The organism is Parabacteroides goldsteinii (assembly GCF_020091425.1).
GTDB classification, from domain to species: Bacteria; Bacteroidota; Bacteroidia; order Bacteroidales; family Tannerellaceae; genus Parabacteroides; species Parabacteroides goldsteinii.
This window is the reverse complement of the sequence record NZ_CP081906.1, coordinates 2,998,913-3,460,285: the sequence shown is the minus strand read 5'-3', so window position 1 is coordinate 3,460,285 and position 461,373 is coordinate 2,998,913. Positions and strand designations below refer to the sequence as shown.

Here is a 461,373-nt window from a genome sequence, read left to right as displayed (position 1 = left end):
TCGAACAGAAGATGTATCGTCCGTCCGGTGTATAACATCCGTCGAAGCTGTCGAAATCTTTATATGTATCCGGGGTTAGTTGATGGGCTTTACCTGTGGTCAGGTCGAGTTCGAACAGATGCCAGCGGTCGGAGGTACCAATGGAAGAAAACATAAGTTTTTTCCCGTCGAAGTGTGGTTCCGGATCGGTGATGATTTTTCCGTCTTCCGGTTTGTACAGGAGAGATTGTTTTATTTTATCAGGGTTGACGGTTAATGAAACAAACTCGTTGGTCCAGCCTGCTTTCGGATTTCCAATCTCCGAATTATTCTGGAAATTGGAAGGGGCGATGCCCAGTTGCCCGCTCATGGCTGTACGGGCCTTATCGCCCAGCGTCCGGCGGATAGCTACCACCTGTTTGTCCGCCAGCAAAGGATTGGCCAGCAGGGCGGCATCCAGTTGTTTCAACAGTTTCTTTGCCTGTTTTTCCGCTTTGGGGTCCTTGGCTTTCAAACCGCTGATAAGTGTTTCCTTATCGGTTTTCAGTTCGCTGAGCGCTTTCTCCCAATCTTTATCGGGGTGGTAACTGTCAGGATATTTCTTTTTCAGGTTATCTATTGCCGATTTGTATTTTTCCGGTGAGTAATAGGTAAGCCTGTTAATCAGGCTTTGCCAGGAGTCCTGCGCCGAAAGGAGGAACGGACTACATAGTCCGGACACGATAAGTAATGCTGTTATAAGCCGTTTCATAGCGTAATTAGAATTATGTGATAAGATGAAGTTTAGTAATTACAAAAGTAAAGGCTATCCGGCTATAATCTTTGACAAAATAAGATGAATACTTTGCATAATCCGATATTGTACATTTAAATATTATTCCTACATTTACACCGGTTAACTAATAAATGTCTGATATGCTTGTCTCTTATTCTCCTTACGACCTGTCGTTACCCTTACTTTATGCTGACTATTCCCGGGTTGAAACCTGGTGGAATTATCAGGATGTTATCAGTCCGTTTTACCGGCTTTACCTGATTACGAAAGGGAAAGGAAAAGTCTATATTAATCAGAAGGGATACGAACTATTGCCCGGACAACTTTTCCTTATACCCAAGTTTGCTTTCCATAGTTATGAATGTGATGACTTTATGGAGCATTATTATATCTGTTTTTTCGATGAGACGAAAGGAGGGAAAGGTATCAGCAATCCGATGAAAATGGATTTGCAGATAGAGGCTACTCCGATGGATTATTCCCTGATGGAACGTTTTTTGGCGCTGAACCCGTATAAGTCGTTGCCGACGTCCGACCCGAAGCATTATGATAACGACAGGAATATTTATACCCGGGAAGATGAGGTTTCGGTTTCGACATTCTCCAACCTGGTAGAGAGTAGCGGTATCCTGCTGCAACTGTTTTCCCGTTTTATAACGGAAGAGTGTTTGCTTTCACCGGAGGCGAACAGCTTGTATGAAAAACTGGATGTGGCTATACAATATATAAATAAGCATCTGGACAAGCGTATCTCTGTCTCGGTTCTGGCTGATTTGATGTGTATTACTCCCGACCATTTTTCCAAAGTCTTTAAACGGATTATCGGCATGCCTCCCTGCGAATATATCCAGATGAAACGAATCGAACGGGCACAGACTTTACTGCTTACTTCCCATATGTCGATTATCGAAATTGCGGAAAAAGTAGGCATCACCAACCTTTCCCAGTTTTCCCGCCTGTTCTCAAAGATGGTCCGTTGTTCCCCGAGAGAGTATCGTGTAAAACAATTCAATGAATTGAAGTCGGATAATCATTCTATATAATAAAAATATCTCCCTACTGAAACAAATGCTTCAATAAGGAGATACCTGTGATGCTATCCGGCAGGCCGAGGATTTGTTACTTCTTCAGTTTTATCACTTCCGGAGTTCCTTTGGTAATGTAACGGATGATTACTTCGGGAGCGTCTTCACTGGTCTGCTCACAGGAGAAGGATACGGCTGATGAGCCTGCGGGAAGTACGGCTTTTCCCTGGGGCTGCACTTCGCTGATTACATTATAGTTCTTATCGGTTACTACGGCCTTACCGTCGAATGTGTAAAGCAGATACTGGCGATCTGAAATCTCGCAGGGGAACTTAATCACCCCCTGAGGCGTGGTGAATGACGGGTCTTTGATGGTTCCGTCTCCATCTACTTTCAGGCGGATGGCATATGTGCTTTCGTAGGGACTGCTCCATGACCAGTCGGCACCGCCCGGTTGTCCCGGTTGCATTTCGGACAGGTTGCAACGGAAATGTTTGGATATATAGAGCGGATACAGGTTGTAGTTCTGTTCGTCTGTTTTTTCCAGGTGCCATTCTGTTTGCGGATCTCTCAGACGGGCTTTCTGCTCGTCCGTGAATGCTTCTGCTTCGCGCAGCTTATCCCAGTTTTTGATCGCTTCCAGTAATTTATCGATTTGTCCGTGACGGCGCAAGGTGTTACTGTTGATTGTCATCGCATAACCGGCATCGAAACCAGCTGATTCGGATAATGCCCATTCCAGGTCTTCGAGGGAAGAACATTCGAAATTACGGTCGGCCAGACGGATCAGGAACCAACCCAGCATACGTGGGAACAGGTTGCGGTGGAAGAATGCCTGGTTTTTGATACGGTTTTCCACCTGGCCGGTACGCATCGCTTCGCCCCAGGGTTCACCCCAGTTCATACGAGTATGGATGTGCCATAAGTTATGGCTGAGGCGGCTGGCATCGTTAAGCACATTCTGGTCGAGCTGGTTGTAGAAGCGATAGACGAAACGGTTGTTTGCATATTCGTCCTGACCGGTGTAGGAACATCCTTCCAGACCGTCGAAGGATATCTGGCGGATACCTGTTTTATTCATTATCTCAGCCAGGCGGTCAGCGTATTTATCTTGCAGGACCAGATCAGGGAAGAGGGTTTTGTAAGGGTAGTCCCAGAGTTTGTACAGCGGTGTTTTCTGTGAATGGCTGGCGGCTGTTGTTCCCCAGGCACCTCTTTTACAGTTTTTCAGCAGGATGTTTTCTCCCTGCTCTTCTGTTGTGCCGTAAGTAATCAGCTCTTTGTCGATCTGAAGGGTGTTGAGCGTCATCGGCATGGAGAACAGGTCTGACTTTTTGATTGTAATGTCGGTCTGGTCTTTGTTCAGATCGGCTGTCAGGGTGAGTATGCCTTGTTTCAGCAAGTGGTCGGAAGGAACCGGTGTTACATAGGCGTCGTTTGTAGTCGTGAAGTTACTGAGAGTATGGACACCGACAGCGATACCCTGTGCCTTTGCCTTGTCTACCATCTTCTTTACGCCTTCATCCCCGCCTTTGGTGAATTTGGGGTCCCAGTTGAAATGTCCCCAGTCCAGGAACGGGCCGCTATGGTAAACGTATTCGAAACCGGCAATCTTAGCCTTGTCCAGGATCATATCAAAATTGTCTTCCGAGAAATCAGAGATCAGATAAGATTTCATGGCTGCGCGAGCTGTTTTCCCCCATTCGCCGTCGAACATCGGGTGGGGAAGTCCCTGCTCGATTTCAATCTCGCCGATACGGGCTAAAGCATCTGTATTCTTACAGCCGAAGAGAGCGATTTTTGAACCTTTTATCAGTCCGTCTTCCCCTTCGACCGGAAGGACCAGTGATTTCTGTATTTGCTGTACTTTGCGATATTCCTGTTTGTTTCTTCTGCGGGCGGAGAAATGGAATACCGTCCCGTCAGAAATATCGGCGGCTGCCAGTTTGAAGTCCGGGATGCTGGCTACCGACAGTTCAGCAGATTTTCCTTTATAACCGTATGTGCTGGTAATCAATTGCCCGTATTCCTCAGGGATACCGGCATTCGTTTTAATGTTCAGCGCTTGTATACCGAAAGCAACGCCGTTACCCTGTGCGACACCGACCACGTCTCCAACAACTTCATTGATCGTAACAGCTAACGGGCCGAACAGTAATACGTCGTATTTTTCCGGGATATTTGCTACCTCCAATGTGATGCAGACATCGCTTTCCTTATGTTTCAGTGTGATTGTGCCGCCGTCGGACATCGTTAGTTTAAGTTGGTTTCCGTTGGCGCTCATTTTGGACGGTGTTATGAGTTTGTTGTCCGTGCAGGCCGTTACGAGCGGATATTTACCCGTATGGAGAATATCCTTGCCTTCTACCAGGATAGAAGAAAAGTAACCTTCATTGTTTATCCCTATCTGGGTGGAACGGGTTTTCAGATTTACATGCTGGGCCCTGGCCTGAAAAACCAGCGCGAAGGCAAAAAGCAGCACTAGTCTGCCAATTACAGAGAGTCGTTTCATGTTTGTTTTAAATTATTTGTATAATGATTTGATTAGTGTCGGATCAAGTGATACAGACGGATTGAAGCGGTCGGATGCCATATATTGCAAGATGCTTTGCCTGAACTGGCGGGCAGCCGGACGTTTATCCAATTCCGTTTGCAGATCGGCACTGCATACCATCAGTTTGCCGTTACCGACTTTACCTTCCAACAGGATTCCCAACTTCCGGTTTGTGAACCAGTCGTCGATCAGATGTACAACCGGGCGGTAATCTGCTGGGAAGTCGTCCAGTACCATCGCATTGCAATGGCTTACCAGGTCCCACCATTGATAATCGCTATATTTCTCTGTGGGGAAAGCTGCCAGTGCCGGGTGTTTGGGATCACAGAGGATACCGAGCGTATGAGGCGGTTGTTTGTTGGTCCAAGCCGTGTTCCAGAAAATAGAGGAGAAGCCGACACTGATATTTCCTCCCTTTTCCGGCAGGATGCTTCCGGGTGACAACAGGAGCAGGACGTTTTCTCCTTTTTCCAGTTGTGCCATGGCTTGGTTATCCAATGTCGAAGTGATATAAGGTTGTTTATCTACCGTTTCTTGTTTTGCCGGATATACCCAGATATTCCATTGGTTTTTACTGCCGGTTTCTTTCACTTCCGCACTGACAACCAATTGCGTCGGTTTTTCTATGCCGGAGAATGGATATTCGATGTTTCCGGCAGGAATGCAATTGGTTACGGGCAGGTCTTTCACGAAGTTGCCCTGTGCAATCTTTTCTCCTGCCTGGTTGCTGATCTCCCAGGTGATATTGGCTGCCTGTAACGGTTTTTCTCCGAAATGTGCCACTTCGAGGGGAACGTTCAATGTCTCGTTGTTCAGCCAGACCATTTTCGGGAAACGGACAAGAGGAACTGTTTTGTTACAGAAAGTACTATACTCTTCCGGTGTTACATAACCTTTTTCTTCCCAGAAGGGATCAAGAACGCCGACAAGGGCTGTTCCTTGTCCCGGAAAATCATGCAGGTCGAGTAATTGGAAGCCGGCAAAACCGGGCGTACGGAGAGCCCCTTCAATGTCTGCTTTGTAGCAAAGTGTTTGCAGGCGTCCTGATGCAAACAGGAAATCGTCTGCTAAGTCAGCCATGTGATGTTCTTTCAAGGTTTCCTGAAATATCTCGAAGTTTTTAGCTTTCAGTACTCCTGTGTATTTTTCTATTTCTTTGAAATTCGGATAGACACACCACTGTCCGACTTCGTGGCTGACAGTCGGCATATTTTTCCGGATAATGTCGGCAAAGTCAAAGTCAGTACGGGGTTGTTGTGCGTTGATGATACTGTTCATACCTTCTCCCCAACGTTGGATGCGTGGTTCCATAGGATCCCAATAGTCGGCGTTTTCAACATAAGGCCAGCCACCGGCACTTGTATAGACGCGGCGGAGGTCTTTTGATTTCCAATAATCTATCAGGCCTGACAAATATGTAGCCTGATTGGCTCCTCCCGGCTCGTTACCGTAAGCCATCATACAGAAAGAAGGATGATTACCGTACTCTTTCAGGATGCGGTCGCTTTCGTCACGGAACCATTGGTCGGAGTAACCTCCGTCGCCAACTGTTGCCCAGCCTGCGCATTCGACTTGTAGGTAAATACCCATGCTGTCTGCTACTGCGAAAGCTGCTTCCGGTGGACACCAGGAATGGAAACGGACATGATTTAGACCGTGTGCTTTGCATTGGTTATATATTTTTGCCCAGTAAGTATTGTCCATTGCCGGATAGCCTGTTAGTGGGAATATACAACATTCCAGAGTCCCGCGAAGGAATACTGGTTGTCCGTTTATTTCGAAACGCGTACCGTTCGCCTTAAACTCCCGGAGACCGAATGTGCGGCATTGTTCTTCTTTATTTTCGCCGTTTTTGATAACTGCATGTAAAGTGTAAAGGTTCGGAGTGTGTTCAGACCAGAGCTGAGCGTCATCACCCATTGCTAGAGTGGCCTCCTGTATCATACCGGAACCAGAAGTGATCTCTATTTTGTAAGGTTTGCCAACGATACTTCCATTTTTCTTCTCTATCTGAAGAAGTAGGGAAGAACCGTTCGTTCCGATTGTTCCGTCCAACGAGACTATAGCTTTGATCGTTTTGTTTGTGATATTCGGGTAAATCTGTATATCGTCTATGTAGAGGGACGGTTTGGCTGTCAGGCTGATTGTCCCGATGACACCATTCCAGTTCGATTGGGTATGGTCGGATACACTGTGTGCGTTTGTGCCCACTTCTATATTTACCCGGTTATCTACGCGGAGAGTTAACGTGTGTTTTCCGGGGGACAATTCATTAAAAGTGTGTCTGTACGGAGTGGACAGTGATTCGTGTTTCCCCATTTCCATGCCATCCAGAAAGAGCGTTGTTTCCCAGTGCGTGCGTTCCAGTTCGAGTTCTATCGGGCGGCCGTTCCATGAAGCGGGTATCTCTACTTCCTTCTGATACCATGCAACTCCTACATAATGCTTGTCCGGGTTCAGCCAGAAAGGAACTTTGATATTTCCCGGCTGACGGAATTTCTCATATTGGGGAGCGTCATACCATGATCTGTCGACGATTTGTCCGGTCCAGGGTGTTTCTATTCCGACATTGTCGCCATATCCTTGTTCCTGTAATGAACCGGGCAGATGAATTGTGTCGTTTAAAGATTTGTTATACCATTGTTCTGTTAATCCGATGTCATTAGGATCGAGGGCAAATAGCCATTTCCCTTGCAGGGATTGTTTGTCATCAACCTGACGACAGGCCATTAGAGATAAAAAGATAAATAGGACTGATAAGTACTTTTTCATATGTAAATAAATTGCACTCCCTATCTCAAGAGAGCCGTTTAAACCATTAATAAATTGATTTTTTTAGAGTTCAGACAAAACAAAAGAGAGCACTTGTATAGATACAAATGCGGTTGGCTATTATCTTTGGGCATTTTATAATTTTACAACAGCTAAGAAAAAAAATTTCATACACGCGTTAAAGGACTCGCAGTCTTGACCGCTTAGCAGTTGAGATCAGTTTCATGAGCGACCTCTTGCTGTTTCTTACGACAACAAGCCAGTAAAAATCGACCTTCTCTATGTTTTTAACCTACTTCTGGGATTGGACCATCATCACGGCTGATTTTAACTTTATAGCCAAGTGCTTCCAGCTCTTTCTTCAAGTAATTTTTCCGTTTCTGCTCCATCCTTTGGTTGAGATATTCCGCACCGAGTTCCTTATACTCACAAGCCTCTTTCAGTACATGCCATACCGATTTCAGGATCGAGTGTCCTACTGCTACTAAAGCCCTCTTTTTCCCTCGACGGGCGGCTAAACGGTGATAACGTGCACTGTAAAAGGTGTTCTTGGTACGGGTGGCTGCCCACGCAGCCTCCGTGATTACGGCTTTCAACTGTTTGTTGCCATGGGTGGTTCTACCACTTTTTTTTTACCTGCGCTCTCGTTATTGCCAGGACAGACACCGGCCCACGAAGCCAGGTGCTTTTCGGTTGGAAAGGCTTCCATATCCACACCTATCTCTGCTATCAGGTCTTCAACCGTTTTCCGGCTAAGTCCGGGGATCTTCTGCAAGAGTTCCATCACATTCTCATAAGGAGATAAAACCTCTTTTATACGGCAGGTAAGGTCAGCTATGATGGCTTTCGTCTGTTCCATATCTTTACGGATGGTCTGCAACATATAGATGTGATGCGGTTCTATAAAGCCTTCACAAGCCTGATAAAGAAGTTCCGGACTGGCTTCAAGTTTTTTATGATAGATGCAAGTTATGTCATCCATTGTTACATGACCCTTATCGATCAACATATCTATCAGCTTGTTCGCCACGACTCCGTCCAGGCTGCACACCACGCTGGAAAGTTTGATGTTACAATCTTCCAGGATACGAACAATACGGTTTTTCTCAGAAGATACATGCTGGATCAACTTGTTACGGTAACGGGTTAAATCACGAAGCTCACGTTGTTCACGCTCCGGGATATAACTCGGTTTCAACAAACCTGCTAAAAGCAGTTTGCAAATCCAGGCACTATCCTTTTTATCCGTTTTGTGCCCGGGAACATACTTGATGTGCCGTGCGTTCACGATCCAGACTTTCATATCAGGACATTCAAGAATCTTATAGACCGGCTTCCAGTAAACACCGGTACTTTCCATGGCTACATGCGTAATGCCACTGGATAATAACCATTCTTTTAATTCTGTCAAAGAACTACTGAAGGTCTTGTAACTGCGGGTTTCAGTTTTGAGACCTTCGCCACTTATCGTAGCAACTACCATGTCCTTGTGGACATCTATTCCACAACCCCGGAGGATGACTTGTTCAAAAGGTACTGTTTTCATTGCATTCGTTTTTTCGAGTGAATGACACTAAAGTAAACAATACCCCCCTATTTACATGCTCTTGGACGAAATTTATTTCATGGATGTTTCATGAGTATTTAATAATATGTGAAATTATGATGCAAAGGAATCGTGTTCTCGATAAAAAATCAATAGATAATATACTCTTATAGATGGATTATATTCTGATTTGGTGATTTTATTTCTTTATTTTTCTCTTTTATTGGTTGCTCGGGTAAATGGTTGTTTATACATTAAAAATATAGAGGTTGGTCTAAATAGTAAAGAGGTACATCCAATCTTGATTTACACTTGGTATAAACCGATTAAGAAGTACCTCTTAATTTATAAATTATTTGAATATACGACTGTTTACAGCCATTCCTTCATGAAGTTATCCATTTCTTCCGCATGTTCTTCCAGGCTTTGCAGTAGTTTGAACTGGGCTTTTGTACGGATCAGATTATGTTTCGGGCTGTGGATCTTATAATATGTATCACCGTTGATATAGTCTGTCAGGAAGCGTACGGTCTGCATGTAAGTCAGCAGGCGGCCACCATAAGGAAGCAGGCTGATTTCGAGCGGAGAAAGGAATGCCTTGGCTGTTTCCATGTAACCACGGGTATAAGCCTTAAAGATATCCATGTTTACATTTACATTGTCCAGATTTTCATCATCTTCGACACCTGTATTGGCACCTGTACGGATAAAGTCACCGATATCGGACAATACGAATCCCGGCATTACCGTATCCAGGTCGATTACGCAAAGTACCTTGTCGGTATCGGCATCGAACATCATGTTGTTAACCTTCGTGTCGCAATGGTTGGTACGTTTCTGCAACTTGCCTTCACGGTACAGACGTTCCTGAATGCACATTGCTTCGGCACGTTTTTCAATTTCTTCGATCAGATCTTTCACTTCTTCCAGACGTCCGGCAGCGTTAGCCTTTACTGCATCATGGAATTGTTCCAGACGGAATTCCATATTGTGGAAGTTAGGAATTGTTTCTCCCAGTGAACCTTCGGGCAGGTCTGCCAGCATAGACTGGAAATCACCGAAAGCCTTACCGGCTTCGTATGAAAGATCCGGAGTTACTTCTTCGTAGCTTTTGCTGTTGGGGATGAACAAACATACACGCCAATAGCTGTCGCCATCGAAATAATATGGTTTACCATCTTTAGTCGGAAGGAAAGTCAACACTTTGCGGTCGATATCGCTTTCGCCTTTAGCTTCCAGTTTTTTGCGGATATGAGTCGTTACAATATTGATATTGTTCTGTAACATATCTACATTGGTAAAAATCAGATGGTTGATACGTTGTAATACGTATTTGATCTCGCCTTTTTCGTTTGTTACTTTCAGCGTGTCGTTAATGTGTCCGTTTCCGAAAGGTTCAGCGGAAACAACTTTTTCTGCCAGTGTGAACTGGTCGAGAATGTTCAGTAATTCTTCTTTTGTTTTTGCCATGGTATTTATTAATTGACAATTGATAATTGACTATTGAAAACAAGTTGTTGTTGTACTCTTTTCAATCATGCATGCAAATGTAAAAATAATCTTTGATAAAATAAAAAAGGCAACGAGTCTGTTCGCTGCCTTTTTTATAAATTCATTTTGAATTGTTAATTGAACTTTGTCAATCTACAATTATTTTTTGTTGCGGTTACCGTAACGGCTCATGAACTTATCAACACGTCCTGCTGTATCCACCAGTTTAGATTTACCAGTGTAGAACGGGTGAGAAGTGTTAGAAATTTCGACTTTTACCAACGGATAAGTAACACCGTCAATTTCGATAGTTTCTTTTGCATTGATAGTTGAACGAGTGATAAATACATCTTCGTTTGACATGTCCTTGAATACTACAGGACGATAGTTTTCAGGATGAATTCCTTTTTTCATTGCTTCTTTATCTAATTTAATTTATACTCTTATTAGTTTGGTAACCGGTAAATTGGCTTGCAAAGGTATGGATTTGCTTCAAACTAACAAAGAAAATCGAACTATTTTTTCCGAAGGCATTACTTTTGTATTATTTTATATGCTTAAAAGCATAAAGTTTTCAGAGAGTTCTTATCTTTGTGCAGAATTTTCAATCATTAACGTAATAATATATACTACAATGGTAAATTACAAAGATTTAGGTTTGGTGAACACAAAAGAAATGTTCGCTAAAGCCATCAAAGGCGGATATGCAATTCCGGCTTTCAACTTCAATAACATGGAACAGATGCAGGCTATCATCAAGGCTGCTGTTGAAACAAAATCTCCGGTTATCCTTCAGGTTTCTAAAGGTGCTCGTCAGTATGCTAATGCAACACTGTTGCGTTACATGGCTCAGGGTGCAGTTGAATATGCAAAAGAATTAGGCTGTCCGAATCCTCAGATTGTTCTGCACCTGGATCACGGTGATACATTTGAAACTTGCAAGAGCTGTATCGACTCAGGTTTCTCTTCTGTAATGATTGACGGTTCTCACCTGCCTTATGAAGAAAACGTAGCTTTGACTAAGAAAGTTGTTGACTATGCTCACCAGTTCGATGTAACAGTTGAAGGTGAACTTGGTGTATTGGCTGGTGTTGAAGACGAAGTTTCTTCAGATCATCACACATATACTGACCCTGAAGAAGTAATTGATTTCGCTACTCGCACAGGTTGCGATTCATTGGCTATCTCAATCGGTACTTCTCACGGTGCTTATAAATTTACTCCGGAACAGTGCCACATCGACCCGAAGACTGGCAAAATGGTTCCTCCTCCATTGGCATTCGAAGTATTGGATGCAGTAATGGAAAAACTTCCGGGATTCCCTATCGTTCTTCACGGTTCTTCTTCTGTTCCTGAAGAAGAAGTTGAAACAATCAACAAATTCGGTGGTGCTTTGAAGGCTGCTATCGGTATTCCTGAAGAAGAATTGCGTAAGGCTGCTAAATCTGCTGTTTGCAAGATCAACATCGACTCAGACTCTCGTCTGGCTATGACTGCTGCAATCCGTAAGACTTTCGCTGAAAAACCGGCTGAATTCGACCCACGTAAATATCTGGGCCCGGCTCGCGATAACATGGAAAAACTGTACAAGCACAAAATTCTTAATGTACTTGGTTCAGACAACAAACTTTAATCAGATAACGGATTAAATATATTAGGAAGCCATCCCGTGTTTGCGGGGTGGCTTTTTGTTTTTTCTCCTTTTTTATTGTATAAATATAAAATTAAATATTTTATTATTTGTAAGTTTGTAATTGAATTTTAAGCTTTCTCATGATAACTGGCAAAGTATAAATGGAGCAGAAAATAAGAGAGTTCGATAAGTGGTATGAACAATATGTTGATGAATTGTTTTCGTATGGAATGGCATTCGGTATGGAGAAAGAATATATGCTGGATGTCATACATGATGTTTTTTTACATTTATACGAATCGGTAAATAAAATAGAAATGCCTGATAATCCCAAGTTTTATTTACTTCGTTCTCTTAAAAACAGAATTATATCCTCTAAACAAAAGAATTTCAATTTATTAAGTCTTGATGACAATATGGAATATGAGTTCCAGATTAAGGTCGATGCACTTGCATTACTGGAAGATGAGGAGGAACGGTTGGCTTATGAAGAACAACTGGATAATTTATTCCGTTTATTGACCAATAAACAGCGTGAGGTTGTTTACTTGCATTTTATGCAGGAACTGAGTTATCAGGAAGTAGCGGAAATTCTTCATATAACGCCTAAAAGTGTACGTAAAATTATTTATCGTGCGTTGGAACGTATGCAAGGAGGAGTAGCTCCTTTATGGCTAGTCTTTATTTTTCTGGCTGAATCGTAAAAAAGGAAAAGGGTAACCCCATATGGAATTACCCTCCCGAATTAAAAACTCATCTGTAGTATTAATCTATTTATTGGTCTTTATTTGTCCCAGAATGGTGCCTGAACAAGCGTCGGGTCCTTATCTATCTCTTCCTGATAAATTGGATACCAATAGAATTTACGTTCATAAACCCGTTTGATGTATTGTGTACGGACGAAGAATGCTTTGGGGTTATTCGGGTCATCAGACAATTCTGTTCCGCTGAAATTCATGCCATACATTGGCTGGTCCAAGACTTCTTCCGCTTTTTTCCATCGGCGCAGATCAAAATAGCGGATACCATTTTCACAACACAATTCTACACGGCGTTCATGATAAATAGCCTGTCTGACTTCTTCCTGGCCGTTTAAAGGAATCTTGTTGAAACCATTGCTGTCAATTCCGGTTCCATATTGCGGAACGCCTGCACGTTCACGAATCAGGTTCAGGTATTTTAAAATGTCCGCGTTACCCGGATCACATTCATTTAATGCTTCGGCATAATTCAGGTAAGCTTCCCCTAAACGATAAAGTATTCCCGGGCGATATGGATGTATATTATCACGCTGGTTTTGTTCCAAAGAAACTTTTTTACGATTCAGATAACCATTTTGAGGAGCATCGTGTGTGGGGCCACCGTCTTGTTCGTTAGACATCATTTGTACTTCGCGGTTGGCTTGATGGTACCATTGCCGGTTCCACATAACGGTCAGATAGAAACGAGGTTCCCGGTTGATATACATATTATATGTGCCAGTAGCTGCAACCTGATTGTAAGTATTGCCGTCTGTACCGACAGAATCGACTGTTGCTCCCGGGCAATTGCGATACAGGTTGTATTTGGTTTTGCGGATATCTGGCTGGTCGGAGAAACCACGCTCTGTATAACCTGACTTTTCATTGATAACCGGCGAACCGTAGTTACTTTTATAACCGGTAATGGGTAATGAACCATCTTTCATGGAGAAGGCATCGACTAATGTCTGATAAATACCTAATCCTCCGTTACCGGATGCTCCGCGTGGAGTAGCATGTTTTTCAAATTCACTGAAGTTGCTGTCTGAACGAACGAATAATGCTTCCGGATTCACATCTCCACGCAGGAATAGCACGTTATAGCAGGACATGAAAGGATCAATGCTCCCGTCTGCATTATATTCGCGTACCAAGTCGTGACCGGCAGCATGGGCTGCCTCTATCAATTCCTTGCAGGCATCTGCCGCGCGGTTCCATTTGGAGGCGTCATAAGTCTGGCTAAAACGATCTTTACCGTCATAGTTTTTTAATCCATTATACCATTCATTGCCGTTGACCAGCGGGCTGGCAGCAAATAATAACATACGGGCACGGACTGCGAGACACATAATGGAAGTGGCACGTCCATAGAACTGTGTTGATTCGCTTAGCCAGGAAGTCGGCAGTTTTTTTGATAGGCTGACTAATTGTCCGTCAATCCAGTCAACCATTTCGTCGAAAGGTATCTGCCCGCGCATTAAATTGGGATCATTGACATCTGCCAATCCGTCGAAGAAAGGAACACTGCCGTATGCTTCAATCATCATCCAGTAATAATAGGCAATCAGAAAGCGACATTCATCTTTCATTCTTTCTATCTTTTCTTCTGTAACTCCCTGATCCGGAAGTGCATGAGCATTTTCAATAAACTGATAGGCAGAACGAATACGTACAGGGCATTGACTCCATACCGCTCCGTCCCAGGAGGAACTTGTAAACCATTGTCCAATTACGAAATTCAGTGTATTACCCCACCACTGATACCAACGTTGGGAAGGATCGAGGTCATCTCCCATACTGTCATAGCCATAATCTCTCAACAGACTCCAGTAAGGGTCAGGAACCCTGTTATAAACCCCGGAGAGCCAGTCCTCGGTTCTGGTTTTATCGTTAAATACCATTTCCATTGTTAGTGTATCATCCGGTGCATTATCCAGGTAATCCGTACAACTATTGAGGGATAAGCCTAAAAATGATAAGCCAATATATTTGAGTAGTTTCATTTTCTATATGTTTTATATTTATTACTCTGTTAGAAATTAATATCCAGTCCGAAAGAGAAAGATTTCATGATCGGGTATTTAGCTCCGTTTGCCGTGTCCAACTCCGGGTCCCAAAGATCGAAGGAGGAGAAAGTGAAGAGGTTGGAACCTTTGGCATAGAGGCGGATATTGGCAAGGCCGACCGAATTAATCCAGTGTTTGGGAAATGTGTAACCGATTTCTATATCTTTCATCCGGAGCATGCTCATGTTACGCAACCACCAGGTCGAATTTTGGCTGTTGTTGGCGTTTGTTCCGTAACTTAAACGCGGGTAGAAGGCATCCTGTTTCGGGTTTTCCTGGGTCCAACGATCGTTGTAGTTGGTCAGGATGTTACCCATAGATCCCTGGGAAGCTCCTGGTAAGAAATTGGAAACAACTCCTCCGATAAAACGATAAGTCCGCCCGTTCCCCTGAAAGAAGATATTGAAGTCTACATTTTTATAACGAGCTGTTGCTCCGAAGCCATAGACAATTTCTGGATTGACGGTTCCGCCCATTGCCTTCTCATCCTTATTAGTGATAACGCCATCACCGTCGATGTCCATATATTTAATATCTCCCGGACGGATAGCGCTGAAAGTTTGTGCTGGTATATCTTCTTTTAAAACCAGGTCACCCTTTTCATTTGTAGTGAAATCATCTTCTGTGAATAATCTTTCGGCAACGAGGCCAAATAATTCATTGACAGCTCTTCCGGTACGTTGACGATTTGTTCCGATAACTCCCATCGCTTCATCCATTTCAATAATTTCGTTGTGTGCATAAGTGAAAGTTCCGCGAAAACCCACGTGCAGGTCTTTATTGAACTGTTTATTGTAAGTTAATGAAAGATCTATACCAGTGTTGTTCACTTTACCGTAGTTAGCCCATGGTGTTTTACGGAAACCTGCAGATGTCGGGATATTATTACGTTGCATGAAAATATCACGGCGCTGTTCCTTGAACCAGTCTACCTGTAATTCCAAAGCGTTCCAAAGACCTAATTCTATACCGACATTTAGTTTTTCTACGGTTTCCCATTTCAAATCTGTCACACCAAATTCTCCCTCAAAGCGGGAGGAACGGTTATAATCGTTGTTTACACCCCATTTATACGATCCGTCCGTGTCTATTGTTGGTAGGAAAGCGAAGCGGCGTCCGTCCAATTGGTCGTTACCGGTCAACCCCCATGATGCGCGGAATTTGATTTTAGAGAAAGTCTCTTTGAATTGTTCCATGAATTTTTCTTCCGAAAGCATATAGCCGACAGCGACAGAAGGGAAGAATCCGTAACGATGTCCTTTTGTGAAATTCTCCGAACCATTATAACCGAAATTGAATTCGGCGATGTAACGGTTGTCAAAAGTATAGGAGGCACGTCCTGCTATACCCATGCGGCGGAACGGAACAATATTGCCATCCTGATAATCCCGTTGATTATAGAGGAACATGGCACTGACTGCGTGTTTCTTATTGAATGTGCGGTCGTAAGCTATATTCCCTTCTAGATAAGTGGCTTTATTTCCCCATGCAGATTCGCTTTTTGTATCCAAAAATTCTTGTCCGTCCGTACTGACAGTCAGGATCAGTTCTCCTGTTTCCGGATCTCTGCCTGTTGCCGGATTATAGTAAGTCGGAGTTTTGGAGCGTTTCACCCATGAACTGGAGTAACGGTCGAAAGAAAAGAGTCCTTTTATTTTCAAACCGGGAGTAATAAATTTCAGGTCCTGTTCGATAGAAAATAAGGATTCTACTTTTGAGTTGGTTGTTGTCTGATAACCATGCTGTGTGGCTTCCGCCCAGGGGTTATGGCGCTCTGTTACACGGACATCGCGTCCACCGGAATACTGGATCGGATGGTAGAAAGGAGGTGTATCAAATGCATAATTCCAAATGTCCTGTCCACTGACTGCCATTCCGTTTTGTTCCTGTAAATATCCCCCTATACTTATGCCGACAACGGTTGTTTTCGTGACGTTAATATCAACATTTGAACGGATATTGTATTTGTTCAGGCGGGTCGACGAATCCCAGTCTTTACTTTTATCGGTGACAAAAATACCACGTTCCCCATAGTAGGACGCAACTAATGCATAGCGAAGAATATCGCTACCACCTGTAATAGTCAGATCACCTCGTGTATTGGATGCCATGTCTTTTGAAACGGCATCCAACCAGTTTACATTAGGATAAAGCTCCGGATCGACATTATTACGGTAGTTGTTGATTTTTTCTTCTCCGTAAAGAGGATTAGGATTCCCTGCGTCTATATATAGTTCATCCATTAATGAAAGATAATCAGCCGATCCGATATATTCCGGGAGCTGGGTAGGTTGTGTGAAACCCTGTTCGAAGTGAAAATTTACTTTGGGTTTGCCCAGTTGCCCTCTTTTGGTCTTTACGATGATAACTCCATTTGCTCCTCGTACACCATAGACAGCACTGGCAGCAGCATCTTTCAATACAGAGAATGATTCGATTTCTGCAGCGGAAAGATCATCGAGCGTACGTTCTATACCATCTACCAAAACCAATGGTTTGATACCTGTCCCTTTGAATGAAGATATACCGCGAATCCAGAAGTCGGAACCGTCAGAACCAGGTTCGCCACTACGTTGAACGGCGATCACTCCGGCCAGTTGTCCTGCCAGATTATTGGAAACGGCGCGGGTTGTTCCTTGTTGCAATTGAGCAGGTTCGATGGTCGTGATAGAGCCTACTACGGATACTTTTTTCTGGGAACCGTAACCAACTACTACTACTTCATCCAGGTTGTTCGATTCTTCAGACATATTTACGTTTATATTGATCTGGTCTCCGACTTTAATTTCTTGTGATTCGAAACCGATATAGCTGAAAACAAGTACCGTGTTTTTATGAGGAACTTCAATGAAGTAATTACCGTTAATATCGGTAGTTGTACCCTTTGTTGTACCTTTAATAATAACATTGACACCTGGTAATGGAACTTGCTGTGCATCTCTGATTGTTCCGTTGATAGAGATACTTTTTTGCTGTTGTTCTGTTTCTCCTTTTCGCATAATCATTACCTGTCTGTCATTGAGAACGTAGGTAAGACCGGTGTTTTTCAGAATTTCAGATAAAATTTGATCTATCGTTTGAGATTGGATGTTAATACTTACATTTTTACGTAGTTCTAGACGAACTAATTCAATAGATGCATATTGGTGTTAAATGAATTTAACATATAAAATGGGGCCAAATTGGGGAAATTAATGTCTTGTTTAAAATGAAAATGCAAAATGAATAAAATACAACATATAAAAACTGTTGACCAGTTAATACATGACGATTCCTTTATTCTCTGGTGTCTGTTTCCTACGGAAGAGTCGGAACAGGTGTGGATTGATGATTATCTGACACTGTATCCGGAAGAGAAAGAAAATATAGAGAAGGCCAGGCAAATGGTTCGTTCGTTGAAATTGAATAATAGGAAACTGTCGCCAATTGAAAAAGAATCTCTTAAAGAAAATATTATAAATGATTTAAGAAAATTCAGAAAACCAAAGCGAATGCGTCTGACATGGCAATATGCAGCAGCTTGTATTCTTATTATATGTACATTGGGTTCATTATTTTTGATTACTAAAGAAAATTTATTTCAGGAAAGAGATATTCTGTCTTTGGTGGATGATGTCCAGTTAGATGTTAATCAGACAGAAGTAGAACTTCATTTGGCACAGGAAAAAATGAAGGTTTCTGATAATGCGACAATTTTAGTCGATCAACAAGGGAAAATCAAGGTGACGGATAAAGACTTTAATAATCTAGAGGCTACAGAGAGGAAGTGTATTGGTGAAGCAAAGGAAAAAGGTAATCATATGAATGTGTTAAGCGTACCGAAAGGACGTCATTCTTCATTGATTTTGCCTGATGGTACGAAAGTATGGGTAAATTCAGGCACAGTGCTTCAATTCCCTGAAATATTTGAAAAAGAAAAAAGAATGATTTATGTGGAAGGGGAAGTTTATCTTGAAGTGACCAAAGATGCATCGCGTCCATTTTATGTTAAAACGAACCAGATGGAAATCAGAGTTTTAGGAACATCTTTTGGCTTAGTTGCATATAAGGATGAAAATTTCCAATCTGTTGTACTGAAAGAAGGAAGTGTTGCGGTTGAAGGATATAAAAGCGGAAAACAAATTATCAAACCTAATGATCTCTTAGTCTTGGAAAATGGGCAGATGTCTGTTAGCCAGGTGAATGTATACGATTATATCTCATGGATAGATGGTATTCTCCAGTTCCGGGAGAAAAATTTAGGTGAGGTACTACGCAGTATCTCGCGTTATTACCGTGTTCAATTTAGCTATCCACCGGATATAGAACAAGTGAAATGCTCTGGTAAGCTGGTGTTGTTTGATAATATGGACCAAGTTCTTCAAACACTCCAGAAAACGTTATCAGTTTCATTTCATCGTAAGGGGAATTTGATTGAAGTAAATAGTATCAATAATAAAAAATGAATGCCTATGAATAGATAAAACATGCCGTAACCTAGTATTGTATAAAACAATAGACCATTGTGTTGTTAACAAGTAAAATATTAATATCAAGGAAAACTTATTATATTATTATGGAATATCTAAAAATTAAAAGAAAAATACACGCGGTTTGTGTAGTGTTGTGTTTGCTTTTTACAGTAAATTCATCTCTTTTGGCTGAATTGTCCTATGCACAATCTACACGTTTGTCACTCGATTTATCAAATGTGGCTATCAGTGATGTTTTTGCGTCTGTAGAAAAAAATAGTGAGTATGTATTTTTTTATTCTGACTTAGTTCGTCTAGAACTAAGTTAATTTTTCAAATTGACAATAAAGAGCCTTATGTCTTGAAAAATAAAGCTCCTGTTTGGTGTACCGTTTTTCCCTATTTTATTGTATTCATGCTGTTTCCCAATAAAAATATTAGTTAATAATTCGTTCTGTGAGATGAAAAGATTTGTGTTATATAACTGAATTTTTATTTAAATCCTTTCAACGGCCTCGGCTGTGAAATCCTTAAACTACTGATTATTGCGGCTACCACGGCAAATCCTGTTGCCAGATACAAACATGCTTGCGTGCTGTTGTTCGGAACCAGATTGAATATCATAGCGACTAATGTTGCTCCTAATGTCTGTCCTAATAAACGGGCTGTTCCCAGCATACCGCTTGCGCCTCCGCTTCGGTTGGAAGGGGCAGAGGAGATGATCGTGCTGTTATTGGGTGTCTGGAATAAACCGAATCCGGCTCCGCAGATAAACAGGCGCCATATAATATCCGTATTTGTCGGGTTGTCGGGTAAAACGGCCAGAAGGAAAAGACCGGCAGCAAATATCGTCATACCGATACCTCCCAGTATACCGGCATGAATCCGTTCGACTAATCGTCCGGCAAGCGGGGCCATGATCATCGTAGCCAACGGCCAGGGAGTAAGAAGCAGGCCGGTCGTTACGTCGCTTCGTCCCAATGCTCCCTGAAGGAAAAAGGGGAGGGAGATCATTGCCAGCATTTGTCCGGTGAAAGAACATATCGACGTGCCGATCGACATGGAGAAGATCGGGATGCGCATCAGGTCGACCGGAAGTAACGGAAACTGTTGGCGCAGCTGGCGGCGTACAAAGAAATAACCGATCATAAACAATACGGCTATACCTGCTATGATCAAAGTTGTATTCTCCTTATGGGCAATACCCTCCAGCGAGAAAATCAGTAATCCGAATGTAAGAGCGTTCATCAGGCAACTGAGCTTGTCGAAACGGCGGCCGGTGACTTTAACCGGATTGGCTGGCAAATGCATCAAGCCGATCACCAAGGCTGCAATGCCGATCGGGATATTGATGGCAAACAGCCAGTGCCACGAACCTAAAGACAGGATGACGGATGCAATGGTCGGTCCGGCGGCAATCGAGACGGCGACGACCAGGGCATTGATCCCCATGCCGCGGCCCAGGAAACGTTTGGGATAAATGATTCGGAGCAATGCCGTGTTAACACTTGTGATGGCGGCAGCTCCGAATCCTTGTAAGATACGTGCGGTTGTCAACATCCAGAACGAATCGGCAAGGGCGCAGATGGCTGACGTGATGCTGAACAGTAAAATTCCTGATAAGTAAATCCTCCGGTAACCGTAAATGTCTCCCAATGAAGCGAAGGAAAGCAGCGAAATGGTGATTGCCAGCTGGTAAGCGTTGACAACCCAGATCGTGACAGACGGTGAAGTGCCCAGGTCGCGGGCTATTGTCGGTAAAGCGACATTTGCAATTGTTCCGTCTATGACGGACATTCCGACACCTAAAGCTGTGGCCAGTATAGCCCAGTAACGTTTAGGTAACGGTAGTCCGTCGTTCTCATTTACAGTTATGGCGCGATTTTGTAATATCATTTATATCCTGTTTACTTAATAACTTGTCTTACGGCTTCCAGCATAGGTTCGACGGTCAGCGGACTTCCTGTAGCCAGTATCATCCATTGGTTAGGGGTTAGACGTCCCTGGCGGAAAATACGTTCTACTTCGTTTGCGAAGTCCTTGCCTTCCAGATACTGGTCAAGCTGGAATTCTATGATTTGTCCGAAAGCATAAGCCGACAAATATAATGGATAGCTGATCATGTGCGAATAAACAGCCAGTACCGTCTCGTCCTTTACTCCGAAAACAGGCGCATAATATTTGTTCCATATCTCTTTCGATAATGCGATCGTTGCTTCTTTCAGCTGTTCGGCCGTTGCATCCGGATGGGCATACATCCATTTCCATACGGAAATATCCAGCATGGAAACACCGCAAATTTCATACATGCTCCATACTTTATCCAATATTTCCATCGCCTGTTTTTCCGGATTCGGATCGGTGATACCCAATATTTCGAGATCACGTTTCTGGAAAACGAAAGCCAGCGCTTCAGTAAATGCAGTGTTGGGTACGCCGCTCAACATATAATAGTCTACATCATAAAGCGATAAAGTCTGCTCTACATTGTGGCCGAATTCATGGATGGCAATATTGTATCCTTTGTAATTCATTCCTGCTGCCGGAATACGTGTGCGGAGACGTGACTGCTGTCCTTTCATGGATGCTCCCCAGGCATGCCCTGAACCACGGGCGGCATCGACTGTGATCTTGTCGGCCAGATAGTTGGCCCGTTCGGCACTGAATCCCAACTTCATAAGAATGTCCGGTAACTTCTTGTCCAAAGCTGCCGCATCCGGGTAAAGGGCTTGCGTTTGTGCATCCAGCTTGGTCTCGTCGAGATTACTGCGGGCTTTGAAACCGTCGTACCAGATATCGTAGGCTTCCAGTTTGCGTCCCAGACGTTTGGAGATCATTTTGCCGACTTCTTTCAATTCGGGAGCGGACAGAAATTCGTCGAACAGTTTTTCAACATCCTGCAAGGCGACTTCCATATCGTCGTTGAATTTACGGTCGATATAGGTATTACCTGTGTATTTGTCAATGCCTTGCATGGCCTTAAAATTGTTCAGCATCTTCTGATAACGGACAGTCGATTCGGGAGTCGTTTTTACTTCCTTGTTGTCCTGTTGTACCATGTTTGTATATGGGTTCCATTCATACGTCCCTGAGTTGATTACTTCGACAGGAATATCCTGTGAAATGATCCGTTTCATCACTTCGTAAACGGTGCGTTGCTTGTCGAGCCCCTCTTTCCCCTTGTTGTAGTTTGCCTTGATTTCATCACGCAGGTTCCAGTGTGACAGCAGGATCATGTCTTTAGGGAACAGGTGCTGGCCTTTTTTGTTCATTACATGGCCCATGTAAATGTTATACTGGGAGATATAAATGTCGGCATCGCTTTCTGCATTGGAAGCGGCCTGCAACAATGCGGCAGGGATCCGTTCCGTGAACATGTCGCCCAGACGTGCATAGGCCCAGGCTTTGCGGTCGGTGCCCAATGCTTCTTTTTCTTCCAGGGTAAGGTGGGGGAAGTTTAGCGCGATGATAAAAGCTATTTTATTATTGTATAAGTCATCGCTCAAATGGCTCGAAGGACTGTATGAACCGAACTTCTCATCGATGGGGTGCAACGGACCGTTATCCAGCTGCAAATTTTTCTGTAAGTGCAGCGACATCTCATTGAAATGACCGCTGATACCTTCGAGATAGTCGCTGATCTTGAGGAATACCTGATACTTTTCATCCGGATCGGCAATATAATTGTCTTCACAAAAAGAGCGGAAGGCTTTTTCGTCGCCGTCTGTTTCCAGCCAAAGACGTGCAACCTGGCTGACTCCTTTTTCTATACTCTGTTTGTTACTGTTGTTCCTGGAGGTTAACGTACTGATGGTCGATTGTATGACGGACGGATCGATGGATGCTTGTCCGTTCAGATACGCTAATGAGCAAATAAGCATAATACAAATGCGTTTAGTTAGATTTTTCATAAGACTTATGTTGTTAAGTTCAAGATCTTTTGCTGTGTAAATAAAAGCGTGAAGCAAATGTAGGGATAATAATTGTATCTTTGTATGTTTTTTAAAAAGAGTAAAACAAGAGATATGAAAAAAGTGTGGGGATTAATGGCTGCTATATGCATCCTGCTGTCCGTATCCGGCCAGGCTTACGGACAATCGTTGAAAGACTTATTGAATTCATCTACAGTAAAGGATGCGGTTACTTCTGTAACTGGCGGAAAGAAACTGACAGTAGAGAACTTGCTAGGAACGTGGACGTATACCAATCCTGCCGTTCAGCTGGAAGGCGATAATGCGTTGAAGAATGTAGCCGGGAGTGTAGCTGCTGGTGAATTGGAGAAAAAGCTGAAAACGTATTGTGCCAAGGTCGGTATTGTGGAAGGTATGTTCAACTATGTGTTCAATAGTGACAGTACGTTTACCAATGCATTAAAGAAAAAGACATTGAAAGGTACTTTCTCTGTTAATCCGGATGAAAAAACGGTTGAACTGAAATATGCATTGGGCGGAAAACTGAAAGTGACAACTTTAACAGCCCACGTCGTGATTTCCGGAGATGAGTTGTCTTTGCTGTTCAATGCGGATAAGTTACTGGATTTTCTGACCAAATTATCATCGATATCTGACAATTCCACGTTGAAACTGGTCAATAAACTGGCCAGCGAGTATGACGGGATGATGCTGGGATTTGAATTGAAGAAATAGAAGAAAGTAGTATATTTTAAAGTGGGTGGTCTTTTCGGACTACCCATTTTTATTTCAGTCCCGGCAATATTTTGTAGAGTGTTTTTCTGGTCATGATCTTCTGGTTCAGAAAACTTACAATATAGCCTGTTATGCAGGCGGCAATGAGCGAACCTTCGCGTATCCCTTCAATGCCTTGGGTGAACATGAGGGAGATGAGTATGGCTAAAGTGACCAGGGTAACATCGAAATATACCTTGAACTTTTCGAATTCTTTGTTATAACATCGGGATGCATATTTTACAAATGCTTCTGCACTCATCATGGCTACCTTCGGTTTGATCTCAAGTACTACGCCGATGGATTGTATGAGGCATCCTGTGAGCAGTAAGGCCATCGACATGCCGTAACCGGACGGGTGCAGATTGCTTGTTAAAGCCATGTTGAAATCAATGAAAGCGGAGAATATGCAGGAAAAAGGTATCTGAAGAAGTATTTCTATCGTGTCCTGACGACTTCTGTCTTTCCGGATCAACCAGAACTGTCCCAGGATCAGCAGTACGTTTACAATGAATGTCCATGTTCCTAATGATAAAGGAGTATTAAGGCTTAACACGTAATTTACACTGGAGATAGGAGTGGTTCCTAATGCAGAGCGAACGATCAATACAATGCCTACTGCTAAAAAATATAATCCTAAAATAAATACCGAATACTTTTTTAATAGTTCTTTTATATCCATATCAAATCTCTATTTGTCTGATCTCTTTCTTTTTAGTTGCCATGAAAAAGATATGCAAATATCCGGTTTTTCTGCCAGAAAAGAATGATTCTGACGGATAAATTAGTATAAAAGGGATAATTAAGGGTCCTAAATTCGTTTAAAACGAGCCCTAATTCCGTTTAAAACGAATAAAATCTCGTTTAAAACGGGTATAGACTTCGTTTAAAACGAGAAAAATCTCATTTAAAACGAAGTTGGAGGGACCTTAATGTAATGTAGTAACCTAATTTTGGTTGTCTGTTTTTTGTCTTACTCCTGAAGTGGGTTGACTGGATTTAACATTTAAAACTATATCGGGTTGACCATTTTTTCTTTTATCTCTAAAAGCGGTTTACCCGTTTTTCTTATCCCTAAATAGGGTTGATATATTATCTTTTATAATAATATTTTTGAACAAGAAAGACCTTGTTTTTAGATCAGGCCTTTTCTTGTCCGGTGCTCCCTGGGGAGCTTCTTTTTTTCCTGTGGAACAAATATAGCAAATTCAGACGATACATTCCTCCCTATAACTGTCTTTATAACTTTTCCAACGTTTTTTTATCTGCCCTGTCATTTGTCTTGCCTGGACAGGTGTCATCATATCCAGGCTCCGGTGTGGCCTCTTATTGTTGTAAAATTCTATAGCTTGACTTACTGTATTGCGAACTTGCCTTATACCGGCAAAGTGATGGTGGTTAAGAAACTCCGTTTTAAGTATTCCGTTAATACGTTCGGCCACGGCATTGTCTTTTGGATCTCCACTTTGGGTCATACTGATCTGTATTTTCAATCCCTTAAGGTAAGCAGTGTATAGCAGGCTTGCATATTGGCAACCACGGTCGGAGTGGTGAATCAACTTTATATTAGTTCCCTCCAAGCGTTTACATGCCATTTTTAATGCTTCCAGCGTATAGATAGCTTCTAAAGTGGGACCTACAAACCAGCCCACCACTTCATGGGTGTATGCATCCGTAATGATGGAAAGGTAACAAAAGCCTTCATCTGTACGCACATAAGTTATATCACTCACCCACACCTGATTGGGGCGGGTAACAAGTAGAGTACGAACCAAATCGGGGTAGACTGGCAGGTCATGGTTGGAATTGGTAGTCCGTGGACCTTTGCGGTGTTTGCGAAGCATCAGTCTATATTCTTTCAAAACAGCAAGGAAAGCATCACGGCCTAAACTATAGTCTGTGCCGAAGTAGTCTTTATACATTAGCCAAAGCTTCTCTCCACCGATGCCGGGATCAAGATCACGCACGGTATGAACATATTCCACAAGGAACCGCTCATGGGCCAGACGGGCAAAAATATTGTCAACGTGTTTATAATAGGCTTGTTTACTTACACCAAACAGTCTGCAGAGGCCGGTGACTGAATGTCCTCCGGGCTCTGCAGTAAGCCGTTTTACCGTTTGGTGCCAGCTTTTTTTCGGATATCGATATTAAACTGTTCTTCAGCAACATCGACCATCGTTTCATAAAAGTCGGCACGCATTTTCTCCTTTTTCAATTCCAGCTCTTTCTGGTGGAGCTGGCGTTTGAGTTCTCGAATTTCTTCGGACTCACTGCGTTCTTTTTCTTTGCCCATTTCTTTGGAACTTAAATGTCCTTCAGGAGCAAAGGTAAGAAGCCAATAATTAAAAGTGCCACGATCCAGAGACTTTTTCTTACAGAAATCATGAAAACTCAAATTGCCAGAGAAATACTCCTCAATAACAGCGAATTTAAAAGCGGTGTCGTAAACTTTACGACCTTTAAAGGTGCGAGTACCTATAATCAATTAACTTTCATTAAGTCAACTTTTTCTAGGGTAAGACATAATTCGATTATTTTTTATATTCATCGACGAGTGCCAGTAATATATTACCATAGTTTTCAATTACCTTCTTTCCAATGCCGGGGATAGCCAGTAACTCTTTGGAATTGGCTGGTAATGTATTGACAATACCAAGTAGTGCTTTCTGTTGAAGGATCGTATAAGGAGGCAATCCTTTTTCTGTTGCCAGCTCATAGCGCCACCGCTTAATGCTGTTATAGAGTTCGGGATGGAGAACGTCGCTCGAAACAGTCACTTTGGCCGGCTGTGAAGAACGTTCGGAACGTTTTTTAGCGGATGCGGGCGGTTCGATGGACGCTTTTGCTTTGGCGGATAGATAGCGGACGACAGAAAAACCGTCTACGCATGCTTTCAGCGTCTCCTGCTTTAAATGAAGTTCTTCCGTAAATTTGCTGATCGCATTGTTCACCGCTTTCCGGCTTTCCTTGTTATCTATTTCGACTGCGGAATTTTCCTCAAGAGATGTACACAGGCTGTCGATACGCTCGATAAAATAGGCTACTCCTTTCCTCACACGTTCCTGGATGGCTTCGTCCTGTTGGTAATCGGGGTTTCCGGAGATCATGCGCGTCAGTTGCTGTTGGAAGCGTCCGCCTACTTCTGTTATTACGGAACGGAAGGCATCACGGGTGTTGGCATATTGCGTGTTGAGTTCCGGATATAATTTCTGTAAATGGGTATATACCGTATAAGCGGCATATTGCAGGCGTTGCTGGATGGAGGCGAAATTGAAAAGTTCGATAACCAGTTCCAGGTAATATTGCTGTTGCGCCTGTTCCAACTGTTCTTTCCCCGGTTGTTTGTCGGTGACGGAACTGGTAAATTCCTGTATCCTCATATCCTTGATCATCGCGTTGCGGGTGATCGGACTGCTTAAAACCAATCCCTCCAGGGTTTTGCAGCGACTGAGTGCCACATAGACCTGGCCGTGTGAAAAGGCTGCCGAGGCATCGATGATGGCATGTTCGAAAGTCAGGCCCTGGCTTTTATGGATCGTGATTGCCCAGGCTGTTTTCAACGGATACTGGCTGAAAGTTCCGGCAACCGTCTCTGTTATTTCTTTGGTGTCCGGATTGATCGTATATTTGACATTCGTCCAGGTTTCTCTTTCTACCTGTATTTCATTGCCGTCTTCTCCGACAACCGTTATTTTGTTCGGGTTGATAAAAACGATTTTACCGATTTTACCGTTGTAGTACCGGTGTTCGCCGGAAGAGTCGTTCTTGACGAACATAACCTGGGCTCCGTTTTTCAGTTCCAGTTGATTATCGGTTGGATAAGAGTATTCAGGGAAGTCGTTGTTTATTTCGGCATTGAAAGTATATGACTTACCGGGCAATTCGGCTAACTTCCGGTTGTTGAGTTGCTGTGCCTGATAATTATGTGTTGTAAGTGTGATATACCCTTGTTGGTCGTCAGGGGCGAAATCGGGTATATATCGCTGGTTGAGACTGTTTAATGTTTCTTCATCGAATCTGTTTTCCCTGATATTATTCAGCAGGGAGATGAATGTACTGTCATTCTGGCGATACACCTTGGTGAGTTCGATGCAGTAGTAATTGCTTTCCGAAAGCGCTTTACTGTCGAAGAAAAAGGTGGACGGATAATGTTCTTTCAATAAGTTCCATTCGTCATCTTTGGCAACAGGTGCCAGCTGTTGCAAGTCACCGATCAGTAATAGTTGTACGCCGCCGAAAGGTTTTGTCCGGTCTTTATAGCGGCAAAGTACGTCGCTGATCGCATCCAGCAGGTCAGCTCGTACCATACTGACTTCATCTATCACCAGTAAATCCATGCTTCGGATGATATTAATCTTATCCCGGCTGAATTTATTCGTGAAATTTTTTGCCTGGTCTGCCTCCCTGCTTGCCGAGGGGAGATAAGGACCAAACGGTAACTGGAAGAATGAATGGATTGTAACACCTCCTGCGTTGATGGCGGCTACACCTGTGGGAGCAACAACGATCATTCGTTTGGGGGAAACTTCTTTAAGTCTTTTCAGAAACGTTGTTTTTCCTGTTCCGGCTTTACCTGTCAGAAAAAGGTGAGTACCTGTGTTCTGTAAGAAGTTGAAGGCAAGGTCAAATTGTTGGTTCATTTGCATTATCATAGATTTATTGTTTATGGTATCTGCAAATATATAATAAAAAAACGTGAAAAATGCGCTTATAAGCTAAAAATCAAGCTGACAAGCGCATTTTTTTATTGTGCCTTTTTTATCAGACAATCAGGTTTGCGATCAGCTGGATAAACAGGATCAGGAAAACCATGGCAATCGGATAAACAGTAGCATATGCAATGCTCGGTGCGGAACTGTCTGTCATAGAGTCGGCTGCGGCAAGTCCGGGCGTACTGGTCATACCTCCGGCGATGGTGCCGATCAGGTCAAGGATATTGATTTTAAAGACCCAGTAACCGAATCCTAAAGCGATAAGCATCGGGACCATCGTGATTGCCATGCCGACACCGAACAGCGTCCATCCGCTTTCCTGAAAAGTGGATACCAGGTTAACGCCGGCTGATGTCCCGACTTCCGCCAGGAATAATAACAACCCTAACTGACGCAGTAACTGGTTGGCTGAACCTGACATGGACCATACGATCGGGCCCGTTTTTCCGATTGCGCTTAAAACAAGTGCCACCATCAGGATACCTCCCGTCAGTCCCGGAGAGAACGAGAATGAATCGGAGAACGACAGATTCAGTTTTCCGAATAGTACGCCCAGTACGATACCGGCGGCAATCGGGAAGAAATCGGTATCCGACAGTTTCTTCTCATCATTTCCGAGTAGCTGTCCAAGTTCTTTTAAGTCCTCTTTTTCTCCGGCGATCATCAGTTTGTCACCGAATTTTAGTGCCAGATCCGGTTCGGGAGGAAGGTCGATACCGCTTCGGCGGACGCGGGTTACTGTGCAGTTGAAAGTTCCTTGCAGGTTTAAATATCCTAACGTCTTATTTATTACGTTTTTATTAGTAATAAGCATAGACTGAAGTTCTTGTGTGCTGTTGAAAGGGAGATCCCCTTTGATGCGTTCGCCTACCAATATTTCCAGTTGTTCCAGTGATTTGTCATTACCGACGGCTTTGATCAAATCTCCTTCTTCCAGAACACTTTGTGCTGTGGGAATAGATGTTTTTTCGTTATGCTTGATACGGGAGACGACAGCTCCTGTCATACTACGCAATTGTAGTTGTGCCAGTGTCTTGCCGCAAATATTACTGTTAATAATACGGAAAGCAGCTGTATGCAATGGGGGATATTTACCTTTTCTTTTTGCTTCCAAGGCCTGTGCTTCTGCATTCAGGTCTATACGAAGTATTTTGGGTAACAACTTGACAAACAGGATCACACCGATCACACCGAATGGATAAGCAATACCGTAGGCGATGGAAGCGGAGGAAGACTGGGTCGTGTCGATTGCAACCGCCAAACCCGGTGTACTGGTCAGTGCCCCGGCTATCAGTCCGACTATGCTTGGCGTATCGATTCCCAATGCATATTTGAATACCAAACCTGTTAGGCAGGCGGAGCCGATGATTAGTAATGTCAGTATAATCAGTGTTTTCCCTTTCGACCGGAAAGAATCGAAAAATCCCGGACCGGCCTGTATACCGATGGTAAAGATGAATAACACTAAACCGAAGTTACCCAGTTCCTTAGGTATGATCACTCCGAAATGACCGAACAAAAGTGCAATGAAAATGACGGCTGAAACGTCAAGAGAAAGACCTTTAATCTGTATTCTGCCCAAGATGAATCCTAATGCAACGATCAGGAAAAGAGCAAAATAGGAAGACTGAAGCAGTGTTGCAAACATGTCAAATAGTTTTATTGTGAAGATTTGAGAGCGCAAAAGTACACTTTTTTGGGTGTATGGGCAATCTCCTGGCGAGATTTCTGTTACCTTTGCAGCGAATTATTAAGAAGATTATCCCGCACGTGAATCGATACTTTATTTATTTAGGTTATAACGGTAAGAATTTCAGTGGTTGGCAGGTACAACCCAATGGTGTGACTGTACAACAATGCCTGGAAGAGGCTTTAGCTACATTGTTGCGCCAGCCGGTTCCGGTTGTCGGTGCAGGGCGTACGGATGCAGGTGTTCATGCCCGGCTGATGGTTGCCCATTTTGATTGGGGCGAACCGGTTGCCGACCTGCCTTTCCTGGCGGAGAAGCTGAACCGTTTACTTCCGAAAGATATTGCCGTTTACCGGATCGTACCGGTCAGGCCGGAAGCGCATGCCCGTTTTGACGCCACTTCTCGTACCTATAAATATTATGTAACTACTCGGAAGGATCCGTTCAATTATGATCTGGTTTACAGAATGAGCGGTCAGCTGGACTTTGAAGCGATGAATGAGGCATGTAAGGTTTTGTTTGATTATATCGACTTCACCAGTTTCAGCAAATTGCATACGGATGTAAAGACGAATAACTGCCGTATTTATAAGGCGGGATGGGAACAGGAAGGCGATGTTTGGGTATTTACAGTTCAGGCGGACCGTTTCCTGCGTAACATGGTGAGGGCGATCGTCGGTACCTTATTGGAGGTGGGACGCGGAAAGTTGACGATAGAGGGTTTTCGTAAAGTAATAGAGGCCAAAGACAGATGTAAGGCCGGAACTTCTGTTCCGGGGCATGCACTTTTTCTTGTGGATGTAACATATCCTGAAAATATTTTTAATATTTAATCATCATGTGGTTAGCGCTAGCATTTGCCTCAGCATTTCTGTTGGGGTGTTATGAAGTAAATAAAAAGATTTCCCTGAACGGGAATGCCGTAATTCCGGTATTGTTTCTGAATACGTTGATAAGCAGCCTTATCTTCGTTCCGTTTATATTTTTATCGTTCTGTACGAATGTGCTGGACGATACTATGTTTTATGTTCCCCGTGTCTCTTTTGAGGCGCATGTGGCTGTATTTATCAAAGCGGTGATCGTGTTGTCTTCCTGGATATCCGGTTATTTTGCATTGAAGCATCTGCCGCTTACTATCACGGGACCGATCAAGGCTACACAACCGGTTCTTACTTTGGTCGGAGCGATGGTTATTTTTGGGGAACGTCTGAATTTGTATCAGTGGATCGGGGTTTTGCTTTCCATCGCTTCATTTTATATGCTTTCCTCTTCGGGAAAGAAAGAAGGGATAAACTTTACCCATAACAAATGGATATTCTTCACGATTATTTCCATAATAACCGGTGCGATGAGCGGCTTGTACGATAAGCATCTGATGGGAAGTATGGATGTGATGACGGTGCAGGTCTGGTTCAATGTCTATCAGTGTCTGATCATGTTGCCGATCTTGTTGTTGCTATGGTATCCGCAGCGTAAGAAGAGTACGCCTTTTGTGTGGCACTGGAATATCGTATTTATCTCCGTATTCCTGATCATTGCCGACTGGATTTATTTTTATGCCTTGAGTTTCCCGGATTCAATGATCTCGATCGTATCCATGGTACGCCGTAGCAATGTGCTGGTTACTTTTGTAGCCGGAGCGATCTTCTTCCATGAAAAAAACTTAAAGAGCAAGGCTGTGGACTTATTCCTTGTGTTGTTAGGAATGATATTCCTATATTTGGGGACGAAATAGACAATAGAATATGAAACGACTTATTTTTTCTATATTGATTTGTGTTTTTGCATGGGGTGTGAAAGCCCAGGAAATAGATGCATTATTTGTTTCAATGCCAGATAAGAATATTCCTCAACTGGAAGATGCCTGGCGTAAGGACCTGGTCGATCTGTACAAATCGGGTAAAGAGGCCCGTTTGAAGAATACGATGAATGGCTTTTCTACATTGAAGAATCTTACTTCCGATTATCTGCTGTTACAGGTGACCGACAGAAGCACTATAGAAATGAAATTGCTCCCGTTGGTAAATAATACGAATGTGATCTGTCTGGTGAAAACGGTAAATGGTCCGGTACCTGACAGCCGGATTGAGTTTTTTACAACGGAATGGGAACCTTTGGCTGCTTCCGACCTGTTCACTCCTGTCGAGGCGGATTGGTTTATCAAAGAAGATGCAGATAAAAACAGTACGGCTTTTCTGGATGCAGCTTCCCGGTTGGATATGGATTTGATACAGTACAGTTTGAGTCCTGAAAATCTGACATTAACGGCAACATACACAACTCCTCAGTATCTGAGCCAGGAAGACCGTAAGATAGTAACTCCCTTTATAAAAGAAGCTCCGAAAGTGTATACCTGGGAGAAATATCATTTTAAATAGGACAAATAAAAAGAGATCAGCCAAGGTTGGATAAAGCTAAACCTTGGCTGATTTTTTGTTTCACTGTGTGATGATTTATTCTATGAGCTGTCCTTCCGAATCGAATGTAAGTTTTACCTCATTATTATCCAGTTTCAGTTCAAATACGTAAAACATACCGGCTGGTTTTTCTATTGCATCTACTTCCTGTACTTTGTATTGGTTATAGGCGGAACTGGCAAGTTCGTCCGTCACAACGACCGGGACATCTTCAAGACGGGTATCCCATTGGGTGCTGATCCATTCGTTCTTTTCATTGAATGATACTTCTTTATGGATGCCTTTATCTTTTATATCGATTTCCGTGCCGTTCTTTTCTTTATCGAGTTTCAGGATGGTTGCCTGCGGATATTTGGTCGAGATAAAGTTCCGGAAAACCTGAGGGACTTCGACAGTCTGGTTTACTTTCTTTTGATGGTTATTACAACCGGCAAGCAGCGAAATGCAGCATACGAGAATGGCTAAAACAGATAGTTTTTCTTTCATGACGTTTAATTTTAATTGTTTATAAAAGAAAACACGAATACAATGGAGGTCCAGCCATCGTATCCGTGTAGTTTATTCTCGTAAGAAACAAATTCGCTCTATGCAAAGTTCGTTTTTACAGAGTTAATCTTTTTGGATATTCTTAATATTGCCTTCGGAATCGAATGTTACTTCAACATCATTATCTCCTTGTTCCAGGTCGAATACATAGAAAGTACCTTCCGGTTTTTCAATAAGATCGATATCATCAATTGTATAATTCTTGTATTCGGAAGCCTGTAAAGCATTCATGACGATTGCCGGAACCTGATCTTTTGTAATATCCCATTCTGTAGAAATCCATTGGTTTTCAGTATTGAAATAAACATCCTTGTAAATATTATTATGGAGGATATCCACTTCAAAACCATTCTTTTCCTGGTCGAACTCCAGAATGGTTGCACCTGCATACATTTTGTTGATTGAGTCTGTAATCGCCTGGGGGATAATAACAGGTTGGAAGTTGTTGTGATCGTCATCGGAGTCATTGACTACTTTTATGAGCACTCCGTCTTCCGTATAATACAGGTCGACTTCTTTTTCGCCCTGTTCCGCTTCAATGACATATACTGTGGCGGCATTTGAACGTTCGAGTTTGTCGTAGTCGGTATATTTCCAGTCTTGATATTCATTTTCTCTCAAACTTTTACGAATGGCTTCAGGGAGCAAACCGAAATTGATTTCCGTCTTTGTCATTACCCAGTTGCCTTTATTGTCAAACCAGGCTTCGGCATCATTTCCGCTTAGATGGAAATCGGCTACCTCATAACCACTTTTTGTTTCCCATTCTACTTTACCGACACCCGGGTATTTTTCATCGAATGCTTTAGTGACGGTTTGGTCGGGCTGATAGTTGTCATCATTATCACAACTTGTAAATGCAAACAGACCGCACAATGCTAATGCTAAGATAGATAGTTTTACTTTCATACTTATTTTCTTTTTGTTGTTTTGTTAATCGAATTTCTTAAAGTTACCGTTACGGTCGAATTTGAGTTCAAGGTCATTGTTTAACTTGACTTCATATTCGCGTGTATCTTTGTCGACAGAGATTACCTTGCTATCGGCAAAATTCTTCCTTATATAATCAGCTATTCTGGCAGGCAGGATTTCTAAAGGGATAGAGGCATGGCGCGCTTCGATCTCTTTCCATTCGCCGGACTTGTCAAATTCCACATTAATTCCGTTGGTAAGGATCACGTCATATCCTTTTGTTCCCAACAGATTGCTTTCTATTTTTATATGCGAGATATCTGTCTGTCCGAAATGGTCTGACAGGAAGTTGCGACATACAGAAGGCAATACCGATTTGTCTCTTGTAATCTTCTCGTTGTCTGCGAAAATGGCCATTGTCGATAATAACAGGCTGACCAGAATTAATCCGAACTTTTTCATGACTTTCTTCTTTTAATTTATACTGCAAAGAAAAGGTGACATTTGGGAAAGATTTGGGAAAAATGATTATTTGAATGTTAAAATGAACTGATGCAGCCCATTATATTCATATTTTATATTTATCCCGTAAATGGAAACAATCGATTTAACGATCGCTAATCCTAGTCCGGTTGAATCTTTCTTATGTGTCTGTTTTTCAAAACGGTTGAACAAAGTCGCTTCATTCAGTTTCGGGCTGTCACAACTGTTGGTGACAGTCAATGTACGGCTGGTTACTGTAATGGAGATTGTTCCGTTTTCTATATTATGTATAAACGCATTCTTTAATAAATTACTGACCAGGGTGGCAGCCAGCGATTCGTTCATCGTATATGTTAATAAACCGGTTTCCGTATAGGATACCTGTATATTTTTGTATTCATACATCTCTTTAAAATCCGGCAGGAGTCTGTCGATCAGCTTATTGAACTCTATCCCGGAGGTGTCGGGAAACTGTTTGTTGTCGATACGCGAAAGAAGCAACAAGGATTTGTTCATCTTTATAATCCCACGGAGCGTATGATTGATTCCGGCTATTTCGGAAAGCTGTTCTTCCGTACAATCCGGGTTTTCGCTGAGAAGTTCCAGTTTGTTCATGCAGATAGCCAGCGGTGTTTGCAGTTCGTGGGAAGCATTTTCGACGAACTGTTTCTGTTGGTTATACATGGCTGTATTTCGTTCCATGGCTGTTTGTATGGCCGTATTCAGGATTTTGAATTCTTCCACTTTGGTTTCATTTACTAGCGGAGCCGGTTGTTTTCCGGGGCGGTATTCTTTCAGCCATTTGACCAGCGTGTAAAGAGGGCGGAAGCTGGATTTGAATACAAAGTGCGATACCAGCAGGATAGAACAGAGCAGGCTGACATATAATATAATGATACTCCAGAAGATTGCTTCGGCCATATCTTCTTTCTCGAGGGTTGAAGTTTCGATGGTCAACTCGTAATATTTCCGGTCGGAAGTCATGAACCAGGTACGTAATACGCGGACCGGTTCGTACTCCATTTCGATTTCGATATAGGTGGTGGAGTCGAAAAATTCGTCTTTATCCAGTTCAGCTTCCGACTCCGGGACTTCACGAATATAATATTTGGTCATGATGTCGACATGGTCACGCAGTAATGTGCTGTCAGCAAGGACACTCTTGATAATGATTTCCTTATAATTCTCCAGGCTGTCGTTGGTCTCGTCGTCTATCTCGTGCATGATGACGAAATAGAAACAACAGGCCCAAGCCGTCAGGATAATCAGTAACGGAATCGACAGGTTGCGGAATGTATAGTGGATCAGTTTCATCGTGTTATTCTTCGTTTACCATTTTATAGCCAAAACCGTAGACTGCTTTGATTTCGGCTGTCGCTCCGGCAGACTTCAGTTTCTTGCGCAGGTTTTTTACCTGGCTGTAAATAAAGTCGAAGCTGTCTGCCTGGTCGATATAATCTCCCCAGATAGATTCAGCCAGTGCCCCTTTGCTGATCAGGCGGTCGGGGTTGGTTACAAAATAGTAAAGCAGGTCGAACTCTTTGCGGTTCAACACCAGTTCTTCTTCATTAATATATACGGCATGGCGGTCCGGGTAGACAGTAATGTTTGCCAGGTTGATATGCATTTCGCCATCCTGTTGTTTCCGGCGGATGATGCATTTGATACGGGCATTCAGCTCGGCCAGGTGGAAAGGCTTGGTCAGATAGTCGTCGGCACCGAGGTCAAGACCGGTCACTTTATCTTCGATCGAGTCTTTGGCGGAGACGATGATAACACTATCTTTTTTCCGCATCTTCTTCAATTCTTCCAGCAGGTGGAGGCCGCTACCGCCCGGCAACATGATATCCAGCACGATACAATCGTAATCATAATCGTTGATCTTCAGCAAAGCATCCTGATAGTTAGCTGCACTTTCTACGACATAGCGCTCCTTTTCCAGCGAACGGATCATTACTTCACGCAAAGAATCTTCATCTTCTACAATCAGAATTTTCATGGGCTATCTTATTTATTTACAAAGTTATGCAATAATTCTGGCAAAAAACTGGAATTTTCGTGTTATGTTTTCCTTCCTTTGTCGTCATACTAACAGAATGGAACTTGAAACGTTTAAAATAACCGTCTTACCACTCCGGGATAAGCTGATCAACTTTTCCCTGAGACTGATGCAGGAAAAGGCCGATGCCGAGGATATCGTGCAGGAGGCTTTTTTGAAGCTGTGGTATATCCGTGAGAAGCTGGACGGCTACAATAGCGTGGAAGCACTGGCGATGCAGGTTACCAAGAATCTGGCTCTGGATAAACTGCGTGCCCGCCGGCCGGAAGGTCCCGATATAGAGACGCTGTCGCTGGATTCGGGATACCGTTCGCCGGCCGAACAGTTGGAGCAACAGGATGCCGCCGCCCGTATCCGGCAACTGATCAGCCAACTGCCTGCTGTACAGCAAACCATTATCCGGATGAAAGATGTGGAAGGCTATGAGATTGCGGAGATAGCCGAGATAACCGGTTCTCAGGTCGAAGCTATCCGTTCCAACCTCTCGAGAGCCAGAAAGAAGATACGGGAACAGTTTTTATTATTAAACAAACAGGAGCAATTATGAATATAGATGAATTATTGAATCGGTATTTTGAAGGAGAAACTTCGGCGGAAGAAGAGCAGAAGCTCCGTCGTTTCTTCGCTTCAGACAATGTTCCGGAAAATCTGTCTGCCTACAAGCCTTTGTTTGCTTATTTCGATGAGGAGATTGCGGCTGAAAGGGATATGGCAGAAGAGATATGGTCGGAGATCGCTCCCGAAGCACTTCCGGAAAAGCGTTTCCGGTTGAATCGCAAATCGGTGGTTTATGTCCTGTCGGCGGTTGCTGCTTGTGTGCTGGTGTTCTTGGGAATCAGTCAGTTGCTTTATCCGGCCGATCCCTGTTTCTGTTCAGATAATTATGTAATGATAAACGGACGGTGCTATACCGATATTCATAAAGTTCGCTCTTCGGCTTTTGAAGCGTTGCATGAGGTGGCCACTCCTGCGGACGAATATTTCCCCGAAGAAGATAAAGATGAGGCTGACCGCCGGATCATAGATAATCAATTAAAGGAACTCGGTTCCATTTTTAGTGATGACGAATAAAAAACTTGTTGCGATGAAACAGATTAAATACACATTATTAGTATGGTTGGCAGCCCTTATGCTGTTTCCTGCCGGAGTAGGGGCAACAGATGCTGAGGTCTTGCAGAAAGACCTGAAGATACAGGATGTTTTCCAGCGTTACGGCCGTAAAAAGAATGTAACGATGGTGGAACTTTCCAACGAAATGCTCGAGACATACGGCATGACACGTTATAAGAGCATTACGATCAAGAATGATCCGGAAGCCTTGCGTTTCACCCGTCAGTGTCTGGAGGCAGACCAGAAAGGTGCCCGTAAGATTAAGGAAGTGACCGACGATGGCGGTGTGATTTCCGCTTATTACCAGTTGCCGGGTAAGGAGGTTGATATAAACCGTTTTGTCCTTTTCAAAGTCAATGCAAAAGGCGTGATAACCCTGGTCTATATCGAAGGAGATCTGGATAGTGACGACTTGATTACTATCCTGTTCACTAAAAAAGATTTATAAACGAATAAAACTATATGAAGATGAAAAGATTAATACTGATTATGGCAGCCTGTCTCCCCGTGATGGGTTTGCTGGCAGCAGAAGTAGAACCGATGCCGGCCGATACGGTTATCACATTGGAAAAGAAACGTATAGAAGTAAAAGATAACGGCGACCGGATGAAGGTGCGGGTATATGAGCTGGATGAAAATGGTGAAGCGGTTGATGATGAAATGGTTTTTGAAGGGCACTACCGTGACGGGCAAAGTTACGAACGCCGCAAACATATCAAGACGTTGAATATACCTGTTCCCACCTGGGACAGGGACTTTTCCGCCCACTGGGCCGGCTTCGGTATGGGCTTCAATAGTTTCGATGGAGACGATGTTTCGTTGCGCAAAGGGAAATCGCTGGAATATAATCTGAATTTTATGGAGTTCAGCTTTCCGTTCTCCCGGTATAACTGGGCACTGGTGACCGGTGCCGGTCTGCGCTGGAATCGTTACCGTATAGATGAAAACGCTCATTTCCAGGAGGTAGACGGTGTTACTCAGCTGGTTCCTGCTCCCGAAGGTGTTGTTTATAAAAAGAGTAAACTGAATATGACTAGCCTTACCATCCCTGTATTACTCGAATGGCAGACACCGAAGAAAAGACATAAACCCCGTTTCTTCATTTCCGGCGGTGTCGTTGGAGTGATCAAGACAACCTCTTCTTCCAAAGTCGTTTACGATGATGAGCGCGGAAAGACCCGGAAGCAGAAAATGGATGGTGGCATGAACCTTCGTCCTGTTACGATGGACCTTCTTTTTCAAGCGGGTGTCGGCTGCATAGGGGCTTACTTCAAGTATTCGCCTATTGAAATGTTTGAGAGTAAAAAAGGACCGGCCCTTCATCCGGTTTCTTTCGGGTTGCAGTTGCATTTATAGAACGTAATGAGTTAATGTGGCAATCTTTAAAAATAGAAACTTAGGGTTAGGCAAACCTCGGAAAACAGGAACGCCCCGGAAGGACTTATTCTTTCCGGGGCACTTCTTGTTTATCTCCAGGCGATTGCCACTTTTGCTGTCGTGCCATCGGATAGCTTCACGATGTAGAAGCCGACGGGAAGACCGTACATGCTGTTGCTACCGGCGGGGAGGGAAGAATGGCGGATTAGCTTTCCAGTCAATGCTGTTATTGATACATTGAGCGGGGTGGTGGTATTGATGTAGAGTATGCCACCGGAGGAGTAGATACGACTCTTGTTGTCAGTGATTTGGGGGGTGGATACGGGTGAATCGGGGACGATACCCTCTATCGTGATTTGAATATCACTGTAAACGGCGATCGTATAGCTACCGTCCCGGTTGGGGGTGATCGTTTGTCCGTTCGCCTTTACCACGGGGGTAGACTGACTGTAGGCTGAGTCTAGCTTAAGGCAGAGGAGGAATCGATCACCCTCCTCATAGTAATGGGTACCGGGAGAGGGGGTGAGGGTCGCGTGTCCTGTCTTGGGGATTACGACCGTGTATGCTGGGGGCGGAGTGGCAAGGTTGAACGTGCCTGCGCTTTCGTGCCCTGCGTGGTCCGTCACCTTGTAGGTATGGAGGCCCTTGCTTCCGGAACTGTCATAGCGGTCGGAGGTGAGCTGCACGGAAGTACCGTCGATGAGGACGGAAGCTATGCCGCTGCCCTTGCCATCGGTGGCGGTGAGGGTATAGCCGAGGTTATTGGTGGAGACGGTTACGGTTGGGGCGTTGAGGTCGAGGCGGATATCCGTGGCCTTATGCTCGTACTCTCGCGTATAAGGGTCGTCACGTTTGAGCAGGTAGGTCACGTCGAAGGTTCCCTCTTGGCTGAAGGTGAAGGAGGCGACGAAGTCTTCGTCGGAAGCGATTAGCGAGCTAATCGCTTCCGTTTGTATACCGGTCTCTTTCACTTCTTTCAGCTTGATGGTGAAACCGGGGGGAGCGGAGAAGGTAACGGCCTCGGTATACCATTCCCCCTTCTTATCGCCACCAAGTTCTACATTGGCCTCTCCCGGTAGCTTGTCGATATAGGTACATGGGATATTCGGTTTGAGTTCCAGCTTGTAGTTGGACGCTAGGAACTTGCCGTTATCTATTGGCGTTAGATTTCCCGGAGTGATAAGGTTGGTTGGGGAGTCTATGGCCAGTTGCCCGGAGAAGGCTGCTGTTTCTCCGGTGGCTTCTCCGCTTGTGTCATATTTCGGGACCTCGCCTTTATAAAGTATTTGGTCGGCCCGCGGGGTGATGGTGAGCGTTCTCGGGTGGATGGTTATTGGGATGTCTACACTCTTCGTCTCCTCGCAGTTGACATGGCTGATGGCAATGCGTATCGTAGTCCCGGATGTTGTGGTAACCTTGTTGGGGGAACCGCATAGCTTGTTATCATTGTTTACCGTCAGGCCATAAGCTTTACCGTCGATTTCGAACTTATAGCCGGACTTATCGCTGTAGGTATCGGGAGCGAGGAGGCCGGACAGCTCATAAAGCTCATTCGGCTTCAGTGGCGTGGCGTACGTCCCTTCCAGCGTGGCCGGGGAGGCGGTGGTCTTGATCAGGTTCTCTGTCCAATGGGCGTAGAGGGTCATAGGCCCGGTGATCTTGGTTATTTGATTCCCGCCTTCTCTATCGTCGTACCAGCCTTCTACTAGGGTGTAATATGTATATGTGAGCTCACCTGGCCTTAATGTGTCAGTTTCTGATAGGTATTCTGTGCTATTAGTGCCGTCGTCGATGGGATAATTGGTTTGAAAGTTCACTTTGTACTTTATCTTATGACCATTAAGCTTAACCTTGATATTGGTATTGTCACTCTTGAGATCCTTATTGTTCTCTATCGTTCCGTTGCCGTCGATGGTTCCACTATCTTCATTGCTGATCGTTCCTTCATTGGTGAGGGTTACGCCATCGGCGATCGTCAATGTCTGTTTCCTTCTTATATGGAGTGTATAGCCGGACGGTATCTCGTAATTCCGGTCGATGGTATAGTGGGTAATGTCGACGTTGTTGCCATCTATCATGCTACCCTTGATGCTACCCTCAATGCTACTATAATTATATTCCTTTAGAAATATGATAGCGCTATTCTGACCGGAGGGGAGGACATAAGATGACGCGTTTATAGCTTTGCCTCCATCTTTATTCGTTATAGCGGAGATGATCCCCCCGCTTATCGTGACTGTTTCCCCTACCTTTCCTTCCCCCGCGCCCATACCGTTATATCCGGTGGCATTTACGATTCCCCCGCTGATCTCTATCGTTCCGGAAGTTATGGGTGGATTAGCAGGAGCGGCAGTCCCCGATACCCCGATACCCGGCCCGGAATCACCCCCTGTGGCGGTGATATTCCCGCCTTTGATCCGGATGGTTCCACCATTGGAATTAGCACTTGTTCCGATACCGGCTCCATATCCATTCCCATAGGCAATGATAGTGCCGTCCTCTATCGTGATGGTTCCTTTCGCATCTTTACTGTATCGTGAGCCTATTCCGGCGGCTTGCTCTCCTCCTTTGGCCGTTAGTTTTCCATCACCTTTTATTATAAGCTCGCTATCTTTGCCTGTAGGCGCGCAAATGGCGGGTAGGTCATGGCCACCTACCAAGCTGTTATCTCCGGTTAGGGTCAATTCTACTTTCTTGGCTTCATCGGCGTATAAGGCGCAATAATATTTGTCTTCTGGGAGATTCTCGATGTTTACATTCTCCAGCGTGATCTTTACCTGTATGCCACTGGCGACCACGATAACGGCTTTCGATTTATTCTGATCTGTTGTGCCGTATCCGGTTTCTTGTGATGGCAATTTTTGTTTTTGGACATCATACGTACCGTGAATACGATATACGCTATTGTCTTCAGTAATAGTAATTCCCCCTTCATTATTGGTACTAAGATCTATATCTATTACCCCTTGCCCCCATGCCGATACGAGCGAAAGGAATAGTAAGATGCTTGTTGTCAGATGCTTATTTCTCATGTTCGATAAAGATTTATATTTGTGAGTATTCTTGTCGTACAGGTCAATACTAAAAATGGTTTGTTTTTCCATGATGTTCGTATTTAGTTGCCGCTAAGATATGGAAGAGGGCGGGGTTCCTGCATGACAATCCGTCTGAATCTATTAGGACAGATCGTAATTTACCTATTTTATTTATAGGACAAATCGTAATTCACGTGCAAAAAAGTAAAAATGTCACTTTTTTATCAATGAAACGGCAGGCCTTGATAAAAAAGCGATATATTTGGGGCATGGACATCTTGACTGCTTATATGATCTCTATCATGGTATTGGCACCCGTCTATTCCGCCGTGTCTTGCGGGATGGTGGTGGGGCTTTCCTTGCAGGATTGCCTGTCTCGGGAGGAGCGTGACTTGAAGAGGATATTGCTGGTTTACCTATCCGTCTCGGCTACCGGGTGGCTGGTCACGTTTTGCTATCAGTTTTATCCCTCGCTGTTTGTCCGGCTCAACGTGGTTTGCCTCCTTTGTTTCGTCTTGCCGTCTATCTTCTTCTACCGGATCGTCCGTTTCCTCACGAGGCTGGGCGAGCCGGAGGAATTCCCGCTTCTCCATTATCTCGTGCCCGGACTGCTGGCGCTGGCGATGTTGGTCTGGTCGTGCTTCGTGCCTTTCGACGTGCGGCTGGAGATCGTGAGGGGGAAAGCGGAAGTGATTCCCGCGGGGTACGAGTGGTATACCCGCTTTTTTACCCTCAAGCCCCTGCTGAGGGTTGTTTTCGGCCTTTTGTATTATATCCTAACGCTGGCGCTGCTAGTGTCTTATTATAAGAGGGCGAGAGGGAAGGATACGCTGGTTCGCGGGCCGGCGTGCTGGGTGATCTTCCTGGTCGGTGTGTCCATCGCTTCGCTGCTCTCATCGGTCCTGCCTACGTTCATGCCACGGAGCCGGTTCTACCATTCCCTTTGGACGGCGGCCGTGTCTTGCGGTATCGCCCTCCAGCACGTTTTGCTATCGTACCATGTCATACGGCGGGAATACTGCCTCTACGTCTTGCGCCGGGAATCCCCGCCTTCTTCCTCCGAAGAAACGGGTGCGGGAGACGTGCGCCTTCGCCGTAGCCATTCCGGGAAATTAACCCAGAGACGTTTCGAGCGTTTTTTCCGGGAGCACAAGCCTTTCTTGAGGCCGGGCTATAAGATGACGGATCTGGTGGAGGACTTGGACGTGAACCGCACGGTGCTATCTGCCTTTATCAACCAGACGTATGGTATGAACTTCAATCGTTACCTGAATCGTTTCCGCCTGAGGGAGTTGGATAGGCTCCGCTCGCGTCCTGCCAACCAAGGCAAGAGCGTGAGTTCGCTGATCGGGCAGGTGGGTTTCAAGGATTTTCGTAGCTATTCCCGTGCCGTCGCCACCGAGCGGGAGGCGGCAGCCGGGAAGCGGGAGCCTAAGGAGGAAGGAGGTACGGCATGATGAGTCTTGGACTTATGGAGGCTTTCGCTTTCAGCCTTCCCATCGTCTGCGCCATGGTATGTATGGTCATGATGTCACTGGACGCCTGCCGGTACGGAAAGGGCGGGGAGGAAAGGCGGTTAAGGGCGCTCTTGGCGCTGACTTACTTGGTGACATCGCTGGGTTGGTTCGGATTGGTGCTTTATTCGGTCGCCCCGTGCGCTTTCTCGTATTATCATCCCGTTTTCTTATTGACGCTGATGTTGGATCAGGTGATGTTTTTCCGGGTGGTATCCATGATAACGGATACCGGCGAGCGGCGGAGGCTGAATCGATGGCACTTGGTGGTGCCTGTCTTCCTTATGGGGGTCTCGTTCGAGGGCGGTATACTGGTAAGTCTCGTGTTTTTTATCTACAATACGCTTTATCCGGTGCTAAACCTCCGAAACATATACCGTTACAGGCGTTTCATAGTAGACTACTCGTCGGAGGCGCAGCGTATCTCCCTGGATTGGCTGGCGGCTATGCAAGCACTGATCCTGCTTTGCGTACCGGTCCCGTTGGCGGGATTATTGCTCGATATGGAGGCTTTCTCCTCTTCCTATTTCGTGTGGCTGGGGGTGTTGCCAACGTTCGTGTTTTATATGATACTCTGTTATAACATGCTCGACAAGAACTATCTCCTCGTCCAGCCCGAGACGTTGAAAGCGGAGGATATACCTCCCAATGTCCCAACCCTAGACCGTAAGCGCCTAGAACGCTACCTACGTGAGAAGAAACCTTACTTGGACCCCAAGTTACGGATCACCGATCTCGCAGCCGGACTAAGTACTAACCGTAGCTACCTGTCGGCTTTTATCAACAAGGAGTATGGCATGAATTTCTGCCGCTTGATAAACTGTTGTCGCTTGGTGGCTCTTGACCGTTTGCGGGTATCTCCCGCGAATGCAGGCAAGACTAATATGGAACTGGTGCTTATGGCAGGCTTCAGTGGTTACCGAAATTATCTTCGGGTGAAAAAGGAGGAGGATAGGTTGGCGTTATTGAAAGTTTTCGAGCGGTAACGGTAGTTATTGGCCATAATTTCAAGAATTACTAGCTTAGCTGGTTTAGCCGGAAGTATGAACAGCGGAAGATGAGGATTTGCATGGCTGGATAAAATTAGTATCTTTGCCCGTAGGAAGGGGCAGTCTGTGAACTGCTCCGATTGGTAAAAACAACGAGTATGAGTACAAATAGAATTGAAGATGTCCCTTTTGAAGAGGTACACGAAGTGCAGAAATACGGAACCTATTATTCGGATAACCGTTTTTGGAAAAAGGTTGAACGGGTAGCCAAAAAGGTGGGGGCTACTGTGTTATTACCGGTGTTTACACTTTATTATATGTTGCAGGACGATAAAGTTTCTCTCCAGCATAAAGCCTATATTGTCGGTGCCCTCGGTTATTTTATCCTGCCGATTGATTTGATACCGGATGGCATCCTGCCTGTTATCGGTTTTACGGATGATATTGCCGTGATGACGTTGGTCCTGAAGTTGGTGAAAGACAGCATCACTCCTGAAATCAAGGCTCGTGCCAATGCCCGGGTATCGGAGATTATTGGGACGGATAATTTGTAACGGGATACTTTTTAGCAATTACTAGTTGATTGGTTTGTTTTGACGGTGACCGTCAACGAGAGGTGACGATCTCCGTCAATGGGGGTTGACGACTTACGTCACTTCTCGTTGACGACTGTCGTCAAAGTAGCTTGGTTATCGAAATATCATTTATTTTCATTTCTTCTTTATATTCCGGCAAACAGATAAATGCTGTTCCCGGAAACTCCTTTTCAAGATACTGGGTGAGATACTCCATCGTATTATCGGCAATTAATTTGTCCGTTTCCGGATATAGATTGTAGACCAGTGCTTTTACTTCTACTCCATATTGTTTGCAGGCAAAAAGGCTGAGCAGGGTATGGTTGATACTTCCCAGTTTTCCGGAGGTGACGAGCAGGACCGGATAATTTTGTTCCTTTACGTAATCGATGGTGAGCGAGTTGAAATCGTTCGGAACCATCAGTCCGCCGGCACCTTCGAGAAGGATATATTCATATTTCTCCTGCAATTGGCGTGTCGCTTCAGTGATGGTCGACAGGTCGATGGTGCGTCCGTCGCGTTCGGCAGCCATGTGCGGCGAACAGGGATACGTGAAGATGTAAGGACAGGTGAGGCCGGCCTTATCCTCTTCGGTAAAGGGGATATTCTGTAACTGCCGGTGCATTTCAATATCTTCCGATACTTCCGTACAACCTGTTTGTATCATCTTCTGGGTGATGACCGTTTTGCCCTTTTCGGCCAGGGCACGGGCGAGGATACCGGTGGCATAGGTTTTGCCGATATTGGTGTCGATGCCTGAAATAAATAAGACTTTTCCTTTCATTTTTTATGCTTGTTTTTTTACAGCCAGCACATAGAGCGGGCGGTAAGTGAGTGTTACCTGATTATTATTTGTATGGAACAGTTCCTGATAATCCCGGCAGAAATCTGTTTGTTTGCCGCGTGTCCAGGTGCCGTCGCCGGTAGCTGTTACTCCTGTATGCTTTAAATGGCGGAGTACATCGAGCGGTGTGTCGAAAGTGAGGATTATTTCTTCTTCTCTCAGGTGAATCAGATGAAAATCTTCCTCCAGCCATTCCGTCAGCTGTTCGCTTGAAGGATATGTTAAACCTTTGCCGGTCAATTGCTTAATCTCCGTTAGATTGCCGGGAGCAAAGGTGTTAAACAGTAAAGTCCCGTTGGGTGAAAGCATTCCGGCCAGTTTATGAAGGAATTGTACAGGCTCCTTCATCCATTGAAAGGCGGAAGCGGATGCGATCAGGTCGAAGCGGCCGGGAAAGTCGATCTCTTCCGCATTTCCGGCGATAAAGAGTGGTGACTGTCCGGGGAACAGGGAGGCTACTTTCTCCCGGCAACCGTCACAGATATCGTTCAGATACCATTCGTCGATAACGCAGCTTTCTTTCAAAAGACGGGTGAAACCGCCCGTTCCGCAACCAATTTCAAGGGCACGCTGGAAATGGATGTCGGTGTAACGCGATAATATACCGGTGAGTTTCCGGCAGATTTGTTGCTGTGCATCGGCATGCAGGTCGTAACTATCCAGCGCGCGGCTGAAGCGGGTTATAATTCGTTCCACTGTTTCCATAAATAAAAAGGATAATGAGGTGCTGTGATTTCTGTTACCGGGCAACGTCCGTTCCAGTAGTTGCGTTGATTGGCAGCCGGAAAGATATGATCGTCCGAGCTTATAATGGCACGTGTCCATTGTATAGATGTCGTGTCGTCTGCATTTGTCATTGATTGCCCGTTACAAAGATTGTAAATATGTTGTAGCTCGTCTTTAACCTCTTCCAGCGGGCGGGCAGGAAATTTCTTGTATTGTGCGAGTATATCCCGGCTGCCGCACATCCGTCGGTTAAAACGTTTCATACCTTCGGCTGTCAGGTTGTCGAGTGTTCCCCGGAAGATATTTACCGGGATACCGAAGTTGTCGTCTATCGGCCGGGGTGTGCCGTTGATGGCGGTAGCTGTGGTTAGTGCGTATTTCCCGGCTAAAGCCAGTTCTGCCATACGCACTCCCATGGACCAGGCAATCAGATGGATTTCCTTATAGCTGCTTAGGTCTTCATGGAATGTCATGTCCCTGTAATCATAACAGAGCATGATATCCGTTCCGTTCTCTGCTTTCAGTCCGGTGAATGATTCGGGCGAGGCAGACCAGCCTGCAAAGAAGAGGAGCAGACGGGGATGGGAGCTATTGAGTTGTTTTTCTATTTTCATATTTCTTTTATCAGTTGGGTGAGTTGCGTAGTGGTTATATCCGCTGTCAATGAGAAACGTATCCGTGCCGTTCCTTTCGGAACCGTGGGCGGACGGACGGGGAGACAATAGAAGCCTTTGCGTTGCAACTCTTCGGCTTTGCTGATGCAATCGTTATTTTCTCCGATTATATAAGGGATGATATGACTTTCGCTGATTTCTCCTCCTTTGCCTTCGAGGGCATTGGAAAGCAGATGACTCGTCAGGGTGAGTTCTTCGCGCAGGGAGGAAAATTCCGGAAGCCGTTCGAAGATGAAACGTGTCCAGGCTATCTGTGTAGGAGGCAGGGCAGTACTGAATATCAGTGGACGCATGCAGTTGACCAGATATTCCCGGATGGTCTGGCTACAGACCACATAGGCGCCCATAGAAGCGAGTGCTTTACCGAAAGTACCGACCAGCAGGTCTATCTCACGGATACAATCCTGTTCTTCGGCTATTCCGAGTCCGTTTTTACCGCGTACACCGATTGCATGGGCTTCGTCGATATAGAGGCAAACATTCGGATAGCTTTTCTTCAATTCCACCAGGCGACGGAGGTCGGCAACGTCGCCATCCATGCTAAAGATACTTTCTGTTACGATAAATAACTGTTCGTATTGACCGGCATTCTTCTTTAATAATGTTTCCAACTGATTGTAATCGTTATGGCGGTATCGTTGGAAAGGGGCGCCGCTGAGCAGTATCCCATCGATGATGCTGGCATGTACCAGTTTGTCGGCAAGGATGAGGGTTTGCTTATCGGCCAAAGCCGGCAGTATTCCGGTATTGGCATGATAACCGCTGTTGAAAAGCAAGGCGGCTTCCCGGTTGAAGCGTTCGGCCATCAACTGTTCCAATTCCGTATATACCGTAAAATTCCCGGTCAGCAGGCGGGAAGAAGAGGAGGAGAGAGGATAACCTTTTTCCTTCCATTCTTCAAAGAAAGCCTCCCTCAGATCAGAGCGGGACGCCAATCCCAGGTAATCGTTGGAAGAGAGGTTAAGCATGACCTGCCCGTCTCTTTCTATCCGGTTGCCAGTATGGACGATGTCCGGCAAGCTACGCAGGTTCCCCGCTTCATTTAATTGTTTTAATATCAGAGTGTAATCTTTCATTGTTTATTGAAAATGAATGTTTCAGTTTTTATCAAAAGTGAACTATCCTGTCCCCGTGCTTGACACGGGGCCGCAAGAGAACTGGAGGTATCAAAAGATATTATAGGAAACGGTCTGTGCCTTTGCGATCCCGTGTCAAGCACGGGAACGGGATAGCTCACCTTTTTCTAAAATTACTTCATCACTTATTCTTTAATGCACCTCAATACCTCCGAAGTCAGAACCGTCAGCTCTTCCGGTCGGATAATAAACGGCGGCATCAGATAAACCAACCTGCCGAATGGGCGGACCCAAATGCCAGCCTCCACAAAGCGACGTTGAAGGATTGCCATATTGACCGGTTCTTTCATTTCAATCACTCCGATGGCTCCGAGTACCCGTACTTCCTTTACATTTTCAAAAGATTCTGCCGGCGCCAGTTCATGACGAAGTTGTGCTTCGATGGCGCTGACTTTCTCTTTCCATCCGCTTTCCAGAAGCAGGGAGACAGAAGCGGAGGCGATGGCACAGGCCAGCGGGTTTCCCATAAAGGTCGGGCCATGCATAAAGCAACCGGCCTCACCGGAACAAATGGTGGTAGCCACCCGTGTCGTGGTCAGCGTAGCCGAGAGTGTCAGATATCCTCCGGTCAAGGCTTTGCCGATACACATGATGTCTGGTACGACACCTGCATGTTCCCAGGCAAAGAGTTTTCCGGTACGGCCGAATCCGGTCGCTATTTCATCAAAGATCAGTAATACATTGTATTGTTCGCATAACTCTTTGGCACGAACCAGAAAAGTCGGTGAGTAGAAATACATTCCTCCGGCTCCCTGTACGATAGGTTCCAGTATCAGGGCGGCGATATCATCGGCATGTTGTTCCAGTAAATCTTTTAATGGAGCCATGGCTTCTTCATCCCATTCTTCATTGAACTTTACAGAAGGTTGAGGAATAAAGTATTGAACGGGAAGGCTTCCGGCAAATATCCCGTGCATGCCTGTGACGGGGTCGCAGACAGACATCGCATGCCAGGTGTCTCCATGGTATCCGCTGCGGATTGTGGCAAATGCGTGCTTCCCGGTCTTCCCTTCGGATTGGCAGTATTGGATAGCCATCTTCATCGCTACCTCGACGGCTACCGAACCACTGTCGGCAAAGAATATCTTTTCCATCTCCGGAGGAAGGATTGCCAGTAATTTCTGTGCCAACTCGATAGCCGGTTCATGCGTAATGCCGCCAAACATGATATGACTCATCTTATCCATTTGCTTTTTAGCGGCAGCGTTCAGGACCGGATGATTGTATCCGTGAACGGCCGCCCACCAGGACGACATTCCGTCTACCAGGCGTCTGCCGTTTGCCAGAATGATATTCACTCCTTCTGCGCCGGCTACCGGATAGACTGGAAGCGGGTCGATTGTCGAGGTATAGGGATGCCATACATGCTCCCTGTCGAATTGCAGTAATTCTTCTGTTGTCATAAATCTGTATGTGTTATCCGACCCAGTCGGTTTCTTCTGTTAATGAATAGCCGGCTTCGGCAAAGAGTATTTTGTCTTCCTCTACCTGGCTACCGATGGTTGTCAGCAGGTCGCCGATGATTGCTGCGTTTATACCTATATATAAGGCTTTCCGTTGTGTCTCCTTACTCAACAGTGAACGTCCTCCCGAGAAACGGAGGTAAGCCTCTGGGTTGATAAAACGGAATAGAGCAATAGTCGTAAGAAACTCTTCTTCCGATAATTGGGGAGTGCCGGCAAGCGGAGTTCCCGGTATCGGTTGTAGCAGGTTTAAGGGGATGGAATGTACTTGTTCTTTTTGGAGTAACAGGGCCATCTCTATCCGTTGTTCCATGGTTTCCCCCATGCCGATGATACCGCCGGAACAGATGCGGAAACCTTCTTCGCGTGCCATATGGATTGTTTCGAGTTTCTGCTCGATTGTATGAGTGGTACATAGGGTTCGGAAGTGGGAGGGAGCGGTTTCGATATTGCAATGGTAGTTTTCGACACCGCTTTCACGCAGTTCTTTTAACTGTTCTTTATTCAACAGACCCAGGGAAGCACAGCATTTGATGTCGCTCGCCTGTTTGATATAGCGGACGGTTTCTGTTAATTTCCTGATTTCTCCGTCCGATAGACGTTTGCCGCTGGTAACCAATCCGAAGCGTTCGATTCCCTGTTGGCGATTGTGTAGTGCCTGATGAACACATTCTTCGGCCGGTAGTAAAGGATACAAGGCGACGACTGTGTTATAATGTCCGGACTGTGCACACCATTTACAGTTCTCGCTGCAATTCCCACTTTTGGCATTGATGATGGAGCAGGTATCGAATTTATTTCCCATGAAGTGACGCGTGATCTGATGGGCGGCCTTATATAAAGCCTCTTTATCAGGAGATTGGGATAAGGCGACGGCCTGTTCCTCATTGATGGTTCCCCCTTCAATAACAATCTGTTTAAGTGTTTCAATCATATTGGTTGTCTTTTATGAAATAGAAAAGCGGGAAGTCTCAGCATAACTGAAACTTCCCGCTTTAGGATATATACATATAATAATGTAGGCAAACGAACCCGCTGCCGATGTCTGTTTTACCGTCTGTAAAGAGAATAGAAGAAGTAACATCTGTGAAAGCCACGATATAGCTTCCGCACACGATTGTTCCTGCAAAAGTTCAGTCTCTTTCTTTGCTTCTTCCGGACCGATTTGTCCGGTCAATAATACAGACGAATGGTTGGAACCGTTTTTAACCTGGAATCTTTCTGCCACATTAGAAGAAAGTTGCCCGATCGTAACAGCCCTGCCCAGACTGAAGAATGCAGCATACCCCTTCCGGCTCCATCTTTTGAACCGGAAAGTCTTTTGTTTGAGATATGTCTGCTGCAACTTCATCTGTTAGCTTTTATTATTTAGCTACTTTTTCCAGACGCTTCATGATAGAGAAAATGAACAGTGCCGACAGCAGACAGCATACGATCAATACGCTCCATACCATCCACAACTGCATTCCGCCCCACAGATAACCGATGATAGCCACCAGATAGTTACCGATAGCCGTAGCTACGAACCATCCTCCCATCATCATACCTTTATATTTAGGAGGTGCTACTTTCGATACGAATGAGATACCCATCGGTGAAAGCAATAACTCAGCGAAAGTCAATACCAGATAAGTCGATATCAGCCAGTTCGGCGAAACCAGAACATCGGCAGAGATACCGTTTGCTTCAACAGCTGCCGGAGTAGGCAATCCTAAAGAGCCCAACGCCATGATAAGGAAACCGCAGGCTGCAATCACCATACCGATACCGATCTTACGCGGTGCAGACGGCTCTTTCTTTTTCTTTGCCAGATATCCGAATACAGCCAGCGATACCGGAGTCAACACGATTACAAAGAACGGGTTGAACTGCTGGAAGATCTGCGGCAAGATACTGACCGTTGAATCCATAGAACTGTAACTCCATCCCAGTAAGCCAAGCATGATGACAAGGACAAGCCCTGAGATTCCTTTTGCTTTGCCTGTTTTTGACTGGAACAAAGAGAATCCTGCATAAACAATAACCAGCAGGAAAGTAAGGTTTACGATATTGAATCCTAAACGATCCAATCCCGTCACGGCCTGTGCGGTATAGTCACGTGCAAAGAATGTCAGTGTCAAACCATTCTGGTGGAAGGCCATCCAGAAGAAAATAACTACGGCAAATACCAGCAACAATGCCTGGATACGTGCTTTTGTCTGTTCCGGTGTCAGTTCTTCTTCCTGTACATTAGCCGGTTTAGCTTGTTTTGAGTTGTAATCGGCATGCTTGAATGTCGGACGGAACACTACATAGATCAACATGGATACGATCAGAGAGATACAGGCAATAGCAAAACCATAGTTGTAAGCCTCTGATAATTTGTCAATATAAGTAGTACAGAATGTCGCTGTATCACCAACGAAGTTCTGGGCAGCCTGTAAGCCGCTCAGGGTTGTTGCTCCTTCTTCAGTAATCGTTCCGTTCAGGAATTGATGGGCCAGTGATGGAAGTTGCGGTACATAAGTGAATCCGGCTTTTCCCAACATTTTGTTAGTGATCATGGTAGCCGCAGTCGGAGCATACATGGCACCGATGTTGATAGCCATATAGAAGATACTGAAAGCAGTATCACGTTTAGCTTTATACTCAGGAGCATCATACAGATTCCCTACCATTACCTGCAAATTCCCTTTGAACAAACCCGTACCACAGGCGATCAGGGCTAAAGCACCGAACATCAATATTTTTCCGGTAGAGGAAGGGGTGGGAATAGATAACAGTACATATCCGATAAACATGACAACAATACCTGTTGTTACCATTTTACCGTAACCGAATTTATCGGCAAGGATACCTCCGATGAGTGGCATAAAGTACACTGCTGCTAAGAAAGAACCGAAGATGGTCGATGTCTCGGCGGCTGTGAAGCCGAACTTAGCTTGTAAGAATAAAGTAAAAATTGCGAGCATCGTATAATACCCGAAACGCTCGCCGGTATTCGCTAAGGCTAACGCGTATAAACCTTTAGGTTGTCCTTCAAACATAGAAATTTAAATTAGATTATTATTGAATTATTTGTTTTATGGCGCCGGTCTCCGGATAGAAATAGACTTTCACCGGAACTTTTTTATCTTCGAACATAACAGGAGCAAGCCCTTCGCGTGAACCGAATTGCGTAATTTGTGCATCTCCTTTATATAGTGTTTTCTTGTTCATGCTGATTTCAATACTAGCTTTGCCGGGTACATTATAAACAATGCCTTTCAATGATTTTTCCTTCTTTTCGGCTTCTTTCGGGTCGAGCACCGGAGCACGTTCGGTCGCTTTTAAATTCATATAGACCGGGACACCTCCGAGGTCGTCTGCATCGACGATACCCATCAGATTGGAGAAGCGGAATAAGACTTCTTTTTCCAGATTATCGTAAGGGGTAATGCTCACTTCGTAATGAGAAGTTTCTTTGGTAAGGATACCGGTAAACAGGTTGGTCAGCGCCTTTTCCTGTTCTTCTAACTGTTGGATAACCAGCTTCATCGCTTCACCGTCGGGTGGAAGATTATCAGCATCTCCGGTCAGGATATTCAAACGGCTTTCACGGATACGGTAGATTTGTTTGGCGGCAACTTCTGCCTGCCTGGCTGTAGAGCCTGCCATCAGCAACTCTTCCGAAAAGACGGAGGCATCCGTCACTTTAGCCGGTCCCTGGCCATTTTTCTTTATTGTCTCAAGTTCTGATTCTTCCGGTGTATATTCTGCATTGATGGAACACAGGAGGCCGTCTTCCGTCAGATAAGCGTAAGGGGCAACTGTACCACTTTTAAATTCAACGATATAAGTGTTGTCCGGGTCGGGTATTCCTTTGTTTACCAACGATAGTTTTCCTAACTCATAGTATACCTTATCTTCCGTTATCGCATCTTTCACTCCTAAGTATTTTTCTGCATACTTGTAGTAAGGACCGGCTTTGCAGGTAACCTTTGTAACTTCTGCATCAACGATCAGTTGTGTTTTTGGCAATGAGTAGGTAATACCGAAATTATTAGCTTTAACAGCGTTTTTCTTTACCACTTTGGTTTGTGCCATGAGCGGTATGCTAAACAAAAGACATGCTATTGTGATCAGATTTTTCATATCTAAACAAATTATTTATCTCAATTATGATTGTACAAAACTATGAAATATTTTGTTAGAAACCAACCTTAGAACCTTCTTTTAGACTTTTGTAATGCAGATGAGCAGTATGATTATGGCACTTTAGTTGGGGAGGGATAAAAAAATCATAGTTAATGTTTTGGTTAAGGGAGAACAACTCATGAGTGGAAAAGGAGATCGAGATATAGAGGGGTCGGTTAAATCGCCCTCATGAGTTGTATATAAACATAAATTTAGCGCGTTTAATGCTTATTCTATTTCTATAATGAAAGAGCCGGTAAGATATCCGTATCTATGCACTAATTCCAATGTATATTCACCATTCTCAAGATTTAATGGAATAGTATATACTTGTGGACCAGAGGCTGATACGCATTCTTCATAGACTACCATACCTGTATTATCTTTTACCTGAATAGTCAGGTTGCTAAGCGGACTGGTAAATTCGATTGTCAGATCTTGTCCTTCTATTGAAGCTGTAGGAGGTGCCGGAAAGATAGATTTAATATCCTGAGGACCCCATTTACCTTTAGTCGGGATATTATCTGCATACATGTTTTGAGCACAGAATGCTCCACATATTACTAAAAATAAAGCTGTGATGAACTGTCTCATAATCTTAATTAATTTAATTGTCGGTTGATAAAATTGAAAATGCCTTACAAATGTATAACCCATATTGGAATATAGATTATATTTTTGTTGACAAAATGTTGACAATTGATAAGCTGTTATAAATCAGCTATAAACTGGTCGAATTTTTCGGTGTTTTCAGGCTCATGTGTCAATTTTTTATACAGTCTTTTCCGGCATTGTGTGACTCCGGAGCTTGTTAATCTCATCAATGATGCAATCTTTTTAACAGGAATGCCAATTTTGACCAGGTAACAGACTCGTAATTCTTCAGTAGAGACATATGGAGATAAGTCAAAAATACGTTTTGAGAAATCGGAATAAGTCGCATCGATCAGTAAACCCAGTTCTGACCATTCGCTTTCCGTAAGTCCGGTTTCGGTCTTATGTATTTTGATATATAAAGCAGACTTTTTGAGATCATGTTCTAATATCTCTAATGTATTTTGTTTTAAAGAGATTTGTCTGTTCTCCATTTCCAGCATTAGCTTTTGGGTTTCGAACAGTTGTTTTTTTACGTCACTCAGCGTTTCCTGTCCGTTGGAGAGTGCGTTTTCCAGATATTTGATCTGTTGTTTATTATCTTCTATATGTTGTTGGCTTTGTTTGTATTGTTGCTCTTTCAGGTCAAGTAGCTTTTTCTTTTTCTTCTGTTCTTTTTTGAAAAAGAAAAAGCCGGTGAGAAACAGAAAGACCGTGATGATCAGTATTTGATATATTATGATCATTTGTCTGGCTGCCTCTTGTTCATACTTTAGTTTCTCATCTGCTATGTGTTGGTAGTTGAACATGCTCTGTGTCATGCGTATATTTTCATAATGAGAGTTGACCCTGATTGAATCCCTCAGTTGTTCATAATGGTCCCAATACTTGAAATAGTCTGTAAAGTCGGATTTCTTTCTTTTTATCTGGGCTAAAAAGTATAAACTGCCTGCCTGGGTATAGATATTGGGACTCTGTAAACTTTGGCTCAAATAGTATTGGGCAGAATCGTATTGTGCTGTTTTTAATAAATATTCTCCGTATGTTAGAAATAAATGGTATTCCAGACTGGGAGTAAAGCAAGTTTGTATTGATTTTTGTATGCAATCGCCCGCTTCTTCATATTGACCGATTTTCATGTATAAACTACCTAAATCATTGTATAAAGAAGATGAACTTTCAGGGGTGGCTGTTTTTATCGCTTGCTGATAATAATATATAGCACTATCCAATTGTTGTGTTTCTGTAAAGACACGGGCAGTATTGCGCAGAGCGAGAGATATTCTGGTTGAGTCGTTACTCCCTTCCAAAAGAGATAGTGTTTTTTTGTAAAGTGGTAACGCTGTTTCGTAAATATCCTGATAAGAATAAAGCGTTCCGAGGCTATTGTTTATTTTTATAAGCAGGTCTGTGGAGTTCAGGCTTTCACCTAATTCCAATGCTTTCAAATAGGCTTGTTGTGCTTGTAAGGCATCCTGCATATCGAAATAGGTTCTTCCCATATAATAATATGATAACGCCAGTGAGGCAATATCATTATGGTTTTCATAATAAGTGACGGCCTTTTTTATCAATGAGTCGGAAGTAATTGTAATATAGTTTTTATCCAAAGCCTGCGTAAACAGGAGGCAATAGGAGGCATATTCCCTGTTTGATAATGTTTCGGGTGATGGTATCTTGTTGAGAATGGCCAGCGCACTGTCGGGAAGTGTTTCCATCAATTTTTCTGCCTGCAATAGTTCTGATGAGGCAGAACTTTTCTTGGAACAGGAAGAAAAGCACAGGATACAGATTAGTAGAAAGTATAAAATAATATTTCGGGGTTTACTTGTCATTTGCGTATATTTGGTGGCCGAATATATCGCTTTTTTTTGAAACAGAAGTTGATAATGAATGTTATATTTTGGAAGTTATTCGGTAAGGAGGATAAGCGTATTGAATATTAAGCAGAGTCTGGCTGTATAAAAAAGTAGCCGGACCTGAATAGGGGCCGGCTACCGGTATAAATGGAAAATAACTTTATCTGTTTATTTGATTTGCTTGAATGCTTTTCCGAGCATATCGGTGATGTCTCCGGCAATCATACTTTCTTCTGAACGGTAAACAGCTGCCAGGTCGCCAGCCGTGCCATGAAGGAAAACTCCTGAAACAGCAGCCGTTTCGGGTTCTGCTCCTTGAGCCAGCAGTCCGAGAATAATGCCGGTCAGGACATCGCCGCTGCCGGCTGTCGCCATGCCCGGATTGCCACAGCTGTTGAAATATACGTTGCCGCTTGCCGTGCAGGTTGCCGTATAAGTGCCTTTAAGTACTACACACAGTTTATGTTCGATAGCAAAAGACTGTGCTTTCTTCAGGCGCTCGAACATGCTGTTGCTTTCTCCGGCGATACGGTCGAACTCCTTCGGATGCGGTGTGAGGATGCTGCGCGGAGGAATGCGGTTCAATAAATCTTTATTGGAAGCGATCAGGTTTAATGCATCGGCATCCAGCACGACCGGCTTGTCGGTTGTCTGCAACAGACGTTCCAGGGCGGCGGCCGATTCGAGATGTTGTCCTAATCCAGGTCCTACACCGATAGCGGAATAGATGGATATTTCGGGCACGGTCGTGAAATAGTCGGCATGCGGATCGAAGCTGATCATGGCTTCCGGAAAAGCTGCCTGCATAATGACTTCACCACGTTGCGGGATATGCACGGTCAGTAATCCCGTGCCGCTTCTCAGGCATGAACGGGCGGCAAGCAGGGCGGCTCCCATCTTTCCTTTGCTTCCGGCAATGAGCAATGCGTGACCGAAAGTCCCTTTATGGGAGAATTTATCGCGGGGCTGGAATACTTCGGAGATATCGTCTTCCGTCACCATCATATAGGGAGTAGACGTATTATCGACGATATCCGGGTGAATACCGATGTCCAACACTTTCCACTCACCGACATACTGAGCATTTTCGGGGAAGAAGAAAGCCAGTTTCGGGAATCCGAATGTCAGCGTCAGGCTTGCCCTTACGATAGAATCCGGATCATTCGTCTGGTTATTCTCCCCGAACAATCCGGAGGGAATATCGATAGATACGATCGTAGCATCCGACTGGTTGATATATTTTACCATTGCAGCAAAACCGCCGGTCAACGGACGGTTCAGACCGGAACCGAACAAACCGTCGATCACGACATCGCGGTCGGTCAGTACCGGAGGGACGAAGTCGGCTACCACTTCGGTAAATTCAACCTTCTCCAATCCGAGTATCCGTTGCTTGTTCATCTCACAATCAAAAGAAAGATGCTCGGTCGGGTTGAACAGATAAGTTTCAACCCTGTAACATTCGTCCTTCAATAGCCGTGCGATAGCGAGTGCATCGGCACCATTGTTTCCCTGTCCGGCAAATACGATGATACGGGTTTGCTTGGAGTAACGGCGGCAAAATTCGTGCACGAAGACCGTTGAGGCGCGTTCTACTAAGTCGATAGAACTGATCGGTTCGTTCTGGATTGTGTATTGATCGAGTTCTTTTACTTTGTCTGTTGGAAATATCTTTATCATAACTGTAGGATATCAGAAGTTTATTCAGCATACAAATGTATAACAAACTTTGCTATGTTGTTCCCCCTTTTTTAAAAAGGAAAGGAAGCATTTTCGCCAATCAGGCGAAAGTAAGCAGGAAACGGCTTCCTTTCCCTGCTTCCGAGATAACGGTCAGGCTGCCTTTGTGCATATACATGATCTGCCGGGAAATACTGAGTCCGATACCGGAACCGACAGGCTTGGTCGTAAAGAACGGTATGAAGATGCGCTCCTGGACGTCTGCCGGAATGCCTGTCCCATTATCGCTGACCTGAATATAGTTTTTACCTTCCGCATTGATCCCTGCCGATAGTTCTATCCGGGGATTCTCACATTCCTGTGTCGCATCCAGCGCATTTTTTATCAGATTGATCAGTATCTGTTCGATCAGAGCTTTGTCGGCGATGACCTGTAAATGCGAAGCCGAAGGCAGGACTTTTATGCTATCCGTTTCCTCCCTGAATAGCAGGGTGACATTGTCGAGCAAGCTGTCGACAGGTATGATTTCGGGGACGGGGGTAGGAATGCCGGTCACTTTTCTATAGTTTTCAACGAAGCGGACCAGGCCGCTGCTTCTCCGGAAGATGGTGTCGACAGCCTGGTGTATCTCTTCGCGTTCCTCGTCCGTGATAGGATCCGAAGTCTGTTTGCTTTTCAATAACTCGGAGAGGGATACGATCGGTGTCATGGAATTCATGATCTCATGTGTGAGAACCCGGATGAGCTTCTGCCAGGCTTCCGTCTCTTTATTTTCCAGTACCGAGCGGATATTCTTCATGCTGACGACGGTAAGCGGCTTGTTCAATACCACGAATGACATGGATGACAGGATCAGTTGCGAGTAATCTTCCTGGCGGCGGACTTGCAGGATAGACAGTTCACCGGGATGCAGGATGCGCAGCCGGGCAGGAAGTTCCGGATGGTAAGCAGCCAGGTCATCTATCGTTTCGGCAAAGTTCAGGCCGGTTTGTATTTTGGCTGCCTGGTTCATCCATTCGACCTGTCCCGTTTCGGGAGAATAAACGAAGACAGAGAGGTCGATATGATTGGCCAGTGCCTGGAAATATTGCAGTTGGCTTTCCTTTTGCTGAAGATGTTTCTTATAGAATTGCAAAGCCTCTTCCACCGCTCCGGTCAGTTCTTGCGGGAGGGCATCCGACGGTTCCTGGTGTGTTGTGCCCGAAGAAAGGAAGTCGGAATAACGTACCGACCAGACAAAATGCCGGAATAACCGGTCGCTCCGTTCCATCTGCCGGAGCAGGTACCAGGCTTCTATCAGGAGAATCATGCCGGCAATGAAAGCGGAAATATAAAACTGTCCCGCCACCAAAAAGGCAAGAACCAGGCTGGTGATTACTATTAAAAGGATCAGCCCGATAGCTTTTTTCGAGTATTGTTTCATAAACCGTATTTTTCCAGTCGCCTATATAAAGATGTACGCGTAATACCTAATAAGTCGGCAGCCTGTGTCAGATTGCCGGAGCAATGATGCAAAGCCTCCTGTATGGTTTTCTTTTCCAGCTCTTCCAGGTTGAACTTTTCTTCCTTTTCGCGGTAGCTGGAAACGGGAGTACGAAGCATGAAGTCGTCGTACTGCAACTTTTTTTGGTCGGAAAGGATGACGGCCCGTTCAATGACATGTTGCAGTTCGCGGACGTTGCCCGGCCAGTTGTATTGTTTCAGAAGCTGCCGCGCCTCCCGTGAGAAGCCTTCGATCTCTTTCTTATATTTATGGCTGTACCGTTTCAGGAAATGATCTGCCAGGAGAGAGATGTCGTTCCCCCTTTCCCGCAAGGGAGGAATGAAAATCTCGATCGTATTGATGCGGTAAAGCAGGTCCTGACGGAAACTGCCGTCCTGTACGGCGGCATGGAGGTCGGTATTGGTTGCGCAGATCAGCCGGACATTGATGGAAGTCTCTTTGGTCGATCCCAGGCGGTTTATCTTCTGCTGTTCGATCACCGTAAGCAGTTTGGATTGGAGCATAAGCGGCAGGTTTCCGATCTCGTTCAGAAAGAGCGTGCCGCCGGATGCGATCTCAAAACGTCCCGACTTGCTTTTATTTGCATCCGTAAAAGCTCCTTTTTCGTAGCCGAACAGTTCGCTTTCAAACAGGTTGTGCGGGATGCTTCCCAGGTCGATAGGCACGAAAGCCTCCTGGTTGCGTGACGATTGTTTGTGGAGCGTATAAGCAATCAGGTCTTTTCCCGTCCCGTTTTCGCCCTGCAAAAGAATGTTGGCATCCGCATTCTTCAACTTTTCTACCGTCTTGAATATCTTTTCCATGGCGGGAGATTCGCCGATCACTTCCAGCTCCGGCTCCGTCGTGGTGAGGACAGACTTCTGTTCTTTCAGCGTCTGCACTTCTCCGCGCCGCAGGCTGAGTTCGAGTGCCGACGAGATGGTTGCCAGCATCTTCTCGTTCTGCCAGGGCTTAGGGATGAAATCGGTGGCTCCCGCTTTGATGGCGCGGACGGCCTTTTCCGTATCCGAATAGGCTGTGATCAGGATGACGACAGTCTCGGGAGATATTTCGCGGATACGTTCCAGCCAGTAAAAACCTTCTTTTCCGCTAACGGCATCTGCCGTGAAATTCATATCGAGCAGGATGACATTGTATTTGGTAGTCGATACGAGCCGGTTGATCTCTTTAGGGCTTGTGCAGGTCGTAACGCTTTCAGCCAAAGGCCGGAGCAGCATTTTCAATGTAAAGAGAATGTCTTCGTTGTCGTCGATAACTAATATTTTTCCTTGTCGTACTGCCATGATATTCCTTCTTCATGTATTGATTAGATGGCCCAAACTTAGGTAAAATTTCCGGATAGCCGGTAAACTAATCCCAACTAAACGAACTTTTAATGTTTACCTCCCTGATATCTATTATTTTTCTTCTTAGATTTTTTGCTTTTGAGCTAGCACAAAATCAATTTCGGGCATGCATCAAATTAATTTTGAGCATGCTAAAAATTGATTTTCAGCAAGGGGGAAAGAAATAAAATAGAGGACTAAAATATTACTTAATAAGGAGAAAAGAATTAGTTCATCCGGTGTTTCGGGTTAGTTGCCGGTGAAGTACCGTACGGAAACGTATGGGGAACTGTACGATATCGTACGGTAGTCGTAGTCTCTATATATTACATTTTGCTGATGGCTAGCCGGTTAGAAAAATGGCATGAATGTTGATTACTTATAGCAAGATATGAACTGATTAATAAAATGACCATGTTTAAACATTATGTGAAAGTAGCCATCCGGCAGATAAAGCGGAGTTTTCTGTTTTCATCTATCAATATGCTGGGATTTGTGTTGGGGATGACAGCCGCTTTCCTGATCTATCTCTGGATAGTGGATGAGCTGACATTTGAAGATTTTAATAAGAACGGAGACTATATTTACCGGGTGATCCGTGAAGAGCAGTCTGCAAAAGGGCAGGTTCCCTCTACGGTTACCCCGCTTAGCGAAGTGTTCCGGAAGGATTTTTCGAAGGTGGAGAATGCGACCTTTATAAAGTATGGTGGTAAATATGATATTTACGCCGGGGATGTAGGAGTTGAGGCTAACTATGGATATGTCGATACGACATTCTTTGATGTATTCAGTTTTCCGGTTGTGGCAGGCGATCCGTCCCTGCTGAAGAAAGACCCTCAGATGGTCGTGCTCTCAGAGGCGATTGCGGAGAAGCTGTTCGGTAAAACATCGGCTATAGGAAAAGAGGTCACCTGTAAATTCAATAAAAAATATTATAAGGTAGCGGCGGTATTGAAAGTGCCCCGCAAGAGTCATATACAGTTTGAGGTACTGGCAAGTTGGGATTCTTATTTGTGGGACGAAATAAAAGATGAACTTTGGGGATTCTCGGAGAGGATGCACGTTTTTATCCAACTAAAGAAAGGAACCTCTTTGACGGATGCCGACCGGCTGGCCATGCGCGACATCTGGGTGAAGCATTCGCAATGGGGAAAGCCCCTGGCCTTCCAACCGTTGAAAGATATCCATCTGCGCACAGCATTTAAGGAACCCAACGATGTGTATAATCACGGGAATATGCAGCAGATTTACCTTTTTGCGGCGTTGGCTGCCCTGATCATCTTTATGGGGGCATTTAATTTTATGACTTTATCGACTGCCCGTGCTTCTTTGCGTTCCAAAGAGATAGGCGTCCGGAAGGTGAACGGGGCGAAAAGGAAGAAGCTGATCATACAGTTCCTGTCGGAAAGTCTGGTGCAGGCTTTTATCTCGTTGCTGTTGGCGCTGGCGCTGACGGAATTGCTGTTGCCATTTTTTAATATGTTTGTTGAGAAGGATATTACTTTGCAATTCAATTGGCAGACCTTGTTGTTTGTGCTGTTCGGTATTGTCGGAGTCGGTTGCCTGGCAGGTTCTTTTTCTGCATTCTATATGTCGTCGTTCAGTCCGCTGCTGGCCTTCAAGGGAGGGCAGGCGACCGGTAAGAAGGGGAGATTGATCAAAGGGCTGGTCTGTCTACAGTTCGTAATCGCGATAACCATGATTATTTGTACGACTATCATATTCAAGCAACTCCATTATTTGCAGAATGCCGATCTGGGATTGAATAAGGAACATCTGATTGAGGTCGATGTTTTGGACTGGCGCCGGGGAGCAGACGGTTTCAAGCAGGAGATACTTAAAAATCCGTATGTGAAGAGTGTGGCGTTGGGTGTGGAGATAACCAACTACCTGCAAGGATATAGCTTTGAAGAAAATATGTTCAGGTGGGAAGATGAGAACGGGAAAACAGACTCGGTGAAGATGGTAGGAATGGTCGGAGACAGCGACTTTATTCCAACATTGGGGTTGACATTGTTGAAAGGAGAAACGTTCGGCTCAAATCCCGACCATTACTGGGATGGCTCTTATGCACAAGAATCGCCGATCGTTATCAATGAAACGGCATGGAAGATGCTGAAAGTTGAGAATCCGGTCGGTATGCTGCTGGCTGGCGGTGGCATCGGCATTCGTAATTCCAGGGTCGTTGGTGTTGTGAAAGACTTTAACTTCCAGCCGTTGCGGGAGAAGATAAAACCTGCATTCTTTTATTATACGGTTCAGTTGTTTAATTATATGTATGTTCGGATCTCGGCAGAGAAACAGGCGGAGACTCTGAAGTTCCTGAAAGAGAAATATGAGGAGGCACGTCCGGATATGCTCTTTAATTACCGTTTCCTGACGGATGTCCTGAATGAGAATTATACCCGCGAACGGCAACAAAGCCAGATGTTCCTGATCTTTACCGTGTTGGCTATTATCGTGGCGATGATGGGGGTGTTCGGTCTGGTGACTCTTTCAACGGTACAGCGAACGAAGGAGATCGGTGTCCGGAAAGTGAACGGTGCGCATTCCGACCGCATTGTCCGTATGTTTTGCCGGGAATATGCGATTTGGGTAGGCATTGCCTTTGTGGTCGCCTGTCCGCTCGGCTACCTGTTCATGCTGAGATGGCTGAGTGGCTTTGCTTATCAGACAACGATCAGTTGGTGGCTTTTCCCGCTCTCGGGCGGTATTATCTTGCTGATAACGTTGTCGACCGTTATAGCGCAGACCTGGCGTGCCGCATCCAGGAACCCGGTACAATCATTACGGTATGAATAAAATAACAATAAATAAAAACGATATGATTAAGCATTATATAAAAGTAGCCATCCGGCAGATAAAGCGGAGTTTTCTGTTTTCATCTATTAATATGTTGGGTTTCGTGCTGGGAATGACAGCCGCTTTCCTTATCTATCTGTGGATCGTGGATGAGTTGACATTCGAAGATTTCCACAGGAACCGCGACTCTGTCTACCGGGTGATTGCCGTAGACCGGAAAGACGGTGGGGAAATGAAAGAATCAGCTTACACGGTGGCCCCGTTGAGCAAAGCATTACGAGAGGAGTTCCCACAGGTGGAGAATGCAACCTTTGTACTCAACTTCGGTATGCTGAACCTTCATTCGGGAGCAAATCTGATCGAAGCGAAGTATACATTTGTGGATACGGCCTTCTTTGATATGTTCAGTTTCCCGGTGATAGCGGGCGATCCGGCCCTGATGAAGAAAGACCCGCAACAGATCGTGCTGGCGGAGTCTACGGCAAAGAAGCTGTTCGGAGATTCTCCGGCTGTCGGCAAAGATGTCACCTGCCAGTTTCTGGGGCAAGTTCACCGTTATAAAGTGGCGGCAGTCCTGAAGGTGCCCCGTAAAAGCCATATCCGGTTTGAAGTGTTGCTGGGTGAGCAGGCCTATTTTGAGCCGCTGAGCTGGGATTTTGCGGAAGGAACGAATGTATATATCCAGTTGAGGAAAGGCTCCGTATTATCGGAAGCTGACCGGAAGGCTATGGGCCGTACCTGGATAAATCAGCGGGAAGACGGGAGGCCGTTGGAGTTCCAGCCATTGAAAGATATTCATTTACATACCTCATTTAAAGACCCGTCGGTCGATAATTACGGAAATATGTCGCAAATCTGGTTGTTTATGGCGTTGGCCCTGTTGATTATTTTTATGGGGGCATTCAACTTTACCACTTTGTCGACTGCCCGTGCATCGCTGCGTTATAAGGAGATCGGTGTCCGGAAGGTGACAGGGGCGAAACGTAAGATGCTGATTACGCAGTTCCTGTCCGAGAGCTTGGTCCAGGCTTTCCTTTCGCTGGTCCTGGCGTTGGCACTGACGGAATTGTTGTTGCCTTTCTTCAACCGGTTTGTCGGGAAAGATATTGTTTTGTTGTTTAACTGGCAGACTATGTTATTTATCCTGTTCGGTATAATAGGAGTCGGGAGTCTGGCAGGAGCGTTCCCTGCTTTCTATATGTCGTCGTTCAACCCTTTGCTGGCCTTTAAAGGCGGAAAGGCAACCGGCCGGAAAGGGACGCTTATCAAAGGCTTGGTGTGTGTGCAGTTTGTTATTGCCATTACGATGCTTTTTTCCACTTCGGTGGTCTTCCGTCAGCTTCATTACCTGCAAAATGCAGACCTCGGACTGGATAAGGAAGATATGGTCGTCGTGGATTGTGATGTGTTCGAACTGATGGCCTACTACGGCAACCAGGGAATAGACGATTACAGGCAGGAAGTAATGAAAAATCCGAATGTCGGGAATGTGGCGGGAGGCGTGGACCTGTCGAATTACCTTCGGGGACATAAGACGGAAGAAGCCGTTTTCAGTTGGATAGGTGAAAACGGACAGGTCGATTCGCTGAAGATGGTCGGTGTTGTGGGTGACGGCAATTTTATGAAGACATTGGGAGTGACCTTGCTGAAAGGCGAATCTTTCGGTGCCGACAAGAATGCCTATATGGATGGCACTTACCAGAAGGAATCGCCGGTAGTCATTAATGAAACCGCCTGGAAGATGATGCAGGTGAAAGACCCGGTAGGCATGGTCGTTCAGAATAAAGGATGGTTCGGGGAGACTTCGCGGATTGTCGGCGTGGTGAAGGACTTTCATTTCCAGTCGTTGCGTGAGGAGGTCAAACCGGCTTACATCTATTATTCCCGTCAATTATTGAATACAATGTATATAAAGATATCACCCGAGAATAAGGCGGGGACATTGAAGTTCCTGAAAGAGAAATATGAAGAGATGCGCCCGGACAATGTATTTTCCTACCGTTTCTTTTCCGATGCGTTGAACCTGAATTATGCCCATGAACAGCAGTTGAGCCGGATGTTTCTGATCTTTACCGTCCTGGCAATCGTTGTCGCCATGATGGGCGTACTGGGACTGGTTGCCCTGGCTACCGCACAGCGGACGAAGGAAATAGGTATCCGGAAAGTGAACGGTGCGCATTCCGACCGCATTGTCCGTATGTTTTGCCGGGAATATATGATTTGGGTGGGAATCGCCTTTGTGATAGCCTGTCCGGTCGGTTATCTTCTGATGGTTCGCTGGCTGAGTAATTTTGCCTATCAGACTCCTATCAGTTGGTGGCTGTTTCCGCTGGCGGGACTGATTATCCTGCTGATAACCTTCCTGACAGTTGTAGCGCAGACCTGGCGGGCAGCTTCCCGGAATCCGGTGGAGTCGTTGAGATATGAATAAATGAATAAGAATAATAAAATAAGCATCATGATAAAAGCAGTAAATTTAACGAAAGTATTTCGTACGGAGAGTGTTGAGACTACAGCCTTGAACGGTATTAATCTGGAAATAAACCAGGGAGAGTTCGTTGCAGTAATGGGACCTTCGGGTTGCGGTAAATCAACATTGCTGAACCTGTTGGGGTTGCTGGATAATCCGACTTCCGGCGAGTTGTGGTTTCTGGAAGAAGAAGTTTCACGTTATACGGAGAATAACCGGACAGACTTGAGGAACGGTAATCTGGGATTTGTCTTTCAGAGTTTTAACCTGATAGACGAACTGACGGTCTTTGAGAATGTGGAATTGCCTCTTTTATATGCCGGAGTCCCGGTAAAGGAACGGGTTGCGAGGGTAAATGCCGCACTCGACCGGATGCAGATTGCCCATCGTACGGAACATTATCCGCAGCAGCTTTCCGGCGGACAGCAACAGCGCGTGGCTATTGCCCGTGCTATTGTAACGAATCCCAAGATCATCCTGGCGGACGAACCGACCGGAAACCTGGATTCGGTGAACGGTAACGAAGTCATGAATCTGCTTCTCGAACTCAACAAGGAAGGTTCAACCGTCGTCATGGTGACACACTCGGAAGAAAATGCCCGGATGGCCGGACGTTTAATCCGCATGATGGACGGAAATATCCTGACTGAAAGCAGGAAGTAAAATCTTTTTGTGCTTCACTGAAAATATTGTACCTTTGTTCCCTCGAAAAATAAACGGTATATGGACAAGATCCGATTAAAAGATAAAGAATTTGAACTGTTTATCCCGGAGAAGGAGATCAAGGATGCCATTGCGAAGATGGCTAAACAGATTAAGGCAGATGTAGGAGATACTAACCCTCTGTTCGTAGGCATATTGAACGGGGCGTTCATGTTTACCGCAGAACTGATGCGGCAGATGGACACCTACTACGAAATTACGTTTGCCCGCTATTCTTCTTATCGTGGCCTCAATAGCACCGGAGTTGTTCGTGAGATTATGCCGGTGCAGGCCGATGTGAAAGGACGTACCCTGATCCTGCTGGAAGACATTATCGATACCGGTTACACCATGCAGTTTGTTATGGATAAGCTGAGAAATGACGGTGCGGCGGATGTCAAGCTGGCAACCATGCTCTTCAAACCCGATTCCCTGAAATGCGATCTGAAGCCTGACTATGTCGGTTTGCAGATACCAAGCGACTTTATTGTCGGTTACGGGCTGGATTATGATGAAATGGGGCGTGCCTACCGGGATATTTACAAGGTGACAGTTAATAGTTGACAGATGACAGCTTACAGGTGAGTTTGATAACTGAAAAATACATTTATAAATAAGGAACAATATTATGTTGAACGTTGTTATTTTTGGAGCTCCGGGTTCAGGAAAAGGAACACAGAGTGAGTTGATCATTAAAGAGTATGGTTTGGATCACATTTCAACTGGTGATGTATTGCGTGCTGAAATGAAAGGTGAAACCGAACTTGGTAAGATCGCTAAGGATTATATTGAAAAAGGTCAGCTTGTACCGGATGAACTGATTGTTGATATGCTTGCCAAAGTATTGGACAGCAAAGCAAGTTCAAAAGGTGTTATCTTCGATGGTTTCCCCCGTACTATCCCGCAGGCAAAAGCATTGAAAGAAATGCTGAACAAACGCGGTACGGATGTTTCAGTGATGCTGAACCTGCAGGTTGAAGAAGATGAACTGATTTCTCGTCTGCTGGAACGCGGCAAAGTATCAGGACGTTCGGACGATAACCTGGAAACAATCAAATCGAGACTGGATGTTTATCACAAACAGACAGCACCTTTGGCTGATTACTATGTGGGAGAAGGCAAACACGTCGGTATCCACGGAATGGGTACAGTCGAAGAAATCTTCGATCGTATCAAAGAAGCAGTAAATAAAGTAAAATAAGAAAGAAATAAGAAAATGGCTGAATCAAACTTTGTAGATTACGTAAAGATCTATTGCCGCTCGGGAAAGGGCGGAAGAGGGTCTTCTCACTTTCGTCGTGAGAAATATATTCCGAAAGGAGGCCCCGACGGAGGCGACGGAGGGCGAGGAGGCCATGTGTATCTTCGTGGCAACCGGAATTACTGGACCCTCCTGCATCTGAAGTTCGAACGTCATATCATGGCAACGAACGGCGAAGGCGGCAGTGCCAAGCGCAGTTTCGGAAAAGACGGTGAAGACCGGGTGATTGAAGTGCCCTGCGGAACTGTAGTGTATGATGCCGAAACCGGCGAATATATCTGCGACGTTACCGAAGACGGCCAGGAAGTCATGCTGCTGAAAGGTGGTCGTGGCGGACAAGGCAACTGGCATTTCAAGACATCTACCAACCAGGCTCCCCGTTATGCTCAACCGGGCGAACCGGCTCAGGAACGCAAAGTCATCCTGCAATTGAAGTTGCTGGCTGATGTGGGGTTGGTAGGTTTTCCGAATGCCGGAAAGTCGACTTTGCTCTCTGTTGTATCGGCGGCTAAACCGAAGATTGCGAATTACCCGTTCACGACACTGGAACCGAACCTGGGTATCGTAAGTTATCGTGACCATCGTTCATTCGTGATGGCCGATATTCCCGGTATTATTGAAGGAGCCAGTGAGGGGAAAGGTCTCGGACTCCGTTTCCTTCGTCATATCGAACGAAATTCGCTGCTTCTGTTTATGATCCCGGCAGATACCGACGATATTAAAAAGGAATACGAGATCCTTCATAACGAACTGGTAAAATACAATCCCGAATTGTTGGGTAAAAGCCGTGTGCTGGCAATCACCAAGAGTGATATGCTGGATGACGAGCTGATCGAAGCCCTGTCGGAGGATTTACCCGAAGGTATTCCGCATGTGTTTATCTCTTCCATTACCCAGCAGGGTATTACGGAGTTGAAAGACCTGTTGTGGAAGGAACTGAATAAGGAAACCTTCCACGAAGTCGAAAATATCGTCCACCAGAATATCGATGTCAGTTCGATACCGCTGGATGATGATGACGATGATTTCGTCTTTCCTGTCGACGACGATCCGGATGAAGAGTATGAAGAATACGAGTGGGACGACGAAGATGAAGAAACTGAAAAGTAATACAGTAGAAATGTTGCAATTCTCCGGATTAAGCGGAGAATGCAACATTTCTCATTTTATAACGACCCGTCACGGAGGAGTGAGCCAGGGTAATTATGCGACGATGAATCCGGGAGAGTTCAGCGGTGACGATCCGGCTTCCGTTCGGATGAACCGTCAGCTTCTTTCGGATGCAATGGGAATTTCTCCCGAAAGGATTTTTGCGCCTTGTCAGGTGCATGAAGCGGAAATAAGTTGTATTGATGCCCAACAGCAGGAGATGTACGGAAAAGATGCACTGGTGACGGATATACCGGGAATCTGCATCGCTGTCTCTACGGCAGACTGTGTCCCGGTTCTGGTCTATGCGCCGGATAAGAAGGTGGTGGCGGCTATCCATGCCGGATGGCGGGGAACGGTAAAGCAGATCGTTGCTAAAACCATCCGTTGTATGGCAGACCGTTATTCTTGTAATCCTGCCCTGATGATGGCGGGTATCGCCCCGTCGATCAGCAAGGAGGCTTTCGAGGTAGGCGAGGAGGTGGTCGATGCTTTCAGGGAGACTGGTGTGGATATGAATCGTATCATGGAACGAAACGCTCAGACCGGTAAAGCCCATATCGACCTCTGGGAGGCAAACCGTATCCAGTTGCTGCAATCCGGATTATTGCCGGAGCGTATTGAAGTTTCCGGAATCTGCACCTATCAGCACCATGAAGATTTTTTCTCCGCTCGCCGGTTGGGAATAAAAAGCGGACGTATCCTGTCCGGTATAATGATTAAAGAGTAATACTATATGATACATGTTTCTATCTCGGAAGAAATAGCGAAGGCTTGCCCGGACCTGCATGTCGCCGTTGTGGAATGCGACGTGGTAAACACCGTTTCGGACGAACAATTGTGGAAAGAAATAACAGAAGTGGAAACCCATATCCGCACAACCTGCAAATTGGAAGATATAAACAAATTTCCTCCTATCCAGGCAACCAGACAGGCTTATAAGCGTCTGGGTAAAGATCCGAACCGTTACCGTCCTTCGGCGGAAGCGCTTCGCCGGCGTATCCTCCGCGAATTACCCTTATATAAAATAGATACATTGGTCGATATAATCAATCTCCTGTCTATTCAGAGCGGCTATTCTATCGGCGGGTTCGATGCCGGTAAGATCGACGGAGACCTGGTGCTGGGTGTCGGTCGGGAAGGCGAGATTTATCATGGAATAGGCCGTGGCGAACTGAATATAGCCGGCCTCCCGGTCTATCGCGATAATCAGGGAGGCGTTGGTACTCCGACCAGCGATGAAGAACGAACCAAGATCGACATGAATACGGGAAAGCTGTTAATGATTATAAACGGATACTCCGGAAAGGAGGGGCTGCAAGAGGCGTTGACCTATGGGGTGTCCCTATTAACCCGATATGTATCAACAACTAATTTGGAAATGGAGTTGATTACGCCTGAAAGTAGAGTGAAAATTATGTTATAAACGCGTTAATTATGTTTAGAAACCTCAAAAACACCCGTTTTTATGCTAAAAAACATCTATTTCCTTTTGTTTTAATCGATTAATCTATAAATTTGCCCCCGTTAACGAATTAACAAAACGAAAAAGAAAATGATCGAATTGATTGGTACAAACGCCGGCCTTGTTTGGACAGTTTTAAACGAAGGCGGAAAAATGAGTGTTAAGGCAGTAAAGAAAGCAACTAAGATCAAAGCAGAAAAAGACATGTATGCTGCATTTGGTTGGTTAGCAAAAGAAGGAAAGTTGTCTTTCGAAGAGATTGAAGGTGAATTATTTGTTGCGTTGATCTAATCGCGTAACCGATACTTGGTTAGGAGGGCTGTTCGGATATTATTTGGACGGCCTTTTGTGTGTTTGGATGTTTTCTGTTTAAAAAAACAGACCGCCTTGTTGTTTAATTCAATTCTAAATTTTACTTTTGTCTAGAATTTGGTGTGAAATGACCGAAGATCAAAAGAGATTGTTGGCTGTATTTGAGGTTAGAGTTCGTGATTTAATGGAATTATGTAATAAGCAAAACCATAAGATCGACGAGCTCACAACTGTTTTGAACCATAAGGAAGCAGAACTGAAGCAGGCAATAAAAACGATTGAAGAGTTGAATACCAAATGCGATAAACTGCTGACAGCAAGAGTCGTTTCCGTAAATGAAGGGGAAATGAAAAGTGCAAGGATGCGTTTATCGAAGTTAGTGCGGGAAGTAGACAAGTGCATTGCACTATTAAACGAATAGAAGCGATGGACGATAAATTTCTTATACATTTAGATATAGCCGAAAAGAGTTACGGTCTTTGGATTGATCGGAAAGACGAGCAATTGGCGCGGGATGCCGCCAAGCAGATACGTAATAAGATCAATCAGTATCGGCAAAATTTTGCTCAGTCCGATGTGGATGTAAAAGATTTGTTAGCCATGGTTGCTTTTCAATTGTCTATGACTAATTTGCAATTGGAAGATATAAACGATACAAGTCCTATTACAGATAAGATACAGGAACTCACGGGTGAGTTGGAACAGTATTTGAAGGATAAGTAATTATAATATAATTGTAAGAAGAGTTTCCGCACTGCTCTGCACGGTTGCCGTGTATTGTAGTGCTTTTTTTGTTTTATATATATATGAATTTAAATTATAAGTAAAATGACAGTGTATATAATCATATCATCAATTGTAGCTCTCCTGATAGGAGGGTTGTTGACGTGGTTGAGCATGCGTTTTCTTCTGAAGTCGAGGTACGATTCCGTACTGAGGGAAGCCGAGAAGGAAGCGGAAGTGATCAAGAAAAACAAATTGCTGGAAGTAAAGGAAAAATTCCTTCATCTGAAAGCGGATCTGGAAAAACAAGTATCGGCAAGGAACGCAAAGATCCAGTCGGCCGAAGGAAAGTTGAAACAACGTGAACTGACACTCAACCAGCGTCAGGAAGATTTGCAGCGTAAAAACTGCGAGATTGATGCGGTGAAAGAAAATCTGGCTACTCAATTGGAATTGGTAGATAGAAGAAAACAGGATCTGGAAAAACTTCATCAACGGGAGATCGAGCAGCTGGAAGCCCTTTCCGGACTTTCTGCCGATGAAGCTAAAGAACGCCTGATCGAATCGTTGAAAGACGAAGCCAAATCGGAAGCAACTTCTTATATCAATGAGATCATGGAAGAAGCGAAGATGACGGCTAATAAAGAAGCAAAGAAGATCGTTATCCAGTCTATCCAGCGTGTAGCGACTGAAACGGCGATCGAAAACTCCATTACCGTATTCCATATCGAATCGGATGAGATCAAAGGACGTATCATCGGTCGTGAAGGCCGTAACATCCGTGCCCTGGAAGCAGCTACCGGTATTGAGATCGTTGTCGACGATACCCCCGAAGCGATCGTTCTTTCCGGCTTTGACCCGGTTCGCCGTGAGATTGCCCGTTTGGCATTGCACCAGTTGGTACAGGACGGACGTATCCATCCGGCCCGTATCGAAGAGGTGGTGACGAAAGTTAAAAAACAGGTGGAAGACGAAGTGGTTGAAACCGGTAAACGTACGGTGATCGACCTGGGGGTTCATGGATTGCATCCCGAACTGATCCGTATGATCGGTAAGATGAAATATCGTTCTTCTTATGGTCAGAACCTGTTGCAGCATGCCCGTGAAACGGCCAATCTTTGTGCCGTGATGGCTTCCGAATTAGGATTGAACCCGAAGAAAGCGAAACGTGCAGGTTTGTTACATGATATTGGTAAGGTGCCTGATGATGAACCGGAATTGCCGCACGCAATCCTGGGTATGAAGCTTTGCGAGAAATATAAGGAAAAACCGGATATCTGTAATGCAGTAGGTGCCCACCACGATGAGGTTGAGATGCAGACATTGCTGGCACCGATCGTTCAGGTTTGTGACGCTATCTCCGGAGCTCGTCCGGGTGCCCGTCGTGAAATCGTTGAGGCTTATATCAAACGTTTGAACGATCTGGAACAATTGGCTCTTTCTTATCCGGGTGTTGTGAAGACTTATGCTATCCAGGCAGGCCGCGAACTTCGCGTTATTGTTGGGGCAGATAAGATCGACGACAAGGATACGGAAAACCTGTCAAACGAAATCGCAAAGAAGATACAGGATGAAATGACTTATCCGGGGCAGGTAAAAATCACGGTTATCCGCGAAACCCGTGCTGTAAGTTATGCGAAATAAAGTCCTTTAGGATATATTTGAAACTAAAATTTAAGGTGGCCGGTCTGAGGAGATCGGCCATTTTTTGTTGGCTGAAACTGTTAATTATTAGACTGTCGGGAATAGGTGTCAGGGTGGTGTGAATAGTCTATTTTGCACAATAACAAGTCGTTATCTGTCTTTTCGCGTTGTGTTTTATCAGTTAAATTAATATATTTGCCGCGAGAGGTACGAAAATCACTATATTCTATATCTAATTACTCATTTAAATCTTTTACCACAATGACACTAAAAAAGTTTGTTTTGATTCCCGTGATTATTGGTGTTTTAGCATGCCTGATACAGGCATTGGACCAGTTGTTGTACACCTCCATGCCTCCCGAAGGAAATGTCGGTTTTAGTTGGATTTCTTTTCAGTCGTGGGCGGTTTACTTCCTGGCCGGTTGTACGGTGAGGGGAGGGATAAAAGCCTTTATTGCTTATGCGATCGGTATTGCTGCCTCTATTGTTATTATGGTTCTTGGCGGTGCGATGACGCCTGCTCTGGGATTCTTTGCCGTACCTGTGGCGGTAGGAGTGATTGCTTTCTGTGCTATTTTCTGTGAGCGGAGCGAATGGCTGTCCTTAGTACCGGCATTGTTTATTGGTGCAGGTGCTTTCTTTGCCTTTATGAATTATGTGCCGAATGCCACTTTTGCTACGGCAGCTCTGACGGAGATGATTTATTGTACGATCGGTCTCTTATTCGGTTATATCACTATCTGCCTGCGTAGTGCTTATGAAAAGAAAGTAAGCGAAGACACGGAGTAACATTATTCTTCACCTGCTACCCAAATCGTCATACAGCGTTTGTAACAGTACTTTGCCTTTATTCAGGCGGGTTTCGCTGTTTGTTACCGGAGTTTCGAGCAAGGGTTTGTTGCTTTCGTTGTCGTATACTGAAACGCCTGTGCTGTCGATGAAACCGAATCCGTTGGGGAAGGTGTAGAAGGCATATTTGGGGGAGCCGGGATCGAGTATGTCGCGGCTGAATATGAAGGAGTCGTGCGGCAGGTTCAGCTGGCACAATAGGGTGGCAGCCAGGTCTGTCTGGTTGGCATAGGTGTCGATCACCATCGGCTCTTTAACGGCTCCGCCCAACCAGATCATCGGGATGTGGAAACGGCGGGGTTCGTAATCCGTCAGTGTTGAAGGATAACGGAAACCGTGGTCGGATACCAGCACGATCAGCGTGTTCTTCCAGGTTGGCAATTCCTTTAGCTTATCTATAAAGCTACCGATGCAACTGTCGGTAAATGCAACGGAGTTGAGATACGGGTCATCCAGATGGTGGAAAGGCACTTCGAACGGTTCATGGCTGCTCAATGTCAGGAATGTACTGAGCCACGGCGTCTTTTCATCCCGGTCTTTGATCGATTCGTATAGATGGGTGAATGTAATATCATCGTTTGCTCCCCATTTGCTGAGGCGGCTGGATAGAGGAAAGTCACGGTCGGCAGTGATTTGGCTGTATCCCGAACTGAAGAAGTAACTTTGCATATTTGTAAAGTTGATATCTCCTCCGTAAAGCATATCGGCTATATATCCCTGTTCTCCCAGGCTTTTGGCGATAGAAGGAAGTGTCTGGCTTTTGGCGGGATACTTCATGATGGAAGTCGTCGGCTGTGCCAGGTAACCGTTCAGTACGGCAACAATCCCCCTGTCGGTACGGAAGGAGTTGGCATACATATTGGTGAAGGTGATCCCCTCTTTGCTCAGCCTGTTCAGATTCGGGGTGATCCCCGCTTCTCCTCCCACGGCTTCGATGGCGTTTGCCGTAAAGCTTTCCATCAGGATGATCAGTATGTTTGGACGGTCGGTTGTCAGCAGGTTGACCTTTTCCGTGTTATTTGTCAGGCTGTCATCCGGAAGGGTCAGTGCGGCATAACGCTCCTTTCTCTCTTCTTCCGGGAAGAAATTGAACTGGGCGGCAAAATCCTGTTGTTTGCTGAGAGAAGCGAGCAGGCTGAATGCCGGATTGATCGCTGAGTGGTTCAGAAACTGGTTTTTGCTGAAATAGACCATGCCGACATTGGCGGTTGAAGTAGTCACGCCTCCCCGGATCGGAATGAAAAGGATGCCGGCGAGCAGCAGGACTATGATGGTCCCTCCCAATCTGTTTTGGGCCGGGGTCACGGGAAATAAAGGTACGATAAACCGTTTAAACAACCAGAATATCCCGTAAGCATAGATCCCGAAAAGAGCGAACTGAAGCAGGAATGTACCGACCGGCACGCTGGCCATGGCATCGGCGGGCGATTGCAGGTAAAAGAACAGGGTGGCGTCCAGCCTGAACCCCCAATAACCATACAAGGCAACGTCAACCGCAAAGATGGCTGCAACCACGATTCCCATAATCAGGAAATAACTTTTCAGGAACTTCTGATAGAACCTCCCCGGCAACCAGATGGAAATCAATACAGAGAGAAGCGGAATAACTGTCAGATATCCAGAAACCGTACAATCAAGCAACAACCCATGAGTAATTACCTTAAGGTAATCGGTTAGCGAACACCCGTTCGCTAAGGCATGGTGATATAACATGAAGACCGGCTTTTGAATGGCGAGGACCGGAAGCCAACCAATAAATACTGTCAGAAGAAATAACAACCGCTTTTTCATCTCTATATAATATATGTAATACACACCCCCTGCCCCCTCTCCAGAGGGGAAAAGTTACTATTTATATAACTTTTCTCGTAATTCGGCTACTGTCGGATCGGTGATGTAATCATCGTAATCCATCATCTTGTCGATGATGCCGTTAGGGGTCAGTTCGATAATACGGTTTGCCACCGTCTGGATGAACTCGTGGTCATGACTGGAGAAAAGGACGTTTCCTCTGAATGACTGCAACGTATTATTGAATGCCTGGATAGATTCCAGATCCAGGTGGTTGGTCGGTGTATCCAGGATCAGGCAGTTTGCATCCGTCAACATCATCCGGGAAATCATACAACGCATCTTTTCACCTCCGGACAATACGCTGACCTTTTTCAGCAATTCTTCACCCGAGAACAACATACGGCCGAGGAAACCTTTCAGGAATACTTCGTTGGTATCTCCGGCGAACTGGCTCAACCAGTCGATCAGGTTATAATCGGAATCGAAATATTTGGCATTATCCAGCGGTAGATAGGTCGTTGTGATCGTCTGGCCCCATTGGAAAGTACCGGCTTCCGGCTTTTCTTCTCCGTTGATAATCTGGAAGAGGGCAGTCATGGCACGCGGGTCACGGCTGATGAAAACAATCTTGTCTTCCTTCTCTACGTTGAAGTTCAGATCCTTGAACAATACCTTGCCTTCGATGCTTTTCGTCAGTCCTTTCACTTCGAGAATCTGGTTGCCCGGTTCGCGATTCGGGGTAAAGATAATACCCGGATAACGGCGTGAAGACGGCTTGATCTCTTCGATATTCAGCTTTTCGATCATCTTCTTACGGCTGGTAGTCTGTTTGGACTTCGCCACGTTGGCACTGAAACGGCGGATAAACTCTTCCAGTTCCTTTTTCTTTTCTTCCGCTTTCTTGTTCTGGTTCTGCTGCTGGCGGAGTGCCAACTGGCTTGATTCGTACCAGAAGCTATAGTTACCGGCAAACATTTGCAGTTTACCGAAGTCGATATCTACGGTGTGTGTACAGACAGAGTCGAGGAAGTGACGGTCGTGGCTCACTACCAGGATCGTGTGGTCGGAGTTGGACAAGTAATTTTCCAGCCAGCTCACCGTTTCCAGGTCGAGGTCGTTGGTCGGCTCATCCAGTAGCAGGTTGTCCGGCTGTCCGAAAAGGGCGCGGGCAAGTAATATACGCACCTTCTGCTTACCGCTCAGGTCTTTCATCATGCTGTAATGGTACTCTTCGGCGATACCCAGGCCGCTCAACAGGTTGGCTGCATCGCTTTCGGCGTTCCATCCTTCCATTTCGGCGAACTTCTCTTCGAGTTCCGAAACGCGGATACCGTCGGCATCGCTGAAGTCAGGCTTTTCGTAAAGCGCATTCTTTTCGCTCATGACTTCCCACAAGGTGGTGTGTCCCATCAGGACCGTGTCCATAACTGTATATTCGTCGAAAGCAAAGTGGTCCTGGCTTAATACCGAAAGACGTTCTCCCGGGCCTAAAGTTACCGAACCGCGTGTCGGGTCGAGTTGTTTGCTGATTACGCGGAGAAATGTTGATTTTCCGGCACCGTTGGCACCGATAATACCGTAGCAGTTACCCGGCGTAAACTTCATGTTTACATCCTGAAAGAGGATACGTTTGCCGAACTGTACGTCCAGATTGTTTACCGTTATCATATATTGAATACCTATTAATTTTTCGAATGAGTGCGCAAAGATACTAAAATCTATTGACTTTTTGGAACTTCCCGCAGCGTATAACTTGTTGTACATTTGTTTTTTTCTATAATGATATAAGAAATATGACACAAAACATTTTCGTTTACATGGACTTTCAGGTCGCCCGGAAACGGGAGGCGGGAAAGGATAGTACGGCTGATCTCTACCGTGTGGTTCGCAACCGACTGTACCGTTTTTGGAAAGGCGCTTCGCTGCAATGGACAGATATAACCGCCGCCATGGTGGATGATTTTGGCAGTTCGCTGCGCGCCGAAGGGCTGGCGGTGAATACGGTGAACAGTTACCTGAGCAGTTTCCGGGCACTTTGCCATACCGCTTTGCGGGAAGGATTGCCCGGACCGGCCTGCGACCCTTTTGCCGGGTTGCATCTCAAACGGGAGGAAACGGCCAAACGTGCCTTGAAGATCGCGGAAGTCAATAAAGTGATGCAGGCGGACTATCCGGGGGAACCTTCGCTGTGTGAAGCGCTCGATCTGTTTATTTTTTCTTACCTCGCCTGCGGAATCCCTTTTGTGGATCTTGCCTACCTGACAAAGAAAAACATCGTGGGCGGTGAGATCGTCTATTACCGGCATAAGACCGGGGCACTGATACGGGTGGGGATTACGCCTGCCATGCGGTTACTCTTGAGAAAGTACGGGCAGAAAGGTTCCCCTTACCTTTTCCCGGTCCTCTCGGCGGGCAAGGACGGGCACGAAGCCTATAAAACTGCACTCCGTAAATACAACAGCCTGCTTGTGATTATCGGTGAGCGCCTGCATCTGTCGGTGAAGCTGACCTCCTATGTGGCACGCCATTCGTGGGCTACCGAGGCACTCCGTCAGAATATCCCGGTGGCAGTAATCAGCCAGGCCATGGGACATACTTCGGAGAAGACAACCCGTATCTACCTGGCCCAACTGGACCAGTCGGTACTGAACAAGGCGAATGCGAAGATTACAAAGAAAGCGGCCGATATGTTTCTGGAAAGGGCCTGAACCCTTATTTACGAAATAAGGGTGGCAAGTATTAATATTAACTTCTACAATGCAGTAAAACTTGTTTTTCAAAGCATCTTGCACGGCAAAGATAGGGAATAAAAACAAAGTGGAAGCATATATTAACATATTTCTGAAACATGAATTTGCTTTGGACTAGATTGTTATGTACCTAAGTGATGCCAAAGCAACTATTTTTGTCTGTCAGCTACTAACTTTTACTTAAAAAGTCTTATCCCGCCTGTTTGGGCGCATAATGCCCCTGGGCATCAATCTAATTAACACCCTTTCACTATATAAACCTGTGCGAAACCAGTCTTTTTCCCCTTTAAAAAAGCCTTTTTCCTATCAGTTTACAGGTCTTTTTCTTTCCCCAAAATGAAGCCCGGTACCTTATTTCGTAAATAAGGTCTATGGGGTAAAGAAAGATAAACGATGGGAAAGAGACTCTTTTATATATTGATACTCATGTGTTTGCATATGGTATCCATTCCTCTTCACGGACAACATGTGTCGTTGAAAAGTAACCTTCTCTATTGGGGAACGAGCACCCCGAATATGGGATTCGAGTTCCGCCTGGGCAGGAAAATGAGTCTTGACCTTTGGGGCGCTTACAATGCCTGGGAGTTCAAAAACGATATGTCGCTCAAACATTACCTGGTACAACCCGAACTGCGCTACTGGCCCTGCCAGACGTATGAGGGCCACTTCTTCGGCCTTCACGGCCACTACGGCCATTTCAATATCGGAAATATCCCGTTTATCCCGGGAATGGAAGAGAAAAACTACCGGGGCTACCATTGGGTGATCGGCCGCCATTGGGGGGAAGCGTTTGTCGGTGCCGGCTACGCCTATATGCAATATGAAAAATACGTCTGCTACGACTGTACGGAAGTGCTCGGAATATTCCGCCGTCATTATTTCGGCCCGACGCGTGCGGACGTCTCCCTGATCTTTTTTATCCACTAATCCGCCCGGCATATGAAACATTTCCTATACATATTATATATAGCCTTTTCCGCCGCCCTTCCGGCCCGTACCCTCGCAGAGGGTGGGGAAGGAGTACCGCCCTGTGTGAAGATAGCCGGCGAACCCACTGCCGCGATCTACAACCGCTATAACAAGGAAATCCGTTTCCTGATCCCCGAAGATGAATCCGGTATTTCGCAGTTTCGTCAGGTGCTGGTCGCCAGCTACGCCTCGCCCGAAGGCTCCTACCAGCATAACGAGACATTGTCGCGCCAGCGTGCCGAAGAGTTCCGCACCTACATCAGCCGCCGTTACCTGTCGGAAGGCTGCCCGGTGATCTGTGGCAACGTGGCGGAAGACTGGAGGAACTGCGCCGCATGGTCTCTGTTTCCGGCAAACCCTATGCGGAAGCAGTCTGTTTCATCATCGACAACTACGGCATCTTCGAAGGCTGCGAAACCTACCTGATGCAACTGGAAGACGGCCGCGTCTACGGCGAACTACTGCGCGACATCTTCCCCTACCTGCGCCGCGTGGAACTGCGCCTCAGTTAAGAATCGGCTCCGGTTAGCGACGCCGAAGCCGCCCGCCTCTTATATTCGCATCCCGCCCGGCTCACCCTGTCGGAGATGTACCGCGTAGCTCGTTACTACCCGCCGGCCATTACCTCGACCGTGAAGACGTAAAAACCTACCCCGCACCGCCATCAACCGCCAGGTTATGTTAGAGTTGATTATCAGCGACGAAAGTGTCTCTCTCCCCTCTCGAGAGACTAGTTTTTACACAGTCTCTCAAGAGGGGAGCCAGTAACAATCAGTCTATAATTGGATAGTTCTATTTTGATAATAACAGAAACAACCTAATAATTATGAATAAAACAGACTTAATAAAATCAATGGCATCCCGGGTCGGATGTACCGAGGTGGTTGCGCGGCAGATGGTGGAGGTTCTGATGGAGGAGGGACTGAGTGACGGGAACGATATTGTTCTGCAAGGCTTCGGCACTTTCCGTCCCTGGAAACAGAGTTTTCGTGCAGGCCGTAATCCCCGTACCGGAGAGAGTTGTCCGATCGCTCCCCGTACCAGCGTCAGGTTTAAGGTTGGTAAGAATTTGTTGAGAGCAATGAATAAACGTTAACACGGATCGCGTTCGTTCCGTTATTTATGGCGGGGACTTTTCACTATCAACAGGATAGCATGAAAAATCCCCGCTTTTGTTATGGAAAGAAATTTACTTATCCTATGTGCTTATTGAAAATAATTATCTACTTTTGTGCTCTAAAACATTAAAATAAACCGAACAAAGATGGCTGCAACAAAACGTATCAAGCGTGCATTGGTCTCTGTATACCATAAAGAGGGACTGGATGAAATATTAAAGAAACTTCATAGCGAAGGTGTAACCTTCGTGTCAACAGGTGGAACTCAGACATTTATCGAATCATTAAATATCCCTTGCGATGCAGTGGAAGACCTGACCGGTTATCCTTCTATCCTGGGAGGACGTGTTAAGACTCTTCACCCGAAAGTTTTTGGAGGTATTCTCAACCGCAGAGATAACGAAGGCGATAAAGCGCAGATTGCAGAATACGAAATTCCTGAAATCGACCTGGTGATTGTAGACCTCTATCCGTTTGAAGAAACAGTAGCTTCAGGCGCAGAAGAACAGGCAATTATCGAAAAGATAGATATAGGCGGTATCTCATTGATCCGTGCCGCTGCAAAAAACTTTAAAGATGTAGTGATCGTAGCATCCAAAGCACAGTATCAGCCGTTGATGCAGGTGTTGAATGAAAAGGGTGCAGAAACTTCCCTGGAAGACCGTAAATGGTTCGCCAAAGAAGCATTTGCTGTTTCATCCGGCTATGACTCTGCTATTTTCAATTATTTCGATGGAGGCGAGGGTTCGCATTTCCGTGCTGCCGTAGACCAGCCGATGCACCTGCGTTATGGTGAAAATCCTCACCAGGCTGCTAAATACTATGGCAAGTTCAACGATATGTTCGACCAGATCCATGGTAAAGAGATCTCCTACAACAACCTGTTGGATATCGATGCTGCCGTTAGCCTGATCGACGAGTTCGACGAACTGACATTCGCTATCCTGAAACATAATAATGCCTGCGGTATCGCATCCCGTCCGACTGTGCTTGAAGCATGGAAAGAGGCACTGGCCGGAGACCCGGTTTCTGCATTCGGCGGTATCCTGATTACCAACAGCGCAATCGATAAAGAAGTAGCCGAAGAGATCAACAAGATTTTCTTCGAAGTAATCATCGCCCCGGAATATACAAAAGACGCTTTGGAAGTGTTGATGCAGAAGAAAAACCGCATCATCCTGGTCCGCAAGGATGCAAAGACTTGTCCGATGCAATTCCGTTCACTGTTAAATGGTGCATTGATGCAGGAAAAAGACCTGAGTATCCAGACTGCCGCAGATCTGGAACCGATGACTGACAAACAACCTTCCGCACAGGAAACAGAGGACCTGTTGTTCGCTAATAAACTGGTGAAGCACAGCAAATCGAACGCTATCACTTTGGTAAAGAACAAACAACTTTGCGCAAGCGGTATCGGTCAGACATCTCGCGTGGATTCTTTGAAACAGGCCATTGAAAAGGCAAACGCTTTCGAATTCGATTTGAAAGGTGCCGTTATGGCTTCTGATGCATTTTTCCCTTTCCCTGACTGTGTTGAAATAGCTGATAAAGCAGGTATTACTGCTGTTATTCAGCCGGGTGGTTCTGTAAATGACAAGCTGTCTGTTGATTATTGCAACGAGCATGGCTTGGCTATGGTTAAGACGGGTGTCCGTCATTTCAAACATTAATAATATGCCAATAAGACAATATGCCAATGTGCCAATTATAAGCACTTTTCATTGGCACATTAGCACATTGGCAAATTAACACATTATTTTTATGGGATTATTTTCTTTCACACAAGAAATAGCGATGGACCTGGGTACTGCGAATACCATCATCATCAGTGGTGGTAAGGTCGTAGTGGATCAGCCATCGGTAGTTGCCCTCGACCGGCGTACCGACAAAGTATTGGCGGTCGGAGAAAAGGCACGCCAGATGCACGGAAAGACGCACGAGAATATTCGTACGATCCGTCCGCTCCGCGATGGCGTGATTGCCGACTTCTTTGCTGCCGAGCAAATGATACGCGGCATGATTAAAATGATAAATCCGAAACACCGCTGGTTCTCACCTTCGCTGCGCATCGTGGTTTGTATTCCTTCGGGCAGTACTGAAGTGGAGATCCGTGCTGTACGCGACTCTGCCGAGCATGCCGGCGGACGCGACGTCTACATGATTTATGAACCTATGGCTGCTGCAATCGGTATCGGTATCGATGTAGAAGCACCTGAAGGCAATATGATCGTGGATATAGGCGGTGGTACGACCGAGATCGCTGTTATCTCGCTGGGCGGTATCGTTTCCAATAAATCGATCCGTATTGCAGGAGATGACCTGACGGCTGATATTATGGAATATATGCGCCGCCAGCACAATGTGAAGGTGGGTGAACGTACTGCCGAACTGATCAAGATCAATGTCGGTTCAGCCCTGACGTTTCTGGATAATCCTCCTGAAGATTATATCGTACATGGTCCGAACCAGATGACGGCTCTTCCGATGGAAGTTCCCGTTTCTTATCAGGAAATCGCACATTGCCTGGAGAAATCGATCTCCAAGATGGAGGCAGCTATTCTGAGTGCACTCGAGCAGACTCCTCCCGAACTGTATGCCGATATCGTACGTAACGGTATCTATCTGGCAGGTGGCGGTGCTTTGATGCGCGGGCTTGACAAACGTCTGACGGATAAGATCAATATCCCGTTCCATATTGCAGAAGATCCGTTGCATGCGGTTGCAATAGGTACAGGCGTAGCATTAAAGAATATAGATAAATTTAATTTCCTTATTCGATAAGGGGAATAATGTGCCAGTTAATCAATATGCCAATGTGCCAATAAAAGACACATTCGTCGGTGTATTGATTAATTGGCATATTGGCACATTATCAAATTGGCACATTATTATTTATGCGTAAACTGCTGGACTTCCTGGTAAGAAAGAGGCATTGGTTCTTGTTCGTTTTGCTTGAGATTGTTTCGCTGATGCTGATTTATCGTAATAATGCATACCAGCGGAATATCATCTTCAGTTCGGCAAACGTATTGACAGGACATATTGCGTCCGTTTCCGGTTATGTAACATCGTATCTGAACCTGCATGAGATTAACAAGGAATTGCTGGAAAGGAACGGGCAACTGGAGATGGAATTGCTGGAGTTGCAGGACCGTCTGGATATGATGGTGGCGGATACGGTTGCTTTTGCCGGGTTTGCTCCTGATTCGACCGAGCAGTTTGCATATAGTTTTATCCTGGCTGGGGTGGTGAATAACAGTGTCAGTCATCTTTCGAATTATATCACTGTAAACAAAGGAAGTAAAGACGGAATAGCACCAGATATGGGAGTTGTTTCCGAAAGAGGAGTTGTAGGAATTGTTTCAACGGTGAACGATCATTTCTCTGTGATCATACCTTTGCTTAATCCGAAATCGCGGTTGAGTTGCAAAGTGTTGGGAAGTACTTATTTCGGGGCTTTGAGTTGGAAAGGGCGTGATATCCGTTTTGCCAATCTGGAAGAATTGCCGCGTCATGTGGAGTTCCAGAAGGGAGATACGATCGTGACAAGCGGTTATTCGAGCGTGTTTCCGGCAGGGCTGATTGTCGGTACGGTGGCAGATTTTGAAAAACAGCATGATGACAACTTTTTTTCACTGGAGGTGGAATTGGCTACGGACTTTCAGGCACTGAATAATGTCCGTATCATCAATAATTATAATCAGGCAGAACAAAGAAGAGTAGAACAAGAGGCGAGAAGAAATGATTAATTTATTACGGGGATTGGTTTATTTCGTTGTACTGGTATTAATTCAGGTCTTGATCTTGAATAATATCCATTTCCTGCGGATTGCAACGCCGTTCCTGTATCTTTATTTTATTATAAAGATGCCGGTGGGTACGTCGCGCGACCTGGTCGTTCTTTTCTCTTTCCTTATCGGCCTGGTGATCGATATGTTTTCAAATACTCCCGGAATGCATGCGGCAGCCTGCACGTTGGCCGGATTTATCCGTGAACCGCTGATACGTTTTTTTATGGGGAAGGACTTGCCCGAGGGGATTTATCCTTCCTATAAGACCTTTGGCTATGGTGGCTTCTTCCGATATGTGCTTTCATTTGTGGTGATCCACCATGTCACTTTATTCCTGATCGAATCGTTGACGCTGTTCGATCCGTTATTCCTTGCCATCCGTATCGGAGCGAGTGTGGTAACGACTACATTATTAATTTGTACAATAGAAGCATTCAATATAGAGACACAAAAGAGTGGAGACTAATACGAAGTATACACTTGAGAACAGGCGCTATGTGATAATAGGCGCTGTGGTTCTGCTGGTTCTCGTCTTTATCATCCGTTTATTCTACCTTCAGGTGGTTGAGAACGATTATAAAGCATGGGCAGACAGCAATGCGTTCCTGAAAAAGACTTTGCCGCCTTCACGCGGAATGATTTATGACCGTAATGACAAACTGCTGGTTTATAACCAGCCAGCTTACGATGTGATGCTTATCATGCGCGAAATCCAGCCGTTCGATACGTTGGATTTCTGTAATATCCTGAGTATTACAAAAGAACAGTTTGAAAAACGGATCGCAGAAATAAAGAACCGGCGGTTGAATCCGGGATACTCGTCGTATGTCCCACAACTGTTTATGAACCATCTTTCGGCTCAGGAGTGCGGGGTATTGCAGGAAAAACTATATAAATTTCCGGGCTTTTATATCCAGAACCGTACGATCCGCCAATATGAATATCCTTATGCGGCACATATACTGGGTAATATCGGTGAGGTGAACCGGAAGGATATAGAAAAAGACGATTATTATGTACAAGGCGATAACTCCGGGCGCGCGGGTGTTGAACGTTCCTATGAAAAGGAACTGCGCGGGGAGAAGGGCGTGGAGATTCTCTTACGGGATGTGCATGGTCGTATCAAAGGGAAATATGATGACGGGAACAGCGATATAACTCCTGTTTCCGGTAAGAACCTAAAACTTGCAATCGATATTAATTTGCAGGCTTATGGAGAAAAGTTGATGAAGAATAAGGTTGGTAGTATCGTGATGATCGAGCCGAAGACAGGCGAAGTTCTTTGTATGGTCTCTTCTCCTAATTATGATCCGAGTTTACTGGTCGGGCGCCAGCGTGGGAAAAACCATAAGATGCTGGAAGAAGATCCTCAGACTCCGCTTATCGACCGTTCCATAACCGGTTATTACCCTCCCGGTTCTACATTTAAACCGACACAGGGACTGATCTTTTTACAGGAAGGGGTGATAACGCCCGAAACCATGTATACTTGTGCACATGGGTATACTTTCTCATCGAAAAGAAAACCGGCTTGTCACGGACATATGTCTCCTTTGAGCCTGGTTCCGGCTTTGGCAACTTCCTGTAACTCTTATTTTTGCTGGGGGCTGCATGATATGCTGGATAGCCGTCGTCGTTACCCGACTATACAGAAAGGTTTTGAGGTCTGGAAGAATCATCTGGTTTCTATGGGATACGGTTATAAGTTGGGAATCGATTTGCCTGGGGAGCGGAGAGGTTTTATTCCGAACAGTGAATTTTATGATAATTATTATCATCGCTGGACTTCTACAACGGTCATATCTATTGCGATCGGGCAGGGAGAAGTAACCGCCACGCCGTTGCAGATCTGTAACCTGGCGGCAACGATCGCCAACCGGGGCTATTTTATTACTCCTCATGTCGTAAAAGAAATACAGGATACCCCTTTGGATTCGCTTTATACAGAAAAACGTTATCCGACGGTGGATTCAAAATATTATGAAATAGTGGCAGAAGGTATGCGTAATGCAGTACTGGGAGGGACTTGTTGGGCTGCGGCGATACCGGGTATTGAAGTATGCGGAAAAACCGGTACGGCCGAAAATCCTCATGGAAAGGATCATTCCGCTTTTATAGGTTTCGCTCCTTATAAAAATCCGAAAGTCGCTATCTGCGTATATGTCCAGAATGGCGGTTTCGGGGCAGCGTTCGGAGTGCCTATCGGAAAGTTGATGATGGAATTGTATCTGAAAGGTGAGATTGCACCTGAGGATAAAGCGTTGGAAGAAAAAATGGTGAATTCGGTTGTTACCGAAGATCATGTTTATTTATTGGGAAATAGTGGGGTATAGAAAGACTGAAATATGGAAAACGATTGACTGGTTTACCATCATCTTTTATTTGTTGATGATAGTGGCCGGTTGGTTTACGATTTGTGGTGCCAGCTTTGAGTTTGACAGCATGAGTTTATTTGATATAAATGGGCGTCCGGGGTCGCAGCTGATGTGGGTGGGCGTTTCGATGGTGGTTATTTTTGTCATACTGATGTTGGAAAGCGATTTCTTTGATGTCTTTGCTTACCTGATCTATGCGGGAATTATCGTTCTGCTGATAGCGACCATCTTTTTTGCTCCCAATATAAAGGGGTCCCATTCTTGGTTGCAGCTGGGTTCATTTCGTATACAACCTGCTGAATTTGCGAAGTTCGCTACAGCTCTGGCAGTGGCCAAGTTTATGAATTCCTATGGATTTCAGCTGACTACTGTCAAGAACTTCTCTATAACGCTTCTGCTGATTTTTCTGCCGATGATCTGTATTATTCTGCAAAAGGAGACTGGCTCGGCTTTGGTTTATTTTGCTTTTTTCCTGATGTTGTACAGGGAGGGGATGTCCGGATATATTTTGCTGGCTGGTGTTTGTGCGGTGGCGTTTTTTGTAACTACGATGAAATTTTCGGATGCAGTAGTAGGTGCGACGGATATGGGAGAGTTGATTGTTTCCTCTATGATACTGGTTATCTCCTTTTTTCTTGTGGCGACAGTCCGCAGGGACAGGATGGCATTGCAGGTTATGCTTGGAGGAACGGCTATCGTGTATTTGGCTGCTTATATTACGTCCTTGTTTGTTCCCGTAAACTTTGCCTGGGTTTCGATGGGATTGGTCGGACTGGCTGTCGTTTACCTGGTATATCTTTCTATGCGTAACTGGGTCTGGCATTATGCACTGATCGCCGCCTTTGCTTTGGGGTCGATGGCCTTCATGTATTCGGTGGATTATGTGTTCGACGAGATACTGGAACCCCATCAGCAGATCCGTATCAAAGTTTCGTTGGGATTGGAAGATGATCCGAGCGGTGCCGGTTACAACGTGAACCAGTCGAAGATCGCTATCGGGTCGGGAGGACTGACCGGAAAAGGTTTCCTGAACGGGACGCAAACAAAGCTGAAATATGTGCCGGAACAGGAAACAGACTTTATATTCTGTACCGTAGGAGAGGAGCACGGTTTTATCGGATCCTCTGTGGTGCTGATCTTGTTCGGGATATTTATCATCCGGCTGGTTATTCTTTCCGAGCGGCAGAATACGGCTTTTGCCCGGGTGTATGGCTATAGCGTAGCCTCCATCTTCTTCTTTCACCTGGCGATAAATGTGGGAATGGTTACCGGAATAACGCCCGTAATCGGCATTCCCTTGCCTTTCTTCAGCTATGGAGGCTCTTCTTTGCTGGGATTTACAATCTTGTTGTTTATCTTCCTGCGCCTGGATGCTTCCCGGAGAGAGCGATGATCAATTAGTCTTTTCTACCCGGAATCCGATTTCCTGTATTCCTCTCAATGTACTGTCGCGCATTCCCTGGCGGAAACTGAATGTGTACATCCCCGGGTGTTCGAATTTGTAGTTGGTCCGTATCGGAAAGCTGGACTGGAACAGGGATATGCCATGCCCGTGCCATTTTCCGAACTCGTCAGCCAGCACACATTCTATCGTATCCCGTTTCAAAGGACCGATCGGCTGCTCTTCATTGCAGAAAAGCCAGAGGTTCTGGTAAGGATACATATTATTATTACGAACCTCGAATGTCAGGTTGTAGGGAACGGAAATGTCGTCTACATGAAAAGAGAAATAATATTCCTTATCCTTCCCCCACATTGTATTATCAATGGCCTGGTACTGGTCGTACAAGGCCTGTTGATCGCAGGAGAAGCATAAGGACATGAAGAGAACGACAATGAATCCTTTAAGCTTCGGGCTTATTTTCCGGTTTGTTGCCCGGTTTAGCTTGCTGCTGAGGTCTGTCATTATTCGCTTGCTTGTCATTATTGCCTTTAGGTTTTTGTCTGTTTCTGTTATTCCGGTTATTGTTGTTACGGTTGTTGTTACCGTTATTTCCGTTATTATTAGCGTTACCGCCTTTGTTACCGTTGTTGTTGCCGGAAGATCTGTTGCTGTTTTCGTTACCCGGCTGCTGCCTGTCGTTGTTGACGGGTCTGTTACCGGCCTGTTTGTTGTTTGCCGGCCTGTTGTTGCCGCCTTCGCCACCGGCAGCAGCGTTCGCATTGTTTCCGCCGCCATTGCCGTTATTGCCGTTATTGCCTCCGTTGTTTCCTGCCGGACGTTTTTTCTTCTTTTTCTTGACTGAGTCGAAACGGGTAACGCTATCCTGGCCGAGAATGTCCTGAGCATCGCGTTTGGGCGGCTGAGGTTTGGTGTCGGCTTCCAGTGTGACCGGTTTGCTTCCTTTCTTATTCATATTGATCACATCGAATGCACGTTCGGCTGATATTGTTATCAGGTTCGCGGCAAATGATTTGTCGGTAGAATAAGTTATTTCGCGTTTGAAGATGTCTGTCTTGAAATGGTAGTAGTTGTTATCTTTCGTTTCAAGTACGATCTCCCTCGAGGGCAGGCGTTTCTGAGCTTCCACATAGGCGTCCACTTCGTAATTGATACAACATTTCAGTTTTGCACATTGTCCGGCGAGCTTCTGCGGGTTCATGGAAATATCCTGGTAACGGGCGGCACCGGTAGCTACAGAAACAAAACTGGTCATCCAGCTGGAACAGCAAAGTTCGCGTCCGCAAGGTCCGATACCTCCGATACGCCCGGCTTCCTGGCGGGCTCCGATCTGTTTCATCTCGATACGTACGCGGAATGCTTCGGCCAGGACTTTGATCAGCTGGCGGAAGTCGACACGTTCGTCTGCGATGTAGTAGAAAATAGCCTTGTTGCCATCCCCCTGGTATTCTACGTCACCGATCTTCATGTTCAGTCCCAGGTCTGCTGCGATCTGGCGTGAACGGATCATGGTTGCATGCTCTTTCGCTTTCGCCTCTTCGTATTTCTCGATATCGGTGGGCTTTGCCTTGCGGTACACTTTTTTAGGTTCGTATCCTTCTCCGGTACGTATATTGTTCTTTTTCATTTGAAGAAGAACAAGTTTTCCGGTGAGGGTTACTGTTCCTATATCATGTCCGGGACTGGCTTCGACAGCGACCATATCTCCTTTTTCGAGAGGTATTTTGGAGCTGTTCAGGAAATAACCTTTCCGGGTATTTTTGAATTGTACTTCTACATAATCGGTTGCGTTTTCCGCATCAGGTACGTCGCAGAGCCAATCGTAGGTATTCAGTTTTGTATTTTGTATTTTGCTGCATCCCTTTTTCCCCATGCAGCAGCTTCCTTTATTTAGTTTGAAATCCATTTTCCGGTAATATATATGTTTTATAATGTGTATTGTATGTATAATACGTACAATTACGCAAAAATAGTCAAATATTCTCAGAGAATGAGCAAGGGATAGTGAAAAAACAAGAACAGGAAAAAAGTGAAAGGCCCCCAAGCCTGTATTTCTACCGTTTGGGAGCCTTTTATTATAAATATAGTAACAGTTTAGTCTACTAAGCCGTGACTTTTAAATACTTTGTGAATAGCTTCAAGCGCATAATCCAACTGCTCTTTCGTATGAGTTGCCATCAGGGAGAAACGGATCAGCGTATCTTCCGGAGCGACAGCCGGCGAAACTACCGGGTTTACGAAGATGCCTGCTTCAAACAGTTCCTTAACGATCAGGAATGTCAGGTCGTTGTCGCGGATGAACAAAGGAATGATCGGAGTTGAAGTATGTCCGATTTCGCAACCCATGTTACGGAAGCCATCCAACGCATAATGAGTTAGTTTCCACAGATGCTCGATGCGCTCCGGTTCGCTCAGCATAATATCGAGTGCTGCACCAGCTGCTGCGGTAGCTGCCGGAGTGTTACTAGCACTGAAAATGTAAGAGCGTGAATTGTGACGGAGGTAGTTGATGGTGTCTTTGTCTGAAGCAATAAATCCACCGATAGAAGCCAATGATTTACTGAAGGTACCCATGATCAAGTCGACGTCGTCGGTAACACCGAAATGGTTACAAGTTCCGCGTCCGTGATCTCCGAGAACTCCCAAACCGTGTGCTTCGTCAACCATGATGCTGGCATTGTATTTCTTTGCCAAAGCAACGATTTCCGGAAGTTTGGCTATGTCTCCTTCCATACTGAATACACCGTCGATAACGATCAGTTTCACTTTGTCGGGTTCGCATTTCTGGAGTTGTTTTTCCAGCGAATCCATATCGTTATGCTTGTATTTAAGTTTGGTTGAGAATGACAGGCGATGGCCTTCGATAATGGAGGCATGGTCCAGTTCGTCCCATAAGATATAATCTTCACGCCCTGTCAGGCAGGATACTACTCCCAGATTCACCTGGAAACCTGTTGAATACACGATTGCGTCTTCTTTTCCTACGAATTCGGCCAGACGCTTTTCCAATTGGATATGGATGTCAAGCGTACCATTCAGGAAACGTGAACCGGCACATCCCGTACCGTACTTTTTGATCGCTTCAATTGCTGCCTCTTTTACTTTAGGGTGATTAGTCAATCCTAAATAAGCATTTGAGCCAAACATCAGGACTTTTTTACCGCTGATCATCACTTCAGTATCCTGATCGCTTTCGATCATTCTGAAGTAAGGATAAATCCCTGCTGCCATAGCTTTTTGAGGAGCATCGTACTTTGCTAGTTTCTCTTGTAAAAGTTTCATATTATTATTGAAGAGAATGATTTTCTCGCTAATTAAAATTCCATTAATAGAATTAAGGGTTTGTCGTATACATATTCATGTATGTTTCGGCAAATCCAGCCGCAAAAGTAGTAAAAAAATAACTTATAGTAGCCTTAATGCTTTAAAAGTTTTACAAAAGCATTATTTTTGTCGCTTCAATCTTTATAAACAGTTAGGATGGACGGGAAAAAAATAAAGGTACAGGCTATAATAAATCCTATTTCCGGGGTGGGATCGAAGAGAAAGATCCCTAAGATGATCGAGCGGATGTGCGAGAAAGGAGGATGTCCGTTGGAAATTTCTTTTACGGAATATCCGGGACATGCCAGCGAGTTGACCCGGAAAGCGATCGATGAGGGGGCTAATTGCATTATAGCAGTTGGTGGTGACGGTACGGTGAATGAAATAGCCCGTGCTATGGTTCATTCGGATGCCGTTTTGGGGATTGTCCCGAAGGGGTCCGGCAACGGACTGGCCCGCGAACTTCATATACCGATGGATGCTAAACGGGCGTTGGAGCTGATTATAAAAGGACATGTTTCAACAATCGACTGCTGCAAAGCTAACGACCGTGTTTTCTTTTGTACCTGCGGAGTGGGGTTCGATGCGGCAGTGAGCCAGAAGTTTGCCGAGGAAAAAAGGCGCGGTTCGCTTACCTATATAAAAAATACGGTGGCAGAGTATCTGAGTTATAAACCGGAGCCGTATGAACTGTTGGTGGACAACCAGACGATCAAGGAAAAAGCCTTCCTGGTGGCATGTGCCAATGCTTCCCAGTACGGGAATAACGCTTTCATAGCTCCGCATGCCAATATACAGGACGGACGGATGGACCTGACCATTCTGTCTCCTTTTACGCCGCTGGACATAGCGCCGTTGGCAATCCAGTTATTTACGAAGCAGATAGACCGGAACAGTAAGATCAAAACGATGAAGGCGCAACAGGTTACGATCATTCGCCAGAATCCGGGTGTCATGCATCTGGACGGTGAGCCGGTTATGGCCGACAGCCGGATCGATATTTCGATCATGCCGCAATCATTGCATGTGGTTACGCCGGAAGTCGTTTCCTTTACGGAGGAAGTCCATAATTTGTTCGGTGAGGTAACCCGCTTCTTCGATAAGAAATTACCTTACATTTTCAGGTAAAAATCTTTGGTCAGAGCAATATACTCCGGGGTATACTGATGCCGGGCTTCCTCGATGGTCAGTGTATTCCGGTTTTTTGTGTCTGTACTAACAGGAGATAATTCGACCAGTAACCGTTTGGGGTGTGCTCCCGGAACAGGGATCACGTTCGTTTGCCTGCAAATATGCAGGGAGTTTTTTTGAGCGGTCTCCCTGACTTCCTCTAGTTGCTCGTAAGGCAATACCAATGCTATACGTCCGGCCGAAGAGAGTAATGCCCGCGCGTTTTCGACCAGTTCGGATAGAGGCAGGCTGTCCGTATGGCGTGCAACCGAACGTTTATTATCCGGACATTTCAATGAATTGATAAAGTAAGGCGGATTGGAGACGATCAGGTCATATTTTTTCTGTGCCATAGAACGGGCGAAATCCGCACAGGAAGCAGGAATAACCTTTATTCTGCCGGCAAAAGGCGAAGCCGCCACATTTTCTTCCGCCTGGACACAGGCCTCCTTGTCGATGTCGATCGCATCGATGTCCGCACAGCTCCGTTGGGCGAGCATCAAAGCGATGATGCCGGTCCCGGTTCCTATATCTAATATGTTTTTGCATGAGGCCGTATCTGCCCATGCTCCCAGCAATACGGCGTCTGTTCCGACCTTCATCGCGCATTTGTCATGCCGGATAGTGAACTTTTTGAATTGAAAATAAGGATTTGCCATACATATTTTTATAATGTAAGGTGCAAAAGTAGCTAGAATTGCCTGAAAAGCTGTAACTTTGGCACGTTTATTGTATCAATCTACACAATTGATAGGGAAGAAATATGATGAAAGAAAGAATGAAGAGGTTTGCCGATGAGTCGTATGACGATTTGGATGATAATATTGGGATTGTAATGCCCATCCTGACAGAGTGTGATGTGGATGAGGATTTTACAGAAGGTATAGATAAAGTAGGAAAAGTCGTTCCTATTCTTCCGTTGAGGAATATGGTTCTTTTTCCGGGTGTTGCCATGCCGGTCATTGTCGGTCGGCCTAAGTCTATGCGTCTGATAAAAGAAGCAGTCCAGAAAAAAACACTGATAGGCGTTGTCTGTCAGAAAGAGATGAATACGGAGGATCCGGGTTTTGATGACCTGTATACTACCGGTGTGATCGCTGATATTGTGCGTGTGCTGGAAATGCCAGACGGTACGACAACGGTGATTCTGCAAGGTAAGAAGCGTTTTTCCCTGGATGCCCTGGAAGAAACGGAACCCTATCTGAAAGGAAAGATATCCTTGCTGGAAGATAAGATGCCGGATAAGACCGACCGTGAGTTTGAAGCGCTTATCTCAACGATCAAGGATTTGACAATTAAGATGTTGGGTTCGTTGAGCGAACCGCCCCGCGATCTGATATTTTCCATAAAGAATAATAAGAATGTTCTTTATCTGGTCAATTTCTCCTGTAGCAATATCCCCAGCGGAGCGGAAGAGAAACAGGAACTGCTGTTGATCGGTGCCATGAAGGACCGTGCATACCGCTTGCTGTTTATCCTGAACCGTGAATATCAGCTGGTAGAATTGAAAGCCTCTATCCAGATGAAGACACATGAGGATATCAATCAGCAACAAAGGGAATATTTTCTGCAACAGCAGATCAAGACTATTCAGGAAGAACTGGGTGGAAATATAAATGAACTTGAAATACGGGAGTTACGGGAGAGAGCCTTTAAGAAGAAATGGCCGGCTTCTGTTGCTGAGATATTTGAGAAAGAAGTTCGTAAACTGGAGCGTCTGCATCCGCAATCGCCCGATTTCTCTATCCAGACACAATATGTGCAGACAATTATTAACCTGCCCTGGAATGAATACAGCAAAGATAATTTTAATCTGACACATGCCCAGAAAGTGCTTGACCGCGACCATTACGGACTGGAAAAGGTGAAGGAACGTATCATTGAACATTTGGCTGTCTTGAAGCTGAAAGGTGATATGAAGTCGCCTATCATCTGCCTGTACGGACCTCCGGGAGTGGGTAAAACTTCATTGGGTAAATCTATCGCTGAGGCGCTGCACCGCAAGTATGTGCGTATCTCGTTAGGTGGATTGCATGATGAAGCGGAGATTCGTGGCCATCGCCGGACGTATATCGGTGCGATGAGCGGCCGTATTATCCAGAATATCCAGAAGGCCGGAAGTTCAAACCCTGTATTTATCCTGGATGAGATAGATAAAGTAACGAATGACTTCAAGGGTGATCCGGCTTCCGCCTTGTTGGAAGTGTTGGATCCGGAACAGAACTCGACTTTCCACGACAACTATCTGGATATCGACTATGACCTGAGCAAAGTCATGTTTATCGCTACGGCAAACAATCTGAATACGATTTCACAGCCTTTGCTGGATCGTATGGAACTGATCGAAGTGAGCGGATATATTCTGGAAGAAAAAGTGGAGATTGCCGCCCGTCATCTGGTACCGAAGCAACTGGAGGCACATGGTCTCAGCAAAGGTAAGGTAAAACTTCCCAAAAAGACATTGCAGGTAATTATCGAATCATATACCCGTGAAAGCGGTGTGCGTGAGTTGGACAAGAAGATTGCCAAGATCATGCGTAAGTTGGCGCGTAAAGTTGCTTCCGACGAAGCGATCCCGGCACAGATCAAACCGGAGGATCTTCACGAGTATCTGGGAGCGGTTGAATACAGCCGTGATAAATATCAGGGTAATGATTATGCCGGTGTTGTTACCGGGTTGGCGTGGACGGCGGTAGGCGGAGAGATCCTTTTCGTCGAGTCCAGCTTGAGCCGTGGCAAAGGTTCGAAGTTAACTTTGACAGGAAATCTGGGAGATGTGATGAAGGAATCTGCCATGTTGGCACTCGAGTATATCCATGCGCATGCATCTTTGTTCGGTATTAATGAAGAGTTGTTTGAAAATTGGAATGTTCATATCCACGTTCCCGAGGGAGCCATACCGAAAGACGGGCCCAGTGCCGGTGTGACTATGGTCACTTCGCTTGTCTCCGCTTTTACCCAGCGTAAGGTGAGAAAGAATCTGGCGATGACCGGCGAAATAACATTGCGTGGAAAAGTGCTTCCGGTAGGTGGTATCAAGGAAAAGATTCTGGCAGCCAAACGGGCAGGTATCAAGGAATTGATCCTGTGTAAGGAAAACCAGAAAGATATAGAAGAGATCAAAGCGGATTATGTGAAAGGATTGACTTTCCATTATGTAGAAGATATCCGTCAGGTGATCGACCTGGCTTTGCTGAAAGAGAAAGTAGACAATCCGTTGTTCTGATACATCTGTCTTCTGTCTCCTAAAGACGTTTTGTTTGTTCCATAGTAATGAAACAGTTGTTTCACCCTATAGAAACAGTTGTTTCATTACTATGAAACACTTTTCAGAATAAGATATAAAGGATAAAAAAAAACCGGTGCATCCAATAAGGGTGCACCGGTTTTTTATGACTGATTGTTTCCTATTCAGCTTTTGCTTCTGCGTTTGTATCTTCTTTAGCTTCGGCTTCTTCAGTGGCAGGTTCTTCTTCCGGAGTGAAATCTGTAATTTCGGCTCCGATCAGGATGTTATACCATGTCAATAATTTTTTGATATCGCTGGGATATACTCTTTCGCGGTCAAAATCAGGTAAAACTTCAGCAAAATAAGTACGCAATTCTTTAGTGTCGGAAGGTACTGTGACTTTGGCTCCGTTTTCTTTATTTTTTACGCTGGTAAGTACTTCGTGCAAAGGAACTTCAGTCTCGGTTGTATAGATAGCAATATCACCCAGCGAGATTACTTTATCTTTTGCGTACGCAGGTACTCTTTTCTTATCTGTCAACGATTCGACAATCAGCATGTTCTTTCCGTGGGAAACCAATTTAAATAATCCCGGTTTTCCCGAAATAGACAAAATAGTCTTCAACATAATACTTCGTTTTCTAATAGTGTTAAACTTTAAAGCTGCAAATGTAGTATAACTATACGATTTTACCGAAGTTTGGGAGACTTATTTTACAAATCTGTTTCATAAAGACACCAGAAATTTCTCAACCTGGGGAAGTAAAGCCTGCTTATCGTCGTTGTAGATAACATAATCGGAACGGTCTCTTTTTACCTCGTCCGGCAACTGGTTGTTGATGCGGCGTACGATTTCTTCCCGCGGGACGTTATCTCTCGCTACCGCCCGTTCGATACGGAGTTGCATGGGCGCATATACCATCAGGCTCTTGTCCACCACTTCGTTGAAACCCGATTCGAAGAGTATAGCCGACTCGATGGCACATATATCGGATGCCTGACTTTTTGTCCATGCTGAAAAATGACGGTTCACTTCGGGGTGTATGATCGCATTTACCTGCCGGAGATATTCCGGATTACTGAATATATGTGATGCGAGCAGCTTCTTGTTCAACCCTTTTTCTGTGTAGAGGTCTTCTCCCAATAATGCGGTGAGTTTTTCTTTAATGACAGGAGACGTGTCGGTCAGCAGTTTACTTTCCGTATCGGCGACATAGACCGGTACTCCGTATAAATTCAATAACGAAGCGACAACCGATTTGCCGCTTCCGATTCCGCCGGTTATTCCAATTTTAATCATGCAGATTGTTCTGTTCCAGGATAAATTCTATTTTGTCCGGGACAAGCGTAGCCGAACTTACCCAATCCGGTTTCTTTGTCAGCTGGATAGGTAAGGTGCCGGAGACGTTTTGTTCCAGATCTTTGAAAGAAAACTTTATTTCAAATGCATCTTCCGACAAGTCCTTGAAACGGGATAACGGAACGCTGCATGTTACCTTTGCTATGGAAGGAAAAGTACGCAATGTATAATGCGGAGGAAGTCCTGTACAGATGACAGGTATCTCCAATGTCTTTTCTGTAAACTCTTCAATAGGGATCGTTATGGTAACGCTTGTCGGATCATACGTCGCTTCACTGATCTTTTGCAGTTGTACGGTCCGTGTAATCGTTTTCGTCCCTTTCTTTATTTCGGTGAAGACGGTTTTTGCCTGGTTCAGCGTATCCAGTACAATGTCGCTGGCATATACACTGACTGTCGATGGCGAGATCAGGATGTTACCCGACACATGGAAGCCGGGATTTGTCTGGATAGTTCCGTCGAATATGACCGGGATATCTTTCTTTATCCGTTTACTGTATGCCGCTTCAATAGACTGGGGCTCGAAACCGACCAGCGAGGTCGTGGCAAGCAACTGTTTCTGTATGTCGCTTTGGATCGTTTTTTTGGTAATAGATAATGATCCGCTTTTCTCAGCCTGATTTTTCATATTCGTTTCGATCGGGGCAAACGATCTCCCGAAGGAATAGTTCAGCAGAACACTTCCTTTATCCTTTACCTTGGCAATGATCTCTTGCGGGGGAGTTTCGGTAAAAGAGATATCCGGTGGAATATTCTTGTATCTGACCGGGATGCTGATTTCTATTTCATATTCCTGCTGGAGGCTTTGCAATAACCAGAAACCTAATGACAGTAGTACGAAAAAGAAAAAGATTAATGCTTCCTTCCATCTCTGACGACGCAGAAAAGCATTAATCTTCATCCGGGCAGACTTGAATGATTGATTAATATCAAGCTGCGGCATATTTTGTTATTTCTTATTTTTGCTGTGCGTCTTCTGAAGAAGCAAAGATAGAAGTTTTATCTACACGGATGCGTACTCCGTCTGAAATTTCTATCAGCATATAAGTATCGCCGATTTCTTTGATCTTTCCGTAGATACCTCCGGCTGTGATCACTTTGTCACCCGTTTTCAATGCTTCACGAGATTTCTGTATCTCTTTCTGCTTTTTCTGTTGCGGACGGATCATGAAGAAATAGAAGATCGCAACGATAACCACCATCATAAGGATGCCTGACCACTGTGACTGGCCTCCGGCAGCCTGAAGTAAAATACTAACTAAGCTCATAACTAACTATATTCATTTATAAATTTGTACCTATTGACTAGCTACAAATGTAAGTATAATAATTAATCTTTAAGCAATACCTTTTCTTTTTTTAACTCGGATACAATAGAATCCAGGATTCCATTGATGAACACGCCACTTTTAGGTGTGCTGTAATATTTAGCCGTGTCGATGTATTCGTTGAAAGTGACATTGATGGGGATAGAAGGGAATGTCATGATTTCAGCCAGTGCAACCTGCATGATGATCAGGTCCATATTGGCGATACGTTCTGTTTCCCAGTTCTTCATATGTTTGTTGATACGCTCCCGATATTCGGCACCTTTCAATAATGACTGACGGAACAGTTTGATAGCGAAAGACTGGTCTTCCAGATCCTTGAACATAGGAAGCAGTTTCTGTTTTCCTTTGTTTTTTTCTTCGAACTGTTTGATTGTTTTCAGCGTGAATGTTTCAACGATTTCGATGTCGTCGTTCCAGTAAATGCTTTTGTCCTCCAGGTACTCTTCGATCATTTCGTTACCACAGATTAACTTTTTGAATACGGCACGCCAGAATTCTTTGTCAGTCTCGTAAGAATCGTTTTCGTTATCCAGATACTCGTTGTACAGGTCGGAAGCCAGGATCAGATCCAGTACATTCTTGATAAACTCTTCATCGTTTACCCACGATAATCCCTGTTCCGCCACATATTTCTGGAGCGCTTCGTTTTCGGCAACCTGGGCTGCGAAACGATTATTAACCAGACGGGTGTTAGGGTTCAACTCGGCGTGGGTCGGCATGTACTTGCTTTTTTTGGCGTCAAGTGTCCGTTGCTGTAAGTTGGTGACTTCGATAATTAGAAGGAGGAAGTAGTGATATAAGTCGTACGACTTCCGTAAGCTGAAAAGCAATTCATTTTCCGCTACTTTGAGGTCATTGTTTCCGTTTTGATAGAATGAATAAACTATCTGTAAAACTTTAATGCGGATTAAAATTCTGTTGATCATCGTTTGAAGGAACTACTTTATTATAAATTAGGTTGCAAAGGTAGTCATTCTTTTGATAAAAGGGCCCCGGTTTATTTAATTTTAAAGGTGTTAGGCGTTATTTTACACTTTCAAACGTAAAATGAGATATTTTGATGCGTTAAAATAGTTGTTGTTTAAAAAAAAATGCACATATTTGAAGCAAGTTATGAATATTGGGTGGGTGTTTAACAAATGTTGGCTATATGGATGAGTCGGTGAAGAAAATACAGGTTGAAGGTGGCGATAAAGAGATTTTGTACTCTAAGGCCATAAAAGCAGGTAAGAGGATCTATTATCTGGACGTAAAGAAGAACTTGAAGGACGATTTGTTCCTGGCGGTGACCGAAAGTAAAAAGGTGCAGCCTAAAAACGGAATGCAGATCTCTTTTGAGAAGCATAAGATTTTCCTTTATAAGGAAGATTTTGACAAGTTTATGGAGGGAATGAATGATGTGATCAATTACATCAAGCAACGTAACTCTGAAGATCTACAGGCACAAGCCCCGGATGCTGAGACAAAGACAGACGATGGTTCAGACGAGATAAAGCTGGACATCGATTTTTAAAAGGGGGGAAAATAATAACGAGCTGTTTTTCTTTATAAAGAAGAAACAGCTCGTTATCTTTTTATAGGTATCCTGTTATAAAGGTTGCCTATTTTTACTGCGGTTTATGCAACCGGATGAATTGCTTCAGTAGGACATGCGTCAGCGCAAGTACCACAATCAGTACACATTTCAGGGTCGATATGATAGATATCACCTTCTGAGATAGCTCCTACCGGACACTCGTCAATGCAAGTACCGCAAGCAATACAATCTTCACTAATTAAATAAGCCATTTTCTTAAACGTTTAAATTGATAACTATTAGTTGGTGCAAAAATAGAGTTTTATTTGTATTTCTGCAATAAGTTCTAATCTTTTTCGTTATAATTCAAAATTGATTGAGAGTTGAGACGTCTATTATTTCTATTATTGATATGCAGCCTTGCCGTCCCGGGTGTGATGGCGCAGAAAGAGAAGGTGAAGAATCAGCCGTATGCCGATTTGAAATGGTTTCATCTGGGATTCCATGTCGGATTGCATGCGCAGGATTTGTTGTTGACAAATACAGGTGTTACGACTGACGGTGAAACATGGTTTGCCGAAATCCCGACTTATTCGCCCGGTTTTAGTGTCGGTGTGATCGGTGATATGTATTTGAATCCTTATTTTAACCTACGTTTCATACCTACAGTCCATTTCGGGGATAAGAAGTTTGTCTTCCGGGAACAGGCCACGGGTGAGGAGTTCACAACTTCCGTCCGTTCCACTATTCTGAGTTTTCCTTTGAGCGTGAAATTTTCGGCCCTCCGCCTGAATAACTACCGTCCTTATCTGATCGGTGGCGTATACGGAGCGATGGACCTTGGACGTAAGAAAGGGATGCCCGTTTTATTGAAGGCGGCAGACTTCGGTCTGGAGTTCGGTATAGGATGTGATATTTATCTGCCGTTCTTTAAACTCTGTCCGGAGTTGAAGTTCAGTTTCGGACTGGTCGACCTGTTACAGAAAGATCGTAGCGACCTGACCGATAAGGACCTGATCAAATATCCGAATGCATTGTCGAAAGCTACCTCCCGTATGGTTTCGCTGACGTTTAATTTCGAATAAACAGTTCTATATAAATGTAGGCGGCAGGAGCTGCCAGCATCAAGCTGTCGAACCGGTCAAGCATTCCTCCATGGCCGGGCAGCACATTGCCGGAATCTTTTACTCCCAATGTACGTTTCAGCAACGATTCGATCAGATCACCCCAGGTTCCGAATAAGACAACGGTAGCCGACAATCCCAGCCAGTTATACCAGCTTACTTCCGGTGCATACCATGCCAGAGCCTGCGAAGCGCCCAGGACTACGGCTAAACCTCCGAAGAAACCTTCCCACGATTTTTTAGGCGAGATACGTTCAAACAGCTTTCTTTTTCCGATCATGGAACCGACCAGATAAGCGCCGGTATCGTTCAGCCAGATGAAAATGAAGATCGCCATAACGAATAACGGGGAATAAACTACTTTACCCGGGGTGTCAGGTATGGCTGCGATAAAGTTCAGCATCGAAAATGTCCCGGCACAATACACCTGTGCGAAAAGAGTGAATGCCCAGTTGTTGATCGGGTTCGGTGCTTTATAATATAACTCGGCAACTAATGTATATATAAGGAATAGGAGATAAGGCAGGAAAACGATGTCGTCTGTCAGTTGATTTGTGTAAGCGAAGGTGGCGGCAAATAAATAAACGCCTCCCAGCGAAGAGACAACCCGTTTTATGGAGGCATCCTCATAATGCTTTACCAAACCATAAAACTCCCATAATGTCAATCCGGTGATCAGACTGAAAAGAACAAGAAAAGAGATCGGGTGGTAGCAAATTGCTCCAACCAGCACTGCAACGAAGATTATACCGGTAAGTGCCCGTTTTATCAGATTTTTCAAAACCGTATGTTGTTTTGTTCGTTTGTTGATTTATTTTTCGTGCAAAGATAAAGAATAAATCTAAATATAAACAGAGAGACCGGACAGTATCTTTACGAAAGAACTGTCCGGTCTCTTTTTATTTATCCCACATATGTTTGTCAGGCAAGATTGTCAGTCTCATTGGTACCTGCCGGTACAGCCCGAACTTTGTAGTCGCTTGATTGGGGAGTTGTTTCATCCGTTTTTGTTTCTTCGGCGGCAACTTGCTTGTCGTTGTTTGCCTTTTCCTGCAAATCCAGAATTTCCTGTGAGCGTGAGATCCAGGCCCGTTTGCCGAAGATATGCTCAACATCTTCCGTATAGATCACTTCGCGTTCGAGCAAGACTTGCGCCAGTTTGTTATGTCCTTCTGCGTGGTCGGACAGGATTTTTTTAGCGCGTTCGTATTGTTCGGTAATGATCCTTTGTACTTCCTGGTCGATCATGCGGGAAGTCTCCTCGCTATACGGCTTGGTGAATCCCCAGTCCTGACCGCTCGAATCGTAATAATTCAGGTTAGGAAGTTTTTCACTCATACCGAAGTAGACAACCATGGCATAAGCCTGCTTGGTTACCCGTTCCAGGTCATTGGATGCTCCGGTCGTTATTTTACCGAGGAAAAATTCATCTGCTGCACGTCCGCCCAGCGTTGCGCACATCTCGTCGAGCATTTGTTCGCGGGTGGTGATCTGGCGTTCTTCCGGCATATACCAGGCTGCTCCCAATGCTTTACCTCTCGGTACGATAGTCACCTTTACCAACGGGTTGGCATGTTCAAGGAACCAGCTTAATGTGGCATGGCCTGCTTCGTGGTAAGCAATGCTCTTACGTTCGTCCGCGGTTGTTATCATAGTCCGTTTTTCCAAACCACCGACAATACGGTCGACCGCGTTCATGAAATCATCTTTCTGAACGAACTTTTTACCGCCACGGGCAGCTATCAATGCTGCTTCATTACAAACATTGGCGATATCGGCTCCAGAGAATCCCGGAGTCTGGCGAGCCATGAACTCTGCATCAACACTTTCATCTATCTTGATCGGACGCAGATGTACGCCGAATATCTCTTTACGTTCGTTTAAGTCCGGCAGTTCCACGCTGATCTGACGGTCAAAACGTCCTGCGCGGAGCAGCGCCTTATCCAGAATATCAGCACGGTTGGTAGCTGCCAGGATGATCACACCGCTGTTTGAGCCGAAACCGTCCATCTCTGTCAGCAACTGGTTCAACGTATTTTCGCGTTCGTCGTTACTGTTCATGTTTGCATTTTTACCACGGGCACGACCTACGGCATCTATCTCATCGATGAACACGATACATGGAGACTTCTCTTTGGCCTGGCGGAACAGATCACGGACACGTGACGCACCTACACCGACAAACATTTCGACAAAATCGGAACCTGACAGTGAGAAGAAAGGAACATCCGCTTCACCGGCTACCGCCTTAGCAAGCAATGTCTTACCTGTTCCCGGAGGACCGACCAATAAAGCGCCCTTAGGTATTTTACCACCCAATTCGGTATATTTTTCCGGATTTTTGAGGAATGCGACGATTTCTTCCACCTCTTGCTTGGCTTCTGACAAACCTGCCACATCTTTAAATGTCACTTTCCGGTCGTTATCTTTATCAAAGAGTTGTGCTTTTGCCTTGCCGACACTGAATACCCCGCCGGGACCACCGCCTGCACCGCCTGACATTCTTCTCATCAGGAAGATCCACACAACAATGATCAGGATGATCGGTCCGAAAGAAACCAAAAAATTCCATATGGCATCGTCGCCTTCTTCATATCGTACTTGAGTATCAATATGATTCTCTGTTACCGCTTTGTCGTAAAAATCGGAAAATTTGTCTGCTGACGGTATTTTGACATACACTTTTGGGTTTGTGCCTAAAGTCGTGCTGTCACTTTTAAAGACTAATGCTTTCTTACCGCTCTTGACAGTGGCCTCCACCAGATTTTTCTTGTTGTAGACAGCCATTTTGTCAAAGACATTATCCTGGGCCAGTTTCTGGAATTCGGTCCATCCCAATTCTTTCGATGCCGAGGAATCGTTCGTCAGATACAGAGCAATAAGCATCATAAAAATTAGCCCGTACATCCAATACAGGTTAAACTTGAACATTTTAGGCTTATTGTTCTTCGGCACTTTATTAAACATGTCGTTTTTATTTTCCATACTTTGAATTCGATAATATTAATCCGGCTTAATCGAGATTCGGGATCTGGGTGACTTTAGAGTCAGACCATAGGGTCTCCAGATTATAAAACTCGCGTTGCTCCGGCAAGAATATGTGTACAAGAACCGTGCCATAATCCATCCCTATCCATTGGGCACTCTGGTTGCCATCAATAGACAAAGGTTTCTCGCCCGCTTTTTTGCGCGCGAAATCCCACACGGAATCAGAAAGTGCTGATACCTGAGTAGGAGTGTTCCCTTCGCATATGACCATATATTGGCATACGGCTCCGGATAGTTGGGTTAAATCTACGGTTACAATATTTTTGCCTTTTTTCTCTTGTAGGCCTTCAACAATTGTGTTTACTAATTCTTTTGTTTGATCCATTTATTTTTTATTGAATAATTTTCGAAGTTGCAAATATACTTCTTAATTTATTATCTGCATGCTTTCTCTATTTAATATATGTATAAACCCTGTAAATTCAAAACAGGAGAAAAAGAAAAATGTTTATTTTGATGAAATTTTTTCTCGAAATATTTGCAAGAATAAAAAATGTCCGTATCTTTGCACCCGTAATCGAGAAACATACTACTCGAGACAATAAAAATTGTTCTATGGTGTAATGGTAACACGTCAGATTCTGGTCCTGAAATTCCAGGTTCGAGCCCTGGTAGAACAACAACTTTAAAAATCATCCCTTGTAAGTTATGGCTTGCAAGGGGTTTTTCATTTACGGGGTACATAATAGGGGACATTTTGTTCTGATTGTTTACTCAGTTTCTATTTGGGTAGCCATTTTATCAGCATTCTCTTCCAATGAGACTTTTATATAATCCATCAAACTTTCAGCAGTAGTATGTCCGGTTACTTTCATTATTTGTATAGCGGAGTAGCCAAGTAAAAATAAATTTGTAGCACCGGTACGGCGTGCGGTGTGTGAGGTGATCAACTCGTATTTTTTTACCAGGCGCTCTTTTGTTTCACCACCTATGTTCTCAGTCAAAACTACTTCTTTGTCGATACCGGCCAGTTCTCCGATTTTTTTTAGTGCTCGGTTGAATGGCTGTTCTACTATTTTAGGTACTTTGTAATCATATTTCTGTAATAAGGTGTCAAGCTCTGGAAATAAGAAGGGGATCAATACGCGTTGCTTAGTTTTGATTTGTACTAAATCAATGACCTTGTTTCCGTTTCCTGTTGTTTGGATATGCTCAGGAGAGATTCTGCTGTAGTCGCTGTAGCGCTGTGCTACATAACAACCGATCAGGAATACATCTCTGTATTTTTCGTATGTTCCGGATAGCGGTAAGTCTATCAGCTTTTTCAATTCCTCAGATGTGAGGTATATGTTATAAACTTTTTCTTTGACAGCTTTAAAGTTGTTTGATTGAAATATAGTGTTTTTACTTATTCCTTCTTCGAAAGCTGTATGTAGTACTGCTTTTATTCTTTTTATAACAGAACCTGTTGTGTTGGTCCGGAATCCTATCTGATTACAATATTGGAGCAAACTGTTGTAAAAATCAATATCTATTTCTTCTATATTAATGCAACCGATCTCTTTTTCAAAATCAGTCAACAACAATAGGTTTGATTTGTATGATTTGATAGTGTTAGGAGAATATTTTGTCCCTTTGTCGGTTAGATATGTACCGTTTTCCATCCGGGTGACCACAGACGTGAAGTATTCAATGAAGTTAACGGGTTTTACTTCTTCGATCATTTTACGACCTAAAAATTCTAAGACTTGTTTCTGTATCGTGTCGAGTGATACAGTCTTGTCTCTTTTTAGGTCAAGGATTAGGTCGTTAACGAACAGATCAATCTCGTCTAACTTGATGGAAAGAATGCTAAGTTCCTTTTGTAAGATGGGAGCAAGGGTTCTTAATTGTTTTTTATTCGATATTGGACGCTGGTTGTCCTTATCCCAGTATTCCGGGATAATAGTTTCTGATGTAGAGATTTTTAACCGTTTACCTTTCCAATTGAGGAAGAGGTATATAAGGGTATGTGTTCCTCTATTCGGTTCTTTTAATATGAATTTGGGTTCTAATCCTGCCATTTTACTTCGTAGTCATTCATGTTTAAATAGTCATCCGGATCATCCCAATGTGAGATACCTAGTACTTTTCCTGTTTTGGAATCTTCCAATAATACATACTTATCTCCGTCGATGTGTATCGTATCCGGAAATGATGTTATCATAGCTTTAGCTTTATCAATATTGAATACAGGGCATTCGATAATATCAAAACGTTCTATTTCCCTTTCTAGTTGTTTGAGTAGTTCTTCCTTATCGACTTTCCATAACTTCATTTTTTTGTTTGTAAACTTACCAAATGAGTACCAAAATTTAAAAGCACTAGCCGGACATGAATTTTGTGGACCGATTGCATTAAGTTTACGGCATCCCCAGCCCGGACAACGGTTATTGACCCAGCAGTGATGTTCTTTGTCCTCTGAACGTGTGTATTGACCGTAACAGATGGCAATAGAGCGGTTATTCATTAAACATTTTTCCTTTTCCAGTAAATATATATTCAAGATTTATATTGTACCGCTCGTATGCCATGCGAATAGCATACAAGGGTACATTCATTGTGTTTTCAATCTCCATACGATATATGTTAGAGGATGCGAGGCCGACGGACTCCGCAAATTGTTTTTTAGTTTTTATTTTCCTTAGTCCGATCAGCTGGTACATGATAGCCAGGAACCGGTCGGTTATAATCCTGTTTTCTGTAATCTTCTCGTTCGCTAACATATTCTTAGTTTTTATATAGGAGATATAAAGCATTTATTTCTTTTTAATAGCCATGCCTTCCACATAGATATAATCAAGGTATATACCGTCGTATATTGCATGATATTTAAGACCAATAATGCCGTTTGCACCTTTGCTGACAGCATCTTTATATATGGCATCTATACCATCTGTGTATGTTGCCCTTCTGCGATTGGATGGAAATGGATTTTCTTTCGACTTGTGTTTTTTTGCCCACTCTTTGTCCTCTCCACTATATATAATAGTATATACAGATGCTACTGGCTCATAGTTGAATGATACGGATGAAGCTTCTGTCATAAAAAATCCTTCTTTTGTGTATTGACTATAATCAATACTTCCTGTTTCAACATAATAGCTTCTAGTGACACAGCTAGATAATGCAATAATGGTCAGTAATAGTAAAAATGTTTTCTTCATGCTTTGAATTGTTTAATTAGTGATTTTTATTTAGGCACTTCTATGCCATGTTTTTTCTCATATTGTTTTACTTATTCTTTTGTTGTTTGACCACATTGAATAGTTGCGCTATATCTCTGAGGTCCACCGTAAAGTCTGGATAAATCGGATTGAAAGAATGACAGGTAATTATTCCTTTCTCAACATCATGGTCAACAATCTGTTTGAGTACAATACCATCTGTCTTGTGTACGATGACGAATGCATCCCATGCGTTGATATGTAATTTGCTTTTCCAGTAATCACAGCCTATTTCCCGACAAAGCAAAATATCCCCTTGTTCATAGCTGTGCTTCATGCCGTCGTCCATGCTGTCGCCTCTGACTTCAAAGCTGATGTACTTACCTTTATATTCTTTGTCAACAATCCACGGGATTTTAGGAAGTGTTTCAATGTAGGCTACGTCAGCCCAACCCATCATATAACCAGCTTGTGCATATTGGTTGACCAGCGGAACCATCATGACACCTCCTACAGTTAATTGCGTTACTTCTTCCTGTATTGATTTATTTAGAATGCTGCCTTCTCCTGTAAGAAGGTATGTTTTGTTTATTTGTGGGAATTTTAGACAAATGCTTTCTGCCATATTTTTACTAATTCCTACTTTTTTATTAGGATTAAGTATGTCATATATAGCCTGAGGTCTTTTTAAATCAATGGCTTTTGCCAATTCGCTAGCCTTTTTATCTAATGTAGATAAAACCTCATTCATTATTTTTATAACAGTATTTTTATCCATTGTCGAATTATTCTGTATATATTTGTGTAAACTTTCAATTTTTGAGCCATGCATAAGCAATCAGGAGAATCACCGTCAACAAAGAAGTTATATAGGCGAGTTTTTCACAAGTTGAAAAGAGCTTACTTGTCTTTGCTTCTACAGCAGCGAAAGCGCGATTGCCAAGTTGTGACAATTTCTCGTCAGGTAATTTTAATATATTCTGAAGCTTGTGAACAAGCTGATTGTAAGCTTCTAAATTCTCATATAGCGCGATACTATAGCAGAGGATACTTAGTCCATTTGTCATCGTACAAATACGATAAAGCCATAAGCTGTAAGAGTTGTCCTTTCCACCACTACCCAGTGTTATAACTACGGCAAACACTGTAGAAATAACAATCATCAATCCACTTAGGAACTTGTATTTTTGTTCTGTTCTTTCATTTATAGTCGTTATGAATTTGGAGATAACCTCTTTCTTTATTCCATTCTCCATTCTATAAAAAGAATCTTCTTCTGCCATAGTTTACATTCTGTATAATAAAAGTTAAATACAGAATAATTCTTTTTAACTCCGTGTTATTGTCGAATAATTCTGTATATTTGCAATGTGATTAACAACAAACAATAATCACAATACAAAGTAAATAGCAAATATAAGAAAAGTAAATAACCTGATATAGTCAATTTGATAAAAAAGTAAACGATATGAGTAACAAGATTGAACTAATGAAAGCGGAAATTGAAACTTTAGTAAGCATGACAGAAGAAGAAGCATGCAGAGAGTATAACGTTGATAGCAAAGTAGAGGCTGTTCAGTACATCATTGATTTCTGGGTGTAGGAAGGAGGTAGCCATGAATGAATTAAGAGATATTTTAAAGATGGTACAAGTGGTACAATGTGAATGTTTCGGAACGGAAGTTACGATTGCAATATTCACTAACCAGAAATATTTTTCAGTCCATGTACAACGTGCCGATCGGGATTATGAGGTTGTCTATTCAGACAAATTCTATTCAACTGAAACATTGGCAATAAACACGAAGAAGTTTGCTGGATTGTATGCCTTTGTTGTTGATGAAGCTTTTCGCATCGGATATACACTGATAGGAAACAAATTTACCAAAGTAGAAAACCGCTGTGAAGCAGGCTAATGATTGACTAAAATAAGGTTCAGCCGGGTGAGAGTCCCGGCACACGGGCGGTCAGTAATCTGGGATGAAACATTACAGAGTGCGCACGATGTAAAGAGGCTGGTTCGATACCGGCACCGTCCACATTGAAAACGATCTTTGACGTACTACGAGATATGATATGTAACCGTTAAGGCGTGTAGGCACGCTGGTTACGAGTAAATAACCCACTAAATGAGTCTGCGATATGAAGGAGAGAACACCAACCTAGAGCAGGCGGTCACAAGTGTAGCGGAGTAAACAAAATTATTTGACAATATATTCATTTTTCTGCCAGGCTTGTTACCGGGTTCGACTCCCGGTTGACCACACAAATCAATAATAAAATTAATTATGACTACACAAGAAGCAATTGAATTTATCCGTATAAACAAACAGTACGGAGATAAAAAGGCCATATGTGAACTAGCTGGTGTATCACACCAGACATTTAATACTATGATGAAACATGAGAAAGGCCCTGATGAAGAGAAATGGTATGATGCCGAATACAAAGTTTTGTGTGAGGCTGTCGCGTATCTAAAACCTAAAGTTGCTCAACGCAAAAAGATGGCGGAGGAACTTAAAAGAAAACTGTCTCAAATATGATTCCGTTAACCGCTTCGGAAACGGATGCAGTACTTTACCTGGCCGAACATGAGGTTGTAAAGGTTGCTGCCGATAAACGCTGTGTATCGGAACACACCGAAAAAAATCAGATAAAGTCGGCAATGGCCAAACTGGGTGTAACTACCCAGATTGGATTGATAAAAGAATTCTTCCGGTTGATATATGGGATTGAATTTAATCTGCAAGATGCCCGGCAAATGTTAGCAATCTTTTTTCTATCTCTCTTTCTTTCAACTTGGGGAAATTGGGATCAGGTTGCATGTAGAGCCCGGAGGATAAGAGGACGTTTTGAATATGAATTAATGGTTGCATAATAATGGATACTAAAGCTGTACTAATGATATCAATGCCTGTGACAGAACTGGCTAATTTGATAGAGATTGCTGTTGACAAGGTTTTAGATAAGCGTTTTTCTCCCTTGCGAAGACAATTTGAAGACCGTCTGATAACATTGAAAGAAGCCGCTCAAAAGCTAGGGGTAACAGACCGGACAATGAATAATTTAGAAAAACGTGGCGAATTGATTCCTACCCGAATAGGGGCAAAGGTGATGTATAAAGAGAGTGATATAACACAATACCTAAATCGAAAATCACAATGAAACTACTATTATCCTTCCTATTCTTTTTCCTGTCTTTCGGATGCTTATTTCTTGTGTGTAACGCAGATAAATGGGAACCTGGAAATGTCTTTTTCTGGGCTTGTGTTTTTGGTGTATCGGTCGTTGTAACGGAAAAATAATTGAAGAAAAAAGAGAATACTAAATAATATTACTAACAAATTAATTTTCAAGCTATGAGTTTATTCAAACAACCTTCCGAACTGGAAGTTTCTACAACAATCAAAGCGCTGATCTACGGACAGCCAGGTCTCGGTAAGTCAACATTAGGTTTGTCTACTCCTTCTCCGGTATTATTGGATTTTGATGGAGGTGTAAAGCGTGTGAATGGCGCTTTTCAGTGTCCGACGTTACAGGTGAAAAATTGGGACATGGTGATTGAGGCATTGCAGGAAGATTTATCTCCATTTAAAACAATCGTTATTGATACTGCCGGGAAGATGCTGGATTTTATGTCTGCCTATATTATCAAAAACGATCCGAAGATGGGACAGCGTGACGGTTCCCTTTCTTTAAAAGGCTATGGAGTTCGTAAGACAATGTTTATCAATTTTCTTTCCCAATGTTCAATGATGGGAAAGAATTTGATTTTTGTCGCCCATGAACGAGAGGAGAAGGATGGAGAGAACCGGATTGTCCGTCCGGAGATTGGTGGATCGTCTGCAGGGGACCTGATTAAAGAACTTGATCTGGTTGGTTATATGCAAGCGATTGGAAGTGAACGTACAATTAGTTGGTCACCTACTGAGAAATTCTATGCAAAGAATACATGTAATCTTCCGCCCATGCAGAAGATACCAATCATTATTGATGCTTCCGGCAATGTTACCGGACAAAATATTTTCTTATCAAGTATATTCGATAGCTATCAGGCTTATTTGAAAAAGCAGGCAGATATCAGTAATGATTATGAGGCTTTGATTGATGTTGTAAAGGAAAATGTAGAGTTGATTGTTGATGCTGATACCGCCAACGGTGTCACTGAAAACATGGGAAAGCTACAACATATTTGGGATAGCAAACTGAAAGCCGGTCTGATGATCCGGGATAAGTGTAATAGCCTGGGATTAAAGTTGAACAAATTAACTAAGAAATATGAGCCAGCCGATACAGCAGCAACAGCCTAAATATAAATTCTACCCGTCTCTTTTAGATCAGTTTGAAAAGTATCTGCATGTTGATCGTGAGTTTGAGCATTTTTTCAATCAAGATCAGGAGACAGGAGATTATAAAAAGACGTATGAAGAGATAGAGACTGAAATGAAACAGTCTCTACTCAACAGTATTAATCGAGTTCCGTTCGATTCAGAAGCCGCAGATAAGGGTACAGCATTCAATGATATTGTTGATTACTTTATCCATAGAAAACCGGTAAGAACTCAGATCATAGAGGATATTAATGCCGATGTAGTTACAGCGACATATAATAACAGAACATTTTATTTTTCTTATCGTTTCTGCTGTAAGGCAGCAGAATATTTTCATGGTTCTGTTAGCCAGTTATTTGTAAAAGCTGTTCTCCCTACAAAATACGGGACCGTTGAGTTGTACGGATACATTGATGAACTGAACCGTAATAGGGTGTACGATATTAAGACAACTTCCCGGTATGAGTTTGGAAAGTACTCAGAAGGTTGGCAACGACATGTGTATCCTTATTGCCTTATCTCTTCCGGTCTTGTAAAAGATATTGATTCTTTTGAGTACACAGCTTATCATCTGAAAGGAGGCACAAGCCGGACTCCTCTCATTACCGGAGTACAATACCCAGAACTTTATAAATACGATCATCAGCAAAGCCAAGGGCTATTAGCCCGGCATTGTGAAAGGTTTATTGAATTTTTGGAAGTGAACCGGGATCTAATCACTGATAAAAAGATTTTTGCTGAAATATGAAAACACGATTTGTCAAGGAACAGGGAGTGATCAAGTGGCTAGGTCAACCGATCGAACTTATGTTCAATCTGATTGCCAACGGTGAATATGCTCTTGAGATCAAGAAGAAAGTCAAGAAACGTACTGTTGATCAGAATGCTCTTATGTGGTTATGGTTTACTTGTATGGAAGATGAAACGGGAACACTGAAACAAGACTTTCATGATTACTACTGTAAAAAGTTCCTCCGGCGAATCGTGGTTATTAACGGCAATGAGGAAATTGTCGTCCGGACTACATCGAAACTTAATACAGCTGAAATGACTGTGTTTCTCAACAAAGTACAGGCGGATGCTGCTAGCGAATTTGGTATAAGGTTACCGTCTCCGGACGATCAATTTTTCAATTCATTTACAAACAGGTATGAGCATATAAGATATTAAGATGGAAAAACAGGTTAAGATTGGGAATCTCGCCCATGAACATGAGAGTGAAACCGCTAAACAGACTTTGATTAGAGCAGTAAAAGCCACTGAAAAAAGGTTGCTGAAAGCGAAAAAATTAACCCGGTTAGTGATTGGATCGGCAATAATAATGACCACATGCCCGGAAAAGTATAACACATTAATTCGTTGATAGTATGGAAGAAAGAGAACCTAAAATTAAAAAGGCTGTATTGAATGGCCGCCAGTTAACAGTTACCTATACAGAGTTCCGTCCGGAGGGTGACAAGGATATCGCTGTTAAGTCTGAGATACCGGCACATATTGATTGTACAAATGCATTCAAGAAACTGATTCCTCATTTTATTCTTCTCACAGAAATGAAAGAATCCGATAAAGTAAGTCAGCGAGCTGCGATTGTTGGAATGGATAATCTGATCGGCGACGACGGTGATTTTAAGAATGCTGATGTTTACGGTATCAAAATGGGAAAGAATGATAGTAGTACCGATACGGTCATTTTGATGGGTGAACGGTATCTTCAAATTGGTGGTTCAGTTGATTTCAGTTCTCCTGCTCAGGCTTTGGAATCATCGGATAGTGAATTTGAATATCCTTACATTTATGAGTTGAACCTGGCTGTACAGGCAGTGATTTATGAAGTGAAAGAATATCTATTCAGAGGTAAATACGCCATCACTCAAACAACACTGGATTTTGAAGCAATGCCAGACGTTCCGTTTGAAGCCGGAAAAATGGTTGATACGGATACTGGAGTAGTTACTCCAATCACCATTGAAAAACCGAAGCGAGGACGTAAACCGAAGAATCAACCTCTTACATCTGTAGCAGCATGTTAATTCAAGAAGACGAAAAGAATTATTTCCTGCAATTTAAGTATCATCCGCTTATGGTTGAAGCTGTTAAACGTATTCCCGGACGGAAGTTTGACAGCAAACTAAATATGTGGGTGATACCTAAAAGTTTCTATCCACCCGGAAAATATACTCAAAGGGCCTATGTTGACATATTGGCTAACTGGGCTGTAAAATATGGATATGTGAAAAGCATACAAAAAGGTGCTCAGGCTTCAAGACCGGACGTTCACTATACGCTTCCTCCGATGCCGGAATTACTTTCACCGCATGGGTTAAAGATTGAACCTTTCCCATATCAGAAACAAGGTATTGCCTACGCTTTACAGAAAAAGCGGTGTTTCTTTGGAGATCAGCCAGGGTTAGGAAAGACATTGCAGGCTATCGGTACATCTTTTATTGCAAAAACATGGCCGGTATTGGTGATTTGTCCTGCCAGTCTAAAGATCAACTGGCAACGAGAATGGAAGAAGTTCACTGGGAAAGATGCAATTATCCTTGATGATCGGAATAAAAACAACTGGCACCGGTATTACGAAATGGGATGCTGTGATGTATTCATTACGAATTATGAATCATTGAAAAAGTTCTTTGTTGAAGATTTTGCTGGCGGTGTAACCCGATCGATTAAGCTAAAGCCGGTAGCTAATTTGTTTAAGTGCATCATTATTGATGAAAGTCACCGGTGCAAATCTAGTAAGACTCAACAATCAAAGATTTGTTACAAGTTATGCCAGGGAAAGGAATATCGTTTCCTGCTCACTGGGACACCTTCGATCAATGGTCCGGGTGACCTAATCCAACAATTAAAGATCATGAATCGTTTGGATGACTTCGGTGGGTACAAGAGTTTTGAAGCAAACTTTATGGGGGGACCACGCCAGGCAAGCAATTTGGAAATGTTAAACTGGTGCCTTTGGAATACCTGTTTTTTCCGGAGAGAGAAAGCCAAAGTTCTGGATCAACTACCTGATAAAATGCGACAGGTTGTGAATGTGGATATCACAAACAGAAAAGAGTATCAGGATGCTGAACATGATCTGATTGGTTACCTGGCTGCTTATGAGAATGCAGACGATGAAAAGTTACGACGGGCCGAACGTGGTAAAGTGATGGTACAAATGCAGAAACTCCGACAAATTGCAGCTAGAGGGAAAATATCGGCAGCCGTTGAGTTCATCCAGGACATAATTGATTCCGGTGAAAAGTTGATTGTTTTTGCCTTTCTTAAAGAGGTTGTACAGGAGATAAAGAAAGTTTTTCCGAATGCTGTTACCATTGTTGGAGATAACACCAGCCAAGAGAGACAAGATGCCGTCGATAAGTTCCAGAACGATCCGAAGTGCCAGTTGATTATTTGTAATTATAAATCTGCAGGTGTCGGTCTTACGCTGACTGCCAGTAGTCGAGTTGCATTTGTTGAGTTCCCGTGGACGTTTGCAGATTGTGAGCAGGCGGAAGATAGAGCACACCGTATCGGTCAAAAAAATAGTGTGAATTGTTATTACTTCCTCGGAAAGAATACTATTGATGAAGACATTTGGAATCTTATTCAAACAAAGAAAGACATAGCAAACGATGTAACCGGGACAGATGATCAGGTTCCGGAGAAAACTGTCGATGCAATGATCTTGAAAATGTCTGCTAAATCAGGAATCAAGAAAAGTGAAACAAGCACGTCACCGTTCAATTGTCGTCCGGAAGGTGCACTATTCAGCAATGCAATATGAAAGGTGAGGCTGGTTTACAAACGGCTTGTGTTGAGTGGTTCAAATTGCAGTACCCTAAATTGGCTCCGCTTCTATTCCATGTACCGAATGGTGGCCGACGTAACACGATAGAGGCAGCTAATCTGAAAAGGCAAGGGGTAAGGGCTGGTGTTGCCGATCTCATTCTTCTTTTTCCTAAAGGTGGTCACGGTAGCCTTTGTATAGAAATGAAGTATAAGAAAAACCGACAACAGGATTCACAGAAGGACTGGCAGAGGGTAGCGGAGGCGGCAGGCAATAAGTACGTTGTCTGCCGATCACTGAATGAGTTTATGAAAGAGGTCAAGAACTATTTAGGTATTGAGCGATGAATTATATTGAATTAATAAATCGGTTTTGGGAGTTGGATGAGCAATGGCAATTCTCCTGCTGTGAAACGAGACTGTATTTTTACTTGGTAAAAACAGCAAATCGTTTAGGCTGGGCGGATAACTGGACGCATTCAGATGATAGAACATCTGCAAATGTGGGAGTGTCATTGAATACAATGAAGACAGCTAGAAACCGATTGTCTCAGGTTGGTTTAATTAAATTCATATCTGGAGGAAAAGGTCAAAAAGATAAAACTAGGTATCAAATTTTGACACCTAACTTAATACCTAACCTGACACCTAACTTAACACCTAATCTGATACCTAATCAGACCCCTATAAATAAACTAAATAAAACAAGTAATAATATACCCCCTATAATCCCCCATGAAAACAATTTGTCTTTTCCGGAAGAAAAGCCGAAAAAGAAATCCAGTAGGGCAAAGAAAGAGTTTATTCCTCCAGTACTGGACGATGTATTAAAATTCTTTTCCGGCAGCTTATTGCCGGATTGGGAGAACCAAGGACGGTTATTTTTCTCTCACTACAATTCCCAGGGCTGGCGTAAAGGGACCGGTGTACAGGTTACTGACTGGGATAGTTTAGCAAACAAATGGATTTTAGACGAAAAAATAAAACGAAATGAAAGGAGTACTGGAAGTAAGACAAACAATCCAGCGTCCGGTAACGGATATGCCGGAAAATAAGATTGATCTAATAGCCTACAAAAGATTATTTCTCCGGGTTGCAGATCACTATTCCAAAGGCACATTTGTAATCGACGAGCGAAACAAAGCGATAGTGTATTCCCTGTTTCTGTATTTCCTGAAACAACCGGGATCGCTCGATATCCGAAAAGGTTTATGGTTAGCCGGTCCGGTCGGTACCGGGAAATCTACGCTGATGTATATTTTTAGCAGGTTTATGCAAACTTTACAAAGGGGGTTCCGGGTGTATGTGTGTAGCCGGATTACGACAGAATATGCAATGCACGGAGATTTGAGCCGGTATCTGGATAATGCCGGATGGTCTTCATTGGGGCCAGTTGATATGTGTTTCGATGAGTTCGGTCGTGAACCGGTCCCTGCGAAATATTTCGGGAATGAGTTAAATGTGATGCAGCATATATTTCACATTCGGTACAGTTATTGGCAACAGTACGGATTGAAAACCTATGTTACAACAAATCTTTACCCGAATGATGTCGAGCGTAAGTACGGTGATTATATCCGTGATCGACGTGGTGAAATGTTCAACCTGATTGAGTTGAACGGAGAGAGTAGAAGATAACTAAACTAAAAATAATATCCTATGAGAACAAAAAACTTTAATGAAGTAATCGCTGATTATTTGAAACAGCGGGCAGCAGAGGACACGTTATTCGCTCCGAAGTTTACTAACCCCAAGAAGAGCATTGATGAATGTTGCCGCTATATTTTAGGAGAAGCCCGTAAGCGCGGTAAGGAAGTGGTAATGACTGATGATGAAGTGTTCGGCTTAGCTATACACTATTACGATGAAGAGAATATTAAAATAAATGCTTCTGGAGGACACAGAGTTTCTAACACTCGCCCAGTTGATAAGCCAAAGAAAGAACCAGTTCAGTTGTCGGTATTTAATCAACCGTCTGTTAAGAGAGTGAAAGCTAAGAGTGAAGAAAGTAAGTTGCAATTATCTTTATTTGATTAAGCTATGAAACCGAGAACTAAATTACAGTTACAGGTAATGAGATTGAGTGAATCATTATCCGATATAGAAAACAAGATGCTCTCATGGGCTAAAGTAGATTGTCTGGAACATAGAGGATATGCGACAAAGAAAAGGGTTGTTTGTATGGATTGTGGCCAGACGTTTTCACCTGATTTAGTTAAGCATAAACGTGTTGTCTGTTCTCATTGTCAGACTAAGTTGTCGGTTGAGCAATCTCGAAAGACAACCGATAAACAGCGTGTATATGTGGCAATCGCTGAACTTCATGGCGAATTTCAAGTGATTCGTAATTTTGATATTTACGCTTATTATAGAACAGGAGAGCAGCCTAGGTATTTTGTACAAGAAATTCTTCAACACTGGATTTTATCGAATGGAAAGCGTGAGGTTGTAGCTAGAAATCATACTATCAATTGGTATTGTGATTCTTGGAACGGGTATATGGAAATCAGGCAAAAGTCTTATACTAGCAAATATGATGTATATCCTTATAAACTGCATCCATCTTCCTGTTTTTGGCCGGAAATGAAATGTTATGGAATAGATTATAGATTGCGAGGGATAACTTCTCTTGAAGCTATTATTCATATCCCTAAAAACCCGAAAGCAGAAACGTTATTGAAGGCAAAGCAATACAATTTACTGCAATATTGCGTAGCTAATCCTTATCGAGTTAGTGATCATTGGCCATCTATTAAGATATGTCTGAGAAGAAAGTATATCGTTAAAGACGTTGAAATGTGGATTGATTACCTAAACTTACTCTCTTATTTTCAAAAGGATTTGCGAAATGCTCATTATGTATGTCCGGCTAATGTTAAGAAAGAACACGATAGATTAGTTGATCGGAAGCGCAGAGTTCAAGAGAGAGAAAGAATTGAACGTAAACGAAGAAAGGCAATTGAAGATGAAAAAACGTATCAGGAGTTGAAAGCTAAGTTTTTCGGGATAGAGTTTGGTGATGATTTGATTCATATTTCAGTTCTTCAGAGTGTTAATGAAGTAATGCAAGAAGGGGATGCTATGCATCATTGTGTTTTTACGAATGAATATTATTTGAAGCCAGATTCTCTTCTTTTGTCTGCTCGTATAAAGGACAAACGACTTGAAACAATAGAAGTTTCACTAACAAAGTTTGCTGTACTTCAGTCTCGTGCCGCCTGTAATGGTATAAGCGAGTATCATGATCGGATTATCAAACTTGTGAAAAAAAATATGAATCTAATCCGTCGTAAACTGACGGCATAATAAAATTAGGTGTGAATAAAAAAGGGGATTTCACAAACTATTTTAGTTTCTTTTGTTAAATTTATAATTACCTGAATAATAATAGATGGTTTAGAGCATATCTATTAGAGAATCATCTGCTTTTTGTATCTTTGATAAGTCATCCTTTAGTTCTATAATTTTTATATCTAGGTATTTGTTGACTTCATCAATGAAAGATATAGTTTCATTCTTAACTTGGTCAATGCGGAGTTTTTTTTCTTTAATGAGTTGAATTTTAGCTGTGTCCAAATCTGCAATATTAGAATTTATAACATTTAACTTATTTTCGAGTAATATTAAATCATTGTTATAAATTTGACAGAATGAAGGATCTGTGTAGATTTCTAAAGAGTTTCGAATATCTTCTATCTCTTTTAGGATTTTCTTTCTTTTTTTAGTCTCTGATTTTATTGAGTAATTACATTCTTTATGTCGAATATCAATTTGCTTTATTGTGATGATCTTTTTTTTCAAGCTATTAGCATCGGCAATAGTTTCTAAATAGTAATAATCTTCAAAATTGAAAAAGCTGAGAACATTTAATGACCAAAAAAAACGATTTTGTAAATCTTCTAAATCCTTTTTGTTTGAAAATTTAATTTTTTGTAATTCTTCTAACATAGGTATTTGTAGGAGTTCTGTTGTGTCATAATAGTCGATTTCCATTAATAATCTGTAGAAACTACTAAGATCTTCAATATTGTTTTTTGATAGAAATTCGTTTCTAAATTTTGTATATACTTTTTTCTTTTGTTCTTTGGATAACCCAGCGATCTGTAATACTGTGAAATACTCATGAAGTGTTTTATGTGGAAAGAATAGCATTGATTTGTCTTTGTGTAATATTCCTATAGCAATAACAAGGTCTGATTCTATATCATTTGTATTGAAATTATAACCTTTTCTTTCTTTAATAAGAAGCATTTTTTCCTCAAAGTATTGTTCATTAAAAATATATTTTTTGTCAAAAAAAGATATGAATGAAAAGACTTTAAGTAATGTTTCTATTTGCTGTTTACTTAGTCCTGTCTCTAGTTTTCTCTCAAATCCCATTTTAGAAAAGCTGTTATGTCTATAAAGTAAAGTTTCAAAAATATTTCTAAAAAAATCACATAACTGTTGTGGTAGACCCGCATATTCATCAAATGAAAGGATGAAAAGGCTTAATAATAATGGATTTTTTAAATAATGTAAGTAAGTTTGATTTTGTTCTTCTTTTATAGACTCAATAATTAAATCTGCAATGTTTTTATTTTTGGAATGTTTAAATTGTCTTTTGATAAAGTTATATATTTGTTTTGTGTCTAAATAGGATATTGTATAATTCGTGTATTGGGGTAAATATTCTATTTCTGTATTTGGTCTTGATGTTATAACATATTTATTATTTGTATATCTATTTGTTATTTTTGATATCTGATTTATAATGTTAGATTTGTATTCTTTAGATATTTCGTCAAATCCATCAAAAAAAATACAAAATCTACCACTTTCTAGTAATCTGTTTTGAATAATGTCATTGTCAGTTATTTGCTCAAATTTGAAAATTTCATTATTAATATATTCTAATATATTTACATTGTTTTTGTTGAAATTTCTTAATTCAATAAGTATGGGTAATAATTCTTCTTTTTCTAGTAAATCTAATATAATGAATTTAATTAGAGAACTCTTTCCTATACCTGCTTCTCCTATAATTGTTGAGTTTTTTGAGTGTTCAAATAGTTCTGATGGATTTGTTACTTCTTCATTATAACTGATAAGTTTTATTGGCTCGTATATATCTTTGAATAAAACTTCATTTCTATGTAGAATTGTTTTTACAGATGATAAAGATCTATATAAATTTGTTTTATACTCTAATAACCTGTTTGTTGTATAAAATTTTATTTCATCAGATATTTTATTTAATACTTGTGGAATAAAACTTAATCCTGCTTTTGTTATTATTTCATTCATTTTATCCATCTGATCTAGTTTTAAATTAAATCCTTACTATATAATGTTTGATTTGTTTTTTTGTATTATTGCTGTTTTTTGTGAAATAAATAGAACTTATAAAGAGGGTTCAATTTGATTGAAGAAGTTTAGTGTTATTTGTAATTCTTGTAACTTTGGTAATAGTATGTCTCTATTATCTTGATAGTATTTCAATATACAATCTAATTCATCTTTATTTATGATGCTTACATCTAAATTGGTTTTAGGACTAGCAACATTGGCACTTAATAAAATAGATTTTAATATAGTTGTATTTAAATCGATGACTCTGTGTAATGGAAGCTCTTCGCTTTGCCGACTCCAAGCATTATTAACAAATCTCCAAACTTTGGCAGATATCTGCTCTGAATCATATTGTGCTATGCCAATAGAAAGGGCTCTAACATCTGTGTTATTCTTATATATACCATCATGTTGAGCATAATTATCAATAGATGTGATTGGTTTATGTGATAAATGTGTTGGAGTAGGCATGTTTTTTTATTTGTAGTTGTTAAAAAAGTAATTACTTAATTGAGATAAGAGTTCATTATACAATAATTTATTCTGCTAGATTAATCGTCAAGATAGTTATCATCAAGTTTTTCAGATCCATTTGCATGCCACTCTTTCTCACAATCAGGACATTCATAGCATACCCCATTAAAAAAGGCTGATTCAGAACCACAAAAAGGACAGTCTGTATTCATATTAATTAGATTTACGTATTGAACAAATTAGTTTAGGTTATAATTCTCATAGCAAAGATAGAATAATCATAGACTAAAAACGATAGATTGTTGTATAAAATGAAATTTTAAATTGATAATATACCACAATGAGTATAAAATGCACAATATGATATATTTTTATTATATTTGTCTTTATATAAATCTGTATGTATGAGTAATATAAAGATTGATTCAAACAACTACCGTATCCATGATGATAAAAATAAGCGTCTGATCCGGAAAAGCCTTGAAGAATGTGGTGCCGGGCGTTCTATCCTTTTTGATAATGATGATTGTATCATTGCTGGAAATGGTGTATATGAGCAGGCCCAGGAGCTAGGTTTAAAAGTCCGTGTTATTGAAAGTGATGGTACGGAACTTATTGCGATCAAACGTAAAGACTTATCGACAGAAGATGCCCGGCGTAAGGCATTAGCTTTAGTGGATAACCATACATCTGATACATCATTCTTTGATTTTGATGCTATCGTAAAAGATTTTGGCGTTGATGAACTGGAAGCATGGGAATTAGAGATAAATGAGGCTAAAGATTATTCCGATAAAAACAGAGAAATTGATGTAGAAGAATGGGAAGACGCGCATGAACTGATATTGAAGTTTGATGCTGAAACTTATTTACGAGTTAAAGAGTCATTAATGACTATTGACTCTGATCCCAGTAAGGCCGTATGTAAATTACTTTTTGAAAATGTTAATGATGAAATTACAATTTGAGTGGTATATAAAGAACGGTTATCCCTTTAAAGGGATGGAACCTCACAGGCTGAAGGTCTTTGGCACTTTTATTTGTGGAGGTGGCTCATCTATGGGATATAAACTGGCCGGCTATGACCATCTCGGAGGGGTTGAATTAGATCAACAGGTGTCAAGAGTATATAACAGGAATCATTCTCCCAAGTACTTATATACAGAAGATATTCGACTGTTCAATGAAAGAGAAGATTTACCTAACGAATTGTATAATTTGGATATTCTGGATGGTTCACCACCTTGTTCTACATTTTCCATGGCCGGGGAAAGGGAAAACGCATGGGGTAAAAAGAAGCGCTTCAAGGAAGGTCAGGCAATGCAGCGCCTGGATGATCTTGTTTTCATTTACATTGATACGATCTGCAAGTTACGACCAAAGGTTGCTATACTGGAAAATGTAAAAGGAATAATACAGGGTAATGCCCGCGCCTATTCAAAGGAGATCGTAAAACGTGTGCAGAAGATAGGATATGATGTGCAGGTATTCCTTCTTAATTCTGCGAGTATGGGTATTCCTCAAAAGCGCGAACGTGTATTTTTTATCTGTAGGAGGAAAGATCTATGCTTTCCAAAGTTACGGCTTAGCTTTAATGAAACACCTATCCTGTTCAGAGAAATTATGGATAAGAACGATCTATCAGACAATCTTACCGAATACCAAAGAATGTTATGGAATAACAAACGGAAATCTGATAAATCATTTGGAGATGTAATAGATCGGCTAGAAAAGCGCCTTAGTATGTTTTCTAACCCTATTATTCATTCAGATGATGTGGCGCCTACATTAACGAGCGGGGCCGGTGTGAATGCTCTTTATGATATCCCTAGAAGCCTAAACAAAAGAGAAATGTGTCTCATCGGCTCATATCCTTTAGATTATGACTTTGCCGATATTAAACCTGAATATTTGATCGGTATGAGTGTTCCCCCTGTTGTGACAGCTCGTATATCTTACGAAATATATAAACAGTGGTTTCAGGCTAAATCAGGTAATAGTTTAACAATATAGGTTTAACAAATGGCAGCAATAAGAAAAGCAAGAGAAAAAGAGCAGGACAAACAGTTGATTGCCCCTCTTTACTTTAAAGCGTATACATTCCGTGAGATTGCGGAGTCTGTATCTGCCATTACTGGCCGTACGATTTCCCATGTAACAGTATTTAATGATGTTAAGGAGATACTGAAAGAGTCTGAGGAGGCTCGGAAGGATTTTGTTAATAATCAATTGACAATAGAACTCGGGAAAATCAACAAGCTGGAACGCGAGTATTGGGAAGCCTGGGAGAAATCAAAGACGGATCAGAAAAAGAAGTCTGTTGAAAAGAAAGATGATTGTGAGGGTGATCCGGCAAAAGGTAAAAAGAAATCTTCTACTCGTGTTCTGGGAGAGGAAATTATCAACATGGGCGATCCGCGTTATCTGGCCGGTATCGAACGATGTATTGAAATGCGTTGTAAACTTCTTGGAATAAACGGAGCTCAAAAAGTTGATGTGACAACGGGCGGTAATAAGATACAGTTTACCGGTTTCAATTTCCTGCCGGTAACACCGAACGTAGAACAGCTAATAAAGCAAGCTGATGAATGAAGGTAAATTTAAAACAGCGGCTTGCCTACAACTATCTAGCGGATAGTGAACATAAATTCATCCTGTACGGCGGTGCGGGAGGTGGTGGAAAATCTTGGTTAGGGTGTGAATGGTTGATGCAATGTGCTTTTCATTTGCCTGGTACACGCTGGTTTGTTGGTCGTAACAATCTAAAGGACTCACAGGCTTCAGTATCGGTAACGTTTAGTAAAGTTGCAAAATATCACGGGTTTACCGGTTACCGTGTCACAAACGACGGAATCAAGTTCGATAACGGTTCGGAGATCGTTTATCAGGATTTGACTTATTATCCATATAAAGACCCAATGTATGAACGGTTAGGATCGAAAGAGTTTACCGGGGGATGGATAGAGGAAGCCGGAGAGATCAACGGTCTGGCTTTTGAAGTGTTGAAAACTCGTACAGGTCGACACCTGAATGATGTCTATAATATCCCGTCGAAAATACTGATAACCTGTAACCCGAAAAAGAACTGGTTATACAAGACTTTTTATAAGCCTTGGAAAGACGGTAAGATCAAAGCACCGTATGCATTCATACCGGCATTAGTACAAGATAACCCGTTTGTAACAGAGGACTATGTTGATACCCTTCGTCAGACAGAGGACAAAGTAACGTATCAACGTCTTTATCTGGGTAACTGGGAGTATGACGGTGATCCGAACTCTCTAGTTGATTACGATGCAGTGATGGATTGCTTTACCAATACCGGTGCATTGATCGGCGGGAAGGCTATAAGTGCCGACCTGGCAATGAAAGGACGAGATCACTTTGTCGCGGGTTACTGGGAAGGCTTACGGGTTTCAATCGAGATTGATAAAGACAAATCATCTGGTCGGGAGATTGAAACAGATTTGCGAAAGCTTATGGTTACGCGTGGCGTCGGCAGGTCCCAAACAGTTGCAGACAGTGATGGCTTAGGAAGTTATCTGGAGAGCTATCTGAACGGAATCAAAGAGTTTAAGAATGGTGCATCTGCATTCAATAATAAATATGCGAACCTGAAAGCCGAATGTGCATACAAGTTGGCTGAGATGATAGACAAACGGCAGTTGCAGATCATTTGCCGACCGGATCAGGCGGAACACATTGCTGAAGAACTACAGCTGTTGATTGCAGCGAATGTAGATAAGGATACCCGGAAAAAGGATATCATCAGCAAGGAAGCAATGAAGGGTATAATAAAGCGGTCTCCAGACTATTTAGATATGCTGATAATGGGAATGTATAGACTTGTTGCCCCGCGTACGGGTAACTCAACATATAACTGGTAATGAAGATAACGAGTAAGACTACTATTGAAGATGTGATTCTGATGCTAAAAGGTATTGACTTTTGGGATCAGCTGGAGACTGTATTTGTTCCGGTGAAAATACCAGAACTGACATACGGTCAACGTATTGACTTATCCTCCATGAATACAAGGTATGACCTTCTGTTTATTCCTCAAAAAGTATTGTTAGGACTAGATGAGAAGGAGGTGATGAGTAAGCCTTTTATCTCTGTCTACAACTATGGTCTGTCTGTTTACCGGGAACTGGAACGTATGACAATCCGTGACGAAAAAACATTCAAATATAATCCGACGGCGGAAGAAGTAAAAGCAGGGTTCTATGGGATCGATCACGGTGTTTTTGGCGTTGTCGATCGGATTGCTCAACGTTTGTCTATTTCTCATGAAGCAGTATTTGATTTGCCGGAGAGACGGATATATGCAATGATGAAGATCGACTATGACAACGGAATGTATCAAAGGAGGTTGAACCAAATAATAAGTAAACAGAAATGACAGTACAGGATAAATTGAAACAGATTGCAGAATCACTAGGAGTACCGTTCGTTTTTGAGGATTGGACCCTGGCTAATGTGGAGATTGACAGGACACCACTTCCGGCCGTCGTGTATGTTCTTCCTGCTTCCGGGGAACTGGACTTTAAGAATGGAAATATCCGTGACAACCAGAACGGGATACTGGCATTCTTAGATAAAGTCGAGTTGAATGGTAACGGTCAGGACAATGACAGTGTTGTTGATCGGATGAAATCATTAGCCATGAGATTTATTGTGAAGTTGAACGAAACGGGATACTTTGAACCTTTGGGTGGAGTGATGAAGTACCAGGTTGCATATAATAAACTCAATGCAGTGACATCAGGCATTGTCTTTGAAGTGACATTGAAAGAGATAACCGGAATATGTGAACGTAATCTATGAAAGAAGTACAGAACATTGTATTTGAAGAATTGGAAGATCTTCGGAAGCGAATCATTTCCAATATAGATAGCTCCGGTCGTAGAGCTTCTGGGCGTACATCTGAATCCATGCGTACCGATGTATCTGAGAATCGCGGAGTATTGTTTGGTCGTATGGCTTTTGGTACGTTGGAGACAGGGCGTAAACCGGGTAAGGTTCCGGCCGGATTTTATCAGATTATAAAGCAGTGGGTAATTGATAAAGGTATCTCTTTTGATAGCCAGTCAGAGCGCAATTCTTTTGCTTATCTGGTTTCTCGTAAAATAGCCAGGGAAGGAACACAACTTTACCGAAGGGGAGCAGATACAGATGTATATACGGCTGAAGTTCCGGAAACAATTGAACGTATAAAGGATCGTGTCGGTTTCTTGATGAGATTGGAGTTTGAATCTATAAAATTGAACAAATAATATGGCAACAGTAAATGCACCAACGGATACGCAGTATGTTTTTGATCCAGTTCTTTTCATAATGGAAGGAGCTGGGGAGTATGATATCACTATTGAAGGGGTGAAGACAAAAGTGTCTGCAATAGCTAACACTGCTGTGTTTGATGCATCAGGACTTTTAAAGTCCTTGTTCACTATTGATACGTTGTCAAATGGGATGGTACGGAAGAATGTTGCCTGGTCCGTGGTGCAAGCCGGTGTATCTCTCGCTTCCGGAATCTTTGAAGTTGTCTATGGAAGCAATAAGGTTGTCAATTTCTCCGGAGACGGGGCACATATCACATTACGCTGGATTAGCCGTAGCGGTGAGTTAGATTCATACGAATTCTGTATTCATCAGGACAGCCGGAAATTAGAGAATATTCAGACAGCTGGTATCGGAGGATTGACTTATAAATTATCATTCAGTCAGGTTAATAAAATAACTCTGTTCACAGCTTTGGTGGACAGGGAAACATTTGAAGACTTTACGGCCATTCAGGAAAGTGCGATTGTACAGGCCTCTGTACTTGATGGGTGGTTGAATGTAGAGGTTGAAGCAAAAGAGTATAAACGAACAAAAGCCGCATTGCAGGATTTTGATATAACAATAGTGTTACCGAATGAAAGATAAACTATTCATTGATAATGTAGAGGTTGATTTACCGGAAGGTGGATCGGGTGTCGTATTGAATCGTGCAGTGAGTAAGCCTGCTGATATGTCAACGATATTGTCGGGATATTCTTATACTATCCAGCTTCCTAAAACAGCACATAACATTCAGACGTTTGGTTTCTCAACGGAGGTGAATGTAGAAAGTGACTACCCACATGTAGAACACACAGCAAAAGTAATCAGGGATGGTATCACTCTGTTTGATGATGGTGTTGCAGTCGTTAAATCTGCCAGTAAAACAATTGAAGTTCTGATCAAATTCGGAGGAAATAAACGGTTGACAAGTCTCAATGATTACAAGCTAAAAGATATTTTTCCGGATAGTGGTTTGATTCCCTGGGACTATAGTGTGACCGAAACGGACTTTGTAAAATGGGTTCCAAAGTTAGACGGAATGCAAAGACAGCATCCCGAACATTTGCGGCCAGCAGTTAAAGTGTCTACATTATTCGATATGATTGTTGGGCAGTCGTTTGTCATGAATAACGCCTATCGATCTGTGATTGAAAAAATGTGGTTGATGTTACCTACAACAAATGGGAGTGAGGACGTTGTAAAGAATCTGGCTTTCCGTCTCAAGGGGACAACAACATCTGATCTGATCTCCGGTAGGGAACGTTATGATATTCTACCTGATTTGAGTTATCAAAATGCTCCTTATCATCAGAAACTGCATGACCTTATATATCGCACATTACCTGTAACCTTTATTAAAATTCCATTAGGTGGACGATATCGGATAAAAGGTACAGTAAAAGCGAATAATGTAGCTACAGGATGGAAGTTTGGTATATTCAGTCCTTCGGTTGAGTTTAAGGAAGGCGAGCCTCCTATGTTCGATATATTCGAAAGTGTATCAAAAGATATTGATGAGTATAGAAATATTGGTACAGGTGATATTTGTTTTGGTATTTACGATCCTTTTAAGACTGGGAATTTTGAAATAGATTTGACTATCTCTTTTGCTCCGGAGAATGAAAAGGATTATTCCCAGACAGCATTCTTATTGGATTATCCTATACGGGAGAACCTTCCGGATATATCGACGATGGACTTTATAAAGTCTGTCATGGGGGTGTTTGGCTTGATGGTTGAACAGCAGGGAAGTGTTTTATCATTTTATAATGTAGATGATGTAATCCTGAATAAATCCGGAGCGATTAATATTTCAAAAATGCTTATTGATAAAAAAGATGATAAGCTGGAATATTCCTATGGATTGACTAAAAAGAATATGCTGAAATATGCAGAAGATGATTTGGTCGATAAATCGTTCGGAGCATATACGTTTACAGCAGACACGTACGATAAGCAGGAGAATACGGTATATCAGTCTCCTTATGCTGCTACTGACAAAAACATTCCTCTATATACTTATAAGGTTGAAGAAGGGAAAGCAGAATATACTTTGAATAAAACGTCAAAGTGCCGGTTATTGTTGGAGAATGGGACCGTTGCGCTGGAAGTTTGGGGAAAATGGATTGATGCGGATATGAAAACTGTCACTTTCCGTTCTTTCACTTTTGAACCTTTGAAATATGACAACCTGGTCCGTAGATATTGGACGGGGTATTTAGGTGTTTACGCAAATAAACCGAGAATTTCATATCGAAAGGCAAAACTTGATCCGACCTTTTTCCCGAACCTGTCTTTTTGTAAGCCATTGTATGCAGATGGTAATTATTATATGTTGCTATCGGTAAATAACTATACGGAGGTTGGTAAAGCAGATTTGGAATTGGCTCTTATTGATGGTGTAGATGTAACGGGAGAGGGTGAAACATCTTTGAGAAATGCCATATTGGTAAATCCGACAACACCGTTGAAATTTTCACCTACTACGGTCGCTCTTTATACGGCAATGTCTTTGGCAGTTGCAACGTCTACCGATGGAAAGCTGATCCGTGAATTGGACGAAACCGGGACGGTGACAAATGATATGTATTTGCCATTGGATACAGGGGAGGGGGATGCTAAAAGAGTTGCTTTAAAAACTATCAAGGATAATATTCAGAGTGATAGTGAGGGAATATTCCTTCGTAAAGACAAGCCGGATTCAACAGAGTTTCCAATTGCGTTTAAAGGAGGCGCTACCTTTGGCAATTATGTTGGTGGCTTTCATGGCTCCGGTGCCAGAATAAATGAAAAAGGGGAAGGTGAAATGCGTAGCCTTCAACTATGGGAGTTCTTGGAAGTACCTGAACTACGGTTTAACCGTATCGATGTTGTGTCGGGTGAGCTTTGGAATGCCATTGCTTTCGGTTTGATCGAATCCGTTGATACGGAGAATAAGATTGTGAAGCTGAAACTTGAAAAGGGTGAACTTGCCGGATTACATGTGAATGATTTTTGTCGTGGTATATTCCATAACCTGACCGGAAATGAGACAACGGAAGGAACCGACAGTGCCGGATTTAAGACAATGGTTGGTTTCTCGACTGCCTACTTTACGCCTACAGAAATAATCGATAATGCCCATTTCAGATATGAACTGAAACCCGGTACAACGGTTCACCCTACAAAATCAATGAAGTTTGCCGTATATGGAAATCCAACAGAAAAGAACCGGCAGAACTCCGCTTATTCTACAAGAACTTATCAGCGGTATCTTCGCAATGTCAGCACGTGGGAGATCAATCCGGGGAAACATATATCATCGCAATGGGGTGATCTTTCCGACCTGGTCATAAATGGAGAGTCCCTGGCCGAAGGGTCAATCTATTTGAACAATGTTTATTTCGGAGGAAACGTTTGGAACGTTCCTGGCTTGGATAACAATTTGAAGGGACAGGATGCATATTCTGTAACCTTGTCGACTTATAGTGCTGTATATAATACGAAAGATGGATTGACTGAACAGGTTGATATCGTTACCGGTGATAAAAATGTTGTGACGGGAATGAGTCAGGTTGTTGCACAAAACTTTCGTATATCAACCAAAATTCAGGTAACAAAAGGTACGGAGTTATTACGGTACAGTACTGTTATTGGAGAAGGTAAATATCTGGTTTCCTCTGTGGGTACAGGATGCACATATACAGTAACCGATGGCCTTGTCGTAGTTCATAGCGTAACGGAGGAAAAGGCAGAAATAAAGTTGGAGATTAATTGTGAGGGACTAGCTGTCTATGAACAGGTATTTACAATTGTCCGGGTAATAGATGGTGTGGATGGTACAGATGTGGAATGGATATTTCAGCGTACCGCAACCGAAGCCGCGAAACCGGCCAGACCGACTGTCTCTGAAAATGTGGCGGATTTTGTTCCTGAGGGTTGGACAGACGATCCGGTAGGTCCAGATATAACGAATCAGTTTGAGTGGAGTTGTAAGCGTGAAAAAGCGAATGGTGTTTGGGGATCATTCTCCGAAGTATTCCTATGGTCCAGATGGGGTAAAGATGGTACTAGTACCGAATACATCTATGCCCTTTCAAAGAATTATGCGCCACCAGCGATAACTAACAGCCAGGAAGATGGCCATGTCCCTATGGAATGGTATTCTGCCCCTCTTAGCGTTACCGCAGAGTATAAAGTATTATGGGTGTCTCAACGGGTAAAAAAAGATGGGCGGTGGAGTAATTTTTCTAATCCTAGTATATACGCAAAATGGGCGGAAGATGGAAAAGATGGAGATCCTGGTATAGATGGTTATTCCACATATGGAGTTTATAGAAGGTCAGAGACGCAACCGGACACTCCTGAGGAAGATAAATTGCCTCCTTCTGGTTGGGCACGGGATCCTCCTTCTGGAACCCTTCCGCTCTGGATGAGTAAGGCTGTATTTTTTAGCAGTGGTTTTAAAAAGGGGCCTTGGTCTGCTCCTGTAAGAATATCGGGAACAGACGGTCAAGATGGAGGAGCTGGTCCTTCATTGACATTCAGAAAAAAATATGATGCTTCGAAAATCTATACCGGGACGGAACAACATGTTGATGCTGTTTATACTGAAGATACTCCAGGGACTAAAGTCTTTTGGATGGCTAAAACGTCTGCCGGTTCATTTAGTAATAAATATCCGAGTGCCGGGTCTGCATATTGGGAAAGATTTCAAGGTCAATTTGAAAGTATAGCGACGGGACTGGCATTGATCGAAGAGGCAAATATTGCAGGTTGGTGGTTCTCTGACCTGACAATCCAGAGTCAAAATAGGAATGTGGTTATTGACGGCAATGCCGATACTCATCCCCGTATAGCGTTGGGGGCCTCGTATGAGAATAGGGATAATGCACCGGCAAGAATGTATGAAAATGGTGAAGTTTATTTTGAGAAGGGTACTTTTGGAGGTAAGGTCATAAGTTCACTTAATGGCAATAGGATTATTATTGATCCGGACGATCAGTCTCTAAAGATGATAAATTCATCAAATAAAGAAGTTTTTAATATTTCATTTCAGAATACAGTAGGACAACAATCGTTTCCAGAAATAAACATGTATATGCACACTGTCGATGGTGGTTTAGCGCGACATATAAAATTACACGCAGGAGGACTTTATATGCTGGGGAGTGACAGTTCTAATACAGTATCAATAACACCATCTTCTTTGACATTTCCAAATCTATCATCGATTGATCCCAAAATCAAAGGAGCTTTTTGGAGGGATGGAACAACCGTAAAGGTTTCGCAAGGATAACACTATTAAATTATAAGTAATATGGCAGGAACAAAGGATATAAAAGATTTCACAAAGTTTCCCAGTTTATCGGACAATGATTATCTGTTGGGAACAAAGACCGATTTAGGTGGTACGGATGCCGGTATAACTGTCGGGAACTTCAAAAAGCAGGTGGCCAATGATGCGGCCCCTTCAATTAATGAAAATGGATACTGGGTCGTTAATGGTGTTAGCACAGGAGAGAAAGCCCGGGGAGAAACTCCGGTGTTAAACAGCGGTACGACGACCACAGGGGGGGAAGGAACCGGAGCATCGTCCGAAGTCGTACCTGACGGGCAGACACCGGAGGGATCGCCTAAATACAAGCTAAACCTGACCCTTCCGCGTGGATCGGCCGGTAAGGCTGGTAAAACAGCAATCTTCGGAATAGGGAATGTCTCTGATGGCGAAAAGGCCTCTGCTACCTTGACTGCTGATGGAGAAGACGGATCCGGTAATCCCAAGTATAAATTGAACCTTGTGTTACCTGCAGGTAAAACCGGAGAAAACGGAAAAACTCCGAAGTTCGAAGCCGGAAGTGTCTCGACACTGGAACCGGGCCAGTTGGCCTCGGCTGAAATAAGCTTCAAAGAGTACGATACGGACGGTAGCCCAATATACGTAATTTCTTTGTCTATCCCGAAAGGAGATACAGGTAGTCCCGGTAAAACCCCGGTTCTTAAATCAGTCAATGCCAAATCCGGAGACACTCCTTCCGGCAGTTTCATCGCTGATGGTACAGATGAATCCGGTAACCCGAAGTATATCCTGAATCTTACATTACCTGCCGGAAAAGACGGACAATCGGCAATATTTGAACAGGGAACGACGACTACATTGGAACCGACAGAACCGGCCTCTGTAGAAGTTGTTGAGAATGGGACAACTCCTGAAGGAAATCCCAAGTATATCCTGAACTTTAGTATTCCCAGAGGCCAGGTAGGTAAACCTGGAATCGGATCGGGTAATGTGTCTGCCGATGGCACCGGGCTTGTAGCTGGTAAAAAGTATTTGTTTGTCCCGGAATCGGACGGAAGTACATCTGGTGCGTTTGTCGAGTATGTCGCCCCTGAAGCATATGATGATACCCCACTTAGAAAGGAAATAGCCGATAATCTGGCTGCAGCCAAGACTTACACCAATGAACAGATAGCTGGTATCGTTCAATTTGATATAAAAGCGGTCCCGGAACTGCCGGATACCGGAGTAAAAGGAACGATCTATTTAGTTCCTAAAAACGGATCGGGAAATGATGTCCATAATGAGTATATCTGGGATGAAACTTCAAGTAAATTTGAATTGATAGGTTCTACTTCTGTCGATTTATCAGATTACTATACTAAGAATGAAGCCAACGAACGTTATGTTTTGAAGGAAGCAGGGAAACGTTTAATGACGAATGCGGAAGGAGCAAAGCTGGAAGGTATAGAATCCGGTGCAAACAAATTCCAGTACCCTGTCAATCCCGGAGAAGGTCAGGTTCTCACGTGGTCTGCCGGAGCAGCCAAATGGGATAATCCGGCAAGCGGTTACGAATATATTGAACTAGGGGACATTTTACAGATAAGCCGTGTAAAGACTTCTACCGAACTGGACTGGAACGACTTTATTAAGGGTAAAACGATGGATGATTTAGAACAGGCTTATATCAACAATACCCCTATATATTCTAAAATACAAAGTCGTTATTTCGGGGAAAAGATGGGATATTCACAATGTACTTCCATAATGAAAATAGTTGACGGTACTGTTGTGCATTATTACTTATCTTTTGTCGTGGCTTATAGCGCGACTAACTCTGATAATATTTACAACTACCTTATTGATTTAAGAGGCGTTACAGGGGAAGGTTGGCGCGATGCAACGTCGCGGGCAAGTTGCTTGTTCACTAAAACGGCTGTCCCTGTTGGCACATCTATCCCGTTTACTGGCGGATTTGTAATCATGGATTTGTCTACAGGAGGAAGCAGGGATTTGATTATAAACCCGCCCGGCTTCTATCCGCTTCAAAATTCGACTACAACGATCATGTTGCGTAACACGTCTAGCCTGACAACCAAGTTGACATTCACTATAAAATTAAGTTCAGATGCAAGTTCGGAAGGTTCGAAATTACTCATTCCATCTGAACTACCTGAACTGGCAGGAGGTGAAGCATGTGAACTTAGCATATTATGGGCAGACTGGAAATATATAGTTCGTGCGTCTGAACCTTTTAATTATAAAGAATACGTTGAATAGTATGGGAAACAGAAGAAGGTCATTATTATTTGCTTCCCCCTTAATAGAGGTCGCCCAGTTGGTGGTAATCAAATCATCAGGAACTTACATAGTACCTGCCAATACGGTAAAACTCGATGTCTTTCTGGTTAGTGCTGGTGGTGGAGGTGGTCTGCCAGTAGCATCCACATCTTATGGTTCCTATACAGCTGGATATGCTGGGGAAGGTGGTGCAGTTGTATATCAGGAAAACATGCCATTCATTAAAGGAGAAGAAATAAATGTTGTGATCGGACAAGGTGGGAGTGCAGCAACAACAGCCAATAATGCGGGAAACAAAGGAGGTGATACATCTTTTGGAACGCTCATTGCATTGGGTGGTAATGGTGGAATTGCCGGAACAAATTCATTGCCATCAATCGGGAGTGATGGAACAGCTTGTCCATTTGGAGATATAGAATCGGAATCTATCATATCTACTGATTTATTTGGAGCAAATGGAGGAGATGGGAGTACTACTACTACGGCTAATGTAGGAGGGAATACTGGCGCAGGAAAAGGAGCCAATCGCTCTACTGCTGCTGATAATGCTTCTTTTTACGGTTCTGCCGGAGGGGGTGGAACTATATACAGGACATTTAGTAACGCAATAAGAAAAGGAGGAAATGGTTATCAGGGAGTTGTTATATTGAAAGTTACCCGTATGATAAAAGAAAGTGAAATACCCCTTGTTGAAAAATTTGAGATAATCACTGATATATCTCGGACCTCTTGGACTGTGCCTGACAATACAAAAAAAATAGACATCTTTATAGTAGGTGGCGGAGGTGGTGGTGACGGTTCAAACTCTGTAAACACTAATGGAGACTGGGTCAGTGGTGGCGGAGGTGGAGAAGTATTATATGTAGAAGATATTTCTTTCACAAAAAATCAAATATTTGAATTATCAGTTGGGGATTGGACTGCTTTATCGTATGGTGGTGAAAAAGGAAACCCAACAACATTTGGAGAATATACTGTAGCAGGAGGAGAAGCGGGAAAAGAAAGCAATGGTGGACGTCCTTACACTAAAGATGGCACACTTTGTCCTTTTGGAGACTTATCTCATATAGACCCAGATTTGACTGGTACTGTAAGATATGCGGCAACCGGTGGTTATGTTGAATATAGCAATGGTACATTATATGAATATTCAGGAAATAAAACCGGCGGAGGTGGTGGCAGTATTAAGGGCAATGCCGGAAATGGTACATTCTATGGATCCGGTGGCGGTGGCATGGGAGTTTCTAGTGGCCAGTTTTCTCGTCCCGGAAGAGGGTGTCAGGGTATAATAATAATCCGATATTATGTAAAATCCTTTGAATAAAGTTTAATTATAGGATCTAATTAGTAGGAGTATCAAATATAAAAAATTAGAGGTATGGCGGATAATAAAGAACAAGTAATATTAGAAGTAGTTATTAAAAATGATGCAGCATCGAAACGGCTCAAGGAGAATAAGCAGGATATTGCTGAACTTCGGGAAGAACAAGCCTTGTTGAATAAAACGACATTGGAGGGGAAGGAGGCCTATAAACGATATGAAGATGAAATAAAGAATCTTAGGAAACATAATTTGTTATTGAATCAAGAGATCAGGAACAATAATAAATCAATAGAGGATCAGGAAGGCAGTTTGCAATCTATGCGTGCTGAACTTTCCCGGCTGAATAAGGTATATGTAAATCTTAGTCAAGCGGAGCGTGAGTCTGCAAAAGGACGTGATTTACAAAAGAAAATCTTATCTCTCAATACTACGATCGGAGATGCAGAGAAAAAACTGGGGGATTTTCGTCGACAGGTGGGTAATTATGAAAATGCCATGAAATCGGCGTTAGGGGCAAACAATAAATATGTTGCAACCCTTATGCTCATGAAAGATGGCAATATGAATTTGGGCGCAGCCTTAAAAACTACTACATCGGTTGTAATCTCTTTCGGAAAAGCCCTTTTTGCTGCGATAATGGCAAACCCAATTATAGCAGTTATTGCAGGAATTGTTGCAGTCCTTACTGGGCTTGTTAAAATAATGAGAGGTAATGAGGAGCAATCAGCACGTTTGGATGCAGTTTTGGCTCCGTTGAAAAGAACATTTGAGGGTATTGTTGCCGTACTTCAGATTGTTGCAGGATGGGTTCTTGATGTTGCTGAAGGGTTTGAAGCGTTAGCATTGCAAGTAACTAAACTAGGGGAGAAGATTCCTGTAATTGGAAAATATTTCAAACAAAGTAATGATGCCATGCTTGCCAGTATACAACTTTCAAAAGATAAAGCAGCTTTAGATAAGCAAACTCGGGAATTAGATGTTGCGAATGCAAAAGCTCAATATGAATCATCTGAACTTCGAAAGAAGGCGGAAGATCGGGTAAAATATACGGCAGAAGAAAGGCTAAAGTTTGTACAGGAAGCGAATGCCAAAGAGCAAGAAATTCTTGATAACCGGTTAAAGATTGCAGAGGAACAGTTTCGTATTGCTCAGGAAGAGGCCACTTATAATGAAAATAGTAAAGAGGTTAATGAAGATTTGACCAAAATGGAAGCAAACTTGTATCTTGTTAGAAAAGAACATTCGGATAAGACAAAAGAATTGATGACTAAGGAGAATGAGATACGAAATCAGTCTCTTACCGCTGAAAAAACACGTTTGGCTCAGGCTAAGAAGGCTACTGAAGAAGCAGTAAAGCAAAAGCAGAAAGAACTTGAATTAATCCGTCAGGCTGAAGATGCTGCTTTGTCTTTGGTAAAGGAAGGAATAGAAAAACAGAGGCAGGTTATCAATGTTCAGTATGATCGACAGATCGAAGATTTGAAACGCAAGCTCAGTACTGAAAAGAATTTAACTGATGCAGCAAAGAAAGCGTTGAATGATTCTATAATTCTGGCCGAACAGAAACGTGATGCAGATTTGAAGAAACTATCTGATGATTCTATCCAGGTTCAGATAAAAAAAGAAACTGAACGTATCCAGTTACAACTTGACTCTGTCAAAGAAGGAACATCACAGGAACATAATCTCCGGCTTTCCCTTATCGAACAGAATCGCCAGGCTGAACTTGCCGCTAATTTACAACTGGCTGAAGAACTTCGGCAATCGGAAGTCGATATAAATGCAGCTTACAACAAATTGATAGCAGATGAAAACGAAGCATTCCGGAAAGAGCAGTTCGATAAGCAATCTGAATATATCCGCTTAGAATGGGAAAATAAAATTTTGCAGCTCCGAGAGGGAACATTGCAAGAATATGACTTAAAAGTGCAACAAGCCCAAGCTGACTATGACTTATTAGTAAATATGGATGCCGCAACCAAAGCTGCATTGTATGAATCGGATATCGAATATACGAATGCTGTACTACAAAGTCAGAAGAGGATAACAGAAGCAAAGCAGGCTCAGGTTAATGCGGAAAATGAATTTGTACTTATGCAGATAGAAGCTGCAACAACTGTTACTGATGCTTTTTCCTCAATGATTGATACTTTTGCTGAAGATAATGAAAATTTGGCCGCTTTTGCTAAAACAGTAGCATTATTCAATATAGGTTTGAGTACGGCAGAAGCATTGGCAAAGGGGGTAGCCTCTGCTCAAGCAGTTGGCTTCCCTGCTAATATTCCTGCAATTGCTACAACTATTGCAGCAATTATGGCAAATATCGTAAAAGCAAAACAATTGGTAAGCAAAGAGAAGAACCCGAAATATGCCGATGGTGGTGAAATCACAGGTCCTTCGCATGCTTCAGGTGGGGTTCTGATCGAAGCTGAAGGAGGGGAAGGTATTATAAATAAACACTCAATGTCTAACCCCTTACTACGTTCTATCGCTAGCGCAGTCAATGTGGCCGGTGGTGGTGTTCCATTCTCTAATGTTCCAATATTCCCGTCGGGTTCCAGTGGTGGGTTCGATACTGCCGAACTGAAAGCTGTTTTCGTTGAAGCATTAAAAGAAATGCCGGTTCCCGTGGTTAGTGTTGTTGAGTTTACAGAGGTACAAGATAGAGTGAAAATGATTCAAAATAATTCGACTATATGAAAGTTCATGAAATATTAGCCTTTAATAAGGAGTTATTAGAAAAGCTCTATTCTGCTGGTTTGAATACATCTGATTTTTTACATGTTGATCTGTATAATGAGTATGCTCGGCTAAAAAGGGATGGATTGAAAAAGGCTTATATTGTTTCTTTCCTTTCCGATCAGTATAATATGAGTGAACGAAAAGTGTATCAGGTCATTTCTAAGATGGAACGCTCTGTTTGAACTCTGTATTTTTTATTTCATAGGCTGTATCGTTTTATCGGTACGGCCTTTTTTTATTACTGCAAAATATGTGCAGTGCTTTTTCATTTTATCTTTTCTTTTAATATACAATATGATATAAATTTGCACAAAAAGATATTTTAAATATGGCGGTATTAAAGATTCACAGCGATATAGTAGATGAAGAAACAAGAGTTGTCCGGTTAATGTGGACCGGGATAGATGGAACGTCTTTTTCAACTGTTGATGCTTTTATTGACTCAATTCCAAAAGATGATAATGAAATAGAGATTCGTCTTAATTGTGAAGGCGGCAATATTTCTGAGGGATGGAGTATTTATGATAAGCTTCGTGCCACAGGGAAGGATATTTCTGCGGTTATCGAAGGAAAATGTGCATCGATGGCCTCCATCTTATTGCTTGCTGCATCAAAAGAAAGACGATCAGGATATACTAATTCAAAGTTATGTATTCATAAACCCCTTGTTCTTGCAAATAAAGGCTGTACGATGAGGTCGAATGATCTTCGTCAAATGGCGGATGATTTGGATCGTGAAAATGAAAAGTTTTTGGATTTGTATGTAGAAAGGACAGGAGCGGACAGGGAACAACTTCAATCTTTGATGGAAGAAGATAGATATGTAGATATGGATCAGGCAAAAGAATTGGGCTTTGTTTCAACTATCCTCCTTCCTCTATCTGCTTCAAAAAAAGATCACTCAAATATAAATAATATGGCAAAAACAGGAGAAAATGTAGAAGTTAGTCAGAGTCTATTTGCTAAAATGCTTGCAAAGTTAGGCTATGCAAAAATTGAAGATGCGGAAGCAGCATTTAAAAAGGTCGCTCTTGATCTGTCAACTGCCGACGGAAGTACTTTAACAGTAGAACGTGAAGAAGGGGAACCACAGGTCGGTGATACAGCATCCCCGGACGGAGAACATCTTATGCCGGATGGAAGTACAATCGTCGTAGAAGGTGGAGTAATAACAGAAATCCGTGATCCGGAAGAGGAAAATAATAATGACAAACTGGATGCTGCCAATGCGCGAATAGCGGAATTGGAAGCTGAACTAACGTCTTTGCGTGCTCAGGCTAAAAGCCAGGACGAACTTGTGATCTTGAATAAGGTCAAAACAATGGGAGGTTTGGAAGGCTTGAAGAAAATTGCAAGTAGCTATGTTCCTGATGCGCGAGGTTTCCAAGGCAATCAAGGTAGACAGGGCGGAAACGGTGATCCGGTTTCTCTGATTGATAAAAAGCTGGCTGAAAAACGTGATGCCCGTAAAAAGAAGTTTAACAAATAAAAAATGTTTGTATGCCTAAGTTAGATTTTACGAAATTAACCCCGACAAATCATGCAATTGAGAGTTTGCGTGATTTGTTAAACATGACTGTGTTTCAGGATGAAAACCTGGAGCAGTTTATTACGTCAATGGGTAAAATAGTCCACGGTAAACGCCTTGGCTTCATTGGAGAAATGGAAGATGTCGGTAATGAGGGGGCCGGTTGTAATCCTACCTACAAATCAGTAGGTATTCCGGCTGCTGAAAAGCAGTGGGAACTCGGGGACTGGGAAATTCCTTTGAATCTTTGCTATGAGGATTTGGAAGGAACGATTGCTGATTACTGTTTGAAAACTGGTACTGAAATTGGTGATCTTACATCTACGGAATACATGGATTACATTGTGTTACCCAAATTGGAAGAAGCCATGCGGAAAATGATGTGGCGTATCGCCTGGTATGGTGATAAAGACGCGAAAAATAATGCTGATGGAGGTGTGTTGACATCTGGTGTCGATCCAACTTTGTTTACGATGGCCGACGGTTTTTGGAAGCGTATTTTTGCTATTGCGGCCGGTAACTCTAATCAATATACAGAAATCTCAGCGAATGACACTGCATCTTATGCAACCCAGAAATCAGGATTATTGACAAAAGGTGTTGCAACATCTTTGTTTGAAAAAATCCGAATGGATGCAGATGGACGCATTGAGGCAATGGACGGATCGGCTATTTTCTGTACGAAATCTTTGGCTGATGCTTTAGCCTGGGATGCAAAACAAACCTATAATACGATTATGCCGTGGCAGGTTCTGTTTGATGGTCTAAAAGTCTCTGAGTGGGATGGTGTGAAAGTTTATTCTATCTCTTTGTTTGACCGATTCACAAAAAAATATCAGGATAATGATACAAAGTTGAATTTACCGCATCGTGCTGTATATACTTCGCCCAGTCAGTTACTCATGGGTTATCCGGGTAGTTCTGCTATTTCAGAACTTGATGTGTGGTTCGAACGTAAAGAACGTATGAACTATATCTATTCAACAGGTAAGATCGGTACTCTTACCAAAGAGGATGAACTTATTCATGCTGCTTATTAATAATTCGGGGTATGGTATTCTGTACCCCATCAAATACTCATAGATATGGCAGATTGCGAAAGTTTAATTAAAAAAGATATTGATACTAACTGTGATACACCAGTTACTCGTGGTTTGGAAGCTAATGCAGTAATCATAAATCGTTCAGATATTGATTTTGCAAAAAGCGTGTTTGCTACAGGAAAAAGCAATGTTCTTGAGGCTCTTGTTTTGAAGACAGGAAAGAAAGGATATAAATGTTTCGTACCGGGTAAAACACCCTTTACCGGGACTAAGACAAGTCTGAATGTTGGAACTTATGTTAATACATTCAATAATGAGTTTGCAATTGTGATCCTGGACAATGGGCCCGAGACTTGCGAAAGCATTATTGATGGTTTGGCAAATGGGACGTTTGTAGTCGTTTATGAAAACAAACATAAGGGTACAACGAAAGATGCTGCATTCCAGGTTTCTGGTTTTTATCAGGGTATGACTGCAACGACATTGGAGAATGACAAATACAGTGAGGAAACCGAAGGCGGTTGGAAAGCTGTGTTGACAGAAGAACGTGCTCCGAAATCCGGTTTGTTCCTGCATAAAACGGATTATGAAACGACAAAGGCTTTGTTTGATAGCTTAACTGCAGCAGCTTAATACTGTATAGGTATGAGAGTGGATGAACTATTGACAAATGAAGTGATCGAGCGTTTTCGTCTTCGGAAAGAAACACCGCAAGAACGGGATACGCTCGTTTCTTTGGCTTCTAAAGCTCTATGTCGCAAAATATTCTACACTTGTAGGAACTGTTATTTTGATGCGTTGATGGAACTCGTCAACCTTTATAAAACTAATCGAATATTATTTGAGGAACGTATGAAAGAAAAAAGATATCAGATTGCCCGAGGTGTGTGTATGCCTCTTGGCTTTGGTTCCAGTCGTATGATCGTGTACCAGAATTGTACGGATGAGTTAGCGATCGAATTTTTGTCTTTGGATGAAAAAAACAGTAAGTATTTTGAACGTCTGCCTGATGGATGGAAGGATGATGTTGCAGAATATTTGGATAAGTTGTCAGGGAAAGAACATATTCCTGTTGAATTAACTCCTGCCGAATTGGATGCTATCGCCGATATGAAAAGAATGCTTATTGAAGGTCTGACAAAAAGAGCTGTAAAGGAGCATTTTGTGACCTTTGATAAGGTTGGTGATGTAAAGGTTACGAAAAAGTATATTGATTCTTTACTGAAAGAGGCATCTGAACAATTGAAGGCAGAAAGTGAGAAGAAAACAGATGATCCGGGTAAAGATGGTGCATTGGAGAACGGAGAAAATCCGGATCAGACGGAAGTTGATTAATTGATACAATAGACTTGTGAAATATGACAATTGATGAAGTAAAAATACCGAAAATACGTATTCCTGTAGCAGATGTAACCAACCTGGATATACAAAGTTATGGAAATGGGAATAACTATCCTCAGATGATATTGCAACTGTTGGGTGCTTCCAGCAATGCAAAAAGTTGTGTTGGCCGGTATGCAAAATTTATTAGAGGTGCAGGTTTCAAAGATTCCTTATTTTACAAGTCTATTGTCAATATGAAAGGCCAGACATGTGATACTTTGCTAAGGCTCTGTTCTGATGATTTGGCAAAATTTGGTGGATTTGCTTTGCACATAAATTACAATCTTCTATGTGAGATCACTAGCGTCGAGCATATTCCTTTTGAAGACTGCCGTCTGGGTATTGATGATGATACCGGATATATAGCCAAAATTGGCATACACCCAGATTGGACCTGTTCGAAGGGAAAGAAAAAGATCAAGAAGCCCAGTAAAAGTACTATTGCCTATACAGATGTGTTTAATCCTAATCCCGACGTTGTACTATCTCAGATTGTGGCAGCAGGAGGTATTGAAGCCTATAAAGGTCAGACGTTATATGTGTCAAAAGATGGGTTCATGGTCTATCCATCTACCATTTACGACAGTGCCATTACTGATATAAGCACCGATGAAGGTTTGGCAAATGTTCGTTATCGTAATGTCCGAAGTAATTTTTTGCCGATGGGTATGTTCGTTTATCCCAAAGGACAGAAAGTCATGGTAGAAGATAAAGATGGAAATTGGGTTGAAGGGACAGAATATCAGAATGGTTTTGATGCAGCGAAATTTAAAGATTTTCAAGGTGATTCCGAAGCATGTAAAATTTTAGGTGTAGGGCGTGAAGATGGAGACGATGTTCCTCAATTTGTCGAGTTCCCAACCAAGAACTTCGATAAAGACTTTACTGTAACAAAGGATGCTGTAGCGGAGGAAATACATGCTGCGTTCAATCAGGAGGTATTTTACCGCATTCGTTCCGGTGCACTGGGGTTTTCAAACGACATTATTAATGATGCCTTTAACTTTTATAATGCTATGACGATCGACGAGCGTGTCCTGATGGAACAAAGTTTCCGATCAGTGTTCTCACATTTTGCATATCCGGTTAATCAAACAAACGATTATTCATTAATTCCTTTAAGTTATGAAGTCCAATCTGTTTAATAAGCAATTAACGGACGTAGATAGTGTAAAAACTACCGTTCGCCCCATGTCGACGCATGTAGATGTTGAAAAAATACTTGTGTACATTGATGAATCCCAGCAGCAGGATATCAAAAATGCTTTAGGCGATAACCTTTTTATTGATTTACTCCGGTATGTCAACCGTGAAGAAGGCTCACCGGTCAATGAAGCCTATGAGAATTTGCTTCATGGCGGCATCTATAAAAATGGGAATGATGAATTTATATTTTCAGGCCTTGAAAAAGCTCTGAAATATTTCGTTTACGCGCGTTTGGTGAAACATGGAGACAGGAACCTGTCACGGGTGGGATTGATGCAGAATCAGGTTGAATATAGCTCACATGCAGAGTTAAAAGAAAAGCAGGAAGAGTATAAGGATGCTTTTTCTGTTGCTGAGGAACTGATGAATGATTGTCTCCGGTATATCAAGCATAATTCAGATAAGTTCCCTAAATGGAGAAAAGGAAGCATTACTCCGGTTCGTGGTCCTGTAATTTCTAAAATAGGGGACTGATGGAGAACTATACAGATAAATTCCTTTTTGGACTGATCGAGTTTTTCGCCTGGGCGAAATGGCTTTTCTTCCTGGCTTTAGTGTTGACGCTGGGTGATCTGAAGTTCGGTATTGAAGCATCCCGATACAGGAAAGACCCGATCAAACGATCGCGAGCTGTCCGGCGTACAATGGATAAGATTACAAGTTATATCATTTGGGTTGTAATGGCTTATTCGTTCGGCCAGGCTTTCGGGCAACCATTTGGGATTGACTTGCTACCGCTTATAATCCTACTCGTTATATATGGGGTTGAGTTAGAAAGTATATATGTCAACTACTTTGCTGCACGTGGTAAGCATGTAAAAGTGAAGTTTCTGAATTTCTTTGGAAAGAAAACAGATATAATAGAAATAGAAGGTGATAAAAATGAGACAGATAAATAAAATCATAATACATTGTACTGCATCACGTAAGGGACAACCCCTAACAGTTGCAGATATTGATAAAATGCACCAAACACGCGGATGGAACGGTATCGGCTATCATTACGTAGTTTATGCCGATGGATCAGTTCATAAAGGGCGACCAGTAGAAAAAGCCGGGGCGCACGTTTCAGGGCACAATGCGGACAGTATAGGTATTTGTTATGTCGGTGGACTAGATGGTTCCGGGAATCCCAAAGATACTCGTACAGAAGCGCAAAAGGCGGCCATCCGTGAATTGGTAAATGAATTGTGCCGGAAGTATCCAAACGTTGTAGAAGTAAAAGGTCACCGAGATTATTCGCCTGATCTGAATGGTAACGGTGTGATTGATCCTTTTGAATGGTTAAAGGTTTGTCCCTGCTTTGACGTACAGAGTGAATTTACTTCGTTCCTTCCCAATGTGAATGTGAAACCATGAAAGGCCTTGTATTACTCTGGTGTATGTTTCTTTTGTTTGGATGCGGAACAAAAAAGCAAAACTACAGATCGGAAACGGTTAGTACGACTGTTAGTGCTCAAAAGGATAGTACACATATCACTGAATCTGTTCAACGGACAATTACGGAGTTATTGGAGTATAAAGGAACCGGTATCATAACTATAACAGAGTTATCCAAGCCGGACAGTATCGGGAACCAATATATTGTAAAGACTACCCAGATGGATATTCATTCCGAACAAAAACGATCGGTGATAACGGAAGAGAATAGTGGTAAGCAGGAGACGGATACATCTATCCAGGTAAAGAATGAAGGTATAAAAGAGGTAGTTACTGATGATGTACTGATTGATCGAAGGGCTGTTTTACCGAGTTGGGTATCTGGATTGATTGTCATTTTGTCTGGTTGTGTAGGTTTGTGGATAGTTAGGAATTTTAAATAGTATTTTTTACTCATAGTAATGGTTTAGTTAGTAATGGAGACCGCTTTGCTAGGGATTGGTAGAGCGGTTTTTTATAATAGAGAAAATAGGGTGATGTAATATAGCGGAGTTGGAGGATCAGATTTTTTTCACAAGGTATTTCTTGTTTTTCATGTTTTTTCTATTTTTCTTTGTGGATAGTAAAGGGCTTATGAAAACTTTGTATGTCATTAAGTGAGTATACAGGTTTGTTATTCTTAATGAAAATTGAAAAACTGATGAAAAAACAAGGTCATATACGCTTATTTTATTTTAGAAATGAGAAGAAAAGGAAAAGAGCGAAACTAAAAGCTAAGGAAAATAGAATAAAACGAGCTCAGAGGAAAAGAGAAAAATACAAACGTCAAAGGGTTAATATCTCTTATAATCAGAGATTAGAAAGAACATTATTTGCTCCTCAGCGGTTTTCTTTGTTAGAGGACCCTGAAGAAGTTATAGGATTTATTAATCAGATAGATGAATTATATACAAAAACACCTAATGTTAAAAGTGTGAAGTTTGAGTTAAGAGATATTATTAGCATAGATATTGGTGCTATATGTTTGTTATTATCTAAGCTGAATGAATTGTCAAAGAGAAAGATCAATAACTGGGGAACATTTCCTAAAAATTCAGAATGTCAAAAAATAATACGCGAATCTGGTTTTTTAGATCGTATGAGCGAAATGGGAAGTGGGAAACCTTTTATAAGGCATAACGATAATTTGATATTGAATCGCGGTTTTGATAAGACTGATAATGCAGCAACAGCTAGAGAGATACGTAAGGCTGTTAAATACTTAACAGGAAAGGAAAATAATTATAAGCCAATTTATAGTATTTCTCAGGAAATATGTGCTAATTCTGTAGAACATGGAAATGAGGATACTTATAAAAAAAACTGGCTGTTTACTACAAGTTATCAGTCTGACCAAGTGATTTTTACAATGACAGATATAGGTGAAGGGATACTGAGTACTTTGAGAAGAAAGTTTTTAAAACAGATTCAAGAGAGTTTTAAAGAGCCTATAGATATTTTGTTAAATGCTTTTGAAAAACAATATGAATCAAGAACGAAAGATCCTAATAGGAACAAAGGATTACCTAAGATTTATAAAACATCTTCAAAAAAATATATAGAGAATTTGATTGTAATAACAAATAATGTACTTTTGAATTTCGATAATCTGGATAAGTCAAAAATTCTTAAAAAGAAGTTTAAGGGAACGTTTTATTTGTGGATTTTAAATAAAAAATGTATAGAAAGATGGGAAAGAAGATTCGAAATATAGCAGTGATAAACTATTCATTAGATCCTGGACCTAGATATATACGGCAAGGAGATCATTCTGGGGAAGATTATTATCATAGGGTTTTGAATGGTGAGTTTTATAGTGCATTAATGAATGATGAGATATTAGAGGTTTCATTAGATGGTACAAGTGGATATGCATCGTCTTTTTTAGATGAGGCGTTTGGTAATTTAGTGTATGACTTTACTTTAGAAAAGGTAAAGAGTAATATATTTATTGTTTCTGAAGAAGAACCTGAATGGAAGGAAATGATTGAAAATGAAAGTTTCATTGAGTGGGAGCAAAGACGGAAAGATAAACGAGAACCAGTGAAAACTTTTGATCATGAAGAATGGTACAGATTTAATGGAAATGAATATATTAAAAAAAGATGGATCAAGAAATAACCTTAATTGGACTTTCTCTTACTAAGTCTGATTGGATTTCAGTAATTAATATAATTGTTACAAGTCTTATCGGTATTTGGTTAGCATTGATAGTACAGAAAAATTTTACAACAAATAGAGCTGTAAAAGATTATTATATTCAGGAAATAAGTGAAGTAAGGAAATTATATGTTGATTTTTTAAATAATATTTATAAAGGACGAATCTCGGCAAAAGCTATAAAAGAATGGTTTAAGGTAGTCTCTAATAGGATTGATTGTGTTGAAAAAAGTGTAAATGAATCATTTCGAATAAAAAATAGTGATATTTATAAAACTCATTCTGAGATACAAAGTTATATTACTGGTACGGACGAGTTTAACGATGGCTATCGTGATGAGCAATTAGTTTTTTCTGAATCAGTGAAAAATGAAATTTTGATTTATCATACGAAATTGCTGCATTGTTTTATGGAATTGGTTATAAAGATTAATCATGCAAGTAAACATGGTGTATTTTGGAAAATAAAACACTGTTTGAATAGAATATGGGAATAAGTGAATAAATAATTTATATCGAAAGCTTTTTTCCTGAAAGAGTTTAGTCAGGTTCAAATACGCTTTTGATTACACATTTGTATTTAGTCTGGCGGGCCCGGTAGTTAATTCTGCCGGGCTTTTCATTCGGGGATGGAATAGGGGACATTTTTGTTTCAGTTTGGTGTTAAATCGTTCTTGTGATATAGTTGGCGAGTTTTGATTAAATGTTGATTTTTCGGAGATATTCATATAGAGAGAAATAGAGTTGAAGAAGTCGTATGTTCTGGTAGAACAACAAAAAAGGTTTGAAATTCAATTTCAAACCTTTTTTTATTTCTCCTTATTCATTTTCTTTTCCCCATCTGAAGCCGATGCGATCCAGTAGTTGGATGCGTTCGCTGCTGAGTTTACCTCTTCTTCTCAGATAGCCCATTCGCATCCACCAGGAGTAAAGGGATTCTTCTTTTTCACTCTCGGTCCCAGTCCTTGAGCGAGGGTACCGCTTTTCGTTTGTTATGAATTCGCTGAACTCATGGTATCTTTCGATCCATATCTTTTCGAGCCGTTCCGGCGAACGTCCGTTACTTGACTGGCTGTCGGACCAGTCAAAACCCAGGTCGGTCAGCTTTTTGATCTGCCTGGGGGTTAGCGTGACGCTTGTATCCTTGCCGTTTTTGTAAGCTCTCATTTTGCTGCACCATTTCGCCAGTCGTGATTCCTCCTGGTCTCTGGTGTGGGCAGGCCACCGGCCGGTGTTGTTGTAGTAATCCCTGACCAGATTGAACGATTCCTTCCAGCTTCTCCTTTTGTTGTACGTATACCAGTTGAATCCTATGTCATCCAGCAATTTGATGCGTTCTTTATTCTGTTTGGTCTTAGGTGTGTTTTTTCGGGTGATTTTTTGGGTTGCACACCAATTGGACAATTTGATCTCTAACGGGTCTGAAGCACTGCTGGAAGGCCAGCGCTGTTCTTTTTCCAAAAAGATTTTCAGGTTATTATAATTATTCTGCCACTGTTCCGTCTTTTTCCGGATCTTGTCTGCGTCGATTCTGTCGATTAATCTAATCTGTTTTCCTATAAGTTTTTCCGGAGAATGATTTTTAAGGAATCTGCATCTGCTAATCCATTGGCCCAAACTTCGTTCTTTTGCCTCTTTCGCCGTAGGCACAGGCCATTTGTTATGTTTATCGTAAAAGACAATAATAGCACGCAAGATGCCGTTTCTTTTTTTCTTTCTTTTATTCATATACTTACTACTCTGGATCTTCTTTGTCTGTTATGTATGCTCAAAGATATTCAAATATTTGATTTTTAGTCATATCATTTTGACAGAATGTTATTTTATCCCTGTTTTCTATGCTTTTTTACAGGAATATTCACTTCTGTTTTCAAAATACCAGAATCTCGTGAAGATAAATGAATACAAAGCGCTTGTATTTTATCCGTTATGATGTTGTTTTGATTCGCATTATATTTTGTCAACCAGCATCAAAAAGGCTTTCTTTTAGTTCTTATTTTTAGTCTGATTTCTACTTTTCATCCTTTTAGGGAGATTGTTAAAAAAATCATCCGTATGATTTCATAAATCCATCCGCACAGTATGCACAAAACTTCCGCCCATTGTGCCCTTTGTGAATTGGTAAAATGCCTTCTCCAGCCGCTCCGTATTGCTTACAACAAACCGATTGTAGTCACCAGCGGTTATCGTAGTCCGGAAGTAAATCGCCTGGCGGGTGGTGTCCGTTCCAGCCAGCATGTGAAAGGGGAGGCGGCAGATTGTTATGTCCCTGATATTTATTTCCTGTTGGATACTCTTAAAAAGAGCGGCCTGCCCTTCGACCAGGCTATTCTCTACCGAAAGAAGCATTTCCTGCATTTATCATACCGGGTGAATGGAAAGCAGAGACGTCAGGTATTATATAGATGAATAAAAATCCCCCAATCGCAAAAAAATATTTGTGAGTTTTGCAATTGGGGGATATTCACTATATCAGAAATGATTAATTCTGTTCTTTCAGGATCACATCGTGTGCACCACCTTCTACGATACTTGTTGAAGATACCAGTGTGATCTTGGCATTTTTCTGTAAATCAGGAATTGTGATGGCTCCGCAGCTACACATAGTAGCTTTGATTTTACCTAATGTCAGATTGAGGTTGTCTTTCATTTTTCCGGCATAAGGCACGTAGCTGTCTACTCCTTCTTCAAACTTCAGTGAAGCTGTGCCTCCCATATCGTAACGTTGCCAGTTCTGGGCGCGGTTTGAACCTTCACCCCAGTATTCTTTTACGAAATTATTGCCGATGCGCAGTTTCTTTGTAGGAGACTCGTCGAAACGGGCAAAATAACGTCCCATCATCAGGAAGTCGGCACCCATTGCCAGGGCAAGTACCATATGGTAGTCATGTACCAGGCCGCCGTCGCTACAGATAGGAACATAAATACCGGTCTGTTCTTTATATTCGTCACGCGCCTGGGCGACATCGATCAGGGCAGTAGCTTGTCCGCGTCCGATACCTTTCTGTTCACGGGTAATACAGATAGAACCGCCACCGATACCTACTTTGATGAAATCGGCTCCGGCTTTTACCAGATATAAGAAACCTTCTCTGTCTACCACGTTTCCGGCACCCACCTTAACTTTATCACCATATTCTTTTTTGATCCATTGCAATGTTTCGCATTGCCATTCGGAGTAACCGTCGGAAGAGTCGATACATAATACATCTACACCGGCTTCAACCAATGCGGGAACACGCTCCATATAGTCGCGGGTATTGATACCGGCACCAACCAGCAACTTTTTATCTGCACCGGAAAGTTCGTTCGGGTTTTCGCGGTGGTTGTCATAATCCTTGCGGAATACGAAATAAGCCAGATTCTGGTCTTTGTCTATGATAGGAAGTGTATTCAGTTTATGATCCCAGATGATCTGGTTAGCTTCTTTCAACGAGATGCCGACTTCGCCGACGATCAGTTTGGAGAAAGGAGTCATGAACTCTTTTACTTTTGTGGAAAGATCGTCTTTTTCGGCACGATAGTCGCGGCTGGTAACCAATCCGAGCAGTTTACCGTTAGGAGTTCCGTCGTCGGTAATACCGATTGTGGAATGTTCTGTCTGATTAACCAGGTCGATAACGTCGGCCAACGTGTTTTCAGGAGTCAGGTTAGAGTCGCTGGTGACAAAACCTGCTTTGAACTTTTTCACTCTTCTGACCATCTCTGCCTGGCTGGCGATTGGCTGTGAACCGAAAATGAATGAAAGACCACCGTTACGGGCCAGTTCGATAGCCAGCTCAGGACCGGATACCGATTGCATGATTGCCGAAACAAACGGGATATTTAATTCAATAGGAGACTTCTCGCCGACATTGTGTTTGACAAGTGATGTTTTCAGTGAAACGTTTGTGGGCACACATTGTTTGGTGGTCAAACCGGGAATAAGCAGGTATTCTCCGAAGGTTCTAGATACATCGTTTAAGTAAACTGCCATATGATTAATATTTACAGGATGAATTTTTGTGCAAAAGTACTGAATTCTGTTCAGATATGTTTTCATTTAGGTGCATTTTTCATACTAATTAAAGGACTATTGTCTGAGGAAGGGAGGTATCGGAACTTTTTCAGCGGATGGAATGTTATATATGTGAATTAAAGAGGAGGAATATTTTATGAAAATGGTAGTAGATAAGGCGAACTCTCGTGGATATGCAAATCATGGTTGGCTTAAAACATATCATACATTTAGTTTTGCAAATTATTACAATCCCAAAAGGGTACATTTCGGGATGTTGCGTGTGTTGAACGATGATACGGTTGCTCCGAGCGAAGGCTTTGACACACATCCGCATAAGAATATGGAAGTGATATCCATACCGCTGAATGGCTATCTGCGTCATGGCGACAGTATACAGAACAGTGAAACCATTACCCCGGGTGATATCCAGGTGATGAGTGCCGGTACAGGTATTTTCCACAGTGAATTCAATGACAGTGCCGAACAGCAGCTTGAATTTTTGCAGATATGGGTTTTCCCTCGTGAGGAAAATACGAAACCGAAGTATAATAATTATGATGTACGTTCTTTACTGAAGAAGAATGAGTTGTCGTTGATCCTTTCGCCTGACGGTGAAACACCGGCTGCGATCAACCAGGATGCCTGGTTCTCGATAGGTGAACTGGATGCGGGACAGATCAAGGAGTATAAACTTCATAAGAAGAGTACAGGCGTTTATCTTTTCGTTATCGAAGGAGAAGTGGAAGTGAATAACACAGTGCTTTCCAAACGGGATGGTGCCGGTTTTTATGAAACAGACAGTATTACGATAGAAGTGCTGAAAGATTCCCGGATCTTATTGATGGAAGTTCCGATGAATTGATAGTATCTGATCTTTTGGGTGAATATGAATCTGAAATAGTCTGAAGGAGGTATGTCAGGCATGGCACACCTCCTTCTATTTTTTAGTAGTCCCTGTCAGACAGGAAATCGATCATCCGCAGGATGGCCCGGCTACAGGCCGGACAGAAGGGGGCATAATCACGCATCATACAATGGTCCATCGGGCGATAGATACCTTTGGGTATGTAACCGCCTCCTTCAAATACACCGGGTTTGTCTTTATGCGCATCGTCCAGCGGGGTGGGTACCGGAGTTTGGGCAGGCAAAAGGTCTTTCCATTTGCTGTCGAAATCGACCAATGTGGTGATATTGGGCTCCCAGGGTTCGTATTTCAGATTGTAGAAATCCTGATAGGCGACTTCGGAAGAAAAATACTCGTCGGCCAGTCCGGCAAAGCTGTGTCCGAATTCGTGAACGAAAACATGCTGTGTCCGCTCATTATCGGCTGTCCCCATGGCGTAGAAGTTGTACATGCCGCCCCCTCCGTAGGTGTCGGTGTTGACCAACAGGAATATAGCATCGCAGGGAACATTCCAGACTGCGTCGCGGATGGATTTCATATCCGGTGTTGTCAGGTAACGGTCTACGCCGAACGTATAATATCCTGAATTTAAGGCGGTGTTCTTATAGATGCCTTTTCCGGAGATGTCTGTTCCGCGGTCTTCCGAAATCAGGTTAACGGCCCATACATTGAAATTTTCCCGTTGTGTTGTGTACGGAGGTGTCTGGAACAACGATTCCGTGAATTTTTTAGCATCGGCAACGAATTTTTCCTGATCGTCAGCCGTATATCCTTCTGCAATAAAAACCAGGTCGACCTTCTCACTGGAGTCTCCCTTGTATTGGATTTGTGTGACTTTGTTGTCCTTGAGTTTTCCGCGATCAATAAAAATGCTGGCCGGGTCGATATCCATTTTCAACAGGGGATGGAATTGCATGTCCGCCTTGTCGCGGGCTGTGATCTCAACTGTTACGGTTGCTTTCGGATAGGGAACCGAGATGCTGTTTGTCCATGCCTGTGTTTCGGTCTTGGCTTGTTCTGTGCTGCGCCACTCTTCAAAAAGCGTATTGAATCCGCGTGAATAGATTAGTTCGTTATTTGATTTGTCGTATATGTTGACGTAGTAACCTCCGTAATTGAATTTGTCAATCAGGTTTTTTACCGGGCCTCCCCATACGGGTTCTTCCCGCAACTGTTGGATAGCGGCTGCCTGAAATTGGGAATTGCCGCTTAAAGCAAAGTCGATCCGTAAACTTTTTTTGGTGAAGTGTTTGTCAAAGTCACTTTGCGCCAGGCAAGCAAGGCTGCAAAGGCATGTTATCAGAAGCAAAGAAATTTTTGTTTTCATCTTTTGGTGTTTTATTCGGTGTGATTTATACGCGCAAATGTAATATAAATAATTAATCCCGGGATTTTTTCCCGGGATTAACCCTCTCTTAGTTATGACGGGACTTTCTTGTGCCATCTCTCTTGGCAAATCCCTTATCGCCTTTTTCCTTTTGACTAATTATATCCCTATATTTTATAACATTACCATGATCATGTAACAAAGTTCGTTTATTCGTTTTACCTTGCCAAACTTATCTGATGGATAATATTTATGAGCTGATAGACTTTGTTTATAACAGGTGGTATTTTGTTTTTAATAAATTATTTTGGTTTAATATAGTCTTTGATTTATAAAGTTTGCTTTTCTTTGTAAACTGATTCAAATCTAAATTGTGATGGGAAACTCATTAGTCGAACAGCAGCTGATAACAAATTTCTTTGTTTATTATCCTAAGGGAGGTGCCTTATATGATAGTGATGGTTTGTTGATTGCTTTAAATAAGGCAATGTGTGAAAAGTTTGCTATAACAGATTTATCAGACTTCCTTTTGAGTAATTTGTTTGAAACGACTTTTCTTTCAGATATGCAAAAGACTTATTTGCGGAATGGGAGTGTGGTCAGCCATAACCTGCCGGTCGGATTTTCTATTATTCCCGGATTCTGTGAGGATGGAAAGATCATAGGTTACACCTTATTGCTGACCGATCCGAGTCCTAAAGAATGGGATGTTACGACGTATGACCAGAAGATGCGGGAGTTGACCGATATTTCAGAGAAGGTCGCAGAAGCTGTACCCGATACCATCCTGTTGGTAAATGACAAACTTATTGTAGAGCGGATCATCGCCTATGCTGCCGAAACCTGCATTACCCCCGAAGCAGCCAATCGACGGATTGACGATTTACCCGGTTTTATCTATCCGGATGAAACAAAGAGGAATATGGCGAAAGTTGTACAGAAATGTCTGGATACATCGGAAGTTATTAATCTGGATATGTCGATACCCGGTCACAATGCTCCTATTGTCTATTTTAAGATACGGATGGTACCGTTGCATCATAAATATGTGGTGATTTATATTCGTAACGTATCCGAAGAAGTGGAACGGGAAAAGGAGAACAAAACATTGAGCGGTAAATTGTCAGAGAGCCGGACCATGATGGAACTGGCTTTGAAGAATAGCCATATCACGACTTATTCATTTAACTTTCATCGTTTCCAGACTTGCGACAAGGAACATTGTAACCATTGTTTCCAGTTTTACGGAGCCAACAATTACCTGTTGGAAAGGAACAAATACATCTGCCGTGCCTTGTCTAATCTGCGTCATCCGGATGACAGGGAAGACTTTTTCTTGTTATTCAATGAGATAAGGAATAAAAAGCTGCCTGAGTTTGCTGTTAATTTCCGTTTGAAAAACGATGAGGGCGAGTATCGGAGCTATGAGGTAATAGGGAGGGCCCTGGAGTATAATGATGACGGTCAGGTTAATCTTATTGTGGGATGCATGGTGGATAACCAGAAATATATAGAATATGAGCGTACCCTGATAGATGCAAAGGAGAAGGCAGAGAATGCTGATCAGTTGAAATCAGCCTTTCTGGCAAATATGACACATGAAATCCGCACTCCGCTGAATGCCATAGTCGGTTTTTCGGACCTGTTATCTATAGAGACGGATCCGGAACTGAGAGAAACGTACATAAGCCTTATAAAATCGAACAATGAGTTGTTGCTGCGGCTGATAAACGATGTGCTGGATATTTCAAAGATAGAATCAGGCATGGTGTCTTTTGCTTATACGGACGTGTATCTGCCTTCTGCTATGCGGGATATGTACAATGTCATGCAACTCAGGATGCCGGAAAATGTGGAATTGATTCTGGATCCGTGTCCTGATATTATGATCCGGACGGATAATAACAGAATGGTGCAGATTCTTAGTAATTTACTGACGAATGCTATAAAGCATACCTCTTGCGGCTCTATCCGTTTTGGGTATACCTTGGAAGGGGATCATGTTCATTTTTATGTATCAGATACCGGCAAAGGTATTCCGGAGAAGGAGCTGGATCATATTTTCGGTCGTTTTGTACAACTGAAAGGGGCTTATAACGGTATAGGTCTGGGATTGGCTATCAGTAAAGGACTGGTGAATAAGATGGGGGGCGAAATTTCCGTTTCATCCAAAGTCGGGGAAGGATCTACTTTCCGTTTCACATTGCCTTTGGCTAACATTCTTTCATAAACTCCGTCGGTGTTTTTCCGTACTGTTTCTGGAAGCAGGTGGAGAAATAGGCCGGAGAGGAGAAACCTGTCCGGAATGCAATTTCGTTGATTCGGTTTTCCCCGTTTTTCATTAGCAGGACTGCTTGTTTCAGCCGTGCGATCTTAATGAATTCGACCGGAGATAAACCAGACAGACCTTTTACTTTCCTGTACAGGCTGGAGGTACTCATGCCCATTTCTGTTGCCAGCATTTCAACGTTCAGCGCATCGTTGGTGATATGTTCTTCCAGGTATGCGTTGAGTTTCCGGAGGAAAAGATCATCGACTGTAGAAACGGCCAGGCTGGTTGCCGGCGTGGAAGGTGTTTCCTTGTATGTTCTGGTCAGTACTTCCCGGCTTTTCAGCAGGTTTGCGACCTGGGCAACAAGCAACTCTATCGAAAACGGCTTTTCCATATAAGCATCGGCTCCGTTGTTCAGTCCTTTTAACCGGGATTGCAGATTATGCTGGGCTGTCAGCAGGATAAAAGGAATATGGCTGTAATTGACATCATTCTTTACTACGTTGCATAGTTCGAAACCATCCATAACAGGCATCATGACATCGCTGAGGATCAGGCTTACCGGCTGGTCTTTCAGGATACAAATTGCCTCTTTTCCGTTGGCGGCTTCCCGGATGCGGTATGTTTCTGCCAGTTCTCTGGCGATAAATCGCCGCATATCTTCCTGGTCTTCTACGATCAGGATCATAGGCTTATCATCATTCTGATCGTCGTTGCTTTCCGTAATGGCGTCTTCCGTATTCTTTCCGGTTGTCAGCAGGTAGCAGTCTTCCTGTTCTTTGGGCAGAGTCAGGATAAACCGGTTCATTCCTTCCGGAGTCTGTGTGTAGTTCAGGGAACCTTTATGAAATTCGGCTAACGAACGTGCCAGGGAGAGGCCGATACCGCTTCCCTGTTGGTGCTCTGTCTCTTTCAGGCGGTAGAAAGGAGTGAAGATGTTTTCTATTTCGCTGTCAGGGATCAGCATGCCGTCGTTGGTAACGGATATGATAAATTCCTTCCCGTCTTCCTGCCTTTGTAATTGCAGAGAGATATATTTGTCCGAGTATTTTATAGCGTTGGTCAGCAAGTTGTTCATGATCTTGGAAAAAGCCTCCCGGTCGATGAAAGCATAGAATGATTCGTCGGGAATATCACAGGTGAATCTTTTATTCTCCTGTTCTATGACTGGCAGGAACGGTTGCAGAATAGTATGGAGCCAGAGCGTTACGTCTGTGTGTACATAATTCAGTCTGAATCCCCGGCTTTCCGTTTTCCGGAAATCGAGCAACTGGTTACTCAGGTTCAATAACTGCTGTGTGTTTTTCTCTATGATTTGCAGGTTCTCCCTGGTAGACGGATTGCCGTCTTTCGATTTGATGATCTTTTCCAAAGGGGCTTTGATAAGGGTAAGCGGGGTACGTATCTCATGGGTGATAAAGGTGAAGAACTGTATTTTTGCATCATATAGTTCTTTTTCTTTTTTGCTTTCAAACAAGTCCTGGTTTATACGGTGTTTTTCCTCCAGTTTGGCCTTTTTATAATTGTAGAAGAGGACTATGCAAATACAAATAATCACGATATAGACAAAAAATGCCCATCCGGTAGCCCAGAAGGGAGGTGTGATAATGATCTGTAACGATTGTTCGTTGTCCTGCCATAAGCCGCTGCTGTTGGTTGATTTCACTTTGAATGTGTATTCACCCGGGGAAAGATTGGCAAAAGTTACATTTTTATTCTGGTCCATATAGTTCCAGTCTTTATCCACCCCTTCCAGCTTGTACGCATACCGGATGGCATCCGGAGAGGTATAGCTGAGGGCTACATACGACAGAGTAAATGTGGAGGCATTATAGGGCAACTTTAACACTTTCGTGTCTTCGATGGAAGAAGTAGGAAGGTTATATTTGTTTTCTTCATTGTCCGGGAGATTGATCCCGGTGATATACATGGGAGGCATAAATGTGTCTTCTTTGAATTGGGACGGGTTGAATGACAGCATTCCGTTGATGGTTCCCATATAGATTGTCCCGTCGGGTGCCTGATAGGAAGAGCTGTAGTTGAATTGTGTTTCATGCAGCCCGTCGGTATATGTATAAGTTCGCATCGCATAGGTCTCCGGATTGAATCTGACCAGGCCGTTTGCCGTAGATAACCAGAAATTATGTGAATCGTCTTCAACGATCCTGTAAACGATATTGCTGGGCAGTCCGTTGTCAGTGGTGATTCGGTTAAAATATTGTGTCTCTTCGTTGAAAAGGGAGAGGCCACTTACTGTGGTAACCCAAATCCGGCCTTTTGAATCTTCGAATACGGAGGTCGTATTGTTGTTGCCGATGCTTTCGGATTTATTACTGCCGGACCGGTATTGCTCTACTTTGTTTTCTTTGCGGAGGTAATGATAAATACCGTTAGAGGTTGCCACCCATATATCGCCCCGGCTGTCCTGGTATATTTGTCTGATAAGAGCATAAATATTATTCCAGGGACTGAAACTTTCCGTTTGTTTATTGTAAATCATTAAGCCGTTGGAGGTACCCACCAACAACTCATTTTCGCGTGTCTTATAGAAGCAGAGGATAAAATTACTGTTGAGGTTTGTTTGGCTGTTTTCCCGTGAATAATGTTTGATGATCTTGCCGGAGGGGATGTCCAGCACATCGATCCCTTTGTTGAATGTCCCGACCCATAGCTGGTTTTCGACAGCCAGTAACCCGTGAATGTTGGTAGCCGATAGCGGATGGCTGGGATTATTGTATGAATAATTGGTGATCTCTCCGGTCCGGGGATTGTAACTGTTGATCCCGTTATCCTCTGTTCCCAGCCATAGGTTGCCGTAGCGGTCGGGCGTGATTTCGCGGATTGCGTTTCCGAGTAGCTGGGGATGTGTTTTGCCTCCGATAAAATAGCTGAATCGGGTATACTCCTTTGGCAGGTAACTGATCCCTCCGAAAAAAGAGCCGGCCCATATACCTCCCTCACGGTCTTTGGTGAGTGAATAAACGGCGTTGTCGGCAATGGCGTATTCGTTTGTCAGAGATTTTCGTAGGTTTGTAATTGTTTGGTCCTGTGTGTTGTAAATGTAGATGCCAGATTCCGATGCAATCCAGTAGATGGTAGTATTGTATGGGATGATGGCACGGACCTGTATTTCCGGGATTATTGTCACGACACGCTGGGCCTGATATTTGTAAAGCAGAAGTCCGGCCTGGTTGGTGCCGCCCAGAATACCCAGGCCGGGAATCTGGCATACCGCTTGCAGGGCGATCTGGTTACTGATCTGCTTTTCATTCAGGAATGGGATCTTCTGAAAGTTATCTGTCTCGACCTTGTAGGTATATAGAGATTGCCTGTCAGAAAAAAGGGGGTTCCCGTCATTTGTCAGGGTAATAATAGCCGGATGGAAAAATTCTTCTGCCGGATAAGTTCGTGAACTGCTGTCTGCCGGATTATAGCGGACAATCCGGTTATAGTCGATAAACCAGAGATTTCGGTCTTTGTCTTCCGTACCGGCAAAAAATGATTCGGACTCATTTTGTCCGGACGATAACCGGAACGGATGGAATGTATCCGTCCTGTAATCGTAGTAACAAGTTCCTCTGGCTGTAAAAATCCATATCTTTTCGTCGGAACTTTCAAAAAGGTTGACGATACAATCGTTGGGCAGGCTGTTCGGGTTGTATGAATTGTGCCTGTATATTTTAAATGTATGTCCGTCGAAACGGTTCAATCCGTCTTCGGTACCAAACCACATGAATCCCCGCTGGTCCTGTAGGGAACAATAAACCGTGTTATGCGATAATCCCTGCTTATTGTTGTAATGCCTGAAATGCGGATCGTTGGCATATCCGGGCAGGCAGAGCAACAATATAAATAAACAGGCGGCCAGCAGCGGTATTTTCTTCATATCGATTGATAATAGTGTTTCTCGAAGGCAAAGCTAATAAATAAATAAGAAAAATAAGCCAATTATGGTTGTTCTGAATGATATTTGAAAGCATATGCCCGAAAATTGAAAGTCCTTTTGCCTGGAAAGCAGTTCTTTTGCACTAAAAATAACGAATGGTAACTTTAATATCCGAGAACATGAAGAAAGCAGTATTGGTATGTTGTGCTTTGGCACTTACTGTATGTGCGCAGGCTCAGTGGAAGCCGGCAGGTGATAAGATCAAAACAAAATGGGCGGAACAGATCAACCCCCAAAACGTATTACCGGAATATCCCCGTCCGCAACTGGAACGTACGGACTGGGTAAATCTGAACGGAGAATGGGAATATGCCATTAAACCGAAAGGAGAGGTGGAACCAAACTCCTTTGACGGGAATATCCTGGTTCCCTTTGCGGTGGAATCTTCCTTGTCCGGTGTTCAGAAAGAAGTAGGAGAAAATAATGAATTGTGGTATAAACGTTCATTCTCTGTTCCTGCGAACTGGAAGAATAAAGATGTGGTACTTAATTTCGGTGCCGTAGACTGGAAAGCAGATGTGTTTGTCAATGACATTCTGATAGGCTCTCATCAGGGTGGTTTTACTCCTTTCTCATTTAATATCACTCCTTATCTGACCGGAAAAAGTAATCAGAAACTGGTTGTTCGTGTGTGGGATCCGAGCGATAGAGGCTATCAGCCACGCGGAAAACAGACCTCTAATCCGGAAGGCATCTGGTATACCCCTGTTACCGGAATCTGGCAGACTGTGTGGTTGGAGCCGGTAGCCACCAACCATATTACTTCGGTAAAGTCGATCCCGAATATTGATAACGGGACGATGAATGTAACGGTAGGTACTTCGCAGCCCTGCAATACGGCTGTTGTCGAAGTTAAGTTGCTGGATAAAGGGCAGGTTGTTGCTTCGGCAAAAGGCGTCCAGGGAAAAGAACTTCGCCTGGCTGTGCAGAACCCGACTCTTTGGGATACTTCCAATCCGTATCTGTATGATATGAAAGTATCGTTGACGAAAGATGGAAAAGTAGTGGATGACGTGAAATCATATACGGCTTTCCGTAAAATATCATCCAAAAGGGATGCGAACGGGATTATGCGTATGCAGTTGAATAATAAAAATCTCTTCCAGTATGGTCCGCTGGATCAGGGCTGGTGGCCGGACGGATTATATACGGCTCCGACGGATGAGGCTTTGCTGTATGATATCGTTAAAACAAAAGACTGGGGTTTCAATATGATCCGTAAGCATGTGAAAGTGGAACCGGCCCGTTGGTATTATCATTGCGATAAGGAGGGTATCCTGGTTTGGCAGGATATGCCGAGCGGTGATATGGGTAATCAGTGGGCACCTCATACTTATAATGGCGGAACGGATAAAGAACGTTCTTCCGCATCGATTGCAAACTACTATCAGGAATGGAAAGAAATTATGGACTTATGTGTATCCCATCCGTCCGTTGTCGTATGGGTTCCTTTCAATGAGGCATGGGGACAGTTTGATACCGAAAAAGTGGCTGAATGGACAAAGAACTATGATCCTTCCCGCCTGGTAAATCCGGCCAGCGGAGGAAACCACCGGGCTTGCGGCGACATTCTCGACCTGCATAATTATCCGGGACCGAGCATGTTCCTGTTTGACCCGCAACGGGTAACTGTGCTGGGTGAGTACGGCGGAATCGGTCTGCCATTGGAAAACCATTTGTGGTGGAATAAACGCAACTGGGGATATGTCCAGTTCAAGAACAGCGACGAAGTAACAGCCGAATATGTAAAATATGCCAACGAACTGAAAGAGATGGTTGACCGTGGTTTCTCCGCAGCCGTTTACACCCAAACGACAGATGTGGAAGGCGAAGTGAACGGCCTGATGACCTACGACCGTAAAGAAATCAAGATAAACGAAGCCGCCGTGAAGAAAGCCAACCAGGCGGTGATTAACCAATTGTCAAAGTAGATTTATTCTATACCAAGTAAGAAAATTTACATTGTTGAAATAGTTGTCCCTATACCTTTTTTGCAGGTATAGGGACTTCTTGTGTAAATCAATTAAAATAAGTACATTTGCCGGATAAATGAATATGATAATGAAATATAATACAGAAGAAAAGAAATTGGTTATGCCCGAATACGGACGCAATATCCAGAACATGGTTGATTATTGCGTTGCAATAGAGGACAGAGAAGAACGTAAACGTTGTGCCAATACGATAATCAACATCATGGGAAATATGTTTCCCCACCTGCGTGATGTAAACGATTTCAAACACATTTTGTGGGATCACCTGGCTATCATGGCAGATTTCAAGCTGGATATCGACTATCCTTACGAAATCGTGAAGAAGGAAAATTTATATGCCCGTCCTCCCCGTATCCCTTACAATAACAACCGTATCCGCTACCGCCATTACGGAAAGACATTGGAACTGATGATTCGTAAAGCAACGGAACTGGAAGCGGGAGTGGAGAAAGACCAGCTTATCAAACTGCTGGCTACCCAGATGAAGAAATCTTTCCTTACCTGGAATAAAGAGTCGGTCGACGACCGTAAGATATTCAAAGACCTTGACGAACTGTCAAGCGGTAAGATCGTTTTGGATGAAGAAGTTCATAAATTAGCAGAAAGCCGCGATATCCTGGCCCGGAATAATACTAACAAAAAGAATTATCCCCGTAAAAGCCGATGAGTTCGTTTGTTATAGAAGGTGGTTATAAATTATCCGGTGAGATCACTCCGCAAGGAGCCAAGAACGAGGCGCTGGAAGTGATCTGTGCCGTATTATTGACTTCGGAGAAAGTAACGATCCACAATGTTCCCGATATCCTGGACGTGAACAATCTTATCCAGCTATTTCGTGACATGCAGGTGAAAGTGGAACATCCTGCTGCCGACACCTATACCTTTCAGGCAGATGCCATCGACCTGGATTATCTGAATACGGAAGACTTCCTGCGTAAAAGCGGGTCCTTGCGCGGTTCGGTGATGATCGTCGGTCCGCTGGTGGCCCGTTTCGGAAAGGCACTGATCCCGAAACCGGGAGGCGACAAGATCGGACGCCGCCGTTTGGATACGCACTTTGTCGGTATCCAGAAGTTGGGTGCTTGTTTCAGCTATGATGCCGAACGCCAATTGTATGAAATCGAAGCCAAACGTTTGAAAGGTGCTTATATGCTCCTGGATGAGGCTTCAGTGACCGGTACCGCCAATATCCTGATGGCAGCCGTGCTGGCCGAGGGGACAACTACCATTTATAACGCCGCCTGCGAACCCTATTTGCAGCAATTATCGTCCATGCTCAACCAGATGGGTGCCCGCATATCGGGGGTAGGTTCTAATCTGCTCACCATCGAAGGGGTCGAGTCCCTGGGAGGAACTACCCATACCATTTTGCCGGATATGATCGAAGTCGGCAGCTTTATCGGTATGGCAGCCATGACAGCATCGGACATCACCATAAAAAATACCGGATATGACAAGCTGGGAATTATCCCTGAGTCGTTCCGCCGCCTGGGTATCACTGTCGAACAGATAGGCGATGATATCCATATTCCTACACACGATTCTTACGAAATAGATACCTTTATCGACGGTTCTATCATGACGATAGCCGATGCTCCCTGGCCGGGACTTACGCCTGACTTGTTGAGTGTCTTCCTGGTGGTTGCCACCCAGGCTGTCGGTAGTGTGCTGATCCATCAGAAGATGTTCGAGAGCCGCCTGTTCTTTGTGGATAAGCTGATCGATATGGGGGCGCAGATCATCCTTTGCGACCCGCACCGGGCTACGGTGATCGGTTTGGGTAACCGTTTCAAACTACGCGGTTCCAATATGGTGTCTCCGGATATCCGTGCCGGTATCGCCCTGCTGATTGCGGCAATGAGTGCCGAAGGAACCAGCCATATCCATAACATTGACCAGATCGACCGTGGATATCAGAATATCGATAAACGTTTGAATAACATAGGAGCCCGTATTACCCGGCTCTGACATTCCCTGTTATGATAAGAAAAGAAGAAGTTTTTAAGATCGGGCAGTTTGCCAAGCCTCACGGGATAAAGGGAGAAATCTCGCTGGTGACCAACTGCGACCTGTTTGATGATGTCGAAGACCCTTGTATCATCTGTGAAATGGATGGCATCCTGGTACCCTTTTTTATCGAGGAATACCGTTACAAGACCGATACCGTCATGCTGGTGAAGCTGGAGAATGTAGACGACGAGAAAGCCGCCCGTGAGTTTACGAACCGTGAAGTCTTTTTCCTGCTGGAAGATGCAGATGAGGAAGATTTGGTGGGCGACATGTCATGGGACAGCTTTGTCGGATACACTGTGACCGACGAGCGTCACGGGGAACTGGGCAAGATCACCGACGTGGATGAAACGACGATCAATGTACTTTTGCAGATCGACCATCACGGCAATGAACTGCTGCTTCCGGCTGTCGAAGAGTTGATAACGGCTGCGGATCATGAAAACAAAACACTGCGGGTATCCGTTCCTGAAGGTCTGCTTGATTTATAATAACGTTAATTAGAGTAAACAATGCCCGTGTAGATACGGTTTTTGTTACTTTTGCGTTTTAACATAAAAACATGGCACGAAAACAACGAAAGAACAATAAGAAATCATTCTGGCACCGGATAAGGTTTAAATACAAGCTGTCTTTTTTCAATGAAACGACGCTCGAAGAAGTATGGTCTTTCCGTTTGTCGCAATTGACGGCATTTCTTACCCTTGCCCTGTTTGCTTTCATGCTGATTGCTTTCACTGCGCTGATTATCATTAAAACACCGATACGAAATTATTTGCCGGGTTATCTGGACGTGGAAATACGTAAGGAGATCGTGCAGAATGCATTGCGTGCCGATTCGCTGGAGCGGATGATCTCTATCCAGTCGCTTTACCTGGAAAATGTAGCCGGTATCCTGTCCGGTACGATCGAACTCGATTCTATCCGTCAGATAGATTCCCTGGCCCATGTGGATGCCAATTATGAGATTCCCCGCAGCAAATCGGAAGAGAAATTTGTAAAGAGTTTTGAGGAAGAAGAAAAGTATAACCTGACGGTGCTGAATCCGAATCCGGTTCCTACCGACGGTATCTTTTTCTATAAGCCGGTAAACGGTGTGGTCTCTTCGCATTACGAGGCGGATGCCCGTCATTTCGGGGTAGACCTGGTGGCAGCTCCGAAAGAAAGCGTACTGGCAACTCTGGACGGAACGGTGGTATTCACCGGCTTTGATCCCAATTTCGGAAATGTGATCCAGTTGCAACACAAGAACGGATTCCTGTCCGTTTATAAACATAATGAATTATTGCTGAAAGAGATTGGCGACCACGTCGTTGCCGGCGAAGCGATCGCTTTGGTGGGAAACACGGGGAAACTGTCTACCGGTCCGCATCTCCATTTCGAGTTGTGGTATAAAGGTATTCCGGTCAATCCAGAAGAATATATAGCTTTTTAAATCGATGAAAAGAAGTTTAGCCATATTAGGTTCTACCGGTTCAATCGGGACACAGGCTTTGGAGGTGATCAGCGAACATGCCGATCTGTTTGAAGTATATGCTCTGACCGCTAACAACCAGGTAGATTTACTGATTAACCAGGCACGAAAATATATGCCCGAAGTGGTCGTTATTGCCAACGAACAGAAATATCCCGAACTGAAAGAGGCTTTGGAAGATTTGCCGATCAAGGTGTGGGCCGGTTCGGACGCTATCGCCCAGGTGGTACAGTCGGAGCCAATCGACATGGTACTGACTGCCATGGTCGGATATTCCGGCCTGAAACCGACGATTGCCGCTATCAAGGCAGGTAAGGCCATAGCGTTGGCAAATAAGGAAACATTGGTGGTAGCCGGCGAACTGATTACCTCGCTTGCTACGGAACATAAAGTGCCGGTGTTGCCGGTCGATTCTGAACATTCCGCCATTTTCCAGTGTTTAGCGGGAGAATGGGAGAATCAGGTGGAAAAGATCCTGCTTACCGCATCCGGTGGTCCGTTCCGCACGAAGACGATGGAGGAACTGGCAGTGGTCACCAAGGCACAGGCGTTGAAGCATCCGAACTGGAGCATGGGAGCAAAGATCACGATCGATTCGGCTTCTATGATGAACAAAGGCTTTGAGATGATCGAAGCGAAATGGCTGTTCGGCGTAACGCCTGAACAGATACAGATCGTAGTGCATCCGCAGTCGATCATTCATTCGATGGTTCAGTTTGAAGACGGTGCTGTGATGGCTCAGTTGGGTATTCCGGATATGAAATTGCCGATCAGTTATGCGTTTTCTTATCCGAAGCGCCTGACGAGTAAGGCTCCCCGGTTGGATTTTAACCTCTATTCCACGTTGACGTTCGAGGAACCCGATATGACGCGTTTCCGTAACCTGGCTTTTGCGTTCGATGCCATTCGTACGGGAGGAAATATGCCGTGTATCCTGAATGCTGCCAACGAAGTGGTGGTGGCTGCTTTCCTGCGCGACGAAATAGGTTTCCTTCAAATGAGTGATGTGATTGAAAAGACGATGGCGACCTCTTCTTTTATCGCAACGCCTACCTATGAAGATTATGTTGCGACAGATGCCGAAGCACGTAGGGTAGCGGCTTCGGTCATGAACACGATAGCCGGAAAATAAACCGGGGAAGGTTATATGAGTAAAAAGAAATAAATTAATACAGACAAACAAATAGATGGAGACATTTTTAATTAGAGCGTTACAGCTCATCCTGAGCTTATCGATATTGGTCCTTGTACATGAGTTCGGACATTTTATCTTTGCCCGTATTTTTAAGGTACGGGTAGAGAAGTTTTATCTTTTCTTCGATCCTTGGTTCTCATTGTTCAAATTCAAGCCGAAGAACAGCGAAACGGAATATGGTATCGGCTGGCTGCCTCTAGGCGGTTATTGCAAGATATCCGGTATGATCGACGAAAGTATGGACAAGGAAGCGATGGCACAGCCTGCCAAACCGTATGAGTTCCGTTCCAAGCCGGCCGGTCAGCGTTTGATGATCATGATCGCAGGGGTTTTGTTTAACTTCCTGTTGGCGTTGTTTATTTATTCGATGGTGCTTTATACCTGGGGCGAAACTTATTTGCCTCTGAAAAATATGAAGCATGGCATGTATTACAGCGAAGCATTTCAGGAGGTAGGTTTCCGCGACGGTGATATCCTGTTGAAGGCCAACAATGAGGAGCTGGACCGCCTGGATCAGTCCAGCTTCCGTAAGGTAGTGGAAGCAAGTAATGTAACAGTCCTGCGTGATGGTGTGGAAACGGTCATTCCTATACCGGAAGATATGATGCAGCGTTTTATGCGCGAAGGAAAAGGATTTGCCAGTCCGGATCGTGTTCCGATGGTTGTAAAGAAACTTTCTGAGAAAGATTCGCCTGCTGCTACTGCCGGTTTGCAACCGGGAGACAGTATTGTCTCGATTAACGGCCAGGCAACCCCTCTGTTTGAAGATGTGGCTAAAATGCTGGATCAGAATAAAGGAAAGGATATTACTTTGGGATTTTACCGTGACGGAATGGAACAGTCGGTCGTTATCCAACCGGATACGGCGGGTAAGATCGGTGTTTATCTGATGAGTAAAACGGATTTATACCCGACGGTAACCCGTACTTACGGCTTTTTCGAATCGTTTCCTGCCGGTGTCAGACTGGGTATCAATACCTTGAAAGGCTATGTGAACGACATGAAGTATGTATTCACTAAGGAAGGCGCTTCGAGTTTGGGCGGCTTTGGTACGATCGGCAGCATTTTCCCGACAGTTTGGGATTGGCAGGTGTTCTGGATGCAGACAGCCTTCCTGTCAATCATCCTGGCCTTTATGAATATATTGCCTATTCCGGCATTGGATGGTGGCCATGTGATGTTCCTCTTGTATGAGGTAATTGCCCGTCGCAAGCCGAGCGACAAGTTCCTTGAATATGCCCAGATAACCGGTATGTTCCTGCTTTTCGCTTTGCTGATCTACGCAAACGGTAATGATATATTCCGCTTCTTCTTCAAGTCCTGAAGTAGACCGGAGGTTTTTTGAGCACGTGTTATCCGAATAGATAAAATTCGGGTGACATGTGCTTTTTATTTATATTTGTTTGTATTATATTTGCGGAAAGATGAGGAATCATCCCCGATGATTCATACAATCAATGGGAATGATTTATATAATCATCCGGGATGATTCTTTGTCGATTCACAGATAAGGAGGAATAAATATGGCATTTTACAAGAAACAAAAGTTAGGAAAAAAATGGTATCCGCGGGCAGTGACGGGAAAGAGCCCGTTTACGACAGACGATGTAGCAGCTCGTTTGTCAAAGATTTCCACTGTGAGCCGTGGGGATACGTATGCCGTATTGGCAAATCTGGGTGATGTGTTGGCCGATATGTTGAGCACAGGGCAGTCGGTACGCTTGATGGGGATTGGAACTTTCTATCTGACCTGCCAGTCCGTCGGGCAGGGGGTGGATATGCCTGAAGAGGTATCACCTCGGCAAATTACAGCCGTTAAGGTGGGGTTTATTCCTGAATACAAGCGTGGTCATAAAGGGCAGATTACCGAACAGACCTTGATTGCAGAGGATTTGGAATGGATTTGTTTGGAGTAAATCGAACGGAGATTATAAAATAAGGCACGGATTATGATGTGTATCCGTGCCTTGTTTTGTTGTATAACCGAATGTGTGGATTCAGGGGATGTTATTTAGCCAATGTTTCGTTGATGGAATCAAGGATTTTCTTGGCGTTAGCGTTCGCTGCGTTAAGAGCTACTGCCTGTTCCATATATTCTTTTGCCTTTTTCATCTGAACGTCTGCCTTATCTTTTTCAGCTTCATATTTAGCCGGGTCGGTAGCAGCAGCCAGAATCTTGGCTCCTTCGTTGTAATACATGGCTCCTAAGCTATACAAAGCATTTTCTTTGTATTTGGGATTGCTTACGATCAGCACGTCTTTGTATAATTCTTCAGCATCAGCAATCTTTCCGCTTTTTTGTACAGCCTGACCTTGTTTCATGCAATATACATAAAGCAGTTTTTCCAGATCTGCATCACCCGGTTTAGCTTTCAGGCCGGCTTCAACGGTTGCAGTAAATTCGGCAGCTTTATTCAGGTTACGCAATGCCATTGCTTTACCTGTATAAGCGTCATCAATGTTTTTGTTCTTTTGAATAGCCAGATCGTAATACTTTACAGCATCTTCATACTTTTTTGCCTGGAAAGCGGCAAATGCACAGTTGAAAACACGGTCTGCATCTTCATTGTTTGTTTGTTTCAGGAACCCGTCATACTTTGTAAAAGCTTCTGCATAGTTCTTTGCTTTCAAGGCAGCATCACCTTCATCACGCAGTTTGTCAGCGTCTTGTGCAAATACGTTTCCAATACTCAGGCAAAAAGCCAATAACAAAACAATTTTCTTCATGGTTGTTAAACGATTTAATTTTTATTATTAGTTGCGCTAAGGTAGTAACCTCAATAAAAGTATCAAAGCGATTTTACATTTTTTTGTAATTATAAAGGAAAGAGAGGGAGTAATTGATTTATCAAAGTTGGATGAAACCAGTGTCATCTGCGTGCTATTTGTAGATTATAATACCGCCGGATAACAAGGTAATCCGAACGCTTCGGCAACAGCGGGATAGACAATCTGTCCCTCAATGATGTTCAATCCGGGATAGAGTGTCTTATCTTCTTTGCAGGCTTCTTTCCAACCTTTGTCTGCCAGTTCCAGCACGTAGGGGAGGGTAGCATTGGTCAATGCCAGCGTGGAAGTCTGGGGCACGGCACCCGGGATATTGGCTACGCAATAATGTACGATACCGTCGACTGTGTAAACGGGATCGGCATGGGTTGTCGGATGTGAAGTTTCGAAACAACCGCCCTGGTCGATCGCTACGTCTACCAAGACACTGCCGGGTTTCATTAGTCCCAGCATCTCTTTTGTGATCAGATGAGGAGCCTTGGCTCCGGGAATCAGGACGGCACCGATCACCAGGTCGGTCGCCGGAAGTTCCGTTTCGATGTTATGCGTAGAAGAATATAAAGTCCTGACATTGGCGGGCATGACCTCTTCCATATGGCGCAGGCGTGGAAGTGAGATGTCGGCTATTGTCACGTCGGCACCCATTCCGGCAGCCATCAGCGCGGCATTGTAGCCAACTATACCACCACCGAGTACCAGTACGCGGGCAGGTTTCACTCCCGGTACGCCACCCAACAGGATGCCTTTGCCTCCCTGGGGTTTCTCTAGGAAACGTGCGCCTTCCTGTATCGACATGCGACCGGCGACTTCGCTCATAGGGATTAATAAAGGAAGTGTACCGTCCGGATTTTCTACCGTTTCGTAGGCCAGGCAGACGGAGCCGCTGTCCATCATGGCAAGCGTCAGCTTTTCGTCCGAGGCAAAATGAAAATAAGTAAAGACCAGTTGTCCTTTCCGTACTAAAGGATATTCTACGGCAATCGGCTCTTTTACTTTCACGATCATTTCAGCAGTCTGGTAGACGTCGTTGATCGACGGGAGAATCTTTGCTCCGACTGTCTCATAGGCTGAATCTGGAAAACCGCTGTTCTCACCCGCAGTATGCTGCACATATACGGTGTGTCCTCTTTTTACCAACTCTTTTGCTCCGGCAGGCGTAAGCGCTACCCGGTTCTCATTGTTCTTGATTTCTTTAGGAATTCCGATGATCATAATGTTAGTCTTTAATAGTTATTATGCTGCAATGTACAGAAAAATATGACATTATGCTGTTAGAAATCTCTTTTTATTACTTATTGACAAAAATAATAAGATGGTAAGAGATGGCTGAAGTATAGAAATAATTGAACTGTCTGTTTATAGTGACTGGTTGTAACTGGCTCAAAATGGATAACAACCTAATTATCATGGTGCTATCGTGAAACAGTAAAGAGAAAGCAGACTTGTTCTATTGTTCTCCGGATATTCCGGAAAGCATAATTGGGGTGCATAGCTTCTTCCAAACTAACCGGAGCGGGGTGTATAGGAAAGATTGCGGATAATCCGGCCTGTTGTAATTGTTTGTCCGTTTCTGCATCTGTTTCCACTTGTCCGGTGATGGCGATAACAGGTATATGCTGTGATGCTGCAATGCGGGCGATGCCGACCGGGACTTTTCCGAACAGGGTTTGCCTGTCTATTTTTCCTTCGCCGGTGATGACAAGGTCGGTCTCCCTGATTATTTCTTTGAAATGGATATATTCTGTAATCAGTTCGATACCGGATGAAATCTTTGCCTGAAGGAAGGCTATGCAGCCGCCTCCCATGCCTCCTCCGGCTCCTGCTCCGGGCAGGTCACTGATGTCTCTGCCGGTTGTTTCAAGGATTAGGCCGGCCAGGTGTTTCATCCCTTTGTCGAGTGCTTCGACTTGTATTTCATTGCCTCCTTTCTGAGGGCCGAAGATGTGGGCGGCTCCTTGCGGGCCATAGAAAGGGTTGGTCACGTCTGTCGCTATATGGAAGGTGCAGGCGGATAATTCGGGAAGCTGGCTCCGGGTGTCGATATGGCAGATAGCAGAGAGCACCTTTCCGCCCTTTTCTACTTCGTTGCCGTTATCGTCGGTGAAACGGACTCCTAAGGCCTGCATCATGCCGACACCTGCATCGTTCGTGGCACTGCCGCCCACACCGATGATGAAGTTACGGCAACCGCGATCGACGGCATCGGCTATCAGTTCGCCGGTTCCGTAAGTGGTGGTGTGCATCACGTTTCCTTCTTTCCGGGGAATCAGGTCCAGTCCGCTGGCTGCCGACATTTCGATGACAGCGGTTTGTCCGTCACCGGTTATGCCGTAGCTGGCCTGGATGGGTTGCATGAATGGATTATGTACAGGAATCGTAATAACTTGTCCGTGAGTAGCCTGTGTCAGTGTTTCAACAGTACCTTCGCCACCATCGGCAATGGGCACCTTTATTACTTCGCATCCGGGGATGACATGGTGAATTCCTTCCGCTACAGCCTCTGCTATATCGGAAGAAGAAAGACAGCCTTTAAAAGAGTCGACGGCGATGACAACTTTTTTCATGTTCAATGGCTTATGAACCCTGTTTACCGGTATATTCGATAATCAATTCATCAATGAGGTAGTTATCACTCATGCAGTGCAGATCTCCTATTTTCTGACGTAGATATTGATAGGTATTCGATTCATAAAAAAGCGCTAATGCTCTGCGACTACTGATTCCCAGGCGTTTGGAAAGTCCCATGATAATCCGGGCATATTTCATTTGAAGCAATGTATTATTGGCTTGTGACATCGTTTCTTTCCTCCTTGTTAATGTTAGTAGCATCTATAAAATGCAGATATTTATCTATAAGTGATTGGTTTAACAGACATATCTGATTATTCGGTTGTTCATAACTAAGACGCTTCATTCTCCTTTCTCCCTGTTTTTCAGGGCTAATATAATATCTTCAGTTATATGTTGCTTGCTTTGGGTATGAAGAACTTCGTAACAGTCGAATAATAAATCATCAATAAGTCCCAGGTTATTTAATCTGGAATAAATATTTTCCGGCAGTTCATTCAACTGTTCCGCAACATTTTCGATACAGAAAACAACGAATTCCATTTTCTTTTCTTCTAATGTCATGGGATTTATCTTTATTGTGATCTGGTGCAAATATAGAAAAAAAGGGCAGCTTTTACAAGCCACCCTTTTCTTATCTGTTATTCTGTCAGGTATTATAAACCTTGTCCGTGACAGTTTTTGTACTTCTTTCCGCTTCCGCAAGGACAAAGATCGTTACGGCCTACGCGTTTTTCGGCGCGAACCGGTTCTTGTTTAGGCTGTTGCGGTGCACGTTCTTCCGGATCATTGTTTCCGCTGATGTCGGTTTTCTCCGTACGATAGCGGCTCATGTCCTGGCGTTGTTCCGGACCGGCCTGTTTTACTTCGATACGCTGGCGTTCGGCAGCTTGCTGAGCAGCTTGTGCAGCAGCCTGGCGCTGAGCCATTGCCCGTTTTTCTTCTTCTGTCGGTTCCTCACGTACCGGAATCTGTCCGCGCATCAGGACGGCGGCAGTCTTACGGTTCATGGTGTCGACCATTGTCTTGAACAGGTTGTATGATTCCAGCTTGTAGATCAACAACGGATCTTTATTTTCGTAGCTGGCATTCTGTACCGAGTGGCGCAGTTCGTCCATTTCACGCAGGTGTTCTTTCCAAGCCTCGTCTATCGTATGCAGAACGATTGATTTCTGGAATGATTTTGCGATTACCTTGCTTTCTGTTTCGTATGCTTCCTTCAGGTTACATGAAACATTGTACATGCGTTTTCCGTCGGTTACCGGGATCATGATGTTTTCATACATCGCACCCTGGTGTTCGTAAACCTGCTTGATAACCGGGTTGGCTACCTGCGTCATACGTTCCATACGGCGCTTGAATGTCTGCAATGCGTTTTCGAACAATTTGTCTCCCAATTGAGAGGCTTTCATGCTCTTGAACTCTTCTTCGGTGAACGGACTTTCCATTGCGAATGTCTTGAACAGTTCCAGTTTGAAACCTTCATAGTCCAGACCGTCGGAATGCTCTTCGGCGATAGCGGTAGATGTATCGTAGATCGTATTCAATACGTCCAGTCCGATACGTTCTCCCATCAGGGCGTGACGGCGGCGGGTATAGATTACGTTACGCTGTGAGTTCATTACGTCATCATATTCCAGCAAACGTTTACGGATACCGAAGTTGTTTTCTTCCACCTTCTTCTGTGCACGTTCCACTGACTTACTCAGCATATTGTGTTCCAGCACTTCGCCTTCTTTGAAGCCCAACTTGTCCATCAGTCCGGCAATCTTGTCGGAAGCGAACAGACGCATCAGGTTATCTTCCAGTGATACGTAGAATACAGAAGAACCCGGGTCACCCTGACGTCCTGCACGACCACGCAACTGGCGGTCTACACGACGGCTTTCGTGACGTTCCGTACCGATGATAGCCAAACCGCCTGCTGCCTTTACTTCAGCCGACAGCTTGATGTCGGTACCACGACCGGCCATGTTGGTTGCGATAGTTACCGTTCCGCTCTGACCTGCCAGGGCAACGATCTCGGCTTCTTTCTGGTGTAACTTCGCATTCAATACATTATGTTTGATCTTACGCAGGGTAAGCATACGGCTCAGTAATTCCGAAATTTCTACGGAAGTCGTACCTACCAGTACCGGGCGTCCGGCTTCAACCAATGCGCTGATTTCTTCGATAACAGCGGCGTACTTTTCGCGTTTGGTCTTGTAGATACGGTCGTTCATATCGTTACGGGCAATCGGACGGTTGGTCGGAATCACTACGACATCCAGTTTATAGATGTCCCAGAATTCACCGGCTTCCGTTTCTGCCGTACCTGTCATACCTGACAGTTTGTGGTACATACGGAAGTAGTTCTGCAAAGTGATAGTTGCGAATGTCTGTGTGGCAGCTTCCACTTTTACACCTTCCTTGGCTTCGATAGCCTGGTGCAGACCGTCGGAGTAACGACGACCGTCCATGATACGTCCGGTCTGTTCGTCGACGATCATAACCTTGTTGTCCATCACTACATATTCATCGTCTTTTTCAAACAATGTGTAGGCTTTCAGCAACTGGTTGATTGTATGTACACGTTCGCTCTTGACAGAATAGTTAGCCAGGATTTCGTCTTTCTTAGCTTGCTTTTCTTCTTCTGTTCCCTTGAAGTTTTCCAACTGGGAAAGTTCGGAAGTGATATCTGGCAATACGAAGAATGTCGGGTCGTCGGAACGGCCGGTCAGCAGGTCGATACCCTTATCGGACAGTTCGATACTGTTATTCTTTTCGTCGATCACGAAGTACAGTTCGTCGGTAGCTTCGTGCATGTGGCGCATGTTTTCAGACATGAAGTATTCTTCCGTCTTCAACATCTGTGCCTTGATACCTTGTTCGCTCAGGAATTTAATCAACGCTTTGTTACGCGGATATCCCTTGAATGAACGATATAATTGAATAGAACCTTCTTCTACTTCTTTCGGGTCGCTGCTGGCCATTTTCTTTTTGGCTTCGATCAGCAACTTGGAGCAAAGGTCTTTCTGTGCGTTTACAACGATTTCCACATTCGGACGGAACTGTTCGAACAACTGTTCTTCGCCACGGGGTATCGGACCGGAAATGATCAACGGTGTACGGGCATCGTCGATCAATACAGAGTCGACCTCATCGACGATGGCGTAGTTGTGTTTGCGCTGTACCAGATCGTTCGGACTGATCGCCATGTTATCACGCAGGTAGTCGAAACCGAATTCGTTGTTTGTACCGAAGGTGATGTCTGCATTATAAGCTGCGCGGCGGGCATCCGAGTTAGGCTGGTGCTTGTCGATACAGTCTACGGAAAGTCCGTGGAACATATAAAGCGGTCCCATCCATTCCGAGTCACGTTTTGACAGGTAGTCGTTCACAGTTACAACGTGTACGCCGTTACGGGTCAAGGCGTTCAGGAATACCGGCAGGGTTGCTACCAATGTTTTACCTTCACCGGTTGCCATTTCGGCGATTTTACCTTTATGAAGAACGACACCACCGAACAACTGAACGTCGTAGTGTACCATATCCCAGGTAATTTCGTTACCGCCGGCCTTCCAGTGGTTCAAGAAGATAGCCTTGTCGCCTTCGATACGGACAAAATCGTGTTTGGTTGCCAGGTCGCGGTCGAAATCGGTAGCGGTAACCACTACTTCTTCGTTTTCCGTGAAGCGGCGGGCTGTTTCCTTCATGATAGAGAATACTTCCGGAAGAGATTCTTCCAGGACCACTTCCATCTTGTCGGTGATAGCCTTTTCAATTTTATCTACTTCTGCCCAGATGGCTTCACGTTCTTCCAGTTCTTTATCATCGATGCCTTTACGGAGGTCTTCCACCTGTTTCCGTTCATCGGCTACATAGTCCTGAATACGTTGTTTGATTTCATCTGTTTTTGCTCTTAACTCATCGTTTGAGAGCTTCTGGATTGACGGATATACGGCCTTGATCTTATCCACGTATGGAGTGATCTCTTTCAGGTCTCGCTGCGACTTGTTGCCGAACAGCTTCGTCATAAATTCATTAAATCCCATGATATATATTAATTTATTTTATTTCGTAAAGTGTTTATTTGCTGACGATCGGATTTAATTGATCACCGGAATGATATATCACTATCAAATTCCGTGCCAAAGTAAATACTTGTCAAATTTTGTTTATTCCAGGGATGGGAGGTTAACAATAATACCAGTGACCGGTCAAGATCTCATTTTTTGATCGTCAACTCCCAAAGAGGTAAACTCTGGGATGCATTCGGTGGCCGTATCCTCAGCACATGGGTTACCGTGGGGGCTACCTCTGTGGCTTTTACTTCGCGGTAGATATGTTCCGGTTTGATGCCGTTACCCATAAATACCAACGGGGTAATTACTGCGTTATTACGAATTATTTTTACCTTTTCTTTCGGGTTGTCGTTGTTGATGATCCAGCCGGGTTGCAGTTCGATGATCAGGTCGCCGCGTTTCAGATGGTGCGTTCCCTGACGGAATTTAACCGTTCCTTCGTTCCATTCACCGGCAAGTAGGGCATGGTCGGTGGTTACATGCTGTACACCGCTGAATTCCATCAGGAATTCGGCTGCTTTATCCTGTATCGTTCTCAGGTCGAGTTTGGCGTCTTCGATGGCTTTGCGGTTCAGGTAAATCTGGTTATTGTAGAAACCTTTTACCCAACTGCTTTGCTGCCCGTATATTGCCATCAGATACATGTTAAGCAGGGCGACGCAACGTTTCGGATGGAATTCTCCACCGTTTATCAGCAGTCCGTCCGCATATTCTTCTTCGCTGGTATAATAACCGGAGCCGGTGAATACGACGAGGGTATTAGCCAGGCCGACCTTTTTATCGATGGCATCCAAAAACTGTTCCAGGTCTTTATCCAGTTGATAATACGTATCCTGAATCTCCCGGGTGTAGTCCTTGTTAATGATTCCTTTGTAGTTACCCGCATAATAGGTGACCGACAGCATATCCGGACAACTTCGTGTGCCGAATGCACCGTATTCAAGGAATTGCAGGGCCAGCCGGTTAATCTCTTTATTAATGAAAGGGGTCGTCTTCAGCTTCGGAAAACAATCGTTTGTCTTTTCATTAAATGTATATTTGAAAGGAATATCATCCAATACGTAAGGGAAAGCGTTATACTTGTCCAATGGAAGGGTAGGAGTCCACACCATCTGCTCCAGACGTGCCGACAAAGATTCCACTCCATTATTATAACGGTCCACATACCAGGGAAGACCTTTATAATAGGTGGTCGTCGCCCATTTCCCGTTCATGTCGTCCATCCAGAATGCTCCGTTTGCCGCATGACCGGCAGAAAGGATTGCACTCTCCGCATCGGGGGCAATGGCATACACGTCGCTTCTGCCTTTGGACGCAATCTTCAGTTCGTCTCCGATTGTGGAGCTGAACATCTTTTTAGGAGAATAATTTTCGCGGGTATAATTACCAATATAATCTTTGTCGTAAAGGATAGAGACTTCTTTATCATTCTCGAAGTCGTAGTATTTACTTCCTGTAACCCCATGGAAACAAGGGTTGCTTCCGGTAAACAGCGTTGCGAAGGCGCTTGCCTGGTCGATGTCGGAAAATTCGAATTTGATATTGTTGTAAACCAATCCTTCGTTCATCAACCGTTTGAAACCGCGTTCACCGAATGTATTGTAGAAGTATTCTATATAATCGCCTCTCAGTTGGTCCACGGTGATGCAAACCACAAGTTTGGGGGTACGTTGTTGTGCCTCCAGGTTAGTGACTACCAGGATTGCAATAAGCGACGTTATTATTTTTCTCATCCGATTTTCCATCATATATTCAAGCTATACGCTTCATTTTCCTTTAATTGCCATATTACCCCTGTATATACCGTATCCGGAACGTAGCCAAAGTGTGGCAACAAGCGGGATAAAAGCTATATTTAAGTGTTGCGGAATGAAATACCAACCCGCCAACAGCAGCGTAAGCGCCGCAAAGTTAATAAAATGATAATAATATGCAGCCTTTCCGAACTTTTTTACTGCAAACAAAATAACAGCGATAAGGGCGAAAGGTTGTAACCACACGATCGACCAGTTCGGCCAGATGCAAGGATGAGTCGATATAAAACAAAGGAAGAACAATACCGTACCCGCCAGTCCTGCAAGGAAAAAGAGGATACAATCCACCATGCGGAAATATGTTTTTTTCTTCCATTCAATGAATGTGATTACTGCTATCAGCAGGAAAAAAATCATGCTGCATAACATAGGCGTAAACCATATCTTACTGCCATTATTGTCGTCTGTCAGTTGTTCAGCCAGCCGGTTTGTCTGTTTTATCAGTTTCCTTTCGCTTCCGTCGGGGTTCACGATTGTTGCTTTTTCGAATTCATCTTTCAGGTAAAGCGGCAGGAACATCATTTCATGCGGGGTGGCGATCCGGTCGGTCGGGCTTCCGAGTGCCAGGTCGCATCCGAATGTCAGCCAGGGATGATTACGCGTGCAATAATTTATAAGGTCGCGGAATGTTTGAGGTTCGGGCGGGTTGTTATATTGCACTTTCCCGTCTACCTGTTCCTCCACAATGGCTACCGGACGAGTTGCGCAATTGTCGAAAAAGAAATTGTATCGGTAAACGGCGTTTTCCGGTTGTACATTCGTTATCAGGGCATTCCATATCTTATGGGTCTCTTCGGGAGTGAGGTTGAGTACCTGTTCGGTCACTTCACTTCCCCGCATCTGATATTCTATTATATAATGTGAAAAATTATAGGCTGCCAGTTTATAATCGGTTTCTCCTTTTGTAAAACGATAGATGAAGTTGGGTTTTGAGAAATCGAAGATACCATAATTGAAAACTGTATCAAGTTTACGTAAAGTATCTTTTACCCGTATGGCCGTATGTCCGTACACGGTATACACTTCATCGTCGGATGGAGCTGCCGTCAATATGCTTATCTGCGCTTCGTCGCTTAATCCGGTTTGTGCCTTTGCCGGAATCAAGCAAAGGAACAGGAAAAGCAGAAGCAGGTTCTTTTTCATACGATATTTGTTTTTACCGTACAAAGGTAGAGGTTTTGCTTTGAAAATTAAAATTGAGAATTGAAAATTAAGTATTAACTGTAATATATATAGTTGTATATATGATAAAGGTATACTTTTTTCAATTCTCAAAGCAGCTTATTCTCTTTTGAATAGTGAAACGATCCATAGTAAAACGATTGCGCCGATGGTTGACATCACCAGGCTGCCGATCACTCCGTTTACACTCAGTCCCAGCAGGCCGAATAGCCATCCACCCAATACGCCACCGATAATACCGACTATCAGGTTTACAATCAACCCGAATCCACTCCCTTTTAATATTTTCCCGGCCAGGAAGCCTGCCAGGATACCAATAATAATCGAACCGATAATTCCCATAATAACTTAATTTAGTGTTCTGATTAATAAACAAGGGATAGGGAGTTTATGTTTAAACGAATTGATGGTTAGGTATTACTCGATCAGAAAGGTGTTGTAATTTACATTTCCATTTCCATTTCCATTTTCCGGGGTTTTCGTTACAGAAACCGGAGTTTCTGTTGCAATAACCGGGGTTTCTGTTGCAATAACCGGGGTTTCTGCAACAATAACCCCTTCATTCGCCCAATTATCCGGTATTTCGAGAGCCGGGTCAATCTTTATTCCGATTCTTTTACAGATCTTTCTGAAGCGTCTCTGTATCGCCAGAAGATATCTTTTTCAGACACCTTCTTTTTATAGCAATACATACAAAATCCCGAATTGCCATTTTGATAGCAAATAGCGGTTTTTAAAGCTGTTTTGATATGTTAAAAAATATTACCCGGTGGGGTATTTTATTTTACCCGGTATATTAATCCGATTTACCCGGTAGAGTAGTGTCATTTTGATAGTTGGAGAATAACTATTCGGAGACTGTTAAACAATACCCTTCTCCATGAATATTTTCTATTGATATAACCGGAATTTTTTCTTGTAATTTTTTTTCCAACTTTTTGACTTGTATACTTATTGTACTATTGTTTGTATCGCTGTTATTCCATACATCGTTTTTCAGCTGGACAAATCCGACACCTACATTTATGTTTTTAACAAAACACACAAACAGTTTTAAGTTCAATCCTTTTAAACGTAATACTATTTCACCGTCAAATTTAATATCTCCGGTTGTTTTATCCAGAAGAATCTTATCCGTAACACTCAGCCATTCTCTTGTAGTCGGTTGTAGAGGTTTGATAACGTCTATCGTCTCGCTTTCTACTATCCTTTCAGGTTCCGACTGATCAACCAATCCCACATTTTCAACGGGAGATATAAGAGCCTTTTTCTTTACGCATAATCTTATTGTATAGGATATAAGCCAACATAAAACACCTAGAGAGATCGATATAAAAATCCTAAAATAAACTAAACTCACCGACTCCTTCAACAAATAATCGAATGGACATTTAATGAACCCTTGCAAACAGACAGCATAATCACAAGCTGGGATTTCCATTTTTTTAACAGGTAAAGCCAGATATAAAAAATCCCGGGAAATATCCTTGCTATACATAATCACATTTTTAGAATTACTGTAAAAGTCTTTTCCTACAGATTTTACAGCTACTTCTGCCGGGATATCGGCTTGTTGCAAAACCGCTTGAAACAGACTATCGATAACCGATACCTGTATTGGAACAGAATCACCAAGATAATACTGCAGCAAATTATATTTAGAGGATGCTTTCGAACCAAATTCTTTCTTTTGGGTATACCTCCCATCCGATGTACAAACAGAGGTAGTGTCTACAGGATGTGTTTCGCGCTTCACCCTCTTAACAACTACTCTTTCCTTTTTGATCCGCATATCGATATCCATTTCAACCACCTCTTCAAAAAGAGAATAGGCCTTTATTTTTATTTTATCATACACTTCATAGCAGACTATACCTTCTCCTACGAGAATGAATAAAATAAAAAGCCCCCAATATATTGCCACTTTCCAAGTTTTTTTCATAAAGAGATCCTATTTGTCCTTACAAAAATAAGAATAATTTTCAAGACAATAAGCCTAATTCGGTCATAATCAATATATGCAATTTATATAAAACTTCAAATGCAGCATTATCAAACAGATAAAATATATCTGCATATTAGATGCATATTTTTTGCATATATTTTACATATAAATTTTTAACAAAACATGCCCCAGTTGATGGCTGTATTTCACACAAAGCTTGATATTCAATATTTTAAACTTGTTAGAAAGTTTGTAATTCAAAATATAAATTCTAAATTTGCTAGTGAATCAATTTTATAAACAATGAAAAAAAAGACATTTAAATTAGTATTAGGATTAGCAACCATTATTGCTGCCGGTTATTTATACACAAAACAAAGCAGTGAAAATAACATGACAGATTTGGTTTATGCAAACATCGAAGCCCTGGCAAATCCGGAAGATGATGACGATTATATGGATGTTCTATGCTTAGGGTGGGGGTCTGTCGATTGTTATGGAGACTGGGTGAAAACAAAAGTTATCAACTTCAGTTTAAAATAATCAATGAAGTATCCTTTATCCATATTATTAATAGGTATTAGTTATCTGACCGCCTGTTCGAGTTCTCCGGATTCGCACTTTCCAAGATACTCGGAATTTCCCAAAACCAAGGCGCTCAGTGCACAGGTGATCAACCTGGATACTATCCTGTTCCGCTACCCCTTCCGGGTAGCGGTCAGGGACAGTATCGCTGTTGTCATGGACCTACATAATATGGATCATTATTTACATGCATTTACCTATCCGGAATGGAAACACATTGCCTCATTCGGTAGACGTGGAGAGGCTCCACAAGAAATGCTATCGGCTATCAGCATCCAATTCAACTCCTTAGACTCTTTATGGGCACTCGATGCCAATAAGATGGAGATTACACGTTGGAAAATCTCTTCGACTAACGGTTCAGCGGAACGGGTCGAAGAGATCAAATTAGATAAGAAATTAGTCCGTTCGCTCGACTTTCATACGATGGAATCGGGATTTTTAGTTCCCGACTACATGGGCGACCACCGTTTTTGGGAAGTAGACGGCAATGGCAAAGCAATCCAAAACCATGGCACTATACCCAGCGAAGCAGCAGAAGAAGAGACATCGCGTCCGGCATTGGCACAAGCTTGGCGTCCCTTCATGGACTATAATCCCGATAATGGTATATTGGCAATGGTCACCCAATTGGGAGAAACACTGGAAATTTACAATTTAAAAGACAGTACACATAAAGTATTGTATGGCCCTAACGGAGAGCCCGAGTTCAAAACAGCGCGTGACGGTTCAGGTGTCCCGGACGGAATTATGGGATTCAATGACATAAAAGTTACCGACAAATACATTTATGCCGTATTTCAGGGAATCAAGTTAAAAGATGATTTGGCAGCCTATAAGCAGGGAAAAGAACTGGAAGACGGAGGCAGATTTATTTATGTTTTCGACCTGAAAGGAAATCCGGTACAAAAATATACCCTTGACCATGCGATACATGGCATTGATGTAAACGAAGAAACAAATACGATCGTTGCCACCGAGGTGAAAAGCGATGATCCGATTATAGAATTTAAGATTTAGCAAACGAAATGAAAGCCTTTTATCTTTACATATTATTAATAGCAACCACCTTCTTCTCCTGCCACAACGAACAGAAAGAGAAGGAAAATAAGATTGCGCATCTGGTCAGCGAATGGCAAGGAAAACAAATACAGTTCCCTAAAAACCTGACCTTCACACGCTATCTGACAGATACTACGGATTTTCAGATTCCACAATCCGAATACAAGGTATTAATATATGTAGACTCTATCGGCTGCACCAGCTGCAAACTGCAACTTCATAAATGGAAGGAACTGATCGAATATACAGATTCAGTAGCACAAGGAAAAGTTCCTTTCCTTTTCTTCATGCATCCGAAAGATGCGAAGGAAATACGTTACCTCCTGAAACGAGACGCATTCGATCGCCCTATCTGTATTGATATAGACGATCGACTAAACAAACTGAACAAATTCCCGGCAGACATAACTTTCCAGACATTCTTGTTGGATAAAGACAATAAAGTCACTGTATTAGGAAATCCGGTACATAACACGGCTGTGAAAGACCTGTATCTGAAACAGATTACAGGTAAGGACAGTCCGAACAAAAATATACCTAAAACAACAGCCGAAACAACAAAGATAGAAATCGACTTCGGTACTTTCGACAAATCGGAAGTAAAGGAGACGACCATAGAAATAAAAAACACCGGGGACAATCCCCTTGTGATAGTGGACGTAAGTACCACCTGCGGCTGTACAGCAGCCACATACGACAAACGACCTGCAAAACCTGGAGAAACTCTTCGGGTGGGAATTAAAATGACACCGAAGGATACAGGATTCTTCGATGAAGTCGTTACGATCAAGTACAATAGTATTAACAATCAACCTGTCAAAGTAAAGATAAAGGGGAATGTTCGGTGATCGAACGAATGGGAGTTTGCTGCACGACAGCAAATAGTACAAGCAAACTCCCGGAGACCCCGAAAAGGAGGTGTATGATGGTAATATAACCGACAAAATAGAATGATACAGGTGTCATTCGACTATCTAATCCGAATAGAGTAGGCAAAGATAGAAAATAGCCTGATTAAATAATAATTTTAATAAATAATTAAACATATACAGATATGAAAAAGTTATTTGGTATCATGGCTCTAGCTGCGATAGCAGCTGCAGCAGGATGGAATTTTAGCCAGAGTCAGAACGAAGTAAAACTGTCTGATTTGGCATTAGCCAATATAGATGCTCTTGCTATTTACGAAAATGAATATCACGAAGGTTGTACTTGGCGTACAGGTCATAGTTCTGTAACAGGCTGGATTTCGATATGCGATAATTGGGGAATAGGCAGCGACTGTAAATGCGGCGACGTTAAATACTATTAAGTTCAGTTCTATATGCTTTACCTAATTCTATACTATTGACCTAACTAATTTTAGTTAAGCTATTATAGAAGATGCGTCAAAATCATTATCTTATTAACTTCTATTTATAATAACAAAAGTGATTATTGACGCATCTTCTTTAACAAAAGAATTCTAAATACACATTATGAAGATAAAAGTTTTATTTATATTGCTTTCTCTATTATTTATTAACGAGAGCAAAGCCATTCTTTATCCTACAGCGTATAAAGAAGCTACAAAAATAGATATGAAGAAATATAAAACGATTAGCTTTGACAGTTTAATCGAAGACATTTCTTGCACAAGATTAGATAAAAATATTTTCAGCAACTGTATTAGTATGACTCAATATAAAGATAACCTATACTTTATGGGAAATACAATAGCAGGAAAGAATATTGTTATTTATAATAGTTCTGGAAAATTTATAAATGAAATTACTTTTTCAGATGCTTTACTGGTAAATTCAATGTGTATTGTACCACATTTAGAAGAATTATGGGCAGTCAGTCGTTTCAAAATAATCAACAAATTCAAATTAGATGGAACACCTATTAATAGAATATCTTTACCATTTGCCTGTGCACATATTATACCTGTTGACAAACAGAATTACCTGATCTATTCAGGAGGAGGATGTGACAAACAAGGTAATATCGACGGATATTTCATGGCCTTAACAGACTTTAAATCAATAAATAAATTTTTTATACCCAAATGGGGAAAAAGTAAAAGACCTTATGCAGATTATAACCTATATGCTACAAATACAAAGTCAAATAATATTTTTATATTTCCAAACAATATTGATACGATTTATACTTACAATTATAACGAAAAAGAAGTAAATCCTCTTTACTCTCTTGATTTCCACGAAGAGTTTATAACAAAAGAGAATTATCCAAACGACAACGAACTAGGAGAAATCATAAAAAAACAAAAATACATTTATAGTCATAATAGTTTTTATCAGGCATCAGATAAATTATTCTTTAAATTGAAAGGTAAACGAGAGGATATTTGCATTATTAATCTTAAAAATAATTCATTATATTCTTGTGAACGTTTATTTGACAATTTCCATTCTAGATCCATGAATCCAATTATTGGTTCTGACGGAGAAAATATTTATATGTTAGCCTGGGAAAAAGATCTAGTTGAGCACTATCAGAATATTAAATGTTCTTATCCTGCCATAAAAAAAATATTACCATCTTTATCTGCCAATAGTGAGGATTGGGTTTTAATTACTATAAAAATAATATATGAAAAATATAGTTACATTAGTCATCATTTTGTTCTGTTGTCTAACTTCATGTTTGGATACAATGCAAAAACAGCAAACAGAACTTTTGAAAGGTCTTACAATTCCTCAGGAAAATAAACCAAAATGGGAAGAGCTATTTTCTAATAAATATACAATTATCCCGTTAGAAACAACTCCGGAATGTTTAGTTGGAGAAATTAATAAAATAAAGAAATTCAAAGAGGATTATTATGTATCTTCAGCAGGAAAATCTATTTTTCATTTCAATAAAGAAGGCAAATTCATAGCTTCTCTTAATAAAATGGGACAAGGTCCAGAGGAATACACACGCATTGAGGATTTTGATGTTTATGAAATAAATGGAAGAACTGAGATTTGGGTAGCAGATAATGAAAATTTAAAAATATATGATGCTTATGACTGTTCATTCCTTTATAAGATTAGCTATCCATTCGCCATATATAGATTCAGAAGAATGGAGAATTCGCATATTTTACTGGTTACCGGACAAAACAAGTATTCTTTAACTCTCACTGATAAAAATGGTAATGTACTTTCTGAATATCTTAAAAAAGAAGTACCATATTTAATGTTTAGATCTGTACAATTTATTAAATATGATTCCAAATATTTATACCAATTAGGTATTTCAAATGCTTATATAGTATTTGATCCTAAAACCGAAACTTTCAGCAAAGGTTTCTTTACTAAAGAAAAAACTTATCTCACCGACAAACAATTATTAAAACTATATGATATTCAAGGCACGAATTTCATTCAAGAAGCAAACAAGGGTACTTATATATGTAATATTGTACCGTTAAATGAAACTATTTGGGCTGAGATACGCCATGACAATAAAAATTATATTACAAAAATAAGAAATAGTAACACTATATCTACTGAATTTTCTTATGGTACATTTGCTTCTTCAATATCTGTAGGAGATAGCGACAATAGTTTATTACTTTACCTAACTCCAGATCAACTATTAGATAATGAAAAACAATTATTCAATAAAGATGACAACAAAATTCAATGCAAAATAGATGACAATCCTATTATTATTGAATTTTTAGAATAAATTCAAACTTACTTAACATTTAAAAAGGAGATACATTATGGTTATGCAACTGATAAAAAACAATTTATCCAAATATTTTTTTCAATCAAATATTAAAAGTAATATTATGAAACAGTTATTTTTTAAAACAACTATTTTTGCAGCTATAACCATTACTGTTGGTTGGAATTATAGTGAAAATAAGCAAAAAACAAACTTGTCTGATTTAGCATTAGCAAACATTGAAGCTCTTGCTAGTTTTGAAAATGAATGGCACGATGAGTGTAGATGGCGCACAGCATATCAACCTGACCAATCTTTTATTGCCATATGTGATAATTGGGGAGTAGGTTATTTATGTACATGTGGAGATATTAAAAATTACAGACGTTAATGTCTACTCCTTTAATATACTTGACTCCTTAAATTAGTAAATACTACTCAATTAAGGAATTAGTATATAAAGAAATATCTTTGAATTTATACGTTGATTTAATCAATTTCATTATTGAGTCATTTCAATGTTACCAGTTGACAAACAGCAATTAAGAGTTATTTCGGCTTTCAGCTGATTTATTTGTCGAGTATAAATCTTAACTGTCGTTTGTCAACTGTCACTGAAAAATATAACATATATGAAAGGAACAACTATATTTATTATTATTTTGCTTTGTATATTTACTGCATGTTCTAACAGGCAGGACAAAGAACAAGAGGTACTATTAAAAGGTCTTACTATTCCCAAGGATAATAAACCTAAGTGGAGTGAATTATTTTCTGATAAATACAGTATTACACAATTAGAGACTACTCCAGAATGTCTGATTGGAGTAATTCACAAGATAAAAAAATTTAAAGGTCACTATTATATATCTTCAGGTGGAAGATCGATTTTTCATTTTAATGAACAGGGCAAATTTATATCAGTATTAGACAATAAGGGAAATGGACCTGAAGAGTATTCATATATTGAAGATTTTGATGTATATGAAATAGATGGAAGAACAGAAATCTGGGTATCTGATTATCAAAATTTAAAAATCTACGATGCTAATGATTGTTCATTTATTTATAAAATAAGCTATCCTTTTGCTATATACAAATTTAAACGAATGGATAATTCCCATGTTCTATTTGTTACCGGACAGAACGAGCATTCTTTAACACTTACAGATAAGAATGGTAATATACTTTCTGAGTATCTTGAAAAGAAAATACCTTATTTAGTATTCAGACCTGTTCAATTTGTCAAATATGACTCCAAATACCTATTTCAATTAGGTATTTCGAATGCTTTCATTTCATTTGATCCGAAAACAGAAACATTTAGTAAAGGATACTTTACTAAAGAAACGTCATATCTCAGTGACAAACAAATGTTGGAGTTATTTGAAATTCATGGAACAGACTTTATAGGCGAAGCCAATAAGGGCTCTTTTATTAGTAATATTGTTTCACTAAATGATACAATTTGGGTTGAGCTTCGTTATGCTGGTAAAAATTATATTGCAAAAATCCAAAACGGACAGATTACTTCTACAGAATTTACTGTCGGTTCATTCGCTCCTACAATGACTATAGGAGATAGTGATAGCAGCTTATTACTTTACTTAAGATCGGATCTACTTTTGGAAAGTGGTGAAAAAATTACAGACAAAGATGGTAACGAAATTAAATGCGAAATAGATGACAATCCTATTGTTATTGAGTTTTTTTAGAAAAGATAAAACAAATATATAGCTTTAAAATCAGTATAATATGAAAACACCTTTTTGTTTGACAATCATAATTTTACTTTATTCTTGTTCTGCAATAAATGACAGGAATTTTGAATTTGCACTAAAAGCAGGAAGGGAGAATCGAGGTGAGTTGAAAAAAACCTTAAACTCTTATAAAGAAAATCCACTTAAATTAAGAGCTGCCAAGTTTCTGATATTAAATATGCCTTATCATTATTCACTGGAAGAATATTTTATATCACCCCAAAAGGAGGAATATCACCCAAACTTTGAATCCATGAGAAAAGAAGTTGCTGTAAAAGAATATTGCGATTCATTACTTAAATGCGGATACAAAATTCACAAACAGAAAAAATATGATATATCGACACTTGACAGCCGCTTTCTTATTGATAACATAGAACTGGCTTTTACTGTCTGGCAAAAGCCATGGGCAAAAAATGTTTCATTCAATGATTTCTGTAAATACATCCTCCCCTACCGCGCACAATGTGAAGAGGTATCTCATTTGAGAAGAGAAATTATGGAACGCTTCGTTCCCATACTGGATTCTGCTAAAGTAAAAACTCCTTTAGAGGCATGCTTCGTACTTAATGAGCATCTGAAAGGCATTATGAAATATGGACATACCGGTCTTCCCTTTTATCCAACCATTGACGAAACCTACCGTTCCGGAATCAGCCAATGCGAAGGATTATGCAATCTGGGTACTTTTATAATGAGAGCTTGCGGTATTCCGGTTACAGTAGAACAAACGACCTGGACTAAAATGGACTTAGGCCATATCTGGTGCGTAGTTTTAGACAATGGAAAATTCTACAGTTTCGGACCAGGAGAAGATCAACCCGACACACATGCACGCTCTTTCTCAGAAGTCAGACATAGACGACCGGCTAAAGTATATCGTTCACGTTTTGATCCGGACTTTTCTATAATGGATAAAAAAGACGACGGATATGTTACGATTCTAAAAAGTCCTCTAATCTATGATGTTACCAATGAATATCTGGATAAAACGACATTGATAAAGGTTTCTGTCGACAAAAACAACGGAAAAAAAGGAAAATCAAATCAAGTCTATTTATGTACTTATAACTATTATGAATGGTGCCCGATAGCGATCGGACATAGAAAAGATACCGTTTGTTATTTCGAAAACGTTGTTGGAGATAACATCTTCATGGTTGCCGATTCACCGGATGGGAATAAATTACGAAATATTACTGCTCCCTTTTATACGGATAAAGATGGAAATATTCGTAAATTTATCCCTCAAAAAGAGCATAAACAATCATTCACATTGAATAAGCGTAAGAAAAAACTGGATCAGGAACATACACTACACTTTTGGGATACAGAAAAAGAACGTTTTATCCCGTTAGAATATGCAAGTTCAACTGATACAACACAAACATACGATCAAATACCGACAAATGCATTATTATGGTTCACTATTCCGGAAAGGATCGTTAACCAACGGATATTTTTTATTGAAAACGACAGTATAAAAAGCTATTAATTCGATGAAAGAGAATAGGAAAATACACAACCTGATCAACAAAGCCATCAATACAGTCTTTTGGCTATGTATGACAGTTGCTCTATGGTTTGTTTTACAGGTATTTGTCTTTGCTTCTTTCAAAATTCCCAGCGATTTGATGGAACCGGGATTAATTGCCGGAGACAATATACTTGTCTGGAAACCGATTGTTGGACCTCGCATATTCAACCTGTTTGCCTCCATGAGAAACGAACAAACAGAGATTTATCGCATTCCCGGTTTCAAAAAGATAAAACGCAATGATATTCTGGTTTTCAATTTCCCATATCCAAACAGTTGGGATAAAATTGAAATGCATATACTCAAATATTACATCAAACGGTGTGTCGGAATACCGGGAGATACCTTATCCATCCGAAACGGATTCTTTCATGTGGAAGGCGTACAAACTTCCGGATAAATTCAGATGGGACAGATTTCTGATATAAACTGGTTACAACTCGCTGTTAGCGGGATTTTTCGGCTGTGCATCGTTTGGGTCACAGGTAGAAATACAATTGCTTGGATAACTCTTTTTTTCAGTTTGTGCTGCCTGTATAGGTGTTATTTCACCAATTTTGCTTTTCTTTGCGGAAAATTTCAGTCACGTGAATTTAATTATAGAACAAGGAAACACCTCTTCAAAAGTTGCGGTATACAACAAGAAGCACATGGAAGCCTCTTTTGTATATAAGAAATTCGATGTTGATGAATTGGAGTCTCTCTTTGGGAAATACGATTTTAAACATGGAATATTGTCGACTGTGATAGGCAAAAATGAAGTGCTGAATGATTACCTGCGTGGTAAGCTCCGGCGCTTTATCTTTTTGGATGAAACTGTAAAGTTGCCTATAACGGTTCAATATGAAACGCCCGAAACTTTGGGAAAAGACCGGTTGGCTGCGGCTGTCGGTGCCAATTACCTGGAACCGGGAAAAGACCTGCTTGTCATTGATGCTGGCACAGCAATTACTTACGAATTGATTGAGGCCTCGGGTGCTTATCTGGGAGGGAATATCTCTCCGGGAATGACTACCCGTTTCAAGGCTTTGAACTTTTATACAAAAAAACTACCTTTGGTGACGGAACAGGAGGAAGTCCCTTTATTGGGTACCAATACCGAGAGTGCTATCCAGGCAGGAGTAGTGAATGGGATAGTCTACGAGATGGACGGGTATATCGAGAAGTTACGGATAAAATATCCTAACCTTTTGGTTTTTTTAACAGGCGGTCATTCGTTTTATTTTGAAAGCCGACTAAAAAACTCCATCTTTGCAGACATTAATTTAGTGTTGACAGGATTAAACAGAATCTTAGAGTATAATGTTGAAGATTAATAAGCTACTAATAGCAAGCATTCTTATATTGACACAGTTGTCGCTAGCGGCACAAAATAATACTAACTCGCCCTATACCCGTTTTGGGTATGGTGAATTAGCGGATCGTTCATTCGGAGCCGGACGGGCAATGGGTGGCGTTGGTTTCGGATTAAGATCGTCGAAACAGATCAACCCGATGAACCCGGCATCGTACAGTTGTATGGATTCATTGACATTTTTGTTTGATTTTGGTGCTTCAGGTCAGCTTTCATGGTTTGATGACGGAGTCAATAAACAGCACAATATTAATGGGAATGTGGAGTATATTGCAATGCAGTTCCCGATACATAAACGTATTGCGATGAGTGTGGGTATTTTACCTTACTCATATGTCGGATATAGTTTTGGTGCCCGGAGAACATCTGAAGGTGGATTTAATTATGTGGAAACATTTAATGGTTCCGGCGGATTAAACGATTTGTATGCAGGTTTGTCTATAGATATATGGAAGAAGCGTCTTTCTGTCGGAGCGAATGTCGGATATCTTTTTGGAAACATCAAGCATGAGCAGAGTTCTATTGTAGGACAGGGTTCAGAACGGAACACGATTCGTAATCAGAATCTGGAAGTACGGGATATAAAACTGGACTTTGGTGTTCAGTATACCCACCCGATCAGTAAAACAGAAAATGTTACATTCGGGTTGGCCTTTTCTCCCAAAAACCGTTTGAATGCGACTTATATTAATATGACTTATGCGGCAACCAGTTCCGGTTCTGCCGAGATCGTAGCTTCGGATACGACAAAGAGTAAAGCATTTGATATACCGAACTCGATTGGTTTTGGTGCATCATATGTGAAAAATAATAAGATGACATTAGCTGCGGATGTACTGTATGAAACATGGGATAAAGCGTATTATGATGATTCAAAAGATAGTTTTAAGAACCGTGTTCGGGTTGCAGCCGGAGGCGAGTTTATTCCAAATTATCAGAATCGTAATTTTTTCGGTCGGGTAAGATACCGCGCAGGTGCCCATTATAGCAATTCCTATCTGATGATAAATAATACACATGATGCAGCATATAAAGGTAATGGCTATAATGAATATGGTGTGAGTGTCGGTTTTGGATTACCGTTGGTTGATAACCGTTCGTTGGTAAATGTGTCTTTTGAATACACGAAGATTAACCCAAGTGGTAAAAACATGATTGATGAACAGTATTTCCGTTTTACTGTTAATTACACATTCAATGAAATGTGGTTCTGGAAGAAAAAGGTAGATTAATTTAAATTGCTAACTTAAATTAAAACAGATATGAAAATAAAGGTATTATTAATTGCGGCTGCATGCTCTATGGGAGCACTAGGCGCGTATGCACAGAAAGGAGTAGATAATGGAACACAATTTGGATCTGGTGAGGACAGTATCCGTTGTATAACCAATATCAGCTTGTTCGTTCCTTATGCTAAGGCAGGGAATTTTAAGGATGCATATGATTTTTGGAAAATTGTTTACGATGAATGTCCTGCTGCAACAAAGGATATTTATCTGCATGGTGTAAAGATCATGGCATGGAAGATTGCCAATGAAAAAGATCCGGCAAAGAAAGCTGCTTTGATCGATGATCTGATGGGAGTATATGACAAACGTGTGAAATATTTCGGTGATGACAAACGTTATGGTAAAGACTGGATCGTTTCCCGTAAGGCACAGGATTATATCCAGCAAATGGGAGATAAAGCCGATTATAATAAATTGTATAATTGGTTGGGTGAAATCATCAACGAATATGGAGACAATACGGAAGCATTAGGTGTTTCTTTGTATATGTTTGCTTCTTACCAGAAGATGGCTGATGATCCTAATCACAAAGGACAATATGTTGAAGATTATCTGAAAGCATCTAAAATCCTGGATACTCAGTTGCAGGCTGCACAGGCTGCTAACAATGAAAAAGAAGTTAACAACCTGACAACATTCAAAACCAGTGTGAACGGTGCGTTTGCAAACAGTGGTGCTGCCGATTGCGAAACATTGCAGAACCTGTATGCTCCGAAAGTTGAAGAAAGCAAGAGTGATCTGGCTGCTTTAAAAGAAATCGTTTCTCTGTTGAGACGTGTTCGTTGCCAGGAAATCGATGCATTCTTTGCAGCAGCAGCCTATGCTTATGAACTTGAGCCGAGTGCAGATGCCGCTATCGGTATCGCTAAACGTGCTGTAAAGAATAAAGAATATGACACAGCTGTCAAATATTTTGAAGAAGCTGCCAATATGGAAACAGACCCTTCTTCAAAAGCTGAAGATTATTATATGATCGCAGTGATTAATCTGGATCAGAAAAATTATTCAAAAGCAAGGGAATATGCAAAGAAAGCAGCAGCTACAAATACTAGCTATGGTCAGCCGTACATCCTGATTGGCCAGATGTATGCTGCTACAGTTAAGAATGTATTTCCGAATGACGGTGTTTTGGCAAGAGCTGCCTACAATGTGGCAATCGACCAGTGGGAAAAAGCAAAACAGGTTGATGAAAGCTGTGTAGAGGAAGCTAATAAATTGATCGGTACTTATCGTGCTCATTTACCTTCTACAGAGGAAATTTTCATGCATCCGGATCTGGAAAAGGGTAAATCGTTTACTGTAGGTGGTTGGATCGGTGAGACAACAAGAATCAGATAATTATGACGGAAACGCGTTTTCTTTGTAAAACGAACAAATATGGCATAACAACTACTTTCGCGGTAGTTGTTATGCTTCTTTTATTTATGGCTTCCTGTGGCAAGGAGAATAAAGAAGTGGTGGAAGTAACCTTCGATCCGGAAAATACCTATACGCTGAGAACGACCGATGTCTCCAGTCTTATCTCTGATTCCGGTATCACCCGTTACCGGATGAACGCGAAAGAGTGGTTGGTGTTCGGAAAAGCCAAGGAGCCTTACAGCTATTTTCCCCAGGGTGTTTACGTGGAGAAATTTGATTCCTTGTTTAATGTAGAAGCAAGTGTAAAAGCAGATACTGCTTATTATTGGGATAAGAAAGGGCTGTATAAGCTGATTGGTCATGTGAGTATATTAAGCCAGGAAGGTAAAAAGTTGGATACTTCAATACTGTATTTCGACCAGAAAGAAGACCAAATTTACACAGATGAATACTTTGAGCTGGAAGAAGGGGATAAGATTATCACCGGCATCGGATTTAAGTCGAACCAGAACATGACGAAATATAAGATATTTAATTCGCAGGGAACATTTCCTGTCAGCGATACAGCACGTGATACTTCGCGTGTGAATACTGCAACCGGCGATTCTGTGGCTGTGAATATAGCAAAGCCGGATTCAATAAAATAGAACTGATGTGAATGCATTAACGTACATATTGATTTCATTAGCCTTTTCCGCTTTTTTTTCCGGCATGGAGATCGCATTTATTTCTTCTAATAAGTTGCGGCATGAACTGGATAAAAAGAATAAGAATATGGCCGGTAAGATATTGGATATTTTTTACCGGAATCCAAACCAGTTTATATCAACGATGCTGGTGGGTAATAATATCGCACTGGTTGTCTATGGTTTACAGATGGCAATTGTTCTGGAACCGTTTATCGCCCGTTTCGTTGATAATGAGGCTCTGATTGTTCTTATTCAGTCTATTATCTCGACACTCCTGATATTGTTTACAGGCGAGTTTATCCCGAAGACGATTTTCAAATTGAATCCAAACTTTTCTTTGAATTTGTTTTCGGTTCCTTTGTTGATCATATACATTATATTATATCCTATCTCGAAGTTTTCGGCACTGATTTCTTATCTGATACTGAAATTGGTGGGTGTAAAGAATATTACTCAATCGAGCAGGCGTACTTTAGGTAAAGTGGATCTTGACTTCTTTATTCAGCAAAGTATCGAAGATGCTCCTCTGAACTCAGATATGGATACGGAAGTGAAAATATTTCAGAATGCGCTTGATTTTTCCAATGTCCGTTTGCGCGATTGTATTGTTCCCCGTACGGAGATTGTCGCCTGTGACAAGACTGTCAGTATGGAAGAACTTCGTTCTAAGTTTATTGAAACGGGGTTGTCAAAGATATTGATCTATAACGAAAATATAGATGATATTATCGGATATATCCATTCATCGGAATTATTTAAAAATCCGGAAGACTGGACACAGAGTATAAAGACTGTTTCCATTGTCCCGGAAACGATGGCGGCCAATAAGTTGATGAAGGTGCTGATGCAGGACAAAAAGAGTCTGGCTGTGGTTGTGGATGAATTTGGCGGTACAGCGGGGATTGTGACGCTGGAGGATCTGGTAGAGGAGATCTTTGGAGAGATAGAGGATGAGCATGATATGAAATCATACGTAGCTCGGAAAGTTTCGGACGATGAATACCTGATATCCGGTCGTATGGAGATCGATACTCTCAATGAAAAGTTCAATCTTGAGCTCCCGGAATCAGACGATTACGTAACGATTGCCGGATATATCCTGCATTTCTACCAAAAATTTCCTAAATTGAATGAATCAATCGTAATTGATAAATATACTTTTAAAATCATAAAAGTAACGGCAACGAAAATAGAACTTGTGCGAATGAAAGTAGGCAATTGATGAAAAAAAGTGGAATAAAAGATGTAACAAATCCTTTTTTTCGTATCTTCGTGCCCTTAAACTGTAAAATATAAACTTTAAAAATAAATAACGATAAATGGCTACGCTGGAAAAAATCAGAAGCAAAGCAGGACTGCTCGTACTCGTTGTGGGTTTGGCATTGTTCGCTTTTATCATTGGAGACTTTTTGAACTCCGGTTCTACTTATTTCAGACAAACTCAGGAGAGAGTTGCTAAGGTTGACGGGGAAGTAATTAAAATTCAGGATTATCAGGGACGTATTGATGAAATGACTGAGATGTACAAGATGCAATCCGGTCAGACCAATCTGCCCGAAGAATACATGAATCAGATCCGTCAGTCGGTATTCGATGCTATGGTACAGGAAATTGTACTTGACGAAGCAACTGATAAATTAGGTATGACTGTAAGTCCGGAAGAATTGTTTGATATGGTTCAGGGTGAGAACATTTCACCGATGATCCAGCAGATGCAGATGTTTGTTAATCCGCAGACCGGACAGTTTGACAAAACAGCTCTGTTGAATTTCCTGAAAACAATTGACGATGACAATATCGCAAGCTACCCTGCAGATCAGCAGGCTCAGTTGCTCCAGGCTCGTAATTTCTGGTTGTTCTGGGAAAAGAACATTAAACGTCAGCGTCTGGAACAAAAATATACAACATTGTTAAGTAAGGCTGTTGCAGCAAACGTGCTGGATGCAAAAGAAGCATTCAATGACGCAGCTGAAAACTCTGACATTGTTTATGCTATGCAGTCGTATGCAAGTATTCCTGACTCGACAATCGAAGTAAGCAAGAGTGAAATCGAAAAGCTGTACAACCAGCGTAAGGAACTTTACAAACAAAAAGAAGGTAAAGTGATCAAGTATATCGCTGTTGACATTCGTCCCAGCCAGGAGGATTATGACAAGGCAAGTGCTGATATCGAATCTTTGAAAGAAGAATTCACGACTTCTGAAAAGGTGGCTGATATTGTAAATGAAAATTCAGAAGTTCCTTACATGGATGCTTTCTTTACAGAAAATGCCTTTGATCCGGAAATGAAACAATTCGCAACGACTTCGGAAGTGGGTGCTGTATATGGTCCGGTATTCGATAACGATAAGTACAGAATGTTCAAGTTGGTAGACAAGAAAATGGGGCCTGACTCTGTTAAGGTAAGCCATATTATGTTGGCAAATGGGGACGAAGCCCGTACGACCGCTTTGGCTGACAGCTTGATGAATGTACTGAAGAACGGTGGGGACTTTGCTGCATTGGCAAAAGAATTCTCTGCAGACCAGGCTGCTGAAAATGGCGGAGAACTGGGATGGTTCACTGAAATTACTGCACTGAGAGGTGTAAATGAAGACTTTAAGAATGCTGTTTTCTCTACTCCGGTAAACGAAATTGCAAAAGTGAAATCTTTGTATGGAACTCACCTGGTGAAAGTAACAGAAAAGACAGCTAATGTGAATAAGTATAAAGTAGCGGATATTGACATGACAGTATCTCCGAGCTCTAAAACTTATAGCAATATCTATAACGAGTTGAACCAGTTCATTTCACAGAACAATGATTTGGCTAAGTTGGATGAAGCTGCTAAAGAAGCCGGATATAATCTGATTGCAGGTGTAAATGTTACTGCTGATAACCAGACGTTGGGTAGCATTAAAAATTCTCGTCCGGTAATCCGTTGGGCATTCCAGAATGATAAGGGTAAAATCTCTGAAATCTTTGAATGTGACGATAAGTTTGTAATTGCAGGCGTCGAAGGTACTATAAAAGAAGGTTACCGCTCGGTTGCCTCTTTAACTCCTGCTTTGAAAGCTGAAATCGCTGCTCAGAAGAAAGGTGAGAAGATCGCTGCTGATCTGAAGGCTAAAAATCTGACATCTGTTGAAGCTTATGCTGATGCAATGGGTTCAAAAGTTGATTCAGTGAAGTTTATCAACTTCGGAACACGTCGTATCTCCGGTATCGGTGTAGAGCCGAAACTGAATGCAATGGTTTCTCTTGCTGAGGTTGGTCAGGTAAGTGCTCCGGTTGCCGGTAACAATGGCGTATATGTATTTAAAGTATACGACAGAAACAAGGATGCAAAAGAATACAACGAAGCAGAAGAAATTAAAACGTTGGATGCATCGAACGCATACCGCTTCGGATTCCAGGCTATCCAGTCACTGGTTAACAAAGCAGATGTAGAAGACAACCGTATACGTTTCTTCTAAACAAATAAAGCTCAAAAGGTATTACATAATCCTTTTTAAGGAAAGCTGCCGGACTTATTCAGAAAAGTCCGGCAGCTTTTTTTATCTTTGTGCCGGATTAATCGTTATATAACAATATACAATGCAAGAAAAGAGACAATTGTTAGGCATGACGCTGGACGAACTGAAGGAAGTGGCGGCACAGGTCGGTTTACCGGGATACGCAGCAAAACAGATGGCCGATTGGCTGTATAAGAAGAAAGTTACCTCTATTGCGGAAATGACTAATATTGCTGTTGCCAAACGTACTCTTTTGGAAGAGTCTTTTGAGGTAGGGGCACTCCCTCCGGTTGATTGTATGAAATCGGTCGATGGAACGATTAAATATTTATTTGCTGCAGGGAACGGCAATTTTGTGGAGGCTGTTTATATCCCGACCGACGACAGGGCTACATTATGTGTGTCTTCGCAGGTCGGATGCAAGATGAACTGCCTGTTTTGTATGACGGGTAAACAAGGTTTTACTGCCAATCTTACGGCAAATCAAATATTAAACCAAATCCAGTCTGTTCCGGAATCAGAATCATTGACAAATCTGGTCTTTATGGGAATGGGGGAGCCTTTGGATAATGTGGATGAGTTGTTTAAGGTCCTTGAAATCCTTACTTCTACCTATGGATATGGGTGGAGTCCCAAGCGGATAACAGTTTCCACTATCGGGGTGGCAAAAGGTTTGAAGCGTTTTCTGGAAGAAAGCGACTGCCATCTGGCGGTCAGTCTGCATTCTCCTTTTCATGAAGAACGTTTGTCTTTAATGCCTGTAGAAAAAGCTTATCCGGCACAGGGCGTCATTGATCTCATCAGGCAGTATGATTTCTCCCATCAACGCCGTGTTTCTTTTGAATATATAGTTTTTAAAAATTTAAATGATAGCCTGAAACATGCTAAAGCCCTGATTTGTTTATTAAATGATGTAGATTGCAGGGTTAACCTGATTCGTTTTCATGCTATCCCCAACGTCCCGTTGGAAAGTTCGGATTTGGCGAAGATGGAAGTCTTTCGTGATACATTGAACAATGCAGGGATTGTTTGTACAATCCGTGCTTCGAGAGGAGAGGATATATTTGCCGCCTGCGGAATGCTGTCGACAGCAAAAAAACAACAAAACGGATAGAAGACAAGTCATTTGATAGAAAAGAATTATATTTGTGTTATAAAAACGAATGGGTATGAAAAAGATTTCTTTACAGATTAGCTTACTCATGTTTCTGGTATTGCTGGGAGCATGTAGCTCAGGACCGGTTGGAAAACGGGCCACAGGCCTTGCTTATGAGGTTGTAGTTGTAATGAAAAAAGCTGATTGGGATGGCCCTTCGGGAAAGGCTATTAAACAAGAGCTGACATCTGATGTCCCTGGTCTTCCTCAATCTGAACCTGCATTGAAGATTACTTATGTAGATCCTTCACAATTCGACGGATTATTGACTTATGTCCGCAATATACTGATTGTAAATATTGATCCGTCTATTTACACGAAGGCTTCGATAAGCTATGAAAACGACCGTTGGGCTAAAGGGCAGGTAGTTGTGACACTGAATGCTCCTTCTCCTGAAGCTATTATTGAATATTCACAGGCTCATCCGAAAGCGCTGGTTGATTTCTTTGTGAAAGTTGAAATGAACCGGGCGATTGGCCAGTTGGAGAAAGATTACAGTACAGTTGTCATGGATAACCTGAAAAATAATCATGACCTGATGCTGAATGCTCCGTCTAATATGACCTATTATCGTGATACGACAGATTTCTTCTGGGCATCCAATAATGCCAATACTGGTCGTACAGATTTGATTGTATATACTTTCCCTTATACCGATCCGAATACCTTCACGGCAGAATATCTGGTAGCAAAGCGCGACTCGGTGTTGAAGGAAAATCTGCCGGGAGCTTTCCCTGAATCGTATATGACGACTGAGTCCCGTTTTGGGGTTGATTATACGCCGATCACTGTTAATGGCAAATATTGCGGTGTGCTACGCGGTTTGTGGAAGATGGTCGGTGATATGATGGGCGGACCGTTTGTCAGTCATGTCCGTCTGGATGAAAAGAATAACCGGGTCGTTGTAGCCGAAGGCTTTGTTTTTGCTCCTGAAACAGATAAACGTAATTTTATCCGCCGTATCGAAGCAGCTTTATATACACTTCGCTTACCGGGTGAATTTGAAAAATCGGTGGAAGAAAAGCTCGACATACCGGAAAGTAAGAAATAAACAAACATAATACATGGAAGAACGATTGATTAAGGTGGGCATTACCCACGGAGATATAAATGGCATCGGATATGAGGTGATACTGAAAACATTCTCGGATGCCAGAGTTGCCGAACTTTGTACTCCGGTTATATACGGATCATCAAAAATCGCAGCTTATCACCGGAAAGCGTTGGAATTGCCTCCTGTGAATATGAACATCATTTCCCAGGCAGAAGATGCCGGTATTAACCGGGTGAATATCATCAACTGTGTGGACGATGAAACAAAAGTAGAATTATCGCAGTCGACATCGATAGCCGGAGAAGCTGCATTTTTAGCTTTGGAAGCTGCTGTTACAGACTTGAAACGGGGTGCTGTTGATGTATTGCTGACAGCACCGATCAATAAGCACAATATCCAGAATGACGAGTTCCATTTTCCGGGACATACCGAATACCTGGAAGAACGTTTTGGCGGAGTGGGCCGGAAAGCATTGATGATTTTGATGAAAGATGGTCTGCGTGTTGCTTTGGTGACCGGACATATCCCATTGGCAGAAGTTCCTTCCAGAATAACCGTAGAGGATATCGTGTCGAAATTGCGCATATTCAATCAGTCGCTCAAACAGGATTTCGGGATTGTAAAACCACGTATTGCCGTGCTTTCATTGAATCCTCATGCAGGTGATGATGGCTTATTGGGAAAAGAAGAGGAAACGATCATTATTCCGGCCATGGAAGAGGCGGAAAAAAGAGGTGTCATGTCTTTTGGACCTTATGCGGCAGACGGATTTTTCGGCTCTCAGATGTACGACAAATTTGATGGCGTATTAGCGATGTACCATGATCAGGGCTTGGCGCCGTTTAAAACGCTGGCCATGGATGACGGGGTTAACTATACGGCCGGTCTGTCGATTGTCCGTACTTCGCCGGCTCACGGAACAGCTTACGATATAGCCGGACAGAATGTGGCTTCCGAAGAGTCGTTCCGCCAGGCCTTATATACTGCGCTGGATATTTACCGGAACAGGTTGAATTATCGGGAAGCTACTGCGAACCCTCTCCGCAAGCAATATTTTGATAAGGGAGGCGATAATGAAAAGCTGGATCTTACCAAAGATGACGATGCAGAGGTTTGTCCTCAGTAAATAATAAAAAACAGATCCCCTGGAAACATGCTTTTTCAGGGGATATTTGTTATAAAGACTAACGGTCCATATCTGTTGTATTTTATAATAATATGGTCTGTATTGCGCTTTTTGACTTCAAACTTTTTTTGATAGGAAAAGTTTGCGTAAGTTTGTGGTTCAAAATTGCAACATGAATTATGTTTAAAGATAAAACGATCGTATATACCTCCGGAACATTCGATATGTTTCATTATAATCATCTCCGGATGATCAATTATGCCCGTAGCCTGGCTGATATCCTGATTGTAGGAGTGAGCACGGACGAACTGGTTTCTTCTTATAAAGCGAATCCTATTATCCCGTTCAATGAACGCCTTCAAATTATTGAAGCGTTGAAAACTCCGGATATTGTAATACCGCAGCATACACTGGATCATACGGAGATCGTAAAGAAGCTGAATATCGATGCTTTTGTTGTGGGGGATGACTGGTTTGGTAAATATGATTATTTAAAAGATTTAGGCGTACAGGTTTTTTATTTCCCTTATGGAACCGGGGTTTCTTCCTCTAATCTGAAGAAAACGATTCATGATTCTTACGAAGAAAATCTGAAATATCAACGACATGCTAAACCTGCCACTGTAAAGGGGAAAGGGGAGGAATAAAGATTACTCATGGAAAAGTGTGCTTTAATTACCGGTGGTACAAAGGGTATAGGTAAAGCGGTGGCTCTCTGTTTGGGGAAAGCCGGGTATAACCTTGTGCTTACTTATGCTTCCGATCCCGGGATGGCCGAACAAACCCGCGAAGGTTTGCAACAGCAATTCGGAATCAATGTGTCTGTGCTAGAGGCTGATATTACAAAAAAAGAGTCCATTGATAAAATAGATGCTTATTTGCAGGAGAAGAATTTGCTTTTAGATGCACTGATCTTTAATGCGGGATTGACTTGCCGCGATTCGTTCGAGGATTTGTCACTTACTGATTGGGAACGTGTATTCTTTGCTAATGTTCATTTTCCGGTATTCTTATTGCAACGTATTGTCGGACGGATAAATAAAGGTGGTAGTGTGGTCTTTACCGGTTCCCTGATGGGGATCCAGCCACATTCGGTATCTCTGGCTTACGGAGTGACAAAGAGTGCTGTACATGCCTTAGTGAAGAATATGGTTAAATTCCTGGTTCCTTATGAATTGCGTGTGAACGCAGTTGCTCCCGGGTTTGTCGATACCGAATGGCAGAAGACTAAACCGGCAGAAATACGGCGGAATATAGAAAATAAAGTTTCTTTAGGCCGTTTCTGTGATCCGGAAGAGTTGGCCGAAGTGTATAAGATGTTAATAGAAAATAGTTATTTTAATGGCGAAGTGGTCGTTGTAGACGGCGGATATTCGTATAAATAATAGATCATGAGTAATTTGGATAAAGAATACGAAGCATCACTAAAATCAATAGAAACAGAAAATGTTGTCGACCGGGCGTTTTACCGTCCGATAGGTTTTCGTATCGCTCGTATGTTGCGCGGCACGGGGATTACCCCGAATATGGTAACGGTCATTTCTATATTTGTGGGAGCTGCTGTCGGCTTCATGTTTTATCATGATAATCTGGTTTATACTATTTGTGGTATTTTATTGTTGGTTTTTGCCAATATACTGGATTGCGTAGACGGACAGCTGGCTCGTCTGACAGGTATCAAGTCCGCTATCGGGCGTATATTGGACGGATTTGCCGGTGATATCTGGTTTGCCTCTATCTATGTCGGTTTTGCCCTTCGTCTGTCTCATGAGTATGGTACTTATTGGTTTTTTGCTTTGGCCGTTGTGTCCGGTTTATCCCATCTAGTGCAGGCTAATATAACCGATTATTATAAAACATTACATCTCTATTTTATCAGTAAGGACAAAGGAGCTGAGTTCCAGTCGCTGGAACAGGTCATTGCCCGTCATAAGGAGATGAAGCTGGGTATCAATAAAACTTTTTATTTCCTTTATAGGGGATACACATTACTTCAGGTGAAAGCCACTCCTGCCTTGCAGCGTATGTTGCAGAGCCTCCATGCCAAATACGGAGATGATATTCCGGAAAATGTGCGTATTGCTTTTCGTAAACAAAGTCGTGAGTTAATGCGTTATATTGATCTCCTGACATTTAACGGACGTACGATCGTTATGTTTATAGTTGTATTGGTCGGCGAAGTATGGGTTTATTTCCTGTATGAGATAATCGTATTGAATATCGTGCTGTTATTGTCGATGCGCAAGCACGAAAAAATGTGCGCATCGTTTATTGAATAAATAAAAAGTATGAAAAAGAGCGTAGTAGACATTAATGATTTGCAGGAAGCTGCCCCGTTCTTCAAAAGCCGTATAGGCACCTTCCTTGGCAAATTATTGATTAAGTGGTTGAGTGTTGACAAAGTAAACAAAGTGCATGCCAATAACTGCCATCTGCGTGGCTCAGCGTTTACTACAGCATTACTGAGCGATCCCCTGATCGATATCAAGTATAATCTGCATCATGCGGAAATACTGGATAACTTGCCCGAAGGGGCATTTATAACCATATCCAATCATCCGATCGGTTCGATCGACGGCATTATATTGATTGACATTATGGCCGCTCGTCGTCCGGACTTTAAAGTGATGGTGAACGAAATTCTGGTGAAGATCGGTGCCATGAAGGATAATTTTGTTTCGGTGTTGCCCGATTCAACCGGTAATGGTCCGAATCCGGCCAACATAAACGGGGTGCGTTATTCTTTGCAGCGACTGAAAGAAGGGCATCCGATGGGATTCTTTCCGGCTGGGGCGATTTCCTTTTATAATAAGGATGATAAAGAGATCCATGACTTGCCCTGGACACATAGCGTGATTCGCCTGATCCGGAAGGCAAATGTGCCGGTATATCCAGTTTACTTTGATTTTCTTAATTCCCGCTTCTTTTACTGGTTGGGAAGTATCAGTTGGAAAATACGTACTTTGCGCATTCCTGCCGAAGCCTTCAACAAACGCGGTAAAACGGTCGATGTGTATGTGGGGAAACCTATCTCTCCGGAAGAAATGAAGAATTTTGCAGATGATACGGCACTGGCTGAATTTTTATTCAATCGCACTTATGCTGCAAAAAAATGAGAAACCGCTGATAGAATCTACTCCTGATAGCTGGAATTTGAATTAAGATTTGTAATTTTGGCAGACAAACTGAAATAATTACAGATATTCAATAGAAGATATGATGATTAAGGTTGATGTCCAGCAAATAAAACAGCGTTTTGGAATTATAGGAAACAGCCCTGGCCTGAACAGGGCAATCGATGTCGCTCTACAGGTGGCTCCGACAGATTTGTCTGTGCTTATTACCGGGGAGAGTGGTGTCGGTAAAGAAACTTTTCCACAGATTATACATCAGAACAGTCCGCGTAAACACGGACAGTATATAGCCGTAAACTGTGGTGCCATTCCGGAAGGAACGATTGACTCAGAGTTGTTCGGACATGAAAAAGGTTCCTTTACCGGAGCTTTGGCCGACCGTAAAGGATATTTTGAAGTAGCCGACGGCGGAACTATTTTTCTGGATGAAGTAGGGGAACTGCCTATCCCGACACAAGCCCGTTTGCTGCGTGTGCTTGAGACCGGTGAGTTTATAAAAGTCGGTTCTTCAAAGGTGCTGAAAACGAATGTGAGGATTGTTGCTGCAACGAATGTTAATCTGATACAGGCGGTGGCCGACGGAAAATTCCGTGAAGATCTGTATTATCGTTTGAATACCGTACCTATCCAGATTCCTCCGTTGCGTGAACGTCCGGATGATATCATCTTGTTGTTTCGTAAATTTGCCGGAGACTGTGCGGAGAAATATCGTATGCCGCCGGTTCGCTTGGATGATGAAGCACGACAGCTGCTGACCTCCTACCGTTGGCCGGGTAACGTCCGTGAGTTGAAGAATATAACGGAGCGTATCTCGGTTATCGAAGAGAACCGTGATATTACAGCAGACGTTCTGCGTTTGTATCTTCCCGATCTGAATGTGGAAAAATATCCGGTGCTGGTCAAAAAGCAGGATAACGACCAGAAGTTTTTCAATAGTGAACGCGAGATACTTTACCAGGTCCTTTTTGATATGAAGAAGGATGTCAATGATCTGAAAAAGCTGGTTCACGATATAATGGGAGGTAAGATGCCTATGCCGGTTGCCGATGAGACGCCCTATGCCCATCCGATCCGTCCTGTACATTCTGCTCCGATTCAGGAAGCGGAAGCCGTAGAGGAAGAAGAAACTCTTTCTTTGGAAGAAGTGGAGAAAGAGATGATCCGTAAAGCATTGGAGAAACATAACGGACGGAGGAAAAATGCGGCGGCTGATCTGAAAATATCAGAACGTACTCTTTATAGAAAGATTAAAGAATATAATTTGGAATAATATGTTGAGAAAGAATATAATCTGGTTTTGTTTACTGATAGGAGTCATGGTGACGGCCTGTTCCATTTCCTACAAGTTCAATGGAGCTTCGATTGACTATACAAAGGTAAAAACGATAACTATTAAGGACTTTCCAAATCAGGCACCTTTGGTTTATCCTCCGTTATCACAGGAGTTTACTGAAGCGTTGAAGGATATTTATATCCGTCAGACACGTCTTCAGATGGTCAACAATAATGGTGACCTGGAGCTGGAAGGTGAGATTACCGGATATGAACTGACACCAATGGCTGTTAAGGAAGATGCCTGGTCTTCACAGACAAAGTTGACGATAACTGTGCGCGTGAGTTATTCTAATCGTACAAACCCTGATGAGGATTTTGATGCACAGAGTTTTTCTGCTTATCGTGAGTTTGATGCTACCCGGATGTTACAGGATGTACAGGCCGAACTCTGTGCGGAGATCATTGACGAGTTGACGGATCAGATTTATAATGCAACCGTAGCCAATTGGTAATATATGAAAGCTGCAGACTTATATCTACTGATGGAAGACCCCTCTTTGCTGACGAAGGAAACACTTTCCCCGTTACAGCAGGTAGTGGCCGAATATCCGTATTTCCATATAGCCCGGATGCTTTATCTGAAGAATCTGGCTGTATTGAATGATATACGCTTTGCCGCAGAACTGAAAAGAATGGCAGTTTACATACCGGACAGAAGAAAATTATTCGCACTGATCGAGGGAGAACGTTACGGGATGCCATTTGCGGCATCTGCGGAAGAAAATGAACCGGCAACAGACTCTTTCTCCCTGATCGATGCTTTTCTGGCTGATCGTGAAAGTGAAGGAGAACAACAGGCGGCTGATCCTACCATATTGTTTCAGCCTTCTGTTTCATCTGATTATATATATTGGTCGTTGTCAAAGGATGATATATCGGCGGAAGAGGAGCCGGAAGCTAAACTTCAGCACCATGACCTGATCGATTCTTTCATTAAAAATGACGAACAGCGGGCACCGGGCAGCGGATTGGTCTTATCCCTGCAACCGGATGATCCATCTGCTCAGGGACCATTGAAAGAAGGGGAGAACGAACAACCCCGATCGTTGGACGATGATTCTTATTTTACCGAGACATTGGCTCATATTTATGTTAAACAGAAACGGTATGAGAAGGCATTGCAAATTATTAAAAACTTATATTTGAATTATCCAGAAAAAAATGCTTACTTTGCAGACCAAATTAGATTTTTGGAAAAATTGATTATTAACACTAAAAAATAAAACTAAAATGTACGTATTTATTTCTATTCTAATCCTGATCGCTTCAATACTTCTGATCTTGATAGTATTGATCCAGAACTCAAAGGGGGGAGGTCTGGCTTCGGGATTCTCTTCATCTAACCAAATTATGGGTGTACGTAAAACCACAGACTTTTTGGAAAAAGCAACATGGGTCCTGGCTGGTTTTGTTATTGTTTGTAGTATCGTTATTACAGCATTTATCCCAAGAGCAACAACTACTACACAATCTGAAATCAAAGAACAGATAAACAATGCTGTTACAATCGACCCGAATACGGTAGCTCCTAACTTTGGAACTGCTCAGCCGTCAGCAAATGCTCCGGTTGAAGAAGAAACGCCGGCAGAAGCTCCTGCTCAGGCTGAATAAGATTTAGATTTTATAGCATATACTAAAGGCATTCCATTGCGGGATGCCTTTTTTTATAAATCATATAAGGAAACTCTCTACAATGATTCCTTTTCGTCTAGGATGAAAAGAAAGGATAGTACTAATGTTTTTTTATTTAGAGGTAGGTGTAAATTGATTTAGACCTACCTCTAAATGAAAATAGACCTACCTCTAAATTTATTTACACCTACCTCTGACAAAAGAATCATTGGATACATGTCCGAATGGCTTTTAGGCAATACTGATAAAGGATAGTTATATAGATAAAGGGTTGTGCTGGTAAGGGTGAACGGTTTGTGGATGTTTATACCCGGATAGATATATTTTATGAGGAATGACAGTTGATTTTTGTATCTTTGTTGAGACAGATTAAACTGTTTTATATTAAACAATACAAATATGGAGATGATAAATTTTGACGGGCTACTGATTGGTATCGTTACTTTTCTGATAATCGGGTTGTTTCATCCGATAGTTGTGAAGGCTGAATATTATTGGGGGACTAAATGCTGGTGGATATTCCTTCTTCTGGGGATTGCCGGAACGGTTGCATCTTTGCTGATAGAGAGTGTTTTTGTCTCCGCTATCTGCGGTGTGTTTGCCTTTTCTTCGTTCTGGACGATCAAGGAAGTATTCGAGCAGGAAGAACGCGTATTGAAAGGATGGTTCCCTAAAAATCCAAAAAGACAATATCCGGAAAAATAATTGTATCTTTGTAGCCGTAAAGTAATACAGCTATGAAGAAGAAAAAGAAAGTCTCTCCGCTGGACGAGTACATCAAGGCAAACCGCAAGGGAAGCCGGGAAGCGGAAATAGAGAATCACGGACGTCCGGTCAGTCATAACCGGGTGCATGTATCGAAAAAGGTTTACAACCGTAAAAGAGATAAGGCAGATGCCCAGAGGCGTCTGCCTTATTTGTGTCATCAGGTAGCCTGATTTACTCTTATTCTTCTTTCAGATATAATCCTTCGCGTGATAGCTGATGGTCGAGGTTGGCTACTCCCAAGCCGACAATAGCCATGACTGTTGCAGCATGTTGTTGATATTCAGGAATGCTCTTGGTGTATAAGTCGCGCTCCGTGTGCCATATCTCATCGTAGCTGAAGTTATAGCCTTTGATGTCTTTCTCCATAAAGCCGATGGTCGGTACGCCATCCAGTGCAAAGACGGAAGCATCCGTACCGCCTATGGTGGTCGGCTGTTTACGCGGTTCGGCTACTTTGACTTCGAACGGATATTCGGTATTAATCTTCTTTACCGGTTCGCATATCTTCACAAAATCATCATACATGGCTTGCGGCACACTAATACCCACCGGAGGAGTAGGTCCGCCGTCACGGTTGAACAGATTCGATATTTTATCCATCTTCTTTGGATTACCCCTTACCCAGGCCTGTGCGCCGAGCAAACCGAACTCTTCACCTGCAAAAGCACAGAAAAGCATCGTACGTTTAGGTTTTGCTCCCGACGTGGCAATCAGACGGGCGGCTTCCATAACAGGGGTAACGCCTGAACCGTCATCGACCCCACCGGTTCCAACATCGAAAGAATCGAGGTGGCCACTCAGCATAACATATTCCCCCGGATGTTTACTTCCCTTTATGGAACCGATTACATTATAATATTTGACCGGTCCCAGGCGGAAATGGTTACGTATATCGAACTCCAGCATAAAGGAACGACGCTCTTTTACCATCTGTTTGATGATGGCGTATTGATGTTCATCCAGTTTGATATCGGGTACGGTCGGTAGTTTCTCGATGGTCATGTCCTTATCGAATACGACATTCTTATCATAAAGTGCACGCAGTGGGACAGAAGCCGACTGGATAAAACCTAAGACACCGGCTTCGCACATTTCCTTGTAAAAGAGAGCCGGCTTTTCATCATTTAAAGGCAGTAAGGGGGTATTCTTTTTATTTACCCAGTTATCCCTCATTATCTCACGATTCTTTTGAGCGATTGTGTTGTTTTCTGCAATAACACCTGCACGGTCATAGTCTGCTGTTGCCGACCAATTGATTGGCCAGCCCGTGTTTTTGCCGTTTACCAGTACCCAGGCGCCTTTCAACTGTCCTTTTATCCGGTCGAACTCATCCTGTGTAAGAGGCTCTAGCAGTACATGTCCCCGTTGAAGTCCTTTCGTTCCGGAGGTATAGGAAGGGGTGACGAAATGCAACTCCATCCCGTTTTCACCAAGCAGCTTGCCGAACCACGGACCCCGGTTGAATCCGACGGGTAAAGTTCCGGCTTCCTGTAACTCCACTTCCAACCCCCATTCTTTGAACTTGGAGGCTACCCATTCGGTGGCGTTGTCATAGGCATCCGAACCGATAGGGCGTCCGCCGAAGCGGTTGGTCAGTATGTCCAGATGGTTCATGACCTGGTTATCGGAACGTCCGGTTTCAATGATTTTGTTTACAGCGGCCTCCTGTGCCGGAAGGGAAGTTATGGTCATACAGGCCATGGTTGCGAAGAGAAGTATAGTCCTTTTCATATCAATGTTTGTTTAAGTCTTGCAAATTAATGGATAAAAATAATGTGTACCAAATGAAAAGCAGGAAATAATAACAGAATCGTTCCCTTTTTGTAAAAGTATTACCAAAATAAATAGATACCTTTGTGTCCAAATCGGGAGCATGTGAAATCTATCTTTACTACCATAGCAAAATATCTGCTGATAGTACTCTTTGTGAGTTACTATGTAGGAGGTACTGCGTTCACCCATACCCATTATTTCCCGACTTATTCCATTACCCATTCCCATCCCTTCCTTCCGGGAGCAGACGGTTTGCCGCATCATACGCATAATTCGTCCGCTTTTAATACGATTGAAGAACTGGATGATATCATGATGGAGGCTGCTGCCCTGTGTCTCACATTGGTGACAGCCTGGGTACTTCTTTCCGTGTTCATTCAACAACACAAGTATATAACTCCCGTACGTTCAGTACGTAATATCAGTCTCCGCGCCCCGCCTTTCCGTATTAAATAATTACCAGTAACGAAGAAAAGAATTATTTAATACAAGAAAATCAATATGAAACAATTACTTATGCTATTGCTTCCGGCAATGGTATTATGTTCCTGCAACCAGAACAAGCAGGACGATGAGGTTGCTATTGCCGTAACTTTACGGGGCGACACGATACAAATAGGGGATAAATCACCTATCTTATCCCGGTTGAAAACAGACGTAGTGAAGAAAGAACCTTACCGCCTGGAGTTTTCCACTTCGGGGGTGGTGAAAGCTATCCCCTCCAATTATGCCGAGATTGCTTCCCCCTTTGCCGGACGTATCTCCAAATCATTCGTACGGTTGGGACAGAAGGTGACGCCCGGAAGTCCGGTCTTTGAGATTAGTTCTCCTTCTTTCTTTGAGACGGGAAAAGGGTATTATCAGGCTAAACAGGAGATGGAACTGGCCCTGAAAAGCCTGAAACGCGAAAAAGACCTGCTGCAAAATAAGGTCGGCGTACAGAAAGAACTGGAAGAAGCGGAAGTCAATTATGAATTGAAGAAGAAAGACTATGAAAATGCTGTTGCCGCTTTGAAGGTCTTTCAGATAGAACCGGAAGACCTGGTATTGGGACAACCTTTGATTGTCCGCTCACCGATAGCGGGCGAAATAGTGACCGACCGTATTGTCATCGGCCAGTATATAAAGGAAGATGCCGAACCCGTGGCCGTGATAGCCAACCTGAATAAAGTATGGGTGGCTGCCCATGTCAAGGAAAAGGATATGGGAATGATACAATCGCTGGACAGCGTTGAGATTCGTCTGGTAGCCATGCCCGATCTGCCTCTGCCCGGAAAGATTTATCATGTCAGCGAAATGCTGGACGAAGATACCCGTTCGGTTGAAGTCCTCATCGAATGTGACAACAGTGCCCACCTGATGAAGCCGGCTATGTACGGGACGGTTAAGCTGTGCGACAGAAGTGCCGATGTCATCCGTATCCCGACATCTGCCATCCTTCAGGAAGAGGAAGGTGCTTATGTGCTTGTCTCATTGGGAAACAATGCTTATCGCAAACAGAAGGTTACTACTTCCGTCACAGAAGACGGCAAGACGGTTATCCTGACCGGACTGAACTCCGGCGATACGATTGTAACTACCGGAGCCTTTTATTTACTTGATGCACGATAAATCCTATGAAGAAGATAATATATACTGCGATACACCGGCGGGGGCTGATGTTCGTATTATTCCTGTTTCTTGCTGTAGTGGGATATTATTCGTGGACCCGACTGGCCATTGATGCCTATCCGGATATTGCCGACACGACCGTTCAGGTCGTTACCCAGGTGCCGGGATTGGCGGCGGAAGAGATAGAACAGCAAATCAGTATCCCTATCGAAAGGGCGATGAACGGGATGCCGGGACTGAATGTGATGCGAAGTAAGAATACTTTCGGCCTCTCGACCGTTGTGCTGGTTTTTGATGACGGTATCGACGATTACTGGGCACGTCAGCGTGTGCAGGAACGCTTGGTAGACGTGGAACTTCCTTATGATGCCGTTCCGGGATTGAACCCGCTGACTTCGCCTACCGGTGAAATCTTCCGTTATGTACTGGAAAGCGACCAACTCGATATCCGCGAACTGACCGACCTGCATAAATGGGTTGTCATCCCCCGTCTGAAGCAAGTGACGGGAGTGGCCGATGTCAGCAACTTTGGCGGTATCACTACCCAATACCAGATAGAGGTGAACCCGCACAAGATGGAACAATATAATGTGACGCTGGGCGATATCACCGAGAAGATAGAAAAGAATAATGTGAATGCCGGCGGCAGTATGTTAAGCCGTGGCGACCTGAGTTATGTGATTCGCGGTATCGGACTGGTAAAAGACCTGAAGGACCTGGGACGTATCGTTATCAAGACCGAGAACGGTGTACCTGTCTACCTGGATGATTTGGGAACCCTGAAATATGGTAGCCTGGAACGTAAAGGGGTATTGGGATTCTACGACGGTGTCCGTGATTATTCCGATGGAGTGGAAGGTATCGTCCAGATGCTTCGCGGAGAGAATCCTTCGCAGGTGCTGGAAGGAGTGCATCAGGCGGTCGACGAACTGAATAATGAAACCCTTCCCAAAGGAACCCGCCTGCATGTCTTTATGGACCGAACGAACCTGGTGGATACGACATTGCATACGGTTTCCCATACGCTTTTTGAAGGTATGGTGCTGGTGGTACTGGTGCTCATCCTGTTCCTCGGAAGCTGGCGTGGTGCCTTGCTGGTTGCCCTGACCATCCCGTTGTCGTTGCTGATTGCTTTTATCCTGATGCAACTGACCGATATTCCTGCCAACCTGCTTTCGCTGGGAGCTATCGACTTCGGTATCCTGGTAGACGGGGCTATCGTAATGATGGAAACAATTCTGAAGAAGCGCGAACGGCATCCTGATGAAATATTGACGGAAGATTCAATCCTGCGCCGTGCAACCGAAGTGGCCCGCCCTATCTTTTTCTCTACATTAATTATTATCACCGCTTATCTTCCCCTGTTTGCTTTTGAGCATATCGAAAAGAAACTCTTTACGCCGATGGCTTATACGGTCGGTTATGCCCTGTTGGGGGCATTGGCTGTGGCGTTGTTCCTGATACCGGGCCTGGCTTTCTATGCTTATTACAAACCCAGGAAGATTTATCATAACCGCTGGCTTGAAAAGTTAGGTGAGATTTATAACCGGCAAATCATTGCTTTGCTGGAGAAACCGAAGCGGGTCCTGTTACCTTTGTTCCTTATTCTGGTGGCAGCCGGCGTATTGAGTTATACGGTAGGAAAAGATTTCCTTCCGCCTTTGGACGAAGGGGCTATCTGGGTACAGGTGCAATTGCCTCCGGGTATCTCTATCGAGAAGTCGAAGGCGATGGGAGCGGAGCTTCGCAAAACATTGAAACAGTTTGATGAAGTCTCTTATGTCATGACACAGGTCGGACGCGACGATGAGGGAGCCGAAGCCTTCTCGTTGTCACATATTGAATGCGGAGTAGGGTTGAAGCCTTACGACACCTGGAAATTCGGCAAGACGAAGGCGGACCTGATCGAGGAAATGTCTGAAAAGTTGTTGACTATGCCCGGATATACCGTCAGCTTCTCCCAGCCGATTATCGATATGGTCATGGACCAGATTGCCGGTGCTCACAGTGACCTGGCGATAAAGGTTTACGGAGATGATATTGCCGATACCCGCCATATAGCCGATAAGGTCGTGAATGTGTTGCGAACGATTCCCGGTGCCGCCGACGTGGCTATCGACCAGGAACCGCCGTTACCCCAGTTGCAGATTATTGCCGACCGTGACCGTATTGCCCAATATGGTCTGAACTTCTCCGATGTTGCCGATATGATTGAACTGGCAATCGGGGGAAAGGCCATCTCGCAAATCTTTGTCGGCAGTAAAAGTTATGACGTCATTTGCCGTTTCGACGATGCCAGCCGTAACTCGCCTGAAAGCATCGGCAATCTGTTACTGACGAATGGGGCCGGAGCAAAGATACCGCTCTCGCAGGTTGCCGAAGTGAAAATGACAACCGGTGCCAGTACAATCTCCCGTGAGATGAACAAGCGTCACCTGACCATCCATGTCAACCTGCGTGGCGTGGATTTGACGGAGTTTCTGAATAAAGCGAACCGGTTGATTGACCGCGACATAGATTATAATCACGACACCGTCCATCTGCAATGGGCCGGTCAGTTCGAGAATCAGCACCGTGCCTATAACCGCCTGGCGGCAGTAGTCCCTTTGGCGTTGGGTATTATGCTGCTGTTGCTGTTTGCCGCCTGTGGAAAATTCCGCCAGGCTGCTCTGATGATGTGTGTGGTTCCCCTGGCCCTTTTCGGAGGGATGCTGGCATTGAATGTCCGGGGGATGACGTTGAATGTCTCTTCTGCCGTCGGTTTTATAGCCTTGATTGGTGTCGCTATACAAAACGGTGTGATTATGATTTCGCATATCAATAACCTGCGTAGCCGTGACCGAGGTTTCAAGCAGTCAATCATAACCGGGGCGAAACACCGTTTCCGCCCGATTCTGATGACGGCGATGGTGGCTGTGCTCGGTTTGCTGCCTGCCTCGTTGAGTACAGGTATCGGTTCCGATGTGCAACGTCCGCTGGCGACGGTGATTGTGTACGGACTGTTGTTTGCGACCGTTATTACGCTTTATGTGCTTCCAGCCTTATACTATCTGGTGGAAAAGCATTATCTGGATGAAGAGATAGTATCTTCTGATGTAAAGAATACGAATGTCTGATTAAAAATAGTAGCTATGCGACATTATATAACAATGTGCCTGCTTGCCGGAAGCCTGGCTGGCAGTGCACAACAAATGGTTCCCCTTTCTTACCGCAATTATATGGAGAAGGTGGCGGAAGGGAATCTGGAGTATGCAGCCGAACGTCTGAATCTGAATGTGTCCGAGGCGGAAGTGGTTGCGTCGAAAGTATTCAACGACCCGAACCTGTCCGTCTCTTATTTCAACAACGAGAACGGAAGTCTGCAAATGGGAGAAGGAGTGGAGGTTGAACTGAGTAAAACGTTTTCTTTCGGAAAACGGGGAGCGAATATCGCGTTGGCCCGTAGTGAAAGCGAGTTGACAAAGGCACTCCTTGCCGATTATTTCCGTAACCTGCGTGCCGAAGCAACCGTTTCCTACCTGGAGGCGTTGAAACAATATGAATTATATAAGGTAAAACAGAACGCCTATGAGAATATCCGGCAGCTGGCAGAGAGCGACAGTGTCCGTTTTACTTTAGGGAAAATTATGGAGATTGATGCTATCCAGAGCCGTCTGGAGGCAGGGATATTGAAAAATGAATTATTGCAAGCGGAAACCGATTTGCATAATGCTTTTTCCAATCTGAACCTGTTGACCGGTTCGGTTGCTCTCGATACCTTGTACGTCCCCGATGCTTCATTGCAGATTTCACCCCGTGATTTTGTGCTTGCTGATTTGATTTCCACAGCCTCGATGAATCGTGCCGACTTGGTAGCAGCCATGAAGAATAAGGAAGTCGCTTCCCGTGCCCTGAAAGCGACCCGGCGGGAACGGAATACGGATGTCGACCTGTCTATTGCCATCAGTAAGAATGCCCGGGTGCATAATGAGGAGGCCCCGGCACCACCCTTTACCGGGGTGACGGCCGGGATTGCCATTCCCCTGAAGTTTTCCAACTTCAATAAAGGGACTATCCGTGCTGCCCGTTTCCGTGAACAGCAGGCCGAGACGCAGTATCAGCAGGCTTTGTTGCAGGTACAGACGGAAGTTATGCAGGCATACCGGAGTTATCAGTCATTGACAGAACAGGTCAGTCATTATGAAAACGGTATGCTCCATGCCGCCCTGGAGGTAATCGACGGAAAGATTTACAGCTATAACCGTGGAGAAGTCTCCCTCCTGGAGGTACTCGATGCCCAGCGGACGTATGATGATGTGCAGGCCCAGTATATAGAAACACTCTTCAATTACAGTGCGGCACTGGTGGAGCTGGAGAAAAGTGCCGGGGTTTGGGATGTGGAGTTGTAAGAAATTGGATATAAATCGAAAAGCCCTGATAACGAACATCGGGGCTTTTCGGTTTATAGATTGAGTAAACTCCTTAATTTATCAGGGGCTTGCCGGGTATCAAATACGGTAATGATACGTATTACATTTCCATCAACCCAATAAACAATTTTATAGTTGCCTTCAATAATAGAGCGGAAGCCTTCTGGTTCGTTTATTAATGCAGGTTCTATTTTTCCCAGGTAAGGTTGATTAATCAGTCGTTGTGCCGTTTGCTGGATTTGTAAAATAATGGACATGGCAACTTTTTCGCTAGCCATCTCTTTATAGTACAGTTTGATATTTTTTAATTGTTTTCTGGCACAAGTAGTCCATACCAGTTTTACCATTCTTCCATTTCTTTTGTCAGGTCTTCGTCAGAAATACAACGTCCATACAAGACATCTTCCCTGGCTTCCCTAACACAAGATGTCAATTCTTTTTCAGATAAAGCCCATGGGTAGGGCTTACTTTTAGATGCAGCCTTTTTTAGAGATAATGTTTTAGCATATTTCTCCAATTCAGTAAACTCCTCTTCATCCATCGAAAGGATGAACTGGGTAAAGTGTTGTTTCCGTAAATTTAATTCCATTGTTGTCATAATATATCTTCTTAGGTTTTCTTATTTGACAAAGATAAGATATTAGTTCTGAATTATATTTACATTTGTGGGCAAAACAGAGATACGCGTATGATATTTTACTTTTCAGGTACCGGAAACTCCCGTTGGGTGGCGAATGCTTTGAGTATCGCGTTGGGAGAACCTGTCGTTTCGATAGCGGAGGAGTTAAAAACCAATAAAAAGGAAATTGTCTGTCCGCTCAGGGAAGATGAGAAAGTGCTGTTTGTCTATCCCGTACATTCGTGGGGACCGGCTGTCCCTGTTACCCGTTTTATATCGAAACTGAAGCTGACCGGCTACGATAAGCAACCCGTATATTCCGTATCCACCTGTGGCGACGAATGCGGTTATACTGCTGACAGGATGGAGAAAGCCTTGTCTAAACGAGGGATAACGCTTATGGCCGGTTACTCGGTCATTATGCCGAATAACTATATCCTCCTGCCTGGTTTTGACGTAGACAGCAAGGAAGTCGAAAGACAGAAACTGGAAGATGCGCCTGCCGCCGTCGCTGCTATCGCTGCTGCTATCCGCGAAAGTAAAAACGTTAATTTATACAATAAAGGAAGTCTGCCGGGACTCAAAAGCTACTGGATATATCCTCTTTTTGCTAATTTTGCCATAGGGAAGAACTCCTTTCGGGTAACGGATGCCTGCATCTCATGCGGTTTGTGTGAGAAAGTTTGTCCGACCGGGACCATAACGCTGTCCGAAGGAAAGCCTGTCTGGTCGGATACCTGTGTGCAATGTGTTGCCTGCATTCACCGTTGTCCGGTACGTGCCATAGAATATGGTAAGATTACCCTGAAGAAAGGAAGGTATCATCATCCCGATGTTAAATAAGTTGCGCCTGTCAACTATAAAAACAAGTAAAGCAAAATGAAACAACTAGTAATGATGGTTATGGCTGTGTTCCTGTTGGCAAGTTGCCAGGAAACGCCTAAAGGTTATGTGATAAACGGAGTCGTGGAGAATATGCCTGACGGTAAGATTTACCTGAAAATGTTCCGTAATAAAATGTTCTTCGATGTGGATACCGCCGATATTAAGGATGGTAAATTCACATTCAAGGGAGAAGTGAGCCAGCCCCTACTGTATGGTCTGGCTACCGAGGATATGAATTATCCGGTACAACTCTTTGTTGAGAATACGAATATGGGCGTGACGCTCGGAAATGACGGCGAGACGATTATCGTTCAGAACTCTCCGGTCAATACGATTTTCCAGGAAAACCAGAGTAAGGTCTTTGAGAAAGGTTTTGATATAGATAGCCTGATAAGCAAGTACCCGGATTCGCCGGCTGCGGCTTTCTACCTGTATCGTTATTTTACCTATCAGCTTCCGTTGGACCAGTTGAAGGCGACTCGTGCCAAGATATCTCCGACGCTGGCCGACTGTCCTTATGTAAAAGACCTGGATGGCATCATCGGCCAGTTGGAGAATGTGCAGATTGGCAAGACGGCTCCCGAATTTTCTTTGCCGGATACAGCCGGTGTGGCTGTCTCTCTGTCCGATTTCCGAGGTAAATATGTATTACTTGATTTTTGGGCTTCCTGGTGTCCTCCCTGCCGTCGTGAGAATCCGAATGTAGTGAAGGCTTTCCAGGATTACAAGGATAAGAACTTTACGATTATCGGTATCTCCCTGGATAACAACAAAGACAAATGGTTGAAGGCTATCGCCGATGACAACCTGACCTGGACACACGTCTCCGATTTGAAGTATTGGGATTCGGAGATACCTGCCTTGTATGGTGTCCGCGGTATTCCGGCAAACGTATTGCTCAATCCTGACGGTGTAATCATCGCCAAGAATATCACTGGCGAAGATTTGCCTAATACATTAAGAGAAGTAATCAAATAAGCATGAAGCGCAATCTGCTTATCTCTTTTTTCTGTCTTCTCTGCCTGTGGGTTTCTGCGGCGGAGAAGACTGACTTTGATAAGGCCGTCCGCTCTGCCGTCGAACGGCAGATGCAGGGGTATCCGAAATCAACGTTGAAAGATTTGTACAAGAACTTTTTCCAGGATAAGTTCGGTCCGGGGCATATCGTTAGCGACACAACAGCCGCCGGTAATTATCTTCGCCGCGAAATGGCTTCCTATACGGAAACAGAAGGGGAGATTGCAGAGCCGACCGGTTGGGAGGGTAATTTCTACCGGGTAAACTTATCGGTGATAAAGAACGGACAGATTCCTTACCAGACCTTTTTTGATGCTTTTATCCGTAGTGTGAACGGCATCCGTCCGGTTACCGTAGCCGAATGGCAAAAAGAATGGAACCGGATTGAGGGGATTATCCGTTCGATGAACCTATCCTTGCCGGACTATGAGAATGACAGGAAAGAGATTGACGACCGCCTGGAACGCGGCGAATATGTCGGCCATCACAGTAAAGCGTTTGAAGACAGTTACTCTCCGCATTACCGTATCATCAGTAAAGAAATTTTTGAACAAGAATTACAACCTTTAATACAATTGTCATCCAACTAGTTACAACAAACTATAAACCCTTCTTGTTTTATTATTGAAGAATAATATTGAAGAAGAAGGAGATGAGAATTGCAATCAGCGGTAATTCAGGTTTTATAGGACAGCATCTGACAGAGTTTTTATCTGCCGGCGGAGATGTCGTTGTCCCTTTGAAACATGCGATGTTCCGTTCGAGGTCGGACGAAAAGCTGAAACAGGCATTGACCGGATGTGATGTTGTAATCAATCTGGCCGGAGCTACGATAAACCAGCGTTGGACAAGGAAAGCCAAACGTAAAATAATGAACAGCCGTATTTATACTACCAGGCGGCTGGTATCTATCATCAATGAAATGGAAGTGAAGCCGAAAGTATTTATCTCCGCATCAGCCGTCGGCATTTATCCGGATAACGGTATTTATTCGGAAAGCAGCACGTCTGTGGGAACGGGTTTCCTGTCTGATGTCTGTATCCGTTGGGAAGATGAGGCGCAGAAATTGTCGAGAGACATCCGGTTGGTAGTAGTCCGTTTTGGGGTTGTATTGTCAAAGGATGGAGGGGCATTGCCTAAAATGTTGCTGCCATTCCGCTTTTTTGTCGGAGGAAAGATTGCTTCCGGCAAACAGGGATTCTCCTGGATACATATAGAAGATGTGCTGCATGCCATGCAGTTTATTATCGAACATAAGGATTTATCGGGAGTTGTCAACCTGGTTGCTCCCCAACCACTGACGAACCGGGCTTTTACAAAGGTGGTTGCCGAAGTGATGCACCGCCCGGCTTGGTTACCCCTTCCCCGGAGAGTATTCAGGTATCTTTATGGAGAAGGAGAAGAATTAATCACCAAAGGACAACAGGCTTATCCGGCCCGGTTACTTTCAGCAGGGTATGTTTTCCGTTATTCGGATATACGGCTGGCGTTACTTAGTTTCATGATGTAGTAGGCACGGAAAGATTACTTCTTTCATCTATTATAAAGAAGTAAAGGATAAACTATTACATATCTCCCTAACTTCTATCTCTAAAGTCCTGACTCAGTAAAATTATCCTGTACACCCTGGTGGATTAGGGTGTACACCTTAGTCGAACAACCTGTACACCGTAATCGGCTATCCTGTACAGGGTAGTAATACTTACTAACGACTCATGCATTAGTTAGCAGTGACTTTGGTGATAATAAGTAGTAACCTTTGAGATAATATTCAGTGACAATTTCACCAGGCTGATACAAATATAATACATACTGTTTTACAAAAACATCTGCCATCTGTCACTATCTCAGATATGGTATTAATTTCCAATAAATTATGGGTTGCAGATGCAGTGTGTTTGTCTGCCACTGTATCTGCCATCTGTCACCTGTATATATAGTAAACGCTTCAGAATAATATCAATTAAAGAGTGGTAGATGGCAGATGTGGTTGCAGATAAATCAGGTATCTGTCACCATCTATGTGGCATATATACAGTGTGTTATATGGATTGGTTGCAGATGGTAGATAAATATATAAAACTTTGTGTAGTATCTTTCTATTCTGTTTATTTACCTGTTCGCGGAATTAATTTGTTTCAGTTATTATCAGATATGAGCTATCCTGTCCCCGTGCTTGACACGGGGCCGCAAGAGAACTGGCGGTATCAAAAGATATTATAGGATACGGTCTGTGCCTTTGCGATCCCGTGTCAAGCACGGGAACGGGATAACTCAATTATTTCTAAATTAGTTATACCGAATTCACATAATATAAAAAGGGAACCCTGAATGCACAGAGTCCCCTTTCTATCTTATGATTGCTTTATTTATTTGTAGCTATAGCCCGCTTTCTTTTGTGCGCTGCTGGCATTTTCTGCCGGGATTAAAGTGAAGCCCCACTTGTATTCCTTGTCAGCAGGTAATGTATGTTCAGGTTCAGGACGTGAATACCAACTGTCGTAACCGGCCAGTCCCTGTTGTTTCAGGTCAACACATACTTCAACGAAGTTACGCGGGGTAATATCATTGATGTGTGTCTGGCGAGGTTTATCGTACGGACCAATGTTCGGACGGTTGTTGATTTCTTCCTGTGTGAAGTTGTTCCACTGGTACGGACGGTTGGTTGTCTTACCGGCATCGAAATCTTCTACGGAGTTACGCATGGCGTTGAATTCCATATCATCGTCAGCAACGATTAACAGGTTCTTGCCTTTGCCACCTAATGTGAGCCAGCGGGTATCGCAATGGTGGCCGTTTTCCTGCGGACGAACATAGGGGAAGTATTGCTCTTCTGCCGTACTCTTGTATTGCCCGATCATGTAACCGGCTTTACGGTCCCAATAATTTTCTACTGGTCCGCGACCGAAGTATTCCAGCTGGTCCATAGTTACCGGCAGACGGAAACGTACGCCGATACGGGGAACGACCATTTTGTCACGGTCGCTGACTTTGTCACGTCCGGGTGAGAACGTTGCTGTTGCAGTCGCTTCGGAGATTCCAATCTTTACGCCATCCAGATGAGCCGGGGTGAAGTGGGTAGCCACATTCATTACACCGTCGGGATAAATCTTATAAGTGATAAGGAATTCGTTACCGGCCGGTAATTTATATTCCACATTTACGATGGCATTTCCGTCGACGATTTCGGCAGCAGCCTTAGTCACGTTGAAGTTACGGCTTGACAGTTCCCATATTTCCAAACGTTTCGGGTTACCGCTTCCGTAGTCGTTGTCGTTAGGAGCACGCCAGAAGTTCGGCTGGATACCGAAACCTTCGTTGAAATATTCCGTGCCGCCCACCTTATAAGAACTAACAACGCCTGATTTCTTGTCGAACACAAAGTTCACCTTGGAAGAAGTTACTTTCACGTTATCACCTTCTTCTGATACGGCCAGTTTAGGACCACCTGCCTTATAAGCAACTTTATCGGCTTCTATCGGTAAGCGGAACTGGTCCTGGGCGATTTCGTAACCGGCAGGAATTACACCTTCCTGTTTATTAGAAGTAACAACGAAATTAACCAGATAATCGACACCGGCCTGTGGTTTCAGACCTGCTACGGGAACAGTGATTTCCTGTGAAGCCTGCGGAGCCAGGTCAAGTGAAACTTTATCGCTCTTGATTACCTTGTTGTTCGCTTTTACAGTATATGTAATCGTATAATCCTTCAGGTTGGTGAAGTAGAAGCGGTTTGTGATTTTAAATACACCGTTAGCTACATCCACGGCATCGAAACCAACGTTCTGATGTGTAAATTTCACCTCTTTCATGGCCGGATGCGGAGTGCGGTCCGGATTTACGATACCGTTGCAAAGGAAATTACCGTCGCTAGGCATATTAACGCCGAAGTCGCCACCGTATGCATAATAGTCTTTGCCGTTTTCATCCTTAACAAGAAGTCCCTGGTCTACCCAGTCCCAAATCCAACCACCCTGGAGGTTCGGATATTTGTAGATAGCTTTCCACTGTCCCCAAAGGTTACCGGTCGAGTTACCCATGGCATGGGCATATTCGGAAGGAGCTATCGGACGGTCGCTACCTTCTTTTCCGATTTCTTCCAGCCATCCAGCACTCGGATACTGCGGTACATACATGTCGGTATTCCATTCCCAAAGAGCACGTTCGTAGTTGACCGGACGGTTCATTGCTCCTTTTTCCTTATTCTTTACATATAAATAAGTCTGGTAGAAGTTGTATCCGTTACCGGCTTCGTTACCCAAAGACCAGATAGTTACTGACGGATAGTTCTTGTTACGTTCGTACATATTCATCGTACGGTCCATGTGCGGCAGCAACCATTCCGGATTGTTACCCAGCGAACCGCCTTTGCTCAGGCTATAATACATACCGTGCGATTCCACGTTGGCTTCATCGTAGACATATAATCCGTATTCGTCGCAGAGTTCATAGAACCGACGGTCCTGCGGATAGTGGCACAAACGTACAGAGTTGATGTTGTTTTTCTTCATCAGTTCGAAGTCTTTACGCATCAGTTCTTCTGTCATATAGTGGCCTGTCAGTGGGTTATGTTCGTGGATATTCACCCCTTTGAACTTAATCGGCTGTCCGTTGAACAACAGTACGGTGTAAGGCTTTCCGTTACCGGCAATCTGGTCGATCGGTTTGATTTCGATGCGGCGGAAACCAACGTTCGAAGGAATGACTTCCGTTACTTTACCGTCTTCCTTTACCGTCATCAACAGTTTGTAAAGATTCGGATGTTCAGCACTCCAGGTGGCGACATCGTTCAGCTCTTTTTCAAAAGAAGCTGCCTTGATACTGTTGGCTCCGACCCATAACTTGTTGTCGGCGGTTGCAACAGTCTGTCCTTTTGCATCCAGCAGTTCGTAAGATACAGTGATGTCTTTTGCTGCTTTCGTATGGTTTTTGATGTCTACGGCCAGGTTGAAGATACCGTTTTTATAAGTATCGTCCAGGGTAGAGATTACGCGGAAATCGTTTACTGCAATTTTGGGTTGTGACCACAGGAATACATCACGTTCGATACCGCTGATGCGCCAGAAGTCCTGGCATTCCAGATATGAACCGGTGCTCCATCTGAATATCTTCAGAGTAAGAACATTCTTTCCCGGTTGCAGATAGTCGTTGATCAGGAACTCTGCCGGATTTTTAGAATCTTCGCTGTAACCGACTTCCTTGCCGTTCACATAAACGTAAAGACCTGATTTGGCACCTGCAATATGTAGATACACATCACGTCCGTCCCAGTTTGCCGGGATTTCGAAGTCACGACGGTAAACGCCTACCGGAGTTGTTTCCGGCAATAGCGGAGGCTGCGGGTTACGGGGTTTGAACTCGTAGCCATGGTTTGTATAGATGGCTGTACCATGTCCCTGAAGTTCCCAGTTGCCCGGCACGGTAATATCATCCCAGGAAGAAGTGCTTGTTGAAGGATCTGTGATATTTGCCGGAAGATCTTTGTAGGAGTCTACAAAATAGAATTTCCAGGTTCCGTTCAGTAATGAATAGTAGGGACTCTTTTCAAAACGTGAAGTAAGGGCTGTCGAACGGTCGCCGTACGTCATAAATGAGCTGCGCGGCAGTTCTTTGTTTACGGCAACGACTTGAACGTCCTGCCAGTAAGGCTTCGTGTCCTGGGATGCAGTCGCATTATCAGCCAATGCAGTACCCAAAAGGAAGCAACCGAATGCTCCGGTGAGCATTGCTTTCTTAACCAAGTGTTTCATTTGTATTTATTTAGGTTGGTAGTATCTGATAAAAAATAGGAGGCTGGTAAGGTTATATACATACCAATTACCAGTCTCCCATTTTTAAAGTTGTTTTTTATTTAGCAGCGTAAAAAGAATAACCTTCAGCTACTTGACGGAATGCTAGAACACCTGCCTGATTCAATTCTACGTTCATTTCTTTACCATCCGGCAAATACATGACAACTTCGTCGTTTTCAGTAAACTTTAACAGCTTGGTTGCTTCGCCGTCGGCTTCAACACTCCAGCTCTTGTCTGCTTCGTTGAATACGAGATCGATGGCTTTTTCTTCGCCTTCTTTTTGGATGTGGTATCCGTCTTTTTTGGTTTCAACAGTGTATACACCGTCTTTTCCGTTGATTGTCTTTACGGTTCCTGCATCTGCTACAGGGTTGCTTCCGCTCCAAAATTCGATAGAGTTCAGCACCAGTACATCAGCGAGCGCTGAAATTTCATAAACAGGGACAATCCAGAAAGCGATAAATACCAGTTCGTTAACGAACTTGCTGTCGATATTGCTGTTCCAACTCAGAAGTTTGTTTGTCAAGCCGAATGATCCGATGCAAGACGAAAATAGAACACTGCTGGCTAAGGTAGTAGCCACTAATAATGTTAAACTTTTTTTCCTCATGAATTATAAATTGTTAGTAGTTAATTTGGGGACGAAGATAACAATTATTTTCTATCCCAACTTACTGTTTCTTTATTATTTCGAGTTTGCCTGATCAGTTCGTTCCCGATTTTTACAGGTGTTGTGAGTAGTTCCGGCAAGTTGAATGTCTGGGTAAAGTAGAAATAAAAATCCGGGTCTTTTTGGGGTAGAACGAAAGGTTTGCCGGCTGTACCTTTTTGTCTGTCGAATTTAGCGATGTAAGGATGTGCCCATAATCCGTCCTGCCGTTTACTGCTGAAGACGAACCATTCTCCGGTTGAAGACCAAGTGTGAAAACTTTCGACATCGTTGCTGTTAACCTCTTCCATATTACGTATCTCGTTTGTTTCCATATTTAATAGGTATAGTTCGCTTTCAGGATGCCAGATAGAGAAATTACCATAATCCGAACAGGTGAACATCAGGTATTTTCCGTCTGGCGAGATCCGGGGAAAGGAGACGCTTTTTCCTTTTTGGGAAGCTTCGTAGATACATTCCGGTGTTCCGAAACATTCTTTTCCGGCATCAAATGCTATTTTGAATAGGTCATAATGTATGCTGTCCAAAGGCGTTTTTTCATTGATTGCTTTGCTCCGGCAGAAGTAGAGCATTGTTCCGTCTGGACTCCAGGTAGGGAAAGTTTCCATCCATTCTTTTCCATAAATGGCGGGTGAGGATATTAGACGGTTTGTTTTCGTGTCCAATAAGAGCAGGTCGGATTCTGAATCGGATACTTCGACGGCTTTCGGGCCTGTCGAATGGAAATATTGTTGAATTTCATTAACTGAAAAAGCCAGATACCGTCCTTCCGGATGCCAGGCGGCATATGCTCCTCCGTTTTTCATCTCCGGAGATTTGACATCCAGCCTGTTGATTTTTCCCTGCCTGTAAACTAAAGTTCCTCCAACCTTTCCTCGTATATGTATCATCATAGTTTCCGGTGAATTTTTACAGAAGGTATGACAATTCAGGCAGTCTTTTTCAATGGATTGGTTTTCTATCAGCGGTATTTCCCGATAAGAGGTGAGGTCGCGCTGATAAATGCCCATTTGGTTCCATAATTCATATCCTGGATAGATTAGCCGGTAAACCAGATAGGGGTCTATAGGCGATTCGGAAATATAATTTGTTATATCGGGAAATTGTATCCATTTTCCGTTTTGGCGTACAAAGATGCGGATATAGAATGTCTCACCGGCTGTCTCTTTCAAAAGTTTACTCCAATTGTTTTCTGTGATGTTGACTGATGATTGTCTTGTTTTAGAAGTGAAGAATATCTTTTTTGAGTTACCTATTTCCGTGTAGAATTCATCCCCTTCTTCCATGATCCGAAAGTTGGGCGGAGCAATGTTGGAAGGAAATGTGACTCCTGTATAGTCCGGAAAAATAGTGAGCGGTTTATCGCTTTGCCCATCCGGAGTTATATGTGTTTGCCGACATGCACACAACAAGGCCAGTATTGCCAGACAGGGCAGTATGCAGGAATGTATAAAAGATATAGAAGAAGTATGATTCATAAATTCTTATTTATCAGTGATTTTATTACCGTAAGGACTCAGGAAGTGAAGGTAATACCAAAAGGTGTCCCCGAATTGTTCCTTGAGTTTTTTTAGTTCTTTGTGTTGATAGAGGATATAATAATTCCGAAACCTTTCTTCCGTTTCTTGGCTGATTGTGAAACCGAGTGCCTGGAATGTTTCATCATCTACTCCCAGTTTATAGGAATAGAGTGCTTCTTCGTATAGTCGGGGCAAGGAGGGGTAGGCGAAATTCCGGATTCTTTCTAAATTCTCGGCAAACCGTGTGATTTGGTTGCTAAGAATCAAATTGCTCATCAGGTACTCGAAGGCCATACGATTGGTAGAATCTCGGTCACATAAATAACTTAATTCCGGACCTAGATTCAGTATATTTGCAAAGCGTATCTTTTCGTTTGGGGCATACGGAAGAGCATTCGGCAGCGGATTTTGCTTTTCCCGTATCATTTTTTCATATTTCTCCGCTTCTTTTTGATAGAAAAGCGTTTGTTTCAAAATGTTGATAAAGCGTAATGCAATAGGGTAACGTCGGTTTGCTATATTATACCGAATCAGGTTGATGACGATTGGCGCCGTTTCTCCATATACGACCATTGCTTCGAATGCCCAGCGGTGAGCTTCGTTTATATAGCCCAGTTGTTCGTAAATATAATGTCCGTACCGGCTTCTCCTGGCTTCGCCTGTCCAGGGGAGGTACAGAGAGGCGACTCCTTTACTTTGGGGATATTTCAAGAGGTCGTAGGGCATACGTCCGGTATGAAAAAGAGCCATATTACGGAAATACTCCATCAGTTGGTTGTTACCGCGGAGTTTACCGGAGCAGATTAGCACTTTGTCCCATTCTTTATTTATTACATAAGTCTCGGCCTCAAGCAGTAACCGTTCTTTCATATTATAATGAATAACAAAAGAATAAAATGTACTTCCGGTATATAAACAGAGACAGATGGCAGAACAGTAGAAATATCTTTTTTTATTGGTAAGATAAGGTGTTAAATACCGCGCAGATAATCCCGTGACGAAGAGGATGGAGACAGACAGGAGAGGGGATGAATATCCCAGACAGAACCCTGTTATTAATAAAAAAGGAATTAAGGTATAGCAGAAATATTTTTTTCCGGAAAAAGAAAGAAGATATAATATAAGAAAAGAGCAAAAGAGATTTGAAGCATGGTAAAAGTTGAAATCAACAGATTCGAATTGAATGAGCAGATGGAGTGGCATCAATAAAGCTATATGCAGCGGGTCTTCTTTACCGGTAAGTTTCCGGCAGGTTAAGTAGGGAAGCAGATAAAGAGAAGACAATAACAATGAAAAAATAAGTTTACCGGCAAGGGGAAAATAAAAGAATTGGGTGATGAAATTTGAGATATACCGACCTGCACCCCCGATTTCATAAATATACTTTTCCAGATAAGGACGGCTGAACAGAAATAGTTCCTGCTGTTCATGATAAGATATGACGTAAGCCATACTGTCGGAAAATAGAAACAGAAACAGTCCGGTCAGGCATAGGAATGGAATCCAATAGGTGTTTTTCATATTTTATGTTTCAGGAAAAGAGGAAGATGTATCAAAGACAGTCAGAGACATTTGATACATCTTCCCTTTTAGAGTTTGTTATTCATAACCGGCGTTTTGAGTCAATGCCGGATTCAGATCGATTTCGGATTGTGGAACCGGATATACATAATTATGATCGGAATAACGGCTACCTGTCAGTTTTATGTTTTCTCCCTGATAGAGAATACACTTTTTACCTCCGTCTTCGGCAGGAGCATTCGGATCGTCAACTAATTTGTATTTTAATCCCAGGAATGGAGCATTCAGTACATCTTTGGCTATGCCCCAACGACGAATATCCCATTGGCGTTTACCTCCTTCCAGTGCAAATTCAACACGCCATTCGTTACGGATACGCTGGCGCAGTTCATCCTGTGTTCCGCAATAGGTCGGTTTGCTCGCATCGTTTTTTTTGCAATTCGGGAATGTCGGCACGACGACGTACACGGTTTACCGCTTCGAATGCTGAATCGTCCAGACCTGCTATTTCATTTTGGGCTTCTGCATAAGTTAATAAGACTTCGGCGAAACGGATTACATGCCAATCTTTTCCCATATCCCATCCTGTGGATTGAGGGTCTATATTGGGATCTAACCATTTTTGTTGATAATAACCGGTGGCTGTGGCATCGCCATGTTGTGCGATACCGGTGTTTCCACTTGATTTTAATGGTGCTACTTTAATAGTCGTTCCATACATTTCTTCGCCGTCATGCAATACACAGACTTCCAGACGCGGATCGCGGTTGGTAAATGGATCTGTTTCATCATATAAAGAAGATTTGTTGATCGGAGCACCGTCGATACATTCGAATGCGTCTACCAGGCTTTGTGTCGGATTGATACCTCCCCAACCTTTAGTAGGAAAACATTCCCATCCGATGATGTAGTTTGTGTTATCGGGAGCATTGAACTGGCGGATCAAAATGGCTTCACTACAAGCTTCTTGGCTTTCCCAGAACAATTCGGCATAACGGCCTGTACCTTCAGCATCGAACAGTTCGTATTGATTTGAGTCGATAACAGCTTTTGCCGCTTTTGCCGCAACTTCCCAATCGGCATAATACAGGGCGGCACGTGCTTTCATTGCATAGGCGGCACCTTTTGTGATTCGTCCGTATTTGTCAGAGGGCCACTGTACCGGAAGTTTTTCGATGGCGTAATCGAAATCTTCCATGACTTTTTTGTATACTTCTTCACGGGGAGTACGAGTAATACCTTCCATCTCGTCTAATGCAAGGCTCTTTTCTATATAAGGAACATCCCCGAATTGTTGGATCAACTCAAAATATAGGTAAGCGCGTAAAAAACGTGCTTCACCGATAGTCGCTTCTTTATCTGCAACAGGATAGTCTTCTATCATATCGATTTTTTCGAGCAAGATGTTACAGGCCCGGATAGATGAATAACTTCCGCTCCATCCAAATCCGGCCGGGTCGTAAATTCCTTTCGACACATCACCTGCCGCCCATTTGATTCCGTGTACTGCATTATCGGAGTTGATATCTCCGTCTATGTCTCCATTTGCGCTACCGGGTAATATACCATATATGTCTGCTACAAACATTTCTGCATCGGCCGGTTTTGTCCAGAAGCTACCGTCAGACAACTCTTCTTTCGGGTAACGATCCAGAAAATCGCTGCACGAACAAAAACATAATAATAAGGCCGATATGGCAACTGATAATATATTCTTTTTCATATTTGTTTAGTCATGAGAAATTAGAATGATACTTTTAAGCCTAATGATACTTTTTTTACGTTTCCGTAATAAGCTCCACGATTGGAAGCCGGAGCTTCGGGGTCAATGCCTTCCAGACCGCTGAAGGTCAGAAGGTTTTCACCGGAAATATATACTTTAACCTTGTCGATTCCTATTTTTTGAGTAAGGACAGACGGAATATTATATCCTAATGAAATATTTTTTAAACGAACATACGAAGCATCCTGCAACCAGAAGGAAGAGGTCGAGAAGTTTATCTGTGAATCTTTTGTGATACGCGGATAAGAAGCATTATGGTTTTCCGGAGTCCAGCGATCCAGATGACGTTCCAATACTTTGCCGCTATTGTAGAACGCGTAAGAAGATTCACCTGTATAATAACCATATACATCGAAGGCTCCTTGGAAGAAAGCTGAGAAGTCGAAATCTTTGTAATAAAGAGCGATGTTCAGACCACCTGTCCATGACGGTTTGTCTTTACCGATTACTTTACGGTCGTTTGCTGCATCGATTTTACCGTCATTATTCAAGTCGCGGTATTTGATATCACCTAACTGTTCTGTTCCGGTACGTTTTGCATCATTAGCTAATTCTTCTTCCGTGTTGAAATAACCGATAGCTTCGTACCCATAGAATGAACCTAAAGCATATCCTTCCAGATACCAGTATTTACTGTCGTCCGGATTTTCTCCTTCTGTTCCACACATGTCTGTAATTTTATTCTTTACATAAGCTATATTCAGGTTGACTGCATAACTGAAATCTTTGTTGATGCGATTGTTATGGAATAAACTCAGGTCGAACCCTGTATTTTGCATACTACCGGCATTTTGTGCAGGAGCGTCCATACCCAAAACACCCTGTACGGGTAAATACAACAACATATCTTTGGTTTTCTTTTTATAGACAGCTAATTCGAATCCTAAACGGTTATTCAGGAAACCTGCTTCAATAGCTCCTTCGTAGTTTGTTACGGTTGCCCATTTCAGTTGGGAGTTTACATAACGAGTCTCGTAGGCGGTAGAATAAAGAGAGTTTCCGAACATATAGCTTCCATACGCATACGTTGCTATCGACGGATAGATATCGCTATCTGATAATTCTTCATTACCAGTTTGTCCCCAGCCTGCACGAATTTTTAAGTTGCTCAACCATTTGATATCGGCATCTTTTACAAAACTTTCTTCCGTGATACGCCAGCCGGCAGAAACAGAAGGGAAGTAACCCCAACGGGAATCTTTAGGGAAACGTGAAGAGGCATCCGCGCGTAAGTTCGCTTCAAATAAATATTTGTTGTTGAAATCATATTGAACGCGTCCGAAATAAGAACGGCGTGCAGTTTCGTGTCCTCCGTTCTTATTTGTCTGGGAAGACTTATCCAGCGTGTTTAGTGATTCGGTTAATTCATCGTTTCCACCGCCTTTGCGGGTAGCTTCGGTATATTTGTAATTGTAATAGATTTGTTCGAAACCGGCTAATGCGGTTAATGAATGTTTACCGAATGTTTTGTTGTAATTGGCCAGGACTTGTGTTGTATACCAGTTCCAGTCGTAATATTTTTGGTATCCTTCACGCAGACCGGAGTTAAATGTATTGTTTCCGGTTCCGTATTCCAACAGTTTTTTGAAACCTTCGTTGTTTCGGGTATCATTGCGGACAGAGAATAACGCTTTGACATTCAACTCCGGTAAAATATTGACTTTAGCATAGGCTGTCGCATTAAGCTGCTGGTCGACCTGTCGTGTGAATCCTGTATTGTCGAGGTGGGCAACCGGATTGGCCAGACCGCTGTAATAGAAGCTGCCGTCGTCATTGTATACAGGGTAAATAGGAGCCAGTCGGTTACAATATTGGCGCAGTGAAGCATAACCTTCCCAGCCATCGTTTTTAGTTCCTCTGTAACCGGAAACATTTAATCCGGCAGTCAACCATTTATTGATGTCACTGTCTACGCTGATACGTCCGTTGAAACGGTCGTATTTATTGACGTCGATCAGACCATCCTGGCGTGTATAACCGATAGAGGCATTGTAACTGGTTTTTTCCGAACCTCCATTGATAGACAGGTTATGGTATGTTTCCAGTGCATTCTTTTTGAATGTTTCATCATACCAGTCTGTGTCGGGGAGTGTTCCGTTTCGATAGTTTTGAATGTCTTCTTCTGTGTAAGGGAGGATGGCATTAGGATTTTCATTTTTTACAGCTTCATTGTATAACATGGCATAATCTCCGGCACCCAGGAATTTTAATAATGCAACCGGTGATGACCAGGCAACGGAACCTGAATAGTTAATGCGGGCTTTGTCACCTTTTTTACCTTTTTTAGTGGTAATCAAAATAACACCATTAGCAGCTTGCACACCGTAAATGGCAGAAGAAGCGGCATCTTTCAATACGGTAAGACTCTCGATGTCCTGCGGGTCGATCGTATTCATACTGCCGGGTACACCATCAACAATTACCAGCGGGCTACCGCCGTTGATAGAGTTTGTTCCACGAATCGTAATACTTGCGGTTTGCGATCCAGGGGCACCGGAACTTTGTATTGCCGTTACACCTGGAATTTGTCCGGCTAAAGCTGCCGAAACACTTGCTACACTACGCGATTCAATCGCTTCTGCCGAGATGTGAGCCACAGAACCTGTCAGATTGGCTTTTTTCTGTACGCCATAGCCTACAACAACTACTTCGTCCAGCGCTTGTGTGTCTTCTTGTAGTGTGATTTTTCCTTTCGCTGCATCAGAGGCTTTAATTTCTAATGACTTAAATCCGATACTACTAATGACTAGAATGTCATTTGGAGCGGCTTCTAAAGTGAATTTGCCATCCAAATCCGTAACAGTACCGTTGGTTGTTCCTTTCACAACAACGTTAGCACCAATTAGTGGTTCATTTAATCCACCGTCAAAGACTACTCCGTTTATGGCTTTTTTCTGTTGGGTAATAGTTACTTCTGTTGTTGTGGCATACAAAGAAGAAGTGGTTACTGAAACAGGAAAAGCAAGTGCGATTAGAAGCAAAGGGAGTTTGTTTTGCTTGAAAATAGACCTGTAGTTCATGTGTTTTTTTATTGATAATTAATACTAGTTTTGAAGTTATCATAGTTCTAGCAGAACTAATTTATAACGACACCGCAAATATAGTATATTTTTTATTATCAATACCTAAATATATTAAAATTAATTACGATCAACAAGAACTTAAGTTGAATATGTTAATTATTAATTACGCAATTAAGTTAACATGCTTTTTTCTATCCGTCATCAATTTTGCCCTAAACGACTGATATATTAATAATTAGTTCTAATAGAAACGACTAAGTTCTGCTAGAACTTAGTCGTTTCTATTTTTAATCTTCCGAGTATTTTTCCTGATATTACTAATTATTTTTTTTCTACCGATAAGGTACTGTCTGGTTTTGTGACATATATTATGATACTGCATTCTGCTAATTTGGAGTGGTAGGCGATTTTTGTGTACTTTTGCAGCCATAAAAGAAATAAATATGATTTCGGTTGAAGGACTAACAGTTGAATTTGGCGAATTTACGCTTTTTGATGATGTTTCGTTTGTGGTAAACAAGAAGGATCGTATCGCACTGGTCGGTAAGAACGGGGCGGGAAAATCTACGATGTTGAAGATATTTGCAGGTTTGCAGTCTCCGACATCCGGTACGGTGAGTATTCCCAAAGAGACGACGATCGGCTATCTGCCTCAGCAGATGCAGCTGACCGACAGCCGTACTGTCCGTGAAGAAGCGGAACAGGCTTTCGGTCATATCCAAGAAATGGAAAAGGAGATCGAACGGCTGAATCTGGAACTGGCTGAACGGACCGACTACGAAACGGAATCGTATCAGAAGCTGATAGATAAGGTAACACATCTTTCCGAACATTTCCAGCTGATGGGGGGAAGCAACTACCATGCAGAACTGGAACGTACTTTGATCGGTCTGGGATTTAACCGCAGTGATTTTGAACGTCCGACTTCCGAGTTCAGCGGTGGCTGGCGTATGCGTATCGAGTTGGCAAAGTTATTACTTCGCCGTCCGGACGTGTTGTTGCTCGATGAGCCGACTAACCACCTGGATATCGAATCTATCCAATGGCTAGAGAATTTCATTGCGACCCGTGCTAATGCTGTGATCCTGGTTTCGCATGACCGTGCTTTTATTGATAATACCACGTCCCGTACGATCGAGATCGAGTTGGGAAGTATATACGATTATAAAGTAAAGTATTCCGAATACGTTGAACTTCGTAAGGAACGCCGCGAACAACAACTCCGTGCCTTCGAAAACCAGCAGAAGAAGCTGGCTGATACCGAAGCATTCATTGAACGGTTCCGTTATAAAGCGACCAAATCCGTTCAGGTGCAGTCACGCATCAAACAGTTGGAAAAGGTAGAGCGTATCGAAGTGGATGAGGTAGATACAGCCATGCTGAGCCTGAAATTTCCTCCGGCTCCCCGTTCCGGTTCTTATCCTGTGATTATGGAGAATGTGGCTAAACGTTATGGGGATCATCTGATCTTCAAGGATGTCACATTGACTATCAACAGAGGGGACAAGGTCGCTTTCGTCGGAAAGAACGGTGAAGGTAAGTCGACGCTGGTCAAATGTATCATGGAACAGATCGACTATGAAGGAAAACTGCAATTGGGGCATAACGTGAAGATCGGTTATTTTGCCCAGAATCAGGCGCAGTTGCTGGATGATAACCTGACGGTCTTTGATACGATCGATTATGTAGCGCAGGGTGATATACGGACCAAGATCCGCGATATCCTCGGAGCCTTTATGTTTGGTGGCGAAGCATCCGAGAAGAAGGTGAAAGTCCTGTCGGGAGGAGAAAGAAGCCGTCTGGCGATGATCCGCCTGTTGCTGGAGCCGGTCAACCTGCTGATCCTCGATGAGCCGACCAACCATTTGGATATGCGTTCGAAGGATGTCCTGAAAGATGCGTTGCGTGAATTTGACGGTACCGTGATTGTCGTTTCCCATGACCGTGAATTTCTGGATGGCCTGGTAGATAAGGTATATGAATTCGGCAATCAGCGTGTCGTTGAACATCTGGGAGGAATCTATGAATTCCTGGAAAAAAAGAAGATGGATAGTTTGCGTGAACTGGAACGTTCCACACAGGCAGCTTCTTTGACTGCGGATACGGATGTTCAGCCTACACAAAACAAACTTTCTTATGAAGCACGCAAAGAACAAAGCAAAGCGATTAAGAAAGTAGAAAAAGCCGTTGCCGAGGCAGAAAATAAAATAACGGAACTGGAAAACTCCATAGCTGCCATTGAAGCCAGACTGGCAACTCCCGAAGGAGCATCCGATACATCTTTATATAATGATTATTCATCATTGAAAAAAGAGTTGTCCGACACAATGGACACATGGACGGAGTTGACCATGGAATTAGAAGAATTGAATGAGAAAGCGTCCCGGTGATCCGGTGGCGCTTTTTTTGAAATATATTGATTAAAGAAGGATTGCATTAAATAAAAAGTATTTACTTTTGCCAATCGATAGACTTCGGTTTATCATACCATGAGATTGAACTAATTGATAAATAACAACGCCTAATTTATAGACAAAATATTATGTTAACTCAAATTATTAACGGTCGTATCCTGACACCGCAGGGCTGGATGAAAGATGGTTCTGTTCTGATTAGTGATAACAAGATTCTGGAAGTGACCAACTGTGACCTTGCCATAGTTGGTGCAAACTTGATTGACGCCAAGGGAATGTATATCGTTCCGGGCGGAGTGGAAATCCATGTTCACGGCGGAGGCGGACGTGACTTTATGGAAGGTACGGAAGAGGCGTTCCGTGGTGCCGTGGCTGCGCATATGCAACATGGTACGACGAGTATTTTCCCGACTTTGTCGTCTTCAACCATCCCGATGATCCGTGCGGCGGCAGCTACAACTGAAAAGTTGATGGCTGAAAAGGACAGTCCTATCCTCGGATTACATCTGGAAGGCCATTACTTCAATATGAAGATGGCCGGTGGTCAGATTCCTGAAAACATCAAGAATCCGGACCCGGAAGAATATATCCCGTTGCTGGAGGAGACGAATTGTATCAAGCGTTGGGACGCTGCGCCTGAATTGCCGGGTGCCATGCAGTTCGGCAAGTATATCACTTCGAAAGGCGTGTTGGCTGCTGTCGGACATACACAGGCTGAGTATGAAGATATCCAGACGGCTTATGAAGCGGGTTATACACATGCCACCCATTTTTACAATGCTATGCCCGGTTTCCATAAACGCCGCGAGTATAAGTATGAAGGAACTGTCGAAAGTATCTATCTGATCGATGACATGACAGTGGAAGTGGTAGCTGACGGTATTCATGTCCCGCCGACAATCCTTCGTCTGGTTTATAAGGTGAAAGGTGTGGAACGGACTTGTTTGATCACGGATGCCTTGGCTTGTGCGGCCAGCGATAGCCAGGTGGCTTTCGACCCGCGTGTGATCATTGAAGACGGGGTTTGTAAACTTGCCGACCGCTCAGCGTTGGCCGGTAGTGTTGCAACGATGGACCGCCTGATTCGTACGGTGGTACAGAAAGCTGAGATACCTTTGGAAGATGCGATTCGTATGGCTTCTGAAACGCCGGCCCGTATCATGGGCGTTTACGACCGCAAAGGTTCTTTGCAACGTGGTAAAGATGCCGACCTGATGGTCTTGGACAAAGATTTGAATGTACGTGCTGTCTGGGCTATGGGTAAATTGGTGGAAGGTACTAATAAGTTGTTTTAACGGGATCGAACAAGAATAAAATAGAGAAGAAGTTATGTTAACTCAAATAATAAACGGACAGATCCTGACGCCGCAAGGTTGGTTAAAAGACGGTTCTGTTCTGATCAGTGATGGTAAAATACTGGAAGTAACAAATAGTGACCTGGCTGTGATAGGGGCTACGGTGGTAGATGCTAAAGGAATGTATATTATTCCTGGTTTCGTTGCTATGAATATACACGGTGGCGGTGGATATGATTTTAAGGAATGTACAGAAGAAGCTTTCCACGGGGCAGTGAACGCACACATGAAATATGGGGCGACTTGTATTTTCCCGACATTGGGCTCGCTTCCCATGACTGAAATCAGGAAAGGGGTTGCCTTATGTGAAAGTGCGATGGCAGAGAAAAACAGTCCTGTGTTGGGATTACAGTTGGAAGGACCCTATCTGAATCCGAAGATGGCAGGCAGTTTACTGACAGACGCTTTGAAAGATCCTGATTCGGACGAATATAAATCGTTACTGGAAAGTACGAATTGTATTAAACGTTGGGATGCAAGTCCGGAATTACCGGGGGCATTGGATTTTGCCCGTTATGTCCGTTCAAAAGGTCTTTTGGCAGCTGTTTCTCATACGGAGGCAGAATTTGAAGATATTAAAGCTGCTTATGAAGCCGGTTTTACGCATGCGGCTCATTTCTATAATGCTATGCCCGGATTCCATAAGCGTCGTGAATATAAATATGAAGGAACGGTAGAGAGTGTGTTCTTGGAAGATGATATGACGGTGGAGGTGATTGCCGATGGCCGTCACTTGCCTTCAACAATCCTGCGTCTGGTTTACAAGCTGAAAGGTGTGGAACGTACTTGTCTGACAACGGATGCATTGGCTTATGCCGCCAATGAAGGAAAGCCCGTTGATGATCCCCGGATTATCATAGAAGATGGCGTTTGTAAACTGGCAGACCATTCTTCATTGGTAGGTAGTATCGCTACAATGGATGTATTGGTTCGTACGATGGCCCAAAATGCCGGAGTTCCTTTGGCAGACGCTGTTCGCATGGCTTCTGAAACGCCGGCTCACCTGATGGGAGTAGACGATCGCAAGGGTTCTCTGCAACGTGGTAAAGATGCCGATATTGTTATTCTGGACCGTAAGTTGAATGTCCGTTCTGTCTGGTCGATGGGACATTTGGTGGAAGGAACGAATACATTGGCTTGAATGAAACAGGAATGCATTTCTCGTCTCGTCTGCGTGCCATAGTGTGACTTTTGCTTGTAATAAACCGCCCCGCTTCGAATCCCTAAAGATTCGAAGCGGGGCGAGTTTTTTTCAATACAAAGAGTGTATTATCTTGCCGAAGGTAAATTATTTGGAGCTACAGAGATTAACCTAAAACGAAGTCTTTCCGTTCTAAGGGCTTTTTGCTCTATCGGATATTCACCATCCGCTGTAAGCGCATCCAAACCTCTATTGAACTGATAGGTAAAAGCATGGGTATATCCGCCTTTTGGTTCGGAAAGTCGCGTCACGGCATCTGATGTCCAATACCTGAACCAGTCAAGTATCGGGAAGTCTTCATCCAAAATTCCTTTATCCCGAGCTGCTTTTTCTATGATTTGCCACTCTTCAATAGAAGGTATCGTCCAATAATATTTAGTATTCGACCAATCCTGTGTTCTGTCTATGACAGGAAAATCTTGCTGCAAAACACCCGTAGAAGGATCTCCGGAAGGTGTTGTGTTTTGATTTTCATAAAGCATCAACGCATAAATCATGGCACTTCCTCCTTGAGCCGGATCTGTTTTATCTGCCGTACCGAAAGGCAGGTATTTTTCAGCTACAGTTCTATGATTATGACCACAATCAGGATTTTCATCAATCAAGTGAAACGTGTTGTCGAATCCATCCGCATGGTTTTGATCCAATACTTCTCCGGAAAATCCCCATGGTAACGCTTCCCGGTCGATTCTATCCAACAAAAAATTCACTTGAGATTTTCCAAAAACTTCTTGGATATAAGGGTAGTCTGCCGCACTCAATGTAATTCTGAGAGGAGAATATCGCGTAATCGTGATTGAAGTAGAAGATCCCGAAGAAGGAGTTAGGGTTAATACCAGACTTTGAGAAACGTCATTTTCTTGGTACATCCATGGCTCACAGTAAAATAATAATGTTCCACTCTCATCTATTGGCGAGATAGCGGTCCCTCCAGCCACACTACCCCAGCCGGTCCAACCACCTATAGAACCGTAACACCAAACAAAATAGTCGCCACTTCCTGACACGGTCCATGTTACACCAGGATCTGCCGCCACATGTACATAGAAATACTCCCCACTCGCATTCAAATTTACGTCGCCGGTAATAAATGAAGCGGTCGAAAGGTCGCTGTCCACGCGCCATGTAACGTCACTCGGATTCGCTTGCAAGATAGTATTCCCGTCTGCATCCGTTCCTACTTGTCCTCCTTCCGTTACCCCATTACCACTTAAAGACAAAGTGACTTTGTAGTAATGATTACGTTCGATATCGAAATTGTCATATTCATTTGCTCCAAGGAAGAACTTGAAACTTACTTTACCGCTGAACAGGGGACTTCCATTGTCATCCACCTTCATGTAGTTGGCATCTACCTGTAGGTACGAGCAGTTTTGAGTTGCCGCATCAATAGCGTCGGGATTATTGGCAATCCCGGCAGGACGTTTGCCACCTTGATGGTCATTTTCTGTTAATGGTTCTCCAAAATCTTCGCCATGTAAGTTTTCAAACATAAACAAGGGTACAATCGATTGATCGTCATAGTTATCCTCGTTATAATGTCCACCGGTTTCCGTTCCGTGCGAACGCCATTCCGAATAACCGCTCGTTTGTGTCGTTGTTCCTACAATCGGTTGCCATGAATATTGAAGTGCATCCTTAAATTCTCCGGAGGCGGTGATGCGTTCGGTTGGTACATTGTCATTGGGTTTACCTATATAACAATCGGTCGGCACTCGGAATAAACGAATCGCAGTAGGGGTAATTGATATATTTTTATTAAGACCGGAACCGTCAATAGCGACTGTTATCATAGCAACAGTACGTTGCAGATTTGCCTTTAGTGATTTTCCTGTGGAACCATCGCCGTCTGTGTGAGTACCACCATCTGTCGCCTGGGCGAACATCATACATCCATTCGGTACTCCTGGCGTATCGGATGAGCCTTGTTGTAGTGAGCGCAATGCATCGACATTTTCTGGTTTGGATGCAGAAAGATCTTTTCCGTAATTGGCAACCAGAAAAATCGTTTTAGAGGATAGGTCATTATTCTGTGCATAATCTTTCGAAAAGTGTACTGAAGGTACTCCGTCTTTAATATCAAAAGTAACATCAGAATTATCATTCGGGTTGTTCACGTCATAATATATGATAGCATGAATTGACTCTTGATCTTCCTCTCCATCAGCTATCACTATATTCAAGTCGTTGATTTTGTTGAAGTCTGTTGCTCCGGCTTTCGTCATGGGGGTAATGACGATTGGGGCGGGAAGGGTAATGTTGAGGGTAACTCCACCTTTTCCATTCGAATAAGAAGGACCTATTAGTGTTTCATCGGAACAGGCCGTATATAGGCAACTGAGTGAAAGAATACTCAATGCAACCCCTATCTGTTTGATGTAAGTATATAGTTTCATTCTTTTCTATTTGTTTTATTGAATAGTTTGAGTTAGTTATATTCAGGTTTTAACTCTTTAAGAATCCAATTCTGAATTGTTGATTCAAGCAATAGACATTTATTCTCTTCTGCTCGTTTAATCGTTGCATTGATTTGGATACATTTGTTGCGGATAATCTGTTTGTCACTAAATGAGCCTTTATATTCATTGCCATCATAAGTAACAACTACTTCTATCGTAACAGCATTAGCCGTAGCTTCCGACAAATAAAGCGGGGCATTGGTTGCTGTTGCATTGGCAAGTGCTATTGTTTCCGTTCCCGTTCCTGTGAAAAGGGGATAGGTTGCATATACATTTCCTGTGGCGGACAAAGAATAAGTTGGGTCTTTCACCTTTGTTTGGTCTTCCAACTTTACCGAAGTCAGCTCCACCTTTCCTACCGTGCGGACAAGTTCAACCTTTATGCTATTTTCTTCTGCCAGCAAGGTCGTATTTACTTTGGCAGACATCAGGAAAGGGGTGGCGGCATCGGGAGCACTGTATGAATCTTTTGCCTTAACCATCAAGGCTTCCAATTCTTCAGCCGTAATATCTTTTGAAAAAGTATTGTCTGGAAAGTCACCAACCTCTTCATTTGCCACCGCATACAAATCCAATTCTCCTCTTTTTATGGTAACTCCGGTACTTTCGTCCAACGGGATTTCTATGTAAGTGTCTGGATCGGTTCCTTCTACCTTATAATTGGTCAAGTCATTTATCTTATGATTCACCACCAGTTTCCCTTCCTGAAAGCCGATCAAGCGGAGCGTCTTTACATATACCTCCCAGTCTGTGTCCGATGCAGAGGGATTTACGACTATCCCCTTTGTACTTAGGCGCAGGGTGGTGGAGCCGGCGAGGACGGAATCGCTCAGTAGCGATTCGTTGTCGCAGCCGGGGAGTATGAGGAGGATAACGGCAAGCAATGTTGCCGTTATCCATTTGATTCGTTTATTTATCTTTAGCATACTAGTGTCTGTTTAATAAGTTATTTGCTTCTTATAACTCAACGTCGTTTTCGATAAAATTCCAACCGTTGATCGTGATGCTGATCAGGTTCCAAACATCTTCCGGCCAAGGATCAGGGTCAGGATCGGGCCAAGGGTCAGGATCCGGATCCGGATCGGGATCTGGGTCGGGATCTGGGTCGGGGTCGACCGGGTCATCCGGATGTTCGCATTCGAAGAGGAGCTCGATCAGGAAATGGTCTTCTCGGTCGAGGGCTTCCTGGGTGGCATACTCGTCGATGCGGTTGATAATGTCGAGTAGTCGTCGTTCGTATACCAGCGAGTCGCCGCGGTAAAGGGCGAGTCGTGCCTGGCTGTCTTTCATCAGTCGCTGCATGGGGAAGTCTGCCTTGAAGGTTGTTTCGGTAGGCGGACAGATACCGTCGGCGTGGAATGCCGAGTCGTAGCACATGGCCGGAGTGAAGTCGCAGCCCAGGTAAGCTACGGTATCCTGACGTATCAGCTGGTTATGGAAGTCGCTTGTCGTGTTAGTCTCGAAAATTCTGGCGCTTAGATTGTTAAAATGGGAGGCGTGCGAACAAAGCGTACCTTTGTTCGTTCCTTTTTCGTGCCAACGCACGAGCAGGCGGATATCTTTTCTGTTTTTCATCAGGTCGACGGGCACTGTTTGTTCTTCGCCGGCCACGATGGTAAAGGGTTGCGCGGTCATACCGTGGAAGAGCGAGTCGGTAAGATAGGTAATCTTTCCGTCTTCGGCATCGTTCAGGGTCATGTGCGACGCTGCCAGTGGAATCTCTTTTCCTGTCAGGCAGGTTGTTTCGTCTTCATAATGGTTTCCCCATACGACAGCCTGGTAGGTACCGGCAGGCAGTTTCATCGTGCGGGTATAGGGGGAGGTAGTGGCGGAGGCTGTAGCCGGGTCGGTATCCCGTAAGACAAGCATTCCGTCCTGGTCGAACACAAACACGTCCGCCTTGTGTACTTCCTGGTCGAAGCGGTCGGTGTAGGTGCCGTTCTCTTTATGGTTGTGCATTGTGTACGACAGTTGCAGTTTCAGCAGACCGTCGGTTTCCTCTACCGGTGGAACCGGCGGATCGACAGGCAGCGGACAGTCGGAAAAGTCCTCTTTGATACATCCGGTGAAACCGGCCATGCATAGACTGGCCAGGAAAAGGTATGTGAGTGTTTTGTTCATTGTTTTCTGAATATTAAAAGTAAGAACCGGGTACGAGATCCTGCGGGCAGCATGGTTCGCACCCGGTGGTTGAGCGTTATTTTCTAGTATTTATTGCAGTTCGATATCTCTGGGTTCCCATTCCCAAGCCTGAACGGTTACTTCAACTGTTACGTCTGCGTCAGAAACCAAAGGTTCTTCTCCTCCGTCTCCCGGTTCCTGCGGAGAACCCGGCAATTTGATGCTTTTCACTGTCAGGTGATACCAGTCGTTGCGGTAAACAGGTGACGCTACTTTTGAGGCATCAATGTTGAACCAGATCGGACCGAAGTAGCATTGACCGTTTTCATATTCAGCAGATATTTTAGATATGCCGTCGATACCTGTAACGTCATAGCCACCATTAGTTGGACTCAGTTTTACACCATCTTTCAGTGTTGTTCCATCTGCTTGATACAAATCAGACTTTAAGATATAGTTGGAAGTCACGTTCTCTCTGTCACCTTCAAGAACCACATAGAAAGAGGGGGCTAGGTCGGTATCTCCTACTGTTACAGTTTTCAAATCATTCTTTATTTTCAGACCATCTCCACCGTCGGCAACATCGAAATCCAACGCCTTACCCGGGACAAATGTTGTTTTGAATTTGGCGTAGGTGGTTGTATTCTGGTTGTTGTCCGCAGAAATGTTTTCCATACAATAAGCTCCGGCAAGAGCAGTTGCTTGTACGGTTCCCTGACCGTTTGCGGTCTGTCCTAATGTTACGTTTTTCCAATCATTGGTAGCTGCAACGTCATTGGTAGGTAAATAAGTTAGACCTGTTGGGATAGCGTAATTAGATTGTTGCAACAAATGAAACTTGTCAACCATGTTACCCAATGTAAATGACATATCGCGCAGGTTTCCTCCGTGGGTGTTGTCAGTGAAATCTGCTTTACTTTCTACAGTTACTTTGGCTGCGGCACGTTCGATGTTGACTTTTACTTCATTTTTGCTGACAGCACTGATGGTATGTTGCACGCCTTTACCATCCTGGTTGCTCATAAAGAATTTGCTGTCTGTGTAATATTCGCTGACTGTTCCGGCAGAAACCATATCGGTTTTCCAGCTGTTCTCTATCTGGTCGGCTGAGTTCACATTAGCAAATACATAGAACGTTGCATCACCTTCCGGAGCTTTGAATGAAAATTCCTTCTCAGCTGGAATCCGTCCTTGACCACTCTCAAATGCATCGGAATCTTTGAAATACTTCTGTTCCGTTCCATAATCCACAACAACCGTTACATTGCTGATCGTGTTTTCTTCGGTTTTCCCGGCTTGTTGGTTTGTAGCATCCGGACTACCTTTTGTTTGTGGTTTTGCCACATCCAGTTTCAGCGTTACCAGTGCGCCACCTTCATTTTCCTGGTCGATTACTTTGTTGATTTCTTCGTCGTTTGAACATGCCACCAATGCCAGGCTGATCAGCGACATAGCAAATAAACTTCTTTTTCTCATGATTAAATTATTTTATGATGTAAATAATACTTAGTGCCACTTTGGTCGGTCCGAAGTAGTTCTTCTTCTCTTCGCCGATTTTTTTACTGCATTTTTCGTAGGGGAACTTGTCGTAACTCAGTCGTGCATAGCCCAGTCCGAGTGAAGTCTCCAGGTTCCAACGCTCTGACAGCTTCCACTGGTAGCCGTAGGAGATACCGCCGCCGATGCCCCAACCTTCGTAACGATGGGTGTCGAGGTCGGGCAAGATGTTGAAAGGTAACTTGATGCTACCGGCGTTGAACTGCCCGCCGATGAGGTGTAACCCGACGAAATGACCGTTGAACGCCTCTTTCGTCCACCAGCGCACTTCGGGCTGTACGAGCCAATGTTTCAGCTTATTGTTTTCTTTTAAAGTGAAAGGATTGTAGCTGCCGAACAACTGGACGGTATATTGGTTGTCTACCGCCATTTCAAAACCAAGGTTTGGAGTGGTGGTAGCCCAGGCTACCAGGTTGCTTTTCAATGCCAGTTTCTGCGCTTTAAGCGACGATGGGTATGCAATCGCCAGTAAAACAGCTATCAGAGTACTTATTCCATACTTCATGTTACCGTTGATATTTAAGTGAAATACTAGTGAGTTTCTTCAAAATGACTAGAAAAAACCTTCGTTTTTTTTAGTCATTATTTTTAATAATCAACGGTTTATTATTTGTTGAACGATTTTTTGATAAGATGATATCTAAGGAATTGAAAATCTTTTGCTTAAAAAAAATTGGAAACTAAAAATAATGAACTTACTTTTGCTGTGAAACAATGACGAAAAAAAACGAAGGTTTTTTCTAGCCATTATATTTTGTTTTTAAATAACAGAATTTCATGATAAAATTCTGTTATTAGCGAGTAATAAATGAAAATCGTACGCTTTAGGGGGAGAAAATGTACGCTTTTTGTCAAAAAACCGTATGGTTTTTTCCGCGGGTATTATTTTTCTTCTTTCCGCCAAACCGCCACTTCCGCCATAGAGACTTTTTGTGAGCGGTTAGTCTTGAGAATACTTGTTCGTCTTACGGTACAGACCACGTGACGGACGTGCTAAGAGTCCTATCTTCAACCATTTTGTCAGTAATCGCTCGGCTGTTCGCTCAGGTATTTTATACAACTGTGCTAGCTCGATGGCATGGGCGGTGGTGAACTCTTCGGACAGATTTTGGAAGAACTGTTCGTTGCTGTCGGTATTCTTGTATTCCGGCGAAGCCAGGCTTTCAGGCAACAGGCTACTCAGCGCGTCGATATGTTTATGAAATGTTTGGATGAACATCATGGCGATATCGAAGTCGATATCCCTTACGATTACGACCTCGCTTGTCGACTTCTCTTCCGCTTTGCGCAAGGCTGTCAGCAGCATGCAGATGCGGAAGTGGTAGTTGCCCAGGCGGTGTACGACGCTCAGCTGGTCGTCGCCCTTGAACCAGCGTACCTTTTTCGACATTTTTTCGAACCGGCGGTTCATGCGCTTGCGTTGCGCGTCGGTGTAGCGCACGAACGTGGGATGCTCGTCGAGGAAGATGCCGGTTTCTTTCACCCGTTCACCCAGCAGGGGATAATAATTGCTGGCTGCCGGTGTGTCGTCGATGTCGGTCAGCTCTTTCCACTCCGGCGCTTCGTTGATGGTGTATCCCAGGAAGCGGGAGAAGAGCCCGTCGTCGGTACTGTTGATCAGTCTTTTGAACTGTCCCCGAGTGCCGCTGGTGAGGAGCGACATGAGGGGGAATTGGCAGGTGACGATCTTGTTCTGCAATGACCCTCGTCCGATCGCCTCCTGCTGGGCGATCTGGTTGAGCAGGTAGACGTACTTGCCATGTTCGTTGTTGATAGCCTCCACCAGCACGCCGATCTCGGTTTCGCAGAGTAGGGCGGGGTAATGCTCGTTGGTCTTCATTTGTTCGGTCAGCTTCGCCTGGGTGATGGTGCCGGGCAGGTCCAGCTCCTTTTGTAACACCACCGCAGGAGGAGTCAGGATCGGGTTCTTCCCGTTTTTCTTTGCCGTGGCGACATGATGCTCGTAGGCAGCGAGTTCTTCTTCATATTTTAATACGTACGCGCGTGATATGTCGCGTATGTATTGATGCCATACGTCTGTCGCCTTGTGTATTTCGTTCAGTATTCCTTTGCCGAAGCCTGCGGGGGCTACGACGTAGAGGTAGAGCGTGGGGCTTACGTTTTTGCCTTGGTACGACCCTTTCACGTGAGGGGTTAATGTAGATAATGCACCCAATGCTCCCACCAGTGCGATGTCGAACTGGCGGCCGGACAAGTCGCTCCGCACCATGTCCTTCAAAAGCAATGGCGCCTCTTTCAACAACTCCCTGTCGAAATAGGGCGTCTCTTGGTTTTTAACTTGTTCGTCTGTCTCGTCGTACGAATTGCCGGAAAAAGGTTCTTTAGTGGCGGGAATGGCGGAAGTGGCGGTTCGCTGACTGCTTTTCGGACTGTATTCCCGACGGTTGGCACCATGCTCGAAGGCAGACTTATTGTATACTGAGTCGATTATTTTGCTGATCTCTTTGTCGTCGAAATCCTTTTCGGCATAGCGGAATATACAAGCCTGTACGACCGTCAACCGGTCGAATCCTGCGCGGTTGAGCGAGAAGGCGAGGCTGACGAGTTGGCTGTGGCGTTGCCCTTTTTGCCAGATGAACCGTTGGTCGGCGCGATCGAGGTAGAGGGCGAGGCGTTCGGCTTCGGAGAGGTCAGAGGGGCCGGTTCCACCGGCAGTTCGGGTGTGTTCGCGGGTTTGCGGCGAGGGCGGAGCCGGCCGGCGAAACGGTTCGGCCTGCGGGTTGTAATGGCAGGCGGGGTCGTGGCAGAGCAGGCTGGTACGTGTCAGGTCGGTACAGACACGGTCGACGGGCTCGCCCAGCGTCGCTTCAATGGTATCGAAGAGGGCCTGGCACACGTCGGCGTGGCTGGCTGCATCGGTTTCCGCGCGGCAGATCAGGTGCACGCCCTTGCCCCGGGCACTGACATAGGCGAGTGCGACGAAAGGCAACGCCTTGCAACGTTCCAGATAGTCGGCGGCGGGCATGGCCAGTTCGTCGACATCCGCCAGCACATAGCCGGTCGGCTGTCCTGCCTGGTCGCTGTATCGCTCTTCGGGAAACAGATAGGAGACAGCGAAAAGGGGCAGGGATAGCTTCTGTTTCTTGGTCTGCTTCTCTTTTCCGGCGGCGTCCAGTCGTCTGATTTCATTGGTTATAAACTTAAGTTTTGGTCCGACAATCATAGCGTGTAGCTGTGAAAGCGTCATTTTTCCGTCTTCCCGTAGGTTGTATAATTGCCGGTAGAAGGAAAATTCCTGGTTTTCATCATTATTCATGATATACATATTAGTTAATAAAACGGATGTGTTTTAAGGCTCGCCCAGATGATCGACTATGCAAACGGCTTGGCGTGGGGTAAGGAGTTTGTTGCCCGGCTTCCAGTCGAGGACGAGTAACTTTTCTTTGAGGTTTCCCGATAGCTTGATCCATCTTCGCAGTTTTTCGGCGGCTATTTTCGGACTTGAGTCCGGAAAATAGCAGAGGGCGAGTTCGTAGAATGCCCATACGCGAGAGTAATTTTTGGAGTTTTCCATGTTGTTTTTGTTTCTTGTTTGTACCAGCAAGGTACGAAATAAAAACAAGAAAAGCAAATAGATAGGCGTTGAAATGTATGGCTTCGTTGTTTTTTTTACAAAGAAAAAAGTGAGTCAAAAGTCATGCTATGGCACACAGAAGTTTTATGCCCTGAAATGCCAGAGTAGGGAAGCTGTCGCCCGTGTATGCCTGTCGGGCGGAGATGGTCGGAGGTATCTTTGTATTGTAATTATTCGGAACACTAACCCTTAAATTTTTAATGTTATGTCAGTAAGGTACAAATTGGTCTTGCGCAAAGACCTGTCGAAAGATGCTGCCGAAGGTGCGCAAAAGTATTATGCTTCGGTGAACAGCAACGGTATGATGACTTTCCAGCAGACCTGTACGGCTATTTCGGCCTATTCGACCGCTTCGCCGGGCGATGTGAAGGTGGTGATGGATGGGCTGTTGTTCGTGCTCAAGGAAGCTCTGCTGCGTGGCGAGGTCGTGCAGTTGGGGGAATTGGGTAATTTTCAAATCAATGTCGGAAGTTCGGGCACTCCAACTACGGAAGAGTTCAAGGCTTCCATGATCCGTAAACCCCGTATTGTATTCCGTCCCAGCGTTTCGCTGAAGGAAATTCTTGACAAAGTGAGTTTCGAACGCATCAATGCCGGTACTTCCGGTAAGGATGACAGTGGTAGTAGTGACCGTCCTGAAATCGAGTAAAGCGTATGACAGCACAACAAATCAGATTTGTTAAAGACTCCTTGCCGGCAGCCTTGTCGGCGGGAGCTGATTTTAACTTGAATCCGGTGGTGATTCTTTCGCAGGCTGCTTTCGAGAGTGGTTGGGGGACGAGCAACCTGGCGGTGAAGCATAATAATTTCTTCGGGTTGACGGCCTACGGGGCCAGTAACGCTTATTGGCATGGCGGGAAGGTGGCGGTCGAAACTTCTCGTTATTCGTTGCAGTTCCGCCGGTACGACACGCGGGAAAATTCTTTTCTCGATTTCGCCCGCCTGATCCGTAACAACTACCGTTCTGCCTGGCAGGTGAGCCATCATATGGAGGCGTACGCCAAGGAGATTGCCTACAGTCCTTACATCAGCGAGCTGAACGGCGACGACCGCGAAACCTATCGCCGTAGCCTGGTGCAGATCGCTGCGACGGTACGGGCGGTGATTGAATTGACAGTTGACAATTAAGAATGAGTAACCTAAAACAATGAACATTATGTCCAAGTTTAAAAAGATCCTCGAATTCATTTTGGCTTTGCTAAACTTTTTGTTTCACTTTAAACCTTCTTCGGATGATAAGGAAAAGCCTGAGAGTGTTGAATCTTATCCGCGTCCTTTGCCGTCTGGTCCGGCGGGGACTGTTCCTCTGTTTGAAACTCTCCCTGAAGATCAGGGTGGGGGGTAAATGATTTTTTTGATATTTTTTCGAACTAAAAGTTGTATTTTTGAAGAAGTTTGTATTTTTGTAGCGGAATATATCAAACGAACGTATAAATTTTTTCATAGTTAAGGTTTTGACCGAAGCGGCTGGCTCGTGGTGAGTAGGTCGCTTTTTTTTGATATTTTTGATAGGGTTCTTTAATCTTTATTTGCCGAAGAATTGTTATATTTGTAGTTCAAGTAAAAAAGTTCTACTAAATCGTAATTAAACATGAAGACGAACCTTAGTTCTCAGATTACCCTGACGCGTATACCGCTCAGGTATTACCGTCCGGAAAACGCTTACGAGCAATCAGTTTTAACTCGTATGGAGAAGATTCCGACAAACATCTACGAATCAGCTGAAGAAGGATCTTTCGTGATCGCGAAAGAATTGGCCTCACAAATACGTAAAAAACAGGCAGCCGGAGAACCTTTCGTTCTCGCTTTGTCAGGCGGACGTTCCCCTCAGAGTGTATTTAAGGAATTGGTCCGTATGCATAAGGAAGAACAACTGAGCTTCCGCAACGTAATTGTATTTAATGTATACGAGTTCTATCCGCTGAGCGCATCGACAAACAGTAATCTGGCTTATTTGAAGGAGTCATTCCTCGACCAGGTGGATATTGATCCGAAGAATATCTATTCACCCGACGGTTCTATGCCGAAAGACGATATCTTTGAATTTTGCAGACAGTATGAACAGCAAATCCAGAATTTCGGCGGAATCGACTACATCCTGTTGGGAGTAGGGCATGCTAGTAATATCGGCTTTAACGGTCCGGGATCATCTGCCAATGTCGGAACCCGTCTGGTTTTGTTGGATAACGATGCACGCAAAGAAGCTGCCCGTACATTCAAATCGATTGAAAATGTTCCGGCAAGTGTAATCACAATGGGTATTTCAACCATTCTGAGAGCCAAGAATGTGATTCTGATGGCCTGGGGTGAAGATAAATCACGTATCATCGCCAATACGGTTGAAGGCAAGGTCAGTGAAACAGTTCCTTCTACTTATTTGCAGACTCATATGAATGCAAAGGTGGTGATCGATCTGTCTGCCGCTTACGAACTGACTAGAATCAGCCATCCCTGGTTGGTTACCAACTGTGATTGGGATAACAAACTGATCCGTCGTGCTATCGTTTGGCTGTGCCAGTTGACCGGCAAACCGATCCTGAAACTGACAAACAAGGATTACAGCGAACACGGATTGGGCGAACTCTTAGCGTTGTATGGTTCCGCTTATAACGTAAATATCAAGATTTTCAATGATATTCAGCATACAATCACCGGATGGCCGGGTGGTAAGCCGAACGCAGACGATTCCAACCGTCCGGAACGCGCTACTCCGTATCCGAAGAAAGTGATCGTATTCAGTCCGCACCCGGATGACGACGTGATCTCTATGGGGGGTACTTTGCGCCGTTTGTGCGACCAGCACCATGATGTGCATGTGGCTTATGAAACTTCCGGCAATATTGCTGTGGGGGATGATGAAGTAATCCGTTACTGCGAGTATCTGCGTGATGTTTGCGACAAATATTCTCCGAATGACAGTACTGTTAAAGACAAAGCGGAAGAGATTATCAAATACCTGCGTTTCGAAAAGGTAGAAAACGGGGAACCGGAAAAGAAAGATGTCCTGTTCATGAAAGGTACTATCCGTCGTGAAGAAGCTCGTCACGGTTGCCGTTATTCAGGTGTGAAGGATGAAAACGTTCACTTCCTGGATCTTCCGTTCTATGAAACAGGTCTTGTCAAGAAGAATGATCTGGGTGAAGCCGATGTCGCTATCGTAAAGAAACTGTTGCAGGATATCAAACCGGACCAGATGTTCGTGGCCGGTGACCTGGCTGACCCGCACGGAACACATAAGGTTTGTCTGGATGCCGTACTGGCTGCCATTGATGAACTGAAAGACGAAGAATGGCTGAAACATTGCCGTGTTTGGATGTATCGCGGAGCATGGGCAGAATGGGAAATGGACCACATCGAAATGGCAGTTCCTATCAGTCCGGAAGAATTGCGCTTCAAACGTAATGCTATCCTGAAACATCAGTCTCAGGCAGAAAGCGCACCGTTCCTGGGTGACGACGAACGTCTGTTCTGGCAGCGTGCCGAAGACCGTAACCGTGCTACAGCCGAACTGTATAAGGATCTGGGTCTGGCTTCCTATGAAGCAATCGAAGCATTCGTTCAGTATATGATCCCGTTTGATAAATAAGACTTAATTGTTTCTATAAAAAAAGAGCGCTTACCTGATGGTAAGCGCTCTTCATGTTTAATGTTGATGCTAAATTAATAGGTCGTTCCCTGGAAAATGTTTGACTGGGCATATGAAACTAATGTTCCTGTCATTGTCAGGTCTCTTCCTGAGAAGTTCGGGTCTACGGTAACTGTTGCTTTGTTGCTTCCGTTCATCAATACCAGGTTTACAGTGGCAGAGATGAAAACACCCTGGACACTCATTGACAGGTAAACGTTACCGTTTTTGTCCTGTTTGGTTTGGATGTTGGATGCGCTTCCCTGTACGGTAACACCACCTAATCCGTTAGGACCTGGGTACGGAGAGTTGGATGCGATCTGTACCATTGCCTGGCCATCATTCAAAGAGACGAAGTTTGTGTTTGAGTTTACATAGTAAACCTGTCCGTTCATTGGCTGTACGGAGTTGGCTTCCAATACAAAAGACTGGTTGGTGATAGCTTGCATGGCAGTGTTGAATTCCTGTTCGTCCATGATAGCATCCTTCGCTTCTCTTGCTTCTTTCTTAGCTTCTCTTTCTAACTTTTTCTCTGCTTTTTCTACGGCTTTACTCTGAGCCTGTACATGTGTCATTCCCCCCATTACAAGAGTGAAAACGACGATAAAAGATACAATTCTTTTCATACGATTTAGTTTAAAACGTTTTCAAAATGTAGTAAAAGAACAAGCATGAGTAAAAAAGGTTCCTAACAAATAGATGATTGTAGATACTATAACATTTTATCATGCTAATTTGGTTAATCCTCATTTTTATTATAGAATCTTTTATATAATAGGTAGTTGCGGGGTAACCAGACTAGGTATTCAGCGAATTATCCTGTACATTTGCGGGTAATATCAGATGATTAAAACGAGAAGATATGAAGATTGATGTATGTTTTTCGCCGGCCCTGTATCCGGTATATCATAACCCGGAAGCGATTGTCGTAGTAGTGGATGTGTTCCGGGCAACGACAACGATGGCGGCTGCTTTCAAGCATGGCGTTCGCAGTATCCGTCCGGTAGCGACGGTGGAGGAAGCTCAGGAATATAAGGCAAAAGGCTGGCTGGTCGGTGCCGAACGTAATGTGAAACGATGTGATTTTGCCGACTTCGGAAATTCACCGTTCGACTATACGCCGGAGAAAGTAGCCGGCAAGGATGTGATCTTTACGACGACCAATGGTACCCGTGCTATCACCATAGCGAAGTCTGCTTATCGTGTTATTACAGGGGCCTTTGTTAATTTACAGGCGGTTGCGGACTATTGTCTGTTTCATGGACGCGATGTCGTTGTTTTATGTTCCGGCTGGCAGGATAAGGTGAATATAGAAGATACTTTGTTCGGTGGGGCTTTGGTAGAGGTACTTGCCAAAACCGGTAAATACCGGCCGGCTACGGATGCCGCAGTCATTGCCCGCGACATGTGGACGAATAATAAAAAGAACCTGATCGCTTATCTTGCTCCGACCGACCATATGGCTCGCCTGAAAGCCAATCATCTGGAAGATGCCGTGCCTTTTTGTCTGACACCGGACAGTGTCATCGTTGTACCGGAGTTGGTGATAGAAGGGGATGCTTTGGTATTGAAGAAGGTGATGACGATTTGATAATACAGGAAAGATAACATAGAAATGGCTATAACAAATAAAATACGTTTCGGGGTAGTAGGAACGAACTTTATAACAGATTGGGTGATTGCCGGGGCACGGCAGGACGAACGTTTTGAACTGGTTGCCGTCTATTCACGGACACGGGAGACGGCAGATGCATTTGCTGCCAGGCATCAGATTCCCTATACATTTACTTCTTTGGAGGAGATGGCGCAAAGTCCGTTGATAGATGCGGTGTATATTGCTTCTCCTAATTTCTTGCATGCTCCGCAGAGCATTCTTTGCATGAAGCATGGCAAGCATGTGTTATGTGAGAAGCCGTTTGCTTCGAATGCACGGGAGGCGGGGGAGATGATCGAGGCTTCCCGGAAATACAATGTGACGCTGATGGAGGCGATGAAACCGACGCTGACTCCGAACTTCTGTGCCGTACGTGAGAATCTGCACCGGCTGGGGACGATACGGCGCTATTTCTCCTGCTATTGCCAGTATTCGTCGCGGTATGACAAGTTTAAGGAAGGTATTGTGCTGAATGCTTTTAAGCCGGAACTCTCGAATGGGGCAATGATGGATATCGGTATCTATACGCTTTATCCGATGGTAGTCTTGTTCGGGCGGCCGGAGAAGGTGGAGGCGACAGGTGTCGTGCTCTCTTCGGGGGCAGACGGACAAGGGGCCGTGAACTTCCAGTATAAAGGAATGAATGCGACTATCCTTTATTCGAAGATAGCTAACTCGTCATTGCCGACAGAGATACAAGGGGAAGAAGGAAACATCATTCTGGACCGGGTGAATATTATCAGCAAGGTGACTTATCTGCCCCGGATTGCCGCAGCAGCGGGCAAGAGTGCCATTCCCGAGCCGCAGGATATCAGCGCGGTGACGGATAAGGACGAATACTACTATGAGGTGGCCGAATTTATAGACCTGGTTCTTGCCGGTAAACGCGAGTCGGCTATTAACAGCCATGATAATTCATTGATAACATTGGAGATTATTGACGAGATACGGAGGCAGTTGGGGGTTGTTTATCCGGCTGACAGGTGATTCGGTTTTTATCAGGTTTGAGCTATCTTTTATAGCAACTGGTTGTAACTGGCTCCCCTCTGGAGAGGGGGAAGGGGGTGAATTCTAAGTCCTCTCCAAACAATATCTATAAAATCTTACCCAAGTTTACGAACATTAACGTATCCTTGGGTAAGTTCGTATATAGACATAATTACTCTTCAGAAGTGTATAGCTACTTCCTAAACCTAAGATGTTTTCGAAATTAAGGGCCTTTTTATTATACGACTAATGTTACAAATGGAGTCTGTCTTCGTATCACAGCAAAAGACCTTGCTATGATTTTGGCTCTTACAGCATTGATTACAGATGCTTTATGTTTCCCCTCCGCTATTTTCCTTTTATAATATGCTTTCATCTGCGGATCCCAAGAGATGGCAGTAATAGCTGCCCGGGTAAGGTACACTTTTACTTCTTTGTTAGCCAATGGAGAAGTCTGCGTTTTTCCCCGTATGGAAATACCTGAAGTATGTTCAAAGGGAGCAACCCCGCAATAACAAGCAAACTTCCTTGGGTTGTCAAATCTTTGAAAATTGTTAGTAACACACAGTAATACAATGGCATTGATTATCCCTACACCTTTTATACTTCTTAATAACAAGTAGTTTGTGCAAAGAGAACAACTAGCGGCTATTAGTTGCTCCATAGCCTCTTCCACCTGCAGGATCTTTTCTTTTATCGACTTGAGCTGCTCTTCCAAAAAAGAAATGGAGTCTGTCACATCAGCCAACTTGGCCATCTGGGAGAATGTTTCCAATAACTTTATGCTTGATACTTTTTGCTTGACCAAATTGTCACGTATAATAATCCATCCCCGCAGTCTCACCAAGTCTTTGTCAGGCAATTTGTATAACTCTAGTTTTCGATAGTGTAATACCGCATAGTTCGCTATTCTTTTAGCGTCAATGCGGTCATTTTTGCCTCGTTGCAAGCCTATGGACTTCTTGATGGTCAACGGGCAAACCAAAGCTAGGGAAAAACCCATAGAGGCACTGGAAACAGATAACTCTGTGACATAACTTCCCATGTTTTCAGCACAGAACAAGAGTTTGGATAAAGAGAGATGATAACCTGCTATCCAATCTAATAAAGATTGGATCCCTTCTGAAGTGTTATCAAAAGACTTGTGAGACAACTCTTTTTCGTCCGCAGACATTAAGGATGCATCGAAAGTTTTTTTCCCTACATCAAGACCTACAAAATGAGAATAATTCATAACTTTGTATTTACAGTATTAAACATGAAGGAGAAACAGCTAATACATTTATTAGGTCGTGAGCCTACAATTCTAACTGGCTAGGTTCTCCAATTAAGAGAGTTGCAGTCTGATTCAGCCCATAGTCATTTAAGACTAGTGTCAAAGTTAGTTCACTGCAACTCTTCTTTTCAAATATACACTTATATTTTTATTGGGATATTTAATACTGCAAATGTAAATGTGTTAAAGCCAGTTACAACCAGTCACTAAACAGATAGTTCAATTATTCTATAATTGAACCTATCCTTTTAAATCTCTCTGATAAAATACTTCGCCAGGAATTCCCAATTCCCATGAATGATATCTTTTCCGCGTTCGGGGCTGAGCAGGCTCTTGGTTTGGGCATCGGCGAGCATGCCGCGTTCTTCGAGGGCTTTCAGCAGGTCTTTGCTGCAATGCTTGACGATGAAGAAAGATAATCCCTGGTCGGAAGCCTTTTTCTCGTCATAGAACGGGTTTTGTTCGTCTTTGATGAATTCGATGCCGTCTACCAGTAATTGAAGGCCTTCACGGGGAGAAGCATATACGGCAAACTTGTTGAATTCGATGCAGTCGGCCAGCGGAGTATATTCGCTTTCCTCCAGTTTCAGTTGCTGGGTGGCGAAGTCGATAAATTCCTGCTTGCTCTTCATATAGAATAATAACTTGCCGTCCGCGATTTCTGTGAATTTATCGTAGACAGCCTTGTTGCTTTCTTCCCGTTCCTTGATGGCGGGGTCGACAAAGGATTCTGCTTTTTCCGCTTTATCGGCGAAGGCGGCATAGTCCGGATGCGTTTCCGGCATGATAAGCGAGAGCCATTTCGGTGACGTGTAGGCCAGGAGAGGCGTCCGGCTGATATGAGCCAGCGAGTCGTAGATAACCATGACAGCCTGTGTGTTCTGCCGATCGTTCGGGTTCTGGCGCCAGTATTCTTTTACCGTTTCGCTCAGGTCGACATTTGAGTCGGTCAGCAGGTAAGAGTTGTAGTGGAACCAGTGGAGCAGTTCGGCCTGTTTCTCGGGGTCCTCGTAAGAAGTTTCCGGGGCGAAAAGAGCCTGCATCTTTGTGTTTTCGGGAGCGGTAGTCCATTCCTTGCAAAACAGTTGGTAGATGAGGCGGGCCGTCTCTTCGTTGGCTGGGTTGTCGGGGTTGACGAAAGTGCCTTTCTTGGCGCCGTGGTACTGCTGGGTATAGTGCCAGAGCAGGAAACGGACGTCTTCGTAGTTTGCCTCGTCGTCGTAATAATGGTCGCTGACGGTATAGAAAGGGAGATAGTTGCCCGTCTGTTTCTTATATTCCGTGATGAATGCACGCCATATGTTCAGGCCGGATATCACGTCCTCGAAATAAGCCGCCATACGCATACTGATCTGGATGACATCTTCCTTTTCGAACGAGTTCGCCAGGTCGGTTTGTTCCATCATTTCATGTATCTGATTGGCAATACGGGTATAATAAAGGTCGGTCGGACCTGATTGTTTATAGGGATGCAGTTGCAGCCAGTCTTTGGGGAAAATCTTAGTGTTCTTCATCTTATAATCGTCATTTACGCTTTTGATTAATAAAGATGCAAATGTACGAAAAATAAGTATACATGGACATACCGGATTTATGGTGTATATTATGCGTAAGACAGTTAAAAGATATTTTAAGGGGGATAAGAGTTGAGGAAAGGAGTTTTCTTGTATCTTTGTTTTCATAATTAAAAGAAGAAAGGAGAGTACTATGTCCCGGACTGAAAAGAGTAAGTTGGATTTTACTGTTGCTTTGATAGCCGAGTTTGCATCTGCTTATAAGTTGAAGCAGAAACAGGCGTTCAACTATTTGAACCGTTTTAAAGGGATACAGTTCCTTCATAAGCATTACGAAGTATTGCATACGCAATCGTTTGAAGATGTAATCGAAAGTCTGGTGATGGTATGTCGTAATAACGGAGGGCAGTTGGCATGAAACTTTATCATGGTTCAAATATGGAGATTGATTGTCCTGACTTGTCCCGATCGAAACCCTTCAAAGACTTTGGACAAGGTTTTTATTTGTCTCCCGGGTACGAACAGGCACTAGCTTTGGCTAAGCAGAAAACAGAGCAATTACTAACAGGTGTTCCCTTCGTGACGACTTTTGAGTTTGATGAGGAGGCCTTGAATACTTTAGAGTTGACGGTGAAGTTTTTTGATGATTATTGTCAGGAATGGGCGGAGTTTGTTTTTGTAAATCGTGACCGTGACCGTGTGCATCCTGCTCATTCATATGATATCGTTATTGGGCCGATAGCAGATGACGGTGTTACTTACCAGTTACGTCGGTTTCGTATGGGGGTTATTCCTATGGATAAGTTGATTGAGGAACTGAAGTATGCTAAAGGTTTGACTATACAATATTATTTTGGCACCGAGCGTGCTCTTTCTTATCTGAAGAAATTATGAAACTGACAGCCGGACAAATAGAATTTATGATTGAGGAGTTGAGTAGCGAAATTATACAGATGCTCATGGAAGAGTGGGGTTGTGATATGACGCAGGCTATGGATATATATTATAACTCTGATACTTTTGATCGATTGAGTAATCCTGCTACCGGCTTGTACTATCAGAGTGCAGGGTATGTATACGACTTCCTTAAAAAAGAGATAACTACAGGGCGGATAGCCTAAGCTACGTTTCCCCTATGTAAAAGCCCCCTCTTCGCTATCACAAGAAGAGGGGGCTTTTTGATAGATTATATTCAAGGTTGTACTGACTGATGGTAACTAATTCCCCTCTCGAGAGGGGAATTAGTTACTCTTGTCACTTCAAAGCGATCACTTTCATCACTTCCGTACAACCACCTTCTGCACCGTACCGTCGCTGAGGCGGACGATGTAGATGCCGTCGGTCAGCGGGTCGACGTGGGTCGTGCCGGCGGAGAGGGAGAGGCTACGGATCAGCTGGCCGGTAAGGGCAAAGACCTGCGCACGTGCCGGGCGGTCGGTGGTGATGAAGAGGCTGCCGTCGCGGGTAAAGATGCGGGTGCCGGACTGGATTTCGGCGTTGGCAACGGGAGGCGGGTTCTTCGCGATGCCGCCGATCGAGATGACGAGGTCGCTATGGACGTACTTCACGATGTAGGCTCCGTCGCTGGTACGCGGGGTGATGGTCTCGCCACGGCTGGTTGTCACGACGGGGACAGACTGGTTGTAGTCCGCATCGAGTGTGAGGTAGAAGCGGAAGTTATCCGACGACTCGACATCGTAACTGCCGGCTAGCGGGTCGGTCGCGGCTCCTTCCACCGACGGGAGGGTGACGGTGTAGTAGGTTGGCTCGGGGTCGGGATCGGGTATCGAATTGACTGTAGCCGTAGCGGATCGGGTCAGCAGGGTAGTGGAGACACCGCCTTTCCCGACCGTGATCCGGCAACGGTATGTACCCGATATGCTTGTCGTGAAGTCCGGACTGCCCGCAACGGCGGCACGGGTGTACGGGTTGCTGACGTTCGTCCAGTTTCCGTTCCCCTGCTTTTGCCATTGATAGGATACGTCTGCGCCTTCGGCAACGGCAGGTTTCGTGGTCAGTGTCACCCGGCCTGTGGCTGTATGGTCGGACGGCATGGCTCCGGAGCCGGTGAGGTCGAGGGACGCGTCGCCGGTTACCTTTGTCACGCTACCGGTGTTGTCGATGAAGGTGCCGCTGTTGTCTACGGAGGCGACTGTGATGGTCGTTCCTTCATCGGCATTCAGTGTAAGAGTGCCTGCGTTGGTGATGGTGCCCAGGTCATTGCTTGTGCCGGTCAGGGTGATAACGGAGGTTATGTTGCCGTCTATTACCGTTGCCTGCGTTTTCACATTATCAAGGGTGGCATTGCCTTGTAGGGTGACTTTGTCGGCTTCGGTCGTGCCGTCGCCTGTCAGAGTGCCGTCGGCGGGTACTGTATCTTCTCCGTCAGTTTGTGTTTGTCCTTGTGCTTGTCCTGATTTTATATACGTTGCCCATGTTTTCCAGTTCTCGCTGGCTTGTTCCCCGGTGTAGCCTGTTGCGTTTGCCGGTACAAGGATGCCGGTCAGGTTGTTGCAATTGGCGAAGATGCCCTCTCCGATAGTCGGAGCCGTTGCCCCTTCGAAGGTGACGGTTGTCAGAGCACTGCTCATATTGAAGGCCGCATACCCGATGGATGTTACCGAGCTTGGGATCACAATGGAGGTGAGTGCACTCTGCATGAAGGCCATTCTCCCGATGGTTGTAACCGATTCCGGGATCACAATGGAGGTGAGAGCACTGGATTCGAAGGCACCTTCCTCGATGGTTGTTACCGTGCCCGGGATCACAATGGAGGTGAGAGCTGTGTTCGAGAAGCTATAGGAGCCGATTGTTTTCACCCCGTCGGGGATCGTATAGCTGCCGGTTGCAGATGGGACAAAGACAACCAATGTTTCGCCGTTGGAAGTCAGCAGGGCTTTGCCGTCGTCGGTGTCCGTTTTGAAGTCGTTGTTGCCTTCGGCTACTGTAAATTTGCTGATGCCCGACCCTGAAAAGGCAAGTACTCCGATCGTGGTAACCGAAGCCGGCATTTCGATCGTGGTCAGACTTTCGGTGTTTCGAAAGGCAGCCCCTCCGATACCGGTTATCCCGGTTGCTGTAATAGTTACCCGGGTTAAGTTGGAACAGCTCGCAAAAGCATTCATTATGATCTCCGTGACATCTCCGGTGATCGTGACGCTCTTTACTTTAGAATAGTTGCTGCCCCGTCCGTTTTGCGCCCAGTTCGTCATTCCGATCTGACTGCTGATGGTCAGTTCGCCGCTTTCCGACAATGTATAGCCTTCTTTCAGGTCTGGCTTGGCGAACTTGTTGCTGCTCTTGTCCCAGGTATAGAGCCCTTCGGTGAGGCCGGTGGTGGAGGGGTCGGCATTTTCTTCAACTACGGGAACTTCTCCGTTCTCTTTTAAGTCATTTCCCTGGTCGACGATCTTGCCGCTCATGCCGGTGACTTTGGCGTTTTGAAACAGGTAGATGTTACCTCCTTTGTCCTCTCCGGTGCCTTCCAATGTGCCGCCATTGAGAACGATGGACGCGCCTATCGAGATAAGAATCCCTCGGTTATCGCCTGTCCCATTTCCAACCTTGACTGTGCCGCCGTTGTTGATGGTCAGGGTATACCCTATATTGATCCCGATTCTAGTGAATTTCTTGATGTTGATAGTACCGCCGTTATCGACGGTCAGGTTGGAGCTTTGTAGTGGGGAGTCCTGGTCTGCTGCATCCACGTTGATGGTTGCGCCGTTGCCAACGGTCAGGTTAGTTGGGCCGAAGACCCCCGAGGTTATATCGACGGTGATGTTCTTCAATGTAAGGGTACCGTTTGTGATGGTAGACATCTTGGTGGTTTCCCCACATACCAACTTGCTGTTTTCACCTCCCTGGATGGTCAGACTGATATTGTCGTTGTATGATAAGCCGATCCCGCCTTCGCCGGTGCATGTGAGGGTTTTGTCTTTGGCGATGGAGAGGGTATGGGTGGCACCTGCGGTTACAAATTCCGTCAGGGTGATGTCGTCCGTCATGTTGATGGTGGAAGCGGTTGTACTTTCCAGTGCGTTTTTCAGTTCGGCGGCGGTGGTAACGCTTACCGTCGGAGGATCGCCCGATTCTCCCTCCTGTGCCCATGTCCCTACGGACGTTAGCATCATGATGCTAAGAAGCAGCAAGCCCCGGAGGAGACTTGCTGCTTTAGTCTTGTTGGTAAAAAATCTGTTCATGTTATATCTGTATTAATGGGTTATTAGTCTGTTTTTGCAAGTTCTTTTTTCAAGGCACGCTTGAACGAGGCTTCAAGGGGTGCTTGAACGAGGCTTCAACGGTGCCTTGAAGCCTGCTTCAAGGATCGCTTGAAAGGGGCTTCAAGGCAGGCTTGAATTATTCGATCTCCGGACGGTCGCCGCCACCGCTTTCTTTCGGTCCGACACGCAGGGTGACGGGGAAAGTGCAGGAACGCGGTGTTTTCACCGTACGGTTGGTCGAACCCGCCTGGGTCGTGATACTCATCGTATACGTTCCGTTGCTGAGCGCGGGTACCACGCAGATGATCTTCGACGGGTCGTTTTGAACGAAGAGGGACACTTTCTTTGCTTCGCCGCCTGCGGTGGGGGTGAAGAAAAGTCCTACGGAAGCGTCTTCACCGATCACGCGCATGTTCTTGCCTTCGATGGTGATGGGGGCGCCGGGGGTGATCTCGTCGTTTTCGCTGAGTGTTGTCGAGTCGGTAACTTTATTAATTACCGGGCCGAGCGATGCCAGACCGCGATTTTCAACTTTGATTTTCTTCAATAAAGCAGCAAGTGTCTTACCTATCGTATAGGTTACACCCAGTGAGTGGATTTGGGGATTGAAAGCGGCCGAGGGGCCGTCGAACGAACCGCGCGTGTTGACCAGGTACTGGCCGACGCCGTCGTTTACACTTATCCCTTGGGCAATGGCTTCGGCTTTCGCCTGGTCGGCCATGTCGAGGATGTAGAGGATTGTTTCTTCGCGGACTTCCAGCCCGCCCTTCATGATCCGTTTGGCGATCTGGGGGTTGCCAACCGAACCGGTCACTATCGGTTTCGCGGTGTAGTCGCCCTCCTTCTCCGTCAGGATGTTGTCGTACGTTTCGATACGAAGGATGATTTGTTCTTCTTTGTTTTCTGCCATGTTGTTCTGTTTTAGAATTAGACAATGGGCAAATGAAGAAAAGAATGGAGGAAAGGACCGGACAAATACCGAAAAATTATGGACAAATACCGAAATTATGCTTTGTTTGCATGTTCTTTCCGGTATTTGTGGGGTGTCATGCCGAACACTTCGGAGAAGTTGCGGTTGAAACTGCGTACAGACGAGAAACCGGAGGCGAGCGCAATCTCTTCGATCGAGCGCGCGTCGGGAATGAGCAGGCAGGTATGGGCATAGTCGATACGGTAATGGACGATGTAGTCCTGGATACTCATACCGGTATAGTATTTCAAGGCGCGGGTCAGGTAATGCTCGTTGGTGTAGAGGGCCTGTACAAGCTCTTTGCGGTTGAAATCGGGATTGGTGAAAAGCAGGTCTTCGCGCATCATCTTTTCCGCCCGGTTGTACAGGTCCTTGTCCTGTGCCTGTGCGAGTTCGTTGACCAATGTGTCGAGACCCGCTTTTTCCTCTTTCTCTTCCGGCAAAACGGTGTTCGTCTTGAAAAGCTCCTCCCGCATGAAGTCGTAGGTGAAATGGTAATTCACGTAATAGGCGCCGACCATCAGATAAAAGACGGTAAAGATACAGACGACTGTCAGTTCATACGTAACAGAAAGGCAGAAACAAAGCGTGAGGGCGAGTACCCCGATCCCCAGTGCATAGAGGAATACACGGGTTACCCAACGCAGTTCCAGTCGTTCGGGTATCTTCTGAAGGTGGCTGAGGCTCTTATCGTAGATGGCTCGTTCGCGGAAGAATATATGGGTGTAAATGCCCATTTGCACCAGATAGACCAGAGCGAAGACCGTACGGATCATCAGTACCGGATTACCTGTCTGTGCAGCCCATTCGCTGAACGTATAAACAGCCGGATCTTCGAAGAAACAGCGTGCTGCCAGATAGAAAACCGTCAGGAGGATGGCCGGTGAGGCATGCAGCAGAATATTCTTTCGTGTGACATATTCTTCCCGGAACAACAGGATCAACAGGAAGGTGAACAGCAACGATTGTGAAGCCCCGATCACGATGACGGGGAAAGACAGCAGTCCGAGATCGGTCTGTGTGCTATCTCCCACCAGCAAGGTGAGCAGATGCCCGCTCCCGACGATGGCGGAAGCAAAAGCGAGGATACGGCAGGCATTACGGTATTTCCGGTTTCTGACGTTTCGGAGCGGCTTAAGGAACAGTAGTCCGGCTGTTACGAGGAGACAGACCACTGTGTTCAGTGAATAGGTTATTATAAATAAGTTTTCTTCCGTCATTCGGTATCTAAGGTGTAAGGATTGTTTGTGATCGCAAAGTAAACTAAAAAAGCGGACATGGTTGTCCTGTTCGCTTAGAAAAACAAGCGTTGTGTACAATCTTTAGCCATCTTCCCCTCCGGTTAGGACAGGCGGAGCGCATGTATGTACTTTTTCTGTCAACGAATTGTAATAACTGTTATCATATTGTCATCTCTTTTAAATTTGGCTGAAACATTGCGCCTCTACTTTTGCGGCAAATAAATGTAACAACAAGTAAAGGAATGAGAAATAAGCGTGAAAAGAGAGGACTGTTGATGTTGGTTCTCCTACTGTTTGGAAGTTTTCTTGCGCTGACGGCCCGGGCACAAACGGGTGTTATCTGCGGAACCGTGACAGATGCTAAATTCAAGGAACCACTGATCGGTGCCACTGTCTCTATCGAAGGAACGACAATCGGAGCTATAACGGATATAGACGGAAATTTCCGTATCGAAAAGGTACAACCGGGAAAATATACACTGGTCGCTTCTTATGTATCTTATAAAACGCAAACCATAAAAGATGTGGTTGTGATAGCTCATCAGGAAGCAGTCGTGCGTATCGAACTATCGGACGCCGACCTCCAACTGCAAAACGTTGTGGTTGTGGCCCAACGAAAACTGGGGACAGAAACAGCCGTATTGAATACCGTCCGCAAAAGCCTTCCCGTAGTGAGCGGAATATCTGCCCAGCAGATCAGCAAGACGCAGGACAGCGATGCTGCCGAGGTGCTTCGCCGTATACCCGGTATTACGATCGTGGATGACCGCTTCATTGTTGTTCGTGGCCTGGCACAACGTTATAATAACGTGTGGCTGAACAATGCCACGACACCGTCGAGCGAGACGGATAGCCGGGCTTTCTCTTTTGACGTGCTGCCTTCTTCGCTGATTGACAATATGATGGTTTATAAAAGTCCGTCGGCAGAGGTGCCTGCCGATTTCTCAGGAGGCTTCGTGCAGGTGATGACGAAGAATATCCCGGAGGGGAATACCTTTGCAGTCTCTTATCAAATGGGTTTCAATACGAATGCGACCTTCCGCAACTTCCGGCTGACAGAAGGTAGCTGGAAAGATTATCTCGGATTCGGAGCCGGTGCCCGAAGCCTGCCTGCTTTTTTTCCTGCCCATCTGGGAGATCATTCGACGGAAGAGGCGGCCGCTTTTACCCGGCAGATCAACCAGCGTTGGGGGATCAATACATTCAAGGCCATTCCCGACCAGAAGATTTCGCTTACCTCTCACCGCTCGTTCGACATCGGCGACTGGAAGATCGGAAATATCACCAATGTGAACTGGAGTACGGAATATGACTATACGGAAACGGTGAACAACAACTATATCACCTATGATGTGGCGAACGACGTCTCCCGTCCCCGTTTCGAATACAATGATATTCGCTACCGGAATACGTCCAAGCTGGGTGCCCTCTTCAACTGGTCGTTCATGAAGGGCGGCAATAAGTACGAATTTCGTAACTTCTTCAGCCAGCGCGGTGTTTCCGCCCTGACGCAACGGGAGGGGACCAACTACTATTCCGATAAGGATATCCGCAAATGGGAATCGCTTTATACCGGACGTACGACCTATTCCGGCCAGTTGAGCGGTACGCATACCTTGCGGGAGAATATCGACAAGGTGGATTGGACGGCCGGCTATGCCTTCGCCTCTTACCGGGAGCCCGACCGCAAGATCGTGAACTCTATCCTGGATGAGAATAAGACGGAGCAGCCGAACTATTATGTGTCCGATCCGATGCGTTACTATCAGGACCTGAAAGATCACAGTGCCTCGCTGGCGGCAAACTACGAGCATAAGTTCGCCGTGTCTGATATGTTTGCCCCCGTGTTCAACGGTGGTATCTACGGAGAATATAAAGACCGTACGTTCGATGCCCGCCGCTTCGGTTACAACCTGTTGGGCACGGGCTATGACCGTTATGCCGATTGGGATTATACCGGGATATTCTCGGACGATAACATCTCTGCCGACCGTATCTGGATGCGTGAGGTAACGAAGAATAACGATTCTTACACTTCGAACAGTAAATTGGGTGCCGCCTACGTTTCGGCAAAGCTGAACTATGGCGAGAAGCTGAATGCCGTGGTCGGGGTTCGCATGGAATATTACAACCTGGTGATGGACGGCTATTCTTCCGACGGTACCGAGCCGGTACATCTGGATAACGATGCGACCGATTTCTTCCCTTCGGTCAATGTCTCTTATAATCTGACGGAGAAACATTTGATACGCGCCGCTTACGGGCGGTCCGTCAACCGGCCGGAGTTCCGGGAGGTTGTGCCTTACGTTTACTTCAATCTGGAGCGCGATGCCAATATCGTAGGTAACGTCGACCTGAAGAACGCCTATGCCGACAATCTGGATTTACGGTATGAGTTTTATCCGGCCACCGGCGAGATGATTACGCTGGGCGGTTTCTACAAACGTTTCAAAGACCCGATCGAAGAGACATACAACGAAGCCGGTTCGGGCCTGCAATATACCTATCATAATGCGAAGAACGCCGAAGCTTTCGGTGTGGAACTGGATATCCGGAAAAACCTCGACTTTATCGGGTTAAGAGGACTGAGCCTGGTTTGTAATGCCGCTTATATCTATAGCCGGGTACGTTTCGAGGATGGCGCTCCTGAGCGTGACCGTCCGCTGGCCGGACAATCTCCTTACCTGGTGAACGCCGGATTGTTCTATCAGCATGACGACAAGGGAATCTCTGCCTCACTGCTTTACAACCGGATCGGGAAGCGTATCGAGTCGGTCGGTGTCCCGATGCAGAACGAAAGTGAAGATATCCCCGATATATACGAGATGCCCCGCAACTCGCTGGACCTGACATTCTCGAAGAAGATCGGCAAGTTCGTGGAGATCAAGGCGGGTGTACAGGACCTGCTTAATTCGAAAGTGGAATACAAACAATTCGTGAAGCTGACGGATGAAAACGGGGGGAAGCGCGAACGTGAACAGCTGATCCGCAGCTATCGTCCGGGAGTGGATATCAATGTGGGTGTCTCCTTAAAGTTCTAATGATTAATTGACTATAATTCTTATTACAAACAAAATGTTTTTATTATGAACAGATTTCTATTAAAAGGTTTGGCCTCTGTGTTTGCACTGGCCGTGATGTTTGGAACTGTATCTTGTAGTGATGATGACGAAAAAGAGGGTACTATAGCCGTTTCTGCAATTGCTGTAAATCCTACGACAGCCGCAGTTAAACCGGGTGCGACAGTCACATTGTCTGCCACTGTCACTCCGGAGGATGCGACAGATAAAACAATTACATGGAGCTCTTCCGATGAAAAGGTGGCTACCGTGGATGGCGGTAAGGTAACCGGTGTAGCTGAAGGTACTGCGACTATTACTGCAACGACGAAGAGTGGAGATAAGACGGCAACTTGCACCGTAACCGTATCTGAAGATGCTCCGGCTGTGATAGAAGATACGCTGGAAGGTAATATTACTGCCGATCGTACCATTTCTGCTGCCAACAAGAACTTCCTGAAAGGTTTCGTTTATGTCAAGAGCGGTGCAACGTTGACTATCGAGGCTGGTTCCGTTATCAAAGGTATTTCCGTTGCTTCGGGTGAGAGAGCGGCTTCCCTGATTATCGAGCCAGGTGCCAAGATCATCGCTGAAGGTACGGTAGACAAACCGATCGTCTTTACTTCCGACAAGGAACCGGGCAAACGTGTAACCGGTGACTGGGGCGGTTTGATTATCTGTGGTAATGCCCGCGTAAACCGGACCAACCAGCCGACTATTGAAGGAGGTCCCGGCACACACTATGGCAATACGACTTCTGATGAATTTAACGGCGAAAGTTCCGGTAAGTTGAAATATGTACGTATCGAATTTGCCGGTTATCCATTGGAGCCGGATAAGGAAATCAACGGTTTGACATTCGGTGGCGTAGGTAGCGGTACGGAAGTGGAATTTGTTCAGGTATCTTATTCGAATGACGACTCTTACGAATGGTTCGGTGGTACGGTGAATGCGAAACACCTGATTGCTTATAAAGGTTGGGATGATGATTTCGATACTGACTACGGCTATACGGGTAAACTACAGTTCCTGTTGAGCGTACGTGACAAGGATATTGCCGATACGTCCGACTCCAACGGTTTTGAGTCTGATAATGACGGTGACGGTTCTACCAATACACCGTTTACCAAGCCGGTATTCTCCAATGTAACCCTGATCGGCCCGTTCTATGGTAAGGTTTCTGATAGGACACAGGCAGAAGTGGAAGCCAAGACTGCCGATGCAGCCAACGGAGCCAAGGGCGGAAAATACCAGGCTGCCATGCACCTGCGTCGTAATTCAAGCTTGAATGTATATAACTCAGTCTTTACGGGATGGCCTTATGGTCTGCGTGCAACAGACAAGAAAGGGCAGGCTAACGATGGTATCGCTATCGAAAATGTGATCTTCGCCGGTATGTGGAAGAACTTCTACGAAGACGAAAAGGTGAGCGAGAACTTCTTCAACCGTGCCGGCAATAATACGGTTCTGGAAAATACCCGGCAGATCATTGCGAAAGACGGCGACTATTCTTCTGTCGTAGCGGATGCTGTGAAAGGTGCTGACTTTTCTAAATTGGCCGATAGCTTCTTCGAAAAGGTAACTTACAAAGGTGCTTTCGACGGAACAAACGACTGGACGGAAGGTTGGACAAACTGGGATCCGCAGAATACTGTGTATTGATTCTACAATAGCGACAATAAATGAATAGGAAATTATTATTGGCATCTGCATTAATCGCCGGAAGTTCTCTGGCTATACAGGCGCAGGACCTGGTTCTCAGCGAGGGACAGTATTATACGGATGAAACACAGACAACCCCGTATACCGGCCGTTATACCGAATTCTACGATGACGGCATGTTGAAGATGGAGCTTTACCTCAAAGACGGACGCCCCGAAGGTACCTATGTGATCTATTATCCGGACGGGAAAATTGCCGAGGTCCGCTCTTATTATCATGGCATCTTTCATGGTGAGTGGCGTACTTACAACGAAGCCGGACAACTGATCGGCCTGGCCACTTATAAAGATGGCGAGAAAGACGGTCCCTGGCGCATCTGGAACGACAAAGGCATCATGCGCTTTGAAATGTTCTATACCCGTGGCAAGAAAAGCGGTATTTGGCGGACATGGAATGATGAAGGTGTTTTGTTGACGGAAGAGAAGCACAGTTAGGAATAATTGAGCTATCCCGTCCCCGTGTCAAGCACGGGGACGGGATAGCTCAATTTTGATAATAACAGAACATCATTCATCATCACCTTCCGATCCGAAATCGAAATCGAAGTCAAACCCATCTCCGGCCATGCCCGGATCGGTGAACTGTTCCAGTTCGCGGCGATCTTTTTTGGTGGGACGGCCCAGACCGCGTGCACGGTCTACGAAACCGGAGATACGGCTCATTTCAAGGATTTCGTATTGATCCGGAGTCGTTACATTTTCCATATAATCGGGAACCAGTTTGGCTCCCATGCGGCGTTCCGTTAATGCCAGCACCTTAAAGGAAAAGGTGATAGGCGGTTTACGGACCTGTATAACATCACCGACCTTTATCATGCGCGATGCTTTTACATTTACGCCTCCGATCATCACCCGGTTCTTCTTGCAGGCTTCGACTGCGATGGTCCGGGATTTGAAGATGCGGACTGCCCACATCCATTTATCTATTCGTACTTCGTTCATACTTATTTGTTATTAAACTGGTTCATGGTGATCTGTACACCTGCCAGACAAAAACTCTTGATAATCTCTACCGCGCGTTTCAGCTTTTCGGGCATCAACTCCAACTCTTCGGAAGGAAATTTACCCAATACATAGTCGATCTGTCCGCCACGGGGAAAGTCGCTTCCTATGCCGAACCGCAAACGGCAATATTCCTGTGTGCCCAGGAGTTGCTGTATATTCTTCAGGCCGTTATGCCCTGCATCGCTGCCTTTGGGTTTCAGACGCAAGGTGCCGAAGGGGAGAGCGAGGTCATCTACTACGACTAACAGATTTTCCACGGGAATGTTTTCTTTCTGTAGCCAATAACGGACAGCGTTTCCGCTCAGATTCATAAAAGTGTTCGGTTTGAGCAGGATCAATTCACAGTTCTTTACCCGCATCCGTGCAACCGCCCCGTAACGTTCTTCCGTGAACGGTACTCCGGCATCTTCGGCCAATGCGTTTACGACGCGAAAACCGATATTGTGACGTGTTCCCCAATATTCAGGGCCTATATTACCAAGTCCGGTTATCAGATATTTCATTGTCATTCTATTTTTACAGGGATACGTTCGGACGTATCCGTAAATTGTATAATATAAGAAAGGGAAGAACATTCTCCTGAACATTCCTCCCTCACGTTATTTGGTATTCTCTTTATCAGATTACTTACCAGCAGTAGCCTGAGCACCACGAGCGGCACGAGTCAACTGAACGGCGCAAACAACAGCGTTCTTTGCATTCATCAGTTCCAGACCTTCGAAGTGTAAAGCACCCACCTGCATAGATTTACCTAAGCCCAGGTGATCAACGTTGATAGTCAGTTTTTCAGGGATCTGAGTGTAGATAGCTTTCACTTTCAGCTTTCTCATACGCAATGTCAGCTTACCACCGGCTTTAACACCTTCGGCGTGACCTGTCAGTACAACAGGAACTTCTATTGTTACCGGTTTGCTGTCTGATACTTCCATGAAGTCCATGTGCATGATAGCGTCGGTTACCGGCTGGAACTGGATATCTTTAACGATAGCCATTGTCTTTTTGCCGTCGATGTTCAGTTCTACAGCGAAAATTTCCGGAGTATAAACCAGCTTGCGTACACCTTCAACATTTACTGTGAAGTGAGTTACTTTTTCACCACCGTATAATACAGCAGGGATTTCCTGATTTTTACGCATAGCTTTCAAAGCTCTTTTCTGATCGGCTGAAGTAGCTGCTACTTCTCTGCCTTTTCCTTCTAATTGAAATGTCTTCATTTTCTTAATTTTTGTGTTACTCAAAATTAGTTTTTATGCTTCCTAATTTCCCATCACACGTACGGGGGTTAAAAGCGGTGCAAAGGTAATTTTTTTATCAATACGTTCCAACTGTCTCCGGGATATTTTTTCTGTTCAGCAGGTTACGGGAGAGAAGCAGGGCTTCCGTATCGTCCCAAAGCCGGCGTTGCAGAGGGTGGTGGAGTATACGTTCCGGGAGCTTTTTCTCTTTGCAGTTGGCGTAGCAGCCTCCGCTTTTACCGTCTACTTCCGGCGATTGCGCCAGGTAGATGGCAGTAGCTGCTCCCTGTGCCGCTGTTTTGATGAACGGGCGGAACAGGATGTCCGTCAGCGGGTCGAACCAGGCATGCATCGTGATCATATTGGTACTGACAATTCCCGGGTCGGCAGCATTGACGGTGATACCTTTCCTTTTTACTCTTTCCGCCAATTCGCGTGTAAAGAGTAAAAGGGCCAGTTTTGTATTTCCATATACCGGTATCCGTGCGAAGCGTCCGTTTTTCCCTTTGCTGAAAAAGTCGGATTCTATCCGTCCGATGGCATATGTGCACGATACGGTATTAACGATACGGCTTCCCCGTTGCATCAGGGGGAGAAGCAGGCGGGTAAGGAGGTAAGGACCTACGTAATTAACACTTACGATCGTTTCCAGGCCGTCCGCTGTCTGGCGGATATTTGTCGTCAGGACTCCAGCATTGTTCATGAGCCGGCTGACGGGGCGACCTTCCGCTAATAGTTTATCGGCAAATAAGCGTACCGAAGCCAGTGAGGATAAGTCTATCTGTCGTATTTCGATCCGCTCGTTCCCGCTTTCTTTTTTGATCTTATTGCAGACAGTACGGGCTTTATCCGGCTCTTTACAGGCCATGATGATCTGAAAGCCCTCTTTTGCGAGTGCCAGCGTTATTTCCCGCCCCATTCCGCCGTCTGCACCGGTGATAATGGCTATTCCTTTTTCCATTATTTATATTCCAGTTCTTCTATTTCTTTGATAATACTTTTCGGTAGATTCTGCATATGTTTGTGGCAGGCCATTTCAAGCGAATACATACGGGCGATGCAGTAGTTGCTGTGTCCGCAGTCGCAGCGTGCCTGTTCGTTCTCTTTCATATGGTTGACAAAAGCCGGATCGTTCAGCAGGGCGCGTGCCATACTGACAAATTCGAAACCGTGACCGAGTACTTCGTCGATCTTTTCGCGGGAGATGAGGCCACCCACATAGACAAGGGGCATTTTCAGGGCGGCACGGAATTTCAGCGCGTCTTCGAGGAAATAAGCCTCTTTGAACGGTTCGGTCGGTATCATCATACGGCCGGCCATCCTGACTCCTATAGGCAACCATCCGAAAGGCATATAATGGGTCATCGTGCGGATAGGCATAGCTCCGCGCATCACGTACATGGGAGCACGGCTGACAAATCCGCCACTGAGGATGAGTGCATGTACTCCGCATTCGTCTTGCAGTGTGCGGGCGACTTCCTGTGTTTCATCCAGTTCCATACCGCCTTTAAAACCGTCGCGCATATTCATTTTAACCAGGACTGCCATATCCGAACCGGCTGCTTTCATAACTTCTTCCATGCACATTTTCATGAAACGCATACGGTTTTCGAGGCTTCCGCCATATTCGTCTTTCCGGTGGTTGGTGTAAGGGGAAAGGAACTGACTGATCAGGTAACCGTGTCCGGCATGTACTTCTACGGCATCCATTCCGGCTTCGCGTGCCAGGTGGACAGCCTGTCCGAAGGCTTTCGACATGGCCACGATTTCGGATTGTTTCATCCCCCTGACAAAAGTGGGCGAGTAGAGGTTGAATCCGGTTGAAGCGGATATCGGTGTGCATCCGCAAATGTTTTTATGGGACATATTCCCGCAATGTCCGATCTGTATGGAGGCTGCTGCTCCTTCTTTATGGATGGCATCTGTTATCTTTTTGATGCCGGGAATGATCTCCGGACGAAGCCATAGCTGGCGCTCAAAGGAAAGTCCGCTTTGTGTAACGGCTGCATAAGCAAGGGTTGTCATACCTATACCTCCGACAGCAACGGAGGTATGGTAGTTGTAAAGCATTTCCGACGGGGCGTTGCCGGGGCACATGCTTTCGAATGCTGCCGCCCGTATCGTACGGTTTCTGAGTGTTAGCGGGCCGATGGTGGCCGGAGTAAATAGTACAGATTCTTTGTTCATAATGTTTAGTCTGTTTTCAATGATCTGTTCGTTGTATAGTTATATAATCAGTATGCAAAGATAATCAGTAAATGAATGGGATGATCCGTTTCCGGCTGCCGACTTCTTTCCCGAACATGGCTTTATATTTATGCCAGATCGTATTGGCACGGGGTACGAGGTTGGCGAATGTCCACCAGGCAAACAGGGCGCCGCTGGCACTCCAGGTCAGGATGGCGAAACCACACCATTCCACCAGTTCGCCGAAATAGTTGGCGGAAGTAACGTAGTTGAACATACCTCCTTTGGGCAGGTAGTGGTTGGTATCACCCGGTTTACGGAGATGGCGGACGATGTAATCCGATTGCCAGTTGATCCACATGCCGGCAAAGAACAGGATTGTTCCGGTGATGAACTGCGGTGTAGTCAGCCATTGGATAGAATACATATTTTCGGGGGAGAGGTAGAATATCCACATACCTTGTATATAGCCATTCAGCAGGTTGAATACGATCCCCATCGTCATAATACCGGCGGGCATCTTGCTTTTCCCTTTGATAAGCAGTGGAAATATGAAGGCCCGTTGGAAATAATGCAGTTCGAAGAACAGGAAAAAGAGTAGGGGAACTGTTTCGAATTGCCGTTCCGATCCTGCCCACAGGACGAGCATTACGATGAAGACCGGGGCTTCCATACATACCCAGGCTATTTTGTTGGGGATGGGCACGCCCCATTTTTTGTTGAATAACATGCCGTAGCCGGCTTCTACGAAATAAAGGGTAACAAAAACAATGGCGGCGATGACCGCCATTATGATAAGTAATATTGAAAAATCTTCCTGTGTCATTTCTTCTTGATATACTATGCCTCTTTATGTGAGGCTTTATAGAGGTCGTATCTGTCGAATACGGCCTGTTTTAATTCCTCAAAAGTGCAATCCAGCGCACGGCTGGAAATACAAATAGGTGATCCGTAGTATTGAAGCCGCAGTTCCAGCGAACGCTTCTTACTACGTGTGGGCTCCCTGTCAATATATTCGTTCGGGTTCCTGACCTTCAGTACGATATATTTACGTTTCAGGTTGCTAATATCGTCCATTATTTTGATACTTTCAACATCTTTCCATAAAATTGTTCCGATCCGGTTACCGGTCGAAATGTCGTTAATCCCTTCTTCAGAGATATAGATGGCTTTGAAACTTTCCCGGGTCAGAAAGGAATAACTGATGAAACAGAAGAAAGTGGTGAGCAACGCGAATACTCCGATAGCGATGAAAACAAAACGGCCTTCACCGTATTGGAGTCCGTTGGCTGCGTACAAGGCTCCGGTACCGATCAGGGCAGAGAGGATTGTTGTCAGAAACAGTCCTCTCTTTTTATGCCTGCTCAATTTGAATGTGGTTACAGAAGGTGTTTCCATACCTTATCAAATTGATTTCTCGATATTCCATACGAATGCACGTAATCCCTGGGCTTCTGTCTGTAAATCCATCTTATGCAGCAGGTCGAGGAAAGGGTCTACCTTTTCGTCCGGGACCATTGCCAGTATGGCAGAGTTGAGGGTAGGCCAGGCGTGGCTCCCGTAATGGGGCTCGCCGTTTTTGCTGCCACGTCCCTGCACTTCTTCCCAGTAGGTGAACCCCCGGATATTATTACGGTCCATGATACTGAGGATCATTTCGTAATAGGCCTGATTGAATGATATGAATATAGCTTTCATTGTTCTTTATATTTTAATGTTATATCCGGAAGCGGGTGGTTCCCGGTACTGGGAAGAGATCGTTCCCAATGCTGGGAATACCTTCTTCCTGGTACTGGGAAGTCCCACTTCCCGGTTTGTCTGTTTTATAATTGTTCCAGCTGGTTCAGTTTAGCGATTTTGCGGCGGCGGCGTTTCACCCCGTTCCCGGCAAATGTACAATAGACAACCGGCACGATAACCAGCGTGATCAGGGTCGAAACGGCAAGCCCCCAGGCAACCGTCATACCCATCGAACGCCACATTTCGGAACCTTCACCTGTACCGACCGCCATCGGGATCATACCCAGCACAGTGGTCAGTGTGGTCATCAATACCGGACGGAGACGGGATTTACCGGCTGTAACAGCAGCTGTCAGGATACTCATTCCACGTTCGCGACAAAGGATGGTGTAGTCGATCAGCACGATACCGTTCTTTACCACGATACCCATCAACATGATCACACCGATCAATGCCATTACACCCAGCGGCGTTTGTGTGATAGACAATCCCAGGACAACCCCGGTAAAGGCGAACGGGATAGAGAACATAATCACAAACGGGTCGGTCAGCGACTCGAACTGGGCGGCCATCACGATGAATACGAGTATGATGATCAATACCATCAATATACCCAGATCGGCGAATGTATCCTGCTGGTCTTCGAAAGTACCACCCAACTGCCAGCTTATTTCAGACGGAATATCCATCTTTTTCAGTTCGGCACGGGTTTGTTCTACCAGGTCACTCAATGCGGCACCCTGGGCTACAACGGCCGAAACGGTAATGATACGTTCGCGGTTCTTACGCTCGATAGTCGGCGGGGTCATACGTTCTACAACTTTACCCACGTCGCGGATACGAACGCCTTGTCCGGCACTGTTGTAGATGATGATATTTTCGATGTCTTCTACCGACTGGCGGAATTCCGGGGCATAACGTACCTTTATATCATATTCGTCGCCATCTTCACGATATTTTGAAGCGGTGGAGCCGTTGATACGGTTACGAAGATACGTGGAGGCCGTAGTTACATTCAGGCCGTTCATCGCCAGCTTTTCGCGGTCGAAGTCTACCTGATATTCCGGAATATAATCTTTACGGCTGATGTTCACCTGCGAGCAACCCTTCAAGGTTTCGAGGCGGCGGGCCAGTTCGGCAGCTACGATGTCGGTCTTTTCGAAGTCGAAACCATAGATTTCCACATCGACGGTCGTTTCGCCACCTGCCCCGCCGGAAGAACCACCGGCCAGTACCTTATATTCCTTGATTTCCGAATATTGAGCCAGGTCTTTACGCATCAGGTCGCAAATCTCGATCAATCCGCGTTCGCGGTCTCCCACGCTGCTTAACCCGACATTCATTTCGATGATGTGCGAACCGTTGTCGCTAAGTTGTGCGAAGGTATTGTCGGTATCGGCTTGTCCTTCACTGAAGTTCAATACATCTATTTCCGGATACTTTTCGCGGAACTGTTTATCGACGCGCAAGGCCAGGTCGCGGGTAATTTCCTGACGGGTACCGATCGGCAGTTCGATCGTGATACCGACGCGGCCGTTGTCCTGTGTCGGGAAGAATTCTGTTTTGACGGTCGGAACCAACATCATACTTCCTACGAATATCAACATGGCGCCGAAGATGACTGTTTTACGATGGCGTACGGCCCAACTCAGAAAGCGTGCGTAAGCTACATCGAGCGCATTCAATGCTTTCTCGATCGGAGTGAAGAATAGCACGTACAAACGGCCTTTCTTCGGATCGAGGCGCAGCAACTGCGAACAAAGCATCGGAGTCAGCGTCAAAGCGCCTACTGTCGATACGATCATAATGATACTAACGATCCAACCCAACTGTTTGAACAGGATACCCGCCATACCGGTTACCATCGTCAACGGCAGGAACACGGCCAACATGGTCAGCGTAGAAGCGATTACGGAGATGGCTACCTCATTGGTCGCATGTACGGCGGCCTGCTTTGGCTTGCTACCCCGCTCGATATGGGTCGTTACGTTTTCTAATACAACGATTGCATCATCCACCACCATACCGATGGCGATAGAAAGCGAACTCAGCGAGATAATATTCAGCGTATTTCCTGAAGCCAGCAGATAAGCGAAGGCGGCTATCAGAGAAATCGGGATTGTCAGGATAATGATGAACGTCGCTCTCCAGCGTCCGAGGAAGATGAATACCACGAACATTACGACAATGAAGGTGATCATGATCGTTTCTTTCAAACTGTCGATCGTGTTCAAAATGTTGGTGGATGTATCCACGATCACACCTAATTTTACGTCGGAAGGCAGGCTGGCCTGTATCTCGGGTAACTTATCATGTACCTTTTTGGCGATGTTCACCGAGTTGGCACCCGACTGTTTCTGGATAACGATCATACCGCCGCGGCCGCCGTTGTTGAAGGTTTCCTGTGCACGTTCTTCCACGTAGTCTTTTACGTCCGCTACGTCGCGCAGATAAACGTTCCTGCCGTTGCTGCTTCCTACCACGAGGTCGAGCATCTGGCGGGCATCGGTGAATTCACCCTGTACACGCAGTGTGTAGGTATTCGAACCGATATCGATGCTACCGCCCGGGGTATTCCGGTTTTCCTGTGCGATGATATTGGAGATCCCTTCGATTGTCAGGCCGTAGGCTTCCAACTTGTAAGGATCGCAATACACTTGCACTTCACGGACCGGGGCTCCTGAGATGGATACGGCACCTACGCCGCTGATACGGGCCAGCGGGTTGGATACTTTATCATCCAGAATCTTGTAAAGGGCGTTGGTACTTTCCTCTGCTGTCACGGATAGCAACAGGATAGGAATGTCGTCGGTACCGAACTTGAAGATGATAGGATTTTCCACATCATCGGGAAGGGACGACTCCACGACGTCCAACTTGTCGCGAACGTCGTTGGTTGCCACGTCTATATCGGTCCCGTATTCGAATTCGAGAGTTACGATAGAGATGTTTTCTCTGGATTGCGATGTGATATGTTTCAGGTCACTCACACTATTCAGTACGTTCTCCAACGGTTTGGAGACGTTCATTTCAATATCACTGGCACTGGCACCGGGATAGGCCGTCATGACCATGATCATGTTGGTTTCAATCTCCGGGAACAGGTCGACTGATAATCGGGTTAAGGAAAAAAGACCCATGATCACCACAGCCACGAACACGAGGGCGGTGGTCACCGGTTTTTTTACCGCTGTTGCATATAAGCTCATATACTTTTATTTCTTACTTGTCAATTTCAACTTCCATTCCATTAGTCAAACGGTTCTGACCGGTAATTACCACGTGGTCTCCGTTTTCTACGCCAGATACGATTTCGTATTTGTTACCCATACGACGTCCCAATTCTACCTTTTGGTAGGATACTTTTCCGTTTTTGTACACATAGATGTAGCGGTCGCCTGATCCGGATTGTTTAACAATCGCCTGATCCGGAGCAACAACGTGGTTGAGTGTACCGAAGTTCATGGTTGCACGGGCGAACATTCCCGGGCGGACGCGCTCATCAGTGTTGACAATCTTGATCTCAACAGGGAAGGTGCGGGTTGAAGCGTCGATGGTCGGATAGACCAGGCTTACTTTGCCTTTGAATACTTCGTCACCGTATACATCGAGTTTGATGTCCACTTCGTTTCCTTTTTTTACATCTGTAAAATAGCTTTCAGATACGTTTACAAATAGTTTGACCGGACGGATTTGTTCAACCGTATAGATCGGTTCTCCACCGCTGTACATATCGCCGCTGTCATAATTACGGGCAGTGATGATACCGCTTATCGGGCTTAACAGCTGTGTGTTCTCCTGCAAGTTCTTATAGCTGGCACGGCTTACGTCCAACTGAGTTTTCTGGGCATCCCAGGCCGATTTGGAGGCACCGCCTACTTTATAAAGTTCGTCGATACGGTTGAACTCGATTTCCTGGTTGTCCAGTTGGATCTTTGCCTGTTGCAGGTTTGTTTCGTCCATTTTGACAAGTACCTGACCCTCTTTTACATGATCGCCAACTTCGGCAAACAGCTTCGCAATACGAACCGGCGACTGAGGTGCGATATTATTCTTTATATTGGCCTCTACTGTTGCAGTAAAATCTGCTATCTGGTCTACATCCTGAGAGGATACCTGCTCTATCTTCACTTTTACTTTTTCATCATGGGTATCTGTCGCTGCGTCCTTCTTTTCACCCGAACATGACATCAGCAGGGCTAATGTAATAAGTGGGATAACTTTCAGCATTTCACGTGTTTTCATATTGTAAACTGTTTTTATTTTTGTACTCATACTTGTTTCTTAATACGTTTCTTGACCTAAGACTTTTTCCATATCCGATTTAGCGACCATATAATTATAGATGGACTGGTTAAGATTCAATTTCGCCTGTGTCAGCGCCAGTTCTGCATCATTCATTTCAAGCAATGTACCGCCACCGGTGTCGTAACGTTTCTGGGCAATCTTATAGCCTCTGTTGGCTTGTTCGACTCCCTTTTGGGCGGCATCGAATTGTTTTACACAGGTTTTCATGTTATCCAGATACTGTTTTACAGCCAATTGCAGGTTACGTTTCGTGTCTTCTCGTTGCAGATCCATCTGGTGGATGGACACTTGCGTCTGTTTGATAGTATGATATTTACTACCTCCGGAGAAGATCGGAATTGAAAGCGATACACCTATGATCGAATAGGGAGTCCAGTTATAATTCTTAAATTTGAAATCATTGTTCATGGCATTCCACTGATACATGCCTGTCAGTGATAACGTCGGCAGATAATCGAATTTCTGCATGAGCAATGTTTTCTTCAATTGTTGTGCCTGCAGATCGATCTGTTTCAAATCAGAGTTGGCAGTCAGTGTCGTGTCTGTTGCTATATAATCGGCAAAAAGGACCGATTCGAAATCGGCTAATTGCCCTGTACAATCGATCTCCTGCTCCAGGTCCATTCCCATAAGAGCTTTCAACTGCCACTTGGCCAGTACCAGCGAGTTTTCAGCCTGAAGCATATTCGGTTCGCTGTTCTTGACTGTAACGTCTGCACGGATCAGGTCATATTCGGCCACTGTTCCCTGTTCATACTTCTTCTTAATATCCAGGTAGTTTTCCATGGCATTATCGTAGCTTTCCTTGAAAACCCGGTAAGAATCGTTTGCCAGTAACACGGCATAGAAGCTCTTCTTAACCTGATTTACCATAGATATTTTGGAAGATCGTGCCTGTTCGATAGATAATTCCACATCTAATGCTGAGATGCTGAGGCTTTTCCATAATGTTGCGTTCACAAGCGGCATGGATGCGTTGAAACCGGTAGTCCAGTTGTTATCACGGCCCACTTCGATACCTTTGCTCATATCGATACTTTCCATACCGGCTGATCCTCCGGCTCCTCCTGTTTCTCCTGAACCTTCACCACTGCCCATATCGAAACCGTCCATATACATTACCTGTTTTTTCAATGTCCTGGTGTAGTCAGCTGTAAAACTGACCTGAGGGAACAGAGCAGCATAGGAACCTTTCTGTGCATACTTTTTCTTTTCGATTTCCTTGTCTGCGACTTTCACGGTCGGGTTTTCACTCAGCGCAATCTCCAGTGCTTTTTCCAGGTCGAGCGTCAGGACTTCCTGTGCTTTGACGGTGGAAAAGAATAGAGAAGGTAGCAACATCACAACCATCCACATCCTCTTTTTGCTAATAAATACTCGTTCCATTTAAATAGATTTGATTTGAATATAATTCTGTATTATTCCTTTCTTGACAACATATCGTACGAATGTTTCAAGGCGTAACGCTCTAAAATCACCATACCTTTCTCTGTGCAGATACCCCGGAGAAAAGTAAACAGTACCGTCTGGAATACTTCTGTCACCGAATGGTTTACAAACGCTTTTGACGGTTGGATCATTTTCAGTTGTTCTTTTGCCAGCAAAGCCAATATCTCGATATTCAGGTCTTTCTGGAAAACACCCTCTTTTCCGCCGCGGTTCAGGAGCTTGATGCATCTTGTTGTAAAATCGGCTTTGTCTTTTTCTGCCTGTTCCACTGCTTTGGGATAGCGTTTCAGATCATCGTAATATCTTTTGATATACCAGCGGGGATGTTTCATGAATTCTTCGTAAAAAAGGACGAAAACGTCAAGAGCCGTAAACGGTCCTTTTTCCAGTTCACTAAGTATTTTCCGCATAGTGTTGTTGTGGTACTTTATCGCTTCCTGCAATAAAGTCTCCTTATCTTCGAAGAATTCATAAATCGTTCGCTTTGAAATACCTGTATTCCGGGCAATATCGTCCATGCTCACACTTTTTATTCCGTATTGTGAGAACATATCCAATGCCGTCGTCATTACTTGTTCCTTTGTCATATATATTTTTTTGAATCATCTGTACTATGCTCGGTGACAAAGGTCTGTCTATTTTAGAAAACTCAAAAGGTTTATTCTGTTACAGGATTGGTCTGAAACGAAAGATGCTTTTAAAAAACAAAGTCTTTTAGGTGGAGAAGATGTCTATATTGGTAAAAAATGAAACATATCTCTTGTGGAATTATAAACAATACTTATCTTTGTGGTGACTATAATGATGAGTAAAATATAAAATTATGGAGAATCTTCCTTTAATAAAGTTTGCGGAATTGAATAAAGGTATCATCATCCGCGACAGCTTCCAGGATATTTTTTTGATCGCAGATATTGACGGACACAGTGAATTGGACGATCAGGATGTACAAGATCATACGATGCCGATGCGGTTGGATGCATTGTTGATGGTATTGGTGTTGGAAGGCTCTTCGGAAATAGCCCTCGACTATGTTCCTTATACTATTGGAGCGAATAGTTTTACTATCATTATGCCGACGCATACGATACAGCTTAACAAGGTCAGCAAAGGATTTAAAGGAAAGTTACTGGTTATTTCACGTGAGTTTCTGGATGAATGCAACACGGCCAAGCGCAGTCCTTCGATGGCTAATTATATGCAGCTAAGGAAGAATCCATGTACGACTTTTGAACCCCAGGAGACAGAGCTGGTAGATAATTACATAGAATTGTTAAGAAGTAAAATAAAGAACCGGACGCATTTTTTTCAGAAAGAGGTAATGCAGAATGCGTTTGTCGGGTTTCTGCTGGAAATAGCCAACATTTTCATGGGAAAGAAGGATGGTTTGCTGATGCCTGCCCTTTCCCGAAAGGAGGAACTGTTTGAGCAGTTCCTTCAATTGTTGTTCGAACATTGCAAAGAGCAGCATGTAGTTACATTCTATGCGGAAAAACTGTTTATAACTCCGCAATATTTGTCCTTGATATTAAAGGAACTGACCGGAAAATCTGCTAATAAGTGGATTGACGATGCGTTGATCGTCGAAGCAAAGATCCTGCTGAAAGCCCCGCAGGCGACCGTGCAACAGGTAGCCGATATGCTGCATTTTTCCGATCAGTCTACATTTGGAAAATTCTTTAAGAAGCATATGGGTATTTCCCCGATGGAATACCGCAAATCCTGATTCTTTTCATCTTTGGCGGAATTTATACCAGTTGATTAATTCTATTATACCATAGAAAATGCTGGCAACGCCAAAGATCACAAATGTATTAGCGGCGGCCCCGAACGGATAGGCAATGATCATGATGCCTGTCAGTAAGATCAGGGCCGGCATTACATAGAAGCCGAACGGCACCATACTCCATTTGCGGGCTGAAACAAGCATCGCGATTTGCTGGACTCCGGCAATTACTAATAAGGCTCCCAGGATATACATTAATATATTAACAAAAAATTCCGGCATGATAACAAGCCATGCCCCAAACAAAATGCTTCCGGCTCCGTCTATGGGAAACATGGGGGAGGGTTCCCCTTCTACCTTTTCCCGGGTGAAATAATTCAGTAGAGAAAATATACCAGGTATAATAAAGCAGATACCGATAGTAATAACCAGATAGGTGACAGCTGCTTCCGGCCATAAGACCAGTACAAATCCTAAAATCATGGCAAACGCACTGCGTAAGACTGAGTTGTTGATTCTTTTCATATGGATATTCTTTTGTTTTTCTTTATATATAACAACGAAGATACGTTATTTTCTTTACTATATGGAAAAATCCTGTATTTATAATGCTAAAAAACGGGAGTAAAGGGTTCCGTACAGTTTGTTCCTTATTTATAAAAGTATCATATATTATGATATTATAATCGCATATATTATGAGAATGTTATATCATAATATATGAGAAAGTTGTATTGTTATATATGATATTGTCATAATGTTGTAATGAAAATCTATAGGGATGTAAGTGTTTGAGTAATGTAATATGTTGTAAAATATAGTTAAATGATAATTTATATTTGTTTGTTAAATAAATAATACATTAATTTGTCAGACAAATAGGATTAATAGTATTATAAACCTCAAATTAATATATATGGACAAACTAAAAATATACAATCAATCTGTAACTCTGGTGGATCAGGTAGAAGATAAGTTGCTTAATTACTTTAAGAACAATGATTTGCGTACAGGTGATCCGATCCCTAACGAATTAGAGTTGGCGGCTACTTTAGGTGTAGCCCGTAATGTGTTGAGAGAGGCACTCAGTCGTCTGAAAATGATGGGTATGATTGAATCACGCACACGGCGTGGGATGATTTTAACAGAACCTTCCATATTGGGAGGAATGAAACGGGTCGTCGATCCTCGTATTTTAAGTGAAGAATCTTTGTTTGATATATTGGGTTTTAGAATAGCTTTGGAAATAGGTATTTGTAGTGACCTTTTCAGAAATATAACTTCTGAAGATATAGCCGAGCTTGAAGAGATCGTGAAGATGGGAGTAATGTTTGAAAATAATGAATATGCACCGGTCAGCGAATTTACTTTTCATGCAAAACTTTATGAGATAACAGGAAATAGAACTATTTCTGAATTTCAGGGAATTATTCACCCTGTGATGGTCTTTGTAAAAGATAAATTCAAAGACCTGTTAGAGCCGATCAATATAGAGATGAAGGAAAAAGGAGAGATTGTGACTCATGAAGATCTGCTTGAGTTTATAAAGAAAAAAGATGAAGAAGGTTTCCGTAGGGCGTTGGAGAAACATTTTGCCGTGTATAAAATATTTATGAATAATAGAGTATAGCATTTGAAAAACAACCTTGAAATGATCTACGATACTATAAAAAAACTCATTTTCTTTTTATTTTGCTTGTCTGTTTCTCATCAGGTTTTGGCATTATCCCCTCTATCCCGTGATAAGATAGAATGGAGTAACTCTTTGTGCCTTCCTGCTGTCGATAATGAACCCAATATCGGAGTGGCAGGTGCTTTTTCCGGCTTTATTGGAAATACGTTAGTCATTGCAGGTGGTGCTAATTTTCCGGAAGCGATGCCCTGGGAGGGAGGAACGAAGGAATGGTGGAATACCATCTATTATATTGATGCAAAAGATTCATCTGCTACATGGGAAATTGCAGAAGAGGTCTTACCAGACTCCCGGGCTTATGGTGTGTCTGTCGAGTTACCGGGAGGTTTGCTGTGCATCGGTGGATGTGATTCCATTCAGTGTTATAAGGATGTTTTTCTTATCCGGAAAAAGAACCGGCAAATAGAATTGTCATTATCCTGGCCTGCGTTGCCTGTCCCTTTGGCAAATGCGACCGGTGCCCTTTTAAATAACTGTATCTATGTGGCAGGGGGACAAGTCAGTATGAAAGAACAGGCTGCAACCGGCCATTTTTATAAATTAGATCTTTCAGACCTGAAAAAAGGATGGCAGGAACTTGCTACATGACCGGGAGAGCCTAGAGGTTACGCTGTATCTGCCGTACAGAGTGATGGGTTTGATAAATGTTTTTATCTGTTCAGCGGCAGAAACTACCAGGCAGACGGAACAGTGAAAGTGCTGACTGACGGATTCGTTTATAATCCGCGGATGAAAAGCTGGAAGAAATTAGACCGGCAGTTTCCTGTGATGGCTGGGACTGCTTTGCCAACCGGGATTAATCATATCCTATTGTTTGGGGGTGTTCCGCAATTGATTCCCGGTTCTGCCGATCATCCCGGTTTTGATAACACGGTAAGGCTGTATCATACGATCACAAATACATTGGTAGAAAGAGAAATATCTCCTTATATTCTTCCGGTAACGACCAGTATTGCAAAAAAAGATAACGCTTTTTATATTACAAGCGGTGAAGTGAAACCGGGAATTCGTACACCTGAAATAGTACAAGGGGAAATTATCCCGTTTGAGAAAAAGCTGGGATTTTTGAATATTGCAGTGATCGGTATCTATTTTGCATTGTTGGCATGGATCGGTTACTATTTTTCAAAGAGGCAGAAAAATACGGAAGATTATTTTAAAGGAGGGGGACGATTGCCTTGGTGGGCGGTGGGATTGAGTATTTTCGGTACTAGTCTGAGTGCGATAACATTTATGTCGATACCGGCAAAAGCCTATGCTTCCGATTGGAGTTATATGCTGGTTAATGTCGGTATATTAATGGTCGTACCGGTGATACTCTATTTGTTCATTCCCTTTTATCGTAAACTGAATGTTACGACAGCGTATGAATATTTGGAATTACGTTTTAATTCGTTGATCCGGGTAATTTGTAGCCTTGCTTTCATTTTGTTTCAGGTCGGTCGAATGGGGATTGTCATGTATCTTCCTGCAATAGCATTGAATGTGATAACCGGTTTCAATATATTTTTATGTATTGGTTTGATGGGTGTTTTAAGTCTGATTTATACGATGATAGGCGGCATCGAAGCGGTGGTCTGGACAGACGCTTTGCAGGTGGTGATCCTGTTGGGAGGGGCGATATTGGTTGTGATTGTGGCGGTATTTAATATCCCGGAAGGATTTTCCGGTATTGTCCGTGAAGCCGCTGTCGATAACAAATTCTCTCTGGGCAGTTTTGATTTCAATTTGAAACAATCTACATTATGGACGGTTTTGATAGCTACATTTTTTACAAACCTGACGACTTATGGTACCGATCAAACGATGGTTCAGCGTTATATGACAACCGGAACGGAAAAGCAGGCCCGGAAAAGTGTATTGACAAATGCCGTATTGACTATTCCTGCCACATTGCTGTTTTTCTTTGTCGGGACGGTATTATATGTTTATTATAAACACAACCCGCAAGAACTCAGCATAACTGTTTCTGACGGAGATGCGATTCTCCCCTGGTATATTTATTCCGAGTTACCGCAGGGAGTGGTCGGTCTGTTGATTTCCGGGATTTTAGCTGCTGCCATGTCAACATTGAGCAGTAGCATGAATTCAGCAGCGACAGCCTATGTGACCGACATTCATTCAAAAATAAATCACCACAAGGTCGATTTGAAGGTGGCTAAGATTGCTACGATGTTATTGGGAGCGGCCGGAATTTTATTCGCTTACCTGATGGCTACCTGGGATATTAACTCGTTATGGGATGAATTCAATAAAATACTGGGAATCATTTTGGGCAGTCTGGGAGGATTGTTCTTGCTCGGAATGATTACACGAAGAGCTAATGCGACAGGGGCTTTGTGTGGTATCATTGGAAGTATTATGGTGCAGTTGACAATGATACATTTTCAGACCGTTCATCTCTTATTATATACAACAACCGGTTTTGTCTCCTGTTTCGTTATAGGCTATCTGGTCAGTTGTTTGTTTCCGGGTGATAGGAAAAATATAGATCATCTGACAATCTATAAAGTATTATCCAAATAAAAAACAAAAGCAAATGAAAAATTATCAACGTCTGAAAGGACTGATTGCCGCATCTTTTACTCCGATGGATGCGGAAGGAAAGGTTAATCTGCCTGTGATCGGTAAGTATGCCGATCTGATGGCAAAGTCAGGAATGACTGGAGTGTTTGTTTGCGGTACGACCGGTGAATCGCTGTCGTTGACCGTGGAAGAGCGGAAAAATATCCTGGAACAATGGGTGAAATCTGCCGATGGCCGGTTTAAGGTTATAGCCCATGTCGGGAGCGATTCCCTCTTTGAATCGATGGATTTGGCGAAACATGCTTATGGATCGGGAGCAGATGCGATTGCGGCAATGGCACCTTGTTTCTTCAAACCGGCTACGGTTAAAGAGCTGATCGCCTTTTTTGCCCCGATAGCAAAAAGTGCCGGAGAGCTTCCTTTTTACTATTACAATATGCCTTCGATGACGGGAGTATCGTTGCCGGTGGCAGAGTTTTTGGTAGAAGGAAAAAAGAGTATCCCCAATTTAGCCGGAACAAAATTTACCCATAACAACCTGATGGAAATGGGTGAATGCCTGGCATTAAATAATGGAGAGTTTGAAGTTCTGCACGGATATGACGAAATTCTGATTTCCGGACTGGTGTTCGGTGCTGAAGCAGGGGTAGGCAGTACCTACAACTATTTGTCGGATGTGTATCTTGGAATTATGAAAGCAATGGAGTCTGGCGATCTGGAGACTGCCAGAAAATTGCAGATGAGATCGATAGAAGTAGTAAAAATAATTATTAAATACGGAGGAGGTGTAAGAGGAGGAAAAGCTATTATGAATTTGATCGGCATTGACTGTGGAAGCTGCCGGTTACCCATCGCCCCATTCAGCGATGAGGAATATAAAACACTAAAAGAAGACTTGATGAAAATCAGCTTCTTTGACAAAAAATAAAAAAAAGAAAAGGGGCAGATAAACTTTGGCCGGCTTATAACCCCTGATCTTACTTTAAAATATTCTTTAAAAGCAATACAAAGATGAGAAAATTAGATGGATTTAAATGCCTTTTTATTGTTTTGTTGACAATTTTTGGGACGATTAGTTCTGTAGTTGCACAACAAAGCAGTTTACAGACAGAAATGGAAATCAGTGGCATAGTGAAAGATGCAACAGGTGAGCCTGTTTTAGGAGCGGCTATTATTGTCAAAAATACTACAATTGGTACGACAACAGACCTGAATGGTAAATTCACACTCAGAGTGCCGAAAAAATCACAACTGGACGTTTCTTTTATTGGTATGACAACCGCGGAGGTGAAAGTAACGGATAAAACTTTTTACGAAATTATATTGAAAGACGAGTCTTTTGCACTGGATGAAGTCGTCGCTATTGGTTATGGAACCCAATCCAGAGCCACAGTAACTTCCGGCGTCGTTTCCGTAAAGAAAGGAGAGTTGCTGAGTTCCGTCTCTGCATCTCCACTAAATAATTTGCAAGGGAAAGTGGCAGGTCTGGATATCCGTCAGACGACCGGTCAGCCGGGGGCGCAACCTGTTGTCCTGATCCGTGGCGGTTCGACAGATCCGTCCAAGGATACTCCGCTGTTCGTTATAGACGGTGTCTTACGCGACAATATGAACGGTATCAACCAGGAAGATATCGAGTCAATGGAGGTTCTTAAAGATGCGGCGTCAGCAGCAATCTACGGAGCAAAGGCGGCGAATGGTATTATTCTGATAACTACAAAACAAGGCTCTTCAAAAGATGGAAAAGCGACAATTAACGCCTCTTATCGGTTGGGAATAGAACGTATTCGTACACATTATCCGTTTTCAAACGCAGAGGATTATTTATATGCTTCCCGTCTGGCAGGAGCGAGGGGAATAAACGATGCAAATGTGACCGGCCGCCTGGAAGGTGGAGCCTATCCGTATTCAACAGGGAATATAAATTATAAAAATGGTTCGTTGACCGGTTACGGATATTCCCGCTTTACGACAGAATACATGGATGACCTGGTCAATAATATGGGACAATCTTATGTCGATGACCTGCTAGGTAATCAGGGATATCAGACAATGAAAGACCCTTATTCAGGTAAAACCCTTATTTTTAAAGATAATAACTATCAGAAAGATGTACTTTTCCAAACGGGACTGACGCATAATTATGATGTGAATGCTTCCGGAGGGAATGATCGTGCGAACTATTACGTCAGTTTAGGTTACATCGATGCCGAGGGTATGGTTCTGGGAACAGGATATGACCGGTTTAGCCTGACCGCTAACGGTAATTATAAGTTGCAGGATCATATAAGCCTGTCGGTCGGCCTCAAACATTCAACAATAGCCAATAAATCGACAGACCCTGAAAATTCAGGGACCAGCACTCTGGACCGTTCTTCCCGCTATCCGACAACTTTCCGTTTGTATTATGATGACGGGACACCGGGTATCGGCGAATCCGGCGGTTCTCCGCGAAACCGTTTGCATGAACTGTATTATCAGGATATTACAGATAAAGCCTATCGTAATACATTCCGGCTGGGATTGGATTGGGAAATCATTGAGGGACTGCATTTCAAACCGTCGGCATCTTATTATATGCAGGAAAACATTTATCGTTTTTTTGAAAAATACAATGATTTCAACAAAGGGCGCAAAACCTTGGAGAGACATGACCAACGCAAACAAATCATGGCAGATGCCGTATTCACTTATGACAAGAAGTTTAAGAAGAATACGATTAACGCACTGTTGGGTATGAATTACACGAAGAATGATAATTATTTTCTGAAAGGAACAGGCTCGGAAGCTCCGACCGATTATATCCCGACACTTGCCCCGACGAAACCGACAGAACAACGGACAACATCTACGCTGGAAAAAGAAATACTTGTCGGTTTCTTTACCCGTGTGAATTATGATTACGACCGCCGTTATCTGCTGACTGCCTCTTTACGTTACGACGGAGCCTCTCAGTTTGCTGAAGATCATAAGTTTGCTTTGTTCCCCGCATTCTCCGGCGGCTGGAATATGCATTATGAAGAGTGGTTCCCGAAACAAATTGCCAGCCGTTTAAAACTGAGAGTCAGTTGGGGCCAGACCGGTAATAACAAACTGTCATATTCAAATACACAGGGTGAATATGCCTCTTATTTGTATGGCGGGAATCCGGGTGTCCTGAATAGTGTTCTGGCGAATAACAGCCTGGTTTGGGAAACTACCTCAAATGTGGATTATGGTTTCGATGCCGGATTTCTGAACAATCGTATCGAGTTTTCTTTTACCGGCTATAACAAGCTGACTTCCGACCGGTTGTATGATAAATCGCTCCCTGCCCAGACCGGATTTAGTTCTATAAAGGCTAATTTGGGTGTTGTACAGAACAAGGGTATTGAACTGTCATTGACTGCCCGTCCATTGTCCGGAGGTCCTGTCAGTTGGGATATTACAGCTACTTTTGCCATGAACCGTACTTATATGAAAGAACTTCCTGATAACGGACGCGATAAGAATCGTGTACAGGGTGGTCTGATCTGGGATACGAAGAGCGGAACATATATTGAAGCCGGAGGCCTGGCTGAAGGAGAACGGATCGGCGGACGTTGGGGATATAAATACCTGGGTGTTTATGATACCGATGAGGCGGCTGCACTGGCTCCTGAAGATACAAAAGTCTCCGGTTCTAAAATAGGCAAAAACAAAGTAGCCGGTGATGCCATATGGGCCGATATGGATGGAAACGGAGTTATCGACGATAAGGATATCGTGTTTATCGGTTGGGCTAACCCGGACAAAAAGGGAGTATTGATAAACACATTGGGTTATAAAGGGTTTACGTTCCGTTTTGTGGTCGATTATGCCTTGGGCCATTCGATAGCAAATGTGTGGAGATGCCGTGCCAACGCCAATGCCCGTAATGCGATTGTTACGACAACCGACGTAACGAACGGTAATATCTGGTGGAGTCAGGGAGATGCCGCCACTGCTAAATATCCTCGTTACGATGTGGCTTCTGACTGGGATAACGGATATCGTAACCACATGCGTACCATCGCTTATGCCGGTATGAACAGTAATGGAAACGCAGATAATACGGCGTATTACTCTAAAGGTGATTACCTCTGTTTCCGTGAAATCTCATTAAGCTACGACCTGCCTCGTTCTATTTGCTCTAAATTGAAAATGCAGGGGATATCCCTGACTGCCGGTGCAAATAACCTGGGTTATATCACTGCTTTTGACGGTTTGAACCCGGAACAGTATGACGGACAGGAAACAGGTGAGTATTTTATTCCGATACAATTCAATTTCGGTGCAAGATTAACTTTTTAAATTGGTATGAAAATGAAAAAGATATGGATATTTTTATGGATTGTGTGTTGTGCTTTATATAGTAGTTGCAGTTTGCTGGAAGTGGAACCTGTCTCTACAATTACATCACAGTCATTCTGGAAAAACTCCGGAGATGCGAAAGCATATCTGACAGGTATATATAATAAAGTACGCGCGTTAAATAATACTTCTTTATATGGAGAAGACAGGGGAGATGCCTTTAAAGTGGGAGAGATCGGACCTTCCACAAATGCATGGGCTCAAAATCTGCTTGAAAACAATGCCCCTTCTTACCGGGATGCCTATAACATTATACATCATACCAATCTTCTGTTGTACAAGATTGACGGTTTGAGTTTTACAAATGAAGCGGATAAAAACAGAATCAAAGCGGAAACTTATTATTTGCGTGCCCAGACATATTTCTTTTTAGTACGTATATGGGGAGATGTGCCTATTCTGCTGGATCCTGTTCTTTCTGATAAGATCGAACTGAAACCCCGTTCCCCGAAGGAAGAGGTGATGAAACAAATCTTGTCGGATATCGAACAGTCATTATCTTTGTTTCCGGAGGAAGGCTTTGTAAACAAGAACTATTCATCCAAGCCCGCCGCTTATGCTTTGAAAGCGGATGCACTGCTATGGAAAGCTAAAGTGTTGAGTGGAGGGGACTCCGATCTGAATGAAGCGGTTAATGCAATTAACGAAGTGGAGAAGAGTGGTGTGGAACTTCTTCCTGAGTATGCCTCTGTTTTTAATAATGCAAATAAAAGAAATGCGGAGATTATTTTCTCCCTGTATTTTGAACGTTATGAAACGGGCAATCTTTCCATTGCGACGAATACGACATCGAGAACCGATAACTTGTCGATGGCTGTTAATCTGGATGAGGCGGCAACGTCTCCGAATCAGAGTCGCCATGTCTATGCTCCAAGTGAGAAGACCAGGGTGCTTTATTTGAAGTATCCGGGAGATAAACGTTACCAATCAGCTATGATCGATCTTGTTGATAAGGATGGCAACCTGATTTTGACACAGACCAATAAGTTCAGAGGAAAAGTTTATACGGATGACCGTTATTTTGATGATGATTTGATTGTGTATCGTTGGGGTGATTTACTTTTGTTACGTGCAGAAGCAAATGCCGCGTTGAATAAGATACAGGATGCTTTATCTGACCTGAATGCCGTCAGACAGCGTGCCGGCTTGGATAATTATGCTGGTCCGGCCGACAAGGCGAGTGTGGAGAAGGAACTTTGTGATGAACGTCTGAGAGAGCTCTTTATCGAGCAGAAAAGATGGTTCGATCTGGTTCGTTTCCATTCAGGAGGAGCGATTAATATTTATAATGAAGTACCAAATCTGAATGATAAGCCGGACTTTCCGTTATACTGGCCGATCAATTATAATGATATGGTATTGAATGATCAGTTGAAACAAACTGACGGATATGAATCGGATGTACAAAGATAATTCGCAGGAATAATATCTATTGAATTCTAAAATATATGAAGATGAAAAAGGGTTTATTATTGTTTCAGACGTTATTGCTCGGTTCTGTATTGCCTGTAATGGCACAGCAGGTAAAACCAAATTTACCCTGGGTGGATATCTCTTCTGACAGGGGACGCCAGATCGTCCTCTCAGAAGGAACACCTGAGTTGTATAACGGGCATCCTACCACTGTGATGCTCGATGACAATAAAACGATTTATTGTACATGGAGCTTCGATCACGGAGGTGATGCCGGATTACTGGCAGTCAGTAAAGATTCGGGCTTGACCTGGACCAAACAGGCGGTTCCCGAGGACTGGTCGACTATGCGGAACTGTCCGAGTATATACAACCTGAAGGATAAGAAAGGTAAAGAACGCTTATTTGTCTTTTGCGGCCAGCCGGATATGCCTATGACTTACAGTGAAGACGGCGGAAAAAGCTGGAGTCCGGTCAAGAGGTTGGGTAAACCCTGTGTGATGGCTTTTTCCAGTATTATCCAATTGAAAAATGGAGATTATCTGGGGTTATACCATCGTGGACTGAATGACCAGGACCGTCCCCCGTTGACTTTGTGGCAATCGATATCCCATGATGGCGGTCTGACCTGGGAGGAATCGACTTTAGTAGGAGAGATGGAAGGCCGTGCTCCCTGCGAACCTTGCGTGATCCGTTCGGAAGACGGTAAACGTCTGATTTGCATTGCTCGTGAAAATAAGCGTGTCGGAAACTCTTTAATGATGGTATCGACGGATGAAGGACAAACCTGGAGCGCCTTGCAGGAAACGCCCTGGGGACTGACGGGAGACCGGCATGTCATCAAATATGCTCCCGATGGGCGGTTGGTTGCCGTCTTCCGCGATATGGCGCCCGGCAGTCCGACCAAAGGTCATTTTGTAGCCTGGGTAGGACATGAAAAAGACTTGCGTGAAGGAACTTCCGGCCAATATAAGATCAAACTGCTGCATAGTTATGCCGGTTCGGACTGTGGTTATCCGGGGTTAGAAATATTACCGGACGGGACTATTATAGCAATTACTTATATTAAGATGAGTCCGGGAAAAGCGAAACATTCCATTGTGGAAGTCCGTTTCAAATTGGATGAAACAGACGTGAAACTGTAATAAAAGTGGATGTAAGAAAGGGGAGGTGTCAAAATTTGAACCCTCCCCTTTCCTGACTCTATCACTCAAAAGGCATCAAAACAGCAGATGTAATCTGATAATCATGTTTTTTTATTCAGTGTTAGGGATGAATTTCAATTTACCATATAACGATCTTTAATGATTTTCAGATACTCTTTTGTTAGCTCAGGGCTTGTTGTATCAGTAATAAATAATAATTTAACACATAAGTCTTTATCAAGGATAAAAAAGTATGGCGTTGTTTCTATTTCATACAAAGGATAATCTTCTTTTTGATGAAAGCTTACTACTTTTTTGCCATAATAATCGTCTTTGAATCGTTGTTCAATATCGGCAATGCATATAATATCCGGATTTGATTCAAAATCAGGAAAAACTTCTTTAATGTGAGCAAATACTCCTTCAACACATGGTCGACACATATTCTGATTCAAGCCTATCACCAATTTGGGCCGATCGGTGATGGATAGGGCAGGGATGAGGGTTTTGTTATCAGAGCCTAAATAGATAGTTGAATTACCTATGTTGCATTGTTCGTATTTGAATCTTGTGACAGTTGTTTCTTTGGATACTTCAAACATGATTTCAATGTTTTCCAAGTGTTCTAATTTCTGTTTTGTGCTATTTAATTTATTTTTATACTGTTGATTCAAAAATAACAAACCGATATTGAATAGCAGAAAACCTGCTAGAGTACATTTTAAAACTATTTGTGTTGATTTATTTTTCATTTGAACCAGTATTTAATTAATATCGGATTTTGTTCCATGTCAGCCTGCAATAATTTTTCAAGAATTTCTTTTTGCTTGTCATCCAGCATTTCTTTTGTAATGCGTTTTTCTAAATCAACCCATTGGATAGGCATCAAGGCATATTCGTCTGTAACTATTATTTCTTCCCCACGATAGGAGTTAAACCATACTTTTTCTTTAAAATCAAGGATATATTTTGTTTTTCCGGTAGATTTGTCATGTATTATATTTGCCCTATGATTTTGATCTTTCCAGAAAAGTGATGCGAATATATATTTATTGTTATGTCTCACAGACTGTATCATATAAGAAAATTGATCAAACATTTCTTTTTTGTTTTTAGCGAAATCTCTTTCTGCTTCTTTTGAAAGAACAGCAGTTCTACCATCATTAGTATATTTCCCAAAATTGAATTGAAAAGCGACTTCAAGCCGTTTCTTTCCCAATTTATAAACAACAGGATGGACAGGTCGGAAAAAGAACCAGTTATCCTGATACTGATAAGGAATATTTGAGTAACTACCAAGAGACATATCCTCTTCAAATTCTTCATGTAACAACTTTTGCTTATCAAGATTAAAATAAATAATCTTTTTAGGTTCAAACATCGAATGAGATACATAGATGGTACTATCTAAAGCAGCCAGCGAGTGTGCGACCTTAAAACCTGGATAATCAATTCGTTTTGTTTCGATAAATTTGCCGGATAAATCGTAAACATGTATTCTTCCATAAGGTTCGAGTATTTCCAGATTACCTGAAAAGGAATTTAAAGTGAAATCCTGGATAAATGAATATTCTCCGGCACCTTGTCCCTTTGTGCCTATTTTAAAAAGAAATTTCCCAGTTTTGTCAAATACAAAAATAAGGCATAGAGGTTTGTCCAATGCATAATAACGATCTTGGTGGACAATTATTTTCGTAATGCCCTTAATAAGAACCTCCGAAGATGTTTCCAATGGAATTAATTCTATAGAACGAAAGTAATTGAATAAAGAGGCTTCCTCCGGTTGATCCAAATCAACGAAAATAGCATCACTAGTTTGTGGCTTAGGGGTACACATAGTAAAGCATATCAAAAAAGACAGTATAAATAGTTTCTTCATTTTTTCAATCTGATTAAAAAGTCCAAAAAGAGAAGTCCGGAAAAAATAGCCGGACTTCTTTTGTGTATTATATACAAAAAGAATATGGATTCCCATTTGCCGCACATCGACAAGACCAATTATCCGTGTTTTTATGACATACTTTTCCGTCACAATTACCATGGTCACATGTGATACCATAATCATCGCAATTACAAGTATTAACATCATTACCGCAAATCGAACAAATATCAGTCTCTCCCCTTGCCAGAGCCATTATACTTGTCAAAGACAAATCAATGACAGATTCTTCACTATTGAATGCAAGATTCACATTTATAGCAGCCAAGGCTGCTATTACTACCTCATAATATTCATCTTCGGCTAATGCTTCGATGTTTTTAATGACCAAATTATTGAGGTCGTTGTCTTTTTGTAAATAGAGGTAGCAACTTGCTGTAATTAGGCAAATCACCAGGGGTAGTTTTAGAATAGTTTTTTTCATGACTGATCGTTTTGTTGTTCAACGATGCAAATATAGTCAACCGTTTAAATAATGAATTGGAGGGTTCCGGACTGTACGTGGAAAAGTTGACTAAGAAAGGACTTAGAATTTGTGTCTGTAGTTATAATTGAACTTGATTATATTCGAAAACGGAGCGTACTGCTAAAAAAACTTTTGGCAAATAGATGCTTAATCCTTTGTTTTTGTATTAAATGGATTTGAAATACTCAAAACAGCTTACGTATATATTGCTCTGGATAGGTGTTTTAGAGATATGTTTAATACTTTATTTAACAATTTCCTTTTTTGTTCTCGAATTTCTTACCAAATTCAATTTGGTTTAAACAAAAATTCATCTCATTTAAAACGAATTTTTTTTCGTTTTAAATGAGATTTAAGTTTATTGCAGTAAAAAAATATGTTAAATATGCTTTCTCCTTGATAGGATTGCTCATCTTTTAGTTCCAAATCTTATGTTTTTAGGCATGTTTTTTCTACAGAAGGCCTCTGGTGGTTGGATGAAATGGTTTTTAATAAGTCTTGTAAAATCGGAGATCAGGAAATAAATAGTTACAATATATAGGTGTATTATTTAAAATTGACCTTTTTTCTTCTTTTCTTGGGTCAATATGGTAAAATCGAATGTCCGGAGAATTGCATAAAAATCCCCTTGTAAGATCTCGGGGCGTTATATCCGGGTAATTAAGTACTTAAATTATCATTTTGATATTTTGATATGATAATCTTAACAACTGTGGCAGATAATTTGTTTTATATACAAATGACCGGAGGTCATGACTGTAAACAGGATGTTGAATGTTATATTATAAACAAATATGAGCTTGAAAGAGTCGTACTGGAAATATTCCCTGATCACTATCATTCTGGTAATGGGAATCATACTTTTTATCGAATTTACTCCGTTTCTGGGAGGAATACTCGGTGCATGTACCATTTATATATTATTGCGAAAGCAACTGCAGTACCTGACAGAGAAGAGACATTGGAACCGTAGCCTGGTTGCCATATTGCTATTACTTGAAACCATCTTGTGTTTTCTGATACCATTGTCTCTGGCTGTCTGGTTGTTCGTTAATAAACTTCAGAATATAAACCTGAACCCATCCGAACTGATCAGTTCTTTTGAGCATATCGCTGACCTGGTCAGGGAGAAGACCGGCTTTGATGTATTGGAAAAAGATAATATCTCATCTATTGTCTCTGTCCTGCCTAAGATCGGACAGGCCCTGATGGGAGGTATCAGCGGTTTTGCAGTGAATGTGGCAGTTCTGGTTCTTATCCTTTATTTTATGCTGATCGGAGGGAGTAAGATGGAAACATACATTTATGAAATCCTGCCCTTCAGCAAAGAAAATAAACGCGAAGTACTGAAAGAGATCAATATGATCGTTACCTCCAATGCGATCGGTATCCCTCTGCTGGCAATCATCCAGGGTGTTATCGCGATGATCGGATATTGGGTGTTTAATGCGCCTAGCCCGTTTTTATTCGGTTTTCTGACCTGTTTTGCGACTATTATTCCAGTTGTGGGAACTGCTTTGGTGTGGCTGCCTCTTGCCGTTTACATGGCTTTGACCGGCGATTGGGTAAATGCGCTGGCTTTGACAGCCTATGCACTGATCGTTATCACTAACGTGGATAACCTGATTCGTTTTATCTTACAGAAAAAAATGGCGGATACCCATCCGCTGATCACGATTTTCGGAGTAATAATCGGTTTGTCCCTGTTTGGTTTTATGGGAATTATATTCGGTCCGCTCCTGATCTCTGTCTTTATACTTTGCTTTTCGATGTTCAAAAAAGAGTATTTGGATAAATAAAGGGGAATGACCCCGTTCAATAACTGAACGGAGTCATTTTTGCATATGCTTTATAGTCTTTGATCATTCCGGGATAGCCCTCTTCGGCACGCGGCAGGTAACGGAAGCCGGAGACTGTTACATTTTCGCGCAAATCAATGACTACCTGATGTGGGTATTTGGCTCCTCTGGCCGTACTCCAGTAAGTGGATTCCTGCAAGTCGAATATTTTATCGGCGGTAAAATTACCTCCGTAAGTTTCTTCGCTGTCTGCATAAGCGATCTTCCAATGCTGGCGGCTGAGCGGTTTGCCGTTCTCATCCAGCAGATAAAACTCGGCGATGGCAGCGTTGTCTTTTCCATCCTGGGCGTTGAGAGCTTCCAGACAGAAATGACTAGCCTGTACAGGAGCATCGAATTTTACCTCCTGCCAACCGTTTCCTGCCTTTAAAGAACCTTGTCCCACAGGCTTTTCGTTTTTCAGGTTCAGGTTTTGCCCTTCTTTGCGGTTGGTAAGCGGTGCTTCCGGACGCAACATGTCGAGTATCGGTGTTTTCAGACCTTTGACAGATGCTTTTTCCGGTCCTTTCAGGTCGAGAACGATAATTTCGTTTTCTCCCTTTTTAAGCCAGCAACCCGGCATAAATAATGTTTGCTGAGGGCCGATTTCCCAGAAACGTCCCATGGCTTTTCCGTTTACCCATACCATACCTTTTCCCCAGGTCTGCATATCCAGGAATACATCGCCGGGAGTTTCGAGATTGAAAGTAGCACGGTAATAAGCAGGCGCTTCAACCTTTTTACCCGGTGTATATTTCTTATCTTTTACAAATGAATAGTCTACAGGGAGATTATATACCTGCCAGTCCTTCAGTTCGTCGGATGAGGATTCGGTGATCAGTGCCACTTTGTTCGTGATACCTTTCCGGTCGTGTATCGCCTTGTCGAAATTTACACGTCCCATTGCTTCGATCAGGATATCCAGTCGGGCGCCGGCAGCTGTAGCCGGTAATTTAATCGTGAATTCTCCGCGGCGGCGGTCCAGGCGGCCAATCAGTTTACCGTCGATGAAAACTTGTGCCCAATCATGTACTTCGTCTATTAATAAGGTGGTACCTGCTTTGACTGCCGGTAAGGTGGTACGATACAAGATGCTGCCCCAGCCTTGGTCGAACTGCTCCATCGGTTTGATGTCGTGGCTGGTTTTAGGTTCCGGCAGGTTCTCGAATAACAGAGCCGTCTCTTTCAGTTCAAACTCGGGTATCTCGATCACCGGGAATGCGTCGGGAATTTCGGGTTGTACTTCACCCGGAGCCATATAGTTTGCCATGAATTCGCGTAGTTTGTGATATTTGGGTGTTGCCCAACCTGCTTCGCTGATCGGGGCATCGTAATCGTATGAACTGCACATGGCTGAATAGGCCGGACTGTTTGCGCCTCCCCAATGTCCGAAGGTCGTACCTCCGTGGGTCATATAGAGGGAGAAAGAAATATTGCGGTCCAGCATGTCCCTGAGTCCGGCAATCATTGTTTCCGCATCACGTGTTTCATGTTTCCGTCCCCAATGGTCGAACCAGCCGCTCCAGAACTCGCTACACATTAGCGGGGTGTTCGGACGTACTTCTTTCAGCTTTTTGAATTGTTCGTCGATATTGGCTCCGGTACCGAAATTAACGGTCCATACCAGATCGTCGAGTGCATTATTCAGGAAGTTGGAACTCCAGTCACACTGGAACAGGGGAACGTCGGTAAACCCGGCATCGCGCAGGATATCCCGGTTTTTGGCAATATACGACTTATCGGTCGCATAAGAACCATATTCGTTTTCAACCTGTACCATAATAATATTACCACCTCGTGTAATCTGCCTGTCGGCCAGTTGTTTGCCGATCTCATTCATATAGATACGTGTACGTTCTATGAAATACGGGTCGTTTGTACGCAGCTGTATATCTTCTTTTTTCAATAACCACCAAGGCAGGCCTCCCATTTCCCATTCGGAACAAACGTACGGGCCGGGACGGAGCATGATATACATACCGTTTTTCTGAGCCAGACGGCAGAATGCAGCAATGTCGTTTTGTCCGCTGAAATCGAACTCGCCCGGTTTCTGTTCATGGATATTCCAAAACGCATAGATGCAAATCGTATTCATGCCCAACGCTTTGCACATCTGGATACGATGTTCCCAATATTCTACGGGGATTCGGGTGTAATGGATTTCGGCGGCCTTTATAATGAAAGGCTTGCCGTTTAGCAGAAATGTTTTGTCACCGATTTCAAAAGTGCCGTTGCTGCCGGACTGATTTTTACATCCGCTCAGTACGCAAATCAACATGACCATCAGGAGTGATACGGTCTTCATAAAGTGATTCATGATAAAAATTAAGTTTATAAATAGTTTCAGATGGTAAAAGTAAATAAAAGATAGTAGATCACAGGTATAATAATCAGTCATATTGGATAAAAATCGGCTCTGTTTTACTGAAATTATGTACCTTTGCGGCATAATTCAAGTAAACGTTGAACAAAAATGAAAAAGTTAATGATGATTCCGTTGGTTGCTGTCGGTATGATAACAATGTCGGGATGCAGTCAGTCACCTGTGAAGGAAACTGCAAAAAATGATGCCATCAACCTGGCAAATCTGGACACTACAGTGGCTCCTGGTACAGATTTCTATCAGTACGCTTGCGGAGGCTGGATAAAGAACAATCCTCTGAAACCGGAATATTCCCGCTTCGGCACATTCGATCAGTTGATTGAGAATAATCAGGAACAATTGCGTACGCTTATCACAGAGCTGGATTCCAAACCCCAGGAAGCCGGAAGCGTTGCCCAGAAGATCAGCATGCTCTATGAAATGGGATTGGATAGTGTAAAACTGAATACGGAAGGGTTGGCTCCCGTCAAGGAACAATTGGATGCAATTAACCGTCTGGGAACGAAAGCGGATGTTGCCAAAATGGTGGCAACCTTGCATAAAGAAGGAATGGCTCCTTTCTTCGCTTTGTTCGTCGATGCCGATGAGAAGAACAGTTCTATGAATATCGTACAGCTGTATCAGGCAGGTCTCGGTATGGGTGATCGCGATTATTATCTGGTGGAAGACGATGCCTCCGTAAAAATGCGCGATGCATATAAACAATTCATCAGCCAGTTGTTCACATTGACCGGTGCTTCTCCTGAGCAGGCCGAAGCTGCTGTCAATGCCGTAATGAAAATAGAAACAGGCATCGCCAAAAGTTCTTTCAGTCGTGAAGACCTGCGCGACAGCCAGAAGAACTATAATAAGATCAAGTTGCAGGAGTTCAAGGCAAACAACAACCCGCTCGACTGGGACGTTTATTTTGAAAGCATGGGCTTGATGGAAATTGAATATCTCGATGCCAAACAACTTCCGTTCTATGAAGCGTTGGGCGAGTTCATGAAAAATGTTTCTATCGACGAACAGAAATACTACTTGGCTTTTAACCTCTTGAATGCGGCTGCTCCTTACCTGAGTGATGATTTTGTGGCAGCCGAATTTGACTTCTACGGAAAAGTGATGTCTGGAAAGCTGGAACAGAAACCGCGTTGGAAACGTTCGCTGTCTACAGTGAACAGTGCCTTGGGCGAAGCTGTCGGCCAAATGTATGTGGCTAAATACTTTCCGGCTTCTTCCAAGGAAAAGATGCTTGAGCTGGTAGGAAACCTGCAGAAAGCATTGTCGGAACGTATCGCAGGTCTGGAATGGATGAGCGATGAGACAAAAGCGAAAGCGCAGGAAAAACTGTCTGCTTTTATCGTAAAGATCGGTTACCCAGATAAATGGCGTGACTACAGCGCTTTGGAGATCAAGGATGATTCTTACTGGGCAAATGTGTGCCGTTCGAATATCTTCGATATGGAGTACCAGCTGGAACAAGCAGGTAAACCGGTCGACAAAGCCCGCTGGGGAATGACACCGCAGACTGTAAATGCCTACTACAACCCGACAACAAACGAAATCTGCTTCCCGGCAGCTATCCTTCAGCCTCCTTTCTTTAACCCGGAAGCTGACGATGCCGTTAACTATGGTGCTATCGGTGTGGTGATCGGTCATGAAATGACACACGGATTCGACGACCAGGGACGTAATTACGATAAAAACGGTAACCTGGCCGACTGGTGGACTCCCGAAGACGCAGCCCTCTTTACGGAACGTGCCGACCGTCTGGTTCAGCAGTACGACAATATTATCGTTGCAGACAGTGTTCATGCGAACGGACGTTATACATTGGGAGAAAACATCGCTGACCAGGGCGGTTTGCAGGTTTCTCACTTGGCTTACCTGAATTCCCTGAAAGGTAAAACTCCGGCTCCGATCGACGGATTCACAAACGAACAACGTTTCTACCTGGGATATGCAACCTTGTGGGGACAAAATATCCGTCCTGAAGAAATCCTGTTGCTGACAAAGATCGACCCGCACTCATTGGGTAAATGGCGTGTAAATGCCGCTTTGCGTAATATCGACACCTTCTATTCGGCATTCGATATTAAAGAAGGCGACCCGATGTACATGTTGCCTGCCGAACGGGTAGTTATCTGGTAATATATACATAGAATATATAATGTAAAGGAGGTGTAGCAAAACAGGCTTTTGCTACACCTCCTTTTTATATCTCTGAATATCGCTTTTACGCAAAGATGAACTTCAGTATAAACAAGGCTGCCAGTATATACATGGTAATGCTGATATCCTTGTGCTTGCCGCAGAACAGTTTTACCAATACATAGCAGAGCAGTCCCAACACCATCCCGTCGGCAATGGAGTAGGTGAGGATCATCATAATGATGGTGATAAAAGCCGGTAGTGCTTCCGACATATCCTCCATGTCGATTTTGGAGATCGAATCCATCATAAACACGCCGACAAGCACCAGCGCCCCGCTTGTGGCTGCACTGGGAATCAGCAGGAACAACGGCGCAAAAAACAAAGCCAGGATAAACAGCAGTCCGGTTATCAGTGAAGTGAAACCCGAACGTCCTCCTTCCGCAATACCCGAGGCACTCTCCACATACGTCGTTATGGTGGAACTTCCCATCATCGCCCCGATCGTAGTACCTATCGCGTCGGACATCATCGCCTCTTTCACATGCGGGATATGCCCGTCTTCTCCCATGATCCCGGTCTTCGAAGCCAGGCCGACCAATGTCCCTACCGTATCGAATATATTCATAAACAATAAGGTAAAGATCACTACTGCCATATCCAGTGTAAAGAACTCGGAAAAATCGAACTTACAGAATGTCGGTTCCATCGAGTGGGGCATGGAGACAGGAAGAAATCCTTCCGGTATTTCCGTCACCCCCAGCGGGATGCCGATCAGGGTACAGATCAGGATACTGTAGAACAATGCGCCTTTCACCTTTTTGACAATCAGTATGCCGCTTAACAATATCCCGACCATCGCCAGGACCGAAGACGGCGTAAAGGCCCCGAACATCACATAGGTGACAGGGTTGGATTCAATGATCCCCGCATTCTTCAACCCTATGAATGCAATGAACATGCCGATCCCAGCCGATATGGCATACCGCAGGTTCATGGGAATGCTGTTAAGTATGATCTCCCGGATATTCAGAAAAGTAATAAGGATGAATATTACCCCTTCGACAAACATCGCCGTCATCGCCGTCTGCCAGGGATATCCCATGCCCTGTACCAGCGTGAAAGCAAAAAATGCGTTCAGCGCCATGCTAGGTGCCTGTGCGAACGGCAGTTTGGCCATAAAGGCGAGGAGCAGGGTGGCAATTGCGGAAGCCAGAGCCGTGGCCGTAAAAACTGCTCCTTTGTCCATACCGGTAGTTCCCAGGATGGATGGGTTCACAGCCAGGATATAACTCATTGTCAGGAATGTGGTTATACCTGCGATAACTTCCGTACGGATTCTCATGGTTTGTTTATCAAACCCTAAAAGTTTTTGTATCATGCCGGTTTATTTAATCGAATGTCCATTTTACAGCAAGTGTCGGAATAGTATAGAAGCCGTTCCGTCCTCCGAAGTTATGGCTTAACTCCACTTCACTGCCCACACTCAGTTTAAATTTCTCGTCTACGCCTTTTATCTTGTTCAGGTTTACCCATATCTGCGGTTCGGAGAGAAAAATAAAGTTCCCGTGGTCGTTCTTTTCCCGCCACCAGTCGGCAAAGCCACTGAAAGTACACAGGCCGTTCTTGGCAAAATGAAGATACCAGGTGGTTGTCAGCTGGAAATTATTGGGTGTTTTATGCTTCTGGATATATTTGTACATGGCGGTGAAAGTGATTCCCCTGCTGAAATCCTTGCTGTTATAAGTATAGGTGGCACCGCCCAGGTAAGCATTGTTGTAGGAGGCTCCCTTCATCAGCCCGCCGTTATACTCTACGTGGATGGAAAAAGGCGGTTGCCAGAAACTCAGTTCGCGGGCAATCTCCCAGTAAGCCGAAGCGACCCCGCTGCTCTTGTAGTCCATATCCACGAAAAAATAGGTGCTTCCCCATTTATCCGGTTTGAACATTTCCACGGTGGAGGTCAGTGCCGGACGCCCGTCCAGGTCCTTGTCGTACAAGGCGCCTCCAAAATCATAATGTAACTGAACATTTTGCGCTTTCCCACAGAAAACGGCAAGTAATAGGACTGCTAGGGTAAAAAACTTTCTCATTCTGATCGTTTAAAATATGTATGGAAGCCACAAAGGTATAAAAAAAGCAAGACCTTCAAAAAAGCCCTGCTTTTACACGATCAGATCAGATCCCTGAGCAGCCATGCCAGGTAGCATAAATACACAAGTATAAGCGCCCACCCTTCGGCACGTGAAATCTTTTGTCCGCTTTTCACCAGTGGAAGCAGGAGCAGGGTTAATCCCAGCATAACCAGCAGGTCGACGTAATTGACGTTTTTGGCAGCGATCGGACTTACTACAGAACTGGTTCCCGCTATAGCCAGGATATTGAACAGGTTGGAACCGACAATATTCCCGATCGCAATATCCGGATTCTTTTTGAGGGCCGACACGACCGAGGTGGCCAGTTCCGGCATGCTTGTTCCGGCGGCAACGATAGTCAGTCCGATGACCGCTTCGCTGACACCCAGCTCCTGGGCGATGGATACGGCATTGTTGACCAGCAGGTTGGAGGCGAAGATCAGGATCACCAGGCCGCCCACGATATACAGGACATCTTTATACCAGGGTTCAGGTTGCTTCTCCAACTCCCCGATCTGTTCTTCCACTTTCTTTTCATGTTTGCGTGAATAGTACAGGCTGAAAACCGTATAAATAATGATGCCTGCTAAAAAGAAACAACCTTCCAGCCTTCCGAGTACCCCGTTCCAGAACAGGAGCGTGAAGACGGCGGTAGCGACGATCAGTATGGGAATATCCAGGCGGGTAAGCTGGCGTTTGGCCTGTAGCGGTTGGATGGCGGCGGATATACCGAGAATGGCGGCGATATTGAAAATATTGGAACCGATAATGTTCCCCACGGCTATATCGCCCTGCCCGGATAAGGACGCATTCAGGCTGACCACCAATTCCGGGGCACTGGTACCGAATGCAACGATCGTAAGACCGATCACCAGGTTTGATATCTTTGCTTTCAGGGCTATCTCCGTACTACCCTTTACCAGCCAGCCTGCTCCGATGTAGAGAGCAAACAGCGAAAGAACTAATAATGTTACGCTTGTTATCATGGTCGCAAATTTACTAATCTTTTTATTACAATGTCCGGCTTCCTGTTGTCCGGTGGATGTTGCCACCGTAACCAAGTAAACAGCAAGTTATTTTTTAGGCAGAAAAACGCACCTCGGATAACCCCGGATCGCTCCGGAATAACAGCAGGAAGCAACTAGACATTTCAGTTAGGGTTGTTAGGAATATTCGTATTAGTGATTTAATATTCGTATTCTTCCTTAGGCTCTTTGGCTGCCTGTCTCAGTTGTATGCCACGGAGTATGACCATGGCGACTGTTACCAGCCCTAATGCTCCCATTGTTACATCTTTTGTGATAGCGTTTTCAAAATCGGTTGTACCGATCAACACCAAAATGATAAACGACACCATCATGACGGCATCTACCAAATCTTTATTTATCTTCATTTTATTAAACTTTTTAATGGTTACTTTTGTTCAAACATGCTTATTCTTTTTCTTCGATAGCAGTTTCTTCAGCAGAGCCGGTATTGCTCAAACCTTTCATGATGCCATATAATCCATATCCCAGAGCACCCATTACCACCAATAACTTCAGGTAATCGTTAGGAATGATAGAACTACAAGCTAGTACGCAACCAACAACAGTTATAATAACAGAAACATAAATACGTGTTTTATTTGATTTTTTAGTAGACATAATATTTCATTTTTAGTAATTAATAATTAATGACCGGATTGTTTCGAAGCCTTACTTATCAATGTGACAGGCAGTGTCGGCAATCCGAAGAGAACGCATGGCGTTCTTGACAAGGCCTCAGCGAAGCCGGTGTAGCCTTGATCTTTTGATTACTTTTGGATCAAGCCAAAAGTAATTATCAATTACTAAATAATGAGTTTCCGCAGAGCAAACACATGTTCCCCCATGCGGCAAAGAAGGGTAGACAGATTTATGGTTTGACATTCTGATACATTTTCCAGCACTTTCCGTTGTGCATTCATCTCCTTCAGGCGGATATCCTGAAGTACTTTTTCCGCTATTTTCAGCGTGCGCAAATGAAATGTATTATTAGTCGATTGAACCGTTCTGCGTGCAGTCAGACCTTTGCTTTCTTTCAGGTCGGTACTTAATACGTTCAGGTAATATTGTACATCCGCAGAACCTTTTTCCTTCATGACTGCCTCTTTTTGAGCCACAGCGATGTTGTCGCTTTCAACCTCCTCCTGGGGAGAAAAAAGCAACATGCCGAAAAGCAGAGTCAATATGAACAGAAAATTTTTCATGCTGCAAAGATATACGAATTCCTATTAAAAAAACAAATCATTGTGGTTTTTGTTTATACTTTTGTCCGTTAAAAGTGAACGAGGAAAGATGGAAAGAGAGAAGAGCCTTTTTAAATCATGGGTGGAGGCCGCGCGCCCGAAAACGCTGCCGGCATCGTTAAGTCCTGTGCTGCTGGCATGTGTTTTAGCCTGGTGCGAGGGAGTATTCCGGTTCGTACCGGCCCTTTTGTGTTTTGGAGTAGCTTTGCTGGCACAGATAGCCAGTAACTTTGCCAACGATTATTTTGATTTTAAAAAGGGAGCCGACCGGGAAGACCGCTTAGGGCCCGAGCGTGCCGTCGCTCAGGGATGGATCACTCCGAAAGCCATGCTGAAAGCCACTTTCCTTACCCTGGGTTTGTCGTGTTTCTGCGGATGTATGCTGCTGTTTTATGCCGGGTGGGAGTTGATACCCGTCGGTATTGCCATCGCCCTTTGTGTGTTGGCATACTCCGCTGGGCCTTTTCCGCTGGCCTATAACGGTCTGGGCGATGTCTGCGTGGTGCTGTTTTACGGGATCATCCCGGTATGCTTCACCTATTATGTACAGGCGCTGTCCTTTTCCCTGTTATCATTTCTGTTGTCCGTATCGGTCGGATTGCTTTCCACGAATATCCTTGTCGTGAACAATTATCGTGATTATGTGCAGGACAAGGCTTCGCATAAGCGGACCACCATCGTCCTTTTCGGGCGCGGTTTCGGCCGGATATTCTACCTGTTGAACGGGGTAGTGGCGCTTTTGCTGGCTATGCCCCTGATGCTGGACGCACCTTGGTGGATACAGTTCCTGTTCGCCGCCTTTTTTGCCCTCTTTTATGCGACCTGGCGGCAACTTTACCGTTTTGAAGGACGCGAACTCAATAAGACCCTGGGTCATACCGCCCGCAATGTCTTTCTCTTCACCCTGCTGTTATCGCTTCTGTTAATCTCGTTAACGACAGGATTATAGCGAAAACACTGCTAATCCCCATATCAGCGACTTGTCTAATTGCTCTCCGCATAAGCCTCAAATTCAAAGTCGGCAAAAACCTGGTGATTAATTCGTAAAATATGATGGATGTCATATCTTTTCATTATCTTTGGCAGCATACAAAAACAATATCATCATGAAAGAAACCAAACCATATGATCTTCCAAAAGAAGGACCGAAAAATATAGTATGGAACCAATGGCAGAGTATCAAAGTATGTCTTCTTTGCAACTGGAGGCAGATAAAGCTCGTTTAATACGGGCTATAGTAAATATTGATAGTAAATTGGTATTTGATAAAGTGAAACAACGGCTTAGAGATATATTGAATCTCAGAGAAGAAGTTGTAGTAGAACCGGAAAGTACATTATGACTGGCTTAAAAGAGGCATTCCTGGAAATGAAAGAGGTAAAAGCCGGAAGAAGTCAATCAAGACCAGCCGAAGAACTATTGAAAGAACTTATGGAAGAAAGGGACGAAGAGGATGATTGAGATACGTACTATTATTCCTTTCGATAAGGAGATGAAGCGTTTGAGAAAAAATATCATTCATTGATTAAAGATTATGCAATATGGTTGGATGAGTTGCGCAATAACCCGTTAATGGGAACTGATCTGGGAGATGGTATTCATAAAGTTCGCGTAGCTATTAGTAGTAAAAATAAAGGAAAAAGTGGAGGTGCCCGAATAATAACTGATATTACTGCTATTCTCAGTTTGGAAAAAGGAGTAATAACATTACTTTATATCTATGATAAAAGTGAACGAGGTAATATTTCAGATAAAGAGATAGATGAGTTAAAAAAATTCTGAAAGAAATCCCATCGAATAATTCTTATAAATGAAACAAAGCCCTGCGGAGTCCCCGTAGGGCTTTTTGTATGCTTTTGGAGAGGATGATCATGGTGACGGCGATGATAATAAGGAGGATGCCGATGGCCAGATTGAATGTGAACGGTTCGCCGAAGACGAGTACACCTACGAAGACGGCGGTAACGGGCTCCATAGCTCCCAATACGGCAGTCAGCGTACCACCGATATTATGGACGGCCAGTACCAGGGTGATATTTGAAATGACTGTCGGGACAATAGCCAGAAGTATCAGGTTGACTAGCGACATCGTGTCGGGGATCGGCTGTATCCCTTCGTTGGTGCTTGCCTTAATGGAAAACAGGATGGTGCTGACAATGAATACATAGAATGTCAGTTTTCTGCCTGTCATCGTATGCACTCTCGATTTGTTGACGGTAGTAATATAAAGCGCATATCCGACAGCAGACAGGAGTACGATAAATACGCCCAACACACTTAGCTTCATCTCTCCTTCATTGATCGACAGACGAGCAACCCCGCAGATTGCCAACCCAATAGCCAACAACGTTACCCACGATGTTTTTTCGCGGAAGAACAATAACATGATAAGTGTAACGAATATCGGATAAGTGAAATGTAACGTAGTGGCGATCCCAGCGGACATAAAGTTGTATCCCCAGAAAAGAAACATGGCCGAAGCCGTGTAAAAGAACCCCAGCAGGACCAACACCGGTATATCTTTTTTGTCGATACGCAGGGATTCCTTTTTACTAGCCATAATACCCACCAATGCTATCGAGGCAAACAGAAAACGGTAGAAAAGGATCGAATCAAACTGCATCCCCTTTGCCATCAGCGGCAGGGTGAATAACGGGATCAAACCGAAAGTCGCGGAAGTGGCAATGCCGTATACAAATCCTTTTATGTTACTGTTCATCTTTTTACCTTTTGCTAAAACGGCTGCAAACATACAAAAAAGCCGTGATATTTTCAGGTTATATCACGGCTCTTAAATATTATTTCAGATGATTAAACAAGCAATCCAGCTGCCACTTCTTCTGCCACCGCTTCATTTTTGATGGCGGCTACCAGGGCAAGACCGAAGTTTATGACCAGTCCCGGACCTTTTCCGGTTATTACGTTGTCGGATACTTCTACTGCTTCGCCGGTAACGTTGGCACCGATCAGTTTCGGTTCGAAGCCAGGATAACAGGTCGCGTTGCGACCTTTCAGCAAGCCTAGTCCGCCTAAGACCATCGGAGCAGCACAGATAGCGGCAACGATTTTACTGTCGCGGTATTGTTGCAGCAAGGCTTCCTTTACCGCTTCTGAATCGTTCAGGTTGGCTGCACCGGGCATGCCACCGGGGAGGACCAAAGCATCGGCATCTGCCAGGTTTACCTTCTCCAGAGTAGTATCGGCAGTAACCGGAACATTATGTGCTCCCGTTACGACAGGGTTAGCTGTGATGGAAACAGTTGTCACTTCAATACCTCCGCGGCGCAGGATATCGACTGTACCCAAGGCTTCCATTTCTTCGAAGCCGTTGGCTAAAAATACAATTGCTTTCTTCATATTACTTCCTTTATTTTAGTTTATACACATAGGTGATCGTACCGCTCTGGTTGTTCGCCCCGCTGATGCTATTGAACTTAGCCCGTTTGGCTGCATCCAGTGCGCTTTTACGCATGGAGGCGTTGTCGATGTTGGTACCTCTTCCTATTTCTGCAAATATCACATTCCCTTTCGGGTCTACCGTGATGTTGATCACGATCTTGCCTTCTTCCTGGATGGTGTAAGCAGGACGGGGCAGGCCTCCGGCTCCGATGGAACGACCGTTCAGGTTGAACGAACCGTAACCGCCTACGCCTTCGTTTGCTCCGTGGTCGGAGTTACCGAACGGACTACCCTGGTTACCTGTTCCGGTTTCTGCATCGCCTTGGCTGTTACCTTCTGCACCACCGATACCGAATGCTCCGGCAACGCGGTTACTGATGGCCTGTTCCTTCTTGCGACGTTCTTCTTCCAGACGTTTCTTTTTAGCCTCTTCACGTTTGCGACGTTCTTCTTCCTCTTTCCGTTTACGCTCTTCTTCTTTCTTTTTTTGCTCTTCCTTCTTCTTGGCATCAGCCATGGCAACACTTTCTTCGATGTCCTGCGTAATGACTTCCTCCTTCGGTGTCTCTACCGGCGGAGTAGGTGGAGGGGGAGGCGTGGTCGTTTCCTGTGGCAATTCCTGTCCCGTATATTTGGGTTCGAAGGTACCGGCTGCGGAATTGACGTTTCCGAAATTGACAAGGACGCCCCCGTCTTCTTCCGGAATCTCCGTCCGTAGTACCGTGAACAACAGGATCAGAAAGATCGCCAGGTGGAAAGCGACTGAACCGGCTATACTGTATATGTCATCTTTGTTGAATTTCATATCTGTTATTTCTGCGCACGGGTGGCGAGCACCATCTTGAATTTGTTTTCGTTCGCTATGTTCAGGATCTTTACGATTTCTTTATAAGGAACTGTTTCGTCAGCATAAAGGGCGACGAACATTTCGGGCTCTTTTGCATAACTGTCTTGCAGGAACGGGGTGATCTCGTCAAACGTGACCTGCGTTTCCCGCTGGTTACCGAAGGCTACGTAGTAATTCAGGTTGGCATCGATGGTAACCCGCGTAAGCGGTTTGGCTGCCGTCTGCTTCTTGGCTTGCGGCAATGTTACCTTGATGGCATTCGGAATGACTACCGTAGAGGTGACCATAAAGAAGATCAACAGCAGGAATATGACGTCGGTCATAGAGGCCATGCTGAAGGCTTCGTTTACTTTTGTTCTTCGTTTTAGTGCCATTCGCTTTGTTAATTAGCCGGTTCGTTCAATAAGTCCATAAATTCCATGGTGCGGGCTTCCATTTTGTTCACCACGTTATCCACCTGCGATACGAGGTAGTTGTAAGCAAACAAAGTGATGATACCGACTACCAGACCGCCTACGGTTGTTACAAGAGCTTCGTAGATACCGCCTGAAAGCAGGGATACGTCTACGTTTGTTCCGGCATTAGCCATATCGAAGAAGGCACGTACCATACCGGTTACTGTTCCGAGGAAACCGAGCATCGGGGCTCCGGCGGCTGTCGTAGCGATCAGCGGGAATCCTTTTTCAAGTTTTGCAATTTCCAGGTTACCTACATTCTCGATAGCCACAAGCACGTCGTTCATCGGACGGCCCAAGCGGGTGATACCCTTTTCGATCATACGGGCGGAAGGAGTGTTGGTGCTGCGGCACAGGTTGAGGGCCGAGTCTACTTTTCCTTCGTGGATATAGTCTTTGATACGGTTCATGAAATTCTGGTCTTCTTTACCGGCGCGACGGATAACCAGTAAACGCTGGATAAAGATATAACCTGCCATTAGTGATAACAGCAATAGTACAACCATGATCCACCCTCCTTTGAATGCAAGGTCTATCACATTGATCTCTGCTTCAGTGGGGACTGTTACTGCCGTCAGATCCGGCATCTGCTCTGCTGTCTGTGCCCCTACTGCCTGTAGGGAAAGTAAAATACTCATAGGTTTGTATACTTATTCGTTAATATTAATTCGTTATTTCTGTTGTAAACACGCTTTGTATAGGGAGATTGTTTCCTGTAATCCGTGATATAAAGCATCACAGATCAGGGCATGGCCGATGGATACTTCTTCCAGCCAGGGGATATTCTGACTGAACCAGGCCAGGTTTTCCAGATTCAGGTCGTGACCCGCATTGACACCCATGCCCAGGTTTTTAGCCAGTTGGGCGGCGGCAACGAACGGTGCGACAGCCTCTTCCTTGTTAACCGGATAATTGGTTGCATAGGGTTCTGTGTAAAGTTCGATACGGTCTGTTCCTGTTTTTGCAGCCAGTTCGATATTGGCAAGGTCTGTTCCTACAAAAATAGAGGTACGGATCCCCTGTGCAGTGAACGTATCCACTAATTCACTCAACTGGTCGAAATGTGTTTTCACATCCCATCCGGCATTCGAAGTGATGGCATCGGGAGCATCCGGTACGAGTGTGACCTGTGTCGGCTTAACCTTCAGAACCAGGTCTATAAAATTGTTACAGGGATATCCTTCAATGTTAAATTCTGTCCTGATCAGAGGTTTCAATCCATACACATCACTGTATTTGATATGTCTTTCATCCGGACGGGGATGAACTGTAATTCCTTGTGCGCCGAAATTTTCGCAATCCTGGGCGACTTTTAAAATGTCAGGCATATTACCACCGCGTGCGTTACGAATGGTTGCTACCTTGTTAATGTTTACACTTAAATTTGTCATCGTATATCGTTATATCTTTTTTCTTTCATTACATTTGCACAAAAGTATCGGCAAATTTAGCAGAATTAAGGGAATTAACAGAATAATGTTGGTGAAAGATTTCATAACGAAGGAACTTCCTGTGTTAAAAAGTTTTGACACAGGGGAATATGCTTTAGCGCTAATGGATGATTTTAAGTTAAAACATCTACCGTTATTGAGCGAAGGGATATATCGTTGCCTGATCTCGGAAAAGGATCTTCTGGCTATGCCTGATCCTGCGGCAACGATTGGCGAACCGATTCTGTTTGCTCCCAGTGTAATGGAAAATACACATATTCACGAGGCGCTGGCATTGATTGCCCGCTATCAGTTGAGCCTGCTTCCGGTTGTTACTCCGGAAGGGGAATACCAGGGGGCGATCACGCGGGATAAGCTGATCGATATCCTTTCGGAATTGTGTAATGCCGAGACTTCGGGCAGCGTGTTCGTCCTGGAGGTGATGCCGCAGGATTATTCGCTGACGGATATAGCCCGGTTGGTCGAGTCGAACAATGCGCATGTCCTGAACCTGCTTTCATACACGGATAAGGATACCGGACGCTTACATCTTATTATAAAGATAGACCTGGAGGATGCTTCACCGGTGATCCGCAGTTTCGAGCGCTTTAACTATACTGTCCTTTATTATTTCATGGAAAAAGGGATGGTAGATGATCTGTTGCAGCAGCGGATGAACGAATTGTTGCATTATATGAATATCTAATTGATTGAAAGTTATGAGAGTTGGCATATTTGGTAGTAAATATCAGGTAGAAAAACAGAGCCAGATAAAACGTTTGTTTGAAAAACTGATATCCCAGGAAGCGGAGATCTACGTAGATGTACGTTTCTATAATTTTCTTACTGATATACTTAATTATGAACCTCCGGTGGCAGGACTGCTGACCGATGATAATTTTGATCTCGATGTCGCCCTGAGTGTGGGTGGAGACGGAACGTTCCTGCGTACGGCTGCCCGTGTGAACCGGCAGGATATTCCTATTCTCGGAATTAATACCGGGCGTCTTGGTTTTCTGGCCGATGTCGGAGGTAATGATATAGAAGACACGTTGGAGGAACTGTTCAAGAACTATTATAAGATAGAAGAGCGTACCCTGTTGCGGCTTCATACCGAAGAACGGGCCTTTCATGGGTATAACTATGCCTTGAATGAGATCGCTATCCTGAAACGCGATACTTCTTCCATGATCACGATTCACACTTCTTTGAATGATGAATACCTGGCTTCTTATCAGGCGGATGGTCTGCTGATCGCAACACCGACAGGTTCTACCGCTTATTCCATGAGCGTAAACGGACCGATCATCATCCCGCAAAGTAAGAATATCGTATTAAGTCCGGTTGCACCTCATTCCCTGAATGTGCGCCCGCTGATCATACCGGACACCTATACGATCACATTGGGAGTGGAAAGCCGGAATAAATCCTTTCTGATCTCTCTCGACGGCCGTTCGGAAGTCTTTCCGGCAGGTATCCAGCTGACAGTGACGAAAGCAGACTATACGACGAAAGTAATAAAAAGATATAATCATACCTTTTATCAGACTCTCCGTGAGAAGCTGATGTGGGGAGCCGATGCAAGAATGAAATAGGGATAGGATGGGCAAAACTGCTCTAAAAAGATGTTTTATAGCATGTATTTGTTAAATCATATTAAATAAATGAGATTTCCAAGCGAAATATTATGCTACATAACATAAAGTCTCTATATTTGCACTGTGTTTTTCATGGTATTAGATTTAAGGTTAACAATGAAGATTGGCTGTCCGTGATGGATGGCCTTTTTTGCGTTTATAAGGTTCCTGTTTAAAATGCTTCTATAAAGTAAACGACAAAGCCTCCTGTATTGCTGAGTATGGGTGAAAAGTAGCCCGACTCAAAAGTCATTATCCAAACTGATAGGAGTAAGCCCTTCCCGTCTCAGTGATCTGCCTACTCGATAAGTAAATTGACAGCTACTTATCGAGTAGGCGGTATGGTTACTTAGTAAGTAGGTAGCGGTCTGCTTATTAAGTAGATTTAGCCTTACTTAATAAGTAGGCTTAGCCCTTGTTTGGTAGCAGGTTTGTGTTTAGATGGAACGGCATTTTTTTATTGAAATATCATCGAAAATATTTTGTTATATCAGATAAAGAATACTATCTTTGCATTGTCAACAAAGATTGACTTCATCGATTTTTATAAATGCTAATAGTTGCATTTATTTTGGCTTAAATCTAAATTAAGCCGGTCGGCTAGTAGTTCTGCCGATAACAATATGCCCATTCTTACAAAAGTAAGTCTGTTGCAAGAAGTGGGAGGGAAACTTTTCTTCTAGAAGGGGGAAGAAAAGGGGTAGAGTATCTCTTCGATCCTTATTATAATCACTTTTTTATACTTAAAGAATATGGCACTAAAATTTAGACGTGTCAAAAAGTCGTTCGGTTTCGATAAATCGAAAACCGAAAAGTATTTGGTAGTTCCTGAAAGGGCAACTCCAGTGGAATTTGGATATCTTTGCGAAGAAATCGCGATGGTATCGGGTGTTAACAAAGGAATGGTTAGAGCAACTCTGTATGGGTTGGTTTCTTCCATGAAAACCTTCATTCAACAGGGACATACTGTACAGGTGGAAGGGTTCGGGAGCTTTATCCCATCTTTTAATGCCAAGAGTAGCCTTGTGGAAAGTGAGGCCAATGCGGATTCCATCCGAAAGATGAAGTTGCGTTTTGTTCCGTGCGCGGAGCTGCGTGAAATGATGGAGCGGATGCGAATGGATTTTAATGATAAAGACAGTACCAACGACACCAAAGTTCCTTCCGGAGGAGGAAGTGAAGGTGGAGGGGACAGACCGGAGATAGAATAGTTTACGGTATGTTGTAAGATTGTTCCCCGGATCGAGATTTTCTTGGTCCGGGGAATTTTATTTTGAGAAGTATCTTTGGGGGATATGGAAAAAATCCATATATATTGCGAATAAACCAGTAAATTTATAATGGATGGAGGTCGTTCTCAACGAATATCACAAAAAAGCAAACGCCAGGAAACTTCGGACTGTAGCCTCTTGGAACAAGCTGAAGCTTTCGCACAAAGAGTGCTTGAATCAGTTCAAGCGCTTGCGGGAACAGCGAATTGCAAGGGAGTCCTGACTGTAGTTATACGCTTATAGGATTTTCATCCAATAAAAATGGTAAAGTGTGTGCTGTATTAACTCAGCAATATATTATTTCAGAACGTGAAGCAACAGAAGAAGAAATACATGACGAACTTTTGAAGAGTGGATTTCATTCATTCGGAAATGAATGGTGAGTATCATACAAATGGGTTGTATGATATTTTTGATGCGTCTCCTAATAATGTTCTCGTAGGTATTGATGGTTGTTTATATTTTATAGATACTATTATTTACCAGTCTGATGAAGATAATTTTTCTATTTATAAGAGTCAATCCCCTAAATATTTTAATCGATAGCATTTTACTTTATTTCTAAATAATCCTTTGGTATAAAGAAAAAGTCTATATCTTTGTCTTGTTCTCACGCCGATTTTACGGGTGGGAGCAGACATATATTTGAAAGGCGTTTATTGACGTCTTGTCTTCGGTTTCTCAAACTTCGCAACTTTGAACTACATTAGAAGACAGGGCAGCGGTAGATGTCTACGTGATTTGTTATATAGTATACTTCATGCGTCTTTTGGCGCATGAATGTATATTTTGTACATATCGGCGTGGGCTTCAACGTTGCTTATCCTAGTGTAGTGGGCATGCGAAGGCCTGAGAAACGGGATAAGTGACAGGCGAATCCCGCGCTTTTTTTGTATATGCTGATTTATAAGAACTAGACACTAGTTATTAATATTTTAAATGTAAATCAGATGAATACAAAAAGTATTTTTCTTTTATGTATGTGGCTCTTTGCCGCATGTTTCTTGCAGGCACAAGATAAGATGCCGCAAGCTATCAGTTACCAGGCTGTAGCCCGTGATGCGCAGGGTAGAGTAATTGCCGAAAAGACAATCGGTATCCAAGTAGAAATCTTGAAAGGTTCAACAACCGGCACTGTCGTTTTCTCTGAAACGCATTCTCCGACAAGTAGTCAAACCGGGACGGTCAATCTCCTGATCGGTCAGGGTACACGTAAAACCGGTACATTTTCTTCTGTTGATTGGGGAGTAGATACCTACTTTCTGCAATTAAGCATGGATTTGAACGGTGGAAGTAATTACGAAAAAGTTTCGACGATACAGATGTTGCCGGTGCCGTATGCGTTGTATGCGGCAAAGGCAGGAGTCGCAGAGAATGGTGGGAGTGGAAATACAGATAACATGAATACAATCAAATTTACTTTTGTGGTAAATGATGATAATGTAGAAGAAGATCTTTATCCCTTATTTTCAGGTGAATTGATGAAAAATAGTAATGACATACTCCTTAGATTTACTTTATTATATTTGGACGGGGTCGATCAAGAACTTACAGTTTCAATAGATGGTTTATCCCCTCAAGAAAACGAAATAGGAAAATCGAGTTGTGTAGGACGCATGTTTTATCTGACTTATGAGAATGTTTCTGACGGAAATTACACATTGGCCGTCCGTGATAAAAAGAACAATGTGGTAAAAGAATATCCTTTTACTTTTAAGACATTAAATAAATAATATGAAAAGCATGAGAACATTATTTTTATTATCAGTTAATCTTTTATTTACTACTGTCATGATTTTGCATGCACAGGATAAGATGCCGCAAGCAGTTAGTTACCAAGCTGTAGCCCGTGATGCACAAGGTAAAGTTGTTGCTCAAAAGGCGATTGGCATCCAAGTAGAAATCTTGAAAGGTTCGACAACAGGTGCTGTCGTTTTCTCTGAAACTCATTCTCCGACGAGTAGTCAAACCGGAACGGTTAATCTCCTGATCGGTCAGGGTACACGTAAGATCGGTACATTCTCTTCCGTTGATTGGGGAGCAGATACCTATTATTTGCAATTAAGCATGGATTTGAGCGGTGGAAGTAATTACGAAAAAGTTTCGACGACACAGATGTTGCCGGTGCCCTATGCGTTGTATGCCCGTTATGCAGAGAGAGCAGGTGTAGCTGAGGATGCTGGAAGTAGTGGGAGTTCTTCTGAAAATGTAAAATTTGTTTTGATAAAGGATGATGATAATGACGATGATAATTGGTTGCATAATATTTTGCTGGGAAATGAAGTAGAAGGTGATACTTCTAATGATTATCCATTTGAGTTAGATTTTAGTATTGTTTATTTGAATGGAATAAATCATGAACTGAATGCTGTTATTGAAGAATGGCCGGAAGGAACAGTTTTATCAGAAAGTTCTAAAGAGAAAACTACGCCTTCTTCTCCAATGGGGCGATTTTGTGCAATCAGAGCTAATATGCCTAAAGGTAGATATAATCTCAAATTATTGATAAAGAATAAAACTGGAATCACAGTAAAGGAGTATCCTTTTGTTTTGAATATGAAAGATAGAGAATATTAGATGTAAATTAAAATTTAATGATATGAAATACATATACTTATTTGTATGTTTTTTTTGTACAACCCTTCAAGCCCAGACTCTTGAAGGAGCCTTTTCTTTTCAAGGAGAAGAAATTGCAACATCAAACATCCTGTTGACTGCTATCGGAGGTCAACCCTTTGAAGGAACAACTGTTGAAATGCCATTATATTTTGGTTTTATCGAAGTGGTTTCCACTGCCAACGAATATACGAACGTCTCGGCTCTTACCTTGGAAAAAGATCATGTTTCGGCAGTAGTAGGAGAACAGTTACAGTTGACGGCTGCCTTTTCTCCGGTAGAGGTGGATAACCCGATGGTTAGTTGGTACTCGTCAGACCCTTCGGTGGTGGCAGTAAAGGATGGTGTTGTTTCCGCATTGCAAGAGGGAAAGGCAACGGTGACGGTGGTTTCTGCTAGTGGTCTTTTTGCGGATCAGTGCGAGGTGACAGTGAAATCTGATCCTACCTCAATAGAAGAGGTGAGTAGTGGTAACCGCATTTATCCTACTGTTACAGAGGATTATCTTTATGCCGATTTGCAACAAGCGCAAACGATTTATATCATAAATGTGTCAGGTAAAGTATGCGAAAAAGTCCAGTGTCAGGCTGGGCAGAATACTATATCGATGCAGGCATATCCTATCGGAGTCTATTTTATCCGTATGGATAGTAAAGTCGTTAAGGTGATAAAACGGTAGAATCGTATTATTCTACCAACCCAAACTTTTCTCTGGTAGTAATAGGATTTCTTTCCGATTACTACCGGAGTTTTTTATAATAGAAATATGCCGTAGAAACATGTTGTGTAGCATATGTTTGTTAAATCATATTAAACAAATGAGGAAAATAAGCAAAATATTATGCTGAATAACATAAAACCTCTATATTTGCACTGTGTTTTTCATGGTATTAGATTTAAGGTTAACAATGAAGATTGGCTGTCCGTGATGGATGGCTTTTCTGTTTTATAGACGTATCGGTCTTTATTTCCGTGGAAAAAGACTTATCTTTGTACTTCTTAAAACGTAAAAGCTTCAAATAAAGATATGAAAAGAATATTCTGCCCCAAATGTGATAATCAGTTATCATTCGATGAAACAAAGTATCCCGATGGGAAAATCCTGGCTTTTGTATGTCCTCAATGTGGTTCCCAGTTTAAGATAAAACTGGGTAGAAAGACTGTGCGTACGGAGTCCGGACAGGAAAAAGAAGTGAAGGAACCCGATTTTTCCTGTGGTTATATCACTGTGATCGAGAATACTTTTGGTTTTAAACAGGAATTGCCGCTTGTGATGGGGGATAATATGATAGGACGAAGGAATAAGGACACGGAAGGTGTGGATGTTCCTATTATTACCAGTGACCCGAGTGTGGGACGCAAACATTGTATTATTAATGTGAAACAGGACAGGGATGGTAAATTCGTTTATACCTTGCGCGATAACCAGAGTATGACCGGCACATTCCTCCGCAGTGTACTGCTGGGAAAAAAAGAACAGGTACGGATCGGTGAAGGAGCTATCGTGACTATGGGGGCTACTACTTTTATTTTACATGTTCCGGGAGGGGAAGAAGAGGAAGATTTTTAAATTAAACTTAGATACTGCTCCGGAGTGAACGATCTCTTACATCAGGGCGATAAGGGAGATAGGGGGAATTGGCGTAGGTTTCGGGAGAGATGGATACAAGATTACCTTTCATCTCCGGCGCAGCTCTAAAGTTTAAATCTCATTATTCATGCTTTTTGTTTAGTTGTTCAACGATAAAACAACTGTAAGTCTATTTGGCTCACGGCAATTTACGTAAAGAATCAAAAAGAACTGAAAGAAAGGTTTTGTTAAAGCCCTGTGTTAATGCAGGTGTCGCTTTATGAATCAAAGCGAGTTGTCTGTATAATGCAATAATTATAAATGTTAATTGAGGAATTTTTATAATTGAACTCTGTCTGTTTTTAACACTTTGGATCATCCGTTTTACCTGATTATAATGAAAGGATGGTTCCTTGTCCGTTATTTTATATGTACTTTTGCAGCTCAATAGGCAATAAGGTTTACAAATGGGACAAAATAAGGTTGAATCGGCAAGTGGGATTACCTTCCGTATCTTAGTGGCATTGAGCATATCACATTGTATAAATGACTCACTGCAATCTGTAATTACAGCTGTTTATCCGTTATTTAAAGATGATCTGGCGTTGAATTTTGCGCAGATCGGGTTGATTACACTGGTTTACCAATCGGCGGCATCGGTCTTTCAGCCACTTACCGGATTATATTTTGACAAACATCCGTCCCCGTGGTCGTTACCGATCGGGATGAGTTTTACGTTGATCGGCTTGCTAAGCCTGGCATTTGCCGGTTCTTTACCCTGGGTTTTGTGTTCTGTAGCTTTGATTGGAGTGGGATCGTCGATATTCCATCCGGAGGCTTCGCGGCTGACGTCGTTGGCGTCGGGAGGGAAGAGAGGACTGGCGCAGTCATTATTTCAGGTGGGGGGAAACCTGGGGGGATCGCTGGGACCGCTATTGGTCGCTATCCTGGTGGCACCTTACGGACGGAGCCATATTGCCTTGTTCTCTATTCTGGCTTTCGTCGCTATCCTGATCATGACTTCGGTAGGACGTTGGTACAAGGGGTTGCTTTTGCGGTTTAAACGTGAAGATGTCGGAACTTCGAAACGTCATATCGAAATGCCGTTGCCGCTAGGGAAAACGATATTCTCCATATCCATCCTGTTGATTCTTATCTTTTCCAAATATATTTATATGGCGAGCCTGAACAGTTACTATACTTTCTATCTGATAGAGAAGTTCGATGTGAGCGTTCAGTCATCGCAGTTGTTCCTGTTCCTCTTTCTGATAGCGACTGCCCTGGGAACTTTGATGGGCGGTCCGATCGGTGATAAGGTTGGACGTAAATATGTTATCTGGGCATCCATTCTCGGTGCGGCTCCTTTTTCTCTGTTTATGCCGCATGTACATAGTTTATATCTGACGGCAGTTCTGAGTTTTTGCGTCGGACTGACATTATCGTCTGCTTTCCCGGCAATTCTGGTATATGCACAGGAGTTATTGCCTTATAAATTAGGACTGATCTCCGGTTTGTTCTTTGGTTTTGCTTTTGGGGTGGCGGGGATCGCTTCGGCTGTGCTGGGGAATCTGGCCGACCAGTATGGTATCGAGACGGTTTATAATGTGTGTGGCTATATGCCGCTGATCGGACTGGTGACCTGGTTTTTACCGGACTTGAAGAAAGCCTCGGAAAAAGGAAGTTAATTCCCGCTGAACAATCCCCGAGAGGGTGTTGTTATTAATCATAAATTTCGCTCAAACTAAATTTAAACGTATTTATGATTAATAACTTAACGCATTTCAGTATTGGCTTGCTGTTCCTTTTTCCTGCCATTACTTCTGCCCAGACAGAGACGATAGACCTGACGCTGGAACAGTCGCTGGAACTGCTTCAGAAAGGAAACCGTAGTATCCGGATGGCAGGGAAGGAGGTTGAACTGGCAAAGAACGAGCATCAGAAACTGAACTCATTCTGGTATCCTTCGGTTGGAGCGGCCGGCGCTTTTGTGCATATGTCGAATCCTATTGAGGTCAAACAGCCGCTTAACCAGTTCACCGACCCGGCCAAAGACTTTGTCCATTCCATCATCCCCGATGATCAGTTTATCTCTTCCATCCTGGATAAGATCGGTCAGAACACGTTGACGCTGCCGCTTATTTCGCAGAATATCACTTCTATCGACGCTAATGTAACCTGGCCCCTGTTTACCGGCGGTAAACGTATTTTCGCCAGTAAGATCGGGAAAACAATGGTCGGTATCGCTGAGGTAAACCGTGAACAGGTCAATGCCGACCAGCAATCGAAGTTGGTTGAATGTTATTTCGGTTTGCGTCTCGGGCAACGTGTTGTCGCCGTGAAAGAAGCTACGTATAATTCCCTGAAAACCCATTATGACCAGGCTCTCAAACTGGAACAGAACGGGATGATCAACCGTGCGGAACGTCTTTTTGCCCAGGTGAGCATGGATGAGGCTAAGCGTGAACTGGATTCCGCCCGCAAAGATTTGGAAGTGGCCGGGCAAGCGCTGAAAAGCCTGATCGATCTGGATGCCGATAAGGAGATCAGCACGACAACTTCCCTTTTCATCAATGAGAATATTCCTTCGGCCGATTATTTCAAAGAACTGGTACCGGTCAACAACTATATGGTGAACCAGTTGAAACTACAGCAAAATATAGCCGGCAACGAATTGAAGATAGGCCGTACCGGATACCTTCCCACTATTGCCTTATTCGGAAAACAGACGCTTTATTCAAATGGGGTGGATAAATACCTGATGCCCCGCACAATGATCGGTGTCGGTTTTACCTGGAATATCTTCGACGGTTTGAACCGGGAGAAAAAGATACGCCAGGCCCGTCTGACCAGCCAGACGCTGGCGATAGGAAAGGACAAAGCGGTCACCGAACTGAAGGTCGGCGTAGATAAATATTATACTCAGTTGCAGAATGCCCTCGACAATGTAAAGGCTCTGAATACAACTTTGGAAATGAGCGAGGAACTGGTCCGTATCCGTCAGAAATCCTTCCAGGAGGGAATGGCAACTTCAACCGAGGTGGTCGATGCCGAGGTAATGTTGTCAAAAGTAAAGACCGCTTTCCTGCTGGCTTATTACCAGTATGATGTGGCATTGATCAACTTACTTTCTATCTGTGGCATTCCGGAAGCATTCCAGCAATACAGGGTGGAAGGGGTAACGGAGATAATTTAATCTACTTTATATCAATAATTGAATTAACAAAAAACACAAATAATTATGGACAAGACTAAGAAATATCTGACGATCTCTTTTATAGTGGTACTGATCGCCGTTATAATCATATCCGCTGTAGGGATGCTGTTGCTGAAGAAAAAGCCGGTTATCCTTCAGGGGCAGATTGAATCTACCGAAATACGTATCTCCGGAAAACTCCCTGGGCGTATCGATACGTTCCTTGTGAAAGAGGGACAGCATGTAAAAGCCGGCGATACGCTTGTCGTCATCAACAGTCCGGAAGCAATGGCTAAATACCAACAAGTAAATGCCCTGGAAGATATTGCCAAGTACCAGCACCAGAAAATCGACGAAGGAACCCGTAAACAAATCGTTGCCTCCGTCCTTCAATTATGGAACAAGTCAAAATCGGATTTACAACTGGCAAAAACGACTTACGACCGTATTCAGGCCCTTTATAAAGATAGCGTGGTCACCTCCCAGCGAAAAGATGAAGTGGAAGCGCTTTATAACGCAGCCGTGGCTAACGAACGCGCTTGTTATGAACAATACCAGATGGCTCGCGACGGTGCCCGGATACAAGATAAGGAAAGCGCCCGTTCACTGGTGGCAGCCGCCCAGGGTACAGTCAACGAGGTAGAAGCCCTTTTACAGGATGCCCGCCTGGTTGCTCCCGAATCAGGTCAGATATCGACTATTTTCCCGAAACGTGGAGAGTTGGTCGGTGCCGGGATGCCGATCATGAACCTGGTGGTACTGGATGATGCACATGTCGTGCTGAATGTCCGTGAAGACCGTCTGCCATTATTTAAGATGGGCGGAACATTTCTTGCCGACGTGCCGGCTATTGCCGCAAAAGATATTGAGTTCAAGATCAACTATGTCAGTCCGCTGGGTAGTTTCGCTACCTGGAAATCCACAAAGCAGACCGGAAGTTATGATTTAAGGACGTTCGAGATACATGCCCTTCCGGTAAAGCCGGTCGACGGACTGCGTCCCGGCATGTCGGTCCTGGTTGATCTGGGAAAACAATAATGGGCATGATCTATGAGTAATAATAAACAACATAGTCCTTTTTACAATGTGCTCCGCCGCGAACTGCAACGGATGGTTTCACGCAGGCTCTATTTCGGGGTTTGCATCGTGTTGCCGCTGTTCTGTATCTTCTTTATGTCCACGATCTTCGGTAACGGGCAGATGGAGAATATCCCGGTAGGTATTGTCGATCAGGACCAGTCTGCTTTATCCCGCGAATTGACCCGCCAGGTCGAAGCTGTTCCGACTTTCCGTGTCACGCATCATTATGCGGATGCCGAAACCGCACGGAAAGCGACGCAAGCCAAAGAAATATATGGCTATCTGGTTATCCCGAACCGTTTTGAGGAGGACGTGACGGGTGGAAGGCAGGCTACTTTATCCTATTATTATCATTATGCTTTGCTGAGTGTCGGCGGAGAGGTCAGAGGGGCTTTCGAAAGTCTGCTGCGCACCTTTTCGATGGCTCCGATCGTGGTACAGGCTACGGCGATGGGAATCAGCCAGAAAGAAGTGTCGACCTTCCTGGTCCCTATCCGGGCACAGAATCATCCGTTATTCAATCCGGACCTGGATTATTCCGTTTATCTGAGCAATCCGTTCTTCTTTATCTTCTTTCAGGTGCTGATTTTGCTTACGACGGTTTATGCGGTGGGAAGTGAGATAAAGTTCCGTACCGGTGACGATTGGCTGGCGACGGCGAAGATGAATATGGTAACCGCCCTTTTCGGAAAATTGTTGCCTTACACCATCATCTTTTCCCTGATGAGTATCCTGGCTAATTATGTTATGTTCGGTCTGATGAATATACCTTTTTCCTGTGGATTCTGGCCGTTGAACCTGACCTCTGTCCTGTTCGTGATCGCATCCCAGGCTCTGGCGGTGTTCCTTTTCTCCCTTTTTCCGGCAATCAGCATCATTATCAGTATCGTATCGATGGTCGGTTCGTTGGGGGCGACCTTGTCGGGTGTTACGTTTCCGGCTCCGGCCATGTATGCACCGGTCTATTATACTTCTTTCCTGTTTCCGGTACGTCATTTCGTGGAGATCAATCAGAACCTGTTGTACGGCGATTATGGGTTTGCCTATACCTGGTGGAACTTCAGCGCGTTGTTCTGTTTTATATTGGTTGCGTTTCTGATGGTACCGCATTTAAAAAGTGCAATATTAAGTCATAAGTATGAAAATATCAAATAACATAAAAGCAGGTCTGAACAATATATCGTCCATTATCTTGAATGAGTTCAAAACCATCTCAGGCAGTTTCGCCATCGTGTTGGTGCTGATGGGGGGGATATTTATGTACGGTCTGCTATATAATTATATGTACGCACCTGATGTGGTCCGCAATGTCCCGGTTGTTGTGGTGGATAATTCGAAAACGGAGTTGAGCCGCGAGTATATCCGTTTGCTGAATGCCACTCCGCAGGTCGACGTGATTGCTACCGGTGAGGATTATCCGCAGGCACAGGAGTTGATGAAAATGGATGAAGCCGCCGGCATTTTATATCTGCCGTACGACTTTACCGACCGGGTTTCCCGTGGTGACGAGTCGGTCTTTATCATGTATGAAACGACCAATGCATTCCTCAACTACCTGGCAATGCAGGAAGCGTCGGCCGGTTCGATGTTGGCGCTGAACGACCGCTACCGGCCTGAAATGGTGGTATTTCTTCCCAGCCAGGCTGCCGCGCAGTTATCTGTGGCGAAACCGATCAATGTAGCCGGAACCGCCTTGTATAATTATACGGAAGGATATGGAACGTATCTGATCCCGGCTGTGCTGATCGTTATCATGTTTCAGACCTTATTGATGGTGATCGGGATGGTCAGCGGGGAGGAACGGCAGTTCAAACAGTTGCAGGTGTATTGCCCGACCTTCGGGCAAGCCGGACGCCTTGTGATCGGAAAGACATTTGTGTATATGATGCTGTATGCCGTCTTTTCGCTTTTCCTGCTGGGATTGATCCCGCTGATATTCGACTTGCCGGATATCGGTCATGTATGGAATATAATCATGTTACTGATTCCTTTCCTGATGGCGACGAGTTTCTTTGGCCTGACTGCTTCCGTTGTCTTTACCGATTCGGATGCCCCTTTGCTGATGATCGCTTTCTTTTCGGTCGGGTTGATCTTCCTGTCCGGTGTCTCTTATCCGTTGGAACTGATGCCCTGGTACTGGAAGTTATCGCATTTCCTGATTCCGGCAGCACCGGCAACCCTCGCCTACGTTAAATTAAATTCGATGGGAGCCTCGATGGCAGAGATCCATACGGAATATGTCACCTTATGGGTTCAATGTGCGGTGTATTTCGTATTGGCTTGTTGGGCGTATCGGTATAATATACGGAAGACGAAGCTGTAGCCGGTATAGTCTTGATCTTTTGTTTATTCTATTCTTCCGTTATCCATTCGCCTATGTTACGTGTTTCGTGGTTGAATGAGACACCGACTTTGACCAGTTTTCGATGATCGGCGGTGTAAGGAATGAGGTAGCCTTTACTGTTTATCTGACGGAGTGCCTCTTCGGCTGAACCGTCCAGTTTAAATTCGAATACGTAAATATAGTCCGGTGTCTGTACAACGGCATCGGCACGTCCTTGGGCACTTTGTACTTCTGCTTGTGTGAACTGTCCCATTAACTTGAATACCAAATAGAATACCACTTGGTAATGGCGTTCTGTTTTTGTATTCAATTCGTAAGGGAAATCAGCAAAAAAAGCACGCAGGCGATTCAGGAAACTTTCGGTCTGCCCGGCCCATAATTCATTTGTGAACTGTCCGATATAAAACGGTGCATTTGCAGATGATACCGGCGTATATAAAGGTGTCACGAAATTAAGAAAGCCATACTTTACTTCTTCATTCGGAAAACCGAGGGTGTAAAGCATGAACCGTTCGTCGTACCCCTTTATTGTCAAGTAACCGCTTTGATAGATAACAGGAACGGGTTCCTGAAAGTCTACCCGGTAGTCGGTCAGCGAAGCGGCACTTACTTGTATTCCATCCAGATCACGCAGGTCGTAATTGGTTTTACGAAGCATGTAGATCAGGAAGGAGGGGGTACCGGTGGCAAACCAGTAGTTTTTGAAATCCAGATCCTTGAATGTCTTCAAAACGCTGAAAGGATTGAATACACCTTCTTTGGCTTTTTCCATGAAGCGATAACCGTCGTATTGCCGGGTGAGCTTTGCCATTGTTTCTGAATATGTCAGGCCGGAAGCCTCTCCCAAAGCATTCAGTTCGGGGCCGAAGGTCGACTCTATCTCTTCACGTGTCAGTCCGCAGAGATAGGTTGAACGCCAGCTGATACTGATATCGTCCAGGTGATTCAGCGTACTGAATACGCCCACTTGCGCAAACTTGGTAACACCGGTGATAAAGACGAATTTCAGATATGGATCAGCATCTTTCAGAACAGTATAAAAGGCCGTTAATGTGCTACGAAAACTATTTTGCAAAGCTTCATCATGATAGGTTTGCAATAGAGGCTTATCGTATTCATCGATCAGAACGACGGCTCCGTGCCCTGTTTTTTTGCGGGCATTCTCCAGAACAGCCATAAAACGAGTGGCGAAGGTCGAGGTTCCGGGATTGGTCCCGTACATTTCTTCCCACTTTTGCAGGTGCGCTTCGAGAATGCCTTCCAGATGTTCGGCAGACTCATACTTCTCTGCATTCAGGCTGAGGTGTAATACCGGATGGACATTCCATTCGGTTTCAAGGCTATCGATTGCCAACCCTTTGAACAACTCTTTTTTTCCTTCGAAATACGCTTTGAATGTAGAAAGCAGCAAGCTTTTGCCGAAGCGTCGCGGACGGCTCAGAAAATAGGCAGCACCAGTGGAGACCAGTTCATATACGAAAGCTGTTTTATCGACATAGAGATAACCTTCTGTACGAAGCTTCTCAAATTCCTGTATCCCGATAGGGAGCTTTCTGAATGGATTTATCGGTGTCATAACGAATGTCTTTTAGTTGTTGCGAACACAAATATAGCTAATCTTTTGCATTCACAGATAAGGAATGTTTATTCATTTCCTCGTAAAAATCCCATCATGCCGAAGATCACAGGAATTTATTATTGCATCTCTCTGATGTGTACGTCTATATTGCTGTTTTTCAGTTTTTCTTTGATCTCTTCCACCTTTGTGTCGCCGTAATGGTATGGGTAAACGACACATAAGAAATAACATTTTAAGTTTCATAAGCGGATAATTTTATACTCAGACAATATGTACAAAGATAATAAAGTATTACATTTGTCGGCATATCTGATAACATGAGAAAAGAAATGAAACGAATACTACTACTAATTTTGATTTGTTGCCACTTATTGCCGGCAACTGCGCAGAAGAACGCCCCTAAATGGATGGACAAAAGTAAAAAAGCGGTTGTTTTAATCACTACATACGGGAAAGACGGAGCTAAGCTGACCTCGGGTACCGGTATTTTTGTCTCTGAAACGGGAGATGTCCTTTCTGCTTACGAGTTATTCAAAGGGGCGGAAAAAGCAACCGTGACGGATACGGAAGGAAAAACTTATCCGGTTACAAGAGTGATCGGTGCCGATGAATTGTATGATGTCATCAAGGTAAAAGCGGAAACACCGAAGAAAGTACAGTTTTTCCCGATTGCAGCCGATCCGCTGGCGGTAGGCACTGTCGCTTATTTGTTACCTTATTCGACTGAAAAGAAAGCAGATTTCGAACAGGGCACGATTACGGAAGTCAGCAAACTGAAAGATCCGTATAGTTACTATAAATTATCCGTTCCGCTGGAAGATGGCCGGGTGAATTCACCGATATTGAATGCCGAAGGTGAGGTGTTCGGACTGGCACAGGCCGATGCTTCCGGAAAGAAGGATGTATCATATGCTGTCTCAGCCTCTTATGTGAACAACCTCGCCGTTTCGTCGACCGATTTCCTGAATTCCGTTTATAATAATATCGGTATCAAGAAAGCCTGGCCGGCTGATGTGGAGCAGGCTCAGGTGGCTCTGTTCCTGAAAGGAAGTACGCAGGATGCAAAAACATATCTGGAAACACTGAATGATTTTATTGCAACTTTCCCGAATTCGGCCGACGGTTATCTGAACCGTGCCAACCATTATGCCGGACGTCGTGCCGAGCTGGCAGCTACTCCGGGCGAACAGGCTAATTATCTGAAACTGGCATTGGATGATATTGAAACAGCTTCCAAATACAGTGATAAGAAAGGGGATGTATATTATAATAAAGCGAAACTGATCTATGGCGTGTCTGCCGGTGATACCACGCTGACCGATCCGGCATGGAGTGTACAGGCTGCACAACAAACTATCCAAAAGGCTATCGAAGAGGATGACGCTCCTGTTTACCATCAGTTGGCGGGTGATATTCATTTCTACCTGAAAGAATTCGACCTGGCTTATAACGAATATATGGTCGTGAATAACAGTGACCTGGCATCGCCTAACTCTTTTTACTGGGCAGCCAAGGCGAAAGAAAATACTCCCGGATTCAATATCGGCGATGTGATTGCTTTGCTGGACGGTGCAGTAGACAAATGCGGCCTGCCTCTTACTTCCGAAGCCGGCCAGTATATTTTGGAACGAATAGACTGGAAACTTCGTTTGTCTCAATATGCGGAAGCGATAGCCGATTATGACCTGTATTATAAGGCAATGAAAGGCGATGTCGGCAGCAGTTTTTATTTCTACCGTGAACAGGCAAAATTCCGTGCCGGTGATATGGAAGGTGCTTTGGCTGATATCAAGGAAGCGGTTCGTCTGAGTCCTGATGTACCCGATTATCGGGCGGAAGAGGCATCTGTATATGTCCGCATGAAAAATTATACCGACGCATTGGCTAGCATCGAGGAAACATTGAAAGTGGCTCCCGATTTTGCGGCTTGCTACCGTTTGAAAGGTATCTGTTATGTGCGTATGGAAAAGAAAGCGGAAGCCTGTGAAGCGCTGAACAAAGCGAAAGAACTGGGTGACCCGTTGGCTGAAAGACTGATAAAGGAACATTGTAAATAAGATCCGGATATGAATAGTGTAAAAAGTATTTTCATTGTGGTTGCCTTGGGCTTGTGTCTGATCGGTACAAGTAGTTGTAAAGGTAAGTCAGGACAAAAAGACAGTAAGGAGTCGGAGACTCGTACAACGGTTCAAACAACCCTTTTCGATAAGTCATTGCCCGAAATCAAAGAGTTGGTCGAGGGAAAATGGGAGTTGGTAAGCGGACAGAATACCACTCAGCTTTGTGAGTTTGAAAATACTTTCATCCAGTTCAACGGCGATAAATACGTCTGGACAGAAGAAGGCAAAGACGAACCGGGCGACCTGAACTGGCGGAAAGCCGATACGGGAGCGGGTTACGAAGCCTATCTGATGGATGTGTTTTTAGAAACGAGTCCTTCTTATCCGTTAGCTATCAAAGGCGATACACTATTTATCCAGGATTGTACAGAGACAGCCTATAAATATACGTTGGTGAGACGTTGAATTAATTGACCTTACTTTTCTCTTGATAGAAAAGTAACATTCAAATCTGATAATAACTGAACTATAAAGCAATTACATCTATTGTTTTTGAAATCAACTATCATAGTCTAATGTAATATGCATATAATTAGTGTATTAGTCTATGATAGTTGTTATTGTTAACTGTCATTTATCTATCATTCAACTATCATATTAACATTGTTTTAACCAAACTTTCGTTCCTGTATCTATTAAAAATCCTCTATCCTAAAGTCTTTTTTACCGGAATATACAGACCTATTTCATTAAAACACCTATTTATTGTTGTCAGGATGCCCGTTTTATCCTGTTTTACACCCGGATGTTGACGATGCTCAGACCCGGGTGTCGGCAATCTTGAGACCCGGGTCTCAAACAACAAAAGTAATTACTTCCTTGAAAATAAGTCATATACTTCAGCAAAATAAGAAGCTTGCCTTGGGTTTCCGGATAGGACTATGATAGTTGCATGATAGATAAATGACAGTTAATAATAACAACTATCATAAGGTAATGCTTTTATAATTAGTGTGTTACTCTTTAAAATGATAGTATGACAGTAGATTCGATGAAGTTGTTTTTAAGACACATTCAAATCCAGTCAATAATTGAATTGCTAATCCCACAAACTTAACTGTATCCCGCCTTTACCTTTATCCTCTTTCTTTTGCGGCTTTTTAGCATTGCCGAAAACGGTTTTACCACCATATTTATAAGACGTGTCCCGTTCATGTTGAACCCAGTCGTCGAAATAGTTACTCGGAGTATAACTTTTCTCCATCTCCTGGGATATTTTGGATAGATTCTTTAAGGCATCCGATTTGTCCTTTTCTCCAAGTCGTGCCTGACGGATTGCCTTGTCAAAGACTTCGATAGTCTCATCATAAACGCTTGTCGGAACCGGGAACGGATGTCCGTCTTTCCCTCCATGGGCAAAAGAGAAACGTGCCGGATCGGAGAAGCGGGAAGGGGTTCCGTGTATTACTTCGCTGACCAATGTAAGAGATTGCAACGTGCGCGGTCCGACTCCTTCCAGCAAGAGCAACGATTCCATATCGGATACATTGGTTTCATGTGCCAGGATGAGGGCGGCTCCAAGCCGTTTGAGGTTTACGTCTTCGGCTTTTACTTCGTGATGGTTGGGCAGGATGATGGATACTTCACGCATTAGTTTGTCCGGCGATTCCTTTGTCAATTCCACGATGCCTTCTTTGGTCGGGGCCGCAAGTTTATCGGTCAGGTTGAGGATCAATCCCTGATTTCTTCCGCAGACAGACGTATGCGGTTCCTCCATAAAAGAACGTAAAGAGGAAGAAAGCCAGTGGTAGCGCCGTGCCATGCGTTCATTCGGGTTCATCCCTTGTTGGATGACAGACCAGTCACCTTCCTTTGTGACAATAAATGTATGCAGGTAAAGTTGAAAACCATCCTGTACAGCAGTATTATCGACTTTGGCAGCCAGTTTGCTGTGTCTTACCAATTCATTCCCGTTTAATCCGGTTTTGTTGGCCACCTCCAGCAATTGATTAGGTGTTTCTCTCGAAAATTTACCTCTCCCTCCGCAAATATACACGCCAAGTTCTTCCGAACGGCAATTGATCGCTTTTCTCAGGGCGTTCATAACAGACGTTGTAATACCAGACGAATGCCAGTCCATCCCCAGCACGCAGCCTAACGATTGGAACCAGAACGGATCACTCAGGCGTTGCAACAAAGCCGGACGTCCGTATTCGATGATGATGGCTTCTGCAATAGCTCCGCCAAGCAGGCTCATTCGTTCAGCCAACCAGGGTGGGACAGTCCCGTAATGTAATGGTAAATCAGCTGTACCTCTTTTCATAGATGCGAAGATAGCTAAAAAACAGGATCGGTTCAGTTAATGAAATGCTAATATAAACAACAAAAGAAAAGTCTGTGATGTTATTAATTAGAAATCAAATAGTAACAGCTATGTATTTGGAAGTAAATAAGAACGACCACGTTCAAGGTCCGGTCAATGCGCCGATAGAATTGATAGAGTATGCTGATTATCAGTGTCCTTATTGTAAAAAGGCTTATCATATAGTAAAGGATATACAGAAGGAACTCGGGGACAAGGTTAAATTTGTTTTTCGTAATTTCCCGTTGACAGAGTTGCATCCCCACGCTTTGCACGCAGCTATTGCTGCTGAGATCGCTGCTTCTCATGGGAAGTTCTGGGAAATGCACGACCTTCTTTTCGAGAATCAGAATGCTTTGGACGATTATTACCTGTTGGAATATGCCAGGAAGCTGGGAATAAATGCAGCGGAGTTTGAAATGGATTTCGGCAAAGACCGTTTCTATCAGAAAGTAAAAGATGACTACGATTCCGGATTGGAAAATGATGTAGAGGGAACTCCGACTTTCTTCGTCAATGGCGAACAGTTTGATGGGAACTGGATGAATTCAGAGTTTCTGGAATATCTGGAGTCTTTAATCGTTAAGTAATTATGAAGAAAATAAGTTTGTTCATACTGGCCTCTTTCTTGTTGGTAGCTTGCGGAGCATATAAATACCTGGATTTGGGAATGTTGACTACAGGCATGACCGTTGCCGAGGTGGAGAACCTGATGGGGCCTCCCAACCGGGTATTGGCTGTAAACAAGAAAGATGGTTATGTGCAGGAGGTTCTGGAATACCGGACAGCCCGTGATGAAGTGTATGCGTTGGAGTTCTGGGATAACTATCTGACAGGATATGAATATTTGTATGACGATGTAACCTATATTCCACCGGTAGCTCCTCCGATGATATTCCCGGATTATGGCCGTCCTATTTATATTTACCCTCCGGACCATCATCACCCGAACCGTCCGAACAAGCCTAACCGTCCCGGTTCGAATCGCCCGGAGTCCAACAGACCCGGCTCGAATCGTCCCGAATCGAATAGGCCAAGCCGTCCGGAAACCAATCGTCCGCAGACAAAACCTTCGGAAGTTACCCGTCCGTCGAATAGCGGAACAAGTAACCGTACGGAACAGTATAGAAATCCAACGAATAGTCAGTCAAAAACGAATGACAGATCAAATACAAACGGAAGGAATGGGGGACGAAGATAGTTATTAATTGCGTATCTTTGTTCATGAAAATATATCTCACTGAATATGAGATCAAATAAGGAGAACGGAAGTAATAGTGAATATATCAAATAAGTAAGTATATTACGAATTATATTTAGATTATGCTTTTAGAAAAACTACTTAAAGAATTTAATTTTAGCACTAATACTTTTAATTTGGAGGAATCTAAGTTATTTGACCAATATTTTGAACGAATATTGGTTAGTAAAGGTACATTTTTGATTAAAGAAGGAGAAACAGAAAGGTATAGTTATTTCGTTTTTGATGGAATATTGCGTTGTTGGCTTTTAAATCATAAAGGGGAAGAACAAATTTTTTGGTTTTGTAAAGAGGGTACGTTTTCAATGTCGAATATATCTTTTACATTACAAACAAGGTCTGCATTTAATGTGCAAACAGTTGTAGATAGCGTTATTTACCGAATAGGCAAGAAACAAGTGAATGAACTATATACTGCTATCCCTAAGGTAAAAACTGTATTTGAAGATTTGAATGCTATATTGTTGAATAAACTCTTGGAAAGAAATATCGACTTGATTAAATATTCTCCTGAACAGTATTATCTACAGATGATTGAAGAATATGGCATTACATTAAACTATATACCACTAAAAGATGTAGCTTCTTTTTTGGGTATCACACCGCAAGCACTAAGCAGAATCCGTAAACGTATTTTTTAACTTGGGTTCAGTGCTTTGAGTATATAGGTTCCGAACTTTGCGGCTTTAAATAGCAATTACAATTATGATTAGAAAAGTTAAAGCTACGGATTATCCACGTTTGATGGAAATTTGGGAAAGTGCAGTATCGAGTACACATGATTTTCTTAAAGAGGAAGATTTTCTATACTATAAGGAACAACTTCCGGTATATTTTCAGCATGTCACTCTATTCGGATTTGAACAAGAGGGAATCTTAATCGGATTTATGGGAATTGCAGAAGGAAATCTTGAAATGTTATTTGTTGACGATAATTATCGAGGCATAGGAATAGGAAAAAGGTTAATTACTTATGCTATAGGTAATTTGCAAGTAACTAAAGTCGATGTGAATGAGCAAAATATTCAAGCTGTCGGTTTTTATAAGTATATGGGTTTTAGCATATATAAAAGGTCGAATTTAGACGGAGAAGGTAAAGAATATCCTATTTTACATATGCAGTTGTAGTTTCATGTACATAAACAAAAAAACTCCTGCAACCATAACGATTACAGGAGTTTATATATCAGTAATAATCTAATTACTTCTTCATAGCTTCCTCGATAGCAACAGCTACAGCGACCGTAGCACCTACCATCGGGTTGTTACCCATACCCAGGAATCCCATCATTTCTACGTGAGCAGGAACAGATGAAGAACCAGCGAACTGAGCGTCACCGTGCATACGGCCCATAGTGTCTGTCATGCCATAAGAATCTTGTTATATAACTCCTTTTGAAAACTTTGTTTCGTTTGTAAGATGTTGTTAAACAGTAATATATCAATAATTAAAAGAACTCCGTTTTTATTATTATTTCCGTTTTATCATGAATGGCTGTGAATAAGCTACAATCACTTTATTTCTTATACTCTATCTGATTTACACAAGCCATTGATTAATAAATTAGTTAATTGTCTATATTATAATACTATACCATTTAAAGAAGAAAAGTAAGACACGAATTTAAATAAGTTGTATGGCTATATTCAAATCCGTGTCTTTCTGGGTTATTCTTGATATACAATATTGACTGTAAATGACTCATCACTATCTTCGTCATATTGACCATTCTCATCAAAATCTTTACTTACAATTTTTACTGGATAACCATCTTTATCAAATTCATATTCAAAGTGGCAACTTCCTACTTTTTTCTCTAAATACTTAGATGCCTTTCCATACCATCCACTATAATAACCAAAGAAAATTCCAAACGTATAATAATCAGCTTCTATATCCATATCTATGAAGCGATAATCTTCTGTTAGAAGAAGTGGTGATATTCCTAGCTTATTTTCATATTTTGTATATGAAATGTAATTAGTACTGCTATAACCATCTGAATAATTGTAGATGAAACTAATTAAATCATTATTTGCATAAACATACTTGACGTTATCTCCGTCAAAATTAGAACTATCTAAATATCCATTTTTATAACTAAAAGAACCTTCATCTACTTGATCCTGTTCATTAGTCGTTATGTCCTTATAAAAATATGCAACTTCAGAAATCAATCCCTGATTATTCATTGTATTTTGTACATTATAAGAACAAGAATGTCCTCCATAATCACAATTCCAATCTGTTGGATTTGAATGTTTACAATTGTTTTTAGTAATACTTACTATCTGATTATTATCATAACTGATAGAAGTAATGAAATTATCACTGTAACTATCACTGATATAGGTTTCAATCTTGTTAATTCTACCTTTATCATCATAAGATAATGTTTGCTCTGTTAGATAATCATCGCCAGGATAGTAAACAGTCATTGACTTAATTCGTTTAATTTGAATGTCTGGTTCATTTGGATTTTCTGGTTGCTCTGGATTAATCGGATCGTCAATCACAGGGTCATCACTTCCACAACTACTCATAGTGCATAGAATGCACATAAACAATAATATTTTCTTCATTTTAGTATTGTATTAGAAATAAATAAAATAATGATCGTATTCTAAAGGATCTTTCTCAATCTTTTTGTAAGACATACCATAGAATTGACCTAATTTCTCCATCATTTCAAACATTTTTGTTGTAGGTTTGACTATACGAACTGCAATAAGTTTGTAATCAGTTTCTTTATCCAAGTAGAAATGTAAGTCTTTATGTCCTAATTGTGTGTTTTGAAAATAAAAGATTTTCATATATGAACAAGTAAATGGCAATGTACTACAATCTGTTACATTACTTTCCATTGGCATATATGGAATTTTGAATCGGTTACAGATACTTACGATCTGACTAAGTAAAGCATTTGTTTGTGCATTCATAACATATAATTTTACCTTCCCTGTTCCCTCTGGAAAGATTATAAAATAAAAGGTGTGGGAACTGTATTTGCTTTATCCTATTGACTGGCTTCTCGCATTGCCTGTAGTATGGATAAAGCAACAGCAACCCACACCAGTTTCGTATATAAGTTACCCTCACAGGTAAGTTTAATACAAATGATGCGGGTGCTATTGCTATCACCTTCATACTACTTTCAAATTTTGCGAGAATTTGTCAATAGAAGATAATTTCAATAACACCTTTCGTTAAACGTATGTCCTCTCATATCATCCTATCGCTTTAGGCGCATGAGATTGCCACAAATGTACGAAAAGTGTTTTGCTTTTTAATAGTTGAGACAGAAATATTTTTCATTTAAAAGGATAGACTATCATAAGCCTGCAATATTTCTTCCTGTCTCAATCCTAAATATCTCTTGGTGATCGCCACACTGGAATGATTAAACAACTCCATCAACTTAACTAGAGCCAATTCCGCATTTTCAGCATTCTGATTATAAACCTGTTTGCCAAATGTTTTTCGCAAACTGTGACAACTGAAATTCTGAACCTTTAGCTTGTATCTGGCTTTGACCTCTTTCAACAGTACATTTATCCGCTGTATAGAGAATATTGTGCCTTTCTGACTTACCAAAATTGGGGACTTGATACTGACAGGCTTTATTTGTTCGTAACATTCTGCAATATGTCTCTTAAGTTGAGGATTAATACGGATCGTTCTCGTCTTTCCTGTTTTCTTTTCCAGTACGGTAAATTCATCCATGTAAAGAATAGTCTCCCAGTGTAACGATAAAATATCAGAAATCCTCAAACCCCAGAAACAACCAACAGCAATAAGTAATGACATCTTATAATCTCCGTCTTTACTCAATCGTCTAACCAGATTCGTCATTTCATCCCATTGCATATAATCCGCAGTTGTAATACTATACTTCAAACTCATAATATTCAGTTTTAATTGATTATCAATAAAAGTGATTGTTTTTGCTTCTCCCTTTTTCTTATTAAATGGTAACTGATTGAAAATCAAAAGAACATTCACTTCTATAATAAGTGAACATTCTTTTTGATCTTAATCGTGTCTAAATCTTTTCATGGATTCATAAATTATCAATAGAATCAGGAACACTGGAACTAAAGGAGTAAAAACAACGGCAGCTAAGTATATACCTAATGCCATCAGAATAAGATACACCATTGACATATACCCTCCCTTCTAAATAATGTGTCCTTCATCTGCATAACTGTAATATGATTCATCTGTTATGATAAGATGGTCATGTAGATGAATATCCAGAAGTTGTAATCGGTAACTTTGTCTCGTCAAAAATCGGAAAAGTAAAATCGACATGATTCTAAAAAAAATAGCATTGTAATTTTGTGGTGCGAACTACTAATTACAATGCTATGACCGAGACTTCCCAATTAAAGAAGTATCTGATGTGGTACAAAGTTAACGAATTATTTTCAGATGGCCTAAATAAGACACAAATAGGTCAATCCTTAGGTCTTCACCGTCAAACGGTGGCCAAGTATCTGTCCATGACAGAAGAAGAGTTCATTTCCAGCCAGAGCTATGACCGTCATTACGGTCATAAACTTGACGGCTATGAATCTTATGTAGTCAATGAGTTGCGCAAGTGGCCTTTTTTGTCCGCTCCGCAACTCCATGACCGCTTGAAAGAGCATTTTTCGGATCTTCCCTGCGTAACCCCCAAAACGGTCTTCAACTTCGTCAACCGGTTGCGTTTAACGCACCATCTTCCCAAGGAGTTTGAAAAGAGTTACCGCCCCTACGAGAAGCAACCCGAGACTCCCTATGGCGAATACGCCCAATGCGACTTCGGTGAACGGTGGATGAAGACACTTCAGGGACAGTCTTTAAAAGTGTATTTCTTTGCGATGTGTCTGAGCCGCAGCAGGTATAAGTTCGTCTACTTTAGCCGTACACCGTTTACCACCGCTCTTGCTGTTTATGCCCATGAACTGGCTTTCGAGTTCTTCGGGGGAGTACCCCGAAAAATAGTTTATGACCAGGACAAGGTGTTTCTTGTCAATGAAAACCTTGGTGACCTGGTGCTTACCCGCGTTTTCCGCACCCTTGTCCGTGAACATGGCTTTGAACCCGTGTTCTGTCGCAAATCCGATCCCCAGAGCAAAGGTAAGATAGAGAATGTCGTCAAATATGTGAAATACAACTTCCTTCGCGGCCGCGAGTTGGTTGACATGGACCTGCTCAACAAGGAAGTCCTTGGCTGGTTGGAACGCACGGCCAACGGCACGGAACATCACGGCATACGTCGTGTCCCGTCTGAGGAGTTTGAGACGGAAAAAGGACACCTCATGCCTTATAAGGGAGTCCCGACTGTTCCTTGCGAAACCCTCTTGCCGCATCACGTGCGAAAGGACAACGTGATAACCTACCGGGGCAATTATTACAGCGTTCCCACAGGCACCTACCACGGCCATCAGACGCTGGTCTATATCGAAGAAAAAGAAGGCCGGCTATATATCTACAGCCATGAGACAGGCAAAACCCTTGCCGTTCACAAAATAAGCGGAGATAAGGGGCGTCTGGTAAGCAATACCTCCCACCGGCGTGACCGCGAAGCCTCGCTGGATGATTATGAGGCTTTTGTACGCAAAGAACTTCCCGCAAGCACGGTGATTGATACATATTTATTACAACTACGTGTGCATAAGGCCCGTAATTACCGCGACAACCTCCAGTTTATAGTCCGGCGCCACGCGGCATACTCGGACATCACGCTTACCGAAGCTTTTGACGAGTGCCTTAAAGCAGGTGTCTTCAACGGATGCAGCCTGATGGAGGTAGCCGAGACCCTCAGGATCCGTAAAGGAGAACCCCCCATTGAGGTCCGGACGGAAACCGAGCCGGTTCCCGGGGCTGATACATCCGCCATGATCCCCGAGAAAACAGACATATCCACCTTTAACACCCTTTTCGTATGATAACAAACGAACAAATCAAAAACCTGTGCTCGCGTCTGCGCCTGTACGCTCTGCCACGCCTGCTGGAATCAGAAGCTCATCTGGCGCAGGAGCAGGGAAAAAACCATGTCGAGTTCCTGCATGACCTGCTCTCCCGCGAGGTTCAGGAAAGAGACAGCAAGGACTTCCAACGGCGGCTGAAAGCGGCGGCCTTGCCGGCAAGACACGACCTCGACCTTTTCGACCACAACTACTCGCAAGGTATAACCGCACCAAGATTGCGTGAACTGCGCCGGCTGGGGTGGCTCGAACAGAATTACAACCTGATACTCATGGGACCTTCCGGAACAGGTAAGACCTTTATCGCCGCAGGACTTGTGTACGAAGCTGTGGGGCAGGGATACAAGGCGTATATGGTCACGATGGAGGATGTCATAAACACCATCAAGATGAAAACGCTGATGCCTTCGGCCATGAGCGCATACAACCGTCTGCTCAAAGCCGACTTGGTAGCCATCGATGACATAATGCTCTTCCCGGTGAAAAAAGAGGATGCCGCAGGATTCTTCAATCTGATCAACACGCTTCACGAGAAAGCCTCACTGATAATTACCACGAACAAGGCACCCACCGAATGGGCCAAAACGCTGGATGACGAAGTGCTGGCTTCAGCAATACTGGACAGGCTGTTATATCACTGCGAGGTCATAAAACTCACCGGGCAAAGCTACCGGATGGGAAACCGAAAATCCATTTTTGAAGAGGAAAAAGACACATCTTTGGCTGGGGGTACCCCCAGCCAAAGATGACCGACATTAAAATGTAATCAATAGTATAAACTGATAGTCTCTATTATTAGATGGTGATTTAACTTTACCGAAAAATGACGATTTAAAATTTGCTTATTACAGAAGTTTAGAAACTTCTTTCACTCTTTGCGTCAATTGGTCATCTGCTAGACTTGGTTTTAAATGACCAGACGGATGATTATGAGCAAGTATAATACCAAAAGCGTTTCCTAATATCGCAGCTTGCATAATAAGATGTAAGTCAGCAGATGTTTCGTTTATTCCACCTTCTGAAATAGAACAAATACCTAAAACCTTGCTCGCTCTGTTCAATAAAAGCATTTTTAAACTCTCTCTATACTGTATCGTTTCTGTATCGAATACTGATAATAGTAGTTTGTATGCTTTTTCAGATGATTGTACTTGCTCTCTTTCAGAGGCTTTAATCTTTGATTTGTAAGTAAGTTTCACCTCACAGACTTTTAATTTTTCTTCCATTGTAGTATAATTTTTGAATTTGTATTTGCGTGAAAGTGTGTTTCTTCAATTTTATATAGCCTGTATACCAAGTATCAAACCATGTAAATGAAGAAAGCCTGATAAATAGCTAACTGTATCAAAATGAATTAGGTTAAAGGTATCTTTCTTCTAAAAGATAATTTCAATACAGATAAATACTAGTGATACCTGAGAGATAGAAACCGTTTTTGTGTGCTACACTGTGCGAAACAATTTCATTTTTCTAATGATGGGTTACGGGGGATTTAGTTGATACAGCACTCTAGCGCGTATAACATATATGAGTTAAGGGTTGAGGCTAATTTTAAAGCTGTAAGTATCTCTTACATTCATAATCCAGATTGAAGAGGATTCATTTTCTTTTGGCTTCTGTTTTAGGTAACTTTGTATATGCTTCAATGAAATATATTCCGAATTGATTCGGCTTATTCATAATTGTGTGTATAATGGATGCTTTGACCTAACAAAGCATCCATTTTGTGTTTATAGAAGGTTATATCTTTTAAGATAAATCTATATATAATAATGTATAAAGTATTACAAATCGGATATCATTTTATCAATAACTTCTTTTACGGCTGGCAGGTTATTTTTCATTACATCAAAAACAACTTCCGCATCAATGTCAAAATAATGGTGAGCAATAATATCTCTCATCCCCATTACACCTTTCCAATCTATATCTGAGTAGTTGGATAATAGCTGTTTATTGGTTTCTTTATCAATTCGCTTAACGCTTTCACCTATGGCTATCAGTAACATACAAATACTTTCCATTCTTTCAACACCGCTAGGGGTATTTAAAAAATCATCTGGAGAGAGTATCGTTTGTGATCTTTCCAATATTCTACCAACAGCTATTTCTATCTTTTGTAAAGACGAACGAAGCAATTCCTTATCACACATAAATACCCTCCTTCTCAATCCTGTTTCTCAAAAAGGAATCCATGTGATCACGTAATCGGACAATATCAACATTACAGCCAAATAAAGCTTGCAAATCTTCTTTTATATGCACTAAAGCGAACATATTGGGCTTTGAGGTTTCCAAATAAACATCCACATCGCTGTCTTCCGTTTGCTCGCCTCTGGCAACAGAACCGAATATTCCCATACGGGTAATGCTGTATTTGGAAGCATTCTTCGTCATATAATCCCGTAATAGATTTATGTATTCAGTTGTTGATTTCATCTTTTTTTATTTGTTTGCAACAAAGATACACATTCATGTGGCAAAATCAAACGACAGAAGGTTAAACCATTTAAAGAGAATACACCAGATTAAAGTTGGCTCTTTCTTCTTTAAATGGTTTAACACTAAGTGTACATGAAAAAAGGATATCAACTATCAGAAGATAGCGAATATCCTTTTTCTTCAGAAAGAACAATGTATATTCATTTTCTAGCGGTGGTACTTTTTTATATGATTTTAGTATTTATATAGTGAGCATCCAATTTTGTACCAACTCCGAGTGAAAAGACTTTAGCGTATATTTATACGGTTTTGTTGAGTTGGTAGACGTGGCATGATAATATTTTTCAATTGTATTGAGGTTTACTGGTATTGTTATGTCAAACTTATCATAGATAAGTTGAATTTTATCACGTATTTCTTCTTTAGAAGTTGGGGTATTGAGTATTGGATCAAATTCTTTTCGTATATCGTTTATTACAGGTTGAGAGAATCGATATTGCTCATCATAGTGCTTGATTGCTGTTTCTATCTTGCTTTTTGTGTAACCAATCTTGTCAAGACTCTGTTTGCCCAATTTGCGATAAGCACGTATCATCAACTCTGAATCCTTTTGTTCTTTTATCATTTCCATTGCAGGTTTACAGTCAAAGTTGGGATTTTCTTGTTTTTCTTTATCCAGATTATCTAATAACTGAATGATTAAACGACGTTGCTTGATTTCTGTTTGAGGTTGTTTGAGCAATAATAAGTCTTCTTGCTTGAAAGCCTCTATTCTGAGGATATAATTCACATTGAAATAATCTGTCTTTTCATAAGCCTGTTTCAATGATTCAGCAGATTGATAATAGCCTTTTACCCTTTCTTCATTATAAAAGTTATCAACAGACATATAATTGACATTTCCATCTTCATCCAGAAGTTCTGCATATTTGACTGCATTTTTATCGTTGCAAATTGATTGCTGTACAAATTTGTTTGTAGCTTGTTCCTCTTGGTGTTTTAATGAATTATAGGTTTTTTCATGTTGATCTAATACCTGTTTTGCTGTATCTTCATCCATCGCTTGAATCTCACTATTAATGGTAGTAATATGGGTGAAGGAATTATATCTGCGACCATCTTCAAACTCATTGCGGAAACGTCCTTGTATCTGGATTGCTTCTGTGAATGGATCAATCATTGTATAATAAGCCTCTTTCAGATTTGTTAATAACAGAATATCAGCTTTTATTGATAACATGATGTCTATTGCAGAATAAAAGCGGCAAGTAAAGAAGTTGTATTTTGCGAAAGGATAAGTCATATCCTCACTTATGTTGGAAAAATTACATTCTTTTAATTTGTTGACACTTTGTTGAGAACAAAAGACTTTTGATTCATTTTCAATACCCAATGTATTAATGATACGATTGATACCATTTGTAGAGTTAAGGAATATACAAACACATTCACTTGTCTGATATTGCTCAAATTGCTCATGAATAATTTTGTCGTAATTATTAGTTACAATCAAATTCAGATCGACTTTGTAGTCAAAGTCTGGTGTGATTTTGATTATCTTGAAATTTTGACGCTCCAACTCTGGATGTCGCATTTTTAATGGTGTCGCTGATACCATTGCTTTGTTGTTGAATTGGAAAAAGTCATTGACTGGCTGTGAAATACGTTTTCTGTAATCAACATCTTGAATAAACTTCTCACATTCATCCATTAAGCAGAAGAAGTCTGTATACAGATTTACACCAACATGTTCTGCTGCCTTCTTGATCTTTTTGTAACTTTCTGGTGTACAAAGTAATTTTTTATATTGAACATTTGAACTCAGATATTTTTTGATTCTTGCTTCTGTGCATTTGGCATAAACAGCCAAAGGTTGTAAGTTCTTATGTTCATCCGTCTTTTGCTGGATAACAGGAACATTTGGTTCTATAATGATTGAATGTCTACGTGAGTGTAACTCTCCGTATGTTGCACCAATACCCGTCAATGTCTTATCTAATACCACATTTGAAGGGATATTATTGTATTGGATTCTTTTTAATGCAGAGAATAGTTTTTCTCCTTTCTTTATTATCGCTTTGATGATCTCCATAGAATGATTTTATTTTAGTACCTTTTATGCTTTTATTAGATAATAGATGGTGCATTTTATGCTCTTTTGAGGTTATATATAGGGAGCACTAAAAACGTACCAAAGTCGAAAAAACAGAGCTTATCTGTCACCTAAGCTCTATATTGAGGTATTTGGTTAAGCAACCTTTTTTAAGAGTTCAATAAACTGATTGCCTGTATTTACACTCTTGATTTTTTTCTGAAAATCATTCAATTTCCCAATTTCTTTCAGTGCGCCAAAAGCTCTATCTTCATTCGTTGAAATCGCGTATGAGTTGAAGCCTTCAATGTAGTAGCGTTTCGTGATTTGTGCAACTTCCATTCCTGTAGCCTTGCAGAGGGTAATAAATTTATCTCCACGATCTTTGTTAAATTCTGTTCCTTTAGGAAATTCGATATCTTCACCCCTCAACGCTTTGTTCAGTAGAGTTGTAGAAAGTTTCTTCCCTAAATAAATCAAAGCTGCTGTTGATGGGTTGAAGCCTTCCCCTACCTTTTCAGAAATGGTAATGAGTGCTTCTTCTTTCGAAGTCAATCCTACAACTGCTATTTTATCTTTGTAGTCCCAGCTTTTAGCTGCGTCATTTATCTCTATCAGATATTCTCCAATATTCTCTTTATCACGAATATGGACATTCGGTATTTCATATTCTTCACCAGCCTGAATCAATTTGGCGAATGCTGTACTTCTGTGCTGTCCATCCAGAATAACATAATAATTAGCAGCTTCCGTTTTGTTAATTACATTTCCATTCGCATCGACAACTGTGTATTCATTTTCAAGAATCTTTTCAGCTTCTGCTACAATGATTGGATAAGCATATTCATATTTGTTCTGTGCAATAATGTAGATAAACTTATCAACTCGCTTTGTATCTATTGGTCTGTTGTGTTTTACGAAAGCAATTTTCTTAGACTCTTTTTGGGTTTCTCCAGCTTTTACGACACAGAAAGTAACATAATCTTCTGTTGCTTTAGATTGGATCGCTTTTTCCGTTGGTGTATTTAATGCTGCCTCAAGTTCTTTGTTTACGTTTTCAACTGCTTTTTTCTGTGCTTCGATAACTGAAGAAACAGCACCTCTTTTTACTAACTGATTTAATACGCTTTCTTCTCTTTTTACTACTGCTTTTAATTCGTTTACAGATTTCATAATTTTAATTTTTTAAATTGTTATTACTGTTTGCAATCTTAAACTTGAGGCCTCTCATTCTTGATTACACTGCAAATATCGAATTTTGGCAAGACCTGAGGTATAAACAATAAACGCGACTTGATAGGGTATTCTTTATGTGGTTGTGGTTTAATTCTTTAAATGGTTTTTCGTATTAGAAAATTACCAATAATAACTTTTTGTTGGATTATTAGGTGAGCGTTTGAGTGTGAAGTTAAGCAGATAGTCCCATTTTGGAGTAAAGTTTTGTTTTTTCATTATAGATATAATGGAGCGTATGTAGTTCATATCATTTTTCTTATCATCATCTTTGAAAAAGTCCAATATATCAAGATATTCAAGAATGAAATCACATTGTTGATTTGTGATTGTGCCTGCTTTTGTAGACGCAATACTGGAATGTTGTAGTATATTGAATGTCCCCATTGTCATAATGTTAAAAGCTGGATCATCAAACTTTCTGCCAGCTTTTTTACCATAGGTGAATTTAAGTTCATTTTGCGCTTCTTCCAGATCGTTTACTCCTAAGTATATATCCAGATAGTCCTCTAACAGAGTTGTCAACCATGCTTCCGAATTGGGTATTGTAACAGAACTGTTGGGGCTTTTGATCTGCAAATTGGTTAATTTGCTTGTTTTCAGAAATTCATACAGTTGTAACATTTCTGGACGTACGTATTTGGCATAGGCTAACGAACCATAGCTGTTTTCAATATCGTCAGAATGTACGAAACGATTATGTTTATATTTATCATAAATAGCAGCCATCCATAAAAGTACATACATTACATCATCGTTAATGTCCTGCATTAAACCGAAATTATCAGCAAGTGTTAGTATATTGTCTACTAGCTTATCATTGGAAACGGATATGTATAATGTAGAATTGGAATCAAATATGACAGCTTGATGGTTTATAAATTCATCTTTCTTTTTGGGAGTATATCGTTCAACATCAAATGCTGTCGCTCCAATAGGTTCATGCATCAGGGAGCTTTCTATTTTATATGGTGATAAGTCTTTACCATCTGTGAAATCATCCAGTTTATATTTATGTGCTTGATGTAATGCATCTACTTCATGGCGCAACATATATCGGTTGAAACCATAGTATTTTATCATTAACGGTTCAACTCGTCTAAAGTCTGGTAGAATTATTGGAATGAGTGTTGTATTAGTAGCCATTGTTATTCAGTTTATGTATGTAAAAGTAAAAAATAATCTCACTTGCATTACTGCAAATGAGATTATTTTTATTTAAAGTAGGTTCTTCATGGCATCATCCATCTGATCATTGCCAAAGCTATCCAGATAAATTTGTGTTACTCTTTCTGCGCTGTCTTATTCGTTGAAAATATTAGTAAGTTGATCCATTTGTTTAGCGATACTTTCATCCACAAGTTTTGCATAATGAGCAGTCATACGGGTATTTGTATGTCCTAACATTTTAGAAACAACTTCCAAAGAAATGTTATTTGCAAGAGTTACCGTACTTGCAAAGGTATGACGGCTTGTGTGATAGGTTATCCGCTTATTGATATTGCAAAGTATTGCAATGTCTTTCAGATACTTATTTATATCTGCTGGATCTTGGATAGGTAATAGTTTGTCACTGCCTTTATATTTCTCTAAAATCATTTTAGCCATTGGCAATAATGGGATTCTGGAAAGAACGCCTGTTTTGATCCTTCGTTTCTTAATCCAAATTCTTCCATTCTGATCTTTTTCAAAATGTGCGGTGGTGAGAGTTTTCACATCTATATAACTCAATCCAGTGAAACAGCCAAACAAAAACATATCTCTGGCTTTCTCCAATCGGGGTAAAGGGGTATCGAAATTGATAATTCTCCTGAGTTCTTCTTCGTCCAAAAAGTCAATTTCAACTGCTTCTCGTTCCACTTTGTATGTGGCAAAGGGATTGAAAGATATGTACGAATTTGCAACAGCCAGATTGATTATCTTCTTTAGTAGCTTCAAATGTTTTGTAGATGAGTTTTGGCACATGCCCTTATCTATCTTCAAAAATGAATGAAACGACTGTATGAAGTTTAAATTGAGTTCACGTAAATACATATCTTCTCTTTTGTATTTTTGTAGCATGAACTCTTTGAGCAATCTTACTGTATATTCAGAAATCCAATAAGTTGCTTTGGAAACTCCGTTATCGATTAATTTTTCTTGTTCCTTATTATGTTCTATAAAGACCTCAAATAAACTTTTCTCTTTCAGAGATTCGATCTTTTCTTGAAATGCCTCACATAGAAGTTTGGCAGTAATGATAAAACCTCTATCCAACAATTCCGCTTCTTTCTGATACAGTTTGGCTTTTACGGCTTTCAGATAGTTGTTGAGGCTTTTGACTTCCTCATCTTTACCTTTTACTTGTTGTTTGATCTTGTCCCAAGAAGTTGCTTTTACCTTCTTACCTGTGGAAAAGCCACATCTTTCACCATTTACGGTAATCAATACTTCAATAATTGTTGTACCGTCTTTTCTAACCCTGTTTTCTCTTATAAAGAAGAGAACAGAAAATGAACTTCTAATCATTTGTTTAATCTTTAAAATTAGACATTTAGAAGTTCTTTTAATAATGTGTATAATGTTGTATGTTAAATTGTTATATTGAAATTTGCAGCCATTTTTGGAAAAATGGAAAATGGCTGTGATTTGGCTGCAAAACATCTTCTATTTTACTTGTTTCGGAAGAGAAAAACGGTGTGTCTTTCTTATGGAAGAAAGAAGGTGATAGAAGAGATTTTGAGTATTTCCTATATACCAATCCCAATGCTTTACAAAGAAGATTTGTTGTTTAAAGGAGTATTTGATTAGCAAGAAAGAAGAAGTGTATAAGATATTCCCATAAACAAAAAAACTCCTGCAATCCTAACGATTACAGGAGTTTATATATCAGTAATAATCTAATTACTTCTTCATGGCTTCCTCGATAGCAACAGCTACAGCGACCGTAGCACCTACCATCGGGTTGTTACCCATACCCAGGAATCCCATCATTTCTACGTGAGCAGGAACAGATGAAGAACCAGCGAACTGAGCGTCACCGTGCATACGGCCCATAGTGTCTGTCATACCATAAGAAGCAGGACCGGCAGCCATATTATCCGGGTGCAGAGTACGACCTGTACCACCACCTGAAGCAACAGAGAAATAGTTGTGACCGTTTTCCATACATTCTTTCTTGTATGTACCGGCTACCGGGTGCTGGAAACGAGTCGGGTTAGTTGAGTTACCTGTGATAGATACGTCAACACCTTCTGCACGCATTACAGCAACACCTTCACGAACGTCGTCGCAACCGTAGCATTTTACTTTTGAGCGGAGACCTGTAGAATACGGAGTTTCTTTGATCACGTTCAAAGCACCTGTAGCATAGTCGAACTGAGTCTGAACATAAGTAAAGCCGTTGATACGAGAAATGATCATAGCAGCATCTTTACCCAGACCGTTCAGGATAACGCGAAGCGGTTCTTTACGTACTTTGTTTGCCATTTCAGCGATCTTGATAGCACCTTCAGCAGCAGCAAAAGATTCGTGACCAGCTAAAAAAGCGAAACATTTTGTTTCTTCGCGAAGCAGACGTGCACCCAGATTACCGTGGCCGATACCTACTTTACGGTCGTCAGCAACAGAACCTTTGATACAGAATGCCTGCAGACCGATACCGATAGCTTCGGCAGCGTCAGCAGCGCTTGTGCAACCTTTCTTGATAGCGATGGCAGCACCTACAACGTAAGCCCAACATGCATTTTCGAAACAGATAGGTTGAGTTTCCTTACACATTGTATAAGGATCGATACCTTTAGCGTCGCAGATAGCTTTTGCATCTTCGATACCGTTGATACCATATTCTTTTAAAACCGCGTTGATAGTATCAATACGACGGTCATAACTTTCAAATAAAGCCATATTATTTTTACTTTTTTAAATTCTTATTTACCAGGAATAAAGATATTAGAAAGTTGAAAACAAGCACACCGCCGCAACAGGCCATATAGAATGCCATCCAGGGACGGTCCGGCTTCATGACGAAGTAGGTGATTACCGTCGCGATAACAGTCAGAATGATCAGCCCGGTCAGGACGCGTGTCAGTGTTTTCTTATTCATTACGAGGATCGATATATTTTACAGCTTCTTTGAAACGACCGTAAGAACCTTTAGCTTTTTCCAGAGCTTCGTTAGCATCGATGCCTTTCTTTACCATTTCCATGAATTTACCCAGGTGGATGAATTCATATCCGATTACCTGATCGTCAGCATCCAATGCCATACGAGTACAGTAACCTTCAGCCATTTCCAGGTAACGGGTACCTTTGGCTAATGTACCGAACATGGTACCAACCTGGCTACGCAGACCTTTACCTAAGTCTTCCAGACCGGCTCCGACAGGCAGACCGCCTTCAGAGAAAGCAGACTGTGTACGTCCGTAAACGATCTGCAGGAATAATTCGCGCATAGCTGTGTTGATAGCGTCGCAAACAAGGTCAGTGTTCAATGCTTCCAGAAGTGTTTTGCCCGGAAGGATTTCTGATGCCATTGCAGCAGAGTGAGTCATACCAGAACAACCGATAGTTTCTACCAGCGCTTCCTGAATGATTCCTTCCTTTACGTTCAGTGTCAGTTTACATGCACCTTGCTGAGGAGCACACCAACCCACACCATGAGTCAAACCTGAGATGTCAGTGATCTGAGTAGATCTAACCCATTTTCCTTCTTCAGGAATCGGAGCACAAGGATGGTTGGCTCCCTTCTTTACAACACACATGTGTTGAACTTCATGTGAATAAATCATAATCGCTAATTTATTATATTAAAGTGATAATAAAACTTTTTCCTAATTTCTATGTAATATCGCTTTCTTTAAAAACCGCACAAAGATAAAATTTTTAATCCAGCCATGCAAGACGCTAAGTTCGTTATTTATCGGTTGGCTGAATATTCAGTTCGGAGCCATTCAGCAAGATACGGTGAGTGACAGGTCCTATCTTTTTCATCATTGCCGAAACACCGCAGTACTCTTGCGACAATCGGATTGCTTTTTCAATCCGGGCACTTTCCTCTGCCTTACCGGTTACGTGGAAAGTGATGAAAAATGCCGAGTAAAGCATCGGCACGGTATCGGTTGTCTCTGCTTTGACGTCGATAGATAGTTTTTCAAAACCGATTCGCATCTTCTTGAATAGAGAGATCACATTGACCCCGCTGCATCCGGCCAGGGCAACCAGCATCAAGGCTTTCGGGCGGACACCGGAACCGGTGCCGCCGTCTTCTTTGCTGGTATCGATTGTCACCGTATGACCATCCATCTGGGTTTCAAAGGTCGAATCCTTTTTCCAGTCGAGAGTGATTTGGGCAGACATATCATTCTCTTTTATTTTTTAAGTGCTTCCTGTAGTTTGGCATCTATCTCTTCACCATGGATATTCTTGGCGATGATCGTGCCGTCTTTATCGACCAGTACGGTATGAGGAATGCTGTTGACACCATATAAAGCAGCACCGGCATTCTGCCATCCTTTCAGGTCGGAAAGCTGTGTCCAGGTAATATTCAGGTCTTTTACGCCTTTTGCCCAGGCTTCGGGTTTGCTGTCCAAAGAGATACCGACGATTTCGAATCCTTTATTCTTATATTGTTTATATAATTCGACCAGATGCGGCATTTCTTTGCGGCAAGGAGGACACCAGGAAGCCCAGAAGTCGATAAGGACAACTTTACCGTTACCGACGAACTCAGACAATTGATGTACTTCGCCTTTCGGATCAGCCATTTCGAAATCAGTAAACTTTTTGCCGACGGCTACGTTTTTCAGAACTTCCAGGTGGCTGATCATTTTGTCGATATTCGGCTGTGCCTTAAAGGTAGAGTCGGCTTTCGACAGTATTTCGTTCTGCTGCTCTTCACTCAGGTTGTAACGGTTTTCGTATAAATATTTGGCAGACATTTTCTGGTCCATATGAGCCAGAATATAATTGCATACGGCTTTGGTTATTTTGTCGCTGATTTCATCATATTTCTTTTCAGCCGCAGCCGCAATTGCTTTGTCTTCGGAGCGGATCTCATCTCCGAGTTTTCCCATTTCGTCAATGAAAGGCTTGAGACTATCTTTCATTGCTTTTTCTGCATCGTTGGCCGGGGTACCGGTTACGATTGACAAGGTATCCAGGTTGATAGTGAGTTTGCCGTTTTCAAGTGTAAACGTTGTCTTGAACGGAGTTGCCATACCGCGTTCAGTCTTGACAACGTCGGGCGAAAACTGAATGATCGTAATTTGCGATTCATTCTGGGTACCTTTGAATTTGAATGCATTGTTTTCTACCAGCGCACTGTCGAAAGGTAAAACGTCCGGTTTTCCGTATTCATAAAGATATACGTAGTTTCCGTTCAGATCGGCGTTTGAAACTGTACCGGTTATTTCGTAACCCGGTTTTTCGCTGCAAGCTGCAAGAAGCAGGGCGGAGGCAGCCAATGGAAGATACTTTTTCATATATTATATGTGTTAAAACGATGTCATCACCTTGTGATTCGCGAAGTTATCGTTTTATTAATTATAGTTTATTTCTTTAGGCTTAAAAAGTTCTAATATTACCGAAAAGATGGATTATATTTGTTGCCTGATCGATATACCGGGGTTTACCGGCAGTTATCGGGAGATTATTCTACTAATATTAATACTATGACTCGGACCAATAATAACAAACGGACAATGCTACGGCTTTTATGTATGAAATTGATGATACTCTGCTTGTTTTTGCTTTGTGCTTTACCTGGCGGGGAGGCGTCGGTTTCGCTGCATAAAGCAAATATCGACCTGTCGAATAATGCAATTATCGATATATATCAGGATGATCGCGGTTATATGTGGATCGGAACTTACGATGGCCTGAACCTGTTCAACGGGAGAAATACGTACGTCTATCGTTTTGAACCGGATAATAAGAATACCCTTTGCAGTAACATTATCAATAAAATCTCTGACGGCGGTCCCGGGTATCTCTGGGTGTCTACTTCGATGGGGCTGAACCGGTTTTCGCTGAAAGACCGTAAAGTGACCGAATCATATCCTGAATATCCCGAATGTCTTCTTATTGCAACGGATTCTTTAGAAAATACCCTGGTTGTCAGCCGGAAGAATTTTATATCCTGTCATACTTCCCGTACAGCATCCTTTCAGGACATTTATACGCGGGACATAACACCGGAAACAGCAAGGCTATTATTTGCAGGCGAGCAAGGATGTTTTTATCTTCTCTCGGCAGACGGGGTTTTAAAGCAACTCATTCCGGATTATTCAAAACTGCCTGTAACTATACAGACAAAGGAAAACAAGATACATGATAAACCGATAGAACAGGCTTTTTATGAAGAGGACGTTCTTTATTATGTCGATGCCGATAATAAACTGTACCGATACCGGACGGAGGAGAACAAAGAAACATACTTGTCTGATCTTTCCGGATGGATGGAAAAATATGGTAAGGTAGCCCGTGTAGTCTCTTTTCAGTCGAAACTGTATCTGGTGTTCAGGAACGGCCTGTTGCTTGATCCTGATAAACCGGAAGAAGCTATCGATCTGAATATCGGTGTCTTTAGTATGTTTAAAGACAAGAAACAACAAATACTCTGGATTGGTACGGATGGGCAGGGACTCAGAATGTTGTACGATAAATATGAACGTTTTGACGGATTGGCGTTGGAAGATTTACCTTTTGTAATGCTCAATCCGGTTCGTTCCGTTTATACGGATGAAGATAAGACACTATGGTTCGGAACGAAAGGGGATGGCTTTGTTCGTATAAAAGAGTATGATTCCTATGCAAAAGGGGAGATCCCGCTAGACCGGATCGCCCGTTATACAACGGCAGACGGCCTGTCTAACAACCGGGTCTATTGCTTTTTCAAAAGCCTGTATCATCCCCTGGTGTGGATTGGTACAGACGGCCCCGGCCTTTCTTATTATTCTTATGAGGATGAGAAAGTCCATACGCTTCCCAGCAAGATAGATACCCGGATAAGATATGTTCATTCTATCTGTGAGATAAACGATTCGACGCTTTGGATGGCAACGACAGGCGACGGGTTGATCGAGGTTGTTCTGGAACGGGATAAATCTGGTCTGACGGTTAAGTATCTTCAGTCTTACCTGCTGGAAAAGGACGGAAAGATATGTAACGAATTTTATTCTATGTATTATGACGGAAAATCCACCCTGTATCTGGGAAGCCGCGGAGGATATGGGATGGCACGTTTCGACCTGCTCACGAGGCAGTATGATTTTATGTCGATGAACAATTCGGCTAACCAGGCGATCGGTGATGTCCTTAGTCTGTGTTATAGCAGCGATTCGACCTTTTACCTGGGAGCCAGTTCCGGCATGACGCGGATGAAATGCGATCAGGCGGGGACGTGTGAATTTTGGCAGTACGACAGGAGTGACGGCATCAGCAACGATATGATTCATGGCATATTGGAGGATAAAGATAAATGTATCTGGTTGAGCTCCAATAAGGGACTAACCAAATATAACCCGCATAATAACTTTTTCCATAATTATGGGAGCCAGGAACTGATGGTTACGGAGTTTTCCGACGACGCTTACTGGAAATGCCCTTATACCGGACGTCTGTTTTTCGGGGGCGTCGATGGGCTGGTATGGATCGACCCGCAAAACGACCGGCAGGAAAGCTATAGTCCCGACCTGCATTTCTTTGAGTTGAAGATGGGAGACGAAACCATCAGTCTTTACGATTATGCGGATGCGAATCCCGGCCCTGTAACAATTCCTCCGGACGTTTCGACTTTTACCATTTCATTTGTTGCCACCGACTATATTCATGGTGACAATTATGAGTATTCTTATCTGTTGCAAGATTATAATACGGCCTGGACGGAATTACAAAAGAGCAATGAAATATCGTTTACCAAGCTGCCTTACGGAAACTATACCCTGAAAGTCCGTTATAAAAACGATGTTTACGATTCTAATGCGCGGGAATATCTTTTACCGTTGAAAATACTTCCTCCCTGGTATCTCAGTACCTGGGCGATAGCGGTCTATATTTTTCTGGCCATCCTCTTTGCAGGCGTGCTGGTTTATTGGATCAACCGGCGTATCGCTGAAAAACAACAACAGGTGGCCCGTAAAATCCATGAAGAACAGAAAGAAAAGCTGTACGAAGCCAAACTGAACTTCTTTGCCAATATCACCCACGAACTTTGTACCCCGCTGACTTTAATCAACGGAGTAGGGGACTATATTCAAACCTATGCCGAAAATACTTCCGACAACAAACTGAAAAGGTATATCCGCATATTGAGGGATAACGTAGCGAGCTTGAATGAACTGATTCAGGAAATCCTGGATTTCCGTAAGATAGAAGAGGCTGGGCTGAATTATTTCAGTATCAGGCGCATCTCTGTCCCGGATATTATCCGCAGGCAATACGAGTCATTTACCCCTATAGCCGAGCAGAATGGGATAAAATTCGTGTTGTCTCTTCCGGATCAGCTTTACTGGAATACAGACCCTACCGGATTAAAGAAGATATTGGTCAATCTGATTTCCAACGCTTTTAAATACTCGGATGAAGCCGGAGAAATACGTATTTCGGCTACTACGGAAAATGAGTCTTTGATAATCCGTGTCTATAATTCAGGCAAAGGAATATCCGAAACAGACCTGAAGACTATTTTTGACCGTTACCGTATATTGGGCGACCTGGAGGGAAACAATTATACGCAAACAACGTCGAGGAACGGACTGGGATTGTTTATCTGTCATAGTATCGTACAATCCCTGCATGGCACGATAGAGGTGAAAAGTGAAGAAGGCCGGTTTGCCGAATTTATTGTCCGCTTGCCACACCTGGAAGCTGAGGAGGAGGAAGCCGAACCGGAAAATGAGGAACCGGAAACGGTGCCTGTCCTTTCGTCTCCCATTGATGAAACCGGATTGCCGGGAATTGTTTCTCCGGAGAATAAACCCTGTGTCCTGGTGGTGGACGATCATAAGGATATTGTCTGGTTGATTAAGGAATCTTTATCTGAGGCTTATACGATAGTGGAGGCTTACGGTGTGGAAGAGGCGATCCGTTTGATGGAAAAACAAACGCCGGCCCTGATTATTACAGATATTATGATGCCGGAGATCGACGGGATGGAATTGATCAGCCGTGTGAAATCGGATAAGTTTACCCGCCATATTCCGTTGATAGTCGTTTCTGCCAGAATATCGGAACACGACCAGGCGGAAGGGCTCGACCTGGGGACAGATGCCTACCTGACCAAGCCGTTTTCTGCGGTGGTGCTCCGCTCCGTAGTCAACCGGCTGATGACGAGTAAAAAAGAACTGAAAGATTATTACTATTCACCGGAGAGCGCCTACGAACAATCCGGCGGACAGCTGATTCATCAGGAAGATAAAGAATTTATGGATGCCGTAACTGCCATTATCCGGGAAAATCTCGATAAGGAAACCCTGCGCCTGGAGCTGATAGCCGAAAAGATGGGCATGAATACCCGGTCGCTTTACCGCCGTTTCAAGAAGATATCTCCGCTCACTCCTTCCGATTTTATCAAGGATTACCGGTTTAATTATGCTGCGCAGTTATTGGTGACGACTAATCTGAGCGTACAGGAAATTATCTATAAAGTCGGCATTTCGAACAGGTCTTATTTCTACCGGGAATTTGCTGCCAAATATAATCAGACGCCTACCGAGTACCGCAATAAGCAAAAAGTAAAACTTCCGGGGAGATAAAAGTGATTCCGACAGGAATATGTAAAACTTCCGGTGGAAAGTACTGATTTCAACCATTATCCCGTGAGTGTCCTGATTTGCCAAAAGAGTGTCATAATGTGCCGGGTGCATATTGTGACACTCTTTTGGTATTCCAGTAGTAATGCGGAAAAAGAACAATCCGGTAATATTGCATTCAGATTTGTGAAACCCGATAATGCTTTTTAATATGAATACAGAATGATTTGAGCAATGAATAGAAACACTTCGCTTGATTGGCATTTGAGGCGGGAGTGTATCAGGGAGTTGTTTTATACTTTGGATAGTGAATACTTTATTGTTTTAATTTTATGAAGTTGTGTTGCATTAATATATTTGTAATTGTAGTTGGTAGTTTTTTGCTTTCAGCATGTCGGGAAAATATTTCGGTGAATGTACCTGAATTGTCGGATGGGGACCCGACAACTTGTTATACAGGAACCCGGAAACTGAATCGGATTGTTTTTGATCCTCAATACAGTATTCCTATCCAAAGTTATAAAATCTATTCATCAGGCGAATCACCTGTACATGACCCGGCAAGCTGGGTACTGAAAGGCTCCTACGACGGAAAGAACTGGGTGGTGGTAGACGAACGGAATGACCAGCGCTTCTGTTCACGTTACCAGGAAATCCTTTGTCCGATAACCAATCCTTCCAATTATAAACAATATATGCTGGAAGCCGAAACGGCAGGCAGCGATACGCTGGTGATCGGTGATGTCTTGTTTTCCGAAAAGAACCTGGTTACAGACTGGGAAGATTTCAGATATCCCGCAGTAGACTTTGAAGTACTGGCTCCGGAAACAAAAGGTGCAGTTATTTATGCAGACCTTGTACAAGACCCGGATACCTACCTGAAATACCACGCCCGCAAGGTGGCGGAAATTCTTTTCTATACGGCGAAAGATACCATGAATGATGTTCAGACCATTCATTATACGTTGAAGGATTATGATGGCGTTTCTGCCAAATCCGGGAATCCTCCGGCTATTTATATCGAATACAGTACCCGCCATATCGAGAAGTTGGCGAACGAATCACTTTACAAGCTCGACTTTGAAACACGCGGTGTCTTATATCATGAGCTGGTCCATGCGTACCAGTTCGAACCGAAAGGGATTGGTTCATACTCGACGAATAAAGAATTTTGGGCCTGTATAGAAGGAATGGCGGATGCCGTGCGGGCAGAGTCCGGGTTTTTCGATATGAGTACCCGTAAGCCGGGTGGTAACTGGATGGATGGTTACCGTACGACCGGTTTCTTTATCCAGTGGCTGAAAACAAAAGACCCGGATGCCATACGTAAATTCCATTTGACCGTCCGCGATCTGGATGTGTGGAGTTTCGACAAGGCGATCAAGTGTATTTTCGGCGAAGAATCCGGTATTGAAAGCATGTGGAATGAATACCAGGTGTTTCTGACAAAAGAATAAATAAATACTACATACCTATGAAATCTGTAAGATGTTTAGCCTTATTTCTGTCTGCTGCGCTGGCAGGTGGAACGCTGTGGGCACAGGAGAAAGTATCCTTTGTCAATCCGATCATCGGAACAAACGGGATGGGGCATACGTTTCCGGGTGCTTGCGTGCCGTTCGGACTGGTGCAGCTAAGTCCGGATACCGACACGATCCCGCATAATGTCGATGGCAAGTATCAACCCCGTTCCTATGAATATTGTGCCGGATACCAGCATAAGGACAGCAGTATCGTCGGTTTCAGTCATACGCATTTCAGCGGAACCGGTCATTCCGACCTGGGGGACATACTGATCATGCCGGCCACCGGCAGCCTGAAACTGAATCCCGGAACAGCGACCGATCCGGACGGCGGTTACCGTTCCCGTTTCTCACACGACACAGAAATATCCCGTCCCGGCTATTACGAAGTCATGTTGTCCGATTATGGCGTAAAAGCGCAACTGACGACCACCAAACGGGTGGGAGTTCATAAATATACTTTTTCCGGCGATGGCGGAAACCAGCGTATTATTCTCGATATGATTCATGGTATTTACAATTACGACGGAAAAGTCCTGTGGACAAATATCCGCGTAGAGAATGATATGTTGGTTACCGGTTATCGCGTAACAAACGGATGGGCACGGACCAATTACACCTATTTTGCGATGTCTTTCTCCAAACCTGTCATTCATTATGGTTGCGAGGAAAAGGCGAAAGTGAATTACCGTGGCGGTTACGGCAAATTCAATATGAAAGAGAATTTCCCGGATATCGGCGGACGGAAGATCGTAGCCTATTTCGATTTCGACCCGGCAACCTCCAAAGAATTAGAAGTCAAGGTAGCCCTTTCCGGTGTGAGTACCGACGGTGCCCTGAAGAATCTTCGTGCGGAAGCATCCGGTTACAGCTTCGACCAATTGGCGGCAAAGGCTTCGGATACCTGGAACAAGGAACTTTCCAGCATAGAGGCAAAAGGTAACAACGACCAGCTGGCTATGCTTTATACCTCTTTGTATCATACCATGATTAATCCGTGTGTCTATACCGATGTCGACGGGCAGTACCGCGGTTTGGACGGAAATATTCACAAGGCCGACGATTTTACAAACTATACGGTCTTCTCTGTCTGGGATACTTACCGTGCCTTGCATCCGTTATTCAATATCATTAACCGCCAGGTAAATACCGATATTGCCCGCTCCATGCTGAAACACTGCGAACAAAGCGTACATAAAGCGTTACCGGTATGGAGCCATATGGCAAATGAAAACTGGTGTATGATCGGTTATCATTCCGTATCCGTACTGGCGGATGCCGTGGCAAAAGGATTACCACTGGATAAGGAGGAAGTCCTGCAAGCGATGGTCAGCAGTTCTACCATTCCTTATTATGACGGAACGAAGGAATATATGGAAAAAGGATATGTTGCACTCGATCATAACGGAAGTGCCGGTTCCTTAACGCTGGAATATGCTTACGATGACTGGACGATTTATAATACCGCCCGTCTGGCAGGAAACGACCGGGTGGCAAACCAATATAAAAAACGGGCGGCCAACTATATCAATGTGTTCGACACAAGTATCGGTTACGCCCGTCCCCGTTATTCGGACGGACGCTGGAAAGAAAACTTCAGTCTGTTGAGTACGCATGGTGAAGGGTTTATCGAAGGAAATGCCCTGAACTATTCTTTCTATGTCCCTCAGGACGTAAACAATATGATTCAATTGATGGGAGGCGACAAGTCTTTCGTGTCCAAACTCGACTCGCTGTTCACGATGCATCTGCCGGACGAGTTCTTTGCCGAAACGGAAGATGTTACCAAAGAAGGACTTTTAGGCGGCTATGTGCATGGCAACGAACCGAGCCACCATATTCCATTCCTGTATGTCTGGACTACCCAACCCTGGAAAACCCAATACTGGCAACGTGAAATCATGAACAAGATGTACCGAAATAATATCGACGGCCTGTGCGGTAACGACGATTGCGGTCAGATGTCGGCCTGGTATATCCTGTCGGCTATGGGATTCTATCCCGTTTGTCCGGGAACCGACCAATATGTGTTGGGTGCTCCCTACCTGCCTTATATGAAGGTATCGCTTGAAAACGGGAAGACTTTTGAAGTCAGGGCGGATAAGGTCAGCGATAAGAACCGCTATGTCAAATCTGTCCGTCTGAACGGCAAACCGTATACAAAAGCCTATATTACGCAACAAGATATTATGAATGGGGGAGAGCTGACTTTTGAAATGACCTCTTCACCGAATAAGAAGCGTGTATTTACCGGGGACGACAAACCCTATTCGTTATCTGCTAACTAATCATTATTCTATATTCCATGAAGAAGTTATTTATTCTGGCTATTGCCTTTTGCAGCAGTCTTCTTACGATGAAGGCTGCGGATAAGACCGAACTGGTGGATTACGTGAATCCCCTGGTCGGCTCCCAGTCGAAAATATCCTTGTCCACAGGAAATACCTATCCGGCGATTGCAATGCCGTGGGGTATGAATTTCTGGATGCCTCAAACCGGAAAGATGGGAGACGGCTGGGCCTATACCTATGATGCCGACAAGATACGGGGTTTCAAGCAGACACACCAGCCCAGTCCCTGGATAAACGATTACGGTCAGTTTGCCATCATGCCGATAACCGGTAAGGTGGTGTTCGATCAGGATAAGCGTGCCAGCTGGTTTTCCCATAAGGCGGAAGTGGCCAAACCGAATTATTACCGTGTTTACCTGGCCGATCATGATGTGGTAACGGAAATCACGCCGACAGAACGTGCCGCCATGTTCCGTTTTACTTTTCCCGAAACGGATAAGTCGTATGTGATTGTCGATGCTTTCGACCGTGGCTCTTATATCAAGATCATTCCCGAAGAAAATAAGATCATCGGTTATACCACCCGTAACAGCGGAGGTGTTCCCGAGAATTTCAAGAACTACTTTGTTGTCGTGTTCGATAAGCCTTTTACTTATAAGGCAACGGTCGGCGACAGCGAAATCCGCAAGGGTGAAATGGAAGCACAGGAAAACCATACCGGTGCCATCATCGGTTTCTCAACCCGTCGCGGGGAGGTTGTTCATGCCCGTGTCGCTTCTTCTTTTATCAGTCCCGAACAGGCTGAGTTGAATCTGAAAGAGTTGGGCGGACGGTCTTTTGATGAAATAGCGGATGCCGGTCGTAAGACTTGGAACGAAGTGTTGGGACGTATCCGGGTGAATGACGATAATGTAGATAAACTGCGTACTTTCTATTCCTGTCTGTATCGTTCCGTCCTTTTCCCGCGTAGCTTCTACGAAGTGGATGCCAATGGGAATATCGTGCACTATAGTCCGTACAACGGGGAAGTATTGCCGGGTTATATGTTTACCGATACCGGTTTCTGGGATACTTTCCGTTGCCTGTTCCCGTTCCTGAACCTGGTGTATCCGTCGATGAATGTGAAGATGCAGGAAGGTTTGGTGAATACGTATAAGGAGAGCGGATTCTTGCCGGAATGGGCGAGTCCCGGCCATCGTGGCTGTATGGTAGGGAATAATTCGGCTTCGGTTGTTGCCGATGCTTATCTGAAAGGTCTGCGTGGTTACGATATAGAAACCCTTTGGGAGGCTGTCGTACACGGAGCGAACAATGTTCATCCGAAGGTGAAATCGACCGGCCGTTTGGGTTACGACTATTATAATAAGTTGGGGTACGTGCCTTATGATGTGAAGATCAACGAAAGTGCCGCCCGTACATTAGAATATGCTTACGATGACTGGGCCATCTATAAACTGGGAAAAGCATTGGGTAAACCGGAATCGGAAATAGCAGTCTTTGCCAAACATGCCATGAATTATAAGAACCTGTTCGATAAGGAAACCAAGCTGATGCGTGGTCGTAATGAAGACGGTACATTCCAGTCTCCGTTCAACCCGCTGAAATGGGGGGATGCCTTTACGGAAGGAAATAGCTGGCATTATACCTGGTCTGTCTTCCATGACCCGCAGGGATTGATCGACCTGATGGGAGGAAAGTCCGGTTTCAACGCAATGATGGATTCCGTATTCAATGTGCCGCCTTTGTTCGATGACAGTTATTATGGTGGTGTCATCCATGAGATACGTGAGATGCAGATCATGAATATGGGCAATTATGCTCACGGTAACCAGCCGATTCAGCATATGATCTATCTCTATAACTACTCCGGTGAACCCTGGAAAGCGCAGTATTGGGTACGCGAAGTGATGGACAAGCTGTACTTCGCCACTCCCGACGGCTATTGCGGTGACGAGGATAACGGACAGACTTCTGCCTGGTATGTGTTCTCTGCACTCGGCTTCTATCCGGTCTGCCCGGGAACTGACCAGTATATCCTAGGCTCTCCATTATTCAAAAGCGTGACGCTGAATCTGGAAAACGGCAAGAAGGTAGTGATCAATGCCAATAACAATGATGCAGCGAACCGTTACATCTCGACCTTGAAGGTAAACGGCAAGAATTACACCCGCAACTACCTGACACACGAAGACCTGTTGCGTGGTATGACGATCAACTGCACCATGTCCGCCACCCCCAACAAAACCCGTGGCACAGAGGAAAAGGATGCACCTTATTCATTCTCTAAAGAGATAAAAAACTAGAAATATTTGAACTATCCCGTTCCCGTGCTCGACACGGGATCGCAAAAGCACAAACCGTATCCTATATGTATCTTTTGATACTGCCTGTTCTTCTGCGGCCCCGTGTCAAGCACGGGGACAAGATAGCTCATATCTGATAAAATATGAAACTACGAGTTTATACATTATTAGCCATGTCTTGTTTTGCCCTGACAGGCATGGCCCAAAACGAGAAACTGACCGACTACGTTAGACCTTTGGTCGGAACAGACGGATACGGGAATGTTTATCCCGGTGCACAAATCCCGTTCGGTGGTATCCAGATCAGTCCGGATACAGACTCCAAATACTACGATGCGGCAGCCGGTTATAAATACAACCATACTTCCATCCTCGGATTCAGTCTGACGCACCTGAGCGGAACAGGCATCCCCGACCTGGGTGATTTCCTGTTTATCCCTGGTACCGGCGAAATGAAACTCGATCCGGGAACCCGCGAAAATCCCGATGAAGGTTACCGTTCACGCTATACCCATGACCAGGAGTGGACTTCTCCCAATTACTATGCCGTCCTGTTGCAGGATTATGGTGTCAAAGCCGAAATGACGGCCGGACTGCGTAGTGGAATGTTCCGCTTCACCTATCCCAAATCGGATGAGTCTTTCATTATGATCGACCTGAATCATACCTTATGGCAATCCTGTGAATGGTCGAATCTCCGTATGGAGAACGATTCGACCTTGACCGGCTATAAGTTGGTGAAAGGGTGGGGACCGGAACGCCATGTCTATTTCACCGCCGTCTTCTCCAAAAAGCTGAAAGATTTCCGCATCATGCAGGATAAGAAGCCGGTCATTTACAACACTTCCCGTTTCAGAAGCACGAACGAAGCCTGGGGAAAGAACCTGATGGCTTGCCTTTCCTTTGCTACGGAAGAGGGGGAAGAAGTGATTGTAAAAACTTCCGTATCGGCAGTCAGTACAGCCGGGGCACAACTGAATATGCAGGAACTGGACGGCATGACCTTCGACGGCCTGAAAGAAAAAGGTATCGACTTATGGGAACAGGAACTCGAAAAGTACCGTGTGACAGCCGACCGGAAGACAAAAGAGACCTTTTATACGTCTGCTTATCATGCAGCTTTGCATCCGTTCATCTTCCAGGATGCCGACGGTCGTTTCAGAGGCTTGGACAAGAATATCGAACAGGCCAAAGGCTTTACGAATTATACTACTTTCTCTTTGTGGGACACCTATCGCGCCCTGCATCCCTGGTTTAACCTGGTGCATCAGGACGTGAACGCCGATATCGCCAATTCCATGCTTGCCCATTACGATAAGAGCACGGAGCGAATGCTTCCGATCTGGTCGTTCTATGGCAACGAAACCTGGTGTATGATCGGTTACCATGCCGTATCCGTCCTGGCCGATATGATCGTTAAAGGTGTCAAAGGTTTTGATTACGAACGGGCATACGAAGCCATGAAGACAACCGCAATGAATAAGCATTACGATTGTCTGCCGGATTACGATCGTAACGGTTACGTTCCCTTCGACAAAGAAGCCGAGTCGGTTTCCAAAACTTTGGAGTATGCCTACGACGATTATTGCATTGCCCGTGCTGCCCAGACTTTGGGAAAGACGGACGATTATACCTATTTCCTGAACCGTTCCCTCTCTTACCAGACCTTGATTGATCCGGAAACCAAATACATGCGTGGCCGAGACAGCCAGGGAAACTGGCGCACCCCGTTTGCCCCGATCGCTTACCAGGGACCGGGTTCGGTAAATGGCTGGGGAGATATCACCGAGGGCTTTACGATGCAGTATACCTGGACCGTTCCGCACGACGTACAGGGATATATCAACCTGGCGGGAAAGAAACTGTTCGAGAAACGGCTGGATGAACTCTTTACTGTCGAGTTGCCGGACGATATTCCGGGCGCCCACGATATCCAGGGACGTATCGGGGGGTACTGGCACGGCAACGAGCCTTGCCATCATGTCGCTTATCTGTATAATTACCTGGGCAAGCCGTGGAAATGCCAGAAATGGATACGTGAGATTGTAGACCGTTTTTACGGCAACGAACCCGGTTCGCTGAGCGGTAATGACGACTGCGGGCAGATGTCGGCCTGGTACATGTTCAACTGTGCCGGTTTCTATCCAGTCGCTCCTTCCAGTAATATATATAATGTAGGTTCCCCTTGTGTTGAGGCGTTATCTATCACAATGAGCAACGGCAAAGAGATAAAGATGACGACCGAGAACTGGTCGAAGGAGAATGTCTATATAAAAGAAATGTATGTAAACGGCAAGAAATACAACAAATCTTACCTGACATACGATGACGTGAAATCCGGTATATCCCTGCATTTTGTGATGAGTGACAAGCCAGCCTTCAAACGTGCAGTGTCGGCAGATGCCTATCCGGCTTCCCTGTCATTGCCCGGTAAGACAGTGCTTTACCAAAAGCCTGCCGGCAACTAAGCAGATGGTTTTTCAATATACACATATTATTTCAATTAACGATGAGAGAGTTTTTCCCCTTTAGGTGAGGGGCTGGGGCGTGTGATATGGGAATACCACACGCCTCTTATTTATTCCTGTTGCAACAACATCTCCTGTTCCTTTTTAGTGAGGCTTCCGACGACAATCTCATAGGACTTCTTCACAAGTTCCTTTATTTTATAATCTGGCACATCCTGATTGAAATAGACACTGATCCAATATTTCTTATTCATATGCCAGCCTGGAGTTATTCCTGCATACCGTCCCTGCAATTCTCCTGATTCATCCGGATTACATTTAATGCAGCAAAAATCAAAAACTTCGATATTCACGAAGCAGAACCACTTATCCGCGATGTAAAAACACAAAACATCCCGACTGTACTTATCCGCCACATTCGGAAACGGCATCTTTTCATGAACTCCCTTCAATGAAAGACAGTATTCTCTGAACTCTTCGATATTCATAATTCTGACTAATTTGGATAAGACAAAGTTAGCAAAATATCAGCAGGCTGAAAGTGACAAATCCTTGGCAAACTATATTTTTATTGTATATTACTTTGCTCCTCGTACTCCTTAATCTTGGCGGTACAAATTTGTTTCGTAATATCTCTAAGTAATTCGATTTTAGGAACAAGCGCATCAATGTCCTCTTTGGTGACGACAAAGTACGGATTATAGCGTGCTTCCACATAAGCAGACTTGAGTAAAGTAAAAAGACGTTTCTCTTCAAGCGTATCTTGTGGAAAAACTGTTGCTAAGTCCTCTGAATATCTTTTCGTTGCGGATGAGAGTTTAGAGAGATTATGTTGTTTGCTATTTCGTAAAGTAAATGTCAATCGAATGGCATAGTAATAATTTTCACAGGCTTGATGCAATAAGAAAGCCTCCATTCTATAATCTTTATATTCATATGCATACTTAGCCTGTCTTAAAAAACTATTGGCTCTATCATACTTTTCATCAAGATAAGCCTGTGCCTGTTCTTTTATTTCTGCAAAGTTCAGTTTTCTTCTACGGGCTAATTTGTGATTCCCGCTATTATAAAGGATAATGCCTTCCTGCTTAATTTGTGTATAGAAATACCGTCCCTCTTCCAGGTACTTATTCAACATCTTAATATCATCGTTGATAAACTCGACAGGAGTATCCCGGTCAAAGTCTTTCCCGGCAAAGAATATATCTTCTACATTATCCAGAACAGTTTCCGCCTTTTTACTGTTGATGCCGCTTGTTATTACATAAATATCATAATCGGATATTTTGACGGTAGGAATGCCTCCGTCCTCAATTCTTACGCTACGACGCACATAATTTCCTCTTGCATAGCTACCAAAAAGAATAATGAACTCTGTTTGAGGCAATCTTTTTAATATCTCTTTAACCAGAAAATTTAATTCTGCCTGTTTGTCTTTTGGTAGATAAGCTATTGAGTCTTTCATTATGCTTTATATTATGTGCGACATTACTGTTACAAAGATATATCTTTTTTCGGAAGTTTCTCAATGCCCACACGTAGTCTGAGCTTATTGTTCTTCCTCTTCTTTGGGTGGCAGCGAATAAACCCTGTGCGTCCTGTATCCCATCTTGATCACTATGCCGTCTTTTACAAACAGTTTCATGTCTTCAGTTGCCCGGTAGCGGCTGCAATGGTTTATTCCAGCATAATCCGTCAGATTGATATAGGGATTGTTTTGCAGGAATTTAAGCATCTTATTTTTCCTGTCCGTCAATTCATTAGAGGTGACATTCTCTCTTTTTATTTTCAGTGGGCGGTCCTTGTTGACCAGTTCCCTCAATCGTTTGGCGCAGCGGAAGTTTACTCCGTCCGCCCTGGCAAAGAAGACGGTTTTGCCCTTCTCATCCGTTTTCTGTAACGTCTTGAGGGCAGGGGAGAAGTGCCCTAATCCCTCCAGTTCCACACAATAGCCGTTCGATAAGTTCCGACCGATATAGGTGGTCAGCGCCTCTATCGCCCCTTTCACATCGGCCGAAGTTAGCGAGCACGAATCCGAGAGGTATTCGCAAATATCTTCCATCCGCATCGTGCCTTTGGATATAAGGCGGGCACAAGACTGTTGCTCCTTGCCGCTGGTGTTTGGTGCCTTGTATACTCCGAATTTAATTCTTCCCATGGTAGTTTAATTTTAATACTGGTATAATTATTATTACCTCGGATGTATCTTTGACAAGGTGCGTCCGAATCTTACTTTTCTGCCTATGTAAGTTGTTGTCGACGTTGTCGGCAATATTGTTGACACTGTCGAAAACTTTGTCGACACTGTCGTTTATTTTGCCGACAGCGTCGGCAACAACTTACCTGCCTTCCAAAGATAATACATGTCCGAGGTAAAAGCAAGTAATATAAGGGATAAATGAAACTATCCTGGTGATAATTTTATCTTTTGCACGTGAACATTACCGTTTCTTCCAGGAATCATGTATTTTTGTATTCTTGCAAAACGAGCATCATGATAACACTATCGAATTTTGAAAATTATGCGCTTCCTCAGATATGGGAGCGCGGTATATCTTATTATAGGCAGGGAGCAGTGAGAAATCTGGAAGAAGATTCTCCCGAGGAATGGGTTGCAACTGTTCTGGGTACTGAGGATTATACAGTGGAAGTAACCCTTGAAGATGATAAGGTCATGGATTATATTTGTGATTGTCCTTATGAAGGAGATATGTGCAAGCATGTGGTTGCCACATTGTTAACGATCAGAGAAAGGAAAAAGACGGAAAAATATTTTATCCAGGCAGAAGAGACGGAGAGTAAGAACAGTGGCTTTTCTTCTGAGACAGTCAAGGCTGAAATCGACGAGATACTTGCTATCGCAGACAAGAAGCAATTAATGTCGTTTTTATCGGAATACGCTGTTCATCATGTTGATTTCAGGAATGCTTTGAAACAACAATTTATTCCTGATCGGAATACAGAGAGCCTTGATACGGATTATTGTCAGGAAGTGGAAAGGTGTTTTCTATCCTCACCGTCCGGCAGTGGATATGGGAGAACCGGAAGATTTGTTGGAGCGTTTTAGTTCACATGTTCAGGTTTATGCCGATCAGAGTACAGTCCGATCGCATTATGAATACGTGGCAAAAGCACTGAAAGAAATGCTGAAGCTGAAAGGAGGAGAGCAGGAAGTCCGCCTCCTTGTGGATGTTTTCCGTCAGACGTATAAACGGAGAACAGCCATGATGGGGATATTGAAAGATTTCTAGGCGGTTTTTCAATAAATCTCAATATCTTTGCATGAGACATTTTATCAAGTGGTCTTAAATAGCTAGAGGAGACAATAATAAGGACTGACTTATATAATCCGACCAATTTATAATTGAAGAAAATAATGAAGAAAATGATTTTGGGAGCACTGGCTTTCCTGTCGATACAAATGACGTCTGCACAGACGTTGGAAAAGATGCAATGGTTCAACGAACCGGCAAAGTGGGAGATAAATGATAAGGCATTATCCATGTTTGTCACTCCGCAAAGCGATTACTGGCGTATCTCCCATTATGGGTTTACGGTCGATGATGCACCTTTTTATTATGCCACTTACGGCGGCGAGTTTGAAGTAAAAGTGAAGGTGACAGGCGAGTATAAAGCACGTTTCGACCAGGCCGGACTGATGCTCCGTATCGACCATGAGAATTATATCAAGGCGGGTATCGAATTTGTAGACGGTAAATTCAATCTGAGCACTGTCGTTACCCATAAAACGAGCGACTGGAGTGTGATCTCGCTGGATAAGCCTGTCCCGTATATCTGGATCAAAGCAGTCAGACGCCTGGATGCGGTAGAAATATTCTATTCGTTCGACGATAAAACATACACGATGATGCGTAACGCCTGGTTGCAGGATAATATTCCGGTGAAGGTCGGTTTTATGGCTGCCAGCCCCGACGGGAACGGCTTCAATGCGAAGTTTGAACACTTTGAAGTAAAGCACCTGCCCGATATGCGCAGACTCGAGTGGCTGAAGAAAAATGCGGAATAAAGATCTAATCGGTTATTCTTATCTTTCATGATTGGAGAAATATTTCTATATTTGCACCGCTTTAGATAAGAATCAGATAATATCTATATAAATCAGATTAAGAAATGACAAAGAGCGCATTACAAATTGCAAGAGCAGCTTACCAACCTAAGGTACCCGCTGCATTGAAAGGTGCTGTAAAAGCCGTAGATGGTGAATACACAGAATCAGTAGCCGATCAGGAAGACATCAAAAAATTATTCCCTAACACGTACGGAATGCCGATCGTTACTTTTGAAAAGAGCAACGAAAAGAAAGAAATGCCTGCTATCAATGTAGGTGTAATCCTTTCCGGTGGTCAGGCTCCTGGTGGTCATAATGTGATTGCCGGTATCTTTGACGGTGTGAAGGCTACAAACAAGGATTCCCGCCTGTATGGCTTTATCCTGGGTCCCGGTGGTCTGATCGATCACAAATATATGGAACTGACTGCTGATATTATCGACGAATATCGTAATACAGGCGGTTTCGATATGATCGGTTCAGGTCGTACTAAACTGGAAACAAAAGAACAGTTCGACAAGGGTCTGGAAATCCTGAAAGAACTGGACATCAAGGCACTTGTTATTATCGGTGGTGACGACTCTAATACAAATGCTTGCGTACTGGCTGAATATTACAAAGCTATCAACGCTGGTGTACAGGTTATCGGTTGTCCGAAGACTATCGATGGTGACCTGAAGAACGAACAGATTGAAACTTCTTTCGGTTTCGATACGGCTTGTAAAGTTTACTCGGAAGTTATCGGTAACATTCAACGTGACTGTAACTCAGCTCAGAAATACTGGCACTTCATCAAACTGATGGGCCGTTCAGCATCTCACATCGCACTGGAATGTGCTTTGCAGACTCAGCCGAACATCGCTATCGTTTCAGAAGAAGTGGAAGCTAAAAATATGTCTTTGGACGATATCGTGACTTATGTTGCTGAAATCGTTGCAAAACGTGCAGAAAACGGTCAAAACTTCGGTACCGTACTGATCCCTGAAGGTCTGATCGAATTCGTTCCGGCTATGAAACGTCTGATCGCCGAACTGAACGACTTCCTGGCTAAACACGATGCTGAATTCAAGATGATCAAGAAGAGCGAACAGCGTGCTTATATCATCAGCAAGCTGACTAAAGAAAACTCTGACCTGTATGCTTCTCTTCCGGAAGGCGTTGCCCGTCAGTTGTCTTTGGACCGCGACCCGCACGGAAACGTTCAGGTTTCTCTGATCGAAACAGAAAAATTGCTGTCTGAAATGGTTGGCAAGAAATTGGACGAATGGAAGAAAGCCGGTAAATACAACGGTAAATTCTCTGCATTGCACCACTTCTTCGGTTATGAAGGACGTTGCGCTGCTCCGTCTAACTACGATGCAGACTATTGCTATTCATTAGGTTACACTGCTTCTTGCCTGATCGCAGCAGGTAAGACCGGTTATATGTCATCTGTACGTAATACGACTGCTCCTGCTGAAAAGTGGATTGCCGGTGGTATTCCTGTAACAATGATGATGAACATGGAAAAACGTCATGGCGAAATGAAGCCGGTTATCCAGAAAGCGTTGGTTAAACTGGATGGTGCTCCTTTCAAGAAATTCGCTGCTAACCGCGACGAATGGGCATTGACTACCAGCTACGTTTATCCGGGTCCGATCCAGTACTTCGGTCCGACAGAAGTTTGCGACGAACCGACTAAGACATTGCAGTTGGAACAGGCAAAATAAGATAGAGAGATCATATCTTTATATAATAGAGGTAAGGCTTAGGCTTTACCTCTATTTTTTTACGGTAGTGTCTTATATGCTGACATCTATTGTATACTTGCTCAGTGGGGCTTCGCCTGCCTGTTTCAGTATCCTGTTTGCTTTCTTGAGGCAGATGTCGTTGAAGTCTTTTTCCATGCAGACGAAATTGTGACGTACATACATAGAGTCTACTTTGATAGTTTTTTGATTGAGAATATCGAAGTTGATAATCTGTTTTTTTAATTCCTTTTTATTGATATTTCCGGATACATATTTCAGAAATGCAGACAAAGCAATTTCTAAACTCAGGATTACTTCATGGGGCAATTTGCGATAATAAAACAAAAACTGGTAAAACGCTATAACCATGGAGCGCGTATTCTCGTCGTAGTTTGCCAGTAAAGACTGATATTCCTGATAATCGTCAAGCAATTCGTCGGCCAGCTGGTTTTTATCGTGCAGAAATTTTTCAGGAGCAATATCTATACCTGTTATTTCTCCGAACCGGTCAGAGATGAACTCTGCGTCTTTATACGTGATGTTGCATTTCGTATAATTCTTTTTAGTCTGGATAGAGTCGAAAAGCGAGTACCCGGTCAGTAGCGTATATATTAATATTGCTCTGCGGCATATCGAATGGTCCATCATTGATTGAGAAAGCCGATCTATCGGATCTTGTGTAGTTTTCATATATAATTGTTTTTATTAATATTAATACAGTGGCAATATACAAAATATTGGGTTGACTTATGATAGGATCGTTATCAACTTATTCATATTATATCGCTTGGTCGCCCCGGTGATCAGGAACCAATCGACAATATACCATATTCCGAGGCCGCCGCCGGTCAGAAGTTTGCCAAAGCCTTTGCCTATGTTCCCGATCAGGAAACGGTCCAAACCGGTCACACCGAAGAAAATGGAGAGAAGTAGTATTTTTCCCGGACTTCTGAAATGGGTGTCTTCTAAAAGAGTCTCTTTCTCCGGGGGGAGATTGAGTAGCTTATGGATGGGTATTTCGTAATCCGGAAATTTACTCTCATTAGCCAGAAGGAATTTATCGACTTTATCAGCTTCCATATTTTTAGTCAGTAGGTTTATAATGTGTAAATATAAGTATTTCCTGGTTCTTTTACAATCTTTTGTGGATATTCCATATCCAGTTCAGTATTGTTAATAGAATAATGAATGTAAGAATATACTTATTAGCCAGCTTGCGCTCTGCTTTTTTCAGCCAATCCCGGAACGTATGCCTTTTTTGTACGAAGTCAAAAACGATACCTGTAATAAAGAAGACAGCCAGCAAAACAAAGAGTAACCCATAAGGATTGATGAGGATTGAATCGCCTATATCTCCGTTCAGTAGGGCATGAATTGCACGACGCGTTCCGCAGGCCGGACACGGATATCCTGTCATTGTGTGGAAAATGCAAGGAAATGATAATAATGCATATCCCGCTATAATGGCTACAGCAAGATATGCATATTTATTTCTCTTTCCCACAAGTAGCAGGGATTAGAGCATTAAAATATTCTGCAACTGTTCCAGGTTCTTCTTTTTCGTCGCATCCATGATCAGAAACCAGTCGATAATCATCCAGATCCCGCAACCGCCTAAAGTGACCAGCTTGCCGACACCCAAGGCTACATCGCCGATCAGAAAACGGTCGATACCCAATGAGCCGAGGAAAACGGAAATAATAAGTATGATAGTCGGGTCTTTGAAATCGCAGGTTTGTAAATAAATCAGCTTGGATTCGTCCATCTCCAACAGACGATCCCTGATGATAGGTATATGACTGGCAGGTAGTTTGCTACTGTTTGTCATGAGGAACATATCCACTTTTTGTGCGTCCATAATTTTTATAGATTAAGTTACTAACGACAAATATAGTGTTTTTTCGTATCTTTGAACCTGATAATATTAATTTAAACAACACAATACTATGTTCTCAGGAATTGTAGAAGAAGCTGCTCAGGTAGTTGCGTTGAATGCAGATCAGGGAAACCTGCATATCACGATGAAGTGTTCATTTGTAAATGAGCTGAAAATCGATCAGAGTGTGGCACATAACGGCGTTTGTCTGACAGTGGTGAACCTGACCGACGAAACTTATACGGTGACGGCTATCCAGGAAACACTGGACCGTTCCAATCTGGGACTGCTGAAAGTCGGTGATCTGGTAAATCTTGAACGAAGCATGATGATGAACGGTCGTCTGGACGGACATATCGTTCAGGGACATGTGGATCAGACGGCTGTTTGTACGAATGTACGTGAAGCGGACGGAAGCTGGTATTATACATTTGAATATATTTTCGACAAGGCGATGGCGCAACAGGGATATATGACCGTGGAAAAGGGATCTGTTTGTGTAAATGGTGTCAGTCTGACTGTCTGCAACTCGCAGCAGAATAGTTTCGAGGTGGCTATCATCCCTTATACACACGATAATACAAACTTCTGCCGGATCGAAAAAGGAACTGTAGTAAATCTGGAATTTGATATCGTCGGTAAATACATCAGCAAAATGATGCAGTTCAAATGAAAGATTTCCTCTTTTAGTAAAGAAATAACGGCAGAGCGACCGGGTGTTTATCCCGAAGCGTTCTGCCGTTTATTTTACAACGCATCTTTTCTTCCAGATATCTGTCTTATAATATATGTACGTAATAACCAATCCTATGCCGATACTGATCCCGATAGCCCACCATATTCCCTGACGGCCGTACCAGGCACTTAGCTGGTAAGCCAGCGGAATGCGGATCAGCCACAGGCAAAGCAGGCTGGTCACCATTGTGAAAATCGTATCTCCGGCTCCCCGAAGTGCACCATTATAGATATTCAAAGCTCCGTGCACAATGAAGAATCCTCCGATGATCAGTAAATATTCTTTTCCGATCGCAATTACTGCCTGGTCGTTGGTGAAGGCGCGCATCATTTCCTCCCCGAAGAAGTAAATAGCTGTGAAGGTGACCACGCTGAATATGACATTGACCAGCATGGTGAACCGTAGTCCTTTGCGTACACGGTCGAAGCGGCCGGCTCCGATGTTTTGTCCGCAGAATGCAGCCAGTGCGCCGGATAGTGTCAGGACAGCTTGTGTAATGATCGTGTCAATTTTCCCGGCGGCACCGTAAGCGGTCAGGGTATCGGTGCCGAAGCCGTTCACTATTCCGAGAAGAGCAATCAGTCCCAAAGCGATCGCGCACTGTTGTACGCTGGTGGGGAGTCCTATTTTCAATCCTTCTTTGAATAGCTTCATGTCGAACAGTAAATCTTGTTTTTTGATGGATAGGAGCGGGTGGGTGTTATTGACATAACCTAAAGCTACACACATTCCGATTCCCTGTGCTATGACGGTTGCGCGTGCCGCTCCTTCGATTCCCCAGCCGAAGCCAACGATAAATAGTAAATCGAGGACGATATTCAATACGGTGGTGATGAAAATAAAGATCATAGGGCGTACGGATTCCCCCACGCCTCTTAATATGGAAATAATACTATTGAATGTGACGAACAGGAATGTTCCTCCTATATAAATCCTGAAATAAGCGACGGCATCGGGTATGACTTCCTCCGGCGTGTTGGTCAGGCGGAAGATAGGTTCGGCGAATATGATCCCGGCAATTGAAAGAGCAATGCCTGCTACCAGCATAAAAATGAAAAAGGAGGAGAAAGCACGTTGCACTTTGTCATATTGTTTGGCTCCGAAGAATTGCGAAACGACTACGGAGGTTCCGCTTCCGACACCGATAACGAGTGATATAATAAAGTAATATATAAAGAATGAGGCGGAAACGGCAGCTAATGCTTCTTTCCCTAAAAATTGTCCGACGATAATACTGTCGGTAATATTATAGAGTTGCTGCAATAAGTTTCCGATAAGTAATGGTAAAGCAAAGCGTACGATCACTTTCCAAACCGGGCCGTGCGTCAGGTCTGAGGTGTTCATAAATCTTTGAGTAAGATATTATCGTTTGCTTTAATCATATCTTCCCGGGTTTTCAGCAAGGCATGCCATTCTTTGGTAAAAAGTTTGGAAGTGTCTATCTTGAAATTTTCAGAACCATATTCATCCATCTTGGCAAACAGATAGCCTACCGTTATTTGGTTTATGTCGATAGCCGGCTGATAATAGGCGACACGTTCATCATCTCCATAATTTACCTCTATAATGATTCCCAGCTCGGTAAGCAGATAAAGTATGTCTGTCGTGAGGCGGATGGGGATACGGTAGGCATCCGACAGTTCGTCTGCCGTATAGGGTTTCTCTCCTTTGACAAACCTTTTTATGATAAGGGAAGATATAAGCAGCGTAAGAAAATCCTTGTATCTGCGGCTGATGTTCTTGCTGTCACGTTCAAAACTGAACTTTTTTACGTTTTGTGAAGCATAAGATAATTCAGCCCCGAAAAGGCAGATCAGCCAGGATAATTGTAACCATAGTAATAATAAAGGTAAGGCGGCAAAACTACCATAGATAGCATTGTATTTACTAACCCAGATCTGTCCGCTGATATAAATAAATTGGAAGAACTGAAAGGCGCAACCGGCAATTATACCTGCCATCAGGCCGTTGATGAACCTGACTTTTGTGTTAGGTAATGATACATAAAGACCTGTAAAAGCCATTATGGTAATAATATAAGGTACGACATTCAGGGCAAGTTCGACCAGTGGCGTGAAAAAAAGGTAATTGCTCAGAAATGAATTTTGCAGGGTGGAGGCAAAGATAGAAAGCCCGCTGGAGGCAGTCATCAGTATCGGCAATATGAGGAACAGCGCCAGATAGTCTGATATTTTCCTGTACCATGGACGTGACTTTTTTATTTGCCATATATCGTTGAAGGTATCTTCGATGGAAGAGATCAGGTTGATGACCGTATAGAACAGCAGAACAAGACCGATCCCGATGATAACACCGCCTTGTGCCTGTGCCAGATAATTCTCTACGTACTGGAATGCTTTATTCAGTTCGTTCTCATGTCCGGGGAAATAATAGAGCAGTTCTTTCCGGACAGTAGCCTGAAAGCCGAAACCTTTGGCGATGCCGACCAATACTGCCAATAAGGGAACAATAGCCAGAAAGGTACTGTAAGTAAGAGCGGATGCCTTTGTTTGCAGATTCTCGCTGTTGAAACCGCGTACGGCAAGTATGACTGTTTTGATTGTGTTGATATAAAGTTCTTTCAGGCCGCTTACTTCATTTTCTGTAATTCTCCAGATGTCGTAAGTTACAAAACGAATGGTTCTTGTCAGCAAGGCGTTGATCCGTTCTATCAGAGGCTTTTTATCAGCAGTCTTTTTATCCGTCTTCTTCTTCATGCTGTGATTTGTAGGGGCAAAAGGTGTTTGCCGGATGAATAAAAAAATGCAGCCTGCCTGTAAGCCGGGTCCTGTGCTTCAACCGAAGTTGGAGTGTCTGCCATTTATCTTGTCTTACCGTCACCGGCAAGCTTTAGCGGTCTACCCCCCGGCATCGGACGAGCAATCCTACATACGTCGGTATACATGACCTTACAACCCATAAGGCGTACGGCATCCCGTATTGCTACGGGATCCGGTGAGCTCTTACCTCACCTTTTCACCCTTACCGGACGAGTCCGGCGGTTATTTTCTGTTACACTACTTTGCCCTTGCGGACAACTTCCCGTTAAGAAGTATGGTGCTCTGTGTTGCCCGGACTTTCCTCACATCCGAAGATGAGCGACAGACCGGCAGGCTGCAATGCGACAAAGATAACTATTTTAGTTGACAGTTGGCGGTTGACAGTTGACAATTTTGAGGAAAGACAGGAATGGAGTGTCTTTCGGATTGCTTTTGAGTTACTTACTAAGTAGACGTTGGCTTACTTAGTAAGTAGCAGGGGAGGCTACTTATCGAGTAAGCGAAGAGTTACTTAATAAGTAGGTTAAGAACTACTTTATAAGCAAAGTATGCCTCTTTTTTACCTGCCAATTGTCACCTGTCATCTGTCAACAGGTATGAACATTCTGCCGTTTCTGCTGTTATATTACTGAAAGCATGACCATTTGACAGGCGGATGATTGTTAAAAAGGTACTGTGCAATACACAGTACTGTTAAGTGCCGTTAACCCCGTATAATTCGTCGTTAAAAGTGATAAAAAATCATAGGCAAATGGAATAATCGCACGTTTTTTGAACTTTCTTTGTCGAAAGAAAAGTGTTAAATTTAAATGTTTGATAAAATAGAAAAAGTATGAAAACAATGTGGAAAAATGTGCTGGGAGTTGTTCTTGTTGCTGCGATCAGTACGGGGGCAGCCGTTGGAACAAGTGCTTATTTAATGAATAAGAATCAACCGGTTTATGTCACCGATTTTACGAACACATTCAATCAGCCTGTTCGATATGCCGGATTGAATGCAGTGGCAGCGGAAAATACCGATTTTACCCAGGCGGCAGAAAGCACCGTGCATGGGGTTGTGCACATCAAAGCTACAACCAATGCCAAGCAGTATGCCGATGATGGCAGAGGACAGCAATATGTCGATCCTTTTGAGTACTTCTTCGGATTTGGAGGAAGAGGCGGAGGAGGTTTTCAGCGTCCGCAACCGCAGCCTCGTGTCGGATCTGGTTCAGGTGTTATTATTTCCACAGATGGATATATTATCACAAATAACCATGTGATTGACGGGGCGGATGAATTGGAAGTGACATTGAATGATAACCGTAAGTTTTCGGCTAAACTGATTGGAACGGATCCTACGACAGATATTGCATTGATAAAAGTAGATGCAAAAGATCTTCCGACTATTCCGTTCGGTGATTCTGAAAAATTGAAGGTAGGAGAGTGGGTGCTGGCTGTTGGTAACCCGTTCAACCTGACATCGACAGTTACTGCCGGTATTGTTAGTGCCAAAGGCCGTGGAATCTCTATGGGAGGTGACAGAAGTAAAATCGAATCATTTATCCAGACGGATGCTGCCGTAAACCCAGGTAATAGTGGGGGTGCTTTGGTGAATACAAAAGGTGAACTGATTGGTATCAACACGGCTATCTATTCTGAAACAGGAAACTTTGCCGGATATTCATTTGCTGTTCCTATCAGCATTGCCGGTAAGGTGGCAAGCGACTTGAAACAGTATGGTACTGTACAGCGTGCAATCCTTGGTGTTTTGATGATGAGTGTAGGTGATATTGCTGATCAGTTGAGTTATCCGAACCTGGATAGTAAGTTGAAAGAAGAGTTGACTGAACTGAAGTCGAAGATTAAGGTCTCTGAAGGGGCTTGCGTATCAGATTTCGCAGAAAGAAGTTCAGCTAAAGAAGCCGGTATCGAAAAAGGTGACGTGATTATTGCTGTAAATGGTGCGAAAGTGAAGAATGCTAATGCTTTGCAGGAACAAATCAGCAAATATCGTCCTGGAGATAAAGTGGAAATTACTGTAGATCGTAATGGAAGCAATAAGAAATTTACTGTGGAACTTCGTAATGCACAAGGAAGCACATCTGTTGTGAAGAGCGCAGGTGACAGCAGTGCAGATGTTCTTGGAGCCGCTTTTAAAGCGTTGACGGATAAACAAAAACGCGAACTTGGTGTAAGCTACGGTATTGAAGTAACAGGATTGTTGAAAGGCAAATTGAAAGATGCCGGAATCCAGAAAGGCTTCGTTATCATGATTGTCAATGACCAGAAGATCTCTACACCCGAACAACTCGAAAAGTTGGTAGACAAGGTCTTGAAAGGAAATGCAGACGATCGTTACATCGTTGTAAAAGGTTTTTATCCGAACGGACGTACAAAAGTATATGCTATTGATCTAGCCGAATAATAAAATAAAGTTATATTCGTCTTATTTGGCGGGAAGATTGTTAAAGGTTTATAATTGGTCGGGTGTAGGGTGCACTCGACCAATTTTGTCAATAAAAATAATATTATCTTTGCACCCTGATATTTCTCAATTAAAAACATTGGATGAGACAGTTAAAGATCACAAAGTCCATTACCAATCGCGAAAGTGCTTCGCTTGATAAGTATCTTCAGGAAATAGGCCGTGAAGATCTTATTACAGTGGAAGAGGAAGTAGAATTGGCACAGGCAATTAAAAGAGGCGACCGGAGAGCATTGGAGAAATTAACCAGAGCTAACCTGCGTTTCGTCGTTTCTGTAGCTAAGCAATATCAAAACCAGGGATTAAGTTTACCTGACCTTATTAACGAAGGTAACCTGGGATTGATTAAAGCGGCTGAGAAATTTGATGAAACCAGAGGGTTTAAGTTCATTTCTTATGCTGTATGGTGGATTCGTCAGTCTATTTTGCAGGCTTTGGCAGAGCAGTCTAGAATTGTTCGTCTTCCGTTGAATCAGGTTGGTTCGCTGAACAAGATCAGCAAAGCCTTCTCTAAATTCGAACAGGAAAATGAACGTAGACCTTCTCCCGAAGAACTGGCAGATGAACTGGATATTCCTGTAGATAAGATTTCAGATACTCTAAAGGTGTCCGGAAGACATATCTCTGTGGATGCACCGTTCGTAGAAGGCGAAGATAACAGTCTTTTGGATGTGCTTGTGAACGACGACGCTCCTATCGCTGACCGATCGTTGATGAACGAGTCATTGGCAAAAGAAATTGATCGAGCACTTGCTACACTAACCGAAAGAGAATGTGAGATAATCAAAATGTTTTTCGGTATAGGCTGTCAGGAAATGACATTGGAAGAGATTGGCGACAAATTTGGCCTCACTAGAGAGCGCGTCCGCCAGATCAAGGAAAAAGCAATCAGAAGATTAAGACAAGGAACACGTAGCAAGCTCCTCAAATCGTATTTAGGTTGACCTCGGGTAAAACCAAAGAGGTAAACAAAGCTCCATATCCAGAAGGATACGGGGCTTTTGTCTTTTTTATACCGACCAGGCAGTTAGGGATTGTATTTTTCGCGTACATTATATAAGTAATAATAATAGCTGCGAAACCGTGACGAGGATTGTTGTAATTTTTTTTATGCTTGTAACGATCAGTCGTTCAGAATCATAGTCTGTCAGTAACGATTTAGTTGAAAAAATAATCCCATAAAAGTTTGGAGCGTATGTTGTAAAGCACTACTTTTGCATCCGCATTCGAGAGAGAACGGCACTGCAAAACATGATGAAAAAACTTTTAGAAAAAAAACTTCCTGAAATATTTGGAAGTATGGAATAAAAGTCCTTACCTTTGCAGCCGCAATCGAAAAGAAAGCGAAAGTTCTTTGAAAGATTTACATATCAACAAGTAGTACAAGTATTAGAAATTAATACCGTCAATAAACTTGAAAATAAATACGAATTCTGAGCATAGAGATAAAAACAATTTAAACAACGAAGAGTTTGATCCTGGCTCAGGATGAACGCTAGCGACAGGCTTAACACATGCAAGTCGAGGGGCAGCACGATGTAGCAATACATTGGTGGCGACCGGCGCACGGGTGAGTAACGCGTATGCAACCTACCTATCAGAGGGGAATAACCCGGCGAAAGTCGGACTAATACCGCATAAAACAGGGGTTCCACATGGAAATATTTGTTAAAGATTTATCGCTGATAGATGGGCATGCGTTCCATTAGATAGTTGGTGAGGTAACGGCTCACCAAGTCCACGATGGATAGGGGTTCTGAGAGGAAGGTCCCCCACACTGGTACTGAGACACGGACCAGACTCCTACGGGAGGCAGCAGTGAGGAATATTGGTCAATGGGCGAGAGCCTGAACCAGCCAAGTCGCGTGAAGGATGAAGGATCTATGGTTTGTAAACTTCTTTTATATGGGAATAAAGTGAGGAACGTGTTCCTTTTTGTATGTACCATATGAATAAGCATCGGCTAACTCTGTGCCAGCAGCCGCGGTAATACGGAGGATGCGAGCGTTATCCGGATTTATTGGGTTTAAAGGGTGCGTAGGTGGTTAATTAAGTCAGCGGTGAAAGTTTGTGGCTCAACCATAAAATTGCCGTTGAAACTGGTTGACTTGAGTATATTTGAGGTAGGCGGAATGCGTGGTGTAGCGGTGAAATGCATAGATATCACGCAGAACTCCGATTGCGAAGGCAGCTTACTAAACTATAACTGACACTGAAGCACGAAAGCGTGGGGATCAAACAGGATTAGATACCCTGGTAGTCCACGCAGTAAACGATGATTACTAGCTGTTTGCGATACACAGTAAGCGGCACAGCGAAAGCGTTAAGTAATCCACCTGGGGAGTACGCCGGCAACGGTGAAACTCAAAGGAATTGACGGGGGCCCGCACAAGCGGAGGAACATGTGGTTTAATTCGATGATACGCGAGGAACCTTACCCGGGTTTGAACGCATATTGACAGCTCTGGAAACAGAGTCTCTAGTAATAGCAATTTGCGAGGTGCTGCATGGTTGTCGTCAGCTCGTGCCGTGAGGTGTCGGCTTAAGTGCCATAACGAGCGCAACCCTTATCACTAGTTACTAACAGGTCAAGCTGAGGACTCTAGTGAGACTGCCAGCGTAAGCTGTGAGGAAGGTGGGGATGACGTCAAATCAGCACGGCCCTTACATCCGGGGCGACACACGTGTTACAATGGTGGGGACAAAGGGCAGCTACCTGGCGACAGGATGCTAATCTCCAAACCTCATCTCAGTTCGGATCGAAGTCTGCAACCCGACTTCGTGAAGCTGGATTCGCTAGTAATCGCGCATCAGCCATGGCGCGGTGAATACGTTCCCGGGCCTTGTACACACCGCCCGTCAAGCCATGGGAGTTGGGGGTACCTAAAGTCCGTAACCGCAAGGATCGGCCTAGGGTAAAACCGATGACTGGGGCTAAGTCGTAACAAGGTAGCCGTACCGGAAGGTGCGGCTGGAACACCTCCTTTCTGGAGCGAAGAGTTCGTTATCAAGTTGACTCAGAGGTATTAGTTAACTTGTACTACGGTTGAATATGTATAAAATATAGATCTACCGGCAATAAAGTGTCGGCAAGAGAGAAAAATGATGCTGAGGGAAACCAAGGCAAAGTTGACAGTCCTATAGCTCAGTTGGTTAGAGCGCTACACTGATAATGTAGAGGTCGGCAGTTCAACTCTGCCTGGGACTACAGAATCTCTAAGAGAGAATTTTGGGGGATTAGCTCAGCTGGCTAGAGCATCTGCCTTGCACGCAGAGGGTCAACGGTTCGAATCCGTTATTCTCCACAAAAAGTTACCGAGACATAGGAAACGTAGAGTAACGACAAGATCTTTGACATGATGGACAACGTAAAATAAAGTAACAAGAGCAAGCTGAAGATATATCAATCCGATTTACCCCTGTGGTAACCGGAAATAAGAAAGTAAGCAAGGGCAGACGGTGGATGCCTTGGCTCTCGGAGGCGACGAAGGACGTGATAAGCTGCGATAAGCTGGGGGGAGATGCAAATAATCTTTGATCCTCAGATTTCCGAATGGGGCAACCCGGCAGGTTGAAGGCCTGTCATCCCGTAAGGGAGGCGAACGTGGGGAACTGAAACATCTAAGTACCCATAGGAGGAGAAAATAAGAATGATTCCGCAAGTAGTGGCGAGCGAACGCGGAAGAGCCCAAACCGGTATTGTTTAGGCAATACCGGGGTTGTAGGACCACGCTGTGGCAAGAAATTAGGAAAGTGGAACACTTTGGAAAAAGTGATCGTAGAGGGTGAAAATCCCGTACACGACTTTCTAACGAAGCCTAGTGGTATCCTGAGTAGCGCGGAGCACGAGAAATTCTGTGTGAATTAGCGGGGCCCATCCCGTAAGGCTAAATACTCCCGAGAGACCGATAGCGAACCAGTACCGTGAGGGAAAGGTGAAAAGAACCTCGAACAGAGGAGTGAAATAGACCCTGAACCCGTCTGCCTACAAGCGGTCGGAGCAACGTAAGTTGTGACGGCGTGCCTTTTGCATAATGAACCTACGAGTTACTTTCTCCGGCAAGGTTAAGTATTTCAGATACGGAGCCGAAGCGAAAGCGAGTCTGAATAGGGCGAATTAGTCGGAGGGAGTAGACGCGAAACCAAGTGATCTACCCATGGTCAGGTTGAAGGTTAGGTAACACTAACTGGAGGACCGAACCGGTAAGCGTTGAAAAGCTTTCGGATGAACTGTGGGTAGGGGTGAAAGGCTAATCAAACTTGGAGATAGCTCGTACTCCCCGAAATGCATTTAGGTGCAGCCTAGGGTTAGTATAGTATGAGGTAGAGCGACTGATTGGATGCGAGGGCTTCACCGCCTATCAAGTCCAGATAAACTCCGAATGCGTACTATATATTGCCCTGGAGTGAGGGCGCGGGTGCTAAGGTCCGCGTCCGAGAGGAGAAGAATCCAGACCATCAGCTAAGGTCCCCAAATAACAGTTAAGTTGAACTAACGAAGTCAGACTGCAGAGACAGCTAGGATGTTGGCTTGGAAGCAGCCATTCATTTAAAGAGTGCGTAACAGCTCACTAGTCGAGGAGTTTGGCGTGGATAATACTCGGGCATAAACTGTTTACCGAAGCTATGGAACCAGTAATGGTTGGTAGGGGAGCATTCCAGTAGCGTTGAAGGTGAGGGATAACCCTTGCTGGAGTAGCTGGAAAAGCAAATGTAGGTATAAGTAACGATAAAGGAAGTGAGAAACTTCCTCGCCGAAAGACTAAGGTTTCCTGATCAACGTTAATCGGATCAGGGTAAGTCGGAACCTAAGGATAAGCCGAACGGCGATTCCGATGGAAGAATGGTTTAATATTCCCATACTACTTTATAGAGCGATGTGGAGACGGAGAAGTGACAGTCCTGCCAACTGACGGAATAGTTGGTTAAAGGGTGTAGACGTCGATCATGGTAGGCAAATCCGCCGTGAGAGTCGAACCTGACAGTATGCCGAGTACTTGTACAAGGCAATATGGATGTAAACAGGCTCCCTAGAAAATCCGCTAAGCATATCTATAGAGTACCCGTACCGTAAACGGACACACGTAGTTGGGTTGAGAATACTGAGGCGCTCGAGTGATTCACGGTTAAGGAACTAGGCAAATTGACCCTGTAACTTCGGGATAAAGGGTCCCTGTCAGCGATGGCAGGGCGCAGAGAATAGGTCCAGGCAACTGTTTAACAAAAACACATGGCTGTGCGAAATAGAAATATGAAGTATACAGCCTGACACCTGCCCGGTGCTGGAAGGTTAAGAGGAGATGTCATCGCAAGAGAAGCATTGAATTGAAGCCCCAGTAAACGGCGGCCGTAACTATAACGGTCCTAAGGTAGCGAAATTCCTTGTCGGGTAAGTTCCGACCTGCACGAATGGTGTAATGATCTGGACACTGTCTCAACCGTGAGCTCGGTGAAATTGTAGTATCGGTGAAGATGCCGATTACCCGCGATGGGACGAAAAGACCCCGTGAACCTTTACTATAGCTTTACATTGAATTTGGGCAACTAATGTGTAGGATAGGCCGGAGACATTGAAGCAGGTACGCCAGTATTTGTGGAGTCACCGTTGAAATACGGCCCTTTGGTTGTTTGAGTTCTAACTCGCAGAAGCGAGGACACTGTATGGTGGGTAGTTTGACTGGGGTGGTCGCCTCCAAAAGAGTAACGGAGGCTTCTAAAGGTACCCTCAGACCGATTGGTAACCGGTCGTAGAGTGTAATGGCATAAGGGTGCTTGACTGGGAGAGATACAACTCGATCAGGTAGGAAACTAGAGCATAGTGATCCGGTGGTTCCGCATGGAAGGGCCATCGCTCAAAGGATAAAAGGTACTCCGGGGATAACAGGCTGATCGCTCCCAAGAGCTCATATCGACGGAGCGGTTTGGCACCTCGATGTCGGCTCGTCACATCCTGGGGCTGGAGAAGGTCCCAAGGGTTGGGCTGTTCGCCCATTAAAGTGGCACGCGAGCTGGGTTCAGAACGTCGTGAGACAGTTCGGTCTCTATCTATCGTGGGCGTAGGAGATTTGAGTGGCTCTGACACTAGTACGAGAGGACCGTGTTGGACAGACCTCTGGTTTACCGGTTGTACCGCCAGGTGCACCGCCGGGTATCTAAGTCTGGATTGGATAAGTGCTGAAAGCATCTAAGTACGAAGCCAGCCTCAAGATAAGATCTCCCTCAAGGGTCGTTGTAGACTACGACGTTGATAGGCTACAGGTGTAAGGGCAGTAATGTCGAAGCCGAGTAGTACTAATAGCCCGAGACTTTCTATTTCCGTAAGGAAGGATTGATATATCAGCAGGGTTAGTAGAGATACTAACAAAGCAAAAGTTACGTTAGAGTAACGTTGTCCCAGGTCAAACATCTTAAAGGTATTAAGGTGGTTATAGCGTTGGGGATCCACCTCTTCCCATTCCGAACAGAGAAGTTAAGCCCAACCACGTCGATGGTACTGCGTAAAAGTGGGAGAGTAGATAGCCGCCGTTTTAGAGTCACAGACTCCAAACAAATGAAAGGAATCAATCGAAAGGTTGGTTCCTTTTTGTGTTTATGAAGAGCTCCTTTTTATATATGAATACCAATTCCTATATTTGTACCTCATTCAAATATACATATAAACGTGGCGAATACAACATTACAAGATCATACAAAACAAATCAACCGGGTTATTGATTATATTAATTCAAATCTGAACAGGCAGATATCGATAGATGAGTTATCGTCGTTAGTTGATATTTCTACTTATCATTTTCATCGGATATTTACTGCCTCCATGGCTGAACCTGTAGGAAAGTATATTCTTCGGAGAAGATTGGAGCGGGCGGCCAATGTTTTGCTGAGTGATCCTGCTGCGATCAAGGATGTGGCTTATGATTGGGGTTTTTCTTCCGCCTCTTCTTTTTGTCGTAGTTTCAAACGTCATTTTGGTATTTCTGCCGAAGAGTATCGTCGCAAGAACGGATATCCGGATAGCAAGAAATGTCAATTCAAGAGCATAAACGAGCAACATACCTCGCTTTATTCACGCTATTTTTGTCGTGATAAAACAATCAAAGTAAATGGTATGGATATGAATTGCACTTTTGAAATTAAGCAAATGCCTGAGAGGGCTATTATTTATTGTCGTCATCAGGGAGCATTGGACCAGATGCAGGAGGCTTTCGCCAATCTTATGAAGTGGGCACTGCCCAGAGGGTTTGTTTCACAACCGGATATGAGGTTATTGTCCGTCTATCATGATGATCCTCGTGTTACCCCGGTCGATAAATTAACAGCCGATGCAGCCATGTTTGTTCCGGAAGAAATGAAGCCGGAAGGAATTATTGGAAGCTATAAGCTCTCCGGTGGGTTGTATGCGGTTGGACGTTTTGAATTATCTATGTCTGAGTTTCCGGCTGCCTGGATGGCAATGTTCGATTTATTGGAAGAAAATGGCTGTAAGTGTGGTTATGGACATCATTATGAGATTTATCAGAATAACCATGACGAACATCCGGAAAAAAAGTTTATTGTGGATATTTGTATACCTGTTGAACCGGTATAACAGGGAAGGTGGTTGCATCATTTGCTTATGGCACATGAATAATACAGATCAAGCAGATTTACATGGATTCTTTACCATGTAAATCTGCCTGATCTGTATTATCTGTATGTTGTTTATAGTCTATTTTATAAAGAATCATTTAGTACATATCTTAACTGATCCATCATCAGGGATATTTCTGAATCTTCTATACCGGCCACGATCAAATCCGGGATGTCCTGATTGAATTCTTCCTGGAACTTATAGAAATTCCCGTCTTCCTTTTCTATAGCCTGCCTGTAGAATTCTATAGCCCCTTTTATATTTTGCAGAGCCCATTCCGTATGGCCGGCATTTAGCAGGTCCTGCGTATTGGGTTGATCAGCCAATATCTTTTTGTAATAATTGCGTGCCTGGTCATATTTACCGGTCAGGAACGAACACCAGGCTATAGGACGCCATGCCTTGCTATTGCTATCCATATAATCAACCTTGAAGAAACATTTCAATGCTTCACTGTAGTTTTTGAGTTCCAGGTAACAATGTCCGATACTGATTGTAATAGATAAATTATCAGGGTTCAGCTTCTCGTACCGGCGATAGTACTTTAATGCTTCTTCCGGTTCTTTCAGCGAACGGTAGCAACCGGCAATCCGGCGGATCACCCATTTGCTTTGCGGATTTAAAAGGTCTGCCCTCAGATAAGCATCGAGAGCTCCTTGTAAATCATCATTCATTTGCTTACAGTAGCCTATTTTCTGGAAAAGTATATCACTCTCCTGATTCGTCTCAGCCAATTGGTTGAAGATGGTCAGAGCATCACTGAAATAGTTTTTGCGCAGGTAGTATTCTGCAATCGTACTCAGACTTTCTTCATCGGAGATATAAGGACGCAAAATATCCAGGTTATGAAAGTCAAGAGGCAATGTGAAAATGTCGTTGAAATCCAGGTGTCCCGGATATATTTTAAAGAAGCGGTACAGGTCTTGTATATATTGTCCTGTAATCGTCTCCAGTTTGCCCCGTTTACTGATCAGTTCTTCTTTATTCTGTTGGATCATTTCAGTAGCCTGGCTGTCAAACTGATTCATCATCATTTTTTTAGCTTCTTCAGGCAACTGCATCATACTGAAGTATAATGAATATTTATCGGAATTGCACATGAATGCTGCCAGCGTCATGGAGTCCAGCATCTGTTTTTCACCATTGTTCTGGTTAAAACGATCCCCGAACGATGAATGTTCTGTCGTAAATGGCAAAAGCCAGTTACTCAGTTCGCGGAAGAAGGGGAAACTCTTCAAATGAACGAAGGTAGAATGCATGACATCGGCACCTTCCTGTTGCAGTTCACTGAATTCTTCCATCTTTTTACCCAGCGAACTGTCGGCAAATATATTTTCCCATTCCGGATTCATTTCCTCTCCAAGCTGTTCCGGGGTAATGTCTTTCAGATTTATTTTATTGCTGATCTTAGGACTCAGTTTCATCATTTCGGGAATGATCTCATTCTGTAGTTTCCGGGTAATCTTTTCTGTTTCACGGGCCAGGATAAAACGCAGTGTAATGGTCCGTATAGCTTTCGTGAAGCCGGGAACCTCGGAAAGAGCATCCAGCCTGTTTATTATTTGCGGATAAAGAGCCGTTCTTTTTCTATAAGTATATAATGTAAGCAGGATGGAGATCAGCGCACGTACTTTGATCTCTTCATTCCCATGATTTGCCGCATCAAACAATAACATCATTTTTTCCGGGTCGAAAGCAGCCTGTAAACCGAGCGTCAGCGATGAAACAATCTGACAGCCTGCCGTAAACGGAAGTTCGTTATCGAAAAGAATATTCTTTATAACAGCAGCATCTTCAACCATGAAAGGATCGGAGACCCATATCTTATTGAACAAGACAATGAGCATGGCGTCATATTCGGCCCTGTTTCCTGTCGCATAATGCTTGCTTAGCTGGAGGTGGAGGTTCTCGAAAGTCACGTTAGGCTGGACTTGCAAACTCCTGCGCCGGCTATAGAAGGCCAAAGGCGATTCAACTGCCATCGCTTTATGCTTGATCCGGTCGGCCAACTCGTATGAGGAGGTCTGGATCTTGTTATATATCTGTTCCTGCATCGGATCTTTGGCCCCTTCGATGCGATAACGCAACATATATTTATATGTATCCTGCAACTCATTCAATTTGTCCTGGAACGATATTTCACGGCTTCCGGAAATGAGTGCCTGAATGGAATCAAAAGCATTCTTTAATTCCTTGCTATCTAATGAACCGATAATGCGGTTGTAAGCTTTATTTATTTCTTGTAGTGTCATATAATATTAACAACAAATGGTATGCCAAAAGTATAGTTTTTGACCTAAAATTCCTATCTTTGCACACCTAAAATAAATTAGCACATGAAGAATATCCGCAATTTCTGTATTATTGCTCATATTGACCATGGTAAGAGTACTTTGGCTGACCGTTTGCTTGAATATACCAAGACAGTCGAAGGCAAAGACTTACAAGCGCAGGTCCTCGATGATATGGATCTGGAGCGCGAACGAGGCATTACGATCAAGAGTCATGCCATTCAGATGAAATATAATTATAAAGGTGAAGAATATATCCTGAATTTGATCGATACGCCGGGACACGTCGACTTTTCGTACGAAGTTTCCCGCTCTATTGCTGCATGTGAAGGGGCTTTGCTGATTATCGATGCCGCCCAGGGAATCCAGGCACAGACTATATCCAATCTGTATATGGCGATCGAAAATGATCTGGAGATCATCCCGGTCATGAATAAGATCGATCTTCCCAGTGCTATGCCGGATGAAGTGGAAGATCAGATCGTTGAACTGTTGGGCTGTCCACGTGAAGATATTATCCGGGCAAGCGGTAAGACCGGTGAAGGTGTTTTTCAGATCCTCGATGCGATCATTGAAAAGGTGCCGGCTCCCCAAGGAGATCCGGAAGCACCGCTTCAGTGTCTTATCTTTGATTCCGTATTTAATTCATTCCGTGGCATTATTGCCTATTTCAAGGTGGTGAACGGCGTGATCCGAAAAGGAGATCATGTCAAGTTTATCGCGACAGGAAAGGAATATGACGCAGACGAAGTCGGTGTATTAAAGCTGGAAATGTCACCACGCAGTGAAATCAGAACCGGTGATGTCGGTTATATCATTTCCGGTATTAAAACATCAAAAGAAGTAAAGGTCGGCGATACTATAACTCATGTAGCCCGTTCGGCAAAGGCTGGTATAGCCGGTTTCGAGGAAGTGAAGCCGATGGTGTTTGCCGGTGTGTATCCGATTGACAGCGAAGATTTTGAAAATCTGCGTGCGTCATTGGAGAAACTGCAATTGAATGATGCCTCCCTGACATTCCAGCCGGAAAGTTCTGCCGCTCTGGGTTTTGGTTTCCGTTGCGGATTCCTGGGATTGTTGCATATGGAGATTGTCCAGGAACGTCTGGACCGTGAATTCAATATGGATGTGATCACGACAGTACCTAACGTATCCTACAAAGTATATGATAAAAAAGGTAATTGTATAGAAGTTCATAACCCTAGCGGACTGCCGGAACCGACATTGATCGATCATATCGATGAGCCGTATATTCGTGCTTCTGTCATAACGAACACGACTTTTATCGGTCCGATCATGACACTTTGTCTGGGTAAGCGTGGTATTTTGCTGAAACAGGAATATATTTCAGGTGATCGTGTGGAGATTCATTATGATATGCCTTTAGGGGAAATTGTGATCGACTTCTATGACAAACTGAAGAGTATCTCTAAAGGATATGCCTCTTTTGATTACCATATCCATGATTTCCGCCCGAGTAAACTGGTGAAGCTGGATATCCTGTTGAACGGTGAGCCGGTGGATGCCCTGTCTACATTGACACATGTGGATAATAGTGTGGCATTCGGCCGTCGTATGTGTGAAAAACTGAAGGAGTTGATACCTCGCCAGCAGTTTGATATTGCCATCCAGGCAGCTATCGGAGCGAAGATCATTGCCCGTGAGACGATCAAGGCAGTACGTAAGGATGTAACAGCCAAATGTTATGGTGGTGATATTTCACGTAAACGTAAATTGCTGGAAAAACAGAAAGAAGGTAAGAAACGAATGAAGCAGATCGGATCGGTAGAAGTTCCGCAGAAGGCATTCCTTGCTGTATTAAAGTTAGACTAAAAATAGCTTCAAAAAAGAATTGTAAGTACGAAGCTATTAATTATCAATATGTAGAAGGTGACGCTGGCTATTTAGGACGGTGTCACTTTTTGTTTGGTATCATTGCCTCTATTTTTTAGCGATCATACTATTTACCTTAACCCCTTTACTAGTATATAATTAGATGTAAAGTTATAACTTCTTAATCATTCGACCCAGGTAAAATACGTAGTTGACCCAGGTCGAATTTATAGTTGACCTAGGTCAAATTTGAAGTTGCCCATGGTCGAAAGATTAAAAACATATAGGTTTGAATCTAAAAAACAAGTTAGTATTCAATAAGAAATATCTTGTAAAGTATTAGGCTCTTTCGGGAGGGTATCGGACTTTATCAGAAATGACTTGTGCCGGAAAAAGTTAATAATAAAACGAGTGACGCTGCATGTATAAGGCGGCGTCACTCGTAAATATTTGATATTTAGTTAAATGTAGTGCTATTCGTCTGTTTGATCCTGCTTTTTTGCTAAACTTATGCCGCCGTTTTCTAACGTGATAAGATGCTGTTTGTAAAGGGCACCGATCGCTTGTTTGAAGCTTCTCTTGCTGCATTGGAAAAGTGATTGAATGACTTCCGGGTCACTTTTGTCGTGTACAGCGATAAATCCTCCCTGACTTTTTAACGATTCGAGAATGGTTCCGGCCAGTCCTTCTATTTTCTGATAGCCCAGCGGAACGAGGCTTACGTCTATTTTTTCATCTTCGCGGACTTCTTTGATGTAGCCTTTAATCTCTTCTCCTTTTTCCAGGCGACGAAAGACTTCATTATAATATACCAATCCCCAATGCAGGTTATTAATGATAACTTTATAACCGATCTCTGTTTCATCCGCCACCAGTAAGTTTACTTCCTGATTGAAGGTATATTCGGGCATTACATTGTCCAGATACTTGTCGATACGTGCAGAAGCCACAATACGTCCGGTGATATGATCGAGATGGACATATACCAGATACCACCTGCCTTCGCGCATCGGCATCTTTTGCTCTTTGAAAGGGACGAGCAGATCCTTCATCAGCCCCCATTCCAGAAAAGCCCCCGTGTTATTAACCGATTTGACTTCCATGAATTTGAATTCGCCGACAGTAGCCAGCGGTCGTGCTGTCGTAGCTATCAGCCTGCCCTCATTATCATGATAAATAAAGACTTCCACTTCATCCCCCGGTTTTACGTTCTTGGGAACATAACGGGCCGGCAGAAGTATCTCTTTCCCGTTACCCCCGTCCAGGTAGACCCCGAAATCCAGGTCTTTTACTATTTTTAGCGTGTTATATTTTCCTACTTCAAGCATAATCTGTTTCTTTTGGGACAAAAGTACATGATAATTCAAGAAAGAGAGATAAAATCTCCTATATTTTTACTTCATCATGCAGCAATATATTAACAAATGCATCGTTATAGATGTAACTCGGACTAGAAGAACACACTTATATGGTCCGGGGTTGAACTAAAAGTCGTATATTTGCAACTTATTTGAAGAAAAATTTATATATGAATTTGAAGGTATTGCTATTTGGTTTGCTTTTATTTGGAGCTTGTTCGGCTCCTAAGAATATTACATATTTTGATGATGCAAAATATGTGTCAGGTGAAGAATTATTAGAAACAAAGATGAACTATGACCCCAGGTTGAAGTCTGGAGATAAACTGGTGATAACAGTTTCTGCTTTGGATATTGCGGCTGCAGCGCCGTTTAACTTGTATGCTGTTTCTATGACGGATTTATTGCAGACACAAACGAGTTCTGTGATGGATAAAAAACAACTTAGCACATCGCAAATGTATGCTCCATATACTGTAGATAATGAAGGGTTTATTAATTTCCCCGTGTTAGGAAAAATAGAAGTGAAAGGTAAAACCGTAAAGGAATTAACAGATATATTGGAAGATAGAATATCTGAATCTGTAGAAAACCCAATAGTTAATATCCGAATAGAAAACTTTAAAGTTACAGTAATAGGAGAAGTGCTTCGTCCTGGTTCTTTTACTGTTTATTCAGATCGTATATCATTATTGGATGCTTTGGGATTGGCGGGTGATTTGACTATTTATGGTGACCGTACCAATGTAAAGCTGGTAAGGGACATAAATGGGGAAAAGAAATTGGTACATCTGGATCTTACAAAGACAAACTTACTGGAATCTCCTTATTTTTATCTGGAACAGAATGATGTGGTTTATGTAGAACCGAATGATAAAAAGAAAAAATCTTCCCGTTACAGTCAGTCTGAACAATATAATTTATCCATAATTTCAACCTTTGCAAGTACGTTATCTGTGATAATGAGTGTTGTAATGTCTATTATAGCAATGAAAAAATAAGGAATAGTATGAAATCTGTTGAAAATAACGAGTTTGTTGATATTAAAGGAATTTACAAAAGATACATTAAGTATTGGCCTGTTTTTGTAGTTTCAGTCTTTGTATTGGGGATATTAGGAGTTATCTACTTGAAGGTAGTGCCCCCCGTATTGCAGGTTAATGCAAATATCCTGATAAAAGAAGATAAAGGTATTTCCGGAACTTCAGCTTCTGCAGCCGCCGCTTCTGAGATGATGCAGAGTTTTGCTTTTGGTGGAAGTTCTGCTATGGGGGGAGTGTCTGTAAATGATGAACTTTTTTTGTTGAGTTCTTACAGTATATTCCGTGATTTAAGTAAGAGCTTGGGTTTGAATGTCCAATATCTATTATCTGATTTTCCTCGAACCAAAGATTGTTATAAGAGTTCTCCTATATCCGTGTATACAGTTAATCCATTGGCCGACACTTTGCGGGCTGTGATTAATTTTGATGTAAATCTGTCTAAAAACGGAGTGTGTAAAATTAAGGCCAAAAATGGTTGGAAAAAGCTAGGAAGTGTTGAAACAAAAGAATTTCCTGTGAAATTAAGTACAGCTTTTGGAACATTTTATTTTGATACGACTAAATACTATGTCCCTAAAAAAACTACTAGTTTGGAAATTAACTACATGGGGTATAATTTGTGTGCCGAAATACTTCAAAAGCAGGTAACTGTTGATTTATATTCAAAGAAAGCCAATGTGATATCATTAGTGATGGAAGAAGTTAATCCGAAGAGGGGAACTGATATTCTGAATACACTTGTTAACTTTTATAACAAAAATGGTGAAGTGGATAAAAATGATGAAACCAAGTTGATGGATGAGTTCTTGACAGAAAGGATTTCTTTGATGGAGGCAGAATTGGATAGTGTAGAAAGGGAGATCGAACTATATAAAAAAGCTAATAATTTGACGGATATTGAGACGGAGGCTAAAATTATATTAGAGAAGAGTCAGGATTTCAAGGAGCGTCAGATTGAAGCTGAATCTCAATATACAGTGATTCAATTAGTGGAAGAATTCTTAACTAAGGATGAAAACCGCTATTCTCTGGTACCATTGAATATAGGGTTAAGTGACCGGACTGTGTTGGAAGGTCTACAGACATATAATGAGGCATTATTGGAGCGTATCAAATTAATGATGACAACAAAACCAGGGAACCCTGCTATAGATTTGGTGAATAAGCAGATAGATGCTATGCGTGCGAATATGTTGGAGACGGTGCGTAGCATAAAATCAGGATTTAGTCGTTCTCGTAATGAGTTACAGTCGCAGGAAAACTACTTCCTTTCTCGTATTGCAAATATGCCACAGCAGGAACGTGAATTTATCACAATGAAAAGGCAGCAGATGATCAAGCAGGAATTGTTCTTGTTCTTGCTGCAGAAGCGTGAGGAGAATGCATTGACACAAGCATTGGTGAAACCTAGAGCTAAAATTGTAGACTCTGCTTATGTTCTGTCTGAACCGGTAAGTCCTAAATTATCGGTTGTATTAGTGGTGGTGACTATTTTATCAGTTATTATTTCTATGCTTTATATTGTAATTGTTGGGTTATTAAGAAAAAGAAAGAAAGTATAATTCGCTATGTTGTTTATACCATTATTATTATTAGCAATAGCATTATATATTTGTGGGCAAAGAACTTATTCTTTGCTCATATTTTTCTTTTTTGTTTTTAATGGGTTCCAAATAATCCCAGAAGAACTATTTGAAACGGGATTAGGTTTTTCTAAACCAACCGATTTTGCATTGATGTATATTTTTGTTCTATTCGGTTATGGCTGTTTCGCATATTATGATTTTATACCGTTAAATAAAATGACTTATTTGATTGCTATTTATTTGGTAGCTGTATTGGTTATTATTGGCGTAAATAAATTTATTTATGGGATAGGCTGGGGCGATATACTCAAAACCTCTCGTAATTATTTTTTTGTGTTGGCATACTATCCATTGAGACGTGTAAAGAAAGAAGAAGTGGATCAATTATTAAAGATACTATTGTATATAGTGTTGTTCCAAAGTTTCTTATTTGCTATACAAGCTTTTACGGGAAAAGCTATTTTGGCAGGGGCGGAAGATAAATCTGGAGGAGATTTAATCCATCGTTTTTATAATTCTCCTCGAATGCTCTATTTTTTTATTTTCTATACGATATTTGTCCAGCCATTAGGAAAAAAATATAGTCTTATAGCCGGAGTGGTATTGGTCATAACAAGTTTTTTGCCATTGCATAGAAGTTTGACCATAATAGTTATTTTAACCTTATCTTTGGGATATATCTTAAATGTAGGAAATTTAAAACGATTTGTTCGTTACTTGCCTTATGTACTATTGGTTGCAATTCCACTTTGTATTGTTTTATTTGCTCAGATTGGCTCTCGAACAGTTACTGATTTACAAATGGTCCAGGAAGGAGATTTTTCAGAAATGGAAGATAGCGAAGATTTTGAAGAATTTGAAATGGATTCCGAATCAACATTTACTTTTCGTATAGCTCACTTAATGGAGCGATATTTGTATGCTCGAACGGATAAGTGGAATGAATTTTTTGGGATAGGGTTGATGTCTGAAGAATCCCCATATACAAATAATAATTTAAATTTTGTGATTGGTCTTGTTGATGATAAAACTGGAGGTGTGGTTCAGTTGGAGTCAGGTGATATTGCGTGGTCTAATTTTGTTGTACGTTATGGGTATGTTGGAACATTGGGCTATTTGATTTTTTATTTGGGATTGGCCTGGATCTTTTTTGTCAATCGAAAAGATAAATTATCATTGGTGCTTTTATTATATATGTTGCTGATACTGGGATTTTCTTTGACTTCAGATATACTATACCAAGTCAGTCGTAATGTGTTTGTTTTGATGTTGTTTGATTTTATAATAAATAAAAAACGGTATGAAGAAAATAACAGTTCTGACATCCTTGTATAAATGTCAAAAATATCTTCAAGGATATTTCGATTGGGTACGTCAGATCGATAATCCGGAGGAAGTGGAAATATTATTATTGCATAATGCTCCGAGTCAAGTTGAGTTGGATATTATACAACAAAATATTTTAGAACTTCCATTTGTTCGTCATATCATCATCTCGGAGTTGGAAGGATTATATGCTACGTGGAATCGGGGAATACGTATGGCTGAAGGGCAGTATGTTTGTGTTTGGAATGTAGACGATATTCGTTTTCCTGAATCTTTGTCTTTGCAAGCTGCAACATTAGATGAAAATCCGGATATATTATTAACTTATTGCGATTTTCATCATATGTACCAATATGGGTGTATTAGTGACGAAAAAGTGATAAATGAAGACTTCCTTTTTAGCTCATCTGTATTTTTTGTTTCCCATCAAATTGGTTGTTTTCCTATGTGGAGGAAAGTACTTCATGAGAAATTCGGATATTTTGATGAACAGTTCTTTTTAGTGGCCGATTTTGATTTCCAGATTCGTTTGGCGCGGACAGGTAAAGTGAGGAAAACAGAGGGAGCTTTGGGCGCCTATTTAGAAGATGCTCCGGAAAAACTGAGTAGCAATCAGAAGCGACAGACTATAGAACGCAATATAGTGTATTTACGGTATGCTGTTTGGGAGTATTTAAATTGGTTTACTTTGTTTTCAATAAATAAGGAACACGCTTTTCAGATTAAGAATGGTAATGAGTGGATTTCGGTATCTTCTGTTTTTGATTCTTATTGGGAATATCGTAAAAAGAGATATCCTAAATTATTTAACTCTATTTGGAAACAGCCACGTGGGTTAGCAGCATTTATTAAACATTGTCTTCTGAATAAATAGATTGATAATAATAGCGAAAGGTGATGATGTTTTTCTTCATGTTGTGGCGAAATCGTATGTATAGTATTTGTTTCAATGATAATTTATTCGTATTATGCAAGTAAATGAAATTCGTGGTGGATGGAAGTTTGCCAGTAAGAAGGCGCAGACAGATAATGAGTACTGGCTTACTTTTTTTACTTCAGCCTATCAAAGGGGGGACACTATTAAGCGTGTGTATGACTCGCTAATAAATATGGAGCTTCCTGCCATGGAAGATGGCAAATCAGTAAAGTTTGAATGGTTAGTGGTAAACGATGGTAGCACCGACCATACAGAGGAGTTACTGAAACAGTGGTGTGAGGAAGATCGTTTGTCCATCCGCTACTACTATCAGGAGAATCAAGGTATACATGTGGCTTATAATTTTGCCGTGGCACATTGTGATTCGTTTGCCATATCTAGCATTGATAGTGATGATGCCTTGTTACCCACAGCTTTGAAAGTACTCTATGAGGAGTGGCAAAAGATTCCAGACAAAGAAAATTTTAAGGGAATAGTGGGACGATGTATTGATCCTGAGACAGGTAAGATAATTGGTTCTCAACTGCCATACTCACCCTTCGATGTCCATGCCATGGATATGCGCTATAAGTATAAGATTCAGGGTGAGATGTGGGGATTTAACCGGACAGCGGTGATGCGTCAGTATCCTTTTCCTACGCCTGATCCCCGTATGCGTTATTGTCCTGAGGCTTTGGTTTGGTTCGAGATGGGTAAAAAGTATAAGGAACGTATTGTATCTGTCCCCATGCGTCTGTACTATCGCGATGCAGCTAATGCCATCACAGCTCGCAGCTATAATCGTTCGACAGCCAATTATTTCTTATGGGTGTATGGAGTGAACAATATGTTACCCTATCTATTTTACAGTCCAAAGGAAGTAATACGCCAATACGTTGGCATCAGTATGGATGGATTCCGAACAAGTCGTTCTGTAGGTACTATTCTTAGAGATGCCAAAAACTTGAAACGCAAGTTGCTTGTGTTGCTGATGATGCCAATTGGTTGGACGTTGTCTAAATTGTAGAAGTAAAGTTTGAAGATTTGCAACTTAGGGTGCGATATTTGAATAAATTTCAGCAACTAAGTTAGCTATTTCTTTCCATGTGGGGATGTTGATATTATATGTTATATCTTTATATTCTTTGTTTAATTCATTTTCTATTTTATCTTTTAGATCACTCACAGATCCAACCTTAAAGTATTGATCTTTTGCCAGGCCTATAGATCTATTTGCTTCAATATTACTTGCTAAAATTGGTTTTTGATAGTTTATTGCTTCGACAAGAACAATAGGATAACCTTCGTTGAAAGATGGCAAGACAAACAGTCGGGCGTATGTATATAAATGGTTTAGTTGATCTTCATTCATATAACCGGCTAATACAACTTGTGATTTTCGGGCTTCAGCGATAAGTTGTTTGGCATAAGCAGAAGTATGATCGCACCCACCGGCTATTACGAGTTTATCAGATTTATTGTGCATTAAATTATAAGCTTTGATTAAGTAGTCAAATCCTTTTTCCGGAGTGATTCTACCTACAGTTAAAATATATTGAAAAGGTGAAAGTCCTAAAGAACTGATAAAAGAGATATCCTTTATTTCTCTTTTTTCTTTTATACCATTTGGAATGTAATAAGATTTAGCTTGAATTGACGGGTTGAATTTTTGTAGTTGAAGTTTATTTACAAAAATAATTTTATCAGCTCCTTTTATGGCGATATATTCACATACTTTGAGTCCCTTTTTAGCTAAATAAGACCATTTGTCGTGTTCATAATTAGGACTGTGATAAGTTAAAATAACTTTTAGACCAACTATTTTCAATAAAGGGATAAATAATCCCGGACCGATATTATGTACATGAATGATATTTGGCCGTTTCCCTATGCAATATAACACGCAAAGGAATGAATGTAAAAGGGCTTCTATCCCTTTTGTCCTAACTGTTGGCAAATCGATAAAATGTATATTTTTATATGTTTTGTCAGAGTTAATGAAAGGTTTCCGTCTGAAAATTGTAATGTCATAGATACTTGGCATTGAAGTATATAATTCTTCACAATGTTTTTCTACCCCACCTTGTATATTGGGAAATCCTCTGGTTCCGAATACATAAATTTTCATATTAACTATAATTTTCAATACATGATTTATAAATTTCCATTAAACGAGTATAATGTGCTTCTTTTGAAAAATTGAGGGAAGCATATTCTAAGGTAGCATCAACCATTTGTTGATATTTTTGTGGTGTCAAACTGGTTACGTGATTGATTACTTTTGTTAATTCATCAACAGACCTTGGTGGAAATAAATATCCTGTAATTTCATTTTGAATTAATTCTGGAATACCTCCGATATTACTTCCTATAATGGGGGTTCCTAATGTCATTGACTCTATAATTGTTAGCGGATTGTTTTCATAACATTCAGAAGGAACCGTTACAAATGTAGCTTTGCTAATTAGATCTTTTAATTCTTGTCCTTCTTTAAATCCAAGAAAAGAAATATTATTTGCTTTATTTGCACTTAGCTTTTGAAGTAATGGTCCAGTTCCTGCTATTTTTAAATGTATGTGTGGAAATGATTCCATTGCCTTTATCAATGTGGATATTCCTTTTTCTTCTGAAATTCGTCCGAAATAAAGGATATAATTCTCTTTTGTCATGTTGTTATCTTGTACAATAGGGGTGAAATTGTATAAATGTGTCGACTTTTCAGCAAAGTGATAATTTGCCTCAAAATGTTTGTTTTGAGAAAATTTGCTTACAAATATGAACCGATCAATCAGTTTAAGGGGAGGATAGAAGTATTCTCTAAAATAACTGTCTAAACTTAAAAGAATACTATGGGTTAAATTCCCTTTTGAACATCTATTGGTAATACATCTCCAATATTGTTTGCTATCTTTACATATTTCACATATTTCCTGCTTCCCATTTGTAAATGCATAAGCTGGACATATCAAACGGTGGTCATGGACTGTCATGACTATTGGAATTTTATGTTTGCGTAGAATCGGTAAGATTGAAACAGAAATACCGTTAAATAATAAATGTATGTGGGCTATATCCGGTTTTTCTTTCAATATTAACTGCTCAAGTTTCTTAGCAGAATCTTTGTTAAAAAAGAAATCCGGTGTTTTTTTTATTTTTGTCAGTGTTGATGATTCGGATAGTTCCGGATAGTCAACAAAATACTTCTCATAAATAGACTGTCTGTTTTTTGTACTTTTCAAACAAAAAGGAATAACGGTGTGTCCTTTCTCTTCGAGAAGGTCTATTGTATTGAAGAAAACAGTTTCTGCTCCTCCTTTTATGTAATAGTATTTATCTATTTGCAAAATTTTCATGCTCGTTTTTTTATTGAGTAAATTTATATACGATGTATTTTTTTGTATTGATTGATATATTCTAAAGCTGTCCGTTTTACATTAAACTTACTTATTGCATATTGATATGCATTGGAAACTACAGTATTTGTTGAAATATTCATTATTTTTTCAATTTCTTGCGCACAGTTGATTGCGTCATTACTTTTGAAATAATAACCATATTCCCCATTTTTTATAATTTCCATAGGCCCTTCTTGGTCGGAAACTAATACAGGTATTTTAGCTACCATAGCTTCTGTTACTGTTAGGCCGAACCCCTCTTTTCGGGATGGTTGGACAAATAAATCGTAATCTTTCAGATGGCTGAATATGTATGATTGTTCTTTACTACCTAAGAAATGGATTTGGTTTTCCAGTTGTTTCGATTTCACTAGCTCCTTCAAGAAGTCTTTGGATTCACCGTCTCCAATAAAATCAACCGATATATTTTTGAATCCTTTCTGATGTAATATAAATATAGCTTCGATTAGAATGTCTTGTCCTTTTTTGGTATGTACTAATCTGCCTATTTGTACTATATGAAAAGTCTGATTCTTTGTGGCATCTTTTTGTGAAAGAATATCGGTACTGTTTATTCCGTTTAAAATAATGGGTACGTTTTTTTTAAGATACTTGGCCAAATCTTCTTGAACAGAATTTGAAATAGCAAATATGTGTTTGTATTTGTGTAAATAAGGAATATCTTCGGTCGTACATATATGATGTACGGTAAGGCACATTTTATTTATGATTGATTTTAGGAATATGAATTTTATAGTATTTGGAATGTGGACATGTATTATATCATAGTTCTTGATCAATAGTAAAAAGTTTAGTGCAAGTATATAAAAGAGGTTCTTGGAACCTACCGGTCGGTTGATCCTTATTATCTGTATTTTGTTATCGATTTTTTTTGTTATGGATTTTTCTTCTTGTCTGTTTACGATAATCAAAGATATGTCGGCATGTTTTATTTGCTCGTTCATTATGTTGACTAACATAGTCTCGATGCCTCCGTATTCCATTCCAAATACAATATGAACTACTTTCATGATGATGAAATCCTGTTTAAAGGTTGTTAGATTGATTGATTGATTGATTCAAGAAATTTTTTATATTGTATTTCATCTTCCGTTGTCATGGTTTTGCCAATAGAACGCATTCCGATGTAATACTGGTCGAAAAGTTGTGTTAAATATTCTTCAGAGAAACGTTCTGATTCTGGATAAAGCCGTCTCTCATGTTCCATAATTTCTTCCAGGGAAAATTTGGAGGCAATGATTTTATATGGACTCCCGACTACCACTGCATAAGGAGGAACATCTTTCGTTATAACACTTGATGCTCCGATAACAGCACCACGCCCTATGGTTACCCCCGACAATAGAGTTACATTTGCTCCAAGCCATACATCCTCTTCAATGACAACATCTTTTTCTTTGTCATTTATTCTCGACAATGGCAATAAATAATAGGGGATACCAACTGTCGGTGTATGGTTTCCTGTTATGACCGTTAATCCTGGGGCTGCCCCGGAATACTTTTTCATGATGAATTTACCTGTATAGGTGATTATCTTTGCCTGTGACTGGATACGAGTTTGTTCATACATATATACGTTTTGAGGATTGGCTATATGAGCAGGAAGTAAGATATGTGAATCTTTATCTCGAAATCCAAAACAGTCTAAATCCAGAGGCAACATATAATTGAATCGTAATTGACTCCAGATGTCTCTTAAGCGGATAATGAATGGTAATTTATGTTTAATCTGTTTCTTTAAACTGTTCATGCGAATAGAGTTATTTATTCCAAATACCATGAGCTTTATGTTTCAAAATCTTATTGATCTGTGTTGTAAAGATGACAGAATAGATAAGATTGATGCAAATCATTGACAATACAACGCCGATAACCCCCAATTTATTGCCTAAAAACAGGGCTAAAGGTATGTGAAAAATCAAACCGATTAATACAACATAAGTTTGAAGTTTGACTGTACCTACTCCGTTGATCATATATACTTGTAAGGAATCCCATGAATTTATTGCCAAAAAGATACCGAGGCATAATGTGATTTCAAATGGAATTCCTATTTTATCGCCAACCCATAAATGGTAAAGATATGGTGATAAAGCGATAAGAACTATTATGCCGGATAATACCATCAAATAAACCAAGCACATCTTTTTATATATTCGGTTCATCCAAGCATAGTCTTTTAAGGCGTATGCGTCGGTAAATGCCGGCCAAAGAGGGGTTAATATGATATTGTAAACCATAGTGGATATTCCTAAATATTTGTAGGCAATATTGTATTGGCTAACCGCTTCCGGTCCGGAAATGTGTGATATGATGATATTGGTTGATTGGTATAGGACGATAATTTGTATTTGTATAATGAAGAATTTGATGCCGAGGTTGAACAGATCTTTTACTTGTTTTAAATCTATATATTTATAAGACGGCGATATTTCTTTGAAAGAACTTGTGTATAAGATACGTGAGAAAATTAGTAAAACAATAATGGGAGACAAAGATATAGCTAAGGCCAATCCGATCAAGGAGGGAGGAGTTGTGCGAGTCAAGATGAATATAAGCAATAGTGATAACAGTTGTCCCAACATGGCAAACAATGATGCCATAGCTGTTTTTTGATAGGCCGATACAACCGTATTCAATACGTTGAAAAACATTTGTATGGTCATGAATATTACTAATAAATATAACACAATCTGGATATCTTTCTCGTAGATAGTTGGTACGTTCAACAATTTAGGCCAATCAATGAAAGGAATCAATAGTATAACTATAATAGATACAGGGATGAATATTGCGAGCATCATGAAATAGGTCGTTGACACTAGACCTTTTCCACGTATGTAATCGTGAGTTGTCAGTGCTTCAGCTAACCGATTTTTTAATCCTAACGTTAAGCCTATGTCAAAAAAGTTGATCCATACCACGATAGAGGATAGTGTTAACCATATACCATATAACTCTTTGTTTACATAATCCAAAGTAAGCGGCACCAAAAGTAGGGAGCTGAGTATACTAATTCCTTTTATAAGAATTGATGCTGCAATATTTTTTTTTAAGAGCGAGGTTCGTTTGCTTCCTCCCAGTATATTATGAAAGTGGAAATTCATTATATAAGATTGATTTTCTTTATTACTTTTGCTGGATTTCCGGCAACTATACTATCTTCTGGTATGTCTTTTGTTACAACACTTCCTGCTCCAATTACGGAACGTGCACCGATATGAACCCCCTTTAGGATAATCGTATTGGCCCCAACTAATACATCGTCATCGATTATTATCTCTTTATCAATCCGGTTGGCCATATCTGTAATACCATTACGCCTGTGTAAATAGTTTAATGAATGGGCATCCGTATCAAACAGAAGACATCCTCCTCCAAAATTAACGTTATTTCCTATTTTTACAGATTTTTGAACCCAAATAGTAGGGGATGACATTCCACAATTATCACCTATTAGCAAACAAGCATTCTCCGATACATTGATACAAGCTTTGTTTTTACAAAGAGGATTGATTAAGTCTGATGATACTAAACGAAAGTTTTTACCAATAGACACCTGCGAAGTTCTTCCTGTTATTATAGTACAAGGAGCCATTATTCTACAATTTTTATTGTACTCTATACCGAATGCTTGAAGTTTTATCCGGTTGATAGAGGGCATAATGTTTATAAAAAAGAGGCACTTAATGCGATTGATACCTCTAAAGATAATAGTAAGAAAGAATTTCATAGGATTGGTATTACTTTAACTGTACTTATTGATATTATCATTTTGAAGTTGTTAAACTACACAGATTTATATGGCAAACTTACATAAAAATTTGTGAATTGCGTAAGTTTTGATGAAAAAGTCACTTGGCGAGTATATTTATTTATCTAAAGATTAGAATTTTATTGAGTTATGTAAAAATATAATTGTCTTTTTAGTTATATCCCTTATTTTTCAATACAACTATGCGACTGAAACCTAAAAGATGAAGTTTGCGAATTCTTCTTTTTCAAGGTGCATCCTGAGCATTCCTTGCAAGGACTGGCTGTTTTCGGGTGTTTGAGAAATCCGTATATCTTCTTTCCGATATAGAAAGCAACAGCAATACCTATTAATATGATAGCTATCTCCTGCCACATAAGCCAACTAATTTAATAAATTAATAAACAAACTCCCCGTCTGATAAACCACAAATGAGACGATCCATGCTAAAACGCATGTGTACACAATTACAAATATTCCCCATTTCCATGATCCCGATTCATTGACGATGGCTGAGATCGTTGCGATACATGGGAAATAAATGAGAACAAACAGCATCAGGCTCAGAGCGATAAGTGGTGTAAAGACCGGATTGCCTTCTTCATCCAAATCTTGTTTTATACGTTCGGATAAAACCTGGCTATCTTCTTCATCTCCGGTGTACAGGACGCTTAACGTGCTGACTACGACTTCTTTTGCTGCCATACCAGTCAATAAGCTGACACTCATTTTCCAATCGAATCCTAATGGGTGAAGAACTGGCTGGATTGTTTGTCCTATCGTTCCGATATAAGAGTTCTTTTGATGCTCCATATTCTTTAACCGTTCCAACTCCGCAATTGTTTCCGTTTTTTCCTTCGAATCCAGTTCGGCATTTTCCACTTCTGCAATTTGCTTGTCGAATGCATCTCCCATCTCACTGTGGCGGGGGAAGTATCCCAGAAACCAGATGATAATGGAAGCGACTAAAATGACACCCCCCATTTTGTGGAGATACTGCTTCGCTTTTTCCCACATGTGGATCATAATCGACTTTGCAGTAGGCATTCGATAGGGGGGAAGTTCCATCACAAAAGGTACGTCTTCTTCTTTAAAAAGAAAACGTTTGAACAACCGTGCCATAACAACAGCCAGAAGAATACCGCAAACATATAATGACAGGAGAATGAAACTTGCGTTATTAGGGAAAAATGCACCAGCAAGTAACACATATACCGGTAAACGGGCACTGCAACTCATCAGCGGATTAACCAGCATGGTGATCATACGGCTATTGCGGCTTTCAATCGTACGGGAGGCCATAATAGCCGGCACATTACAACCGAATCCCATTACCAAAGGAATGAAAGATTTACCATGGAGTCCCATTTTGTGCATGATCTTATCCATAATGAAAGCAGCACGTGCCATATAACCTGAATCTTCCATGAATGAAATGAACAGATACAGTATCAGAATGTTAGGTAGAAAAACGATGACACCGCCGACACCGCCGATGATACCATCGACCAGCAAGTCTTTTAACGGACCTTCACTCATGTTTCCCCGTACAAAATTACCGATCCAGCTAACCAGATTCTCGATCCACTCCATAGGATAGGCTCCCAAACGGAATGTTGCCTCGAACATGATCCACATAAAGAGAATAAATATGGGGAATCCCAATACTTTATGTGTAACGAATAAGTCTATGATCTGAGTGCTGGTCGCTTCTTTTATTTTATTTTGCTCATAGGTTTCCCGTAGCGCACCGGAGATAAAACCGTAACGGGCATTGGTAAATGCTGTTTCACTGTCTTCCAATAATAACTCTTCTATCTGTACAACATTCCGGTCGCGTTCTTCTATGATTGTTTCGGAGCCGGATAATGTCTGGATAAAACGTTCTATTTCCGGGTCTCCTTCCAATAGCTTGATGGAGAGATAACGTTTGGAAAGGCTTTTTGCTACATTTCCGTTATGTTTTATGGCATGCCGTACATTTGTAATACCTTTTTCCAGTACTTCTCCATAATTTATATGGATATGACGGATAACAGGATCTTCTTCTTCATATACTTTTATAACCCGCTTGAAAAGGTCTTCAATACCAAAACCGGTCCTGCTGATTGTCGGAACAATCGGGGTACCTATCATCCGGGATAATGATTCGTAATCGAATTTGTTTCCGGATCGCTCCAACTCGTCATACATATTCAAGGCGATGACAGACCGGACGTCCATATCGATGAGCTGACAGGTCAGATAAAGATTCCTTTCCAGGTTTGATGCATCCAGAACATTGATCACAACGTCCGGTTGTTCTTCGCTGAGATGCCTGCGGACATAAAGTTCTTCCGGAGTATAGGCCGATAAGGAATAAGTACCGGGTAAATCTACGATCCGGAATGTGTAACCGTCTTGCTGGAAGGTTCCCTCTTTGGCATCGACGGTAACTCCGCTGTAGTTGCCTACATGTTCGTGGGCTCCGGATGCAAAATTGAATAAAGATGTTTTTCCACAGTTGGGATTTCCGACCAGGGCTACGTTTATTGTTTTTCCTTTATGTATAGCAAGTGCCTGTAAATCTTCTGTTGAAGGTAGTATATAAGAGTCGGCGGAACGTTCTTCACTTTGTTGTGACATTTGTGCCTTTGCGTATTCGGCTGCGCTGATTACTTCAATCATTGCTGCATCATTCCGTCGCAAAGAAACGTCATAACCCATTACACGATAGTGGATAGGATCTTTCAGTGGAGCATTTTGTATAACGTCCACCTCTTTTCCCCTGATAAATCCCATTTCAATGATGCGTTTGCGGAATGCTCCGCGTCCCATCACCTTGACTATAACGCCTTTTTCACCTGTGTGAAGCTCTGATAATCTCATTTTCTTAAATTCTCGTACAAAGGTATGGCGAAATGCTTACATGATCAATACCAACTAATAGGTATTTTTTCCTAGTTTTGCATTGAATAAATAAAATAAGCGATATGCTGAATAAAATTATATTAAGCTTAGGTTCAAATCAAGATCAGGAAAAGAATATGGCGGAGGCGGTGCGTATATTGCGGAACCAGTTTGTTTCTATTGCCTTTTCAAATTCTGTATATACGGAGCCGATCGGATTAACGGGGTCTGCTCCTTTTTTGAATCGGGTGGCCGTTGCTTATACATCAGAACAGCCGGATGAAATAAAGCATTTGTTGAAACGTATAGAGTACAAACTGCAACGTATGCCTGACGATAAAAATTTCGGAATTGTTCCAATTGATATTGATCTGCTTCAATGGAATGAGTTGATTTTAAAACCGGACGATTTAAGAAGATATTATATAATAGAAGGAATCAGAGCTTTAGAAAATGAAGAATTTAAACAAATGAAATAGTGTAAATCCGATATAATAAATTATTATGATAAAATATGTAGTACTGATTTTGTTTCTGGTGTTGAAATTCTTTACGTTAGAGAACTGTTTTTTCTGGGATAACACTGCCGGGTATTCTATGCCGGCAAGTTATTTATTGGAAAATGGGTTTCTGTCTTTTGTCTATCCGGCCCAATATGTTGCAGAACCCCCTTTGGCTCATCTGTATCTGGCTCTTCTTTGGTCTTTATTCGGAAAAAGTTTGTTGGTAGCTCATTTATCTATAACTGTATTTTCATTGGGAGTGATCTGGCAAGTTTATCGCTTGTGTGAAAGGTTGGAGACGAAATATACACCTTATATATTTTTGTTGGTTTTATTGGAACCGGCACTTTCCACCCAAATGATTTTAATTTCTCCGGATGTCATCCTGTGTTTTTTTGCTTTGTTGAGTATCAACTTGATTTTGGATAACCGGCGGATTTGGTTGGCTGTATCTGCCATGTGCCTGGGATTGGTAAGTATTAGAGGACTGGTTGTTTGTTCAGGATTGGGGCTGGGATATTTGCTGATAGAAAATGTTATTCATAAGAAATCTTTCAAAAATTCGTTCTTATATGTTTTCCCTGTATTTATACCGACTCTTTTGGCGATAGGCGGATGGTTTATATACCGGAAGGTGGAAACCGGATATTTTCTGTATCAACCCGGTTTTGGATATGAGGATCATCGGCAGTTAGCGACATTTGGGCAAATAGTTAAGAATATAGCAAGTTTGGCTGTAAGGATGTTGGATTCAGGGAGAATTGTTGTCTGGATTTTGCTATTTGTTTCAATCATTAAAATGGGGATAAAAAATTTCTTTCTTTATCTTTCCAAATCTCCGTTATCTCTCATTTATTTGAGTGTCTTATTTACTATGATGTTAGTTACAATTCCTGTAACAAACCCCTTTGGAGACCGATATTTTCTGGTTTTGTACATATTACTGGCATTAATCACTGCTCAGCTTTTGTTTAAAGTATATGAAACAAGGTCTGTGCGAATTTTATTGGTAGGGATGATTTGTATACTGGTCAGCGGAAATTTTTGGGTTTATTCGGAGAAGATGTCAAAGGCCTGGGATAGTGTATTATGCCATTTACCTTATTATTCATTGCGCCAAGAGATGATCGATTATTTGGAGAATGAACATATAGAGATTAATTCTGTAACAGCAGCATTTCCAATGGATGCATTGTTTGCAAATATGGATATAACTGATGATAACCGACGTTTTTCTTCTGCTGAGTTAGAAAATAGTCGTTATGTTTTATATTCGAATCTCTTTAATTGGGATGACGAACACATTGAAACAATTTACTCCCAATGGAAACTTCAGAAAGAATTGAAAAGTGGATTGATTTTTCTGCGTCTGTACATCCCTAGAGAGAAGGGAGAATAGCTTTTATTCTCCCTGGTTATAAATCAGTTTGTAAAGACGTTCTCCCTGTTGTCTGTTTGAGTAGGTAGGGAATAGTAACTCTTTTCTTTTTTCAATTAATTCGGGAGTCATTGGTTGCTTCATCAACCGTTTACACGTTTCTATCATTTCTTCAGGAGTGTTAGCGATATTACATAAAGCTTCCAAGCCACTGCCTGTGACCATTTCCTGGTTTACGATCGTGTGTCTTCCACCAAAAAGACTATTCAACAATTTAAGTTTTAACCCGGTATCCTGAAAAGTGATCAACATGTGTATCTGCGCCTCGTGAGTGAGATAGTCCATACGCTCGTTGGATGGATTGGCCTCGATTTTGATGTTGGGATAAGAAGCCGCTGCTTCTAACAACGTTGCTGGTGGATTCATACCTGCAATGATACAAGGATACTTTAACTTACAGAAGACATTTTTGATCAGATATAATGCGGCCAGTGTATTTTCTGTAACAGATAGTTTCCCATGATATAATACAAAATCAGACGATCCGCTCTTTACAGATATCTCATCATTGACATGGAAACTGGGCATATATTCAATTTTCTTTTTGGGAAAGACTTTCCTGAGATAGTTTGTATCAGTGATAGAAACGACCAACATCAGATCGGCATGTTTTAATATCTCCTGATACCGTTCAAACCTCCAAGCTTCAACCAGAAAGAAATATTTTTTGATCAGGTTTGTTTCTGCCTTAGCCAAGTGACGGTAATAATCGTGCTCGATATTACTTTCCCTGTATATTTTCATTCGTCCCTGTAGTTGGGGATGATTAATATAGTAGCAGGTATGCAATCCGTCGAATAAGATTGGATAATCGTTTTCGAGCAAATTCTTAAGTAATTCCGGGTCTTTACGGCTGAAAACATTGTATGGTAACAGAGTTATATTAGTCAATAGTCCGGTTTTCCGTTTGTAATAATATACTTTTTCACATAGAGACTCCAGTTCTTTGGAATGAGGGCGCTCATATTCAAAACAATGTAGAATAATTTTTACGCCGCACTTGTGTAAGGCCTGCATTTTGTAATACACATCAATAACTCCGCCATAATTAGCAGGCCAAGGGATATTGAAAGACACTATATTGATATATTTATCCATTGATTTCAACCTTTTCGAAGATTTGTATAAATTGTTTTGCTTGTTCTTTCCGTGAAAAACGGACTAACTTGCTTTTCTTTATGGAAGATGATGTATATCTTTTTTCTTTCCATTCCTGATAATACGATTTAAGAAAGTCACATACCTCATTCACATTCGTTGCGGCAAGGCCGGCATTCGCATCATTGATTGCTTCAGCCAGATAGCTTTCGTCACTCCGGACACAAAGTACTGGTTTTTCTACAGCCAGCGATTCAAAAAACTTTGTCGTCATAACACCTTTGGGACCGGAGTTTGCCGCACGGTTAGTCAATAACAGCAGTACGGAACTACTGTTCAGTATGGAAGGTATTTCTGACGCCGGAACATATCCTTTGAAATCCATAAAAGGGAGAATCTGGTATTTTTCAGCTTCTTCCGTAATGATTTTACGGGACGTTTCATCGACATACCAGTAGACACGGCATTTGTCGGGTGTCAATATATTACGGGCAGACAAAATACTTAATGCTTCAAAGAGCAGTCCCGGATCACGCATAGCTGTACTAAGTAGCCGTCCTGTATATGTTATAATGAACTTCTCCGTTTTCTTTTGTTCCGGATAAAATAGTTCCGGGTCGAACCCATTGTAAATCAATTCTACATTAGTGTTATACTGTTTCAATATATCTACATGCCAGGGAGAGATTGTTGTTACATAATCTGCTTTTTCTAATACCCGGTTTCTATCCCGTAGGCTTTTCCGTTTAAAGACAGATATGAATAATCTGTTTAATCCCAAGAGAGAGGGGAGAGAATGTGCAATAAACTCATTTCCTGTATATTGTTCAATGATGTCCCGTAAGTCAACGACCAGCGGTAGTTTATATTTAGTTGCAACTTTTAGTGCAGCCGGTAAGGGAAATGTCCGGAAACTACTACATAAAACTAAATCGATTTTATTGTTTTTGACCAGCTTCCGGGCTTCTTTGTACATTCGGATATCCTTATATCCGAAGCAAAGATCCAGAAAAAGTATACTGATCCATTGTAGTTTCCTGGTAAAAGGACTTTTGGCTGTATAATAATTAATGTATTCGGCCTCACATTGACTGGCAAGGAATGTAAATGTATTTTCCTCTACCATTTCAGTCAGAATGACAGGCTCCCATCCGTAATTTCTGAGATATTTGCATAAATATCCCATACGCGGTCCGAAAGCCGGCGGAAAGAGATCGCAAATAATCAGTACTTTTTTCATAGCAAATCAATAATATTTTTTGATGCGTTTCCAATTCCGTATTCTTGTATCTCTTTTTGTTCCGGTTGGTTTTCCAAGCAATGCAGGATACTTTCTTTTTCAGAACCGGCTATTTGGTTCCAACCTGCTTCAACAGTTTCGACCCATTCCGTTTCATCCCGTAGTGTAATACAAGGGGTATGATGAAAATATGCTTCTTTCTGTACGCCACCTGAATCCGTCAAAATGGTTGCCGCATGTTTTTCCAGCATGACCATATCGAGGAAGCTTACCGGCGGAATGATATGTATTCCTTCCCGGTTTTCAAGAGATTGTATCATACCATATTTTTCCAGACAATATCGAGTGCGGGGATGAAGTGGCAAAACGGTCGGAAAAGAAGAAGTTGATATTTCTTTTATGGCACTGATGATTCCTATTATCCGTTCCCGGTTATCTGTATTCTCTGCCCTGTGAACTGTACAAAGCCTGAATTGCCTGCTGTTGAGATTCAATTGATGCATGATTTGGGAAGAACTGTCTGCCAGTTTACCAAAAATCAATGCGGCATCATACATTACATCCCCGACATGATGGACCCCCTGTTGTATCCCTTCATTTGCCAGATGTTTGATGGCGGCGAAAGTCGGACAACATAGTAAGGTCGCTATATGATCGGTCAGGATACGGTTGATCTCTTCCGGCATTTGTTTGTTAAAGCTGCGAAGGCCGGCTTCAACATGAACTACCGGTATATGTAGTTTGGATGCGGCTAGTGCTCCAGCCAGTGTCGAGTTGGTATCACCGTAGACCAATACGTAATCAGGCCGGGTGTCGAGTAATATTTTTTCAATTTCAATCAGCATACGGCCGGTCATCTCTCCATGTGTCCCGTTTCCACATTGCAGTTGCCAGACGGGTTGAGGGATACTCATACTGTTGAAAAAGATATCGCTCATATTTGCATCATAATGCTGTCCCGTATGAAGAAGTAGTTCTTCAATCAGTCTCTCATTATTTTTGTTGTATTCCAGAATCGCCCGGCTTACCATGGCCGCTTTTACAAATTGAGGCCTGGCTCCGACAATAGTAACAATTTTCATTTTTTTGCAAGTTCGTTTAATAAATGGCTGTACAGTTTACGTAAATAACTGTCTGTATTTTCCTGTGCACTGGTATTATGCCATAAGAGAGTCAATTCCCCACCTGTATTTTTTACCTGTTCGATAAGATTCAGGCTATATGCTAATGCCTCTTCATAATTTAATCCCATATATTTTTTTTCTTCCAAAGTGCAATCCATAATTGTCAGCGGATGCAATAAGATAGAGGATAAGCGACGGGTGACCGGATTGATCCAGCGTACCGGATAATTAGTCCCTAACCTGAATCCGGCAACATCCGCATAACCCATGGTGAAGTCATCTGTTATGCCGGCCGCCTCCAGGTGTGTCATATCTTCCGGTTCACGGCTGGCAAGGAAATGATGGCGATTAAAGCGTATACTTCTCTCAACATTCTTTTCCAGCCATGTTTTTTCTTTTTTGATGAGGGTAGGAACTATACCTACCTGGTAGCTGCTGTGCAGACCTATTGTTATATCATTGGATAATGCAGATTGTATCAGTTGAGATATATCTGTATTGCGTAGGCTATAATGTGGCTTATCCTGTTTGCATTTGCCTCCACTGCGAACAAAAAGGATTGCCCGGCAGATATCTTTGCCCGTTTGTTCCCGTAACAAGTTATTTTGTTCGAATATCCAGGGAAATGTATAATACGGATCGTTTTCTATTGGTCCGCATTTTCCTTGGATAGACTGGATGATCCCCCTTTTATCCCGGATGGAGCGGATAACCCCTTTCCATGTCCGGTAAAGAGTAGGAGAGTCCAAATCGTGTGTCAGATAGATATGTTGTATCTCTTTTGGAATTTCCGGTATGCGGAGTCCATATTGCCGTAACCATTTACGCAAAAGTATACGGTATTCATCAACGATCGGACGATGGAGAAATCCTGCCCGGTAAGGTAAAGAATTCTTTCCCGGAAAACGTCCGTGCTCATCCCTTACATTTCGTTGGATGATTTCCTCATAGCGAGTGATGAGAAAGTAGGTACTGGCAATAATATCCGCATGAATAACCAACGTGTCGCCTATCTGTTCTACAAGGGGAGAACCGAATAACAAGGGAGTTCCTTCTATTTCTTGAAGCGGTAATTCCGGAAGCGAAGATGCCGTTCCGTATATATGATTGGTGAAAAAACCGGATGGAATGATCACAATACTGTAACGGTCATAATGTTTGCTATTGTTCGTATATCCGATAGCAGCCACAATCTCTTCGGAAATATCTTCCCCAAGAAGGAAACGTATTATATAATGTATAGCGTGATTATTCATATCCGTTCTTTTATCTTTAACCAAGCTCTATATAATAAACTGAGATTTCCTCTGGTTATTGTGAAGAAAGGAGTTTGAATTGCTCCGAATTCACGGAAAAAACGTTCTACTCCTGGAATCATAGAACCTTCAAAGTCGAATATGGGTGTGTATTGGGAAACGTGGCGGATACATTCCCAAAGAAGTAAGCTATGCGCCCCCGATGCCCTTAATGCCGGGTCGCCGCCTCCGGCCAGATAATAAGCCGAATTTTCCTGCCAGGCAATAAATGCCACTGCATGTAATTTCCCTTTCTCGTCGTAGGCTCCCCATAAGTCGCCTTGGTTACGTTGACGGCAGGCGGTGATCAATTTTATTAATACGTCCTGTCTTTTAGGAGTGGAGAGATGTTGACGTTTAAACGTCATGGATTGTATTTTTAGAAAATCTTCAATGGAAATCCCTTTCCTGATTGTGATGAGAAATTTCTCTTTTGCTTTTGTAATGTTCCGGCGGATATTGGGACTCATGTTCTCCCAAAGTGTATGCTCGTCCCGTATATTGTTCAGCAGGTACGTATAACGGGTTGTCTGTTTGTAACCTTCCCAGTAAAAAGGCAACCAGTCCGTTATCCCATAATTGAAATTTTGGAGGAAATGCGGATAGGATTTTAACACATCCGTAAACTCTTTGCATATTGCTTGCCGTTTTCCTAAAGTTCTGGTGTATTTGGTATCTTTGGATTCTGGAGCAAACCAGGGTCCCATTGTCTGGGTGTAAGGAGGCATTGATATGACTCCTCGGTGAGGAATATATATCGGTAAAGCTGCTAGTATTTTTCCTTTTTCTTCTGTTAGCAAAACTTCCCATTTGGTTTCGCCACAGGCGGCATCCAGCCACCAATCGCGTGAAAAAAGCGGCAGGCTGTTTTCTTTACTGCATAGCAGGCGATATTTGTCTTTGTTTGTCATGCCGATTTATTCTATATAATACACAGATAACACTGATTAAACAGTTGAACACCGATTTATTTAAATTATCAGTGTTGATCTGTTTAATCTGTGTTATCTGCGTGCCATAATGAAACTATTGTAACAGTCTTTTATAAAGATTAAGTTTACCCTTTCAATGCTTCGAATATCAATCCGGATAGCTCTTCTGCCAGTTCGGGGTTATCGCTGATGCATTGTTTGGCAGCATCGCGTCCCTGTCCCAGTTTTGTATCGTTGTAGCTATACCAGGAACCGCTTTTCTTGATAATATTCAGCTCCGCACCCAAGTCTACGATCTCGCCAGCCTTGGAAATACCTTCGCCGAACATGATGTCGAACTCTGCTTTGCGGAAAGGAGGTGCAACCTTGTTCTTTACAACTTTCACACGTACCTGGTTACCTTTCATTTCGTCACCATCTTTCAATGTTCCGATCTTGCGGATATCCAGACGAACTGATGCGTAGAACTTCAATGCGTTACCACCGGTTGTTGTTTCCGGGTTACCGAACATGACACCGATCTTGTCACGCAACTGGTTGATGAAGATACAAGTCGTATTGGTCTTGTTGATCGCTCCGGTCAGCTTACGCAATGCCTGAGACATCAGACGAGCTTGCAAACCCATCTTGCTGTCACCCATATCGCCTTCGATTTCAGCCTTCGGAGTCAATGCTGCCACAGAGTCGATAACGATGATATCTACTGCAGAAGAACGGATCAGCTGTTCGGCGATTTCCAAAGCCTGTTCACCGTTATCCGGTTGAGAGATCCATAAGTTTTCTACATCGACACCCAGTTTTTCCGCATAGAAACGGTCGAAGGCATGTTCTGCATCGATAAATGCAGCAATACCACCGGCTTTCTGTGCTTCGGCAATAGCATGGATTGCCAGCGTTGTCTTACCGGATGATTCCGGACCGTATATCTCGATTACACGTCCTTTCGGGTAACCGCCTACGCCTAAAGCTGCGTTCAGGGCGATGGAACCAGTTGGAATAACTTCGATACTTTCAATGCTTTCGTCGCCCAGTTTCATGATAGAACCCTTTCCGTAGTTCTTCTCAATCTTATCCATTGCGGCGCGCAACGCTTTTAACTTGTCGGCATTAACAGCCGGCTTTCCTTCCGGGGTTTTTCCCTCTTCGAATAAATTGTCTTCTTTTGCCATCCCTTTTTATGAATTAAGGATTTGATTAGCATGGTCTTTTGTTTTCACCTCTTTCGGACCGATTATCTTCTCGATGATACCATCTTCGTTGATAATAAAGGTGGTACGGAGAGTCCCCATGTATGAACGTCCGTACAGTTTCTTTTCTGCCCATACGCCAAAAGCCTGTTGCAGGGCTGTGTCCGTGTCAGCGATCAGGTTGAAAGGCAGTTCCTGCTTGGCGATGAATCCCTGATGGGATTTTGCGCTGTCTTTACTGACCCCGACCACTTCGTAACCGGCTGCCTGTAATTCCTTGTAGCCGTCACGCAGGCTACAGGCTTCTGCCGTACAGCCGCTGGTGTTGTCTTTCGGGTAGAAGTAAAGTGCTAGCTTCTTACCTTTAAAATCGCTGAGTCTTATTTCATTTCCGTTCTGATCAAGCCCCAATATTTCGGGTGCTTTGTCTCCTACTTGTAACGCCATATTATAATTCCAAATCAACATTAAACATTTCATGCCAGGGCAGTCCTTGTTCGTTCAACTCTTTCATGAACGGATCGGGATTGAATTCTTCCACATTCCATACACCCGGCTTCTTCCAAACTCCCTGCATAAATAATTTGGCACCGATCATCGCCGGAACGCCGGTGGTATAACTTACACCCTGAGCGCCTGTTTCCTTGTAAGCAGCTTCGTGGCTACAGTTATTATATACGTAGTAGGTTTGTTCTTTGCCATCTTTGATCCCGCGGATACGGCAACCGATCGATGTTTCTCCCGTATAGTTCTCGCCCAGATCACCCGGATTAGGCAATACGGCTTTCAGGAACTGGATCGGGACGATTTCCTGTCCGTTGTACATGACCGGATCGATACGTGACATACCGATATTCTGTATCACCCGTAAATGAGTCAGGTATTCCTGTCCGAAAGTCATCCAGAAACGGGCACGCTTGATCGTCGGGAAGTTCTTTGTCAGACTTTCCAGCTCTTCATGGTACATCAGGTATGATTCACGAGGACCTACATTCGGGTAGTTCAACGGCTTATGTACCGATAACGGGTCAGTATCCTTCCATTCTCCGTCTTCATAGTATTTACCACGCTGAGTAATTTCACGGATATTGATTTCCGGGTTAAAGTTCGTAGCGAATGCCTTGTGATGGTCGCCGGCGTTGCAGTCGACGATATCCAGATACTGGATTTCATCGAAATGATGTTTCGCTGCATAAGCTGTATATACTCCCGTTACACCCGGATCGAATCCGCATCCCAGGATAGCCGTCAGACCCGCTTTTTCGAAACGGTCTTTATAGGCCCATTGCCAGCTATATTCATATTTTGCCTCGTCCAGCGGTTCGTAGTTGGCAGTGTCGAGATAGCTGACACCGTAAGCCAGGCAGGCATCCATGATGGAGAGGTCCTGATAAGGTAGAGCCAGGTTGACGACCAACTCGGGCTTAAAGTCATTAAACAATGCAACGAGCTCGTCCACGTTATCCGCATTGACCTGTGCTGTCTTCACCTTTACATTTTTAATGTCGGCAGCAATCTTGTCGCACTTGCTTTTCGTGCGGCTGGCCACCATGATATCGGTAAAAACATCAGCATTCATCGCGATCTTTTTAACAGCAACGGTGCTTACGCCCCCTGCACCAATAACTAATACTCTTCCCATTTACAAATAGAATTAATCTTGTTAATATACAGTTTACAAGGTTTTAAACCAAAGGACAAATATACGATTTATCTTTGAACATATAACAAAAGAGACCAATTCATTTTAATAGTTCCCCGAATGTATTTACGATACTGTTTCATCATAAAGAAACAAGTGTTTCTATATAATGAAACAACTGTTCCATTACTATGAAACAGATTTTACCAAGGATGTGTTTTTATCATTGATTCGGAATTGGTTTTGCAGCGTTTGTGTCTCTTGGTGCATCTACTTAAGTATATAAACCATGTGTTTTTATACAGAATGGTTATTTCTTGTTGTCTGTGATTCCTATTTTGTAGCATTGTTTCAGAATAAGTTGTTTTTTATAGTTAAAGTATATATAAACGCTTGTAACTTATTGGGAACGCGTTATATTTGTAAATAGAATGCGTAGTTTTTATTCTTATTTAAGGATATGGTCTTAAACCCGGCAACGGATATGTAGTCTAAACAGTAGAATAAATATATTAATGTAGAGGAGAAACGAATATGAAACCCATGAAATTAACATCTTTAGTGGTGATGCTTCTGGTCGGCTTCAGTGCCGCAGCCCAGGAGGAGTTCTTTGATGATGTGTATTTCTCTTCAAGTAAAGAAAAAAAGAAAGAAAAAACAGAAGAGAAGGTTATACAGCCCAAAAAAGAAAATGCAACGGAGTCTTCATCTGCAATTGTATTGGCATCGGCTTCGGATTCACATCCGGCGTTTGATAAAGATAGAGATGTGGATGAATATAATCGTCGATATACATCTGTTGACGTTGAGGAACCTTATGATGAGGATCTGGACGAAGCGGACGGCACTTATATCGAAGAGTTACCTGATAACGATCAGAAAGTAACGAAGAAAGCGGAACGCCGTTCGGATAATGAATATACCGAACGTATCGTACGTTATCATTCACCGAGTAAGATCACGATTGCCGGTGCAGACCAAGTCGATCTGTATCTGAGTGACGGATATTACAGTTATGGTTATGATACCGATTACTCGGACGGTAATACCAATGTGAATGTAAATATAAACATGGGTAATAGTTGGGGATACTCTCCGTGGTATTCCGGCTGGTATGATCCCTGGTATTATAGTTACAATCCCTGGTATTCTTCCTGGTATGGTCCCCGTTGGGGATTCGGTTGGGGCTGGGGTGGCTTCTACGCCGGTTGGAGCAGTCCTTGGTACGGTCCGTCATGGAGCTATTACGGCCCAGGTTACTGGGGTGGTTATTACGGCGGATATTATGGAGGTTATTGGGGACACCATCACCATCATTATGCCAGTCCGTATAATTATAGATCTCCGGGACGTTCGACATCTGCCCGTTATTCCGCAGGAAGAAGTTCTTCCAGTCGCTATAGTTCTTCCAATAGATCATCTTCTTACCGAAATTCAAACCGGGCAACTTCTTTAAGAAGTGAAAGTAATCGTACTAGCTCTAACCGTACGAGTTCGGATCGTTATTCACGTCCTTCCACATCTTCATCGACAAGGGGGGCTGCAAGTAGCATTCGTTCAAGCAGAGGGACGACTTCAAACCGGGTGCAGTCAGAAGCAACAGTTCGTACACGGCCTTCTACCCGTAGTAGTTCAAGTGGCATAGGTAGTTCATCTACACGTTCTTCAGGAATACAGTCTGCTCCGACAACAAGAAGTAGTTCTTCACGATATAATAGCAGTAGTCCTGCCACAACCAGAAGTCAGAGTACCTATTCTGCACCGTCAAGAAGTAGCAGTAGCAGCCGCAGTTCCGGTTCCTACAGTAGTGGCGGCGGAAGCAGTAGCCGTTCAAGTGGCGGTGGCGGTGGACGTTCCGGCGGACGCAGATAAAAAATGTGAGTATATAATAATGTAGGGGCCGATATAATTTCGTGCCCTTACATAAAATAGGATATTAAAGAAATAACAGAAACGATGAAAAGAATAGCGTGCTTATTTGTATCGGCATTTTTTCTTGCCGGTGGTATTGCATATGCACAAGGTGAGATGAATGCATACACTATGTCTCAGACTGACTTGAACGGAACTGCCCGTTATTTGGGTATGAGTGGGGCTTTTGGTGCATTGGGTGGTGATATATCGTCTATGTCTACTAATCCGGCAGGGTTAGGGATATATCGTAGTTCGGAAGTGGTAACTACGATAAGTCTTTCTTCTATCAAAGCCAATACAAATTGGAACGGTTCGAAGGCTGATGAGAGCAAGACAAAGTTCAATTTTGATAATATTGCTTATGTCGGTTATTTTCCGACGGGCAATGATGAAGGAATTGTCGGTTGGAATATCGGTCTTTCCTATAACCGGGTAAAAAGTTTTAACCGTTCTTATCGGATGAACGGAGCCCAGCCTTTTTCGGTAGCAGACTATGCAGCTGATATGGCGCATGGGATACCGGAAAAAGATTTGACGCTTGTGAGTGGAAAGTTTGATCCGTATTTTGATGCAAACAACTATTGGCTTTCCGTATTAGGTTATGAGGCTGGTTTTTTCAAACCGAATACTTCTGGCGGGGATACTTATCATTCAGCATTTGGGGAGCCGGGCTCTAATGGCTGGGGTGCTTACAGTCCACAAAATGTTGATTTGCTTGTCAATGAAAAAGGTTCGATAGGACAGTATAACATTTCATTTGCTACCAATATTTCAAATCGTTTCTTTTTAGGAGCCACAGTGGCTATAACAGATATGGATTATAATCTGACTACAAGATATACAGAAGATTTTACCATGAAAGATTTGTTGTGGTTGGATAACGGATTATCGACTGATGGAACTGGTTATGCTTTTAATATTGGCGCAATAGTTCGTCCGGTAGATTTCTTGCGTGTGGGAATTGCTTATAACTCTCCAACCTGGTATAAAATGACCGATTATTTTCATGGCTCGGCACAAGTTGTAATAGATGATGTAGAGGGAAAAGTGAAAGAAACTCCTGATTATCAGGCGGGAGAATACCGTTTTCGAACTCCTGATCGTTGGATATTCAGTGTGGCTGGTGTGGGTCAAAACTTCCTGATCAGTGCAGATTATGAGCTTACGAATTATAAGAGGATGAATCTGAGCGATGTGGATGGTTATGATATGCCGCAAACGGATGATATAAAAGGGGACTTCGGAATGTCCGGTACTTTAAAAGTGGGTGCGGAATATAAAGTGACTCCTCAGTTTTCTGTTCGGGCAGGTACTTTATGGAGAACATCTCCTATGAAACAGCATGTAAAGGATGGAATTGCGGCGATAAATCCGAAGACAGGAGAGTATTACATAAATGCTGTAAATGTTGCGGGAACTATTCCTAATTATACCGTCGATAAAGGTATGAATTCTTATTCGGTTGGAGTCGGTTATCGTTTTACTCCAAGTTTTTATGCAGACCTGGCTTGTGTCTATCGTGAATATAAAGAAGATGCTTATGCTTTTCCGAGTACTTTTAATCCGGACGGTTCGGTAGTTGTTAAATCCGATCCAGCCTCATTAAAGACAAAAACAACGCAGGTTGCTTTAACTTTGGGGTATAAGTTCTAAAAATATAGTTTGTTACCAAATGTCCCCTGTTTGTACATAAAACGTACAGGCAGGGGACATTTTTGTATAAAAATAACAGAAATATTTGTCTGTTTAAAATACTTTTTGTTCTTTTGTTTTCGAAAACAAAATTGTCTAACATTTAAAACCTCATTGCCTATAGCATAAACATTACTCAAAGAAACTATAAAACATAGAAGTAATGAAGACTTTAAAATCGATGACCGACGAAGAACTGGTCGTCCTTTATGCGCAAGGTGATAATACTGCGTTTGATGTGTTGTTGAACCGTCATAAGAGCAGTATCCATTCCTACATTTACTTTATAGTCCGCAATAAAGAGTTAACAGAAGATATCTTTCAGGAGACTTTTGTTAAGGTGATCATGACTATTAAACAGGGCCGTTATACCGAAAACGGTAAGTTTAAAGCCTGGATTACACGTATTGCACATAATCTGATCATTGATAACTTCCGTCAGGAACGCAGTGAGAATACTGTGTCCAACGATGAGGTAGAAGTGGATCTGTTCAATAATATTAAACTTTGTGACGGAACGATTGAAGATAACATCGTGCGCCACCAGGTCCTGTCGGATGTGAAGAAGTTGGTGAAACATTTACCCGACAGCCAGCGTGAAGTACTGGAAATGCGTTATTACCAGGATCTGAGCTTTAAAGAAATTGCCGATATCACCGGTGTTAGCATTAATACGGCTTTGGGACGTATGCGTTATGCTATCCTGAACATGCGCCGTATGGCAGATGAGAACCGTATTGAGTTGTCTATGGCATAATCAGATAAAAATATTCTTCGGTTCATATAATAAGTAGAAAGTTCTCCCGTTTTATTATCAAACGATTAAAAAGGGGATGCCTATGAAGAGATTTTCTACTCAATGTATGGATGGATTGAAGGATAAAACTAAAAAGAACCGGAACGAGAAGAAGAGTACACCAAGCAGACAAACGCTTGATTTCCTGTCTCAGTTTGCACGGAGTTACCATGTGGAACCTGCGCTGCAACCGGAATTCGGTGGTTATGTGATGAACTAAGAAATTGAAGGAAAGAGGACACTTGCGCAGTGTTCTCTTTCTTTTTTTTGTACCTTTGCACAAAAGACTTGAAATTATGAAACATAAGATTGCTCCTTCTTTGCTGGCTGCCGATTTTCTGAACCTGCAAAAAGAGGTCGAAATGATAAATAACAGTGAGGCGGACTGGTTGCATATGGATATTATGGATGGTGTTTTTGTTCCGAATATCTCATTCGGCTTTCCCGTGCTGGATGCGGTAAAGCCTATCCTGAAAAAGCCGATGGATGTGCATCTGATGATTGTTGAACCCCAGAAGTTTGTCAAAGAGGTTGCTGAGGCTGGCGCTTATATGATGAATGTTCATTATGAGGCTTGTACCCATTTGCATCGTACCATCGGTGCGATAAAGGAAGCCGGCATGAAAGCGGCCGTTACCTTAAATCCGCATACGCCGATCAGTCTGCTGGAAGATATTATCCAGGATCTTGATATGGTATTGCTGATGTCGGTCAATCCCGGTTTCGGCGGACAACGTTTTATTGAACATTCGGTTAATAAAACGGCCCGTTTAAAAGAAATGATCCGGGCAAAAGGGCTGGATACTTTAATAGAAGTGGACGGTGGTGTGAATCTGGAAACCGGGAAGCGTTTGCTGGAAGCCGGTGCCGATGTGCTGGTTGCCGGTAGCTTTGTTTTCAGTTCTCCTGATCCGATACGAACGATAAAAGAATTGAAAGAAATGTAGAAAAGATAGATAACCAACCAAAACCGACCTTTGTATGATAATAAAAGAAATACAAAAGCGGCCGTTTATCAGGCCGCTTTTCATATGGATAACCGGAATCTTGTTGCAGGCCTTCTTCGATTGCAGCGTTGTCTCGCTGTTGTTGATTATCATTTCATTATTGGTTGTTGCGTTTTCTTATCTGATCCCGAAGGTAGAGTCCGAAAGCGGTAATTATGAATTGCGCTGGGTTTGGGGCGCGGTGTTTCTGTCCTTATTGCTTAGTTTTTCCATACAGCGGACAGCTTATTGGCAGGAGAGGGGAGATAGCAGTGAAACATCGCTTTTAATGGAACTGGGTGGGAAAGGACAGGAATGTTTGCTGGAGCCTTTTGAGCGACTGAATTTGTCGAAAGAGGAAAAGTCGGTGTTGACCACTATTACCCTCGGCTATCGTAAAGAGATGGATCGCGAGGTGAGAAAACGGTTTTCTGTTACGGGTGTAGCCCATTTGTTGGCTGTAAGCGGTTTTCATGTGGCTGTTGTTTGCGGATTCCTTTCTTTGCTGTTTTCTTTTTTACCAAAGAATAGTTTTTACAGTTGGCTGAGATACCTGTTGACGCTTTGTCTGCTTTGGAGTTTCGTGGTTATTACCGGGCTGGCTGCATCGGCTGTACGTGCCGGTTTGATGCTGACGCTTTATCTCACGGGGAGGGTACTCAGGCGGATGACTGACGGTTATAATACGTTGGCTGCCGCGGCTTTCTGTATGTTGGTGTTCAATCCGTTATATCTGTTTGATATTGGTTTTCAACTGAGTTATCTGGCTGTATTGTCTATTTTATATCTGCAACCTCGTCTGCAAAATCTTATCGTAGTGAGGAATCCGGTTATTGCGATACCCTGGGGATGGATCACGGTGACATTGGCTGCCCAGGCCGGGACAACCTTACTGTGTTTGTATTATTTCCGGCAGTTCTCGTTGGTTTTCCTGTGTACCAATTTACCTTTGACGTTCCTGGCTACCTTCCTTATTCCGGCCGGACTGATCTGGTTATTGCTTCCTGTAGGTATTCCGGGTTACGGATTATTACAATTATTCGTAGAAAAGCTAACGCATACATTGTTTTGGATTGTCGATGCTTTTAGCCGTGTAGAGGAGGCGGTCTTTTACGGGCGTATCGATTTACTATTGACTATATTGGGGTATGGTTCCATTCTTTCCTTCTTGTTATTTACGAAGACCAAACGTCCGGGAGTCCTTTTTGCCGGCTTGCTTCTATTGTTATTTATATTGTTTGATTTGCTTATTGAACGTTTTTTTACTGTATAGAACGCAAAAAAGTAGTACCTTTGTCACTGTAAACAACGATAATATATGATTACAAAAATCATTCACGAAGAGAAAATTCAGAAAGCCAAGAAATACGTAGAGAAAGGCGAAAGTTTTGTTATTGTAACCCACGTTACTCCTGATGGTGACGCTCTCGGTTCTTCTTTGGGGTTGTACCATTTCCTTACTACTTACGGTAAAGACAATGTAACGGTTATTGTCCCGAATGAATTTCCGTTATTTTACAGATGGATGCCGGGGGCGAAAGATATTGTGATACATGAAAAGTATCCTGATTTTGCGGAACAGCTGATCCATGATGCAGATGTGATCTTCTGTCTGGACTTTAATGAACCTAAACGCATAGAGAAACTGGCGCCTGCGGTTATTGCATCGGAAGGGCGTAAGGTGATGATCGATCATCATCTGAACCCGGCTGACTTTTGCCGCGTAACAATGTCGTATCCGGAAATGTCGTCAACAAGTGAGATGATTTTCCGTTTTATCTGTCGTATGGGGATGTTCGACCTAATGAGTAAAGAGGCGGCGGCATGTATTTATACCGGGATGATGACGGATACAGGCTCTTTTACCTATAACTCCAATAAACCAGAGATTTATACTATTGTCAGTGAGTTGATAAAGAAAGGTATAGACAAAGATTTGATATATCGTAAAGTATTCCAGGTATATTCTGAATCCCGTTTGCGAATGCAGGGATATGTTCTGTATGAAAAGATGAAGATTTATCCGGAACATCATGCGGCTTTGGTAACTCTTTCAAAGGAGGAATTGGACCGGTTTCATTACAAAACAGGTGATACAGAGGGTTTTGTCAATATGCCGTTGAGCATCGAAGGAGTTACTTTTAGTGTTTTTATCCGTGAAGATAGGGATTACATTAAAGTATCTCTTCGGTCGGTAGGTGATTTCCCTTGCAATCAGTTTGCTTGTCAGTATTTTAATGGCGGTGGTCATAAAAATGCTTCGGGGGGAGAGTTTTTCGGCTCTTTAGAGGATGCTGTAGCTACGTTTGAGAAGGGATTAAAAGAATTTAATCCTAATAAAACAGAAGAAATAGAGAAACTTGCCTGAGATATGGCAGATATTATTTACATTTGTCGCTCATTTATACATTAAAGAATAACAGATGAAGAAAGGTTTTTATATCCTGATGATTTTGTGTGCAGCCCTAATGGTGGTGTCATGCGATAAAACGAAGTCGTACACTGAGAGGTTGAAGGATGAGAGGAAAGCGATTGATCGGTTGATTGATCATGAAGGATTTAAGATTCTTAAAAACTACCCGTCGGATGGCGTTTTTAAGGAAAATGAATTTGTGAAGTTGGATAATGATGTGTATCTGAATGTGATTGACTCAGGTAATGGAAATCGGGCAGTATTGGGCACAACTAAAGTTTTTTGTCGTTTCGAAGCTAAAGGAATCTTAGATTCTGATACTGCATATAACATGGTTAATAATCTGACTTATGGACCTGGATATTATGGCTTCCCTACAGAATTTGTATTTGGCTATAATGTTTACTCCGGGGAGAGTAGAAGTTATGATCCGGATTTATTTGTAGGTGAAGGGTTGGCTACAGCTTTATACCATGTAGGAGAAGGCGCTACTGTCAGAATGATTGTTCCATTTAAGAGAATGGGCAATTATTTCCAAAGCAGTTATGTTCCTGTTTATTTTAGTAAAGTAAAATATACATTCGAAAAATAATCTAACATACTTATGACTCTAATTAAATCTATTTCCGGTATTCGCGGTACAATAGGCGGAGCACCGGAAGACGGATTGAATCCGTTAGCCATTGTGAAGTTTGTAGCAGCTTATGCTACCTTCATCAGAAAAAACACGACAGTTACAACAAACAAAATCGTAGTAGGACGTGATGCCCGTATCTCCGGCCCGATGGTAAAACAGGTGGTTTTGGGTACGCTTACCGGTATGGGATTTGATGTGGTCGATATCGACCTGGCTACAACTCCGACTACTGAATTAGCCGTTGCTATGGAAGGCGCTTGCGGTGGCATTATCCTGACTGCAAGCCATAATCCGAAACAGTGGAATGCCTTGAAGTTATTGAACGAAAAAGGTGAATTCCTGAATGCGGCCGAAGGTGCTGAAGTTTTGGATATTGCAGCTTCTGAAAGTTTTGAATTTGCCGATGTGGATCATTTGGGAAAAGTGATCGTCAATAATACATATAATCAGAAACATATCGAGAGTGTACTCAATCTTGACCTGGTGGATGTAGAAGCAATTAAAGCGGCTAACTTCCGGGTGGCTATTGATGCTGTAAACTCAGTGGGTGGTATTGTTTTGCCGGATTTACTTTATGCTTTGGGTGTGAAGGAAATCTTTAAACTGCATTGTGCGCCTCACGGAAACTTTTCTCATAATCCGGAACCTATTCCTGAAAACCTGACAGAGATTTCTGACCTGATGAAGCATGCTAAAGCGGATGTCGGTTTTGTTGTCGATCCGGACGTAGACCGTTTGGCTATTATCTGCGAAGACGGTGAAATGTTTGGCGAAGAGTACACATTGGTGGCAGTAGCCGATTATATATTGAGTCATACGCCGGGTAATACGGTAAGTAACCTGAGTTCAAGCCGTGCGTTACGTGATGTAACCCGTGCTCATGGTTGCGAATATAATGCAGCTGCGGTAGGTGAAGTAAACGTTGTTACAAAGATGAAAGCGACAAATGCTGTGATTGGTGGTGAAGGTAACGGTGGTGTGATCTATCCGGCCAGCCATTACGGTCGTGATGCTTTGGTTGGTATTGCCTTGTTCCTGACTCATCTGGCAAAGAAGAAAATGAAAACAAGCGAATTACGTGCCAGCTATCCTCCGTATTTTATCTCCAAGCAGAAAGTACAGCTGACTCCGGAGATCGATGTGGATGCAATCCTGGCTAAGGTGAAAGAAAAATTTGCTCAGTATGATATCACTGATATCGATGGTGTAAAGATCGACTTCCCTGACAAATGGGTTCACCTCCGTAAAAGTAATACCGAACCGATCATCCGTATCTATTCCGAAGCTCACACCATGAAAGAAGCTGAAGAAATCGGCGGCGAGTTGATTGCGGTGATTAATGAGATGTGTAAGTAAAATTCTATACATATAATAAGTGAGAGAGGATGCTTCAAAAGAGCATCCTCTTTTTGTATATATACTTTGCGGATTTGGCGTTTGTCTGCTTAAATAGGGTATTTAATCGTGATAATCAAAGTTTATACGTTAAAATGGATTTGAACGATTGTAAATGTCATAATAATTTATGTCCTTTGTTAAAAAGGGAAGGTAAGTATGGAAAAACAACAGTTGACGCCATGTGGGGTATTTGTTATCCTGTTCAGTATATTATTAGGATGTTCGTTTCAGAAATCATCTGTAAAAGATGCTGAAACGATCAGGATTGATTCTTTGCTTTCTTTTTATAGGGACTCTTTGGCTGTAAGGCCGTTAGCTGTTATTTCTAAATTGAGGACTGATCAGGAAAACGTATCGGATAGCATAAACTATTATAATCTGGATCAAACGATCTCCCGTTGTTATTATTTCAGTAATCGGGTTGATTCTGCATTCTTATTGAATGATCGGATCTTACACTTTGTTGAAAAACAACCGGAAAAAGAGGATCGCCTGCTGAAATTATCGGCAGATGCCTATAATAGCCGGGGTGTTTTCTTTCAGGATATGAATCAATGGGACTCTGCCATTTTCTGTTTGCATAATGCTTCAGAAGCATTATCGCAGGCAAACGATTTTGGACGTTTGCCTGCGATAAATGTCTATATTAATATGGCTGATTGTTATCAGCATCAGGGTGATTATGGCTGGGCGGGTTATCATTACCGTAAAGCATTGTTCCTTTCTGATTCTTTAGGTGTCGGTGATAAGATGAATTATCCGATTTACTCCGGATTGGCAAAATTGTATCAGGAACTGGAGAACTATCCGTTATCTGATTCTTATTTTCGGGAAGCAGAACAATATTGGGATAGAGGAAGCGACTATGAAAAGTACTATTTTGCTAATTCCAGAGGAAACTATTATTATGTAACCAAAGAATATGATAATGCATTAGTCTGGTTTCAGCGAGCAAATGCGATTGTGGCAAACTTTCCCCAACCGATTTATCGGGGGATAGTAGAAGGGAATATCGGTGAAATATATTTGTTGAAGGAACAGCCGGATTCCGCCCGTTATTATCTGGAACGCTCAGTTGCCTTTTTCGGAGAATCAGCCTTGCAGCAACCTGGCATAAAGTTTTATATGGATGGATTGTTCGCCTCTTTGGCTTTGCAGGAAAATGATTTGCCGGAAGCCGCCCGGCGATTGAATCAACCTTATGATACGCTTCATACGGACCTTCAGTACCAGTATTATCATAACACACGGTTGGAGGAATTATATCGTAAAAAGAAAGATTTTGCCCAGGCGTATTATTACAGGAACCAGGCGGATCTTTGTGGTGATTCTTTGCGGAATATGAAGATTGAGAACAGTATCCGTGAGACCGAATTTCGCTATCGGCAGGATACGACTCTTTTGAAGAAAGATATCATGATTACGCAGACTGAAGCCAAAGCACAGCAATGGATGTGGCTTGCATGGATTGCCGGATTGGGATTAATTATTGTTGTCTTATTAATGGTATGTGCGCTGTTCTATATCCGCCGGAAGAAAGAGCTTCGTTATAAACAGCAAATAGCCACTATCACCCAATTGCGTATGGCTGTTGTCAGAAATCGTATTGCCCCACATTATATATTTAATGTACTGAATTCAGTAATGCCTATTTTCCGCCGTTATGAAGAACTTTCCGAACCGGTAAATTTGCTGATTGACGTATTGAGGGGTGATTTGCTTTCTTCCGAACAACTGGCGGTTCCGTTGGAAAAAGAAATTGGTTTTGTAAAGAATTACCTGAAGTTGAAGATGCTGGGTGATCCAGAATGTATCCGGGTGGAGTGGAATATATCTTCCGGCGTATTTATGGAAACGTTAGTCCCTTCGATGTCTATCCAGATACCGGTTGAGAATGCGGTGAAATATGCTTTTAATGCAGAATCTTTGAATCCGTGCATCATCATATCTGTCTTTGTTAAAGATGAGGAACTTCACGTATCGATAGAAGATAACGGCATCGGTTATCATCCCAGTGCACATGTCCGGGATGAGAGAAGTACCGGCCAGGGTTTAAAAATACTATACCGTACAACCGATTTATTGAATACTCACAATATCCGTAAAATGCAATTTTCCATCAGAGACCTGTATTCTGCCTCTGAGAAACAGCACGGAACCAGTGTCTCATTAATTGTCCCACTTAATTACAACTTTGCCTTATGAATGCGAATGAAATTACTACAGTCATCGTCGATGACGAACCGTCTTGTATCAAATGTTTAGAAAGCGATTTATCACGCTTCCCGGAGATACGTGTCGTAGCAACTTGTACATCTCCGGATAATGCAGCGCGCGAGATAGTCCGTTTGCAACCGGACCTGCTTTTCATTGATGTTGAAATGCCGGGTATGACTGGTCTGGAACTTTTAAGCCGTATACAGTCGGATATTCATCCGGATATGCATATAGTTTTTTATACTGCTTATGATAAATATTTGTTGGATGCGATCCATGCGTCAGCTTTTGATTATTTGTTGAAGCCTTATAAGTCAAAAGAATTAGATGATTTAATAAATCGTCTCCGTGCTCATATTGCTAAAGACGAGAAGGTCAATATGGAGCAATCATTACGTAAGCTGCTTATTCGTAATAAGTTTGCGGTTCAAACTATATCCGGGTTAGTTTTTGTAAAGTCTGAGGAGATTCTTTTGTTCCAATATTTAAGAGAATTGCGCTGCTGGCAAATGATGCTTGTTGCTGATCGCAAACTCTATAAACTTCGCATGGGCACGACAGCAAAGGATTTGCTGGGAATTAATCCTTCTTTTGTGCAGATTAGTCAGGATTATATTGTGAATCTTGATTATTTGTGCTCGATTGAGAATGTGACGCTGAAGTGCGAATTGTATTCGCCGTTTACGGATATTGAGTTGGTTGTGTCGCAGAGGTATTATAGGAGGTTGAGGGAGGCGCTGGAGATTTTATAAGAATACTGAAAAATGTATTTATGCGTAATTTTCTATCGTTTATGTAGATTTATATGAAGATAATCGTTGTTGGTTAAATTTGTAAAAAAAAGCTTTTCTTTATTTGATATATTTGTCTATGAATAGTATACTTATGAATCTAGCATAAAGTATCAATTCTTATAAATATAATTCTTTTAAAAGAGATAACATTTAAAAAGATATGAAACGATTTTTTTCTTTGGTCTTAATGTTGGTCTGTTATTCCGCATTTCTCAGTGCAGGAAATAGACGTCATGTTATAGTACTTCAGGATAATTCGGGATCATATTATAGAGAAAAAAATAATAATTCAATATCGAAACTTCAAGAGGATATAATATCATTATTTAATAACAAACTTGTAAATAATGATTATAATCTGCTAAAAGCGGAACGAGAAGAAGGTGAATTATTCTTTAATCCGAATGATGACGATGTCTCTTTTCTTTGGTTTGTTGCAGATCAAAAAGGAAATGTAGATTTTTATTTTGAAACAGATGGCGACTATAGGAAATTTGAATCTTACTTTTTTAAGAAAGGGTATGAATGGCGATTTAAGAAGAGTAATGAAAATATAACATCTTTCTTACGAAAAAACTTTTCAGAAAGACCTGTAAATGAAAGTCAAACAAACTATGTGGGACTTTCTACATATTCGTTTTCTGCCTATGTTTATCCACTGTGTTTAGATGTTTTAGATTCAGATTACACAGAAGAGTATGTGATTTTAATTGTTAGTGATTTTTATGCGGGTTCTACATTTGGTAATAAGCAAGATGAGAAGATATTTAGAGATGCATTTAAAAATAAATCGTCTTCTGTCATTGAACGTGTAAACAGGCTTAATGCGCAATTTTTTAAAATAGCTTATTTTGATTACTATCTCCAGGCAAATAGAGATGATAACTCAATAATTGGTGTTACTGCATTTAAATTGCGTCCTAATGTTGGTAATCCAAGACCAGAGAATCTAGAATTGAAACTTAATTCAAATATCGTATTTGAACAAGAAATATTTGGTATAGATAAGTATACAATGCTTCCAACAGAAATAGTATTTAATCATAATGAAAATCTAAAAATAGATAGTGTTAAAGTTATATGTTCGGTAGATAATGTTGAAAAGTATTATGAAGCAAATATAACAGAATTATGTACTTATAATGAAAAAGAAAATGCATATGAATTAGGGCAAGTAAACGATATGATTTTGAAAGGAATAAAAATATCTTCTCCTCAGAATAAAGGAGATTTGAAATTTTTATTCAATACATCTTATCGTTTGTCTGATGAGTCATTTGTGAAGTATTCATTCCAAGTATCCAGCTCTTTTAATAATCAGAATTTTTTATTTAAAAAACAATTATCAACAATGGAGATTTCTGTAATTATTTTCGTGATCTTTTTATTGGTTATTATCTTTATTATCTTGTTAAGGAAAGGTAAACCAATGGGGATACAGACTAAATTCTCTCATTTTAATGACAACTATGAATCTGTAGATTTTAGTCCTGAAGGGAATGGTAGAGTTTATACTGATTATAAAAGCTGGACTATCAATGATGAAACTCGTGGAGGATTTGAAATAAAAGTTACAGGACGCTTAAGATATAAAAAAAATGGCCAATTTTATAATTGGCAGGAGCAAACGGGGTTTACTGTACGCATTTATCCTATATTGTTAAAATGTCCACAAGGTTTTGAAGCTTATGTTTCGGGTGGTGGAAAGATGTCTAACGATAGAAATATGCCTATTGAACTGGAGGATGCTTTTAGTGATAACAGCTTCAGATTCTCAATTAATATTAGAAAAATTTCTAATACTTCAGTTGTTGATATCCTTCCATTTTCTTTAGTTGTGGAGATTTATAGTTTGAACAATGGGTTGCGAAAATTTAATCTTCGTACAACAGTTTCATATGATTTTCATGTTGGTCCACAATTGGGTAACGTATGGTTAGGACTTGACCCTGGTACAACAGGTTCTTGTATAGCTATTGCCACAGATTCGACAGATTTGACTATTGAAAAGGATGAGGATGGGAAAGATGTAATTTCACCTTCTGTTATTTCAATTAACTCAAGGAATATGGTATCTTCAGAAGAAGATGAAATCAGAAATAATGCTCGATTCGGAAATGTTGCAGCTTCAATTAGAAGGGAAACGGAAACACTTAGAAAATTTGTTTCTATTAAAAAACTAATAGGGTATGAGGAGGTTTTTTCTCTTGGTCAGTCTAAAACTGGTGAAAATTTGTTGGTGAAGTCTTCATTTCTATCGACGCTGATGATAGAGGGACTTATGAAGCAGCATCAGAAGTATATAGAAAAACGTCGAAATGATTATCCCCAGTTTTTTGATGATGGAGTTTATGATCCGAAGCGTGCGGTCATAGCAATCCCTAATAACTTTACTACATCCAAATTGCAACAGTTGAAGGAATGTGTAATGAATGTGAAAGACTCATCAATCAAAGAGTTACGATTTATATATGAAGCAGAAGCTATACTTGTTAATTATATTAATAGTGAATTATCTAATGAAAAGCAACAAGAGTCATCAAATGGTGAAACTATCTTTATTTTTGATATGGGTGGTGCGACAATTAATGCAACAATAGCAAATGTAAAGCGGCGTAATCATAGAAACGATTGGACTTGGGATATTCAGATTATAAGTAAATTAGGGTATGGTGTAGGGGGTGATACCATTGATTATGCTTATTTAAAATGGATATATTCTAAGAAAGATTACTATAATGTTCTTGCAGAAAATGATCCATTTGGAAAAAATAGAGATATGAGTATGGCTGAGAGAAGAATGTTGAAAGATGCTGTTCTCGATTTAAAAAAACAGACTATCCGTAGCTATTATGATAATAGTGATAATTTGATAGAGAGTTATGAGTTAGGTCAATTTAATGGTTATAATCTTAATCTTGGAGAGAAGAATCTCTTTGAAGGTGATATTCGAAATGATTCAAATTCATTTTTACACAGTGAATTTTTTGAGAAATTTGTATATGGCAATGTCGATTCGATTGTTGATGATATTATGACGATTTGTAAAGAAAAGAACATAGTAATGCTGGATACTGTATTAATGTCAGGTCGAAGTTCTCATTTCCCGGGTATTAAAGAGCGTGTGTCTAATGGTATTGAAACTACCGGTTATACTCCTCACATTTTACTCTTAGATTTGCAAGAATCAAAAACCGCGGTTGCCAAGGGGGCATGTTATTATGGTATACAAAGTAGTCGAATTATTCTTCATAATATGACATCTAATGGGGTGTTTGGTGTTATTCAGAAACTTCAGCCAACCCAGAAGCCTATATTCCATACATTGATATTGGATGGGGAAAATTTTGATGAGGATGGAAATCTCTTTGGAAGTGCAGATATTAACGCCGAGAGAGGTTTTACATTTGATGGCAAACGAGTAAAGTTTTGTCAAGTAATGGGAGTAAATCCAAAGGCTATCATTGCCAATGAAGAAAAACATAAGTACTCAGAAATTGCTGCCCTTCCTGTTAATCAATTGCCTGTAAAATCTGTACAGATTACTATAACGAATAAAGATAGGATTCTTTGTGCAGTAACAGATGAGAATGGTGATGTGCAGCCACCTGTAGAAGCGCTGTTGAAAGATTCTGATATCATGGTCTGTAATGATGAACAATATACATTTTTTGTAAAACAATCATAAAGATATAATAATGAAAAGGCTATTATTTATTATTGCATTATTCTTTAGTGTTGCAATATACAATGTACAAAGTCAGAAATATCTGAGAATTAAGGAAGATCTGATTTCTAAAGGAAAAGAAGAGAAAAAATATTATGAAGGATCTGTAATTCCTGCAGATTCAGCTAATTTGTTTATTCAAATTAATGGTGAACCATCAAATTCGAACAAGAATAATAGAGGGAAGGTTAAAAAAGGTGTATTTTTTCCAATAGTGAAAGATAGTACTGATTTGAAGAATGTCGTGTTTAAGGATTCTGCTGGTGTAGATAGGTTTGATGTTGGTGTCAATATCTCAAAATTTATTGCTCTTAAAGATGGTGTATATATGGAATATGATAAAGTTAAAGTAATTCCTAATGACAGTGTACAAAGTCCTGATCCGGTTAAAGAAGAACTGATGAAAAGTATATATGACAGTATGAATAATACATTACAACTTTCAACAGTTATATATCCTGTTATTATTCGTGGAAATCTTTATAAAAATGATTCTATATATAATTTTTTAGAAAAAGATAGCATTGAATTTATAATATCAACAGAGGATGCTTACATTCCTAATATTGTGTTGTATGCTGATGATTTTCAGACTAATTTAGAGAATTCTAAAAGTACAAAAGAAAATAATCGTTTTAGTATATTTTTGAAAAAATATGGGGCTTCAATAATTATTATATTATTGCTTATTACAGTGTTAGTTCTAGTGCTAAAACTTCGAAAAAAGAGTCAAGAATACGATAAAGGAGATAAAGACTATAATATAAAAGTGGAGGGGAGAAAAACTATAGAACAAAATAAAATGGAGATTAGTGGCGTGCTTGGCGAAAATGATTTCTCAAAAAAGTTAGACTTTTCTGCTATCCAGAATTCTCTTGGAGAACTTGTTAAATTGTTACCACAGACGGAATCAAATCTTGAAACGTTGATATTAAAGTCTAATTCTAATATGAATAATGATATCCAAAAACAGTTAACACAAATTAAAGAACTAGTCGTTGATAAGACAGAAATGAACTCTTTGACTAAAGAACTTCAGTCTAAAAAAGAAGAAATTATTGGTTTGATAAACAAGAATAATGAATTAGAAAAAAAGGTGGAATCGTTATCTCAAACTCTTGATAAGACTAAAAATATAACTGGAGCATTGCATATTGAATTGGATGATCAATTCTTGGTATTTGCTAAAAATTTGCAAAAAGCAACAGTTGAAGCTGAAACTAAAGTATGGGCGTTCTATCGGGACTTGGATGAATTAGATAAGACAAAGTTACAATACTTTATATCTGTTTTTTTGGCATCCAGACCTTCTGCTGTTATTTGTAAATGGAATGGAATTATTTCAAATTTGGATTTGAATGGATATATTAAAGATATAGAGTTCAATGCTTATCTGAAAAAAGGGGCAAATCCTGGACTCTTTATTTTTAAACGTTTTCTTGAGGAGTTTGTGCGTCCTTATGTATCGGGGATAGTACTATTATTGGAACAGATTCGTACTGCTTCAAAAATTGGTGTAAAGAAAGAGTGTGGAAAAGATATGGATAATCTTATAACTGCAATATGTAGTTATTGCCAATCTCAGAATATTTCTTTAGGATATCGTAAGTTGTATGCAAAGGTTTCTGAGGCAGATTTTTCAAATTTAGAAATAGAACCACAACTACCTGTTGAATTGGAGAATTTGTTACAAAATGATGCTGAAGAAAAAGATACATTACTTGCTGTTCTGCATTATGCCGTAAATTGTGATAAGTGTGATACTGCTGAAAAAACATCTTGTGTTATATTGATCTAAGTGTTATGTTGAAGTTTGTTCTAATATTAGTTTTCTTGGCTATTTTAGGTATTTCGGTAATGTATTATCGAAATTTTAAAAAGGCTCGGAATAAACGTATATCGATACTTGGATTTATCGGCTTCTACATAATGAAAATGAAGAATATTTATGCTGTTTTGACTAATTCTGTAGAAGAGCAAAAATGGTCTGGACTCTCGGTTGTAAATGATGATAAGTTGAAAAAGCTTAATATAAAATGTAAAGAACTCCAACAATCACTTAATGTCGTAAATAAAGAAATGGAGCAATATAAGGTTTCTGTTGAAACGAAATATAATGCACTTTTTATAGAAAAATGGAAAGTTGATAAGTGCTTGCTTACAGCAAATGAAAGCCTTCAAAATTATGAGAATATGTGCTCTGGTTTATTCCCTATTGATACATTAGAAGTTTCTATGCCGTTTTGCGAAGAGTTTAAATATCTTGATATGATAATTCGCGAAGCTTATGAGAAATTGCAATATTTCCTTTCTCAAAATTTTGATTCTTGTTCGGTAGAAACGATTTCTGCAATCTCTGATTATGAAATTGACCGAAATGAGCGATCTTGTATATATCAAGAGATTCTGTCATGGTATTTGTTGGCAAAGAACATTTCTGCAATATCTAAAAATCTGGCATTCGATATTTTAGGTAAAATGAATAATGAGCAACGACTTTTGTTTTTAAGAAAACATTCGTTTGAGAAATATTTTCGACCACAAATATCTTCACTTTTGATGCTACTTGAATTTGTAAGATATAATAATCGGAGTAAAAGAGTTGAGGCTATTATTGAAGAATGTTTACTCTCTTTGGAAGCACAGAATATTAGAGTTGAGTATATAGCGATAGGTAGCATATTAGAGGAGTCGCGGTTTGGGGCATTTGAAATAGAACCATCTTCCAGCGAAGAAACAGAAAAAGATACTGTACTTAAAATAAAAAAATTTGGAGTGATAAGTAAGTCCTTTGATTGTAGTAATGATAAAACGATTGTGGAACTGAATATGTAATATGATGAAAAAGAATAAATTAATCAGAGTGTTTTGGATGTGTATAGTTTTGTGTTTACCATCCATACTTAAAGCGCAGAGCATTAAAGATGCTTTTGTGTTAGTAGATGTATCTGGTTCAATGAATAATCCAACAGTTAATAATGAAGCTCAAAAAATTATTTACGAATTATTATCTGGTTCATTTAGATTGTCAGAATGGGATGGGTGGACAAAACCTGTCGATAACAAGTGCGAATTGTTTAATGCAGTGTCTTCTGTTTTAAAAAATGGTGGTCAACTTTGTGTGATGCCCTTTGGGGATATGAGTAGGGTAAGAGAATATAAAATGGTGGATATATCATCTTTGGAATCTTCTTATAACACTGTATTTCCGCAGGTCTTTAGAGATCAAAATACTTTCCTTACACTTGCAAAAGCTTATTCTGTACAAGTGGCAAGTGAGAAAAAAATTGATAATCTTGTGTACATGATTGTATACTCTGATGGTATGGGAGATTCTCAAAATACGAATAAATATCCTGATGAATTACAACAGATATGGGATAATTATGGAACAGCAAGCCTATCTTTCTCAAAGAAGCTGGGTGTACTGAGAAAATCTACACCGAATCGTAATTTTGATATAGAGGTGTGGACACTTGGACCGATAGGTACGATTATTTCGGATGATCCGCCACCTCCTCCTCCAGTTCCTTTGAGAATAATATCTCCTAAAGAAGGGAAATCTCCAAAGCAAATGTGTGAGATAGATAAAGGAGATGAGCTAAAATTATCTTGGAGTGGTCAGACTGGAAAAGTTAATGTGAATATTCGTAAGAAAAAAGGGAAAGCATTTGTAAATATACCTTCTACCCAACAAACTGAATATTATGTAAAATCTCAAAGTGGGAATTCTGTTCAAATAACTTTTGTTGAGAATGGTGATTATGAGATAATAGTCGGTGATTTAAAAGGAAATGATAAACGTTATGTTAATGTGTCAGGAATTCCAGTTCCTATGGTATACCTGACTTTAATTGTTGTGATAGGTCTTGTTGGATTCTATATTTGGCAGAGTTTCTTTAAAAAGCCTTTTCCTCCAGTTCCGGATGGTGGAGGTCATCGGAATAATAGTAGAGATGATAGTGATAATTGGTAACATTAAATAAATAAAACGTATGGATTTTTTCTTTCATGAATTAACATGGGATAGTTTTGTTGTCTGGGTACTTATTGGCTGGGCAATAATCATTCCGGTCTTTCTATGGAGTGTGAGGTATGCTTATAAATCTGGTAGAAAAACACAGATGAAGCATCGTGGACTCCTTATTGATCTTTGTCGGGATATTTTCTTAAGAATTGGCGGTTTCGAGTATCTGCTTGTTGCTGTTATTTTAGTATCGATCTATTTGGGCTTTTGGGCTTATTACACATCACCTTCTACGGCCAATTGGGCCAATTGGGAAACTTATATTGTGGCTCTTCCACAAATAGTATTGTTGTTTGTAATTATTATCTTGTTCTTCATTCGTTGGACAAAATTTCGAAAACCATATTTAAAATAAATATAAAATGACAAGACCTACAATATTAATAGGAATAGGTTCTGGCGGTCTTCGTTCTATAGAGGCTGCATGGAAACTTAGCTTAGAAGCGCCTGCTGATTCACGACCGCTGATTGAATATATCTATTTGGAAACAGACAAATCGAATCAGCCTGCTTCTCCTAAGATCGTAATGTCTCCACTGACAATTGATGATATAAAGGCATCGAAACAAGCAGTGGAGCAAGATTATTCTTGTACAACATCCTGGCTTAATGGACAAGTATTTCCAGACAACGTATTTAGTGGTGCAGGTGGTTCGCCAATTGTTGGTCGTATGACAATTTGGGATAAAGCAAACAGGCAAAAATTTGTAACCAATCTGCAAGCTGCGTTACAAAATCTTAGACGAACATCTTTAGAAACTCCACTTGTATATGTCGTTTGTTCATTTGGTGGTGGTACAGGTTCTGGCATATTCTTGGATATGGCATATCTTATAAGAGAAACTTTGTCTAATCAAGTGGAACTTCAGGGGTTGTTTATGATTCCAAATAAAGGGTTACCAGATAGGATTATCTATAGTAATACAATTTGTTGTATAAAAGAACTTGATTATTATAATGATGACACGCACGGCTTTCCGTTCCAATGGGATGCAAATCCTCCAAAAGGGTACGAGCCAGAAAACTCACCTTATGATTTGGTTCAAGTAATATCGGCAGCATATGATCAGTCTTTATCACCAGTTACTTATTCTCAACTTCACGAGGAGGCAGGTATCTTTTTATATTTGAATGCGTTGGGTATGTATGATATTCGCAGAAAATCATTAGTGGATGCTTCTGGTAATGTGATTATTTCTAAATATACAACATTTGGCCTCTCTGCGATTCATTATCCAGAAACTGATATTAAACAGATAGTAGCTAATAGTTTCTCTGCTGAAATGTTGGGGCATATTATTGATGAAGCACACTATTATGATAAAGAATATCAGGAGTTTCGTGATATCCCGGCAGCAACTGTTAAAATTAGGAATCGTGTAAGACAACAATTTGATAGGCAATTTGTTGAAATATTGCATACCTGGTGCGATCAAATTAAAGTCGTTGATTCGGGAGAGGCTTTAACTATCGATCTTCACATGAAGAATATTGCTAAAACATTGGCATCTGGAAATTATTCTTATGATGAAAAGCGTAAGATGCTGTTTAATTATTTCAGAGTTGGTGGTGATTATTATCAACAATTGAAGAATCTTTGTGACGCGAATGCTTCTGATCAAGTAATCCTTTTAATTATTGATATGCTACAAAAGTGTTTGGCAGACTATCAAAACTTAAATATTGCAATAACAGAATTAGATGCCATAGAGGAATCGTTATCTGGAATCCTGAATTTCTGGAATGCGAATGGTTATACATCAAAGCCTCAGGAGTGGGAGAAAAATTTAAAAGAATATATTGTGAAAGATGTGTTACCGATGCCCTTTACATTTAAAATTCTATCGGAAAAAGAGAATGTTTACTATGACCGTGTTAAATTTATACTACTCTATGGATTGGCTATGCACGTGTTTTCAGAAAAACTAACCAATATATTGGGAGGGATAAGAGGAAATAATAATACAAATAATGTTCCTATTGTTATTAAGACTACTACGCAAAAATTAATGCCGACAAAACGTAAGATAGAGGAATTTAAAGATATCATTACTCATGTGATTGATGGTCATAATCCGAAGTTTATATCATGTATGCAGGTTAAGGCCTCTCTTAAAACAAAGTTGGCTAAGAACAACGGAAACATTGAATATATTTATCCTAAAGGTTCTTTGGACGAAACTCTTAGCTCTGTGATCGGAAACTATCGCATAGTGTATGGGCAAGAACGTTTTATCAAAGACATAATAGGAAATGATGATCTTTATACATTTTTGTACTCTATTGCATCCAATAATAATATTGGCGATGTAAAATCGGAACGTGATTTGTATGAGAAAATTGTACCTGTTTATGTGTCGCAAATAGAAACAGGTCAATTCTCGGTTTCAGAAGCTGTAACTGGTGGAGAGTATGACGATAAGATTAGGCTTGTTGAAGGAAAGGCTATGATTTCGCATTTACCCATAAACCCTTCCGGAAGAAATGCTACTTTTATGGAACATAAGAATATTCCTCATATACTTGCTGGTTATGATGGACCAGCAGGAACTGTAATTTCTACAATAAATGATAAATTGTCTACAGATTTACACATTACAGATTTTATGATTGCGGATCCTGACAGGAATAAGTTTAGTCATGATGGTTTGAATAATTGGCTCGTATTCTATAAAGAATTTGGGCACATGAGTGATGGAAGACCATTTAGTCTTATTGATGATCTGAGAGACTTTAATGATTTTGCGAGTTGTTATAATGCAGAGTTACATGGCGTAGGGACTAATGCAGAAGTTTTCCATGCAAAGCGTATGCCCTATATTTCTTATAATGAATGTCATGAGCAATCGGAAAAATATATCAATGTTGCAATATCTCAAGCTAGAGGGTTAGAATTTGAATCTGCAAAACAGAGTTATCAGCATGCGGCGTATTGGAATATGGCAAATCCGACACCAGTGAATGAAGCTGCTCAATTAACGACATCCCTTAAGAATGAGAGTTCTCAAGAACAATTTGATCGTTATTTCAGCATTGCAGACCGTTATATGGCAGCTCATAATTATCCAAAGGCTCGTGAATATTATAGGAGAGCACTGAATATAGAACCCAATGATGCCAATGCTTTAGGCAAAATCAGAGAATTGGATAGCATAAGTAGGCAGATAAATGTTTTGGTAAATAGAGGTGATCAGAAGTGCACAAACCCCGATAATGGTGCAAATGTTTTATATGAGAAATATATAATAGGAGGAGATCTTCTGCTGAAAACAAACTGTATAGCAGTTTACAATGAAGTTCTTGCATCTTATAAAGAAGCTCAAGAATTGTCTAAGCATGATAAAAATATACAGCAAAAGATTCTCAATGTTGAGAGAAGAATTAAAAGTTTGATAAATAATTAAAAAAGTTGAGTATGTTATTATTAGATATGACTCCCTCTGGTAATGAGTTTCAGCGCAAAATGTTACTTGACCACTCCAGTAAAATAAGAAATATATTTATATTGTTATTACTGTTGGTCCCTATTGCGCTTTGGGTTGGTAACTATTTGAGTTGTAATGGGAAGAGTGGTGATCCAAATGGATATTTACAAAATGTTGCTATGATTATTGTAAATGGAGGAGATACGAATCCACAAGGAACAGCATTCTTAGTTTCCGATCAGAGCGGTCAAACTCAGGGATATATGTTTACTGCCCGTCACGTAATTGATGCAACTGTAGATAAGAATGTTTGTCTGATGTTTCCATTTATCAAAGATGATAAAGATGAGCCTTTAATTACAACTGCTACAATTGTATGGACTACTAATATTACATTTGATGGTAATGATGTTAATACATTGAGATATGATGTAGCTTTGTTAAAATTGGACGATCTCTCGGTTCTCCCACCTGAGGTTTCTGGGTTCATGGTCGGTACTGATCCTGCGTTGAAGGAAAATGTATCAATTTATGGTTTCCCTAATAGTGAAGGTTATGCGGTGGATGGACAAATATCAAATACAGAATTCAAAGGGACTTCAGATTTGATAACATTAAGTTTTCAGATTGATCATGGGTTAAGTGGTGCTCCTATCTATAATGAAGAAACAGGAGAAGCACTAGGTATAGCTATTGCAAGTGCTACGGATACAGATATTCAAAACATTGCAATCACATTGAAGCGTGCTCTTGACTTGATGGAACAAGATGGTGTCAAAAAGTTACTGAGCGAATAGAATGTATTGTAATAATTGAAAATTTGTAACGATAAGTTTACCCCATATTGTAAGAAAGCTTGCAATGTGGGGTAATCTTTATAAATTCCGTGCGTACGATTAGGATATTGTACAGATAGTAAGTGTATAAATCTTTGTTTTTCTGTTTTATTATGACACCTCAATCCAATCTTCTTCTTCGTACTCTTCTCCTCTTCGGTATCCTCTACCTCTCATTTATTCTGATAGGAGGAGCGATAATAGGAGGGTGCTATTGGTTGTTGATGTCATATTGGACAACCGGGAATAAATATGAGATTCCGACAATTGCGATCGTAATTTTTTTTATAGGGGCGATACTGTTGATTGTAAAAATAGTTGAGTCTTTATATGCTGTTTAACGTATTAAGCGGTCGGGGTTAAGGGAGGTGACAAGGGAGGAAGAACCGGCTTTGTTTTCTCTTATTAATGAAGTGGCGAGAGCGGTTCAGGTAACAGCTCCGAAACGGGTTTATTTGTCATCGTCTGTTTCTGCGTCTGTTTTCTTTGATGCAGGTTTCTGGAATGCCTTTTTTCCGGCGAGGAAAAAACTGGAGATTGGGATTGGGCTGATAAATGTATTGAACAAGGAGGAACTGCGGGCTGTACTGGCACACGAATTCGGACATTTTTCTCAGAAAACAACGGCATTAGGCGGACCGGTATATGTGATCGGGCAAAGTGTTCAGTATCTGGTTACCCATGTAGAAGTGAAAAAGACGACAACCATGGAGGATCAATATTATACTTTGCTGATCATTTTTAGACTGTTGGTTGAATTATTGTTTTCAAAACTGTCCCGGGAATATGCCTTGTTGACGGAAGAGTTGGAATGTGAGGCAGACCATATTGCAGTTCAGGTAGTAGATAAGAAGGCCTTGATTTCTGCATTGCTGAAAGTAACGTTTGCTGCAGAGTGGTTTGACCGGACAGTGAAAAGTATGGAGATTTTGGCTCGGTATGAAAAAGGATTTAATGATCTTTATGAAAGCCTGCATTGCATGATTTCGGCTTTTTTGCAAGCGAAAGGGATAGGATGGGATAACGGTTTTATCGAAAATTCATTACCGGAATGTTCTTTATCCTCTTTATCGAAAAAAAGGATCGAAAAGCTGCAAAGTATTCCGGAGTGTCCGGAAAATGTGACTGGTGAAATGGTTTTATCGCAAACCTTATTGAGCAATTATGCCGGACTTTGTTTAACCTTTACGCGGATGATTTATAAGACCAGGCTGCGCTTGAATCCGGACTATTTACTAGCTATTGGATTTTCTCTTTATCAGCAGTGGATGTTGAAATATATTCAGACTTTTGAAGAGAGGGCGGTTGTCAGTGATCAATTGCAGGATGTAGAGGTCGTTATGAAAGATCATCTTCATTCTTATCCGTGGGTCGACTGGTATTTTGATGTATACTGGAACGATAAAAAGATAGGGAAAGGATATTACAAGAAAGGTTTTTCTTTTAAAGTAAAGGCCCCTTTGGGCGAACATCAGTTGGAAACCAAGGGCGTCTATCTGAAAAAAGTATCTTTTCCGGTTGATCTGCTTCTCCCGAGAAAGTATAAAATGCATATAGATTATAAGCTTCATTTTTGGAAAGCTGAATATGGATTCTTTGTGAGGAATGTAGAATTTTTATGTAACGTTTAAGATAAATCGGCTACTTATAAATGTAAGGTGTTTGAGAATACCTTTTAAGTAGTAGCATGTTTAATAACTAAAAATGAATGGATATGAAATGGAGATGTTTATACGTAATTGCAGCATTGTTTGCTTGTTTCAGCGGATATGCACAGATAAAAGGAGGTTTTTACACCGGCTCCTTTCAAGGACAGGCGTGTATTTATTTTCAAGGAACTAATGTTTCGGGTAATAGCCTTTACAATTTGAAAGTATATTGTGTCAATGAGATATTGAAGCAGCAACAGGAATATACTCTCGAATCGCTGGATAATAACGGATCTTTTGAGTTGGGACCGGCTAATAACTGGATGTGGCAACCCGGAGAGAAACTGTATGTCGTATATAGTAACGGACAATCGGTTTATTGGGAATATGCAGCTAATCCGAATATTGCTGTGCCCGATTATATACCGGATCAGAGAGATTATTCAAATAAAGCGGCTATCAGAGCACGAATTTCGGAGTTGGAATACAAACTGAAAGATGCGGAACGTAGTTTGCGTAGTTACGAAAGAAGTAATGAAAAAAATCCGTCGGCTACTGGCATGATGTTGATTATGGAACAACAAAAATTAATTCGGACTTATCGGGATCAGATTACATCTTTAACAGCTGATTTGTATAGATAGGATCATGTATAAAGAATACAAGTTATGAAATAATGATTATAAACAAAATTTATCAAGATATGAAATACTTTATTATTACAGTTTTAGCTATTTGTTTTTTAGGTGCATTTAATGTATCGGCTCAATCTGAAAAGCTTATAAAAGCGGCAGAAGAAGGAGATGCTGATTCTCAGTATGAATTGGGACTTTTTTATATTGAGAAAGGTTCGAATACTTATAATCCTACTTTATCTATTGAATGGTTGACAAAATCTGCCAGTCAAGGATATATGAATGCTCAATATCAGTTAGGGTATATGTATTTTGTTGATGGAAAGGAGGCAGAGGACTGGAGCAGAATTATGAAACAGCTGTAGAATATCTCCAGAAGTCATCAAGGCAAGGATATCTGGATGCCAAAGTATTGTTAGGAGTTTGCTTGTTAAATGGTACAGGTTTTGACAAGGATGAAGAACAAGCTTTTATCTTGTTTAATGCAGCGGCTCAGAAAGGAAATATACCAGGAATGCAAAATCTGGTAAAATGCTATAGAGAAGGTCTTGGCGTAGAAAGAAATGAAACGAAAGCCAAGGAATTGGAGAGAGAGATTGATTCTGTAAATAACAAACGAAGATGAAAAAGTCTTTCGATTTCGGACGGCATAGTTAACACATCTTTGTTAGCCGATAAATCCACTGCTGAATCGGAGATGGGATATTGGTTTAAATCTAAGTCCTCGGTGAACTCCGTTTTTTGTTAGTCAGTGCATCTCAATTTAATTTAATAATTTTAGCAAGTGGATTTATCAGAGAGTAACAAATGATATGCAGGAGCCTATATGATATGCTAAAATATAAAAATTCACCTGATTAATAACGGATAATAACACATGAAAACAACAAACGATAAATTAGAACAGCTGAAACAGGCTATCACAGAAGTAGATAAGAACCTTGTGTTAAAGAAGTATTGGGGACCTGAAGCTCATTGTTATGGGAACCATTATGAATTTCCGAAGGAAATGACTTGGGAGGATATTTATCCGATACTGTCATGGATGTGTGTGGCATCTCACTCCATTTATCTCAAGATAGACAAAGAGTCTTTTGCTGATTATTCCTGGGAACAAAAAGAGGCAAAGATCCGAGATGTGGAGAAGCGTTATGGAGAGAAAGCTTTTGATATGGTATTGGAACTTGATGAAGAATATTTTTCATATCAGGCTTTTGTGCAACAGGTTTTATATGATGGTTTCGTGCAGGTAAAGGCTCAATATATCTCTCCGGATAGAATTATTTTAAGAAAAGTGACTCATATAGGAGGGCAGGGCGATGAAGACGGATTCGGGGTGGAACCCGATTTTTGGGCATCAGCTGTATTGGACGGCAAAGGTTGTTTTGTGCAACCTTTTACTCCTGGATATATTTTTGAATAAAGCATTTGATAAATCTGAATACATTATAATCGAAATAGATATTATGAAAATATCAAACTATAATATAATGGGATTACTTGTCGTACTTACTTTGATATCGTGTTTCAATAAAAATAAAAGAGCGAAAGATATAACAGCTATCCCAGGTGTATATACCGTTGACGAACCCGTTGACTTGATTGCCTATTTTGATTCATTGCAACAAAACTGCGGGGCTGAAATATGGTTACATAGTCCTGAAGATGAAAAAGAGCAGGTTCGTCAAAGTATTAGGGAATTAGACAGATACGCTTTAGGTAAAAGAAAATTCTATCCTGCAGAAGACGTTAAGAAGGCATTAAGCCTAATGGCTTTCGAACAAGGATATTATTATAGCCATGGCCCAGATGATGATGAAGACTCTAACTCTGGCGAAGTATTCTTTTTCCGTTATTTGGAACAGGCAGCCCGATTTTGTCCGGAAATTTCTTTGTTAGCAGATTTTAAGTCTGCCGATGATTGTGTCGGAGTAATGTATCATTCGGAATGGTCAGCGAATAACCCACTTTATTCCTTTCTGATTTACCGACAGATGAAAGGCTGTGAGGTTCAGATGATCGGATCGAAAGGAAATACTAATATTGAGAAACTTTTTCAACTGAAAGATGAAAAGGGGCAAACATACTATCTGTGCTCAAACGACTTCCAGTCTTTATGTTTTTGCCAATATTTGTATTGCATGGATGCTGATGGGATGACGTTGATCTGTAGTACGGATGATGACGATTATCATCCGGATTGGAGTGCCGATACTTCTGATTATGAGATTGTTTTTAATCCTCAGAATGTTTGTTGGAACTATTGCTATAAAAAAGGAGATTATTATCATAAAATAGAAGGAACAAAAACACTGTATCTGAAGTTGGATGGAGAAAACTCTGCTTTCTATGCAGAATGAAATAGTTCTAGAATATTTAAAAGATGGAACGAAGAAAATAATTTATCATGGAATAATCATACAATCAACATATCCAACAGCAAGTAGCAACTCTTTTCCAAGCCATGGAGCAGTGTGTAACGTCGGAAGATACTCCCTACCATTGAGGATATAGAGGAACGTTTCGGAGAGGATGTCGCTTTCCTGGTCCGTGTTGTTACCAAGCAGAAAAAAGAGCATTATGAGATGTCCAAGGAGTTGAAGAATTACAGGATGTGATGATTCATGTCAATAAAAGATTAACCATATGTAATTGGTGCTTAAACCGTTCACCGTTCACCTATATTTATTTAATATATTGATTTATTTATATTTAAGTTGATAATTTTCAGGTGAACGGTTTCCATAAAAGGTGAATGGTTGCCACAAACCCTTCACCTTTTATCTATCATCCCCGCTTGCCCTTAAAATAATTATCACTTTTCCTCTTATTTATTAGCATTAAACCAATAATAAACTATACCTTTAGTCATGACTTATAAACCAAAGGGTGACCGTCGGTAAGCTTTGCGACCTACGTCGTTAAGCTTATTGACGGTGCTGGGTAAGCATGCCGACCTTGGTCGTTAAGTGAATGGGTGATAAGGTTTGCCTTAAATAGTATAAACTTACCCCTTACTATATAATAGGGTAAGGGATAGAAAAACACAATATTGTATATGCCGGCTAAGTATCTGTTTTATAAAAATCCCCATTCTCCTGGACAGAAAGAAGAGGAGGAAGGTGTACTGCATGCCCGAATCGTGGAAGGGCAAGTGCTGCGTTTTGAAAAGTTGTGCGAGCGGATTGCCGATCGCAGTAGTTTTAATGAAGGAGAGGTGAAAGGGATGATGTCTCTTTTTAAAGAAGAACTGGTTCGCTCCCTGAAAGATGGCGATCCGGTGGAGATTGAGGGGATTGGCCTGTTTTATCCTACGGCGAAATGTCCGCCTATACGCAACCCGAAGGAAATCAGGGCGGAAAGTATACATTTTTCCAAAGTCGCTTTCCGGGCCTGTAAGGAGTTGAAGAGAGAAATGAGTTCCATGCATTTTGAAAGAGCTACGGATTACAGAAAACCGGATGCCTATACACCGGAGCAGCGGCAGGAACGGATTTTGCGTTATCTGTCGAGGCATGGGGAGATCAGCAGTTCCGATTGTATGGGAGTAAACGTCTGTTCGCGTTACCTGGCACAAGGCGATTTGAAACAGTTGCGGGAGCAAGGACGGATTGTCCGTTTGGGTGGACCTAAAAATGCTGTTTATGTCTTGCCGAAGAAGGAGGGGACGGAATGAAAGTGACGTGGGTAAAAGGAAATCTGAGTTCAGGAAAACCGGTGGAATTGGATACTGTCGTGGAATATATGAAGGATGCGGCGAAGGCAAAGCCGGTGAAGAATATGCGCGAAATGATTCCCTATTGTTCGCCGGGAAGTCGTGCGGCTGATGCGGAGAAGGTGCCGGTCATACTCTTTGCTTCCGGTTATAAGGAGCAGGAATGGAAATGTTATAACGGTTTGGTCTTGTTGGAATTTGACCGTTTGGCAAATATTTCGGAAGCCAGAAGGCTGCGCGATGAGGTGGTAATGTATAATCAGCCTCTGCTGGCTTTTGTCGGTTCGAGCGGACTGAGTGTGAAAGTGGTGGTACGTTATACGTTGCCGGATGGTTCGCTTCCGGTTGACCGGGAGATGGCGGCTTGTTTCCATGCACATGCTTATCGCAGGGCGATGTTGCATTATCAGGCACAGTTGCAATGGGAGGCGGAGTATAAGGAACCGTCGCTCGACAGGGGATGCCGCATCTCGTATGATCCGGAATGCTTTTATAATCCGGACTCGTTGCCGGTCAGGATGGAGCAGCCGTTGGCAATGCCTGAAGAACCGGGGTATGTGGAGAAGATAAAGCAGTCGGACGACCCTTTGGAACGTATCCTGCCGGGTACGGAACAACGTAAAAAGATTGAAATGCTTTTTGAGACTTGCCTGAATCAGGTGTATCGTGAGCAGGGATCGGATTGGGAAGAAAAAGAACCGAAAAACTTTATAGCTGCCGTAAGTATGCTTTGTTTTGATTCGGGCGTTCCGGAGGAAGATGTGGTTCATTGGCTGTATTTTCGGATGTGGAATTTACGTGACCTGAATTTGTTGCGGCAGACGGTGCATAATGTATATCTTTCCCGTAAAGCGTTTGGGAAGAAGCCTTGTTTGCCGTCGTCTATGAATCTGCTGGCGCGTATGGAGGAGTTTTTGAAGCGGCGGTATGAGTTTCGGAAGAATGAGATTATCGGTGAGGTGGAATATCGGGAAAGGCACTCTTTTTGTTTCCGTTTCCGGCCGGTGACTGCCGAGGTGTTGAACGGTATCTGTCTGAATGCCATGGAGGAAGGGCTTGATATATGGGATAAGGATGTGCGGCGGTATATCTATTCGCCCAGGGTACCGAGCTATAATCCGTTGGAAATGTTTTTATATAATTTGCCGGCATGGGATGGGAGAGACCGGATACGTGCATTGGCGGATACAGTTCCGACAAAAGATGGGGAATGGAGGAACCGTTTTTATATATGGTTTATCAGTATGGTAGCTCATTGGCAGAAGACCGACCGGTTGTATGCGAATAATCTTGTTCCCGTTTTAGTGGGCGGACAGGGGATTTCAAAGTCGACTTTTTTCCGTTTACTTCTTCCGCCTGTATTGAGGGATTATCATGCGGAAAGCATCAATCTGGAGAATAAGAACGAGGCGGAACTGCTGATGGCTCAGAATGTGTTGATAACGATTGACGAATTCGACCGGTTGAGCAAGAAATATCAGGCGGATTTGAAATATCTGATTCAGAAACCGGAAGTGAAGGTGCGGCGTCCGCATCAGAAGACGTTCCAACAGATGAGGCGGTTGGCTTCGTTTGCGGCTACGGCTAACCCGATGGAGCTGTTGACGGATCCGACAGGGAGCCGGCGTTATGTTTGTGTTCAGGTGACAGGTATTATCGATGTTTCTGTTCCGATAGAATATGAACAGTTGTATGCACAGGCGCTTCATGCGATCCGTTCGGGTGAACGTTACTGGTTGAACAGCGAAGAGGAACGGGCGTTGACACAGAGTAATTCAGGATTTCAGGATGAACCGTTGGAGATGCAGTATCTGTTTTCCTATTTTCGTTTGCCGGAAGAGGGGGAGAAGGAAGAGCGGTTTACTTCGGTGGAGCTATTGGATATCATATCGGAGCGTTCCAAACGAAAATTCAGCAATACTTCTGCCTGCCGTTTCGGAAAGATGTTGAATGCTTCGGGTATTCGGAAGATACATACGAAGACGGGGAATTATTATTGTTTGATGAGGAAATGATAATGATTGAAGGTGAATGGTTTGTGTATATCCGTTCACCTTTTTGTATAATCATTCACCTGGTTAATGAATAGGTTATGTGTTGTTATATTGTGTTTTAGCTATTGCAAGGTGAATGGTGAACGGTTTTACTGCTGATTCTGACATGTTATAGAAACAACCTCTTAAACTCCTGTTCAAAATTAGGAGTAAACACATTTTGCCCCAGGTTCGACTTGATTTCTTCGAGCGACCAGAAACGTCCGCCGTCCAGTTCCTCGGTGTCCGGTTTGATTTCTCCGTTGTAAATTGTGCGGAATGTATTGACTAGCTCTTTTTCAATAGCTGATTCAAAGACGTAACGGGTGATGAATTGGGGGGTGAATGCTGTAATGCCTAACTCCTCACGGACTTCCCGGCGGAGAGCTTCTTCGACCGTTTCCCCATAATCGATATGTCCGCCGACAGCCGTATCCCATTTACCGGGTTGGATATCTTTGGTCATGGAACGTTTTTGCAGATATAGTTCTCCGGCATCGTTAAAGATATGCAGATGGATGACCGGATGCAGTTGTTTGCTTCCGCTATGACATTCTTTTCGGGTCGCTTTACCTATTGTTTCTCCCATTTCGTTGACTAAAGGGAACCATTCTTCTTTCATAAGTCGATAATTTGCGGACAAATATAGTAAATGTTTGAAGATAAACTTTATCTTTGTAAATCATTATAAACCTGAAGATATGAAAAAAGAAGAGTTACAATCTGAAGAGCATTCAAAGTCAGTATTAAATGAGCCTGTGGCTCAATATTATTCCCGTATCAATGTACCGAAACGTATTTATGACGATATACGTGTCAGCATTGAACAAGCTGATAACGGTTTTCTTATTCCTATGGAAGAAGTATTGGCTCGCTATAAATAATCATGGATATTTATTTTACCCCTCTCGCTCGGGAGCGTTTGGATGATATTGTTGAATATCTTGATATAACATGAGGGAAAGTTATCAAAAAGAACTTTCTTTCAGAGATAACTCGTTGTCTGAAGTTAATAAGTATAACTCCTGATTTATTTCCTTTGTTCGAAGATAGCCAAGAGGTGCGTCAATGTCTGATAACATATTATAATACGATGTACTATCGGGTAAAAAATAATCAAATACAGATATTGACTATTTGGGATAACCGTATGGACCCTCAAACTCTTAAATTTATTCTTTCTGAATTTGATTGATTACAGAAATAAGTTTCTCATCCGATAACCCTTCCCCATAAGTCGCATAATCCAGCCGGAATGTACAACCATTCTTATATTCGGAACAACCGTAAGCTGTTTTGCCTCGCAGGATATTTCCTTTCTTGCAGATGGGGCAAACCGGTTTTGCCGGTTGTTGGGGGACTGCTTTCTCTTTGGGAGCCTCTTCCTTTTTAGCACGCGGCTTGCGGGGTTTCTTTTCTTTTTTCTCCTCTTTCGGTGCTTCTTTGGCGGCCTCCTCGATGGTGATGGTGCGGGTGGACTGGTCGGAAAGGACGTTGATGACTACCTGGTGAACCATCTGTTTGAGTTCGTCCAGGAATGTTTTTGCCTCATAAGTTCCACGTTCTATCTGACGCAGTTTCTTTTCCCATAAACCGGTCAGTTCGGCACTTTTCAGTAACTCTTCGTGTATTGTATCTATCAATTCCTTTCCGGTGGCGGTGGGGAACAGGTTCTTTCGTTCTTTACGGATATAGTTACGTTTGAAAAGCGTTTCAATGATAGCTGCACGGGTGGAAGGACGGCCGATACCGTTTTCCTTCAAGGCATCACGCAAATCGTCATTATCGACCAGCTTACCGGCCGTTTCCATTGCACGGAGTAACGTTGCCTCTGTATAAGGCTTGGGCGGAGTCGTCCAGGTCTCCTTTAATAATGGTTTGTGCGGTCCGGTTTCTCCTTTGGTGAAGTCCGGCAATACGCCTTCTTCCTCGGTCGGTTCGGCATCCGGGTCTTTTTGTTCCGCACCGAATACGACGCGCCATCCCGGTTTTAATATCTGTTTTCCGGTTACTTTGAAGTCTACTTTACCCACTTTACCGAGTACGGTTGTGGTGGAGATTTCACAGTCCGGGTAAAAGGCAGCGATGAAACGACGGGCAACCAGGTCATATACCTTCCGTTCATTCTCCGTCAGGTTACGGGCGGGTACGCCAGTCGGGATGATGGCGTGGTGGTCGGTTACCTTTGAGTTGTCGAATACTTTTTTGCTTTTGGGAATCTTGGCATTCAACAGGGAAGCCGTCAGTTCGGTATAATCGACCAGCCCTTTCAGCGTATTCGGAACTTTCGGGTAAATATCATCACTCAGGAAAGTGGTATCTACACGGGGGTAGGTGGTCACTTTCTTTTCATATAATGACTGAATCAGTTTTAATGTATCATCGGCGGTAAATGCAAACTTTTTGTTACATTCCACCTGCAACGAGGTCAGGTCGAAAAGGCGGGGAGCGTATTCCTTCCCTTTCTTTTCGGAAATATCGGTGACGGTAAAGTCTTCCTGCTGTACGATTTCGAGGAAGGCTTCCCCTTCTTCCTTTTGGGTGAATTTACCCTTGGTAGCGGAGAAGGTCGTATTCCGGTAGACGGTTTTCAACTCCCAGTAAGGTTCGGGCTTGAAATTGTCTATCTCTGCCTGGCGGTTTACAATCAGTGCCAGTGTCGGTGTCTGGACACGGCCGATAGAAAGCACCTGGCGGTTCTGTCCGTAACGGATTGTATATAATCGGGTTGCATTCATTCCCAGCAACCAGTCGCCAATGGCACGGGATAATCCTGCCTCATATAATCTGGCAAATTCAGTCTGTTCTTTCAGATGCTGGAAACCTTCGCGAATGGCTTCTTCGGTAAGGGATGATATCCATAAACGGTAAACCGGGCATTTACAGCCGGCTTTCTGCATCACCCAACGTTGAATCAGTTCCCCTTCCTGGCCGGCATCACCGCAGTTGATGACCATCTCTGCATTCTGCATCAGGCTTTCGATCACTTTGAACTGTTGTTCGTAGGTCGGGTTACTAATCAACTTGATACCGAAACGGGGAGGAATCATAGGAAGTGCTCCCAGGCTCCATCGTTTCCAGTCGTCGGTGTATTCGTGAGGTTCCTTGAGTGTACACAGATGTCCGAATGTCCAGGTAACCTGATATCCGTTTCCTTCAATATACCCGTTCATTCTTTTTGTAGCCCCCAGTACTTCGGCAATCTCTCGTGCCACACTCGGTTTTTCAGCAATACATACTTTCATCTGCAATCTAATCCTTTCGTAAAAATCACACAAATGTACGCTTTCCTGTTGACTTAATAAAATCGTAGATAGAATTAAAGAAGTTCGCAGGAATGCCGGTCTTATTTTACAGACATGTTTGTGAGGTATATAGAATATCTTTATATTTGACAAGTTTTAGGATACAAAGAGTATGGATTGTGTTTCCACTTATTAGTTTAAATGTATAATAATTCAGAACAGGAAAAAATACTTATTGCAGGTTTGATTCAGGATGACGAGTCTGCATTCTGTGAATTATACGCTTTGTATAAGAACAGGCTGATGTTCTTTGCGATGAAGTTTCTTAAATCGAAAGAATTTGCAGAAGATGTTTTCCAGGATGCTTTCACCTCCGTCTGGCAAAACAGGCGTTTCCTGAATCCGGATTCTCCTTTTGCACCTTATGTTTATACAATTGTGAAAAACCGGATTCTCAATCTGCTGGCCGGGATAGAGAAAGAGCAACAGCTTAAAAATACCATCTTGTCCGGTTCGGTAGATGTGACCAATGATACGGAAGATAAAATATTGGATGACGACCTGAACCAACTGCTCGAAAAGGCCCTGCTCGATTTGACTTCGCAGCAACGCCGTATCTTCGATATGAGCCGGAAAGAGATGAAGTCTCATAAGGAAATAGCGGAAGAATTAAATATTTCAGTCTATACCGTCCAGCAGCATATCTCTGCGTCTTTGAAAGTAATACGTTCATATTTAGTGAAATACTCCGGAACGTATGCCGATTTACTAGTACTGCTCTTTTGTCTGAATTCATAATAAAAGTTAATCATATCCCAGTTGTACCCCGTTTCGTGGTACTATAAATACATGCACCGATAATATGGCAGATTTGAAGTATATAAACAACCTATTGAAACGATTCGTCGACGGCCTCTATACCCGTAAAGATGCCGACGACCTGTTGAAGCATTTCCATGCCGGAAAATACAATACGGAAATATCCGAAGCAATGGACACTGTATGGGAAGAGATGGAGGAAGATGAGGTTTCGTCGTTGCAGCATCAGCAATACAGGGAAGAGGCCCGTTTGTTATTGTCGCGCATCCGGAAACCGGAGAAACGTTTCTCCTTTATTCCCTATTTGAGATATGTGGCAATCGTGGCTGTCATCTTGTCGATAGGTTGGGGTGGGTTCCGCCTGATACGTTCGAATCAGGAAAAGGTATTGACATATACGGAAGTGCATGTGAAGAACGGCGAACATAAACGGATTATTTTGCCGGACGGGACTTCCGTAACATTGAATGCCGGTTCTTATTTAAGATATCCCCGGGAGTTCATTACTGATGTCCGCCGGATAGAGATGAATGGAGAAGCATTTTTCGAAGTAACCCGGGATGAAGAGAAACCTTTCCTTATCCATACGAAAGATGCCGATGTAAAGGTGCTGGGTACTTCCTTTAATGTGAAAGCCTTTGATATGGACGAGCAGTTGACTGTTAGTGTTCAGACGGGGAAAGTGCAGGTCGATTTACCGGAAGCGATGATGCGCCTGTTGCCGGACGAACAGTTCGTGATGGATAAGACGAAAGGCGAGTTCCAGAAACGGAATGAAGATGCAAGGCTTTCCACTGTCTGGATAAAAGGTGGTCTTTACTTTAACAGGACTCCCATACGGACCGTTGTCAATGAGCTGGTCCGCATGTATAACCGGACTATTGAATTTGCCCCGGGGGCGGAATATGACGATTATATTTACGGGGAACATGATAATAAAAGTCTGGAAGCAGTACTTAAATCGATACAGTATTCAACAGATATAAAATACAGGATAGAAAATGACAAAATAGTTTTATATAAGAATTGATTATTAACTTATTCTAAATTGATACTTACATGAAAGACACCAGTTAACTTATCCACAAAAAGAAAAGGAAGGTCACAGGGACCTCCCTTATACTCTACCGATTGTCCGGAGTGGAGGCCAGGCAATCTATACGGAGTCGTTTTAAATTACTATTCAAAACAACTATAAAACATTCCAAATTTATGAACTTCCTTAATATTAAGAAGTATTGTTGGGCTTGTTATGCTGTACTTTTTGTTTTTTTAGCAGTTGTATGCGCACAACCGGCGATGGCCCAAACGATAAAATCAGAAGTAGTGACCGTTGAGGTCCACAATCAACCGGTAGAAAAGGTCCTCAAAGAGATTTCCCAGCAAACGGGAGTCAAGTTCTTTTACGGCGAGACCGTCACCAACAACAAGTTAACGGTCAATTTGTCCTTTGATGGCAAACCGTTGAAAGACGTCTTAAATGAAATATCCAAACAGACCGGTCTGGATTTTAACCGGGAGAACAATACCATTGCAGTCAGCGTGCGTAAAACCAACGCTGCTCCGTCCCGTCAGCAGGCACAGCCGGAAAAGAAAATTTCAGGTGTGGTAACAGACGACAGGGGAGATGCTGTTATCGGTGCGAATGTGGTAGTGAAAGGTACCACTAACGGCACAATTACGGATATCGACGGTAAATTCAGCCTGGATGTCCCGTCCGGCAGTACACTGACGATTTCTTACATTGGTTATCTGAACAAAGAGATACGTGTAGACGGACAGCAGTCGCAATATGCAGTTAAGTTGCTGGAAGATACCCAGACACTGGATGAAGTTGTAGTCGTAGGTTTCGGTACACAGAAAAAAGCCAATCTGACAGGTGCCGTGAGTACGGTGAAGATGGAAGAGGTAATGGGTGACCGTCCGGTCGTTTCCGCCAGCCAGGCGTTGCAGGGAGCTATGCCGGGTCTGACAATTACCACCAATGCCGGTAGTCCGGGTAAGAGCATGACATTGAATGTTCGCGGTACCAACCGTCTGAATATCGACGAATACGGAGAAGGCGAACCGTTGGTATTGGTCGATAACGTTCCGATGGATATCAATATGATTTCTCCGTCCGATATTGAAACGGTAACTGTATTGAAAGATGCGGCTTCTGCTGCTATCTACGGTGCACGTGCTGCTTTCGGTGTTATTTTGATTACAACCAAACAGGCGAATAAAGAGCAAAAGGTTTCTATCAATTACAACAACAACTTTGCATTCTCAAAGCCTCAGTCTTTGATAGAAAAAGCGTCTCCGCTGGAAACAGTCCGTTTCTATAATGATATGGGATATAAGAACGGCCGTTATAACAACGGACAGGATATCACTGCATGGTTGGGCTATCTGGAAGATTACCAGGCAAATCCGGGTAAATATCCGTTAGGCTATTATATGGATGACAACGGTAACCGGTACGATTTAAAAGAGAACAACCATCTGGAACGTATGATGGATAATTATGGTTTCCAGCAGACACATAATGTTTCAGTGAGCGGCGGTACAGCTAAGTCTGCTTACCGTCTATCTTTCGGATACCTGGATGAAGACGGTATTCTGGTTACGGATAAGGACGGTTATAACAGATACAACCTGTCTTCTTTTGTGAATACGGAAATTACTTCCTGGTTGAAAGTACAGGCGGATATTAAATATTCCAAGTCGAAAACGACTAACCCGAATATGAATACGTTGAGAAACTGGTCTCCGTATCGTCTGGCCCAGTTGCTGCCGACTTATTATCCGGAAGGTGACGTTGAGATAAATGGAGAAACTTATCCAATCGGTACTCCCCGCTGGAATATCATGAATTCTCCGGTCCAGGCAAAGAACAACGAAGATATCCGTCTTTTCGGTAAAGCTATTTTCAATCCGATGGAAGGACTGTTAATCAATGCTGAATATACTTTCAACAGAACTAATTACGACCAGGATGAATACCAGAAAACAGTGAAGTATGTCAATGCGGAAAACAACTATTTCTCAGTGGCGGACTCCTATAGCGGTAACTCTTCATACCAGTTGGATGAAAAGCATATCAACTACAATGCAATCAACGTTTACGGAAATTACGATAAGACGATAAACGACCACTCTTTCAGTGTAATGGCAGGTTTCAACCAGGAATACAGTTACATGCGTAGAGTTTGGGGAAAGAAATTGCATGTGGTAAATCCGGAACATCCCTCATTGAGCGGTGCGGACGGTACCATGACTACCGGCGATGAATATGACGAATATTCGTTACGTGGTTTGTATTACAGAGCTTCTTATAACTATAAAGGGAAATATCTGTTTGAAACGAACGGGCGTTATGATGGTTCTTCCAAATTCCCTTCAGGCAACCGTTTCGGTTTCTTCCCGTCTTTCTCGTTAGGTTGGAGAGTTTCTGAAGAAAAATTCATGGATTGGTCGAAGGAATATGTTACGAACTTCAAGCTGAGAGGTTCTTTCGGACAGGTAGGTAACCAGGCTATTAAAAACTATGCATTCCTGGGCGTAATGGCGACGGAAAACGGATGGTTGGAAAATGGCTTATGGAATATAACCCGTAAAGTTCCGGCTTTGGTTAGTTCGAGCTTTACTTGGGAAAAGGTAGAGACACTGGATATCGGTTTCGACTTGGGTATGTTCGATAACCGTTTAGATCTGGTATTTGACTGGTATCGTCGCGATACGAAAGGTATGTTGGCTCCGGGTAAGGAACTTCCTTCTGTGCTTGGCGGTTCTTCTCCGTTGGAAAACTCGGCCGACCTGCGTACAAAAGGTTGGGAGTTGGCAATAAACTGGAGAGACCGTATCGGTAAAGACTGGCGTTATAACATCGGTTTGAACCTGTATGATTCACGTTCGAAAGTAACGAAGTTCGATAACCCGACAGAATCATTGTCTACTTATCGTGTAGGTCAGGAAATAGGGGAAATCTGGGGATTTGTTACAGACCGTTTCTATACGGAAGATGATTTCGAAACGATTGATGAGGCGAAAGGTATCTATAAACTGAAAGAAGGAGTTCCTACTATCGACCCGTATGTTCGTGACCCGAGACCGGGTGATATCCTGTTCAAAGACTTAGACGGGAATGGTAAAATTGATAACTCAGGTGACAACACGGCTAAAAATCCGGGTGACAGAAAGATTATCGGTAATAATTCCAGACGCTATCCGTATGCAATCAATGCCGGTGTGGGTTGGAAAGGTTTTGACCTGACCGTATTCTTCCAGGGAGTTGGAAAACGTGACCTGATTGTCGGTACGGACGGTAAATCAAATTTCCTGGCATGGCCGCACACCAACACGGATAACCCGAATGCTGCTGCTACTGTGTTGAAACATCACCTGGATTATTGGACTCCTGAAAATCCGAATGCTTATTACCCCCGTTTAGGAAACCAGACAGGTGTGAACCAGGGAACGGATGGTTTCAACAGAAGGAATCAGACTAAATATCTGATGGATGCCTCTTACATCAAACTGAAAAATATCACATTGAGTTATTCATTCCCGAGTAGCTGGCTTGAGAAAACAAGAGCGATTTCGGCTTTTAAAGTATTCTTTAGTGGTGAAGACCTCTGGACAAAACATCATATGTATAAAGGAATGGACCCTGAACAAACGATGAGTATTAATGACTTGTATCCGTTCATGAAGAAATTCTCTTTTGGTATTAATGTTACTTTATAATTTGTATAACACTTGATTCTTATGAAAAAAATATATTTATCAGCATGTCTGGCTGCTTTTCTTATTGGAGGTACTTCCTGCCTGAATGATGAATTCCTGGATAAATACCCGATCGATAAAGAAACGGAAAACACGGTCTTTACGACTTATGATAATTTTAAAATGTACGCATGGGGATTGTACAATAAAACACTGATTGCTTATCAGAACTATCCTCAGGCAGGAGATGTATCGGATATGTTGTTCGATTCGAATGATGCCCGTGGTATCGCCTGGGCAAACAACCGTATGTCTGCTTCGAATGTAAGTGCGGATACATGGACGTTTGAATTTATCCGCCGGGTGAATCTGATGCTGGATAATATCGAAAACTCACAGATGACGGAAAAGGAGAAAGCGCACTGGCGTGGAGTCGGTTATTTTTTCCGTGCTCATGAATACTTCAAACTTCTTCAGAAGTTCGGTGACTTGCCCTGGCTGGAACATCTGGTAGGGACCGGAGATGTGGATGTGTTGTATGCAAAACAAGATTCCCGTGAGGTGGTTGCCAATCACATGTTGGAAAATCTGTTGTATGCCGAAGAGCATATAAACGAGAAAGGTGACGGCGACAATACCGTCAATCCGAATGTAGTACGTGCTTTTATTTCCCGTTTCGGCCTGTATGAAGGGACCTGGAGAAAGTATCATGGCAGTGTGGATAATGTAGACGGTACGAAATATCTGGAAGCAAGCGTGAAAGCCTCCCAGAAACTTATCGACCAGAATCTGGGACTGATGGCGGATTATGATGATGTGTTTAACTCATCCAGCCTGAAAGGACAAAGCAGTATCCTTCTGTATCGGGAGTACCTGGAAAACGAAAGCGGAAAGGGGCACGATTTGACTCAGCGTACGACTGGCGAACGTTTGTATGAAGGTTCAAAGAAGCTCGTAGAACAATACTTATGTGCTGACGGACGGCCTATTTCTACTTCTACCGTTTATGATGGCGACAATACGGTGTATGATGAATTCAGAAATCGTGACTTACGTCTGTATTATACAATTTGTCCTCCTTATAAAGTGACGGTTTCTACGGATTTATCCCATTGGGAATATACGGGCAACGCTGTGGAACGTGAGTATATGGATTTAATGGGTAAGTTATCTAAAAATAATCCGGAGAGGAAAATGTTGCCTCTGTCGAAGAAGGCTTCTTATATTGCAAATATACCGAATTTGACGGCAGTAAAAGTCAGCGGTGTGGATACGCAGACCGGTTACTTCATGTACAAATATTATAATGCGTTACCCGGAGCTGATAAAGGAGAGGTACAAGGTACCGACGGGCCTATCTTCCGTATGGGAGAGGTGTTGATAAACCATGCCGAAGCAATGTTTGAACTGGGACGTTTCGACCAGTCCGTTGCCGATGCTACTGTCAACAAGTTGCGTGCACGTGCCGGCGTTGCGGCTATGGAGGTAAACAATATCGGTGCTGATTTCGACAAGTTCCGTGATTCGGATGTCGCTCCTGTTTTGTGGGAGATACGCCGTGAAAGATGTTCCGAATTGATGGGTTCAGGTTTCCGTTTTGACGATATCAAACGTTGGAAAAAAGGTAACTATCTGAATGAACAGCCTGTCGGTGTCAAGATTAATAATATAGAAGATTACAATAGCGAAGCGCTGGCAAAGAGTCTGTATAAAGGTTCGGAAATGCCTCGCTATGTAAACTGTGTTACTTATATCGAGAAACCGAATCCGGGTTGGGAAGATAAATGCTATCTGTATCCCATTCCTTTGAAACAAACTCTTTTAAATGAAAATCTGGTGCAGAACCCAGGTTGGAAATAATTGAACATACCTTCCCGCATCCTGGTCCGGATGCGGGAGTAATTCTGATTTCTTCCGAATGAAAAAACGATTTCATTCGGAAGAAATTTATTTTATTCGTATCTTTAACGCTCTTATGCGGTAATAATAACAACATTATCTAATAAAAACACGATATCATGAATAGTAAGCTAATGCTTTTGGCTGCGGCCTCCGGACTATCAGTAACGGGACTTGCAGCAAACTACACCAACTTCATTATCATCAACCTCGATGATGCCGGTTATGGGGATTTTTCTTATAATGGCGCATATGGATATAAAACGCCGAACATCGACCGTATGGCTGCTGAGGGAGTCCGCTTCACTCATTTTCTGGCCGGACAACCTATCAGTGGCGCTTCACGTGCCGGACTGCTGACCGGATGCTATCCGAACCGTATCGGATTTGCCGGTGCACCGGGACCGGGTTCTGATTATGGTATCAGTCCGGACGAAATGACGATAGGAGAGTTGCTGAAGCAGAAAGGATACAGTACCGCAGTTTTCGGTAAATGGCATCTGGGCGATGCTAAACAGTTCCTGCCTTTGCAGAACGGTTTCGATGAATATTACGGATTGCCTTATTCAAACGATATGTGGCCTTTCCATCCGCAGCAGGGAGAAGTGTTCAATTTTCCGGACCTGCCGACCTATGACGGAAATGAGATTATCGGTTATAACACCGACCAGTCACAGTTTACAACGGATTATACCAACCGTACGGTCAATTTCATCAAGAAGAATAAGAATAAACCGTTCTTTATCTATCTGGCACATTCCATGCCGCATGTTCCGCTGGCCGTTTCCGACAAGTTTAAAGGAAAGAGCGAACAGGGACTGTATGGCGATGTTATGATGGAACTGGACTGGAGTGTCGGTGAAGTATTGAAAGCACTCCGCGAACAAGGGTTGGAAGAAAATACACTGATTGTCCTTACGTCTGATAACGGCCCGTGGGCGAACTATGGTAACCATGCCGGTTCGGCAGGCGGATTGCGTGAGGCTAAAGCTACCACTTTCGACGGAGGTAACCGTATCCCTTGCGTGATGTACTGGAAAGGAGTAACCCAGCCGGGAACAACCTGTAACAAACTGGCATCCAATATCGACCTTCTTCCTACATTGGCCGATATCAGCGGCGCACCGCTGCCCCAGCGTAAGATTGACGGTGTCAGCATCCTGTCTTTGATAAAAGGGGAGCAAGATGCCAACCCGCGCGAATCGTTCGTTTATTATTATCACAAAAATGATTTGGAAGCAGTCACGGACGGTAAGTTCAAGCTGGTCTTCCCGCATAAATATGTCACTTACGGCGCTTATGTGCCGGGTAACGACGGACAGCCGGGAGATTTGACAAACCTGGAATTGAAGAAAGCCGAGATGTATGACCTGCGCCGTGACCCGGGAGAACGTTACGACGTTATTTCCCAATATCCGGAAGAAGCAGCCAAGCTGATGAAGATTGCCGACGATATGCGTAAAGACCTGGGAGATAACCTGACACGTGTGAAGGGAACAGGACGCCGCGAACCGGGAAAACTGAAATAATAATATAAAAATGAGAAACGCTAATCTAATTGTAAAAGCAGGTATGTTGGCAACATGCCTGCCTTTTATTGGCTGTAACTCGGCCAATAAATCAGAGAAAAGCCAGGAAGAACGTCCGAATATTCTTTTTATCCTGTCTGACGACCATACAGGCCAGGCATGGGGTATCTATGGAGGTATTCTGGCCGACTATGTGAAGAACGAGAATATCCGCCGCCTGGCCGCCGAAGGCTGCGTGCTGGATAACTGTTTCTGTACGAACTCAATCTCCGCACCGAGCCGTGCCGCTATTATGACCGGGGCATACAGCCACCGCAACGGCGTCTATACGCTGGAGGACGGGTTGGACCCGGCAGTCGATAATATCGCCAAGCAGATGCAGGCCGGCGGTTACCAGACGGCT

403 protein-coding genes, 3 tRNA genes, 3 rRNA genes, 1 other RNA gene and 4 pseudogenes (2 of these 414 only partly in view) are annotated in these 461,373 nt (G+C 42.7%); 241 read left to right on the top strand and 173 right to left on the bottom strand.

All coding sequences use genetic code 11. From position 1 onward, the window contains the following. Window positions 1-730, bottom strand: the 5' portion of a protein-coding gene (locus tag K6V26_RS15470; RefSeq protein WP_224265792.1) for an SUMF1/EgtB/PvdO family nonheme iron enzyme. It extends 2,597 nt beyond the left edge of the window; the window shows 730 of its 3,327 coding nt (coding positions 1-730); the start codon lies at window positions 728-730; the stop codon falls past the left edge of the window. A 164-nt stretch (window positions 731-894) separates the two neighbouring features. Here K6V26_RS15470 and K6V26_RS15465 point away from each other — a divergent pair, with 164 nt between their 5' ends. After that, a complete protein-coding gene (locus K6V26_RS15465) occupies window positions 895-1,797 on the top strand; it encodes an AraC family transcriptional regulator (RefSeq protein ID WP_007659116.1) in 903 nt (300 codons plus the stop codon). A gap of 76 nt (window positions 1,798-1,873) precedes the next feature. Here the strand turns inward: K6V26_RS15465 and K6V26_RS15460 are convergent, their stop codons facing one another. The 6 genes from K6V26_RS15460 to K6V26_RS15435 all read right to left on the bottom strand — a co-directional run bounded on the left by K6V26_RS15460 (window position 1,874) and on the right by K6V26_RS15435 (window position 10,556). Continuing rightward, complete coding sequence (locus tag K6V26_RS15460; protein ID WP_224265791.1) at window positions 1,874-4,291, bottom strand: hypothetical protein; 2,418 nt, start codon at window positions 4,289-4,291, stop codon at window positions 1,874-1,876. Between the two features lie 12 nt (window positions 4,292-4,303). After that, window positions 4,304-7,105 carry a sugar-binding domain-containing protein gene (locus K6V26_RS15455; RefSeq protein WP_224265790.1) on the bottom strand — a complete coding sequence of 934 codons (2,802 nt, stop codon included), beginning with the start codon at window positions 7,103-7,105 and terminating at the stop codon, window positions 4,304-4,306. A gap of 287 nt (window positions 7,106-7,392) precedes the next feature. Next, window positions 7,393-7,701, bottom strand: a complete 309-nt coding sequence (locus K6V26_RS15450) for a hypothetical protein (RefSeq protein ID WP_007657317.1) — start codon at window positions 7,699-7,701, stop codon at window positions 7,393-7,395. Continuing rightward, window positions 7,698-8,651: an IS110 family RNA-guided transposase gene (locus tag K6V26_RS15445; RefSeq protein ID WP_010800681.1), complete on the bottom strand. Its 954-nt coding sequence runs from the start codon at window positions 8,649-8,651 to the stop codon at window positions 7,698-7,700. The genes K6V26_RS15450 and K6V26_RS15445 overlap by 4 nt, the downstream gene beginning before the upstream one ends. Before the next feature lie 372 nt (window positions 8,652-9,023). Beyond that, window positions 9,024-10,121 carry a phosphotransferase enzyme family protein gene (locus tag K6V26_RS15440; protein ID WP_224265789.1) on the bottom strand — a complete coding sequence of 366 codons (1,098 nt, stop codon included), beginning with the start codon at window positions 10,119-10,121 and terminating at the stop codon, window positions 9,024-9,026. 180 nt (window positions 10,122-10,301) lie between these two features. Next, window positions 10,302-10,556, bottom strand: a complete 255-nt coding sequence (locus tag K6V26_RS15435) for a type B 50S ribosomal protein L31 (RefSeq protein WP_007659112.1) — start codon at window positions 10,554-10,556, stop codon at window positions 10,302-10,304. Between the two features lie 220 nt (window positions 10,557-10,776). Between K6V26_RS15435 and K6V26_RS15430 the strand changes: the two genes are divergently transcribed. Further along, window positions 10,777-11,775, top strand: a complete 999-nt coding sequence (locus K6V26_RS15430) for a class II fructose-bisphosphate aldolase (protein WP_044214855.1) — start codon at window positions 10,777-10,779, stop codon at window positions 11,773-11,775. 161 nt (window positions 11,776-11,936) lie between these two features. Next, on the top strand, window positions 11,937-12,479 hold the full coding sequence (locus K6V26_RS15425) for an RNA polymerase sigma factor (RefSeq protein ID WP_195438643.1): 543 nt from the start codon (window positions 11,937-11,939) through the stop codon (window positions 12,477-12,479). Window positions 12,480-12,559: 80 nt separating this feature from the next. On the opposite strand, the gene K6V26_RS15420 is transcribed toward K6V26_RS15425, so the two are convergent. Beyond that, window positions 12,560-14,518: a RagB/SusD family nutrient uptake outer membrane protein gene (locus K6V26_RS15420; protein ID WP_224265788.1), complete on the bottom strand. Its 1,959-nt coding sequence runs from the start codon at window positions 14,516-14,518 to the stop codon at window positions 12,560-12,562. Between the two features lie 29 nt (window positions 14,519-14,547). Beyond that, window positions 14,548-17,715, bottom strand: coding sequence for a TonB-dependent receptor (locus tag K6V26_RS15415; RefSeq protein ID WP_224265847.1), 3,168 nt, complete (start codon window positions 17,713-17,715; stop codon window positions 14,548-14,550). Window positions 17,716-17,802: 87 nt separating this feature from the next. Between K6V26_RS15415 and K6V26_RS15410 the strand changes: the two genes are divergently transcribed. After that, window positions 17,803-19,026, top strand: coding sequence for a FecR family protein (locus K6V26_RS15410; protein WP_224265787.1), 1,224 nt, complete (start codon window positions 17,803-17,805; stop codon window positions 19,024-19,026). Window positions 19,027-19,524: 498 nt separating this feature from the next. On the opposite strand, the gene K6V26_RS15405 is transcribed toward K6V26_RS15410, so the two are convergent. Together K6V26_RS15405 and K6V26_RS15400 are read right to left on the bottom strand one after the other, a co-directional pair. After that, complete coding sequence (locus tag K6V26_RS15405) at window positions 19,525-20,928, bottom strand: MFS transporter (RefSeq protein ID WP_224265786.1); 1,404 nt, start codon at window positions 20,926-20,928, stop codon at window positions 19,525-19,527. An 11-nt stretch (window positions 20,929-20,939) separates the two neighbouring features. Further along, complete coding sequence (locus K6V26_RS15400; RefSeq protein WP_082150374.1) at window positions 20,940-22,913, bottom strand: hypothetical protein; 1,974 nt, start codon at window positions 22,911-22,913, stop codon at window positions 20,940-20,942. A 144-nt stretch (window positions 22,914-23,057) separates the two neighbouring features. Between K6V26_RS15400 and K6V26_RS15395 the strand changes: the two genes are divergently transcribed. Beyond that, the gene (locus tag K6V26_RS15395) at window positions 23,058-23,678 is read left to right on the top strand and encodes a DUF4923 family protein (RefSeq protein ID WP_048314921.1); all 621 of its coding nucleotides are present in this window, start codon (window positions 23,058-23,060) and stop codon (window positions 23,676-23,678) included. 49 nt (window positions 23,679-23,727) lie between these two features. On the opposite strand, the gene K6V26_RS15390 is transcribed toward K6V26_RS15395, so the two are convergent. The 5 genes from K6V26_RS15390 to K6V26_RS15370 all read right to left on the bottom strand — a co-directional run bounded on the left by K6V26_RS15390 (window position 23,728) and on the right by K6V26_RS15370 (window position 30,080). Next, window positions 23,728-24,399, bottom strand: a complete 672-nt coding sequence (locus K6V26_RS15390; protein ID WP_224265784.1) for a YczE/YyaS/YitT family protein — start codon at window positions 24,397-24,399, stop codon at window positions 23,728-23,730. A gap of 526 nt (window positions 24,400-24,925) precedes the next feature. Further along, window positions 24,926-25,780: an IS3 family transposase gene (locus tag K6V26_RS15385; RefSeq protein WP_224265846.1), complete on the bottom strand. Its 855-nt coding sequence runs from the start codon at window positions 25,778-25,780 to the stop codon at window positions 24,926-24,928. 50 nt (window positions 25,781-25,830) lie between these two features. Then, window positions 25,831-26,205 carry a transposase gene (locus K6V26_RS15380; RefSeq protein WP_224265783.1) on the bottom strand — a complete coding sequence of 125 codons (375 nt, stop codon included), beginning with the start codon at window positions 26,203-26,205 and terminating at the stop codon, window positions 25,831-25,833. Window positions 26,206-26,251: 46 nt separating this feature from the next. After that, window positions 26,252-28,366 (bottom strand): HRDC domain-containing protein, encoded by a 2,115-nt coding sequence (locus K6V26_RS15375; protein WP_224265845.1) that lies wholly within the window; start codon window positions 28,364-28,366, stop codon window positions 26,252-26,254. Window positions 28,367-28,481: 115 nt separating this feature from the next. Further along, window positions 28,482-30,080: an aspartate:alanine exchanger family transporter gene (locus K6V26_RS15370; RefSeq protein ID WP_224265782.1), complete on the bottom strand. Its 1,599-nt coding sequence runs from the start codon at window positions 30,078-30,080 to the stop codon at window positions 28,482-28,484. Between the two features lie 122 nt (window positions 30,081-30,202). On the opposite strand from K6V26_RS15370, the gene truA reads away from it, so the two are divergent. Genes truA through K6V26_RS15355 form a run of 3 tightly spaced genes read left to right on the top strand, consistent with a single transcriptional unit; the run spans window position 30,203 to window position 32,500 of the window. Then, window positions 30,203-30,955 (top strand): tRNA pseudouridine(38-40) synthase TruA, encoded by a 753-nt coding sequence (gene truA / locus K6V26_RS15365; RefSeq protein WP_224265781.1) that lies wholly within the window; start codon window positions 30,203-30,205, stop codon window positions 30,953-30,955. A gap of 5 nt (window positions 30,956-30,960) precedes the next feature. Continuing rightward, window positions 30,961-31,857 carry a DMT family transporter gene (locus K6V26_RS15360; protein WP_046145102.1) on the top strand — a complete coding sequence of 299 codons (897 nt, stop codon included), beginning with the start codon at window positions 30,961-30,963 and terminating at the stop codon, window positions 31,855-31,857. Between the two features lie 10 nt (window positions 31,858-31,867). After that, entirely contained in the window at window positions 31,868-32,500 is a 633-nt protein-coding gene (locus K6V26_RS15355) for a DUF3256 family protein (RefSeq protein ID WP_010802389.1), read from the top strand. Window positions 32,501-32,575: 75 nt separating this feature from the next. Here K6V26_RS15355 and K6V26_RS15350 read toward each other — a convergent pair whose 3' ends face one another. The 5 genes from K6V26_RS15350 to K6V26_RS15330 form a co-directional block, all read right to left on the bottom strand. Further along, window positions 32,576-33,025, bottom strand: a complete 450-nt coding sequence (locus tag K6V26_RS15350) for a PepSY-like domain-containing protein (protein WP_224265780.1) — start codon at window positions 33,023-33,025, stop codon at window positions 32,576-32,578. A gap of 123 nt (window positions 33,026-33,148) precedes the next feature. Further along, window positions 33,149-33,994: a PepSY-like domain-containing protein gene (locus K6V26_RS15345; protein WP_224265779.1), complete on the bottom strand. Its 846-nt coding sequence runs from the start codon at window positions 33,992-33,994 to the stop codon at window positions 33,149-33,151. 24 nt (window positions 33,995-34,018) lie between these two features. Further along, window positions 34,019-34,459 carry a PepSY-like domain-containing protein gene (locus K6V26_RS15340; protein ID WP_007659072.1) on the bottom strand — a complete coding sequence of 147 codons (441 nt, stop codon included), beginning with the start codon at window positions 34,457-34,459 and terminating at the stop codon, window positions 34,019-34,021. A gap of 66 nt (window positions 34,460-34,525) precedes the next feature. Then, window positions 34,526-35,794: a sensor histidine kinase gene (locus K6V26_RS15335; protein ID WP_224265778.1), complete on the bottom strand. Its 1,269-nt coding sequence runs from the start codon at window positions 35,792-35,794 to the stop codon at window positions 34,526-34,528. 4 nt (window positions 35,795-35,798) lie between these two features. Beyond that, on the bottom strand, window positions 35,799-36,479 hold the full coding sequence (locus tag K6V26_RS15330) for a response regulator transcription factor (protein WP_128133543.1): 681 nt from the start codon (window positions 36,477-36,479) through the stop codon (window positions 35,799-35,801). Between the two features lie 97 nt (window positions 36,480-36,576). Between K6V26_RS15330 and K6V26_RS15325 the strand changes: the two genes are divergently transcribed. Genes K6V26_RS15325 through K6V26_RS15310 form a run of 4 tightly spaced genes read left to right on the top strand, consistent with a single transcriptional unit; the run spans window position 36,577 to window position 39,005 of the window. After that, window positions 36,577-37,086 carry an RNA polymerase sigma factor gene (locus K6V26_RS15325; protein ID WP_007659067.1) on the top strand — a complete coding sequence of 170 codons (510 nt, stop codon included), beginning with the start codon at window positions 36,577-36,579 and terminating at the stop codon, window positions 37,084-37,086. Next, on the top strand, window positions 37,083-37,610 hold the full coding sequence (locus K6V26_RS15320) for a hypothetical protein (protein WP_224265777.1): 528 nt from the start codon (window positions 37,083-37,085) through the stop codon (window positions 37,608-37,610). The genes K6V26_RS15325 and K6V26_RS15320 overlap by 4 nt, the downstream gene beginning before the upstream one ends. 13 nt (window positions 37,611-37,623) lie before the next feature. Then, the gene (locus tag K6V26_RS15315; protein WP_224265776.1) at window positions 37,624-38,097 is read left to right on the top strand and encodes a DUF4252 domain-containing protein; all 474 of its coding nucleotides are present in this window, start codon (window positions 37,624-37,626) and stop codon (window positions 38,095-38,097) included. Between the two features lie 20 nt (window positions 38,098-38,117). Beyond that, window positions 38,118-39,005 (top strand): outer membrane beta-barrel protein, encoded by an 888-nt coding sequence (locus tag K6V26_RS15310; RefSeq protein WP_224265775.1) that lies wholly within the window; start codon window positions 38,118-38,120, stop codon window positions 39,003-39,005. 110 nt (window positions 39,006-39,115) lie between these two features. Here the strand turns inward: K6V26_RS15310 and K6V26_RS15305 are convergent, their stop codons facing one another. Continuing rightward, complete coding sequence (locus K6V26_RS15305) at window positions 39,116-42,130, bottom strand: hypothetical protein (protein WP_262905175.1); 3,015 nt, start codon at window positions 42,128-42,130, stop codon at window positions 39,116-39,118. Between the two features lie 125 nt (window positions 42,131-42,255). Between K6V26_RS15305 and K6V26_RS15300 the strand changes: the two genes are divergently transcribed. From K6V26_RS15300 to K6V26_RS15290, 3 genes are all read left to right on the top strand, one after another. Next, window positions 42,256-43,518 (top strand): helix-turn-helix domain-containing protein, encoded by a 1,263-nt coding sequence (locus K6V26_RS15300; RefSeq protein WP_224265774.1) that lies wholly within the window; start codon window positions 42,256-42,258, stop codon window positions 43,516-43,518. 131 nt (window positions 43,519-43,649) lie between these two features. Next, complete coding sequence (locus K6V26_RS15295; protein WP_224265773.1) at window positions 43,650-44,561, top strand: helix-turn-helix domain-containing protein; 912 nt, start codon at window positions 43,650-43,652, stop codon at window positions 44,559-44,561. Window positions 44,562-44,722: 161 nt separating this feature from the next. After that, complete coding sequence (locus tag K6V26_RS15290) at window positions 44,723-45,118, top strand: YkvA family protein (protein WP_007659063.1); 396 nt, start codon at window positions 44,723-44,725, stop codon at window positions 45,116-45,118. Window positions 45,119-45,239: 121 nt separating this feature from the next. Here K6V26_RS15290 and bioD read toward each other — a convergent pair whose 3' ends face one another. From bioD to K6V26_RS15220, 14 genes are all read right to left on the bottom strand, one after another. Next, window positions 45,240-45,923, bottom strand: a complete 684-nt coding sequence (gene bioD / locus K6V26_RS15285) for a dethiobiotin synthase (RefSeq protein WP_224265772.1) — start codon at window positions 45,921-45,923, stop codon at window positions 45,240-45,242. A 3-nt stretch (window positions 45,924-45,926) separates the two neighbouring features. Continuing rightward, window positions 45,927-46,688, bottom strand: a complete 762-nt coding sequence (bioC, locus tag K6V26_RS15280) for a malonyl-ACP O-methyltransferase BioC (protein WP_224265771.1) — start codon at window positions 46,686-46,688, stop codon at window positions 45,927-45,929. Continuing rightward, the gene (locus K6V26_RS15275; protein ID WP_224265770.1) at window positions 46,664-47,323 is read right to left on the bottom strand and encodes a DUF452 family protein; all 660 of its coding nucleotides are present in this window, start codon (window positions 47,321-47,323) and stop codon (window positions 46,664-46,666) included. The genes bioC and K6V26_RS15275 overlap by 25 nt, the downstream gene beginning before the upstream one ends. Beyond that, window positions 47,320-48,459 carry an 8-amino-7-oxononanoate synthase gene (locus K6V26_RS15270; protein ID WP_224265769.1) on the bottom strand — a complete coding sequence of 380 codons (1,140 nt, stop codon included), beginning with the start codon at window positions 48,457-48,459 and terminating at the stop codon, window positions 47,320-47,322. The genes K6V26_RS15275 and K6V26_RS15270 overlap by 4 nt, the downstream gene beginning before the upstream one ends. A gap of 185 nt (window positions 48,460-48,644) precedes the next feature. Beyond that, a complete protein-coding gene (gene bioA / locus K6V26_RS15265) occupies window positions 48,645-49,922 on the bottom strand; it encodes an adenosylmethionine--8-amino-7-oxononanoate transaminase (RefSeq protein ID WP_224265768.1) in 1,278 nt (425 codons plus the stop codon). A 13-nt stretch (window positions 49,923-49,935) separates the two neighbouring features. Beyond that, window positions 49,936-50,916, bottom strand: a complete 981-nt coding sequence (gene bioB, locus K6V26_RS15260; RefSeq protein WP_224265767.1) for a biotin synthase BioB — start codon at window positions 50,914-50,916, stop codon at window positions 49,936-49,938. A 12-nt stretch (window positions 50,917-50,928) separates the two neighbouring features. Beyond that, on the bottom strand, window positions 50,929-51,333 hold the full coding sequence (locus K6V26_RS15255) for a hypothetical protein (RefSeq protein ID WP_195585284.1): 405 nt from the start codon (window positions 51,331-51,333) through the stop codon (window positions 50,929-50,931). Between the two features lie 13 nt (window positions 51,334-51,346). Beyond that, window positions 51,347-53,008: a peptide MFS transporter gene (locus tag K6V26_RS15250; protein ID WP_010802405.1), complete on the bottom strand. Its 1,662-nt coding sequence runs from the start codon at window positions 53,006-53,008 to the stop codon at window positions 51,347-51,349. A 19-nt stretch (window positions 53,009-53,027) separates the two neighbouring features. Further along, entirely contained in the window at window positions 53,028-54,095 is a 1,068-nt protein-coding gene (locus K6V26_RS15245) for a DUF4831 family protein (RefSeq protein WP_224265766.1), read from the bottom strand. Between the two features lie 270 nt (window positions 54,096-54,365). Further along, window positions 54,366-54,731, bottom strand: a complete 366-nt coding sequence (locus K6V26_RS15240) for a DUF3244 domain-containing protein (protein ID WP_007659050.1) — start codon at window positions 54,729-54,731, stop codon at window positions 54,366-54,368. A gap of 116 nt (window positions 54,732-54,847) precedes the next feature. Beyond that, window positions 54,848-56,449 carry a tetratricopeptide repeat protein gene (locus tag K6V26_RS15235; protein ID WP_224265765.1) on the bottom strand — a complete coding sequence of 534 codons (1,602 nt, stop codon included), beginning with the start codon at window positions 56,447-56,449 and terminating at the stop codon, window positions 54,848-54,850. Window positions 56,450-56,758: 309 nt separating this feature from the next. After that, the gene (locus K6V26_RS15230; protein ID WP_007659048.1) at window positions 56,759-58,270 is read right to left on the bottom strand and encodes a bifunctional ADP-dependent NAD(P)H-hydrate dehydratase/NAD(P)H-hydrate epimerase; all 1,512 of its coding nucleotides are present in this window, start codon (window positions 58,268-58,270) and stop codon (window positions 56,759-56,761) included. A 100-nt stretch (window positions 58,271-58,370) separates the two neighbouring features. Next, window positions 58,371-59,693 (bottom strand): sensor histidine kinase, encoded by a 1,323-nt coding sequence (locus K6V26_RS15225; RefSeq protein WP_224265764.1) that lies wholly within the window; start codon window positions 59,691-59,693, stop codon window positions 58,371-58,373. Next, on the bottom strand, window positions 59,690-61,057 hold the full coding sequence (locus K6V26_RS15220; protein WP_007659046.1) for a sigma-54-dependent transcriptional regulator: 1,368 nt from the start codon (window positions 61,055-61,057) through the stop codon (window positions 59,690-59,692). Before K6V26_RS15220 ends, K6V26_RS15225 begins: the two co-directional genes overlap by 4 nt. Window positions 61,058-61,513: 456 nt before the next feature. Between K6V26_RS15220 and K6V26_RS15215 the strand changes: the two genes are divergently transcribed. From K6V26_RS15215 to K6V26_RS15155, 13 genes are all read left to right on the top strand, one after another. Next, window positions 61,514-63,901, top strand: a complete 2,388-nt coding sequence (locus tag K6V26_RS15215) for an ABC transporter permease (protein ID WP_224265763.1) — start codon at window positions 61,514-61,516, stop codon at window positions 63,899-63,901. 22 nt (window positions 63,902-63,923) lie between these two features. Further along, window positions 63,924-66,332, top strand: a complete 2,409-nt coding sequence (locus K6V26_RS15210) for an ABC transporter permease (protein WP_224265762.1) — start codon at window positions 63,924-63,926, stop codon at window positions 66,330-66,332. A 27-nt stretch (window positions 66,333-66,359) separates the two neighbouring features. Then, window positions 66,360-67,034, top strand: coding sequence for an ABC transporter ATP-binding protein (locus tag K6V26_RS15205; RefSeq protein ID WP_007659043.1), 675 nt, complete (start codon window positions 66,360-66,362; stop codon window positions 67,032-67,034). A gap of 60 nt (window positions 67,035-67,094) precedes the next feature. After that, window positions 67,095-67,637 (top strand): hypoxanthine phosphoribosyltransferase, encoded by a 543-nt coding sequence (gene hpt, locus K6V26_RS15200; protein WP_046145089.1) that lies wholly within the window; start codon window positions 67,095-67,097, stop codon window positions 67,635-67,637. A 64-nt stretch (window positions 67,638-67,701) separates the two neighbouring features. Then, window positions 67,702-68,274 carry an adenylate kinase gene (locus K6V26_RS15195; protein WP_224265761.1) on the top strand — a complete coding sequence of 191 codons (573 nt, stop codon included), beginning with the start codon at window positions 67,702-67,704 and terminating at the stop codon, window positions 68,272-68,274. Between the two features lie 15 nt (window positions 68,275-68,289). Further along, window positions 68,290-69,444 (top strand): GTPase ObgE, encoded by a 1,155-nt coding sequence (gene obgE, locus K6V26_RS15190; protein WP_224265760.1) that lies wholly within the window; start codon window positions 68,290-68,292, stop codon window positions 69,442-69,444. Next, complete coding sequence (gene pgeF, locus K6V26_RS15185; RefSeq protein WP_224265759.1) at window positions 69,389-70,213, top strand: peptidoglycan editing factor PgeF; 825 nt, start codon at window positions 69,389-69,391, stop codon at window positions 70,211-70,213. The genes obgE and pgeF overlap by 56 nt, the downstream gene beginning before the upstream one ends. Before the next feature lie 6 nt (window positions 70,214-70,219). After that, complete coding sequence (locus tag K6V26_RS15180) at window positions 70,220-70,909, top strand: B3/B4 domain-containing protein (protein WP_224265758.1); 690 nt, start codon at window positions 70,220-70,222, stop codon at window positions 70,907-70,909. 129 nt (window positions 70,910-71,038) lie between these two features. Further along, a complete protein-coding gene (locus K6V26_RS15175; RefSeq protein WP_007659033.1) occupies window positions 71,039-71,239 on the top strand; it encodes a winged helix-turn-helix domain-containing protein in 201 nt (66 codons plus the stop codon). A 148-nt stretch (window positions 71,240-71,387) separates the two neighbouring features. Then, on the top strand, window positions 71,388-71,681 hold the full coding sequence (locus K6V26_RS15170; RefSeq protein ID WP_007659032.1) for a hypothetical protein: 294 nt from the start codon (window positions 71,388-71,390) through the stop codon (window positions 71,679-71,681). A gap of 5 nt (window positions 71,682-71,686) precedes the next feature. Further along, window positions 71,687-71,983, top strand: a complete 297-nt coding sequence (locus K6V26_RS15165) for a cell division protein ZapA (protein WP_224265756.1) — start codon at window positions 71,687-71,689, stop codon at window positions 71,981-71,983. A 174-nt stretch (window positions 71,984-72,157) separates the two neighbouring features. Beyond that, window positions 72,158-73,627: a ribonuclease Y gene (rny, locus tag K6V26_RS15160; protein ID WP_394373153.1), complete on the top strand. Its 1,470-nt coding sequence runs from the start codon at window positions 72,158-72,160 to the stop codon at window positions 73,625-73,627. 261 nt (window positions 73,628-73,888) lie between these two features. After that, window positions 73,889-74,416, top strand: a complete 528-nt coding sequence (locus K6V26_RS15155; protein WP_224265755.1) for a DUF1097 domain-containing protein — start codon at window positions 73,889-73,891, stop codon at window positions 74,414-74,416. 9 nt (window positions 74,417-74,425) lie between these two features. Here K6V26_RS15155 and K6V26_RS15150 read toward each other — a convergent pair whose 3' ends face one another. Both K6V26_RS15150 and K6V26_RS15145 read right to left on the bottom strand, forming a co-directional pair. Then, entirely contained in the window at window positions 74,426-76,267 is a 1,842-nt protein-coding gene (locus tag K6V26_RS15150) for an LTA synthase family protein (protein WP_224265754.1), read from the bottom strand. A gap of 57 nt (window positions 76,268-76,324) precedes the next feature. After that, window positions 76,325-77,938 (bottom strand): ABC-F family ATP-binding cassette domain-containing protein, encoded by a 1,614-nt coding sequence (locus K6V26_RS15145; protein ID WP_224265753.1) that lies wholly within the window; start codon window positions 77,936-77,938, stop codon window positions 76,325-76,327. A gap of 125 nt (window positions 77,939-78,063) precedes the next feature. On the opposite strand from K6V26_RS15145, the gene K6V26_RS15140 reads away from it, so the two are divergent. The 10 genes from K6V26_RS15140 to rodA all read left to right on the top strand — a co-directional run bounded on the left by K6V26_RS15140 (window position 78,064) and on the right by rodA (window position 88,666). Further along, entirely contained in the window at window positions 78,064-78,978 is a 915-nt protein-coding gene (locus K6V26_RS15140) for a site-specific integrase (protein WP_224265752.1), read from the top strand. A 435-nt stretch (window positions 78,979-79,413) separates the two neighbouring features. Next, the gene (locus K6V26_RS15135; RefSeq protein WP_224265751.1) at window positions 79,414-79,947 is read left to right on the top strand and encodes a DUF3575 domain-containing protein; all 534 of its coding nucleotides are present in this window, start codon (window positions 79,414-79,416) and stop codon (window positions 79,945-79,947) included. 12 nt (window positions 79,948-79,959) lie between these two features. Further along, window positions 79,960-80,415: a hypothetical protein gene (locus tag K6V26_RS15130; RefSeq protein WP_224265750.1), complete on the top strand. Its 456-nt coding sequence runs from the start codon at window positions 79,960-79,962 to the stop codon at window positions 80,413-80,415. Between the two features lie 400 nt (window positions 80,416-80,815). Then, the gene (locus K6V26_RS15125; protein ID WP_007659020.1) at window positions 80,816-81,085 is read left to right on the top strand and encodes an HU family DNA-binding protein; all 270 of its coding nucleotides are present in this window, start codon (window positions 80,816-80,818) and stop codon (window positions 81,083-81,085) included. 168 nt (window positions 81,086-81,253) lie between these two features. Beyond that, on the top strand, window positions 81,254-82,777 hold the full coding sequence (gene purH, locus K6V26_RS15120; RefSeq protein ID WP_007659019.1) for a bifunctional phosphoribosylaminoimidazolecarboxamide formyltransferase/IMP cyclohydrolase: 1,524 nt from the start codon (window positions 81,254-81,256) through the stop codon (window positions 82,775-82,777). Window positions 82,778-82,868: 91 nt separating this feature from the next. After that, a complete protein-coding gene (locus K6V26_RS15115; protein WP_007659018.1) occupies window positions 82,869-83,888 on the top strand; it encodes a rod shape-determining protein in 1,020 nt (339 codons plus the stop codon). Between the two features lie 113 nt (window positions 83,889-84,001). Further along, the gene (mreC, locus tag K6V26_RS15110; protein ID WP_224265749.1) at window positions 84,002-84,856 is read left to right on the top strand and encodes a rod shape-determining protein MreC; all 855 of its coding nucleotides are present in this window, start codon (window positions 84,002-84,004) and stop codon (window positions 84,854-84,856) included. Beyond that, window positions 84,849-85,364: a rod shape-determining protein MreD gene (mreD, locus tag K6V26_RS15105; protein WP_122327342.1), complete on the top strand. Its 516-nt coding sequence runs from the start codon at window positions 84,849-84,851 to the stop codon at window positions 85,362-85,364. The genes mreC and mreD overlap by 8 nt, the downstream gene beginning before the upstream one ends. Next, window positions 85,354-87,231, top strand: a complete 1,878-nt coding sequence (gene mrdA, locus K6V26_RS15100) for a penicillin-binding protein 2 (RefSeq protein ID WP_195438618.1) — start codon at window positions 85,354-85,356, stop codon at window positions 87,229-87,231. Before mreD ends, mrdA begins: the two co-directional genes overlap by 11 nt. Next, a complete protein-coding gene (gene rodA, locus K6V26_RS15095) occupies window positions 87,221-88,666 on the top strand; it encodes a rod shape-determining protein RodA (RefSeq protein WP_394373152.1) in 1,446 nt (481 codons plus the stop codon). Before mrdA ends, rodA begins: the two co-directional genes overlap by 11 nt. Here rodA and gldH read toward each other — a convergent pair whose 3' ends face one another. The 3 genes from gldH to spt all read right to left on the bottom strand — a co-directional run bounded on the left by gldH (window position 88,667) and on the right by spt (window position 91,957). After that, window positions 88,667-89,095, bottom strand: coding sequence for a gliding motility lipoprotein GldH (gldH, locus tag K6V26_RS15090; protein WP_232434129.1), 429 nt, complete (start codon window positions 89,093-89,095; stop codon window positions 88,667-88,669). It lies immediately after the preceding gene. A gap of 22 nt (window positions 89,096-89,117) precedes the next feature. Then, on the bottom strand, window positions 89,118-90,581 hold the full coding sequence (locus K6V26_RS15085) for a PSP1 domain-containing protein (protein ID WP_224265747.1): 1,464 nt from the start codon (window positions 90,579-90,581) through the stop codon (window positions 89,118-89,120). Window positions 90,582-90,769: 188 nt separating this feature from the next. After that, the gene (gene spt / locus K6V26_RS15080) at window positions 90,770-91,957 is read right to left on the bottom strand and encodes a serine palmitoyltransferase (protein ID WP_007659011.1); all 1,188 of its coding nucleotides are present in this window, start codon (window positions 91,955-91,957) and stop codon (window positions 90,770-90,772) included. 198 nt (window positions 91,958-92,155) lie between these two features. On the opposite strand from spt, the gene K6V26_RS15075 reads away from it, so the two are divergent. Then, window positions 92,156-93,127 carry a diacylglycerol/lipid kinase family protein gene (locus K6V26_RS15075; protein WP_007659010.1) on the top strand — a complete coding sequence of 324 codons (972 nt, stop codon included), beginning with the start codon at window positions 92,156-92,158 and terminating at the stop codon, window positions 93,125-93,127. Here K6V26_RS15075 and K6V26_RS15070 read toward each other — a convergent pair. Continuing rightward, complete coding sequence (locus K6V26_RS15070) at window positions 93,112-93,828, bottom strand: tRNA1(Val) (adenine(37)-N6)-methyltransferase (protein ID WP_224265746.1); 717 nt, start codon at window positions 93,826-93,828, stop codon at window positions 93,112-93,114. The genes K6V26_RS15075 and K6V26_RS15070 overlap by 16 nt on opposite strands. Before the next feature lie 104 nt (window positions 93,829-93,932). Here K6V26_RS15070 and lon point away from each other — a divergent pair, with 104 nt between their 5' ends. Next, window positions 93,933-96,395, top strand: coding sequence for an endopeptidase La (gene lon, locus K6V26_RS15065; RefSeq protein WP_044214754.1), 2,463 nt, complete (start codon window positions 93,933-93,935; stop codon window positions 96,393-96,395). 181 nt (window positions 96,396-96,576) lie between these two features. Here lon and K6V26_RS15060 read toward each other — a convergent pair whose 3' ends face one another. The 5 genes from K6V26_RS15060 to nusB form a co-directional block, all read right to left on the bottom strand. Beyond that, window positions 96,577-97,026, bottom strand: a complete 450-nt coding sequence (locus K6V26_RS15060; RefSeq protein ID WP_007659005.1) for a DUF5606 family protein — start codon at window positions 97,024-97,026, stop codon at window positions 96,577-96,579. 99 nt (window positions 97,027-97,125) lie between these two features. Next, a complete protein-coding gene (gene coaE, locus K6V26_RS15055; RefSeq protein WP_046145079.1) occupies window positions 97,126-97,698 on the bottom strand; it encodes a dephospho-CoA kinase in 573 nt (190 codons plus the stop codon). Beyond that, window positions 97,691-98,701 (bottom strand): CdaR family protein, encoded by a 1,011-nt coding sequence (locus tag K6V26_RS15050; protein ID WP_046145078.1) that lies wholly within the window; start codon window positions 98,699-98,701, stop codon window positions 97,691-97,693. The genes coaE and K6V26_RS15050 overlap by 8 nt, the downstream gene beginning before the upstream one ends. A gap of 13 nt (window positions 98,702-98,714) precedes the next feature. Next, the gene (gene yajC / locus K6V26_RS15045) at window positions 98,715-99,026 is read right to left on the bottom strand and encodes a preprotein translocase subunit YajC (protein WP_007658999.1); all 312 of its coding nucleotides are present in this window, start codon (window positions 99,024-99,026) and stop codon (window positions 98,715-98,717) included. Window positions 99,027-99,088: 62 nt separating this feature from the next. Then, entirely contained in the window at window positions 99,089-100,015 is a 927-nt protein-coding gene (gene nusB / locus K6V26_RS15040; RefSeq protein ID WP_007658997.1) for a transcription antitermination factor NusB, read from the bottom strand. 224 nt (window positions 100,016-100,239) lie between these two features. Here nusB and K6V26_RS15035 point away from each other — a divergent pair, with 224 nt between their 5' ends. Next, window positions 100,240-100,602, top strand: coding sequence for a DUF3276 family protein (locus tag K6V26_RS15035; RefSeq protein WP_007658995.1), 363 nt, complete (start codon window positions 100,240-100,242; stop codon window positions 100,600-100,602). A 104-nt stretch (window positions 100,603-100,706) separates the two neighbouring features. On the opposite strand, the gene K6V26_RS15030 is transcribed toward K6V26_RS15035, so the two are convergent. Further along, the gene (locus K6V26_RS15030; RefSeq protein WP_007658993.1) at window positions 100,707-100,877 is read right to left on the bottom strand and encodes a DUF362 domain-containing protein; all 171 of its coding nucleotides are present in this window, start codon (window positions 100,875-100,877) and stop codon (window positions 100,707-100,709) included. 111 nt (window positions 100,878-100,988) lie between these two features. Here K6V26_RS15030 and porT point away from each other — a divergent pair, with 111 nt between their 5' ends. Next, complete coding sequence (gene porT, locus K6V26_RS15025) at window positions 100,989-101,690, top strand: type IX secretion/gliding motility protein PorT/SprT (RefSeq protein WP_007658991.1); 702 nt, start codon at window positions 100,989-100,991, stop codon at window positions 101,688-101,690. Here porT and K6V26_RS15020 read toward each other — a convergent pair. The 3 genes from K6V26_RS15020 to rsfS all read right to left on the bottom strand — a co-directional run bounded on the left by K6V26_RS15020 (window position 101,677) and on the right by rsfS (window position 105,102). Further along, window positions 101,677-102,510 carry a phosphatidate cytidylyltransferase gene (locus K6V26_RS15020; RefSeq protein WP_128135015.1) on the bottom strand — a complete coding sequence of 278 codons (834 nt, stop codon included), beginning with the start codon at window positions 102,508-102,510 and terminating at the stop codon, window positions 101,677-101,679. The two genes, porT and K6V26_RS15020, sit on opposite strands and share 14 nt — an antisense overlap. A 140-nt stretch (window positions 102,511-102,650) precedes the next feature. Continuing rightward, window positions 102,651-104,714 (bottom strand): ATP-dependent zinc metalloprotease FtsH, encoded by a 2,064-nt coding sequence (gene ftsH, locus K6V26_RS15015; protein ID WP_224265745.1) that lies wholly within the window; start codon window positions 104,712-104,714, stop codon window positions 102,651-102,653. Between the two features lie 28 nt (window positions 104,715-104,742). After that, window positions 104,743-105,102, bottom strand: a complete 360-nt coding sequence (gene rsfS, locus K6V26_RS15010; protein ID WP_007658988.1) for a ribosome silencing factor — start codon at window positions 105,100-105,102, stop codon at window positions 104,743-104,745. Between the two features lie 224 nt (window positions 105,103-105,326). Here rsfS and K6V26_RS15005 point away from each other — a divergent pair. Next, window positions 105,327-105,397 (top strand) — tRNA-Gln (locus K6V26_RS15005). Between the two features lie 90 nt (window positions 105,398-105,487). Here K6V26_RS15005 and K6V26_RS15000 read toward each other — a convergent pair. The 6 genes from K6V26_RS15000 to K6V26_RS14975 form a co-directional block, all read right to left on the bottom strand. Beyond that, window positions 105,488-106,780 (bottom strand): site-specific integrase, encoded by a 1,293-nt coding sequence (locus K6V26_RS15000; protein WP_224265744.1) that lies wholly within the window; start codon window positions 106,778-106,780, stop codon window positions 105,488-105,490. Further along, the gene (locus K6V26_RS14995; RefSeq protein ID WP_129698220.1) at window positions 106,768-107,034 is read right to left on the bottom strand and encodes a hypothetical protein; all 267 of its coding nucleotides are present in this window, start codon (window positions 107,032-107,034) and stop codon (window positions 106,768-106,770) included. Before K6V26_RS14995 ends, K6V26_RS15000 begins: the two co-directional genes overlap by 13 nt. Before the next feature lie 184 nt (window positions 107,035-107,218). Further along, window positions 107,219-107,482, bottom strand: coding sequence for a hypothetical protein (locus K6V26_RS14990; RefSeq protein ID WP_044193335.1), 264 nt, complete (start codon window positions 107,480-107,482; stop codon window positions 107,219-107,221). Between the two features lie 33 nt (window positions 107,483-107,515). Continuing rightward, window positions 107,516-107,923 (bottom strand): hypothetical protein, encoded by a 408-nt coding sequence (locus K6V26_RS14985; RefSeq protein ID WP_028729683.1) that lies wholly within the window; start codon window positions 107,921-107,923, stop codon window positions 107,516-107,518. A gap of 67 nt (window positions 107,924-107,990) precedes the next feature. Then, window positions 107,991-108,701: a S24 family peptidase gene (locus K6V26_RS14980; RefSeq protein WP_224265743.1), complete on the bottom strand. Its 711-nt coding sequence runs from the start codon at window positions 108,699-108,701 to the stop codon at window positions 107,991-107,993. Between the two features lie 34 nt (window positions 108,702-108,735). Further along, entirely contained in the window at window positions 108,736-109,206 is a 471-nt protein-coding gene (locus tag K6V26_RS14975) for a hypothetical protein (RefSeq protein ID WP_224265742.1), read from the bottom strand. A 185-nt stretch (window positions 109,207-109,391) separates the two neighbouring features. On the opposite strand from K6V26_RS14975, the gene K6V26_RS28565 reads away from it, so the two are divergent. The 16 genes from K6V26_RS28565 to K6V26_RS14900 all read left to right on the top strand — a co-directional run bounded on the left by K6V26_RS28565 (window position 109,392) and on the right by K6V26_RS14900 (window position 119,337). Continuing rightward, window positions 109,392-109,526 (top strand): hypothetical protein, encoded by a 135-nt coding sequence (locus K6V26_RS28565; RefSeq protein WP_255419288.1) that lies wholly within the window; start codon window positions 109,392-109,394, stop codon window positions 109,524-109,526. Window positions 109,527-109,539: 13 nt separating this feature from the next. Next, complete coding sequence (locus K6V26_RS14970; RefSeq protein WP_046145070.1) at window positions 109,540-109,839, top strand: hypothetical protein; 300 nt, start codon at window positions 109,540-109,542, stop codon at window positions 109,837-109,839. Window positions 109,840-110,211: 372 nt separating this feature from the next. Continuing rightward, window positions 110,212-110,466 (top strand): hypothetical protein, encoded by a 255-nt coding sequence (locus tag K6V26_RS14965; RefSeq protein ID WP_186959976.1) that lies wholly within the window; start codon window positions 110,212-110,214, stop codon window positions 110,464-110,466. Then, window positions 110,463-110,801, top strand: coding sequence for a helix-turn-helix domain-containing protein (locus tag K6V26_RS14960; protein ID WP_046145068.1), 339 nt, complete (start codon window positions 110,463-110,465; stop codon window positions 110,799-110,801). Before K6V26_RS14965 ends, K6V26_RS14960 begins: the two co-directional genes overlap by 4 nt. Window positions 110,802-110,803: 2 nt before the next feature. Then, complete coding sequence (locus K6V26_RS14955; RefSeq protein ID WP_046145067.1) at window positions 110,804-111,088, top strand: helix-turn-helix domain-containing protein; 285 nt, start codon at window positions 110,804-110,806, stop codon at window positions 111,086-111,088. A gap of 194 nt (window positions 111,089-111,282) precedes the next feature. Beyond that, on the top strand, window positions 111,283-112,233 hold the full coding sequence (locus K6V26_RS14950) for an ATP-binding protein (protein WP_224265741.1): 951 nt from the start codon (window positions 111,283-111,285) through the stop codon (window positions 112,231-112,233). Continuing rightward, a complete protein-coding gene (locus tag K6V26_RS14945) occupies window positions 112,202-113,002 on the top strand; it encodes an HNH endonuclease (RefSeq protein ID WP_224265740.1) in 801 nt (266 codons plus the stop codon). Before K6V26_RS14950 ends, K6V26_RS14945 begins: the two co-directional genes overlap by 32 nt. Next, on the top strand, window positions 112,999-113,424 hold the full coding sequence (locus K6V26_RS14940) for a hypothetical protein (RefSeq protein ID WP_224265739.1): 426 nt from the start codon (window positions 112,999-113,001) through the stop codon (window positions 113,422-113,424). The genes K6V26_RS14945 and K6V26_RS14940 overlap by 4 nt, the downstream gene beginning before the upstream one ends. A 1-nt stretch (window position 113,425) precedes the next feature. After that, entirely contained in the window at window positions 113,426-113,617 is a 192-nt protein-coding gene (locus K6V26_RS14935) for a hypothetical protein (protein ID WP_183671047.1), read from the top strand. Window positions 113,618-113,621: 4 nt separating this feature from the next. Continuing rightward, window positions 113,622-114,284 carry a hypothetical protein gene (locus tag K6V26_RS14930; RefSeq protein WP_224265738.1) on the top strand — a complete coding sequence of 221 codons (663 nt, stop codon included), beginning with the start codon at window positions 113,622-113,624 and terminating at the stop codon, window positions 114,282-114,284. Beyond that, window positions 114,278-116,029 carry a DEAD/DEAH box helicase gene (locus K6V26_RS14925; RefSeq protein WP_224265737.1) on the top strand — a complete coding sequence of 584 codons (1,752 nt, stop codon included), beginning with the start codon at window positions 114,278-114,280 and terminating at the stop codon, window positions 116,027-116,029. Before K6V26_RS14930 ends, K6V26_RS14925 begins: the two co-directional genes overlap by 7 nt. Before the next feature lie 44 nt (window positions 116,030-116,073). Then, the gene (locus tag K6V26_RS14920) at window positions 116,074-116,379 is read left to right on the top strand and encodes a VRR-NUC domain-containing protein (protein ID WP_262905174.1); all 306 of its coding nucleotides are present in this window, start codon (window positions 116,074-116,076) and stop codon (window positions 116,377-116,379) included. After that, a complete protein-coding gene (locus tag K6V26_RS14915; protein ID WP_224265735.1) occupies window positions 116,376-117,086 on the top strand; it encodes a hypothetical protein in 711 nt (236 codons plus the stop codon). The genes K6V26_RS14920 and K6V26_RS14915 overlap by 4 nt, the downstream gene beginning before the upstream one ends. Then, window positions 117,022-117,669 (top strand): P-loop NTPase family protein, encoded by a 648-nt coding sequence (locus tag K6V26_RS14910; protein ID WP_224265734.1) that lies wholly within the window; start codon window positions 117,022-117,024, stop codon window positions 117,667-117,669. Before K6V26_RS14915 ends, K6V26_RS14910 begins: the two co-directional genes overlap by 65 nt. A 21-nt stretch (window positions 117,670-117,690) precedes the next feature. Next, a complete protein-coding gene (locus K6V26_RS14905) occupies window positions 117,691-118,068 on the top strand; it encodes a PcfK-like family protein (protein ID WP_224265733.1) in 378 nt (125 codons plus the stop codon). Between the two features lie 3 nt (window positions 118,069-118,071). After that, complete coding sequence (locus tag K6V26_RS14900; RefSeq protein ID WP_224265732.1) at window positions 118,072-119,337, top strand: PcfJ domain-containing protein; 1,266 nt, start codon at window positions 118,072-118,074, stop codon at window positions 119,335-119,337. 90 nt (window positions 119,338-119,427) lie between these two features. Here K6V26_RS14900 and K6V26_RS14895 read toward each other — a convergent pair whose 3' ends face one another. From K6V26_RS14895 to K6V26_RS28560, 3 genes are all read right to left on the bottom strand, one after another. After that, window positions 119,428-121,326, bottom strand: a complete 1,899-nt coding sequence (locus K6V26_RS14895; RefSeq protein WP_224265731.1) for an NACHT domain-containing protein — start codon at window positions 121,324-121,326, stop codon at window positions 119,428-119,430. Window positions 121,327-121,413: 87 nt separating this feature from the next. Next, entirely contained in the window at window positions 121,414-121,833 is a 420-nt protein-coding gene (locus K6V26_RS14890) for a DUF6530 family protein (protein ID WP_224265730.1), read from the bottom strand. An 80-nt stretch (window positions 121,834-121,913) separates the two neighbouring features. Next, window positions 121,914-122,048, bottom strand: a complete 135-nt coding sequence (locus K6V26_RS28560) for a hypothetical protein (RefSeq protein ID WP_262905173.1) — start codon at window positions 122,046-122,048, stop codon at window positions 121,914-121,916. A gap of 192 nt (window positions 122,049-122,240) precedes the next feature. On the opposite strand from K6V26_RS28560, the gene K6V26_RS14885 reads away from it, so the two are divergent. The 25 genes from K6V26_RS14885 (at window position 122,241) to K6V26_RS14765 (ending at window position 148,024) form a co-directional block, all read left to right on the top strand. Beyond that, entirely contained in the window at window positions 122,241-122,804 is a 564-nt protein-coding gene (locus K6V26_RS14885) for a ParB N-terminal domain-containing protein (protein WP_224265729.1), read from the top strand. Further along, a complete protein-coding gene (locus K6V26_RS14880; RefSeq protein ID WP_224265728.1) occupies window positions 122,785-123,849 on the top strand; it encodes a DNA cytosine methyltransferase in 1,065 nt (354 codons plus the stop codon). Before K6V26_RS14885 ends, K6V26_RS14880 begins: the two co-directional genes overlap by 20 nt. 9 nt (window positions 123,850-123,858) lie before the next feature. Continuing rightward, entirely contained in the window at window positions 123,859-124,428 is a 570-nt protein-coding gene (locus tag K6V26_RS14875; protein ID WP_224265727.1) for a hypothetical protein, read from the top strand. Then, window positions 124,425-125,723: a phage terminase large subunit gene (locus K6V26_RS14870; protein WP_224265726.1), complete on the top strand. Its 1,299-nt coding sequence runs from the start codon at window positions 124,425-124,427 to the stop codon at window positions 125,721-125,723. Before K6V26_RS14875 ends, K6V26_RS14870 begins: the two co-directional genes overlap by 4 nt. After that, window positions 125,723-126,238 carry a hypothetical protein gene (locus tag K6V26_RS14865; RefSeq protein WP_122327316.1) on the top strand — a complete coding sequence of 172 codons (516 nt, stop codon included), beginning with the start codon at window positions 125,723-125,725 and terminating at the stop codon, window positions 126,236-126,238. Before K6V26_RS14870 ends, K6V26_RS14865 begins: the two co-directional genes overlap by 1 nt. Then, on the top strand, window positions 126,235-126,663 hold the full coding sequence (locus K6V26_RS14860) for a hypothetical protein (protein WP_122327315.1): 429 nt from the start codon (window positions 126,235-126,237) through the stop codon (window positions 126,661-126,663). Before K6V26_RS14865 ends, K6V26_RS14860 begins: the two co-directional genes overlap by 4 nt. Continuing rightward, window positions 126,660-127,112 carry a hypothetical protein gene (locus K6V26_RS14855; protein ID WP_224265725.1) on the top strand — a complete coding sequence of 151 codons (453 nt, stop codon included), beginning with the start codon at window positions 126,660-126,662 and terminating at the stop codon, window positions 127,110-127,112. Before K6V26_RS14860 ends, K6V26_RS14855 begins: the two co-directional genes overlap by 4 nt. A gap of 1 nt (window position 127,113) precedes the next feature. Further along, window positions 127,114-127,764, top strand: coding sequence for a hypothetical protein (locus K6V26_RS14850; RefSeq protein WP_224265724.1), 651 nt, complete (start codon window positions 127,114-127,116; stop codon window positions 127,762-127,764). Next, a complete protein-coding gene (locus K6V26_RS14845) occupies window positions 127,754-132,439 on the top strand; it encodes a hypothetical protein (protein WP_224265723.1) in 4,686 nt (1,561 codons plus the stop codon). The genes K6V26_RS14850 and K6V26_RS14845 overlap by 11 nt, the downstream gene beginning before the upstream one ends. Window positions 132,440-132,460: 21 nt before the next feature. Next, the gene (locus K6V26_RS14840; RefSeq protein ID WP_224265722.1) at window positions 132,461-134,701 is read left to right on the top strand and encodes a hypothetical protein; all 2,241 of its coding nucleotides are present in this window, start codon (window positions 132,461-132,463) and stop codon (window positions 134,699-134,701) included. 1 nt (window position 134,702) lies between these two features. After that, window positions 134,703-136,046: a glycine-rich domain-containing protein gene (locus K6V26_RS14835; RefSeq protein ID WP_224265721.1), complete on the top strand. Its 1,344-nt coding sequence runs from the start codon at window positions 134,703-134,705 to the stop codon at window positions 136,044-136,046. Between the two features lie 54 nt (window positions 136,047-136,100). Continuing rightward, the gene (locus tag K6V26_RS14830) at window positions 136,101-138,746 is read left to right on the top strand and encodes a coiled-coil domain-containing protein (RefSeq protein ID WP_224265720.1); all 2,646 of its coding nucleotides are present in this window, start codon (window positions 136,101-136,103) and stop codon (window positions 138,744-138,746) included. After that, entirely contained in the window at window positions 138,743-138,970 is a 228-nt protein-coding gene (locus K6V26_RS14825) for a hypothetical protein (RefSeq protein ID WP_122362898.1), read from the top strand. The genes K6V26_RS14830 and K6V26_RS14825 overlap by 4 nt, the downstream gene beginning before the upstream one ends. A gap of 146 nt (window positions 138,971-139,116) precedes the next feature. Continuing rightward, window positions 139,117-140,277 (top strand): Clp protease ClpP, encoded by a 1,161-nt coding sequence (locus tag K6V26_RS14820; RefSeq protein ID WP_224265719.1) that lies wholly within the window; start codon window positions 139,117-139,119, stop codon window positions 140,275-140,277. 11 nt (window positions 140,278-140,288) lie between these two features. Beyond that, window positions 140,289-141,356: a hypothetical protein gene (locus K6V26_RS14815; protein WP_224265718.1), complete on the top strand. Its 1,068-nt coding sequence runs from the start codon at window positions 140,289-140,291 to the stop codon at window positions 141,354-141,356. A gap of 45 nt (window positions 141,357-141,401) precedes the next feature. Continuing rightward, entirely contained in the window at window positions 141,402-141,992 is a 591-nt protein-coding gene (locus K6V26_RS14810; protein ID WP_224265717.1) for a hypothetical protein, read from the top strand. 12 nt (window positions 141,993-142,004) lie between these two features. Next, a complete protein-coding gene (locus K6V26_RS14805) occupies window positions 142,005-142,694 on the top strand; it encodes a hypothetical protein (RefSeq protein WP_224265716.1) in 690 nt (229 codons plus the stop codon). 23 nt (window positions 142,695-142,717) lie between these two features. Next, window positions 142,718-143,887, top strand: a complete 1,170-nt coding sequence (locus K6V26_RS14800; RefSeq protein ID WP_224265715.1) for a hypothetical protein — start codon at window positions 142,718-142,720, stop codon at window positions 143,885-143,887. Next, the gene (locus K6V26_RS14795) at window positions 143,868-144,422 is read left to right on the top strand and encodes a DUF6712 family protein (protein WP_122327303.1); all 555 of its coding nucleotides are present in this window, start codon (window positions 143,868-143,870) and stop codon (window positions 144,420-144,422) included. Before K6V26_RS14800 ends, K6V26_RS14795 begins: the two co-directional genes overlap by 20 nt. Beyond that, the gene (locus K6V26_RS14790) at window positions 144,422-144,847 is read left to right on the top strand and encodes a hypothetical protein (protein WP_046145024.1); all 426 of its coding nucleotides are present in this window, start codon (window positions 144,422-144,424) and stop codon (window positions 144,845-144,847) included. The genes K6V26_RS14795 and K6V26_RS14790 overlap by 1 nt, the downstream gene beginning before the upstream one ends. Then, window positions 144,831-145,307: an N-acetylmuramoyl-L-alanine amidase gene (locus K6V26_RS14785; RefSeq protein ID WP_224265714.1), complete on the top strand. Its 477-nt coding sequence runs from the start codon at window positions 144,831-144,833 to the stop codon at window positions 145,305-145,307. The genes K6V26_RS14790 and K6V26_RS14785 overlap by 17 nt, the downstream gene beginning before the upstream one ends. After that, the gene (locus K6V26_RS14780; RefSeq protein WP_224265713.1) at window positions 145,304-145,771 is read left to right on the top strand and encodes a hypothetical protein; all 468 of its coding nucleotides are present in this window, start codon (window positions 145,304-145,306) and stop codon (window positions 145,769-145,771) included. The genes K6V26_RS14785 and K6V26_RS14780 overlap by 4 nt, the downstream gene beginning before the upstream one ends. Window positions 145,772-146,028: 257 nt before the next feature. Further along, window positions 146,029-147,081 (top strand): hypothetical protein, encoded by a 1,053-nt coding sequence (locus K6V26_RS14775; protein WP_224265712.1) that lies wholly within the window; start codon window positions 146,029-146,031, stop codon window positions 147,079-147,081. Further along, entirely contained in the window at window positions 147,057-147,488 is a 432-nt protein-coding gene (locus K6V26_RS14770; protein ID WP_224265711.1) for an STAS-like domain-containing protein, read from the top strand. The genes K6V26_RS14775 and K6V26_RS14770 overlap by 25 nt, the downstream gene beginning before the upstream one ends. Continuing rightward, window positions 147,473-148,024, top strand: a complete 552-nt coding sequence (locus tag K6V26_RS14765; protein WP_224265710.1) for a hypothetical protein — start codon at window positions 147,473-147,475, stop codon at window positions 148,022-148,024. The genes K6V26_RS14770 and K6V26_RS14765 overlap by 16 nt, the downstream gene beginning before the upstream one ends. Window positions 148,025-148,346: 322 nt before the next feature. Here K6V26_RS14765 and K6V26_RS14760 read toward each other — a convergent pair whose 3' ends face one another. Further along, window positions 148,347-149,255, bottom strand: a complete 909-nt coding sequence (locus K6V26_RS14760; RefSeq protein WP_010802421.1) for a helicase associated domain-containing protein — start codon at window positions 149,253-149,255, stop codon at window positions 148,347-148,349. A gap of 354 nt (window positions 149,256-149,609) precedes the next feature. Between K6V26_RS14760 and K6V26_RS14755 the strand changes: the two genes are divergently transcribed. Continuing rightward, complete coding sequence (locus K6V26_RS14755) at window positions 149,610-149,936, top strand: D-Ala-D-Ala carboxypeptidase family metallohydrolase (protein WP_224265709.1); 327 nt, start codon at window positions 149,610-149,612, stop codon at window positions 149,934-149,936. A 73-nt stretch (window positions 149,937-150,009) separates the two neighbouring features. Here the strand turns inward: K6V26_RS14755 and K6V26_RS14750 are convergent, their stop codons facing one another. Next, window positions 150,010-151,503 carry an IMP dehydrogenase gene (locus K6V26_RS14750; RefSeq protein ID WP_007658983.1) on the bottom strand — a complete coding sequence of 498 codons (1,494 nt, stop codon included), beginning with the start codon at window positions 151,501-151,503 and terminating at the stop codon, window positions 150,010-150,012. Between the two features lie 178 nt (window positions 151,504-151,681). Between K6V26_RS14750 and K6V26_RS14745 the strand changes: the two genes are divergently transcribed. Continuing rightward, window positions 151,682-152,389, top strand: coding sequence for a pirin family protein (locus K6V26_RS14745; RefSeq protein WP_010802423.1), 708 nt, complete (start codon window positions 151,682-151,684; stop codon window positions 152,387-152,389). Window positions 152,390-152,471: 82 nt separating this feature from the next. Here K6V26_RS14745 and K6V26_RS14740 read toward each other — a convergent pair whose 3' ends face one another. Beyond that, window positions 152,472-153,758: a M64 family metallopeptidase gene (locus tag K6V26_RS14740; RefSeq protein ID WP_224265708.1), complete on the bottom strand. Its 1,287-nt coding sequence runs from the start codon at window positions 153,756-153,758 to the stop codon at window positions 152,472-152,474. Window positions 153,759-154,134: 376 nt separating this feature from the next. On the opposite strand from K6V26_RS14740, the gene K6V26_RS14735 reads away from it, so the two are divergent. Further along, window positions 154,135-155,988, top strand: coding sequence for a PAS domain-containing sensor histidine kinase (locus K6V26_RS14735; RefSeq protein ID WP_224265707.1), 1,854 nt, complete (start codon window positions 154,135-154,137; stop codon window positions 155,986-155,988). Here the strand turns inward: K6V26_RS14735 and K6V26_RS14730 are convergent. Further along, window positions 155,972-159,916 carry a hybrid sensor histidine kinase/response regulator transcription factor gene (locus K6V26_RS14730; protein WP_224265706.1) on the bottom strand — a complete coding sequence of 1,315 codons (3,945 nt, stop codon included), beginning with the start codon at window positions 159,914-159,916 and terminating at the stop codon, window positions 155,972-155,974. The genes K6V26_RS14735 and K6V26_RS14730 overlap by 17 nt on opposite strands. 179 nt (window positions 159,917-160,095) lie before the next feature. On the opposite strand from K6V26_RS14730, the gene K6V26_RS14725 reads away from it, so the two are divergent. The 8 genes from K6V26_RS14725 to K6V26_RS14690 all read left to right on the top strand — a co-directional run bounded on the left by K6V26_RS14725 (window position 160,096) and on the right by K6V26_RS14690 (window position 168,565). Further along, entirely contained in the window at window positions 160,096-161,907 is a 1,812-nt protein-coding gene (locus K6V26_RS14725; RefSeq protein WP_224265705.1) for a glycoside hydrolase family 2 protein, read from the top strand. A gap of 130 nt (window positions 161,908-162,037) precedes the next feature. Further along, window positions 162,038-162,637 carry a DUF4290 domain-containing protein gene (locus K6V26_RS14720; RefSeq protein WP_007658975.1) on the top strand — a complete coding sequence of 200 codons (600 nt, stop codon included), beginning with the start codon at window positions 162,038-162,040 and terminating at the stop codon, window positions 162,635-162,637. Next, window positions 162,634-163,938: a UDP-N-acetylglucosamine 1-carboxyvinyltransferase gene (murA, locus tag K6V26_RS14715; RefSeq protein ID WP_007658974.1), complete on the top strand. Its 1,305-nt coding sequence runs from the start codon at window positions 162,634-162,636 to the stop codon at window positions 163,936-163,938. The genes K6V26_RS14720 and murA overlap by 4 nt, the downstream gene beginning before the upstream one ends. A gap of 11 nt (window positions 163,939-163,949) precedes the next feature. Further along, the gene (gene rimM / locus K6V26_RS14710) at window positions 163,950-164,471 is read left to right on the top strand and encodes a ribosome maturation factor RimM (RefSeq protein WP_195438609.1); all 522 of its coding nucleotides are present in this window, start codon (window positions 163,950-163,952) and stop codon (window positions 164,469-164,471) included. A gap of 71 nt (window positions 164,472-164,542) precedes the next feature. After that, window positions 164,543-165,415 carry a M23 family metallopeptidase gene (locus K6V26_RS14705; protein ID WP_007658971.1) on the top strand — a complete coding sequence of 291 codons (873 nt, stop codon included), beginning with the start codon at window positions 164,543-164,545 and terminating at the stop codon, window positions 165,413-165,415. A 4-nt stretch (window positions 165,416-165,419) separates the two neighbouring features. Then, window positions 165,420-166,586 (top strand): 1-deoxy-D-xylulose-5-phosphate reductoisomerase, encoded by a 1,167-nt coding sequence (locus K6V26_RS14700; protein WP_224265704.1) that lies wholly within the window; start codon window positions 165,420-165,422, stop codon window positions 166,584-166,586. 55 nt (window positions 166,587-166,641) lie between these two features. Beyond that, a complete protein-coding gene (gene rseP / locus K6V26_RS14695; protein ID WP_048315033.1) occupies window positions 166,642-167,973 on the top strand; it encodes an RIP metalloprotease RseP in 1,332 nt (443 codons plus the stop codon). Between the two features lie 199 nt (window positions 167,974-168,172). Further along, complete coding sequence (locus K6V26_RS14690) at window positions 168,173-168,565, top strand: HU family DNA-binding protein (protein WP_007658958.1); 393 nt, start codon at window positions 168,173-168,175, stop codon at window positions 168,563-168,565. A 91-nt stretch (window positions 168,566-168,656) separates the two neighbouring features. On the opposite strand, the gene K6V26_RS14685 is transcribed toward K6V26_RS14690, so the two are convergent. The 10 genes from K6V26_RS14685 to K6V26_RS14640 form a co-directional block, all read right to left on the bottom strand. Beyond that, entirely contained in the window at window positions 168,657-169,376 is a 720-nt protein-coding gene (locus tag K6V26_RS14685) for a tetratricopeptide repeat protein (protein ID WP_007658956.1), read from the bottom strand. A gap of 165 nt (window positions 169,377-169,541) precedes the next feature. Then, window positions 169,542-170,648, bottom strand: coding sequence for an alanine dehydrogenase (ald, locus tag K6V26_RS14680; RefSeq protein WP_224265703.1), 1,107 nt, complete (start codon window positions 170,646-170,648; stop codon window positions 169,542-169,544). Between the two features lie 200 nt (window positions 170,649-170,848). Further along, window positions 170,849-172,000 (bottom strand): glycerate kinase family protein, encoded by a 1,152-nt coding sequence (locus K6V26_RS14675; RefSeq protein ID WP_224265702.1) that lies wholly within the window; start codon window positions 171,998-172,000, stop codon window positions 170,849-170,851. Window positions 172,001-172,010: 10 nt separating this feature from the next. After that, complete coding sequence (locus tag K6V26_RS14670) at window positions 172,011-172,265, bottom strand: DUF3791 domain-containing protein (protein WP_044214752.1); 255 nt, start codon at window positions 172,263-172,265, stop codon at window positions 172,011-172,013. Window positions 172,266-172,346: 81 nt separating this feature from the next. Continuing rightward, entirely contained in the window at window positions 172,347-172,568 is a 222-nt protein-coding gene (locus K6V26_RS14665) for a DUF3791 domain-containing protein (protein ID WP_224265701.1), read from the bottom strand. Between the two features lie 92 nt (window positions 172,569-172,660). After that, entirely contained in the window at window positions 172,661-176,038 is a 3,378-nt protein-coding gene (secA, locus tag K6V26_RS14660) for a preprotein translocase subunit SecA (RefSeq protein ID WP_224265700.1), read from the bottom strand. Between the two features lie 173 nt (window positions 176,039-176,211). Then, the gene (locus tag K6V26_RS14655; RefSeq protein WP_224265699.1) at window positions 176,212-177,801 is read right to left on the bottom strand and encodes an alkaline phosphatase family protein; all 1,590 of its coding nucleotides are present in this window, start codon (window positions 177,799-177,801) and stop codon (window positions 176,212-176,214) included. A 33-nt stretch (window positions 177,802-177,834) separates the two neighbouring features. After that, complete coding sequence (locus K6V26_RS14650; RefSeq protein WP_224265698.1) at window positions 177,835-179,025, bottom strand: lipoprotein N-acyltransferase Lnb domain-containing protein; 1,191 nt, start codon at window positions 179,023-179,025, stop codon at window positions 177,835-177,837. Between the two features lie 138 nt (window positions 179,026-179,163). Further along, complete coding sequence (locus K6V26_RS14645; RefSeq protein ID WP_007658943.1) at window positions 179,164-179,406, bottom strand: GlsB/YeaQ/YmgE family stress response membrane protein; 243 nt, start codon at window positions 179,404-179,406, stop codon at window positions 179,164-179,166. Between the two features lie 505 nt (window positions 179,407-179,911). Further along, window positions 179,912-181,006: a DNA-binding response regulator gene (locus tag K6V26_RS14640; protein WP_224265697.1), complete on the bottom strand. Its 1,095-nt coding sequence runs from the start codon at window positions 181,004-181,006 to the stop codon at window positions 179,912-179,914. A 306-nt stretch (window positions 181,007-181,312) separates the two neighbouring features. On the opposite strand from K6V26_RS14640, the gene K6V26_RS14635 reads away from it, so the two are divergent. The 29 genes and pseudogenes from K6V26_RS14635 to K6V26_RS14495 all read left to right on the top strand — a co-directional run bounded on the left by K6V26_RS14635 (window position 181,313) and on the right by K6V26_RS14495 (window position 208,179). After that, on the top strand, window positions 181,313-181,552 hold the full coding sequence (locus K6V26_RS14635) for an NVEALA domain-containing protein (protein ID WP_048315042.1): 240 nt from the start codon (window positions 181,313-181,315) through the stop codon (window positions 181,550-181,552). A gap of 3 nt (window positions 181,553-181,555) precedes the next feature. Then, window positions 181,556-182,614: a BF3164 family lipoprotein gene (locus tag K6V26_RS14630; protein WP_224265696.1), complete on the top strand. Its 1,059-nt coding sequence runs from the start codon at window positions 181,556-181,558 to the stop codon at window positions 182,612-182,614. A gap of 8 nt (window positions 182,615-182,622) precedes the next feature. Beyond that, complete coding sequence (locus K6V26_RS14625) at window positions 182,623-183,504, top strand: DUF1573 domain-containing protein (protein WP_224265695.1); 882 nt, start codon at window positions 182,623-182,625, stop codon at window positions 183,502-183,504. A 206-nt stretch (window positions 183,505-183,710) separates the two neighbouring features. Next, a complete protein-coding gene (locus K6V26_RS14620) occupies window positions 183,711-183,968 on the top strand; it encodes an NVEALA domain-containing protein (protein WP_224265694.1) in 258 nt (85 codons plus the stop codon). A gap of 166 nt (window positions 183,969-184,134) precedes the next feature. After that, the gene (locus tag K6V26_RS14615) at window positions 184,135-185,373 is read left to right on the top strand and encodes a 6-bladed beta-propeller (RefSeq protein WP_224265693.1); all 1,239 of its coding nucleotides are present in this window, start codon (window positions 184,135-184,137) and stop codon (window positions 185,371-185,373) included. Then, entirely contained in the window at window positions 185,318-186,340 is a 1,023-nt protein-coding gene (locus K6V26_RS14610; protein WP_224265692.1) for a 6-bladed beta-propeller, read from the top strand. Before K6V26_RS14615 ends, K6V26_RS14610 begins: the two co-directional genes overlap by 56 nt. A gap of 106 nt (window positions 186,341-186,446) precedes the next feature. After that, entirely contained in the window at window positions 186,447-186,713 is a 267-nt protein-coding gene (locus K6V26_RS14605) for an NVEALA domain-containing protein (protein ID WP_224265691.1), read from the top strand. 241 nt (window positions 186,714-186,954) lie between these two features. After that, the gene (locus K6V26_RS14600) at window positions 186,955-188,037 is read left to right on the top strand and encodes a 6-bladed beta-propeller (RefSeq protein ID WP_224265690.1); all 1,083 of its coding nucleotides are present in this window, start codon (window positions 186,955-186,957) and stop codon (window positions 188,035-188,037) included. Between the two features lie 298 nt (window positions 188,038-188,335). Further along, the gene (locus tag K6V26_RS14595; RefSeq protein WP_224265689.1) at window positions 188,336-189,577 is read left to right on the top strand and encodes a transglutaminase-like domain-containing protein; all 1,242 of its coding nucleotides are present in this window, start codon (window positions 188,336-188,338) and stop codon (window positions 189,575-189,577) included. Window positions 189,578-189,581: 4 nt separating this feature from the next. After that, window positions 189,582-190,010: pseudogene (lepB, locus tag K6V26_RS14590) on the top strand (signal peptidase I); the annotation flags it as partial. Window positions 190,011-190,206: 196 nt separating this feature from the next. Then, complete coding sequence (locus tag K6V26_RS14585; RefSeq protein WP_232434128.1) at window positions 190,207-190,935, top strand: type III pantothenate kinase; 729 nt, start codon at window positions 190,207-190,209, stop codon at window positions 190,933-190,935. Next, window positions 190,922-192,205: a hypothetical protein gene (locus K6V26_RS14580; protein ID WP_224265688.1), complete on the top strand. Its 1,284-nt coding sequence runs from the start codon at window positions 190,922-190,924 to the stop codon at window positions 192,203-192,205. Before K6V26_RS14585 ends, K6V26_RS14580 begins: the two co-directional genes overlap by 14 nt. A gap of 30 nt (window positions 192,206-192,235) precedes the next feature. Further along, on the top strand, window positions 192,236-193,600 hold the full coding sequence (locus K6V26_RS14575) for a tetratricopeptide repeat protein (RefSeq protein WP_010802438.1): 1,365 nt from the start codon (window positions 192,236-192,238) through the stop codon (window positions 193,598-193,600). 2 nt (window positions 193,601-193,602) lie between these two features. Beyond that, window positions 193,603-194,268 carry an LPS export ABC transporter periplasmic protein LptC gene (lptC, locus tag K6V26_RS14570; protein WP_007658920.1) on the top strand — a complete coding sequence of 222 codons (666 nt, stop codon included), beginning with the start codon at window positions 193,603-193,605 and terminating at the stop codon, window positions 194,266-194,268. A 7-nt stretch (window positions 194,269-194,275) separates the two neighbouring features. Further along, window positions 194,276-195,532 (top strand): hemolysin family protein, encoded by a 1,257-nt coding sequence (locus tag K6V26_RS14565; RefSeq protein WP_173015292.1) that lies wholly within the window; start codon window positions 194,276-194,278, stop codon window positions 195,530-195,532. 97 nt (window positions 195,533-195,629) lie between these two features. Beyond that, window positions 195,630-197,765, top strand: coding sequence for a peptidylprolyl isomerase (locus K6V26_RS14560; protein ID WP_224265687.1), 2,136 nt, complete (start codon window positions 195,630-195,632; stop codon window positions 197,763-197,765). A gap of 121 nt (window positions 197,766-197,886) precedes the next feature. After that, a complete protein-coding gene (gene rlmN / locus K6V26_RS14555; protein ID WP_046144999.1) occupies window positions 197,887-198,918 on the top strand; it encodes a 23S rRNA (adenine(2503)-C(2))-methyltransferase RlmN in 1,032 nt (343 codons plus the stop codon). Between the two features lie 55 nt (window positions 198,919-198,973). After that, on the top strand, window positions 198,974-200,011 hold the full coding sequence (locus K6V26_RS14550; protein WP_007658916.1) for a DUF4837 family protein: 1,038 nt from the start codon (window positions 198,974-198,976) through the stop codon (window positions 200,009-200,011). Between the two features lie 13 nt (window positions 200,012-200,024). Then, entirely contained in the window at window positions 200,025-201,140 is a 1,116-nt protein-coding gene (gene pdxA / locus K6V26_RS14545) for a 4-hydroxythreonine-4-phosphate dehydrogenase PdxA (protein WP_010802442.1), read from the top strand. Window positions 201,141-201,319: 179 nt separating this feature from the next. Further along, window positions 201,320-201,787, top strand: a complete 468-nt coding sequence (locus K6V26_RS14540; RefSeq protein ID WP_007658908.1) for an adenylyltransferase/cytidyltransferase family protein — start codon at window positions 201,320-201,322, stop codon at window positions 201,785-201,787. A 9-nt stretch (window positions 201,788-201,796) separates the two neighbouring features. After that, on the top strand, window positions 201,797-202,525 hold the full coding sequence (locus K6V26_RS14535; RefSeq protein ID WP_007658907.1) for an SDR family NAD(P)-dependent oxidoreductase: 729 nt from the start codon (window positions 201,797-201,799) through the stop codon (window positions 202,523-202,525). Window positions 202,526-202,531: 6 nt separating this feature from the next. Continuing rightward, entirely contained in the window at window positions 202,532-203,419 is an 888-nt protein-coding gene (locus K6V26_RS14530; protein ID WP_010802444.1) for a CDP-alcohol phosphatidyltransferase family protein, read from the top strand. A gap of 9 nt (window positions 203,420-203,428) precedes the next feature. Next, a complete protein-coding gene (locus K6V26_RS14525; protein WP_007658898.1) occupies window positions 203,429-204,256 on the top strand; it encodes a lysophospholipid acyltransferase family protein in 828 nt (275 codons plus the stop codon). 103 nt (window positions 204,257-204,359) lie between these two features. Further along, window positions 204,360-205,544, top strand: a complete 1,185-nt coding sequence (locus K6V26_RS14520) for a sigma-54 interaction domain-containing protein (protein ID WP_007658895.1) — start codon at window positions 204,360-204,362, stop codon at window positions 205,542-205,544. 1 nt (window position 205,545) lies between these two features. After that, window positions 205,546-206,061: an LptE family protein gene (locus K6V26_RS14515; RefSeq protein ID WP_224265686.1), complete on the top strand. Its 516-nt coding sequence runs from the start codon at window positions 205,546-205,548 to the stop codon at window positions 206,059-206,061. A 3-nt stretch (window positions 206,062-206,064) separates the two neighbouring features. Further along, window positions 206,065-206,832 carry a hypothetical protein gene (locus K6V26_RS14510; protein ID WP_224265685.1) on the top strand — a complete coding sequence of 256 codons (768 nt, stop codon included), beginning with the start codon at window positions 206,065-206,067 and terminating at the stop codon, window positions 206,830-206,832. 7 nt (window positions 206,833-206,839) lie between these two features. Next, window positions 206,840-207,220 carry a preprotein translocase subunit SecG gene (secG, locus tag K6V26_RS14505; RefSeq protein ID WP_224265684.1) on the top strand — a complete coding sequence of 127 codons (381 nt, stop codon included), beginning with the start codon at window positions 206,840-206,842 and terminating at the stop codon, window positions 207,218-207,220. A 420-nt stretch (window positions 207,221-207,640) separates the two neighbouring features. Then, entirely contained in the window at window positions 207,641-207,946 is a 306-nt protein-coding gene (locus tag K6V26_RS14500; RefSeq protein ID WP_010802445.1) for a DUF4491 family protein, read from the top strand. 32 nt (window positions 207,947-207,978) lie between these two features. Next, window positions 207,979-208,179: a hypothetical protein gene (locus tag K6V26_RS14495; RefSeq protein WP_224265683.1), complete on the top strand. Its 201-nt coding sequence runs from the start codon at window positions 207,979-207,981 to the stop codon at window positions 208,177-208,179. Window positions 208,180-208,186: 7 nt separating this feature from the next. Here K6V26_RS14495 and K6V26_RS14490 read toward each other — a convergent pair whose 3' ends face one another. Then, window positions 208,187-209,740 (bottom strand): M28 family metallopeptidase, encoded by a 1,554-nt coding sequence (locus tag K6V26_RS14490; RefSeq protein WP_224265682.1) that lies wholly within the window; start codon window positions 209,738-209,740, stop codon window positions 208,187-208,189. Between the two features lie 144 nt (window positions 209,741-209,884). Here K6V26_RS14490 and K6V26_RS14485 point away from each other — a divergent pair, with 144 nt between their 5' ends. From K6V26_RS14485 to K6V26_RS14470, 4 genes are read left to right on the top strand one after another with little or no spacing between them, the layout of a single operon-like run. After that, complete coding sequence (locus K6V26_RS14485; protein ID WP_044246740.1) at window positions 209,885-210,238, top strand: hypothetical protein; 354 nt, start codon at window positions 209,885-209,887, stop codon at window positions 210,236-210,238. Window positions 210,239-210,283: 45 nt separating this feature from the next. Then, entirely contained in the window at window positions 210,284-211,393 is a 1,110-nt protein-coding gene (locus K6V26_RS14480) for an efflux RND transporter periplasmic adaptor subunit (RefSeq protein ID WP_122327279.1), read from the top strand. A 5-nt stretch (window positions 211,394-211,398) separates the two neighbouring features. After that, on the top strand, window positions 211,399-214,509 hold the full coding sequence (locus K6V26_RS14475) for an efflux RND transporter permease subunit (RefSeq protein WP_224265681.1): 3,111 nt from the start codon (window positions 211,399-211,401) through the stop codon (window positions 214,507-214,509). A 15-nt stretch (window positions 214,510-214,524) separates the two neighbouring features. After that, window positions 214,525-215,781 carry a TolC family protein gene (locus K6V26_RS14470; RefSeq protein WP_195586082.1) on the top strand — a complete coding sequence of 419 codons (1,257 nt, stop codon included), beginning with the start codon at window positions 214,525-214,527 and terminating at the stop codon, window positions 215,779-215,781. Between the two features lie 53 nt (window positions 215,782-215,834). On the opposite strand, the gene K6V26_RS14465 is transcribed toward K6V26_RS14470, so the two are convergent. Continuing rightward, on the bottom strand, window positions 215,835-216,149 hold the full coding sequence (locus K6V26_RS14465; RefSeq protein WP_195586083.1) for a type II toxin-antitoxin system RelE/ParE family toxin: 315 nt from the start codon (window positions 216,147-216,149) through the stop codon (window positions 215,835-215,837). Beyond that, window positions 216,143-216,391 carry a hypothetical protein gene (locus tag K6V26_RS14460; protein WP_224265680.1) on the bottom strand — a complete coding sequence of 83 codons (249 nt, stop codon included), beginning with the start codon at window positions 216,389-216,391 and terminating at the stop codon, window positions 216,143-216,145. The genes K6V26_RS14465 and K6V26_RS14460 overlap by 7 nt, the downstream gene beginning before the upstream one ends. A gap of 99 nt (window positions 216,392-216,490) precedes the next feature. Between K6V26_RS14460 and K6V26_RS14455 the strand changes: the two genes are divergently transcribed. The 4 genes from K6V26_RS14455 (at window position 216,491) to K6V26_RS14440 (ending at window position 219,833) form a co-directional block, all read left to right on the top strand. Next, a complete protein-coding gene (locus tag K6V26_RS14455; RefSeq protein ID WP_007658871.1) occupies window positions 216,491-217,264 on the top strand; it encodes an EFR1 family ferrodoxin in 774 nt (257 codons plus the stop codon). Between the two features lie 36 nt (window positions 217,265-217,300). Continuing rightward, a complete protein-coding gene (locus tag K6V26_RS14450) occupies window positions 217,301-218,284 on the top strand; it encodes a TlpA disulfide reductase family protein (RefSeq protein ID WP_224265679.1) in 984 nt (327 codons plus the stop codon). A 2-nt stretch (window positions 218,285-218,286) separates the two neighbouring features. Next, window positions 218,287-218,913 carry a hypothetical protein gene (locus K6V26_RS14445; protein ID WP_007658868.1) on the top strand — a complete coding sequence of 209 codons (627 nt, stop codon included), beginning with the start codon at window positions 218,287-218,289 and terminating at the stop codon, window positions 218,911-218,913. Window positions 218,914-218,975: 62 nt separating this feature from the next. Beyond that, window positions 218,976-219,833: a TIGR01777 family oxidoreductase gene (locus K6V26_RS14440; protein WP_007658866.1), complete on the top strand. Its 858-nt coding sequence runs from the start codon at window positions 218,976-218,978 to the stop codon at window positions 219,831-219,833. Window positions 219,834-220,692: 859 nt separating this feature from the next. Here the strand turns inward: K6V26_RS14440 and K6V26_RS14435 are convergent. The 6 genes and pseudogenes from K6V26_RS14435 to K6V26_RS14410 form a co-directional block, all read right to left on the bottom strand. Next, window positions 220,693-224,073, bottom strand: a complete 3,381-nt coding sequence (locus tag K6V26_RS14435) for a glycoside hydrolase family 2 TIM barrel-domain containing protein (RefSeq protein WP_224265678.1) — start codon at window positions 224,071-224,073, stop codon at window positions 220,693-220,695. A 97-nt stretch (window positions 224,074-224,170) separates the two neighbouring features. Further along, window positions 224,171-224,725 (bottom strand): DUF3332 domain-containing protein, encoded by a 555-nt coding sequence (locus tag K6V26_RS14430; protein ID WP_007658855.1) that lies wholly within the window; start codon window positions 224,723-224,725, stop codon window positions 224,171-224,173. 44 nt (window positions 224,726-224,769) lie between these two features. Next, window positions 224,770-226,263 (bottom strand): TolB family protein, encoded by a 1,494-nt coding sequence (locus K6V26_RS14425; RefSeq protein ID WP_010802457.1) that lies wholly within the window; start codon window positions 226,261-226,263, stop codon window positions 224,770-224,772. 6 nt (window positions 226,264-226,269) lie between these two features. Beyond that, window positions 226,270-227,826 (bottom strand): DUF6057 family protein, encoded by a 1,557-nt coding sequence (locus K6V26_RS14420; protein WP_224265677.1) that lies wholly within the window; start codon window positions 227,824-227,826, stop codon window positions 226,270-226,272. A 78-nt stretch (window positions 227,827-227,904) separates the two neighbouring features. After that, window positions 227,905-229,549 (bottom strand): annotated as a pseudogene (locus tag K6V26_RS14415) (RagB/SusD family nutrient uptake outer membrane protein). 20 nt (window positions 229,550-229,569) lie between these two features. Next, on the bottom strand, window positions 229,570-232,629 hold the full coding sequence (locus tag K6V26_RS14410) for a SusC/RagA family TonB-linked outer membrane protein (protein ID WP_224265676.1): 3,060 nt from the start codon (window positions 232,627-232,629) through the stop codon (window positions 229,570-229,572). A gap of 446 nt (window positions 232,630-233,075) precedes the next feature. Between K6V26_RS14410 and K6V26_RS14405 the strand changes: the two genes are divergently transcribed. From K6V26_RS14405 to nagA (K6V26_RS14395), 3 genes are all read left to right on the top strand, one after another. Beyond that, window positions 233,076-235,022, top strand: a complete 1,947-nt coding sequence (locus K6V26_RS14405; RefSeq protein WP_224265675.1) for an ABC-F family ATP-binding cassette domain-containing protein — start codon at window positions 233,076-233,078, stop codon at window positions 235,020-235,022. 152 nt (window positions 235,023-235,174) lie between these two features. Continuing rightward, window positions 235,175-236,341 carry an N-acetylglucosamine-6-phosphate deacetylase gene (nagA, locus tag K6V26_RS14400; RefSeq protein WP_224265674.1) on the top strand — a complete coding sequence of 389 codons (1,167 nt, stop codon included), beginning with the start codon at window positions 235,175-235,177 and terminating at the stop codon, window positions 236,339-236,341. A 34-nt stretch (window positions 236,342-236,375) separates the two neighbouring features. After that, window positions 236,376-237,542 (top strand): N-acetylglucosamine-6-phosphate deacetylase, encoded by a 1,167-nt coding sequence (gene nagA / locus K6V26_RS14395; protein ID WP_224265673.1) that lies wholly within the window; start codon window positions 236,376-236,378, stop codon window positions 237,540-237,542. Window positions 237,543-237,670: 128 nt separating this feature from the next. Here the strand turns inward: nagA (K6V26_RS14395) and K6V26_RS14390 are convergent, their stop codons facing one another. The 7 genes from K6V26_RS14390 to K6V26_RS14360 form a co-directional block, all read right to left on the bottom strand. Continuing rightward, the gene (locus K6V26_RS14390; RefSeq protein WP_224265672.1) at window positions 237,671-239,998 is read right to left on the bottom strand and encodes a hypothetical protein; all 2,328 of its coding nucleotides are present in this window, start codon (window positions 239,996-239,998) and stop codon (window positions 237,671-237,673) included. A 32-nt stretch (window positions 239,999-240,030) separates the two neighbouring features. Then, window positions 240,031-240,987 (bottom strand): hypothetical protein, encoded by a 957-nt coding sequence (locus K6V26_RS14385; protein ID WP_224265671.1) that lies wholly within the window; start codon window positions 240,985-240,987, stop codon window positions 240,031-240,033. 31 nt (window positions 240,988-241,018) lie between these two features. Continuing rightward, on the bottom strand, window positions 241,019-242,182 hold the full coding sequence (locus K6V26_RS14380; protein WP_224265670.1) for a FimB/Mfa2 family fimbrial subunit: 1,164 nt from the start codon (window positions 242,180-242,182) through the stop codon (window positions 241,019-241,021). Between the two features lie 90 nt (window positions 242,183-242,272). After that, window positions 242,273-243,658: an Mfa1 family fimbria major subunit gene (locus K6V26_RS14375; protein WP_224265669.1), complete on the bottom strand. Its 1,386-nt coding sequence runs from the start codon at window positions 243,656-243,658 to the stop codon at window positions 242,273-242,275. 7 nt (window positions 243,659-243,665) lie between these two features. Further along, a complete protein-coding gene (locus K6V26_RS14370) occupies window positions 243,666-244,244 on the bottom strand; it encodes a DUF3575 domain-containing protein (RefSeq protein ID WP_224265668.1) in 579 nt (192 codons plus the stop codon). Between the two features lie 435 nt (window positions 244,245-244,679). Beyond that, window positions 244,680-247,016 carry a DUF3987 domain-containing protein gene (locus K6V26_RS14365; protein WP_224265667.1) on the bottom strand — a complete coding sequence of 779 codons (2,337 nt, stop codon included), beginning with the start codon at window positions 247,014-247,016 and terminating at the stop codon, window positions 244,680-244,682. A 33-nt stretch (window positions 247,017-247,049) separates the two neighbouring features. Further along, window positions 247,050-247,331 (bottom strand): DUF4248 domain-containing protein, encoded by a 282-nt coding sequence (locus K6V26_RS14360; RefSeq protein ID WP_317197535.1) that lies wholly within the window; start codon window positions 247,329-247,331, stop codon window positions 247,050-247,052. Between the two features lie 208 nt (window positions 247,332-247,539). Here K6V26_RS14360 and K6V26_RS14355 point away from each other — a divergent pair, with 208 nt between their 5' ends. The 4 genes from K6V26_RS14355 (at window position 247,540) to K6V26_RS14340 (ending at window position 250,920) form a co-directional block, all read left to right on the top strand. Then, complete coding sequence (locus K6V26_RS14355) at window positions 247,540-247,983, top strand: HU family DNA-binding protein (protein WP_224265666.1); 444 nt, start codon at window positions 247,540-247,542, stop codon at window positions 247,981-247,983. Between the two features lie 5 nt (window positions 247,984-247,988). After that, window positions 247,989-248,462 carry a glucosaminidase domain-containing protein gene (locus K6V26_RS14350; protein ID WP_224265665.1) on the top strand — a complete coding sequence of 158 codons (474 nt, stop codon included), beginning with the start codon at window positions 247,989-247,991 and terminating at the stop codon, window positions 248,460-248,462. A 28-nt stretch (window positions 248,463-248,490) separates the two neighbouring features. Then, a complete protein-coding gene (locus K6V26_RS14345) occupies window positions 248,491-248,679 on the top strand; it encodes a hypothetical protein (RefSeq protein ID WP_224265664.1) in 189 nt (62 codons plus the stop codon). A gap of 246 nt (window positions 248,680-248,925) precedes the next feature. Next, entirely contained in the window at window positions 248,926-250,920 is a 1,995-nt protein-coding gene (locus K6V26_RS14340; protein ID WP_224265663.1) for a glucosamine-6-phosphate deaminase, read from the top strand. A gap of 74 nt (window positions 250,921-250,994) precedes the next feature. Here K6V26_RS14340 and K6V26_RS14335 read toward each other — a convergent pair whose 3' ends face one another. After that, window positions 250,995-251,585 carry a DUF4251 domain-containing protein gene (locus tag K6V26_RS14335; protein ID WP_007658846.1) on the bottom strand — a complete coding sequence of 197 codons (591 nt, stop codon included), beginning with the start codon at window positions 251,583-251,585 and terminating at the stop codon, window positions 250,995-250,997. A 236-nt stretch (window positions 251,586-251,821) separates the two neighbouring features. Between K6V26_RS14335 and K6V26_RS14330 the strand changes: the two genes are divergently transcribed. Both K6V26_RS14330 and K6V26_RS14325 read left to right on the top strand, forming a co-directional pair. Continuing rightward, window positions 251,822-252,550 (top strand): 2-phosphosulfolactate phosphatase, encoded by a 729-nt coding sequence (locus K6V26_RS14330; protein WP_224265662.1) that lies wholly within the window; start codon window positions 251,822-251,824, stop codon window positions 252,548-252,550. A gap of 24 nt (window positions 252,551-252,574) precedes the next feature. After that, on the top strand, window positions 252,575-253,600 hold the full coding sequence (locus K6V26_RS14325) for a Gfo/Idh/MocA family protein (RefSeq protein ID WP_224265661.1): 1,026 nt from the start codon (window positions 252,575-252,577) through the stop codon (window positions 253,598-253,600). Between the two features lie 238 nt (window positions 253,601-253,838). On the opposite strand, the gene K6V26_RS14320 is transcribed toward K6V26_RS14325, so the two are convergent. Beyond that, on the bottom strand, window positions 253,839-254,834 hold the full coding sequence (locus tag K6V26_RS14320; RefSeq protein ID WP_046145281.1) for an IS110 family RNA-guided transposase: 996 nt from the start codon (window positions 254,832-254,834) through the stop codon (window positions 253,839-253,841). 290 nt (window positions 254,835-255,124) lie between these two features. Continuing rightward, entirely contained in the window at window positions 255,125-256,390 is a 1,266-nt protein-coding gene (locus K6V26_RS14315; RefSeq protein WP_048316084.1) for a DUF3843 family protein, read from the bottom strand. Window positions 256,391-256,583: 193 nt separating this feature from the next. Between K6V26_RS14315 and K6V26_RS14310 the strand changes: the two genes are divergently transcribed. From K6V26_RS14310 to K6V26_RS14300, 3 genes are read left to right on the top strand one after another with little or no spacing between them, the layout of a single operon-like run. Further along, window positions 256,584-256,808, top strand: coding sequence for a DUF3791 domain-containing protein (locus K6V26_RS14310; protein ID WP_007658838.1), 225 nt, complete (start codon window positions 256,584-256,586; stop codon window positions 256,806-256,808). Further along, window positions 256,805-257,284 carry a DUF3990 domain-containing protein gene (locus tag K6V26_RS14305; protein ID WP_007658836.1) on the top strand — a complete coding sequence of 160 codons (480 nt, stop codon included), beginning with the start codon at window positions 256,805-256,807 and terminating at the stop codon, window positions 257,282-257,284. Before K6V26_RS14310 ends, K6V26_RS14305 begins: the two co-directional genes overlap by 4 nt. Then, complete coding sequence (locus K6V26_RS14300) at window positions 257,281-257,511, top strand: hypothetical protein (protein WP_007658834.1); 231 nt, start codon at window positions 257,281-257,283, stop codon at window positions 257,509-257,511. Before K6V26_RS14305 ends, K6V26_RS14300 begins: the two co-directional genes overlap by 4 nt. 156 nt (window positions 257,512-257,667) lie before the next feature. Here the strand turns inward: K6V26_RS14300 and K6V26_RS14295 are convergent, their stop codons facing one another. The 3 genes from K6V26_RS14295 to K6V26_RS14285 all read right to left on the bottom strand — a co-directional run bounded on the left by K6V26_RS14295 (window position 257,668) and on the right by K6V26_RS14285 (window position 262,800). Beyond that, a complete protein-coding gene (locus tag K6V26_RS14295; RefSeq protein WP_224265660.1) occupies window positions 257,668-260,589 on the bottom strand; it encodes a leucine-rich repeat domain-containing protein in 2,922 nt (973 codons plus the stop codon). A 157-nt stretch (window positions 260,590-260,746) separates the two neighbouring features. After that, the gene (locus tag K6V26_RS14290) at window positions 260,747-261,520 is read right to left on the bottom strand and encodes a DUF4469 domain-containing protein (protein WP_010802468.1); all 774 of its coding nucleotides are present in this window, start codon (window positions 261,518-261,520) and stop codon (window positions 260,747-260,749) included. A 95-nt stretch (window positions 261,521-261,615) separates the two neighbouring features. Then, window positions 261,616-262,800, bottom strand: a complete 1,185-nt coding sequence (locus tag K6V26_RS14285) for a helix-turn-helix domain-containing protein (RefSeq protein WP_224265659.1) — start codon at window positions 262,798-262,800, stop codon at window positions 261,616-261,618. A 263-nt stretch (window positions 262,801-263,063) separates the two neighbouring features. On the opposite strand from K6V26_RS14285, the gene K6V26_RS14280 reads away from it, so the two are divergent. From K6V26_RS14280 to K6V26_RS14270, 3 genes are read left to right on the top strand one after another with little or no spacing between them, the layout of a single operon-like run. Next, window positions 263,064-265,862, top strand: coding sequence for a TonB-dependent receptor (locus K6V26_RS14280; protein ID WP_224265658.1), 2,799 nt, complete (start codon window positions 263,064-263,066; stop codon window positions 265,860-265,862). A gap of 45 nt (window positions 265,863-265,907) precedes the next feature. After that, window positions 265,908-267,542, top strand: coding sequence for an Ig-like domain-containing protein (locus K6V26_RS14275; protein ID WP_129698572.1), 1,635 nt, complete (start codon window positions 265,908-265,910; stop codon window positions 267,540-267,542). Between the two features lie 20 nt (window positions 267,543-267,562). Then, window positions 267,563-268,036 (top strand): toxin-antitoxin system YwqK family antitoxin, encoded by a 474-nt coding sequence (locus K6V26_RS14270; RefSeq protein ID WP_007658826.1) that lies wholly within the window; start codon window positions 267,563-267,565, stop codon window positions 268,034-268,036. Window positions 268,037-268,108: 72 nt separating this feature from the next. On the opposite strand, the gene K6V26_RS14265 is transcribed toward K6V26_RS14270, so the two are convergent. The 12 genes from K6V26_RS14265 to K6V26_RS14210 form a co-directional block, all read right to left on the bottom strand. Further along, on the bottom strand, window positions 268,109-268,543 hold the full coding sequence (locus tag K6V26_RS14265; protein ID WP_007658825.1) for an RNA-binding S4 domain-containing protein: 435 nt from the start codon (window positions 268,541-268,543) through the stop codon (window positions 268,109-268,111). 2 nt (window positions 268,544-268,545) lie between these two features. Then, window positions 268,546-269,109 carry an aminoacyl-tRNA hydrolase gene (gene pth, locus K6V26_RS14260; RefSeq protein ID WP_224265657.1) on the bottom strand — a complete coding sequence of 188 codons (564 nt, stop codon included), beginning with the start codon at window positions 269,107-269,109 and terminating at the stop codon, window positions 268,546-268,548. A gap of 120 nt (window positions 269,110-269,229) precedes the next feature. Further along, a complete protein-coding gene (locus tag K6V26_RS14255; RefSeq protein WP_007658823.1) occupies window positions 269,230-269,820 on the bottom strand; it encodes a 50S ribosomal protein L25/general stress protein Ctc in 591 nt (196 codons plus the stop codon). 97 nt (window positions 269,821-269,917) lie between these two features. Then, window positions 269,918-270,802: an SDR family oxidoreductase gene (locus K6V26_RS14250; RefSeq protein WP_224265656.1), complete on the bottom strand. Its 885-nt coding sequence runs from the start codon at window positions 270,800-270,802 to the stop codon at window positions 269,918-269,920. Further along, on the bottom strand, window positions 270,802-272,028 hold the full coding sequence (locus tag K6V26_RS14245; protein WP_224265655.1) for an NADH:flavin oxidoreductase: 1,227 nt from the start codon (window positions 272,026-272,028) through the stop codon (window positions 270,802-270,804). The genes K6V26_RS14250 and K6V26_RS14245 overlap by 1 nt, the downstream gene beginning before the upstream one ends. A 64-nt stretch (window positions 272,029-272,092) precedes the next feature. Beyond that, window positions 272,093-272,818 (bottom strand): DUF1295 domain-containing protein, encoded by a 726-nt coding sequence (locus K6V26_RS14240; protein ID WP_122327372.1) that lies wholly within the window; start codon window positions 272,816-272,818, stop codon window positions 272,093-272,095. A gap of 50 nt (window positions 272,819-272,868) precedes the next feature. Beyond that, a complete protein-coding gene (locus tag K6V26_RS14235) occupies window positions 272,869-273,426 on the bottom strand; it encodes an STM3941 family protein (RefSeq protein WP_010802476.1) in 558 nt (185 codons plus the stop codon). A gap of 6 nt (window positions 273,427-273,432) precedes the next feature. Continuing rightward, window positions 273,433-273,726, bottom strand: a complete 294-nt coding sequence (locus K6V26_RS14230; protein WP_007658818.1) for a PG0541 family transporter-associated protein — start codon at window positions 273,724-273,726, stop codon at window positions 273,433-273,435. Between the two features lie 125 nt (window positions 273,727-273,851). Then, window positions 273,852-276,977: an efflux RND transporter permease subunit gene (locus K6V26_RS14225; RefSeq protein ID WP_195438583.1), complete on the bottom strand. Its 3,126-nt coding sequence runs from the start codon at window positions 276,975-276,977 to the stop codon at window positions 273,852-273,854. Window positions 276,978-276,990: 13 nt separating this feature from the next. Continuing rightward, the gene (locus K6V26_RS14220) at window positions 276,991-278,013 is read right to left on the bottom strand and encodes an efflux RND transporter periplasmic adaptor subunit (protein WP_010802478.1); all 1,023 of its coding nucleotides are present in this window, start codon (window positions 278,011-278,013) and stop codon (window positions 276,991-276,993) included. Between the two features lie 39 nt (window positions 278,014-278,052). Further along, complete coding sequence (locus K6V26_RS14215) at window positions 278,053-279,462, bottom strand: TolC family protein (RefSeq protein WP_044214748.1); 1,410 nt, start codon at window positions 279,460-279,462, stop codon at window positions 278,053-278,055. Between the two features lie 32 nt (window positions 279,463-279,494). Continuing rightward, entirely contained in the window at window positions 279,495-280,112 is a 618-nt protein-coding gene (locus K6V26_RS14210) for a TetR/AcrR family transcriptional regulator (protein WP_007658811.1), read from the bottom strand. Between the two features lie 236 nt (window positions 280,113-280,348). Between K6V26_RS14210 and K6V26_RS14205 the strand changes: the two genes are divergently transcribed. Further along, complete coding sequence (locus K6V26_RS14205) at window positions 280,349-281,251, top strand: helix-turn-helix domain-containing protein (RefSeq protein WP_007658809.1); 903 nt, start codon at window positions 280,349-280,351, stop codon at window positions 281,249-281,251. Between the two features lie 6 nt (window positions 281,252-281,257). On the opposite strand, the gene K6V26_RS14200 is transcribed toward K6V26_RS14205, so the two are convergent. Then, entirely contained in the window at window positions 281,258-281,776 is a 519-nt protein-coding gene (locus tag K6V26_RS14200) for an HdeD family acid-resistance protein (RefSeq protein WP_010802480.1), read from the bottom strand. Between the two features lie 391 nt (window positions 281,777-282,167). Here K6V26_RS14200 and K6V26_RS14195 point away from each other — a divergent pair, with 391 nt between their 5' ends. From K6V26_RS14195 to K6V26_RS14165, 7 genes are all read left to right on the top strand, one after another. Then, window positions 282,168-282,881 carry a FadR/GntR family transcriptional regulator gene (locus K6V26_RS14195; protein WP_010802481.1) on the top strand — a complete coding sequence of 238 codons (714 nt, stop codon included), beginning with the start codon at window positions 282,168-282,170 and terminating at the stop codon, window positions 282,879-282,881. A 21-nt stretch (window positions 282,882-282,902) separates the two neighbouring features. Beyond that, window positions 282,903-283,532 carry a hypothetical protein gene (locus K6V26_RS14190; protein WP_224265654.1) on the top strand — a complete coding sequence of 210 codons (630 nt, stop codon included), beginning with the start codon at window positions 282,903-282,905 and terminating at the stop codon, window positions 283,530-283,532. A gap of 102 nt (window positions 283,533-283,634) precedes the next feature. Then, a complete protein-coding gene (locus tag K6V26_RS14185; RefSeq protein WP_224265653.1) occupies window positions 283,635-285,470 on the top strand; it encodes a sodium:solute symporter family transporter in 1,836 nt (611 codons plus the stop codon). Window positions 285,471-285,483: 13 nt separating this feature from the next. Beyond that, entirely contained in the window at window positions 285,484-286,398 is a 915-nt protein-coding gene (locus K6V26_RS14180) for a dihydrodipicolinate synthase family protein (RefSeq protein ID WP_010802483.1), read from the top strand. 83 nt (window positions 286,399-286,481) lie between these two features. Further along, a complete protein-coding gene (locus K6V26_RS14175; RefSeq protein ID WP_046144973.1) occupies window positions 286,482-289,781 on the top strand; it encodes a SusC/RagA family TonB-linked outer membrane protein in 3,300 nt (1,099 codons plus the stop codon). 12 nt (window positions 289,782-289,793) lie between these two features. Continuing rightward, on the top strand, window positions 289,794-291,254 hold the full coding sequence (locus tag K6V26_RS14170) for a RagB/SusD family nutrient uptake outer membrane protein (protein WP_010802485.1): 1,461 nt from the start codon (window positions 289,794-289,796) through the stop codon (window positions 291,252-291,254). Between the two features lie 41 nt (window positions 291,255-291,295). Next, the gene (locus K6V26_RS14165) at window positions 291,296-292,399 is read left to right on the top strand and encodes a sialidase family protein (RefSeq protein WP_007658805.1); all 1,104 of its coding nucleotides are present in this window, start codon (window positions 291,296-291,298) and stop codon (window positions 292,397-292,399) included. 134 nt (window positions 292,400-292,533) lie between these two features. Here the strand turns inward: K6V26_RS14165 and K6V26_RS14160 are convergent, their stop codons facing one another. The 3 genes from K6V26_RS14160 to K6V26_RS14150 all read right to left on the bottom strand — a co-directional run bounded on the left by K6V26_RS14160 (window position 292,534) and on the right by K6V26_RS14150 (window position 294,762). Beyond that, window positions 292,534-293,151, bottom strand: coding sequence for a hypothetical protein (locus K6V26_RS14160; RefSeq protein ID WP_010802486.1), 618 nt, complete (start codon window positions 293,149-293,151; stop codon window positions 292,534-292,536). Continuing rightward, the gene (locus K6V26_RS14155; protein WP_044246761.1) at window positions 293,148-294,278 is read right to left on the bottom strand and encodes a 6-bladed beta-propeller; all 1,131 of its coding nucleotides are present in this window, start codon (window positions 294,276-294,278) and stop codon (window positions 293,148-293,150) included. The genes K6V26_RS14160 and K6V26_RS14155 overlap by 4 nt, the downstream gene beginning before the upstream one ends. A 67-nt stretch (window positions 294,279-294,345) precedes the next feature. Further along, window positions 294,346-294,762: an NVEALA domain-containing protein gene (locus K6V26_RS14150; protein ID WP_224265652.1), complete on the bottom strand. Its 417-nt coding sequence runs from the start codon at window positions 294,760-294,762 to the stop codon at window positions 294,346-294,348. 836 nt (window positions 294,763-295,598) lie between these two features. Here K6V26_RS14150 and K6V26_RS14145 point away from each other — a divergent pair. Further along, on the top strand, window positions 295,599-296,603 hold the full coding sequence (locus tag K6V26_RS14145) for an AI-2E family transporter (protein WP_007658800.1): 1,005 nt from the start codon (window positions 295,599-295,601) through the stop codon (window positions 296,601-296,603). 16 nt (window positions 296,604-296,619) lie between these two features. Here K6V26_RS14145 and K6V26_RS14140 read toward each other — a convergent pair whose 3' ends face one another. Then, window positions 296,620-298,959 carry a beta-galactosidase gene (locus K6V26_RS14140; RefSeq protein ID WP_224265651.1) on the bottom strand — a complete coding sequence of 780 codons (2,340 nt, stop codon included), beginning with the start codon at window positions 298,957-298,959 and terminating at the stop codon, window positions 296,620-296,622. A 156-nt stretch (window positions 298,960-299,115) separates the two neighbouring features. Here K6V26_RS14140 and K6V26_RS14135 point away from each other — a divergent pair, with 156 nt between their 5' ends. Beyond that, on the top strand, window positions 299,116-301,158 hold the full coding sequence (locus tag K6V26_RS14135; protein ID WP_195586103.1) for a M13 family metallopeptidase: 2,043 nt from the start codon (window positions 299,116-299,118) through the stop codon (window positions 301,156-301,158). 85 nt (window positions 301,159-301,243) lie between these two features. Here K6V26_RS14135 and K6V26_RS14130 read toward each other — a convergent pair whose 3' ends face one another. The 6 genes from K6V26_RS14130 to K6V26_RS14105 form a co-directional block, all read right to left on the bottom strand. Next, the gene (locus K6V26_RS14130) at window positions 301,244-302,539 is read right to left on the bottom strand and encodes an NCS2 family permease (RefSeq protein ID WP_195586104.1); all 1,296 of its coding nucleotides are present in this window, start codon (window positions 302,537-302,539) and stop codon (window positions 301,244-301,246) included. A 10-nt stretch (window positions 302,540-302,549) separates the two neighbouring features. Continuing rightward, the gene (locus K6V26_RS14125; protein ID WP_007658793.1) at window positions 302,550-303,251 is read right to left on the bottom strand and encodes a nucleoside-specific channel-forming Tsx family protein; all 702 of its coding nucleotides are present in this window, start codon (window positions 303,249-303,251) and stop codon (window positions 302,550-302,552) included. 80 nt (window positions 303,252-303,331) lie between these two features. Then, window positions 303,332-304,279, bottom strand: coding sequence for a calcium/sodium antiporter (locus tag K6V26_RS14120; protein ID WP_007658792.1), 948 nt, complete (start codon window positions 304,277-304,279; stop codon window positions 303,332-303,334). A gap of 200 nt (window positions 304,280-304,479) precedes the next feature. After that, window positions 304,480-304,686 carry a hypothetical protein gene (locus K6V26_RS14115; protein ID WP_010802493.1) on the bottom strand — a complete coding sequence of 69 codons (207 nt, stop codon included), beginning with the start codon at window positions 304,684-304,686 and terminating at the stop codon, window positions 304,480-304,482. Window positions 304,687-304,726: 40 nt separating this feature from the next. Beyond that, window positions 304,727-304,939: a hypothetical protein gene (locus K6V26_RS14110; protein ID WP_007658790.1), complete on the bottom strand. Its 213-nt coding sequence runs from the start codon at window positions 304,937-304,939 to the stop codon at window positions 304,727-304,729. Window positions 304,940-305,124: 185 nt separating this feature from the next. Then, window positions 305,125-305,523: a hypothetical protein gene (locus tag K6V26_RS14105; RefSeq protein WP_007658789.1), complete on the bottom strand. Its 399-nt coding sequence runs from the start codon at window positions 305,521-305,523 to the stop codon at window positions 305,125-305,127. Between the two features lie 88 nt (window positions 305,524-305,611). On the opposite strand from K6V26_RS14105, the gene K6V26_RS14100 reads away from it, so the two are divergent. The 4 genes and pseudogenes from K6V26_RS14100 (at window position 305,612) to K6V26_RS14090 (ending at window position 307,344) form a co-directional block, all read left to right on the top strand. Further along, window positions 305,612-306,511 (top strand): 1,4-dihydroxy-2-naphthoate polyprenyltransferase, encoded by a 900-nt coding sequence (locus K6V26_RS14100; RefSeq protein ID WP_224265650.1) that lies wholly within the window; start codon window positions 305,612-305,614, stop codon window positions 306,509-306,511. Between the two features lie 210 nt (window positions 306,512-306,721). Beyond that, window positions 306,722-306,904, top strand: a complete 183-nt coding sequence (locus K6V26_RS14095; protein ID WP_224265649.1) for a hypothetical protein — start codon at window positions 306,722-306,724, stop codon at window positions 306,902-306,904. Next, window positions 306,901-307,023 carry a hypothetical protein gene (locus K6V26_RS28555; RefSeq protein ID WP_262905172.1) on the top strand — a complete coding sequence of 41 codons (123 nt, stop codon included), beginning with the start codon at window positions 306,901-306,903 and terminating at the stop codon, window positions 307,021-307,023. Before K6V26_RS14095 ends, K6V26_RS28555 begins: the two co-directional genes overlap by 4 nt. Further along, window positions 307,016-307,344, top strand: a pseudogene (locus K6V26_RS14090) (type II toxin-antitoxin system RelE/ParE family toxin). Before K6V26_RS28555 ends, K6V26_RS14090 begins: the two are co-directional and overlap by 8 nt. 22 nt (window positions 307,345-307,366) lie before the next feature. On the opposite strand, the gene K6V26_RS14085 reads toward K6V26_RS14090, so the two are convergent. From K6V26_RS14085 to K6V26_RS14060, 6 genes are all read right to left on the bottom strand, one after another. After that, window positions 307,367-308,281 (bottom strand): DMT family transporter, encoded by a 915-nt coding sequence (locus K6V26_RS14085; protein WP_046146338.1) that lies wholly within the window; start codon window positions 308,279-308,281, stop codon window positions 307,367-307,369. Window positions 308,282-308,373: 92 nt separating this feature from the next. Then, a complete protein-coding gene (locus K6V26_RS14080) occupies window positions 308,374-308,919 on the bottom strand; it encodes a DJ-1 family glyoxalase III (protein WP_007658776.1) in 546 nt (181 codons plus the stop codon). Between the two features lie 10 nt (window positions 308,920-308,929). Then, window positions 308,930-309,766 (bottom strand): energy transducer TonB family protein, encoded by an 837-nt coding sequence (locus K6V26_RS14075; protein WP_224265648.1) that lies wholly within the window; start codon window positions 309,764-309,766, stop codon window positions 308,930-308,932. Between the two features lie 5 nt (window positions 309,767-309,771). Beyond that, a complete protein-coding gene (locus K6V26_RS14070) occupies window positions 309,772-310,182 on the bottom strand; it encodes an ExbD/TolR family protein (RefSeq protein ID WP_007658774.1) in 411 nt (136 codons plus the stop codon). Window positions 310,183-310,190: 8 nt separating this feature from the next. Continuing rightward, window positions 310,191-310,901: a MotA/TolQ/ExbB proton channel family protein gene (locus tag K6V26_RS14065; protein ID WP_007658773.1), complete on the bottom strand. Its 711-nt coding sequence runs from the start codon at window positions 310,899-310,901 to the stop codon at window positions 310,191-310,193. 33 nt (window positions 310,902-310,934) lie between these two features. Continuing rightward, window positions 310,935-311,654: a pyridoxine 5'-phosphate synthase gene (locus K6V26_RS14060; RefSeq protein ID WP_224265647.1), complete on the bottom strand. Its 720-nt coding sequence runs from the start codon at window positions 311,652-311,654 to the stop codon at window positions 310,935-310,937. 85 nt (window positions 311,655-311,739) lie between these two features. Between K6V26_RS14060 and K6V26_RS14055 the strand changes: the two genes are divergently transcribed. The 13 genes from K6V26_RS14055 (at window position 311,740) to K6V26_RS13995 (ending at window position 325,383) form a co-directional block, all read left to right on the top strand. Next, window positions 311,740-312,399 (top strand): CBS domain-containing protein, encoded by a 660-nt coding sequence (locus tag K6V26_RS14055; protein ID WP_010802499.1) that lies wholly within the window; start codon window positions 311,740-311,742, stop codon window positions 312,397-312,399. Between the two features lie 13 nt (window positions 312,400-312,412). Then, window positions 312,413-313,288, top strand: coding sequence for an NAD kinase (locus K6V26_RS14050; RefSeq protein ID WP_046144968.1), 876 nt, complete (start codon window positions 312,413-312,415; stop codon window positions 313,286-313,288). A gap of 794 nt (window positions 313,289-314,082) precedes the next feature. Next, window positions 314,083-314,541, top strand: coding sequence for an HU family DNA-binding protein (locus tag K6V26_RS14045; RefSeq protein ID WP_195586111.1), 459 nt, complete (start codon window positions 314,083-314,085; stop codon window positions 314,539-314,541). Between the two features lie 329 nt (window positions 314,542-314,870). Next, window positions 314,871-314,984, top strand: a complete 114-nt coding sequence (locus K6V26_RS14040; RefSeq protein WP_224265646.1) for a hypothetical protein — start codon at window positions 314,871-314,873, stop codon at window positions 314,982-314,984. A 567-nt stretch (window positions 314,985-315,551) separates the two neighbouring features. After that, on the top strand, window positions 315,552-316,334 hold the full coding sequence (locus K6V26_RS14035) for a hypothetical protein (RefSeq protein WP_195586112.1): 783 nt from the start codon (window positions 315,552-315,554) through the stop codon (window positions 316,332-316,334). Between the two features lie 10 nt (window positions 316,335-316,344). After that, complete coding sequence (locus K6V26_RS14030) at window positions 316,345-317,178, top strand: hypothetical protein (protein WP_224265645.1); 834 nt, start codon at window positions 316,345-316,347, stop codon at window positions 317,176-317,178. Window positions 317,179-317,200: 22 nt separating this feature from the next. Then, window positions 317,201-317,896 carry an Ig-like domain-containing protein gene (locus K6V26_RS14025; RefSeq protein ID WP_010802504.1) on the top strand — a complete coding sequence of 232 codons (696 nt, stop codon included), beginning with the start codon at window positions 317,201-317,203 and terminating at the stop codon, window positions 317,894-317,896. A gap of 348 nt (window positions 317,897-318,244) precedes the next feature. After that, window positions 318,245-318,787, top strand: coding sequence for an FHA domain-containing protein (locus tag K6V26_RS14020; RefSeq protein WP_007658742.1), 543 nt, complete (start codon window positions 318,245-318,247; stop codon window positions 318,785-318,787). 467 nt (window positions 318,788-319,254) lie between these two features. Further along, entirely contained in the window at window positions 319,255-320,472 is a 1,218-nt protein-coding gene (locus K6V26_RS14015; protein WP_046144967.1) for an MFS transporter, read from the top strand. Window positions 320,473-320,546: 74 nt separating this feature from the next. Further along, window positions 320,547-321,980 (top strand): TolC family protein, encoded by a 1,434-nt coding sequence (locus K6V26_RS14010; protein ID WP_195586115.1) that lies wholly within the window; start codon window positions 320,547-320,549, stop codon window positions 321,978-321,980. Between the two features lie 45 nt (window positions 321,981-322,025). Continuing rightward, entirely contained in the window at window positions 322,026-323,018 is a 993-nt protein-coding gene (locus K6V26_RS14005; protein ID WP_007658739.1) for an HlyD family secretion protein, read from the top strand. Window positions 323,019-323,030: 12 nt separating this feature from the next. Next, the gene (locus K6V26_RS14000) at window positions 323,031-324,215 is read left to right on the top strand and encodes an ABC transporter permease (protein ID WP_195586116.1); all 1,185 of its coding nucleotides are present in this window, start codon (window positions 323,031-323,033) and stop codon (window positions 324,213-324,215) included. Further along, a complete protein-coding gene (locus K6V26_RS13995; protein ID WP_224265644.1) occupies window positions 324,199-325,383 on the top strand; it encodes an ABC transporter permease in 1,185 nt (394 codons plus the stop codon). Before K6V26_RS14000 ends, K6V26_RS13995 begins: the two co-directional genes overlap by 17 nt. A gap of 28 nt (window positions 325,384-325,411) precedes the next feature. On the opposite strand, the gene K6V26_RS13990 is transcribed toward K6V26_RS13995, so the two are convergent. Beyond that, window positions 325,412-326,980 (bottom strand): ATP-binding protein, encoded by a 1,569-nt coding sequence (locus tag K6V26_RS13990; RefSeq protein WP_224265643.1) that lies wholly within the window; start codon window positions 326,978-326,980, stop codon window positions 325,412-325,414. 332 nt (window positions 326,981-327,312) lie between these two features. On the opposite strand from K6V26_RS13990, the gene K6V26_RS13985 reads away from it, so the two are divergent. Next, window positions 327,313-329,040, top strand: a complete 1,728-nt coding sequence (locus tag K6V26_RS13985) for a serine protease (RefSeq protein WP_224265642.1) — start codon at window positions 327,313-327,315, stop codon at window positions 329,038-329,040. Window positions 329,041-329,049: 9 nt separating this feature from the next. Continuing rightward, complete coding sequence (locus tag K6V26_RS13980; RefSeq protein ID WP_007658727.1) at window positions 329,050-329,508, top strand: hypothetical protein; 459 nt, start codon at window positions 329,050-329,052, stop codon at window positions 329,506-329,508. A 634-nt stretch (window positions 329,509-330,142) separates the two neighbouring features. On the opposite strand, the gene K6V26_RS13975 is transcribed toward K6V26_RS13980, so the two are convergent. Then, complete coding sequence (locus K6V26_RS13975) at window positions 330,143-331,366, bottom strand: DUF763 domain-containing protein (RefSeq protein ID WP_224265641.1); 1,224 nt, start codon at window positions 331,364-331,366, stop codon at window positions 330,143-330,145. A gap of 110 nt (window positions 331,367-331,476) precedes the next feature. On the opposite strand from K6V26_RS13975, the gene K6V26_RS13970 reads away from it, so the two are divergent. The 4 genes from K6V26_RS13970 (at window position 331,477) to K6V26_RS13955 (ending at window position 333,794) form a co-directional block, all read left to right on the top strand. Next, the gene (locus K6V26_RS13970) at window positions 331,477-331,995 is read left to right on the top strand and encodes a DsbA family protein (protein WP_224265640.1); all 519 of its coding nucleotides are present in this window, start codon (window positions 331,477-331,479) and stop codon (window positions 331,993-331,995) included. Window positions 331,996-331,997: 2 nt separating this feature from the next. Then, window positions 331,998-332,606 carry a hypothetical protein gene (locus K6V26_RS13965; protein ID WP_224265639.1) on the top strand — a complete coding sequence of 203 codons (609 nt, stop codon included), beginning with the start codon at window positions 331,998-332,000 and terminating at the stop codon, window positions 332,604-332,606. Window positions 332,607-332,728: 122 nt separating this feature from the next. Beyond that, the gene (locus K6V26_RS13960) at window positions 332,729-333,307 is read left to right on the top strand and encodes a Crp/Fnr family transcriptional regulator (RefSeq protein ID WP_224265638.1); all 579 of its coding nucleotides are present in this window, start codon (window positions 332,729-332,731) and stop codon (window positions 333,305-333,307) included. A gap of 64 nt (window positions 333,308-333,371) precedes the next feature. Then, window positions 333,372-333,794, top strand: coding sequence for a GNAT family N-acetyltransferase (locus tag K6V26_RS13955; RefSeq protein ID WP_007658722.1), 423 nt, complete (start codon window positions 333,372-333,374; stop codon window positions 333,792-333,794). A gap of 73 nt (window positions 333,795-333,867) precedes the next feature. Here K6V26_RS13955 and K6V26_RS13950 read toward each other — a convergent pair. From K6V26_RS13950 to K6V26_RS13930, 5 genes and pseudogenes are all read right to left on the bottom strand, one after another. Next, a pseudogene (locus tag K6V26_RS13950) lies at window positions 333,868-334,041 on the bottom strand (GGGtGRT protein); the annotation flags it as partial. A gap of 293 nt (window positions 334,042-334,334) precedes the next feature. Beyond that, a complete protein-coding gene (locus K6V26_RS13945) occupies window positions 334,335-335,249 on the bottom strand; it encodes a hypothetical protein (protein ID WP_186961216.1) in 915 nt (304 codons plus the stop codon). Between the two features lie 12 nt (window positions 335,250-335,261). Further along, a complete protein-coding gene (locus K6V26_RS13940; RefSeq protein WP_010802518.1) occupies window positions 335,262-335,606 on the bottom strand; it encodes a hypothetical protein in 345 nt (114 codons plus the stop codon). 376 nt (window positions 335,607-335,982) lie between these two features. Then, on the bottom strand, window positions 335,983-336,570 hold the full coding sequence (locus K6V26_RS13935; protein ID WP_224265637.1) for a tyrosine-type recombinase/integrase: 588 nt from the start codon (window positions 336,568-336,570) through the stop codon (window positions 335,983-335,985). Between the two features lie 273 nt (window positions 336,571-336,843). Beyond that, window positions 336,844-336,978: a JAB domain-containing protein gene (locus K6V26_RS13930; RefSeq protein ID WP_224265636.1), complete on the bottom strand. Its 135-nt coding sequence runs from the start codon at window positions 336,976-336,978 to the stop codon at window positions 336,844-336,846. 89 nt (window positions 336,979-337,067) lie between these two features. Here K6V26_RS13930 and istA point away from each other — a divergent pair, with 89 nt between their 5' ends. Next, the gene (gene istA, locus K6V26_RS13925; RefSeq protein ID WP_224263457.1) at window positions 337,068-338,600 is read left to right on the top strand and encodes an IS21 family transposase; all 1,533 of its coding nucleotides are present in this window, start codon (window positions 337,068-337,070) and stop codon (window positions 338,598-338,600) included. Beyond that, on the top strand, window positions 338,597-339,388 hold the full coding sequence (istB, locus tag K6V26_RS13920) for an IS21-like element helper ATPase IstB (protein WP_224263458.1): 792 nt from the start codon (window positions 338,597-338,599) through the stop codon (window positions 339,386-339,388). Before istA ends, istB begins: the two co-directional genes overlap by 4 nt. 96 nt (window positions 339,389-339,484) lie before the next feature. Here the strand turns inward: istB and K6V26_RS13915 are convergent, their stop codons facing one another. From K6V26_RS13915 to K6V26_RS13860, 12 genes are all read right to left on the bottom strand, one after another. Next, window positions 339,485-339,865, bottom strand: a complete 381-nt coding sequence (locus K6V26_RS13915; RefSeq protein WP_224265635.1) for a JAB domain-containing protein — start codon at window positions 339,863-339,865, stop codon at window positions 339,485-339,487. Window positions 339,866-340,423: 558 nt separating this feature from the next. Next, complete coding sequence (locus K6V26_RS13910) at window positions 340,424-340,792, bottom strand: HepT-like ribonuclease domain-containing protein (RefSeq protein WP_224265634.1); 369 nt, start codon at window positions 340,790-340,792, stop codon at window positions 340,424-340,426. Then, on the bottom strand, window positions 340,785-341,078 hold the full coding sequence (locus tag K6V26_RS13905) for a nucleotidyltransferase family protein (protein ID WP_224265633.1): 294 nt from the start codon (window positions 341,076-341,078) through the stop codon (window positions 340,785-340,787). Before K6V26_RS13905 ends, K6V26_RS13910 begins: the two co-directional genes overlap by 8 nt. A gap of 244 nt (window positions 341,079-341,322) precedes the next feature. After that, window positions 341,323-343,173, bottom strand: coding sequence for a hypothetical protein (locus K6V26_RS13900; RefSeq protein WP_224265632.1), 1,851 nt, complete (start codon window positions 343,171-343,173; stop codon window positions 341,323-341,325). Between the two features lie 156 nt (window positions 343,174-343,329). Then, window positions 343,330-344,346, bottom strand: a complete 1,017-nt coding sequence (locus K6V26_RS13895; RefSeq protein ID WP_224265631.1) for a ParB N-terminal domain-containing protein — start codon at window positions 344,344-344,346, stop codon at window positions 343,330-343,332. 183 nt (window positions 344,347-344,529) lie between these two features. Then, entirely contained in the window at window positions 344,530-345,552 is a 1,023-nt protein-coding gene (locus tag K6V26_RS13890) for a hypothetical protein (RefSeq protein WP_224265630.1), read from the bottom strand. A 156-nt stretch (window positions 345,553-345,708) separates the two neighbouring features. Further along, window positions 345,709-346,914, bottom strand: coding sequence for a site-specific integrase (locus tag K6V26_RS13885; protein ID WP_224265629.1), 1,206 nt, complete (start codon window positions 346,912-346,914; stop codon window positions 345,709-345,711). Window positions 346,915-347,289: 375 nt separating this feature from the next. Beyond that, window positions 347,290-348,291, bottom strand: a complete 1,002-nt coding sequence (locus K6V26_RS13880) for a GGGtGRT protein (protein ID WP_010802532.1) — start codon at window positions 348,289-348,291, stop codon at window positions 347,290-347,292. Between the two features lie 7 nt (window positions 348,292-348,298). Further along, entirely contained in the window at window positions 348,299-348,490 is a 192-nt protein-coding gene (locus K6V26_RS13875; protein WP_007658685.1) for a hypothetical protein, read from the bottom strand. Then, window positions 348,483-349,175, bottom strand: a complete 693-nt coding sequence (locus tag K6V26_RS13870) for an iron-sulfur cluster assembly scaffold protein (RefSeq protein WP_007658684.1) — start codon at window positions 349,173-349,175, stop codon at window positions 348,483-348,485. Before K6V26_RS13870 ends, K6V26_RS13875 begins: the two co-directional genes overlap by 8 nt. Window positions 349,176-349,299: 124 nt before the next feature. Then, window positions 349,300-349,743: an OsmC family protein gene (locus K6V26_RS13865; RefSeq protein WP_007658683.1), complete on the bottom strand. Its 444-nt coding sequence runs from the start codon at window positions 349,741-349,743 to the stop codon at window positions 349,300-349,302. Between the two features lie 11 nt (window positions 349,744-349,754). After that, window positions 349,755-350,867, bottom strand: a complete 1,113-nt coding sequence (locus tag K6V26_RS13860; protein ID WP_046144960.1) for a TlpA disulfide reductase family protein — start codon at window positions 350,865-350,867, stop codon at window positions 349,755-349,757. A 219-nt stretch (window positions 350,868-351,086) separates the two neighbouring features. Here K6V26_RS13860 and K6V26_RS13855 point away from each other — a divergent pair, with 219 nt between their 5' ends. The 5 genes from K6V26_RS13855 (at window position 351,087) to K6V26_RS13835 (ending at window position 363,721) form a co-directional block, all read left to right on the top strand. Further along, window positions 351,087-355,139 carry a hybrid sensor histidine kinase/response regulator transcription factor gene (locus K6V26_RS13855; RefSeq protein WP_224265628.1) on the top strand — a complete coding sequence of 1,351 codons (4,053 nt, stop codon included), beginning with the start codon at window positions 351,087-351,089 and terminating at the stop codon, window positions 355,137-355,139. A gap of 329 nt (window positions 355,140-355,468) precedes the next feature. Continuing rightward, a complete protein-coding gene (locus K6V26_RS13850; RefSeq protein ID WP_224265627.1) occupies window positions 355,469-356,593 on the top strand; it encodes a basic secretory family protein in 1,125 nt (374 codons plus the stop codon). Window positions 356,594-356,610: 17 nt separating this feature from the next. Further along, entirely contained in the window at window positions 356,611-358,947 is a 2,337-nt protein-coding gene (locus tag K6V26_RS13845; protein ID WP_122327245.1) for a GH92 family glycosyl hydrolase, read from the top strand. A 17-nt stretch (window positions 358,948-358,964) separates the two neighbouring features. Beyond that, window positions 358,965-361,253 (top strand): GH92 family glycosyl hydrolase, encoded by a 2,289-nt coding sequence (locus tag K6V26_RS13840; protein WP_224265626.1) that lies wholly within the window; start codon window positions 358,965-358,967, stop codon window positions 361,251-361,253. Between the two features lie 143 nt (window positions 361,254-361,396). Further along, window positions 361,397-363,721 (top strand): GH92 family glycosyl hydrolase, encoded by a 2,325-nt coding sequence (locus K6V26_RS13835; protein ID WP_224265625.1) that lies wholly within the window; start codon window positions 361,397-361,399, stop codon window positions 363,719-363,721. Window positions 363,722-363,831: 110 nt separating this feature from the next. Here K6V26_RS13835 and K6V26_RS13830 read toward each other — a convergent pair whose 3' ends face one another. The 3 genes from K6V26_RS13830 to K6V26_RS13820 all read right to left on the bottom strand — a co-directional run bounded on the left by K6V26_RS13830 (window position 363,832) and on the right by K6V26_RS13820 (window position 365,879). Further along, a complete protein-coding gene (locus tag K6V26_RS13830; RefSeq protein WP_224265624.1) occupies window positions 363,832-364,209 on the bottom strand; it encodes an MmcQ/YjbR family DNA-binding protein in 378 nt (125 codons plus the stop codon). Window positions 364,210-364,289: 80 nt separating this feature from the next. Next, window positions 364,290-365,186, bottom strand: coding sequence for a HEPN domain-containing protein (locus K6V26_RS13825; protein ID WP_224265623.1), 897 nt, complete (start codon window positions 365,184-365,186; stop codon window positions 364,290-364,292). Between the two features lie 84 nt (window positions 365,187-365,270). Then, window positions 365,271-365,879, bottom strand: a complete 609-nt coding sequence (locus K6V26_RS13820) for an HU family DNA-binding protein (RefSeq protein ID WP_122327243.1) — start codon at window positions 365,877-365,879, stop codon at window positions 365,271-365,273. 336 nt (window positions 365,880-366,215) lie between these two features. Between K6V26_RS13820 and K6V26_RS13815 the strand changes: the two genes are divergently transcribed. The 4 genes from K6V26_RS13815 to K6V26_RS13800 all read left to right on the top strand — a co-directional run bounded on the left by K6V26_RS13815 (window position 366,216) and on the right by K6V26_RS13800 (window position 369,499). Next, window positions 366,216-366,788: an SWIM zinc finger family protein gene (locus K6V26_RS13815; protein ID WP_007658660.1), complete on the top strand. Its 573-nt coding sequence runs from the start codon at window positions 366,216-366,218 to the stop codon at window positions 366,786-366,788. Beyond that, a complete protein-coding gene (locus K6V26_RS13810; RefSeq protein ID WP_224265622.1) occupies window positions 366,754-366,972 on the top strand; it encodes a hypothetical protein in 219 nt (72 codons plus the stop codon). Before K6V26_RS13815 ends, K6V26_RS13810 begins: the two co-directional genes overlap by 35 nt. A 125-nt stretch (window positions 366,973-367,097) precedes the next feature. After that, window positions 367,098-367,748 carry a DUF1349 domain-containing protein gene (locus tag K6V26_RS13805; RefSeq protein WP_010802543.1) on the top strand — a complete coding sequence of 217 codons (651 nt, stop codon included), beginning with the start codon at window positions 367,098-367,100 and terminating at the stop codon, window positions 367,746-367,748. Window positions 367,749-367,852: 104 nt separating this feature from the next. Next, window positions 367,853-369,499: a diphosphate--fructose-6-phosphate 1-phosphotransferase gene (locus tag K6V26_RS13800; RefSeq protein WP_007658653.1), complete on the top strand. Its 1,647-nt coding sequence runs from the start codon at window positions 367,853-367,855 to the stop codon at window positions 369,497-369,499. A gap of 72 nt (window positions 369,500-369,571) precedes the next feature. On the opposite strand, the gene K6V26_RS13795 is transcribed toward K6V26_RS13800, so the two are convergent. From K6V26_RS13795 to K6V26_RS13780, 4 genes are read right to left on the bottom strand one after another with little or no spacing between them, the layout of a single operon-like run. After that, window positions 369,572-370,210, bottom strand: coding sequence for a hypothetical protein (locus tag K6V26_RS13795; RefSeq protein WP_007658652.1), 639 nt, complete (start codon window positions 370,208-370,210; stop codon window positions 369,572-369,574). A 57-nt stretch (window positions 370,211-370,267) separates the two neighbouring features. Then, the gene (locus K6V26_RS13790) at window positions 370,268-370,600 is read right to left on the bottom strand and encodes an NINE protein (protein WP_224265621.1); all 333 of its coding nucleotides are present in this window, start codon (window positions 370,598-370,600) and stop codon (window positions 370,268-370,270) included. Window positions 370,601-370,652: 52 nt separating this feature from the next. Continuing rightward, window positions 370,653-371,024 carry a DUF2752 domain-containing protein gene (locus K6V26_RS13785; protein ID WP_224265620.1) on the bottom strand — a complete coding sequence of 124 codons (372 nt, stop codon included), beginning with the start codon at window positions 371,022-371,024 and terminating at the stop codon, window positions 370,653-370,655. Window positions 371,025-371,036: 12 nt separating this feature from the next. Then, on the bottom strand, window positions 371,037-371,378 hold the full coding sequence (locus K6V26_RS13780) for a TM2 domain-containing protein (protein WP_224265619.1): 342 nt from the start codon (window positions 371,376-371,378) through the stop codon (window positions 371,037-371,039). Window positions 371,379-371,466: 88 nt separating this feature from the next. Here K6V26_RS13780 and K6V26_RS13775 point away from each other — a divergent pair, with 88 nt between their 5' ends. After that, the gene (locus tag K6V26_RS13775; RefSeq protein ID WP_046144949.1) at window positions 371,467-372,069 is read left to right on the top strand and encodes a riboflavin synthase; all 603 of its coding nucleotides are present in this window, start codon (window positions 371,467-371,469) and stop codon (window positions 372,067-372,069) included. A 69-nt stretch (window positions 372,070-372,138) separates the two neighbouring features. Here the strand turns inward: K6V26_RS13775 and K6V26_RS13770 are convergent, their stop codons facing one another. From K6V26_RS13770 to rnpB, 3 genes are all read right to left on the bottom strand, one after another. Then, window positions 372,139-373,476 carry an MATE family efflux transporter gene (locus tag K6V26_RS13770; protein ID WP_010802546.1) on the bottom strand — a complete coding sequence of 446 codons (1,338 nt, stop codon included), beginning with the start codon at window positions 373,474-373,476 and terminating at the stop codon, window positions 372,139-372,141. Further along, window positions 373,473-374,849, bottom strand: coding sequence for a YihY/virulence factor BrkB family protein (locus K6V26_RS13765; protein WP_007658646.1), 1,377 nt, complete (start codon window positions 374,847-374,849; stop codon window positions 373,473-373,475). The genes K6V26_RS13770 and K6V26_RS13765 overlap by 4 nt, the downstream gene beginning before the upstream one ends. Window positions 374,850-374,893: 44 nt before the next feature. Continuing rightward, an RNA gene (rnpB, locus tag K6V26_RS13760) (RNase P RNA component class A) lies at window positions 374,894-375,250 on the bottom strand. A 494-nt stretch (window positions 375,251-375,744) separates the two neighbouring features. On the opposite strand from rnpB, the gene K6V26_RS13755 reads away from it, so the two are divergent. The 8 genes from K6V26_RS13755 to K6V26_RS13720 all read left to right on the top strand — a co-directional run bounded on the left by K6V26_RS13755 (window position 375,745) and on the right by K6V26_RS13720 (window position 384,964). Further along, window positions 375,745-377,319, top strand: coding sequence for a Do family serine endopeptidase (locus tag K6V26_RS13755; RefSeq protein WP_122327238.1), 1,575 nt, complete (start codon window positions 375,745-375,747; stop codon window positions 377,317-377,319). Between the two features lie 143 nt (window positions 377,320-377,462). Then, window positions 377,463-378,323, top strand: coding sequence for a sigma-70 family RNA polymerase sigma factor (locus K6V26_RS13750; protein ID WP_005641668.1), 861 nt, complete (start codon window positions 377,463-377,465; stop codon window positions 378,321-378,323). Window positions 378,324-378,839: 516 nt separating this feature from the next. Continuing rightward, window positions 378,840-380,366: ribosomal RNA gene (locus tag K6V26_RS13745) — 16S ribosomal RNA — on the top strand. 147 nt (window positions 380,367-380,513) lie between these two features. After that, window positions 380,514-380,587: transfer RNA gene (locus K6V26_RS13740), tRNA-Ile, on the top strand. A gap of 23 nt (window positions 380,588-380,610) precedes the next feature. Then, a tRNA-Ala gene (locus K6V26_RS13735) sits at window positions 380,611-380,684 on the top strand. A gap of 131 nt (window positions 380,685-380,815) precedes the next feature. Beyond that, window positions 380,816-383,693: ribosomal RNA gene (locus tag K6V26_RS13730) — 23S ribosomal RNA — on the top strand. 103 nt (window positions 383,694-383,796) lie between these two features. Next, a 5S ribosomal RNA gene (rrf, locus tag K6V26_RS13725) occupies window positions 383,797-383,907 on the top strand. The 16S, 23S and 5S rRNA genes sit together here with 2 tRNA genes alongside, the layout of an rRNA operon. A 133-nt stretch (window positions 383,908-384,040) precedes the next feature. Next, window positions 384,041-384,964, top strand: coding sequence for an AraC family transcriptional regulator (locus K6V26_RS13720; RefSeq protein ID WP_010802547.1), 924 nt, complete (start codon window positions 384,041-384,043; stop codon window positions 384,962-384,964). Between the two features lie 125 nt (window positions 384,965-385,089). Here the strand turns inward: K6V26_RS13720 and K6V26_RS13715 are convergent, their stop codons facing one another. Then, entirely contained in the window at window positions 385,090-387,258 is a 2,169-nt protein-coding gene (locus tag K6V26_RS13715) for a tetratricopeptide repeat protein (RefSeq protein WP_007658633.1), read from the bottom strand. Window positions 387,259-387,342: 84 nt separating this feature from the next. On the opposite strand from K6V26_RS13715, the gene lepA reads away from it, so the two are divergent. Further along, on the top strand, window positions 387,343-389,130 hold the full coding sequence (gene lepA / locus K6V26_RS13710; protein ID WP_007658632.1) for a translation elongation factor 4: 1,788 nt from the start codon (window positions 387,343-387,345) through the stop codon (window positions 389,128-389,130). A gap of 473 nt (window positions 389,131-389,603) precedes the next feature. Here the strand turns inward: lepA and K6V26_RS13705 are convergent, their stop codons facing one another. After that, window positions 389,604-390,458 (bottom strand): CvfB family protein, encoded by an 855-nt coding sequence (locus K6V26_RS13705; protein WP_224265618.1) that lies wholly within the window; start codon window positions 390,456-390,458, stop codon window positions 389,604-389,606. Between the two features lie 200 nt (window positions 390,459-390,658). Here K6V26_RS13705 and K6V26_RS13700 point away from each other — a divergent pair, with 200 nt between their 5' ends. The 5 genes from K6V26_RS13700 to K6V26_RS13680 all read left to right on the top strand — a co-directional run bounded on the left by K6V26_RS13700 (window position 390,659) and on the right by K6V26_RS13680 (window position 396,386). After that, complete coding sequence (locus K6V26_RS13700) at window positions 390,659-391,489, top strand: polysaccharide biosynthesis/export family protein (protein WP_046147537.1); 831 nt, start codon at window positions 390,659-390,661, stop codon at window positions 391,487-391,489. 8 nt (window positions 391,490-391,497) lie between these two features. Further along, window positions 391,498-393,093: a GumC family protein gene (locus K6V26_RS13695; RefSeq protein WP_046147536.1), complete on the top strand. Its 1,596-nt coding sequence runs from the start codon at window positions 391,498-391,500 to the stop codon at window positions 393,091-393,093. Window positions 393,094-393,099: 6 nt separating this feature from the next. Then, complete coding sequence (locus K6V26_RS13690; protein ID WP_046147535.1) at window positions 393,100-394,452, top strand: hypothetical protein; 1,353 nt, start codon at window positions 393,100-393,102, stop codon at window positions 394,450-394,452. Further along, window positions 394,418-395,317, top strand: coding sequence for a glycosyltransferase (locus K6V26_RS13685; RefSeq protein WP_046147534.1), 900 nt, complete (start codon window positions 394,418-394,420; stop codon window positions 395,315-395,317). Before K6V26_RS13690 ends, K6V26_RS13685 begins: the two co-directional genes overlap by 35 nt. A gap of 94 nt (window positions 395,318-395,411) precedes the next feature. Further along, a complete protein-coding gene (locus K6V26_RS13680; protein ID WP_052716773.1) occupies window positions 395,412-396,386 on the top strand; it encodes a glycosyltransferase family 2 protein in 975 nt (324 codons plus the stop codon). Window positions 396,387-396,410: 24 nt separating this feature from the next. Here K6V26_RS13680 and K6V26_RS13675 read toward each other — a convergent pair whose 3' ends face one another. From K6V26_RS13675 to feoB, 7 genes are all read right to left on the bottom strand, one after another. Next, window positions 396,411-397,487, bottom strand: coding sequence for a glycosyltransferase family 4 protein (locus K6V26_RS13675; RefSeq protein ID WP_224265617.1), 1,077 nt, complete (start codon window positions 397,485-397,487; stop codon window positions 396,411-396,413). Window position 397,488: 1 nt separating this feature from the next. Continuing rightward, the gene (locus tag K6V26_RS13670) at window positions 397,489-398,712 is read right to left on the bottom strand and encodes a glycosyltransferase family 4 protein (RefSeq protein WP_224265616.1); all 1,224 of its coding nucleotides are present in this window, start codon (window positions 398,710-398,712) and stop codon (window positions 397,489-397,491) included. 23 nt (window positions 398,713-398,735) lie between these two features. Further along, window positions 398,736-399,785 (bottom strand): glycosyltransferase, encoded by a 1,050-nt coding sequence (locus K6V26_RS13665; protein ID WP_224265615.1) that lies wholly within the window; start codon window positions 399,783-399,785, stop codon window positions 398,736-398,738. 26 nt (window positions 399,786-399,811) lie between these two features. Further along, window positions 399,812-400,525, bottom strand: coding sequence for a DapH/DapD/GlmU-related protein (locus K6V26_RS13660; protein ID WP_046147531.1), 714 nt, complete (start codon window positions 400,523-400,525; stop codon window positions 399,812-399,814). 10 nt (window positions 400,526-400,535) lie between these two features. After that, on the bottom strand, window positions 400,536-401,882 hold the full coding sequence (locus K6V26_RS13655) for a lipopolysaccharide biosynthesis protein (RefSeq protein WP_046147530.1): 1,347 nt from the start codon (window positions 401,880-401,882) through the stop codon (window positions 400,536-400,538). Next, entirely contained in the window at window positions 401,882-402,508 is a 627-nt protein-coding gene (locus K6V26_RS13650; protein ID WP_046147529.1) for an acyltransferase, read from the bottom strand. The genes K6V26_RS13655 and K6V26_RS13650 overlap by 1 nt, the downstream gene beginning before the upstream one ends. Window positions 402,509-402,913: 405 nt before the next feature. Continuing rightward, entirely contained in the window at window positions 402,914-405,397 is a 2,484-nt protein-coding gene (feoB, locus tag K6V26_RS13645; protein WP_046147528.1) for a ferrous iron transport protein B, read from the bottom strand. Window positions 405,398-405,501: 104 nt separating this feature from the next. On the opposite strand from feoB, the gene K6V26_RS13640 reads away from it, so the two are divergent. Further along, complete coding sequence (locus tag K6V26_RS13640) at window positions 405,502-405,897, top strand: 2-amino-4-hydroxy-6-hydroxymethyldihydropteridine diphosphokinase (protein WP_010802561.1); 396 nt, start codon at window positions 405,502-405,504, stop codon at window positions 405,895-405,897. A gap of 25 nt (window positions 405,898-405,922) precedes the next feature. Beyond that, window positions 405,923-407,320, top strand: coding sequence for a hypothetical protein (locus K6V26_RS13635; protein WP_048315745.1), 1,398 nt, complete (start codon window positions 405,923-405,925; stop codon window positions 407,318-407,320). A gap of 3 nt (window positions 407,321-407,323) precedes the next feature. Here K6V26_RS13635 and K6V26_RS13630 read toward each other — a convergent pair whose 3' ends face one another. The 8 genes from K6V26_RS13630 to K6V26_RS13595 all read right to left on the bottom strand — a co-directional run bounded on the left by K6V26_RS13630 (window position 407,324) and on the right by K6V26_RS13595 (window position 415,877). Further along, window positions 407,324-408,457: a glycosyltransferase family 1 protein gene (locus tag K6V26_RS13630; RefSeq protein WP_224265614.1), complete on the bottom strand. Its 1,134-nt coding sequence runs from the start codon at window positions 408,455-408,457 to the stop codon at window positions 407,324-407,326. Further along, the gene (locus K6V26_RS13625; protein ID WP_048315743.1) at window positions 408,450-409,697 is read right to left on the bottom strand and encodes a glycosyltransferase; all 1,248 of its coding nucleotides are present in this window, start codon (window positions 409,695-409,697) and stop codon (window positions 408,450-408,452) included. Before K6V26_RS13625 ends, K6V26_RS13630 begins: the two co-directional genes overlap by 8 nt. After that, window positions 409,694-410,779, bottom strand: coding sequence for a non-hydrolyzing UDP-N-acetylglucosamine 2-epimerase (gene wecB / locus K6V26_RS13620; protein WP_010802565.1), 1,086 nt, complete (start codon window positions 410,777-410,779; stop codon window positions 409,694-409,696). Before wecB ends, K6V26_RS13625 begins: the two co-directional genes overlap by 4 nt. Next, on the bottom strand, window positions 410,776-412,077 hold the full coding sequence (locus tag K6V26_RS13615; protein ID WP_048315742.1) for a polysaccharide deacetylase family protein: 1,302 nt from the start codon (window positions 412,075-412,077) through the stop codon (window positions 410,776-410,778). The genes wecB and K6V26_RS13615 overlap by 4 nt, the downstream gene beginning before the upstream one ends. After that, the gene (locus K6V26_RS13610) at window positions 412,074-413,027 is read right to left on the bottom strand and encodes a GNAT family N-acetyltransferase (RefSeq protein ID WP_224265613.1); all 954 of its coding nucleotides are present in this window, start codon (window positions 413,025-413,027) and stop codon (window positions 412,074-412,076) included. The genes K6V26_RS13615 and K6V26_RS13610 overlap by 4 nt, the downstream gene beginning before the upstream one ends. Before the next feature lie 146 nt (window positions 413,028-413,173). Beyond that, the gene (recA, locus tag K6V26_RS13605; protein WP_007658580.1) at window positions 413,174-414,217 is read right to left on the bottom strand and encodes a recombinase RecA; all 1,044 of its coding nucleotides are present in this window, start codon (window positions 414,215-414,217) and stop codon (window positions 413,174-413,176) included. 6 nt (window positions 414,218-414,223) lie between these two features. Next, window positions 414,224-414,682, bottom strand: coding sequence for a thioredoxin-dependent thiol peroxidase (bcp, locus tag K6V26_RS13600; protein WP_224265612.1), 459 nt, complete (start codon window positions 414,680-414,682; stop codon window positions 414,224-414,226). A 1-nt stretch (window position 414,683) separates the two neighbouring features. Continuing rightward, window positions 414,684-415,877: a saccharopine dehydrogenase family protein gene (locus K6V26_RS13595; RefSeq protein ID WP_007658575.1), complete on the bottom strand. Its 1,194-nt coding sequence runs from the start codon at window positions 415,875-415,877 to the stop codon at window positions 414,684-414,686. 543 nt (window positions 415,878-416,420) lie between these two features. Here K6V26_RS13595 and K6V26_RS13590 point away from each other — a divergent pair. The 26 genes from K6V26_RS13590 to K6V26_RS13465 all read left to right on the top strand — a co-directional run bounded on the left by K6V26_RS13590 (window position 416,421) and on the right by K6V26_RS13465 (window position 448,753). After that, window positions 416,421-417,749: a hypothetical protein gene (locus tag K6V26_RS13590; protein WP_224265611.1), complete on the top strand. Its 1,329-nt coding sequence runs from the start codon at window positions 416,421-416,423 to the stop codon at window positions 417,747-417,749. Between the two features lie 84 nt (window positions 417,750-417,833). Further along, on the top strand, window positions 417,834-419,444 hold the full coding sequence (locus K6V26_RS13585; protein ID WP_224265610.1) for an OmpP1/FadL family transporter: 1,611 nt from the start codon (window positions 417,834-417,836) through the stop codon (window positions 419,442-419,444). 202 nt (window positions 419,445-419,646) lie between these two features. After that, window positions 419,647-420,240, top strand: a complete 594-nt coding sequence (locus K6V26_RS13580) for an RNA polymerase sigma factor (RefSeq protein ID WP_007658568.1) — start codon at window positions 419,647-419,649, stop codon at window positions 420,238-420,240. Between the two features lie 82 nt (window positions 420,241-420,322). Then, window positions 420,323-420,499 carry a hypothetical protein gene (locus tag K6V26_RS13575; protein WP_007658566.1) on the top strand — a complete coding sequence of 59 codons (177 nt, stop codon included), beginning with the start codon at window positions 420,323-420,325 and terminating at the stop codon, window positions 420,497-420,499. Window positions 420,500-420,575: 76 nt separating this feature from the next. Beyond that, window positions 420,576-421,226, top strand: coding sequence for a ribulose-phosphate 3-epimerase (rpe, locus tag K6V26_RS13570; protein WP_007658563.1), 651 nt, complete (start codon window positions 420,576-420,578; stop codon window positions 421,224-421,226). Window positions 421,227-421,260: 34 nt separating this feature from the next. Then, window positions 421,261-422,538, top strand: a complete 1,278-nt coding sequence (locus K6V26_RS13565; protein ID WP_224265609.1) for a ComEC/Rec2 family competence protein — start codon at window positions 421,261-421,263, stop codon at window positions 422,536-422,538. A gap of 45 nt (window positions 422,539-422,583) precedes the next feature. Further along, on the top strand, window positions 422,584-423,633 hold the full coding sequence (locus K6V26_RS13560) for a DHH family phosphoesterase (protein ID WP_224265608.1): 1,050 nt from the start codon (window positions 422,584-422,586) through the stop codon (window positions 423,631-423,633). A gap of 55 nt (window positions 423,634-423,688) precedes the next feature. Further along, window positions 423,689-424,270 (top strand): DUF4827 family protein, encoded by a 582-nt coding sequence (locus K6V26_RS13555; RefSeq protein ID WP_046147521.1) that lies wholly within the window; start codon window positions 423,689-423,691, stop codon window positions 424,268-424,270. A 12-nt stretch (window positions 424,271-424,282) separates the two neighbouring features. Further along, window positions 424,283-425,671, top strand: a complete 1,389-nt coding sequence (glmM, locus tag K6V26_RS13550) for a phosphoglucosamine mutase (protein WP_007658557.1) — start codon at window positions 424,283-424,285, stop codon at window positions 425,669-425,671. 198 nt (window positions 425,672-425,869) lie between these two features. Next, on the top strand, window positions 425,870-427,918 hold the full coding sequence (locus K6V26_RS13545; protein WP_224265607.1) for a tetratricopeptide repeat-containing sensor histidine kinase: 2,049 nt from the start codon (window positions 425,870-425,872) through the stop codon (window positions 427,916-427,918). Continuing rightward, entirely contained in the window at window positions 427,915-428,682 is a 768-nt protein-coding gene (locus K6V26_RS13540) for a LytR/AlgR family response regulator transcription factor (RefSeq protein WP_224265606.1), read from the top strand. The genes K6V26_RS13545 and K6V26_RS13540 overlap by 4 nt, the downstream gene beginning before the upstream one ends. Window positions 428,683-428,884: 202 nt before the next feature. Continuing rightward, window positions 428,885-432,412, top strand: coding sequence for an acetate and sugar kinases/Hsc70/actin family protein (locus tag K6V26_RS13535; protein ID WP_224265605.1), 3,528 nt, complete (start codon window positions 428,885-428,887; stop codon window positions 432,410-432,412). A gap of 10 nt (window positions 432,413-432,422) precedes the next feature. After that, window positions 432,423-434,249 (top strand): hypothetical protein, encoded by a 1,827-nt coding sequence (locus K6V26_RS13530; protein ID WP_224265604.1) that lies wholly within the window; start codon window positions 432,423-432,425, stop codon window positions 434,247-434,249. Window positions 434,250-434,380: 131 nt separating this feature from the next. Then, window positions 434,381-435,286, top strand: coding sequence for a hypothetical protein (locus K6V26_RS13525; protein ID WP_224265603.1), 906 nt, complete (start codon window positions 434,381-434,383; stop codon window positions 435,284-435,286). A gap of 1 nt (window position 435,287) precedes the next feature. Continuing rightward, window positions 435,288-436,427, top strand: a complete 1,140-nt coding sequence (locus K6V26_RS13520; protein WP_224265602.1) for a hypothetical protein — start codon at window positions 435,288-435,290, stop codon at window positions 436,425-436,427. Window positions 436,428-436,446: 19 nt separating this feature from the next. Further along, window positions 436,447-436,833, top strand: coding sequence for a hypothetical protein (locus K6V26_RS13515; protein WP_224265601.1), 387 nt, complete (start codon window positions 436,447-436,449; stop codon window positions 436,831-436,833). 7 nt (window positions 436,834-436,840) lie between these two features. Then, window positions 436,841-439,882: a tubulin-like doman-containing protein gene (locus K6V26_RS13510; RefSeq protein ID WP_224265600.1), complete on the top strand. Its 3,042-nt coding sequence runs from the start codon at window positions 436,841-436,843 to the stop codon at window positions 439,880-439,882. An 11-nt stretch (window positions 439,883-439,893) separates the two neighbouring features. Further along, window positions 439,894-440,700, top strand: coding sequence for a trypsin-like serine peptidase (locus K6V26_RS13505; RefSeq protein ID WP_224265599.1), 807 nt, complete (start codon window positions 439,894-439,896; stop codon window positions 440,698-440,700). Window positions 440,701-441,107: 407 nt separating this feature from the next. Continuing rightward, a complete protein-coding gene (locus K6V26_RS13500) occupies window positions 441,108-442,370 on the top strand; it encodes a M48 family metallopeptidase (protein ID WP_224265598.1) in 1,263 nt (420 codons plus the stop codon). An 83-nt stretch (window positions 442,371-442,453) separates the two neighbouring features. Further along, window positions 442,454-443,032, top strand: a complete 579-nt coding sequence (locus tag K6V26_RS13495) for a hypothetical protein (RefSeq protein ID WP_224265597.1) — start codon at window positions 442,454-442,456, stop codon at window positions 443,030-443,032. A 59-nt stretch (window positions 443,033-443,091) separates the two neighbouring features. Continuing rightward, window positions 443,092-443,388 (top strand): tetratricopeptide repeat protein, encoded by a 297-nt coding sequence (locus K6V26_RS13490; protein WP_262905171.1) that lies wholly within the window; start codon window positions 443,092-443,094, stop codon window positions 443,386-443,388. Next, window positions 443,361-443,648, top strand: coding sequence for a tetratricopeptide repeat protein (locus K6V26_RS13485; RefSeq protein ID WP_394373151.1), 288 nt, complete (start codon window positions 443,361-443,363; stop codon window positions 443,646-443,648). Before K6V26_RS13490 ends, K6V26_RS13485 begins: the two co-directional genes overlap by 28 nt. Before the next feature lie 252 nt (window positions 443,649-443,900). After that, complete coding sequence (locus K6V26_RS13480; RefSeq protein WP_224265596.1) at window positions 443,901-444,446, top strand: hypothetical protein; 546 nt, start codon at window positions 443,901-443,903, stop codon at window positions 444,444-444,446. Then, window positions 444,439-445,383, top strand: a complete 945-nt coding sequence (locus tag K6V26_RS13475; protein ID WP_224265595.1) for a hypothetical protein — start codon at window positions 444,439-444,441, stop codon at window positions 445,381-445,383. Before K6V26_RS13480 ends, K6V26_RS13475 begins: the two co-directional genes overlap by 8 nt. 698 nt (window positions 445,384-446,081) lie before the next feature. After that, window positions 446,082-446,699 (top strand): HU family DNA-binding protein, encoded by a 618-nt coding sequence (locus tag K6V26_RS13470; RefSeq protein ID WP_224265594.1) that lies wholly within the window; start codon window positions 446,082-446,084, stop codon window positions 446,697-446,699. Next, window positions 446,696-448,753, top strand: coding sequence for a BT4734/BF3469 family protein (locus tag K6V26_RS13465; RefSeq protein ID WP_224265593.1), 2,058 nt, complete (start codon window positions 446,696-446,698; stop codon window positions 448,751-448,753). Before K6V26_RS13470 ends, K6V26_RS13465 begins: the two co-directional genes overlap by 4 nt. A 148-nt stretch (window positions 448,754-448,901) precedes the next feature. On the opposite strand, the gene K6V26_RS13460 is transcribed toward K6V26_RS13465, so the two are convergent. Next, window positions 448,902-449,393, bottom strand: coding sequence for an NUDIX hydrolase (locus tag K6V26_RS13460; RefSeq protein WP_046147495.1), 492 nt, complete (start codon window positions 449,391-449,393; stop codon window positions 448,902-448,904). A gap of 79 nt (window positions 449,394-449,472) precedes the next feature. On the opposite strand from K6V26_RS13460, the gene K6V26_RS13455 reads away from it, so the two are divergent. Further along, window positions 449,473-449,655: a hypothetical protein gene (locus tag K6V26_RS13455; protein WP_224265592.1), complete on the top strand. Its 183-nt coding sequence runs from the start codon at window positions 449,473-449,475 to the stop codon at window positions 449,653-449,655. Window positions 449,656-449,943: 288 nt separating this feature from the next. On the opposite strand, the gene K6V26_RS13450 is transcribed toward K6V26_RS13455, so the two are convergent. Further along, the gene (locus K6V26_RS13450) at window positions 449,944-452,016 is read right to left on the bottom strand and encodes a DNA topoisomerase 3 (protein ID WP_224265591.1); all 2,073 of its coding nucleotides are present in this window, start codon (window positions 452,014-452,016) and stop codon (window positions 449,944-449,946) included. A gap of 201 nt (window positions 452,017-452,217) precedes the next feature. Between K6V26_RS13450 and K6V26_RS13445 the strand changes: the two genes are divergently transcribed. The 6 genes from K6V26_RS13445 to K6V26_RS13420 form a co-directional block, all read left to right on the top strand. Next, on the top strand, window positions 452,218-452,814 hold the full coding sequence (locus K6V26_RS13445) for an RNA polymerase sigma-70 factor (protein ID WP_046147492.1): 597 nt from the start codon (window positions 452,218-452,220) through the stop codon (window positions 452,812-452,814). A gap of 64 nt (window positions 452,815-452,878) precedes the next feature. After that, window positions 452,879-453,865, top strand: a complete 987-nt coding sequence (locus K6V26_RS13440) for a FecR family protein (RefSeq protein ID WP_224265590.1) — start codon at window positions 452,879-452,881, stop codon at window positions 453,863-453,865. A gap of 269 nt (window positions 453,866-454,134) precedes the next feature. Beyond that, window positions 454,135-457,563: a TonB-dependent receptor gene (locus K6V26_RS13435; protein ID WP_224265589.1), complete on the top strand. Its 3,429-nt coding sequence runs from the start codon at window positions 454,135-454,137 to the stop codon at window positions 457,561-457,563. 21 nt (window positions 457,564-457,584) lie between these two features. Then, window positions 457,585-459,402 (top strand): RagB/SusD family nutrient uptake outer membrane protein, encoded by a 1,818-nt coding sequence (locus K6V26_RS13430; RefSeq protein ID WP_224265588.1) that lies wholly within the window; start codon window positions 457,585-457,587, stop codon window positions 459,400-459,402. Window positions 459,403-459,560: 158 nt separating this feature from the next. Further along, window positions 459,561-460,970, top strand: a complete 1,410-nt coding sequence (locus K6V26_RS13425; RefSeq protein ID WP_224265587.1) for a sulfatase family protein — start codon at window positions 459,561-459,563, stop codon at window positions 460,968-460,970. 10 nt (window positions 460,971-460,980) lie between these two features. Beyond that, window positions 460,981-461,373, top strand: the beginning of a protein-coding gene (locus K6V26_RS13420) for a sulfatase family protein (protein WP_224265586.1). It continues 1,191 nt past the right edge of the window; 393 of the gene's 1,584 nt are visible here — the first part of the coding sequence; the start codon lies at window positions 460,981-460,983; the stop codon falls past the right edge of the window.

Excerpts from the sequence above, each read along its gene's own strand:
- bioD (WP_224265772.1), bottom strand. The coding sequence starts at position 45,923 with ATGAAAGGAAAAGTCTTATTTATTTCAGGCATCGACACCAATATCGGC.
- K6V26_RS14120 (WP_007658792.1), bottom strand. The coding sequence starts at position 304,279 with ATGATAACAAGCGTAACATTATTAGTTCTTTCGCTGTTTGCTCTCTAC.
- K6V26_RS15030 (WP_007658993.1), bottom strand. The coding sequence starts at position 100,877 with ATGGCTTATTTAATTAGTGAAGATTGTATTGCTTGCGGTACTTGCATT.
- K6V26_RS28555 (WP_262905172.1), top strand. The coding sequence starts at position 306,901 with ATGACTGGCTTAAAAGAGGCATTCCTGGAAATGAAAGAGGTAAAAGCC.
- K6V26_RS14000 (WP_195586116.1), top strand. The coding sequence starts at position 323,031 with ATGAGTAATAATAAACAACATAGTCCTTTTTACAATGTGCTCCGCCGC.
- K6V26_RS15460 (WP_224265791.1), bottom strand. The coding sequence starts at position 4,291 with ATGAAACGACTCTCTGTAATTGGCAGACTAGTGCTGCTTTTTGCCTTC.
- K6V26_RS15290 (WP_007659063.1), top strand. The coding sequence starts at position 44,723 with ATGAGTACAAATAGAATTGAAGATGTCCCTTTTGAAGAGGTACACGAA.
- K6V26_RS14100 (WP_224265650.1), top strand. The coding sequence starts at position 305,612 with ATGGAAAGAGAGAAGAGCCTTTTTAAATCATGGGTGGAGGCCGCGCGC.
- rlmN (WP_046144999.1), top strand. The coding sequence starts at position 197,887 with ATGCAAGAAAAGAGACAATTGTTAGGCATGACGCTGGACGAACTGAAG.
- K6V26_RS14175 (WP_046144973.1), top strand. The coding sequence starts at position 286,482 with ATGAGAAAATTAGATGGATTTAAATGCCTTTTTATTGTTTTGTTGACA.
- lptC (WP_007658920.1), top strand. The coding sequence starts at position 193,603 with ATGACGGAAACGCGTTTTCTTTGTAAAACGAACAAATATGGCATAACA.
- K6V26_RS13840 (WP_224265626.1), top strand. The coding sequence starts at position 358,965 with ATGAAGAAGTTATTTATTCTGGCTATTGCCTTTTGCAGCAGTCTTCTT.
- K6V26_RS14805 (WP_224265716.1), top strand. The coding sequence starts at position 142,005 with ATGAGAGTGGATGAACTATTGACAAATGAAGTGATCGAGCGTTTTCGT.
- K6V26_RS14815 (WP_224265718.1), top strand. The coding sequence starts at position 140,289 with ATGCCTAAGTTAGATTTTACGAAATTAACCCCGACAAATCATGCAATT.
- K6V26_RS28560 (WP_262905173.1), bottom strand. The coding sequence starts at position 122,048 with ATGAATACAGACTGTCCTTTTTGTGGTTCTGAATCAGCCTTTTTTAAT.
- K6V26_RS14420 (WP_224265677.1), bottom strand. The coding sequence starts at position 227,826 with ATGAAAAACACCTATTGGATTCCATTCCTATGCCTGACCGGACTGTTT.
- K6V26_RS14930 (WP_224265738.1), top strand. The coding sequence starts at position 113,622 with ATGGAAGAAAGAGAACCTAAAATTAAAAAGGCTGTATTGAATGGCCGC.
- K6V26_RS15150 (WP_224265754.1), bottom strand. The coding sequence starts at position 76,267 with ATGAAAAAGCGGTTGTTATTTCTTCTGACAGTATTTATTGGTTGGCTT.
- K6V26_RS14650 (WP_224265698.1), bottom strand. The coding sequence starts at position 179,025 with ATGAAAAAGAACCTGCTTCTGCTTTTCCTGTTCCTTTGCTTGATTCCG.
- K6V26_RS14830 (WP_224265720.1), top strand. The coding sequence starts at position 136,101 with ATGGCGGATAATAAAGAACAAGTAATATTAGAAGTAGTTATTAAAAAT.
- K6V26_RS14435 (WP_224265678.1), bottom strand. The coding sequence starts at position 224,073 with ATGAAACACTTGGTTAAGAAAGCAATGCTCACCGGAGCATTCGGTTGC.
- K6V26_RS14025 (WP_010802504.1), top strand. The coding sequence starts at position 317,201 with ATGAAATACATATACTTATTTGTATGTTTTTTTTGTACAACCCTTCAA.
- K6V26_RS14110 (WP_007658790.1), bottom strand. The coding sequence starts at position 304,939 with ATGTCTACTAAAAAATCAAATAAAACACGTATTTATGTTTCTGTTATT.
- K6V26_RS14425 (WP_010802457.1), bottom strand. The coding sequence starts at position 226,263 with ATGAATCATACTTCTTCTATATCTTTTATACATTCCTGCATACTGCCC.
- K6V26_RS13660 (WP_046147531.1), bottom strand. The coding sequence starts at position 400,525 with ATGAACAGTTTAAAGAAACAGATTAAACATAAATTACCATTCATTATC.
- K6V26_RS13595 (WP_007658575.1), bottom strand. The coding sequence starts at position 415,877 with ATGGGAAGAGTATTAGTTATTGGTGCAGGGGGCGTAAGCACCGTTGCT.
- K6V26_RS14860 (WP_122327315.1), top strand. The coding sequence starts at position 126,235 with ATGACAGTACAGGATAAATTGAAACAGATTGCAGAATCACTAGGAGTA.
- K6V26_RS14925 (WP_224265737.1), top strand. The coding sequence starts at position 114,278 with ATGTTAATTCAAGAAGACGAAAAGAATTATTTCCTGCAATTTAAGTAT.
- K6V26_RS15435 (WP_007659112.1), bottom strand. The coding sequence starts at position 10,556 with ATGAAAAAAGGAATTCATCCTGAAAACTATCGTCCTGTAGTATTCAAG.
- K6V26_RS15440 (WP_224265789.1), bottom strand. The coding sequence starts at position 10,121 with ATGGCAAAAACAAAAGAAGAATTACTGAACATTCTCGACCAGTTCACA.
- K6V26_RS14885 (WP_224265729.1), top strand. The coding sequence starts at position 122,241 with ATGAGTAATATAAAGATTGATTCAAACAACTACCGTATCCATGATGAT.
- K6V26_RS14580 (WP_224265688.1), top strand. The coding sequence starts at position 190,922 with ATGTTGAAGATTAATAAGCTACTAATAGCAAGCATTCTTATATTGACA.
- K6V26_RS15050 (WP_046145078.1), bottom strand. The coding sequence starts at position 98,701 with ATGCCGCAGCTTGATATTAATCAATCATTCAAGTCTGCCCGGATGAAG.
- K6V26_RS13870 (WP_007658684.1), bottom strand. The coding sequence starts at position 349,175 with ATGATTTATTCACATGAAGTTCAACACATGTGTGTTGTAAAGAAGGGA.
- K6V26_RS14740 (WP_224265708.1), bottom strand. The coding sequence starts at position 153,758 with ATGAAAACAAAAATTTCTTTGCTTCTGATAACATGCCTTTGCAGCCTT.
- K6V26_RS13540 (WP_224265606.1), top strand. The coding sequence starts at position 427,915 with ATGAATGCGAATGAAATTACTACAGTCATCGTCGATGACGAACCGTCT.
- K6V26_RS13875 (WP_007658685.1), bottom strand. The coding sequence starts at position 348,490 with ATGAATAAGAAAACACTGACACGCGTCCTGACCGGGCTGATCATTCTG.
- K6V26_RS15355 (WP_010802389.1), top strand. The coding sequence starts at position 31,868 with ATGAAACGACTTATTTTTTCTATATTGATTTGTGTTTTTGCATGGGGT.
- K6V26_RS13930 (WP_224265636.1), bottom strand. The coding sequence starts at position 336,978 with ATGTCGATTTTACTTTTCCGATTTTTGACGAGACAAAGTTACCGATTA.
- K6V26_RS28565 (WP_255419288.1), top strand. The coding sequence starts at position 109,392 with ATGAGTAACAAGATTGAACTAATGAAAGCGGAAATTGAAACTTTAGTA.
- K6V26_RS14155 (WP_044246761.1), bottom strand. The coding sequence starts at position 294,278 with ATGAAGAAACTATTTATACTGTCTTTTTTGATATGCTTTACTATGTGT.
- K6V26_RS15145 (WP_224265753.1), bottom strand. The coding sequence starts at position 77,938 with ATGATAACGGTAAACAATCTGGACGTACAGTTCGGCAAACGTATCCTC.
- K6V26_RS14430 (WP_007658855.1), bottom strand. The coding sequence starts at position 224,725 with ATGAGGAAAAAAAGTTTAACATTATTAGTGGCTACTACCTTAGCCAGC.
- K6V26_RS15315 (WP_224265776.1), top strand. The coding sequence starts at position 37,624 with ATGAAACAGATTAAATACACATTATTAGTATGGTTGGCAGCCCTTATG.
- K6V26_RS15215 (WP_224265763.1), top strand. The coding sequence starts at position 61,514 with ATGTTTAAACATTATGTGAAAGTAGCCATCCGGCAGATAAAGCGGAGT.
- K6V26_RS15135 (WP_224265751.1), top strand. The coding sequence starts at position 79,414 with ATGGGAAAGAGACTCTTTTATATATTGATACTCATGTGTTTGCATATG.
- K6V26_RS14460 (WP_224265680.1), bottom strand. The coding sequence starts at position 216,391 with ATGGAATTAAATTTACGGAAACAACACTTTACCCAGTTCATCCTTTCG.
- K6V26_RS13815 (WP_007658660.1), top strand. The coding sequence starts at position 366,216 with ATGATAACACTATCGAATTTTGAAAATTATGCGCTTCCTCAGATATGG.
- mreC (WP_224265749.1), top strand. The coding sequence starts at position 84,002 with ATGCGTAAACTGCTGGACTTCCTGGTAAGAAAGAGGCATTGGTTCTTG.
- K6V26_RS14530 (WP_010802444.1), top strand. The coding sequence starts at position 202,532 with ATGAGTAATTTGGATAAAGAATACGAAGCATCACTAAAATCAATAGAA.
- K6V26_RS14560 (WP_224265687.1), top strand. The coding sequence starts at position 195,630 with ATGGCTACGCTGGAAAAAATCAGAAGCAAAGCAGGACTGCTCGTACTC.
- K6V26_RS15210 (WP_224265762.1), top strand. The coding sequence starts at position 63,924 with ATGATTAAGCATTATATAAAAGTAGCCATCCGGCAGATAAAGCGGAGT.
- K6V26_RS13665 (WP_224265615.1), bottom strand. The coding sequence starts at position 399,785 with ATGAAAGTAGTTCATATTGTATTTGGAATGGAATACGGAGGCATCGAG.
- K6V26_RS15420 (WP_224265788.1), bottom strand. The coding sequence starts at position 14,518 with ATGAAACTACTCAAATATATTGGCTTATCATTTTTAGGCTTATCCCTC.
- nagA (WP_224265674.1), top strand. The coding sequence starts at position 235,175 with ATGTTAACTCAAATTATTAACGGTCGTATCCTGACACCGCAGGGCTGG.
- K6V26_RS14380 (WP_224265670.1), bottom strand. The coding sequence starts at position 242,182 with ATGAACAAAACACTCACATACCTTTTCCTGGCCAGTCTATGCATGGCC.
- secA (WP_224265700.1), bottom strand. The coding sequence starts at position 176,038 with ATGGGATTTAATGAATTTATGACGAAGCTGTTCGGCAACAAGTCGCAG.
- K6V26_RS14910 (WP_224265734.1), top strand. The coding sequence starts at position 117,022 with ATGAAAGGAGTACTGGAAGTAAGACAAACAATCCAGCGTCCGGTAACG.
- K6V26_RS13435 (WP_224265589.1), top strand. The coding sequence starts at position 454,135 with ATGGCCCAAACGATAAAATCAGAAGTAGTGACCGTTGAGGTCCACAAT.
- K6V26_RS14445 (WP_007658868.1), top strand. The coding sequence starts at position 218,287 with ATGAAGCGCAATCTGCTTATCTCTTTTTTCTGTCTTCTCTGCCTGTGG.
- K6V26_RS14670 (WP_044214752.1), bottom strand. The coding sequence starts at position 172,265 with ATGCTACTAACATTAACAAGGAGGAAAGAAACGATGTCACAAGCCAAT.
- K6V26_RS13700 (WP_046147537.1), top strand. The coding sequence starts at position 390,659 with ATGAATTTGAAGGTATTGCTATTTGGTTTGCTTTTATTTGGAGCTTGT.
- K6V26_RS13625 (WP_048315743.1), bottom strand. The coding sequence starts at position 409,697 with ATGAAAAAAGTACTGATTATTTGCGATCTCTTTCCGCCGGCTTTCGGA.
- recA (WP_007658580.1), bottom strand. The coding sequence starts at position 414,217 with ATGGCAAAAGAAGACAATTTATTCGAAGAGGGAAAAACCCCGGAAGGA.
- K6V26_RS13640 (WP_010802561.1), top strand. The coding sequence starts at position 405,502 with ATGCTGAATAAAATTATATTAAGCTTAGGTTCAAATCAAGATCAGGAA.
- K6V26_RS14875 (WP_224265727.1), top strand. The coding sequence starts at position 123,859 with ATGGCAGCAATAAGAAAAGCAAGAGAAAAAGAGCAGGACAAACAGTTG.
- K6V26_RS14330 (WP_224265662.1), top strand. The coding sequence starts at position 251,822 with ATGAAGATTGATGTATGTTTTTCGCCGGCCCTGTATCCGGTATATCAT.
- K6V26_RS13915 (WP_224265635.1), bottom strand. The coding sequence starts at position 339,865 with ATGGAAGAAAAATTAAAAGTCTGTGAGGTGAAACTTACTTACAAATCA.
- K6V26_RS14825 (WP_122362898.1), top strand. The coding sequence starts at position 138,743 with ATGAAAGTTCATGAAATATTAGCCTTTAATAAGGAGTTATTAGAAAAG.
- K6V26_RS14210 (WP_007658811.1), bottom strand. The coding sequence starts at position 280,112 with ATGACAAAGGAACAAGTAATGACGACGGCATTGGATATGTTCTCACAA.
- K6V26_RS14950 (WP_224265741.1), top strand. The coding sequence starts at position 111,283 with ATGAGTTTATTCAAACAACCTTCCGAACTGGAAGTTTCTACAACAATC.
- K6V26_RS14620 (WP_224265694.1), top strand. The coding sequence starts at position 183,711 with ATGAAAAAGTTATTTGGTATCATGGCTCTAGCTGCGATAGCAGCTGCA.
- K6V26_RS14190 (WP_224265654.1), top strand. The coding sequence starts at position 282,903 with ATGATCTACGATACTATAAAAAAACTCATTTTCTTTTTATTTTGCTTG.
- K6V26_RS13490 (WP_262905171.1), top strand. The coding sequence starts at position 443,092 with ATGAAATACTTTATTATTACAGTTTTAGCTATTTGTTTTTTAGGTGCA.
- K6V26_RS14105 (WP_007658789.1), bottom strand. The coding sequence starts at position 305,523 with ATGAAAAATTTTCTGTTCATATTGACTCTGCTTTTCGGCATGTTGCTT.
- K6V26_RS14300 (WP_007658834.1), top strand. The coding sequence starts at position 257,281 with ATGAAACTGACAGCCGGACAAATAGAATTTATGATTGAGGAGTTGAGT.
- K6V26_RS14965 (WP_186959976.1), top strand. The coding sequence starts at position 110,212 with ATGACTACACAAGAAGCAATTGAATTTATCCGTATAAACAAACAGTAC.
- K6V26_RS14315 (WP_048316084.1), bottom strand. The coding sequence starts at position 256,390 with ATGAAGAACACTAAGATTTTCCCCAAAGACTGGCTGCAACTGCATCCC.
- K6V26_RS15310 (WP_224265775.1), top strand. The coding sequence starts at position 38,118 with ATGAAAAGATTAATACTGATTATGGCAGCCTGTCTCCCCGTGATGGGT.
- nusB (WP_007658997.1), bottom strand. The coding sequence starts at position 100,015 with ATGATCAACAGAATTTTAATCCGCATTAAAGTTTTACAGATAGTTTAT.
- K6V26_RS13630 (WP_224265614.1), bottom strand. The coding sequence starts at position 408,457 with ATGGATAAATATATCAATATAGTGTCTTTCAATATCCCTTGGCCTGCT.
- K6V26_RS14490 (WP_224265682.1), bottom strand. The coding sequence starts at position 209,740 with ATGAAAAGGACTATACTTCTCTTCGCAACCATGGCCTGTATGACCATA.
- obgE (WP_224265760.1), top strand. The coding sequence starts at position 68,290 with ATGGCTGAATCAAACTTTGTAGATTACGTAAAGATCTATTGCCGCTCG.
- K6V26_RS14240 (WP_122327372.1), bottom strand. The coding sequence starts at position 272,818 with ATGGCGGTCATCGCCGCCATTGTTTTTGTTACCCTTTATTTCGTAGAA.
- K6V26_RS14900 (WP_224265732.1), top strand. The coding sequence starts at position 118,072 with ATGAAACCGAGAACTAAATTACAGTTACAGGTAATGAGATTGAGTGAA.
- K6V26_RS14350 (WP_224265665.1), top strand. The coding sequence starts at position 247,989 with ATGACAGCACAACAAATCAGATTTGTTAAAGACTCCTTGCCGGCAGCC.
- K6V26_RS13855 (WP_224265628.1), top strand. The coding sequence starts at position 351,087 with ATGCTACGGCTTTTATGTATGAAATTGATGATACTCTGCTTGTTTTTG.
- K6V26_RS14085 (WP_046146338.1), bottom strand. The coding sequence starts at position 308,281 with ATGAACAGTAACATAAAAGGATTTGTATACGGCATTGCCACTTCCGCG.
- K6V26_RS13830 (WP_224265624.1), bottom strand. The coding sequence starts at position 364,209 with ATGAATATCGAAGAGTTCAGAGAATACTGTCTTTCATTGAAGGGAGTT.
- K6V26_RS14130 (WP_195586104.1), bottom strand. The coding sequence starts at position 302,539 with ATGATACAAAAACTTTTAGGGTTTGATAAACAAACCATGAGAATCCGT.
- K6V26_RS13635 (WP_048315745.1), top strand. The coding sequence starts at position 405,923 with ATGATAAAATATGTAGTACTGATTTTGTTTCTGGTGTTGAAATTCTTT.
- lepA (WP_007658632.1), top strand. The coding sequence starts at position 387,343 with ATGAAGAATATCCGCAATTTCTGTATTATTGCTCATATTGACCATGGT.
- K6V26_RS14135 (WP_195586103.1), top strand. The coding sequence starts at position 299,116 with ATGAAAAAGTTAATGATGATTCCGTTGGTTGCTGTCGGTATGATAACA.
- K6V26_RS14450 (WP_224265679.1), top strand. The coding sequence starts at position 217,301 with ATGAAACAACTAGTAATGATGGTTATGGCTGTGTTCCTGTTGGCAAGT.
- K6V26_RS14015 (WP_046144967.1), top strand. The coding sequence starts at position 319,255 with ATGGGACAAAATAAGGTTGAATCGGCAAGTGGGATTACCTTCCGTATC.
- K6V26_RS14700 (WP_224265704.1), top strand. The coding sequence starts at position 165,420 with ATGAAAAGAAGTTTAGCCATATTAGGTTCTACCGGTTCAATCGGGACA.
- K6V26_RS14255 (WP_007658823.1), bottom strand. The coding sequence starts at position 269,820 with ATGAAGACATTTCAATTAGAAGGAAAAGGCAGAGAAGTAGCAGCTACT.
- bcp (WP_224265612.1), bottom strand. The coding sequence starts at position 414,682 with ATGGCGTTACAAGTAGGAGACAAAGCACCCGAAATATTGGGGCTTGAT.
- K6V26_RS13465 (WP_224265593.1), top strand. The coding sequence starts at position 446,696 with ATGAAAGTGACGTGGGTAAAAGGAAATCTGAGTTCAGGAAAACCGGTG.
- K6V26_RS14310 (WP_007658838.1), top strand. The coding sequence starts at position 256,584 with ATGTCCCGGACTGAAAAGAGTAAGTTGGATTTTACTGTTGCTTTGATA.
- K6V26_RS14960 (WP_046145068.1), top strand. The coding sequence starts at position 110,463 with ATGATTCCGTTAACCGCTTCGGAAACGGATGCAGTACTTTACCTGGCC.
- K6V26_RS14515 (WP_224265686.1), top strand. The coding sequence starts at position 205,546 with ATGTTGAGAAAGAATATAATCTGGTTTTGTTTACTGATAGGAGTCATG.
- K6V26_RS13555 (WP_046147521.1), top strand. The coding sequence starts at position 423,689 with ATGAAGAAAGGTTTTTATATCCTGATGATTTTGTGTGCAGCCCTAATG.
- K6V26_RS15305 (WP_262905175.1), bottom strand. The coding sequence starts at position 42,130 with ATGGAAAAACAAACCATTTTTAGTATTGACCTGTACGACAAGAATACT.
- K6V26_RS15085 (WP_224265747.1), bottom strand. The coding sequence starts at position 90,581 with ATGGATTTCAAACTAAATAAAGGAAGCTGCTGCATGGGGAAAAAGGGA.
- K6V26_RS15115 (WP_007659018.1), top strand. The coding sequence starts at position 82,869 with ATGGGATTATTTTCTTTCACACAAGAAATAGCGATGGACCTGGGTACT.
- K6V26_RS15235 (WP_224265765.1), bottom strand. The coding sequence starts at position 56,449 with ATGGAAACACTTCCCGACAGTGCGCTGGCCATTCTCAACAAGATACCA.
- K6V26_RS13715 (WP_007658633.1), bottom strand. The coding sequence starts at position 387,258 with ATGACACTACAAGAAATAAATAAAGCTTACAACCGCATTATCGGTTCA.
- K6V26_RS14865 (WP_122327316.1), top strand. The coding sequence starts at position 125,723 with ATGAAGATAACGAGTAAGACTACTATTGAAGATGTGATTCTGATGCTA.
- K6V26_RS14640 (WP_224265697.1), bottom strand. The coding sequence starts at position 181,006 with ATGAAAAAAACTTGGAAAGTGGCAATATATTGGGGGCTTTTTATTTTA.
- K6V26_RS15405 (WP_224265786.1), bottom strand. The coding sequence starts at position 20,928 with ATGATATTACAAAATCGCGCCATAACTGTAAATGAGAACGACGGACTA.
- K6V26_RS13495 (WP_224265597.1), top strand. The coding sequence starts at position 442,454 with ATGAAATGGAGATGTTTATACGTAATTGCAGCATTGTTTGCTTGTTTC.
- K6V26_RS13535 (WP_224265605.1), top strand. The coding sequence starts at position 428,885 with ATGAAACGATTTTTTTCTTTGGTCTTAATGTTGGTCTGTTATTCCGCA.
- K6V26_RS14275 (WP_129698572.1), top strand. The coding sequence starts at position 265,908 with ATGAACAGATTTCTATTAAAAGGTTTGGCCTCTGTGTTTGCACTGGCC.
- K6V26_RS15075 (WP_007659010.1), top strand. The coding sequence starts at position 92,156 with ATGGACGGGAAAAAAATAAAGGTACAGGCTATAATAAATCCTATTTCC.
- K6V26_RS13765 (WP_007658646.1), bottom strand. The coding sequence starts at position 374,849 with ATGAAGAAGAAGACGGATAAAAAGACTGCTGATAAAAAGCCTCTGATA.
- K6V26_RS13530 (WP_224265604.1), top strand. The coding sequence starts at position 432,423 with ATGAAAAGGCTATTATTTATTATTGCATTATTCTTTAGTGTTGCAATA.
- K6V26_RS14520 (WP_007658895.1), top strand. The coding sequence starts at position 204,360 with ATGATTAAGGTTGATGTCCAGCAAATAAAACAGCGTTTTGGAATTATA.
- K6V26_RS14655 (WP_224265699.1), bottom strand. The coding sequence starts at position 177,801 with ATGAGAAAAATAATAACGTCGCTTATTGCAATCCTGGTAGTCACTAAC.
- K6V26_RS14455 (WP_007658871.1), top strand. The coding sequence starts at position 216,491 with ATGATATTTTACTTTTCAGGTACCGGAAACTCCCGTTGGGTGGCGAAT.
- K6V26_RS14370 (WP_224265668.1), bottom strand. The coding sequence starts at position 244,244 with ATGAAGTATGGAATAAGTACTCTGATAGCTGTTTTACTGGCGATTGCA.
- K6V26_RS14355 (WP_224265666.1), top strand. The coding sequence starts at position 247,540 with ATGTCAGTAAGGTACAAATTGGTCTTGCGCAAAGACCTGTCGAAAGAT.
- K6V26_RS14540 (WP_007658908.1), top strand. The coding sequence starts at position 201,320 with ATGTTTAAAGATAAAACGATCGTATATACCTCCGGAACATTCGATATG.
- K6V26_RS14005 (WP_007658739.1), top strand. The coding sequence starts at position 322,026 with ATGGACAAGACTAAGAAATATCTGACGATCTCTTTTATAGTGGTACTG.
- K6V26_RS13675 (WP_224265617.1), bottom strand. The coding sequence starts at position 397,487 with ATGAAAATTTATGTATTCGGAACCAGAGGATTTCCCAATATACAAGGT.
- K6V26_RS14810 (WP_224265717.1), top strand. The coding sequence starts at position 141,402 with ATGGCAGATTGCGAAAGTTTAATTAAAAAAGATATTGATACTAACTGT.
- K6V26_RS14790 (WP_046145024.1), top strand. The coding sequence starts at position 144,422 with ATGGAGAACTATACAGATAAATTCCTTTTTGGACTGATCGAGTTTTTC.
- mreD (WP_122327342.1), top strand. The coding sequence starts at position 84,849 with ATGATTAATTTATTACGGGGATTGGTTTATTTCGTTGTACTGGTATTA.
- K6V26_RS14070 (WP_007658774.1), bottom strand. The coding sequence starts at position 310,182 with ATGGCACTAAAACGAAGAACAAAAGTAAACGAAGCCTTCAGCATGGCC.
- K6V26_RS15370 (WP_224265782.1), bottom strand. The coding sequence starts at position 30,080 with ATGTTTGCAACACTGCTTCAGTCTTCCTATTTTGCTCTTTTCCTGATC.
- yajC (WP_007658999.1), bottom strand. The coding sequence starts at position 99,026 with ATGAGCTTAGTTAGTATTTTACTTCAGGCTGCCGGAGGCCAGTCACAG.
- K6V26_RS14170 (WP_010802485.1), top strand. The coding sequence starts at position 289,794 with ATGAAAAAGATATGGATATTTTTATGGATTGTGTGTTGTGCTTTATAT.
- K6V26_RS14140 (WP_224265651.1), bottom strand. The coding sequence starts at position 298,959 with ATGAATCACTTTATGAAGACCGTATCACTCCTGATGGTCATGTTGATT.
- K6V26_RS14745 (WP_010802423.1), top strand. The coding sequence starts at position 151,682 with ATGAAAATGGTAGTAGATAAGGCGAACTCTCGTGGATATGCAAATCAT.
- K6V26_RS14705 (WP_007658971.1), top strand. The coding sequence starts at position 164,543 with ATGGCACGAAAACAACGAAAGAACAATAAGAAATCATTCTGGCACCGG.
- K6V26_RS14270 (WP_007658826.1), top strand. The coding sequence starts at position 267,563 with ATGAATAGGAAATTATTATTGGCATCTGCATTAATCGCCGGAAGTTCT.
- K6V26_RS14385 (WP_224265671.1), bottom strand. The coding sequence starts at position 240,987 with ATGCTAAAGATAAATAAACGAATCAAATGGATAACGGCAACATTGCTT.
- K6V26_RS13615 (WP_048315742.1), bottom strand. The coding sequence starts at position 412,077 with ATGAATAATCACGCTATACATTATATAATACGTTTCCTTCTTGGGGAA.
- K6V26_RS13975 (WP_224265641.1), bottom strand. The coding sequence starts at position 331,366 with ATGAAAAGAGGTACAGCTGATTTACCATTACATTACGGGACTGTCCCA.
- K6V26_RS14595 (WP_224265689.1), top strand. The coding sequence starts at position 188,336 with ATGAGAAAAGAAGTTGCTGTAAAAGAATATTGCGATTCATTACTTAAA.
- K6V26_RS13510 (WP_224265600.1), top strand. The coding sequence starts at position 436,841 with ATGACAAGACCTACAATATTAATAGGAATAGGTTCTGGCGGTCTTCGT.
- K6V26_RS15060 (WP_007659005.1), bottom strand. The coding sequence starts at position 97,026 with ATGTTGAAGACTATTTTGTCTATTTCGGGAAAACCGGGATTATTTAAA.
- K6V26_RS15400 (WP_082150374.1), bottom strand. The coding sequence starts at position 22,913 with ATGCTTATTTGCTCATTAGCGTATCTGAACGGACAAGCATCCATCGAT.
- K6V26_RS15320 (WP_224265777.1), top strand. The coding sequence starts at position 37,083 with ATGAATATAGATGAATTATTGAATCGGTATTTTGAAGGAGAAACTTCG.
- K6V26_RS13695 (WP_046147536.1), top strand. The coding sequence starts at position 391,498 with ATGAAATCTGTTGAAAATAACGAGTTTGTTGATATTAAAGGAATTTAC.
- K6V26_RS14635 (WP_048315042.1), top strand. The coding sequence starts at position 181,313 with ATGAAAAAAAAGACATTTAAATTAGTATTAGGATTAGCAACCATTATT.
- K6V26_RS14975 (WP_224265742.1), bottom strand. The coding sequence starts at position 109,206 with ATGGCAGAAGAAGATTCTTTTTATAGAATGGAGAATGGAATAAAGAAA.
- K6V26_RS14375 (WP_224265669.1), bottom strand. The coding sequence starts at position 243,658 with ATGAGAAAAAGAAGTTTATTTGCTATGTCGCTGATCAGCCTGGCATTG.
- K6V26_RS13610 (WP_224265613.1), bottom strand. The coding sequence starts at position 413,027 with ATGACAAACAAAGACAAATATCGCCTGCTATGCAGTAAAGAAAACAGC.
- K6V26_RS14605 (WP_224265691.1), top strand. The coding sequence starts at position 186,447 with ATGAAACAGTTATTTTTTAAAACAACTATTTTTGCAGCTATAACCATT.
- gldH (WP_232434129.1), bottom strand. The coding sequence starts at position 89,095 with ATGTCCTTATGCTTCTCCTGCGATCAACAGGCCTTGTACGACCAGTAC.
- rny (WP_394373153.1), top strand. The coding sequence starts at position 72,158 with ATGCGTTTTCTTCTGAAGTCGAGGTACGATTCCGTACTGAGGGAAGCC.
- K6V26_RS13900 (WP_224265632.1), bottom strand. The coding sequence starts at position 343,173 with ATGGAGATCATCAAAGCGATAATAAAGAAAGGAGAAAAACTATTCTCT.
- K6V26_RS14800 (WP_224265715.1), top strand. The coding sequence starts at position 142,718 with ATGACAATTGATGAAGTAAAAATACCGAAAATACGTATTCCTGTAGCA.
- K6V26_RS14345 (WP_224265664.1), top strand. The coding sequence starts at position 248,491 with ATGTCCAAGTTTAAAAAGATCCTCGAATTCATTTTGGCTTTGCTAAAC.
- K6V26_RS14065 (WP_007658773.1), bottom strand. The coding sequence starts at position 310,901 with ATGAGTATTTTACTTTCCCTACAGGCAGTAGGGGCACAGACAGCAGAG.
- K6V26_RS13985 (WP_224265642.1), top strand. The coding sequence starts at position 327,313 with ATGAAACGAATACTACTACTAATTTTGATTTGTTGCCACTTATTGCCG.
- K6V26_RS14010 (WP_195586115.1), top strand. The coding sequence starts at position 320,547 with ATGATTAATAACTTAACGCATTTCAGTATTGGCTTGCTGTTCCTTTTT.
- K6V26_RS14285 (WP_224265659.1), bottom strand. The coding sequence starts at position 262,800 with ATGACGGAAGAAAACTTATTTATAATAACCTATTCACTGAACACAGTG.
- K6V26_RS14855 (WP_224265725.1), top strand. The coding sequence starts at position 126,660 with ATGAAAGAAGTACAGAACATTGTATTTGAAGAATTGGAAGATCTTCGG.
- K6V26_RS13515 (WP_224265601.1), top strand. The coding sequence starts at position 436,447 with ATGGATTTTTTCTTTCATGAATTAACATGGGATAGTTTTGTTGTCTGG.
- K6V26_RS14820 (WP_224265719.1), top strand. The coding sequence starts at position 139,117 with ATGGCGGTATTAAAGATTCACAGCGATATAGTAGATGAAGAAACAAGA.
- K6V26_RS14060 (WP_224265647.1), bottom strand. The coding sequence starts at position 311,654 with ATGACAAATTTAAGTGTAAACATTAACAAGGTAGCAACCATTCGTAAC.
- K6V26_RS13880 (WP_010802532.1), bottom strand. The coding sequence starts at position 348,291 with ATGGCTTTATTTGAAAGTTATGACCGTCGTATTGATACTATCAACGCG.
- K6V26_RS14550 (WP_007658916.1), top strand. The coding sequence starts at position 198,974 with ATGAAAAAGATTTCTTTACAGATTAGCTTACTCATGTTTCTGGTATTG.
- K6V26_RS14525 (WP_007658898.1), top strand. The coding sequence starts at position 203,429 with ATGAAAAAGAGCGTAGTAGACATTAATGATTTGCAGGAAGCTGCCCCG.
- K6V26_RS14290 (WP_010802468.1), bottom strand. The coding sequence starts at position 261,520 with ATGGCAGAAAACAAAGAAGAACAAATCATCCTTCGTATCGAAACGTAC.
- K6V26_RS14905 (WP_224265733.1), top strand. The coding sequence starts at position 117,691 with ATGAGAACAAAAAACTTTAATGAAGTAATCGCTGATTATTTGAAACAG.
- K6V26_RS14840 (WP_224265722.1), top strand. The coding sequence starts at position 132,461 with ATGGCAGGAACAAAGGATATAAAAGATTTCACAAAGTTTCCCAGTTTA.
- K6V26_RS13575 (WP_007658566.1), top strand. The coding sequence starts at position 420,323 with ATGAAGAGATTTTCTACTCAATGTATGGATGGATTGAAGGATAAAACT.
- K6V26_RS14895 (WP_224265731.1), bottom strand. The coding sequence starts at position 121,326 with ATGGATAAAATGAATGAAATAATAACAAAAGCAGGATTAAGTTTTATT.
- K6V26_RS14205 (WP_007658809.1), top strand. The coding sequence starts at position 280,349 with ATGGAGAATCTTCCTTTAATAAAGTTTGCGGAATTGAATAAAGGTATC.
- K6V26_RS14020 (WP_007658742.1), top strand. The coding sequence starts at position 318,245 with ATGAAAAGAATATTCTGCCCCAAATGTGATAATCAGTTATCATTCGAT.
- K6V26_RS15465 (WP_007659116.1), top strand. The coding sequence starts at position 895 with ATGCTTGTCTCTTATTCTCCTTACGACCTGTCGTTACCCTTACTTTAT.
- K6V26_RS15255 (WP_195585284.1), bottom strand. The coding sequence starts at position 51,333 with ATGAAGTTGCAGCAGACATATCTCAAACAAAAGACTTTCCGGTTCAAA.
- K6V26_RS13545 (WP_224265607.1), top strand. The coding sequence starts at position 425,870 with ATGGAAAAACAACAGTTGACGCCATGTGGGGTATTTGTTATCCTGTTC.
- K6V26_RS13845 (WP_122327245.1), top strand. The coding sequence starts at position 356,611 with ATGAAATCTGTAAGATGTTTAGCCTTATTTCTGTCTGCTGCGCTGGCA.
- K6V26_RS13955 (WP_007658722.1), top strand. The coding sequence starts at position 333,372 with ATGATTAGAAAAGTTAAAGCTACGGATTATCCACGTTTGATGGAAATT.
- K6V26_RS14215 (WP_044214748.1), bottom strand. The coding sequence starts at position 279,462 with ATGGAACGAGTATTTATTAGCAAAAAGAGGATGTGGATGGTTGTGATG.
- K6V26_RS15410 (WP_224265787.1), top strand. The coding sequence starts at position 17,803 with ATGAATAAAATACAACATATAAAAACTGTTGACCAGTTAATACATGAC.
- K6V26_RS14055 (WP_010802499.1), top strand. The coding sequence starts at position 311,740 with ATGTTGGTGAAAGATTTCATAACGAAGGAACTTCCTGTGTTAAAAAGT.
- K6V26_RS13935 (WP_224265637.1), bottom strand. The coding sequence starts at position 336,570 with ATGAGTTTGAAGTATAGTATTACAACTGCGGATTATATGCAATGGGAT.
- K6V26_RS13790 (WP_224265621.1), bottom strand. The coding sequence starts at position 370,600 with ATGGAAGCTGATAAAGTCGATAAATTCCTTCTGGCTAATGAGAGTAAA.
- K6V26_RS14405 (WP_224265675.1), top strand. The coding sequence starts at position 233,076 with ATGATTTCGGTTGAAGGACTAACAGTTGAATTTGGCGAATTTACGCTT.
- K6V26_RS15230 (WP_007659048.1), bottom strand. The coding sequence starts at position 58,270 with ATGATAAAGATATTTCCAACAGACAAAGTAAAAGAACTCGATCAATAC.
- K6V26_RS14165 (WP_007658805.1), top strand. The coding sequence starts at position 291,296 with ATGAAAAAGGGTTTATTATTGTTTCAGACGTTATTGCTCGGTTCTGTA.
- K6V26_RS13520 (WP_224265602.1), top strand. The coding sequence starts at position 435,288 with ATGATGAAAAAGAATAAATTAATCAGAGTGTTTTGGATGTGTATAGTT.
- K6V26_RS13480 (WP_224265596.1), top strand. The coding sequence starts at position 443,901 with ATGAAAACAACAAACGATAAATTAGAACAGCTGAAACAGGCTATCACA.
- K6V26_RS14990 (WP_044193335.1), bottom strand. The coding sequence starts at position 107,482 with ATGTTAGCGAACGAGAAGATTACAGAAAACAGGATTATAACCGACCGG.
- K6V26_RS14675 (WP_224265702.1), bottom strand. The coding sequence starts at position 172,000 with ATGAAAAAAGTTGTCATCGCCGTCGACTCTTTTAAAGGCTGTCTTTCT.
- K6V26_RS15430 (WP_044214855.1), top strand. The coding sequence starts at position 10,777 with ATGGTAAATTACAAAGATTTAGGTTTGGTGAACACAAAAGAAATGTTC.
- K6V26_RS13680 (WP_052716773.1), top strand. The coding sequence starts at position 395,412 with ATGCAAGTAAATGAAATTCGTGGTGGATGGAAGTTTGCCAGTAAGAAG.
- K6V26_RS13580 (WP_007658568.1), top strand. The coding sequence starts at position 419,647 with ATGAAGACTTTAAAATCGATGACCGACGAAGAACTGGTCGTCCTTTAT.
- K6V26_RS14955 (WP_046145067.1), top strand. The coding sequence starts at position 110,804 with ATGGATACTAAAGCTGTACTAATGATATCAATGCCTGTGACAGAACTG.
- K6V26_RS15245 (WP_224265766.1), bottom strand. The coding sequence starts at position 54,095 with ATGAAAAATCTGATCACAATAGCATGTCTTTTGTTTAGCATACCGCTC.
- K6V26_RS15130 (WP_224265750.1), top strand. The coding sequence starts at position 79,960 with ATGAAACATTTCCTATACATATTATATATAGCCTTTTCCGCCGCCCTT.
- K6V26_RS15165 (WP_224265756.1), top strand. The coding sequence starts at position 71,687 with ATGGACGATAAATTTCTTATACATTTAGATATAGCCGAAAAGAGTTAC.
- K6V26_RS15240 (WP_007659050.1), bottom strand. The coding sequence starts at position 54,731 with ATGAGACAGTTCATCACAGCTTTATTTTTAGTAATATGTGGAGCATTC.
- K6V26_RS13440 (WP_224265590.1), top strand. The coding sequence starts at position 452,879 with ATGGCAGATTTGAAGTATATAAACAACCTATTGAAACGATTCGTCGAC.
- K6V26_RS14760 (WP_010802421.1), bottom strand. The coding sequence starts at position 149,255 with ATGAATAAAAGAAAGAAAAAAAGAAACGGCATCTTGCGTGCTATTATT.
- K6V26_RS14850 (WP_224265724.1), top strand. The coding sequence starts at position 127,114 with ATGGCAACAGTAAATGCACCAACGGATACGCAGTATGTTTTTGATCCA.
- K6V26_RS15175 (WP_007659033.1), top strand. The coding sequence starts at position 71,039 with ATGATCGAATTGATTGGTACAAACGCCGGCCTTGTTTGGACAGTTTTA.
- K6V26_RS14985 (WP_028729683.1), bottom strand. The coding sequence starts at position 107,923 with ATGAAGAAAACATTTTTACTATTACTGACCATTATTGCATTATCTAGC.
- K6V26_RS14615 (WP_224265693.1), top strand. The coding sequence starts at position 184,135 with ATGAAGATAAAAGTTTTATTTATATTGCTTTCTCTATTATTTATTAAC.
- K6V26_RS14115 (WP_010802493.1), bottom strand. The coding sequence starts at position 304,686 with ATGAAGATAAATAAAGATTTGGTAGATGCCGTCATGATGGTGTCGTTT.
- K6V26_RS14510 (WP_224265685.1), top strand. The coding sequence starts at position 206,065 with ATGAAAGCTGCAGACTTATATCTACTGATGGAAGACCCCTCTTTGCTG.
- pth (WP_224265657.1), bottom strand. The coding sequence starts at position 269,109 with ATGAAATATCTGATAACCGGACTTGGTAATATAGGCCCTGAATATTGG.
- K6V26_RS14630 (WP_224265696.1), top strand. The coding sequence starts at position 181,556 with ATGAAGTATCCTTTATCCATATTATTAATAGGTATTAGTTATCTGACC.
- K6V26_RS13990 (WP_224265643.1), bottom strand. The coding sequence starts at position 326,980 with ATGACACCGATAAATCCATTCAGAAAGCTCCCTATCGGGATACAGGAA.
- K6V26_RS14325 (WP_224265661.1), top strand. The coding sequence starts at position 252,575 with ATGGCTATAACAAATAAAATACGTTTCGGGGTAGTAGGAACGAACTTT.
- K6V26_RS15070 (WP_224265746.1), bottom strand. The coding sequence starts at position 93,828 with ATGGCAAATCCTTATTTTCAATTCAAAAAGTTCACTATCCGGCATGAC.
- K6V26_RS14935 (WP_183671047.1), top strand. The coding sequence starts at position 113,426 with ATGGAAAAACAGGTTAAGATTGGGAATCTCGCCCATGAACATGAGAGT.
- K6V26_RS13820 (WP_122327243.1), bottom strand. The coding sequence starts at position 365,879 with ATGGGAAGAATTAAATTCGGAGTATACAAGGCACCAAACACCAGCGGC.
- K6V26_RS13865 (WP_007658683.1), bottom strand. The coding sequence starts at position 349,743 with ATGTCTGCCCAAATCACTCTCGACTGGAAAAAGGATTCGACCTTTGAA.
- K6V26_RS13810 (WP_224265622.1), top strand. The coding sequence starts at position 366,754 with ATGGGAGAACCGGAAGATTTGTTGGAGCGTTTTAGTTCACATGTTCAG.
- K6V26_RS15250 (WP_010802405.1), bottom strand. The coding sequence starts at position 53,008 with ATGTTTGAAGGACAACCTAAAGGTTTATACGCGTTAGCCTTAGCGAAT.
- K6V26_RS14340 (WP_224265663.1), top strand. The coding sequence starts at position 248,926 with ATGAAGACGAACCTTAGTTCTCAGATTACCCTGACGCGTATACCGCTC.
- K6V26_RS15205 (WP_007659043.1), top strand. The coding sequence starts at position 66,360 with ATGATAAAAGCAGTAAATTTAACGAAAGTATTTCGTACGGAGAGTGTT.
- K6V26_RS14030 (WP_224265645.1), top strand. The coding sequence starts at position 316,345 with ATGAGAACATTATTTTTATTATCAGTTAATCTTTTATTTACTACTGTC.
- K6V26_RS13430 (WP_224265588.1), top strand. The coding sequence starts at position 457,585 with ATGAAAAAAATATATTTATCAGCATGTCTGGCTGCTTTTCTTATTGGA.
- purH (WP_007659019.1), top strand. The coding sequence starts at position 81,254 with ATGGCTGCAACAAAACGTATCAAGCGTGCATTGGTCTCTGTATACCAT.
- coaE (WP_046145079.1), bottom strand. The coding sequence starts at position 97,698 with ATGATTAAAATTGGAATAACCGGCGGAATCGGAAGCGGCAAATCGGTT.
- K6V26_RS14250 (WP_224265656.1), bottom strand. The coding sequence starts at position 270,802 with ATGGAAAAAGGAATAGCCATTATCACCGGTGCAGACGGCGGAATGGGG.
- K6V26_RS13755 (WP_122327238.1), top strand. The coding sequence starts at position 375,745 with ATGAAAACAATGTGGAAAAATGTGCTGGGAGTTGTTCTTGTTGCTGCG.
- K6V26_RS14780 (WP_224265713.1), top strand. The coding sequence starts at position 145,304 with ATGAAAGGCCTTGTATTACTCTGGTGTATGTTTCTTTTGTTTGGATGC.
- K6V26_RS15325 (WP_007659067.1), top strand. The coding sequence starts at position 36,577 with ATGGAACTTGAAACGTTTAAAATAACCGTCTTACCACTCCGGGATAAG.
- K6V26_RS15155 (WP_224265755.1), top strand. The coding sequence starts at position 73,889 with ATGACACTAAAAAAGTTTGTTTTGATTCCCGTGATTATTGGTGTTTTA.
- K6V26_RS15350 (WP_224265780.1), bottom strand. The coding sequence starts at position 33,025 with ATGAAAGAAAAACTATCTGTTTTAGCCATTCTCGTATGCTGCATTTCG.
- K6V26_RS15275 (WP_224265770.1), bottom strand. The coding sequence starts at position 47,323 with ATGAAAATAGAAAAACAACTCAATAGCTCCCATCCCCGTCTGCTCCTC.
- K6V26_RS15170 (WP_007659032.1), top strand. The coding sequence starts at position 71,388 with ATGACCGAAGATCAAAAGAGATTGTTGGCTGTATTTGAGGTTAGAGTT.
- K6V26_RS14245 (WP_224265655.1), bottom strand. The coding sequence starts at position 272,028 with ATGAACAAAGAATCTGTACTATTTACTCCGGCCACCATCGGCCCGCTA.
- bioB (WP_224265767.1), bottom strand. The coding sequence starts at position 50,916 with ATGATTGAAACACTTAAACAGATTGTTATTGAAGGGGGAACCATCAAT.
- K6V26_RS14755 (WP_224265709.1), top strand. The coding sequence starts at position 149,610 with ATGCACAAAACTTCCGCCCATTGTGCCCTTTGTGAATTGGTAAAATGC.
- K6V26_RS13460 (WP_046147495.1), bottom strand. The coding sequence starts at position 449,393 with ATGAAAGAAGAATGGTTCCCTTTAGTCAACGAAATGGGAGAAACAATA.
- K6V26_RS14495 (WP_224265683.1), top strand. The coding sequence starts at position 207,979 with ATGAAGAAGAAAAAGAAAGTCTCTCCGCTGGACGAGTACATCAAGGCA.
- K6V26_RS15340 (WP_007659072.1), bottom strand. The coding sequence starts at position 34,459 with ATGAAAAAGTTCGGATTAATTCTGGTCAGCCTGTTATTATCGACAATG.
- K6V26_RS13705 (WP_224265618.1), bottom strand. The coding sequence starts at position 390,458 with ATGCTTGAAGTAGGAAAATATAACACGCTAAAAATAGTAAAAGACCTG.
- K6V26_RS14045 (WP_195586111.1), top strand. The coding sequence starts at position 314,083 with ATGGCACTAAAATTTAGACGTGTCAAAAAGTCGTTCGGTTTCGATAAA.
- K6V26_RS13750 (WP_005641668.1), top strand. The coding sequence starts at position 377,463 with ATGAGACAGTTAAAGATCACAAAGTCCATTACCAATCGCGAAAGTGCT.
- K6V26_RS15455 (WP_224265790.1), bottom strand. The coding sequence starts at position 7,105 with ATGAAAAAGTACTTATCAGTCCTATTTATCTTTTTATCTCTAATGGCC.
- K6V26_RS13685 (WP_046147534.1), top strand. The coding sequence starts at position 394,418 with ATGAAGAAAATAACAGTTCTGACATCCTTGTATAAATGTCAAAAATAT.
- K6V26_RS13860 (WP_046144960.1), bottom strand. The coding sequence starts at position 350,867 with ATGAAAAAGTATCTTCCATTGGCTGCCTCCGCCCTGCTTCTTGCAGCT.
- K6V26_RS14390 (WP_224265672.1), bottom strand. The coding sequence starts at position 239,998 with ATGAAACTATATACTTACATCAAACAGATAGGGGTTGCATTGAGTATT.
- K6V26_RS14765 (WP_224265710.1), top strand. The coding sequence starts at position 147,473 with ATGGATCAAGAAATAACCTTAATTGGACTTTCTCTTACTAAGTCTGAT.
- K6V26_RS14720 (WP_007658975.1), top strand. The coding sequence starts at position 162,038 with ATGAAATATAATACAGAAGAAAAGAAATTGGTTATGCCCGAATACGGA.
- K6V26_RS14440 (WP_007658866.1), top strand. The coding sequence starts at position 218,976 with ATGAGAATTGCAATCAGCGGTAATTCAGGTTTTATAGGACAGCATCTG.
- K6V26_RS15225 (WP_224265764.1), bottom strand. The coding sequence starts at position 59,693 with ATGAAACAATACTCGAAAAAAGCTATCGGGCTGATCCTTTTAATAGTA.
- K6V26_RS14915 (WP_224265735.1), top strand. The coding sequence starts at position 116,376 with ATGAATTATATTGAATTAATAAATCGGTTTTGGGAGTTGGATGAGCAA.
- K6V26_RS13910 (WP_224265634.1), bottom strand. The coding sequence starts at position 340,792 with ATGTGTGATAAGGAATTGCTTCGTTCGTCTTTACAAAAGATAGAAATA.
- K6V26_RS14750 (WP_007658983.1), bottom strand. The coding sequence starts at position 151,503 with ATGGCAGTTTACTTAAACGATGTATCTAGAACCTTCGGAGAATACCTG.
- K6V26_RS13780 (WP_224265619.1), bottom strand. The coding sequence starts at position 371,378 with ATGGACGCACAAAAAGTGGATATGTTCCTCATGACAAACAGTAGCAAA.
- K6V26_RS14600 (WP_224265690.1), top strand. The coding sequence starts at position 186,955 with ATGAAAGGAACAACTATATTTATTATTATTTTGCTTTGTATATTTACT.
- K6V26_RS14265 (WP_007658825.1), bottom strand. The coding sequence starts at position 268,543 with ATGAACGAAGTACGAATAGATAAATGGATGTGGGCAGTCCGCATCTTC.
- K6V26_RS14220 (WP_010802478.1), bottom strand. The coding sequence starts at position 278,013 with ATGAAAACACGTGAAATGCTGAAAGTTATCCCACTTATTACATTAGCC.
- K6V26_RS13450 (WP_224265591.1), bottom strand. The coding sequence starts at position 452,016 with ATGAAAGTATGTATTGCTGAAAAACCGAGTGTGGCACGAGAGATTGCC.
- K6V26_RS14475 (WP_224265681.1), top strand. The coding sequence starts at position 211,399 with ATGAAGAAGATAATATATACTGCGATACACCGGCGGGGGCTGATGTTC.
- K6V26_RS15345 (WP_224265779.1), bottom strand. The coding sequence starts at position 33,994 with ATGAAAGTAAAACTATCTATCTTAGCATTAGCATTGTGCGGTCTGTTT.
- K6V26_RS13770 (WP_010802546.1), bottom strand. The coding sequence starts at position 373,476 with ATGAACACCTCAGACCTGACGCACGGCCCGGTTTGGAAAGTGATCGTA.
- K6V26_RS14870 (WP_224265726.1), top strand. The coding sequence starts at position 124,425 with ATGAAGGTAAATTTAAAACAGCGGCTTGCCTACAACTATCTAGCGGAT.
- K6V26_RS13795 (WP_007658652.1), bottom strand. The coding sequence starts at position 370,210 with ATGAAAACTACACAAGATCCGATAGATCGGCTTTCTCAATCAATGATG.
- K6V26_RS15375 (WP_224265845.1), bottom strand. The coding sequence starts at position 28,366 with ATGCAAATGAACCAACAATTTGACCTTGCCTTCAACTTCTTACAGAAC.
- K6V26_RS15140 (WP_224265752.1), top strand. The coding sequence starts at position 78,064 with ATGACACAAAACATTTTCGTTTACATGGACTTTCAGGTCGCCCGGAAA.
- K6V26_RS14235 (WP_010802476.1), bottom strand. The coding sequence starts at position 273,426 with ATGGAAACACCTTCTGTAACCACATTCAAATTGAGCAGGCATAAAAAG.
- K6V26_RS14665 (WP_224265701.1), bottom strand. The coding sequence starts at position 172,568 with ATGACATTAGAAGAAAAGAAAATGGAATTCGTTGTTTTCTGTATCGAA.
- K6V26_RS15330 (WP_128133543.1), bottom strand. The coding sequence starts at position 36,479 with ATGAAAATTCTGATTGTAGAAGATGAAGATTCTTTGCGTGAAGTAATG.
- istA (WP_224263457.1), top strand. The coding sequence starts at position 337,068 with ATGTGGTACAAAGTTAACGAATTATTTTCAGATGGCCTAAATAAGACA.
- lon (WP_044214754.1), top strand. The coding sequence starts at position 93,933 with ATGATGAAAGAAAGAATGAAGAGGTTTGCCGATGAGTCGTATGACGAT.
- K6V26_RS13850 (WP_224265627.1), top strand. The coding sequence starts at position 355,469 with ATGAAGTTGTGTTGCATTAATATATTTGTAATTGTAGTTGGTAGTTTT.
- K6V26_RS13525 (WP_224265603.1), top strand. The coding sequence starts at position 434,381 with ATGAAAATGAAGAATATTTATGCTGTTTTGACTAATTCTGTAGAAGAG.
- K6V26_RS13590 (WP_224265611.1), top strand. The coding sequence starts at position 416,421 with ATGAAATTAACATCTTTAGTGGTGATGCTTCTGGTCGGCTTCAGTGCC.
- K6V26_RS14230 (WP_007658818.1), bottom strand. The coding sequence starts at position 273,726 with ATGAAAGCTATATTCATATCATTCAATCAGGCCTATTACGAAATGATC.
- K6V26_RS13565 (WP_224265609.1), top strand. The coding sequence starts at position 421,261 with ATGATAATAAAAGAAATACAAAAGCGGCCGTTTATCAGGCCGCTTTTC.
- K6V26_RS14940 (WP_224265739.1), top strand. The coding sequence starts at position 112,999 with ATGAAAACACGATTTGTCAAGGAACAGGGAGTGATCAAGTGGCTAGGT.
- K6V26_RS14075 (WP_224265648.1), bottom strand. The coding sequence starts at position 309,766 with ATGAAATTCAACAAAGATGACATATACAGTATAGCCGGTTCAGTCGCT.
- K6V26_RS14735 (WP_224265707.1), top strand. The coding sequence starts at position 154,135 with ATGGGAAACTCATTAGTCGAACAGCAGCTGATAACAAATTTCTTTGTT.
- K6V26_RS13425 (WP_224265587.1), top strand. The coding sequence starts at position 459,561 with ATGAATAGTAAGCTAATGCTTTTGGCTGCGGCCTCCGGACTATCAGTA.
- bioA (WP_224265768.1), bottom strand. The coding sequence starts at position 49,922 with ATGACAACAGAAGAATTACTGCAATTCGACAGGGAGCATGTATGGCAT.
- K6V26_RS14225 (WP_195438583.1), bottom strand. The coding sequence starts at position 276,977 with ATGAGCTTATATGCAACAGCGGTAAAAAAACCGGTGACCACCGCCCTC.
- K6V26_RS15180 (WP_224265758.1), top strand. The coding sequence starts at position 70,220 with ATGATACATGTTTCTATCTCGGAAGAAATAGCGAAGGCTTGCCCGGAC.
- K6V26_RS13650 (WP_046147529.1), bottom strand. The coding sequence starts at position 402,508 with ATGAAATTCTTTCTTACTATTATCTTTAGAGGTATCAATCGCATTAAG.
- K6V26_RS14845 (WP_224265723.1), top strand. The coding sequence starts at position 127,754 with ATGAAAGATAAACTATTCATTGATAATGTAGAGGTTGATTTACCGGAA.
- K6V26_RS14160 (WP_010802486.1), bottom strand. The coding sequence starts at position 293,151 with ATGAAAAATAAATCAACACAAATAGTTTTAAAATGTACTCTAGCAGGT.
- feoB (WP_046147528.1), bottom strand. The coding sequence starts at position 405,397 with ATGAGATTATCAGAGCTTCACACAGGTGAAAAAGGCGTTATAGTCAAG.
- K6V26_RS13670 (WP_224265616.1), bottom strand. The coding sequence starts at position 398,712 with ATGAAAATTTTGCAAATAGATAAATACTATTACATAAAAGGAGGAGCA.
- K6V26_RS14470 (WP_195586082.1), top strand. The coding sequence starts at position 214,525 with ATGCGACATTATATAACAATGTGCCTGCTTGCCGGAAGCCTGGCTGGC.
- hpt (WP_046145089.1), top strand. The coding sequence starts at position 67,095 with ATGGACAAGATCCGATTAAAAGATAAAGAATTTGAACTGTTTATCCCG.
- pgeF (WP_224265759.1), top strand. The coding sequence starts at position 69,389 with ATGAAGAGTATGAAGAATACGAGTGGGACGACGAAGATGAAGAAACTG.
- K6V26_RS14280 (WP_224265658.1), top strand. The coding sequence starts at position 263,064 with ATGAGAAATAAGCGTGAAAAGAGAGGACTGTTGATGTTGGTTCTCCTA.
- K6V26_RS15425 (WP_195438643.1), top strand. The coding sequence starts at position 11,937 with ATGGAGCAGAAAATAAGAGAGTTCGATAAGTGGTATGAACAATATGTT.
- K6V26_RS13775 (WP_046144949.1), top strand. The coding sequence starts at position 371,467 with ATGTTCTCAGGAATTGTAGAAGAAGCTGCTCAGGTAGTTGCGTTGAAT.
- K6V26_RS13945 (WP_186961216.1), bottom strand. The coding sequence starts at position 335,249 with ATGAAGAAAATATTATTGTTTATGTGCATTCTATGCACTATGAGTAGT.
- K6V26_RS13690 (WP_046147535.1), top strand. The coding sequence starts at position 393,100 with ATGTTGTTTATACCATTATTATTATTAGCAATAGCATTATATATTTGT.
- K6V26_RS14365 (WP_224265667.1), bottom strand. The coding sequence starts at position 247,016 with ATGAATAATGATGAAAACCAGGAATTTTCCTTCTACCGGCAATTATAC.
- K6V26_RS14320 (WP_046145281.1), bottom strand. The coding sequence starts at position 254,834 with ATGAATTATTCTCATTTTGTAGGTCTTGATGTAGGGAAAAAAACTTTC.
- K6V26_RS14835 (WP_224265721.1), top strand. The coding sequence starts at position 134,703 with ATGGGAAACAGAAGAAGGTCATTATTATTTGCTTCCCCCTTAATAGAG.
- K6V26_RS13960 (WP_224265638.1), top strand. The coding sequence starts at position 332,729 with ATGCTTTTAGAAAAACTACTTAAAGAATTTAATTTTAGCACTAATACT.
- K6V26_RS15195 (WP_224265761.1), top strand. The coding sequence starts at position 67,702 with ATGTTGAACGTTGTTATTTTTGGAGCTCCGGGTTCAGGAAAAGGAACA.
- K6V26_RS14945 (WP_224265740.1), top strand. The coding sequence starts at position 112,202 with ATGAGCCAGCCGATACAGCAGCAACAGCCTAAATATAAATTCTACCCG.
- K6V26_RS14195 (WP_010802481.1), top strand. The coding sequence starts at position 282,168 with ATGGACAAACTAAAAATATACAATCAATCTGTAACTCTGGTGGATCAG.
- K6V26_RS15000 (WP_224265744.1), bottom strand. The coding sequence starts at position 106,780 with ATGGCAGGATTAGAACCCAAATTCATATTAAAAGAACCGAATAGAGGA.
- K6V26_RS14200 (WP_010802480.1), bottom strand. The coding sequence starts at position 281,776 with ATGAAAAGAATCAACAACTCAGTCTTACGCAGTGCGTTTGCCATGATT.
- K6V26_RS14535 (WP_007658907.1), top strand. The coding sequence starts at position 201,797 with ATGGAAAAGTGTGCTTTAATTACCGGTGGTACAAAGGGTATAGGTAAA.
- K6V26_RS15445 (WP_010800681.1), bottom strand. The coding sequence starts at position 8,651 with ATGAAAACAGTACCTTTTGAACAAGTCATCCTCCGGGGTTGTGGAATA.
- K6V26_RS13455 (WP_224265592.1), top strand. The coding sequence starts at position 449,473 with ATGAAAAAAGAAGAGTTACAATCTGAAGAGCATTCAAAGTCAGTATTA.
- K6V26_RS13835 (WP_224265625.1), top strand. The coding sequence starts at position 361,397 with ATGAAACTACGAGTTTATACATTATTAGCCATGTCTTGTTTTGCCCTG.
- K6V26_RS15220 (WP_007659046.1), bottom strand. The coding sequence starts at position 61,057 with ATGGCAGTACGACAAGGAAAAATATTAGTTATCGACGACAACGAAGAC.
- ftsH (WP_224265745.1), bottom strand. The coding sequence starts at position 104,714 with ATGGAAAATAAAAACGACATGTTTAATAAAGTGCCGAAGAACAATAAG.
- rimM (WP_195438609.1), top strand. The coding sequence starts at position 163,950 with ATGATAAGAAAAGAAGAAGTTTTTAAGATCGGGCAGTTTGCCAAGCCT.
- rpe (WP_007658563.1), top strand. The coding sequence starts at position 420,576 with ATGAAACATAAGATTGCTCCTTCTTTGCTGGCTGCCGATTTTCTGAAC.
- wecB (WP_010802565.1), bottom strand. The coding sequence starts at position 410,779 with ATGAAAATTGTTACTATTGTCGGAGCCAGGCCTCAATTTGTAAAAGCG.
- murA (WP_007658974.1), top strand. The coding sequence starts at position 162,634 with ATGAGTTCGTTTGTTATAGAAGGTGGTTATAAATTATCCGGTGAGATC.
- K6V26_RS14770 (WP_224265711.1), top strand. The coding sequence starts at position 147,057 with ATGGGAAAGAAGATTCGAAATATAGCAGTGATAAACTATTCATTAGAT.
- secG (WP_224265684.1), top strand. The coding sequence starts at position 206,840 with ATGTACGTATTTATTTCTATTCTAATCCTGATCGCTTCAATACTTCTG.
- K6V26_RS14480 (WP_122327279.1), top strand. The coding sequence starts at position 210,284 with ATGAAACAATTACTTATGCTATTGCTTCCGGCAATGGTATTATGTTCC.
- K6V26_RS13885 (WP_224265629.1), bottom strand. The coding sequence starts at position 346,914 with ATGATTAGAAGTTCATTTTCTGTTCTCTTCTTTATAAGAGAAAACAGG.
- rseP (WP_048315033.1), top strand. The coding sequence starts at position 166,642 with ATGGAGACATTTTTAATTAGAGCGTTACAGCTCATCCTGAGCTTATCG.
- K6V26_RS13905 (WP_224265633.1), bottom strand. The coding sequence starts at position 341,078 with ATGAAATCAACAACTGAATACATAAATCTATTACGGGATTATATGACG.
- K6V26_RS13585 (WP_224265610.1), top strand. The coding sequence starts at position 417,834 with ATGAAAAGAATAGCGTGCTTATTTGTATCGGCATTTTTTCTTGCCGGT.
- K6V26_RS13655 (WP_046147530.1), bottom strand. The coding sequence starts at position 401,882 with ATGAATTTCCACTTTCATAATATACTGGGAGGAAGCAAACGAACCTCG.
- K6V26_RS14335 (WP_007658846.1), bottom strand. The coding sequence starts at position 251,585 with ATGAAAAGAATTGTATCTTTTATCGTCGTTTTCACTCTTGTAATGGGG.
- ald (WP_224265703.1), bottom strand. The coding sequence starts at position 170,648 with ATGATCATCGGAATTCCTAAAGAAATCAAGAACAATGAGAACCGGGTA.
- K6V26_RS13505 (WP_224265599.1), top strand. The coding sequence starts at position 439,894 with ATGTTATTATTAGATATGACTCCCTCTGGTAATGAGTTTCAGCGCAAA.
- K6V26_RS13800 (WP_007658653.1), top strand. The coding sequence starts at position 367,853 with ATGACAAAGAGCGCATTACAAATTGCAAGAGCAGCTTACCAACCTAAG.
- K6V26_RS15395 (WP_048314921.1), top strand. The coding sequence starts at position 23,058 with ATGAAAAAAGTGTGGGGATTAATGGCTGCTATATGCATCCTGCTGTCC.
- pdxA (WP_010802442.1), top strand. The coding sequence starts at position 200,025 with ATGGAAGAACGATTGATTAAGGTGGGCATTACCCACGGAGATATAAAT.
- K6V26_RS14980 (WP_224265743.1), bottom strand. The coding sequence starts at position 108,701 with ATGGATAAAAATACTGTTATAAAAATAATGAATGAGGTTTTATCTACA.
- K6V26_RS13965 (WP_224265639.1), top strand. The coding sequence starts at position 331,998 with ATGAAGAAAATAAGTTTGTTCATACTGGCCTCTTTCTTGTTGGTAGCT.
- K6V26_RS13980 (WP_007658727.1), top strand. The coding sequence starts at position 329,050 with ATGAATAGTGTAAAAAGTATTTTCATTGTGGTTGCCTTGGGCTTGTGT.
- K6V26_RS14625 (WP_224265695.1), top strand. The coding sequence starts at position 182,623 with ATGAAAGCCTTTTATCTTTACATATTATTAATAGCAACCACCTTCTTC.
- K6V26_RS14410 (WP_224265676.1), bottom strand. The coding sequence starts at position 232,629 with ATGAACTACAGGTCTATTTTCAAGCAAAACAAACTCCCTTTGCTTCTA.
- K6V26_RS13445 (WP_046147492.1), top strand. The coding sequence starts at position 452,218 with ATGTATAATAATTCAGAACAGGAAAAAATACTTATTGCAGGTTTGATT.
- K6V26_RS14890 (WP_224265730.1), bottom strand. The coding sequence starts at position 121,833 with ATGCCTACTCCAACACATTTATCACATAAACCAATCACATCTATTGAT.
- K6V26_RS14465 (WP_195586083.1), bottom strand. The coding sequence starts at position 216,149 with ATGGTAAAACTGGTATGGACTACTTGTGCCAGAAAACAATTAAAAAAT.
- K6V26_RS13995 (WP_224265644.1), top strand. The coding sequence starts at position 324,199 with ATGAAAATATCAAATAACATAAAAGCAGGTCTGAACAATATATCGTCC.
- K6V26_RS13825 (WP_224265623.1), bottom strand. The coding sequence starts at position 365,186 with ATGAAAGACTCAATAGCTTATCTACCAAAAGACAAACAGGCAGAATTA.
- K6V26_RS14125 (WP_007658793.1), bottom strand. The coding sequence starts at position 303,251 with ATGAGAAAGTTTTTTACCCTAGCAGTCCTATTACTTGCCGTTTTCTGT.
- K6V26_RS14305 (WP_007658836.1), top strand. The coding sequence starts at position 256,805 with ATGAAACTTTATCATGGTTCAAATATGGAGATTGATTGTCCTGACTTG.
- K6V26_RS14150 (WP_224265652.1), bottom strand. The coding sequence starts at position 294,762 with ATGAAAAAAACTATTCTAAAACTACCCCTGGTGATTTGCCTAATTACA.
- K6V26_RS14035 (WP_195586112.1), top strand. The coding sequence starts at position 315,552 with ATGAATACAAAAAGTATTTTTCTTTTATGTATGTGGCTCTTTGCCGCA.
- K6V26_RS14730 (WP_224265706.1), bottom strand. The coding sequence starts at position 159,916 with ATGAAGAAAATACCGCTGCTGGCCGCCTGTTTATTTATATTGTTGCTC.
- K6V26_RS14775 (WP_224265712.1), top strand. The coding sequence starts at position 146,029 with ATGAAAAAACAAGGTCATATACGCTTATTTTATTTTAGAAATGAGAAG.
- K6V26_RS14575 (WP_010802438.1), top strand. The coding sequence starts at position 192,236 with ATGAAAATAAAGGTATTATTAATTGCGGCTGCATGCTCTATGGGAGCA.
- K6V26_RS14970 (WP_046145070.1), top strand. The coding sequence starts at position 109,540 with ATGAATGAATTAAGAGATATTTTAAAGATGGTACAAGTGGTACAATGT.
- K6V26_RS14795 (WP_122327303.1), top strand. The coding sequence starts at position 143,868 with ATGAAGTCCAATCTGTTTAATAAGCAATTAACGGACGTAGATAGTGTA.
- glmM (WP_007658557.1), top strand. The coding sequence starts at position 424,283 with ATGACTCTAATTAAATCTATTTCCGGTATTCGCGGTACAATAGGCGGA.
- K6V26_RS14785 (WP_224265714.1), top strand. The coding sequence starts at position 144,831 with ATGAGACAGATAAATAAAATCATAATACATTGTACTGCATCACGTAAG.
- K6V26_RS13890 (WP_224265630.1), bottom strand. The coding sequence starts at position 345,552 with ATGGCTACTAATACAACACTCATTCCAATAATTCTACCAGACTTTAGA.
- K6V26_RS14500 (WP_010802445.1), top strand. The coding sequence starts at position 207,641 with ATGGAGATGATAAATTTTGACGGGCTACTGATTGGTATCGTTACTTTT.
- nagA (WP_224265673.1), top strand. The coding sequence starts at position 236,376 with ATGTTAACTCAAATAATAAACGGACAGATCCTGACGCCGCAAGGTTGG.
- K6V26_RS15390 (WP_224265784.1), bottom strand. The coding sequence starts at position 24,399 with ATGGATATAAAAGAACTATTAAAAAAGTATTCGGTATTTATTTTAGGA.
- K6V26_RS14050 (WP_046144968.1), top strand. The coding sequence starts at position 312,413 with ATGAGAGTTGGCATATTTGGTAGTAAATATCAGGTAGAAAAACAGAGC.
- K6V26_RS15335 (WP_224265778.1), bottom strand. The coding sequence starts at position 35,794 with ATGAAACTGATCCACTATACATTCCGCAACCTGTCGATTCCGTTACTG.
- K6V26_RS15035 (WP_007658995.1), top strand. The coding sequence starts at position 100,240 with ATGGATGAGTCGGTGAAGAAAATACAGGTTGAAGGTGGCGATAAAGAG.
- K6V26_RS14295 (WP_224265660.1), bottom strand. The coding sequence starts at position 260,589 with ATGAACAGATTTTTTACCAACAAGACTAAAGCAGCAAGTCTCCTCCGG.
- K6V26_RS14180 (WP_010802483.1), top strand. The coding sequence starts at position 285,484 with ATGAAAAATTATCAACGTCTGAAAGGACTGATTGCCGCATCTTTTACT.
- K6V26_RS13970 (WP_224265640.1), top strand. The coding sequence starts at position 331,477 with ATGTATTTGGAAGTAAATAAGAACGACCACGTTCAAGGTCCGGTCAAT.
- K6V26_RS14145 (WP_007658800.1), top strand. The coding sequence starts at position 295,599 with ATGAGCTTGAAAGAGTCGTACTGGAAATATTCCCTGATCACTATCATT.
- rsfS (WP_007658988.1), bottom strand. The coding sequence starts at position 105,102 with ATGGATCAAACAAAAGAATTAGTAAACACAATTGTTGAAGGCCTACAA.
- K6V26_RS14645 (WP_007658943.1), bottom strand. The coding sequence starts at position 179,406 with ATGGGAATTATCGGTTCGATTATTATTGGTATCCTGGCAGGCTTCCTG.
- K6V26_RS14610 (WP_224265692.1), top strand. The coding sequence starts at position 185,318 with ATGCAAAAACAGCAAACAGAACTTTTGAAAGGTCTTACAATTCCTCAG.
- K6V26_RS13895 (WP_224265631.1), bottom strand. The coding sequence starts at position 344,346 with ATGAAATCTGTAAACGAATTAAAAGCAGTAGTAAAAAGAGAAGAAAGC.
- K6V26_RS13805 (WP_010802543.1), top strand. The coding sequence starts at position 367,098 with ATGAAGAAAATGATTTTGGGAGCACTGGCTTTCCTGTCGATACAAATG.
- K6V26_RS14080 (WP_007658776.1), bottom strand. The coding sequence starts at position 308,919 with ATGAAGAAAGCAATTGTATTTTTAGCCAACGGCTTCGAAGAAATGGAA.
- K6V26_RS15125 (WP_007659020.1), top strand. The coding sequence starts at position 80,816 with ATGAATAAAACAGACTTAATAAAATCAATGGCATCCCGGGTCGGATGT.
- K6V26_RS14880 (WP_224265728.1), top strand. The coding sequence starts at position 122,785 with ATGATGAAATTACAATTTGAGTGGTATATAAAGAACGGTTATCCCTTT.
- spt (WP_007659011.1), bottom strand. The coding sequence starts at position 91,957 with ATGAAACTTTTACAAGAGAAACTAGCAAAGTACGATGCTCCTCAAAAA.
- K6V26_RS14685 (WP_007658956.1), bottom strand. The coding sequence starts at position 169,376 with ATGAAGAAAATTGTTTTGTTATTGGCTTTTTGCCTGAGTATTGGAAAC.
- K6V26_RS14095 (WP_224265649.1), top strand. The coding sequence starts at position 306,722 with ATGGAACCAATGGCAGAGTATCAAAGTATGTCTTCTTTGCAACTGGAG.
- K6V26_RS14725 (WP_224265705.1), top strand. The coding sequence starts at position 160,096 with ATGAAGAAAGCAGTATTGGTATGTTGTGCTTTGGCACTTACTGTATGT.
- K6V26_RS15360 (WP_046145102.1), top strand. The coding sequence starts at position 30,961 with ATGTGGTTAGCGCTAGCATTTGCCTCAGCATTTCTGTTGGGGTGTTAT.
- K6V26_RS15270 (WP_224265769.1), bottom strand. The coding sequence starts at position 48,459 with ATGAAAGATTACACTCTGATATTAAAACAATTAAATGAAGCGGGGAAC.
- K6V26_RS13560 (WP_224265608.1), top strand. The coding sequence starts at position 422,584 with ATGATTACAAAAATCATTCACGAAGAGAAAATTCAGAAAGCCAAGAAA.
- K6V26_RS14690 (WP_007658958.1), top strand. The coding sequence starts at position 168,173 with ATGGCATTTTACAAGAAACAAAAGTTAGGAAAAAAATGGTATCCGCGG.
- K6V26_RS13470 (WP_224265594.1), top strand. The coding sequence starts at position 446,082 with ATGCCGGCTAAGTATCTGTTTTATAAAAATCCCCATTCTCCTGGACAG.
- K6V26_RS13940 (WP_010802518.1), bottom strand. The coding sequence starts at position 335,606 with ATGAATGCACAAACAAATGCTTTACTTAGTCAGATCGTAAGTATCTGT.
- istB (WP_224263458.1), top strand. The coding sequence starts at position 338,597 with ATGATAACAAACGAACAAATCAAAAACCTGTGCTCGCGTCTGCGCCTG.
- bioC (WP_224265771.1), bottom strand. The coding sequence starts at position 46,688 with ATGGAAACAGTGGAACGAATTATAACCCGCTTCAGCCGCGCGCTGGAT.
- K6V26_RS14995 (WP_129698220.1), bottom strand. The coding sequence starts at position 107,034 with ATGAAGTTATGGAAAGTCGATAAGGAAGAACTACTCAAACAACTAGAA.